Genomic DNA, 452,132 nt, shown 5'->3' with positions numbered 1-452,132 from the left:
ACCGTGACGGGTGGAAGCCTGACCCTGCCGGTCCATTCGGGTAGCACTGCAGAATGGTTGCCGCCACCCGCTGAACATGCGCAACCGTGGCAACACCGCGTCGTCAGGTCAGGAAAGACCCGCCGCTTTATCGAAGAGGACCTTATTACGGGAACCTATGCGTTGGTCGTGCAGGATGATCTTGGCGATGCCGAAAACCTGTCCCACGGCCTGTGTTCCGGCGAAACGATGAGCGAACGGTGGGAGATCCACCCCGAAGATCCGCTATCGGCGAAGGCCGAGCATATCTGGGAACAGCGTCTTTCTCGCGGGGCCTGGTCGATACGCACGTGCGCCGAAGCCGAGATGACAGCGACGGCAACCCACCTGCGCCACCGGGCCGTCCTGCGTGCATGGGAAGGCGATGAATTGGTATTCGAAAAGATGTGGGACGACAGCGTCCCGCGCCGCTTCGTCTGAGAATCGTGACATGGGCATGGGAAAAAACCTTTGCCCCCGAAAGGATTCGCGGGTTACTGATTGGGTAATCAACAAAAATGGTCCGCGCATCATGCGGGCCGCCAAAAGGGAGACCACTGGGATGAATTCTGAGTTCGACTATCTCTTGAAGCGTGCGGCGCGCGGCCTGATGAGCCGCCGCGAATTCGTAGGCCGCGCTACGGCGCTTGGGATTTCGGCGGCGATGGCGAACACACTGCTTGCCTCTGTCGCCTCGGCGCAGCCTGTCAAGGGGGGCGTGCTGCGGGCAGGCGTACAAGGGGGGGAATCCACGAACTCGCTCGACCCGGCGCTTGCAGCATCGGATGTCCCGTTCATGATCAACAAGACCTGGGGCGAAATGCTGTGCGATGTCGGCCCCGGTGGCGTCATTGATCCACGCATCGCTGAAGAGATCTCGTCGAACGCTGATGCGACCGAGTGGAAGTTCAAGATCCGCAAGGGCGTTGAATTCCACGACGGCAAGACGGTCACGTCCGAGGATGTGGTTGCATCGCTCAAGCGGCACACGGACGAGAAATCGCAATCCGGCGCCCTTGGTATTGTGCAGGGCATCGCCGAGATGGTGGCCGAGGGCGACATGGTCACCCTGAAACTTTCAGCCGCGAATGCGGACTTGCCCTTCCTTCTGGCCGATTACCACTTGGTTATCCAACCCGGCGGTGGTGTCGACAATCCGGCTGCTGGCATCGGTACCAACGCCTACAAGATCGTCTCGAACGAGCCCGGTGTGCGGACTGTGTTCGAGCGGCATGCAAACTACTGGGACAGCTCGCGCGGCCATGCGGATACCGTGGAGGTTCTGACCATCAACGACAACACCGCCCGGACGGCGGCGATCCAGTCGGGTCAGATTCACCTCATGAACCGAATCGACCCGAAGATCGTCGAACTGCTCAAGGGCAATACCGACGTGGTGATCGAGCGTGCGGCAGGGCCGGGGCATTACGTCTTCATCATGCATTGCGACAAGGCACCCTTCGATAACAAGGACCTGCGCAACGCGCTGAAAATGGCGATCAACCGCGAGGAGATGGTGGAAAAAATCCTTGGCGGCTACGGCTCGCGCGGGAACGACTTCCCGATCAACGCGGCCTATCCGCTGTTCGACGATTCGATCCCGCAGCGCGAATACGATGCGGCGGCGGCGGCCGAACTTTACAAAGCGTCGGGCCATGACGGCAGCCCGATCATCCTGCGCACCGCGCCCGGCGCCTTCCCCGGCGCGGTCGAGGCGGCACAGCTCTTCCAGCAGTCCGCCGCCGCGGCGGGCATCCCGCTGGAGGTGAAGGTCGAGCCCGATGACGGCTACTGGTCCAACGTCTGGAACGTCGAACCGTTCTGCGCCTCTTATTGGGGTGGCCGTCCGGTGCAGGATCAGATGTATTCGACCGCCTACCTGTCCACCGCTGACTGGAACGACACCAAGTTCAAGAACGCCCGCTTCGACGAGCTTCTCGTTGCCGCGAAGGGCGAGCTTGATCAGGCACAGCGCAAGGCCATGTATTCCGAAATGGCCAACATCCTGCGCGACGAAGGCGGTCTGATCTGCCCGATGTTCAACGACTGGGTCGAAGGTCGTCGGCAGGAAGTCGGCGGCTGGGAAGCGAACCCGCTCGGCACGCTGATGGACGGAACGGCGCTTGCCAAGTGCTGGCTGAACGCCTGATCGGGCCGGTGACAGGTGCATCAGGTACTTAAGCTCGTGGTCCAGCGCATTGCGCTGGGCCTTCTTCTGCTCTGGGCGGTTTCTCTGCTCATCTTTCTGGGCACCGAGGCGCTGCCGGGGGATGTGGCGCAGGCCATCCTCGGCCAATCCGCAACGCCCGAGGCCCTGGCAAACCTGCGCGAGTCGCTGGGTCTGAATCGGTCGCCGATTGAGCGGTACTTCTCATGGCTCGGTGGCATCCTGACCGGCGACTTCGGCACAGCCTTGACCAACGGGCAGGACATCGGGCAGGCCATCGGACAGCGTCTTGGCAATACGCTCTTCCTCGCCGCCTGCGCCGCCGTGATTTCGGTGCCTTTGGCAATCCTTCTGGGGCTGGTGGCGGCGCGATACAACGGCCGCTGGCCCGATAAGGTGATTTCGGGCGTCACCCTATCGACGATCTCACTGCCTGAATTCGTGGCAGCTTATTTTGTCATCTTCCTGCTAACGCAGGTCATCCCGATCTTCCAACCCGTCGCTATGGTCTTTCCCGGCATGTCGTTCTGGGATCGGCTGAACGCCGTTGCCCTGCCAGTGATCGTGTTGGTGTTGGTCGTCCTTGCGCACATGATGAGGATGACGCGCGCAGCGATCCTAAACGTGATGCAATCAGCCTATATCGAAACGGCAGAATTGAAGGGGCTGTCCCCGATGCGGGTCATCTGGCGGCACGCTTTTCCGAACGCGATCGCCCCCATCGTTTCGGTCGTTGTCCTGAACCTTGCCTATCTTGTCGTCGGCGTTGTCGTGGTGGAGGTGGTCTTCAGCTATAACGCGCTGGGCCAATACCTTGTTGACCATGTGGCCAAGCGCGACCTTCCTGTGGTGCAGGCAGTGGGTCTTATCTTCGCGGCTGTCTATATCGGCTTGAATATTCTGGCTGACGTGATTGCCATCGTCGCAAATCCGCGCCTGAGGCACCCGAAATGAAGATGCCGATTTCCGCGCTTATCGGCCTGATCTTGACGGGCGGCTTTCTCTTCTGTGCGATCTTCGCGCAAGTGATCGCACCCTATCCCGTGGATGCCATCATCGGGGGGGTCTGGGAAGGGCCATCCTCGACACATCTTCTGGGCACCGACACGATCGGGCGAGACATCCTCAGCCGACTGATCTATGGCGGCCAGATTACCATTTTCGTGGCCTTAGCGTCTTCGACCCTCGCTTTCAGTTTGGGGTCCTTCCTTGGCTTTCTCGCGGCGGTACGGGGGGGATGGATCGACCAGTCGCTTTCCCGTCTGGTCGATCTGATGATGGCGATTCCGTCGCTTATTGTCGCCTTGGTCATTTTATCGGTCCTGCCCTTGAACCTGACTGTGCTTATCCTTGTGATCGGTACACTTGATGCAACACGGGTTTTCCGTTTGGCGCGCGCTGTTGCGATGGATATCGCCGTGATGGATTACGTCGAAGCCGCCCGCTTGCGCGGCGAAGGCCAGTCTTGGATCATCTTCCGCGAGATCCTTCCCAATGCCCTCTCACCTTTGGTGGCAGAGTTCGGATTGCGCTTTATCTTCGCGGTCCTCTTCATTTCGACGCTTTCATTCCTTGGTCTTGGGATCCAGCCACCGCTTGCGGATTGGGGCGGCATGGTGCGCGAGAACAAGGATGGGCTGATCTACGGTAAGTCCGCGGCCCTGATGCCCGCGTTGGCCATCGCGCTTTTGGCGATTTCGGTGAACCTTGTCGCTGACTGGATCCTGTCGCGGACAACCAGCCTGAAAGGGGGGCGCGGTGCCTGATCTGCTTGAGATCAAGAACCTCCGCATCGAGGCGACATCCTACCCGCCGGGTGAACCGCCGAAGGATGTGGTTCTGGTGGATGACGTTTCGGTCAGCGTAGCCAAGGGCAAAGTGCTTGGCCTGATCGGGGAGTCCGGGGCGGGGAAATCCACTATTGGCCTTTCTGCGATGGCCTATGGGCGGGGGGGTGTCCGCCTGACAGGTGGAGAGATTCTGCTGAATGGTCGCGACATCCGCGGGCTTTCGTCTGGCGGATTACGTTCCCTGCGCGGTCGAGAGGTGACCTATGTCGCGCAATCCGCCGCTGCCGCCTTCAACCCGGCAAAGCGGCTGATGGAACAGGTGATCGAAACCTCGCTTTCGCATGGCCTTATGGGCCGGGCCGAGGTCGAGGCGCGGGCCGTGATGCTGTTTCGCAAACTCGGCCTGCCGAACCCCGAAACCTTTGGGAGCCGCTATCCGCATCAGGTTTCCGGCGGGCAGTTGCAGCGCGCGATGACGGCGATGGCGCTGTGTCCGAAGCCGGACCTTGTGATCTTTGACGAACCGACCACGGCCTTGGATGTGACGACGCAGATCGACGTTCTGGCTGCGATCAAGGAAGCGATCCACGACACCGGGGTAGCCGCACTTTACATCACCCATGACCTTGCCGTCGTGGCGCAGGTGGCGGACGATATCCTTGTGCTACGGCATGGGAAGAAGGTGGAATATGGCCCTGTGCGCCAGATCATCACCGACCCGCATGAGGCCTATACTCGTGCCCTCGTGTCTGTTCGTTCCATCGAACACGAGGAAAAGGGCGAAACACCCCCCGTGCTTTCCATCCAAAACGTCACGGCGCGCTATAGCGGCACAACCTTCGATGTCCTGAAATCTGTCAGCGTCAACCTACCCGCCGGGCAGACCCTTGCCGTGGTGGGCGAAAGCGGATCGGGCAAGTCGACGTTGGCCCGCGCGATCACAGGACTTCTGCCGCCGTCGGCGGGGCGGATCACCTTTGCCGGGCGCGAGTTGTCGCGCGAATTGAAGTCGCGCAGTAGGGATGATCTGCGGGAATTGCAGATGATCTATCAGATGGCGGATGTGGCGATGAACCCGCGCCAGACGGTGGGCACGATCATCGGGCGGCCCTTGGAATTCTATTTTGGCATGAAGGGCGAGGCAAAGCGCAAGCGTGTTCAGGAATTGCTTGATCAGATCGAGATGGGGAAGGGCTATATCGACCGCTACCCTGCCGAACTGTCAGGCGGACAAAAGCAGCGAGTCTGCATCGCCCGCGCCCTTGCTGCCAAGCCCAAGCTTATCATTTGTGACGAGGTCACCTCGGCCCTTGATCCGCTGGTGGCGGATGGCATCCTGAAGCTGCTTTTGAACCTTCAGGCACAGGAAGGGGTGGCCTATCTCTTCATCACCCATGACCTTGCCACGGTGAAGGCCATCGCGGACAGGATAGCGGTCATGTATCGCGGGCAGGTGGTGCGCTATGGGTCAAAGACCGATGTCTTGACGCCTCCGTTTGACGATTACACAGACCTTCTGCTTTCATCTGTGCCCGAATTGCGGCTTGGCTGGCTGGAAGAGGTTCTGGCCCATCGCAAAATGGAAAGCGCAGGCAATTGATGACGCGCAAGCTGCTGCTGATCATCATCGACGGTGTGCCTTATCGCAACTGGCGGCGTTTGTTCGGCAATCTGGAAGGCTGGGTCCAGTCGGGCGAGGCGCGGGTACGCAGGATGCGGGCGGTTTTGCCATCCACCTCTGCCTCGTGCTATGCCTCGATCCATACGGGTGTTCCACCGCAAGTGCATGGTGTCTGGGGCAACTATGCCGTCAAGAAACTCGACCTGCCCGACGTGTTTTCTGAACTCGCAAAGGCAGGTCGGCGGACAGGGGCCGTTACCCACAGTTTCTGGTCCGAATTCTTTCAGCGCGCGCCTTTCGACAGCGTGCGCGACATCGAATATGACGAAGAGGCAGGACCCATTCATCATGGGCGGTTCCACACCATGTCCGGTTACGGTCATGACAATCAGATGACACCGTCAGACCATGACCTCTTTGCTACGCTGACAAGGCTGTGCGAGGTGAAAGGGATCGATTACGGCATCTACCATTCCTGCACGCTGGACAGCATGGGGCATCGCTTTTTCCACGAATGTGAAGAGATGGACCATGCCTGCTATCTGCTGGATGAACAGATGGCGCCCTTCATCCATCGCTGGCGTCAGGCAGGGTATGAGGTGATCGTGACCGCGGATCACGGGCAGGATGAACGCGGCCATCATGGCGGCGCTGGCGAATTGCAGCAGGACTTTGCCTTCTATTACTTTGGGACCTCTGCGCTGCCGCCCGAGGATGTGATCCTTGACCAATTGGCCCTTGCCCCGTCCATACTGACGCGGATGGGGGTTCCGGTGCCTGCAACGATGCAGTCGACGCCCTTTTTCGAGGCCTAGGGTTTCTCTACAGATTATCCGGCGTAATCAGACCCTTCCGCATCCAAAAGCGCCCGCAATTCGCGCAGATGCGCTTCGGCGAAGCCGGGATAAGCCTCCCATTCCTGCGCAGTCTTTTCGGCTATCACATCGGGCAAGACCCGCAATGGGCGGCCCGTCTGCAAGGCGCGGATATAGGTTTCAGCTGCGCGTTCAAAGTAATACAGGCGGTTGAAGGTTTCCGCCACGGTCGCGCCGACCACCAGAACGCCGTGATTGCCCATCACCATGGCAACCGTCTTCGGATCGGCCAGAAGGGAGGCGCAGCGGGCCCCTTCCTCTTCGAAGGCCATGCCGCCGTAATGTTCATCGATCACCATGCGATCATGGAACATGGCGCTGTTTTGGTCGATTGCGGGCAGGCGAGAGTCGGCGAGGCTGGCCAAGACCGTGGCATGGATGGAATGGACATGCATTACGCAGCGGGCATGGGGTAAAGCGCGGTGGATGGACCCGTGCAAACCCCAAGCGGTGGGATCGGGTGCATCCGGGCGGGACATGGTCGAAGGGTCATTCGCATTAATCTCAATCAGGCTAGAGGCCGTGATGCGGGCGAAGTGACGACCGTTCGGATTGATTAGAAAACGCGACCCATCGGCATTCACCGCAAGGGAGAAATGGTTCGCAACAGCTTCATGCATGTTGAGTTTTGCGGTCCAGCGGAAGGCCGCGGCCATGTCGCAACGTTCTTGCCAATGGGTCAGGTTCGGGGTGGGGGCGTTCATGCAAATTCCTCCGTTTCGGACCATGTGCCATTGGCCATGGCTGTGAGGGTTCGGGTGATGCGGTCAAAGCTTGCGGCAGCGCGGGGCACGGTGGCACGGGCGCGCAGGTAGCCGTGGACAAGGCCGGGTTCGACGATGGCGCGGGCCTGAACACCGGCGGCGGTGAGGCGCACTGCGTAATGCGTGGCGTCATCGGCCAGAGGGTCGCATTCGGCGGCGATGGCAAGGGTGGGTGGGAGGTCCGAGAAATCGCTGTCAGAGAGCGGTGCGAAAGTTGGATCGGGCGATGGCGCAGGGGCGTTGCCGTGGCGGATGCTGCTGTAGAAGAGGACGTCGTCACGGGTCAACATGGGGGCGTTTGCATGCGTGAGATAGGACCCAAAATCTTTGTCTCCGCCCAGACCGGGATAGATGAGGACCATCCCCGCAATACCAAAAGCGCCTTTCCTACCAATAGCTTGCGCGACAGATGCTGCGAGATTGCCGCCTGCGCTGTCGCCTGCAAGGAGAAGCGGCGCGGGGCATTCGTCGGCGATGGCCCGGGTGGCAGCAAGAGCATCCAGATAGGCGGCGGGATGGGGGTGTTCTGGGCAAAGCCGATAGTCGACCGACACCACCGTCAGCCCGGTTCGGGCGCAAATTTCAGCGCAGATGTCGTCATGGCTGTGAAGACCGCCCACGACAAAGCCGCCGCCGTGGAAATAGGCGACTGTGCCGCCCTTTCCGGGATAGAGGCGGGAGGGAACGCCGCCGAAGGGGCGGTCCTCGGCGGTTATTCCGGGGGGATAGCCGAGGTGGAATTCGCGGCAGAGCGCATCATAGATCGCGCGTTGATCGGCGATGGAAAGGCTTGCCGTATCAGGGGGATAGCTGGCTTCGGACCGGCGGATGAAATCCCAAGTCTCGGCATCGATAAGGCGGGTGTAATCGGGCTGTTCCATATGGCCAGTCTGCCCTAGGCGGGACGAGAGGGCTAGGCCGGAAGCGCCGGGTCGGATGTCGCCAATCGGCGGTTCCGAGGCTGGCAGCAGCGCCTTTCGGCGCTGCGCCGTCGTTAACGAATGGATCCGAAGATCAAGCGAGGGCGAGGTTGGTCGCCGACTCGCGGCCGTCGCGGCCGGCTTCGATGTCGAAGGTCACAGCCTGGCCGTCTTTCAGGCCACGCAGGCCTGCACGTTCCAGAGCGGTGATGTGAACGAACACGTCCTTCTTCCCGCCTTCCGGCGCGATGAAGCCGTAACCCTTTGTTTCATTGAACCATTTCACGGTGCCTTTGGCCATCGTGAAGTCTCCTGTTTAGTCTCCCGCCCGCACCGTGCGGCGGCTTGGCCCCGTCAGCCTGGGTCGATGCTGTGGCCGGAAGATCCGAGACAGAAGTCGATTTAGAATAACGTCGCGGGGGACATATGGGCGCGGTGGGCAAAAAAATCAAGAAAATTGGGGTTAATGTCCGGGAAACGGCGACGATCGCTCAAATTCAAAACATTCTATTACTTGAATATGAACTGGAGAAAGGTTAGATCATCGGCAGGGATGCCCCGCCCGGATGCGGGTGCTTAGATGGAGTGGATGCTATGACCCTTGACCGTGCCGTGATGGCTTTCGCCGGTGTGATGGTGCTGATCAGCGTGCTGCTGACGCAGTTCGTTTCCCCTTATTTTCTGTGGTTTACCGTCTTTATCGGAGCAAATTTGATCCAGTCTTCCTTTACGGGTTTCTGCCCGGCGGCGTCGATCATGAAGAAGCTGGGCTTGCGCCCGGGCTGCGCGTTCTGATCCAGAGGGATCGAACCGTCGGGGCCGGTTTACCAGCCTTGGCCTGACCGGGATCTCCCTGCAACGGTTGTGCCCTGTTTTGTGCCGCCTTTTGTGCCGCAAATTGTGGGCACGCAGCGAACGGTGACTTAAGAAATTCAGCCGTCCAAAGGCGGGGTCGGTACCCCGCCTTTACCTTTGCGAAAGGTGGGCATGGCAGCCTTGGCCCCATGTCGCATTACCTTCGCCCCAAGGTGAATGGTGCCTGCATCTTCTTTACGCTCTTTCTGGCCGCGCAGGGGGGGCGATCAAGGCGCGTTTCACGCACGAAGTGAAGGGGGCGGTGGGGTGAACCCCACCCTACCGTGCAGTCGGAAACCGGGGAGGGTGGGGTTATACCCCACCCCAACGGGTCAGCGGGTGAACTTTTTGTATTTCACGCGCTTCGGTTCCACGGAATCCGGGCCGAGGCGGCGGATTTTGTCTTCTTCGTAATCCTGGAAGTTGCCTTCGAACCATTCCACATGTGCATCGCCTTCGAAGGCGAGGATATGGGTGCAGAGGCGATCAAGGAAGAAGCGGTCGTGCGAGATGATGACCGCGCAGCCTGCAAACTCTTCGATCGCCGCTTCCAGCGCCTGAAGCGTTTCGACGTCCAGATCGTTCGTCGGTTCGTCCAGCAAAAGGACGTTGCCACCGGATTTCAGCAGTTTCGCCATGTGGACGCGGTTCCGTTCCCCGCCCGACAGGATGCCCACCTTTTTCTGCTGATCCGATCCTTTGAAGTTGAAGGATGAGCAATAGGCGCGGCTGTTCACCTCGGCATCGCCCAAGACCACGATGTCGAGCGCGTCGGTGATTTCCTCCCACACGTTCTTGTTGGGGTCGAGCGCGTCGCGCGACTGGTCGACATAGGAAAGCTGGACCGTGTCGCCCAGCGTGATCGTGCCGCTGTCGGGCTTTTCCTGCCCGGTGATCATCTTCATCAGAGTGGACTTGCCCGCGCCGTTCGGCCCGATCACGCCCACGATGCCACCGGGGGGCAGCGAGAAGGTCAGGTTCTCAATCAGCTGCTTGTCGCCCAGTGCCTTGGACACGTTTTCGAATTCGATGACTTTGGAGCCGAGGCGGGGGCCGTGCGGGATGATGATCTGCGCTTTGCCCACCAGTTCCTTGACCGATTCATCGGCCATCTTTTCATAGGCTTGGATACGGGCCTTGGATTTGGCCTGACGGGCCTTGGCCCCGGCGCGGATCCATTCCAGTTCCTTTTCCAGCACCTTCTGCTTGGCCTTATCCTCGCGCGCTTCTTGCGCAAGGCGCTTGGCCTTGGCGTCCAGCCATGAGGAATAGTTGCCCTCATGCGGGATGCCGCGGCCACGTTCGAGTTCGAGGATCCACGTCGTGATGTCATCAAGGAAATAGCGGTCGTGGGTGACCGTCAGGATCGTGCCCTTGTATTCGATCAGGTGCTTTTGCAGCCAAGCGATGGTTTCGGCATCAAGGTGGTTGGTCGGTTCGTCGAGAAGGAGCATGTCAGGCGCCTCCAAGAGCAGTTTGCAGAGCGCGACCCGGCGGCGTTCGCCGCCCGACAGGGTTTCGACATTGGCGTCATCGGGCGGGCAGCGCAGGGCCTCCATCGCGATGTCGATCTGGCTGTCGAGGTCCCAGAGGTTTTCTGCGTCGATCTCATCCTGCAACTTGGCCATTTCTTCGGCGGTCTCGTCCGAATAGTTCATGGCCAATTCGTTGTAGCGGTCGAGCTTTGCCTGTTTCTCGGCCACGCCAAGCTTGACGTTTTCGCGCACCGTCAGCGCGGGGTCGAGTTGGGGTTCCTGCGGCAGGTAGCCGACCTTGGCCCCCTTGGCGGCCCATGCCTCGCCTTGAAAATCCTTGTCCCATCCGGCCATCACGCGCAGGAGGGTGGATTTCCCCGCGCCGTTCACGCCCACGACACCGATCTTGACGCCGGGGAGGAAGTTGAGGCGGATGTTCTCGAACACCTTCTTGCCGCCGGGATAGGTCTTTGAGACGCCATCCATGTGGTAGACGTATTGATACGAGGCCATCGTGCCGCTCCTGCAATGAATCCCAAGGGGTGTTGGGGGACCATGTAGCGATTATGCTGGACAGTGGCAACGTGAGGTGATTGGGGCAGTTTGGTTGGGCCTTTGGCCGGAATGGCAGCGGAGGGACAGCGTGCGGGCAGGATTTCCCGTGGCGCGGAAGGGGATGGTGATCGGGTTGCTGGGCGGATCGTTTGATCCGGCGCATGCGGGCCATGTTCACATCACGCGCGAGGCGCTGAAGCGGATGGGGTTGGACCGGGTCTGGTGGCTGGTATCCCCCGGCAATCCGTTGAAGGCGCGGGGGCCTGCGCCCTTGGCCGACCGGCTGACGCGGGCGCGGGCGGTGATGCGCGACCCGCGCGTGGTGGTCAGTGATCTGGAGGCACGTTTGGGCACCCGGTTCACGGCGGAAACGCTGGAACGGTTGCAGGCGATCTATCCCGGCGTGCGCTTTGTGTGGCTGATGGGGGCAGACAATCTGGGCCAGTTCCATCGGTGGGAGCGGTGGCAGGATATTTTGCGCATGGTGCCTGTGGGTGTGCTGGCGCGGCCGGGTTGGGGTGTGCGGGGGCGGGTGTCGAAGGCCGCGCGCATCTTCCGAGGTGAGCGGGTGGCGCGGGGCGAGGTGCTGCGGGTGCGGGATGCGCCTGCGTGGTGTTTTGTGAACCTGCCGATGGACGGGTCTTCGTCGACCGCAATCCGGGCGCGGGGCGAATGGCGCGTGTGACGGCGCGACGCTTGCCGGGGCGCGGGGGCTTTGGCTAGGGTTTCGCTGTCGGGTCGGGAGGATGTGATGGTTTCGCGGCGTGTGGTTCTGGGCGGTGTTCTGGCGGGTTTGGCGGGGCCTGCGCTGGGCGAGGGGCTGGTTATCAGCCCCCGGCCCGTGGCGCGGCCTTCTGGCGGGTCTGCGGTGACGGGGGCGGCGGAACCCGGCGCGTTGATCACGGCGGCAAAGCTGGGCGGCGTGGTGGGCTTTGCGGTTGCCGAGGCGCGGAGCGGGCGCATCCTTGAGGCGGTGGAGGGCGGAAGGCCACTGCCGCCTGCCAGCACGGCCAAGGCGGTGACGGCGCTTTACGCGCTGGAGCGGCTGGGGCCAGGGCATCGTTTCGTCACGCAGGTCGTGGCGGCGGGGGCGCTGCGCGGCGGGGTGCTGGAAGGCGATCTGGTCCTGATCGGGACGGGGGACCCGGAACTGGACACAGATAGGCTGGGCGATCTGGCGGCGCGGTTGGCGGCGACGGGGCTGCGACGGGTGCGGGGGGATTTCCTTTACGTTGATACGGCGCTGCCCGCGCTGGATCAGATCGCATCTGATCAGCCCGATCATGTGGGGTACAACCCCGCCATTTCGGGTCTGAACCTGAATTACAACCGGGTGCATTTCGAATGGCGGCGCGCGCAAGGCGGTTGGGGTGTGGCGATGGACGCGCGGGGCGAGCGGTTCGCCCCCCCGGTGCGCATGGCGCGGATGGAGGTGGTGCGGCGGGAGGCGCCCTTGTTCACCTATCGCGCGCGGGGCGGGGCCGAGGAATGGACGGTGGCCTCGGAAGCCTTGGGCAAAGGCGGCAGCCGCTGGCTGCCTGTGCGCAATCCGGGGGCCTATGTGGCAGAGGTGTTCCAGACGCTGGCCGCGGCGCAGGGGATTGAACTGCCTGCGGCGAAGCGGTCGGCGCGCGGGCCTGCGGGAGGGCAGGTTCTGGCCGAACACCGAAGCGATCCTTTGGCCGATATTCTGCGGCGGATGCTGCGCTGGTCTACGAATCTGACGGCAGAGGTGGTGGGGTTGACGGCGTCGGGGGCAGGGGGGCTTCGGGCTTCGGGCGGGGCGATGTCGGATTGGGCGAAGGCGCGGCTGGGCGCGGAGGGGCGGTTTGTTGATCATTCCGGGCTGGGAGCAGACAGCCGGATCAGCGCGGAAGAGATGGTGCGGGCGATGGTGGCGGCGCAGGCGACGCGGACAGGCGGGCAGTTGAAGGCCGTGCTGCGCGATCTGGGGATGCGGGATGGCGAGGGCGAGGCGATTGAAAGCCCCGTCAAGGTGATCGGCAAGACGGGGACGTTGAACTTCGTCTCGGCACTGGTGGGTTATGTGCAGCCGCCTACGGGGCGAGAATTGGCCTTTGCCATCTTCTGTGCGGATGCGGCACGGCGCGATCGTCTGTCGGTTGCGGAGCGGGAGCAGCCGGAGGGTGGCCGGGCCTGGACGCGCCGGGCGCGGCGGTTGCAGGGGCAATTGATCGCACGCTGGGCGGGGCTTTATGCGTGAATATCAGGCGGCGATGGGCCGGCTGGCCCATCCTACCGAAGGGATTTTTAGGTCCGGCACGCGGTGGCAGGCGTCGGACCGGGGGATGTCTGCCACCGTCGGTCATCGGGCCTTGAACCGATGGCGTCCCGATAGCCGACGCCGGAGGACATTTCTCGAAAGAAAATGATGGGGCGAAGGCTTGAGCCCGGCCCGGTCTCTGTTCAGGGCTTCATGTGGCGCACGCGCGCGCCCCATTCGATGGCGGCGGCATGGAGGCGGTCGACCTTCAATTCCTCACGCACTTCGTCGAGCATCCGCAGCTCCACCTCATTATGGTTGCCGTCCGCTGTGACCACATCGCAGGCCAGCGCATAGGCGGTTTCGTGCAGCCGTTCGGGCAGCGCCTCGCGGATCAGACCGAAAAGGGCGTCGAGGCCGTCTTCCTCTTCGAACAGGTCAAAGACGATCTGGCTGATGCGGCGGATGCGGTCTTGGTCGTAATCGGCGAAAACGGGCATATGGTTGACCATGCGCTGGATCGCCACCAGTTCGGCGGTGCGCATGTTCTGATCAGAGGCCGAGCAGGCGACCATTACGGCAACGAGCGCATCTTGGGCAGAGATCGGGGGGGTGTCGGACATGGTCGGAATCCTTGGTGCTTTGACCCCGGAGATTATTGACGCGATGCGGGGGCGGCAATAGAGGACGGGGGTTGCGGAGGCATGGGGTTTCTGCACGTTTCCTTGAGGATTGCCGATGTCTGCCCTGCGTGACGCCGCGATGAAATCGAAAGCCTGGCCCTTTGAAGAGGCCCGCGCGATCCTCAAACGCTATGAAAAGAAGGACCCGGAAAAGGGGCATGTGCTGTTTGAGACGGGCTATGGCCCCTCGGGCTTGCCGCATATCGGGACTTTTGGCGAGGTGGCGCGGACGACGATGATCCGGCGGGCCTTCGAGATCATTTCGGACATTCCGACGCGCTTGATCTGTTTTTCGGACGACCTTGATGGGATGCGGAAGGTGCCAGAGAACGTTCCGCAGCAAGACATGCTGCGCGAGCATATGCAGAAGCCGCTGACTTCGGTGCCCGATCCTTATGGCGAATATCCGAGCTTTGGCCACCATAACAACGCGATGCTGCGTCGGTTTCTGGATACCTTTGGGTTCGAGTATGAATTCATCTCGGCCACGGATTTCTATGGGTCAGGCCGGTTTGATGCCGTGCTGCGGCGGGCGGCAGAGCGGTATGATGCGATCATGAACATCATGCTGGCGTCTTTGCGCGAGGAGCGGCAGCAGACCTATTCCTGTTTCCTGCCGATTCACCCGGAAACGGGGCGGGTTCTTTACGTGCCGATGAAGAATGTCGATGCCGTGCGGGGCGAGATCACCTTTGATGACGAGGACGGGCGCGAGTGGACGCTGCCGGTTACGGGGGGGAATGTTAAGCTGCAGTGGAAGCCGGATTTCGGGGCGCGCTGGGCGGCTTTGGATGTCGACTTTGAGATGTATGGCAAGGACCATTCCACCAATACGCCTATCTATGACGGAATTTGCGAGGTTTTGGGGGGGCGGAAGCCGAACCATATGACCTATGAGCTGTTCCTTGACGATCAGGGGCAGAAGATTTCCAAATCGAAGGGCAATGGCCTGACCATCGACGAATGGCTGACCTATGCCGCGACGGAATCCTTGTCCTATTTCATGTATCAAAAGCCCAAGACGGCGAAGCGGATGCATTTCGATGTGATCCCGCGGGCGGTGGATGAATATCACCAGCAGCTGAAGGCCTATCCGACGCAGGATATCGATGGGCAGGTGAACAACCCGGTCTGGCATATCCATGGCGGCCATCCGCCACAGAGCAAGATGGTGGTGCCGTTCAGCATGCTTTTGAACCTTGCAAGCGTCGCAGGGGCCAAGGATTCCAAGGGCTTGTGGGGATATATCCGCGCCTATGCGCCAGAGGCCAGCCCCGAGACGCATCCCGATCTGGATGCCGCCGCAGGCTTTGCCGTGCGCTATTTCACCGACCGGATCGCCCCCACGCGGCAGTTCCGTCTGCCCGACGAAAAAGAGCGGGCGGCGATGGTCGATCTGCGTGCGCGGCTGGTGGCTTGGGAGGGCGGGCAGGATGCGGATGCCCTGCAATCCATGGTCTTTGCCGTGGGCAAGGAACATGGGTTCGAGCCGCTGCGCGACTGGTTCAAGGCGCTGTATGAGGTGCTGCTGGGGGCGTCCGAAGGGCCGCGCTTTGGCGGGTTTGTCGCGCTTTACGGGGTGAAGGAAAGCGTGGCGCTGATGGATCGGGCGCTGGCGGGCGAACTGGTTTAACCTTTTGGCTTCATTACAGATTTTGGCAAGGACAGGGCGCATCGCTTGTGCCCTGTTTTGTGCCGGATTTTGTGCAGCAAAGTGTGCATACAAATTTCGGCAGAGACTTGGGCCGATTATTGGTTAAGCGTGCGTGGGCGCACAGGTGCGCCCTTGCCCCTGTTGCAGGCCGTCGTTGACCTGTGGACGCAATGCCCTAGGCTTTCCACCGGGGACGTTTGAGGGAGGCCGCTATGCGCCGCATCGCCTTTGGACTGTTGATTGCCTTTTGCCTGAGCCTGCCTGCCGCCGCACCCGTTGCCGCGCAGGACAATCCGATGGAGAAGACCATCCTCGACCAGATCGAGGCCTTCAAGGCGGATGATTTTGCCACGGCCTTCACCTTTGCCTCGCCTTCGATCAAGTCGATCTTCATGTCGCCGGAAAATTTCGGGCGGATGGTGAAGCAGGGCTATCCGATGGTGCATCGGCCCGGATCGGTGCGGATGCTGGAGAACCGCGAAGTGGGTGGGCGGCTGTGGCAGAAGGTGATGATCACCGATCAGGCCGGGCGGACCCATATCCTTGACTATCAGATGGTCGAGGGGCCGGAAGGCTGGTTGATCAATGGCGTCCAGCTTTTGCCGGAGCCGGGGGTCGGGGCCTGAGCCTGCGCCAGTGCGATCGGAGAGCGCACGGTGGTCTGACATCCCGTTAACCCTGCCTTGATACCCCTTGCTGCGGGCGAAAACGCGGCGAGGGATGCGATGAATATGGCGGTGACGGAGGGGCTGGCGCTGATGCCGCCGGCCTTTGAGGCGGGGCTGGGCCTGTGGTCGCGGGAAGATGGCCTTGCGGGGCAGGGGTCTTGGGCGGGGCAGCCCAATGCGGCCTTTGTGCCAGCCGATCAGGATTTCGGCGGATGTCTGGAAGTGCAGAAGGCCACGGCCACGCTGAAGCTGCGCAGCTTTCAGCGCATCCCCTTTCAGCCGGGGCTGTATCTGCGCGTGACGGCGCGGGTGAAATGCCTGTCGGGCGCCTTGCCCACGGTGCGGATCGCAGGTTTTGCGGCGGCGGCGAACGGGTCCAACGTGGCGAGCGCCGTGCAGGTGGGGCCGAGCGTGGCGCTGACCGCCTATGGGCAGGTGTTCACGGTAAGCGCGATCATCGGATCGGGGAACCGGGGCGGGACCGACATGATCTGGGGCACGGCCCCGGCCTATGGGCATCTGGGGATCGATCTGATTGGCCCGGTGGGCGGCGTGGTGCGGATCGATGACATCGTGATCGAGGATGCGACCGAGGTCTATCATCGTGACCTGATGACATGGGTCGATGTGCGCGACTATGGCGCGGTGGGCGATGGGGTGGCCGATGACACGGCGGCCTTCGAGGCGGCGGATGCGGCGGCGGGGCAACGGTCGGTTCTGGTTTCGGCGGGGACCTATCGGCTGGCGGGAAATGTGACCTTTGAAAGCCATGTGCATTTCGAGGGAACGGTCACCATGCCGCCCACGGCGCGGCTGACCTGTCGACGGAATTTCGACCTGAACACCTATGCGGCGGCCTTTGGCGACGATGAGGCAGGGCTACGCAAGGCGTTGCAATCGCTGTTCAATTTTTCGGATCATGTGGAGTTTGATCTGTCGGGGCGGCGGGTGCGGTTGACGGCACCGCTCGACCTTGCGGCGATCACGGGCCTGTCGGTCTTTAACCTGCGGCGGGTGATCCGCAACGGCCATCTGGATGCGCAGGACAGCCCGGCATGGGCGACGACGGTGGCGACATCGGTCGCGACCTATACAGTTTCAAACCCCACGCGGCTTACCGGGGTGGCGAATGCGGCGAATATCGCCCTTGGCGCGCGGGTGAGCGGGACGGGCGTGGGGCGCGAGGTCTATGTCCGGTCGGTGAATGTGGCGGCAGGGACGGTGGAGTTGAGCCAACCCCTGTTCGCGGCGGCGGGGACGCGGACGTTCACCTTCCAGCGCTATCGCTATGTCGTCGATTTGGCGGGGTTCGCCAATCTGAGCCGTCTGGAGTTTCGCGAGGTGGAGTTTGACTGCAGCGGGGTGGCCAGCGGGATCATCCTGCCCGTGGCAGGCATCGCACTGCGGGTGGACAATTGCGTCTTCAACCGCCCGCTGGACCGGGGGATCACGTCACCGGGGCTGGGCTGCCAAGGGTTGATGGTGGACCTGTGCCAGTTCCTGTCGAACGAGCAATCGCTGCCCGTGCAGAGCCGGACGACGATTGCCGTCAATGTGAACGCCAATGACGTGAAGCTGCGGGAATGCCGGGTGGTGCGGTTTGCCCATTTCGCGGTGCTGGGCGGGACAGGGCATCTGGTGGTGGCGAACCACTTCTTTCAGGGGGACGAGCAGGAGGCGGGAATCCGGCGGGCGGGGATCGTCTTCACCTCGACCCATGCGCGCAGTCTGGTGGTGGGGAATTACATCGACAACTGCTTTCTTGAATGGTCGAACGAGCATGATGCGGAACCGGGATTCAGCAATGAGCTGTCCTTTGGCGGGCTGACGGTGACGGGGAATATCTTCATGGCGAGCGGGGTCAGCACGGCCTTTCGCTGGATTGTGGTGACGCCGCGCGGGCCGGGGCATTTCATCAACGGGTTGATGGTGACGGATAATGCCTTCCGCACGATCAACGGGAATATCGAGAGGGTGGAGGGGGTGGACGATACCTTTGCCGGGCTGGATACGGGGCGGTTCCGCAACATCACCTTTGAGGCGAATGCGTTTCATTCCATCGACCAGATGACGGTCAGTCCGGTGATCATCGAGCATAACCAGAGCAGCGCGGCGGAGACTTGGGTGGTGCAGCCGGGGCCGTGGTTGCCTTTTGCCTCTCGCGCGCGGGTGGTGACGGGGCTGGTGCCGGAGGGGCAGATCAGCAACGCATCGAACGTGGCGCAATGGGCGCAGCCTTTCGCGCTGGTGGAGCAGGGGGTGGCGCGCAACGAGGTGCATCTGCGCTGGCCCACGGCGGTGCGGGGGCGGGTGCAGGTGACGGTGCGCTGCGATAACCCGTTGTAAGCCTTTACCCGAGGTCTTCCGGCGAAAGCCGGAAGGCCCGGGCAAAGCCGCCATTCAGAAGGGCGGAGATGGGCGTCAGCCGGACGAAGGCGAAATCGCCGAAATCGACGTAGAGCTTGGCCTTGGGCTGATGGATCAGCCAGTGGTCGCGAAGCGCGGGCCGCGCGGGATCGTCGGGGGCGAGGAAGGTTGCGCGGGCCTTTACCATCAGGCGGGGATGGGTGAGGGGGTCGCCCTTATCCCCCACGTCGCCCAGCATCAGCGCGCAGGCAGGATGGGCCTTGAGCGCCGCATGATGGGGTGCAAGGGCCGAGACGAGGGTCAGAAACCCACCATCCGGCGCGCGACCGATGGCGATGCGGCTGATGCCGGGGGTGCCATCGGCGGGGTCGGTGACAGCGAGCGCGGCATGGCGCGCGGTGTCGATCAGCGACCGGGCCAGCGCGCGGGCCTCGTCATCGGCGGCGGCGACGGGATCGGGACGGGTGGACATGTGGCGTTCCGGTGGTTGACAGGGGGCAGGGCGTGGGCGTTGGATGCGCCATCCCTATTGGCTATTGCCGGATCATGACAGACGCAAGCCGCACCGCCCCTTCGCCCCTTCCGCAGCGTGAGCCGGAATTCCTGCCAAAGATGTTGACCGTGCTGCGCGAGGGCTATGCCTTGCGCGATCTGCGGGCGGATGCCTTGGCGGGGCTGACCGTGGCCATTGTGGCGCTGCCTTTGTCGATGGCGATTGCCATTGCAAGTGGGGTGGGGCCGGAGCGGGGGCTTTACACCACCATCGTGGGCGGGTTCCTCGTGTCGCTGCTGGGCGGGTCGCGGTATCAGATCGGGGGGCCTGCGGGGGCCTTTATCGTGCTGGTCTCGGCCTGTGTGATGGCGATCGGGCTGGAGGGGTTGATCCTTGCGACCTTTCTGTCGGGGTTCATCCTGCTGGCGGCGGGGGCGCTTCGGCTGGGGACCTATATCCGGTTCATCCCCTATCCGGTAACGGTGGGGTTCACGGCCGGAATTGCGGTCATCATCTTCACCAGCCAGTTGCGCGACCTGTTCGGGCTGACGCTGTCCGCGCCGGAACCGGCGGAGATCGTGGAGAAGGTCGCCGCCCTATGGGAGGCGCGGGGGACGCTGACAGGGGCGGCGCTTGGGGTCGCCTTGGGCGTGATCGCGGTCATTCAGGGGGTGAAGCGCTGGCGTCCGGGCGCGCCGGGGATGTTGATCGCGGTGGCGCTGGCATCGGTTCTGGTGGCGGGGCTGGGGCTGGAGGTGGAAACCATCGGGTCGAAATTCGGGGAATTGCCGCGCCTGCCGCCTGTGCCGGGCCTGCCTGTGATGACGGGTGAGGCGGTGCTGGCGGCGCTGCCTTGGGCGGTGAGCTTTGCCCTGCTGGGGGCCATCGAGTCGCTGCTTTCTGCCGTGGTGGCGGATGGGATGAGTGGGGCGCGCCACCGGAGCAATGCGGAACTTGTGGCGCAGGGGGCGGCCAATGTGGGATCGGCGCTGTTTGGCGGGTTCTGCGTGACAGGGACCATCGCGCGCACGGCCACCAATGTGCGCGCGGGGTCGCGCGGGCCGGTGTCGGGGATGCTGCATGCGCTGTTCGTGCTGGCCTTCATGCTGGTGGCGGCACCCTTGGCGGGGTTCATCCCCTTGGCGGCACTGGCGGGGGTGCTGGCGGTGGTGGCGTGGAACATGGCCGAGAAGGAGGAGTTCTGGCACCTGTTGCGCGGCAGCCGGGCGGATGCTGCGGTGCTGGTGGTGACATTTCTGCTGGTGGTGTTCCGGGATCTGACAGAAGGGATCGTGGTGGGCTTTGCGCTGGGCGGTCTGGTCTTTATCGCGCGCATGTCGGAGGCGGCGGAAATGTCGGGCGCGGGCGCTGCGCCTGTGGCCGAGCAGGACGGCGACCGGGTGGTGATCCGGCTGCGCGGGCCGTGGTTCTTTGGCGCGGCGGCGCGGTTGGGTTCGGTTCTGGAGCGGATCGCGGATCGGCCGAGAGAGTTCGTCGTGGATGTGACCGATGTGCCGATGATCGACAGTTCGGGGGCGCGGGCCTTCCTTTTGCTGGCGCGGCGGATGGCGCGGCGGGAGGGGGTTCTGATCGTGGTCGGCGCGCGACCCGCCGTGCGCAAGGTGCTGGACCATCAGGGGCTGGCCGCGCCCTTGGTGCGGCATCTGCCCGATCTTGGCGCGCTGGACGGGCGGTGATCTGGCGGAGCGGCATGCGCCGCAAGCCTTTCCTGTCGTCGGCGCATGCGCGCCTCCTCCGGGGTTAGGGGGCCTTCTGCCCCCTCTTGGCCATTCGGCCAATTCACCCCCGAGAGTATTTTTCGCCAAGATGAAGGGGGAAAGGCGGGCCGTTAAGGTTAACGTGCTGCCATTTTTCTGTCTTCAAATACCCTTGGGGGGCCGATGGGCGAGGCGCCCTCGGTCGACGGGTCAATCCGCGAAAGGGTCAGCCGGATAGGAGACGCCGGTGAGGTAGAGGCCCTGCGGCGGGCAGACGGGGCCGCAGGCGGCCCGGTTTTTCGCATCGAGCGCCGCCTTGACCTCGTCTGGGTGCCAGCCGCCTGCACCGACCCTTTCGAGCGTGCCGACGATGGAGCGGACTTGATTGTGCAGGAAGCTGCGGGCGCGGAGGTGGAAGCGGATCTCGGTGCCGCCTGTCGTGGGACGGCTGTCGATGGTGATTTCGTCGAGCGTCTTTACCGGGCTTTTCGACTGGCAGAGGGTGGAGCGGAAGGTGGTGAAATCGTGCAGCCCGATCAGATGGGCGGCGCCTGCGCGCATGGCATCGAGATCGAGCTTGTGCTGGATATGCCAGGCGCGGCCACGGTCATGCGTGAGGGGGGCGCGGCGGGTGATGAGGCGGAAGGTGTAGCGTCGTTCCAGCGCCGAGAAGCGGGCGTGGAAGTCTTCGGGCACGCGGGCGGCTTTCAGGATCGCGACGGGGGCGGGTTTGAGGTGGTGGTTCAACGCCTCGGACAGGCGGAAGGGATCCCAGTCGCGGGTGAGGTCGGCATGGGCGACTTGGCCTGTGGCGTGGACGCCTGCATCGGTGCGGCCAGCGGCGGCGATGGTATGGGGGCGGGGTTCGAGTTTCGCAAGCGCCTCTTCGATGGCGGCTTGGACGGAAGGTTGGCCCTGCGCCTGACGCTGCCAGCCGTTGAAGGGCGTGCCATCATAGTCGATGAGGAGGGCGAAGCGGGGCATGGGTGGGGGTTAGCCGATGCAAGGCGGGCTTGTCCACTGTGCAAGGGGCGTGGCTACACAAGGTCTGTGGTCGTGCTTATGTTCAGGGGAGGCATAGGGGAAGCGATTGGTCCTTTCATCCATCACCGACGGGATTGCCCGCACGATCGAGGGGGCGGCGGCCTCTGTTTCGGAGGCGCTGTTCGAACCGGTGGTGCGGTTGGGGGTGACCGGGCTGAGCCGCGCGGGGAAGACCGTCTTCATCACCGGGCTGGTGGCCAATCTTCTGGACCGGGGGCGGATGCCGCAGGTGCAGGCGCAGGCGGCGGGACGGATCGAAGCGGTCTGGTTGCAGCCGCAACCGGACCTGACTTTGCCGCGGTTCGATTATGAGGGGCATCTGGCGGCGCTGACCGGGGATGCGCCGCGCTGGCCGGAAAGCACGCGGGCGGTATCGGAATTGCGGCTGTCTTTCCGGGTGCGGCCGGAGGGGTGGCTTTCGGGGCTGACCGGGCCGCGCGTGGTGCATCTGGATATCGTGGATTATCCGGGTGAGTGGCTTTTGGACCTTGCGCTTTTGGACAAGACCTATGCCGATTGGTCGGAAGAGGTGCTGTCTCGGCTTGCCAAGCGGCCGGAGGGGGCGGCGTTTCTGGCGACCGCGCGGGCGGAGGATGGGGCGCTGCCCTTTGTCGAGGGCAAGGCGCAGGCGCTGGCGGCGCTGTTCACGGCCTATCTGGGGGGCGCGCGGCAGGCGGGCTGGGCGGATTGCACGCCGGGGCGGTTCTTGCTGCCCGGCGATCTGGCGGGGTCGCCCGCGTTGACCTTTGCGCCTTTGCCGAAGCCCGGCGATACCCCACGCGGCTGTTTGTGGCGCGAGATGGAGCGGCGGTTTGAGGGATATAAGGCGCAAGTGGTGCAGCCCTTCTTTCGGGCGCATTTCGCGCGGATTGATCGGCAGGTGGTGCTGGCCGATGTGCTGGGCGCGATCCATCGGGGGCCGCAGGCGCTGGAAGACCTGCGGCGGGTGATGGCGGATGTGCTCGGGGCGTTTCGACCGGGGCGGAACGGCTGGTTGACGGCGCTTTTGGGCGGCAAGCGGGTGGAGCGCATCCTCTTTGCCGCGACCAAGGCGGATCATCTGCATCACAGCCAGCACGGGGCACTGACCGCGATCATGGAGGCGATGCTGCGCGAGGCGAAGGACCGGGCGGAGTTTGCGGGGGCCTTGACGGGGGCGATGTCGCTGGCGGGGTTTCGGGCCACGGTCGAAGAGACGGTGACGCGCGAGGGGCGGGTTCTGGATTGCGTGACAGGGCGGCTGGAGGATGGGCGGGTGGTGGCGATGTATCCCGGCCGTCTGCCCGATGATCCCGCGCGCCTTCTGTCACCTGCGCGGCAGGGAGCGGAGCGTTGGCTGGAGGCGGAGTTCGGGATGATGAGTTTCGCGCCGCCCTTGCGGATGGCGGTGCGCCCCGGCGAGGGGCCGCCGCATATCAGGCTGGATCGGGCGGTGGAGTTTCTGATCGGAGATCGGCTGTGAGTGCGGATAAGCCATTCGTGATGGAGCGAGAGGGGGGTGCCGATCCGGCGTTGGCCCCAGCGGTGCCAGAGGTTTTGCCCGAGGGGCGGGCGATGCAGGCGGCATTGCGGGTGGGGGCGGCGCGGCGCGGGTCAGCCTTGGGGCGGTTTGCGGCTTGGGCCTTTGGGGCCTTGTTCACCTTTGTCCTGTCCGTGGCGGCGTGGGATTTCGTGACGGGTCTGCTGGCGTCGAACACCGTTTTGGGGACGGTTGCGCTGGTTCTGGTGGGGGCGGCGGTTCTGGCTGCCACTTTGCTGGCACTGCGCGAGGCGGCGGGCTTTGCGCGGCTGGGGCGGCTGGATGGCATTCGGGCGCGGGCGGCGGGGGCGGGCACCTTGGCCGAGGCGCGGGCCGTGCTGCGCGAGTTGCGGCGGCTTTATGCGGGCCGGGGGGAGCTGCGCTGGGGTCTGGCGCGGCTGGCCGAGCGTGAGGCGGATGTGATGGATGCGGATGCGCTGATCCGTTTGGCGGAGCAGGAGGTGATGGCCCCGCTGGATCAGGCGGCGCGGGCCGAGGTGGAGGCGGCGGCGCGGCAGGTGGCGACGGTGACGGCGCTGGTGCCTCTTGCGCTGGCGGATGTGGCGGCGGCCCTGTTTGCCAATCTGCGGATGATCCGGCGGGTGGCGGAGATATATGGCGGGCGGGCCGGGATGATCGGTTCGGTGAAGCTGTTGCGCCGGGTCTTTGGGCATCTGGTGGCGACGGGGGCGCTGGCACTCACCGATGATCTGATCGGGTCGGTGGCGGGGGGTGGGCTTTTGGCCAAGCTGTCCCGCCGGTTCGGCGAGGGCGTGGTGAATGGGGCCTTGACCGTGCGGGTGGGGGTGGCGGCGATGGAAATCTGTCGCCCCATGCCCTTTGACGCCTTGCCGAGGCCGGGGGTGACCGAGACGGTGAGCCGCGCCTTGGCCGGGTTCTTTGGCAAGGGGGAGCAGGCCTGAAGGCCCCGGCTAAAGGCTGGCGGCGATGCGGCGGAAAAGGGCGATGTTGCCTTCTGCCACGCCGGGATCTTCGAAGCCCCGGTCGGCGGCGTTGACGGCGATGACGACGTTTCGGGCGCGGTCGATCCAGATATATTGGCCGTAGATGCCTTGGGCGTTCACCTCGCCCGGTGCTGCACCTTTGGCGATCCACCATTGATAGCCATAGCCCGCACCGCCGGGGGCGGAAGGTGTGATGGAGGCCTCGACCCAGTCGCGGGGGACGATCTGTTTTCCCTGCCACGCCCCGCCTTGCGCGATCATCTGGCCGAAGCGAGCATAGTCGCGCGTTGTGACATTGAGGCCGCCCAAGACGAAGGAGACGCCATAGCCATCGGTCAGGTAATAGGGGGCCTTTTCGAAGCCCATGGGGATGAGGATATGGCGTTCGAGAAGTTCGGGGATGTCTTCGCCCGTGGCGCCCCGGATGATCATGCCGAGGACATGGGTGTCGATTGAGACATAGTGCCAGCGGCTGCCGGGATCGGCGGCGCGGTCCTTCAGGCTGGCGGCAAAGCCGTCCATCGATTGGCCAAGGGCGAGGACGCGGCCCATGCGGTTAATGTCGGACCAGAAGTCCATGTAATCTTCGTTGAAGGCGACGCCCGAGGACATGGTGAGGATATGGCGGAGGGTTGTGCCGTCATAGGCGGTGCCGGTGAGGTCGGGGACGTATTTCGTCACCGGGTCATCGAGGCTGTCGATATGGCCCTCGGCCAGCACGATGCCAAAGAGGGCGGAGAGGAAGCTTTTCGCCACGCTCCATGAGATGCGGAGATCATCGGGGCCGGTGCCTTGGTGATAGCTTTCATGGACGATCTGGCCGTCTTTCAGGATGACGAGGGCGGTGACGTTGCGGGTGGCGATCCAGTCGGTGACCTCGGCCGGGAGGGTGGCGGCTGTGCCTTGGGGCAGGGGACTGATGGGACCGTCGCCGCGCGAGAGGGGGCGGGTGAGGAAGAGGTCGTCCATATGGCTGAAATTCTGGACGATGGTTTCGGGAGCGAAGAGGGAATTCACGGCCATGAGGCGGGTGATTTCCTCGCGCTTCCACAGGGCGGTGGCGGCGAGGAGGAGGATCAGGAGGAGGATGAGGCGAAAGGCGCGGCGCATTGTGGTTTCCCTGTTTGAGGGAAGGCTTGGCATGGCGCGGGCGGGTTGCCAAGCGGGGAAGGAAGAAAAAGGGGCGTTCCGCCCCCTCTGGTCGCTGCGCGACCATTCACCCCCTGAGAGTATTTTTTGCCAAGATGAAGGGGGGAGGGACGGGCGTTTTGGAAGGAGGGGCCTTGGCGCGGGGGCGTTGAGGTTAATGGGTGAGGTTAGCGGGCTGTGGGTGTGGGGCGTGGGGTTGTGCTGGTCGGAAGGGCAGGGACGTGGGTCTGGGGGGCGTTAAGGTTAACGCGGTGCGGGTGTGGTGGGCGTTGAGACCGGGGGGCGGGGGTGTGTCGGTACGAAGGGCCGGGACCTGCGCACTGGGGCGTTAAGGTTGACGGGCTGCGAGCGGGGGCCGTCGGATGGTTGGGTCTTGGTTGGTCGGAAGGGTGGGGAGGTGGGTTTGGGAGTGTTAAGGTTAATGGGGAGGGGGGGACTGTGGGGGAGTTAGGGTTGTCCAGGTCGGAAGAGCGGGGTCATGGGTTTGGGGGCGTTAAGGTTACTGGGGTGGGGGTGGGGCGTGTTTTGCCAAGGGCTAGGTGCATCGCAGAGAGGGGGCGTTGGGGGAACGGGCTTGGTCGGTGGCGGTGTTTTTGAGGGGGGATAGGGTTTTCCAAGCGTTGGAGGGGGGCGCCAAGGGTTGCGTCTTTGGTGGCGCAGTCGGGTGCGCGGGGTGATCTGCTGGGGGGAAGTGCCTGCCGTAGCTGGTTTTGAGGGCGGCAGCGGTTCGGTCAGGTCTGAGGGGCCCAGCGCACCCAACGTCCGTGGAAACAGGCGCGGCCGAGGGGTTCGGTCTGGCCGCCGGGCCATGTGGTGAGGGCGAGGGCAGCGCCGTCGGGAGTGCCGTCGGCCTCCATCGTCAGATGGGCGAGGGGGGCGGCTTGGGTGGCCCTTGCGCCAGCGTCGGCCATGGCTGTGGCGATGCGGGCGCGGGTGGTGGCGGGGAAATATTGCGCGGCAATGGTGTGGAAGACGATATGGAGGCTGCCGGGTCGTGATGCTGCGAGGCGCTGGTCGAGCCAGTCGGCAGCGTCAGATTGGGCGATGGGCGGGCGGAGGGTGTCCGCCTCGGCCAGCGCGGCTTCGGTGCGGGTCAGGCGGTCGGGTTGATCGGGCCAGAGATAGGCGAGGAGGCGGAGGCGGTCGATCACGGGGTAAAGGTCGCAACCCGCGCGATCTGAGATGGTGAGCGGGGTGGCGGGGGGAAGCGGGCCGTCCCATTCGGGGGAGAGCGGAATCGGACCTTGGCCGAGGGTGAGGCCGGGCAGGGTGAGGGTGCAGCGATCCCAGAGGAGATTGAGGCCCGCCGAGGCGCCGAGTTCCGAAAGGGTGAGCGGCAGGCCATGACGGGCGGTCAGGAGATGTGCGGCGGCAAGGAGGGGGGCGGAGCGGCGCACCTCATTCGTCTGGGGCGGGTTGTCGAGCCAGAGGTCGAGATGGGTGGCATGGCTGTGCAGGGCGTTCAGGGCGGCGGGCAGCGGATCGCGGGCGGCATAGGCCTTGGCAAGGGCAGGATCGGTTCCAGTAAGGGCGAGGGCGTGCAGGCCTGCGGCAAGGCGCAGGGGCAGCGCATCGCCTGCGGGGCCGGGATCGCCGGGCCAGTTGAGGATGCGGTCGGTAAGGGCTGTGCCGGGTTGGAGCGCAGTGGAAAGGCCGTTCAGCAGCACCTCCATCAGGGGCGAACCGAGGCGGGCGCAGGCACGGGCCTGCGACCGGAAGGCGGCGCGGATGGTGTCGGCGCGGGTGGGGCCGGGGGTCAGCGGAATTTGTCCATCAGGCGCTGCATTGGGCTGCGCGTGTCGGGTTCGGGGTCTGGGGCAGGGTCCTTGTGCGTGGGGCGTTCCGACTTGCCTTCGACCTTGTCCGAAGATCGCGGCGGGGCCGTGCGCAGTGCCACGGCATTCATGAAGCGCGCGGCGTCGCCTTCGGCCAGTGCGGATGCACCGTCGGACAGGCCGCGAAGAAGATCATCCAGCCAATCCTGATCGGCCTTGGCGAAATCATGCAGCACATATGCGGCCACTGCGTCCCTATGGCCGGGATGGCCGATGCCAAGCCGCACGCGGGCATAGGCATCGGTGCCGAGATGGGCGTGGATCGACCGTAGGCCGTTATGCCCGGCATGGCCGCCGCCCTGTTTCACGCGGGCCTTGCCGGGGGCGAGGTCCAACTCGTCATGAAACACCGTCAGGGCATCGGGGGCGAGCTTGTAGAAATCCAGCGCGGCGCGGACCGCCTCACCCGACAGGTTCATGAAGGTCTGAGGCTTGAGGAGGAGCACCCTGACCGATCCAAGCCGGCCTTCGGCGACCTGCGCCTTGAAGGCCGATTTCCACGGGCCAAAGCCATGATCTGCGGCGATACGGTCCAGCGCCATGAAGCCGATATTGTGGCGGTTGCCCGCGTATTTCGCACCCGGATTGCCGAGGCCTGCGAAGATTTTCACTGTCCTGCCCTTCCTGCGGTCCTGCGCGACCTTTGCCGCAGGAGGGGCGGTGGCGCAAGCCTGCAGCGAAAAGGAAAAGGGCGCAGCCGATCCCTCGGCCGCGCCCCCTATGCACGATCCCGAAGGATCACTCCGAAGCGGCGAGGCCCGACGGAGCAGCGATGTTCGCGATGACGAAGTTGCGCGCGATGGTGGGCTTGGCACCACTCGGCAGTTCAACATCGTTGATGTGGATGACGTCGCCGATCTGCTTGCCGGTCAGGTCGACCGTGATGTGATCGGGGATGTCGCCCGCCATCACCTCAAGCTCCACTTCCGGACGCACGATGGTGAGCGTGCCGCCACGCTTCAGGCCCGGCGAGGCTTCGTGGTTCACGAAATCGACGTGGATGAAGAGGTTGATGCGCGATTCATCGTGGATGCGCATGAAATCGACATGGGTCGGAAGATCCTTGACCACGTCGCGCTGCACGCCACGGCAGATCACATGCACTTCTTCGCCACCCTCGATCTTCACGTTGAAGAGGGTTTGCAGGAAGCGGCCCGCCTTGAGGCGCTTGAGCAGGTAGTAGTAGTTCAGCTTGATCGGCGTCGGCTCTTTGCCATCGCCATAGATGATGCCGGGTACGTAGCCCTCACGACGAGCTTGACGAGCGGCCCCCTTGCCTGTCCCCGTCCGTACCTCGGCCAGAAGATCGGGGATCTCATGAGCCATAGGTTTTCTCCATATATATATCCGCCGCCCTCCAAGGGTGTGCGGCGCGACCGGGGGGCTATAGCCGCGATTCGTTGGGAAGGAAAGGGAAAATCGGGTCGCGGGTGGCGTGGCGCGGGTCGCGGGCGGGCTTGCCGCAAGGTGGAGGGCGGTCTAGCTGTGGCAGGCAGGAGATCACCTTCATGTCCGTGTCCACCACCCTTGTCGCGGCGCGCGCGCCCGTTGCCGCCTTTGCCGCCATGGGCGTGCTATGGGGGACATTTGCCGCCGTGCTGCCCGATCTGAAGGCGGGTCTTGCGGTAACAGAGGCGGAATTGGGTGTCCTGATCCTGCCCACGCCGATTGCGGCGGTGGTGGCGATGCTGCTCGCGCCGATGATCGGGGCGATGCTGGGGCGGGTGGCGCTGCCGGTTGCCACGGTCCTGATGGCCGCGGCCTTTGCCCTGCCCGGGCAGGCGGGGGTGGCCTGGGTCTTTCCCTTGGCGATGATGGCCTGCGGGGCGGCGACGGGGCTGACCGATGTGTTGATGAACGCCCGCGTGGCCGCGCTGGAAAATGAGCGGAACCTGCACCTGATGAATCTGTGCCATGCGGCCTATAGTTTTGGCTATGCAGGGGGGGCCTTGGCCACGGGGGCGATGCGGGGCGATGGGTGGCATCCCGCTTGGGTCATGGGGACAATGGCGGCGGTGGCCGCGGTGCTGGCGCTGTCGACGCTGGAACGGGATGGGACGATCCACGGGCTTCGGAAGCCCAAGGATGGGTCGGCGGGGCGGTTGGGCCTGATCCCGGTGATCGGGGGCGGTATCGTTCTGATCGCCTTCCTGACAGAAAACGCGGCCGAGAATTGGTCGGCGCTGCATATCGAAAAGACGTTGGGCGGCAGCCCAGAGGAGGGCGCGATGGGGCCTGCGGCGCTGGCGCTGACCATGGGTTTCGCGCGGCTGGCGGGACAGGGGATCGTGCAGCGGGTCGATCCGATCCGGTTGCTGATCGGCGGGGCGCTGGTATCGGCCTGCGGGGCCTTGGGGGCGGCGATGGCGACAACGCCCCTGATGGCCTATGCGGGCTTCATCGTCATGGGGATCGGGTCATCGGTCATCGCCCCCACGGCCTTTTCCATGGTGGGGCGGCTGGCCGAACCTCAGGCACGGGCGCGGGCCGTGGCGCGGGCGACGCTCTTGGGCTATTTCGGCTATTTCTTCGGCCCGCCGACGCTGGGCTTTCTTGCCGGAGCGTTTGGTCTGCGCTTTGCCTTCGTCTTTGCTGCCGTCATGCTCTTGATGGTGCTGATCCTTGCGCCCCTGATGGCGCGGCAGCGTCGGGCGATCCCGGTTTGACGCAGGCCCTGTTCACTTTCTGGCTTAAAATTTCCTCTGGGGGGCCGAGGGGGCAAAGCACCCCCGGCGGCCTGCATAGGGCGCGGCGATCAGAGGTAATCGCCTTCAAAATCCTTGGGGATGAGCAGGTTATGGCGGCCAAGGTTTTCAACCGACTTCTCGCCACACAGCGCCATGGTGATGTCGAGTTCCTTGCGGATCACCTCCAGCGCCTTGGTCACGCCCTCTTCGCCCATGGCGCCCAGCCCGTGGATATAGGCGCGGCCGATCATCGTGCCTTTGGCCCCCAGCGCCAGCGCCTTGAGCACGTCTTGACCGGAGCGGATGCCGCTGTCGAGGAAGACCTCGGTCTTGTCGCCCACGGCGCGGACGATGCGGGGCAGCATGCGGATCGACGACAGCGCACCGTCCAGCTGCCGCCCGCCATGGTTTGACACGATGATGGCATCGGCGCCGAAATCGGCGGCGGCGCGGGCGTCGTCTTCGTCAAGGATGCCCTTCAGGATCAGTTTGCCGCCCCATTGATCGCGGATGCGGGCGATCTTTTTCCAATCCAGCTGCGGGTCGAACTGTTCGTTGGTCCAACTCATCAGGCTGGAGAGATCGCCGACGCCCTTGGCATGGCCCACGATGTTGCGGAAGGTGCGCCGTTTGGTGGCGAGCATCTCCAGCGACCATTGCGGGCGGATCGCCATATCGAGGATGTTTCGCAGCGTCAGGCGGGGGGGCGCGGAAAGGCCGTTCTTCAGGTCCTTGTGCCGCTGGCCGAGGATTTGCAGATCGAGCGTGAGGACAAGGGCCGAACAGCCCGCCGCACGCGCCCGTTCGATGGCGCTGTCGACGAAGCCTTCGTCCTTCATCACGTAAAGCTGGAACCAGAAGGGCGCCTTGGTGTGTTCGGCGATATCTTCGATCGAACAAATGGACATGGTCGAAAGGGTGAAGGGAACGCCCGCCTTTTCGGCGGCGCGGGCGGCCTTGATCTCGCCATCCGCGCGTTGCATCCCTGTCATGCCGACGGGGGCGAGGGCCACGGGCATCGCCACTTTTTCGCCGATCATGGTGCCGTCGGTGCGCCGACCCAGCATGTCGACCGCCACTTTCTGGCGCAGGCGGAGGCGTTGGAAATCCGACGTATTCTCGCGGAAGGTCTGTTCGGTGTAGCTGCCGCTTTCGCAGTAGTCATAAAACATCTTGGGCGTGCGCCGCTTGTGCAGGCGTTTGAGATCGTCGATGCAGGTGATGACGGGCATTGGGCGCGCTCCGATTGGTTACCTTTGCTTACCAATCGCGGGGGCGCACGGCAAGAGTACGGGCAAGTGGTGCGAGGTCGCACCGGGTGATGCGGTTTTTGGCATGCAACTTGCTGCGTCCGGGGCATCGGCATGGAGGCCCCCAAAGATGACGGAAACCCTTACCCCTGTCCTGACCCTGATCGCGGCCATATCGGCCGCCCATCACACGGCGCAGCGCCTTGTCGAGGCGCGGCTGCCCAAGGGGCTCGGTGCCGCGCAATTCGCGGTTCTGGAGCGGTTGATCCGGCTGGGCGAGGGGCAGACGCCGCGATCCATCGCGGCGGCTTTCGGCTGGCCCAAGACCAGCATGTCGCACACGCTGGCGGTGCTGGAGTCGCGGGGTCTGGTGCGGTTGGAGCCCAATCCGCGCGACGGGCGGTCGAAATGCCTGTGGCTGACGCCGAAGGGGCGGACGATGGCCATGACGGGCGTGACGGCGGTGGAGCAGGACATGGCGCGCATCGCGGGGCTGGCCCCGCTGGCCGCGGTGGAGGCGCTGGCGCGTGACCTCGCCTCGCTGGCCGAGCGGCTGGAGGATCAGCGGCGGTTCCCGGAGGCGGCCTGAGCGTAAGGCGGGGCTACCCCGCCCGACGGTGCGGTAGCCCGGAACAGGGCGTCACTCGGCGGTGCGGATGCCGGGGTAGATGGAGGCGATCCAGTCCAACTGCGTCGAGATGCGGCTGAGGCCGGAGATGGAGCCGTAGACGGAATCGTCGCCCCATGTGTTGGTGGCGACGATGGCCCATCCTTGGCGCGTTTCGATCCAGGACGCGCCGCCGCTGTCGCCGCTGCCGAGAATGCCTTCCATGTCGTCCAAGGGGTTTGCGTCGCCCAGGACCGAGGCATCGCCCGCCTCGCTGTCGAAGTCGATGATGAGGCTGTTGCTGCCGTTCTCGCCATCCACCTCGTCCACGATGTTGCGGGCGGCGGCGGGGGTTTCTCCTTCGAAATCATAGTAATCGTCGGCTTCGCCCGAGGATCCGGTCCCGCGCGAGCCATAGCCCGTGATCGTGACCACGCGGCCCAGTTCATCGCGCCCGGCATAGAGGCGGGGCTGGCGGCCCGCATCGGTGACGGGCGCGTCGAGAATGACGATCGCCATGTCATAGCCGGAGGTGCTGTCGTCCTCGGGGTCATAGCCGGGATGGATATGGACGGCGATGCCTTCATAGGCGGTGCCTTCGCGCGACCAGTAGAGCCATGCGGCGGGATCGGCATCCGCGCCGAAGTTATGCGCGGCGGTCAGCAGGTAGCCGTGGTCGCTGTCATTGCCGATCCAGGTCGCGGAGCCGCCATAGCTCGTGCCGTCATGCAGGCCGAAGATGGCGGCGAATTGTGGTTCCATCGCGAGGGCGACATGGGCCGTGAAGCCAGCGGCGGGGCTGGCGTCGCTACCGCCCTGGGCCTGCCATGTGCTGTCGAGGATGACCACAGCGCCGCCGGACCGGGGCGTCAGGCCAAGGCAAAGGGCGATCAGGGCTATGGCAACGGTCTGGGTCGTGACGGGGCGCATGGGGCAATCGTTACTTGGGAACCGTGGGCAATCAGGCGGAATGCGCGCCTGCGGCAAGGGCCGCGACATTGGCCAGAACTTGCGGCACGGGGATGCCTGCGCCGATTTCCTTGACGATGGCCGAACCCACAACGCAGCCATCGGCCACGCCCGCGATGGCGCGGGCGGCTTCGGGCGTGTTGATGCCAAAGCCCACGATCACGGGAAGATCGGTTGCGGCCTTGATGCGGGCCACTTCGGGGGCCACATCCGCAGCCTGTGCCGCCGCCGCCCCGGTGATCCCGGTGATGGAGACGTAATAGACAAAGCCCGAGGTGTTTTGCAGGACCTTGGGCAGGCGCTTGGCATCGGTCGTGGGGGTGGCAAGGCGGATGAAGTTGATCCCGGCCTTCTGGGCGGGGATGCAAAGTTCGTCATCCTCTTCAGGTGGAAGATCGACGACGATCAGGCCATCGATACCGGCCTCTTTGCAATCGGCAAGGAAGCGGTCCACGCCACGGGAATAGATCGGATTGTAATAGCCCATCAGAACGATGGGCGTCGCCTGATCGCCCGCGCGGAAGGCGCGGACCATGTCGAGGACGGCATCCATCGTCATCCCCTTGTCGAGCGCGCGCTGACCGGCAAGCTGGATTGTCGGGCCATCGGCCATCGGATCGGTGAAGGGCATGCCAAGCTCGATGATATCCACACCTGCGGCGGGCAGGCCCTTCATCACGGCGAGCGAGGTTTCGGCATCCGGATCGCCGCCCATGATGTAGCTGACGAAGGCCTTTTTGCCCTCGGCCTTCAGCCGCGCGAAGGTGGCGTCGATTCTGGTCATCTGGCTGGCCCCGTCCCCTATGTCTTGCCGGGGTTTTGCCGGAGGCGGGGGGAAAGATCAATGGGCGTGGGCCTGGGCTGTGCGGTGGGACCGGGGGCCAGCCCCCGGACCCCCGGAGTATTTGGGCCAAGATGAAGCAGCAGACGGGGAGGGCAGGCGTTGACCGGGAACTTGCTATGGGCGGAGCAGCCCTCTAGAAGCGGCGCGACTGGCTGCGGCGCGGGCAAGGAGAGCGGGCGATGGGTTTCAAGATGGGGATCGTGGGTCTGCCGAATGTCGGCAAGTCGACCCTGTTCAATGCGCTGACGCGGACGGCTGCGGCGCAGGCGGCCAATTTCCCCTTCTGCACGATTGAACCGAATGTCGGCGAGGTGGCGGTGCCGGATGCGCGGCTGGACAAGCTGGCGGCGATTGCGCAATCCAAGCAGATCATCCCCACGCGGATGACCTTTGTCGATATTGCCGGTCTGGTGCGGGGGGCATCAAAGGGAGAGGGATTGGGCAACCAGTTCCTTGCCAATATCCGCGAATGCGATGCCATCGCCCATGTGCTGCGCTGTTTCGAGGATGGCGACATCACCCATGTGGAAGGGCGCATAGACCCGGTCGCCGATGCCGAGACGATCGAGACGGAGCTGATGCTGGCCGATCTTGAAACGATCGAGCGGCGGCGGGCCAATCTGGCGCGCAAGCTGAAGGGTGGGGATAAGGAATCGGCGGATCAGGACCGTCTTCTGGCGCAGGCGCAGGCAGTGCTGGAGGCGGGCAAGCCCGCGCGGACGGTGGCGGTGGCCGAGGATGACCGTCGGGCGTGGCGTCTGTTGCAACTCTTGACGGCGAAGCCCGTGCTGTATGTCTGTAACGTCGAAGAAGCGAAGGCCGCCACGGGCAACAGCCAATCCGACCGGGTCGCCGCCATGGCGCAGGCGCAAGGGGCGGCGACGGTGGTCATCTCGGCCCGGATCGAAGAGGAGCTGGCGCAGCTGCCCGAGGATGAGGCGGCGATGTTCCTTGAAGAGATGGGGCTGGCTGAGGCGGGTTTGGATCGCCTGATCCGGGCCGGATATGAATTGCTGGGCCTGCAGACCTATTTCACCGTGGGTCCAAAAGAAGCGCGGGCTTGGACGATCACCAAGGGCACGCTGGCCCCGCAGGCGGCGGGTGTGATCCATGGGGATTTCGAGAAGGGCTTTATCCGGGCCGAAACGATTGCCTATGACGACTATATCGCCGGCAATGGCGAGGCGGGGGCGAAGGAAGCGGGCAAGTTCCGCGTCGAGGGCAAGACCTATGAGGTCAAGGACGGGGATGTGTTGCATTTCCTGTTCAATGGCTAAGGCAGTCGTTTCCGCTGCCTTTCCCCTTGCCCCTTCGCACGGCCATCGCTAAACGAGTCGGCGGAGACGTGGCCGAGTGGTCGAAGGCACACCCCTGCTAAGGGTGCAGGCGGGAAACCGTCTCGAGGGTTCGAATCCCTTCGTCTCCGCCATCTTACCCGTTGCAATCTGACGTCGTTGGGGATGTTGCCCTTCCCGCATCCTATCCCCCGCAGGTTGCTTTCTTTGAAGGCGGTGTTGGTCGAAAAATGGGCTGTTGGCCCGCGTGGTATTTATCTTCGCAGGGCGGCGAAAATCCGGTTCGCGCCATATCCGTGACAAACTCGCGCTTTTTGTTGGTTGGGTGAATTTAGCGGAGAATGGGAATGGCGGATGCGGTAGAGGCCCCTCGATCCACGCTTGGTTGGATCGGTTTTGCCACGGGATCGGTCGCTCTTGTCTTGACCATCTTAATCTTCTGGGCTGGCCCTTTTGCGCCGCAGCAAGATGTTGGCGTGGGTCTTGGCGAGCTTGTGGCCGATATTGCGAAGTCGGCTGCTCGTTCGGTCGCGGGGCAGCCACAACCTGCGGCCTTGGTGCCGGCGCGCGACATTGACGACTATCTCAGAATAGGGGTCGGCGTATTGGCGGGTCTGTCTATCATCCTCGGTGTCGCGGCGTTGGTGCGCTATGAACGCAAGCGGGCCGCAATTTCCGGGATTGCGCTTGGTGGCCTTGCTGTAGGCTTTCAGCTTTTCGCCTGGATGATGATGCAGTTTGTCGGCGGGCTTGTGATCTGTGCGGTCATTTACACGCTGCGCGATGCCTTTGGCGACATGTTCGGCGGGCTTTTCGGCGGCTGAAGGCTGCCGCGGAAACGGGGGCGGATAAGAGGCAGCGCTTTGCGCTGCGATCCTGCCCCATGGGTTTCGGCATGGGGCCCCTGCAATATCTGTCACGCGCCTTTTGCCAATCGCGGTCTTGGCGATTGGCGGTGTTGGAAAGCCAGTTTCCGTTTCAGCCGCCGCTTTTGGCGGCAAGGGCGGCGTTGCGCATTTCCGAGAGGGTTTGGCGCGGGGTGAGGGCTTCGGGGCTGATGTCGAGGTCGAGGACCGCACCGTGCTGCGAGGCGACCGCCCTGTCAAAGGCGGCGGGGAAGTCTTCGGTTCTTGTGACGCGCTCGGCGTGGAAGCCATAGGCGCGGGCGAGGGCGACGAAATCCGGGTTTTCCAGCGTCGTGCCGGAGACGCGGGCGGGGTAGTTGCGTTCCTGATGAGCGCGGATCGTGCCGTAGATGCCGTTGTTCAGGATGAGGACGATGGGCTGTGCGCCCGCCTGCATGGCGGTGCCAAGCTCTTGGCAGGTCATCTGAAAATCGCCGTCACCGGCAAAGCAGACCACCGTTCGGTCGGGATGGGCGATCTTGGCGGCGATGGCGGCGGGCAGGCCATAGCCCATCGCCCCCGATTGCGGGGCAAGGAGTCGCGCCTTGGGGCCGAAGGCGAAGAACTTGTTCGGCCAGACGGTGAAATTGCCTGCACCATTGGTGAGGATCACATCTTCAGGCAGGACATCGCGCAGATGGGCGGTGACCTTTCCCATATCGACGGGAGAGGGTTGCGGGGCGAGGTCGAAGCTGCCTTCCCAATCGGCGCGGGCGCGGGCCCGCCATGCGGCCCATGGGCCCAAGACGGGGCGCAGGCCGCGGGCAAAGGCGTTCGGTCCGGCCTGAATGCCGAGGGTGGGTTGATAGATCTTGCCGATCTCACGATCCGAGGCGTGGACGTGGATGAGTGTCTGGGACGGAACGGGGACGGAGAGCAGGGTATAGGCGTCGGTCGTCATCTCGCCAAAGCGGACGTTGATGGCAAGGATCAGGTCGGCCTCGCGGATCAGGCGTTTGACATGAGGGGGCATGCCGACGCCCGCCTCGCCTGCATAGACAGTGGCGGTGTTGTCGAACTGGTCCTGATAGCGGAAGGCGGCGATCACGGGGATGTTGGAGGTCACAGCAAAGGCTTGTAGCGCGGCCCTGCCGTCCTCCGTCCAGTTGCAGCCGCCGATAAGGATCAGGGGGCGGGCTGCGCTTGCGATAAGGGCAAGGGCGGCCTCGGTTGTGGCGGGGTCGGCTGCGGGTTCGGCGATCTGTGCGGGGGCGGTGAGGGGGGGCGTGTCCGTCAGGCTGGTCAGCATGTCTTCGGGCAGGGCGATCACCACCGGGCCGGGGCGGCCTGTCAGGGCCGTTATCCAAGCACGAGACAGGATTTCGGGGATGCGATCGACATGGTCGATCTCGACCGCCCATTTCGCCATGCTGCCGAAAACGGCGCGGTAGTCGATTTCCTGAAACGCCTCGCGCCCCCGCATGTCGGTGCCGACCTGCCCGACAAAGCAGAGCATCGGGGCGGAATCCTGCATGGCGGTGTGGATGCCGATTGAGGCGTTGGTGACGCCGGGGCCGCGCGTCACAAGGCAGATGCCGGGCTGTCCCATAAGCTTGCCCCAAGCGGCGGCCATGAAGGCGGCCCCGCCTTCCTGCCGACAGAGGATGAAATCAAGCTTGCCTTGGGTATCATGCAACGCGTCGAGGACGGCGAGATAGCTTTCGCCCGGAACACCGAAGGCCTTGGTTGCCCCAAGTGCCACGAGGGTTTCGACCAGAAGCTGCCCGCCGTTTCGCATCGTTCTGCCTCAAAAGCTGTTGCCGCCGCCATCCTGACGGTTTTTGCCGGGGGCGGAAATCAGGAAATGGGCGGTAGGGCAAGGGGAATGCTGCCACGGCACGCGGGCTTGGGGTCGCAAGGCCCAAGGCCCCGCGGCAGCGCGGGGCAGTTGCGGTGATCCTCTGTGTTAGGCAGGGATGCGTCCGGTACTGGCGTGATCTGGCCGTTCCATCCGCAATCCAAGGATGCGCGTCTCAGCCCCCAGCCGGGCGATGAGATCCGCGATCTTTGGCATGGATGTGAAACGGTGTTCCACCTCGGTCCCATTTGGGGCCACGACCCGGATGACAGTGACCATTCGACAGCCCAGGGCGCTGTCGCGCCCGGTGCGGGCACGGTCAAGCAGTTTTGGGGCGGGTTTCTTGCGCGGGGTAAACGGCGTGACGCGGGTCTCGGTCATTTCGCGGTCACCTCAATGTGCAGGGTCTGCGACCCTGATGGCAGGGGAATAGCAGCGTCCCGGATTACTGTTATAATCTGCATCATGATGTCCCCCATCCTCCGTGCGGTCGCAGCATCGCTCTTGGGAAGACCATGGCGCAGTCTGGTGCGGAGGTGATCGGGGTTTGGTCTCACGATCCTTGGGAAATAGGTCTGAAAAAGGTATGCCATCGGCGCGAGGTGCAGTTCCATGCGCGGCACGGGCCTGCGGTCTGTTATGCGGATGGGGGGCCTTTTCTTGCCTAGGCCGTCGGGATGTGGCTGATGCCTTTGGCGTTCTTTTCACCATGACCCGCGACATGACCCGCGACATGGGCGGCGGCGCGGGCGGTGGCCGTGTGGCAGGCGCTGTGAAGGTCCGCGCCTTGGACAATGGCGGCGGCCAGCGCGCCGCAGAAGCAATCCCCCGCGCCATGGGTGCTTTGCACGATGACCTTGGGGGCAGGAAGGGACAGCGGGGCCACGCCGCCCCCTGCAAGGGCAAGGCCATGGCTGCCTGCCGTGACGATGACGGTCTGACCGGGATCGGCAAGGCTCTGCGCGGCATATAGGGCCGAGGGAAGATCGCGCACGTCGCCGCCGCCCATCATGGCGGCCTCAACTGCATTGACGATCAGGATATCGACGGCGGCGCGCAGGGCATCGGGCAGGGGGCGGGCGGGGGCGGCGTTCAGGAGGACGCGAAGACCCCGGCGGCGTGCAGCGGTTGCCGCGGCGAGGTTGATGGTTTCGGGCACCTCGTTTTGCAGCAAGAGAAGAGCCACATCCTGCCAGAGGGCGGGATCGTCCAGCCCTGCGGGATCAAGCGCAAGGTTCGCGCCCGAGACGATGGTGGCGGCATAGTCGCCATTGGGAAGGGAGAGTGCCACGCTCATCCCCGATCCGTGATCGGGCAGGGTGGCGACGAAACGGTGATCCACGCCACCTGACTTGAGCGTGGCGCGCAGGCTGCGCCCGAAATCATCCGCGCCCACGGCGCCGAACATGCGCGTGGCAGCCCCGGCGCGGGCGGCTGCAATGGCCTGATTGCCGCCCTTTCCGCCGAATTTAGGATACCAGCGACGACCCACGGCGGTTTCATCGGGGCGCGGCAGGTGGTCCGTTTCGATCATGATGTCGTGATGGAGGGAACCTACGACAAGGATGGTGGGCATTGGCGGACCTTTTGCTGTGGCAGGCGTGATCCTGTCGGTTGATGCGCTGGGGTCAAGGGGGCGCGTCAGCCCTGAAGGGTGGTAACCTTGCGTGCCTGCGCGCGATCTTTGCCAAGGCGGTGTTCGCGCCAGATGATGAGGATGCCCGCAAAGATGATCAGCCCCGCCCCGGCCAGCATGGTGAGGGTGGGCATTTCGGCAAAGACGAACCAGCCGATGGCAAGGGCGAACAGCATCGACGCATAGTCGAAGGGCGCGACGAGGGAGGCATCGGCCTCACGGTAGCTGGAGGTGAGAAGAATTTGCCCGATCCCGCCCAGCAGCCCCGCGCCGATGAGAAGGGCAAGGAGATGCGGTTCCGGCCAGACCCAGCCGAAGGGGGCCGTGATAAGCGACAGGCAGGTCGCGGTGAGCGAGAAGTAAAAGACGATCGCGGGGGTCTTTTCCGTTTTAACCAGTTTGCGGACGAAGACCTGTGCAAGGGCCGCAAAGACGGCGCCGCCCAGCACCAGCATGGCCCCGAAAGCCTCGGCATGGCCTGCGCCGCCGTCTAGGACCGTCAGGCGGGGCGACAGGACGATGAGGACGCCAACCATGCCCAGCGCCACGCAGGACAGCCGGAAGAGGCGCACGTCTTCGCCCAGAAACATCGCGGCGAAGATGACGGTTAGAAGGGGGGCGGCGTAGCCGATGGCCGTAACCTCGGGCAAAGGCAGGTAGCCCAAGCCAGCAAAGCCAAGGCCCATGGCGCAGGTGCCGGCAAAGCCGCGCCAGACATGGCCCATCGGATGGGCGGCGCGCAGCCCGGTGGCCAATTCGCGCCGCAGGATCAGCCAGATGACGATGACCGGAATGGCAAAGGCCGAGCGGAAAAAGACCGCCTGACCGGCGGGAACCTGATCGGCGGTGGCCTTGATCATCGCCGCCATCACAATGAAGACGAGGACCGAGCCAAGTTTGAAGGCGATGCCGCGCAGGGGGCGCATGGTGTTCTCCGGGCTTGGTTCGGTTGGACCATCGTTTCGTGGGCGGTGCAAGGGTTCGGCGCCCGGGGCGCAAGACTGGGCGCGCAAGACTGGGGCGCAAAACTGGGGGGGCAAGACTGGGGGCTGGACGGGGGCGGGGCCTTCGGCTTTGCTGGGGGCAAAGGAGTTTTATCATGCCGCAGATTTCCCCCAAAGCCGCCCTTTCCGACCGTATCGCGCAGGGGCGTGGGCAGGTGCCTGCCGATCTGGTGCTGCGCGGGGGGCGGGTGTTCGACCTGATCACCGGGGATTTGGTGGAAACCGATGTCGCCATCTGTGGCGATACGATCGTGGGTGTGTACGGGTCCTATGAGGGGAAACGTGTTGTCGATGTGGGAGGGAAAGTGCTGGTGCCGGGGTTCATCGACACGCATCTGCATATTGAAAGCTCTCTCGTCACGCCGTTCGAGTTTGACCGCTGTGTGACCCCGCGCGGGGTGACCACGGCGATCTGTGACCCGCATGAGATTGCCAATGTCTGTGGGCTGGAAGGGATCGGCTATTTCCTTGAGGCGTCCGGGCGGACGCTGATGGATATCAGGGTGCAGCTGTCGTCCTGCGTGCCATCGACGCATATGGAAACGGCAGGCGCGCGGCTGGAGGCAGCGGACCTGATCCCGCTGATGGATCATCCGCGCGGGATCGGGCTGGCGGAGTTCATGAATTTCCCCGGTGTCCTGATGCAGGATGCGGGCTGCATGGCGAAGCTGGAGGCTTGGCAGGGGCGGCACATCGACGGGCATGCGCCGCTTTTGCGCGGCAATGACCTGAACGGCTATATCGCGGCAGGGATACGGACGGAGCATGAGGCGACATCCGCCGAAGAAGCGCTGGAAAAGTTGCGCAAGGGGATGCGGGTTCTGATCCGTGAAGGATCGGTTTCCAAGGATTTGCACGCGCTGGCGCCCCTGCTGGTGGAGCGGTTCGCGCCATATCTATGCCTTTGCACGGATGACCGGAACCCGTTGGATATCGCCGAGCATGGGCATCTGGATCACATGATCCGCACGGCGATTGGTTTGGGGGCGCACCCTTTGGCGGTGTATCGGGCGGCAAGCCTGTCGGCGGCCGAGGCTTTTGGGTTGAAGGACCGGGGGCTGATTGCGCCGGGGAAGCGGGCGGATATCGCGGTTCTGGACTCGCTTGAGGGGTGCCATGCGGCGATGGTGTTCGCGGGCGGGGTAGAGGTGACGGAGGCGGCCTTTGCCGCCCGTGCCGAGATCCCGCCGGTGGCGCGGCATTCGGTGAAAGCGCCGAGGGTGGAGGCGCATCATTTTCGCTGTGGCGGCAACCGGGTGGAGACGCCGGTGATCGGCATCCTGCCGGGCAAGATCATCACCGAACATCTGACCTTTGATATCGCCCCGGTGGATGGTGACAAGCGGCCCGATCTGACGCGCGATCTGATCCGCATCGCGGTGATCGAACGGCATGGGAAAAACGGGAACCGCGCAACGGGATTCGTGCAGGGGTTTGGGTTGCAACGGGGGGCCATCGCATCGACCGTCTGCCATGATCATCACAATATTGCAGTGGTTGGGGCGGATTATGCCGACATGGCCTTGGCGGCGAACCGATTGGGCGAGATCGAGGGGGGATTTGTGGTGGTCGAGGGGGGCCGTGTGCTGGCGGAACTGGCGCTGCCCGTGGCGGGTTTGATGAGTCTGGAGCCCTTCGAGGTGGTGCGCGAGCGTCTGGTTGCGTTGCGGGCGGCGGCGGCGGGGTTGGGCGTGCTGCTGGAGGAACCCTTTCTGCAATTGGCCTTTCTGGCGCTGCCTGTGATCCCGCATCTGAAGATTACCGATCACGGGATGGTGGATGTGGACCGCTTTGAGGTGATCCCCTAGGGGCTGCGCGGATTTGTGTTCGTCAGGTCGGTTTCATGGGGTTGCATCCCCCGATGGGAATGCCGAGTTTGGGCGGGAAGCTAAGAGGGATCACCTGCGATGGGCCGGGGACGCAAAATCGCCAAGCGCTTTCGCGGGATCGAAGGGCCGCAGCCCGAAGGGAAAAAGCGGTTTTCGCAGATCCTTGATGCCATCGGGGCGGATGAGCGGCGCGAGAGGGTTTCGGTTTCCGACCTGATGCGCGCCATGGATGCGCGGGCGGTGGCGGCGCTTATCCTTTTGTTCGCGTTGCCGAATGTGGTGCCGACGCCGCCGGGGACATCGTCGATCCTTGGGCTGCCGCTTCTTTACCTGACGGCGCAGATGATGCTGGGCAAATTGCCATGGCTGCCTGCGATCATCGCGGATCGGTCAATGACGCGGTCGGATTTCAATTCCTTTGTCGGGCGGGTGACGCCGCTGCTCGCACGGGCCGAGCGGCTGCTCAAGCCGCGGCTTTTGTTCATCACCTCGGCCACCGGGGAACGGATCATCGGTGGCCTCTGCCTTGTGCTGGCCATCGTGCTGGCCATGCCCATCCCGCTTGGCAATATGCTGCCCGCCTTGGCGATTTCGTTGATGGCGCTGGGCGTGCTGGAGCGGGACGGGCTGTGGGTGATGATCGGGGTCGTCGTGGGCGTTTTGTCTATGGTGATCGTGTCTGGCGTGGTCTGGGCCCTGGCGAAGGCGGCGCTTTTCCTGATCTTGAACGCGTTCTAATCGGCGTCGGGCTGCGGGAAGCGGCAGCGGATGACATGGCCCTTACCAGAGGTTGCCGGGGCGAAATCAAGCGCGGCACCAAACAGACGCGCGATTTCGGCCACAACGGCAAGGCCTAGGCCATGGGTGCCTTGGCTGGCATCGGCGCGCAGGTCTTGCCGCGCGATCAGGCGGGGGATGGCGTCGGGGGGAAGGCCGGGGCCGTCATCCTCTACCTCCAGCACCGGGCCTTGGCTGGTGTGGCGGGCGCGGACAGTGATCGTGGCGCGGGGGCCTGCATAGCGGATGGCGTTGTCGACGAGGTTGGTCAAAAGTTCGGCGCACAGGACGGGATCGGCGCGGGCGATGAGGTGGTCATCGCCTTCATAGCCCAGATCATGGCCGAAGCGGGTGGCTTCGGGGATCGCCTCGGCGGTGGTGGTGCGGGCGATAGCGGCGATGTCGGTTGCGGGCAGCGCGCGGCGGGCGGCGGTGGCATCGATCCGGGCAAGCATCAGGAGTTGCGCCAGCACCCGTTCGGCGCGGATCAGCGCGCCTTCCGCCTTGGCGATGCCGTCGCGGCCTTCGGGGCCGCCGCGCGCGATAAGGGCAAGCTGGGCGCGGACGGTGGCGAGGGGGGTGCGCAGCTGGTGGCCAGCATTGCCGGTGAAGTTGCGCAGCGCGGCCACGGCGCCGTCGAGGCGGGCCATGAAGCTGTTCATCGCCTCGATTGGACCTGCGACTTCGGAGGGGATGTCGGCTTCTAGCGGGCTGAGGTCATCGGGCGCACGCGCGGCAAGGGTGCGGGCAAGGCGGTCCAAAGGCCGCAGCGTGATGGTCACGATGATCCAAACGATTAGCGCGGCCCCGGCGGCAAGGCCCGTCAGGCGCAGGGCAGAGCGGACGAGGATCGTCTGCGCCAGTGCATCGCGGGCGCGGGTGGATTCGGCCACGGTGACCGAAAAGGGCAGGACATCTTCGCCCGTGGACACCTGCCCGTAGCGGGTGGCAATGCGTAGGCGCGTGTCGCCAATGGCCCCATCGGCAAAGCCGGTATCTGCCCCATCAGGGCGCGGGGCGAGAGCGAGGCCGTCATAACCCGTCAGGAACCCGTCGGGACCGTCGACGCGGTAGAAGACCTGATCCTCGGCCGCTGAGGCAAGCATGTCGAGCGCGGAATAGGGGATGTCGACCTCGATCACGCCCGACAGATCGACGCTGACCCGTTCGGCGATGGCGAGGGTGGAGCCGGCAAGGACGCGGTCCGATACGCCCTGCGCGGTGCGGCGTGCCTCGGCCCATGTATCGGCAAGGGCGATGAGGCCGAGAAGGAGGGTGGACACCAGCAGCCAGCCCAGCAGGCGGCGGCGCAGCGATCCACGGACAAAGACGGGAAGGGCCGTCATGCGCCGGGGCCCTTGTCGATGTAATAGCCGATGCCGCGCGCGGTGCGCAGGGTCACGCCATGCGGCGCAAGGCGGCGGCGCAGGCGGGAGATGTATTGTTCGATGGCATTATCGGACAGTGAGTCGTCCAGCGAGGTGAGGGATTGGACGATGGTTTCCTTGCTGACCACCTTGCCCGCCCGGGTGAAGAGAAGCTCGCACAGGGCAAGTTCGCGGGCGGGCAGGTCGATGGGGCCGTCGGGTGTAAAGAAGCGGCGGGAGATGAGGTCGAGGGTCACATCGCCCAAGGTCAGGCTAGAGGTGCGCAGGCCCGCCTGACGGCGCAGGAGCGAGCGGACCCGCGCCTCGAACTCTGCCACGTCGAAGGGTTTGGTGAGATAGTCATCTGCCCCAAGGTTCAGGCCGCGCACGCGGTCTTCGGGCGCGCCGCGCGCCGTCAGGATCATCACGGCGGCATCATCGGAGCGCCCGCGCAGGGCGCGCAGGACCGAAAGCCCATCCATTTCCGGCAGGTTCAGGTCGAGGATCACAAGATCGAAGCGTTCTGCCGCCCCGAGCGCCTCGGCCGAGGCGCCGTCATGGACGGTATCGACGGCATAGCCCGCCGTGACGAGAAGCGTGGTCAGCGCCTCGGCCAGTGGGCGGTCATCTTCGACAAGCATGATGCGCATGGTGTCCCTCTGGCGAGGGAGAGTAGGGGGGAATGGCGGCGTTGTGAACTGGGGCGGGTTCGGGCAAGCTGTGCGCCATGAGGGGGATCGTGCCTATCCTGTTGGCCTTGGCCTTCGCGTGGCCCGCGCGGGGGGAAGTTTTCCTTTTCGAGGCGCCATCTGGGACGCCGGCGCGGGAGTTGACGATCTATTCCACGCTGGATGAAGGGCTGGCCGCACCGATGGTCACGGCCTTTCAAGAGGCCTACCCCGACGTGGCGGTGCGCTATGAGGATTTGCTGACAGGCCAGATCCGCGACCGTGTGCGGGATGAGACGGACGGGCCGGGTGTGACGGCAGATTTCGTCTTTTCGTCCGGCATGGATTTGCAGATGAGCCTTGCCAATGACGGTTATGCCCTGTCGGTGCAGCCAGAGGCGGCGCGGGATTGGCCGGATTGGGCGAAATGGCAGGACCGGGCCTATGCCCTGACCTTTGAACCTGCGGTGCTGGTCTATCATCGACCGAGCTTTCCGGATGGGCCACCGCAATCGCGGTTGGCGTTGATGGCTTGGCTTAAGGCGCAGCCTGCGGGGGGCGGGGGCGCGGTGGGGACCTATGACATCACGCGGTCGGCGCTGGGCTATCTGTTCCTTGCGCGGGATGAAGAGCGGTTTGCCGATATCTGGACGCTGGTCGGGGCCATGGCGCGGGCGGGGTTGGAGGTTTTCCCCACCAGTCAGGACATTATCGACCGGGTGGCCGATGGGCGGTTGAAGATCGGCTACAACATCCTTGGATCATACGCCGCCGATCAGGCGCGGCAGCGGCCAGAGATCGGGCTGGTGCTGCTGAAGGACTACACGGTGGTTGTGTCGCGCGTGGCGCTGGTGCCGAAGGCCGCGCGCAATCCCGATCTGGGCGAGGCTTTCCTTGGCTTTCTGATGAGCCGGGAGGGGCAGGAGGTTCTGGCGCGCAAGCTGCGGCTGCCTGCGGTTTCCTTGGAAGTGTCGGATGCCAACAGCGCGCGGATGATGCAGGCAGTGCTGGGGGCGCAGTTGCAGCCGGTGGGCGTTAGCCCCGGTTTGCTGGTCTATCTGGATCAGGCCAAGCGGCGGCGGTTGTTGGCACGGTGGGAGGCGGCGCTGACGGGGCGCTAGACCCGTGTCAGGTTGATGACAGGTTTCTGTGATTGCCTGACGCTTGGGAGGCACGAGGAGGTGCCCACCAAGGGAATCATCCCGGGCCTGACCCGGGACAAGGGAGGATAATCCAGATGAAACACGCCCTTTTTGGCGCGATGGTTGCTGCTGCGCTGGCGATGCCGGCTTTTGCCAATGATTACACGATCATGGCCCCGGCCAGCCCCGGCGGCGGGTGGGATTCCACCGCGCGCACCATGCAGGAAGTGATGCAGGCGGAAGGCATTTCCGGGTCGGTTCAGGTGACGAACGTCCCCGGCGCGGGTGGCACGGTGGGCCTTGCGCAATTCGTGGCGAGCGCGTCGGGTGATGCGTCGCAGTTGATCGTCGGTGGTTATGTGATGGTGGGGGCGATCCTGACCAATGCCTCGCCGGTGTCGCTGGCCGATGTCACGCCGGTTGCACGGCTGACGGGTGAAGCGGTGGCGATCGTGGTTCCGGCGGCCTCGCCCATTCAGGATATCAAGGGGTTGGTCGATGCCATGGTTGCCGATCCGGGTGCGGTAAGCTGGGCCGGTGGGTCGGCGGGTGGTGTGGACCATATCACCGTGGGCCTTCTGGCCAAGGCGGCGGGCATTGATCCGACCAAGATCAACTATATCGCCTTCTCGGGCGGTGGCGAGGCGACGGCGGCCATCCTTGGCAATCAGGTGACGGCGGGTGTGTCGGGTCTGGGCGAGTTCCTGCCGCAGGTTGAGGCGGGCACGATGCGCCTTCTGGCCGTGTCGTCGGATGCGCGGATCGAGGGCGTGGATGCGCCGACGCTGGCCGAGGCGGGCTATGACGTGGTGGTGCAGAACTGGCGCATGGTCGCCGCCGCGCCGGGCCTGAGCGACGAGCAGAAGGCGCAGGTGCAAGCTGATATCGAAAAGCTTGCGAAATCCGCGGGTTGGCAGCAGGCGCTGGCGACGAAAGGCTGGGCTGACACCTATCTGGCCGGTGCCGATTTCGAGGCGCAGCTTGCCAAGGAAATCGAAGCGACGACGGCTGTCCTCAAGGACATCGGTCTGGTGCAATGACACCGCAAGGTGCCAAGGGACGCCGCCCCGACGGGGCGGCGTTCGTTATTGCGGCGGCCTTGGTGGGGCTTGGGCTGCTGCTGATCTGGGACGGCGCGCGCGTGCCGGCACGGGCGGGATATTCCGGTGTCGGGGCGGGTGATGTGCCCAAACTGATCGGGGCGGTCCTTGTTTTGCTGGGGATTGGCACGGGGATCGAAGGTTGGCGCAATCCGGGGCCTGCGCGGCCAAAACAACATCCGGTGCCGCTGATCTGGCTGTTGGGCGGGATGGCGGCGATGGTTGCCACGATCCACACGATCGGTTTCATCCTTGGATCGACGATCCTGTTCACCTGCGCGGCGGCGGCCTTTGGCGAGCGGCGGTTCCATATCGCTATCCCTTCGGGCCTTGTCCTTGGCTTTGTCATCTACGCTGCTTTCGACGTCCTGTTGCAGTTGAACCTGCCGGGCGGGCCGATCGAGATGGCGATATTCGGGCGCTGAGATGGATACGTTTTCCTTTCTTCTTCAGGGGCTTGGCACCGCGTTCGAACCGATGATGCTGCTTTATGCGCTGATCGGGGTGACGCTGGGCACAGCCGTGGGCGTGCTGCCGGGAATCGGGCCTGCGCTGACGGTGGCGCTGCTGCTGCCGGTGACCTATGGGCTGGATGCGGCTGGGTCGCTGATCATGTTCGCGGGCATCTATTATGGCGGGATGTATGGGGGGTCGACGACATCGATCCTGCTGAACACGCCGGGCGAAAGTGCGTCGGTCATCACGGCGCTGGAGGGCAACAAGATGGCCCGGGCCGGGCGGGGCGGGCCTGCGCTGGCCACTGCCGCGATTGGGTCTTTTGTGGCTGGATTGATCGCCACGCTGCTCTTGGCCTTTCTTGCGCCGCATGTTGTGAAGCTGGCGTTGATCTTCGGGCCGAGGGAGTATTTCGCGCTGATGGTGCTGGCTTTCGTCACCGTGTCGGCCGCCTTCGGGGAAAGTGCCTTGAAAGGATTGGTGTCTCTTTTCATAGGCTTGGCGCTGGCCATGGTGGGCATCGACCAATTGACCGGGCAGACGCGGCTGGCCTTTGGGGTGCCGCAACTCTTGGACGGGATTGAGGTGACGACGCTGGCGGTGGCGATGTTTGCCTTGGGTGAGGCCTTGTTCGTGGCGGCGCAGGGGCCGGGGAATGACGGGGCGGTTCTGGCAATCAAGGGGCGGGTGAAGATGACCGCCGAGGATTGGCGGCGGTCGTGGAAGGCCTGGTTGCGTGGCACGGGGATCGGCTTTCCCATTGGATCGATGCCTGCGGGAGGGGCGGATATCGCGTCCTTCCTGTCTTATGCGACAGAGCGGAACCTGACCAAGCACCCGGAAGAGTTTGGAAAGGGCGCGATTGAGGGGGTGGCCGGGCCGGAGGCTGCGAACAATGCCGCCGCTGCTGGGACGCTGGTGCCGCTGCTGACTTTGGGCCTGCCAACGACGGCGACAGCGGCGATCATGTTGGCGGGGTTCCAGCAGTTCGGGCTGCAGCCGGGGCCTTTGCTGTTTGCCACGGCGCCGGACCTTGTCTGGGGGCTGATCGCGTCGCTTCTGGTGGCTAACGTCATGCTTTTGGTGCTGAATCTGCCGCTGATCCGGTTCTGGATCTTGCTGTTGAAGATCCCGCAGCCATGGCTTTACGGCGGGATCCTTGTCTTTGCGACGCTGGGCACGCTGGGGGTGAATCCGTCGCCTGTGGAGCTGACCATGCTCGTTCTCTTCGGGACGCTGGGATACCTGATGCGGCTTTACGGCTATCCCATCGCGCCGGTGGTGGTGGGGTTGATCCTTGGCCCGATGGCCGAGCAGCAGTTGCGGCGGGCGCTGGCGATTTCGCAGGGGGACCCGATGACCTTGGTGCAATCGCCCATCGCGGCGGGGCTGTTGGCGCTGGCGGCGGTGGCCTTGATCGTGCCGATGATCCTGCGGGCGCGGGGGCGGGGCGATGTGCTGGCGCAGGTCGGCGCTGCCGAGGACTGAAGCGGGGGCGGCGGAAAACGGTTAAGGTAACCGTTTTCCGCCGCCTTTTCAGGGATTTGGCCGACAACGGCTGTGCCCTGTTTTGTGCCGGGTTTTGTGCAGCAAAGTGTTCATACCGATTTTTGCGTGAAATCGGTTGGCGGCATGGTTAACCGTGCGCTGGCGCACATAGAGCATCCCGCCCGATGGCGGGTTTTCCTTTCTCTGGGGAAAGGGATCAGAGCAGGGGCGGGTTCGCGCTGCCGAAGAATTCCACCGTGGTGAAGCACAGCACGCTGTCGCCGATATTTTCCAGATCATGGGTCATCGACTCGCCCTTGCCAAAGCTGAAATGGCGGGTGTCGCCCAGATCATAGGTGACCTCGGCCACCCGTCCGTCGGCATAGCGTGACCGGGCGCGGCCTGGTGTGGTGGCCGTCCAGAAATAGTCCTGCACATGGGTGTGGAAGGGCAGGCGTTCGCCCGGTTGCAATTCGATCAGCCAGACGCGGACCCGGTCGCTTTCCGACACGATGCGGGAGCCTACGCGACCATTGCTGCGGCCCTGTTCCAGTTCGGTCAGCAATTCGGGCGTCCAATGGGGGCCGGAAAAATCTTGCGCTGGGGTGTGGGGCGTCATCGCATCCTCCGCTTCGAGATTGCTTCTTCGTCTGGCTCTTCTTATTTATAGTGCGATAAATAGAGGGTGGCCAGAGGAAAGGGAGCGGTGGCATGACGGGGAAGGCGCTGGTCTGCGGCGGGTCGATTGGCGGGCTGTTCGCGGCGGCGGCCCTGCGGCGCGCGGGCTGGCAGGTTGAGGTGTTCGAGCGCACGGGGGTGGAGCTTTCGGGGCGCGGCGCTGGGATCGTGACGCATGACGTGCTGGTGGCGGCGCTTCGGGCGGTGGGTGTGGATGTGGCCGATCTGGGCGTGGCGGTCGAGGATCGGGTGACATGGGATTTGGCGGGCCGCGAGGTGGGGCGGTTGCGCCTGCCGCAGGTGGTGACCTCATGGGATCGCATTCACCGGGGTTTGCGGGCGCTGATGCCGGAGGGGACGCATCATATGGGCCGGGCGGTGGCGGGTTATGCGCAGGATGCGGATGGCGTGACGCTGCACTTTGCCGATGGGCGTGCGGCGCGGGGCGATGTGCTGGTGGGGGCGGATGGGTTCAGGTCGGCGATCCGGGGGCAGATGCTGCCTGAAGTACAGCCCGTCTATTCCGGCTATGTGGTCTGGCGGACCTTGGCCCATGAGGCGGACTTGCCCGTGCAGGTGCGCGAGGAGGTGTTCCCGCATTTCGGGTTTCACCTGCCAACGGGGGGGGAGTTCATCGGCTATCCCATCGCGGGGCCGGAGAATGACCTGCGACCGGGGCATCGGCGGTACAATTTCGTCTGGTATGTGCCGGTAGAGCCGCGCGCCTTGCGTGACATGCTGACGGATGGGGAGGGCGTGCTGCATTCCGTGTCAATCCCGCCGCCACTGGTGCGGGAGGATGTCGTGTCGGCGATGATGGCTGATGCAGAGGCGCGGCTGGCGCGGCCTTTTGTAGAGATCTTGCGGGTGGCCGAGCGCCCCTTTTTCACGCCGATCTATGACCATGTCTCGCCCGTGATGGCTGAGGGGCGGGTGGCGCTGACGGGGGATGCGGCCTGCGTGGCACGGCCCCATGTGGGGATGGGGGTGACGAAGGCTGCTTGCGATGCGCTGGCCTTGGCGCGGCATCTGGCTGGGGCGGGGGATGTGGCGGCGGCGCTGGCGGCCTATTCGGCGGAACGGGTGCCCGAGGCCGAGAAGGCATGGTCGCGGTCACGGCGGCTGGGGGCTTATCTGTTTGATGATCCGCCGGGGGGGAATGCGGATGGTGCGAACAACCGCCATCAGGAGGAGATCATGCGCGATACGGCGGTGATGGTGGAATAGGGGGGGTGCGGGGGGGCCGGAGGCGGCCCCCCCGGCCCGGTTCGTTACACGCGCAGTTCTTCGTAGCTGGTGGCGACATGGGCCTGCCAGTGGGGGCGCACCTGAAGGCGTGCGACCCATGCGGCGACTTTGGGGTTGGCGGCGATCACCTCGGGGGCGAGGTCGTTCAGGCGATACATCAGGCTGCCGGGCGCGATGTCGGCCATGCTGAAATCGGCCCCGGCCAGCCGCCCGTCATCATCGATCCCGCGCGCGAGTTCGGTGAGGGCGGCGGCGATGTCCTTCTTGGCGGCCTCTTGTGCGGCGGCGCTTTGCTGATCGGCAGGGGTGCGGACCAGTTGCCAGAACAGCCGGATGAAGGGCGGTTGCAGCACGGTCGAGGTGAAGTCGAGCCATGAATCGGAGGCGGCCATCGCGGCGGGCGTGCCAAGGTGCAGGGCATGGTCCTTGGGCGCGTGCCACAGGCCCAAGTGGCGCAGGATGGCATGGCTGTCCCAGATGGCGAGGGGGCCGTCTTGCAGGACGGGCACCTTGCGGGTGGGGGTGAGGGCGGTGAATTCCGCGCCGTCGGTGCCACCATAGCGGCCCCCCACGATGCGGTGTTCGTAAGGCAAGCCCAATTCGGCCAGCGCCCAGAGCGCCTTTTGCACATTGGCCGAGCTGGCGCGGCCCCAGAGGATGAATGTCATTTGATTGCCTGTGGATTGATGGGGGAGCCTGCCGCGCCGGGGATGTGGAGCGGCGGGGCGGTGAAGAAGAATTCATAGACCCCATCGGCAGCGCAGTCTTCTGCCAATTCCTTGACGTAGAAAATCTCGCCCATGGAAATGCCGATGGCGGGGATGACGACCCAGTGCCAAGGCTGGTTCGCCTCGTCGCATTCGTTGGGGCGGACTTCGCAGCCCCAGGTATCGGCGCAGATCGCGGCGATGTCGTGCTGACGAATCCAGTAGGCGGTTTCAAAGGCAAGGCCGGGGGCATCGCCGCCCGCGTAGCCCGTCCAGTCGGCGGCGGCGAGGCAGCGTTCCTGATGACCGGTGCGGATGATGACGAAATCGCCCTTGCGGATTTCCACGCCCTGCGCGGCGGCGCAGCCGTCAAGGTCGGCATTGGTGACGGGATAGCCGTCGGGAAGGCTGTCGAGTCCCTTCCAGCGCGCGATGTCGAGAAGGACGCCGCGACCGACCATCTTGTCGCGGACATGTTCGATGCCAAGGCGGGCGGCACCTGCCACGGTCACGTCGGTGGCGGGGTAGCCGTTATACATCTTGTCATCGAGGAAGATGTGGCAGAGCGCGTCCCATTGCGTCGATCCCTGACAGGGCAGGTTGATCGCGTCATCGGCGTAGCGGAGGTATTTCTTGCCGTCCCCGTCCTGCGCGCCGATCACGGCATCGGTCCCGGTGGCGAGCATCTGGTGGATCATGTTCCAGCGCCCGCCGAAAAGGCCGGACTGGATCTTTTCCTTCAGGTTCAGGCCAAGGGCGAAGGTCTTGCCCTTGCGGATCAGGCCAGCGGCGCGGACCACGTCTTCGGGGCTGACATTGTTCAGCGTGCCGATCTGGTCATCCGCCCCCCAGCGGCCCCAATTCGACAGCTCTTTCGCGGCCTTGTAGATATCGTCGCGGGTGTATTTCGCCATCGGACCCTCCCCCTTGCGCCCTGCGTTATTTATCGACTGAAAAATAAAACGGAAGGCGCGTCAATAGGTCTGCGGTGGGGAAACTTGCCGCCCTAGGGCGGAATTTGTTATCAATCGATAACGGGCGGCGAAGTTGGCCCTGTGCGGAAGGGGTGCGCGATGAAGGATGAACGGCCTGAGGGGGCGGAAAAGCCGCGCAGGCGGCGTTTGCCTTCGGACGAGCGGCGGCGCGAGTTTGTCACGCGAGCGGTGGAATTCTTTGCCGAAGAGGGCTTTGAAAGTTCGACGCGTGGGTTGGCCAAGCGGCTGGGGGTGACGCAGCCGCTGCTTTATCGCTATTTCCCAAGCAAGGAAGACCTGATCCACGAAGTCTATGAGACGGTCTATGTGAACCGCTGGCAGCCGGAATGGGCGACCCTGATCGGGGATCGGTCGCGGCCTTTGGCGGATCGGCTGAACGAATTCTACAACGCTTATACCGATGTGATCTTTAACCGGGAATGGATGCGCATCTATCTGTTTTCCGGGCTGAAGGGCGTGGATATCAACCGCCGCTACATGCAGCTTGTCCGGCATCGCATCCTAGAGCCAATCGTGATCGAGGCGCGGGCAGAGGCGGGATTGCCAGAGGCCGTGCCGCGCGATGACGAGGTGGAGTTCGCTTGGGTCATGCATGGCGGTATCTTCTATTACGGCGTGCGCGATCTGATCTATGAAAGCTGCGTTTCCGCCGACAAGCGGCAGGTGATCGCGGATGCGGTGGCGGCCTTTCTGCATGGGCTGGCGCTGAAGCGGGGCTGATTTCCGAAAAGGTCGAGGGTTGGCGCGTTTCCGGGGATGGAAACGGGCTTGCCAGATGCTGTTCGGCGGTTAAGTTATAGATCGATAAACAAGGGCGGGGTCGGCGTGGCGGGAGGGTTGCGCGGGCCACCGTAACGGGGGGGCGCATGAAGGCTGCGGAGTTCGGATATCTGCGACCGGGGCGGATCGAGGATGCTTTGCAGGCATTGGCCGCAGGCGAGGGCGGGGCGATGCCCTTGGCCGGGGGCCAGAGCCTGATGCCCATGATGAATTTCCGGGTGGCGATGCCCGAGCGTCTGATCGATCTGGGGGCCTTGGCCGAGCTGCGGGGCATCTGTGATGGAGGTGGGCATCTGGTGATCGGGGCGATGACGCGCTGGTCGGACCTGATGGCGTCGGAAGAGATTGCCAAGGAGGTGCCGCTTCTGGCGCGCGCGCTGCCTGAGATTGCGCATCCGGCGATCCGCAATCGGGGCACGATTGGCGGGTCGGTTGCGCTGGCCGATCCGGCGGCAGAGGTGCCTGCGGTTCTGCTGGCCTTGGAGGGGGTGGTGGTGCTGCGATCGCTGACGGGAGAGCGGCGGGTGGCGGCGGGCGATTTCTTCCTTGGCCATTACGAGACCGCGCGGGGGCCGGGTGAGTTGATCGTGGCGCTGGAAGTGCCGAAGGCCGGGGAAATGCGGTTCGGTTTCCACGAGATCGGGCGGCGGCATGGGGATTTCGCACTGGCCGGGGCGGCAGTGGCCGTGACGATGGAGGGCGCACGGGTGGCGGAAGCGCGCATCGCGCTGTTTGGGGTGGCGGATCGGGCGATCCGCGCGACAGGGGCCGAGGTCGCTTTGCGGGGCGCGGCGCTGGGCGATGGCACGGCGCTGGACCGGGCGGTGGCGGCGCTGGCCGAGATTGACTTTGCGGGGGACATCCATGCCTCGGCCCCGATGCGGCGGCATCTGGCAGGCGTGGCGATAAGGCGGGCATGGGCGGAGGCTGTGGCATGACAGGGATGGCGCGGCTGACCTGCCGGGTGAATGGCGAAGAGGTGCGGGCCGATGTGCCCGTGCGGCGGAATCTTCTCGATTTCCTGCGCAACGATCTGGGGCTGACGGGCAGCCATGCGGGTTGCGAGCATGGGGTCTGCGGGGCCTGCACGATCCTTGTGGATGGGGTGACGGTGCGGGGCTGCCTGATGCTGGCGGTGCAGGCGGAAGGCTGCGAGGTGGTGACGGTGGAGGGGCTGGCGGATAGCGGGCGGTCGGCGGCGCTGGCGGCGGCCTTCACGGCACGCAATGCGTTGCAATGCGGGTTCTGCACGCCGGGGATGATCGCCTCGGCCCTTGAATATATCGAAGGCGGCGGGGGGCCGGATCGGGCGGCGATACGGGCGCATCTGTCGGGGAATTACTGCCGCTGCACCGGCTATCAGGCGATTGTCGAGGCGGTGTGCGATGTGATCGGGGGGGATGCGGCATGACGGGGCCTGCAACGATCTTTGACCGTCCGAACCGCTATATCGGGAAGGCGGAGCCACGGGCGGATGCGGCGCGGCTGTTGCAGGGGCGCGGGCGGTTTGTCGATGACATCCAATTGCCGCGGATGGTGCATGCGGCCTTTCTGCGCAGCCCGCATGCGCATGCGCGGATCGTTTCGCTGGATGTCACCGAGGCACGGGCCATGCCGGGGGTGGTGGCGGTCTGGACCGGGGCCGAGATGGCGGCGCATGTGACGCCTTGGGTGGGGGTTCTGACGCATCTGGCGGGGCTGCGGTCGCCGCCGCAGCCTGCGATGGCGGTGGATGTGGTGCGCTGGCAGGGGGAGCCTGTGGCGATGGTGGTCGCGGCCAGCCGGGCAGAGGCCGAGGATGCGGTGGAGCGGATCGAGGCGGATTATGAGCCGATCCCCGCCGCGGTGCGGATGGAAGAGGCGCTGTCGCCGGATGCCCCCGTGATCCATCCGGAGTTCGGGTCTAATCTGGCTTGGGAGCGGCGGGTGGAGGTGGGGGACATGGCCGCCGCCATGGCCCAACCCGGCGTGCGGGTGGTGGAGCGGACGTTCCGCTTTGGCCGCCATACGGGCGTGACGCTGGAGCCGCGCGCGACGGTGATGGACTATGACCCCGGCGAGGGACGGCTGACCATGCATTATTCGGGGCAGGCCCCGCATATGATGCAGGTGATCCTGTCGCGCCATCTGGGGATGGCGGAGGAGGATATCCGCGTCATCTCGAACGATGTGGGGGGCAGTTTCGGGATCAAGATCCACACCTATGGCGATGAGATCGCGGTGGGCGCGGCGGCGAAACTGCTGCGTCGTCCGGTGAAATTCGTGGCGGACCGGATGGAGAGTTTCCAGACCGATATCCATGCCCGCGACCATGTGGTGACGGGGCGGATCGGGGTGCATCCCGATGGGCGGATTGCGGGGCTGGAGATTGATGACCTGACGGGGATCGGGCCGTTTTCGATGTATCCGCGCACCTCGGCTATCGAATGCAATCAGGTGTTGAACCTGACCGGGGCGCCCTATCGGATGGAGGCCTATCGCGCGCGGGGGCGGGTGGTGTTCCAGAACAAGAACATGATGTGCCAATACCGCGCGGTGGGCCATCCCATCGCGATGGCGGTGGCGGATGGGCTTTTGGACGATGCCGCGCGGGCCTTGGGCATGGACCCGGTGACGATCCGGCAGCGGAACCTGATCCCGGATGGGGATTATCCGACGACCTCGGCTTCGGGGATGAAGCTGGATGATCTGTCGCATCAGAAGACCTTGGCCAAGCTGGTGGAGGTGATGGGATACGATGCCCTGCGGGCCGATCAGGCGGCGGCGCGGGCGCGGGGGGTGCATCGGGGGATCGGTATCCTGTCGATGGTGGAGGTGACGAACCCGTCGCCCATGTTCTATGGCGTGGGCGGTGCGGCGATTGCCAGCCAGGACGGGGCGACGGTGCGGCTGGATGCCGGGGGGGCGTTGCATATCTCATCCTCGGTGACCGAGCAGGGGCAGGGGACGAATGCCATCCTTGCCCAGATCGCGGCGGGGGTGTTCGGCGTCGATATCGGGCGGGTCAAGGTGACGACGGGGGATACCGCGACGGTACCTTATGGCGGCGGCACTTGGGCGTCGCGCGGGGCGGGGATCGGCGGTGAGGCGATGCTTCTGGCGGCGCAGGCGTTGAAGGAGCAGGTGCTGGCCGTGGCAGGGGTGATGTTGCAGGCAGGGGTGGAGACGTTGGACATCCGCGAGGGCCGCATCGTGGATGCGGCGACCGGGGCGGAGCGGATGGGTTTGGCCGATCTGGCGCGCACGGTCTATTACCGGGGGAATGAGCTGCCCGCCGACCTGAAGCCCGAACTGATCGCCACGCGGCATTACCGGGTGTCAGACATGCCCTTTGTCTTCACCAATGGGGCGATGGCGGCCTATGTCGAGGTGGATACCGAGACGGGCTTTACCAAGGTGCTGGGCTTTTGGGCGGTGGAGGATTGCGGGCGCGTCATCAACCCCATGCTGGTGGATGAACAGGTGCGCGGCGGCGTGGTGCAGGGGATCGGCGGGGCGCTGTACGAGGAATGCCTTTACGACGATCAGGGCCAGCTTTTGAACACGACGATGGCGGATTACCTGGTGCCGATGGCGGCCGAGATGCCCGATATCGTGGTGGCGCATGTGGAAACGCCCACCAAGACATCCTTCCTTGGCGCGAAGGGCGCGGGCGAGGCAGGGACGGGCGGCGCACCGGGGGCCATTCTGAACGCGGTGAATGACGCGCTGGAACCTTTGGGGACAAGCGTTTGGCAGATGCCGATCACGCCAGAGCGGGTGCTGCGCGCGCTGGGGGTGGTGGCGGATTGATCGCCCTTTGGCGGCGGCGGTTTATTCCGCCGTCCAGCCGCCATCGACGATCAGGTGCGTCCCGGTGATCAATGCGGCAGCGTCTGAGGCGAGGAAAGTGATGGGGCCCATCAGATCCTCGACCTCTCCGACCCGACCAAGCTTGATCTTGGAGAGAATCCAAGCCTTGCGTTCGGGGTTTTTCAGCGTCTGTTCGGCCAAGGGCGTGCGGATGAAGGTGGGGCAGAGCGTGTTGACGCGGATGCCATGCGCCGCCCATTCCAGCGCCATGGCCTTGGTCATGCCTTCCAGCGCGTGCTTGTTGGCGCAATAGACGGCGCGGTCGGGGCCGCCGACATGGCCCATCTGGCTGCTGATGTTGATCAGGCTGCCGGGTTTTCCGGCGGCGATCAGGCCGCGCGCCACCTCGCGCGTCAGGAAATAGGCCGCGCGGAGGTTGAGGTTCATGGCGGCGTCGTAATCTTCGGGCGTGGTGTCCAGCGCCGGGGCATGGCGGGCCAGGCCTGCGGAATTCACGAGGATGTCGAAGGGGCCATGCGCGGCCACCATCGCGGCGGTGGCGGCAAGGTCGGTGATGTCGAGTGCGGTCGCATCCGCCTGCGCGCCGCTGGCACGGAGCGCGTCGCGGAGGGTTTCCAGTTCGGCGGGGCGGCGGGCGACGAGGTGGACATGCGCGCCCGCCTCGGCCAGTGCGGCGGCGGCGGCAAGGCCGATGCCGGACGAGGCCCCGGTGACCAGCGCGCGGCGTCCATCAAGGCGGAAGGACGGGGTGCGGGGAAGCGCGGTCATTCCGCCGCCGCCCCATAGGGCACGTTGCGCCCGCCGTAGCGGCGGACACGGATGTTGCATTGTTCGGCATGGCCGACAAAGCCTTCGAGCATGCAGAGGCGCGAGCCATAGGCGCCGATCATGGCCGCCGCCTCATCCGTGAGAACCTTTTGATAGCTGTGGGTTTTCAGGAACTTGCCGACCCAAAGCCCGCCTGTGTAGCGGCCTGCCTTTTTCGTCGGCAAGGTGTGGTTGGTGCCGATCACCTTGTCGCCATTGGCGACATTGGTGCGGGGGCCGAGGAACAACGCGCCATAGCTGTGCATGTGGTCGAGGAACCAGTCGTCGCGATCCGTCATCACCTGCACATGTTCGGAGGCGATGAAATTGGCCTCGGACAGCATTTCTTCGTACGTGTCGCAGAGGACGACTTCGCCATAGTCACGCCAGCTTGCCGATGCAGTTTCCGACGTGGGCAGGATTTTCAGAAGGCGGTCGATTTCGGCCATCGTGCCTTCGGCCAGTTTGCGGGAATTGGTGATCAGGACGGCGGGGGAGTTGTAGCCGTGTTCGGCCTGACCCAGAAGGTCGGTGGCGCAAAGTTCGGCATCCACGGTGTCATCGGCGATGACCATGGTTTCGGTGGGCCCTGCAAAAAGGTCGATGCCGACGCGGCCAAAGAGTTGGCGTTTGGCTTCGGCCACATAGGCGTTGCCGGGGCCGACGAGCATATCGACAGGCTTGATGGTTTCGGTGCCGATCGCCATGGCACCGACGGCCTGCATGCCACCCAAGACGTAAATCTCATGCGCGCCGCCCAAATGCATGGCGGCGACGATGGCGGGGTGGGGTTCGCCCTTCACCGGCGGGGCCGAGGCGATGATGCGCGGCACGCCCGCGACAGAGGCTGTCAGGACGGACATATGGGCGGAGGCGACCATGGGAAACTTGCCCCCCGGCACGTAGCAGCCCACCGATTGCACGGGGATGTTGCGATGGCCGAGGATCACGCCGGGGAGGGTTTCAACCTCGATATCCTTGAGCGCGGCGCGCTGGGCTTGGGCGAAGGTGCGGATCTGGGTTTGGGCGAAGCGGATATCCTCCATATCGCGGGGGGCGACTTTCTGGATCGCGGCCTCGATTTCCGAGGGGGTCAGGCGGAAGGAGGGGGGGCTGTATTTGTCGAACTTGGCGGAAAGGTCGCGGATGGCGGCGTCGCCGCGCTGTTCGATATCGGCCAGCACGGTTTCGACGGTGGCGCGGACGGCGGCATCATCTTCGGCGCGTTGATCGGCGGGTTTGCCACGTTTGAGATAGGTGATGGTCATGGGTTGGTCTTTCGCATGGTCCTTGGGCGGCCCGCGTCAGAGCATGACGCGGGGCAGCCAATTGGCGAGTTGCGGGATCGTAAGGACGAGGAAGGCCGCCAGCAGGATCAGCAGGAAATAGGGGGTGGAGCCTGCGAAGATCTTCGACAGCGTGGCCGAAGGGTCGGCGACCGACCCGCGGACGGTGTAGACGAGGATGCCGAAGGGTGGGGTCAGAAGCCCGGCTTCGATGACAAGGATGCCGAAAATGGCGAAGGCCAGCGGGTCGATCCCCATGCCCATGGCCAAGGGGGCAAAGATCGGCACGGTGAGAAGGATGATCGAGACGGAGTCGATCAGCATCCCCAGCACCAGCCAGATCAGCGCCATGAGGAGGAGGATCATGTAGGGGGCAAGATCGGCCCCAAGGAAAAGGCCTTGGATATAGTTGACCCCGCCGCCCATGGCGAGGAGGCGGGAATACATCTGCGCGGTGATGAGAAGGATCATGATCGGCGCGGTGGTGCGGCCTGCTTGGAACAGCGAATCCATGAATTCCTTGCGGCGCATGCCCTTGATGAAGCCGATGATCAGGGCGCCGACGGCGCCGAAGGCGGCGGCCTCGGTCGGGGTGAAGGCCCCGGTCCAGATGCCCCCGATGACGAGAAGGACAAGGCCAAGGATGCCCAAGCCGCCGATCAGTTCCGACCGCGCCTCGGCCTTTGTGGCGGGGACGAGGGGGGCGTCAAAGCGGGGGGCGATGGTTGGGTTGCGGTAGGCAGAGATGATGACATAGGCCGCGAAGAGGGCGGCCAGCAAAAGGCCCGGCACGATGCCCGCAACGAAGAGGGCGCCCACGCTCATTTCCGTCAGGATGGCCCAGACGATCAGAAGGACGGAGGGCGGGATCAGCATGCCAAGGCAGGCGGACCCAGCGACGACGCCAAGCGAGAAGGTCTGCTTGTAGCCCGCCTTGCGCATTTCGGGATAAGCGATGCGCGAGAAGGCGGCGGCGGCGGCGATGGAGACGCCCGTCACGGCGGCGAAGATCGTGTTGCCCGCGATGGTGGCGATGGCAAGCCGTCCGGGCAAGCGGCGCAGGGCGCGGTCGCAGATGCGATAGAGGTCGCCCGCCGCGCCTGAGCGCGAGATGAAATCGCCCATCAGGACGAATAGCGGAATGACGGCGAAGATATCCTTGCGGATCGCCTCATAGGCCGTCAGCCCAAGGATCGACAGCGCGATGTCGAGATTGCCGAGCATCAGCCAGACGCCAAGAACCGAGCAGGCCGCCAGCGCGATGGCGATATGAAAGCCGCCGAGGATCAGAAGGATCAGGAGGCCGAGCATCCACAGAACGATATCGCCGCCCATCAGGCATCCCCCCCGCGTTCGGAGCCGCGGATGGCGCCCGGTGCTTCTTCGTCATTCATCAGCCGACCAGCAAGATCGAGCGCGATCATCCAGAGATAGGCGATCACCGTCAGGGCCGAGAGGACCAGGATGATGCCGCGCACGGGCCATGTTGGAACGCGCAAGGCCCCTTCGCCTTCATATTCACCGATGCGATAGGCGGTTTGGAATTCCGGCCAGCTTGAGGCCACAAGGGCGGCAAAGATCGCGGCCCCAAGGAGGCACGCGAGGACGCGCATCAGGCGGCGCAGGACGGGCGGCAAGAGCCCGACAAGGATCGGCGTGCGCAGCATGGAGCCGGAATAAACGGCCAGAGGCAATTGCAGGAAGGTGATCGCAACCACCGAATTTTGCAGGATTTCTTTCGTCCCCGGCACGGGGGCATTGAAAAGCCCGCGGCCTAGCGCGTCAGCGCAGACGGTGACCGCCAGCGCGAGGATCCAGAAGCAGGACAGGATATGAAGCCCCCTTGCGAGGGTGATATTCGCGTTCATGGATCCCTCCCCGACCCTGCCGCAAAGCGCAATGGCATGGGACGCTAATCCAAGATCGTCCTTGGTCAAGAGCAAATTAGCATTCGATAAATAAGATTGCCCAAGCGGGATTCTCTGTCTTGACCGGATAGCGATTCTGTGGGGGAATGCGCTCGTTTAGCGAATGATAAATAAGCGGGGCGGCAGTGATGGGGCGGGGAGGCCCCTGCCGCGTTGGCTTGTCCAGACAAGGGAGGAGTGCATGATGACAGCGCGCATTAAGGGGCGTTTGACGGGGCTTTTTGTCGGTGCGGCGGCCATGGCGCTTGCCTCATCGGTGGCGGCAGAGACCTTCACGCTGCGGATCGGGGCGGGGCATCCGAACGGGCCGACCGTCTATGTCAATGACACCGCGAATTTCTTCGTGCCCGAGGTGAAGCGCCGGGTGGCCGAGCGGACGGAGCACGAGATCGAATTCGTCGAAGGCTATGGCGGGGCGATTGCCGGGGTGGCCGATACGCTGGAAGCGGTGGAGAGCGGGCTTCTGGATATCGGGGCCTTCTGCATGTGCTTTGAGACCTCGAAGCTTTTCCTGCACAACTTCCCCTATTACGCACCTTTCGGGCCGCAGGATTCCGCGCAGGCGATGCAGACCGTGCGGCAGGTCTATAACGAGGTGCCGTGGCTGACTGAGGCCTTCACCAAGGATTACGGGCAGGTTCTGCTGGGGCTGCATGGCTGGGACAACTATCACCTTGGCACGGTCGAGCCGTGGTCGACCTTGGATGACCTGAAGGGTGTGAAGATTGCGGGCGCGGGGCCGAACCTGCCTTGGCTGGAAACGGCGGGCACGGTTCCGGTGCAATCGGCGCTGCCGGATGGCTATATGTCGATGCAGACCGGGGTCTATTCGGGCTGGATCATGTTCCCGTCGGGTTATCTGGGGTTCAAGTTCTATGAACCTGCGCCGAACTTCACGCTGATCGGCTTTGGCGCGATGGGGGTGAATGCGCTGACGATGAATGCGGCGTCGCTGTCGCGTCTGCCCGAGGATGTGCAGGCCATCATCCGCGAAGTGGGTGCGGAATATGAGGCGGCGGCGGGTGCCAACCTGAACGCGGCGCAGGAGCGCGGGCTGACCGGGCTGAAGGAGGCGGGCGCCAATATCGTGGAGCTTGCGCCCGAAGCGCGGCAGGCTTGGGCGGAAACGATGGCGGGCTTCCCGGCGCGGATGGCTGCGGATGGCGACGGGCGCGGGATGCCTGCGTCGGATGTTCTGAAGGCCTATATCGCGGCGGTCAGCGCGGCGGGTTACTCTTGGCCGGTGGAATATAAGATCGACTGACACGGGCGGGGCGCGGGTCGTTGGCCTGCGCCCCATCCCCTTTCTGCACAGATGGACGGAACCATGATCCTGTCGGACCGTATCCCTTACGTCGCGGCACCCGATCGCCCGCGCCTGACCCTGCCCGATGGCGCGCGTGTCGCGGTTTGGGTGATCGTTAATGTCGAACATTGGAACATCACGCGGGCCATGCCGCGCACCGTTCTGCCGCCGCCAATGGGCCAGCCCCTTTTGCCGGATGTGCCGAACTGGTCTTGGCATGAATACGGGATGCGCGCCGGGTTTTGGCGGCAGCATCGGGCGCTGACCTCGCGCGGGATTCCGGCGGTGCTGGCCCTGAACGGGAAGGTCTGCGACAGCTATCCCCGCGTGGCGGAAGCCGCGCTGGAGGCGGGGTGGGAGTTCATGGGGCACGGGTTCGAGCAGGGACCGATGCACAGGCTTGAGGATCAGCATGACGCGATCCGCCGCGCGCAGGACCGGATCGAGGCGTTTTGCGGCTATCGCCCGCGCAGCTGGGAAAGCCCCGGCCTTACGGAAACCGAGGCGACGCTGGACCTGTTGCGCGCCGAAGGGGTGGAGTATGTGGCGGATTGGGTGATCGACGATCTGCCGCAGCGGATCGAGACGCCGCATGGGCCGATCACCACGGTGCCTTACACGGTGGAGATGAATGACATCACCGTATTCGCCCTGCAACAGCACAGCGCCGAGGAATTCCTGACGCGGGGGATTGCGCAATATGATCGGCTGCATGCCGAAGGGGCCGAGAATGCGCGGGTGATGGCGATTTCGATCCACCCCTATATCACCGGGGTGCCGCACCGGATCGGCGTTTTGGAGCGGCTTCTGGATTATATCGGCGAAAAGGGAGGGGCCAAGTTCATGACCGCCTCGCAGATCGGCGATTGGTACGGGGCCGAGATGGCGCGGGTCGGTTAGACCCCGCGCTGTCAGGTGGAGGTCAGGCCGTGGAAGGCGCCGCGCTGGAACACCAGCGGCGTGCCGTCGCGGCGGCGGAGGGTGAGGACCTCGGCCACCATGATCTCGTGATCGCCGCCGGGGTGGCGGGCCACGGTGCGACATTCGACATGGGCCAGCGCGCCGGTCAGGAGGGGGGCGCCGGTCTGGCCGGTTTCGGTGGGGATGCCTGCGAATTTGTCGTCCGAGGGGCGGGCGAATTGCAGGGCGATCTGGCGCTGGTCTTCGGCAAGGATGTTGACGGCGAAGTGGTCGGTGGTGCGGAAGGCGTGCAGGCTGGGGGCCTTGAGTGCAAGGCTCCAGAGGATCAGCGGCGGGTCGAGGGAGACGGTGTTGAAGGAGGAGGCGGTGACGCCCACACGCGTGCCGTCGGCGGTTGTAAGTGTCATGACGGTCACGCCGGTGGGGAAGGCCCCCATCACGTCGCGGTAAAGCGACGGGTCGGGATGGCGAAGGTCCGTCATGGCTGTGGCGGTAAGCGTGGCCGGGTTCACCACTTGCATGGTGGCCTCCTGTTCGTTTCCTGTTCTGCGCAAGTGGCAAGATAGGGCAGGACAGTGATCGCAAGTAATAATAAGATTTTCACCCAACCATGAGGAACGGTGATAGCTATGAACTTTCGTCAGCTGGCCACCTTTGTCGGCATCTATGAGGACGGGTCGTTCAACAAGGCGGCGCGGCGGTTGAACGCCACGCAATCGGGCCTGTCGGTGCAGATCCGCAATCTGGAAGAGACGATGGGGACGGTTCTGTTTGAACGGTCGGCCAAGGGGGTGCAGCCGACGCTGGCGGGGCGCAGGCTCTATGCCACGGCGGTGGAGGTGCTGCGGCAACTGGATCGCGTGGGGTTGGAGTTGCGCGACCTGTCGGGGCAGATCACGGGGCCGTTGCGCGTCGGGCTGATGCCAACCTTCACGCGGGGTCTGCTGGCCCCGGTGTTGAGCGGATACATGGCCGAGCATCCGAATGTGGACGTGTCGGTGGTAGAGGCCTATTCGGCGGTCCTGATGGACAAGGTGGCGGAAGGCGAGGTGGATTTCGCCGTGGTGCCGCGCAGCGCCGAGCGCGATGGGATCAGGGCGCGGGACTTGGGTGAGGATCGGGAGATTCTGGTCACGCGGGCCGGGGGCAGGTTGCGGCATCTGGAGCCTGCGCGGCTGACGGAGTTGGGGCCATTGAACCTTGTGCTGCCCCTGCGCGGCAATGCGCGGCGGGATCGGCTGGACCGGGCGTTTGAAACGATGGGGGTGAAGGTCAATTCCATCCTTGCTATGGATGCGATGATCGCGACCTTGGATTTCGTGGCGAGTTCTGATTACGCGACGATCCTGCCGCAGACGATTTGCGGAAAGGATCTGGAGGGGCGGCTGCGCTGGTTGCATCCGATTGAGGGGCCAGTCCTGACGGTGGGCTATTCCATCATCGAACCCGCCCGCCGTGCCCCGACGCCTGCGGCAACGGAATTCATCGCCCATCTGGAAGCCGAATATCGCCGCAGCGCGCGGCAATGGGATGAGATCATCGCGTCGATCCCCCGCCGCTGACGAGGTATCACCGAATGCGATGGGGCCTATAGAAATTTATCGTTTCTTGTAAATATCTCTTTCCCGCTAGTTTCAGGGTTCTTCGCAGATGAGAGGGGACCCGATGCAACTTGGCTTTTTCACCATGCCCATCCACCCGCTGGACAAGGACTGGCGGCAATGCCTGCGCGAGGATCGGGATGCATTCGTTCTGGCTGATGAGCTGGATTTCGCAGAGGCCTATGTTGGCGAGCATGTGACCGACAAGGCGGAGAACATCACCTCCTCCGTCGTCTTTATCGCCGCGCTAGTGGACCGGGTGAAGAAGATGCGGCTGGGCACCGGGACGGTGAACCTGCCGAACACCCATCCCGCGCATGTGGCGGCGCAGATCGCGATGTTGGATCACCTTCTGGATGGGCGGTTCAATTTCGGGATCAGCCCCGGCGGTCTTCTGTCGGATGCCGAGATTTTCGGGAACCTCGACAATGACCGGAACGCCATGTTCCTTGAGGCGATCGACATGGTGCTGGCGCTGTGGCGGGAAAAACCGCCCTATGCGTTGAAGGGGCGGTTCTGGAACATCACGACCGAACGCACGGTGATGGAAGAGATCGGGCAGGGCATCGTGGGGCAGCCCTTGCAGCGCCCGCATCCGCCTATTGTGGTGACGGCGGTGGCGCCGTTTTCCAAGGGCGTGACGGCGGCGGCGGCGCGGGGTTGGGACCCGATCTCGGCCAACTTCCTGATGCCGCGCTGGGTCGCGACGCATAAGGACAGCTATATCGAAGGCTGCGCGCAGGGCGGGCGGACGGCGGACCTTGCCAATTGGCGGGTGGCGAAGTCGGTCTTTGTGGCCAAGGACATGGAGACGGCGCGCAACTATGCGCGCAACCCCGACAGCCCCTATGTGTTCTACTATCGTCAGCTTTTGACCAAGCTGAAGAAGAACGGACGGGCGAACCTGTTCAAGGATGACCCGTCCATGCCGGATGATGCGGTCACGCTGGATTATGTGCTGGATCGGCTGGTCTGCTATGGCACGCCGGACAAGGTGGCGGATGAACTTCTGGCCTTCCGCGAAGAGGTGGGGCGGTTTGGCACGCTGCTTTATGCGGGGCATGACTGGGCCGATGTCGGGCTGGCGCGCGAGTCGATGCGGCTTTTGGCCGAAGAGGTGCTGCCGCGCGTCAACGATGCCGAGAAGGTGGCGGAGGCGGCGGAATGACCCGCTTTACCGTCGATACCGGGGGCGTGGCCCTGTCGGCGCAGGTGGATGGGGCAGAGGGGAAGCCGTGGCTTCTGCTGTCCAATTCACTGGCTGCGGATCTTGGCATGTGGGACGACCAGATTGCCCACCTGACCCGCACGCATCGGGTTCTGCGCTATGACACGCGGGGGCATGGGCAAAGCGCGGCGCCCGTTGGCCCTTATTCGTTTGACGATCTGGTGGCGGATATGGTCGCCCTCTTGGATCATGTCGGGGCAGAGCGGGCCGATGTGATGGGCCTGTCGCTTGGTGGCATGACGGCGCTGGGGTTGGGGCTTGCGCATCCGGGGCGGGTGCGGCGGATGGTGGTCTGCGATGCGCGGGCCGATGCGCCGCCGCCATTTGTGCAAAGCTGGGACGACCGGATCGCCGGAATTCGCGCGGGTGGCATGGCGTCGATCGTGGAGGGGACGCTGGCGCGGTGGTTCACCCCTGCGGCGGATCCGTCCGTTCCGGCACGGGCGAAGGCGATGATCCTTGCCACCTCGCCCATCGGGTATGAGGGCTGCGCGGGGGCGTTGAAGCGGCTGGATTATCTGCGGCATCTGGGCGGGATGACGGTTCCCGTTCGCTTTATCGTGGGGGCCGAGGATATGGGGGCCCCGCCTGCCGTGATGCGGGCGATGGCCGAGGCGACGCCGGGCGCGTCTTTCGCCGAAATCCCCGGCACCGCGCATGTGCCGAATATGGAGAACCCGGCGGGTTTTGCGGCGGCCTTGGGCGATTTTCTGGGGGCGGCATGACGACGGTCGGGCTGATCGGGCTGGGTATCATGGGGATGGCCTATGCGGGGAACCTGTCCCGCAAGGGGTTTTCCCTTGTGGGATATGACCCGATGGCCGAGGCGCGGGCGCGGCTGGCCGCGCTGCCCGGCGCGGTGGCGGTGGATAGCCCCGCCGAGGTTGCGGCGCAGGCGGATGTGATCCTGATGGCGCTGCCCTCTGTCACGGCGCTGGAGGCGGTGGTGGAGGCGATGGCCCCGGCGCTGCGCCCCGGTCAGGTTCTGGCGGAGATGGGCACATTGCCCATTCCGGCGAAAGAGGCCGCGCGGGACCGGATGGCCGAATGCGGGGCCGTGCTGATGGATTGCCCCGTGTCCGGCACGGGGGCGCAGGCGGAAAAGGGTGATCTGGTCGTCTATCTATCTGGGCCAGAGGCGGCAGGGGCGCGGCTGCGTCCGGTGCTGGAGGCGATTGCGAAGGATATCCGCGCGGTTGGCCCCTTTGGCAATGGGATGAAGCTGAAGCTGGTGGCGAACCTTTTGGTGTCGATCCACAACCTAGCCACGGCAGAGGCGCTGCTTTTTGCGCAGCGGCAGGGGCTGGATTTGCGGATGGTCTATGATGCCATCGCGGGCGGCGGTGCCGCGACAAGCCGGATGTTCGAGGTGCGCGGGCCGTTGATGATCGAGGATCGGTATGAACCGGCCACGATGAAGATGGACGTCTACATGAAGGATGTGGCGCTGATCCTTGAACAAGCGCAGGCGGTGGATGCACCCATCCCCCTGATGGCGGCGACGGTTCCCTATTACGAGGCGGGGCTGACGCAGGGGCGGCACAAGCAGGACACGGCGGCATTGTTTGCCGTTCTGGCGCAATTGGCAGAGGAGGGGGCGTCATGCTGACCTTGGAAATTGCGGATCGGATCGCAGATGGCACGCTGGCGGCCGGGCGCGCGAAGGGAGCGCAGCCCTTGACGGTGGTGGTGCTGGATGCGGGCGGTCATGTGGTTGTGGCCAAGCGGGCCGACAATTCCGGCATCCTGCGGATCGAGATCGCAACGGGCAAGGCCTATGGCGCGCTGGGCTTCGGCCTGCCGAGCCGGGTGCTGTTTTCCCGCGCGCAGGAAAACCCCAATTTCTTCAACGCGGTGGCGATGGCGTCGGGCGGGCGGCTGGTGCCGAATGCGGGCGGCGTCCTGTTGCGCGACGGCGAGGGCCGGATCGTCGGCGCGGTGGGCGTCAGCGGGGATACGGCGGATATGGATGAGATCTGCGCCTTGGCGGGGATCGAGGGCAGCGGCCTGACCGGGGATGTCGGGCGCGGCTGAGGGAGGGGCCGCCCACGCCTTGGGGAGGAAGGCGCGGGCGGTCAAGGGAATGCAAGGGGGGAAGACATGCTGAACGTGGCTGTGATCGGTCTTGGCTGGTGGGGGAAGACCATTACCCGCCGTCTGGCCGGATCAGAGGAATTGCGCGTGGTGCGGGCGGTGGACCTGTTCCCCGACCGGCATGCCGACTACGTGGCCGAGCATGGCATCCCGGTTGGGGCAAGCTATGACGAGGTGATTGCCGATCCGGGGGTGGATGTGGTGGTGCTTTGCACGCCGAACAGCCTTCACACGGCCCAAGTTGCGGCGGCGGCGCGGGCTGGCAAGCATGTGTTTTGCGAGAAGCCCCTTGCCCTGACGCGGGCAGAGGCAGAGGCGAGCGTGGCCATCTGCGCCGAACATGGCGTGATGCTGGGTATCGGCCATGAGCGGCGGTTCGAACTGGCGATGCAGGAAATCGAGCGGCTGGTTCGAACAGGTGCGCTGGGCACGATCATGCATGCGGAGTCGAGCTTTTCGCATGACAAGCTGATCAATGTGCCGCCGACCGATTGGCGGCGGAGCGCGAAGGAAAGCCCGGCGGCGGGGATGACGGCGATGGGCATCCATCTGTCGGACGCCTATGTGAACCTGTTCGGGCCTGTCGCCGAGGTGCAGGCGATGACCGCGCGACGCGTGCTGGAGGGCGAGAATGGCGATGTTGTCAGCGCCCTGCTGCGGCATGAAAGCGGGGTCACGACCTATCTGAACGCGATCCTTTATACGCCGCTTTATCTGCGCTTTGCGGTCTTTGGCACGAAGGCCTGGGTCGAGTATCGTAACGAGACCCATCCTGACACGCCGGGGCCTTCGACGCTGGTGATGCAGGTGACGGGCGAGCCGGCGCAAGTGACGACTTATGACTGGACCGATTCGGTACGCGCCAATCTGGACCAGTTCGCCCGCGCCATCCGGGGGGCGGAGGCCTATGCCTTCACCGATGCGCAGAAGATCGGGAATATCGCGGTGGTCGAGGCGGTGGTGAAATCGGCCGCGACCGGCGAGACGGTGCGCCTTGCGCCGTCTGGGGCGTGATTGGGACTTGACGCGCGATGGAAGGGTCGCAAGAGTTACTGATATATCACGAGGGGCTGAAACCTGTGAATCTGGCGCGGAACAGAGTGTTTCAGGAAATGCGGCGGGACATCCTGTCCTGCCGTCTTGCGCCGGGCATGGAGCTGCGTGAACAGGATCTTGCACAGCGCTTTGGCACATCGAAATCGCCCGTCCGCGACGCGATGCAGAAGTTAGAGCGTGAGGGGCTGGTGGAGATCGCGCCACGTCAGGGGCACCGGGTGGCGCCCGTGTCCATGGCGGATGCGGGTGACCTGATAGACCTGCGGCAGGTGCTGGAGGCGGCGGCGATCCGCCTTGCCGCCGAGCGTGCGCCAGAGGCAGAGCTTGCCGGGCTTGACCGTTTCCGTTCCGGAGATACGTCAAGTCTGCGAGCCTTTGCGGAATATAATCGGGCGTTTCATTCCGAACTGGCCCGGCTGTCGGGCAATGGGCGGATCGCGGCGGAATTGGCGCGGCTGATGGAAGGGTATGAGCGGATGTGTGTCCTTTCCCTTTCCAATCCGACGGGGCCGGACTGGTGGGCGCGGCCTTTGGCCGACCATAACGCCATCATCGATGCCTTGCAGGCGCGCGACGCCGGGCGGGCGCAATTGTGGTCGCGCCGCCATACGGCGCGGTCCGAGGCGGCAATCCTGCGGGGATTGCGGAGCCGTGCCGTAACCGAATGAGTTTTGCGCCATGGCCCCGGCAAGGGCCGTGCGCTGTTTGAGTTGGTGAGATATCAGGACTGCAAAGAACAAGACCGACTGAGATCGGAGGCGGCAATGAACATGATCGCGAGGGAGGCTGAGACCCAGATGTCCAAAGAGGGCGAGGGGGCCGGGGTGGTGATCTCGGGGCGGGGGGTTGGAAAGACCTTCGCCAATGGCGCGGTCGTGGCGCTGGAAGGGGCGAGTTTCGACATTCCGAAGGGGGATTTTGTGTCGCTCGTCGGGCCGTCGGGCTGTGGCAAGTCCACGCTGCTGCGGATGGTGGCAGGGCTGATTGATCGGACCTCAGGCACGCTGACGGTGCATGGACAGCCCGTGAAGGGGCCGCGCCGCGATGTGGGCCTGATGTTCCAGAAGGCGACACTTCTGGATTGGCGGACATCGTTGGAAAATGTCCTGCTGCCGACCGAGATGGTGCGCAAGCCCACGCAGGCCGATGAGGATGAGGCAATCGAACTGTTGAACATGGTGGGGTTGAAGGATTTCGTCTTTTCCTTCCCCAGCCAGCTGTCGGGGGGGATGCAACAGCGGGTGGCGCTGGCACGGTTGCTCAAGACCGGGGCGGATATCCTGTTGCTGGATGAACCCTTTGGGGCCTTGGACGAATTCACGCGCGAGCGGCTGAACCTTGAATTGATGCGGATCGTGGCCGAGGTGAAGGCGACGACGCTGTTTGTGACGCATAATATCGGCGAGGCGATCTTTCTGGCCGATAAGGTCATGGTGATGACGCCGCGACCGGGCCGATTGGCACGGATGGTGGAGGTGCCCTTTGCGCGGCCCCGCCCGGCAGAATTGCAACTGACGCCCGAATTCAACGCGCTGGTTGCCGAGGTGCGCGACATTCTGGGGACGCATTGATGGCGATGGCGGCGGAAATGGGGGGCGATGCGGCGCGCCTGAAATGGCGGCGCAGGGGCAATCATGCGGCGATATTTCTAGGGCTGATGTCGCTGTGGCAGGCGGGGTCATCGCTTGGGATGCTGGACCCGCTGTTCTTTCCGGCGCCTTTGGACATTCTGGCGTCCTTCTGGCGAATTTACGTTACGCAAGGCAACATCTGGTATCACCTTTACGCGTCGCTTGGCCTTGTGCTGGCGGGGTTCACCTTGGGTTCGATCCTTGGGGTGGGTCTGGGTGCAGTGGTGGGGATGAACGCCACGGTGCGGCGGTTTTTGCAGCCTTATGTGATCGTGCTGGAGGCCACGCCGCGTATCGCGGTGGCGCCGTTGCTGATCGCGGCCTTGGGCTTTGGCGCGCAATCGAAGATCGCCATCATCATGCTGGTCTGTTTCTTCGCGCCCTTCATCAACACGCTGTCGGGGGTGATCAACGTCAACCGCGACCGGATGGAATTGATGCGGTCCTTAGGGGCGACGAAGACGCAGGTCTTGCGCAAATTGGTTCTGCCGGATGCCATTCCGGTGATCATGGCGGGCGAGCGGTTGGCGATGACGGCGGCCCTGTCCGGCGTGCTGGTGGCTGAGTTTATTCAGCGTGATCAGGGGATCGGGGCGCTGATCCTGACCTATACGCGGAACCTGAACATGGCCTCGGCCTTTGCCTGCATCCTTACGCTGACGGCGATCGGCTTCCTGATCTTCAAGGGGATGGAGATGGTCGACCACCATGTCGCCTATTGGAAGAACGAGGCAGGGCTGAAGCGGATGACGGAAAAGCGGGCGCGGAGCTATGCCGCGCGGCGCGGGGGGGTGGCCCATGCGTAATTCGGGGTTCGGAACGCTGTATTGGGCGGGGCGAGTGGCGCCGCATCTGGTGATCTTTGCGGCACTGATCACATTGTGGGAAATCGCGGTCGCGCAGGGCTGGATCACGTCGATCATGATCCCGCGGCCCAGCAAGATTGGCGTGGCGATCGCGAACCTTTACGTGATCAAGGGCACGATCTGGGAGCATTTCTTCATCACTCTGGGCGAGGCGGTGTTCGGCTTTCTGATCGGGGCGGTGGTGGCCATCCTGCTGGCGCTGTTTTCATCCCTGTCCGAGAGGTTTGAGCGTTATGTGTCGCCCTATGCTGTCGTGCTGAACGTGACGCCGGGGATCGCGCTGACGCCGTTGATCATCGCGTGGTTCGGCTATGGCATGGGGTCGAAAATCGCGCTGGCGGCGGTGATCTGCTTTTTCCCGATTTTTGTGAACACGCTGACGGGCCTGCGGCAGATGGACCCCGACCGGGAGGAGTTGTTCCGGTCGCTGGGGGCCAGCGACAGGCAGGTGTTTTTCAAGGCGCGGGTGCCTGCGGCGCTGCCCCTGATGTTTGCGGGCATGAAGATCGGGCTGACCACGGCGCTGATCGGGGCTGTGGTGGCGGAATTTGCGCAGGCCACGGCGGGGGTGGGCGTGCTGATGGCGCGGGCGTCTTTTCAGCTGGATATGGCGGGGTCGCTGGCGGCGCTGCTGAGCATGACGCTGATGGGGCTCTTGCTGTTTTACGGAATGGAATTGCTCGACGACAGGGTCGTCTTCTGGCGGAGGGAAGCGCGCATGTCTTCGGTATCGCGCGCGAAAGCCCGGGCGTGGATGGCACGCCGTGGGCAGAAAGACGAAAAGAAAAACATGGGAGGAGAGACAAAATGAAGATGTTCAAAGCACTTACAGTATCGGCCTTGCTGGCGGCCACGGCCCTGCCAGTGGCGGCGCAGGATATGACGACGGTCAACATGATCAACCCGCTGCCGCGGTCTACCAACTTCTTCCCGCTGGTTGTGGGCGAAGCGCTGGGATATTTCGCCGAGGAAGGCATCGAGGTGAACCTGCTGCCGTCGGACACTTCCATTCCGTATGTGGCCTTCGTGCAGAATGGGCAGGCCGATCTGGCGATGCTGGACCCGGTTGAAACGATCAATGCCGTGCTGGCCGGTGCGAATATCAACACCGTCTATGAGGTGATGCAGAACGCGCCCGAAGCCATTGGCGTGCTGGACACGAGCGCCTATGACTCGGTCGATGATCTGGTGGGCACGACGGTTGGCCTTGTGTCAGACCGTGACCGCGCCTTCCTGCAAGCCGCGCTGGACGCAGTTGGCAAGTCGATCGACGATGTGGAAACGGTCGTTCTGGGCGAAAGTGGCCCGACGCTGGCCGCTGCCATCCGTGACGGGCAGGTTTCGGCCATTTCGGGCGCCGCGCCGGACTGGATCGCGCTGAACGCCAACGGGATCAACGTGCGGCTGATCACGCCCGAGGAATTGCTGGCCTCGCCCGCAAACACCTTTGCCGCCTCGGTGGACATGATCGAAGGGAAGCGGGCGGCGATGGAGGGCTTCCTGCGCGCATGGTCCAAGGGGATGTATGTCGCCAAAGTGAACCCGGAAATGGTGGCGCAGGCCCTGCGCAAGGGCGTGCCCGCCGAGTGGGAGAATGAGGCGGCGGGTCAGCTGTTCCTTGACATGTCGATCGGCATGAACGTGTCGACGACAGAGCGTCTGGGCGATCTGCAAACCGGCGTCTGGACGGCGTTGCAGCCGCGTCTGCTGTCTTCGGGCGCGATCCCGCAGGAGGTGGATGTGACGAGCTTCCTGAACGACACCTATATCGCCGCGGCGAATGATTTCGACCGTGCCGAGGTGGAGGCCGAGGCCGCCGCCTGGCTTGAGGCGAACAAGTAAGCATGACCATTCGGGGTGGCCCCTGCCGGGGCCACCCTTTCCTTTTGCCCGTGTCGGTGGCCCCCTGTGGGCCAGCCGTCGGGCGCTTTGTTCCAAGAGATCGACAAGGACAGCATATGACGCACACCGTTATCGACACGCGCGACCGCGGCGACAATGTCAACCGCTATGGGCCGACGACGGGCCGGGCCTTTCCCGATGGGAAGAAGCGGCTGGACAGTCGGACAATCGACATGCATGCGCATGTGCTGATCCCGGAGGCGATGGCCTATATCGCGCCCTATAACGACCCGATGAAGATCGCGATGGTCAAGCATTCCAATGCCGAGACGCGCGCGATCAACATGCAGCAAGACAAGGATCGCACGCTGGCCATGACCGATCTGGACGATCGGATGCGGGTGCTGGATGCGATGGGGATCGATTTCCAGCTTGTCGCGCCGCCGCCGCCGCAGTGTTTCTATCATATCCCGGTGGAGCATGCGGTTGTTGCCTCGCGCATGGTGAATGACGGGCTGGCGGCATGGGTGGGCAAGCGGCCCGACCGTCTGGCAGCCCTTGGCACGGTGCCGCTGCATGACCCGGCAGAGGCGGTGGTGGAACTGACCCGCTGCATGGGCGAGTTGGGGATGAAGGGGGTCGAGGTTCTGACCAATGTGAACGGCAAGGAATTGGCCGATCCGGAATTCGCCCCGTTCTGGCAGAAGGCCGAAGAGTTGGGTGCACTGGTGATGATCCACCCGAACGGGTTCACCGGGGGAGAGCGGTTCAGCGATTACTACTTCTCAAACGTGATCGGGAACCCGCTGGAGACGACGGTTGCGCTGCATCACCTGATCTTTTCCGGCACGTTGGAGCGGCTGCCCGATCTAAAGATCCTCGCCGTGCATGGCGGTGGCTATCTGCCCGCTTATTCGGGGCGGATCGATCATGCTTGGGGCGCGCGGAAGGATTGCAACGCTGGCCTGCCGAAACCGCCGACGCATTACCTGCGCAAGGTCTATTTCGACAATGTGGTCTTTAGCCCGCATCAGCTGGAATACCTTGTGAAGGTCTATGGGGCCGACAAGATCGTGATGGGGACGGATTACCCTTATGACATGGCGGATTACGATCCGGTGGAGCATGTCATCAGCGCGGGGCTGTCGGCCGAGGAAACGGCAAGTGTCGCGGGTGGAACGGCGGCGCGGCTTTTGGGTCTGGAGTGATCTTTGGGGTCGGAGGGGGCCCGGCGGAGCGATCCGCCGGGCCCCTTTTTACATCCGCGACAGCAAAAGCCCCGCCATGACAAGGGCAAGGCCCGCCACGCGGGGCCATGTGATTTCCTGCACCGGAAGGCCGAAGGCCCCCATCCGGTCAAGGATCAGCGCGACGGCAAGCTGGGCAAAGATGGTGGCTGCGGCAGCGGTCAGCGCGCCTGTCTGCGGGATGGCCCAGACCAAGGAGACGATGTAGCAGGCCCCCAGCGCACCACCGACGAAGGCCCAAAGGGGGGTAAGCGTCAGCGATCCTTCCTGCGGGCCTGTGCCGCGCAGGATGTTGATGAAAAGCAGCACAAGGAAGCCAACGAGGAAGTTGACGCAGGCCGCGACCACTGGGTCGCCGAGGCCGCGCGCAAGGGCGGCGTTGATCGGCCCCTGCATGGCAAGGACTGACCCTGCCACCAGAAGGGCAAGAATCGGCAGGATCGGGGCCAGCTGCATCTGCGTCACCTCGGCAGGGGAAAGGGATCGGGTGCGCCATCGGGCAGTGGCACGTGGAAAGCGTTGATCGTCATGGAAATCAGCGTGTAATAGCCAAGGATTCCCACCAGATCGACCACGCCTTGCAGGCCAAGCGCGGCTTCGGCCCGCGCATAGGTTTCGTCGCTGACCACACGGTTGCGGTGCAGTTCGGTGGCGAAGTCATGCACAGCGGCGGCGGTATCGGACAGGCCCTCGGGGCGGTGGCCTAGACGGATCGCCTCGATCACTTCGGGGGCGATCCCTGCCTTGGCGGCGATGGGGGCATGGACCGCCCATTCGAAGCCGGATTGCCAGAAGGCCCCGGTGACAAGGATGGCGAGTTCGCTGAGGTCAGGCGGCAGGGTGGTGCCATAGCGGCAGAAGGCCCCCAGCGCTTGCGCCTTATCGGCAAGGCCGGGGCTGTGCAGCCAAACGCGGAGCGGGCCTTCGACGATGCCGCGCGGACCGTTCAGGATGGCGCTATAGATCGGCTGTTGCGCCGGGGTGAGGGCGGTTTCGTCAAGGATCGGGGGGCGGGGCATCGGTTTTCCTTGTGTTCAGCGGCGCGCGGCGCGCAGGGCCGCCCAATCCAGTGCGGTGATCGTCATCGCGTCCCGCCCGGCGATCGGGCCTGCGGCGGCGGCGATGAAGGCGTCGCGTGCGGCGGCGGTGACGGGCATGGCCTGCCCTTGCGCGCTGGCGGTTTCGACCATGTGGGACAGGTCTTTGGCGGCCCCCTTCGCCTCGAACGCCAAGCCCGGCTCGCCCGTTCCGGCCAAGAGTGCGGCGAGTTCGCCCGCGCGGTGCTTGACCGCCATGCAGGCGCCGGAGGTATCGGCCATCAGGTCGGCCAGTTGTTCGGGGGTCATGGACAGGTCGGATACCAGCCCCATCGCCTCGCGCAGGGCCTGCCAATAGACAAGGAGGGGCAGGTTGACGGCAAGCTTCAGCCGCGCGCCTGCGCCCAAGGGGCCGGCATGTTCGACGCGGCGGCACAGATGGGCAAGGGTGGGCCGGGCCAGGGCCACGGCGTCGGCGCTGCCGCCGACAAGCCCGAGAAGGCGGCCTTCCCGCGCCGGACCGATGGTGCCGCCCACGGGGCATTCGACGAGGTCCGCACCCGCGGCGGCGACGGCTTGGCCAAGGGATAGGATCGCCTCGGGGCCGATGGTGGACATTTCGATGAAAAGCTTGCCCTTGGGCGCTGCGGACAAAAGGCCCTGCGGACCGGAATAGACTTGCTCCACTGCCGCGGCGTCATAGAGCATGGTGATGACCGTGTCGCAGGCGGCGGCCAGTGCGGCGGGGCTTTCGGCCTGTTTGGCGCCCTTTGCGACAAGGGGGGCGGCCTTGGCGGGATCGCGGTTCCAGACCACAAGGTCGACCCCCTGCGCCAGTAGACGTTCGGCCATTGCCGCGCCCATGCGGCCAAGGCCGCAGATGCCATGTGTCATATCTTTTCCCCCTTTGGTTTGCCCTGTGGTCAGTCGACCACCGGCTTGCGCGTCAGCCCGCGCATGATCTGGGCGCGCGAGCGTTCGACATGGTCGCGCACCAGCCGCGCAGCCAGCCGTCCGTTGCGGGCCTGCAGCGCGTCGATGATGGCATTGTGATCGGCAAGCGGCGTATCGAACCCGCCTTCGCGCGACAAAAGCGTGAGCGATACGATGGCGAGGCGGTCGTAGAATTCCATCACGCGGACGGTTTCCTCGGCCAAACGGCGGTTGCCAGACATCTGCGCCAAGGTCGCATGGAAGCGGCGGTTGTAATCGGCAAAGGCGCGGATCGTATCACCTTCGCAGTGACGCAGCGCGTCGAGGGCGGCGAGTTCTTCGGGTTCGGCGCGGCGCGCGACCTTGGTGACCACCGCGCCTTCAAGCACGGCGCGCAGTTCGAGGATGTCTTCGGCATCGCGCATGGAAACGGGGCGGACGCGGTGGCCGCGGCGGGGTTCAATCTCGATCAGACCTTCGAATTCCAGCTTCTGCATCGCGTCGCGGATGGGGGTTTTGGAGACGCCATAGCGTTGGGCGAGGTCGGCCTCGCGCAGTTCTTCGCCGGGTTTGAGTTCGCAGGTCAGGATATCCTGACGAACCAGGTGGAACACGCGGTCACGCTCTAGAATCATTGCCATTTTTCATCCGGTGATATTTCACCAGATTAGGCCGAGCGGGGAATTCCGGTCAAGCGGAAGGCCTTTCCCTTGGCCTATGACCGGGTCGAAAAGGTGCAGAGTCCTGTGCCGCGTTTTGTGCAGCATTCTGTGGGCCCGTGCGGGGAGACAACGGAGCCTTCATGTTTTTGCGCAAAGGGGCGCGGCGGTCAGGGGATCAGCACGATACAGCCCGTGGTCGCCCGCCCCGTCAGCGCGTCATGCGCGGCGGCGGCCTGATCGAGCGGCCAGGTCGCGCCGATCTGCACTTTGATCGCGCCCCTGCGGATCATGGCGAAAAGGTCAGAGGCCGCCTGTTCCAGCCATGCGCGGTTGGCGCTGTGATGAAAAAGCGAGGGCCGTGTCATGCGCAGCGAGGCGCGGGCGAGGTGGCTGACCCGGACCTGATCGGGTGCGCCGGAGGATTGGCCAAAGCTGACGAGCGTGCCGAAGGTGGCAAGGCAATCGAGAGAGCCCATGATCGTATCGGCCCCCACGCTGTCATAAACGGCCTGCACGCCCTTGCCCCCGGTCAATTCGCGGATGCGGGCGACGAAATCCTCGGTCCGGTAGTCGATACAGTCGGCAAAGCCGTTCGCGCGGGCAAGGGCGCATTTTTCCGGCCCGCCTGCGGTTCCGATGGCGCGCACACCTTTTGCGGCCAGCCATTGGCCCGCGATCAAGCCCACCCCCCCGGCAGCGGCGTGGAAGAGGACGGTATCGTCCGCCTGCACGGGATGGGAATGATGCAGAAGGTAATGCGCGGTCAGGCCTTTGAGCATGACGGCGGCGGCCGTGGCGTCGTCGATATCATCGGGCAGGGCAATGACATGGGCGGCGGGCACGGCGCGATGCGTGGCATAGGACCCGTTGGGCAGCGTATAGGCCACGCGCTGGCCGATGGAGAAGCCAGTAACGCCGTCACCCAGTGCCTCAACCACCCCCGATCCTTCGCTGCCGAGGACGAGGTTTTCGCTGACGGGCCAAGGGTAAAGGCCTTGGCGGAAATAGACATCGATGAAGTTCACGCCAATGGCGGCATGGCGGATGAGGACCTGACCGGGGGCCGGAGCGGGCGGGTCGCGGTCCTGCCGGACCAGGACGGAGCTGTCACCGGGGCGGGTGGCGAAGATGGCATAGGACATGTCGCGCGGCCTTCTGTCAGGGGTCGATGAGGCGCCGAGATTAAGGGCGAAGCGGGCGAATTGTCGATGGCGCCCGAGCAGCAAAAATGGCGCTTGCAGCAGGGCGTGTCTGCCCTGTTAATGACGCTGAAAATCAATGGCAGGATGCGCGATGCTGGGCAGGCTGTGGGGTCGAAAGAAGGCCGATGAGGTGAAGATCGGCGTGATGACACCCACCTATAACCGACCTGACTGCATCCGGGCGACGCTGTTGCAGATGGCGGCGCAGACCCGGCCCCCGCATATCGTCTGCGTGCATCAGAATGGCCATCCCGACAGTTACGAATGGTGCATTCTTGATCTGACCTTGCCCTTCGAACTGATCTGGCTGCATTCACCCGAGAAGCTGCATCAGCACGGTTGGTATAGCCGGCCGTTGAAGCGCCTGCTGGACGAAGGGTGCACGCATTTCTTCTGGGCGGACCATGATGACACCTATCTGGAAAGCCATGTCGAACATTCCTTGGACGATCTGACCGAGGCGGATTTCCGCATCTCGCGCTTTGCCGATGTGCTGTATCTGGACGGCAAGCGCATGGTCTGGCGCAAGCGGGTGGATTTTTCAAAGGTGCATGGACCGGGCGGGATGAGTGCATCCATGGCCTTTACGCGGCCTTTTGCCGAAAGGCTGCTGACCGAATTGGAAGAGGATCGGGAGATCCATTATTCGGACAATGTGCTGAGCAAGAAGGTGCAGCCGCATTTCCGCTGCTTTGCCTCGGACCGGGTCACGACGCGCTATATGTGCCATCCGGGAACGGTGAGTTCGTCGCATTGGCTGCGGACGATGCTGGGCGACGGCGTGGAGGGATGAACGGGCGGCGCGGGGCGGGCGTGAGGGTAAAGGTCCCGCCTTTCGGTGCCGAAGCCGTTTGTTATTTTTTGGTCCAAATGCAAAAGGCGCCAAGTGGCGCCTGACATATTCAAATTGTCTTTAATTTTGGTGGAGCCACGGGGAATCGAACCCCGGACCTCTTGAATGCCATTCAAGCGCTCTCCCATCTGAGCTATGACCCCACCGGAGGTCGAAGCGTTTCCGCTTCGATGGGCAAGGCGTTACCGCCTTGTTGGGCCGCTGTCTAGTGGAGGGCGCGGTGGGGTGCAAGGGGAAAAACGCGGGGTCTTTCCTACTTTTGCAGGGCACCGCTGCCCCCCCGCCGACGGGCGGTTTAGACTTCCTCCTCGTCGCCGGCCACATCGGCCAGATCGTCGAGCGAGACATTGTCATCGGCATCGTCTTCGAGCAGATCATCATCCAACTCGGTATCGTCGGCGACGCCGGCTTCGAGCAGTTCGTCATCGGCTTCCAGATCGTCGACGAGAACCTCGTCATCCTTTTCGGGAATCACGCGGCTGATGGCAGCGGCGGCCATCTTGCGGCGGGCGGATTCGATATCCACCACCTCGCCGGTATAGGGCGAGACGATCGGGTTGCGGTTCAGGTCATAAAAGCGCTTGCCGGTGGTCGGGCAGATGCGCTTGGTACCCCATTCTTCCTTGGGCATGGTCGTTCCCTTCTGTGGCGGCCCGGAATCAGGGGCGCCGATGGTCAGGCTGGGTTGTCCAGAGTCGTGGTCGCTTGCCACAAGGCAGGGCGGGTGTCAAAGGCTTTTGCAGCCGTTGCGGCCTGTCGGGAAGTGACTATCCTTGGCGGAGAAATCAAGAGGTTCTGAATGCCCGTCCTGCCCGGATCGCCCCCGGTGGAAATTGTTCTGAAACGGTCGGCCCGCGCGCGGCGGTTTTCGCTGCGGGTTTCGCGGCTGGATGGGCGGGTGACGCTGTCCTTGCCTGCCCGTGCGCGGGAGGCCGAAGCCATGGCTTTTGCCCGGTCGCAGGAGGGTTGGCTACGCGAAACCTTGGCGGGGATGCCCACGCGCGAGGGTGTGGGGATTGGGTCGGTGATCCCGGTGGAAGGGCGGCTTTTGCGGCTGGTCGCTAGCACCGGACGTGGGGTTCGCATGGAGGGTGAGGCCCTGCTTGTGCCCGGCGATCCGGCGCAGGCGGGCGCGCGGGTCGGGGCTTTTCTCAAGGCGCTGGCGCGGGATCGGCTGGTGGCGGCATCGGATCGGCATGCGGGGGTGATCGGGCGGCGGGTGGAGCGGGTGACCCTGCGCGACACGCGGTCGCGCTGGGGGTCTTGTGCGGCGGATGGGGCATTGATGTATAGCTGGCGGCTGGTGATGGCGCCGCCTGCCGTGCTGGATTACGTGGCGGCGCATGAGGTGGCGCATCTGGTGGAGATGAACCATTCCCCACGGTTCTGGGCGGTGGTGGAGCGGCTTTATCCCGGCTGGCAGGTGCAGCGGAAATGGCTGCATGCAGAGGGGCAGGCGCTGCATGGCTTTCGTTTCGGGGATTGATTTTCGCCCCATGCCGGTGCTTGGCTGCGCGTCATGCCGATAGTCCCTCGCCAGACCGATCCCAATGCTGCCGCGCATGAACGGCTATACCGGACCTTGCGCCAGCAGGTGATGCATGGGGAATTGCCGCCCGGTCAGGCCATGACGTTGCGCGGTCTTGGCAAGCAGTTCGGGGTGTCGATGACGCCCGCACGCGAGGCCGTACGGCGTTTGGTGGCGGAAGGGGCGCTGACGCTATCGTCATCGGGGCGCATCTCGACGCCAGAGCTTTCGCCGGAACGGATTGAGGAATTGGCGGCGATCCGCGCGCTCTTGGAGCCGGAGATGGCGGCGCGGGCGCTGCCGCGGGCGCATTTCGCCCTGATCGAGCGGTTGGCAGCGATCAATGCGCTGAACGCCGAGGCAGTGGTGAAGCAGGATGCGGTGGCCTATGTGCGCACCAATCTGGAGTTTCACCGCACGCTTTACCTGCGCGCGCAGGCACCTGCGATGCTGGCCATTTGTGAGACGGTCTGGTTGCAATTGGGGCCGACGATGCGGGCGCTCTATTCCAAGCTGCGCCGGAAGGAGCCGCCGCAGCACCACCGGATGATTCTGGCCGCGCTGAAGGCGGGGGATGAGCCGGGGCTGCGGTTGGCGGTGCGGACCGACGTGACGCAGGGGCTGCGGCATCTGGCGGGATGACGGGATGAAAGTGTCGCCCCTGATGCTGCTGATGGCGGCTGTGACCATTGTGGGGTCCAATTCGCTGGCCCTGTCGCCTGTCGCCTTGGAGATCGGGCGGGGCTTCGGGGGCGCAAGCGCGCAGGACGTGCTGGTTGCCGCGTCGCTTTTTGGGGCGGGGACGGCGGTGGCTGCGGTGGGGATCGCGCCTTTTGCCGACCGGGTTGGCCTGTCGCGGGCGCTGTTTCTGGCGATTTGCGTTCTGGTTCTGGGCATGGCGGGCACGGCGCTTGCGCCCGCGCTGTGGGTGGTCTGGCTGGCGCAGGCGGTGGCGGGACTGGGGTCGGGGGTGGCCCTGCCTGCAACCTATGGGCTGGCCGCCGAGATTGCGCCGAAGGGGCGGGAGAGCACCTTTCTGGGTCGGGTCCTGATGGGATGGACCTTGTCCTTGGTTTTTGGTGCCTCGGCCGCTGCCTTGATCGCGGAAGTGGCCGGGTGGCGGGCGGTGCATGCTGTGCTGGCCGGACTTGGGCTGCTGGTTTTGCTGGCCATGGCCGTCTCTCCCCGGATGGGTGAGGTGCGGGCGGCGCAGGGGGCATCGCCTTGGGCCGCGCTGCGGGTACCGGGGATCGGGGCCGCGCTGAGCGTGGCGGGGGGCTATATGGCGGCCTTTTACGGGCTTTATGCCTATGTCGCGCCGCATTTGCAGGCGGGCCTTGGCTGGCCCGTGTGGATGGCGGGGGCGGTGCCGCTGGTCTATGGGATCGGGTTCGGGCTGGCCTCGTTGGGCGATCCGTGGATCGACCGGTTCGGGCCGCGCCGTGTGGCGCCTTGGGTCTTTGGTGTGCTGGTGGTGCAATATCTTGCGCTGGCGGCGGTGGCGGAGCGTGCATGGGCGCTGGTGGGGTTGTGCCTAAGCTGGGGGATGATCAACCATCTGGGATTGAACCTGATCGTGGGGCGACTGGCTGCGCTGGACCCCGCGCGGCGCGGCGCGGTGCTGGGGCTGAATTCCGGGGTGACCTATCTGGCGATGTTCGTGGCGACGGCGGGGTTTGGCTGGATGGAGGCCGGGTTCGGCCTTGCGGCCTGCGCGCTGATGGCGGCGGGGCTGGTGCTGCCCGCGCTGGGGGATGCGCTGCGGCGGCGGTGAGGGTGGCGGGGGGACGGGCGTCCCCCCGCACCCCCCTTTGCGCAAAAAGCCCCGGCCGCGCGCGGGGGGCGACCGGGGCTTTTTTGAGTATTTGGGCCAAGATGAAGGGGCTTGGCCTTTCTATCTGGTATCAGGCGTGGATCGCACCGTCGCCGCAGGCGAGCGCCGCCTCGCGCACCGCTTCGGAATAGGTCGGGTGGGCGTGGCAGGTCAGCGCGAGGTCTTGGGCCGAGGCACCGAATTCCATGGCGACGCAAATCTCATGGATCAGGTCGCCTGCCATCGGGCCGATGATATGCGCGCCAAGGATGCGATCTGTCGCCTTGTCGGCGAGGAGTTTGACGAAGCCTTCGCCTTGGAACACAGCTTTGGCGCGGCCATTGCCCATGAAGGAGAACTTGCCGACCTTATAGGCGCGGCCTTCCTCTTTCAGCTGTTCCTCGGTCTTGCCGACGGAGGCCACTTCGGGCGTGGTGTAGATCACGCCGGGGATGACGTCGTAATTCACATGACCCGCCTTGCCGGCAAGGATTTCGGCCAGCGCCATGCCTTCATCTTCGGCCTTATGGGCGAGCATGGGGCCGAAGATCGCATCACCGATGGCGTAGAGGCCGTTGATATTGGTGGCGAAATGGCTGTCGGTCTTGACTTGGCCGCGGGGCAGCATCTCGACCCCCAGCGCCTCTAGCCCCAGCCCTGCGACATAGGGGCGGCGGCCTGTGGCGACGAGGACGGTGTCGGCGTCAAGCGTGGCCTCGGTATCGTTCTTGCGCAGCTTGTAGCGGATGGTTGCGCCCTTTTTGCCCTTGTCCACGCCCTGCACGGCGGCGCCGAGGATGAATTTCAGGCCCTGTTTCGTCAGGATGCGCTGGAAGGTCTTGGCGACTTCGGCATCCATGCCGGGGGTGATGGCGTCGAGATATTCGATCACCGTCACCTCGGAACCGAGGCGGGCATAGACGGAGCCCATTTCGAGGCCGATGACGCCTGCGCCGATGACGGCGAGTTTCTTGGGGATGGATTTCAGCGCGAGCGCGCCGGTGGAGGTGACGATGGTCTCTTCGTCGATGGTCACGCCGTTCAAGGGAGACGACTCGGAACCGGTTGCGATCACGATGTTTTTCGCGGCATGGACCTCATCGCCCACCTTGACCTGACCGGGGGCCGGGATGCTGCCCCAGCCCTTGAGCCATGTGACCTTATTCTTCTTGAACAGGAATTCGATGCCCTTGGTGTTCTGGCCGATCACATCGTCCTTATAGCCCAGCATACGCGCCCAATCGACCTTGGGCGCTGCCCCCATGAGCCCCATTTTTTCAAAGTTTTCATGGGCTTCGTGCAGGTGGTGGGTGGCGTTCAAAAGCGCTTTCGACGGGATGCAGCCGACGTTCAGGCAAGTGCCCCCAAGGGTTTCGCGCCCCTCGACCACGGCGGTTTTCAGGCCCAGCTGGGCGCAGCGGATTGCGCAGACATAGCCGCCGGGGCCGCCGCCGATGATGATGACGTCAAACTCAGCCATGGGTCGGTTCCTTCCTTTCGGGTCTGTCTGCGTTGTGCCGGATTTTGTGCAGCAAACTGTGCAGACAACTGTGCATACAAATCATGTCAAATCAGCGCGGCCAGCAGGAGGCCGAGCGTGGCGAACCAGCCCACCGCCCAGATGACCGAGCGCCAGAGACGCCAGCCGAGCGCATAGGCCGGGATGTAGAGGATGCGCGCCCCAAGATAGGCGAAGGCGCAGGCGGCGGTGAAGGCGGTGGACTGGTCCGAGACGGTGATGACCACAACCGCGAGGGTGAAGAGGATCAGCCCTTCGAAATGGTTGTTGAGCGCGCGTTGCAGACGGCCGGTGAGGGTGGACAGGGGCCGTTCCGGGGCCGTGTCGCGGGGGCCGGAGGTGTAGCGGGTGCCAAGTTCCATGTTGGCGGGAACGGCGAAAAGGATGAACTGCACCATCTGGAGAAGGCCAGCGAGGGTGAGGGCGGTGAGTTCGGGGGTCATGGGGCTGTCTCGGTTGGAGCGCTGCGGGGCGGGGCCCCGCAGCCCTTGTAGGATGGGCTATATTGCCCATCCTGAGGGTCAGAGATCCATCAACAACCGGCGCGGATCTTCCAAGGCGTCCTTGACGCGGACGAGGAAGGTCACGGCACCCTTGCCATCGACGATGCGGTGGTCGTAGCTCAGCGCGAGATACATCATCGGGCGGATGACGATCTGGCCGTTCACCACCACGGGGCGGTCCTGAATCTTGTGCATCCCCAGAATCCCCGATTGCGGCGGATTCAGGATCGGCGAGGACATGAGCGAGCCATAGACCCCGCCGTTCGAGATGGTGAAGGAGCCGCCCTGCATTTCGGCCATCGACAGTTTCCCGTCGCGGGCGCGGACGCCCAGTTCGGCGATCTTCTTTTCGATCTGGGCAAAGCCCATCTGATCGGCGTCCCGCACGACCGGCACGACGAGGCCCGAAGGCGTGCCGACGGCCACGCCCATATGGACGTAGTTCTTGTAGACGATGTCGGTGCCGTCGATTTCGGCATTAACCTCGGGCACCTCTTTCAGGGCGTGGCAGCAGGCTTTCACGAAGAAGGACATGAAGCCCATCTTGACGCCGTGCTTTTTCTCAAACGCGTCCTTGTAGGTGTTGCGCAGCTCCATGATGCCGGACATGTCGACCTCGTTATAGGTCGTGAGCATCGCGGCGGTGTTCTGCGCGTCCTTCAGGCGGCGGGCGATGGTCTGGCGGAGGCGGGTCATCTTGACCCGCTCTTCGCGTGCGGCATCGTCGGCGGGGACGGGCGCGCGCGGGATGGCGGCCGGGGCCGGCGCGGGGGCCACGGCGGCGGCGGCGGCACCAGCGGCGCCGGCCACGGTGCGGGCGACATCCTCTTTCATCACGCGGCCATCGCGGCCGGTGGCCTGCACCTGATCGCGGGAAAGGCCAGCCTCGGCCATTGCCTTTTTCGCGGCGGGGGCGTCTTCGACATCCTTGGCGGCCGGGGCAGCCGGGGCCGGGGCGGGCGCAGCTTCGGCCTTGGCGGCGGGGGCCGGGGCGGCGGCAGCGGCACCCTCGGTCATGATGGCAAGGCGGGCATTGGCGGCCACGGTCGCGCCTTCGGGGGCAAGGATTTCGGCCAGCGTGCCGGACACGGGGGCGGGCACTTCGACCGAGACCTTGTCAGTCTCAAGCTCGCACAGCATTTCGTCCTGCTTCACGTAATCGCCTGGCTTTTTGAACCAGGTCGAAACGGTGGCCTCGGACACGCTTTCGCCAAGGGCGGGCACCATAACATCGGTCATCTTCGGTTCCTCCGCGCCGCTTTGGGGCGCCTATCGGTTGGTCTGGCCCGCGCCGGGGTGGCGCGGGCGGGATGGGATCAGGCGGAAACGCCGAGAGCGTCGTTCACCAGTGCCTCCTGCTCGGCCTTGTGGCGCGAGGCGAGGCCCGTGGCGGGCGAGGCAGAGGCCGCGCGACCGGCATAGGTGGCGCGGCTGTGCTTTGCCCCGATGCGGGTGAGAACCCATTCGAGATTGGGTTCGACGAAGGTCCAGCCGCCCTGATTTTTCGGTTCTTCCTGGCACCAGATGATTTCCGCGCCCTTGAAGCGTTCCAACTCTTTGACCATCGCCATGGCGGGGAAGGGGTAGAACTGTTCCAGACGCAGAAGGTAGACATCTTCCAGCCCGCGCTTGTCGCGTTCGGCGAGCAGGTCGTAATAGACCTTGCCCGAGCAGATGACGACGCGCTTGATCTTGGCATCGGGCTTAAGCTTCAGGTCCGAGTGGCCCTTTTGCGCATCGTCCCAGAGAACGCGGTGGAAGGTGGAGCCGGTGGTGAAATCTTCCGCATCGCTGATGCACATCGGGTGACGCAGGAGCGATTTGGGCGTCATCAGGACCAGCGGCTTGCGGAAGCTGCGGTGGATCTGGCGGCGAAGGATGTGGAAGTAGTTCGCCGGGGTGGAGCAGTTCGCCACGATCCAGTTATCTTCGGCCGACAGCTGGAGGAAGCGTTCCAGACGGGCGGAGGAATGTTCCGGACCCTGACCTTCGAAGCCATGGGGCAGCAGCATCACAAGGCCCGACATCCGCAGCCATTTGCGTTCGCCGGAATTGATGAACTGGTCGAACATGATCTGCGCGCCATTGGCGAAATCGCCAAACTGCGCCTCCCACATCACGAGCGCGTTGGGTTCGGCCAGCGAATAGCCGTATTCGAAGCCCAGAACCGCGTATTCCGACAGCATGGAATCGATGACTTCATACCGGGCCTGACCCGCGCGGATGTGGTTGAGCGGGTAATAGCGTTCCTCGGTCGACTGGTCGATGAAGGCGGAGTGGCGCTGCGAGAAGGTGCCGCGCGTGCAATCCTGACCTGCCAGTCGGACGGGGAAGCCTTCGACAGCCAGCGATCCGAAGGCAAGCGCCTCGGCCGTGGCCCAGTCAAAGCCCTTGCCGGTTTCGAACATTTTGGCCTTGGCGTCGAGTTGGCGGGCCACGGTCTTGTGGATATCAAACCCGTCGGGGATGCGGGTCAGGGCTTGGCCCACCTCTTTCATCGTTTCGGGTTTGATGGCGGTCTGACCGGGCTGGTATTCCTCTTTCTCGCGGTCCAGCCCCGACCAACGGCCATCCAGCCAGTCGGCCTTGTTCGGCTTGAAATTCTTGCCGATCTCGAATTCCTCGTTCAGGCGGGCTTGGAAGGCAGCCTTCATATCCTCGATCTCGCCTTCCGGGATGAGGCCGTCTTTCACGAGGCGTTCGGTGTAAAGCTGAAGCGTGGTCTTCTGCTTTTTGATCCGGGTATACATCGCCGGATTGGTGAACATCGGCTCGTCGCCTTCGTTATGGCCGAAGCGGCGATAGCAGAAGATGTCGAGCACCACGTCCCTTTGGAATTTCTGGCGGAATTCGGTGGCGACGCGGGCGGCGTGGACCACCGCTTCGGGGTCGTCGCCGTTGACGTGGAAGATGGGCGCCTCGACCATCAGGGCGATGTCGGTGGGATAGGGCGAGGAGCGCGAGAAGTGCGGCGCGGTGGTGAAGCCGATCTGGTTGTTCACCACGATATGGATCGTGCCGCCCGTGCGGTGGCCGCGCAGGCCGGAAAGGCCGAAGCATTCGGCCACCACGCCCTGACCCGCGAAGGCCGCGTCGCCATGGAGCAGGATCGGCAGGACGGAGGAGCGGGTGGTTTGGTCGCCGAACTGATCCTGTTTGGCGCGGACCTTGCCCAGCACGACGGGATTGACCGCCTCAAGGTGCGAGGGGTTGGCAGTCAGCGACAGGTGGACGGTGTTGCCGTCGAAGGTGCGGTCGGACGAGGCGCCGAGGTGGTATTTCACGTCGCCGGAGCCATCCACATCTTCGGGCTTGTAGGAGCCGCCTTGGAATTCGTGGAAGATGGCGCGGTAGGGTTTCTGCATCACATTGGCGAGAACCGACAGGCGGCCCCGATGGGGCATGCCGATGACGATTTCCCGAACGCCAAGGGCACCGCCCCGCTTGATGATCTGTTCCATCGCAGGGATGAGCGCCTCGCCCCCGTCAAGGCCGAAACGCTTGGTTCCCATGTATTTGACATGGAGGAATTTTTCGAAGCCTTCCGCCTCAACCAGCTTGTTCAGGATGGCGCGGCGGCCTTCGCGGGTGAAGGCGATCTCCTTGCCGTAGCCTTCGATCCGTTCCTTGAGCCATGAGGCCTGTTCGGGATCGGAAATGTGCATGTATTGCAGGGCGAAGGTGCCGCAATAGGTGCGGCGCACGATCTCGATGATCTGGCGCATGGAGGCCATTTCGAGGCCAAGCACCTTGTCGATGAAGATCGGGCGGTCCATGTCGGCTTCGGTGAAGCCGTAGGAGGCCGGGTCGAGTTCCGGGTGCGGCGTGGTTTCGCGCATCCCCAGCGGATCAAGATCGGCCACGAGATGGCCGCGAATACGGTAGGCGCGGATGATCATCAGCGCGCGGATGCTGTCGAGCACGGCGCGTTGCAGTTGCGCGTCGGACAGCGAGACGCCCTTTTCGGCGGCCTTTTCGGCGATCTTGGCGGCGGCGGCTTTGGCCTCTTTGGCCGGGGGCGCGGGCCATTCGCCGGTCAGCGCGGCGGTCAGATCATCGGCGGGCGAGGGTGGCCAATCGGCGCGTGCCCAAGAGGGGCCTTGCGCCTGACGCTTGGCGTCGAGGTCGCTGTCGCCAAGGGCGCGGAAAAATTCCGCCCATGCGGCATCGACCGAGTTCGGGTCCTGCGCATAGCGGGCCTGAAGCTGATCGATATATTCCGCGTTATGGCCTTGCAGAAAGCTGGAGGCGTGGAACTGGTCGTTGGGGCTGTGTTCGGTCATGTCCTGTGATCCTCCGCCGTCGCGGGAAAGGGCGGACCGGCGTCCCGGCCCGCCTGAATGGAAAAACCTAGTCTGTCTGTCCGAAAACCGCGCCTTTCAGGGCGCGGTTGGGTTCGGCCTGGCCGAGCGATGTCCACGCGGCCAGCGCCAGAAGCGCGAGCAGGGCAAGGAAGGAGGCCATGACGGTTTTCGCGCGTAGATCCATCGTCGTTTCCTCCATTGCCCTTGCCTCCGTTTACTTGCCGAGCGACTTCATCACCGCCTCGCCCAGCGTCGCGGGGCTGTCAGCCACCACGATGCCTGCCGAGCGCATCGCCTCGATCTTCGACTCTGCGTCGCCCTTGCCCCCTGCAACGATCGCGCCAGCATGGCCCATGCGACGGCCGGGAGGTGCGGTGCGGCCCGCGATGAAGCCGGCGCAGGGCTTGGCGCGGCCACGCTTTGCCTCGTCCTTCAGGAATTGCGCGGCCTCTTCTTCGGCGGAACCACCGATTTCGCCGATCATGATGATCGACTGCGTTTCGGGGTCGGCGAGGAACATCTCAAGCACGTCGATATGTTCGGTGCCCTTGATCGGGTCGCCGCCAATGCCCACGGCGGAGGATTGGCCAAGGCCCAGATCGGAGGTCTGCTTGACCGCCTCATAGGTCAGGGTGCCGGAGCGCGAGACGACACCGACCGAGCCGCGCTTGTGGATATGGCCCGGCATGATGCCGATCTTGCAGGCATCCGGCGTGATGACGCCGGGGCAGTTCGGCCCGATCAGGCGGGATTTCGACCCTTCCAGCGCGCGCTTGACCTTCATCATGTCAAGGACGGGGATGCCTTCGGTGATGCAGACGATCAGCTCCATCTCGGCATCAATGGCCTCGAGGATGGAGTCGGCCGCGAAGGGCGGGGGGACGTAGATCACGCTGGCATTGGCTTGGGTCATGGCCTTCGCTTCATGCACCGAGTCGAATACCGGGAGGTTAAGATGCGTGCTGCCGCCTTTGCCGGGGGTCACGCCGCCGACCATTTTGGTCCCGTAGGCGATGGCCTGTTCGGAGTGGAAGGTGCCTTGGCTGCCGGTGAAGCCTTGGCAAATGACGCGGGTGTTTTCGTTGACGAGAACGGCCATTGGATTACCCCTTCACCGCTTTGACGATCTTCTGGGCGGCATCCGACAGGTTGTCGGCGGCGATCACGTTCAGACCGGATTTGTTGATGATCTCTTTGCCAAGTTCGACATTCGTGCCTTCCAGACGCACGACGAGCGGAACCTTCAGCCCCACCTCCTTGACCGCCGCGATCACGCCTTCGGCGATGATGTCGCAGCGCATGATGCCGCCGAAGATGTTGACGAGGATGCCTTTGACGTTCGGGTCGGAGGTGATGATCTTGAACGCCTCGGTCACCTTTTCCTTGGTGGCGCCACCGCCGACGTCAAGGAAGTTGGCGGGTTCGGCCCCGTAAAGCTTGATGATGTCCATCGTGGCCATCGCAAGGCCCGCGCCATTGACCATGCAACCAATCTCGCCATCCAAGGCGATGTAGTTGAGGTCGAATTTCGAGGCGGCGAGTTCTTTGGGGTCTTCTTCCGTTTCATCCCGCAGGGCGGCGATGTCGGGGTGGCGGTAGAGGGCGTTGCTGTCAAAGCCCATCTTGGCGTCGAGGCATTTCAGGTTGCCATTGGTCATCACCACGAGCGGGTTGATCTCTAGCATCTCCATGTCTTTTTCGACGAAGAGACGGTAGAGGTTCTTCACCAGCGCCACGCATTGCTTGACCTGCTGGCCTTCGAGTTTCAGCGCGAAGGCGACGCGGCGGCCGTGGAAATCGGACAGGCCGGTGGCGGGATCGACCGAGAAGGAGACGATCTTTTCAGGCGTGTCATGGGCCACGTCTTCGATCGACATGCCGCCTTCGGTGGAGGCGACGAAGGAAATGCGCGAGGTCTGACGGTCGATCAGGATCGCGAGGTAAAGTTCGCGCGCGATGTCGGAGCCGTCTTCGATATAGATGCGGTTGACCTGCTTGCCGGCCGGGCCGGTCTGGATGGTCACGAGGGTGCGGCCCAGCATCTGGCGGGCGAATTGGTCGGCTTCGGTGACGGAGCGGGCAAGGCGGACGCCGCCCTTTTCGCCAGCTTCGGGTTCCTTGAAGCTGCCCTTGCCGCGACCGCCGGCATGAATCTGGGCCTTCACCACCCAGAGCGGACCGTCAAGCTCACCTGCCGCCGCCTTCGCTTCTTCGGCCTTCAGGACGACGCGCCCATCCGAGACCGGGACGCCATATTGGCGCAGCAGCGCCTTGGCCTGATATTCATGGATGTTCATCGTAGCCGTCCCATCGCTGTGGTTTTGCGGTGGAATGACATGGAAAGGGGCAGGGGTGAAACGGTATTCTATGGTATGCAGTGGTTTCGGGCCAAAAATCGACATTTTGTGATCACACGCCGAAAATGTGTGATCACAAGCAGGAAACCGTTAGCGATAAAGGGTGATTCGCGGGTTCCAGCCGTCTGTATGGGCCGTACAGACCATCCTACGGGGCCGTCGGTTCGGCGGTAAACATCACCTGCCCGCGCGGCAGGCGATGGGGATGGGCGGTGGCCGTGAAACCTGCGGCGGCAGAGATGGAGAGGGCTTTCCCTTCGGTCATGTGCCATGGAAATCGGTCGGGATGGGTGACGACGCCATCCGCCTGACGGTAGGGGCCATGATGGCCTTCGGGGGCGAGGAAGAGGGTGAAGATGATCCGCCGCAGATGCGGAAAGCGGGGGCGGAGATTGGTTAAGGCGGTGTGAAGATCCTGTGCTGGGAGATGGGTGAAAACCGCGAAGGCGAGGACGAAGGTGATCGTGTCGGGGATGTTGGGATAGAGAAAGGCGGCGTCTTCGACGAGGTGGTCTTGTGGGAGGTCGTGGCGGGCAGTGTCATCCAGCTCGGTTTCCCAACCCTTAAGCATGAGGGCGCGGGAGGCATCCGTCGCCCAATAGGCGGTGACCATGGCGGCGAGGTGACGGCCAAGGCGCAGGCTGCCTGCGCCGATGTCGAGGAGGTGGTCTTTGGCGGTCAGGCCGTGCCGGGTGAGGAGGGGCAGCACGATACGGGGCGTTTCCTCCCAGCGGCCGCCGACGATGTCGCGGTGGCGGCCATCGGCCAAGGCCTTGTCGTAGAAACCGGGGGCGGCGTAGGGGGAGGGATGTCTCATAGGGCCCGATTGCCCAACCTACGCTTGCGCCACAACGCGGCGCAGGAGGGCGAGCATCAGGTCCGAGGCGCGTTCCATATCCTGCACCGACACCCATTCCAGAGGCCCGTGAATTTCCTGCATTCCGGTAAAAAGGTTGGGGCAGGGCACGCCCATTTCGGTCAGCCGCGACCCATCGGTGCCGCCCCGGATCGGGACGGAGACAGGGTCAAGCCCGATATCGCGGCAGGCATCCTGCGCCAGCGTGACGGGGCGCATGTCGTTTTCCAGCCAGTAGCGCATGTTGCGATATTGCGGCGTGATGGTGCAGGTGATGGTGGCGCGGGGTTCCGTGGCCTGCACGGCGTCGCAGACCGCGCGCAGGATTTTACCTTTCTCTTCAAGGCCCTGACGTTCGAAATCGCGCAGGATGAAGCGCAGGGTCATGGCGGAGGAGCCGCCCGTCATATCGGTTGCATGAATGAACCCGTCGCGGCCATCGGTCAGTTCCGGCAGCATCGTATGCTGTGGGAGGGCCGCGATGATCTTGCTGGCAAGATGGATGGCGTTGACCATCTTGCCCTTGGCCCATCCGGGATGGATGGAGACGCCTTCGATTTTCACCTCGGCCCCGTCGGCGGAGAAGGTTTCAAATTCGATCTCGCCCGCCTCGCCGCCGTCGAAGGTATAGGCCCAATCGACATTCAGATCGGATGGCAGGCGCTGGTCGACGCCGCGGCCGATTTCTTCGTCGGGCGTGAAGGCGAGGCGGATCGGGCCGTGGGGGATGGAGGGGTCTTTCAGCAGCGCCGCGGCGGTGTGAAGGATGATGGCGATGCCGGCCTTGTCATCGGCGCCAAGGAGGGTGGTGCCGGAGGCGGTGACGATGTCATGGCCCAGCTTTTTCAACAGGTTAGGCGAGGCTTCGGGGGTGAGTGTGAGGGTCGGATTGTCAGGGTATGTGATCGCGCCGCCATTATAGCCGCGGATCAGGCGGGGTTTGACGCCGGTGGCGTTGAACTGGGGGGCGGTGTCCATATGGGCGAGAAAGCCGATGGTCGGCCCTTCGGCAGTGCCGGGGATGGTGGCGAGGACGGTGCCGTAATCGGTCAGGCGAATGTCGGAAGCGCCCATGATTTCAAGTTCTTGCACCAGAAGGCGGGCGAGGTTGAGCTGGATGGCGGTGGAAGGCTGCGCCGGACTATCGGCATCGGACTGGCTGTCGATGGCGCAATAGCGCATCAGGCGGGCGGCGAGGTCTTCGGTGCGTGCGGTCATGGCTGGTCCCCTTTGGCGCGATGTGGCCGTGGGGGCGGGGGGAAGTCAATCTCTTGCGGTTTGGGCTGTGATTTCAGGGGGTTGGCGGAAAACGGTTGTGCCCTGTTTTGTGCCGGGTTTTGTGCAGCAAAGTGTGCATACAAATTTGGAGAGGGTTGGGGGCGTGATTATGGTTAATGGTGCGAATTTGCACGGTATGCCGAGGATGAGGGGCGGCATGGCCCATCCTGTAGACTGACATGACGGGGTAGGATGGGCCGTTTGGCCCATCTGCGCCTTCGGTCAATCCTTGGGTTTGCGCGCCTCGGCGGCGGCCTTCATGCGGGCAAGGAGTTCTTCCTTTTTCGCGGCGGCCTTGGCATCGCCCTTGGGCGCGCCGCGGCGGGGTTGATCATGCGGGTGATGGGCATCCTTGGCGGCTTTGGGGTTGCCGGCTTTGCCGTAGTCCATGGGATAGGCCTTTCAGGAAAAAAGAAGGGCGTTCCCTGCGGAACGCCCCCTTGGATTAGCATGGGTCAGGCAATCAGGCCAGCGACGGGTCGATGCCCTTGCAGGCGGCGACAAGGCCCTTCACCGCATCCACCGACTTGTCCATCATCGCCTGTTCGGCGGCGTTCAGTTTGATGTCCACGATGCGTTCAATGCCGTTCTTGCCGATGATCGTCGGCACGCCGACATAGAGGCCATCCAGCCCATAGGCGCCTTTCACATAGGCGGCGCAGGGCAGCAGACGCTTTTGATCCTTGAGGAAGGCTTCGGCCATTTCGATGGCCGAGGTTGCGGGCGCGTAGAAGGCGGAGCCGGTTTTCAGCAGGCCCACAATCTCGGCCCCGCCATCGCGGGTGCGCTGGACGATGGCATCCAGTTTTTCCTGCGTGGTCCAGCCCATCTGCACCAGATCGGGCAGCGGGATGCCCGCGACGGTGGAATAGCGGGTCAGCGGGACCATCGTGTCGCCATGGCCGCCAAGAACGAAGGCCGTCACGTCGCGCATGGAGACGTTGAATTCGACCGAGAGGAAGTGGCGGAAGCGGGCAGAATCGAGGACGCCGGCCATGCCGACCACCATGTTGTGGGGCAGGCCCGAAAATTCACGCAGCGCCCAGACCATGGCATCGAGCGGGTTGGTGATGCAGATCACGAAGGCGTTCGGGGCATGGGCCTTGATGCCTTCGCCCACGGATTTCATGACCTTGAGGTTGATGCCCAGAAGGTCGTCGCGCGACATGCCCGGCTTGCGCGGCACGCCTGCGGTGACGATGCAGACATCGGCCCCTGCGATATCGGCATAGTCATTGGTGCCCTTCATCGTGGCGTCAAAGCCTTCGGAGGGGCCGGATTGTGCGATATCGAGCGACTTGCCCTGCGGCGTGCCTTCGGCGATGTCGAAAAGCACCACATCGCCGAGTTCCTTGATGGCGGCGAGATGGGCGAGCGTGCCGCCGATCTGGCCGGCGCCGATGAGGGCGATCTTGGGTCGTGCCATGGTCCGGATCCTCCGTCTTTGGTGAGTCGGGGGTTTGCTACGCCCCTCCGCGCCGTCTGGCAAGCGTTACGGTGGCTGTTCGGTATACAATGGCATGCGGCAAATGCGGCAGGGTGGTGGCGGGGGCAGCCTGTTTGCGCTAAAGCGCGAAGGCGAATGAAGGGGCGGGCATGGACGGGCCGGGATTCTGGATGGCTGCAGTGGCAGCGGCGGTCTGCGTCGGCGCGGGCAAGGGCGGCATTCCCATCGTGGGCATGCTGAGCGTGCCGATCCTTGCCCTGACGATCAGCCCGGTGACGGCGGCAGGGTTGCTGCTACCCGTTTATGTGGTGTCGGACATGTTCGGGCTGTGGGCCTATCGGCGCGATTTCGACGGGCGCGTCCTGGCGATCATTCTGCCCGGTGCGCTGGTGGGGATCGGGGTGGGCTGGGCGGCGGCCTCTGTCGTGTCAGAGCATTGGGTGCGGGTTCTGGTTGGGGTGATCGGGATCACCTTCGCGCTGAACCTGATCCTGCGGGGGCGGCCAGATGGCCCGCCGCGCCGGGCAGAAGTGGCGCCGGGGCTGTTCTGGGGTGCGGTGTCGGGCTTTACCAGTTTTGTCAGCCATTCGGGCGGGCCGCCCTATCAGGTCTATACCCTGCCCTTGAAGATGACGAAGACGGTCTTTGCAGGCACATCAACCATCGCCTTTTCGGTGATCAATGCGGCCAAACTGATCCCCTATTGGCAATTGGGGCAGTTGACGGCGTCGAATATGAAGGTGGCGCTGATGCTGATGCCGATTGCGGCGGCGGCGGTCTTTGCGGGGGTCTGGTTGGTAAAGGTGCTGCCGGACAAGCTGTTCTTCCGGTTGGTGATCTGGGCGCTTTTGATCCTGTCGGTGCAACTTTTGTGGACGGGCTTGCGGGGCTGATACGCGGGTTTTGCTGCGCTGCGGCAAATTGGGGCTTGCTGAAACTTCCGAAATGATGCCTTTGGGCGAAACAATCTTGCGTGGAGGCGAATCCGATGCTGCGGCCCTACCGATCTGTCCTGTATATCCCCGGATCGAAGGAGCGGGCGCTGGAAAAGGCGCGTGATCTGGCGGTGGACGCGATCATCTTCGATCTGGAGGATGCCGTGGCCCCGGATGAGAAGGCGGCGGCGCGGGCGACGCTCGCGCGGTTTCTGGCCGAGGTGGACTATGGACCCCGCGCGCGGATCGTGCGGATCAACGGGTTCGATACCGAATGGGGGCGGGCCGATGCGGCGGCCTTTGCCGACCATCCGGGGGTGGATGCGATCCTTGTGCCCAAGGTGAATGGGCCTGCCGATCTGGACGCTGTGGCGGCGGTGACGGGCGAGATGCCGCTTTGGGCGATGATGGAAACGGCTTTGGGCATGCTGAACGCCGCCGCGATTGCCGCCCATCCCCGGCTGGAGGGGATGGTGATGGGCACCAATGATCTGGCCAAGGAATTGGGCAGCCGTTTCCGGGCGGATCGGATGCCGCTGATGACGGGGCTGGGGCTGTGCCTTTTGGCGGCGAAGGCATCGGGGCGGGTGATCGTGGACGGGGTCTATAACGCTTTCAAGGATGAGGCGGGGCTGGCCGCGGAATGCGCGCAGGGGCGCGACATGGGGTTTGATGGCAAGACGTTGATCCATCCCGCGCAGGTGGAGATCACGAATGAAGCCTTTGCGCCGAGCGAGGCCGAGGTCGATCTGGCACGGCGGCAGATCGAGGCTTTCAACGCGGCACAGGCGCAGGGGCAGGGCGTGGCCGTGCTGGACGGGCGGATCGTGGAGAACCTGCATGTGGTGACCGCGCAGGCCGTGCTGGCGAAGATGGAGGCGATCCGGGCACAGGCGATGACTGCCGAGAGAATTGCGGTGGGCGCAGAATAGGGGCAGGGTGCGCGCGCATTTAAGCCTTTGGAGGTAGAGCGATGACCCTGTTGATCCTTGGCGTGGCCCTGTGGTGGGCGGCGCATCTGTTCAAGCGTGTGGCGCCGGGGGCGCGGGCGGGCCTTGGCGATGCGGGCAAGGGGCTGGTGGCGGTGGCGGTGCTGGCCTCGGTCGTGATGATGTATTTCGGCTATGGCGCGGCGCGGCCCGAGGCGGATGTGTGGTGGGGGCGCAACCCGGCGCTGGTGGGGATCAACAACCTGTTGATGCTGCTGGCGGTTTATCTTTACGCGGCATCCGGCGCGAAATCGGCACTGGCGCGGAAGATCCGGCACCCGCAGTTGACGGCGGTGAAGACCTGGGCGGTGGCGCATCTTCTGGTGAATGGCGATCTGCCATCCTTCATCCTGTTTGGTGGATTGCTGGCTTGGGCGGTGGTGTCGGTGATCCTGATCAACCGGGCGCAACGCGACTGGACCCCGCCGGTGGCAAAGCCCGGCGCAGAGGTGAAGGCCATCGTGGCGACCGTGGTGGTGACGGTGGGGATCATGCTGATCCACAACTGGTTGGGCATCCAGCCGTGGGGGTAAAGGCATGAAGCTTTATCGGTTCCTGTCGGAGGACGACACTTCGGCCTTCTGTCACAAGGTGACGGCGGCCCTGAACAAGGGCTGGGCGCTGCATGGGGACCCGACCTATGCCTTTGACGCCGCGCGGGGCGTGATGCGCTGCGGGCAGGCAGTGGTGAAAGAGGTTCCGGGTGACTACAGCCCGGAGGTGAAACTGGGCGAGATGTAGGATGGGCAGGTTTGCCCATCCTACCTTGAGATGTGGGATGCGTAGGATGGGCAATATTGCCCCTCCTACGGGTGGAGACAGGTGATGAAGACCAATCCGGGGCGGTTTTTCGAGGAATATCGGCTGGGCGAAACCATCGTTCATGCCGTGCCGCGCACGATTTCGGGGGGGGAGCGGGCGCTTTACCATGCGCTTTATCCGGCGCGGGGGGCGATCTATTCGTCGGACGAATTCGCCCGCGGCTGCGGGCTGCCCTCGGCCCCGGTGGATGACCTGATCGCCTTCCATGTGGTCTTTGGCAAGACGGTGCCGGATATCAGCCTGAACGCCGTGGCGAATCTTGGCTATGCCGAGGGGCGCTGGCTGGCCCCGGTCTATGCGGGGGATACGCTGCGGTCGGAATCGACCGTGATCGGGTTGAAGGAAAACTCGAACGGGAAATCCGGGGTCGTCTATGTGCGCACGCGGGGGATCAACCAGCGCGACGAGGTGGTGCTGGAATATGTCCGCTGGGTGATGGTGAAAAAGCGCCGTCTTGATGCGCCGGCGCCCGCGGCGGTGACGCCGTCGCTGGCCCCGGTGGTGGTGCCGGAGGCATTGGTCGTGCCGAAGCGTCTGGACTTCAGCCGTTACGATTTCGCGCTGGCGGGGGAACGGCATCGCTTTGCCGATTACACGGTGGGCGAGAAGATCGACCATGTCGATGGCGTGACGGTGGAGGAAGCCGATCACCTGATGGCGACGCGGCTGTGGCAGAACACGTCGAAGGTGCATTTCGACGTGACGCAGCGCGAGGATGGGCGGCGGCTGATTTACGGCGGTCATGTGATTTCGCTGGCCCGCGCGCTGTCTTTCAACGGGCTGGCCAATGCGCAGATGATCGTGGCGCTGAATGCGGGCGCGCATGCGAACCCTTGTTTCGCAGGCGATACGGTGCGGGCTTGGTCGGAGGTTCTGGACCGGGCCGAGACGGAAGCGCCGGGTGTGGGTGCCTTGCGGCTGCGCTTGGTGGCGGTGAAGGATGGGGCCGCGCCCTTTGCCCTGCGGGGCGAGGATGGGAAATACCTGCCGGAGGTTCTATTGGATCTTGATTATTGGGCGCTGGTGCCGGTCTGAAGGGCTTTGTGATCACAAAATCCCTCTTGATTGGTGGCCGTGTTTGGGCATGATGCATCCCATGCGGCGTGTGATCGGTTCCCTTCTTTTGTTTCTGTCGTTGGCCTTTGGGGCGGCGGCCCAGACCCTTGGGGTAAAGGGCGGGGCTGAGGACAGCGGTGAGGCCTTGGCCGGAGAAGAGCTGGACCTGTCGGATGCAGAATGGCATGTCCGCGATGTGATGCTGGCGATCTTTTACCACGAGCTTGGCCATGCGCTGATCGATGTGATGCAGCTGCCGGTTCTGGGGTTGGAAGAGGATGCGGCGGATGTCTTGTCCGTCGTGATGATCGACCGGCTGTGGGATGCCGAATCGTCTGAGGCGAAGGTGGCGGCTGTGGCGAATTTCTGGGCCACCAGCGCGATGCAGAGTGCCGAGGCCGGGTATGATCCATCCTTTTGGGGGGTGCATTCGCCGGATGAGCGGCGGTATTTCACCTTTCTCTGCCTGTATTACGGCGGTGCGCCGGATGAGCGGGAGGCGCTGGCGATAGAGTTCGGCCTGCCCGAGGATCGCGCGGCGAGCTGCCCGGATGAGTTCGACCTTGCTGCCGGGTCCTGGGGGGTCTTTCTGGACGAGCTGGAGGCGGCGGGGCCAGGGGAAAGCCTTGTCTGGCTGGGTGAGGGGGAGCCTGCCGATTACATTGAGGCGGCGATTTTGGAAGAGGTGGATTACCTGAATTCCATCTGGACCCTGCCGGAAGCGGTGGGTGTGCAGGTCGGACCCTGCGACGAGGCCAATGCCTTTTACGATCCGTCCGAAAAGACCATCACCATGTGCATCGAGCTTGCGGACTATGCGCTGACGACGGCACCGTGATCTGTGATCACAAATTTTCAGCGCGTGATCACAAAGCTAAAATTTTATCGGATTTAGCGCCAACATGACGCCTCTGCGGCGTTCTGAAGCGTGACTTGGCCATAAAATCCGCTATTCAGACACGTCATAAGGCCAAGAATGCGCGCCCGCCGGTCCGATCGGACGGGCAAGCCAGCGACGAAGGGAACCGAGATGGCTGATGTGAAGCGGGTCGAACGGCCCCTTTCTCCGCACTTGCAGATTTACCGTCCGCAACTGACCTCGATCACGTCGATTCTTACACGGATCACCGGCAACGGGTTGATCGTGGGGACGATGCTGGCGGTGTGGTGGCTGCTGGCGGCGGCGACCTCGCCGGAATATTTCGCGATTGCCGATGCGGTGGCGACAAGCTGGTTCGGCGATCTGGTCTTCACGCTATCGGCTTGGGCGCTGTGGTACCATTACCTCGCCGGGATCCGGCATCTGATCTATGATGCGGGCAAGGGGCTGGATATTCCCACGGCGGAAAAGCTGGGCTGGGCCTGCATCATCGGGTCGGTCGTGCTGACCCTTCTCACCATCATCATCGTGTAAGGGGGGCAGGGCGATGCGTTACCTGACCGACCGCAAGCGCGCCGTGGGCAAGGGCGCGGGGCATAGCGGAACCGAACATCACTGGTACATGCAGGTCAGTGCAGTGGCGCTGGCCTTCCTGCTGCCGGTTTGGGTTTTCATCTTTGGCCGTGCGCTGGGGCAGGGGCATGAGGCGGTGATGGCCACCTTTGCGCGGCCCTTTCCGGCCATCGTGACCGGGCTGGTGCTGTTCGTGTCGATGCGCCACTTCGCCAAGGGCGCGCAGATGATGATCGAGGATTACGCGCGGGGCCATACGAAGAAGGCCCTCGTGATCGCGGCGATTTCGCTTTCCTACGTGGTGATGGCGACGGGGTTCTATGCCCTTGTCCGCATCGCGCTTTGAGATTTGGGGCTGAGATGACGGCTTATCCGTATGAAGTGCATGACTATGACGTGGTCGTGGTGGGGGCGGGCGGTGCGGGTCTGCGCGCGACGCTGGGCATGGCCGAGCAGGGGCTGCGCACGGCCTGTGTGACGAAGGTGTTTCCCACCCGCAGCCACACGGTTGCGGCGCAGGGGGGGATTGCGGCCTCGCTTGGCAATATGGGCCCGGATTCGTGGCAGTGGCACATGTATGACACCGTGAAGGGGTCGGACTGGCTGGGCGATACCGACGCGATGGAATATCTGGCGCGTGAGGCGCCGAAGGCCGTGTATGAGCTGGAACATTACGGCGTTCCGTTTTCGCGCACGGAAGAGGGGAAGATCTATCAGCGCCCCTTCGGTGGTCATACGACGGAATTCGGGGAAGGCCCGCCGGTGCAGCGCACCTGTGCCGCCGCCGACCGGACGGGGCATGCGATCCTGCATACGCTTTATGGGCAATCGTTGAAGAACAATGCGGAGTTCTTCATCGAATATTTCGCGCTGGACCTGATCATCACGGATGGGGCCTGCACGGGCGTCGTGGCGTGGAAGCTGGATGACGGGACGATCCATGTCTTCAACGCCAAGATGGTGGTGCTGGCGACGGGCGGCTATGGCCGGGCCTATTTCAGCGCGACCTCTGCTCATACTTGCACGGGTGATGGCGGCGGGATGGTGGCGCGGGCCGGGTTGCCGCTGCAGGACATGGAATTCGTGCAGTTCCACCCGACGGGGATTTACGGGTCGGGCTGTCTGATCACCGAAGGCGCGCGGGGCGAGGGCGGCTATCTGACCAATGCGAATGGCGAGCGGTTCATGGAACGCTATGCGCCGCATTACAAGGATTTGGCACCGCGGGATTATGTGTCGCGCTGCATGACGCTGGAGATTCGCGAAGGGCGGGGCGTGGGTGCGAATGGCGACCATATCCACCTGCACCTGAACCACCTGCCGAAGGAAACGCTGGAGCTGCGCCTGCCGGGGATTTCGGAATCGGCACGCATTTTCGCGGGTGTGGACCTGACGAAAGAGCCGATCCCGGTTCTGCCGACGGTGCATTACAATATGGGCGGCATTCCCACGAACTATTGGGGCGAGGTGCTGAACCCGACTGCCGAGAACCCCGATGCGGTCTTCCCCGGCCTGATGGCGGTGGGCGAGGCGGGTTGTGCATCGGTGCATGGCGCGAACCGTTTGGGGTCAAACAGCCTGATCGACCTTGTGGTGTTCGGCCGTGCGGCGGCGATCCGGGCGGGGCAGATCGTGGACCCGAAAGCCCCGGTCGCGCCGGTGAACAAGGCCGAGGTGGACAAGGCCCTGACGCGGTTCGATGCGATGCGGCACGCCAATGGCGGCACGCCCACGGCAGCGCTGCGGTTGGAGATGCAGAAGACCATGCAGGCCGATGCGGCGGTGTTCCGCGCCGAGGCGACGCTGGCCGAAGGCGAGCGGAAGATGACCGCGATTGCCGGGAAGATGGGCGATCTGAAGGTCACCGACCGGTCCCTGGTCTGGAACAGCGATCTGATGGAGACGCTGGAACTGGCCAACCTGATGCCCAATGCGCTGGCCACGATCTATGGCGCGCATGCGCGGACAGAATCCCGTGGGGCGCATGCGCATGAGGATTATCCGCAGCGCGATGATGCCAATTGGCGCAAGCATTCGCTGGCTTGGGTGGAGGGCGACAAGGTCACGCTCGGCTATCGGGGGGTGCATGTGGACCCGCTGACGACCGAGGCTGAGGGCGGCATCAGCCTGAAGAAGATCGCCCCCGCAGAGCGGAAGTTCTGATGGGCAAGGGGCTTGCATCGGCGGGGATGCGCCGCCCCGGTCGCGCCATGGCGCGGCGGGGCTGCGGTTCCTTGCAGGGCCATGGCAGGATGCGGGAAACCCCTGCAACCGGAGGCACGACCATGCGCCCGACCCTGATGCTTGCCCTTCTTCCCCTGACGCTGGCCGCCTGTTCGCCACAGGATGTGGCCGACAAGGTCGCGCGGCGGACGGCGGAAACCGTTGTGCGGCCCATCGTGGATGACCGGTTGGCCGGGCCACAGGCGGGGGCGGCCACGACGTGCGTGGTACAGAATGCCAGCGCGGCAGAGATACAGTCCTTGGTGCGGGATGTGGGGGTCTATGCCGGAACCTCGACCGAGGCGGTGGTCTGGTCCATCGTCGCGCGGTCGGAAACGCAGGCCTGCCTTGCCGCCAATGGCGTGGCTTTGGGGGTGTGATGCGGGCGGTCTGGCTGCTTCCCCTTTTGCTTCTGGCTTGTGGGCCGATCCCGGTGGATCGGGCCGAACGGCAATGCCTTGACCGGGCACAGCTGGCGGCAAAGCCGCGCGGCATGGTCAGTGCGGGTGTCACCTCGGGCGGGAACGCGACGGGGGGGGTAAGGCTGGAAGTGTCGTCCGACTATCTGCTCGGCCGCGATCCTTCGGCGATCTTTGATGCCTGCGTCTATCAGAAATCAGGCGTGCCGCCGACGCGGCCGCTGTATTCATTCCCGGAATGGAAGGGATAACATGGTCCAGTTCACGCTTCCCAAGAACAGCAAGGTGCGCACCGGCAAGACATGGCCGAAGCCTGAGGGCAAGAATGTGCGCAAGTTCCAGATCTATCGCTGGAACCCCGATGACGGGGAAAACCCGCGGGTGGATACTTATTTCGTCGATATGGACAGCTGCGGTCCGATGGTTCTGGACGCGCTGATCAAGATCAAGAATGAGATCGACCCGACGCTGACCTTCCGCCGGTCTTGCCGGGAAGGGATTTGCGGGTCTTGTGCGATGAATATCGACGGGATCAACACGCTGGCCTGTATCTATGGGCTGGATGAGGTGAAGGGGGATGTGAAGATCTATCCCCTGCCGCATATGCCGGTGATCAAGGACCTGATCCCCGACCTGACGCATTTCTACGCCCAGCATGCGAGCATCATGCCTTGGCTGGAGACGAAGACGAACCGCCCCGCGAAAGAGTGGCGGCAGTCGATCGAGGATCGGAAGAAACTGGACGGGCTTTATGAATGCGTGATGTGCGCGTCCTGTTCGACCTCGTGCCCGTCTTACTGGTGGAACAGCGACAAGTATCTGGGTCCTGCGGCGCTGCTGCATGCCTATCGCTGGATCATCGACAGCCGCGATGAGGCGACGCCAGAGCGGTTGGATCAGCTGGAAGATCCGTTCAAGCTCTATCGTTGCCACACGATCATGAACTGCGCCAAGACCTGCCCCAAGGGGCTGAACCCGGCCAAGGCGATTGCCGAGATCAAGAAGATGATGGTGGAGCGGGTGGTCTGATCGCCCCCTTCACGGCACAGGGCAAGGCCGGGGGTGACCCCGGCCTTTTCCTTTAGCGCCCCACGCCTTCGTAGGTTTCGAAGCCTGCGGCGAGGGCGTCTTCGCGGTTGTAGATGTTGCGCAGGTCGGCCATGCGGGGGGTGTTCATCTTGCGCGCCAGTTTGCCCAGATCGAGGGCGCGGAATTCGTTCCATTCGGTCAGGATCACCACGACATCGGCCCCGTTCGCGGCCTGATAGGCGTTTTCCACCCATTTGACATGGGGAAGGAGCGCCTCACCCTCACGCTGGCCTTCGGGGTCGGTAACGCGGACCTTGGCCCCTTGACCCACCAGTGCAGGCACGATGGTGAGTGAGGGGGCATCGCGCATGTCGTCGGTATTGGGTTTGAAGGTCACGCCAAGGATGGCGACGGTCTTGCCGTTCACCTGCCCATCCAGAAGATCGATGATCTTGTCGAGCATGCGTTGTTTGACCTGATCATTCACTTTGATGACGGTTTCCACGATCTGCATGGGCACCGCATGTTCCTGCCCGATGCGGGCAAGCGCCTTGGTGTCCTTGGGGAAGCAGGACCCGCCATAGCCGGGGCCGGCATGCAGGAACTTGTTCCCGATGCGGCCATCAAGGCCGATGCCCTTGGCCACCGATTTCACATCTGCGCCGACACGTTCGCAAAGCGCTGCGATTTCGTTGATGAAGGTGATCTTGGTCGCGAGGAAGGCGTTGGCGGCGTATTTGATCATCTCGGCGGATTCGAGGCCGGTGAAGACAATGGGGAATTCCCGCAGGAAGAGGGGGCGGTAGATGTCGGACATCACCTTTTGCGCCCGGTCGTTTTCCACGCCGACCACGACGCGGTCGGGGCGCATGAAATCGTCAATCGCGGCGCCTTCGCGCAGGAATTCGGGGTTGGAAGCGATGTCGAAATCGGCGGTCGGGTTGGCGGCGCGCACCGCATCGGCCACCTTGCGGTTGGTGCCGACGGGGACGGTGGATTTGGTGACGACCACGGTATAGCCCGTCATGGCGCGGCCAATCTCTTCGGCGGCGGCCATGACATAGCGCAGGTCGGCATGGCCATCGCCGCGCCGCGTGGGCGTGCCCACGGCGATGAAGACGGCATCGGCCCCATCCACCGCCTGCGCAAGATCAAGTGAGAAGGACAGGCGGCCCGCGGCCACGTTCTTGGCCATCAGGTCCTGAAGGCCCGGTTCGAAGATCGGCACTTCGCCTGCATTCAGACGGTCGATCTTTGCCGGGTCCTTGTCGACGCAGACGACATCATGCCCGAAGTCGGAAAAACACACCCCTGAGACGAGGCCGACATACCCCGTCCCGATCATCGCAATCTTCATTCGCCTACACCCATCTGGCCGTGGCCCGATGCCACGCACCCTGCCTGTTTAAGACAGCGCGATTCGCGCTGTCAAAGGCTGCGGTGCAGCAAGATGGGGCAGGTGGCGCAGTCAGGACACGCTGTCAGGCCTGACGCAGCCAGATTGCGGTAGCGAGGGCGCTGGAAATCTCGGCCGGGTTCCAGGCCCATTGGGCGGGGGCGGGGCCAGGCCAGCCATGGGTGCGGCGCAGCACCTTGCGCGCCGAGGTGACCGGGGCGGTGCCGCCATTCACATCGGGCGTGGCGGTTGCTGCCCAAGCCGACAGCGTGGCGGTGGAGGAATGGCGGATGCCCAGCCAGACGGTGCGGCCCTGCCGCAGCGACAGCGTCACGATGGCCGATTTCGCCCCGGTGGTGGACAGGTCGAGGTCATCGCTTTCCAAAATCAGGGCATCGGGCCGCCCGTTGGAATCGGCGGTGTAAAGGACGACGCGGGCCAAGGCCCCGGCCACGGCGGTGGTGCAGTTGACGAGGACGCGGTCTGTGGACAGATCGGCGCGTGGCTGGAAGGGGTAAAGGTCAAGCCGCCCAGCCGCCCCGGCAAGCGTGCCTGCCGTTGTGCCGCCCGCGCCTGTGGTGGTGAGGATCATCTCACCCGCCGGGGGGAGGAGGATGGGAATGTTGCCTTGCCCGTCAAGGCGGATGCCTTGCCCGGCGAGTTGGGCGAAAAGTTGCCCGTTTTCTTGCCAGAGCGCCCCATCGGGCAGGCCCTGTGGTGGTGTGGATTGGCTGTGCAGGATCACCGGACGGGCCAGCGTGGCGCGGCCTGTCCCGGGATCGGCGGTCAGGACGGGTTGAAAATTGCTGCCATCGGCGCTGACCTTCAGGGAGAAGGCATCTTCGCCGACAAGGCCGAATTCAGCGCGGCCCGACCAGCCGGATTGAAACAGGAGGCTCGCGGTATCGCCGGGGGCCGCTTTGTTCAGCTTGAGCTGATGCCCCGCGCCTGCATGGGTGAAAAGCGAGGCAGGGCTGGCGACGGCAAGGCGGTTGTGGTCATCGGCAGAGGTAGAGATGCCGAAACGGGGCTGGGTTTCGGGGAGGGTGAAGGCCGCCCCCCAACCCGTGCCATTATGAACGAGCGTCAGGTCTTCGGCCAGAACGCGTGCCTGCCAGCCGGGGCGGGGGTCAAGGATGACCCAAACGCCGCCCCAGAAGGCGGCCACCTTGCCGCTTTGCCCAAGCCATGCACCCGTCGCATCGGGCCCGATGATGTGGCGGTCACCTTCGATCGGCAGATCGGGCGGGGCGCTGCGCGTGCGATCCAAGACGGCCAGATGGACGAGGATATCAAGCAGGCGCAGCGATTCATTATGGGTGACATGCTTTTGTGCCTGCGCGGGCAGGATCAGCGGCAGGGAAAGAAGGGGGGTTGCGTCGTCCGACATCGGGCTTCCTCTTGGCCATGCGTTCTGCGGGCAAGGATCGGCGGCGATGGTGAACGGTTTCCAAAGAGGGCGCGCGGGGCTATCGCGCGCGGGCTGGCGCGGCTAGTGTCGGGCCCAGACGGGTCCGGAAGGGAGTTTGCGAGTGGCGGATCATGTGCTGGTGACGGGGGGCGCGGGGTATATCGGCGCGCATGCCTGCAAGGCGTTGAAGCGGGCGGGGTTTGTGCCTGTGGCCTTTGACAACCTGTCGACGGGATGGGAGGGGGCGGTGAAGTTCGGCCCCCTTGCGCGCGGCGATCTGATGGACCGCGCGAGCATCGATGCGGCGCTGGCGGAATGGAAGCCTGTGGCGGTGATGCATTTCGCGGCGCTGTCCTTGGTGGGCGAGTCGATGTCGGACCCCGGCCGTTATTGGCGGGTGAATGTGGGCGGCGCGCTGAACCTGATCGAGGCCTGTGTGGCGGCGGGGGTTGGGCAGTTCGTCTTTTCCTCGACCTGCGCGACCTATGGCGATCAGGATGGGGTGGTGTTGAACGAGGACACGCCGCAGCGCCCGATCAATGCCTATGGGGCGTCAAAGCTGGCCATCGAACAGATGCTGGGGAATTTTGGTGCAAGCCATGGGCTGCAATCTGTGATCTTTCGCTATTTCAACGTGGCAGGCGCCGACCCGGAGGGCGAGGTGGGCGAGCGGCACGAGCCGGAGACGCATCTGATCCCGCTGATGCTGGATGCGATTGAGGGGAAACGCGCGGCGCTGACCCTGCATGGCACGGATTACGCGACGCGGGATGGCACCTGTCTGCGGGATTATGTGCATGTGACCGATCTGGCGGATGCCCATGTGCGGGGCCTGCGCTGGTTGCAAGGCGGCAAGGGGGGGCGGGTCTTTTGTCTGGGCACCGGGACGGGCTATTCGGTGCGCGAGGTGATCGATCATGCCCGCGTGGTGACGAACCGCGCGGTTCCGGTGGTGGAGGGGCCGCGTCGCGCGGGCGATGCGGCGGCCTTGGTCTGCGGATCGGCCCGGGCGCGGGACGAGCTGGGCTGGACCCCAGAACGGGGGTTGGAGGCGATGATCCGCGATGCGTGGCGCTGGTCGCAGGGGGGCGGGTTCTGATACCCGTCAATAGGGCTGGGGATGGACGCGGTGGGCGGCGTCAATCTCGGCCAGCACCTCGTCTGACAGGGTGAGATCGGCGGCCCCAAGGGCTGTGCGCAGCTGGTCGAGGTTGGTCGCGCCGAAGATTGGGATGCAGGGGAAGGGGCGTTGGCGGCAGAAGGCCAGCGCCATCTGCGCCGGGTCAAGCCCGTGGCGCGCGGCGATGCCCAGATAGGCGGCGACGGCTGGAAAGACCTGCGGCGTGACGCGCCCGCCGAGTTGCGGGTTCAGGCTGCGGCGCGACCCGTCGGGGATCACGTCGCCTGCATATTTCCCGGTCAGCAGGCCCGTGGCGAGGGGCGAGAAGGCGAGGAGGGGGACGTTTTCCGCCACCGAAAGTTCGGCCCAATCGCTGTCGAATTGGCGGCAGAGGAGGGAATATTCGTTTTGCACCGATGCCATGCGGGGCAGGCCGTTCACCTCGGCCAGATGGAGCCAGCGGGCGGTGCCCCAGACAGAGTCATTCGACAGCGCGATATGGCGGATTTTCCCGGCGCGGATCAGGTCATCGGCGGTGGTGAGGATGTCGAGCATATGGGCCGTCACCTCGGCCTTGTCGAGCGGGCGGGGGTCGAAACTCCAGATCTGGCGGAAGTGATAGCTGCCGCGATTGGGCCAGTGGAGTTGGTAGAGGTCGATCACATCGGTTTGCAGGCGCTTGAGCGAGGCATCCACCGCTGCGCGCATCGTGGCCCCGGTGATGAGGGCGCCGTCGCGGACGGCCTTTTGCCCTTCGCCGGTGATCTTGGTGGCCAGCACGATCCGGTCGCGCCCGCCACGGGAGGCGAGCCATGTGCCGATGATCTCTTCCGTCCGGCCCACGGTTTCAGCGGCGACGGGATTCACGGGATACATTTCCGCCGTGTCCCAGAAGGTGCAGCCGTGATCGAGCGCCAGGTCCATCTGCGCATGGCCTTCGGCTTCGCTGTTCTGGGTGCCCCATGTCATCGTGCCAAGGCAGAGGGTGGAGACCATGAGATCGGTTTCGCCGAGGCGGATCTGTTTCATCGGTGCTGTCCTTCCGTTCCGGGGGGTAGCCTAGCGGGGGGTGGCGCGGGGGCAAGGGGGTCTTGGCGGGATGTTGGTCAGGATTGAGAACAAAAAGTGAACATGCTAGGGTCTTGGGCATGAGTCTGTCGATCCTGTCCGTTTCTGGGCCGCGCGCGCGCGGGATGGTGCCGATGCCCGGCGGGGCGGCACTGGGTATCGGTCTGGCGCGCGGGCGGGTGCATGAATTTCGCGGCCCGTCACGGGTGGCGCTGGCGGTGCAGGTGATGGCGGAATGTGCGGGGCCTGTGCTGTGGATCACGCCGGGCTGGCAGGCGGAGCGGCTTTATCCCGACGGGGTGGCGGCCTTTGCCGATCCGGCGCGGTTGGTCTGCGCGCGGGCACGACGGGTGGAGGATATCCTCTGGGCGATGGAAGAAGGCCTGCGGTCGGGCGCGGTGCCCCTTGTGGTGGCGGAGATACCCGCCGCGCCGGGGTTGACCCCGGTCAGGCGGCTGCAACTGGCCGCCGAGGCGGGGGCGGAGGCGGCACATCACGCGGGGCGCGGGATCGTGCCTTTGGGCGTGATGCTGACAGGGGGAGAGGAGGGGGCTGCGGGGGTGGAAAGCCGCTGGCGGATGGCCCCCTTGCCGGCGGCATCCTCGCTGCTGGAAGAGCGGGGGGCGGTCTGGCGGCTGGAGCGCGAGCGGGCAAGGGGGGCAGGTCCGGCGGCTTGGGTGCTGCGGCGGGACGGGCGTGGCGCGGCGCTGGAGGCGGCGGCGGGGTGAGCGCCGCCTTGCGCGTGCCGCGCGGGTTCGTTGGCGCTTCTTTGGGGTGATGGGCCGATGGCCCATCCTATGGGGGAAAATCCTGCGGCGTGGTGCAGGGGTTAGCGATGCGGTTTGAGTATTTGGGCCAAGATGAAGGGATCGGTGCGCTGGGGCCTTTGGCGGGGCTAGCGCAGGCGGCGGAAGGTGGGGATCGGGCCGGAATTGTCGAAGAAGGGGACCCCGCCCTCACTCAGGCCGAGGGGGGCGTGCGCGGTAAGGGCTGCGATCTCGGCCAGAACGACCTCGGTGATGAAGGGCAGGTCGAGGGCGCGCGCCTCGCCCGTGCCGATCCAGTGGAGGTGGGACAATTCGTCCGAAGCGGCCGAGAAATCGTCGGGGTCGCCCGCGATGCGATCAGCTTCGATCAGGAAGAAACGCGCGTCGAAGCGGCGGGAACGACCCGGCGGCGTGATGGCGCGGAAGATGAAGCGCAGGGCGGGGGCCTCGGTGGTGGCGGGGCCAAGGGTGAGGCCCGTCTCTTCCTGCAATTCGCGCAGGGCAGCGGTGGCGAGGGCGGCGGGCGAGGGCGCGGGGTCTGGCAGATGCTGTCCGAGCCGGGACAGGCAGGCATCGCCCAGAAGGCCGGGCGTAAGCGGGCGGTGATCGGAGGCGTCCACGCCCCCCCCGGGAAAGACATATTTTGACGGCATGAAGGCCGCGCCCGCGCCGCGCTGGCCCATCAGGACCTGCGGGCCATTGGCCGTGCGACGCAGAAGAACGGTTGTTGCGGCGGGGCGGATCTGCTCTGCCGCTGTTGCCTCGGTCACCGCTTGCCCCCGAACCCGTGCATCCGTTTCGCCCATTGCACCGCCACCAAGGCCCCTTTCAGCCGGGGCAGAAGGTAGAGCGAAAGCGCAACCGTGCCCACCGAAAAGACGGAGGCAAGGATAAGCGGGTCGGGCCGCCATGTGGTGAAGACCCAGAGGATCACGGGGGCCATCAGATGGCCGACGATCAGGATCGTCAGATAGGCGGGACCGTCGTCGGCCCGTTGGTGATGCAGCGCCTCGCCGCAGACGGGGCAGCTTTCCCGGACCTTGAGATAGCCGCGCAGGAGTGGGCCCGCACCACAGCAGGGGCAGCGCCGCCGCCAGCCGCGCAGCATCGCCTGACCGAGAGGGCGGTCTTCGAGAAGATCCTCGCGCAGATCGTCTTGCTGGAAATGTCCGTCGGGCATTGGGGTCACCTTGGGCCGGATTGGGCCGAAGGTGCCTAGCTAGCCCAAAGCGCCACTCTCGGGGGAGGGGACAGATCGCCACAGCGCGGGGACTTTGCAAAAAGTTGCGCGCGGCGGCGACGGAACGCGCGGGGCGCGGCGTTTGACGTTCAGAAGGGCGGCAAAGATGCCTAGGCCCGAAATGAGGAGTGACGAGCGATGACGGCGATGCGCAAGACGATGATGGTTCTGACCTTGGCGGCCCTGACGGGGGCGGCCGTGTCGACGGCGGCCTTGGCCGATCGGGCGGGGGGCGGTATGGGCGGCGGTATGGGGGCGGGTGGTCCCTTGGCGACGCTGGATTTTGCGGTGGCAGATGCGGACAAGGACGGCAAGCTGACGCAGGATGAGATGCAGGCCTATCGTGCGGCCGAGGTTGTGGCGGCGGATGCCGACAAGGATGGCAAGCTGTCGGCGGCGGAACTTGCCACGCTGACCATGGCGCGGATGCAGGCGCGGGCCGAAGCGCAGGCCGCGCAGATGGTTGAGCGGCATGACGCGGATGGCGACGGCTTGCTGACTGTGGCGGAACTGTCGGTGCGTCCCGCGCCGCAGCAGATGTTCGAGCGGCTGGACAGCGATGGCGATGGCGCGCTGAGCGAGGCCGAGATCGAGGCCGGGCGGACCATGATGGCCGAAATGCGGGGGAACCGCGGTGAAGGCCGGGGGCATGGGCGCGACGGTCATGGTGGCTGGAACCGTTGGTTCGGTGGCGATCAGTAACGAATGAAGGGTCCCGCGCGTCGGATCGGGCGCGCGGGATTTGCAGGACAGCGCATGACGAGCTAAGCCCGAGGCAGGATGGACATGCCACGCGACATGCAGGCCGAAGCGATGGCCGCCGCCTCGGATGAGGCGGTGTTGGCACGCTATGCGGCGGGCGATCCGGTCGCGGCGCGGGTTCTGACGGCGCGGTTGGTGCCGCGCGTGCTCGGCTATGCGGCGCGGATGCTGGGCGATGCGGCAGAGGCCGAGGATGTGGCGCAGGAGGCGATGCTGCGGTTGTGGCGGGCGGCCCCCGGCTGGCGGGCTGGGGAGGCGCAGGTATCGACATGGGTCTATCGGGTGGTGACGAATATTTGCACCGACAGGCTGCGCGCGCGAAAGCGCCGTCCGGCTGGGGCGCTGGACGAGGCACCCGAAGTGGCGGATGGCGCGAAGGGCGTCGAGGCCGGGCTGATGGAGGCCGACCGGATGGGGGCCTTGCAGGCGGCGTTGGATGCGCTGCCAGAGCGGCAGAGGCAGGCGGTGGTGCTGCGGCATATCGAGGGGTTGGGAAATCCCGAAATTGCCGCGGTGATGGACATCGGTGTGGAGGCGGTGGAAAGTCTGACCGCCCGCGCCAAACGGGCGCTGACCGCGATCTTGTCGGGGCGGCGCGAGGAGCTGGGCTATGACGATGGGGAATGACGGGATGCGGCCTGAGGATCGGGCGGAAGCCGGGCTGGACGATCTGTTCGCCATGGCGCGGGCGGCGCGGCCCGCACCATCCGAGGCGCTGATGGCGCGGGTTCTGGCCGATGCTTTGGCCGAGCAACCCAAGGCCGTGGTTGCAGCCCCGGGTCCGCGCCAGCGCGGGCCGGGGCTATGGGCGCGGCTGACATGGGCTTTCGGCGGGGCCGGGGCGGTCGCCGGGATGGGAACGGCGGCGGTGACGGGCCTGTTCCTCGGCCTTGTGCAGCCTGCCGGGCTGGCGGGGCTGGATGAGGCGATGTTGGGGGCGCCGCTGGAGACGGTGGAACTGATCCCCGGTATTGACGTGCTGCTGGAGGGGAATTGAGCGATGGTTGATCCGGTGCAAGACATGACCCCACCGCCTGTGCCGCCGCAGAAATCCTTGCGCGGCCTGCGCATCGCGCTGGGGATTTCGGTGGCGTTGAACCTGTTGGTGGTGGGGCTGGTTGTCGGGGCGATCCTGCGCGACGGCGGGCCGCGTGACCGGATGGTCCGCGACCTTGACCTTGGCCCCTTCACCGAGGCGCTGTCGCAGGCTGACCGTGCGGCCATCCGGCGCGACTTTGTCGCGCGCATGCCGAATTTGGGCGAGGTGCGGCGGGCGATGCGGGCGGAATTCGGGGATTTGCTGGTCGTTTTGCGGGCCGAACCGTTCGACCCGGAAGCGATGCGCGCTGTCATGACGGGGCAGCGGGCGCGGATGCAGGAGCGGCTGGATCTTGGGCAGGATCTGCTGTTGGAGCGGTTGACCGCGATGACGCCGGAGGCGCGGCAGGGCTTTGCCGACCGTCTGGAGGAAAGGCTACGGCGAGGGCCGCGCGGGGGCGGGCACGATGAGGGGCGGCCGGGCGGTTAAGCCGCCGAACTGCCCATGATGACGCGGTTTCGGCCTTGGGTCTTGGCCGCGCGGAGGGCGCGGTCTGCGCTTTCCATCGCCTCATCCGGCAGGGTGCCGGGGCGTGCCATGGCAAGGCCGATGGAGATGGAGACCGGCACCGATGCCCCTGCGCCTGCCACTGTCACCGGGCGGTCGCTGATCGCGGCGCAAAGACGTTGCGCCAGCGCCTGCGCCTCGGCCGGGGTGCGGCGAGAGAGTGCGATGAGGAATTCCTCACCCCCGATGCGGGCCAGAAGATCGGCATCCCCCAGTTGCAGCCGCAGGCGAGACGAGACTTCGACCAGCACGGCATCGCCCGTGGCATGACCGTGGCGGTCATTTACCGTCTTGAAGCGGTCGATATCGACGATCATCACCGCGAGGCTGGCAGCGCGGAGTGCGGAATCCACGGCCATTTCCCCCATGCGACGCAGGGCATAGCGGCGGTTGAACAGTCCGGTCAGCGGATCAGTCAGGGCAAGCCGGATATTGTCGCGCAGCGCACTGCGGCGCGAGGCGGCGGCCCGGCCCCGCGCGATAAGGCCGTGCAGGCGATGCGCGATTTCGGCGGGCGTGCTGCCCTGAACGATGGCCTCATCCACCCCAAGGTCATAGGCCATGGCAGCGGCGTCGGGCGTCGCGGCCAGAAGGGCAAGGCCTGCATGGCGATGCGCCGGGGCTGCGCGCAGTTCTGACAAAAGGCGGAGGGCCGAGGCGGTGTGATCTGCGGACCCATTGCCGCCCGTGGCATCGATCAGGAAGGCGTCGGGCTGGGCCGAGGCGTCGGGCAGATCGGCGGCAAGCGCCATTTCACGGTCCCACAGTGCGATCTGATGCGGCAGGAGCGCGGCAAGATCGGTGCGCAACGTTGGGCCTGCTGTCTTGCTGAAATCCGTCAAGGCAATCAGGCCGGGCCAATCGAAGGGGGTGCTTGCCTCTTGCAGGGTGAATTCCGGCGGCGTCGTCGTATCGGTGGGCTCACGCCGCCGCAAAAGGCTGCGAATGCGGGCGAGAAGGAGGTGGTCATCCACCGGTTTCGTCAGCACGTCATCGGCCCCGGCCTCGAATGCGGCGAAGCGGGCGGCGGCAGAGGTGGTGGCGGTATGGACGATCACCGGCAGGTCGCGCGTGGCCGGATCGGCGCGCAGGCTGCGCAAGACATCGCAGCCGTCCATATCGGGAAGGTTGAGGTCAAGCAGCACCAGATCGGGCGCGCTGTCCCGCATCAGGCGCAGGGCAGAACGGCCATCGCCTGCCAACACCGTATCGTGGCAGACAGAGGCAAGGCGCACTTTCAGGACGATGCGGTTGGTCGCCACGTCGTCTACGATCAGAATCCGTGCCGCCATCTTTCGTCCGACCACCCCTCTGTCGGGCACCTGCCCGAGGACGGCCCAGTCTGGTGGAGAAACCATTACCAATTCGTTAAGAAACACTTTCCACACTGAGTTCAAATTTCATGATTCCGTGACAGTGCGGGGGAGGCTGCGATGAAGGTGGAGCGGGCGGAAACGGTGGCCTTGCAGGCGCTGGGATGGTTGGCGGGGCAGGATGAGCTGTTTCCCGTTTTCCTTGGCGCGACAGGGGCCACGGCGGAACAGGTGGCGGCGGCGGCGGGACAGCCTGCTTTTCTTGCGGCGGTGTTGGATTTCCTGTTGCAGGACGATGCGTGGATCGTCGGGTTCTGTGATGGGGCGGGGCTGGAGTACACGGTGCCAATGCAGGCGCGGGCAGCGTTGCCGGGGGGCGCGTTGCCGCATTGGACATAAGCTCTGTGCGATGACGCGGACGTGATTGCATTCCCTTCGGCCTGTGGTCAAAGTCGGGCGCGGATCACGGGAAGGGAAAAGCAATGATCGACGGCGTTATCTTCGACAAGGACGGAACGCTGTTCGATTTTCGGGCCAGTTGGGGGGCATGGGCCGCGCAATTGGTGGAGGTTCTGGCCAGTGAAACGGGTATCTCTGCGGGGGAACTTGGCGCGGCCATCGGTTTTGACCCGGCGGCGCGGCGGTTTGATCCCGACAGCATCGTGATCGCAGGAACGCCGACCGAAATCGCCCGCGATTTGGCGGCAGCCTTGCCGGGTTTTGCGGCAGAGGGCCTTGAAGATCGGTTGAACCGCATGGCCGAGGGCGCGCCGATGCTGCCAGCGGTCGATCTGGCGGCAGTGCTGGGTGCGCTTAGGGCGCGGGGCCTGCGGATCGGGTTGGCGACCAATGACAATGAAGAGGCGGCGCGGGCGCATCTGGCGGCGCATGGGATCACCCATCTTTTCGATTACATCGCGGGGTATGACAGCGGGCATGGTCCGAAACCGGGGCCGGGGATGTGCGCGGCCTTCGCGCGGCAGCAGGGGCTTGACCCGGCGCGGGTGGCGATGGTGGGGGACAGCCGCCATGACCTTGAGGCGGGCCGTCGCGCGGGGATGCGCGCCGTGGCCGTGCTGACCGGGATCGCAGGGGCCGATGAACTGGCCCCGCATGCCGATGTCGTCTTGCCCGATATCGGGCATCTGGGCGGCTGGATCGACGGTCTGAGGGCCTGAGGCGCGCGGCCCATTGCGAAAAACGACATGAATGCGTCGTGGGCAGAGTGTCATTTGCCCATAGCCTTCGTCATCCTGCGCCGGACGGGGTGCAGATGGGTGCCCGACGGAGGATGCGATGAACGAAGAGCCGCGCAAGCGCCGCGCCGGGGGACGGGCAGGAAACAAGCAGCGCGCGGGCACCGCCGTCATCGACCAGATGCCGTGGCGTATTCCGGTAAACCCGGACGCCCCCGTAGAGCCGTTGGATGCCGAGGGCGTGCAGCGCATCCACAAAGGCGCAATGCGGATCCTGAGCGAGATCGGCATCGAATTTCTGAACCCCGACGCCGTGGCGCATCTGAAGCGCGCGGGCTGCAAGGTCACGGGCACCAATGTGAAGATGGACGAGGATTTCGTGATGGAGATGCTGTCGCATGCGCCATCCGAATTCACCATCACGCCGCGCAATCCGGACCGGGAACTGATCATCGGCGGCAAGCATATGGTCTTTGTGAACGTCTCATCCCCGCCCAATGCGTGGGACCTTGAGCGCGGCAAGCGGTCGGGGGACTTTGAAACGTTCAAGGAATTCATGAAGCTGACGCAGTATTTCAACTGCATCCATATCGCGGGTGGCTATCCGGTAGAGCCGATCGATATTCACCCGTCGGTGCGCCATCTGGATTGCCTGTATGAAAAGCTGACGCTGACGGACAAGGTCGTGCATGCCTATTCGCTTGGCGCGGAGCGGGTGGAAGACGTCATGGAAATGACCCGCATCGCGGGCGGCCTGACGGAAGAGGAGTTTCAGGCCAAACCGCGGATGTATACCAACATCAACTCGGTTAGCCCGTTGAAGCATGACTTCCCGATGCTGGACGGGGCGATGCGCCTTGCCAAGCGGGGGCAGCCCGTGGTGGTGACGCCTTTCACGCTGGCAGGGGCGATGGCCCCGGTGACGATGGCGGGAGCGGTGGCCCTGTCCTTGGCCGAGGCCTTGGCGGCGATTGCCCTGTTGCAATATATCGCGCCGGGCTGTCCGGTGGCGATTGGCACTTTTACATCGAATGTGGACATGAAATCGGGCGCGCCCGCCTTTGGGACGCCGGAATATATGCGCGCCACGCAGATGACCGGGCAATTGGTGCGCCATTACAAGCTGCCCATGCGGTCATCGGGCGTTTGCGCGGCGAATATCCCCGATGGGCAAGCGATGTGGGAGACATCAAACAGCCTGTGGGCGGCGGTGCAGTCGCGCACCAACATGGTCTATCACGCGGCCGGGTGGCTTGAAGGCGGGTTGATCGCTAGCCCCGAGAAATTCGTGATGGATTGCGAAGTCCTCCAGATGATCCAGCGCTATTTCGAAGAGGCGACGTTTGCCACGACGGAAGATGACATCGCCTTTGATGCCATCAAGGAAGTGGGGCCGAACGGCCATTACTTCGGCTGCCAGCATACACAGGAACGCTATACCACCGCCTTCTATGCGCCCTTTGTCAGCGATTGGCGCAATTATGAGGCGTGGCAGATCGACGGATCGGTCTGGACGCCGGAGCGGGCGCATCGGATCTATAAGCAGATCCTTGCAGAGTTCGAGGCCCCGGCGATGAACGGCGACGACCAAGAGGAGTTGCGCCGCTTCGTGGCCCGCCGCAAGCAGGAAGGCGGCGCGCCGACGGATTTCTGATCGGCGTTCCGCGCACTCTTCTGCATAGGCCACAGGATTTTTTCTTTGCGTCCAGCGATGTGGCGGCTAGCCTGCTTTTCGGGGAAAAGTCCGCGCAAGTCGGGCTGTGACGGGGGATACCCGCCTTTGGCGGGACGGAGGGGCAATGGACATCCTGACGCTGAGGCGCGGGCTTCTCGCGCTGACGGGGGCGATCGCGGGGCTGTCGCTATGGATGTTGGAGGATGCCGCGTTGCGGGGCGCCCTGACGGTGCGGCTGCATTTGCCCCTTTCGGCATTCGCCGTGGTCTTTTTCGGGGCAGTTCTGGGGATGGCAGGGCCGTTACGGCTGCGGCAGGCGGCGGTCAGCGCGGTGCCGCTGGCCGCGTTGGTGGCGGGGCTGATTGCGCTGGTGGCGCTGCGCTATCCGATGCCGGATGCGGTGCGGATGGAGGGTCTGCACTGGATCGCGGGGTTCCTGATCGCGGTCTTGCCGCTGCCCTATCTGATCGCGCGCGGGGCGACGGGCGGCACGTCTTATCCGGCGCTGTTCACGTCAAGTTGGCAATTGGCGGTGCGCGTGACCGCGGGCTGGATCTTTGTCGGGCTGGTCTGGGCTGTGATCTGGCTGGCTGATGCAGCGCTGGCTTTGGTGGGATTGGGGTTTCTGGATTGGGTGATGCGCGCGGGTGGCCCCTTGGCCGGGATGGCGACGGGGGCCATGCTGGGCGTTGGTGTGGCGGTGGCCTGGGAATTGTCGGATGTCCTGTCGCCCATGGTGATCCTGCGGCTGTTGCGGCTGCTGACGGTGCCTGTGCTGGCGGTGATGATCCTGTTCCTTGTTGCGCTGCCGCTGCGGGGGTTGTCGCAATTGCCGGGCGGGGTGTCTGCGACCGGGGTCCTTTTGGCGCTGGCCATGGCGGCGGCGGGGTTGATTGCGGTGGTGATCGACCAGACGGATGACGAGGCAAGCAGCAACCCACTTCTGCAAATCTCGGCGCGGGTGATGGCGGGGCTGTTGCCGCTGCCTGTGGCCTTGGCAGGCATGGCACTGGCCGAAAGGGTGGGTCAGCATGGCTGGACGCCTGAACGGGTTTTTGCCGCTTTGGCGGTTCTGGCGGGGGCAGGCTATGGGTTGGCCTATCTTGGGGCTGTGCTGCGCGGCGCGGGCTGGGCTGCGCATGTGCGGCAGGCAAACCGGGTGCTGGCCCTGATGGTGGTGGGCTTGGCCGTGCTTTGGCTGACCCCTGTCATAGATGCCGAAGGGATTTCGGCGCGGTCGCAACTCGCGCGCTATGCAGGTGGCGCAGTGGAGGTGCAGGACCTGGACCTTTCCGCCCTTGAACGTTGGGGGCGGTCGGGCGAGGCCGCATTGGTGCAGCTGGAGGAATTGGCGGCAGAGCCTGATCATGCCATGTTGGCGCAGCGGCTGGCCGCACGGGCGGCGGGCGGTGAGGCCGGGGCCTTGGTGATGGCTGACGATGCCGAGGCGCTGCTTGCCAATCTGCGAGAGGTGATGCCCCTGCAACCCGAAGGGGCGACGGCGACGCGTGATCTGCTTTTGCGCGCCATCCCGGCGGTGGAATTGCAAAGTTGGATCGATGCCTGCCGGACGCCGTTGCCGGGAACCGAAAGGGCGGGTTGCGTCTTTGTGGTGGCCGATTTCTGGACGGCAGAGCCGGGGGAGGAGGCGCTGATCCTGCTGCGCGAGCCGCAGGGTTTCGTGCGGTATGAAGGTTTGGGGATGGTGGCAGGCAAGGTGCAGCGCCGATCGGTGGCGGCACTGACGGGGATGCTGCCAGACCGTGCCGCGGGTGAAGCCCTGATCGCGGCTTTGCAGGACGCCCCTGCCGCCCTGACTCCAGTGCCGATGAACCTGTTGGGGGTGGCGGGGGGGCTTTTGCTGCTGCCCTAAGCCTTCGTTCATCCGAATCGAGCAACCTTTGCACCGGGCGACGGGCCCGGATGTGTCGAGGGGGCGATGAACGGGCTGATCAATCGGTCGATCCAGTGCTTTTTGCGCGATGGCTGGGGCGCGGGCGTCTGGGAGGATACGGCACGGGCAGCTGGGGTGTCGGTACAGGGGTTTGAACCCTTACTGCCCTATCCGGCGGAGGTGACGGATCGCCTGCTTGCCGCCGCCGCCACACGGCTGGACCGCGACCGCGGCTGTCTTTTGGAAGATCTGGGAACCTACCTCGTGTCCCATCCCGCACGGGCGGGGGTGCGGCGGCTGTTGCGGTTCGGCGGATCGGACTATCGCGATTTCCTTTGCTCGTTAGAAGATTTGCCTGCGCGGGCGCGGTTGGCCTTGCCCGATCTGGTGCTGCCTGACTTGCGGTTGCGCGAGGCGGCACGTGGCCGTTTCCGGCTTGAGATCGGTCCCGGCATGCCGGGCTTGGCAGAGGTGGCTTTGGGCCTATTGCGGGCCATGGCGGATGATTACGGCGCGCTGGTCACGCTGGGCCTTGCGCGGCGCGGGAAGGATGGCGCGGGGGCGGTGACGATCCGCCTGCTGGATCAGGCCCATGGCGCGGGGCGGGCCTTCAGTTTGGGTCGGGCGGAATGATCGGCGGTGCGATAGGGGGCATCACGGCGGGCGCCTTGGCGCAGTTGATGCCGATGTATGTGGCTGTGGATGGCGCGGGGATCATCCGGTCCTGTGGGCCGACGCTGACGCGCCTTTTGGCGATGGGCGATCCAGCGGGTCGGCTTTTTTCCGACCTGTTCACCCTGCGGCATGGCCCGCCGCTGGCGGCTGTGGCCGATCTTCTGGCGGCGCAGGGCCGGTTGCAGATCGCCTGCCGCGGGCGGGGCGATTTGGCCTTGCGCGGGATCGCGGTGCCCTTGGGCGAGGGGGCGCTGATCAACCTTTCCTTCGGGATCGGGGTGGTGGATGCCGTGCGTCGGCATGACCTGACGGAGGCGGATTTCGCCCCTACCGACCTGACGGTCGAACTGCTTTACCTCTATGAGGCGAAGACGGCGGTGCTGGACGAGTTGCGTGCTCTGAACCACCGCCTGCAGGGCGACAAGGTCGTGGCAGAGGAACAGGCCCTGACCGATACGCTGACAGGACTGAGGAACCGTCGCGCGCTGGACCTTGCGCTGGAGGGTTTGGGGCCGGAGCCTATGGCGGTGGTGCATCTGGACCTTGATCGTTTCAAAGAGGTGAATGATGCGCTGGGCCATGCGGCGGGGGATCATCTTTTGGCCGAGGTGGGGCGCCGTTTGCTGGCCCATAGTCGGCGCGAAGATTTCGTCGCGCGGATCGGGGGGGATGAGTTTGTCATCCTGATGCCGGGGATGGATCGGGACGAGGTGGCGCTGTCACGGGTGGCGACGATCCTTGTCACCTTGGGCGAGGCGGTGGAATGGCGGGGGATCGGGCTTTCGGTCGGCGCCAGCGCCGGGGTGATCCTTTCCGCCATGGCCCCCGGCCTTTCGGGGCCCGACCTTTTGGCGCGGGCCGATGCCATGCTTTATGCGGCCAAGCGAGCGGGGCGTGGGCAGGCCGTGCTGTGGCACCCCGACCTGATCGCAGGGGAAGGGGCTGGCTAGTGTCGGGGGAGCGTCGGAATGGATAAGGGCAGGGCCACGCGGGGCCATACGCCGGGGTAAGGGGCCTACCCGTTCTGGGCTGCTGTCTTGCGATGTGAAAAGGACAGTCGGTGCGCCTGCGGCCTATCCCGATCTGGCTAACGTCCGAAGTCCACGCTATGCGCCCCATCCGCACCGTGATCGCCGCCGCCGTCATCTTCTGCCCCCTTTGGCTGGGGCAGCCATAGCCGTCGATACTGTGGGTGCCGATGCCTTATTGCCTGTGAAACAAGCGGCCCCAGACCCGGAAGGGGCGTCATCAATCTGTCGTGGCTATGATTGGGCTTGTGTATCTGGGGGCCTGTCGCCCGCCGAGGCGGATGTTCTGAAGGTGGCGGCCCAGGTGAACAGCGTGGCCAATGCCGCAATCCGCCCGATCGGCGACCAACGCCTGTTTTCCGTGGCGGAACGCTGGTCCCAGCCAACGGCATGCGGCGGTGATTGTGAAGATGATGCGCTTTGCAAGAAACAGCAGCTGATCGCGGCGGGGGGGCGCCGAACCGCCTGCTGATCGCGGTGGTGCTGGACCAAAAGCGCGCGCCACTTGCGGTGCGGGTTCTGCGCAGCGATGTGGGGGATTTCGTGCTGGACGTCCTGACCAAACGCATTCGGCCCTGGGCAAGGATAGGCTACGCCTTCCTGCGCATGCAGGACCCGCATGATCCTTCGGGATGGGGGCAGACATGATGCAGGCGGGGGCGGGGCTGTCGAGCCGATCGCAGCACCGCAACAAGAAAACCTTGCCTTTGGTTCTCCTAATGCCGTCCGGCCCGCGAGTGATTGCGGCCGGAGGGCTGCCTTGCCGCGCGGCCCTTTTCTGACCCTGCATTTGCCAACCGTGTCGAAAGGTCGCCATGCGGCCGATGACGGCATCCTGCTGCTTTTGGGTGGGCGCCGCGTCCCAAGTGCCGAATGGCAGATTTGCCCTGACAGCCCATTCGGGCCGCCAGAGGTGGCGTCTTTGTCACGGTGCCTTCATCTCGGCATAGTCGCCCGCTGTGCGGAGCGTCACGGTGACCGGCGCATCGGTGCGGTTGCGCCAGAACCAGCCGTGGTTGCCGGTGAATGCGGCGGTGAGTTCGCCGTCCTGTTCCGGCACGCCGCGGCCCTGTTCGTAACTGACCTTTTGGCCGCTGCCGTCGCCATGCGTGTCGTAGTTCACGACTGCGCCATTGGCCGTCCATTCAAAGCGGGCGGTCTGGCCTTCCTGCATGGCGAGCTTCACCTCGATCCCTTCGCCGGGCGCTAGGGTGTAGCTGACTTCGTCGCGCCAGTTGGAGTTGGCCTCGGCGACGGCGGCCTCGACGGCATCGGCGGTTGCGGCAGGGGCGACTTCGGCTGCGGGTTCGGCCATCGCTTCGGCTGTCGGAGCGGGTGCGGGTTCCGGTGCGGGGGCTGCCGCCGCCTCTGTTGCGGGCGGTGTCGGTGTCTCGGTCAGGGCCGAGGGCGCGCCAATCACCGCGCTGATGGTAGCCAGTTGTGCCTCGATCCGGTCCAGCCGTGCCAGCGTGTCGGGGTCAAGCGTCACGGGGGCGTTGGCGGTTGCAGCCTCGTCCGCCTCGGCCTCGGCGTAGAGTTGTTGCTTGATCTGACCCATCTCGGTCAGGCCCAGCACCGCGCCGAAGCCGGTCGGGTCTATGCCGTATTCGGCGGGCAGGTAGACGATGGTGAGCATGGCCGCCGCTGCCCCAGAAGCGAGGAGGGTGGAGCGGATCAGGCCGCCGGACGTCGCCTCTACCCCTCGGATATGGCCTGCGGCGTCACGTGTCTGCGCCCGTTCAGGACGCGGGGTCTGCGGGGCGCGGGTGATGTCGAATTTGGTGTTCATGGGATGCTCCCTCAAGCCAGTGCCAGACCGATGAGCTGAAAGCCCATCAGGTAGGCGCCAAGGCCGATCATGATGACGTTTGCGGTATAGGCCTGTCGACCAAAGGAGGGTGACGCGCGCCAGCGCTGCATGAACAAGAGGATGAGCGCGAGGGCGGTGAGTTGGCCGATTTCAACGCCCACATTGAAGGCGATGAGGTTCACAAGCAGGCCGTCGGGCGCGATGTTGTATTCGATGATCTTCGAGGCAAGGCCGAAGCCGTGCAGGAAGCCGAAGACCAGCGTCGCCACCCGCGTATCGGGCTGCACCCCGAACCACAGGCGGAAGGCCCCGAGGTTGTCGAGCGCTTTGTAGATGACCGAGAAGCCGATGATGGCGTCGATGATGTAGGCGTTGATGCCGAAGTTGAACCAGACGCCAAGGATCATCGTCGTCGAATGGCCGATGGCGAAGAGGGTAACGTAAAGCCCGATCTCGCGCATCCCGTAGAGGAAGAAGATCACGCCGAAGAGAAAGAGGATGTGGTCGTAGCCCGTGACCATGTGCTTTGCCCCCAGATAGAGGAAGGGCAGGACATGCGGGCCGGTGATTTCCTGAATATAGCCCTTGTCGCCAAGGGTGACGGCATGTGCCAGCGCGACCCCCGCCCAAAGGAGCGTGAGGCAGAATATGGCGAGTGCCGTCCAGACGCGCCGGGGCGTCGGGTGGAGGAATGTCATGTGATGTACCGTTGATTGACTGACGGATGGTGCGGAGCGGGCAAGGGTCCGCCGCAGCGAAGGGTCGGTCAGGTCAAGCGCGGTGGGCGGCGCGGGCCGTCGCGGATGATGCCGTAGGTGCCGGTTGCCTGTGCTGCCCGAAGGCCTGCGGGCGGCGGCGGCTCAAGGTCACTGGCGGCGGGCAGGATGACGGTCGGTGTGTGGTCGTGATCGGCGCTGTCATGGTGGCCGTGGTCGGTCGCGTGCCAATGTTCACCCTGTTCGGCATGCCACGCGGCATGGTCCGCCTCTATCGCGGTCTGACCGGGGCCGTGCGTTGCCGCGGATAAAAGCGGCGCGAAAGCAAGCGACAGCGTCAGCACAAGTGCTGTCATCCACGTGACCATGGCACGCTTTCCGCTCATCTGCCCCTTCGGCGTGATTTCCACGCCCTGCCTTGCCCTATCCCCCCGGGGGGGTTAGGGTGGTTCTATGACAGAACCGCACCGCCATGCAAGCCACCCTGCCATCGCCACTCGGCTGAAACGCGCCGAAGGGCATCTTCGGCGGGTCGTCGCCATGATCGAGGAGGGCCAGCCCTGCCTCGACCTTGCCACGCAACTCCACGCGGTGGAGCGCGCGGTGGCCGAGGCGAAGCGGGCGCTGATTCATGATCATATCGACCACTGCCTTTCGGACGGGCATGGGCATGACATGGCCGAGATCAAGGCACTGACGAAATTGCTCTGATGCTTTTGACACTGAAGAACCCGGCATTCCGCCATCTCTTCGCCGCGCAAGTGGTGGCGTTGGTCGGCACGGGTCTTGCGACCGTGGCGCTTGGCCTTCTGGCATGGGAGTTGGCGGGGGAGGATGCAGGGGCGGTGCTTGGCACGGCGCTTGCGATCAAGATGGTGGCCTATGTGACGCTGGCCCCTGTCGCGGCGGCGGTGGCGGAGCGGTTGCCGCGCCGCGCCTTCCTCGTGGCGCTGGACCTGATCCGCGCGGGGGTGATCGCCTTCCTGCCCTTTGTCGATCAAGTCTGGCAGGTCTATGTGCTGATCTTCGCGCTTCAGGCTGCCTCGGCGGGGTTTACGCCTGCGTTCCAAGCCGTGATCCCCGATGTGCTGAAGGACGAGGACGATTATACCAACGCTCTGTCCCTGCTGCGTCTGGCGGAGGATCTGGAACAGGTTGCCTCGCCCATCCTTGCTGCGGCGCTGTTGACGGTCGTGGGCTTTCCCGTGCTGTTTGCCGGAACGGTTGCGGGTTTCATCGGTTCGGCGCTGCTTGTCGTGACGGCGCGGCTGCCGCAGCGGGCGCAAGCAGAGGGCGGGCAGTTCTGGGCCGATGTGACGAAGGGGGTGCGTATCTATATCCGCACACCGCGCCTGCGCGGGTTGATGGTGATGGAGGCGGCGGTCGCGGCGGCAGGGGCGATGGTCTATGTGAACACGGTTGTTCTGGTGAAGGACAGGTTGGGTATGGGGGAAGAAGCAGTCGCCTTGGCCTTCGCCGCCTTTGGCGCGGGGTCGATGGTTGCGGCCTTTGTCCTGCCCCGCTTGCTTGCGCGTGTGGCGGAAAGGCCAGTGATGATCGGTGGCGCTGGGCTTATGGTTGCGGGGGTGGCGGCTGTTCCAGTGGCTGACAGTTTCGCCGTCTTGGTCGCGCTATGGGCGATGATCGGATTTGGCTTTTCGCTGACCCAGACACCCATCGGACGGATCATCAACCGTTCCGCGCGCGATGTGGATCGCGGCGCAGTTTTTGCGGCGCAATTCGCCTTGTCGCATGCCTGCTGGCTGGTCACCTATCCACTGGCGGGATGGATCGGGGCAGAGGCGGGGCTGTCGGCTGCGGCCATGACGCTTGCGGCGGTAGGAGCGGTTGGTCTGGCCGCAGTCCTGCGTCTTTGGCCCGCGCTGGACCCCATCATCGTCCCACATGTCCATCCGGACTTGCCCGCAGACCATCCACATCTGCGGGAACATGGGGTTGTGCATTCGCACGCTTTGGTCATCGACGGGCTGCATCGGAAGTGGCCAAAGGGTACGGCGAGACCGCAATCCTGAAGGTCGCGGACAGCTTTCCCCGCGTTCCGGATGAACGACATGGCACAAGTGCGCAAAAATAAACCCGCCGCAGAATTGCGGCGGGTTTTGTCTGTTCGTTGCAGGAGTGAGGTCTCTCCCACCGGTCGGGATACGCCCCGGTTTCCCGGAGCGTCCCGATCGCTTGCCAGTGCCGATCAGGCCGCCAGATCGTAGCGGTCGGCGTTCATCACCTTGACCCAAGCCGCGACGAAGTCATGGACGAACTTTTCGCGGTTGTCGTCTTGGGCATAGACCTCGGCATAGGCGCGCAGGACAGAGTTGGACCCGAACACCAGATCAACACGCGTGGCGGTGAACTTCACCTCGCCGGACGCGCGATCGACGATGTCATAGAGGTTGCGCCCCTTTGGCACCCATTTGAAGCCCATGTCGGTGAGGTTGACGAAGAAATCATTCGTCAGCGCACCGGGACGGTTGGTGAAGACGCCATGGCCTGTGCCGCCATGGTTCGTGCCCATCGCCCGCATCCCGCCCAGAAGGACAGTCATTTCCGGGGCGGTCAGGCCCATCAACTGCGCGCGGTCGAGAAGCATTTCCTCGGCCTCGACCGAGTAGTTCTTCTTCAGCCAATTGCGGAAGCCATCGGCCAGCGGTTCAAGCACGGCAAAGCTGGCCGCGTCGGTCTGTTCTGCCTTTGCATCGCCGCGACCGGGGGTGAAGGGCACGGTGACGTCAAAGCCTGCCGCCTTGGCGGCCATCTCGACGCCCACATTGCCCGCTAGAACGATCACATCGGCGACAGATGCACCGGAGGCCGCTGCGATCGGTTCCAGCACCGACAGGACGCGCGAAAGGCGGGCTGGTTCGTTGCCTTCCCAATCCTTTTGCGGGGCCAGACGGATGCGCGCGCCATTCGCGCCACCGCGATAGTCGGACTGGCGGAAGGTGCGGGCGCTGTCCCATGCGGTGGTGACCAGATCGGTCACCGACAGGCCCGATGCCGCGATCTTGGCCTTGACCGCCGCCACGTCATAGGACGTGCTGCCCGCCGGGACGGGGTCTTGCCAGATCAGGTCTTCCTTCGGGACATCCGGCCCGATGTAGCGGACGCGCGGGCCCATGTCGCGATGCGTCAGCTTGAACCATGCCCGCGCGAAGGTTTCCGAGAAGTAGGCCGGGTCCTTGTGGAACCGTTCGGAAATCGCGCGATAGATTGGATCGACCTTCATCGCCATGTCGGCATCGGTCATGATCGGGTTATAACGGATGGACGGGTCTTCCACATCCACCGGCTTGTCTTCTTCCTTGATGCCGATGGGTTCGTATTGCCATGCGCCCGCAGGGGATTTCTTCAGTTCCCACTCATAGCCAAGCAGAAGGTCGAAATAGCCGTTGTCCCACTTGGTCGGATGGGTCGTCCAGGCACCCTCGATGCCCGAGGTCACGGTGTTGCGGCCCACCCCGCGCGAGACGTGGTTGTTCCAGCCCAGACCCTGCTCTTCGATTTCGGCGCCTTCCGGCGAAGGGCCGAGGTTTTCGGCACGCCCATTGCCATGCGCTTTGCCGACGGTATGGCCGCCTGCGGCGAGGGCGACGGTTTCTTCGTCATTCATCGCCATGCGGGCAAAGGTTTCGCGCACCTGCGCGGCGGTCTTCATCGGGTCAGGCTGACCGTTCACGCCTTCGGGGTTCACATAGATCAGGCCCATGTGAACGGCCGCCAGCGGGTTTTCCAGCGTGGAGGGATCAGAAAGATCGGCATAGCGGTTTTCCGACGGCGCCAGCCATTCGGTTTCCGAACCCCAATAGACGTCCTTTTCGGGGGCCCAGATATCTTCGCGCCCGAACGCGAAGCCGTAGGTCTTCAGCCCCATGCTTTCATAGGCGACAGTCCCGGCGAGGATCATCAGGTCGGCCCAAGAAATACGATTGCCGTATTTCTTCTTGATTGGCCAAAGCAGGCGGCGGGCCTTGTCGAGATTGGCGTTATCTGGCCAGCTGTTCAGGGGCGCAAAGCGGTGGTTGCCGGTGCCCGCGCCGCCCCGGCCATCGGCCACGCGATACGTACCTGCGGAATGCCATGCCATGCGGATCATCAAGCCGCCGTAATGGCCCCAATCGGCGGGCCACCAGTCCTGACTGTCGGTCATCAGGGCGTGGACGTCGCGCTTGATCGCGTCGAAGTCGAGCTTTTTCACCTCATCCCGGTAGTTGAAACCCTTCAGCGGGTTCGACTTGGTGTCATGCTGGTGCAGGATGTCGAGGTTGAGGGTCTTGGGCCACCATGCCGTGACCGAGGTGCCCGAGGTCGTCAGACCCCCATGCACAACTGGGCATTTGCCGGCGTCGTTTCCGTCCATGTCGCTCTCCTTGTGGCTGCAATCGGGGCAGGGCGCACGCCCCAAGGTGAGGGGCGGCCCGCCAGAATGGAATCGTTCTAACATCGGAAAGTGATTAGTTTAAGTTGGATTTTCTGATTGCAACGATAAGATGAACTTATGTTGAACCTGACGCTGAAACAATTGCGCTATTTCGATGCCTTGGCCCGGCATGGCCATTTTGGGCGGGCGGCAGAGGTCTGCGCCATCTCGCAACCCGCCTTGTCGATGCAGATCCGCGAGATGGAGGCCGTGCTTGGGTCCGAGCTGTTTGAACGCGGCGCGCGGCAGGTCCGGCTGACAGGGTTCGGCGAGGATGTGCTGGTCCGCGCGCGCGAGATTTTGCGCGAGGTCGAGGAATTGGCCGATATGGCGCGGGCCGCGCGGGGTAGCCTGTCAGGGCGGCTGCGGATTGGGGTGATTCCGACCATTGCACCCTATCTGTTGCCCGCAATCATCGCCCGGCTGAATGCGGCGAATGAGGGGCTTGATATCCACCTACGCGAAACGGTGACGCCGAAACTGATCCGCGAGTTGGAGGAAGGGCGGCTAGACACGGCCATCGTTGCGCTGCCGGTGTCGGAGAGCTTTCTCACCGAGGTTGATCTGTTTGCCGAGGATTTCGTTCTGGTCCGCCCCGGCGCAGATGCCGAAAAGCCCGTGCCTGCGCCAGAAATGCTGCGCGAGATGCGGCTTTTGCTTTTGGAAGAAGGCCATTGCTTCCGCGATCAGGCGCTGTCCTTCTGCTATGCTGGGCAGGCCGCGCCGCGCGAATTGCTGGATGGCAGCAGCCTGTCCACGTTGGTGCAGATGGTGGGGGCGGGGATCGGGGTGACCTTGATCCCCGAAATGGCCGTGGCGGTGGAAACCCGGTCGGCCCATGTCGCCATCGCGCGGTTCAACGGTGCGCAGCCGTCGCGGCGGATCGGGATGGTGTGGCGGCGGTCTTCGCCCCTGTCCAAACAGCTGATGCAGGTGGCCGAGGTGGTGCGCGCCGCTGGGTTGGCGCAGCGGGCGGGGGCTTGACCTTCGCCCCCGATATGGGACGGTCGGGCAAAAGGGAGGATGATATGACCGTCTGTTTCACGACCGACCGGATGCTGCATTTTGGGGATTGCGACATATCCGGCACCGCCTATTACCCGGCCTACCTGAACATCCTGAATGGGGTGGTGGAGGAATTCTGGGCCCATATCGGCTGGCCTTGGCATGAAATCATCTGGAAAGAACGCTGGGGCACGCCCACAGTGCATCTTTCTTGCGATTTCTCGAAGCCGTCCTTCTTTGGCGATAAGCTGACCTTCCGGCTGACGGTGCTGAAGGTGGGGAAATCTTCGGTCCGCCTGAAGCATACCATCCATTGCGGCGAGGAACATCGCTGGTCGGTGGAACAGGTCTTGGCGGCAAGCTGGCTGGACAGCCACACGTCGATGCCTTGGCCAGAAGAGGTGAAGGCCAAGTTGGAAAGCCTGATGACGCCGGATGCGGCCGAGCGGCGGCCCGTCGCCCCGCCTCAGACCCAGGGCTGAGCGGGGTCCGGCAGGGGGATCGCCTCTAACAGGTCGCGCGTGTAGGCGGCACTGGGGGTGGCGAAAAGTTCGGCGGTGGGGCGATCCTCGACGATCTCCCCCCGGTGCAGGACGATGGTGCGCTGGCAAAGGCGGCGGATGACCGACAGGTCATGGCTGATGAAGGCCAAGGTCAGGCCCAGATCGGCCACCAACCGTTCCAGCAGGTTCAGAACCTGCGCCTGCGATGACACGTCAAGCCCCGACACGATTTCATCGGCAAGGATGAAGTCTGGTTCCAGCGCGATGGCGCGGGCGATGCCCACACGCTGACGCTGACCGCCTGACAGTTCATGCGGAAAGCGGGCCGCGAAGGGTTGTGGCAGGCCAACATGATCCAGGGCGCGGGCGACGCGCTTGGGGATCCTGTCCAAACCGTGCAGGCGCAGGGGTTCCGCGATGATCGTGCCAACACGGTGGCGCGGGTTGAGGGACGACATCGGGTCCTGAAAGATCATCTGAAAGCGTCGCCGCAGTGGGCGCAGGGCGGGTTCGGGCAAGTGGGTGATGTCGGTCCCGTCAAAGCGGATGCTGCCGCCCGACGGTTCCAGCAGCCGCACAAGTGCGCGGCCCAGGGTGGATTTGCCGGAACCTGACCCACCCACGATGCCCACCACGGCCCCCTTGGGGATGGTGAAGCTTAGCCCTTTGAGGATTTCGATCCTTGGCGCAGGGCCGAACAGCGGCTTGGTGGTCATGTCGGCCAGCGACAGGCGCAGGTTTTCCACGCTGTAAAGATCGGTCATGCCCCGCCTCCTTTTGCGGAAAGGGCATCGAAGGCCGCGACTTCGGCACGGACCGCCTCAATCACCGCATCGGGCACGGGGTGCAGGCCTGCGGCGGGATCGGTGTATTTCGGCGTCGCGGCCAGTAGGGCCTTGGAATAGGCGTGGCGCGGGGCGGCGAAGAAATCGGCCACCGCCGCATCTTCGACCACCATTCCGGCGTAAAGGACCGAAAGACGCTGGCAGACCTTGGACACTACGCCGAGGTCATGGGTGACAAACAAAAGCGCGGTGCCATGTCGCGCCTGCATCCCAGCAATCAGCTTCAGGATTTGCTTCTGGACGGTCACATCCAGCGCGGTGGTGGGTTCATCCGCGACGATCAGCTTGGGTTCGGCGGCAAAGGCAGAAGCAATCAGGATGCGCTGGCGCATCCCGCCCGACAGTTCATGCGGATAGGCGCGCAGCACGCGGTCGGGATCGGGGATCTGCACCTCGGCCAGCAGGTCGCGGGCGCGGGCCTCGGCATTTGCGCGTGTCCAGCCGAGGATATCGACAAGACGGTCGGTGATCTGCGGCCCGATGCGATGGGACGGGTTCAGGGCGGTCAGCGGGTCCTGCGGGATCAGCGCGCAACTGGCCCCGATGCGGCGGCGGCGGTCCTTGGGGGGGAGGGACAGAAGATCGGTTCCGTCCAGCAGCACCTGCCCCTCCGTGATCTCGACCGAAGGGGGCAGGATGCCCAGCACGGCTTTGCCGATCATCGACTTGCCCGCGCCGGATTCCCCCACCAACCCCCGCACCTCTCCCGCCCCCACATCCAACGACACGCGGCGCAGAAGGGGCGGGCCACCCTTCAGGCGAACGGAAAGGTTGCGGATGGACAGAAAGCTCATCTCAGCACCGGATCGAAACGGTCCTTCAGGCCTTCACCCAATTGGGAAAAGGACAGAACGGTGAGGAAGAGCGTGATCAGCGGAAAGACCAGCACCCACCACGCCTGATGGATAGAGGTGCGTCCTTCCGAGATCATCCCTCCCCAAGTCGGATCATCGGTCGAGATCGACAGGTTCACGAAACTTAGGATTGCCTCAACGATCACCGCGATGCCCATTTCCAGCGTCAAAAGAACCCCGATGGTGGGCAGGACATTGGGCAAAATCTCGCGCAGCATGATCCCGATGCGCCCGCGCCCGGCCACGCGGGCAGAGGCGACATAATCCATCGCGCCCTGTGCCATGGCCTCGGCCCGGACGACGCGGGCAAAGCGTGTCCAGTCGATCACGACGATGGCGATGATGATCGACACCAGCCCGGGGCCAAGGACGGCGATCAGGAGGATAGAGAAAAGGACAGGCGGAAAGGCCATCCATATGTCGATCAGGCGCGAGATGACCATATCCACCCAGCCACGCAGGAAGCCCGCCAGCAGGCCCAGCGTCGCGCCGATCAGGCAGGTGATCACGCCTGCGGTCAGCGCCACGGCCAACGCGACCCGCGCGCCATGAATGATGCGCGACAGCACGTCCCGGCCAAGGCTATCGGTTCCCAGCCAATAACCCGGTTCCGCCCCCGCCATCCAGAAGGGCGGCAGACGGCCAAGGAACAGATCCTGCGCCAGCGGGTCCTTTGGCGCGATCCATGGTGCCAAGAGGGCGGCGAGGCAAAGAAACGCCAGCCATCCGCCCGAAAGCCAAAGCCGCAGCCCCGTGCGACGCCGGATCAGGGACCGCCCATCAAGCATGGCGCAGCCTCGGGTTCAGGACGGCATAAAGCAGATCGACAATCAGGTTCACGACCGTGAAGATCAGGGCGAACAACAGCACGATCCCTTGGATCAGCGGCAGGTCGCGGTTGATCACGGCATCGATGGCCATATTGCCAAGGCCTTCATAGGAAAACAGCCGTTCGATGATGACGGTGCCGCCGATGAGGAAGGTGAATTGCACCCCCACCAGCGTCAGCGTGGGCAGGGCGGCATTGCGCAGCGCCTCTCGCAGGATGACCCGCGTCTCGCCATAGCCCTTGGTCCGGGCAAGGGTGACGTAGTCAAGGTTCATCGTCTCTTTCAGGCTTTGCTTCAAAAGCTGCCCGATGATTGCCGCCAAGGGGATGGCCAGCGCTAAGGCCGGCATGAACATATGCGCCACGATATCGGCCCAAAGGTCGAAACGCAGGCGGATCAGGCTTTCGAACAGGTAGAATTCCGTGGTGAAGGGCAGGTCCAACGAAGGTGTCACCCGGCCCGAGATATGGAAGACCGGCCAGAACACGCCAAAGAGAAGGATCAGCACCAGACCCCATAGGAAATCCGGCACCGAAAGCGCCACGCCATTGGCCACGTCGATCGCCCCCTCGCGCCGCCCGCCGCGATACCGCGTGCCAATCAAGGCGGCGGTGCCTCCAAGGATCACCGCCATGACCAGCGCCATGATCGCAAGTTCCAAGGTCGCGGGCAGCCGCCCCAGCACCAGATCAAGCACCGGTTGCCGCGTGGTGATCGAGGTGCCGAAATCCCCCTGCATGACCCCCGCGACCCAGATGCCGAACTGCGTCACCAACGGCTTGTCCAAACCGTAAAGCGCGGAGAGGCGCGCGATATCCTCTTCCGTCGCGCCGGGGGGCAGCATCATCGCGATGGGATTGCCGGGCACGACCCGGATCACGAAAAAGACGATCACCGCCACCCCTGCAAGGGTGACAAGCGTCGTCGCCAATCGCGTTGCCAGTATTCGGATCACTGCCCTGCCCGTCATTATTGACCGCTGCGCGCGAGCCTCTTGCGCAATCGGCTGTCTTCATCTTGGCCCAAATACTCAAAAGACGGCCCGACCGGGAACCTGCTTTCGGCATTGGGGCAAAAGGGGGGTCCGGGGGGGCGGTTGCCCCCCCGGCCCTTGCGGATCAGGCCCGTTTCATCAGATGCGGCAAAAGCGCGCCCGAGGCATGCGGCGTCACCGCAACGCCGGGCGCGTGCAGGATCGGCTGGACATATTGCAAAAGTGGGATCACCAGCGCGTTCTCGGCGATATAGCGATCCACGGCCTTCCAGCCTTCGATCCGCTTGGCCTCATCCGCCTCACCCCAGAGCGGGCCGATCATGCCGATCAGATCCTCGCCATCCCAGACGGAATGGGGCGAGGGACCGAACATCGCAAAGCCGGTCGAGGTGGTGGGATCACCCACCGAATTGCCCCAATTATAGAAGGCGGCGGGGGCCAGTTGGTCGGCGGCGCGGAGTTCGTAGTGTTTGGCGATTTCGTAGACCTCGATCTCGGCCTCGATCCCGACCCTGCGCCACAGGCCGACAATGGCCTGGATCATCTCGTAATCCTTGGGTTTGAAGCCGCGCGTCGTCTGGATCTTGAATTTCACCGGATTGTCGGGGCCATAGCCAGAGGCTGCCAGCAGTTCTACGGCCTTCGCCTCGTCATAGGCCACGCTGACCGAGGCGTCGAAGGCGTCGTATTCCGGGGTTTGCAGCGTGTCGATCTTGACGCCATAGCCCGACAGCAGACGGTCGATGATCGCCTGTTTGTCGATGGCATGGGCCGCAGCCATGCGGACATTCGGGTCGGTCATCACCTCGATATCATTCAGGAAGATCATCCCGATATCCGAGATGGGCGCAGCCACGCCCGCCAATGGGCCGCCCTTCAGGCGGTCATATTCCTCATAGGGCATTTCAAGGGTGACATGGCTGTTGCCACTTTCCACCTCGGCCACGCGGGCCGCGGCATCGGGGACGAACTTGATCGTGACCGTTTCGAAATCGGGCTTCCCGCCCCAGTAATTCGCATTGGCCTTCAGGCGGACGAAGGCGTTCCTTTCGAACTTGTCGACCATATAGGGGCCGGTGCCGATGGGCGCGGCCTCGAACCCTTCGGCGCCCACCTTTTCGTAATAGGCCTTGGGCAGGACATAGCCGGTCAGGAAATACATCCACTTGAAAATCGTGGGGTCGAACTGCGCCACATCGGCGATGACCTTGTTGCCGTCGACGCGGTGGTTGGTCAGCGTGCCCCAGACGAACTGGATCGGGCTGCCGGTTTCCGGGTTGGCCACGCGGGCAAGGTTCCATGCCACGTCTTCGGCCGTGAAGGGCGATCCGTCATGCCATGTGACGCCCTCGCGCACCGTCATCCAGACCTGCGTCCGATCCTCGTTCCAACCCCATTCCGTCAGCAGGCCGGGGGCGGGCGACAGGTCAGGCTGTTGCAGGATGTATTGGTCAAAGACCGACTGATAGATGCCCTGAATCGTCGGGTTCACCGCGCTGGGCCCGACCGTCGGGTCCCAAGAGGGCAGATTGACGTTATAGGCGATGACCAGTTCGTCGATCTGTTGCGCGAAAGTGGGCAGGCCGATCGTGCCTGCGGCCATCGTGGCGGCTGAGAGCTTCAGAAGGCTCCGTCGGTTAAGGTTCATGGTCGTTTTCCCTGTTGGTTGTTTTGTTTGCTTATGGTCACTGTCCGGCAAGGTTTTGGGCCAGTAAATACCCAGATCCCGCCCCGGTGCCCGCGCCGGGCCAGACGGCGGCCCCGGTCAGGTGCAGGCCCTGCACGGGCGTGGACCCATCGGCATGGCCGCGCGCGGGACGGAAAAGGAAATGCTGTGACAGGTGGTGACTGCCACAGACCTGATCGCCGCCGATGAGGTTAGGGTTGTCGGCCTCAAGCTCCAGCGGCGTCACGATGCGCTGGCCGATGATCTTGGTCCGCGTACCGGGGGCATGCGCCTCAAGGATCGCCAGCGCACGATCGGCGAAAGGCGCGGCGGCGCTGGGCCAGTCGGTTGCCGAAATCTCACCCTTGGCATCGCCCGTAATCGTGCCGGGGGCCATGCGGACCTGAACCCAAAGGATATGCTTGCCGTCCGGCGCGCGTGCGGGATCAAAAACCGTAGGTTGGCCCACAACGAGGATCGGTTCATCCGGCAGCAGCCCCGCTTGCGCCTGCTGATAGGTGCGCGCCATCTGATCAAGGCTGGGGGCAAGGTGGACATAGGCAAAGCCTTGCAATGCGGACGCCGCGCGCCAATCTGGCAGGGCGTCCATCGCAAGGTGGATCATCATTGTCCCGGGGGCGTGGCGGAATTTGTCCATCGCGGCATCAAAGGCGGGCGTCGTACCCCCCGTCAGCCGCGCAAGTGCCTTTGGCGCGACCCCGGCAATCACGGCGCGGCCGGCCGTGATGCGGCGGCCATCGGCAAGTTCTACCCCGGTCGCACGGATGCCATCCCGCAGGATGCGGGCGACAGGTGCCCCGGTTTCCACCACCCCGCCACGCGCCGCGATGGCAGAGGTCAGCGCCCGGATGATCACATCCGCGCCCCCTTTGCCCAGCGCCATGCCGAAAGCCTGCCCTGCCATGCCTTCAAGATAGGGAAACATCGCGCCCCCCGCGACATCGGGAGCGAAGTCGAGATGCATCCCCCAGGCTGCCAGCATGGCGCGGATATGGGGATGTTCAAAGGTTTCCTCTAGCCAAGCGCGTGGTGAAGACAGCAGGAAACGCCCGAAATCCAAGGTGCCGCTGGCCCCTTTGGCGCGCAATGTCTTGAAGGCGAAATATGCAAGCGCACGCAATTTCATCGGCGATCCGAGAAGGCCGAAAAGATGCGGCGCCTCTTCCCCGAATCGCGCGACAAGCGCTTGCCACTTCTCCGCATCGGCGCGCGAGAGGGCGCGGAAGGCGGCCAGTGTTTCGGCCATGTCGGTCGAAACACCCGCCCATGTGCCATCCGGGAAGGATGAGGCGAAGGGGCGGTTCACGGGCATGAAATCGCATCCGTGACGGCCAAGTTCTGCCCCATATGCCTTGAAAAACGCACTTCCCGCAAAGAGAGACAGGTTCATCGCTGCCCAGTCATGGCGGAACCCCGGCAGCGTATATTCCCCGCTCTTGACCGCACCGCCCGCGACGGAGGCCTGTTCGAACACGCCCACCCGCCAGCCTTTGGCCGACAGGTGCAAGGCGGCGGCCAGCGTGTTGTGGCCCGCCCCGATCAGGATTGCGTCGAACTCTGTGCCCATGACCCCCCGCCCAGATTGACGCAGGGATATTTGCAAATGCATTTAAATCTGTCTAGCATGATTCCGGACGGCCGGGAGAACAACCGGCGCGGGTTTTGCCGGGTTGGACCGGCCAATAGGGAGAAGATGATGACCTCTGCAAGCGTGCTTTCATCCTTGGCGGGGATGCTCGCCTCGGGCGGGATTGAGGTGGTGGATTGCTCGGGCGTGCTTGGCCCGGAAACGCCCCTTCTGAAGCTGCCGCCGGATTTCGCCAAGGACACCCCGCCAATCAAGATTCACCGCATCAGCGAATATGACAAGGACGGGCCGTTCTGGGCGTGGAACTGGCTGGAACTGGGCGAACATAGCGGCACCCATTTCGATGCGCCGCATCACTGGATCACCGGCAAGGACTACGCCGACGGCTACACCGATACGCTGGATGTGCAGCGGCTGGTGGCACCTGTGAACGTTCTGGATTTCAGCGCGGAATGCGCCGCCGACCCGGATTTCCTGCTGACCATCGACCATGTGACGGCATGGGAGGCCAAGCATGGCGCGATCGGCAAGGGCGAATGGGTCGTCCTGCGGTCCGATTGGGACAAGCGCGCGCATGACGAGGCGCTGTTCCTGAACGCCAACGAAACCGGGCCGCATACGCCGGGGCCGACGGCAGAGGTGATCGAATACCTGCTCGGCAAGGGTATCGTCGGCTGGGGCAGCCAGTGCATCGGCACCGATGCGGGGCAGGCGGGCGGGATGACGCCGCCCTTCCCGGCGCATAACCTGTTGCACAAGCATAATTGTTTCGGTCTGGCTTCGCTTGCCAATCTGGACAAGCTGCCCGCCAAGGGCGCGATCCTGATTGCGGCACCGCTCAAGATCAAGCAGGGGACAGGCTCGCCCATCCGCGCGCTGGCGCTGGTTCCGCGGGCCTAAGGCGCATGCGGCCGGATCACGTCATCATCGGGTCTGGGATCAATGCGCTGGTCGCTGGGGCGATGCTGGCGCTGAAGGGGGACCGCGTGCTTTTGTTGGAGCGCGCGGCGGTGCCGGGTGGTTGTCTGCGGACCGAAGAGATCACCCTCCCCGGTTTCCGGCATGATGTGATGGCGGCGACATGGGTTCTGTTCATGACATCGCCTGCGGGGGCCGCGCTTGGCCCCCATTTGGCGCGGCATGGGTTCGACTATGCCCATACTTCACATCCGACCGCCGTGCTGCGCCCTGATGGATCGGCACTGGTCCTTACGATGGATCGGGCGCGGAACGTGGCGGCCTTCAACGCGCTGTCGCCGGGGGATGGTGACGCCCACGGTCGCGACGTGGGTGGGGTAGAGGCGGATGCACCTTTCCTTTTTGCGCTGCTGGGCGGTGCGCTTTGGTCTTGGCCCATGGCGAAATTGCTGTGGGGGCAGGTGCGCAAGCGGGGCTTGCGGGGGCTTGCCGCATGGTTTGGCCGCGCGCTGGTTCCGGCGCGCGGGTGGTTGGAGACGACCTATGCATCCCCCCTTGTGCGGGCGCTTTATGCGCCTTGGGTGCTGCATTGCGGGCTGACGCCGGAAAGCACCTATTCCGGCCAGATGGGTAAGGTCATCGCCTTCGCATTAGAGGCCGCCGGGGCGCCGGTTGTGAAAGGCGGATCGGGGGCGGGGGTCGCGGCCTTTCGCGCTTTGATCGAGGAAAAGGGCGGCGAGATCCGCTGCAATGCAGATGTGGACCGGATCATCGTGAAAGATGGCCATGTGCGGGGCGTGGCGCTGGCGGGCGGGGAAGAGATCGCCTGCGGGTCCGTCCTTGCGTCGGTCGCGCCGGGGCAGTTGCAGGGGCGACTGCTGCGCGAGGTGAACCTGCCAGAGGATCAGGCGGCAGCGGAGACTTTCCGGCATGGGCGGGGGAATTTCCAACTGCATTATGCGCTGGATCGCCATCCCGAATGGCTTTCGCCGGGGCTGGACGATGTGGCACTGATCCATCTTGCAGATGGGATCGACAGCGTGTCGAAAGCATCGAATGAGGCGGAACGGGGGATGCTGCCCGCCGTCCCCACGATCTGTGTGGGCCAACCGCATCGGTTGGACCCTTCGCGCTGCCCAGAGGGGAAAGCCGTGCTTTGGCTGCAAATCCCTGATGCGCCGCGCGTGGTAAAGGGCGACGCGGCGGGCGAGGTTGCCACCGATGGCGCGTGGTCAGACACTGTGCGCGAGGCCTTTGCCGACCGGATCGAGACGATCCTTGCCCAGCATATCAAGGATTTCGATGCCATCAAACTGGCCCGCCGGGCCTATTCCCCAGCCGATCTTGAGGCGATGAACATCAACCTTGTCGGTGGCGATCCCTATGGCGGGCTATGCACGATCGACCAGTTCTTCATTTTCCGCCCCTATGCCCATTCCACCAATGGCACAGGGCTGGTGCGGGGCTTGCGTCATATCGGGGCGTCCACCCATCCCGGCCCCGGCCTTGGCGGCGGGTCGGGGTTCCTTGCGGCAAAGGCGTTGGGCGCATGACGGACCAATCGCCCCCCGAAAAGCCCCCCGCCAGCCTGCCCCGTTTGGGTGAGATCGGGCTTACGAATTATGCGCCTTACCTGATGAACCGCATCATGGGGCGGTATAATGCAAGCCTCCGGGATGAGATGGCGGGTCTGGGCCTGACCACGCCCAAGATGCGGGCCTTGGCCGTGCTGTCGGTGATCGAGGGGCCGCTGATCCGGGAACTTGCTGTCTATTCGGTGGTGGAACAGTCCACCCTGTCGCGCGCGCTGGACCAGTTGGCGGGCGAAGGTTTGATCCGGCGCGAAGCGGATACCACCGACAGCCGCGCGACGCGGGTCTATATTTCCGAGGCGGGCCGCACGACGTTCGAAACGCTCTGGCCCCGGATGGCCGAGGCGCAGGCGCGTATGTTCAGGGGCATACCTGAAGAGGAGCGACGTGCCTTTGTCGCCACGCTGCAAAAGATGCTGACCAATATCCGCAAGCACGAGATTTGATCCATGGCCGAGCGGTCTTTCAAGGCAGAGGTGGCGCATCTGCGCAAGGGCGAGGGGGATACCTTTACCGGCGAAGGTATCCTTGCCATCACCAAGGCGCTTTTGGAAAACGGGGTCGGCTATGTCGGCGGCTATCAGGGCGCGCCGATTTCCCATCTGATGGACGTGCTGGCCGATGCCGAGGAATTGCTGGCCGAGCTTGGCATCCGGTTTGAGGCGAATGCGAATGAGGCGGCCGCGGCGGCCATGTTGGCGGCGAGCGTGCATTATCCGATCCGGGGTGCGGTGACATTCAAGGGATCGGTGGGGGTGAATGTCGCCTCGGACGCGCTGGCCAACCTTGCCTCATCGGGTGTGAATGGCGGCGCCCTGATCATCGTGGGCGAAGATTACGGCGAAGGCTCTTCCATCATGCAAGAGCGGTCCCATGCTTTTGCCATGAAATCGCAGTTCTGGTTGCTGGACCCGCGTCCCAACCTGCCGTCGATCACCAAAGCGGTGAGGGACGGGTTCGAATTGTCAGAGGCGTCCAACACGCCCGTCATGCTGATGGTGCGCATCCGGTCTTGCCATGTGACGGGGTCCTTTGCCACGCGCGACAACCAGCGCCCAAAGCTGACCGTGCGCGACGCGTTGTCGAACCCGCAATCCGATTTCGCCCGCGTCGTGCTGCCGCCGATGTCCTATGCGCATGAGCAGGACAAGATCCGCAACCGCTGGCCCAATGCCGAGAAATTCATCCGCGAGCGCGGCTTGAACGAGGTGTTCGGGCCAAGGGCCGCGCCTGTCGGGCTGGTCTTGCAGGGGGGGATGTATAATGGCGTCATCCGCGCGCTGCAGCGGCTTGGGCTGGCCGATATCTGGGGCAACACGCAGGTTCCGCTTTACGTTCTGAACGTGACCTATCCCCTGCTTGCGTCCGAGTTTTTGGAGTTCTGCGACGGCAAGGATCAGGTGCTGGTGATCGAGGAAGGCCAACCGGAATTCATCGAACAGCAATTGACGACCTTTCTCTATCGCGCGGGGTCCACCGTGAAACTGCGCGGCAAGGGCATCCTGCCGATGGCGGGGGAATATACCGGGCAGGTGATGCTGGACGGGATCACCGCCTTTCTGAAAGAGGCCGCGCCCCAGATGCTCCCCGCGTTGGTGCGCGCACCGAATGAGGACAAACCGCAGATCCCCGACCTGTCGAAAACCGTGCCGATCCGCCCGCCGGGATTTTGCACGGGTTGCCCGGAACGGCCCATCTTTGCCGCGATGAAACTGGTGCAGAAGGAAACCGGCAAGCTTCAGATCAGCGCCGATATCGGCTGCCATCTCTTCGCGGCCTTGCCGCCGTTTGAGATTGGTGGGGCGACCATGGGATATGGCCTTGGCCCCGCCGCCAATGCTGCCTTCGATGGCGGGGGGGAACGGCGGCCTGTGTCCATCATCGGCGATGGCGGGTTCTGGCATAACGGGCTGTCGTCCAGCTTTACCAACATGGCCTTCAACAAATCAGATGGCGTGGCGGTGATCGTGGATAACTATTATTCCGCCGCGACGGGAGGGCAGGACATCATGTCCTCCCGTGCCGACAATCCGACGAAGGCCACGAAACACCCGATTTCCAAGGCGCTGAAGGGTATTGGGATCGATTGGGTGCGCGAGGTGGATCGGACCTATGACGTGGGTCGCATGCGCGACGTGCTGCGCGAGGCGCTGACAACGGACGCGCCGGGGCCGAAGGTCATCGTTGCCTCATCCGAATGCATGCTGAACAAGCAGCGGCGGGAAAAACCCCTGACCCAGAAGGCGATCAAGGAGGGGCGTCGGGTCGAGGCACCGCGTTTCGGCGTGGATGAGGATATCTGTACGGGCGATCACGCCTGTATCCGGCTGTCGGGCTGCCCGTCCTTGTCCTTGAAAAAGCTGGATGATCCCCTGCGCGATGATCCGGTGGCCAGCATCGACCAGTCCTGCGTGGGTTGCGGCAATTGCGGCGAGGTGGCGGATGCGGCGGTGCTGTGCCCGTCTTTCTACCGCGCCGATGTGGTCCATAACCCGACGGGGTGGGAGGCGCGGATGGCCGCGTTCCGCGCCCGGGTGATCAGCTGGTTGCAATCGCGCCGCGCAGGGCGGCGGTTGACATTCGGGGGGGCGCCATGACCGTGCAGGAAAGCCTTGGCGCTGAACTGGGCGCGCGCGCCGCTGATCCCCGCCTGTCGGGGATCATCAAGCTGGCGATCCTTGCCGTGGGCGGGCAGGGCGGCGGCGTCCTGACGGGCTGGATCGAGGATCTGGCGCGGGCCAATGGCTATGCCGCGCAGGCGACATCGGTTGCAGGCGTGGCACAACGGACGGGGGCGACGGTCTATTACATCGAAATGGCCCCGTGCCAGCCGGGCGACCCGGTGCCGGTATTCTCGCTGATGCCGGCGGCGGGCGATGTGGATATCATGGTCACCGCCGAGATGATGGAGGCAGGCCGCGCCATCCTGCGCGGTTTCGTGACACCGGATCGGACGGTGCTGATCACCTCTACCCACCGTGCCTTGGCGGTTTCGGAAAAGATGGTGCCGGGGGATGGCATCGCCTCATCCGAAGAGGTGATGGCTGCGGCAGAGGTCGCGGCGCGGCGGGTGATCGCAGCAGATTTCGATGCGCTGGCCGTGGCGAATGGATCGGTGATCTCGGCCTCGCTCTTTGGGGCCTTGGCGGGGGCGGGGGTGCTGCCCTTCCCGCGCGCGGCTTTCGAGGCGGCGATCAAGGCTGGCGGCAAAGGGGTGGACGGGTCGCTGCGCGCCTTCGCGGCGGCCTATGATCTGGCCGTGACGCCCTTGGCAAAGGTGGCACCTCTGGCCGCCGCACCTGCCGCGCCATCGGTGCAGGGTCCGGCGCGGCTGGTCGCGGAATGGAACAGGCTGGCGGCGCAGGTGGCGGGTTTGCCTGCGCCGGTGGCTGAAATGGCGCTGCCCGGCCTGCGCAAGGTGGTGGAATTTCAGGACCTTGCCTATGGGGCGGATTACCTAGGCCGTCTGGCGGCCGTCCTGTCCCGCGATACGGAAGCGCAAGGCTGGGCGCTGTCGCGCGAGGCTGCGAAACACATCGCCAATGCCATGGCCTATGACGATATCATCCGGGTGGCCGACCTAAAGACGCGGGGCAGCCGCTTTGCCCGCATCCGGCAAGAGATGCGGGTGAAAGAGGCCAATGTCCTGCAATTGACCGAATTCTTCCATCCTCGGGCCGAAGAGGTTGTGGGCCTGTTCCCCGCTCGCCTTGGCGCGAAGCTTGAGGCCGATCCGAAATGGATGGCGCGGCTGGATCGCTGGTTCAACAAGGGGCGGCGTCTGCGGACTGACAGCCTTCCGTCCTTCCTTGTGCTGCATGGTTTGGGCGGGTTGCGGTTCTGGCGGCGGCGCACGCTGCGTCATGCGCAAGAGGTGGCCCATCTTGACCGTTGGCTGGATACCGCATTGGGGCAAGCGGGACAGAATTACGATCTGGCAGTAGAACTGATCCGATGCCGCCGCTTGATCAAGGGCTATTCCGACACCCATGCGCGGGGCCATTCGAAATTCGACCGCGTGCTTGCGGCCTCGGCCCGCATCGCGACGCGCGAGGATGCCGCCGACTGGTGCCGCCGCTTGCGCGAGGCGGCGCTAAAGGATGAGGAGGGCAAGGCGCTGGAGGGCGCGATCCGGACGATCGAAAGTTTCGCCTGACCGCCCCTTCATCTTGGCCCAAATACTTGCTGGGGAGACGACCAGAACGGTCGGCGGGGCAGCATCGCCTTTTAATCGATGGTCCGATAGGCCCCGTTCCAATAGATCAGCGCCCCCGTATCCGGCGCGGTGCGGATTGCCTGCACCCGCCCGATCAGGATGGAATGGGTGTCGCGGTCGATCATCTCTTCGACGGTGCAATCAAAGGCGGCAGGAGCGCCTTTCAGAAGGCGCGCGCCAGTGACAGCGGTTTCCCATTCCGCCCCGTCATAGCGCGCCGCCCCCTTCACCCCGCCAAAACCTGAGAAACGTTCCGCCACCGCCTGATGCGCGGCACCAAGCGAGGACCAGCCGAACCTGCCATATTTGACCAGCAAAGGGTGGCTGGACGCCGTCCGGTTCACGCAGGCCAAAAGGCGCGGCGGATCGGCCGAAAGCGAGATGGCCGAGGTCACGACAAGGCCCGACGCCTCATCCCCATCGCCCACGGTAATGACGCTGCAATTGCCCACGAAGGCGCGCATTGCATCGCGGAAATCCTTGCCCGTCGGTTCCTCGGCCATCCCTGCCCCCTTACCTGATCCCTGCCGCTGCCAGTTTGGGCAGCACCGTATCGCGGAAATAGGGGAATTCCTCGACATAATCGACGAAAGAGAGGGTGGTTCCCGCAAAGCCCGCGGCGTGCAGCTTCAAGATGCCCTCTGCCACCTGATCCGGCGTCCCGATCAGAGGAAATCCGCCATGCCCCAGCGCGAAAAGGTGTTTGATCTGTGCCAGAAGGTCATGCGGAAAGCTGTGGGCATGGGCGAATTGCAGCCGCACCAGATTGTCCACCGCATCGGTATCGGCGTTCTGCACAGCAGTGTAGTCGGCATAGGCCTTGGCCTCTGCCTCGGTCGGCCGGCAGATGACATGGCTGAAGGTCAGCACATTGACCTTGCGCCCCTTGGCCGCCGCCTGCGCCTTGAGATCGGCAATCTCGCCCTTTGACCGATCAAGGTCGATGGCAGGGGTGAAGAGAAAATCGGCATTGTCGGTCGCGAATTCGCGGCCCTGCGGGCTGCCTGCGGCGTTGATGATGGGAACCGATCCCCGGATTGGTTTCGGGTCACCCTTCACACGCTTGGCTTTGAAATAGGCGCCGTCCCAATCGAAATGATCGTCCGATGTCCAAAGCTTGCGGATCAGGTCAAACCATTCCTGCGCATAGGCATAGCGCGTTTCGTGATCATCGGGCAGGGTCAGACCCAGCGCCTCATATTCCGGCTTGTTCCAGCCCGCCACGATGTTCAGCCCGGCGCGGCCATGGCCGATCTGGTCGATCGTGGCCATCTGCTTGGCCACAACGACCGGGTGGTTCGCGGCGGTGTGGATGGTGGCAAAGACAGCGATATTCTTGGTGGCGGCCAGAAGGCCCGCCGCCCATGTCATCGTCTCCAGCACGCCGCCATGGAAATCCGTCTCGCCGCCATAGCCGATCCAGCGGGCGATGGGCAGCATGAAGTCGATCCCTGCCTCGTCCAGCATCTGTGCCAACTTCAGGTTATTGTCCCAGCTGTTGACCCAGCGTTCCGGGGCCTTGGTGGGCGTCATGCCCGATGAGCAATTGGTCGAGAAAGTGCCAAGGCGAAAGCGTTCGCCCGAGAGCATCGGGTGTTGTGGCATGTCGGTTTGTCCCTGTTGGAGTTTTGGAAGTATTTTATGATTGAAAGTCTATCGTAAAATCCATTTGCGTCAACGCCCTGCTGCGGTGAAGGTCATTGCGGTGAAGGGGAAAGCCAATGACGCGGAAAAATGTTCAAACTCAAAACGATGCCGTGACGCCGGGGCTTGATTGGCACTGGCACCTTGCGGAAAGCGCGGTCGAGGTCGACACGACGGAGTTGGAATTCGCCCTCATGCGGACCTTTGAGGGATTCGGGCGCTGGCAATCGGAATGCCTTGCCTCGGTCTGCGACCTTGCGGCGACGGGGCCGGAAAATGCGCTTCTCCACATCATCCGGATGAACGAGAGACCGAAAAGCATCAAGGACCTTGCGCGGCTGACCAACCGGGACGATGTGCCGAACATCCAATATTCCTTGCGCAAATTGATCAGTGCCGGGCTGATATTGCGCAAAGGATCAGGACGGTCGGGTGTGACCTATGAGGTGACAGAAGAGGGCCGCCGTGTGACGGATGACTATGGCGCGGTGCGGCGGAGACTACTGATACAGGCGGTGCAGACGGTGCCGGGGTTTTCGGACCGGCTGGCCGAAGCGACGCGGACGTTGAACCTTTTGTCGGGGATTTACGAGGAAATCTCGCGCGTTGCGGCGACGCATCGTCGGGGATGATCTAGGTCGGATGGGCAATATTTCCCATCCTACAGGGCAAGCAGTTCCAGCGCCACGCCTTGGCCCACACCCACGCAAAGCGCGACAAGGGCCGACCGACCGCTTGTTTCCGCCAGCCGCCTCGCCGCCGTTCCGGCGATCCGCGCGCCGGACATGCCCAAGGGGTGGCCCATGCTGATCCCGCCACCATAGGCATTCACCTGCGCGGCATCATCGGGGATGCGCCATGCGCGCAGGCAGGCCAGAACCTGTGCGGCGAAGGCTTCGTTCACCTCGATCACGTCATGGTCCGCAGGTGCTCGCCCCGTTCGCGCCATCAGCCTTTCGCCCGCGGCGATAGGGCCCAGGCCCATGATCCGCGGGGCGACCCCTGCTGTGGCCGCCGCGCCGATCCGGGCGAGGGGGGTGAGGCTGTGGCGCCTTATCCCGGCCGCAGAGGCAAGGATCAGGGCCGAGGCCCCGTCATTGATGCCCGCCGCATTCCCCGCCGTGACGGTGCCATCGCTGCGGAAGGGGGTGGGCAGGGTGGCCAGTTTCTCAAACGTCGTCGGGCGGGGATGTTCGTCTGTGGTGACCCGCGTGTCGCCCTTGCGGCCTCGGATCGTGACAGGAAGGATATCTGCCGCATGCCATTCGGCGCTGTAGCGCGACTGCGAGCGCAGGGCGAAAGCATCCTGATCGGCGCGCGAGATGCCATGTTCGGTGGCGACATTCTCGGCCGTCTCGGGCATCGAGTCAGTGCCGTACGCGCGGGCGATGTGGTCGTTGATGAAGCGCCAACCTATTGTTGTGTCATGCATTTCCGCCTGACGCGCAAAGGCTGTTTCAGCCTTGCCCAGCACGAAGGGCGCGCGCGTCATGCTTTCCACGCCGCCTGCGATCACCACGTCTGCCCCGTCGCGGATGGCCCGCGCGCCAAGGATCACGGCATCCAGACCGCTGGCGCAGAGGCGGTTCACCGTCAGGGCAGGCACGGTTTCAGGCAGGCGTGACAGCAAGACCGCCATGCGCGCGACGTTGCGGTTATCCTCGCCCGCCTGATTGGCGCAGCCGAAGATGACCTCATCCACCGCAAGACCGGGATGCAGATCGAGAAGGCCGTCGATCACATGGGCGGCCATGTCATCAGGCCGGACCATGGCCAGAGCACCACCGTGGCGGCCAATGGGGGTGCGGCGATGGGCGCAGAGGAAGACGTCGGTCATGGCATGAGTCCGGGGGCGGGTATGTAGCGGGTCCGCAGATGAGGGGGGGCGTTTTCTTCCAGCTTTGCAAGGGTTTGCAGGATGTTCATTTGGCCATGGCGGGCCATCGCCTCAAACGGACCGCGCGGGAAGTTGAGGCCGAGTTTCATTGCGCTGTCGATCCCTTCGGCAGTGGTGCCGCCTTCGGCCAGCAGCCATGCCGCCTCGTTCACGAGGGTGGCCTCGATGCGCAGGGCGATGGCTGCGGCATCATTGGGCGGGGGTGGCGCGTCTTCTGGAAATATGAAACCTTTCAATGACTTACGCCCAATGTAGCCGCTTGCCACTTGGGCCTTCAGCGCATCAAAGACGTGATAACGCGGATGGTTTCCCATCGCGGCGGCAAGGCCTTCGGTGGCGGCAAGGTTGATGTCGGCCCCGATCAGATCAATCAGCGCGAAGGGGCCAAGGCGATAGCCCGCCGCCATCATCGCGGCGTCGACCTCGCCTGCGGTCCGCCCCTCTTCCAGCATTGCCAACGCCTCTCCGTAAAAGGGGCGGGCGCAGCGGTTGACGATGAAACCCGGGCGGTCGGCGCATTGGATAACGGTTTTTCCTGCGCGTTCGGTCAAGCTGCGGGCGGTGTTCAGGGCATCGGTGGAGGTTCCGGCATGGGGGATCAGTTCCACCAGACGCATTACCGGGGCCGGGTTGAAGAAGTGTAAACCGACCAGACGCTCGGGGTGGCGCAGCCCTTTGGCCAGGGCTGTGATCGACAGGGACGAGGTATTGCTGGCCAGCACGGCATCAGGGGCAAGTCCCTGTTCGAGAAGGGAAAAGACCTGATGCTTCACCTCGGCCCGCTCCAGAACCGCCTCGATCACCAGATCGGCGGGGGGGATGTCTTCGATCCGATTGAGGATCACAAGCCTTTGAAGGATCGCGGTTTTATCGGCTTCGGTCAGCGCACCCTTGGCCACGCGGGCGGCCAGAGCATCGGCAAGGCGGGTGGGGGCAGAGGCGCGGGTGTCCGCGTTGGCATCGGTCGCGCGGACGGAAAATCCAGCCTGCGCAAAGACTTGCGCGATGCCAAGGCCCATGGCACCCAAGCCTATGATCCCGATGGTCATTTTCCCGTAAACTCCGCCTTGGTTCGGGCGCGGAAGGCTGCGATGCCGATGGATTTATCCGCTGAATCGAGAAGCCTTTCAAAGGCTTGGCGCTCCTCGGCCAAGGCAAGGCTGCGCGCTTCGCCCGCCAGAACTGCGGCTTTGGCGGCCATCAGGGCCAGCGGCGCACGTTCAGAGATTTGTGCCGCGATTTGTGCCGCAAACTGTGGGCACGCAGCGGGCGCTTCGTCAGTAATCAGGTAAGATGCGATGCCCCAGTCATGGGCGGTGCGGGCATCGATCACCTCGCCCATCAGCACCATGCGCATGGCCCGCGCCCGACCCGCCAGCGCCATCAGGCGCTGCCCCCCGCCCGCGCCGGGGATGAGGCCAAGGTTGGTTTCCGGCAAGCCAAGGCGGGCGGTCGGGCCTAGCACCATCAGATCGGCCATCAGCGCCAGTTCAAAGCCGCCACCCAGAGCAAACCCCTCGACCGCCGCGATGAGCGGTTTGGGAAAGGCACGGATCGCGGCCCAATGCGTTTTTCTTGGATCAATGGACCCTTCGGCGGCGGTCTTGTGTTCGATTTCGCCAATATCTGCCCCGGCGGCGAAATGGCCCCCGGCCCCTGTCACCATCACCGCGCGGATCGCAGGATCGGCGGCCATCTCCGACAAGGCAGCCGCCACCGCCCCCAGAAGCGCGGTGTTCAGCGCGTTCTTCTGCGCGGGACGGTTCAAGGTCAGCTGCGCCCAGCCATTTTGGCGTTCGATCAACAGGTCCATGCGGGCATCTTCGCGGGCTGCGACAAAATTTCAAGCCCAAAAATTTCAAGCTTGAAATTGTTACGGGGGGATGTCAGCCTTTGTTGCAAAGGCGCGGATTGCGCCGAAAAGGGGATGTCGGTCGATGAAGATTCTCTGCCTTGGGGGTGGCCCTGCCGGGCTTTACTTCGCCATCTCGATGAAGCTGCGCGATCCGGGGCATGAGGTGACGGTGCTGGAGCGGAACCGCGCCAATGACACCTTCGGATGGGGCGTGGTTCTGTCGGATGACGCGCTGGGGCGGATGGCGCGGAACGATCCTGTCTCGACCCAGGCGATCCGCGATCATTTCGCCTATTGGGACGATATCGCCGTGGTGCATGACGGCGTGCGCACCGTGTCGGGCGGGCATGGCTTTGCGGGGATCGGCAGGAAGCAGATGTTGATCCTGTTGCAGGCGCGGGCGCGGGAATTGGGCGTCGATCTGCGCTTTGAAACGGAGTTCAAGACGGCCGAAGACTATCGGCGGGATTACGATCTGGTCGTCGCCTCGGACGGGATCAATTCGGCGGTGCGGCGGGAATATGAGGCGGTGTTCCAGCCCGATATCGACATGCGCCTGTGCAAGTTCGTTTGGCTGGGCACGCATCAGAAATTTGACGACGCCTTCACCTTCATCTTTGAGAAGACGGCGCATGGCTGGGTCTGGGCGCATGCCTATCAATTCGACGACCAGACCGCGACCTTCATCGTGGAATGCGCGCAAGAGACATGGGACAGGTGGGGCTTTGCCGATATGTCCAAGGAAGAGACGGTGGAAACCTGCCGCCGGATCTTTGAACGGCATCTTGGCGGGCATGACCTGATGTCGAATGCCGCGCATCTGCGTGGGTCGGCGGTGTGGATGAACTTCCCCCGCGTGATCTGCGGGACGTGGTATCATGAAAACGTGGTCTTGATGGGGGATGCGGCGGCGACGGGGCATTTTTCCATCGGGTCGGGGACGCGGCTGGCCTTTGATAGCGCCATCGCGCTGGCCGAATATCTGCATTCGGAACCGACGCTAGAGGCGGCCTTTGCCCGTTATCAGGAGGAGCGGCGGGTGGAGGTGCTGCGCCTGCAATCGGCGGCGCGCAATTCGCTGGAATGGTTTGAGCAGGTGGAGAGGTATCTGGACCTGCCGCCCGAACAATTCGCTTATTCGCTGCTGACGCGCAGCCAGCGGATCAGCCATGAAAACCTGCGGCTGCGTGATCCGGCGTGGCTGCGGCGGGCGGAAGATTGGTTTCAGCGTCAGGCAGGCGGTGAGGAAGGCCGCGCGCCGATGTTCGCCCCCTATCGCTTGCGGGATATGGCGCTGAAGAACCGGGTCGTGGTGTCGCCCATGGCGCAATACAAGGCGGTGGAGGGCTGCCCGACCGATTGGCATCTTGTCCATTACGGTGAGCGCGCCAAGGGCGGCGCGGGGCTGGTTTACACAGAGATGACCTGCACCTCGGCGCAAGGCCGCATCACGCCGGGTTGCCCGGGGCTCTATGCGCCGGAACATGAGGCGGCGTGGAAGCGGATCGTCGATTTTGTGCATGCCGAGACGGAGGCGAAGATCTGCTGCCAGATCGGCCATGCAGGGCGGAAGGCATCGACTCAGGTCGGTTGGGAAGACGGGGATGCCCCCCTGCCTGCCGGGAATTGGGAGATCATCGGGCCATCGTCCCTGCCGTGGTCGCCCCGCAACGCCATCCCACGTGAGATGACGCGGGGCGATATGGAGGCGGTGACGGCGGAATTCGTGGCGGCAACCCAGATGGCAAAGCGCGCGGGGTTTGACATGATCGAACTGCATGCAGCGCATGGCTATCTGCTGTCGTCTTTCATTAGCCCGAAATCGAACAGGCGGACGGATGGCTATGGTGGTTCGTTGGAGAACCGCATGCGCTGGCCCTTGGAGGTGCTGCGGGCGATGCGGGCGGCTTGGGGCGAGGAAAAGCCCCTGTCGGTCCGCATCTCGGCCACGGATTGGGTGGGGGATGAGGGCGTCACACCGGATGAGGCGGTAAAGATCGCGGGCCTGTTCGCGCAGGCGGGGGCGGATATCATCGACGTGAGTGCGGGCCAGACCTCGGTTGATGCAAGGCCTGTTTATGGGCGGATGTTCCAGACGCCGTTTTCGGACCGCATCCGCAATGAGGCGGGGCTGGCCACGATGGCGGTGGGGAACATCACCGAACCGGACCATGTGAATTCCATCCTCTTGGCGGGGCGGGCCGATCTGGTTTGCCTTGCGCGGCCGCATCTGGCCAATCCCTATTGGACATTGCACGCCGCTGTTGCCATGGGCGATGCTGCGACGGAATGGCCGCTACCCTATCTGGCGGGGCGCGACCAGATGCGGCGTTTGCGCGAGAAGGCGGCAGAGGTGATCCGGGCATGAGCGTGGAGGGGCGGCGGGTTCTGGTCACGGGTGGCGGGTCGGGCGCGGGGGCGGACCTTGCCTTGGGCTTTGCGCTGGCGGGCGCGGCAGAGGTGGTGATCTGCGGGCGGCGGGCCGATGCGCTGGCGACGGTCGCGGCACGGCATGGGGCGATCCGGGCGCTGCCCTGCGATGTGACGGATGAGGCATCGGTTCAGGCGCTTTTCGCGCAGGCGGGGCGGGTGGATGTGGTGGTGGCCAATGCGGGCGCGGCGGATAGCGCCGTGCTGGCCAAGACAAGCCTCGCGCAATGGAATGCGATGATCGCGGTGAACCTGACGGGGGTGTTCCTGACCTTTCGCGAAGGGCTGCGGCAGTTCGACGGCTGGGGTCGGTTGATTGCCGTGGCCTCGACCGCCGGGGTGAAGGGCTATGCCAAGGTCGCGCCCTATGCGGCGGCGAAACATGGGGTGATGGGGCTGGTGCGGTCGGTCGCGCTTGAGGTGGCGAAGGGGCCGGTGACGGCCAATGCGATCTGCCCCGGCTTTCTGGAGACCGAGATGACGGAAACCTCGATCCGGGTGATTTCGGAAAAGACAGGCCGGACGACGGCAGAGGCGCGCGCGGCGCTGGAGGGAATGTCCCCGCAAGGGCGGCTTTATCGGCCCGATGAGGTGACCTCGGCGGCGCTGTGGCTGTGTTCGGATGGCGCGGCTGGCGTGAACGGGCAGGGGATCGTGATTTCGGGGGGCGAGGTGTGAGCGATACCCTTTCCAAGCGGCGGTTGAAGATGTGGATCCGCCTGCTGGGCGTCACCCGCGCGGCAGAGGGCGAGTTGCGCGAATTCCTGCGGGTGAAACATGGCACGACCCTGCCGCGTTTCGACGTGATGGCCGCGCTCTATCGCAGGCGCGACGGCGTGACGATGAGCGAGTTGTCCCGCATGCTGCTGGTTTCGAACGGGAATGCCACCACGGTGGTGGATCGGCTGGAAGCCGATGGTCTGGTGCGGCGGACGCCTTCGGAGAACGATCGACGGACGGTGTTCGTCGCGCTGACGGCGGCGGGGCTTCAGCAGTTCGAAGGGCTGGCCGAAGGGCATGTGGCAGAGGTGGCGCGGATCTTCGGCGGGCTTTCTGAGGCCGATTTGGATGCGCTGACGGATATTTTGAAACGGATGGGGGCGTGATGGGCGCGATGGCGGGGCTGCGGCCCGAACATTTCCTGTGGGAGGTGGTGGAGCGGGTCGCTGTGATCCGGCTGAATCGACCGGAACGGAAGAACCCCCTGACCTTCGAGTCCTATGCCGAGTTGCGCGACACCTTTCGTGCCTTGCCCTATGCCACGGATGTGGATGTGGTGGTGATCGCGTCAAACGGGGGGAATTTCTGTTCCGGGGGCGATGTACATGACATCATCGGCCCGCTGGTGGGCCTGGAGATGAAGGAGTTGCTGGCCTTCACCCGGATGACCGGTGATCTGGTCAAGGCGATGATCGGCTGCGGCAAGCCTGTCATTGCGGCGGTGGATGGCGTCTGTGTGGGGGCGGGGGCGATCATGGCGATGGCGTCCGACCTGCGGCTGGCCAGCCATGGGGCGAAATGCGCCTTTCTTTTCACCCGCGTCGGCCTTGCGGGTTGCGACATGGGGGCTTGCGCGATGCTGCCGCGCATCATCGGGCAGGGGCGGGCGGCGGAACTGTTGTATACGGGCCGGGTGATGCGGGCGGAGGAAGGCGAAAGATGGGGTTTCTGGAACGCGCTGCATGCCCCTGAGGCGCTGGAGGCGGCGGCGATGGAGCTTGCACGCAGTCTGGCAGCGGGGCCGACTTTCGCCCATGGCATGACGAAGACCCAGTTAAATCAGGAATGGAACATGGGGCTGGATCAGGCCATCGAGGCCGAGGCGCAGGCGCAGGCGATCTGCATGCAGACCCGCGATTTCGAACGGGCCTACCGTGCCTTCGTCGCCAAGGAGACCCCGGTGTTTCAAGGGGATTGAGGTCGGCGGGGGGGACGTGCCGTCCCCCCCGCACCCCCCCGGTTTGGTGTTGGCGTTGACCGGTTCCTTGTGGCGTCGCGTGGGCGGAGAGGGCGTAAGATGAGTATTTTTGCAAAGATGAAGCCAGCACGGCGCGAGATGGGGTTCAGATCGGGGGATTGCAGCGAGATGAAGGTGACATGAGCGATAGAAGCTTTCTGGACTGGCCTTTTTTCGAGGCGCGGCATCGCGAACTGGCAGCGGCGCTTGAGACGTGGTGCGCCGCGCATCTGCCGGTGGATCATGGTGATGTGGATGCGGCCTGCCGCGCGCTGGTGGCGATGCTGGGGGCGGGCGGCTGGCTGCGGCATTCCGGGGCCGGGGAAGGGGAGCGGCTGGATGTCCGCACGCTGTGTCTGATCCGCGAGACATTGGCGCGGCATGATGGTTTGGCCGATTTCGCCTTTGCCATGCAGGGGCTGGGGATGGGGGCGGTGAGCCTGTTTGGCACGCCCGCGCAAAAGGCATGGCTGGAGAAGACGCGGACGGGGGCGGCGATTGCGGCTTTTGCCCTGACCGAGCCGGGATCGGGGTCGGATGTGGCGGCGACGGCCACCACGGCGACCCGGGTGCAGGGCGGTTGGCTGATCGAAGGGGAGAAGACCTGGATTTCAAATGGTGGGATCGCGGATATCCATGTGCTTTTTGCCCGGACGGGTGAGGCGCCGGGGGCCAAGGGGCTTTCGGCCTTTCTGATGCCCGCTGATGCGGCTGGGCTAGAGACGGTGGAGCGGTTGGAAGTGATCGCGCCCCATCCTTTGGCCACTTTGCGGATGCGGGGGATGGTTTTGCCGGAAGAGGCGCTGATCGGCGCACCGGGCGAGGGGTTCAAGATCGCCATGTCCGTCTTGGATGTGTTCCGCTCTACCGTGGGGGCGGCGGCGCTGGGCTTTGCGCGGCGGGCGCTGGATGAGGCGCTGGCGCGGGTGAAGGCGCGGCGGATTCAGGGGGAGCCGCTGGCGGGGCTGCAGATGGTGCAGGGCCATCTGGCCGATATGGCGGTGAAGATCGACGCGGCGGCGCTGCTGGTCTATCGCGCGGCCTGGACAAAGGACAATGGCGCGGCGCGGGTCACGCGCGAGGCGGCGATGGCCAAGCTTTACGCCACCGAGGCCGCGCAGGAGGTGATTGATATGGCTGTTCAATTGCATGGCGGGGATGGGGTGCGCCACGGATCGGTGGTGGAAAGCCTGTACCGCGAGATCCGGGCCTTGCGCATCTATGAAGGCGCGTCGGATGTGCAGCGCGTGGTCATCGCGCGGAGCGTGCTGGGATGAGCTATGCCCGCAGCATCCGCATCGAGTTCAACCATTGCGACCCGGCGGGGATCGTCTTTTATCCCCGCTATTTCGAGATGACGAATTCGGTCTGCGAGAATTTCTTCCGCGAAGTGGTGGGCTATTCCTACCATGCGATGATGGATGACGGGATCGGCGTGCCAACGGCGCGGGTGGAGACGGATTTCCGCGCGCCCTCGCGTCTTGGCGAAGTGCTGGATTGGCTCTTGGTCGTGGAGCGGGTCGGTGGGTCATCCGTGACGATCCGGCTTGAGGCGCGTTGTGGCGGTGCAATGCGCCTTGTGGCGCGGTTGGTTCTGGTCTGGATCACGCCCGAGGGGCGGCCCGCGCGTTGGCCCGATCGGGTGCGCGCGATGCTGGTGGCGCATCAAGAGGAGGCGGAGGCATGACCGAGACGGGGTTGGAATTCCTGCATCCCGCGCATTGGAAGCCCGCTATCGGCTATTCCAACGGGGTGGCGGCGACTGGGCGGATGGTATTCACCGGGGGGATCATCGGCTGGAATGCCGATCAGGTCTTTGAAACGGATGATTTCGTCGGGCAGGCCGAACAGGCGCTGCGGTCTATTGTCGAGGTGCTGGCCTGTGCCGGCGCGCGGCCCGAGCATCTGGTGCGGCTGACCTGGTATGTCACGGACAAGCGGGAATATCTGGGTCGCCTGAAAGAGCTTGGCCGTGCCTATAAGGCGGTGATCGGGCGGCATTACCCGGCCATGGCTTTGGTGCAGGTGGTGGCCTTGGTCGAGGATCGTGCGAAGGTGGAGATAGAGGCGACGGCTGTGATCCCGGCCTGAGCGCGGGGCAATTGACGCGTTGAAGGCGCTATGTCTTCATCTCCATCGTAACGAGTGCAAGGAGCCGCGCAGTGGCTGGGATCGACCAAGCCTATGGCCCCCTTCCGCCAGAGGGCGGGCGTGTCGGCTTTATCGGCGTTGCCGCCGAAGGCAGGAAGGGATCGCGCGGGAATACGGGCAATTACATTCACGGCTATGCGGCGAGGCATGTCGTTGGAGAGCATGTCAATATCGGAGCGCGCGTGCTGACCGATGCGATGGTCGAAGAGTATCGCGCGCGGCTGACGCATCTGGCCTTTGTCACCGCGACGACGCTTGCCGTCGACAATAGCCCCTCCGAAGGGCATGAAGCGCATGCAGAACGCATCAAGCGGCTGGGTCTGCCGGTGGTGGTCTTCGGGCTTGGGTCGCGCGCGCCCCTTGGCCAATCCTTGGCCGATGCTGCCGTGCATCCATCCACCCAGCGGCTGTTGCATGTGATCGCCGACCATACATCGACCATCGCGGTTCGGGGGGCCTTTACTGCGGATCTGTGCCGCAAGCTGGGCATCCATAATGTCGAGGTGATCGGCTGCCAGTCCTGTTATATGAGCGGTCGGTCAGATTTCCGCGCGCCGCGCCCTGTGGCTGCGTTCGATCTGTCACGCAGCATCGTGAACTTCACGCGGCAGGCGCGAGAATCGGCCCTGTTCAAAGCCGCGATGACAGCGCGCGCGACCATGATCGGGCAGACTTCATACTTTGAAGAGGCTTTGTGCAGATTGCCCCCGGTGACGCAGCTGGAGGACATCCCCGACGACATCGGATCGCTGATCGATCCCAGCCTTCTGCGGATCATCACGGCACAGGGGATAGCTCTGGCAGACTATCAGAATTGGATGCGGGACAGGTTTCGCCAGTTCTACAATGTGCCGGAATGGTTCGCCTTCCTGCGCCAAGGGTTCAATTTCTGTATCGGCACTCGGTTTCACGGCAACATGGCATCCTTTCAGGCCGGCATAGCGACGATGTGGGTCGTGCATGACATGCGCACACAAGAGTTTTGCGATCTCCTTGGCTTGCCGCATCTGTCGCTCAAGGCACTGCAATCGGAAAGGCCGTTGCGCCATCTTGTCGAAAGACATTTCGACACCTCTGAATTCGACCGCCGCTATCCCGAGAATTTCGCCCGCTTTCAGGCCTATCTGAACAAGCATGGTCTGCCGCATCGCCTAACATCCGTGCAGCCCAAGGCCGCAGACGATCCTGCCGCGATTGGCCAGCCATGACAGGAAGATATTGGGAAAGCTGGCAGCCCGTAGGGGAGTCGAACCCCTCTTCCCAGGTTGAAAACCTGGTGTCCTAACCGATAGACGAACGGGCCACAGTCAGTGCGCGGGTGTCTAATCGCGGGGCGGGGCGGGTGCAAGAGGGAAAATGACGGCAAACCTTCCGCTTAGGCGCGGGCGGCGTCTTCCAGACGCAGCTGCACCTTGGTGCTGCCGTTCCACGTGTTCAGTTCCAGACGGCCCGCAAGGTGGAACCTCTGATGCCCTGCCTCCATCAGCGCGGGGCCCAGGGGGCCGTCAAAGGCACCAAAGGCCATCGCTTCCAGCGTGGGGCCTGTGCCATCGCCGAAACTGACGCGCAGATGGGTTTCCCCCACGCGGCGGGCGCGCAGCGACATGGCGGCAAAGGCAAAGCGCGGCGCAGGGGCAGAGGCACCGAAGGGCCCCGCCTCTTCCAGCCGCTCCACTAGGGCGCGGTCAGCGGCGGAGGGCATCAAAAGCCCATCAAGCTTTAGGTCCGCAGGTCCGGCACTGCCCGCGCCTTGGCGGGCCAGCAGGTCGGACAGCCGCGCCATCGCCGCCTCAAGCTTGCCCTCCTCGACCGTCAGGCCTGCGGCCATGCGATGGCCGCCGCCCTTAACAAGAAGCCCTTCGGAAGCCAGTCGATGTACGCAGGCACCCAGATCGACACCAGTGACCGAGCGTCCCGATCCCTTGCCCATCCCGCCCTCCAGCCCGATCACCACGGCGGGGCGGTTGGTCGCCTCTTTCAAACGGCTTGCGACGATGCCCACCACGCCGGGATGCCAGCCTTCGCCCGCCGCCCAGACGAGGGGGGCATCCAGACCCCGCGCCTCGGCCTGCGCCATGGCGGCGTCGCGGACGCGCATCTCGATCTCGCGCCGTTCGGTGTTCAGTTCGTCCAGCCGGGCGGCAAGGGCCTGCGCCTCGGCCTCGTCCGTTGCGCAGAGAAGCCGCGCGCCCAGATCGGCCGCGCCGATCCGCCCGCCTGCATTGACCCGCGGGCCAAGCAGAAAGCCCAAGGCATAGCTGTTCGGGGCCTGATCCATCCGCGCCACGTCGGCCAGCGCCCGCAGGCCCACTCTTTCGCGTCGCGCCATGACCTTCAGTCCCTGCCGCACCAGCGCGCGGTTGACGCCGATCAGCGGGGCCACATCTGCCACCGTCGCCAGCGCCACCAGATCGAGCAGCGCCATCAGGTCCGGCCCTTGCACGCCCTCGGCCCGCAGCTGGCGGTTCGCCTCGACCAGCATCAGAAAGACAACCGAGGCCGCACAGAGATGGCCAAGCGACCCATCCTCATCCTGACGGTTCGGGTTCACCACGGCCAGCGCCGGGGGCAGCGTTTCGGCCCCCAGATGGTGGTCAAGGACGACGACATCCGCCCCCTTGGCTACGGCGGCTGCGATCGGGTCATGGGAAAGCGTGCCGCAATCCACGCAGAGGATCAGGCGGTGGCTATTGGCCAAGGCCTCCATCGCGGGGATGTTGGGGCCATAGCCTTCGTCGATCCGGTCGGGGATGTAAAGCGTTGCGCCATGGCCCATGGCGCGCAGCCATGTGATCAAAAGCGCGGCCGAGGTGCCGCCATCCACATCGTAATCGGCAAAGACGGCGATGGTTTCGCGGGTCTTGAGCGCGCGCAGAAAGCGGGCAGCGGCTGGCCCCATGTCGCGCAGGGTCAGCGGGTCGGGCAAGAGGTCGCGCAGCGCCGGGGCAAGGAAGGATGCCGCATCCTGCGGCGCAACCCCCCGGCGCACGAGGGTGTGGCACAGGGCAAGGGGAAGGCGCGTCTGCTGGGCCATTGCTTCGGCCAGACGGTCCTCTTCTGCCGTGGGCCCAACCCAGCGGCGGCCCGTAAGCGAGGCATCGACATCAAGAAAGGCGCGACCTGTCATATAGCGGAAGTGCCGCAAAGCGGCGCTGGCTGCAAGCCCTTCGGGAAAGGGCTTGCAATGCCTGTGATTACGTAAATTACGTAAATTCGATCAGCGGATCGGGCTGCGATAGGTCACGCGCCGCACCGATCCGGTCTTTGACCGCATCAGGATGGTTTCGGTCGTCACCATCTTCGGCTCGCGCTTGATCCCAGACAGAAGCGAGCCATTCGTCACCCCCGTCGCGGCAAAGATCACATCGCCGCGCACCAGATCGTCGCGGGTATAGACGCGGTCGAAATTGGTGATGCCGGCTTTGCGGGCGCGGGCTTTCTCATCCTCATTGCGGAACAGCAGCTTGCCGAAGAACTGCCCGCCCATGCATTTGAGCGCCGCCGCCGCCAGCACCCCTTCGGGTGCCCCGCCCGACCCCATATACATGTCGATCCCCGTCACCTCTGGTTCGGCGCAATGCATCACCCCCGCCACATCGCCATCGGTGATCAGTCGGATCGCCGCGCCGGTGGAGCGGATCTCCTTGATCATCTCTTCATGCCGGGGGCGTTCTAGCACGCAGACGGTGATATCTTCGGTCGAGCAGCCCTTGGCGGCGGCAAGGGCCGAGACGCGTTCCGAGGGGCTCATGCTCATCGTCACGGTGCCGGGGCGGAAGCCCGGACCGATCGCCAGCTTGTCCATATAGACGTCAGGCGCATGCAAGAGTGTCCCGCGCGGGGCCATGGCGATCACGGTAAGGGCATTAGGCATGTCCTTTGCCGTCAGGGTGGTGCCTTCCAAGGGATCAAGCGCGATATCCACGGCGGGGCCGTTCCCGGTGCCCACTTCTTCGCCGATATAGAGCATGGGTGCCTCGTCCCGCTCTCCCTCGCCGATGACCACGACGCCCGCGATGTCGAGAAGGTTCAACTGGTTGCGCATGGCATTCACGGCGGCCTGATCGGCGGCCTTTTCGTCGCCGCGCCCGATCAGCGCCGCCGAGGCGAGGGCTGCAGCCTCGGACACGCGGGCGAGGCCCAGCGACAGCAGGCGATCCTGAAATTCTTCCCTATCGGCCATGTGTCCCTCTCCCATGCCATTTGCGCCCGCTTAGCGCCCGGCGGGGCGGGCGGCAAGCATGGTGACGCTAACGGTGGCCATGGCAGGAAAATTCTTCGTCCGAAGAATTTTCCCAGCCCGCCCTGCTGGGCGGGGGCAAATTTTTCGGATGAAAAATTTGTGGGGGCGAAAACTTTTCGGAGAAAAGTTTTCGGGCGCGGGTCAGACCTCTTCGATGCGGATGGCCACCGGGGTGCCCACCACCACGCCCGTCGCGGTAAAGGTGGACAGGGCATGGGCGATATCGGCGGGTGCTGCCTTGTGGGTGACGATCAGGACCGTGGCCTTGTCATCCACTTCGCCGGGTTGGTTGATCTGCCGCATCTGGTCGATCGAGATGCCCGCCTCGCCGATGCAGGTCGCGACCTTGGCCAGCGCACCGGGTTTGTCCAAAAGCGTCATGCGCAGGTAATAGGGCGCAGGCGTGGCCGATTTTGCGGCGACCGGTTCAACCAGTGTGGCCGCGGGCCGCCCGAAGGTCGACAGTCGGAAGCCGCGCGCGATGTCGATCACATCGGCCATCACGGCGCTGGCGGTCGGGCCTTCGCCCGCGCCGGGGCCACGCAGCACGATCTGGCCCACGCTGTCGCCTTCCAGCACAACCATGTTGGTGCCGCCCTGCAATTGGCCAAGCGGGCTTTCCGCCGGAACAAGGCAAGGGGTCATGCGTTGTTCCAGCCCCCGGCCTGACATCTGCGCCACACCCAAAAGCTTGATGTGATAGCCCATGTCATCGGCCATGCGGATATCGTCGATCGAGACATTGCCGATGCCTTCCAGTTCCACCCGATCAAAGCTGACCTTGGTGCCAAAGGCGATGGCGGCAAGCAGCGACAGTTTGTGACCCGCATCAATGCCGCCCACGTCAAGATTGGGGTCGGCCTCCAGATAGCCCAGTTGGCGCGCCTCTTCGAAGACCGTCTCATAGGGCAGGCCTGCATTCTGCATGCGGGTGAGGATATAGTTGCAGGTGCCGTTCATCACGCCCATCACGCGGCGCATCTGGTTTCCGGCAAGGCCTTCGGTCAGGGCCTTGATGACGGGAATGCCGCCGGCCACCGCGGCCTCGAAGCGGATCACGCGGCCCGCAGCTTCGGCGGCTTCGGCAAGGGCCTGCCCGTGATGGGCAAGCAGTGCCTTATTCGCCGTGACCACGTCCTTGCCTGCGGCAATCGCGGCTTCGGTTGCGGCCTTGGCGGGGCCGTCATGGCCGCCCATCACCTCGACAAAGACATCCACATCGTCACGGCGGGCCAGCGCGACGGGATCGGTTTCCCACGCATAGGCCGACAGGTCCGCATCGCGGTTCTTGGCCCGGTCGCGCGCCGAAACGGCGGTGATCGTCACCGGGCGTCCGGCGCGGGCGGCGATCAGGTCGGCATGGCGCTGGACGATCTTGACGACCCCGATGCCAACGGTTCCCAGACCGGCAAGACCGAGGCGAAGGGGCGCGGGCATGGGAGACTCCATCTTCAGGGCGACCCCGCCCTGTTATCCCGTCGGCGCGGGCCTTGCAACGCGGCCTAGCCGTCCGTTTCGGGGCTTGTGGTGGGGGCGGCGGGCAACCCAGCCCGATCCCGCAAGGCAGCTGCGCGCAGGGCAAGTGCAGCCGAGGCTTCTGCATCCAGCTGCGGGCTTTCCTCGGCAAGGATGTCCTCGACCGGCAAAAGCGGCGGGGCGGGGCCAACATTTTCCGTCTGGATAAAGCCGGGCTGGCTGCATCCCGCGATAAGGATCAGGGCCGAAAGGGCAAGGGGCAAGCGGATCATGCGCGGTTCCGACGACGGTGACGGTGGCAGTCTAGCCGCCCGCGCCGGGGAAGGAAACGCCGCTTCGCGCGGCGTCAATGCGCGGGACGGATGAAGGTGCCGTTCTTCAGATCGGCCATGGCCTGCCGGATTTCCGCATCCGTGTTCATCACGATGGGCCCATGCCATGCCACCGGTTCCTGAATCGGCGCGCCGGAAATCAGAAGGAAGCGGATGCCATCCGGCCCTGCCGTCACCGTCACCTCATCGCCCGTGCCGAACTGGATGAGCGTGCGGTCGCCTGACATGTCGCGGATATTCACCTCTTGCCCGCGCAGATCTTTTTCCAGCAGCACACCCTTGGGCGGGGCCGCATCGCGGAAATTGCCGCGACCTTCAAAGACATAGGCAAAGGCACGGCGGTAGGTATCGACCTTGAAGGTCTTTTTGCGGTTCGGGGGCACATAGATATCAAGGTATTGCGGATCGGCGGCGATGCCATCTACCGGGCCGGTCTTGCCCCAGAAAGACCCGACGATCACCTTCACCACGGTGCCATCGTCATCCATGATTTCGGGGATGTCCTTGCCCTTCACATCTTGATAGCGCGGCGCGGTCATCTTCAGCGAGGAGGGCAGGTTCGCCCAAAGCTGGAAGCCGTGCATCTGCCCCTTGGCATTCCCGCGCGGCATTTCCTGATGCAGGATGCCCGACCCGGCGGTCATCCATTGCACGTCGCCGCCCTTCAGAATCCCATGATTGCCAAGGCTGTCGCCATGTTCCACCGCGCCCGCCAGCACATAGGTGATCGTTTCGATCCCCCGATGCGGGTGCCACGGAAAGCCGCGCATATAATCGCGCGGGTCTTCGTTGCGGAAATCGTCGAACAGAAGGAACGGGTCCAGCCGCGTCGGATCGCCAAAGCCAAAGGCGCGGTGCAGATGCACGCCCGCCCCTTCATAGGTGGGTTGGGCGCGGTTTTCCTGAAGAACGGGGCGGATCGACATCGGCATGGCTCCGGTTAGCGGTCTGACCGGAAGCTAGGCCTGCGCCCCCATCGCTTCAAGGCGGCGTGGCGCAGGGTGATCGTGCCGCCCTGCACAGCCGCCCCGCGGGGCCGCATAAGGCGCGGCTCCGGCTCAGGGTCAGCAGAGCGTGCCCTGCATGCACAAGGTCGGCAGGAAACGCGGCCGCATCGCCACGACTTCGTTCAGCGACTCAAGCTCTAGGATATCGGTCACGCCCGTATAGGGGACCACCACCTCGAACATCACCATGTTCGACCCGATCGACATCATGGGAATGGCAGGTTCAATCTGGGACAGGGTGGTGTCCGTCAGGGGAAGCATGACATTGCCCGGCGAGTAGGACCACAGCACTTCAAGTCCCGTCACACCGGTTGGTCCGTCGGAGATTCGGCGCACGCTGGTCACGCGAATGCGTGCATCCCGGCGGATCAGGAATTCCAGCGTATCTTCCAGCCCATCAAGGAAAGGCTGCGTCGCAGGGACCATTTCGCGCGACAGCATATCGGCAACGGCATAGGCGGCCTTCTGCACCGTGTTCTGCGTGCGATAGGCATCCCAGAAGGCGAAAAAGCCAAAAAAGCCCAGCATCATCATGGGAACCACAAAGACCGACTCGACCGTCAGCGAGCCTGAGGTGCTTTTGCGAAAGCGAAGAAGAAGGCGGCGAAACAGGCGCGGCATCACAATGCCCCCTCAGCTTGGTTCGTTGACATAGACGGACGCGACCGAGATCGCATAGCCGCCTTGCGCGTCATAGGTGATGGGAACCGCAAAGGTGGACCCGGCAAAAAGCGCATCCACCGTCACGCAGACGCGGATCAGCATCAGGTCATTCTGCTGGCCCGGCACGATCTGGGTGACGGGCTGGATGACCGTGTCGGTCCGGGTGACGCAGGGGGCGTTGAAATCCGGCATCACAAAGGTCGTGCGGTTGATCCTGCGGATGTCGACGACGGTGTTTTCGAAGCAGTTCTCGATCATGAAGGTGCGGTCGCAAATCTCGCGACGCAGGAAGATCGCGTCAGGGTTGGTGTATTGGCCCAGACGCAGCGACCGGATCACCATGTCGGACGCGCGGTCGATGCTGGTCCAGCGGACCATCATCAACCCGCTTTCCAAGGCGGCGGCAAAGATGGTGAAGACAAGCGGCATCAGAATGACGAATTCGATCGTCGCATTGCCGTCCTCATCCCGTCGGAACCGCCGAAGTAGCTGCTTGATACTCATCATCTCTTTACACTCGTCTCAGTTCACGAGCCTGAGCTGCGTGATGTTGGTGGCGATGGATTGGAAAGCCGCGTTCAGCGCCGTGTTGTTGGTGGAGTGGAAGAAATGGCCATCCGACGAGGCGCAGTTGCGCAGGGCCGTCACGCCGCGTGTGGGGGCCGAGAAGGCGACCGTATAGACCAGCACGCCCTGCTGTTTGGTCAGCGTGCAGATATCTGACAGTTCCGCGTCCATTTCCGGGGTCGAGCTGCTGGTGCCGCGCTGGTCACGGAAATTGCCCCACCACGTGTTATAGACGGTTTGGCGCGAGCTGGAGCTTGTGCCCAAGGCGCGGGCGTAGAAGTGCCATGCCACATAGGACACGCGCATTTCCTGCCAGACCTCTTGCCATGTCATCTGAACCCCTTCGGTCGAGGTGCTGCCGCCCCAAGAGGTTGCGCGCCATTGTCCTGCGTTGCTGTTACGATGGGGAACCCAGTATTCGTTCGTTCCGGCCGTCGAGGGGCGGCCCGTTTCGTGCCGGATGGAATATTGGCCGTCGCTGCCCTTATAGATCGGCGAAAGGCCAGTGCGGTAGGCATCGCCCAAGCGCACATCCCCAAAGTTTTCGCCGTCCGACAGAAGAAGGATGATCTTCAGCGCGTCCCGCTTGGTGTAATCGAAGGGGCGGTCGGTAAAGACATTCGGCACCACCTCATGCGCTTGGTGCGGGGCCTCGCCATCACTGATGAAGGAATTCACCACCGACCGCGCCTGCGGATCAAGCAGCGCACCGCCCCATTTCATCCCGGCATTGATCGAGGTGGCGCCAATGGCCGAGAGGTTGTTGATATAGGTATGCAGCGCCGAGACGTCGTTATCCGGCAGGCGCACGATGTTGCTGGAAGAGGGCGGGCACCAGACGTTGCTTCCATTCGGGGAGCGACTGGTTGACGAATATGTGGTCGGCCAGTTCGACATACTGCTTCCATACTCGTTCGCCATCGTCGACCAAGCATCCACCCAACCCGTCGCCTGCATCTGAAGCGAGGTTGAAATCCCGGTGCTTTCATAGACGGAGGATGGCATGTCGACGCAGTTTACCGTCGCCATGTCGCCGTTGGACGTAACCCCCAGACCATGCTGGTTGGCGATGTTGTATTTGGCCGCCAGCGCGGGACCAAGGTTCACCTGCCCGTTATAGGGCACCATGGTGATCGAAATCTTGTTGTTATTGTTCGCAAGTACCGTGCTGACGAAGTTCCGCGCGGCGGTTTTAAGCCCGGAAAGGCGGTTGTTGCTGTTCATGGACCCCGACACGTCAAGGACCATCGCGATCTCGATATTCGTTGCGCGCTGTTCGGCAACAGACCGGGCATGGAGGTCAAGCTCTTCAACCCCGGAGGCACCCATGAACAGGGTTTCAAGTTCGTAATCCCCGATCGCCTCGACCGAGCGCTGGCCCGTCCCGTTTGTGACATTCACATCGGTCAGTTGCGGCAGAAGGCCCACCCGATCAACGCAATCGCGGACCACCGTTTCGGGGTCCAGCGTCTGGCGCAAGGCCGCCGCGTTGAGCGCGCAGCGATCCAGCGCTTGCGACAACGCGGTGCGCTTGTTTTCGGCGCGCATGACATCGACGGCCATGCCCCCCATCAGGAAGAAGGTGGCAAAAAGAAACAAGCCAAACACAAGAAGCGATCCATCCTCGCGCTTGATAAAGCGCCGGAACGGATGGCCGAAAAGCCGGGGGGCAAATTTAGGCATGACGGTCTGTCCCATTCCAAAAAGATCGCAGCCCGGATGTCCGGTCTGCCAATGCGTGATGCCCCCACGGATGAAGGCTGCACAGACGCTGGGCACGGAGCAAGACTGGGCGGTAAATCTTGGTAAATTGGCTGGGCCACAGGAAACGGTCGGCAGAGTTTCGCCATAATTGTGATGGCCGCACAGACAGTGTTTGGGGTGCCCCAAGTCCTGTCTTTTTGAACGATTCGCGCCGCCCTTCTTCTGGGCGCAATCCATTCCTTCGGCTGTATTGCATGGCTTTCGTCATCTTCCCCGTCCATTCGACCCTTCGGCCCGCGCCAGAAACGCTCCGGAACGTAAGAATGGTTAATTTATTCTTTAGGCAGCATTGAGGCAGCATCGCGGGCAAAGAGGCCCGGAAGGGGGTGTGAAAGGGGACGGTCTTGGGGCGATCTTCAACAAAGCGAAACTCTTGTCGTTCTAGACTTTCGCCGATCCGCCGCCCGCCGTGCTATGCTCATCGCAGCCCGCGGCAGCGTGCGGGTCCGCAGGAGCCATGAAGGGAGGAACCCATGATCCGCGCCGGTGAGCCAAGTTTCCGCGACTCTGTCGATCTTATGTTCAATCGCGCCGTGCGCCTGATGGACTTGTCGCCGGGTCTGGAAAACAAGATCCGCGTCTGCAACTCGACCTACACCGTTCGCTTTGGCGTGCGCCTGCGGGGCAAGATCGAAACCTTCACGGGATATCGGTCGGTGCATTCCGAACATATGGAACCCGTGAAAGGCGGTATCCGCTATGCGCTGTCGGTCAGTCAGGATGAGGTCGAGGCGCTTGCCGCGTTGATGACCTATAAATGCGCGCTGGTCGAAACGCCGTTTGGTGGATCGAAGGGCGGGCTGTGCATCGACCCGCGCCAATGGGACGAACATGAACTGGAACAGATCACCCGCCGCTTTGCCTATGAACTGATCAAGCGTGACCTGATCCACCCCGCGCAGAACGTGCCTGCCCCCGACATGGGCACGGGCGAACGGGAAATGGCGTGGATCGCCGATCAATATGCCCGGATGAACACCACCGACATCAACGCCAAGGCCTGCGTGACCGGCAAGCCGCCCCATGCCGGCGGCATTCAGGGCCGGGTGGAGGCGACGGGGCGCGGCGTGCAATTCGCCCTGCGGGAATTCTTCCGGCACAAGGAAGATGTGGCCAAGGCAGGTCTTTCCGGCGGGCTGGATGGCAAGCGCGCCGTGGTGCAGGGCCTTGGCAATGTGGGCTATCACGCGGCCAAGTTTCTGTCGGAAGAAGATGGGGTGAAGATCACCGGCATTATCGAACGCGACGGGGCGCTGATCTCTGATACCGGGCTGGAGGTGGAGGCCGTCCGCGCCCATATGGTGGCAACCGGGGGGCTGAAGGGCTTTGCCGGGGCAGAATATGTCGAGGATGGCGCGAAGGTTCTGGAAAAGGACTGCGACATCCTGATCCCCGCCGCGATGGAAGGGGTGATCCATCAGGGCAATGCCGCGCGCATTTCGGCCCCCCTGATCATCGAGGCGGCAAATGGCCCCGTTACCTTTGGCGCGGATGAAATCCTGCGCCAGAAGGGCGCCGTCATCATCCCCGACATGTATGCCAATGCGGGCGGCGTGACGGTCAGTTACTTCGAATGGGTCAAGAACCTGTCCCATATCCGCTTTGGCCGGATGCAGCGCCGCGCTGAAGAGGCCCGGTCGCGTCTGATCGTCGAAGAACTGGAACGCCTTAGTGCCGACAAGGGCCTTGGCTGGACGCTGGCCCCCGATTTCAAGGAAAAATTCCTGACGGGGTCGGATGAATTGGCGCTGGTGCGATCAGGCCTCGATGACACGATGCGCAGCGCCTATGCCGCGATGCGTGAGGTCTGGCATGGGCGGGACGATGTCGATGACCTGCGCACGGCGGCCTATATCGTGTCGATCAGCCGCGTGGCCCAGACCTATCGGTCCAAGGGGTTGTAACCCCAGCGGGCGGGATGTGCCTGCGCGCATCCCGCCATAGGTAAGCATGGATCGGGCGGCGACGGTCAATTCGTCAGCCTCAAAGGCGTGACAGGGATGGCAATCGCCTGAAAGGCCGCGTTGAGCGAGGCAATTTTGGGCGGCCGCAAGAAATCGGCAGGCGGGGCGGCGTAGCCGCTCGCTCCGCGGCTGCTGATCATGCTGGTGAAACAAGCAGCCTTTCTTCGGCCTGTTCAGCGATTCGCCGCGCCGCCGCCGTTCTTTGCCAAAGGGGCCCGCGCTAGATCGGCGGCGGACAGGTCGCGAAAAGCGACATCTTCCTGTCGCAGGCGGCAATGGCTTTGCCGGGCGGGGGTTGCATCCTCCGCCGCGCGGCGCTTTGCTGGGCACGCTTCGCGAACGGGACAGGTGGGATGCGCTACTCCGGGCTAAAGGTCATCACCGAAGGGCTTTTCGGCAACAAAGGGTGGAAGCCTGCTTGGCGCGATCCGGCCCCGAAGGCCGAATATGACGCCATCATCATCGGTGGGGGCGGGCATGGGCTTTCGACGGCCTATTATCTGGCCAAGAACCACGGCCTGACGAATGTTGCGGTGCTGGAAAAGGGCTATCTTGGGTCCGGCAATATCGGGCGCAACACGACCATCGTGCGGGCGAACTATTTCCTGCCCGGCAATTCCGAATTCTACAGCCATTCGATGAAACTGTGGGAAGGGTTGGAGATCGACCTGAACTACAACGTGATGCATTCGCAGCGCGGGTTGATCAACCTTTTCCATTCCGACGGCCAGCGCGATGCCTTTGTCCGGCGCGGGAATTCCATGATCAATCAAGGGGATGACGCGATCCTTTTGGACCGGGAAGGGGTGCGCGAGATGCTGCCCTATCTCGATTTCGAACAAACGCGCTTTCCCATCTATGGCGGGCTTTACCACCCGCGCGGCGGCACGGCGCGGCATGATGCCGTGGCTTGGGGCTATGCGCGCGGGGCCGACAGGCGCGGCGTCGATTTGATCCAGAATTGCGAAGTGACCGGCATCGACATTGAAAACGGTCGCGTCACGGGCGTGCAGACGACGCGCGGCGCGATCAAGGCAAAGAAGGTGGGGATCGTGGTCGCGGGCCGCTCGTCTCAGGTCGCCGCCATGGCCGGAATGCGCCTGCCGATTGAATCCCATATTCTTCAGGCCTTCGTGACCGAAGGGCTGAAGCCCGTTATCGACCATGTGGTCAGCTTCGGCATGGGCCATTTCTACATCAGCCAGTCCGACAAGGGCGGTCTGGTGTTCGGCGGCGATCTGGACTTCTACGCCTCTTACGCCTCGCGCGGGAACCTGCCGATGGTGGAACATGTGATGGAGGCGGGCATGACGCTTATGCCCATGATCGGGCGGGCCAAGGTCCTGCGGTCTTGGGGTGGGATCATGGACATGTCGCCCGATGGGTCCCCCATCATCGACAAGACGCATGTCGATGGCCTTTTCATCGATTGCGGCTGGAACTATGGGGGCTTCAAGGCGGTGCCCGCCTCTGGCTACTGCATGGCCCATCTGATGGCGACCGGAGAGTCCCACCCCGTCGCCGCGCGCTTCAAGCTTAACCGTTTTGCCACGGGCCATATCCTCGACGAGGAAGGCACGGGCAGCCAGCACAACCTGCATTGACCATGACCACTCCGCACCCCCTGCGCCCCGCATCCATCTGCGCCTCCGGCGGGAGTATTTTTGCCAAGATGAAGCCGCAGCCTTCCTTTTGGCAGGACTCCGGCTTGGCCCAAATTCGCCGGGGTGAGGCCGCAGACCGAGGGGCAGCGCCCCTATCCGCCGCCAACCCCCCGCACCATCAGGGAAAGACCCGCCCATGCGCCTGACTTGCCCGCTTTGCGGCGCGCGCGACCGCCGCGAATTCTATTACTACGGGTCCGAGGATTACCTGAACCGCCCCGCAGCCGAGGCCCCGCCGCAGGCATGGGACGATTACCTGCACAACCGCGACAACCCCGCCGGGGTGACGCGCGACCTCTGGTATCACGACATGGGCTGTTCAAGCTGGCTGGTCGTCACCCGCAACACCGTGACGCATGAGATTTTGGCCGTCGAGGCGGTGGCCGACCGGAAAGGCGGTGCCGCATGAGGCTTGCCGGAAAGGGGCTGATTGACCGCAGCCAGCCCGTCACCTTCACCTTCGACGGTGTGTCCTATCAGGGGTTCCGGGGCGATACGCTGGCCTCGGCGCTTTTGGCCAATGACGTGCGGCTGGTGGGGCGCAGTTTCAAATATCACCGCCCGCGCGGCATTCTGACGGCGGGTTCGGAAGAGCCCAACGGGATGGTGGAAATTCTTGAGGGCAACCAGCAGACGCCCAATGTACGCGCCACGGTGCAGGAGGTGTTCGAAGGGCTGGCCGCGCGCAGCCAGAACCGCTTTCCGTCCTTGAAGTTCGATCTGCTGGGGATCAACGATCGGCTGTCGCCCTTCCTGTCGGCGGGGTTCTATTACAAGACCTTCATGTGGCCGCGCCCCTTCTGGGAAAAGCTTTACGAACCGCTCATCCGCCGCGCGGCGGGCTTGGGCAGCCTGTCAGGCCGGCATGACGAGGCGCAATATGAAAAGGCCTGGGCCTTCTGCGACGTGCTGGTGATCGGGTCTGGCCCTGCCGGGTTGATGGCGGCATGGACGGCGGCGCAGTCCGGGGCCGATGTGATCTTGGCCGAGGAAGAGGCTGGCATCGGCGGGCGGCTGGTCGCGGATAACATCCGCGTCGATGGCCAGCCGGGGGCCGATTGGGTGGATGGGCTGCTGGCCGATTTGGCGGCCATGCCCAATGTCCGCCTGATGACGCGCACCACCGTGACCGGGGCCTATGACGATGGCACTTTCGGCGCGTTGGAGCGTGTGGGCCTGCACCGCGCCCCCGCCCCGCATCTGCCGCGCGAATGTTTCTGGCGGATCGTGGCCGGGCAGGCCGTGCTGGCGGCGGGGGCCTTGGAACGCCCCATCGCCTTCCCTGACAATGACCGCCCCGGCATCATGCTGGCCTCGGCCATCCGCACCTATCTGCACCGCTATGGCGTGGTGCCGGGCAAGCGCGTGGCGCTGATCGCCAATAATGACGCCGCTCGCGCCACGGCGCGCGACCTGATGGCGGCGGGGGTGCAGGTGGCAGCGATCCTCGACACCCGCCCCGATGCCAGCGTGGTGGAGGATTGCCCCGTCTATCTGAACGCCCAGATCACTGGGACGGCGGGCCGTCTGGGCCTGACCTCAATCACTTTCCGCCATGCGGGCGGGACAGCGACGCTTGAGGTGGATACGCTGGCCGTTTCGGGCGGCTGGAACCCGACGGTTCACCTGACCTGCCACATGAACGGGCGGCCCTTGTGGCGCGAGGATATCGCGGCTTTCGTTCCCGCGCCCGATGCCGTCCCGCGCCTGACCCCGGCCGGGGCTTGCAACGGCACCTTCTCCACTGCGGGCGCCTTCCGCGATGGGCAAGAGGCGGCGATTAAGGCCCTTGCCGCGCTGGGCCGCACGGCACCCGATCTGCCCCTGCCGCAGGCCGAGGATGCGCCCTATGCCATCACCCCCTTCTGGGAAACGCCGGGGGTGGAGGGGCGGCAATGGCTTGATTTCGCCAATGACGTGACGACGAAGGATGTGAAGCTGTCCGCGCAGGAAAACTTCCGTTCCGTCGAACATATGAAGCGTTATACGACCCAAGGCATGGCCCCCGATCAGGGCAAGAATTCGAACGTCGCCGCGCTGGCCGTGCTGGCCGATGCCACCGGGCGCGGCATCCCGCAGACCGGGACGACGACCTTCCGCCCGCCTTACGTGCCCACCTCGATTGCTGCCATGGGCGCGGGGGGGCGGGGCGCGGGCTTTGCGCCGCAGCGCTTCCTCACCTCCGATCAGGCCAGCCGTGACCGGGGCGCACCGATGATCGAAGCGGGGCTTTGGTATCGCCCCAGCTATTTCCCCAAACCGGGCGAGACGACATGGCTTGAGGCCTGCAACCGCGAAACCCGCATGGTGCGCGAAAGCGTGGGCGTGGCCGATGTCTCTACGCTTGGGAAGATCGACCTCCAGGGGAAGGATGCAGCGCGGTTCCTTGACCTTGTTTATACCAACACCTTCTCGACCCTTCCCATGGGTCGTGTGCGCTATGGCCTGATGCTGCGGGAGGATGGGCATGTGCTGGATGACGGCACCACCGCGCGTCTGGGCGAGAGCCACTTCCTGATGACCACCACCACGGCGGCAGCGGGTCTGGTGATGCGGCATCTTGATTTCGTGCATCAGGCATTCTGCGCCGATTGGGATGTGCGGTTCACGTCGGTGACCGAGGCTTGGGCGCAGTTTGCCGTGGCGGGGCCGAAGGCGAAGGCGTTGCTCGCCACGCTTTTGGGTGACATGCCCGACCTTCCCTTCATGGGTGTGGCGGATGTGACCTTGGGCAAGGTCAAGGCGCGGCTTTTCCGCATCTCGTTCAGCGGCGAGCAGGGGTATGAAATCGCGGTCCCCACCCGCTATGGCGAGGCGCTGTTCCGCGACCTCGTGGCGCGGGCCGAGACGATGGGAGGCGGTCCCTACGGGATGGAGGCGCTGAACGTCCTGCGCATCGAGAAGGGCTTCATCACCCATGCCGAGATTCACGGGCGCACCACTGCCTTCGACATCGGCATGGAAAAGATGGTGAGCGCCAAGAAGGATTGCATCGGCAAGGCCGCCGCTGCCCGACCCGGCATGGTTGGGGCGGAACGTGATCAGCTGGTGGGCCTGAAAGCGACCGGGGCGATGGGGGCGGGGGCACATCTTTTCATCCCCGGCGAGCGCGTGCATCGCGAAACGGATCAGGGCTATGTAACGTCGGTCTGCTATAGCCCCACCTTCGACGCCCATCTGGCGCTGGCCTTCCTCAAGAATGGCCGCGCCCGGCATGGGGAAAAGATCCGGGTGGTGGATCATCTGCGCAAGATCGACATCTTGGCCGAAGTCACCGATCCCGTCTTTCACGACAAGGAAGGAGTGAAGCTCCGTGCCTGATCTTATTGCGAAATCGCCCCTTGCGGGCCAAGCCCCGCTGACCTGCGCGGGCACCACGCTGGCCGAAGCTGCCGTGGGTCCCATCACCTCCATCGCCCCCTATCCGGGCCGAAAGCCCCAAGTCGGCGCGATCCTCGCGCCGCTGGGGCTTTCCTTTCCCGAACCCAACAGCTTGGTCGCGCAGGGTGAGACGCGGCTTCTTTGGACGGGCCGGGACATGGCCTTCCTGATCGGAGCCGAGGCTCCTGCGGCTTTGGCCGACCATGCTGCGCTGACCGATCAGACCGATGGTTGGGCCATCCTCAGCCTGTCCGGCCCCATGGCCGAGGCCGCGCTGATGCGCCCTGTCCCGCTTGACCTGCGTCTGTCTGCCTTCCCCATCGGTCGCACCACGCGCGCGCCGCTTAATCATATGCAGGCGATCATCACGCGAAGGGGCGCGCAGGACTTCGATCTGATGGTGTTCCGCTCCATGGCCCGCACGGCTTGGTCCGAACTGGCCGAGGCGCTGGAGGTGCTGGAGGCCCGCGCCAAGGCGTCCTGACGGGCACAAGGAGGCGCTGTCGCAAGATGAGTATTTGGGCCAAGATGAAGACCAGTCCCTTCATCTGGGTGGACATGCTCACATGGAGCCAATTGGGCGTGAATTGGCGCAAGGCGCCAAGGGGGACGGAACGGCCCCTGAACGGGCCCCGCGCCCGGCGCAGCCGGGGGTGGGGAGAATAGGCTTCGGCGCGCATGCGCCGTCCTTATGATCACTGGACAGCCGCCCGCCCGCACCCGATATAGGATACATGTCCCTGCCGCCCGGATTCCTTGACGAACTCCGCACCCGTGTGTCCCTGAGTCAGATCGTGGGGCGCAAGGTCACTTGGGACATGCGCAAGTCCAACATGGCCAAGGGCGATTGGTGGGCGCCTTGCCCATTCCATCAGGAGAAATCCGCTTCCTTCCATGTCGATGATCGGAAAGGGTTTTATTATTGCTTCGGCTGTCATGCGAAGGGCGATGCCGTCACCTTCGTGAAAGAGGCCGACAACGTGGCCTTCATGGAGGCGGTCGAAATCCTTGCGCGTGAGGCGGGGATGCAGATGCCCGCCCGCGACCCACGGGCCGCCGAGAAGGCAGACCGCCGGACACAGCTTGCGCAGGTGATGGAAGAGGCGGTGAAATGGTTCCGCCTGCAATTGAAGACCTCTGCCGCCGCTGAAGCGCGCGCCTATCTGGAAAAGCGTCGTATGTCGCCCGCAGCGCAGGATCGGTGGGAGATCGGCTTTGCCCCCGACCAGAGGCAGGGCCTGTTCCATGCCCTGACCCAGAAGGGCATTGCCCCCGATCTGATCGTGGATGCAGGTCTTTGCGCGAAACCTGATGACGACGGCTCTGCGCGCGGGGGCGGCGCCCCTTATGACCGCTTCCGGGGCCGTATCATCTTTCCCATCCGCGACGCACGGGGCCGTGCCATTAGCCTTGGCGGCCGTGCGATGGACCCCAATGCGCGGGCCAAATACCTCAACGGCCCCGAAACGGAGCTTTTCGACAAGGGCCGCAACCTTTTCAACCACGGCCCCGCGCGCGAGGCGGCGGGGAAGGGTCTGCCGCTGATCGTGGCGGAAGGCTATATGGATGTGATCGCCCTGTCCGAGGCCGGGTTCCGCGCCACCGTCGCCCCCTTGGGCACGGCGGTCACCGAGGATCAGCTTCGTCTTCTGTGGCGCATCAGCGACGAACCGATCATCGCGCTGGATGGCGACACGGCGGGGTTTCGTGCCGCGCTGCGTGTGATTGACCTTGCCTTGCCAATGCTGGAGGCGGGCAAAGGCCTGCGCTTTGCCCTTCTGCCGCAGGGGATGGACCCGGATGATCTGATCAAGGCGCAAGGCGCGCCCGCGATGCAAAAGGTGCTGGATGCGGCCCAGCCCATGGTCAACCTTCTGTGGCGGCGCGAGACGGAAGGAAAGGTCTTTGACAGCCCCGAACGCAAGGCCGCGCTCGACAAGGTGCTGCGCGCGGCGCTGAAAAAGATCGCCGACCCGTCCATCCGCGCCCATTACGGCGAGGATATCAAACGCCTGCGGCTAGAGCTTTTCGGTCAGAACGCCCGGCCTTTTATCCCCTACGCCCCGCGCGGGCAGGGCAGGGGGGGACGGCAGCCCTTCCAGCCGGTCGCGCCCCTTTCGACGACCCGTGCCTCGCTCCTTGGTTCTGCCACCTCCCCGGTCGAGGAACGACTGCGCGAGGCGGTCATCCTTGCCACCCTGATCGCCCATCCCGGTCTGATCCGCCGTTTCGAATCCGCGCTCGAGCGGCTGGACTGCACTGGTGACGATCACAGCCTGATCCGCGACCTGATCCTTGCCCATGCCGATGCGTCCGATCCGCGTGCCGAAATCGCGGCTTCTGCCCCTGCGCCGCTTGACGCGCTTCTGTCGCATCCCCATGTCCGAAATGCGCCTGCGCTTTTGAACCTGTCCGATGCCGAAAAGGCGGAATTCGCCGTTGCGCAGGACCTGTTCATCCTTCAGGCCGAACGCGGCATGCGGCGCGAAATTGAAGAGGCCACGCAAGATATCGAAGGCGTGGCGGATGAAGGCCTGACATGGCGCATCGCCAAGGCCAATGAAGCAAGGGCCGAGGCACAGCGTGGCCCGCAGGACAAAACCGGCGAAGCGGTGATCTCTCCCAATGGGGTCGCGCTGGACAAGGAGGAACTCGCCGAGGCGCGCAAAGTGTTCGACAGCATCCGCTTTGAACGACCAAACCGCCGCCATTAACCCCATAAACACAAAAGAATCACCGCCCGCACCCTTTCACCTGACGTGATTCGCGTTATTGATTCGACATACCGCGAGTCGATTCGCTTGCCCCCGCCCCCGCGCCCGAGGAGGACTTATGGCACTCAAGGACACTGACGACGCCAAGCCCGACGAGCAGGAGGCCGATGTCTCCCTCGATATGAGCCAAGCTGCCGTCAAGAAGATGATCGCAGACGCGCGCGAGCGTGGCTATATCACCTATGATCAGCTGAATTCCGTGCTGCCACCCGATCAGGCCTCGTCCGAGCAGATCGAAGATGTGATGTCGATGCTCTCGGAAATGGGCATCAACGTGATCGAGGATGAAGAGGCCGAGGAAGGCGAAGCCGGGGGCGAGTTGGTGGAAACCTCCACCTCGCGCGAGGTGGCGCTTGTCGGGGCCACGACCGAAACGCTGGACCGGACCGATGACCCGGTGCGCATGTATCTGCGCGAGATGGGGTCGGTGGAGCTTTTGTCCCGCGAGGGCGAGATCGCCATCGCCAAACGGATCGAGGCGGGCCGCAACACGATGATCGCTGGGCTGTGCGAAAGCCCGCTGACCTTTCAGGCCATCACCATCTGGCGCGACGAACTTCTGAACGAAGACATCCTTCTGCGTGACGTGATCGATCTTGAGGCGACCTTTGGCCGCTCGCTTGATGGCGATGACGATATGGATGGCCCGGCACTGGAAGACGTGGACATGTCCGCCGCTGCCCCCCGCCGTCCAGCCGGTGGCGCGTCCGAACCCGAACTTGACGCCGATGGCAACCCCATCCTGCGCGCCGAGGAAGAGGATGACGATGACGAGGCGTCCAACATGTCGCTTGCGGCAATGGAAGCGGCGCTGAAACCCAAGGTCCTTGAAACGCTGGAAATCATCGCGCGCGATTACGCGAAACTGGCGCAGATGCAGGACCGCCGCATGTCGGCCACCCTGTCGGAAACCACCTCTTATTCCGCCGCCGATGAAGCCGCCTATCAAAAGCTGCGGTCGGAAATCGTGACGCTGGTCAACGCGCTCCATCTGCACAACAACCGCATCGAAGCGCTGATCGATCAGCTTTACGGGATCAACAAGCGCATCATGTCGATCAATTCCGGCATGGTGAAGCTCGCTGATGCCGCCCGCATCAACCGCCGCGAATTCATCGACGAATATCAGGGCTATGAACTCGACCCGACATGGCTGGACCGCATGGCCGCCAAATCGGGGCGCGGCTGGCAGGCGCTGATGGAAAAGTCGCGCGAAAAAGTCGAAGAGTTGCGCGCCGAGATGGCGCAGGTCGGCCAATATATCGGCGTCGACATTTCCGAGTTCCGCCGCATCGTCAATCAGGTGCAAAAGGGTGAGAAAGAGGCCCGTCAGGCCAAGAAGGAAATGGTGGAGGCGAACCTCCGCCTCGTGATCTCTATCGCCAAGAAATACACCAACCGCGGCCTGCAATTCCTCGACCTCATTCAGGAAGGCAATATCGGCCTGATGAAGGCGGTGGATAAATTCGAATATCGCCGGGGCTACAAATTCTCCACCTATGCGACATGGTGGATCCGGCAGGCCATCACCCGCTCCATCGCCGATCAGGCGCGCACGATCCGTATCCCCGTGCATATGATCGAAACGATCAACAAGCTGGTGCGGACAGGCCGCCAGATGCTGCACGAGATCGGGCGAGAGCCTACGCCCGAGGAACTGGCCGAAAAGCTCCAGATGCCGCTGGAAAAGGTCCGCAAGGTGATGAAGATCGCCAAGGAACCGATTTCGCTGGAGACGCCGATCGGCGACGAGGAAGACAGCCAGCTTGGCGATTTCATCGAAGACAAGAACGCGATCCTGCCCTTGGACAGCGCCATTCAGGAAAACCTGAAAGAAACCACGACCCGCGTTCTGGCCTCCCTCACACCGCGTGAGGAGCGGGTTCTGCGGATGCGCTTTGGCATCGGGATGAACACCGACCACACGCTGGAAGAGGTGGGTCAGCAGTTCAGCGTGACGCGCGAACGCATTCGCCAGATCGAGGCGAAGGCGCTGCGGAAGCTGAAGCATCCGAGCAGGTCGCGGAAGCTGCGGAGTTTCTTGGATCAGTGAAGTAAGGGCGCCCTGCGGGGCGCCCCTTCTTTTGATGAACGGTGCCAAATGGTTTGGGAACGAGTGAACCGGTTTTCTATTCGGGCCATGCAAGTTTCCGTTTTTTTGGTGATCGTTCCTATGTCCGCCATCGGACTCGCTATCCTGATCGCGGATTTCGTGACGGCGCCAGAATGGAACCGGATCAGCGTTTGGCCAGCCCGTGCCTGGGGATTTTTTGGGTCCCTGGTATGCTTGCCAGCCGCCATCGTGTTGTGGCGTGAGATACCGCGGCGTTCATTGGCCCTCCGATCACGCCTTTTCTGCGTCGTCTTTCCCGTTTTCGTGGGTCTATTCGCTTATATTTCGGTCAAGGACGGCTGGCCTCTCGGTTTCGCCGTCCTTTTCGGGGGGCAGACAGAACTGACTGTCACCGTTGCACAGAATTGGGGAAGCACAAGATATTGTCAGAACCAAGTTGTGTTATTTGGCGCTGGTCCGTTTTTTGATAGCGTTTGTGGTCTCTCGCTTGAACGGCAAGCGGATCTTTTTCCGTCGGCACGTGTAACGCTGTTTGGGCATGGGACACGGTACGGCCTGTTTGTGAGCAGAGTTGAACTATCACGTTGACCTATGACGGTGAAATGCGCGTGACGAAGCGCTTCATCTCTTGGCTGTTTTGTCTGCATACAGATCGCAGGCAAAGACGCCGCGCGTGCAGTGCACGCCCTGACTTGCCAAAATGTACGCCCGCACGTGCATTGCTACCCATGAAAACCCTCACCTCCACCGAACTCCGCGCCAATCTCTCCGGTGTCATGGGCCGCGTGAACGATGACCTCGAACCCGTCATTGTCACCCGCGCGGGCGGTCGGCCTGTGGTCATGGTCAGCTTGGAAGACTGGTCCAGTATGGACGAAACCACCTATCTGACCGCCTCCCCCGCCAACAAGGCGGCGCCGGACCGGGCGATCCAAGAAGGACGCGAGGGCAAAGTGGTCGTCAAGACGATGGAAGAACTTCTGCGTTACGAAGAAGAATAAGGCTGGAGTTTCACGGCGAGGGCTGGGACCAGTATCAACATCGGGTCGAGAATGACCGCGCGATGCTCCGCAAACTGAACCGTCTGATCATGGAATGTCAGCGGCATCCCTTTGAGGGTGCGGGCAAACCGGAGCCGTTGAAACGCGATTCTTCCGGCCATCGGTCCCGTCGCATCGACCGCGAACATCGCCTTGTCTATCGGGTGGAAGATGAGGCGCTGATCATCGCCCAATACCGCTACCACTATTGATCCGAACAGCGGGGAGAACCCCGCCCTACGCGATGCCCATCCGAAGGTGGGCGCCCCCCTCACCCCCACCCCCTGAGTCCCCGCCGCCACACATCACGCCCCCTGCATATGGGGCCGTTAACTTCCCCCTAGCCGAAACCTCGCCCGCGCCCCTATAGTTTGCGTCGAACCGGGGGGAACACCCCGGCATGAGGCAGGCGTAACCAACAACAAGCAAGGAGGGGGCCATGCGCTGCCCATTCTGCGGCAATATCGATACCCAGGTGAAGGACAGCCGTCCCGCCGAAGACCACGTTTCCATCCGCCGTCGGCGCTTTTGCCCGGCATGCGGGGGGCGTTTCACCACCTATGAACGGGTGCAGCTGCGTGACCTTGTGGTCATCAAATCCTCTGGCAAGCGCGAAGATTTCGACCGCGCAAAGCTTGAACGGTCCATCCGTATCGCAATGCAAAAGCGGCCCATCGATCCCGATCGCATCGATCAGATGATCTCGGGCATCGTCCGCCGGCTGGAAAGCCTTGGCGAAACCGATATCCAATCCAAGGTGATCGGCGAGATCGTGATGGAATCCCTCGCCCGGATCGACACCGTGGCCTATGTGCGCTTTGCCAGCGTCTACAAGAACTTCCAGGCCGCAGACGATTTCGACAAATTCGTCAGCGAACTGCGCCCCGGCGCCTCGCCGGACGAGTGACGGGCCGCATGTGACCGAAGACGAGGTCCATATGTCCCACGCCCTCGCGCTGGCCGCGCGGGGGCTGGGGCGCACATGGCCAAACCCTGCCGTAGGCTGCGTGATCGTCAAGGAGGGCCGCGTGATTGGGCGCGGCTGGACGCAGCCGGGCGGGCGTCCGCATGCCGAACGCATGGCGCTGGATCAGGCCGGGGCGACGGCACAGGGCGCGACCGCCTATGTCACACTGGAACCCTGCGCCCATCATGGCAAGACCCCGCCTTGTGCCGAGGCGCTCTCTGCTGCGGGTCTGGCCCGCGTGGTGACAGCGCTCACCGATCCCGATCCCCGCGTTTCGGGGCGGGGGCATGCCAGCTTGCGGGCAAACGGGGTGCAGGTCACCGAAGCGGTGCTTGAGGCGCGGGCGCGGCAGCTTCAGGCAGGCTTCCTCAAGCGCATCACCCAAGGCCTGCCCTTCGTCACGCTGAAACTCGCGGCCACATTGGACGGGCGCATCGCCACGGGCACGGGCGAAAGCCGCTGGATCACCGGCCCTGCCGCGCGCCGCCGCGTCCATCTGATGCGGATGACGCATGATGCGGTGCTGACCTCATCGGCCACAGCCCTTGCCGATGATCCGGACCTGACGGCGCGCGACATGGGGGCGGCCCACCAACCCTTGCGCCTTCTGGCCGATGCCCGGTTGAAAAGCCCGCCCGACGGCCGCCTTGGCCGCTCTGCACGCGAAAATCCTGTCTGGGTCCTGCATGCCCCTGACGCCCCGAACCCGGCCCGCGCCGCATGGGAGGCGACTGGGGCGCGGTTGATCGAAATCCCGACCGAAGGGCCCCACCTGAACCTGACAGCGGCCTTCCACACCCTCGCCACCGAAGGTCTGACCCGCATCTTGATCGAAGCCGGGGGCCAATTCGCCGCCGCCCTGATCCGCGCGCGCCTGGTCGATGAACTCGCCCTGTTTCAGGCGGGCTGCCTGATCGGTGCGGATGGCATCCCCGTCCTCGGCCCGCTCGGCCTCTCAACTCTGGCTGACGCCCAAAGGCCGCGCCTCGTTGAAACCGCCACCCTTGGTCCCGACACTTTCACCCGCTGGTCCTTCTGACCCGCCCCTTCACCTTGGCCCAAATACTCATGCGACGGCTGCCAAGGGCGATCCCGTATCCGCACCGGGCGCAAAGGGGGGTGCGGGGGGACGGCTGTCCCCCCGCTGCCGCCTCACCAATGACCGACGCTCGCCATGCTCTTCCACGGCTCCACCGGTTCCAGCGCCCCGCCCTTCTGCAACAGCTCGATCGAGATATTGTCAGGGCTGCGCACAAAGGCCATCCGCCCGTCCCGCGGCGGGCGGTTGATCATCACGCCATTGGCCTGCAGATGCGCGCAGGTGGCGTGGATGTCATCCACCTCATAGGCCAGATGCCCGAAATGGCGGCTGTCTGACGGAAGCCCATCATCCCCATCCCAGTTATAGGTCAGTTCCACCGGGCATTCCGGCTGTCCCGGAGGCGCCATGAAGACCAGCGTGAAACGGCCCCCCTCATTGTCATAGCGCCGCGTCTCCTCCAGCCCCAAGAGCTTGTAGAAGGCAATCGACTTCTCAAGGTCCAGAACCCTTACCATCGTGTGCAGATATTTGATGCCCATTGCATCCCTCCTTTTCTTTGCCCCACAGTACACAGCCCGTCGCCCCGGACGCCACCGCAATATATAGTGTCCAGCGACTCAGAAACCACGATCAGGCCCATGCAGCAGTATCACGACGCGCTTCGCACCGTTCTGGCCCATGGCATCCCCTCCACCGACCGGACGGGAACCGGCACGATCAGCCATTTCGGCCTGCAATCGCGCTATCCCCTGGCCGATGGCTTTCCCCTCGTCACCACCAAGAAGCTGCATATCAAGTCGATCATCCATGAACTTCTGTGGTTCCTGAAGGGCGATACCAATATCCGCTACCTCAACGACAACGGGGTGACGATCTGGGATGAATGGGCGGATCAGGACGGCAATCTCGGCCCCGTCTATGGCCGCCAATGGCGCGATTTCGGGGGCGTGGACCAGATCGAGACGCTGCTCGACATGATCCGCCGCAGCCCGGACAGCCGCCGCCTGATCGTGTCGGCCTGGAACCCGGCGGATGTGCCGCAGATGGCGCTGCCGCCCTGCCATACGATGTGGCAGGTGCGCATCCTTGGCGGCAAGCTGCATCTGCAACTCTATCAGCGCAGCGCCGATATGTTCCTTGGCGTGCCCTTCAACATCGCCTCCTATGCGCTTCTCCTCGTGATGCTCGCCCATGTCACGGGCTATGAACCGGGCGACTTCGTCCATTCCATCGGCGACGCGCATATCTATTCCAACCACATGGAACAGGTGCAGACACAGCTTGCCCGCGACATCCGCCCGCTGCCGACCCTGCGGATCGCGCGGCCAGTGACCTCGCTCTTTGACTTCCGCTATGAGGATTTCGTCATCGAAGGCTACGACCCGCACCCCGCCATCAAGGCCGCCGTGGCGGTATGAGAGGGGCGGTATGATCACCCTCATCGTCGCCCGCGCGCGCGGTGGTGCCATCGGAAAGGGGAATACGATCCCTTGGCACGCCCCCGAAGACCTTGCCGCCTTTCAACGCGAAACGACGGGCGGCGCGATCATCATGGGGCGGCGCACATGGGAAAGCCTGCCCTTCCGGCCCCTGAAAAACCGGCTGAACATCGTGGTCACGCGCGATCCGTCGCTTTGGGAAACCACCGCGCCCAACCCCGAGGCGGCGGTTAAGATGGCCCAAGCCGCAGGCCATGCCCGCATCTACGGCATCGGCGGCAGCGCGATCTATCAGGCCCTCCTGCCGCTGGCCCATCGGCTCTTGGTGACCGAGGTAGAGACAGAGGTGGAAGACGCCGACGCCTTCTTCCCCGCCTTCGACGAAACCGAATGGCGCGTGATCTGGGAGCGACGCCTCCGCGAAAGCGGGCCGGGCTGCCTGCTGCGGGAGTGGGTGCGGTAGGCAGTGCAGGTGATTACGAACTGCCGCTCACGTCGCGGCGGAACGCGACCCGGTAGGAAGTTTTCGGCACGGCCCCTCGCCTCAGAACCCAAGCCCCTTGACCTCTCGCCCCTGATGCCGTCCCTTTTGAAGGGTGTAATCAGTACAAGGCCCCGTCATGGTCAAATCCTACCGATCCCTCGCCGCGCATCGGCTGAGTGCGGTGATCCACTTCGTCCCCGGATCGAACCTTCTCTACATGAACAATGCGAAGGTGGCCTGCACCAATGTGAAGTGGTCCCTGATCGATGCATTCGCGCCCGAGGCCGGGGCGGTCGTCGACAATATCGGCTGGGTCCACCGCCGGGCCGAGACACCTTTCGCCAAAGGCCCCGGTCTGGCCCAGGCTTTGAAAGACGGCAATTTCACTGTCTTTTCCATGGTCCGGCATCCGCGCCGCCGTTTCATCTCGGCCTATTTCAACAAGGTGCATCGCCCGCGCTCGCCCACGGGCATCCATATCCTTGAAAGCGTGGGCCTTAATCCCGAACGGCGGCACAAACCCAAGGCGGTGCTTCGGGGTCTACTCCGCCTGCAACGCCAAGACATCAACCCCCATGTCGCGCCGCAGGTCGTGAACCTGTTCTGGGGCAGTGTCCGCTATGCCAAGGTCTTCCGGCTTGAGGCGTTAAAGCGGACGGGAGAAGCGTTGGTCTTCGACGATTTCCGCCTGCCGATGGCCGACAAGTCGCGTCATTCCACCCAGCACAAGGTCGACCTTTCGCTCTTCGACGACGAGGATTACGAGATGATCGATCATCTCTACCGCGATGATTACGAAGCCTTCGGCTATGACCGCGACCCGCAGACCCCCGTCAGCGATGAGGTGGAGGGGCGGGTCTTCGAACCCTTCCTTCTTGACCTTCTCACCCACAAGGCCCCTCTCGACGTGATCAAATCCCATTTCGGGATCGGCCCCATCGCGATGCTTCGGCAAAGGCTGAACGGTCCGCCACGCCCGCTGACCTATCTGGAAGTGGGCGCGATGATTGATGTCCTGTTCCCGAATGGTCGGCTGGCACAACTTCCGCCACGTCTGCGCGATGTGGTGACGCAAAGTGCGATGGAATCGGAAGAGAATGCCGAAAGGCTGCGCCAATCCCTTGCCGAGCTTGAAGCGCGGCCACGTGAAAAGGTCGGGGGTTAGCCTCAACAGGTGTGCCGGGGTTGCCAAGGGGAAGCAGGGCCTTTCCCCCACCTCTGCCCGTGCTATCTGTCGCCCCCGACAGGAGCCTCAGATGCAGATCGCCGTCCTTTACCTTTCCACCGCCGCCGTCTTCCTGATCCTTGATGCGATCATGCTGACCTTCGTGATGAAGCCGCTTTTCGACCGCCATATCGGCGCCTTGATGCTGGAAAACATCCGCATGGCCCCGGCGGCGGCCTTCTACCTTGCCTATGTGGCGGGGCTTCTTTTTCTGGTGTCGATCCCGGCATTGCGGACGGGGGCACCCGTCCTGATCCCGGCGGCGATCATCGGGGCGATGGCCTATGGCACCTATGAATTCACCTCCTATGCCATCATGAAGGATTGGCATTGGCAGATGGTGGCCACCGATACGATCTGGGGCACGGTGCTGACCGGGCTTTCCGCTTGGGCGGGGGTGGCAATCACCCGGGCGGTGGTAGGTTAACCACTGGCGAAGACACCGTTCGTTGCGTATGCACAGTTTGCTGCACAAAAGGCGGCACAAAAGGCGGCACAAGCGATGTGACGGGCGATGTGACGGGCGATGTGACGGGCGAAGATGGGGGCGAAGACGATGATCCTTTATGGCATTCCGACCTGCGATACCTGCAAGAAGGCGCTGAAGGCGCTGCAAGGGGCAGGCCATGACGTGACCTTCCGCGATGTCCGCGCACAGCCCCTGACCGAAGGGGAAATTGCTGAAATCGTTCAGGAATTCGGGGATCGGGTGATCAACAAATCCTCGACCACCTATCGGGCTTTCAACGATTTCCTCAAGGCGTCAGAGCCTGAGGCGCAAATCGCCGCCCAACCCACGGTGATGAAACGCCCCGTCATCCGCAACGGCGCAGACTGGCACCTCGGCTGGGATGACGCGGTGCAGGCGAAACTTCTGTAAGGAAAAGGCCCACCGCAGCGGCGGGCCTTACCTTTCAATGGGTTATAGAGGCTTACAGCAGCTTTAGGTCGCTTGCCGAAGCGCGCCCGTCGCGGCCCGATTGCAGTTCATAGGCGATTTTCTGGTTGTCGTTCAGGCCCTTAAGCCCCGCCCGCTCTACCGCCGAGATATGGACGAACACGTCCTTGCCCCCGTCATCGGGCGCGATGAACCCGTAACCCTTTGTCGTATTGAACCATTTCACGGTGCCGGTCGGCATGCCGCTTCTCCTTCAACTACCCCCCTGCGGCGATATTACCGTCAGGCCGTGCAAGCCAGGTCTTCCTTTATCCACTTGCCTGTGCGTCGCAGGGAAGGCGGTAGAAGTCTGTCGTCACAGTTGAAAATCATGCCAAAGCGCGGATGAAAATCAAGCCCGTTTAAGGGGCCGGGAATCAGGCTGCAACCCAATGAAACAAGGGGAAAATCAGCGATTTGACTGTTTTCTGGGCAGAATGTGAATCGTCCGCATCAAGGGAAAAAGAGGGCCAACAGCCCTCTTTCCCCCAGATTTTCACCGCATGTCGGGGGGCAGTGCGGCGGCGGAAAGTTCGGCCACGATGGCATCAAGCGACATGGTTTCGGTCCGGTTTTCGCCCAAACGGCGGACGGAAACGGTGCGCTCTTCAACCTCTTTCATCCCCACGGCAAGGATGACCGGCACCTTGCCCACGGAATGCTCACGCACCTTGTAGTTGATCTTTTCGTTGCGCATATCCGCCTCGGCCCGCACCCCGGCAAGGGTCAGTGCGGTCACCACCTCTTCCACGAAAGGATCGGCATCCGACACGATAGAGGCCACCACCACCTGACGCGGCGCCAGCCAGAAGGGCAACTTTCCGGCGTGGTTTTCGATAAGGATGCCGATAAAGCGTTCAAAAGACCCAAGGCAAGCGCGGTGCAGCATGAAGGGGCGATGCTTGGCCCCATCTTCGCCGATATAAGAGGCATCCAGCCGTTCAGGCAGGTTGGGATCAAGCTGCAGCGTCCCGCATTGCCAATCCCGTCCAATGGCGTCGGTCAGCACGAATTCCAGCTTGGGCGCATAGAAGGCCCCCTCGCCGGGGAACAACTCATAGGGATAGCCAGCCGCCATGCAGGCATTGGCCAGCGCCGCTTCCATCTTGTCCCAGATTTCATCCGATCCCACGCGCTTTTCAGGCCGGGTGGACAGCTTCACCCGCCATTTGTCAAAGCCAAGGTCGGAATAGATTTTCGCCAGAAATTCGATGAACTTCTTCGACTCGGATTCCACCTGATCCAGCGTGCAGAAAATATGCGCGTCATCCTGCGTGAAGCCGCGCACCCGCATGATGCCGTGCAAGGCGCCCGATGGTTCATACCGCGCGCAGGACCCGAACTCCGCCATGCGGATCGGGAGGTCGCGATAGGATTTCAGCCCCACATTGAAGATTTGCACATGGCAGGGGCAGTTCATCGGCTTCAGGGCGTTGACGACCTTTTCCCGCGCGCCTTCCTCGTCCACCTCCACGATGAACATGTTCTCGCGGTAGTTTTCCCAATGACCGGACGCCTCCCACAGCTTGCGGTTCACGACCTGCGGGGTGTTCACTTCGACATAGCCATCCCGGCGCTGCTGGCGGCGCATGTAATCCTGCAGCGTGGTGTAGATCGTCCAGCCATTCGGGTGCCAGAAGATCTGGCCCGGCGCCTCTTCCTGCATGTGGAACAGGTTCATCTCGCGGCCCAGCTTGCGGTGGTCGCGTTTCGCGGCCTCTTCCAGCATGGTCATATGGGCCTTCAGATCGTCGCGGTTCTTGAAGGCCACGCCATAGATGCGTTGCAGCATCGGGCGGCTGGCATCGCCCAGCCAATAGGCCCCCGCCACATGCGTCAGCTTGAACGCATCCGCAGGCACCTGCCCCGTATGCTGGAAATGCGGGCCACGGCACAGATCCTGCCAATGCCCATGCCAATACATGCGCAGGTCCTGATCTTCGGGGATCTTGTGGACCAGTTCGATCTTATAGGGTTCGCCGCGCTCTTCGTAATAGGCCAACGCATCGGCGCGGGACCAAATCTCGGTGCGGACGGGGTCGCGGGCGTTGATGATCTGCTTCATCTTGGCCTCGATCTGGCCAAGGTCATCGGGGGTAAAGGGTTCCGCCCGGTCGAAATCATAAAACCAGCCGTAATCGCGCACCGGGCCGATGGTGACCTTCACATCGGGCCAAATCTCTTGCACCGCGCGGGCCATGATATGGGCAAGGTCATGCCGGATCAGTTCCAGCGCCGGACCGTCATCCTTCATCGTGTTGATCGAGATACGGGCATCGGCATGGATCGGCCATTGAAGATCCCAATGCTGGCCATCGATCATGGCCGAAATCGCCGCCTTGGCGAGTGACGGCGCAATCGCCTGCGCCACCTGCGCAGGCGTCACGCCCGCGTCGAAGTGCCGGATATTGCCATCGGGGAATGTCAGGGAAATCTGGCTCATGGCCATGCTCCTCGTCGGTTTGGCGCCCACGGAACGCCCGGTTGCGGGTTATCTGCCGCCTTCCTGCGCGGGGCGGGGCGGATTGTCAACGGTGGGCAAGGCGCGACCCACGGCCCGTGGTGCCGCCTGTGGCATCCCAGCCCGCGCTTCGCTATGTCCTAGGCGATGAAGGAGGCTCCGATGACCGAATATCTGACCACCCCACAGGGCCGCCGCATTGCCCATCACCGGACAGAAGGGCAGGGACCGGGGATCGTTTTCCTTGGCGGCTTTATGTCCGACATGACGGGCAGCAAGGCGATGTTCCTGCAAGACTGGGCCGCCGCACAGGGGCGGGCCTTCCTGCGGTTCGATTATTCCGGCCATGGCCAATCTTCGGGCGCGTTTGAGGATGGCTGCATCGGTGACTGGGTCGAAGATGCATTGGCCATGATCAAGGCGCTGACCGAAGGGCCGCAGGTCCTTGTCGGGTCATCGATGGGCGGTTGGATCGCCCTGCAGATTGCCCGCACCCTGCCTGATCGGGTGAAGGGCCTTGTCGGAATCGCCCCTGCGCCGGATTTCACCGAAGACAGCATGTGGGCAGGCTTTTCCGAAGCGCAGCGCGTGGCCCTGATGGATCAGGGGCGCATTGTCATACCGTCGGATTATTCCGAAGACGGCTACCCCATCACCCGCCGCCTGATCGAGGATGGGCGTGGGCGGCTGGTCCTGCGCACCCCGCTTTCCCTGCCGTTCCCCGTGCGCATCCTGCAAGGCACGGCTGACACTGATGTGCCGGTTTCCGTCGCGCTGCGTCTGATGGATCACGCCGACTGCCCCGATCTGCGCCTGACCTTGGTGAAAGGTGCCGATCACCGCTTTTCAACGCCCGAATGCCTTGCCATGATCGCCACAGCGGTGAACGAGGTGAGTGTGTGATGCGTGCTTTCGGGAAATGGCTGGGCCGGGTCCTTGTCCTTCTGGTCATCGCGGCGCTGGCGCTGTGGTTCGCCGTCCCGCGCAGCGGGATTGACCGGCAGATCGCCTTTTCCGAAACGAACATCCCCGCCGATGTCGAGGCCTATATCAACCAGCGCGAGCAGGCATTTTCCGACATTCGCCCGGGGGATGCAAAGCGCATCCTCTGGGCTGGGACCAAGGGGGCAAAGACGCCGCTTGCCATCGTCTATGTCCATGGCTTTTCCGCCAGCCCCGCCGAAATCCGCCCCGTCCCGGATGAAGTGGCCCGCGCCTTAGGCGCGAACCTCTTCTTCACCCGCCTCGCAGGCCATGGCCGCGACGGGGCCGCGATGGCCGGGGCCAGCGCCGAGGATTGGCTTTTCGACATGGCCGAGGCGATGGCTGTTGGCCGCCGTCTGGGCGACCGGGTCATCGTGATGGGCACCTCGACGGGCGGCACGCTGGCGGCACTGGCCGCGACCGACCCGCAATTGAACGAAGGGCTGGCGGGAACAGTTCTCGTCTCTCCGAATTTCGGCATCCACCCGCCCGCGCAATGGCTGCTGGATGCGCCCTTGATCGAAAGCTGGGGAAGCGTGGTCGCGGGTGAGACGCGATCCTTCACGCCGATCAATGCAGAACAGGCCCGCCACTGGACAACCGAATATCCGACCACGGCGCTGTATCCCATGGCCCGCCTGATCCGCGAAGCGCGTGCTGCTGATTACGCCGCGGCGCAGACACCTGCGCTTTTCCTTTATGCGCAGGCCGATCAGGTGATCGATCCCTCCCGCATCCCGCCCGTCATCGCCGCATGGGGCGGCCAGACGCGGGTGGAACTGCGCGAGATGCAGGGCGATGACGATCCCTTTTCGCATGTGATCGCGGGCGACATCCTGTCGCCCGGCCAGACCGAACCCGTCATCGCCATCATCGCCGATTGGGCGCGCGGGCTGTGAACGAACCGATCCTTCTGATCCCCGGCTTGCTGTGCGATGCGCGCATCTTCCTGCCGCAGATCGTGCATCTGGGGCGCAGCCATCCCATGCATGTGGCCCTTCCGGTGCAAGGCGACACGGTGGAACAGATGTCCGAGGCGATCCTTGCCACGGCCCCACCGCGCTTTATCCTGATCGGGCAGGGGTTGGGGGGCGATGTCGCGTTGGATATCCTGCGGCGCGACAATGGCCGGGTCAGCCGCGCGGTGCTGATTTCCACCGATCCCCTGGCCGAACCGCCGGCGACGGCCGCCGCGCGCGAGGCGCGCATGGTTGCGGCCAAGGCGGGCCGTCTGAAAGAGGTGGTCACGCAGGAATATCCCGAAGCTGCCTTTGCCCCGTCCGAATGGCGCAATGAGATCATGGCGCTTTTGCGCGACATGGCGCTGACGCTGGGCGAGGGGAACTTCCTGCGCCAATCTCGCGCCCTGCAACGCCGCCCCGATCAGCAAAAGACGCTGCGCCGCGCGAACCTGCCGCTTCTGATGATCGCGGGGGCAGAGGACAGCCTTATCCCCTTGCGCCGTCAGGATTTTGCGGCCCAGCTTGCGCCCCATGCCAAGCTTGAGGTGATCGAAGGATCGGGCCATCTGCCCACGCTAGAGCAGCCCGAAGCCGTCACCGCCCGGATCGAGGCCTTCTTGAACGGCCCGATGATGCTGCGCCCTATTGCGAGGCCGCGAGGCTGATCTTCGCCTTCTTCGGGTTCGGCGTGCCGGAATTGGCGTCAATGAAACTCAACACCAATGGCCGAATGTTCAACCGCCAAGACTTGCCCGCGAAGATGCCGTAATGCCCCGCGCCGGGTTCCAAGTGGCTCGCCTTCTTCTCATCCGGCAACCCGGTCAGAAGGTTCAGCGCCGCCACACATTGGCCGGGGGCAGAGATGTCATCATTCGCGCCTTCAACCGTCTTGACCGCCACCTGCGTGATCGCGCCGATATCCACCCGCTTGCCCGCCACTGTGAATTGGTTCTTCGCAATCTCGCGGTTCTTGAAGATACGCTCGACGGTCGAAAGGTAGAATTCCGCCGTCATATCCATCACGGCCAGATATTCGTCATAAAACCGGTTATGCGCGTCGTGATCCGATGCCTCGCCCCGCGCGACGCGCATGATCTGCTCGGCGAAGGCCTTGGAATGGCGTTCGGCATTCATCGACATGAAGCTTTGCAGCTGCATCAGGCCCGGATAGACCATCCGCCCCGCGCCTTTGTATTTGAAACCCACGCGCTGGATCACCGTCTGTTCCAGCTGCCCCATCGTCACGCGGCGACCGAAATCCGTCACATCGGTGGCGGCGGCATCGGGGTCGATCGGCCCACCGATCAGGGTCAGAGAGCGCGGCTGCGCCTCTGGGTCCTCACCCGCCAGATAGGCGGTGGCGGCCAGCGTCAGGGGCGCGGGCTGACAGACGGCGATGATATGGGTATCCGGCCCCAACGCGCGCATGAAGTCCACAAGGTAGAGCGTGTAATCCTCGACATCGAACTTGCCGCAAGACACCGGGATGTCGCGTGCATTGTGCCAGTCCGTGACATAGACATCCGCATCCGGCAAAAGCGAAGCGACGGTGGACCGCAGCAAGGTGGCGTAATGCCCCGACATGGGGGCCACGAGCATGATCTTGCGGGCCATCGGCGCGCGGCGGCGCACGAAGAACTGCACCAGATTACCGAAGGGGCGTTCCACGACCGTCTTCACGTCGACCAGATGGTCGGTGCCATCCGGCCCCACGATGGACCGAATGCCCCAGTCCGGCTTGGCGACCATGCGCCCGAAGGTGCGTTCCGTCACCTCACCCCAAGCCGCCATCAGCGGCAGGACTGGGTTCATCGACATCGCAAAGGCGGGGTATGAGGCCATGGCGCGCGCGGTGGCACCAAGCCACTCATTTGTATTACGAGCCGTTTCCATCATGTCGTAGGTGAACATATACCGCAAACTGCGTCTCCTTGTCCGGGTGGGCCATCACCGGCATTCACAGCTTTCCCCTCCGGGCAGGTGGCGGTATGCTGCACAGCGGCGAGGATATGGGGGAAATATTCGCATGACAACGGAAGACAACGACGCAGGCGAACGTCTCGTTAGATTGAACGAGAATCTCGCCAAGGTCGAAGCGTTGTCGCAGCGCCTTGTCGCGGCGCTGGGGCGGCGGCGTGCCGTCGACAACGCGCTGCATGGACCTGCCCCCGACGTCTATATGAAAGCCGCCGCCGCCTATCTGGCCGAGATGATGCAAAACCCGGCCAAGATCCTTGAACATCAGATCAATTACTGGGGCAAAAGCCTGAAGCATTACGTCGAGGCGCAGCAGACGCTCGCCAAGGGAGAGTTGAAAGCCCCGCCGGATGCCACCCCCAAGGATCGCCGCTTTGCCAACCCGCTGTGGGAAACGCATCCCTTCTTCAACTACCTCAAACAGCAATATCTGATGAACGCCGAGGCGATTTCATCGGCGGTGGATGACATGTCCACGCTTGATCCGGCGGATAAACGGCGGGTGGAATATTTCACGCGCCAGATCGTCGATATGTTCTCGCCCACCAATTTCCTTGGCACGAATCCCGACGCGCTGGAACGCGCGGTGGAAACCGATGGCGAAAGCCTTGTGAAAGGCCTTGAAAATCTGGTCGCGGATATCGAGGCGAATTCCGGCGATCTGGTCGTGACGCTGGCGGATCGCGAGGCCTTTCATGTGGGCCAGAACCTTGCCACCACGCCCGGTGCGGTGGTCTATCGCAACAAGATGTTTGAACTGATCCAATATGCGCCGACGACCGAAAAGGTGCATGCGACGCCCCTGCTGATCTTCCCGCCATGGATCAACAAGTTCTACATCCTTGACATGAAGCCCGCCAACAGCCTGATAAAATGGGTTGTCGATCAGGGCTTTACGGTTTTTGTCGTGTCTTGGGTGAACCCCGATGGCAGCTATCGCGACGTGGGGCTGGATGACTATATCCGCGACGGTTACCTGCGCGCCATGGCCGAGACGCGGCGTATTACGGGCGAAAAGCAGATCAACTGCGTGGGCTATTGCATCGCGGGGACGACCCTGTCGCTGACGCTGGCGCATCTGGAAAAGGCCGGCGACACATCGGTGAAATCCGCCACGCTTTTCACCACGCTGACCGATTTTTCCGATCCGGGCGAGGTGGGGGTCTTCCTCAACGACGATTTCGTCAATGGGATTGAACGGCAATCGGAACAGGATGGAATCCTGTCGCGCTTCTTCATGTCGCGCACCTTCAGCTTCCTGCGGTCGAACGACCTGATCTACCAGCCTGCCATCAAAAGCTACATGATGGGTGAGGCGCCGCCCGCCTTCGATCTGCTTTACTGGAATGGCGATGGCACCAATCTGCCCTGCAAGATGGCGGTCGAATATCTGCGCGGCCTGTGCCAGCAGGACCGCTTTGCCACCACGGGCTTTCCGGTCTTTGGCAAGCCTGTCACGCTGGCCGATGTGAAACTACCCCTCTGCGCCATCGCCTGCGAGACGGATCACATCGCCCATTGGCGCGGCAGCTTTAACGGCGTCAAACAGATGGGGTCAAAGGACAAGACCTTCATCCTCTCTGAAAGCGGCCATATCGCCGGGATCATCAATCCGCCGTCCAAGGGTAAATACGGCCATTACACCAATGACGGACCCGTGGCCGGCACGCCCGAGGATTGGAAGGCCGGCGCCACCTACAACACGGGCAGCTGGTGGCCACGCTGGGCGGAATGGCTGGCCGCGCGGTCGGGCAAGAAGATCAAGGCGCGTATCCCCGGCGATTCGGGGGCGGAACTTCTGGCCCCGGCACCGGGCACCTATGTGACCGCGACGCCAAGTCCCTGAGGTCGCGCACAATTCCCGGTTGCCAGACACATTCCGCGCTTGCAATGCTGCATTGCAGAAAAAGACTTGAAATGCTGCGCTGCAGCATGTATGTATTCGTCATCAGGAAACACCCGCTCACCCGCCCTTCAGACCGGCACGCCAGGAGTTAGACAGATGACCAAGACCACCGATTTCACCAAAGTCATGCAGGACATGATGGCTTCCTTCCCGGTCGACGCTTCGGCCATGCAGAACGCGTTCAAGACGCAGGCCGCGATGGGCGAAAAGCTGTCGAAAGTGGCTCTGGAAGCCGCTGAAAAGTCGACCGAGATCACCGCCAAGTGGACCAAAGACACCATCGCCAAGCTGGGCGACGTGTCCAAGGCCAAGACCGAGCCGACCGAATACACCAAGTCGGTGACCGATTTCGCCTCGGCCTATGCTGAAATGGCCGCTGAAAACATGGCCGCCTTCGCCGAAGTCGCCAAGAAAGTCCAAATGGAAACGGTCGAGCTGATGCTTGCCGCTGGCAAGGACTTCTCGGAAGACGCGACCGCCGCTGTCAAGAAGGCGACCGCTGAAGTGACCTCGGTGGCCAAGAAGGCCGCTGCGGCTGCGAAGTAAGACTTAGCGTATCGCGTCTCCGCATCCTCCTCCCTGTCGGATGGACGCGCTTTGGGCGGGCCTTGTGCCCGCCCTTTCTTTTTGAAAACCCCTGCCTTAAGCTTCTCTGCGATGCAGCCATTGCAGTTGCAAAAGGAATGGGGAGGGTGGCCTATGGCCGATACCGACAAGCCGCTTCTGATCAAGCGCTATGCCAGCCGCAGGCTGTATAACACCGAAACCTCTGATTACGTGACGCTTGAGGATATCGCAGGCTTCATCCGGGCAGGGCGGGAAGTGCAGATCGTCGATCTGAAATCCGGCGATGACCTGACGCGGCAATACCTTCTTCAGATCGTCGCCGAACATGAGGCAAAGGGCGAAAACGTCCTGCCGATCAATGTGCTGACCGATCTGGTCCGGTCCTACACCACGGAAATGCAATCCGTCGTTCCCCAATTCCTTGCCGCATCCTTCGAAATGCTGCGCGAAGGCCAGTCGAAGATGATGGAAAACCTGTCAGCCTTCCCCAACCCCATGGCCGCGATGCCGGGGTTTGAGGCGATGCGCAAACAGCAAGAAGTCTTCATGCAGGCCTTCATGGGCGGCTTGCCCGGTTGGGGCGGGTCCGGCCCGGGCAAGGAAGAGGCCCAAACGGCCGAGACCGCGTCGAAAGATGACGAGCTTGCCCAGATCAAGCGGCAACTGGCCGAATTGCAGAAAAAGCTTTCGAAACTCTGATCGACGGAAAGGGGGCGTCCCATGACCGAAGGCCAGGGGCGCGTCACCCTCTGGGGGATCGAAGTCTTTCTGGCGGCAGCCGAAGAGGGCGCGATTTCCACCGCTGCGCGGCGCCTGGGCGTCAGCCCCTCCGCCGTCAGCCAACAGCTGTCCTCACTTGAATCCGCGTTGGGCGCAGTGCTGATGGACCGCAGCGCAAGGCCCCTGCGGATGACCCCGGCGGGCACCATGTTCCGCCGCCATGCGCAAGTGATCCTGAACGCCGAGGCCGAGGCGCGTGCCGAACTTGCACTGGCTGACCTGTCGGGGCTGACGACGCTGCGCCTCGGCATGATCGAGGATCTGGACGCCGAGGTGACGCCGCAACTTCTGGCGGAACTGGCCACGGAACTGAAAGGCTGTCGCTTTCTTCTGGAAACAGGGGCCAGCCATCACTTGCAGGAGCAGCTTTCGAACCGCGCATTGGATATGGTCGTGGCCGCAGATGCCCCGACCGAAGTGGCGGAAGGTTGGCGCGAGGTGCATCCCCTGCTGGCCGAACCCTTCCTTGCCGTCGCACCAAAGGGTGCCGATCCGGCCGACCTGCCCCTGATCCAATATACCACACGTCACCTGATGGGCCGCCAGATCGCCGCGCATCTGGCCCGGCAGAATATGCGCATCGGCGCACGGTTCGAACTGGACAGCTACACCCCGATCCTCGCCATGGTCGCGGCAGGGGCGGGCTGGACGATCCTAACGCCCTTGGCCCTGCACCATGCCGCGCGCTTCCGTGATGCGGTGGACCTGCGCCCCTTGCCCTTTGATGCGCTGGGCCGGACCCTGTCGCTTCAGGCCCGCGCTGGTGTTCTGCGCGACATGCCGGGGGAGGTAGCGGTGCGCCTGCGGCGTCTGCTTGACCGTCAGGTGGTGCAACCCACCCGCGCCCTCTGGCCCTGGTTGGGCGACAGCCTCCGGACCTTGTGAGCGCGGATATTTTTCGCCTTCAGCCCATCACCTCGCGCGCCGCCTCGATCAGGGCGCTGGCGATATAGTCCAACTCTGCTTCCGTCAGCCGGGCGGGCAAGCGCACGTCGCAGGCCCGCATCAGCATGGCCCGCGTCCGCGGAAGATCGGGCAGATCGCCAAGGAATTGCCAGTTCCAATAAGCCCGTGCATTGCCCTCGGACAGGCCGAAGACCTGCACCGATACGCCGCGCCGCTTGGCCGCCTTCTGGAAGGCCCGCGCCGCCTCATCCGACCAATCGCCCTTCAGGTTGAACTGGATGGAATCCGGTGCGCGTTCTTCCTGCGGCAGGGCAGGGGGCACATGCAGCAACCCGCAATCATTCAGCCGTGCCGCGACCCAATCATGGTTTGCCCGGCCTTGCGTCACGCGCCGGGCCACTTCGGGCAGTTGCGGCCGGATCACCGCCGCCGAAAGGTTCTGCATGCGCAGGTTATAAAGCGGCAGCTTGTTCTGCCAATGCGCGCAGCTGTTCGACAGGCCCGGATGTTTCTTCCAGTTCTCCTCATAGGCGCCCGACATGATGATCGCCCGCGCCGCCAGTTCCGGGTCATCCGTCACAAGGATGCCGCCTTCGCCCGCATTCACAAGCTTGTAGGACTGAAAGCTGAAGCATCCCACCTTGCCGATCGTGCCGATCTTCTTGCCGTTCCACAGCGTGCCAAGGGAATGCGCCGCATCCTCGACCACCGGAATGCCGCGCGCATCGCACAGCGCCATGATCGCATCCATATCCGAGGTATGCCCCCGCATATGGCTGATCATCACCGCCTGCGCATCGTCAAGCTTGGCTTCGAAATCGCCCATATCGACGCGGTAATTCTCGCCCACTTCCACCAGCACGGGCACGCAATCGGCATGGACCACGGCAGAGGGAACGGCAGCAAAGGTAAAGGCCGGGATCAGGACCCTTGCCCCATGCGGCAGGTCCAGCGCCTTAAGCGACAGAAACAGCGCCGCCGAACAGGAGGATACCGCCAAGGCATAGCGCGCGCCCATCAGCTCTGCAAATTCCGCCTCCAGCAGCGCCACAGGCGCATTCTCGGGGGCGGTGTAGCGGAACAGGTCACCCGAAGAGAGCAGTCGGTCGATCTCTGCCCGCGCTGCATCGGGGATCGGTTCGGCATCATAGACATTCGGGGCGATCACCTGTCCGTCCGGGGCCATACCTGCACCTTTTCTAAAACTCTTCTTTCAGTTTTCTGTAAAGGCACGGATGTCACATTTCCAGTGACAAGTTCACGACAGGGGCGAATTCCCCCCCTATGCTTGCGGGAAACCGCCGACAGTCGGGGCTACAGCCCCAACCTGTCGCGCATCGAATACCATGTCATCGCAAGAACTAGCATCGGCCAGCGCAGGGCCACCCCACCGGGAAAGCGCGGCGTGGGCAGCCGGGCCATCAGGTCAAAGCGTTCCGCCTGTCCTGACACCGCCTCGGCCAGAATACGGCCCGCCAGCGTGGCCATGGCCACACCATGCCCCGAATAGCCCGAAGCCGACAGGACATTCGGTGCCACCCGCAGGAAACAGGGGTTGCGCGTCATGGTGATGGCCAGCGTCCCGCCCCAAGCATGGTCAATCTTCACGTCGCGCAGTGCGGGATAGACCTCCAGCATCGGTTTCCGCACCGTCTTGATGATGTCGGGGAACCGATAGCCATAGCTTTCGCCTCCCCCGAACAACAGCCGCCCATCCTCGGACAGGCGCCAGTAATTCACCACGAATTTCGTATCCGCCACGGCGACGGGTTCGGCCAGAACCTCCTTCGCCCGGTCGCCCAAGGGTTCGGTCGCGACGATGAAATTGTTGATCGGCATCACGCGGGCCGCCACCTGCGGCTCTAGCCCGCCCAAGTAACCGTTGCAGGCAAGGATCAGGTGATCGCAGGTCACATGGCCTTGGGCCGTCGTCACCACGGGCCGCGCACCTTGCTGGGTGCCTGTCACCTCGGACCCTTCATGGATCACCGCCCCCGCCGCCCCCGCCGCCTGCGCCAGTCCGATGGCATAATTCAGGGGATGCACATGGCCCGCGCCCCGGTCCACCTCTCCCCCGGCAAAGACGCCCGACGGGATCAGCCGCCCGATCCCTTCGCGCGACAGGGGTTCCAACTGATCATAGCCATAATCGCGGCGCAGCTTTTCGGCATAGGCCGCCGCATGGCGCACCTCGCTGTCGCTCCAACAGGCATGGGCGATGCCGGGATAAAACCGCACCGGCATGTCATGGTCCGCAATCAGCCCGCGCACCATGTCCTTCGCCTCTTCCGCGAAATCCCACAGCTTTTTGGCATCGGCCAGCCCGACCGCCGCCTCTAGCGCATCCTGATCCAGCCTTTGACCGCTGCCCACCTGCCCGCCATTGCGGCCCGACGCGCCAAAGCCCACGCGATGCGCCTCCAGCACGATCACCTTCAGACCCCGCTGCGCCAGATGCAGCGCGGCAGACAGGCCCGTATAGCCACCGCCCACGATACAGACATCGGCCCGCGCCGCCCCCTGCAACGGGGGCAGGGGGCCGAACGCGGCCCTTGTGGCCGCGTAATAGGACGGGGGATATTCCCCCGCCCGGTCATTGGCATGCAGAAGGTTCATCGGCATCAGACGTTCAGCAGCAGGTGCTCCCGCTCCCACGGGCTGATGACTTGCAGGAACTCTTTGTATTCGTTCCGCTTCACGCTGTCATAGACATTGCAGAACTCCACCCCCAGCACCTCGCGCAGGGAAGCATCCTCTTCCAAAAGGTCCAGCGCATCGCCAAGGTTATAGGGCAGGTCGGATTCCATGTTATAGGCATCCTCGGTGCATTCCGCGCGGGGCATCTTACCCGCCTTCAGCCCCAGATAACCGCAGGCAAGGCTGGCCGCGATCCCCAGATAGGGGTTGCAATCCATCCCCGCGAGGCGGTTTTCCAGTCGCCGCGCCTCTGGCCCCGAAATCGGAACGCGCAGCCCCGTGGTGCGATTGTCCCGGCCCCATTCAAGGTTGATGGGCGCGGCAAAGTCGGGGACATAGCGGCGATAGCTGTTGACGTAAGGGGCAAGCAGTGCCACGGCCGCTGGCAGATGGGTCTGCATGCCCGCGATGAAATGCAGGAATTCGGGCGTCTCGCCACCCTTCTTGTCGGAAAAGATGTTCTTCCCGGTTTTCGCATCCACCACGGAATGGTGGATATGCATGGCGCTTCCCGGTTCGCCTTCAATGGGCTTGGCCATGAAGGTGGCAAAACAGTCATGCCGCAGCGCCGCCTCGCGGATCAGCCGCTTGAAGAAGAAAATCTCATCCGCCAGTGCCACAGGGTCGCCATGGGCAAGGTTGATCTCGATCTGGCCCGCCCCGCCTTCCTGAAGGATGCCGTCAATTTCAAACCCCTGCGCCTCGGCGAAATCATAGATGTCGTCGATAACCTTGCCGTATTCGTCCACCGCGCTCATCGAATAGGCCTGTTTGCCGGCTGCGCGGCGGCCTGATCGACCCATGGGCGGGATGATCGGCATATTCGGGTCGATGTTGCGCGCAACAAGGAAGAATTCCATTTCGGGCGCAACGATGGGCTGCCAGCCTTCGGCATTGTAAAGCTGCACGATCCGCTTCAGGACATTGCGCGGAGCGGTGGGCACGGGGTTCCCGGCCTGATCCTGCGCGTCATGGATGACCTGCAACGTCACATCCGCCGTCCACGGGGCCGCAGTGGCGGTGGAAAAGTCGGGCACAAGGATCATGTCAGGTTCCGTGAAAGACCCCGCAGGATTGTCAGCCCATTCCCCAGTGATCGTTTGCAGAAAGATCGAATTGGGCAGGAAGTAACTGGTCTGTTTGGCAAATTTCGAGGCAGGCATCGCCTTGCCCCGCGCCACCCCGGCGATGTCGCCGATGATGCATTCCACCTCGTCCACGCGACGCCCCGCGATCCAATCGCGCGCCGCTTCGGGCAGTTTCTCGGTCCATTTGGACATATGTCACACTATGCGTTTATGGGTTGCCCGCCACGCCCGTAATCAGGCGCGCGGTTCCTTGAAGAAGGCGGCAATACGTCCCGCCATGGTCTTGTCCTGAATGGGCAGGTCCAGCTTGGCGGCAGCCTCGGCCATCACCTCGTCAGGGACCAGCCCCTTGCCCCGTGTCCGCATCAACCCATCGACGAATTCGGGGCGGAATTCGGGATGGGCCTGCACCGTCAAGGCGCGGTCATCATAAAGCAGCGCCGCATTGGCACAGAAGTCATTGCTTGCAATCACCGTGGCCCCGGCTGGGGCCTTCACCACCTGATCCCGATGCCATGCGTTCAGGCGTAGCATCTCACCGCCGAAATCATATTCCGTCGCGCCGACGGCCCAGCCGCCCGCATAACGCTCCACCTTTCCGCCCATGGCTTGCGCCACGATCTGGTGGCCAAAACAGATGCCCACCACCGGCACGCGCGCGGCAAAGGCATCACGGATGAACTGCTCCAGCGGCGGGATCCAGGGATGATCCTCATAAACCCCGTGCCGCGACCCGGTGATCAGCCAGCCATCCGCATCATGGACCGATGAGGGGAATTCCTCCTCCACCACCTTCCAGGTCTGGAAGGAGAAGCCATGCCCGTCCAGAAGGCGGGCGAACATATCGGGGTAATCCCCCATCTCGGGGGCGAGCGCCTCTGGCGCAAGGCCGGTTTGCAGGATGCCGATCCGCATCTGGTTCCATCCAAGGTTTCGTCAAAGCTAGGCGCGCGCCCCGACCTCTGGCAAGGGCTACGCCATGCGCGGGGCAAGAAGAATTTTCGGATGAAAATTCTTCGGCCCCTGTCAGACTGTATCGAGGTAAAGCTCCACCCGCTCGCTCTCGCTCAACTCGCCGATGTAATGCAATTCCTGTCGCTTGGTCTGGATCAGGTTCTTGATCAGCTCCGGATGCAGAAAACGCGGCACCGTGGTGCTGTGTTCCAAGGCCTCGATCGCGCCTTCCCATGTATCCGGGATCTGCGGCAGATCCTCCATCGCATAGGCGTTCCCGGTGATCGGGGGCGGCGGTTCCATCGCCTGCGTGATCCCATCAAGCGCCGCGCCAAGGATCGCGGCCAGCATCAGGTAGGGGTTCACATCCCCACCGGCTACGCGATGTTCAATCCGTCGCGCCGAAGGATTGCCCGCAGGAATGCGGATCGCGCTGGTGCGGTTCTCATATCCCCAGCAGATTGCCGTCGGCGCATGTTTCCCCGGCACCAGCCGCTCATAGCTGTTCTGGTGCGGCGCGAAGATCAGCGTCGAGTCGTGCATCGCGTTCAGGCATCCGGCCACGGCCGAGCGCAACGTCGCCGTCCCCTTCGGCCCGCCGCTGTCGAACACGTTGCGCCCATCTTCATCGACGAGGGAGAAATGCGTGTGCAGGCCGGACCCGGAATATTCGGGATAAGGCTTCGCCATGAAAGAGGCGGCAAAGCCGTGCCGCCGGGCCAGCCCCTTCACCAGCATCTTGAACAGCCAAGCATCATCCGCCGCGCGCAGCGGATCGTCGCAATGCATCAGGTTCACTTCAAACTGGCCCAGCCCCGTCTCCGACGTGGTCGTGTCGGCGGGAATGTCCATTGCCTCGCAGGCGTCGTAAAGATCGGTGAAAAAGCTGTCGAACGCATCCAGCGCCCGGATCGACAGCGTCTCTGCCGCCTTCCGCCGCTTGCCCGACCGGGGCGAGGGCGGCACCTGCAAGGTCTTGCCGCTGTCGTCGATCAGGAAAAACTCCAACTCCATCGCCACCACGGGCGTCAGGCCGCGTTCCTTGAACTTTTCCACCACCGCGCGCAGGGCATGGCGGGGGTCGCCCTCATAGGGCGTGCCGTTTTCGCGGAACATCCAGATCGGCAGCAGGGCCGTCGGTGCCTCCAGCCACGGCATGGGCATGAACCCGCGCTCGGTGGGCTTCAACACCCCGTCTTGATCGCCCTGCTCGAACACAAGCGGGCTTTCGTCGATATCCTCGCCCCAGATATCAAGGTTCAGGACCGAAAACGGGAACCGTGTCCCGTTCTTCACCACATTCTCCGCGAACCGCGCCGGAATGCGCTTGCCGCGCGCCTGCCCGTTCAAATCAACAGCGGCCACACGGATGGTCCGCACGTCCGGATGCTTCCTCAGCCAATCCTTCATCATCATTATCACCAGACGGGGGGGCATAGGCCCGGCCCCGGTCTTTCCCCTGTGTTCGATCCCCTTCCATCCAGACCCCATGTCCGGCGCCGCCCCTTGGACGAACCCAGACATCCGTCCGGGGAATTTGATCAAATCTAGGCTACTATCGGATCACCTGCGGACGCAAGCGGATTCTGGCGCGCATATTTGACGGCAAATGGCGGTTCAGGCGACGGTTGATCACGCCGAACACCCAGATCAACAAAAGCGTCAGGCCGATGAAATACAGGCCTACGATCGGGTAGGGGATGAAGGGGTTAAACGTCTTGTCGGCGAAATAATTCGCGTAATAAAGCGCATCCCCCTTTTGCTGAAACGCTGGAAAGCCCGAAAAGAAGACCAGCGTCGTGGCATGGAACAGGAAGATCGCCTCGTTCGTATAGGCGGGCCAGCCAAGGCGCAGCATGGTGGGCCACAGCACCCGCCGGAACCGCGACCATCCGGTAATGCCATAGGCATCTGCCGCCTCGACATCCCCTTTCGGCACCGATTTCAACGCGCCATAGAAGATTTCCGCCGAATAGGCCGCCGTGTTCAAAAACAGCACGAACAACGCCCCCGCCCATGCCCGCGTCGTCCATGCCGTCTCGATGGTTATGCCAAGGACATTGATCCCCGCCTTGGGCAACAGGACCAAAAGCTCATAGGCCAGAAAGAACTGGATGAAGAGGGGCGACCCCCGGAACACGAAAATGAACCATTCCGCAGGTTTCCGCAGCCAGGGCGACCCCGCCGCCTTGGCCAGAGCCAGCGCATTGGCAAGGAAGAACCCGAAAAACAGCGCCAGCACGCCGAAATAGATGTTCCAGATCAACCCCGACCCGATGAGCGTAAAATGCTGGCACAGGGTAAAGTCGGATCGCGGCAGCAGCCGTTCTCCAATCCCGATGGACCGCAGCCCATAGGCTTGGATCGTTTCAAGGCAGGTCATCGGCTCCATCTCAGGTCCCAGCCTTGCGCAACTGCTCGCCGCCCAGCGTGGCCTGCCCATGCGACAGGCGCCGTGTCAGACGGGCGAGAAAGACCTCCGACACCCGCGTGAAGGCAAGGTAAAAGACCAGAAGGCCAAGGAAATAGAACACCCGCCAATCGCCATGCGGATAGGGGTTGTTCCCGCTCGTCTTGGCGCTGCCCAATTCGCGCGCCCAATAGACAATGTCTTGAATCCCCAGCAAAAACAGCAAGGGCGTGGCCTTGATCAGGATCAGCCACAAGTTCGACAGGCCGGGCAGCGCATAGACCCACATCTGCGGCACCAGCACCCGGCGGAACACCTGCCGGGGCGTCATCCCATAGGCCTCGGCCGTTTCAAGCTGCGCTCGCGGCACGGCTTGCATCGCGCCATAAAGCACATTGGCCGCAAAAGCGCCGAAGACCAAAGCAAAGGTGAAGACCGCCGTGCCAAAGGCATAGGCCGAATGCCAGATCGCCGCAGATGTCGCGAGTGGCACCTTGGCTGCCGGGCAGACACGGAATTCCGTTCCGTTCCAGACGGGCTGCGCAAGGTCGTCGCAGACGAAGAGATGCTTCGTCCATTCGATTCCCTGATCCAGCGCGATCACGAAAAACAGGAAATAAACGATGTCGGGCACGCCGCGCACGGCGGCGATATAGCCCTTGCCGATCCAAGACACGGGCAAAAGGGGCGACCGTGCCGCCATTGCGCCGCCAAAGCCAAAGGCCAGCGCGACCGGGGCGGTCACGGCCAGCAACATCAGCACGGTCAGGAATGACCAGTAGAAATTGAAATGCGTCCCTGTGGTCAGGTAGCAGCTCAGCCAGGTCAGGCCGGACAGTTGGCTAGGATCAGCGCAATATTCGAACATGGGATGAAAGAGGGGCGGCCATCAAGGCCGCCCCCGATTTGCTCAAAACAGCGTCGCGTCTTCGCCGAACCACTTGCTGATCATCGCGTTCAGCGAACCGTCATCCTTCATCGACTGGATGGCGGCGTTCAGCTTGTCCTTCAACTCGGTATCGCTCTCGCGCAGGCCGATGCCCACGCCGCCGCCCAGCTGCACTTCATTGGCCAAGAGCACGAGTTCGCCATTCGAATCGCGCGAGATCGGGGCCAGATAGTCCTTGTCGGCAAAGACGGCATCCGCCTCGCCATTCTTCACCGCAGCCACGGTTTCATCCGGCGTCGCGAATTCCAGCAGGGTCGCGCCCGATTCCGCCACATAGCCCGCCTGAATCGTGCCGGTCTGCGCCGCGATCACCGCGCCTTCGCCCGTATTCGCATCCGCCGTCAGCGCCATATAGGCCGACGAAGCCGGGGGGATGTAGTTCTGGCTGAAATCGATGACCTCGTCGCGTTCCGCCGTGATCGACATGCCCGCCATGATCAGGTCGTAGTTGCCCGATTGCAGGTTCGGGATGATCGAATCCCATGCATTCTGCACGAATTCGCAGGTCAGGCTGGCGCGGGTGCACAGCTCATTGCCCAGTTCGATCTCGAACCCGGTCAGCTGGCCAGTGGCCTGATCGATATAGTTGTAGGGCTCATAGGCGCCTTCAGTGCCGATCCGCACCACGTCCTGCGCCAGCGAGGCGCCCGCAGTCAGCGCCAGCAGCGCGGTAGCAAGCATCATCTTTTTCATCTGTATCTCCCTAGGGTTTGATGCTGGTGTTGGGTTGCCCGGCCCTTAGGCCGTGGCGGAAAGGAAGCCACGCAGCCGTTCGGTCTGCGGGTTTCCAAAAAGCTGATCGGGTGGACCCTCTTCCTCGATCTTTCCTTGATGCAGGAAGATCACATGGTCCGACACATCGGCGGCAAGCTTCATGTCATGGGTGACAAGGATCATCGTGCGCCCCTCTTCGGCAAGCGCCTTGATGACCTTGACCACCTCCTGCTCCAGTTCCGGGTCAAGCGCCGAAGTGGGTTCATCGAACAGCAGCGCGCGCGGTTCCATGCAGAGCGCCCGCGCAATCGCTGCCCGCTGCTGCTGCCCGCCCGACAATTGCGCAGGCCAAGCCTCGCATTTCTCCACGATCCCCACCTTGGCAAGGTAGCCGCGCGCCTTCTCCTCCACCTCGCGCGGATCGCGGCGCAGGACTGTCACAGGCGCTTCCATCACGTTTTGCAGGATGGTCATATGGGACCACAGGTTGAACTGCTGAAACACCATCGAAAGGTTGGTGCGCATCCGCATCACCTGCGCCTTGTCGGCGGGGTGGCGGCCCATGCCCACGCCTTTCCAGCGCACGGCCTCGCCCTCAAACTCGATCTCGCCGTCCTGACTGTCTTCCAACAGATTGCAGCACCGCAGAAGCGTGGACTTCCCCGATCCCGAAGACCCGATCAGCGAAACGACATGCCCTTTGCGGGCCGTCAGATCGACGCCCTTCAACACCTCCAAAGAGCCATAGCTCTTGTGCAGGTTCCGGATGCGGATGACGGGTGTATCAGGATTGGACGAGGTCACTGTTGGCAGCAGGCTTGTTGTTATCGGGTCTTATGTGGGGTCCGAGTAAGACTGATCAACCGGGGCAATGCAACGCCCTTTCGGTATAGCGAACGCACCGTCGCCGCCGATTTGATCAGTTTTCTTGCGCGATCTGGTCAGGTGCGGGGGGAATGGGCACGGCAAGATAGGCCTCGGCCGGGATCGTGACGATCCCGCGAAGGCGCAGCCGCGCGCGATCTTCCGGCGCAAGCCGCGCGATGGCTGCGGCCACGGCGGCAAAGATTGCCCCCGCACCCCGTCCCTTTGCGGTGATATAGGGCAGGGCAGGGGTCGGGTCCGTCGCCCCGATCACCTTCACGCCCGAAACATCCTCAAACTCTGAAATCAGCGACCAAGTCAGCGCGTCAATGGCCGCCAAGTCGGCCCTCCCCTCGGCCACCGCAAGGAACGAGGCGCGATGTGACCCCGTCTCGACCCCCGGCAAAAGCCTTATGTCGTGCATCGCCGCATGATTGATCGGCGCAGCCCAACCCGATTGCGACAACCCGTCGTTAAAGGCGATCCGCGCCCCGTCAAATGCCGCGAAATCTCCGCGCGGATCATCCGCCCGCGCGATGAGGATTGACCGATAATATCCCGGCGCACAGCCCTCATTGCCAAAATCCGGCGTGCCGACCAGGTCCACCCGACCATGCAGCCGCGCCCGATAGGGAAAGCCACAGGTCTGCGACAGGATCAGGTCCGCGCTTTCCCAGTGCGGCATAAGCATCGCATCCCCCCGGCGCAGCGCCTCCGGCGCGGCAATCCCTCGCGCGGACAACTCCTCGCGGATCAGCGCCCAATAGCGATCCGTTTCCGCCCGCAGTTCCGGACGGTCATACATCGGCAGCGACGCGATCATGCCCGTTCGGCCCTCTGCCGCGCCAGCCCCGATTCCACATCCGTCAGCCCCAGAAGAGAGGCGACCATCCGCAGCAGCCTGTCTTCCTCGGCATCGCGCACCCCATCGGCCAGCGCGACCTTCCACAGCGCCTCCATCAACGCCGCGCGATCCTCCAGCGCGGTCGCCGACTTAAGGGCGCGGGTGAAACGCACCGTGTCGGGGGCCAAGGCCTCCAAATCTTCGGCCTCGCCGCGCAACTTCGCCACCTCAAAGGGGCCAAGCCCATGCCGGGTCATCAGGATACGGTCGATCTTTTCCACCTCTTCAGCGGAATAAAGGCCGTCGGTCTTTGCCACCCGGACAAGAAGCGCAGCCAAGGCAAGGCGCGCATCGGGTTCGGGCAGACGGGCGGGTTCGGGGGCGCTCAGCGCGCGCAGGATGGCTTGCAGCATGGCGCGCAGATTAGCACCCGCCGCGCCTGCGGCAAGGGCGCGCGCGTCACGGCTGCGGGATCGTGATACGGCCTTCCGAAATCGCCACCGCCGCGCCCCGGATGCGCACCGCGCGCAGGGCCCCACCCGCGACATCCACCGTCATGAACAGGTCCGATGCCCGTCCCATCTCGACGCCCTGCCGCAGATGGAACCGCGTCGCGCCATCGCTCAAGACCCCGCTTGCCATCAGTTGCGCCGCAAGGATCGCCGTGGCCGACCCGGTTGCAGGGTCCTCTGGAATGCCCGCCGTGGGCGAAAACATCCGCGCCCGGACGTCGCAATCCGCGCCGGACGTGTAAAGATAGGCGCTATCCACCCTCGCCGCCGCCATCACCGCATCCCAATGTGGCTGCATCACCCGCGCCCGTGCCAGCGCGGCAAGCGAGGCGACAGGCACATACAAAAACCGTGGCCCGCCCTGCCAGATCCCCGGCCGATGCGCGCCAAAGCCGATCTCTTCTGGCGTCAGACCAAGGGCTTCTGCCAAGGAACCATCCACCCGCCCCTCCGTCCCATGCGGAAGGACGGGGGCGGTAAACTCTGCCTCCGTCACGCCGCCTCTGCGCCAGACGGTGACAGGCACCAGCCCCGCCTCCTCCTCCAGCACCAGATGCCGCTCGAAATCTCCGCTCTCCGCATCCATCCCGGCCAGCAACACCGCGCATCCGATAGTGGGGTGGCCCGCAAAAGGAATTTCCGCCGTCGGAAAGAAGATGCGCACCCGCGCCCGATGCGCCGCATCGCGCGGTGCCATCACGAAGATCGTCTCCGACAGGTTGAATTCCCGCGCGACAGTCTGCATCTGCGCCGTGGTAAGCCCATCCGCCCCCAACACCACCGCCAGCGGATTGCCCGTGAAGGCCTGCGTGGTGAAAACGTCCAGCGTGCGGAATTCAAGCATCCGAAATCCCCCGGAAAAGCGCATCCAGCCGCGCGCATTCCTCATCTATCCCGAAGGGCGGGTTCAGCATCCAGATCCCAGACCCCACCATCCGATGCCCCGCGCGAACCGGCGGAAAGCGGACCTCATGGCGCAAGGCCCCCGGATGCGCGGTCATCAGCGCCTCAAGCATCGGGCGATGCGGGCCATCTGTCAGGATCGGATACCACAGCGCGATAATCCCCACATTCCACTTGCGCGCGATCTGCCCGATGAATTTCGGGATCGTCTGATAATCCGCCTTCACCTCATAGGATGGATCGATCAGCAGCATCCCCCGCCGGGGCGTGGGCGGGGTGATCGCCAGCGCCATCTCAAACCCGTCCCGCTTTTGGATATGCGCCCCCCATGGCTCCAAAAGCGTCACCAGCGCCGCATGTTCCTGCGGATGCAGTTCCGCCAGATGCATCACATCGCCCTCGCGCAGCCCCATCGCCGCCAGCAGCGGCGACCCCGGATAGGCCTGCGCCCCATGCAGCGCCCGCACCCCGGCCAGCGACCGCCGATAAGGGTGATCCGCCGAAAAGGCCCCTTCGATGCGCGCGATCCCCAAGGCCGCTTCGCCGGTCTTTTCCGCCTCTGCCCCCGAAAGATCGTAAAGCCCGCGCCCGGAATGGGTCTCGATATAGGACAGCGGTTTGTCCTTGCGCGTCAGATACTCGAGCGTCCAGCACAAAAGCGCGTGCTTCTGCACATCGGCAAGGTTTCCCGCGTGATAGCTGTGCTGATAGGAAAGCATGTCCCCGCCTAACCCGGAAGCCGCGCCCCGCGCAAGCGGGCCTGATGCTGCGGTGATGCAAGAACGGCCCTTTCTTGCGCCGCGCCGAACTGCCCGATTTACAGCGCCCCGCCACAGGCGTAGCCAAACCAAAACCCAAAAGGGAACCGAGGGACATGTTCGAACTTTTCACCGCCGAGGGCCTGACCGCCTTGGCGCAGGTCATCGCCATCGACCTCGTGCTAGCGGGCGACAATGCCGTGGTCATCGGCCTTGCCGCCGCAGGCCTGCCGAAAGAGATGCGCACCAAGGCCATCCTTGTGGGCATCCTTGCCGCAACCGTGCTGCGCATCGTCTTTGCCATGGTCACCACGCAACTCATGGCGGTGACGGGGCTGGTTCTGGCGGGGGGTATCCTTCTCCTCTGGGTCTGTTGGAAGATGTGGCGCGAACTTCGCGAAGGCCACGCCGCCGAGGAAGAGACCGCGCAAGAGGCGCTCGCCGATGCCGACCTCAACCGGGACGGCATCGTTGCACCCGCACCGCGCAAGACCTTCCGTCAGGCGGCGGTGCAGATCATCATCGCCGATGTCTCCATGAGCCTTGATAACGTCCTCGCCGTCGCAGGGGCGGCGCGGGAACATCCGTCCGTCCTGATCCTTGGCCTTGCCCTCTCCATCGCGCTGATGGGCCTTGCGGCCAGCTTCATCGCGCGGCTTCTCAGCCGCCACCGCTGGATCGCCTATGTGGGTCTGGCGATCATCGTCTATGTGGCCTTGAAGATGATCTGGGAAGGCTGGCACGAAGTTGGCCCCGCCATGGCGGCAATTCTGGGCTAGGCTGCCACGAAGATCGACATGGTCCGACCGCGAAAGCGTTTCCTGACACAGGAAACGCACCGGAATTTGACGCAAATTCCGGCTCCCGCCGGTCATCACCCGTTTTCTGCGCGCAGAAAACGCCGCGAAATCTGCGTCAGATTTCGCTTTACACCAGCCGGCTCACCTCCACCGCCGCGCGCACGAAATCGGCAAAGAGCGGATGCGGCGCAAAGGGCTTCGACTTCAGCTCCGGGTGAAACTGCACCCCGATGAACCACGGGTGATCCTTCACCTCCACGATCTCGGGCAGCCGCCCATCGGGGGACATGCCGGAAAAGATCAGCCCGCATTTCTCAAGCTTGTCGCGATACTGGATATCCACCTCATAGCGATGGCGGTGGCGTTCCTCGATCACCGCCTCGCCATAGACCTGCGCGACCCTCGACCCATCCTTCAGATGCGCCGTATAGGCCCCCAGCCGCATCGTGCCGCCCTTGTCATCCGTCACCTTCCGCGCGACGACATGGTTGCCCTGCACCCATTCCTTCAGGTGATAGACGACAGGCGTGAACCGCTTCTCGCCTGCCTCATGGTCGAATTCCTCCGACCCCGCATTGGCAAGGCCGACCAAGTTCCGCGCCGCCTCGATCACCGCCATCTGCATTCCAAGACAGATGCCCAGATAGGGGATCTTCTTTTCGCGCGCGAATTGCGCGGCCTTGATCTTGCCTTCCGTCCCCCGTTCCCCGAACCCGCCGGGCACAAGGATCGCGTGGAAATTCTCCAGATAGGGGGCGGGGTCTTCACGCTCGAAGATCTCGGCATCGATCCATTCGGCGCGCACCTTGGTGCGATTGGCCATCCCGCCATGGGTCAGCGCCTCGGCAATCGACTTATAGGCGTCCTCCAGCTGCGTATATTTCCCTACAATGGCCACCCGCACCTCGCCCTCGGGATGCGAGATGCGATCCATCACATCCTCCCACCGCGCAAGGTTCGGCTTCGGCGCGGGTGTGATGCCAAAGGCATCCAGCACCGCCTGATCCAGCCCAGCCTTGTGATAGGCAAGGGGTGCCTCGTAGATCGTCTTCAAGTCATAGGCGGGGATAACCGCCTCTTTCCGCACATTGCAGAACAGTGCGATCTTTTCGCGCTCCTTCTCCGGGATCGGATGTTCCGATCGGCAGACCAGCACATCAGGCGCCAGACCGATCGACTGCAATTCCTTCACTGAGTGCTGCGTTGGCTTTGTCTTCAACTCCCCGCTTGCCGCGAGATAGGGCAAAAGCGTCAGATGCATCAGGATCGACTGGCCGCGCGGGCGTTCATGGATGAATTGCCGGATCGCCTCAAAGAACGGCAGCCCTTCAATATCACCCACTGTGCCGCCAATCTCGCACAGCATGAAATCGACCTCGTCATCCCCGATCCGCAGGAAATTCTTGATCTCATTGGTCACATGCGGAATGACCTGAATCGTCTTGCCGAGGTAATCCCCCCGCCGTTCCTTCTCTAGCACATTGGAATAGATGCGCCCGGATGAGATGCTGTCGGTCTGCCGCGCATGCACGCCGGTAAAGCGCTCGTAATGCCCAAGGTCCAGATCGGTTTCCGCCCCGTCATCGGTCACGAAGACCTCGCCATGTTCAAAGGGCGACATCGTGCCGGGATCGACGTTCAGATAGGGGTCTAGCTTGCGCAACCGCACCGTATATCCCCGCGCCTGCAACAGCGCCCCAAGTGCCGCCGAAGCCAGCCCCTTGCCCAATGAGGACACCACGCCGCCGGTGATAAAGATATAGCGCGCCAAGGTCGGATCTCCCGTGATGTCTGGTCAAAGGGGCGATGTGAAACCCTGCAAGGGAATCGCACCATCACGGGAGTTAAGCCTTACCCGACCTCGGCCCGGCTTGCAACCGGGCCGCAAGATACGGGCCGTCCCGTGGTATTCGCGTCAATAGGTGGTGTTACGGATTGGCCGCAGGCGGGGTTGCCGGGGCATCAGCCGCGGGCGGCGCCAGGGGCGCATCCGCCGGTGCCGGGGGCAGAAGATCAGACCCAAGCGGCGCCTCGCCCGGTTCCGGTGCCGGGGCATCCGCGCCGATCTGGTCGATCACCGACCCGCCGCCTGCGCCCTGCGCCGCGAAATAGGTCAGCGTCAGCGAGGTGATGATGAAACACACCGCGAAAAGCCATGTCAGCTTTTGAAGCGCGGTCGTCGCACCGCGCCCCGTCATCACGGAATTGCCACCGCCCATGCCAAGCCCGCCCCCTTCTGACCGCTGCAGCAGCACAACGCCGACCAGCAGCAGCGCAAGGATCAGGTGGATGGTGAGGACGACATTTTCCATAAGGCAGGCTTTCCGCGATCTGACGCGCCTATCTAGGCGTATGGGGACAGGCGCGCAAGTGGGCGCGTCACCCCTCGGCCCCGCCCTCGCAAACTGCCGACAGTTTGTTGCCGTCAGGATCGCGCACATAGCAGGCATAGAAGGATGGGCCAAAGGGCCGCAACCCCGGCGCACCCTCATCGCTTCCGCCATGCGCCAAGGCGGCGGCGTGGAACGCGTCCACCGCCGCCCGCGTTGCGGCCACAAGCGCAGGCATCGACCCGTTGCCCACCGTGGCGGGACGCCCATCGAAAGGCCGCGTCACCCAAAGGCGGCAACGGCTATCCCCCGGCGCGGCATAGCCGATCTCGCCCTCCAGCGTGCGGGCCCGGTCAAGACCCAGCGTCGCCATAACCGGGTCATAGAACCGCATCGCGCGGTCAAGGTCGTTGGTGCCAAGTGTGATGTAAAGGAACATCCGCCAACCCTGCCGTCCGCCGATCCTGCCGGCAAGGCCGAAATTTCTTCGAGGAAATTTGCAAATTCCTTCGCACGAATTTGGCCCACAGGCCCCATGCCGCGACCATTTCCCCGTTTCCATCCCCCCCGCACCTCGCTATAGGACGCACGGTTTCACTGGACCGGAAAAGGACAGTCCCGATGGCAAACGTGGTGGTCGTGGGCGCCCAATGGGGCGACGAGGGCAAGGGCAAGATCGTCGACTGGCTGTCGGAACGCGCCGATATCGTCGCCCGCTTTCAGGGCGGGCATAATGCGGGCCATACCCTTGTCATCGATGGCAATGTCTACAAGCTTTCGCTCCTGCCTTCGGGAATCGTGCGCGGCGGCAAGCTTTCGGTCATCGGCAATGGCGTCGTCCTCGACCCTTGGGCGCTTCTGTCTGAAATCGAAAAACTCCGCGGCCAAGGCGTCGATGTCTCGCCGGACAACCTGCTGATCGCGGAAAACACCCCCCTCATCCTGCCCGTGCATGGCGAGTTGGACCGGGCGCGTGAAAGCCAGAATGCCGTTGCCAAGATCGGCACCACGGGGCGCGGCATCGGCCCCGCCTATGAAGACAAGGTCGGTCGCCGCAGCGTCCGCGTGGCCGACCTTGCCGATGAGGCAACGCTCGATCTGCGCATTGGCCGCCTGCTTACCCATCACAACGCGCTGCGCGCGGGTCTTGGCCTTGATCCGATTGATGCCGCTGCGCTGAAGGCGCAACTCCTTGAGGTTGCGCCGAAGATTCTGCCCTATGCGAAACCCGTCTGGAAAGTGCTGACCGAGGCGCGCCGCGCCGGCAAGCGCATCCTGTTCGAAGGCGCGCAAGGCTCGCTTCTGGATGTGGATTTCGGCACTTATCCTTATGTCACCTCCTCCAACACGCTGGCCGGGATGGCCGCGACCGGCACGGGGCTTGGCCCGACGGCGGTGGATTTCGTCCTTGGCATCGTCAAGGCCTATACCACCCGCGTGGGCGAAGGCCCTTTCCCTACCGAACTTTTCGATGCCGATGGCGAAAGGCTTGGTGAACGCGGCCATGAATTTGGCACGGTCACTGGGCGCAAGCGGCGCTGCGGCTGGTTCGATGCCGTCCTCGTGCGCCAGACCTGCGCCACATCGGGTGTGTCGGGCATCGCGCTGACGAAACTTGACGTGCTGGACGGCTTCGAAACCCTGAAGATCTGCACGGGCTATGAACTGGATGGCGAACGGCTGGATTATCTGCCCACCGCCGCCAATCTTCAGGCCCGCGTCAAGCCGATCTACGAAGAAATGGAAGGCTGGACCCAATCCACCGCCGGCGCGCGGTCTTGGGCCGATCTGCCGGGGGCTGCGATCAAATATGTGCGCCGGATCGAGGAATTGATCCACTGCCCGGTCGCCCTACTTTCCACTTCGCCCGAACGCGATGACACGATCCTCGTGACCGACCCCTTCGCCGACTAACAGACAGGAGCAGGACAGACGATGGCGCTTCCCTACAAGACCCGCCGCCGCCTTTCGCTGCTGATCCTGCTGATCGGCCTGCCGCTTTACATTGTGGTGGCGGTGAATGTCGTTGGCCTGTTCGACCGCCCGCCGATCTGGCTGGAACTGCTGATTTATATCGGCCTTGGCATCCTTTGGGCGCTGCCTTTCAAGGCGGTGTTCAAGGGTGTCGGGCAGGCAGACCCGGATGCGCCCGACGACGACGCGCGCAACTGATCCCCGAATGGAAAAAGGCGGCCCCGATCAGGTCCGCCTTCCCCTTGGGGCCCGGTTGGCAGCACCCGGCCCGCGATTCCGTTTGGCCGTGGGGTCAACCCACCATCTTGCGCGCCTCGGCCAGATAGGCCGATTCCTCGGTCAGCGTGAACTGCCCGCGACGGATTTTCGCAATGCGCCCCTTGCGCAGCAACGCGCCAAAGCTGCGTAGCCCGTCTTCGCGCTGGAAGCTGCCCGAAGGCACCACCGCCGCCACATTCTGCATCAGCGCCGGGCGGCTGAAATGGTCGCGCCCTTCGACGCCCGACAGATAAGCCGCCGCCGCTTCGAGGATCTGCTCAAGGCTCTCCGCCCCGACCCTTTCCACGAATTCGGCAAAACCCCGGCTGTCGCCGAACAGGTTCTCGTCGTTTTCGTCGGCATCCTCATCATCAAAGGCCTCGGCTGCCTGCATCGCCGCCCCGGATGAGGCGACACGGCGCGGGCGCACCGGGGCAACCTGTGCCGGAGCGGCCGGTGCCACAGGCGCCGCTGCCGGACGCGGACGATCAATCCGCTGTTCCGATACCAGAACCAACGGGGCAGGGCGCTCTGCCGCCCCTTCACCGCCACGGCCCGGCAGGACATTCTTCACCGCCATCGCCAGATCATTGCGATAGCGCGCCAGACGCGACACCTTTTCATTGTCCTGCGGGGCATCCCCGGTGACCTTGCGTTCCGCCACCGTCGCCGCCACAGCTGCGCGCAGATGCTGGATGGCCGACAGGCGACGCTTGGCCTCGCTGCCCTCCATCTCGTTGTCGGTCTGCTTCATCAGGCGGCTTACCGCCTCATCCGCCGACGGCCCGTCAAAGTTCTTGCGCCCCTCTGTCGCCACCGAAAGATCGGCCACGACATCGGCCTCGCGCCGCGATGCATCGTCCTGTTCGACCCCGCTCAGCGCCGCCAATTCGCGTTGCAACGCCGCTTCATCTTCGGGCGAAAGGATCATCTCCACCTCGCCGATCTTGTCCAGATCGGGGGTGTCCGCCGGGGCTTTCGCCTCTTCTGCGGGTTGCTCCTTGGCTGCCGCGGGTTCTTCAACCGGCATCTCGGACAAAGCCGTGACGTAATCCGCAAGGGCGGGTTCTTCATTCGCCATCGCGCTTACTGGCGCTTCGGCCTGCGTGTCTTCGGATGTCGCCGCCTCTGCCTCATCCGGTTTGCGGATACGGATCACGCGGGCGCGGGCACGCATCAGCTTTTCTTGCGCGCCGGGGCGCAGTTCCGGCGCGGCGGATGCCGCAGCCCCAACCATAGCAGCCGCCGGGGTGTCATCAGCGACCTCCTCGGCCAGCTCTTCCGCCACTTCGGCAGGGGCCTCTGCGGGGGCTTCCTCGGTGATCTCGACCGCTGCCGCGACCTCAACCTCAATCACCTCGACCGCTGCGGCAACGTCAACCTCAACCTCAACCTCAGCAACCTCAACCTCAGCAACCTCAACCTCAACCTCGGCCTCGCTCGCGTCGGCTGCATCTTCTGCCTCTGCTTCCGCAGGGGTCGGGGTCGGTTCGGCCACGTCCGCGGCTTCGCCCAGCACGGCCTCAAGCGAGGCGCGCATCGCCGCCTCCTCATCCACCGTTGCTGCCGCATCCGCCATCACTTCGGCAATCGGATCGGCCGTTTCTGCAGGGGCCTCAAGGACTGGCGCGTCCACGACGACCGCCTCTTCCTCGACCGCCGCCAAGGCGCGGGCAAGGCCTTCGGGCAGATCGACCGCCGCAACCTCATCCTCGGCAAAGACATCGTAGCGGGCTGCCGCATCCGCAGCCTCTTCGGCTTGCAACTGCGCTTCTATCGAAAGCTCCGGCGCGGCCTCATCGACCATCGCCGCAACCTCAGCCTCCGGCGCGGCCTCTTCGACCACCGCCACAGCCTCAGCTTCCGGCGCGGCCTCTTCGACCACCGCCACAGCCTCAGCCTCCGGCGCGGCCGCATCGACCACCGCCGCAACCTCAGCCTCCGGCGCGGCCTCATCGACCACCGCCGCAACCTCAGCCTCCGGCGCGGCCTCATCGACCACCGCTACAGCCTCAGCCTCCAGCGCGGCCTCTTCGACCACCGCCACAGCCTCAGCCTCCGGCGCGGCCTCATCGACCACAACCACAGCCTCAGCCTCCAGCGCGGCCTCTGCCGCCTCTTCCGGCATCGCCTCTTCGGCCATCTCGGGCAGAAGATCAGCCAGCGCTTCGGATGAGGCCTGTCCTTCGGCCTCAATCACATCCTCGACCAGATCCTCGACATAATCGGGGATGGCAAAGCTCACCACGGGCGCGGTCGCAACCGGCACCGCCGCCAAAGGCTGCGCGGCCACATCCGACCGGAGGCGCATCAGCCGTTCCACCGCCGATTCGCTGGCCACCGTCGCCGCAGGGGCGACAGCGGGCGAAACAGCTGGGGCCACGCTGGCAGCAGCAGCCACAACCTCTGGCGCAACCGTGGTCGCAACCGGTTCCGCCGCAACGGGTGGCGCGATCATCGGTTCCGACGGTTCCGCAGGCTCGGACGCCCGCAGCACCACGCCATTTTCCTGAATCTTTGCCTCGACCCTGCGCTGGATCTCGCGCTCGGCGATCCGATGCAGCATGGCAGCATCCGGCGTCGGGGGTTCCGCGCCGAAATAGCGGTCCTCTGCGGCGAGGTCGCGGAAGTATTCCGCAATCGCCTTCATTGTGTTGAAGGGATCGTCAAACCCCTCCAAGGTACAAGAGAAGGTCCCGTATGAGACCGTCAGAATTTTACTCGCCCCGTTCATCGGATGCTCGCTTTGCCCAGGTTCGGTCCGTTCAATCTACCGTCTTCCTGTTCCTTTTGATGGACAGATGGCGGTAATTTGAAGGATTGATTATGGCCCACGAACGCTCGACTTGCCTCAATTCGAAAGACAGTATCGCCATGAATCCCCCCATTGTTCAATCGTTCGATGGGGTCACACTGGTTGGCGGTGCGCCTGTGTCGCGGGCGGCGTTCCGTTTGGCCCTGTCTTATGCGCCCCAGTTGGTCGCCGCCGATGGCGGGGCGGACCGGGCCCTTGCCGCAGGCCATATCCCCAAGGCTGTGATCGGTGATTTCGATTCGATTTCCGATGCCGCCCGCGCGGCCCTTGGCCCCAACCGCCTTTTCCCCATCGCGGAACAAGCGACGACCGATTTCGACAAGGTGCTGCGCTCCGTCTCGGCCCCCTTCACGCTGGCGCTGGGCTTCACTGGGGCGCGGATCGACCATGGGCTTGCGGTCTTCAACACCCTTGTCCGCCATGCGGATCGGCGCTGCCTCGTCCTTGGTCCGCGCGACGTGGTCTTTCACTGCCCGCCGCAGATCAGCCTTCGCCTTCTACCGGGGGATCGCCTGTCGCTTTTCCCCATGGCGCGCGTCACGGGACGCAGCACGGGCCTTGACTGGCCCATCGACGGGTTGACGCTTGCCCCCGATGGGATGATCGGCACGTCCAACCGTGTCTCGGCGCGTGAGGTGCGGCTTGAGGTCGACAGCCCCGGCTTGCTGGTCATCCTGCCGCGCGCGCGCCTCGATGCCGCGCTCAGATCGCTTCTGGGGGAAGGCTGGCAGCCGCCGCCCGCTTCGCCTTCGCGCTGATCCGTTCCCGGTGGATGACATAAAGGCCTGACGACACGATCACCGCAATCCCGGCCCAGGTCATTGGGTTGGGGAAGTCGCCAAAGATAAGATAGCCCAGCGCCACCGCCGCCACGATTTCGGAATAGTGCAGCGGGGCCAGCGTGGCCGATGGCGCGAATTTCAGCGCATAGGTCATGCACATATGGCTGACGCCCGCCCAGAACCCCACGCCGAACAGCCACAGCCAATTCAGCCCCGCAGGCATCACCGGGTCCAACTGCGCCCAGCCCGTGCCATCAAACATCAGCATCAGCGGCACGCAGATCGCCGCCCCGGCCAGCGAGGTATGCATCTGCATCGTGACGGGGTGCATGTAGGCCGACATGGCCCGCGTCACCAGCATGTAGAAGGCAAAGAAGAACGCCGTCCCCAAAGGCCACAGCGCCACATAGCCAAATGCGGCGATCGAAGGCTGGATCACCAAAAGCGCCCCGCCAAAGCCCACCGCACTCGCCGCGATCCGGCGCGGCCCCACCTCATCGCCAAAGATAAGCCGACCAAGGATCAGCAGCACAAACGGCTCTACAAAAGCGATGGCCAGCGCATCGGCCACCGGCATCACCGCGATCCCCGACACGAAAGAGAACGTGGACAGGATCAGGAACACCGCCCGCAGAAAGACAAAGCCCAAGACCCGCGCCGACACGCCCCAAGCCAGCCCCATCCACAGCACCACAGGCAGCATCAAGGCCCCCTGCACCACGAACCGCGCTGTGGTGATCTGGCCCACCGGAATGCCGTTTTCCGCCGCCAGCTTGGACGATACGTCAAGCAAAGGCGCAAGCGCACAGAAGGCAAGCATCAGAACGATGCCGGGAAAGATGCGGTCAGGCTGTCGGCTCATGCCCCCGTGGCTATCCGGGCGCCCCGGCCTCGTCCATCGCAAAAGCGACATGCCGTGGCGCATCCCCCCTTGCCCTTCGGCCCTTACACCCGCAATCATTGACCCGTGTGTAACGGAGGTGTGGTGTGCTGGTTCTGCCGACGGCTCGACTTGTCTTTCTCGCAACGCCCAAGGCGGCCTCGCAGGCGATCAGGGCCATGCTTGGCCCCTATGCCGAAACCCCCGAAACCGCGCGCCAGTTCCCGCATATGAACGCCGCCACCTATGCCCGCCGCTGGGCGCCCTTTCTGGCGGAAACGCTGGGATACGCGCCGGAAACCTGCGCCGTGATGCGCGAGCCTATGGAACAAATGCAAAGCTGGTTCCGCTATCGCCAGCGCGAGGCACTGATCGGCCATCAGAATTCCACCCATGGCCTGACCTTCGCCGAATTCGTCGAGGCGCGTCTCGCCGACCCCCAGCCGCCCTTCGCCGCCGTCGGACGGCAGGACCGCTTTCTCGGCTTTCTCGATGATGGCCCCCCGGTCACCCATGTCTTCGATTACGCGCAACTCGATCTTTTGGTGGCCTTTCTCCAAGGCCGCCTCGATGCGCCGCTCTCACTTGAATCCCGCAACGTCTCGCCGCTGCCAGAGGGCGAGACGTTCGATCTTCCCGCAGCCCTTCTCAAACGCTTCAAGAAGGCCCATGCGGCGGAGTTCAAGCTTTACGAACGCGTGGCCGCAAAGGGCTATCTGCGCACCCGCAGCTGATCCGCCTCAGCAATTCGGCACATTCACGGCCAGCCCGCCAAGGCTGGTTTCCTTGTATTTCTCGTGCATGTCCCGCCCCGTCTGGCGCATCGTTTCGATGCAGACGTCAAGGCTCACCAGATGGATGCCATCCCCGCGCAGCGCCAAGGACGCTGCCGATACCGCCTTGATCGCGCCCAGCCCGTTTCGTTCGATGCAGGGCACCTGCACCAAACCCTTCACCGGGTCGCAAGTCATGCCCAGATGATGTTCCAGCGCGATCTCGGCGGCGTTCTCCACCTGCTCGGGCGTTCCGCCCAGAACGGCGCACAGCCCCGCCGCTGCCATCGCCGCCGCCGAACCCACTTCGGCCTGACAGCCGCATTCCGCTCCGCTGATCGATGCGTTGTGCTTGACCAGCCCGCCCACCGCCGCCGCCGTCAGCAGAAACTCCCCCACCCGGCTGGCCGAGGCCCCCGGCACATGATCCAGCCAATAGCGGATCACCGCAGGCACCACGCCTGCCGCGCCATTGGTGGGGGCGGTCACCACCTGCCCGCCCGCCGCGTTTTCCTCATTCACCGCCATCGCATAAAGCGACATCCAGTCATTGATCGTATGCGGCGGCGTCATGTTCAGCCCCCGCTCCGCCATCAGCGCATCATGGATGCCCTTTGCCCGACGCCGCACCTTCAGGCCACCGGGCAGGATGCCTTCGCCCGCCATGCCCCGTGTGATGCAATCGTTCATCACCTGCCAGATGCGTTCCATCCCCTTGTCCAGATCGGTGGCCGAGCGGAACTTCAACTCATTCGCCCGCTTCATCTGCGCGATGGAAAGGCCCGATGCCTTGGCCATTGCCAGCATCTCATCGGCCTTTTCAAACGGATAGGGCACATCCGCCCGCGCCTTGGCCTTGGCCCCGCCTGCCTCGTCCAGTTCCGCCGCCGTCAGAACGAACCCGCCGCCGATCGAATAATAGGTCTCTTCCATGATCACATCGCCCTGCGCGTCTGTCGCCTTCAGGATCATGCCATTGGCATGGCCGGGCAGGGCCGGGCCATAGTCGAAAACCAGATCACGCCCCGGATCAAAGGCCATCTCGCCCAGACCCGGCACCTCGATCACCTTGCGGGCCTTGATATCGTCCAGCACCGCCTCGGCCTTTGCGGCATCGTAAGTCGCGGGCTCAAACCCCGCCAGCCCAAGGATCGTCGCCCGATCCGTCGCATGGCCCACCCCGGTAAAGGCCAGCGACCCATGCAAGGACGCGCGCAACCCTCGGAAATGAAAGGGCGAAGCGCGCATCTTGTCCAGAAACCGCGCCCCCGCCACCATCGGCCCCATCGTGTGGCTGGAGGAGGGGCCGACCCCCACCTTGAACATGTCGAAGACGGAAAGGAACATGGGGGTTCAGACCTCCGGATCGCTGAAGAAAGGCCCGCTCAAGCCATTCGCCGCGCCTGCGCGCTGCGCCGCGGGCCGTGCCTCGCAAGCCTGCGCTATGGCCAGCAGCGCGGGAAAGTCCTGTGCGGAAATGGCAAGATCGCCGGCCCACGGAAAGGCCTGCATCCATCGCAACAGCATGGAAATGTAAATCCCCAGAACGCCGGGCCGATCCGCCGACAGCCAGCTTGGGCGCGTTTGCGCAACCGCCTCCAGCGCCGCCATCCGCTCCAAAAGCCGCGCCCGCGCGGCCTCGGCCACGATGCGGGCATGGTCCTCGCTCACCCGATAGGGGTGGATCAGGTCCATCACCGCCGTATGCAGCCCGTTATTGACGAAGACGAACCATGACAGGAACGCCCCCCGCTCCGCCGCGCCGGGGGCGGGGGCCAGCCCATGCCGTTCGCCCAAGTAAAGCAGACAGGCCCCGGTTTCAAAAACCGGCCCCTCCGGCGTTTCCAGCGCAGGCACAAGGCCCATCGGCTGCCGCGCCAGATGGTCTGTCGATCTCAGTTCACCCTTATCCGCATCCAGAAAGACCGCCTCATAAGGCACGCCCGCCTCTTCCAGCGCCACATGCACCGCCAGATTCGCGAAATCCTGAACGCCAAACAGCCTGTACATCCGCCACTCCCCTGAACGCCGCGCCACAATGCGCCGGGGCATAGTCGCACATGCTGCGGAAAGCGACATCTCGAAACCATATTCCGCACGGCACCCCAGCGATTTTCACCGACCGTTAACCCGGAGGGCCCATCCTGCGCCCCGTGAACCTCTAGAACGGAGTCGTCATGCGCGCCCTTTTCCTCCTGTCCCTTCTTCCGCTGCCAGCCGTCGCGCAGCAGGTGGCCCCGTTGCCCGCCACCCTTTCCCCCGATGTGGCCGAGGTCATCCTTGCCCGCCCCGATCGCTTTGCCGATCTGGCCGCCGACCTGATCCATGGCCATGGCAGGGGCGGGGCCATCACCCCTGATGCCATCGAAACCGCCATCGCGTTGGATCGTGCCTTTTTCCGCACCCGCGCCCTTCGGCCGTTCCACGAATCCGACCTTGATGCCAATGGCACCCTGACCACGCCCGAAATCACCGCCCGCGCGGCGGTCCTTTCGCCCCCGGCCCGCGCCCGCCTGATGCGCGACCTTGCCGCCGCCGATACCGATGCCGATGGTGCCCTGTCCCCCGCCGAACTCGCCACCCATGCCGAGGCAGCGGTCGCCCGCGCCTCCCGCCCGCTCGATGAGGCGCTTTTGCGCGCCGTCGCCGCCTTTGACACCGATGCCGACGGGCAGGCCAGCCTCGCCGAAATCACCCGCGCCCTTCCCACCGCGCCCCCCACGGATTGATCCTTTCGCGGGGCCGGGGGCGGCAATTCGCCCTTACGCGCCCCGTCCGCTTTGCCTATAAGCAAGGGCAAGCCGTGAAGGAGTTGCCCCATGCCCGCAGAGCTGTCCCCTATCGACAAGGCGAAATTCGTGGCCGCAAAGCGTGCCACAGAATTCGTCGAGGATGGCATGAAGCTGGGCCTCGGCACCGGATCGACGGCTGCATGGATGGTGCGCTGCCTTGCCGAACGCATCCGCGAAGAGGGCCTGCGTGTGGTGGGCGTGCCCACCTCCACCCGCACCGCCGAACTCGCCGCCTCGCTCGGCATTCCCGTCACCTCGCTTGATGATGCCAAATGGCTCGACCTCACCATCGACGGCGCGGATGAATTCGACCCCCAACTCGCCCTTATCAAGGGCGGTGGCGCGGCGCTCTTGCAGGAAAAGATCGTCGCCACCGCCTCGGACCAGATGATCGTCATCGCCGATGCCGCGAAAGAGGTCAGCCAGCTGGGGGCCTTCCCCCTGCCGGTGGAGGTGATTCCCTTCGGCTGGCAAACGACCAAGGCCCTGATCGAAGAAACGCTGGTCTCGCTTGACGTTCTCAACCGCGATTGCACGCTGCGCATGAACGGCGATCGCCCGCTTGTGACGGATGAGGCGAATTACATCATCGACCTGCACCTCAAGCGCATCGGCAACCCGCGCCAATTGGCGCTCGTGCTGAACCAGATCCCCGGCGTGGTGGAAAACGGCCTTTTCATCGACATCTGCGATATCGTGGTGATCGGCCATGGCGATGGCCGCGTCACCGTGCGCGACATCAATCAAGGCACCGAGGGCGAGGATTTCGTCGAATTCGTCCCCTCCGACAACATCTTCGCGGATATGGAATGAGTTTCGACACCGATCTTTTCGTCATTGGCGGCGGCTCGGGCGGCGTGCGTGCCGCCCGCATTGCCGCTGCCGAAGGCGGTGCCCGCGTCATGCTGGCCGAAGAAAGCCGCATGGGCGGCACCTGCGTCATCCGGGGCTGCGTGCCCAAGAAACTGATGGTCTTCGCCTCCGCCTTCCCCGAAATGGTGGAAGACGCGAATGCCTATGGCTGGCGGGTGAAATCCGAAGGCTTCGATTGGCCGCGCTTCCGCACCTCGCTTGAGGCAGAACTGGACCGCCTTGAAAACGCCTATCGCTCCACCCTTTTGAACGCAGGCGTCACCATCCACGACACCCGCGCCACCGTCATTGACCCCCATACCGTCCGCCTTGCCACGGGCGATACGATCACCACCAAACACATCTTGATCGCGACAGGCGGCTGGCCCTTTGTCCCGGATATCCCGGGCAAGGAACTGGCCATCACCTCCAACGACATCTTCCACCTCGACAGCCTGCCCAAGCGGGCGCTGGTGGTGGGCGGCGGCTATATCGCGTCGGAATTCGCCTGCATCCTGCATGGGCTGGGGGTCGAGGTCGCGCAATATTACCGCGGCGCGCAGATCCTGCGGGGCTTTGACGATGAATCCCGTGGCCATGTCGCCAATGCCATGCAGGCGCGCGGCATCGCCATCCATTGCGGCACCGATGTGCTGCGGCTGGAAAAGACCGCAACCGGCATCCGCGCCGTCGCCACCGATGGCAGCGAACGGGAATTCGACCTCGTCCTTTACGCCACGGGTCGCAGGCCCAATTCCACATGCCTCGGCCTTGAAGACCTCGGCGTGAAATTTGGCCGCAACGGCCAGATCATCGTGGATGAATGGTCGCAAACCGCTGTCCCGTCGATCTACGCCGTGGGCGACGTGACAGACCGTGTCAACCTCACCCCCGTCGCCATCCGGGAAGGCCATGCCTTCGCCGATACCGTTTTCCGGGGCGTGCCGACAAAGTTCGACCACGACCTGATCCCCTCCGCCATCTTCACCCAGCCCGAACTCGGCAGCGTCGGCCTGTCGGAAGAGGCCGCGCGCGACCTCGAACCGATCGAGGTTTACTCTGCCGCCTTTCGCCCCATGCGCACGCTTTTCGCAGGACGGCAGGATCGGGTGTTGATGAAACTCATCGTCAGCCAAGCCACGCGTAAGGTTCTGGGCTGCCACATCGTCGCGCCTGACGCTGGGGAATTCATTCAACTCGCCGCCATCGCGATCCGCATGGGGGCCACAAAAGAAGATTTCGACCGCACCGTCGCCGTCCATCCCACGCTCTCCGAGGAACTGGTCACGATGCGAAAGCCCAGTCGAAGGACATAGTCGCGCAAGCCTCTACGCTTGAATTTGGCGCGCGCATGCACAGTTAAAGCCGGACAGAAAGAAAAAGGGTACGATCAATGGCAGGAAGCGGAGGTCCGTGGGGCGGCGGTGGCGGCCCCGGCGATGACGACCGGAACAATGGCGGGCGGGGCGGCGATGATCGCCGCAACGGCAACCGCAGGCCGGGCGAAGGCGGCCCGCAGATCCCCGAGATCGACGAGATCATGAAAAAGGGGCAGGAACAGCTGCGCGTCCTCATGGGCGGCAAGAATCGCGGCGGTTTCAATGGCGGCGGCGGCGGCGGCGGGCGTGATCCCGGCGGCCCGATGATCACCAAGCAGGGTATCATGCTGGGTGCGCTGGCAGCCGTGGGTCTCTGGGCCTTCATGTCCTTCTACACGGTCCGCCCGGAAGAACGCTCTGTCGAACTCTTCCTCGGCGAATTTTCCGCCGTCGGCAATCCGGGTCTGAACTTCGCGCCTTGGCCCATCATTTCGGCCGAGATCGTGTCGGTGACAGGCGAACGCACCACCGAAATCGGTGCCGTGGGCGATGGCGGCATAGGCGATGGCCTGATGCTGACGCGCGACCAGAACATCGTCGATATCGGCTTTCAGGTGGTTTGGAACGTCTCCGATCCGGCGGCCTTCCTCTTCAACCTTGCCGATCCCGATGACACGATCCGCGCCGTTTCGGAATCGGCCATGCGCGACATCATCGCCCGGTCGGAACTTTCGCCCATCCTCAACCGTGACCGGGGCGTCATCGCCTCCGATCTTCAAACCGCGGTTCAGGGCACGCTCGACAGCTATAACGCCGGGATCAACGTGATCCGCGTCAACCTGCAGCGGGCCGCGCCGCCGCGCGAGGTGATCGACGCCTTCCGCGAGGTGCAGGCCGCCCAGCAGGAACGCGAACGCCTCCAGAACGAGGCGGATGCCTATGCCAACCGCGTCACCGCCGGCGCACGGGGTGAAGCCGCCCGCCTGCTGGAAGAGGCCGAAGCCTACCGCGCGCAGGTCGTCAACGTGGCACAGGGTGAAGCATCTCGCTTCCTGTCGGTCTACGAAGAATATGTGAAGGCGCCGGATGTCACCCGCCGCCGCATGTATCTGGAAACCATGGAAAAAGTCTTTGGCGGCATGAACAAGGTTATCCTTGACGGGGTGGCCGACGGTGAAGGCGGCAGTCAGGGCGTCGTGCCCTTCCTTCCGCTCAATGAACTCAACCGCATGGCCCCCGCCCAAGGTGCCGCCGCGACGGGAGCGAGCAACTGATGAAAAGCGCGATCCTTCTTCCCATCGCAGCCATCCTCGGCGCGGCCGTCCTGTCTTCGCTCTTCATCGTCGATGAACGCGAAAAGGCACTGGTGCTGCAATTCGGTCAGGTCAAGCAGGTGAAGGAAGACCCCGGTCTGGGCTTCAAGATCCCGCTCATTCAGGAAGTGGTGCGCTATGACGGCCGCATCCTCGGCCTGCCCACGACCCCGGTCGAAGTCACCATGCTGGACGACCGCCGCCTTGTCGTTGATGCCTTCGCCCGCTGGCGCATCACCGATCTCGTGGAATTCCGCGAGGCCGTGGGTGTGGGCGGCGAATTGCAGGCGCTGCGGCGTCTGGAAGGCATCATCAACCCGGCGATCCAGCAGGTTCTGGGTTCGGTCAACTCGAACCGCGTCCTGTCGGAAGACCGCACCGCACTGATGAACCAGATCCGCGACATCGCCCGCGCCCAGGCTTCCAACCTGGGGATCGAGGTGATCGACGTGCGCCTCACCCGCACCGACCTGCCCGACCAGAACCTCGAGGCGACCTTCGCCCGGATGCGGGCCGAACGGGAACGCGAGGCTGCGGATGAAATCGCCCGCGGTGGCGAAGCGGCGCAGCGCGTCCGCGCCGCCGCCGACCGGACGGTGGTCGAACTCACCTCCGACGCGCGCCGTCAGGCCGATGTCATCCGAGGCGAGGCAGATGCCGAACGCAACGGCATCTATGCCGAAGCTTTCGGTCGCGATCCGGAATTCTTCGCCTTCACACGCTCGCTCACATCCTATGAACGGGCGCTGCAACCGGGCAATTCCTCCATCGTCATGCAGCCGGACAGCGAATTCTTCGATTACCTCCGCTCTGACTCCGGGCCGGGCGTCGCCGTTCCGGCGCCATGATCTGGCTGCTTCTGGGCCTTGGCCTTGTGCTTGTGATCGAGGGGCTGGCGCTTGCGCTGGCCCCTTCGCGCATTCGGGCGGTGCTGGAGTTCCTCGCCTCCCTGCCACCAGACCGCGCGCGCCTGATCGGCCTTCTGGCCATGGCCCTTGGCACGGGCCTTGTCGCGCTGGCCTTTCACCTCCTTGCCTGACCTCACGCCGGAATTGCGCTTGAAACATTTCCCCCCGCAGGATCACATGCTCTTGAGACAGCGCGACCCGGTTTGCATTGCGTTTTCCTGTGCCTAATTGATGATCAGAAACGTGCTCCGCCGCCCGGCCCCTTCCGTGGCCCGCGCGGCACCGTGAAACGAAAGGAGTTCGGAGTGCATCCCTCAATCCAGTCCCCCGCCGCCCGCATTTCGGCGGCTCCGCGTGCTGTTCCCCGCGTTTTCCTTGCGCTTGCGCTGGGCATGTCGCTTGCGCTGGGATCGGCGCTTGATGTCTCCGCGCGTGGCGCGCCAGAAAGCTTTGCTGATCTCGCAGAACAGATCAGCCCCTCGGTCGTGAACATCACCACCTCGGCCATGGTCGCCGCCCCGGCGGATGGCGGCCCGATGGTCCCCGAAGGATCGCCCTTCGAGGATTTCTTCCGTGATTTCATGAATCCCGATGGCGGCCCCGGCGGCCCCCGCGAACCCCGCCGGTCCGAGGCGCTGGGATCGGGCTTCGTCATCTCAGAAGATGGCTATATCGTCACCAACAACCACGTCATCGAAGGCGCGGATGAGGTGGAGATCGAATTCTTCTCGGGCGAAAGGCTCAAGGCCGAAATCGTGGGCAAGGACCCCAAGACCGATATCGCCCTTCTGAAAGTCGCCTCGGACAAACCGCTGCCCTTCGTGCAATTTGGCAATTCCGATCTGATGCGCGTGGGCGATTGGGTCATGGCCATGGGCAACCCGCTGGGTCAGGGCTTTTCCGTCTCGGCGGGCATCGTCTCCGCCCGTGGGCGCGAATTGTCGGGCACCTATGACGACTATCTGCAAACCGACGCCGCCATTAACCGGGGCAATTCGGGCGGCCCGCTCTTCAACATGGATGGTCAGGTCATCGGCGTGAATACGGCGATCCTGTCGCCCAATGGTGGCTCCATCGGCATCGGCTTTTCGATGGCCTCCAACGTCGTGACCAAGGTGGTCGATCAGTTGCGCGAATTCGGGGAAACCCGCCGTGGCTGGCTGGGCGTCCGCATTCAGGACGTGACCGCCGATGTGGCCGAAGCGATGGGCCTGCCCGAAGCCGCAGGTGCCCTTGTCACCGACGTGCCCGAAGGCCCGGCGCGCGAGGCGGGCATGCAGGCGGGTGATGTCATCACCACCTTCGACGGCACCGACATTGCCTCCTCCCGCGACCTGACCCGTCAGGTGGCCGACAGCCCGGTCGGCTCTGCCGTCCCGGTGATCGTGCTGCGCGATGGGAAATCGACGACCCTGTCCGTCACCCTTGGCCGCCGCGAAGAGGCCGAGGCCGAAGAGGCCATCCCCGCTGCCGCCGAAAAGCCTGCTGAACCCCAGAACCTTGAACTTCTGGGCCTGACGCTGGCCCCGGTCACGGCTGAGATCGCCCAGCAACTGGGCCTGCCCGAAGGCACCGAAGGCCTTGCCGTCACCGCCGTCGACGCGGCGTCCGAGGCTTATGGAAAAGGTCTGCGCGAAGGCGACGTGATCACCGAGGCAGGCCAGCAGCCCGTCGCGCGGCTGCAAGATCTGGAAGACCGCGTGACCGAGGCGCGCGAAGCAGGGCGCAAGTCGCTGCTTCTTCTGGTGCGCCGTGCGGGCGACCCGCGCTTTGTCGCGCTGTCGATAGAAGAGACGGCAGAACAGTGATCCCGTCTTACGGGTGAACGGAAAGGGGCGGCGGGATCACCCGCCGCCCCTTTTCCATCAAAGCTCGTCCAGCGCGGTGGGCAAAAGCCCAAGGTCGCGCGCCGCCGCAAGCGACAGAAGCGGGCTGTCCAGCCCCCGATCCGCTTGAAACCGTCGCACCGCATCGCGGGTGGGGGCATCCAGCGCCCCGGTCAGGGGCAGCAGGTAATAGCCCCGCGCCTTCAATGCGCGTTGCAGGCTTGCCACGAAATCCAGCGTATAATCGGCAGGGCAGGGCGCGCGGAACCATACCTCTTCGCGGTCCTGCACCATCCGCGCGCGGGTGTCTGTGCGATAGGTGGCTGGTTTCACCACCTGACCCGCTGCATCCCGCTCCTCCTCGGTGACCAGCACCTGTTCCGTCACCGTCTCGATCACGGCGGGGGTCACGTCCTTTTCCCAACAGGCCCCTTCTGGCCGCGTGGGTGGCCCCGGCCGATCTAGCCGCACCACCTCGGCCGCCAGATCAAGCTGCCCCGGCGCCTTCGGCACACCCCCGGCCTGACAGCCCGCCACGAGCGCCACCGAAAGGCATAGCACCTTTACCGACCGTTTCATCTATCCTCGCTGCCTGCTCTGCATTCTGTCCGGTTCGCCCGGATCACGGCGTGGCACCATAGCGGCAAATGGCCGGTCCCGAAAGACCGCAGCGCCCGCCCTCAGGGCTGATCCGCTGCCCGCACCCCGTCATGCCGGAAATCCGGGCGCAAAAGCTGATCCAGCATCGGCGAAAGATCCTCAATCCCTTCGGCCACCACATGCACAACGCCCGCCTCGCGCTGCACCCGGCCTGTCACCCGCAACATCCGCCCCGCGATCACCGCACGGCGGAAACGTTCATAGACCTTGGCCCAGACCACCACATTGCAGGTGCCCGTCTCATCCTCCAGCGTGACGAAGATCACCCCCTTGGCGGTGCCCGGCCTTTGCCGCACCAAGACCAGCCCCGCCACGCAGACCCGCGCACCAACCGGCGGTTCGTCCAACCGCGCCGCAACCAGCGCCGCAGGCGGGCGCGGCCAGCTGCCGGGCCGCCGATCCCGCGCCAGCCATTTCCCCGCGGGCAGGGCAGAGGCGTCGGTCAGGGAAGGGGGGGCGGAAAGCGACATGGGAACAAAAGTAGAACATCCTGCCCCTGAAGGCAAGGCTGCCAGCCCCGCCGTCGCAGGGGGGGTGTCTGCCCCTTTCGGCGCGGCGAACCTCACCCCCCGAGGGTATTCTTCGACAGAAAATGCAACAGCGCGCGTGTTCACCTTAACGATGGGCACTGCCGACCCCACTGGCCAACCCGCCCGGAATCGCCTATCTGGGCGTCAGGAAATGTGCGTCTGGCGAAACTGGCAGGGTTTGAATGGCAAAGATCACCTATGTGGAACACAGCGGCAAAGAACATGTGGTCGAGGTCGCGACCGGCCTGACCGTGATGGAAGGCGCACGCGACAACGGCATCCCGGGGATCGAGGCTGATTGCGGCGGCGCCTGCGCCTGTTCCACCTGCCATGTCTATGTCGATCCGGCCTGGGTCGATCGCCTGCCCAAGAAGGACAGCATGGAAGAAGACATGCTCGACTTCGCCTGGAACCCCGATCCGGTCCGGTCGCGTCTGACCTGCCAGCTCAAGGTCAGCGATGCGCTGGACGGCCTGCGCGTGCAGATGCCCGAAAAGCAGATCTGATCCTAGCCCAGCAGCAGCGCGCCCACCTCGGGCGCGGCGCAGGGGCGCACGGTGCCACCCAGCAGCGTGCCTTCCCAGAAGCCAATGTCGAGATCGGGAAACAGCAACTCGATCTCGGCCATCGTCTCGGGTGAGAGGGTCGCCGCATCATCGGCAAAAGGGTGATAGCTTTCTGTCGCCGCCCCTTCGGCAAAGATGATCTCGTGCCGGTCGAACAGCAGGTGAAAATAGGTCACCGCCGCCACCGCTTCGATACGCACACGCTCACCATCCACAAGATCGCGCGCCGCCGCCAGAATTTCGACCTCACCCGTCAGAAGTTCCGCCCGCCAGCCCGAAATCACCATCCGATGGTGCGGTGAAAGACGCAACGCCCGCGCATTGCCAAGGACGCCCGCCTCGATCACCACCGGGGCCAGCGCGCCCATGCCCGAAACCGGTTTCGCCAGCACGCGCCGCAAGGGTTGCAGCCCGCGATCCATCGTTTCGATCAGCATGCCGGGACGCAGGTCTTCCACCGCCATGAGACCCTGTGCCGTCTCGATCCGCGTGCCCTCTGCAAAACAGGCAAGATCGGTGGTCAGGAAAACGCGCTCGGCCAGATCCAGCGCCGCATCCATCTTTTCACACAGGTCCATCACAAGGCTCCGTCACTCGCACGCCTTGAATGTTGTCGCCGAATATGGCCGTCAGGAGGCAACCGTCCGGTCTTTCGGGGGAAAACGGTTAACAAACCGGGGCAGGTCCGCGGGCCAATCCTAATTTGTTTTGCGCGCAGGCAGGAAGGGCAGGGGGGCAACCGGCACCCCCTCCTCCATCAGCTTTTTCGCCTCTTCCAGTCGGGTTTCGCCATGGATCGCCCGTTCCGGCGCATCCCCCTGATGGATGCGCCGCGCCTCGGCGGCGAAGTTCATCCCGACATATTCGGAATTTTCCTCGATCTGCTTCTTCAGCGCGGCAATCGCCTGTTCCACCGGCGTGTCCGCCCCCCGCAGCGGCGCCTCTTCCTTTCGCGAAACAGCCACAGCAGGGGCCATCAGGGCCTTTTCCACCGCCGTCGATCCGCAAACCGGGCAGGCGACATGCCCGGCAGCCTTCAGCGCATCATAGGCCGCGCCTGACGCAAACCAGCTGTCAAAGACATGGTCCTTTTCGCAGGTCAGGTTGAAACGGATCATCTTGGGTCACCGGCGGGCGGAAAGGGCGGGGTCGTCATCTTTCGTTGTCAGAAGGCAGTCTGTCATTCGGGCGACCTATGCGCCACGGCGGCGCAGTCAAGACCGGTTTTCGCCCGGATGCAATGGGGTCGGGTCAAGGGCAAGCTGCGCCAGCATGGCCCTGAGTTCCGGTTCCGCCACAAGACGCGCCGCCTCTTCCGCGCTGAACCAGCGCCGCCGACGTTCCGCCCGTTCCGGAAACCGCGCTGCCAGCCGCGCCACCTTCAACGGATAGACGGCAACGACGCAGGGCAGCGCCTCTTTTGCCTTGCGCGCCTTGTCATAGGAATAAAGCCCAAGCGGCGTATCGGCGCTTTCCCCGGTCACGCCCGCCTCTTCCCAGGCTTCCTGACGCGCGGCCTCATCCGGGCTTTTGTCATCCATGGGCCAGCCCTTGGGGATGACCCAACGCCCGGTATCGCGGCTGGTGATCAGCAAAACCTCCACCCGGCCGCGATGCATGCGCCAGCACAGCGCGCCATACTGGCTGCGCGGCCCATCCTCGCCAATGCCGAATTTACGGCTGTTTCCGCTGCCTTTCATACTCCCGCCCGATCGTTCGATCCGGTTCTTGTCCGGGTAACCTGCTCTACGTCCAATATGGCATCTCTTTCAGGCAAAGACCAAGAAAAACACAGAAAATTGTGTGTATCGTCATGGGGCGTTGCCTTTCGGCAAGGGATTGCTTGCCAAAAGATGGCGTGGAAATGTTGATTTGACCCAAGCCCGCACTGCCTTATTTCACCCCGTACATGTGGTTACAATACCGCCCGTCCCGATGCCGAAAGTGCCCTCAATGCGCCGCGCCCTTCTGCCCCTTCTTGCGTCTGCCGCCGCCTTCCTGCCCGTTGCGGCGCTGGCGGGGTTCAGCTTTCCCTCCATCGATGGCGGGACGATCGATCTGGATAGCTTCCGGGGCAAACCCGTCCTTGTGGTGAACACCGCCTCGCTTTGCGGTTTTGCCAGCCAGTTCGACGATCTTCAGGCGCTGCATGACAGCTATGCCGACCGCGGCCTTGTGGTGCTGGCCGTGCCTTCGGATGATTTCCGGCAGGAACTCGGCTCTGCGGCCGAGGTCAAGGAATTCTGCGCCGTGAACTTCGACCTCACCATCCCGATGACGGATATCACCCCCGTGACCGGCGATGCGGCGCATCCCTTCTACAAATGGCTGGCGGAAACCGAAGGCTTCACCCCCGGTTGGAACTTCAACAAGGTCCTGCTCGACGGCGAAGGCGATGTGGTCGCCACATGGGGCAGCGTGATGCGCCCCACCGCCCAGCCCGTCACCGACCGGATCGAAGCGCTGTTGCCGTGATCCCCGCCCCAAGGGACGCGGCGCTGCTGCCCCTTTCGGGGCCGCTTTTCTTCGGCTCCTCCATCTATCGCGGCTCGTCCTATGGCCGTCATCACCCCCTGCGCGTGCCGCGCGTCTCCACCGTGATGGACCTTGCTTCTGCCTTGGGCTGGCTGCCCGCCAAAAGCTTTCGCCAAAGCCCGCGCGCCAAACCTGCGGCGCTGACGGCCTATCACACGGCAGATTACATCGCCGCCCTTCAACGGGCCGAGGAAACCGGCATCGTCGATGCCGACACCCGCGCGCGCCACCACCTTGGCACCCCCTCGAACCCCATCTTCCCCGAGATGTTTCGCCGCCCCGCCACCGGGGCGGGGGCCGTGATGCTGGCGGCCGAACTCCTTGCCTCCCACGCAACGGGCGCGATCCATGTGCCGGGCGGCGGCACCCATCACGGCCTGCCCGACCGCGCCAATGGCTTTTGCTACCTCAACGACCCCGTGCTTGCGCTCATGGCCCTCCGTCGCGCAGGCCTCACCCGCCTCGCCTATGTCGATCTCGACGCCCATCACCCCGATGGGGTGGAACCCGCCTTCGCAGGCGATCCCGACCTTCTGATGATCTCGGTGCATGAAGAAAACCGTTGGCCCTTCACCGGGGCGCTCACCGATGATGCAGGCGGCAACGCCTTCAACCTGCCCGTCCCGCGCGGCTATAACGACACCGAGGCGCGCGCCATCCTGCACGGCCTGATCCTGCCCCGCCTTGCCGCCCATGCGCCGCAGGCGATCATCCTGCAAGCCGGGGCCGACAGCTTGCTTGAGGATCCGCTCTCCCGCCTCGCCCTCTCCAACCGTGCTTATATCGAGGCGTTGGTCGAAATCCGCCCCCTCGCGCCCCGCCTTCTCCTGCTGGGTGGCGGTGGCTATAATCCGTGGTCCGTGGGCCGCTGCTGGACGGCGCTTTGGGCCACACTGGCGGGGCTGGAAATCCCCGACCACCTGCCCGACACTGGCCAAGCCGTCCTCCGCGCCCTGTCATGGAACGGCGGCACCCGCCCAGACCCGGACCCCCAGATGCTCACCACCCTCCTCGATCCCCCGCGCGAAGGCCCGATCCGCCCCGAAATCCGCGACCGCCTCGCCCATCTCGCCCGCAGATGATCCGCGCCTTCCTCGCCCTTCCCCTGCCGGACACCGTGCTCTCCGCCCTGCGCGTGCAGCAATTCCTGCTGCCCCTGCCGCAGAAAACCGATCCCGAAACCTTCCATCTCACCCTCGTCTTCCTTGGCGAACAGCCCGAACCCGTCCTTCAAGCGGCACATGAACGGTTCAGCGAGGTTCGCCTCCCCCCCTTCCCCCTTGCCTTGAAATCCCTTGGCCTATTCGGCGGCGCAAAACCCCGCGCGGCTTGGGCAGGCGTTGCCCCCTCCGAACCCCTGACCCGGCTGCAAGCCAAACTCGACCACGCCGCCCGCAGTGCGGGGATCGACACCGAAAGCCGCCGCTTCACCCCCCATGTCACGCTGGGCCGCTTTGCCCCGCCGGGGCCTGAGGAAAGCTTCCGCCTCGAACGCGCCATAGCCGCAGGCAGCACCTTTACCACCCCCGAATGGGCGGTGGACCACTTCGCCCTCTACGAGTCGCGCCTCACGAAACGGGGCAGCGTCTATACCGAACTCGCCCGCTACGACCTATAAGACAGGCACCCGCCGCCCCGGCCAATCGGTCGCCAGATGATACTGCTGCCCCATGGCCAGCACCCGCGCATCCGCCCCACAAGGCCCGAAGATCTGCATCCCCATCGGCAGGCCCTGCGCCCCGAACCCCACCGGCACATTCAACGCAGGCAACCCCGCAAGGCTCACCGGGATGACCACCTCCATCCAGCGATGATAGGTATCCATCGCCCGATCCCCGATCGCCTGCGGCCAGCGCCACTCCACCGGAAAGGGCCAGACCTGCGCCGAAGGCATCACCAGCGCGTCATATTCCGCAAACAGCTTTGCCACCCGCGCATACCACCGCGACCGGATCACGCTTGCCGCATGGAACTCCGCCGCCGTCACGCGGCTGCCCTGCTCGATTTCCCACAGACTTTCCGGCTTGATCATGGCCCGCTTCACCGGGTCCGCCGCCAGGCCTTGCTTGTCGCCTGCGTTCAACATGGCCCGGATCGTCGTCCAAGCAAACCACAGCTTTTCCGCCGGAAAGGGCGTGGCCACAGGCTCCACCACCGCCCCCATCGCCTCGAACACCCCCAAGGCCTCGGTGCAAAGGTCCAAGATGCCCGGCTCGAACGGATAGGCCCCGCCCCAATCGCCCAGCCATCCGATGCGCTTGCCCGTCATCTCCATCGCCAGTCGGTCCCCGAATGGCTCTTTCTCCCGCCCGAAAGGCACCTCCGGGTTCGGCCCCGCCTGCACCTCCAATAGCCGCGCCACATCCTCCACCGTCCGCGCCATCGGCCCTTCGGTCGCCATGGTGGCAAGGAAGGTGTCCCCGACGGCATCCGCAGGCACCAACCCGTAACTCGGCCGAAACCCATAGACATTGCAAAAGGCCGCCGGGTTGCGCAGCGACCCCATCATGTCCGACCCATCCGCAACGGCGACCATGCGGCAGGCCAGCGCCGCCGCCGCCCCCCCCGACGATCCCCCCGCCGTCCGCGACAGGTCAAAGGGGTTGCGCGTCACCCCATGCACCGGGTTGAAACTATGGCTGCCATGCCCCCATTCCGGCGTGTTGGTCTTGCCGATAAAGATGGCCCCCGCCGCCCGCAACCGCGCGGCCAAAAGATCATCCGCCACCGGCACATGATCGGCATAGATCGGCGACCCCCATGTGGTGCGCATCCCCTTGACGGCCACCAGATCCTTCACCGCCATGGGTATCCCATGCAGCCAACCCACAGGCGCGGCCCCATCCGCCGCCCGTGCCTGATCCATCAGCGCATCCGCATCCGCATCCGGCATCGACACGATGGCATTCACTGCCCCGTTCACAGTGGCCACCCGCGCCAGCGTCGCTTCCATCACCTCCGATGGCTTCACCTCCCGCGCCGCGATCAGGCGCGACAGGGTGCTGGCCGAGAGCGAACAAAGATCATCCATCTTCATCTTGGCTTAAATACTCCGGGGGTTTGGGGGCCGGGCCCCCATCGGGAACGGGCGCGGGCGAAGGCCCGCGCCCGTGACCTAACCCCCCCCCCCCGGGGGGGGGGGCCCCGCCCCCCCCCAACACTCCGCAAGATCACTTCTGCAGCTCGGTCCAGATCGCGGTCATGTATTCCCGCGACTTCTCGCTGCACACCGGCATGAAGACGCCCGCCGCCTTATGCTCTTCGGGGATCACCACTTCCGGCGCCGTGGCCATCTCGGCATCCATAAAGGCTTCCGATCCCGTCACCCCATTGGCATAGCGCGCGAAGTTCGAAATCAGCGCCGCATTCTCCGGCTTCAGGATAAAGTCCATGAAGGCATAGGCCTCATCCACGTTCTGCGCATCCTTCAGCAGCATCACGCTGTCCATCCAAAGGGTATAGCCTTCGCGCGGATAGCCATAGGCCACGGTCGGCAGGTTCTGGCGGATGCGCATCGTCGATCCATTCCAGTTGACCGAGGCCGCCCAATCCTTGTTCGACATCTTCTCCGTCGCGCCGTAATCCATCGCGATCCAGTTCGGTTTCGCCGCCAGCAGGCCGTCGCGCACCTTTTTCAGGACCTCAAGGTCTTCGCTGCACGGCTCGCCGCCGTAATACATCGTGGCCAGTGTCACGATATCGGTCATCTCGGGCACGACGTTGATCTTGCCCTTCAACTCATCCGGCACTTCCAGCCAGACGGCGCTGGTGTTGATGTCGCCGCCATAGATGGCGGTATCCACCGCCACGCCCACCGTGCCCCATTGCCACGGGATCGAATTCATCCGACCCGGATCCCAGACCACATCCCGCCATTCCGGCGCGATATTGCCATGGTTCGGCAACCGCGCCAGATCCAGCGGCTGGGTCAGCCCCTTGTCGGTGAAGATCTGCACATAGTTCGCCGACGGCACCACAAGGTCAAAGCCATGCCCGCCCGCCTCGATCTTGGCCAGCGCCACGTCATTGCTGTCGTAATCGGTGACGGTCACCGTGATGCCGGTCTCGGCCTTGAACTTCTCCAGCAATTCGGGGCTCGTATAGTTGCCCCAGTTATACAGTTGCAGCACGCCTTCCGCCGAGGCGAGGCCCGTTGTCGCCATCAAAAGGGCGGTCGCGGTGATCAGTCTTTTCATCTTTGGTCTCCCGGTTGGTTTTTCAGGTTTTCTTGCGCGTCAAAAGGAAGAACGCGGTCAGCAGCAGCACCGTCAGCACCAGCAGCATGGTCGAAACGGCGTTGATCTCGGGCGTCAGCTGGCGCCGCATCTGGCCCAGCATATAGGTGGGCAGCGTGTCCTGCCCGCCGGATTTCACGAATTCGGTGATCACCACATCATCAAGGCTGATGACGAAGGCCAGCATCGCCCCCGCGATCATGCCGGGTGCCAGCAAGGGCAGCGTCACCCGCCGAAAGGTCTGCCACGGGCTCGCATAAAGATCGGCCGCCGCGGTTTCCAGCGTCAGGTCCATCCCCTCCAGCCGCGCCCGGATCGGCAGATAGGCAAAGGGGATGCAAAAGGCCGAATGGGCAAGGATCAGATAACCCAACCCCGTCGTCAGCCGCCCCAGCCCGATGGATGTCAGCCAGACCTTGACCAGCCCGAAGACGATCATCAGCGCCACCGCCGTCACGATCTCGGGCACCATCAAGGGCTGGTTGATCGCCACATAGATGAAGGTCTGCCCCTTGAACGCCCGCCGCCGCGTCGTCCCCAAGGCCGCCATCGTCGCTACCGTGGTCGAGATGACAGCCGCAAAGGACGCGATGATCAGCGACCGCAAGGTGGCGTCCTTCACCTGCTGATTGTCCCAAGCCCGCGCATACCAATCCAGCGAAAACCCGCCCCACACGGCCAGCGACGTGCTCGCATTGAAGGAATAGGCCACCAGCGTGAAGATCGGCAGATAAAGCGCCACGAAGACGATAATCGCCGTTGTGGCAAAACCCGGCAGGCGGGCCACATGGAACCCCCGCTCAGCCATGCGAAGACCCCTTGTTGGCATAGCGCACGTAAACCAGCAGCGCCGCCATCACGATGATCAACAAAAGCATCGACAGCGCCGCGCCAAGCGGCCAGTTCTTCCCTTGCAGGAACTGCAACTCGATGAAATTCCCGATCATCATCTGCTTGCCCCCGCCCAGAACGCGCGGCGTCACATAGGCGCCCAGCGACGGCACAAAGACCAGAATGGACCCCGCCACGATCCCCGGCTTCACGATGGGCAGGATCACCCGCCGCAATACCTGCCAGCGGCTGGCGTAAAGATCATACCCCGCCTCCAGCAACCGCATGTCGAACCGGTCAATCGCCGCAAACAAGGGCAGCACCATCAGCGGCAGATAGACATAGGTCATCCCGATGAAGATCGCGGTCTGCGTATAAAGCACCTCGATCGGCGTATCGGTGAGGCCCACACCCATCAGGACCGTGTTCATCAACCCTTCCTTCCGCAACACCTCGTTGATCGCATAGGTGCGGATCAGAAGGTTGGTCCAGAAGGGAATGGTGATCAGAAACAGCCACAGCGCCCGCTCCTTCACGGGCCGCGTCGCGATGAACCACGCCGTCGGAAAGCCCACGACAAAGGTGAAAACCGTGGTCAGCAGCGAAAGCGACAGCGACCGCCAGAAGATCGTCAGATGCGCATCCGCCAGCACCCATTCGCCGGTAAAGATGTCCTGCGACCACAGGATGCCCACCCAGCCATTGGTGGAAAACTCCCAGACCACATTGCCATGCTGGCCGGGGGTCAGAAAGGAATAGATCACCACGATGGCCAAAGGCCCAATCGCCGCCAGCATCAGGATGACCAAGGCCGGCGCCGACAAGAGCCACCCGTTCCGGGTCGATTGACGCGCCAGCCGTTCCTCTGCGGCGCTCATCCCCTCAATCCTCCAGAACCTGCGCCGCACCGGGGGCGAACCGGATGCCGACATCCGTCCCCTCCACAATGCCCGCCTCGCCGCTGGCCGGGCTTTGCACCCGCGCCACGACCTCGGTCCCGTCCGCCAGCGCCAGATGGCAATGCGTATCCGTCCCGAAATAGACAAGGAACTTCACCCGCGCTGCAATCGCCCCGGCCTCGCCCGCAGGGCCGATCCGCACCTGTTCAGGCCGCACGGTCAGGGTGACCGCGCCTGTCGCTTCCGTCGCCACCTCGACCAGATCACCCGAGGGCAGCTTCACCCCCCCCGGAACCACCGTCGCTTGCAGGAAGTTCGTCTCGCCGATGAAACTCGCCACGAAACGGTTCACCGGGCGGGTGTAAATCTCCTTCGGGCTGCCTACCTGCTGCAACTTGCCCGCGCTCATCACCCCGATCCGGTCGCTCATTGTCAGCGCCTCTTCCTGATCGTGGGTCACGAAGATGAAGGTGATCCCCGTCTCGGTCTGCAACCGCTTCAATTCGACCTGCATCTCCTTGCGCAGCTTCAGGTCAAGGGCACTCAGGGGTTCATCCAGAAGCAGCACCTTCGGCTGCGGGGCCAAGGCCCGCGCCAGCGCCACGCGCTGCTGTTGCCCCCCTGAAAGCTGGCTCGTCTTGCGCCCGGCCATCGCCTCCAGCTTGACCAGCGCCAGCATCTCCGCCACCCGCGCATTCACGTCCGCCTTGGGGCGGCCCTGCATCGTCAGGCCAAAGCCCACATTCTCGGCCACCGTCAGATGCGGAAACAGGGCATAGCTTTGAAACACCGTGTTCACGGGTCGCTTGTTCGGCGGCAGATCGGTGATATCCGCCCCATCCAGCAGGATCGCCCCCGATGTCGGCATCTCAAACCCGGCGATCAGACGCAGCAGCGTGGTCTTTCCGCATCCCGAAGGACCCAGCAGGGTAAAGAACTCTCCCTTGCGGATCTGGATCGAAACATCGTCCAGCGCGCGGACCGCATGATCCCCTTGACCGAAGGCCTTCACGGCATTCCGGGCCTCGATGGTGACGGCTTCGGTCACTCTCTGGCGCTCCCCATTGGTTCTTGTCTTTTGATCATATCTGATCGCCCGAATCCCCGCTTGGCAAGCATTAATGCCGTGATCCCCCGGCCAGCGGGGCACGGATCGCCGCCCATGGGGCCGCCCGTTCAAGTTCTGCACAAAGCGCGATCAACTCTTCATCCGCGCCAAAGCGCATGGCCAAATGCACACCGACGGGCAGGTCATCCGATGACCAGCCAAGCGGAAGGCTCGCCGCAGGCTGCCCGCTTGCGTTGAAGACAGCACAGAAGGGGGAATATTCGAAAATGCCCCCGGGCCCGATGCGATAGCCAAGGTAATCCTCGGTATCATGGGCGAACCGCCCCACCTTGGCAGGCGGTTCGGCCAGACAGGCCGACAGGATCACATCCGGCCCGCCCTCGAAAACTGCCGCCATCTGCCGCCCGAAGGCATGGATTTCCCCCACCGCCTCCAGATAGCGCGTCGGATGCAGGGTCTCTGCATGGGCCATCGCCCCGCGCGACACGCCCTCCACCAACGCCGCCGGATCGCGCCCCCGCAATGCCTTGCGCACCGAAAGCGCCGTGCCCACGCCCACGATATCCGTCCATGCCCGCATCATCATCGGCACATCCGCATTGGGCCGCCCCGGTTCCACATGATGACCAAGGCTTTCCAAAAGACGCCCCGCCTGATGCATCGCCGCCTTCACCTCGGGATGGATCGCTGCCCCCGTAAAGGTCGTGTCGCAGATCATCACGCGCAGCCGCCGTGGCGGGCGGCTGATCGCATCGGCATGGCTGCGCGTCAGGGCAGGGGCCATATAAGGCGCCCCAAGGTCCGGCCCCGCACAGGCATCCAGCATCACCGCCGTATCCCGAACCGACCGCGTCAGGAACCCGTCAATCGCCATCCCGGCCCAGCCTTCGCCCACATAAGGCCCATCCGGCAGCCGCGCCCGCGTCGGTTTGAAGCCAAACAGCCCGCAGCTTGCCGCCGGGATGCGCACTGACCCACCGCCGTCCGATCCATGCGCCATGGCCACGATGCCCGCCGCCACCGCCGCCCCCGCGCCCCCCGATGACCCGCCCGAGGTATGGTCCGTATTCCAAGGGTTCCGCGTCGGCCCGCCATAGACCGCCGCCTCCGTCGCTGCCCCGATCCCGCCCTCCGGGCTGGTCGTCCGGCCAAAGGTCACCACCCCCGTCGCCCGGATGCGCGCATAGATCGACGAATCCCGGTCATAGCGCGTGTTCGCCAAAAGCCGCGACCCGTTATGCGATGGAAAATCCACCGCCTCGCAGCCCAGATCCTTTAACAGGAACGGCACGCCCTTGAACGGCCCATCCGGCAGCCCCGCCGCGATGGCCCGCCGCGCCACCTCCTCTTGCATCAGGACAACCGCATTGATCGCAGGGTTGCGCGCCTCCACCGCCGCCAGCGCCGCATCGAGCAGCTCCTCCGCCGTCACCTCGCGTGCCGCCACCAGTTCCGCCACTGCCGTCGCATCCCGCGCGCCCAGATCGCCGATCATGTCATCTTCCCCATCCTGTGACCCTCATGCTGGACCTTGCCGTGACGCAAGGTCATGCCCGAAGCCGCCATCCAAGGGTCGATTTCCGTCGCCTGTCGCGGTTTTTCTGCGGGGCGAGGGCGTTAACGAAATCCCACCCCTGCGCCCGCTGCGTGACCACAGTTTGCTGCACAAAAGACGGCACGCCATGCGGCACGCCGGGGTCATAACCCACCAAGGGGCTGATCTGCCGCCTTTGGCCCAAACCCATATCCCCAGCCTATCGCCCGTTGCGTCAAACGCGGATCAGCGCGCGCTCCGTGCCCACAAATTGCGGCACAAAACCCGGCACAAAACAGGGCACAGCCTTTGCCGGGCCTTATTCCCCCAAATCGACCTCGCGGATCATCCGCCCCGCACGGTCAAACACCAACAAACGTTGGCTTTCTGTGACCACCAGCAGCCTCTCCCGCGCCACCGTCACCGCCGCCGCCACTTCGCCCTCCGGCAACACCACCGCCTCCGGCACCACCACCGCCCCACCCTCCGGCATACGGGTGACAAGCAGCGCAACGATGGTTATGACACCCCCGATCATGGTCACCATCAACACGATGACCAGCCATTTCAGGAACATCAGGCTGGGCGGCAATCCGCCCGTGTCAGGAGTGTCGTCCATGCAAGACCTTTCCGAAGAGGGCGCCGCCACCCTGACCGTCACCATCGGGGAAAACCCGCCTGACCGCCTTGATAAGGCGCTGGCGCGCGAGGTGCCAGAGGAAGCATCCCTTTCCCGCTCGCGCCTCATGAAGATGATCGCCGAAGGCGACGTGCTGTTTGACGGCACCCCCGTCACCGATCCCAAGGCAAAGGTGCAAGAGGGGCAGGAATACACCCTGATCCTCGCCCCGGCCGAGGATTATGACGCAAAGCCCGAAGCCATTCCCCTGACGATCCTTTACGAAGACGCCGATCTGATCGTGATCGACAAGCCCGCGGGGATGGTCGTCCACCCCGCGCCCGGCTCTCCCTCCGGCACGCTGGTCAACGCGCTTTTGCATCATTGCGGCGACACGCTGTCGGGTATCGGGGGCGAAAAACGCCCCGGCATCGTGCATCGCATCGACAAGGATACAACCGGCCTTCTGGTCGTCGCGAAATCCGATCGCGCCCATCATGGCCTTGCAAAACAGTTTGAAGATCATAGCGTTACCCGCCACTACATCGCCCTTGTCCATGGCGTGCCCGATGCCGCCGATCCGCGCCTGCGCGGCACCCGCGGCGTCAGTTTCGAAGCGGGCGGCATCGTCCGCATCGCCACGGGCCTTGCCCGCCACAAGACCGACCGCCAGCGTCAGGCCGTGGTCTGGGATGGCGCGGGCCGCCATGCCGTGACCCGCGCGCGGGTCGTCGAAACCTTCGGTGGCGATGCCGCAGCCCTGATCGATTGCTGGCTGGAAACCGGGCGCACCCATCAGATCCGTGTCCACATGGCCCATGCGGGCCACGGCCTTTTGGGCGATCAAACCTATGGTGGCCGCCGCCGTCTGTCGCCGAAAGCCATCGGCGCGCAAGCCGCCGATATGGGCAACGCCTTCCCCCGTCAGGCGCTCCATGCCGCGACCCTTGGCTTCATCCACCCCGTCACCGGAGAGGCGTTGGAATTCGAAAGCCCCCTGCCGCCGGACATGGCCAGCCTTACCGCCGCCCTGCGATCCGCGCGCTGATCTCTTGAAACAATCCCTGACATGTGCGTGACCGCACGCAACCGTGGCTTTAACGCTAACGGAACCTTTCCCATGTATCGTTATAGGGAAGGCGGCCTTGATCTTGCAGGACGCACTTCCTAATTTTTCCAATCCCCGGGGGCTTCAAGGCAAGACCCGGGGGTGAACAGGGGGCACGAGATGAGCACCTACCAAAACCTTCCCGCACCCAGCCCGGAACAGGGGCTGAACCGCTATCTTCAAGAAATCCGCAAGTTCCCGCTGTTGGAACCGGAACAGGAATACATGCTGGCCAAGCGTTGGGTCGATCATCAGGATGCCGGGGCCGCGCATCAACTGGTGACCTCGCACCTGCGCCTCGCCGCGAAAATCGCGATGGGCTATCGCGGCTACGGCCTCCCGCAGGCCGAGGTGATCTCTGAGGCGAATGTCGGCCTGATGCAGGCCGTGAAGCGGTTCGATCCCGAAAAGGGCTTCCGCCTTGCGACCTATGCCATGTGGTGGATTCGCGCCTCGATCCAGGAATATATCCTTAGGTCATGGAGCCTGGTAAAACTCGGCACCACCTCGGCGCAGAAGAAACTCTTCTTCAACCTGCGCAAGGCCAAGGCCAAGGTCGGCGCGCTGGAAGAAGGCGACCTGCGCCCCGAAAACGTGGCCCAGATCGCCAAAGACCTTTCGGTGACCGAGGAAGAGGTCATCGATATGAACCGCCGCCTCTCTGGCTCTGACGCCTCGCTGAATGCGACGGTCGGGTCGGATGGTGAAGGCGCGACCCAATGGCAGGACTGGCTGGAAGACGAAGACAGCGATCAGGCCGGCGCCTATGAGGAACGCGATGAGCTGGACGCCCGTCGCGCCCTTCTGGTGCAGGCCATGGCCGTGCTGAACGACCGCGAGAAGGACATCCTCATGCAGCGCCGCCTTGCCGATGTGCCGGTGACGCTGGAAGAACTGTCCGAAAGCTATGGCGTCAGCCGCGAACGCATCCGCCAGATCGAGGTGCGGGCCTTCGAAAAGCTTCAGGGTCGCATGCGCGAACTCGCCAAAGGGAAGGGGATGGTCATCCCCGCCTGACCCTGCGGCGCGACGGATGGTTAACCATTCGTTAACACTTCTGGCAGCGGCGGTCGGGCCTGCCCGCACCGCCGTTTTGCAGGACATGACCCAAGGCATTGTTGCCTCGGCCCCCCGACAAGGGTAGACGGCAACAAAGCCGGAGAATGCCCATGACCATGCTGGAAACCTTTATCAAGCCGATGCACCGCGAAGGCATCCGCTTCGTCGCGGCTTTCGCCGCCGTGACCTTGGTCCTGTTTTGGATATGGGATCCCCTCGGTTGGGTGGGCGTTGGCCTAACCATCTGGTGCTATTACTTCTTCCGCGATCCCAAACGCGCCGTCCCCACGAATGCGGGCCTCATGGTCAGCCCTGCCGATGGTGTTGTCTCTCTCATCGAACGCGCGGTTCCGCCGCCGGAACTGGGGATGGGACCCGAGGCGCTGATGCGCGTCTCGGTCTTCATGTCGGTCTTCAACTGCCACGTGAACCGCGCCCCCATCGCGGGCCGCGTGTCGGAAATCGCCTATCGCCCCGGCAAATTCCTGAACGCCTCGCTCGACAAGGCCTCGGTCGACAATGAACGCAACTCCATCCGCATCGACATGGCCGATGGCCGCTCCATCGCCGTGGTGCAGATCGCGGGCCTCGTCGCCCGCCGCATCCTCTGCTTTGCCGTAAAGGGGCAGGATCTGCGCACCGGCGAACGCTTTGGCCTGATCCGCTTCGGCTCACGCCTCGATATCTACCTGCCGGATGGGGTCGAACCGCAAGTGGCCCTTGGCCAGACCTGCATCGCTGGCGAAACCGTCATCGCCACGATCGGCCAAGACAGCCCCCAACGCATCGCCCGGATGGAATGACCATGCCACAGGACGAGACGCACCGCCCCCGCCGCAAGTTGCATATCCTGCAATTGCTGCCCAACCTCGTCTCCATCCTCGGCCTCTGCGCGGGTTTGACAGCGATCCGTTTCGCAATCGACGGGCGTATCGCCACCGCCGTCGCCCTGATCGGCCTTGCCGCCGCGCTGGACGCGCTGGATGGCCGCCTCGCCCGCATGCTCAAATCCGAAAGCGCGATCGGCGCCGAACTCGACAGCCTTGGCGATTTCGTCAATTTCGGCGTCACCCCGGCCATCGTCCTCTATCTCTGGGCGCTCAAGGGCGAGGCGTCGCTTGGCTGGATTGCCGTCCTTGTCTACGCCATCTGCTGCATGCTCCGCCTTGCCCGCTTCAACGTCGGCAACAAGCGCGGCGATGGCGAAGAACCGGCGGAACGCACCTCTTTCATCGGCGTGCCCTCTCCCGCGGGGGCGATGCTGGTGCTGGCCCCCATCTACCTTGCCTTCTGCTTTCCGGGCGAGGTACGGCTTCCCCCGCTTGCCGTTGCCCTTTGGATGGTGGCGATGGGCGCGCTGATGATCAGCCGCATCCGCACCCCGTCGCTCAAGCGTGTTACCTTTTACGCCGAAGACGCGCGCTATATCCTCGTGGGCCTTGCCGCCATCATCGCCGCCCTTCTGACCTATCCATGGGTCACGCTCCTTGCCCTGTCACTGGCCTATCTGAGCGGCATCCTCTTCGTGGCCCGCAATCAGATCCTCGGCCTTCTGAAGAAGACCGACTGACCTTGCACCTCCTCCCGCCGCGCCCTAGCCTGCGCCCGACAGGATAAAGGAGGAGACGCGATGAAACCCGTCCGCTGGGGCGTGCTGGGCAACGCCAAATTCGCCCGCGAACATATGGCCCCGGCCATCCATATGGCCGAAAACGCGGTCCTTGCCGCACTGGGCACCTCATCGCCGGGCAGCGCGACAGGGTGGGATTTCTGCCCCGGCCTTGCGCAGATGACCTATGACGACCTTCTCGCCGACCCTGCGATCGACGCGGTCTATATCCCGCTGCCAAACCACATCCATGTGGAATGGACGCTCAAGGCCCTAGCTGCCGGCAAGCATGTGCTGACCGAAAAACCCATCGCCATGACGGCGACGGAGATTGACACCATCATCGCCGAACGCGACCGCACCGGCCTTTTGGCGGCCGAGGCCTATATGATCGTGCATCATCCGCAATGGATCAGGGCGCGCGAATTGGTGCAGGGCGGGGCCATCGGTCGCTTGCGCCATGTCGATACCTTCTTCGCCTATAACAACGCCGATCAGACCCATAATATCCGCAACCGCCCCGAAACCGGCGGTGGCGGCATCCGCGATATCGGCGTTTATACCTATGGCTCCGCCCGTTTCGTAACGGGGGCCGAGGCGACGGATATCTCGTGCCGCATGATCCGCGAAAATGGCGTGGATGTCTGGGCCGAGCTGGACGCCATCCTGGAAGGACCCCTTGGTCGCGCGACCTATACCGCTATGACCTCCATGCGCCTTCAGAACCGCCAAGAAGTGACTTTCCACGGCGATAAGGGTCTGCTCAAGGTGGCCAATGGCCCCTTCAATGCCAACCTCTTTGCCGAGGCTCGGATCGAGTTGCATGTCGATCAGACCATCACCTCGGAACGATGGCCTGCCGCCAACCATTATAAATTGCAGGTCGAGAATTTCGGCGCATCCATCCGCACCGGTGCGGCCTATCCCTGCCCGCTGGAATTCACCCGCGGTACGCAGGTGATGATCGATCAGGCCTTCGCCACGGCGCGCGAAATCAACTGGTAAGGGTCAGTCCAAGGCGCGGGGGGGGGGGCGGATATTCCGCCCCTGCCTCGAAAGCGTAGCATCCCGGCATCCTTGTGCGGAATTCGCCCCTTCAAAGGTCGAATTCTCTAAAAAACTGTCTTAAATCAAGGTGCTGCCCGTCGTTCCGGTCTAAGCGGGATTCGTCCCAAAAGCTTGGAGGGCAGCAAAATGAAAAAACGTCGGAACATGATCCTTGTCGCCGCAGATCGCGACTTGCGGCTGCTCGTTTCCGATGATGCCGGGGAGGGGGTCATGGAACTGCGCCACATCCGTGCCGCCGACCTGGAGCGGGGCGAGGTGCTGGCTGATCCCGACGCTCGCGCCGCCCGCTTTCCCAAAATGGTCGCCGATTTCGTCGAAAGCGAATGGCGCAAGGGTGGTTATGACCGCCTCACCCTCGTGGCGCGGGCTTCTGTCTTGGGGGAGATGAAACGGGAATTGCCCGATCGCCTGCGCGACCGCGTCGCTGCCGTTCTGGACCGCGAAATGATCGACCGCCCCTTGCGCGAGATCGCAGGCCAGCTCCGGGCGGTCCATGCCATCTGAAGGGGGGTGTGGAGGGCCTCAGCCCTCCATCGCCTCCAACTCATCAATGAAGCCTGCGATCATCGACAGGCCTTTGTCCCAGAACTTCGGATCGCTGGCATCCAGGCCAAAGGGGGCCAAAAGCTCCTTGTGGTGCTTGGACCCGCCCGACTTGAGCATGTCGAAATACTTCGCCTGAAAGTCCGGCAACCCATCCGCATAGGCCGCATAAAGCGCATTCACCAACCCATCGCCAAAGGCATAGGCATAGACGTAAAAGGGGGAATGCACGAAATGGGGGATATAGGCCCAGAAGGTTTCATATCCGTCCATGAAATCAAAGGCATCGCCAAGGGATTGGGCCTGCACGCTCATCCACAGGGCGTTGATGTCGTCGGGCGTCAACTCCCCTTCCCGCCGGGCCGCATGCAGCTTGCATTCGAAATCGTAGAAGGCGATCTGGCGGACGACCGTGTTGATCATATCCTCCACCTTCCCCGCGAGAAGGGTCTTGCGTTCCCCCGGCGTCTTGGCTGCATCCAGCAGTTTGCGGAAGGTCAGCATCTCGCCAAAAACCGATGCCGTCTCGGCAAGGGTAAGGGGCGTGGAAGACAGCAACTCCCCCTGACCTGCCGCCAGAACCTGATGCACGCCATGGCCCAATTCATGCGCCAGCGTCATCACATCCCGCGGTTTGCCAAGGTAATTCAACATCACATAGGGATGCACTGTCGTCACCGTGGGATGGGCAAAGGCCCCCGGCGCCTTGCCGGGTTTCACGCCCGCATCGATCCAGCCCTTTTCGAAGAAGGGCTTGGCCAGATCGGCCATCTTCGGGTCAAAGGCCCCGTAGGCGTCCAGCACCGTCCGGGTCGCGCTGTCCCAATCTACCGTCTTGGGCGTTTCGATGGGCAAGGGGGCGTTGCGGTCCCAGACCTGCAGCTTATCCAGCCCCATCCACTTCGCCTTCAGCCGGTAATAGCGATGCGATAGCTTTGGGTAGGCGGCTACAACGGCATTGCGCAGCGCCTCCACCACCTCCGGTTCCACATGGTTCGAAAGGTGGCGCCCGGTCTGCGGCGTGGGCATCTTGCGCCAGCGATCTTCGACCTCTTTCTCCTTGGCAAGCGTGTTATGGATGCGTGCGAAGAGTTTGATATTCTTGTCGAAAACCACCGCCAAAGCGCGCGCTGCCGCCTCGCGCTTGGCGCGGTCGGTATCGGTCAGAAGGTTCAGGGTGGATTCGAGGTTTAGCTCTTCCTCCTCACCCTCGACCTTGAACATAAGGCCCGCCATCGTCTCATCGAACAGCTTGTTCCACGCGCTGGCACCGACGACGGAATTGTCGTGCAGGAACTTCTCCAACTCGTCCGAAAGCTGATGGGGGCGCATGGCGCGCATGCGGTCGAAGACTGGCTTGTAACGCGCAAGGTCGGCATTCTGTGACAGCAGGCCGGACAGGTGCGCATCGTCCAAACGGTTGAATTCAAGGCTGAAGAACACCAGCGGCGTGGTAAAGGTCGTGATGCGATCCTGCGCATCGGCCATGAATTTGGCCCGCTCGCTGTCCATCGTGTTTTGATAATAGCGCAGGCCAGCGTAGGACATGATGCGCCCTGCGATCACGTCGATTTCTTCATAACGCTTGATGCAGTCCAACATCGCAGCCGCATCCAAGGTGGCAAGCTTGCCTTCGTAATCGGCCGCAAAATCGGCGCAGGCTTTTTCCAGCCATGCCATGTCGCGCGAAAATTCGGGCGCGTCCGTCGCGGGATAAAGATCGGTAAGGTCCCAATCCGGTAGATCGCCAAGGCCGCCCCCTGTGGCATTGGCGTCAAAGACGGGGCGGGGCAGGGGCAGCGTCATGGGAAACCTCGTTTCATGATCCTGACCCCCATCTAGGGCGCGGGATGCCAAGGGCGCAAGGCACGCCGGCGCAATTTGGCGCGATCCCGGGTAGGATGCGCAATCCTGCCCATCCTAGGGTCGGGTCGCGCGCAGCAGGTCCCGAAGGCCCTCCAACGTGTCGATCTCTTCCACCGGCTTGTCGCGCCGCCAGCGGATCATGCGGGGAAAGCGCAGCGCGATGCCCGATTTGTGCCTGGGGCTTTCCTGTATGCCTTCGAATCCGATCTCGAAAACCAGTTCCGGCGGCACACGGCGAACCGGGCCAAAGCGTTCAAGCGTGTTTTTCTGCACCCAGCGCGTAATTTCGGCGAATTCGGCGTCGGTCAGGCCGGAATAGGCCTTGGTAAAGGGAACCAGCGCATTGCCGTCGCGCACCGCAAAGGTGAAGTCGGTGAAAAGGTTCGCCCGCCGCCCATGCCCCGCCTGCGCATAAAGCATCACCGCATCCACGGTGAAGGGATCAAGCTTCCACTTCCACCAATCCCCCCGCTTCCGGCCTGTGAAATATAAAGATTCCTTGCGTTTCAGCATGATGCCTTCGGCCAATTTTTCCCGCGCGCTTTGTCGAGCGGTGGCGAGTTCGGCCCAGTACTCAAACGCCACGGGGGGAGAGAGCGACAGAGGCAAATCCCTTGGCAACGCCGCCAAAAGCGCCGTCAGCCGTGCCTGCCGTTCTGCAAAAGGGACAGCGCGCAGATCTTGGCCTGCGTCTTCCAGCAGGTCATAGGCCAGAAGATGGGCAGGTGACTCTTGCAGCAGTTTTTTGGGCACCGTCTTGCGCCCAATCCTTTTTTGCAAATCGGCAAAGGGTAGCGGGCGGTTGGCCGCAATATTCCAGGCCAGCACCTCGCCGTCGATCACCGTGCCGGGGGGAAGGAAATCCGCAAGCGGCGCGAATTCCGGAAAACGGTCGGTGATCAATTCTTCGCCCCGCGACCAGAGCGCCAGCAGGCCGGGGCGGTTGATCAACTGGCCGCGGATACCGTCCCATTTCCATTCTGCATGCCAATCGGTCGGGGCGCCAAGGCCCTCTGGCCCGTCCTCAAGCGGAGAGGCCAGCGCAAAAGGATAGGGGCGCGACACATTTCCTTCCCCCTCATCCCGGATGAGCGAATGGAAATCGGTTGTCGCGGGATGCCAATCACCCATCAGGCGATGGGCAAGGGCCGCTTCATCCACCCCTGTGGCCGTTGAAAGGGCGCGGGTCATCAGCCCTTGGCTTACGCCCATCCGAAAGCCGCCCGTGATCAACTTGTTGAAAAGAAAGCGTTCTGTTGTGGCTAGGCGTGTCCACCAGCCAAGGATGGCGGCCTTGCGGACCTCTGCCGGATGTCCCGTCAATGCGATGAGTGCATGGATCGTATCCGACAGCGAAAGGCTTTCCGTGGCCTCGGCTGGCGGCAGGATAAGTGCAATGGTTTCGGCCAAGTCACCCACCATCGCATAGCTTTCTTCAAAGAGCCAAAGCGGAACCTCTGCCGCCTCTGCCGCCCATTCGCGCAGTTCGGTTGCCGTCACAGCGCGTTTGGGTCGGCGGCCGGACAGCAAGGCGATGGTCCAGAGCCTGTCGCCCTCATCCGCCGTCCGAAAGTAATGGGTCAGCGCGGCAAGTTTGGCCGTCGTCTTGGTGGTGCCATCCAACGCTGCAAAGAGGGTAGCGAAATCCTTCATGTGTCAACGGGTTCCGCTGGTTCTTCGGCCTCTTGCCCATATTCGGTGGCAACGATCCCGGCGTTATAGCCCTGTTCCGCCAGAAATCGGCGGAAAGCGGTTGTGTAACCATGAGTGACGAAAACCCGTTCGCACGCGGTCGCCCGGATCGCCGTCAGCAAACCGGGAAAATCGGCGTGATCGGACACCACAAAGCCTGTCCCCAGCGCGCGACGGCGGCGGATGCCGCGCACCGCCATCCAACCGCTTGCAAAGGCCTCTTCCGCAGGGCCGAACTTCCGCGCCCATGCCGAACCGAGTGCTGATGGCGGTGCGATCACCAATGCGCCGGGATGGGATTTCGCATCCACGCCTTGCCCGGCGCGGGTCGTATCAGGGAGGCTATACCCCTGATTTCGAAGAATTTCATTCACCTCTTCCACTGCACCATGCGTCAAGATGGGGCCAACTTCCCCCACTCCCGCGAGCAGTCGCTGTGCTTTGCCAAGACTATAGGCGCCAAGGATGGATGTCTTCCCAGCGGCGGCATTGGCCGCCCACCAGCGGGTGATGTCGCCCATCACTTCCACCTGCGGGCGCCAACGGAAGACGGGAAGGCCGAAGGTGCTTTCACTGATGAAAGTGTGGCAGGGAACGGGTGCAAAAGCCTCGGCCAGACCATCGGGTTCGACCTTGTAGTCGCCGGATACAACCCAAACTTCGCCGTCGCGTTCTACGGCGATTTGGGCAGAGCCGGGGATATGGCCAGCGGGGTGGAAATGGACGGTGACGCCGCCGATTCGAAGGCTTTCGCCATAGCCGATCCCCTGCGCCTCGATCTGGCCCAGACGGTGGCGGATCACGGGCAGGGCCTGATGCGTGGCAAGATAGCGTTGGTGGCCCCAGCGGGCGTGATCCGAATGGCCATGGGTGATCAGCGCGCGATCAACCGGGCGCCAAGGATCGATGAAAAAGTCCCCTGCGGGGCAATAGATGCCCCGATCGGTGAAGGTAAGAACGGGATCGCGCGCCATGGGCCGAAGCTAGCACAGGGACGGCAACGGGCCAGCCTTGCGCCTGCGCCCAATTTTTGTGCAGTTGCACATGTCGCACCCATATCTTTCCCGCGAAACGCTTCCAAGCCGGGGGAGGGCCTGATTTACTCGACCCCAAGACCGGATGATCCGGGCCATGGGGGGCGTGAGCGTGACGCAATATTTCAACGAGATGTATCAGAGCGGCAAAGTGCGCCCGCCCTATGCGCGGCTGGAAGATTGGATGAACGCCATGCCGGCGGCCTTGCGGACGCTGAAACAGGCAGAGGCAGAAGATCTGTTCCGCCGCATCGGCATCACCTTTGCGGTTTATGGCGAGGGGGGCGATCCCGACCGACTTATCCCTTTTGACATGTTCCCACGCGTCTTTACCGGGGCGGAGTGGGCGCGGCTTGAAAAGGGGATCAAGCAGCGGGCGCGGGCGTTGAATGCCTTTCTGGTCGATGTCTATCAGCGGGGCGAGATCGTGCGGGCGGGACGCGTTCCGTCGCGGTTGGTTTATCAAAATGAGGCTTATGAAAAGGCCGTGGCGGGGATCAAGCCGCCGAAGGGTGTCTATTCCCATATCGTTGGGATCGATATCGTGCGCACGGGACCGGATGAGTTCTTTGTGCTGGAGGACAATTGTCGTACCCCTTCGGGCGTCAGCTACATGCTGGAAAACCGCGAGATCATGATGCGGATGTTTCCTGACTTGTTCCGCGAAAACCGGATCGAACCTGTTGATACTTATCCCGAAATCCTGCGCAGAACCCTTGCGTCGGTCGCGCCCGAAAAATGCAGTGGAGAGCCGACGGTGGTTTTGCTGACACCGGGGCATTTCAACAGCGCCTATTACGAACACAGCTTCCTGGCCGATCTGATGGGGGTGGAGCTGGTCGAGGGGCAGGACCTGTTCGTGGAGGGTGAGTTTGTCTGGATGCGGACGACGGAAGGTCCGAAGAAAGTCGATGTGATCTATCGCCGGATCGACGATGCCTTCATCGACCCGCTTTGTTTTAGGCCCGATAGTATGCTGGGCGTGCCAGGACTGATGGATGTCTATCGTTCGGGCGGTGTGAGCATTTGCTCTGCGCCCGGCGCTGGGGTGGCGGATGACAAGGCTGTCTACACCTTTGTGCCTGAAATGGTGCGCTTTTATCTGGGGGAGGAGCCGATCCTTCAAAACGTGCCCACATGGCAATGCGGGCGAGAGGATGATCTGCGTTACGTTTTGGATAACCTTTCTGAACTGGTTGTTAAGGAAGTGCATGGCTCCGGTGGCTACGGCATGTTGGTGGGACCGAAAGCGACCAAGGAACAGGTCGAGACGTTCCGCGCGAAGATCATTGATGACCCCGGAAACTACATCGCTCAGCCAACATTGGCCCTTTCCACCACGCCGACCTTTGTGGCCGAAGGCGTGGCCCCACGCCATGTGGACCTGCGGCCCTATTGCCTTGTCGGTGAACGGATCGAGCTGGTCCCTGGTGGACTGACGCGGGTGGCGTTGAAGGAAGGGTCACTGGTGGTGAACTCCTCTCAAGGAGGGGGGGTCAAGGACACATGGGTTCTGGCGGAGTGATGTCATGCTGAGCCGGACCGCAGACAACCTGTTCTGGATTGCCCGCTATATGGAGCGGGCGGAAACCACCGCGCGCTTGTTGGAGGTGGGGTCGCGGATTGCCCTTTTGCCTTCGGCAGGGGGCTATCGAAACGAGTGGGATTCGCTGTTGCAGGCATCCGGCAATGCGGATGCCTTCGGGCGCAAGTACGGTGACCCGGTGCAACGCAACATTGAAAGCTTTCTGTTCTTTGACCGCGACAACCCATCCTCGGTTGCATCTTGCATCACGACGGCGCGGGAAAATGGGCGGATTGTGCGGACGGCGCTGACGACGCAGGTCTGGGATGCATTGAACACGGCCTTTCAGGAATTGCGGCAACTGGAACGGACGCCGCGCAGCGAATTGGAACTGTCGCGGCTGACCGAATGGACGATGCGGCACGCGGCGATGGTGCGGGGCGCAATCGAGGCCACCCTTCTGCGCAACGATGGCTGGAATTTCCTAAATTTGGGTTACCATCTCGAACGGGCGGACAACACGGCCCGCCTGATGGACGTGAAATACTATGTCCTGCTGCCCAAGGTGGAATTCGTCGGCTCCGGCTTGGATAATTACCAATGGACCACGCTGTTGCGCGCGATGTCGGCACACCGTGCCTTTCACTGGGCCTATGGTGGCGAGGTGACGGCGGCGAAGATCGCCCATTTCCTGATCCTGAATTCGCAATGCCCTAGGTCATTGATCACCTGTGCGGAAGAGATTTCCCTGCATCTGGATAGGCTTGCCAAGGCCTATGGGGCCAAGACCGACGCGCAGGCGCGAGCCAAGGACATGCTGGCGGCGCTGGAGGCGACGAGGGTGGAGGATATCTTTGACGAAGGCCTGCATGAATTCCTGTCACGCTTCATCCGCGAGGTGGCGGTGATGGGATCGCTGGTTCACGAGACCTATCTGAGCGGGGATATGCGCTGATGCTTTTGTCGGTCGATCATGTGACGCGCTATCGCTATGACCGCCCGGTGCGGGCCGTGATGCAGAGTCACCGCCTTACCCCGTCAAAATTCGATGGCCAAAAGGTGCGGGATTGGACGGTGACGGTTTCGGACGGGATTCCGGGCGGGGCGTTCCGGGACGGGGCCGGGGATCGGGTGCAAGGCTGGACGGTGAAGGGCCCCGTGACAGAGGTTGAGGTCCGGGTAACTGGCACCGTGGAAACCCTTGATCTGGCAGGTGTTCTGCGCGGTCACCGCGAAGTGGTGCCGCCCGAAGTCTATTTGGTAGAGACGGCGGCGACGGCGGCGGATGCCGGGCTGGTGGCCCTTGCAGAGCAGGCGGCGGGGGCGGACGGACCCTTGTCGAAGGCCCATCGACTGGCCGAACTGGTGGCCGAGGCGGTGGCCTACACACCCGGTGCTACGCAATCGCAGACGACGGCGGCCGAGGCCTTGGCGCAAGGGCAGGGGGTTTGTCAGGACCACGCCCATGCCCTGATCGCCTGTGCGCGGAAGTTGGGGCTGCCGGCACGCTATGTTTCGGGCTATCTTTTTGCGGATTCCGAGGGCGTTCCACATGAGGCGGCCCATGCCTGGGCCGAGATTCATGTGGCGGGGCTGGGTTGGGTAGGGTTTGATCCGGCCAATCGCTGTTGCCCGGATGCACGCTATATCCGGTTGGGTTCGGGGCTGGACGCACAGGATGCGGCCCCGATCCGGGGGGTGACACGCGGGATCGTATCGGAAAGTCTTGATGTGACGGTTGCGGTCCAATCTTTGCAGCAATAGGGTCCGGTATCTCTGGGGAAGAATCCATGACCTATTGCGTCGGCCTTTTGCTGAATGACGGCATCGTTTTGTTGTCGGACACCCGCACGAATGCTGGGTTGGACAATATTTCGACCTATCGGAAGATGTTCCTGTTCGAAGACCCCGGCGAGCGCGTTATCGCGATCATGACGGCCGGGAGCCTGTCGGTGACGCAGACGACCGTGGCGCGGTTACGCGAGGCGATCGAAGACCCGGATGCGACGGAAGACACGTCGATCATGACGGCGCCTACGATGCTGAAAGTGGCGGATATCGTGGGCAATATGCTGGCCGAGGTGCGGGCCGAGATCGACGAAAAAATGTCGGCGATGCAAGGGGTTACGGCATCGATGATCGTGGCGGGGCAGCGGAAGGGGGGGGCGATGCGGTTGTTCCTCATCTATCCCGAAGGGAATTTCATCGAGGCGACGGAGGACACACCCTTTCTTCAGATCGGCGAGCACAAATATGGCAAGCCGATTCTGGACCGCGTGGTGAAGCCGCAAACCAGCCTTCAGGACGCGCAGAAGGCGGTGCTGCTGTCGATGGATTCCACTTTGAGATCAAACCTTTCCGTGGGAATGCCGCTGGATTTGTGCGTGATCGAAAGGGACGCTTGCAAAGTCACGCTGACCCGCCGGATCGAGGCTGGGGATGAGCAATTCCGCGAGATGTCCGAGGCGTGGAGCAGGGCGCTGCGCGACGGGTTTAGCCAGATCAACCTGTGAATCGGTTGTGCCCTGTTTTGTGCCGCATTCTGTGCAGCAAACTGTGGTCACGCAGCGCGCGGTGAAAGCCGTTTTCGCGCAACGTCCAAGGCTGCGGATCGTCGGAGGTTATGGGGGCATGTTCCGGCGATAAGTTTGGGCGATGTGCCAACACGCTTCGAAGGTTCTTGCAAAGTGCTTCGAAGAAACTTGGCTGTCAGCTGTGGGCCGAGAACAGCGTTGCAGCGCTGTCGAAAAAGCGGCTGCGATGGGCCGGGGTTTCCATCGGCACCTCATGTTCGGCGCCTTGGTAAAGGTCCAGTCGGCCCGTGCGCCAGCCTGCCATGCGCAGGTGGATCGGGGCGACATCGACGACCTTTTCGGCGGTGCCAAGCGCGGTGACGGCGGGTGTCGTCGGGGCGGGCATGGTGGCAAGCATCCCGCATTCACGCAATGCGGCACCCAGCCAGCCGAGCGACGGCCCTCCTAGTGCGAGGTCGGGATGAGCGGCCACCTGACGGCGCATGTACTCCCACATCTCGGGGTCGGTGGTCAGGACATTGTCCTGAAAGGGCGCGGCAAGGACATAGGTCTGTCCGCCCGTGCCGGGGGCGTAGCGGTGGCCTTGCCCGAAAATCGGCGCAAGACGGCCCAGAACATGGGCGACGGGGCGCGACCATGCGGCCATGCTTATCCCCCACATCGGCGCGGAAAACACGGCAGAGGCGAAGGGCAATCCGCGCATCAGGCTGCGTAGGCCGATGCAGCCGCCCATGGAATGGCACATCAGGTGATAGGGGCGCGGCAAGCCTTCGGCGGTGGCAAGCGCGATGAGGGCATCCACATCGCGCTGGTATTCGTCGAAATCACCGATATGTCCGATCAGACGGTCGGCAAAGGCGCGGTCGGCAAGGCCTTGGCCGCGCCAATCCACCACCAGCGTGGCATAGCCGCGCGCGGCAAAGTCGCCTGCGGCGCGGCCGTATTTTTCGATATATTCGGTGCGACCGGGAAAGAGGAACACAGTGCCCTTGGCAGCGTGAGCGCCCCAGATCGCCGCACGGATGCGCGGGCCATCTGCGGGATGCAGCCAGACCGCGCGCCCGCCGGGCGGCGCGTCGGCCAGATCGTCGAAAAGGGGCGCTGCTTCGGTCACGAGAGTGCGGAGCCGAGTTTCATCGCCATTCCCATGGAGCCATCGACCGACAGCTTGCCCGTCATGAAGGCCATGGTCGGGTTCATGTCGCCCTCAAGAATGGCGCGGAAGGTGTCGGCAGAGGCGGTCATGGTGACATCGGCGTCTTCGTCCCCGGCGCGGACGCCATTGGCGTCGAGCATGATCGCCCCTTCCCCTGTGATGACGAATTTCGCCACACCGTCGAATCCATCGGACAGTTTGGCGGACAGGGCGGCCACGGCGGCCTCGATCACATCGCTCATTCCTTCAACTCCATCTTCTGATCGTGACAGCAAGGAGACTGGTCTTTCCCTGCGGTTGCGTTACCTTCGATTTATGGAAGCGCTTCGACGGTTACACAATCATGTCGTTGCGGCATTTGCCGCGCTTTTGTGCCTGGCCAGCATGGCGATGGCGCAGACGGACAAGCTTGATTCGCTGTTTGAGGAGTTGAAAGACGCAGATGCCCGCGCTGCATCGCGGATTGAGCGGGAAATCTGGAACGAATGGTCGAAATCTGGATCGCCTGCGATGGATCTTTTGTTGCAGCGAGGGCGCGACGCGATGGCGGCGGGAGAGACGGCGGCGGCGATTGAGCATTTCACGGCGCTGATTGATCACGCGCCTGAATTTGCCGAAGGCTGGAACGCGCGGGCGACGGCCTATTTCGTTGCGGGCGAGTTTGGGCCTTCGGTGAATGATATTGCCCGGACGCTGACACTGAACCCGCGGCATTTCGGGGCGCTGTCGGGGTTGGGGATGATCTTTGAGCAGTTGGAGCAACCCGAAAAGGCGCTGGAAGCCTATGAGGCGGCCTTGGCTATACATCCCCGGCTGCAGGGGTTAATCGAGGCCGTTGAACGGCTGGAAGCGGAAACCGCCGGGACGGACCTGTAAAGAGCACGATCAGATGGGCATGGGCGGACGGGTGACGGCGGTCCTTGGACCGACGAACACCGGCAAGACGCATTACGCGATCGAGCGCATGCTGGCGCATCGGACCGGGGTCATCGGGCTGCCCCTGCGTCTTTTGGCGCGCGAGGTCTATGATCGGATCGTGGCGCAGCGCGGGCCTTCGGTCGTGGCTTTGGTCACGGGGGAAGAGCGGATCGTGCCAGAGCGGACCCAGTATTGGGTCTGCACCGTCGAGGCGATGCCCTTGGAGATTGGCGCGGATTTCGTAGCGGTGGATGAGATCCAGCTTTGCGCGGACCCCGAGCGGGGGCATGTTTTCACCGACCGTCTGCTGCGGGCGCGGGGCCTGCATGAGACGTTGTTCCTTGGGTCGGACACGATGCGGGGGGCGATTGCCGCGCTGGTGCCGGGGGCGAATTTCGTCAAGCGGGACAGGCTTTCGACGCTGACCTTTTCGGGTTCGAAAAAGATCAGCCGGATGCCGCCGCGCAGTGCCATCGTGGGGTTTTCTGTTGAAAACGTCTATGCGATTGCCGAATTGATCCGGCGCCAGAAGGGTGGCTGCGCGGTGGTGATGGGGGCGCTGTCACCGCGCACGCGCAATGCGCAGGTCGCTTTGTATCAGAATGGGGATGTGGATTATCTGGTGGCGACCGATGCCATCGGGATGGGGCTGAACCTTGATATCCGGCATGTGGCCTTTTCCAGCACGGCGAAGTTCGACGGGCGGCGGATGCGGGCGCTTTATCCGCAGGAATTGGCGCAGATCGCGGGGCGGGCCGGGCGGCATGTGGAGAACGGCACCTTTGGCGTGACGGGCGAGGCGCGGCCTTTCGACGAAGAGATGGTGGATGCGATAGAGAACCACCGTTTTGCCCCGGTGAAAAAGCTGCAATGGCGCAATGCGGGGCTGGAATTCGGAAGCGTGGAGCGGCTGGTGCGGTCGCTGGAGGCGCCCACGAGCAACGAATGGCTGACGCGGGCGCGGGATGCCGATGATGTGGTGGCGCTGAAGGCGCTTGCCGAGATGGCCGAGGTGCGGGATCGGGTGCGTTCGCCTGCGGATGTGCGGCTGTTGTGGGATGTGTGCCGGGTGCCGGATTTCCGGTCATCCTCTACCACCGAACATGCGGCGCTTTTGGCGCGGATCTTTGAGTTTGTGAAGGGCGGCAAGGTCCCGTCGGAGTGGTTGGCCAAGGCGGTTTCGCGGATTGATCGGTCAGATGGGGATATCGACGCGATCTCGAAACGGCTGGCGTATATCCGGACTTGGACCTATGTCGCGCAGCGGTCCGGTTGGGTGGAAGATGAAAGCCATTGGCGCGACGAGACGCGCGCTGTAGAAGACCGCCTGTCGGATGCGCTGCACGCGCGGCTGACGCAGCGATTTGTTGACCGGCGGACAAGCGTATTGTTGCGGCGGTTGAAGCAGAAGGAGACCCTCGTGGCCGAGGTGAATGACAAGGGCGAAGTGATGGTCGAGGGCGAGTTCGTCGGCCGTCTGGAGGGGTTCCGGTTCCGGCAGGATGCCTCGGCCACGCCTGATGAGGCGCGGACGCTGCGGCAGGCGGCGGTGCAGGCGCTGCGGCCTGAATGGCATCTGCGGGCGGATCGTTTCTACAACGCGCCGGATACCGAGCTGGATTACACCGAGCAGGGCGGGCTGATGTGGGGGACCACGGCGGTCGGCAAGCTGGTGAAGGGGGCCGAGGCGCTGCGCCCGTCGGTCGAGGGGTTCGTGGATGAAGAAGCGGGGCCGGATGTCGCCGAAAAGGTGAAGCGGCGCTTGCAGCATTTCATCGACCGCAAGGTGGCCGCGCTGTTTGAACCGCTGGCCGCGATGAGCCGGGATGAGGCGCTGACGGGGCTGGCGCGGGGCTTTGCCTTCCGGCTGGTCGAGGGGTTGGGCGTGTTGCCGCGCGATGCGGTGGCCGAAGAGGTGAAGGCGCTGGATCAGGAGGCGCGGGGCGCGCTGCGCAAGCATGGCGTCCGGTTCGGGCAGTTCACGGTGTTCTTGCCGCTGCTGCTGAAGCCCGCGCCGACGCGGCTGCGCTTGGTCCTGTGGTCGCTCTGGAACGGACTGGATGAGTTTCCCGAAAGCCCGCCGCCCGGTCTGGTGACGATCCCGAATATCACCGAGGTGCCGAAGCAGCATTACACGCTGTCGGGCTATCATCCGGCGGGAAGCCGGGCGATCCGCATCGATATGCTGGAGCGGCTGGCCGATATCCTGCGCACGAAGGACAGCCGCGCGGGGTTTGAGGCGACGCCTGATATGCTGTCGATCACGGGGATGACGCTGGAGCAATTCTCGGACCTGATGGCCGGGCTTGGCTACAAAGGTGAGAAGGGCGAGCGGCCAAAGGTTAAGGCGGCCGAGCCGGTGGTGCCGGACCTGCCGCCGTCGGATCAGCCGATCCCGGAAGAGGTTTCGGTTCTGGCCCCCGTCCCGGAAGAGCCCGCGGCAGAGGATGCGCCGGTGGAGATGGAGGTGTTTTACACCTTCACCTGGGCGCCGAAGCCGCGCTTTCAGCGGCCCGAGCGCGGCAACCGTCCGCAAGGGGAGCGCCCCAATCGGGGCGACCGTCCGCAGGGCGAGCGTGGTGATCGGCCCAAGCGCGAAGGCGGCGGTGATCGTCCGCAGGGCGAGCGGCGTGAGGGGGGCAAGCCCCAGCATGGCAAGCCGCATGGCAAGGGCGGCAAGCACGAACGTCGGGATGGCGGCAAGCCGCAGGGGGCGAAGACCTTTGAATCGCGCCCACCGCGCGCCGAAAAGCCCATTGATCCCGACAATCCTTTCGCGGTTCTGGCCGCGTTGAAGGCCAAGTCCTGATTTGGCCGGCCCCGGCGCGCAAAAGACCGGGGGGCGCGCGACCTTGCGCGTGGACAAATGGCTGTGGCAGGCGCGGTTCTTCAAGACCCGCGCCCTTGCCGCCGACCTTGCCGAAAGCGGGCATCTGCGGATCAACGGCCAGCCCACGCGCAAACCCGGCGCAGGGGTGGGGGCGGGCGATGTGCTGACCTTTCCGCAAGGAACACGCATCCGGGTGATCCGGATTCTTGCCTTGGGCGAGCGGCGGGGGCCTGCCACAGAGGCGCAGACGCTCTACCTTGATCTTGATGCGCAGGACGCGGCATCGGACCCGCTTGAATGATCGCAAAAAGCCCTCTAGTCAGTCTGCCGTAATCCGAGGAGACCGCCATGACCTATGTGGTGACCGACAACTGCATCGCCTGCAAATACACTGATTGCGTGGAAGTCTGCCCGGTGGACTGCTTCTACGAAGGCGAGAACATGCTGGTCATCCATCCGGATGAATGCATCGATTGCGGCGTCTGCGAACCGGAATGCCCTGCCGATGCGATCCGCCCGGATACGGAACCGGATATGGATGAATGGGTGGCCTTCAACCGGAAATATTCCGAGATGTGGCCCGTGATCACCGTCCGTAAGGACCCGCTGCCCGAAGCTGAGGCGCGGGATGGCGAAACCGGCAAGCTTGCCAAGTATTTCAGCGAGGCGGCAGGCGAAGGGAACTGAGCAGGCAGGCCATAATTCTGCCATGCCGATTCGGAAAACCTGACCTGTGGATTCGGAATACCTGTGGATAATTGCCCGTTTTGCGGGCAATTGCCTTGGGGCAGCCTTTTTGACGTTGTTGGAATCGGGCCGATTCTGTGGTATAGAATCTGTTACAAACACAACGGAGGCCTGACCCTGCACTCAGCGCGTGATGCCTGAGCGGGGAATTTCTGTGACAGTTCGGCCGGTTCGCCGGAGCCAAGTCAGGTTCCGGTCGTCCGCATTGTCGCGTGAAACAGGCGGTCCCTTCGAGGAAACGACTGAATGACCAAGACGAAGAAGCCCGAGTTCCGCCCCAACGAGTTCGTCGTTTACCCCGCGCATGGCGTTGGCAAGATCATCTCGATCGAAGAGCAGGAGATTGCCGGTTTCAAGCTGGAACTCTTCGTGATCACCTTCGAAAAGGACAAGATGACCCTGCGGGTTCCCACGCACAAGGCCGTTGAAGTGGGCATGCGCCAGCTGTCGACGCCGGATATCGTGACCAAGGCGCTGGACACGCTGAAGGGCAAGGCGCGGGTGAAGCGGGCCATGTGGTCGCGCCGCGCGCAGGAATATGAACAGAAGATCAATTCGGGCGACCTCCTGTCGATTGCCGAAGTGGTGCGCGACCTGCACCGCACGGATGACCAGCGCGAGCAGAGCTATTCCGAGCGCCAGTTGTATGAAGCTGCGCTGGAGCGTCTGACCCGCGAAGTGGCCGCCGTTTCGGGCGTCGATGAGGCGGGCGCGCAGAAGAAAGTGGATGACGTGCTGCTGAGCCGCGCGGCCTGATCTTTCTGGCTTTTGGGACAGGGGCGGTGGCGCGATCCACCGCCCTTTTTCTATGGTGGCGGGGCGGTGGTGCCGCGTTCCATCAGGGTCAGCGGCAGATCGGGGGGCGGCGGTAAGGGCTGACCCCGCATGCGGGCGACAAGGCGATGAACGGCGGCCTCGCCTATGGCTCGGATGGGTTGGGCCACGGTCGTGAGGGGCGGCAGCGTATAGCGCGCGGCGGGCAGATCATCGAAGCCGATCACCGACAGATCACGGGGGATGGACAGGCCACGTTCGGCGGCGGCATGCAGCGCGCCGATGGCCGCCATGTCGGACGTGCCGATCAGGGCGCTGGGCGCGAGATCGGTCAGAAGATCGGCGGCCAAGGCACGGCAGGCGTCAAAGCCGTGATCGGCGGCAAGGCGGATGGCAAGGGGGGCAAGGCCCGCCTCGGCCAGTTCGGCCGTGATTCCCGCGACACGTTCTTGCACCGGGGCGGAATGGCCCGGCGCACCTGTGACGGCGATTTTGCGATGGCCAAGGGCGATCAGGTGGCGTGCCATGAGGCGGCCGCCTTGGTGGTGGTCGGCCGACACGGTGGGCAGGCCGGGAAGGGCGCGGTCCATCGCGACGATGGGGATATCGGCAGCGCGCAGACGGTCCACCGCCACGCTGTCGGCGGTGACCGAAGCGAGGATGACGCCATCCACCTGCTGCGACAGAAGGGCCGCGACATAGGCCGCCTCATGTTCCGGGCTTTCGGCGGTGGAGCAGATCATCGCGTGATAGCCCTGCCGGAACAGCGCCTGTTCCACGACATGGGCGAGGATACCGAAGAAATGCACATCCAGCGCGGGGAGGAGGACGCCGACCATCCGGCTGCTGCCCGACCGCATCATGCGCGCGCCAGCGTTCGGGGTATAGCCAAGCTCGGCAATCGCAGATTCGATCCGGGCGCGCATCTCGGCGCTGACATAGCCTGATCCGTTGACCACGCGCGACACCGTGGCGATCGAGGCCCCGGCGCGTTTGGCGATATCCCTGATCTTGGTCATCGGCGGCGATCCCGTTTCCCCTCCTGTCTAGTGGAGTGCGGGCAAAGGGCAAGCTTTGCCTGATCCGCCCGCTTCAAATATAAACATTCAGAGTCTTGAATATTTAATCTGCACGGGTTATCTGGGCCGGAGCAAGGCAAAAGGAGACCCCCATGCGCCCGTTTTCCGCTTTGACCCTGATGGTGATATTTTTGGGATCGGCCGCCATGGCCGAGACCGTTGTTCTGGAGCCGGTGGCGATCACCGAATGGAAGGCCGTTTATGGCCGGGTGGAGGCGCGCGACCGCATCCCGGCCCGGGCAAGGCTGGGCGGAACGCTGGTGGAACTGGCGGTTGCCGAGGGCGACGAGGTCGCGCAGGGCGATGTGCTGGCGCGGGTGGTGGATGAAAAGCTGGGTTTCCAGCTTTCGGCGCTGGATGCCCAGCGGGGGGCGTTGGAGGCGCAGCTGACCAATGCCAAGGCCGAACTGACGCGGGGCGAGGAATTGCTGGCCCAAGGGGTGACGACGGTCCAACGGCTGGATGCCTTGCGGACGCAGGTGGATGTGGTGACCGGGCAGATTGCGGCGCTGGAAGCACAGCGGCAGGTGGTTGAGCAGCAGGCGGCCGAAGGCGCGGTGCTGGCCCCGGTGGCGGGGCGGGTGCTGGATGTCCCTGTTGCGACGGGTGCGGTGGTGATGCCCGGCGAGGCGGTGGCGCAACTGGGCGGCGGGGGCATTTTCCTGCGGCTGGCGGTGCCAGAGCGGCATGCGGGTGATCTGACTGAGGGGGACGCGATCGAGATTGAGGGCGCGTCGGGGACGGTGACCGGGCGGCTGGCCAAGGTCTATCCGTTGATCGAGAACGGGCGGGTGGTCGCGGATGTGGAGGTCGAGGGGTTGACCGACCGCTTTGTCGATGCGCGCGTTCTGGTGCGGCTGCCCGTGGGGGAACGTGACGCGCTTTTGGTTCCAGAGGCGGCGCTGGTGACGCGGGGCGGTCTGGATTTCGTGGCCATCGAAGGCGCAGGGCTGCGGGCCGTGGTGCCCGGCGCAGAGGTGACGGTGGAGGGCGTGGCGATGGTCGAGGTGCTGACCGGGCTGAAGGCCGGGGATGCGGTTCTGGCCGTGGCACCTGAAGCAGGCGAGGTGGGCCATGAGTGAGGCAAAGCTGGGCATAGCCGGGCGGCTGACGAAAGGCTTCATCGCATCCGCCCTGACGCCTTTGTTCATCCTTGCGGCGCTGGCGGCGGGCTTGGTGGCGCTGGTGTCGCTGCCGCGCGAGGAAGAGCCGCAGATTTCCGTGCCGCTGGTGGATATCCACGTGCAGGCGCAGGGGTTGAAGGCCGAAGACGGCGTAAAGCTGGTGACGGAGCCATTGGAGATCCTTGTGAAGGGGATCAACGATGTCGAACATGTCTATTCCCAAACGCGGGATGATGCCGCGCTGGTGACGGCGCGGTTCGAGGTGGGCACCAAGGCGGAAGACGCCATCCTGCGGGTGCATGACAAGCTGCGGGCGAATATCGACCGCCTGCCCGTTGGTATTCCTGAACCGCTGGTCATCGGGCGGGGGATCGACGATGTGGCGATCCTGACGCTGACTCTGTCGGGCGAAGAGGTCACCGCGAATGACCTGACGCGGGTGGTGCGCGCGCTGCAATCCGAAGTGGCCAAGACCGAGGATGTGGGCCTGACCTATATCGTGGGCGAGGCGCAGGAGGCCATTCGCATCGCGCCGGACCCGGAGCGGCTGGCGCTTTATGGCATCACTTTGCAGCAATTGGCGGGCAAGGTGGCGCAGGCCAATCGGACGTTGAACACCGGGAAAATCCGCGATCAGGGCGGACAGATCGACCTTGTGGCGGGCCAGACCATGACGGCCCCCGCCGAGGTGGCGAACCTTTTGCTGACGGCGCGGGACGGGCGGCCTGTCTATGTGGCCGATGTGGCGGAGGTGAGTTTTGTTCCCGACACGTCGGACCATATCGTCAGCCATCTGGTGAAGGGCGAGGATGGGTCGGTGATCCGTTCGCCCGCCGTGACACTGGCCGTGGCAAAGCGGGCGGGTGCGAATGCGGTGGTGGTGGCCGAAGAGGTGCTGCACCGGGTGGAGGGCTTAGAAGGCCATCTGATCCCGGAAGGCATGACCCTGACCGTGACACGCGACTATGGCGAGACGGCGAATGAGAAGGCCAATGAGTTGCTGTTCCACCTTGGGCTGGCAACGGTGTCGATCATCGTGCTGGTTTGGCTGGCAATCGGTTGGCGCGAGGCCATCGTGGTGGCCATCGTCATTCCGGTGACGATCCTGCTGACGCTCTTTGCGGCATGGATCATGGGCTATACGCTGAACCGTGTCAGCCTGTTCGCGCTGATCTTTTCCATCGGTATCCTTGTCGATGATGCCATCGTGGTGATCGAGAATATCGCGCGCCACTGGGGGATGAAGGACGGTCGCAACCGGATGACAGCGGCCATCGATGCGGTGGCGGAGGTGGGCAATCCCACCATCGTGGCAACGCTGACCGTCGTTGCGGCGCTGCTGCCGATGCTGTTCGTGAGCGGGCTGATGGGGCCCTATATGTCGCCCATCCCGGCCAATGCATCTGCGGCGATGATCTTTTCCTTCTTTGTCGCGGTGATCATCACGCCTTGGCTGATGGTGAAGATCGCGGGCAAGGCCGACATGTCGGCCCATGCCCATGATGACAGCCATGGCGGCCATCCGGGCGGGGTGCTGGAACGCGGCTATAATGCCGTGGCGCGGCCCCTGCTGGCGTCGAAAGCGCGGAGCCTTGGGTTCTTGCTGATCACGGCGGTGCTGTCTTTCGGGTCGCTGGCGGCGCTTTATACCCGCGATGTGACGGTGAAGCTGCTGCCCTTCGACAACAAGTCAGAGCTTTCGGTGATGATCGATCTGCCAGAGGGCGCGTCGGTCGAGGCGACGGATCGGGTGGCGCAGGATGTGGCGGCCATCGTGATGGGGATGGACGAGGTGACATCGGTTCAGACCCATGCCGGGACCGCGGCCCCCTTCAACTTCAACGGGCTGGTGCGGCATACCTATCTGCGGCAGGAACCGCAGCTGGGTGAGGTGGCGATCAACCTTCTGCCCAAGACCGACCGGGACCGGGCGAGCCATGATATCGCGCTGGATATCCGCGCGCGGCTGGCGTCGCTGGAGGTGCCAGAGGGCACGGTGCTGAAGACCGTGGAACCCCCGCCGGGGCCGCCCGTCATCGCCACGCTTCTGGCCGAGGTCTATGGGCCGGATGCCGACACGCGGCGGCAGGCTGCGGCGCAGATCCGTGCGGCTTTTGAAAGCGTGCCTTTCGTGGTGGATGTGGATGACAGTTTCGGGGTGAAGGCCCCGCGTCTGCGGGCGGTGATTTCCAGCGATGATCTGGAATTCTTCGGGGTGCAGGAGGCGGATGTCTTCGACACGATGGCGCTTTTGAACGGGGGGCAGGTGGTCGGCTATTCGCATCGCGGCGACGGGCGGCATCCGATCCCCCTGATCGTCGGGCGCGACAAGTCTGACCGGGTGCTGGATGCGCGGTTCCTGACGACGCCGATCCCGGCCAATGTCTTGCCTGGCGCGCGGGGTGTGGTGGAATTGGGTGATGTGATCCGGGTGTCGGAAGAGGCGTCGTCCTACCCCGTGTTCCGGCATAACGGGCGCGAGGCCGAGATGGTGACGGCCGAGCTTGCCGGGGATTTCGAAGCCCCGCTTTACGGGATGCTTGCCGTGGCCGATGCCATCGAGGCGCAGGATTGGGCGCCGGGGACGAAGCCCGAGATCAGCCTGCATGGCCAGCCCGAGGATGAAGGGAAGGTCACGCTGCTGTGGGATGGGGAATGGGAAGTGACCTTCGTCACCTTCCGCGACATGGGGGCGGCCTTTGGCGTGGCGCTTCTGGGCATCTATATCCTTGTTGTGGCGCAGTTCGGGTCGTTCAAGCTTCCCTTGGTGATCCTGACGCCCATCCCGCTGACCTTCCTTGGCATCATCTTTGGGCATTGGCTGTTTGCGGCGCCGTTCTCAGCCACCTCGATGATCGGCTTCATTGCCTTGGCGGGGATCATCGTGCGGAATTCCATCCTGCTGGTGGATTTCATCCGGCATTCAACGACAGGTCCGGTGACGGTGGATGTGCTGGTCGAGGCGGGGGCGATCCGGTTCAAGCCGATCCTGCTGACGGCGATTGCGGCGATGATCGGGGCGGTGGTGATTCTGGCGGACCCGATCTTTCAGGGGCTGGCGATTTCGCTGCTGTTCGGGTTGCTGACCTCGACCTTGCTGACGGTGTTGGTGATCCCGGCGATCTATCGCGTGCTGCGGACCTGAGGCCGCCGGACGGATAGGGCGATACTGGCGAAGGTCGCATCGGCAGACGGCTGCCGGGGCGACCTTCTGCCATGGAGAGCGGTCTTTTGGCATCGGGGCAGGGTAATCTGTCAAGGCAATGGGCATCCCCCACAGCCCCAGATGGGAAGGTGCCTTTGCAGATGCGGGGCCGGATCGCAAAGATCCGGCCCTTTTGCGTGATCAGAATTGGAAGGGATCGGTGACGATCCGGCGGCCCAGCGTCAGGGCATCCGCCACATGGACCATCGGTGCGAGATCCACGTCAGAGTCCGCGCTGCGCACGAGGTCGGCCATGCGGGAATAGAGGAGGGGGTATTCGCCCATAATGGACGCCTCACCCGCCACCTCTTGCCCCGCAACTTCGAAACGATTGCCGCCAAAGCGCAGCGCGCAGGGGCCGGCATCGGTTTCGAATTCGATATCCCAAGTCTGCGGGCCTTCCTGCCGCCAGTCGAAATCGGCGGTGATGTTGCCTGAAAAAGTCAGGCGCGCGGCGATGGGCGTGTCGCGGTTGGCGGGGAATTCCAGATCGGCGGCGGTGATATGGCCGGTATGGGGCAGCACCTCGGTCAGGATCGACAGCGCGTTGATGCCGGGATCGAAGACGCCCATGCCGCCGGGTTCAAAGACCCAATCCTGACCGGGATGCCATTTGCGCACATCCTCGCGCCAGGTGATGCGGGCGGATTTCACAACGCGGCCTGCTAGCCATGCCTTGGCCGGGGCCACGGCGGTGGCCATGCGGCTGTGCCATGTGGCGAAGAGTGAGACGCCAAAGGCCTGCGCTGCGGCGCGCAGGCAATGCACCTCGGCCAAGGTTTGGCCGGGGGGCTTTTCCAGCATCACATGGCGACCTGCGCGGATGGCCATTTCGGCGTAAGGATAGCGTGGTTGCGGCGGGAGGCAGAGGGAGATCGTCGTGATATCGGGTCGTTCGGCCAACATCGCGGCGAAGTCGGTATAGGCGGGGATGCCGTCCACGGTGCCCGAACGGCTGACCGTGGCGGCAAGTTCCCAATCGGGAGAGGCGACGAGGGCGGGGACGTGCTGGTCGCGGGCGATCTTGCCGATGCCCACGAGGGCCAGTTTCATCTTCGCCATCAGTGCGAGTCCTTGCCCACCGGAGCGCCACGGCAGCCGAGCATAAAGTCGAGATCGGCCCCGGTATCGGCGCCCATCACATGGCTGTGGTGCAACTTGGCATAGCCGCTGTCGGGGGGCGCGATGCGGGGGGTCCAGAGGGCCTGACGGCGTGCGATTTCCTCATCCGACACTTCCAGATGCAGGCGGCGGTTGGGAACGTCCAGTTGAATGAAATCGCCGTTCTGCACGATGGCAAGAGGGCCACCCACAGCCGCTTCGGGCGAGGTGTGCAGGCAGACCGTGCCGAAGGCGGTGCCCGACATGCGCGCGTCCGAGATGCGGACCATGTCGGTGATGCCCTTTTTCAGCACCTTGGGGGGCAGGCCCATATTGCCGACCTCGGCCATGCCGGGATATCCTTTCGGGCCGCAATTCTTGAGCACCATGACGCAAGTTTCATCGATATCCAGATCGGGGTCGTTGATCTTGGCCTTGTAGTCGTCGATATCCTCGAACACGACGGCGCGGCCGCGATGGACCATCAGCGACGGGGTCGCGGCAGAGGGTTTGAGGACGGCACCGTTGGGGGCGAGGTTGCCCTTGAGCACCACCACGCCGCCGGATTGCGTCAGCGCGCGTTCCACGGGCAGGATGACGTCTTCGTTGTGGTTGACCACGTCCTTGACCTGTTCCCATGCCGTTTCGCCGGAAACGGTGAGCGCGTCCTTGTTCAGAAGCCCCGCCTCGCCCAGACGTTTCAGGACGACGGGCAGGCCGCCTGCGTAGAAGAATTCCTCCATCAGGTATTTGCCGGAGGGCATCAGGTTCACGATGGTGGGCACGTCACGACCAAGGCGGTCCCAGTCATCCAGCGTCAGGTCGATGCCGACGCGGCCCGCGATGGCCAGAAGGTGGATGACGGCATTGGTCGATCCGCCGATGGCGGCATTGGTGCGGATGGCGTTTTCGAAGGCCTCGCGCGTCAGGATGTCAGACGGCTTCAGATCGTCCTTCACCATCTGCACGATGCGGCGGCCCGACAGTTGCGCCATGACGCGGCGGCGGCTATCGACTGCCGGGATGGCAGCATTGCCGGAGAGGGCCATACCCAGTGCCTCGGCCATGCTGGCCATGGTGGAGGCGGTGCCCATCGTGTTGCAGGAGCCTGCGGAGCGGGACATCGAGGCCTCGGCCTCGGCGAATTCGGCGGGGGACATTTCGCCTGCCTTCACGGCTTCGGAGAATTTCCACAGATGGGTGCCGGAGCCGACACGTTCGCCCCGGAAATAGCCGTTCAGCATCGGCCCGCCCGTGACGACGATGGAGGGCAGGTCGGTGGAGGCGGCGGCCATGAGGAGGGAGGGGGTGGTCTTGTCACAGCCCACCAACAGCACGCAGCCATCCATCGGTTGGCCGCGCATCTGTTCTTCGATCGACATGGCAGCGATGTTGCGGAACATCATGGCCGTGGGGCGGAAGGCGGATTCGGAAACCGAGAAGACGGGCACTTCGACCGGGAAGCCACCCGCCTCGTAGATGCCGTTCTTCACCTTTTCGGCCAGCGCATTGAGATGCGCGTTGCAGGGGTTGAGTTCCGACCATGTGTTGAGGATGCCGATGACCGGGCGGCCATCGAAAAGATCATGGGGAAAGCCCTGATTTTTCATCCAGCCACGGTGATAGATATTGTCCCGGCTGGAGCCGCCGAACCATTCCTGCGAGCGCAGTTTGCGGGGCCATTTGGCGGGTTTGAAGGTCATGTCTTCCTCACAGAGTGTGAACGGCAACGGTCGCCGCGGCGGGCGCGGTGGCCTTGGCGAGCGGATTTTTAAGGGGCAGGCCGAAGGGCGGTGCCTCGATCTCGAACATATCGCCGGGCCGGGTGGAAATACCATCGGCAAAGGACAGGGTCGCGGTGCCGAACATATGGACATGCACATCGCCGGGGCGACGGAAGAGATCGTATTTGAAATGATGGTGTTCGAGATTGGCCATCGTGTGGGACATGTTCGCCTCGCCCGACAGGAACGGCTTTTCCCAGATCACCGCGCCATCGCGGCGGATGCGGGAGGTGCCTTGCACATCGGCGGGCAGGTCGCCCAAGAGGATTTCGGGGCCGAAGGACGCCTCGCGCAGTTTGGAATGGGCCAGCCAGAGGTAATTGACCCGTTCGGTGACATGGTCCGAAAACTCGTTGGCAAGCGCCCAGCCAAGGCGGCAGGGCGTGCCGTCGGGGGCGATGATGTAGATGCCGGCGAGTTCGGGTTCTTCGCCCCCGTCTTCGGCGAAAGCGGGCATCGTCAGGGGTTGGCCGGGCGCGATGGCGGTGGTGCCGTTGCCTTTGTAGAACCATTCCGGCTGCACGCCGGGGGTGCCGGGGGCGGGGCGGCCGCCTTCAAGCCCCATGCGGAACATCTTCATGCTGTCGGTCAGCGTCTCGGTTCCCGCGAGTTTCGCGTGCATCGCATCACGGGCCGAGGCGCTGCCCAGATGGGTGAGGCCGGTGCCCGTCAGATGCATATGGGCCGGATCGGGGTGGATGATCGGCAGGGTGACCCGGCCTTCCGCCAAAAGGGAGGGCAGGTCGACCGCCTCGCCCATCCCGCGTTCGGCAATGATCGCGGCGATGGGGCGGCGAGTGGTCGCGGCCTCTTGCGCGAGGTCATAGGTCGAGGCGGTGCCACGCAGGATCGCGGCTTCGGAGCCTGCGCGCACCACGACGGCAAGGCTGCCATCGGGGCGAGTGATCTGCGACAGGAGCATTGGGGGCCTCACTTGTTCTTGTTGTAGACGTCGAAGATGACGGCGGCGAGGAGGACGAGGCCCTTGATGACCTGCTGATAGTCGATCCCGATGCCCATGATGGACATGCCGTTGTTCATCACGCCCATGATAAGCGCGCCGACAACGACGCCGATGATTTTGCCCGACCCGCCGGTCATGGAGGCCCCGCCGATGAAGACGGCGGCGATGACGTCAAGCTCGAAGCCCACGCCGGCCTTGGGGGTGGAGGAGTTGAGGCGCGCGGCAACGATCATCCCGGCAAGCGAGGCAAGCACGCCCATGTTGCAGAAGGTGAGAAAGACAAGGCGATCGGTATTGATCCCCGACAGGCGCGCGGCCTTTTCATTGCCGCCAAGCGCATAGATGCGGCGGCCTGTGGTGGTCTGTTCGGTGAAGAAGGCATAAAGGACGGTCAGCACCGACAGCACGACGACAACATTGGGCAGGCCCCGGAAGCTGGCCAGTTTGTAGCCCACGAAAAGAAGTGCTGCCGCGACGATGAAGTTGCGGATGGCGAAGACGATCATCGGTTCGGGGGCGATGCCGAATTGCAGATCCCGCGCGCGGGACCGCAGACCCAACCAGAGGATCGCGATGGCGGCCAAGGCCACAAGGAAGAGCGCCGTCATATTCGGTTTGCCGACGCCGAAGGCATCGGGGATGAAGCCGGTGGAGAGGGATTGGAAGGATTTCGGGAAGGGGCCGACGTTCTGGCCATCCAAGAGCCAGAGTGTGAGGCCACGGAAGACAAGCATGCCCGCCAGCGTGACGATGAAGGAGGGGATGCGCCAATAGGCGACCCAATACCCCTGCGCCGCCCCGATGCAGAGGCCGACGAAAAGGCAGGTGGGCACCACAGCATAGACGGGCCAGCCCATGTTGACCGTCAGCACGGCGGCCACCGCCCCGGTGAAGCCCACGACGGAGCCCACGGAAAGGTCGATATGCCCGGCGACGATGACCAGCAGCATCCCCAGCGCCATGATGATGACGTAGGAATTCTGCAGGAAAAGGTTGGTGATGTTCTGGGCCGAGAGGAAATCCACCCCTTGGGTGACGCGCACGATCACCGTGAAGAACAGGACGATCGCGACAAGCGCGAGGATCATCCCGTTTTCCCGCAGATGCCCGCCGAGATGCGCACCGATGCCCTTGCCGCCTGCGTCTGCCGATTGATCCGCCATCACGCCACCTTCGCCTTGCCGTCATTCTTCAGGATGAGGGACATGATGCGTTCCTGACTGGCCTCGGCCTTGGTCAGTTCGCCCACGATGCGCCCCTCGTTCATCACGTAGATCCGGTCGCACATGCCCAGAAGTTCGGGCATTTCGCTGCTGATCATCACCACGCCGCGCCCTTGGGCGGCGAGTTCGTTCATGATTGAGTAGATTTCGAATTTCGCGCCGACATCGATGCCGCGTGTCGGTTCGTCAAGGATCAGGACCTGCGGATCGGCAAAGAGCCACTTCGACAGGACGACCTTTTGCTGATTGCCGCCAGAAAGGTTGACGACCTTTTGGAACACCGAAGGCGTGCGGATCGACATGGCGCGGCGGTATTCTTCGGCCACCTGTTGTTCGCGCCCGCGCGAGAGAACCCCGCGCGTGGCGACGCCTGCCAAATTGGCAAGGGTGATGTTCCGCACAATGGGTTCGTCAAGGACGAGGCCAAGCTGTTTGCGATCCTCGGTCACATAGGCGAGGCCTGCGGCGATGGCTTTGGTTACAGAGGAGGTATCGACCACCTTGCCGCCCATCTTGACGGTGCCGGAAATGTCGCGGCCATAGGCATGGCCAAAGATCGACATGGCGAGTTCGGTGCGGCCTGCGCCCATCAGGCCTGCAATGCCCACAATCTCGCCCTTGCGGACGGTGAAGGCCGCGTCGCGGATCATCTGGCGGCCCTGCTGTTCGGGGTGCCAGACGGACCAGCCCGACACGTCCATCAACACCTCGCCGGGGTGGCTGTCGCGTTCGGGGTAGCGGTGGGCCATGTCGCGGCCGACCATGTCGCGGATGATGCGTTCTTCGGAGATCTCGGCTTTCGAGAGGGTGGAGACGGTTGCGCCGTCCCGCAGGATGGTGATGCGGTCAGCGACGCGCCCGATCTCGTTCAGTTTGTGGCTGATGATGATCTGGGTGACGCCCTGTGCTTTCAGTTCCAGCATCAGGTCCAAAAGTTTCTGGCTGTCATTTTCCTGAAGCGCGGCAGTGGGTTCGTCGAGGATCAGAAGGCGGACATCCTTGGCCAGCGCCTTGGCGATTTCGATCAATTGCTGCTTGCCGACGCCCAGCTTGCCCACCTGCGTCGTCGGTGCCTCATCCAGCCCGACCTTTTTTAGCAATTCGCCCGTCATCTGAAAGGCGCGGGGCCAGTTGATGATGCCGCCCGAGGCGACCTCGTTCCCGAGAAAGAGGTTCTCGGCGATGGAGAGGAGGGGCACGAGGGCCAGCTCCTGATGGATGATGATAATGCCCTTCGCTTCGCTGTCGCGGATGCTGCGATTGGCCAGAAGGGTGCCGTCGTAGAAGATCTCGCCGTCATAGGACCCGTGCGGATAGACGCCCGACAGGACCTTCATCAGGGTGGATTTGCCCGCGCCGTTTTCGCCGCAGATGGCGTGGATCTCGCCTTGTTCGACCGTGAGGTTGACATGGTCCAGCGCGCGGACGCCGGGAAAGACCTTGCTGATCCCCCGCATTTCCAGAAGCGTTGCCATGGCATTCCCCCGCGTTGCAAAAGGCCCGCCCGACCGCAAGGGCAGGGCGGGCCTTCGTTAGGCATTCTTACTTCAGTTGGTCGGCGGTGTAGTAGCCCGAACCGACGAGGATTTCTTCGTAGTTCGTGACATCAACCGAGACCGGTTCCAGAAGGTAGGAGGGAACCACCTTCACCCCGTTGTCATAGGTGTTGGTGTCGTTGATTTCCGGCTCGCCGCCCGACAGGATTGCGTCGACCATCTTGACGGTCACGCCGGCAAGGGCGCGGGTGTCCTTGAAGATGGTGGAATACTGTTCGCCTGCGATCATCGATTTGACCGAGGGGATTTCCGCATCCTGACCGGTGACGATGGGCATCGGCAGGTCGCCCGAGCCATAGCCCACGCCCTTTACCGAAGACAGGATGCCGATCGACAGCCCGTCATAGGGCGAGAGCGCGCCATGAAGCTGCTTGTCGCCGTAGTTGGCGGACAGAAGGTTGTCCATCCGGGCCTGTGCCACGGCACCATCCCAGCGCAGCGTGCCGACCACATCCATGCCCATCTGGCCCGACGGGACCACGATGTCGCCCGCGTCGATCAGCGGTTGCAGGACGGACATCGCGCCATTGTAGAAGAAGAAGGCGTTGTTGTCGTCGGGCGAGCCGCCAAAGAGTTCCACGTTCCACGGTTTCACGCCGGGGAAGCGTTCGTTCAGGCCCTTGACCAGCGACTCCGCCTGCTGCACGCCGACCTTGAAGTTGTCGAAGGTGGCGTAATAGTCGACCGACCCGCTGTCGCGGATCAGGCGGTCATAGGCGATGACCTTGATGCCCGAGGCGGCGGCATTGTCCAGTGCGTTCGACAGCGTGGTGCCGTCGATGGCCGCGATGACAAGGACGTTGACGCCCTTGGTGATCATGTTCTCGACCTGAGCAAGTTGGGTCGGGATATCGTCTTCGGCATATTGCAGATCGGTGGCATAGCCCGCGGCCTGGAACTGTTCGACCATCGAATTGCCATCGGAAATCCAGCGTGCCGACGACTGGGTCGGCATGGCGATGCCGATAGTGCCTTTGTCCTGTGCGAAGACGGGTGCGCCGACGCCGACCATGGACGCAGCAGTGGCAAGCGCGAGAAGCGCCCTTCTGGAAAGTATCATGATGTCCTCCCTCGCCGTGATGCGCCACGGCCCGTTGACGGTCCCTCATCCCGGCCTTGCCCGGTTCTGACCGCGGGGCGCAGGGTTGCAACGCTATTCCATATCCGTCAAAGAATGTTTTGTGATTTTGCTATGGCAGAAACGTTATGAATGAGCCGGATATCCTGCTGCGGCGGGGCTTGAAACTGTCGCATCTGCGGCTGATGGCGGCCTTGGCTGAGGCGGGGCAATTGGGCCTTGCGGCGGATCGGTTGGGGATTGCGCAGCCCGCTGCCTCGCGCCTCTTGGCTGAGGTGGAGCGGATCACGGGCCAGCCTGTGCATCTGCGCACGGGTCGGGGGATCACATTGACGCCAATGGGCGAGGCCTTGGCGCGGCGCGCGGGGCGCGTGGTGATGGAGTTGCGCGACGCAGGCCGCGAGATGGCCGAACTGGCCGGGGGCGGCGCAGGGCATGTGCGGATCGGGTCCGTCACGGGGCCAGCGCTGGATAGGGTGCTGCCCGCATTGCGCACGGCGCGGCTTGCCCTGCCGCAGGTGACGGCGGAGGTGGTGGTCGCGCCCTCCGATCTTTTGGGCCAGCAGCTTTTGTCGGGGCGGCTGGATTTTGCGCTGGGCCGGATGCCGGGAGGGATGGAGGGGGAATTGTCCCTATCCGATCCGATGGGGGTGGAACCTGTGGCCTTGATGGTGCGGCGCGGGCATCGGCTGGCGGGAGCATCGCGGGTGCAGCCTTTAGACCTGATGGATTTCGACTGGGTGATGCCGGGGCCAGAGGCGCTGCTGACGCAGGCGGTGATGGGCAGGCTGACGGCGCTGGGCCTGCCACAGCCGCCGCAACGTTTGGCGACGGCGTCCTTTCTGCTGACACTTGCGCTGATCCAGCAATCCAATGCCATCGCCCCCTTGGCGCGGGCGGTCTGCGACCGTTTTGCCGGAGAGGGATCGCCCTATGTGATCCTGCCTGTCGATCTAGGGATCGTGGTGGAACCTTTCGGCCTGTTGATGCGGCGCGGCGCCATTCTGACACCTGTCGCTGCGCGGCTGGTGGCGATGGTCATGGCGCAGGGGGCGGATTAGGCTGTGCCTAAGCTGCGCGGCGGAACATCCTGCTTTCCTTGGCACGCGCAGTGAAGGATGGTCGGGCGGCGCGATGGGGGCAGGGCCGTTTTGGCCGGGCTAGCCCGTTGCCCTGCCGGACAGGAGGCCCGACATGACCGCACGCGACCCTGCCCTTCATGCGATCGAAGAGTTGCGGGCCAATGTGGCCGTGCCGTTCGAACGGGCGCAGGCGATGCCGAAAGCGGTCTATGTCTCGCCTGAATTCGCGGCGGCAGAGGAGCGGCACATCTTTGCGCGCGACTGGCTTTGCGCCGGGCGGGTGGATGCGCTGAAAGAGCCGGGCGATTATCTGACGATGGAGATCGCGGGCGAGCCCATCATCATCCTGCGGGATCGGGATGGGGTGTTGCGGGGGATGTCCAACGTCTGCCGCCACCGGATGAGCGTTCTTCTGGAGGGGCGGGGACGGGTGCGCAGCATCGTCTGCCCCTATCACGCCTGGACCTATAATCTGGACGGGTCGCTGCGGGGTGCGCCTGCGATGACGCTGAACGAAACCTTCTGCAAGGAGGCGGTGGCGCTGCCCCCGGTGCGGGTGGCGGATTGGCATGGCTGGATCATGGTGACGCTGAACCCGGATGCCCCCGACATCCATGCGCGGTTGAAGGATGTGGAGGCGCTGGTCGGCCATCTTGAAATGGGCCGCTATTCCGAAACCTTCCGCGAGGAATTCCGCTGGGCCACGAATTGGAAGGTCCTAGCCGAGAATTTCATGGAAAGTTATCATCTGCCCGCCTGCCATGCAGGCACGATCGGCGGCAGTTGCGATCTGGCCTTGATGGAATGCCCCGAGGGGACGGAGGCCTTTAACTACCATTGGATCGTGAAGAATGACACGGTGCCCTTGGCGCTGGCGCATCCGTCGAACACCCGGCTGGTGGGGGATGAGCGGCGCATCACATGGCTTTTGGCGATTTACCCGGCGCTGCTGATCACGCTGACGCCGGGCTATTTCTGGTATCTCGCGCTGACACCGGATGGGCCGGGACATGTGAAGGTCTTGTTCGGCGGCGGGATGAGTGCGGAATGGATGGCCGATCCCGACGCGACGGCGCATCTGGCGGCGGTGAAGGCGCTGCTTGATGATGTGCAGGTCGAGGACAAGGGCTGCACCGAAAAGGTCTATCGCGGCCTTCTGGCCCGCATGTCGGCCCCCGGACCACTGAGCCATCTAGAACGGCCCAATTTCGAATTCGCACAATACATCGCGCGGATGATGCCCGAAGCGTGATCCCGCAGCCGCCCGGGGGGGCCGGGTCCGGCCCCTTTGGACCCCCCAATCCCCCTGACCCATCGGAAAGACGCCATGGCCCATACCCGCCACCGCAAGTTCAACACCAAGGAAACCTATCCCGAACAGAAGCTGGACAATGACCTTGCTCAGGCCGTCGTGGCGCGGGGGACGATGATCTTTTTACGTGGGCAGTGCCCACAAGAACTTGATACCGCGAAGAATATCGACAGCCACGATCCAGTGGAGCAGACGCATAAGGTGATGCAGAACATCCGCCAATTGGTCGAGGAATGCGGCGGGAAGATGGAGCATGTGACAAAGCTTGTGGTCTATCTGACCGATGTGCGGCACCGTGAGGCGGTCTATCGCACGATGGGGGAATATATCCGGGGTGTGCATCCGGTCTGCACGGGCCTTGTCGTGGTGGCCCTTGCCCGGCCTGAATGGCTGGTGGAGATAGATGCCACCGCCGTGATCCCTGACTGAGGCACATTGCATCGACCCTGGGGGCAGACGGCCCCGGGGCATCCACAGAGAGGTGATCCATGACCTTTTCGCTGCTGGCCCGTTGTGCCGAAACCGGGGCTTTCGGGATGGTGATTTCCTCCTCGTCTCCTGCCGTGGCGGCGCGCTGCGCCCATGCGCGGGCGGGGGTGGGGGTTGCTGCGACGCAGAACATCACCGACCCCGCGCTGGGGCCGCGACTTCTGGATCGTTTGGCAGGTGGTGACGGGGCGGCGGAGGCGATGGCGGCGGTGGTGGCCGGGGCCGCGCATGTGGACTATCGGCAGTTGATGGTGGTGGATGGGCAAGGACGGGTGGCCAGCCATTGCGGGGGGCGCATCCTTGGACGCTGGGGGATCGCGGAAGGCGAGGGCGTGATCGCGGGGGGCAACCTTTTGGCGCATGAAGGGGTGCCTGCCGCGATGGTGGAGGGGTTCCTTGGCGCGCGGGGTGCTTTGGGGGATCGGCTGATCGCGGCATTGATCGCGGGTCGGGATGCCGGGGGCGAGGCGGGGCCTGTGCATTCGGCAGGGCTTCTAATGGTGGATCGCGAAAGCTGGCCCGTGGCGGAGTTGCGCTGCGACTGGTCGGAGGAGGCGCGGCCCATCGAGGCGGTGGCGCGGGCTTGGGCTGTTTATGCGCCGCAAATGGCGGCCTATGTGCAACGGGCGCGCGATCCGCGCGAGGCGCCATCTTATGGTGTGCCGGGGGATGAATAGGGCGGTGTTGGCCCTTTCGCTTGGGTCGCGCGGCGTCTAGCCTTGGGATCATGCCGCTTCGATTCACGCTTCGACAGTTGGAATATCTTGTCGCCGTGGCCGAGTGTGGATCGGTCGCGCTGGCGGCAGAGCGGTGCCATGTGTCATCGCCATCGATTTCCGCCGCGATTGCGCAGCTGGAGCAGGAATTCGGCTTGCAGCTTTTCGTGCGACGCCATGCGCAGGGGTTGTCCCTGACGGAAGGCGGACGGCAGTTCACAGAGGCTGCGCGGGGGGTTCTGGCGGCTGGCGCGGCCTTGGGGGACCGGGCTGCGGAACTGACGGGGCAGGTTAGGGGGCCGCTGGCGGTGGGCTGCCTTCTGACCTTTGCGCAGGTGGTGCTGCCCCGGTTGCGGCGCAGCTTTGCCGAGGCGCAGCCGGAGGTGGAGTTCCGCCAATCCGAGCATGACCATGCCGGGCTGATCGAGGCGCTGCGCCATGCCACGCTGGATGCAGCGCTGAGCTATGATCTCGAAGTGCCGGGCGATCTGGAGTTTTTGCCGCTTTTGTCGTTGCCGCCCTATGCGCTTTTGCCAGAGGGGCATCCGCTGGCGGGGCGAGAGGCGGTGACGGCGGGCGATCTGGCGAGATTGCCTATGGTTTTGCTCGACCTGCCCTTTAGCGCGGACTACTTCCTGTCCTTCTTTGCCGAGGTCGGAATGCGGCCGCAGATTGCCGAGCGGACGCGGGATATGGGCGTCATGCGGGCGATGGTGGCGAATGGATTTGGCTATTCCATCGCGAATATCCGGTTGGGATCGGATCGGGCGCCGGATGGGCGGCGGGTGGTGTTCGTGCCGTTGAAGACAGCGCGGCCGCCGATGCGGATGGGGTTGATCCTGCCCAAGGGCGCGCCACTGCGGCGGGCGGTGGCGGCCTTTGCCGATCATTGCCGGGCCACGGTGACCGAGGCGATGTTGCCGGGGATGGCGGGGCCTTGGCCTGAGGGGCTTGACCCGTGACGGGGCGTGGCTAGATGGCGGGCATGACCTCGCGCGCGCCCCTGTCTGCCCTCATCGTATCGCATGGCCAGCCGTCGGACCCCGCTCCGGCTGCGGCAGAGATGGCCTTCGTGGCGGCCAAGGTGCAGGCCTTGATGCCTGAGGCGCGGGTGATGGCGGCGACCTTGGCGGAAGAGGGCGCGCTGGAGCGGGCCGTGGCGGTGCTGGGTCCTACCGTGCGGGTCTATCCCATGTTCATGGCGCAAGGATGGTTCACGCGGACGCATCTGCCCGAGCGGTTGGCGGCGGCGGGCGCGCCGGGGGCGCGGGTGCTGGCCCCGTTTGGACTGGATGAGGCGGTGCAAGCTCTGGCCGTGACGGTGGCGCGAGAGGCGGCGGCGCGCTTGGGGCGGGTGCCCGCCGACCTGCCGGTGCTTTTGGCAGCGCATGGCAGTTTCAAGAGCCCAGCCCCCGCAGAGGTGGCCGAGGCGGTGGCTGCACGCTTGCGCCGGGATGGGGGCTTTGCGCGGGTAGAGGCGGCCTTCATTGACCAGTCACCGAGGATCGTGGACGCGGCGACCACCTTTCCGGAGGGGGCACTGGTCCTGCCTTTCTTTGCGGCGCGTGGTGGGCATGTGGTGGAGGACCTGCCGCAGGCGTTGACCGAGGCAGGCTTTCGGGGGACGGTCTTGCCGCCCCTCGGCCTTGATCCGCGCGTGCCGGGATTGATCCGGCGGGCCTTGCGCGCCGCGGGGTGACGGCGTCTGATCGGCAGGCGGTTAGTCGTCGGTCAGGCGGTCGCGTTCCAGAGAAAGCGCAGCGCGGGTGGCGTTCCAGACGGCGGGCAGTTCCGCTATGCTGCGCTGTGCGGTTACGGCATTGGCGGCACTAAGCGCGGCTTCGGTCTGGATCAGCGTGGCGCGCAGGCGCGTGGTCCCAAAGGTGCCGGAAGTGCCTGCCAGTTGATGGCAGATCTGCCCCAGTTCGGGGGCATCCTTTTCCACATCGCCCGCCTTTAGCCTTTCGAGGGCGCGGTCGCCATCTTCGATCAGCCGTTGGATAAGGGTTCGGGCCGTTGGGCGGCCGATATGGCGGATGAGGTCTGACAAGGTGGCAGTATCCAGAACCGGGGCTGAAGGCGGCGGGGCCACGGGTTCGGGCGTGTCGATCCCAAGGCCCGCCACGGCGCGCAAGAGGGCATCTTGCCCAATCGGTTTCGCTAAGGTCGCCTCCATCCCCGCTTCAAGGAAGCGGGCGCGTTCGGCGGGAAGGGCATGGGCGGTCAGCGCGAAGATGCGCGTCTGGGCCGAAGGGCCGCCGCTGGCGCGGATCGCCCGCGTGGCGGCGATGCCGTCCATGCGCGGCATGGAGATATCCATCAGGATCAGATCGAAGGCGGCCTCTTTCGCGCGGGCCACGCCTTCGATGCCGTCCTCGGCCTCGGTCACCATATGGCCGCCCGCTTCGAGAAAGCGGCGCAGGAGAAGGCGGTTGATGGCATTGTCTTCGACAAGGAGAATGGATTGAGGGGGGCCTTCCGGCACGGGGAGCGATCCGTCGCTTGATGCGATGCCGATGGCCTCTGCCTCTGTGGCGGCGGGGCGGGGCTGCGCGTCGCTTGCTGGGGGCAAGGGGAGGCGCAGCCAGAACAGGCTGCCTTCGCCCGGTTCGCTTTCGGCATCAAGATCGCCGCCCATAGCGCGGGCAAGGCGGCGCGCGATGGCGAGACCAAGTCCAGTACCGCCGGTTTCGCGGCCATAGCTGGCGTCGAGGGTCACGAAGGGTTCGAAGATGCGGGACAGATCGGCCTCGTCAATGCCGATGCCGGTGTCGATGACCCGTATCTCGACCTGATCGCCGGGGCCCGGCAGGCGTTCGGCCTCGACCGTGATGGTGCCGTTGCGGGTGAATTTCACGGCATTCCCAATCAGGTTGAGAAGGATCTGGCGCAATCGGCCTGCATCCCCCGTGACCAGGCCGACGGGGCCCGCAGGGTGCTGCGTGGCCAGATCATTTCCGACACTCGCGGCCAGCCCGGCCTGATTGGCAAGGCACTCGTCGATCAACTGTTCCAGATCGAAGGGGGCGGCGAGAGAGGGCGGGGTGCCCGCTTCCGCCTCGGCGCGCGAGACATCGAGGACGGAATTCACATGCCCAAGCAGGATGTCGCCGGAGCTTTGCATAACGGACATCAATTCGCGCTGCGATGAGGACAGCCCAGTCTTGCGCATCAGGTCCATTGACCCGATCAAGCCATTGAGGGGGGTGCGCATCTCATGGCTCATGACCGCAAGGAAATCGGCCTTGGCCTTTTCACCGGCAAGTGCGCGGTCGCGGGCTTGTAGGAGGTCCGCCTCGGCGCGGCGACGTTCCGAGATATCGCGCACGAAGGCCACGATAAGGCCCTCTGTATCCGTGCCGGCCCGGGCGATGGTCACCTCGGCGGGAAAGACATGGCCATCGGCGCGGCGGGCGTCGACTTCGATCCGGAAGGGGGCGTTGCGATTGGCCGTATTGCCCAAGGCCATAACAAGGGCCTGTCCCTGCGGGCCACCCTCGCCTTCGGCAAACAGGCGTTTCAAGGCGTTCTGGCCGGTGGCTTCTGCGGCGGAAAGGCCAAAGATCGCTTCGGCGGCGGGGTTGAAGTCGCGGATGGTTCCGTCGGCATCGGTCACGATAATGGCGTCGGCCGAGGTGGCGAAGATCGTCGACAGACGATCCCCGGTCTGGCGCAACGCCTCGCCCTGCGCTTTGGCGCGGCGGAACTGGCGGCCAAGGATGATGGCCGCCGCCGCGAGCAGTGCCATGAAGGCCCCGGTCACGGCGGCAAGCCGGACCAGCGTATCGGCCATGGAGGTGCGGTTAAGGTCGGATTGCGCGGCGAAGTCGGACAGCGCATTCAGCGTCATGCGGCGGACGGCGGCCCGCAAATCGCCCAGAGGGGCGCCGATCTGATCCAGACCCGCTGCAAGGTTTTGGTCGGGGCCATCGATCAGCGCGACATTGGCCGAAAGATAATCGCGCAGGGCGCCATAATCCCCGGCATTTTCCGGCCTTGCGATAAGCGGCGCGTAGATGCCGCTTTCCTCGAGCAGTGACACACGGCTGTAAAGGACGTTGAACCAGCGCCGCAATTCATCAAGCTGCGGGCCGGCAGGGATGTCGCGCGCCTCACGGTAGGCGGCCTGCAGGCGCAGCACTTCGACCTCGGTCTGCATCATGGCCCAGAGGCCGTTGTCGGAATTGGCCCGTTCTAGCGCCTGAAGGCGCGTGTAGACATCCTGCACCAGAACGGGAACCGTGCCGATGAAGAAGGCCGCAATCGCAATAAGCAGGCCAACCCTGATCCGTCTTGTCCAAAGGCGCAGCATGCGGCGCGGCTTTCCCTGTGGTTTCTATGCCCTGTGCCTTTCACGCTAGGGCAGAAGGGCCTTGCGTTCCATGCCATTCTAGGCGGAATGATTGTTGCAGAGTATTCGCGGAAAAGGATTGTTTACGGATCATCCGGCATCCTTTTGGGCGATAGGGGAAGGACCGAAGATGCGGCTTTTGCTTGCCGACGACCACGACCTCGTGCGTGAGACGCTGGCCGCCTATCTGATGGCGGAGGGGTTTTCCGAGGTGCGGACGGTTGCGACATTGCCAGAGGCGCTTGCGGCGCTGTCGAGCGGGGGCAGTTTCGACCTTGTCTTGCTGGATTACAACATGCCGGGGATGAACGGGCTGGAGGGATTGGCACAGGCGCGGGCGGCCGCGCCGGGGGTTCCGGTGGCGATCATTTCAGGGACAACACAGCGCGATCTGGCCGAGGCGGCCTTGCAGGCCGGGGCGGCGGGGTTCATCCCCAAGACGCTTGCCTCGCGCGCGATGGTGGCGGCGGTGCATCTGATGGCGGCAGGGGATGTCTTCGCGCCGATTTCCTTGCTGATGCAACAGCCTGAGATTGCGGAGGCGCTGGCGTCGCTGACCCGGCGCGAGATGGATGTGTTGAAGGGCATCTGCGCGGGCAAGGCCAATAAGGAAATCGCGCGGGATCTGGACCTGCAGGAGGTCACAGTGAAATTGCATGTCAAAACGCTGAGCCGGAAGCTGGGGGCGAAGAACCGCACCCATGCCGCGATGATCGCGCGGGATGCGGGGCTGAGCGGGTAGGACGGCGGAATTTGACACAAATTCCGCGGCGATTTCTGACGCAGAAATCGCTTGGATGGCGGTGTGCTTCGTTTGGACAGCGGAATTTGCGCCAAATTCCGGCGCGGCGTTTGCGTCAAACTCCGCCTACACCGTGTAAAGGTAGAGGTCGTAATCCACCTCACTCACCGTGCGGGCGACGCGGGCGTATTCGGCGGCCTTGATGGCGGTGAAGGTGCGGTGCATGTCATCGCCCAAGGCATCTTTCAGAAAAGCGGAGCCTTGCGCCGCCGCGATGGCCGAACGCCAATCGACGGGGATGGGGGGGGTATCCTGCGCCTCGGCATAGCCGTTGCCGGTGGTTTCGGGGCCGGGATCGATGCGGTGCTTCAGCCCGTGGCGGATGCCAGCCAGCACGGTAGTGGCCACGAGGTAGGGGTTGGCATCCACCCCCGCCGGGCGGTGTTCGATGCGGCGGGCCTTGATATCACCGGCCGGGATGCGCAGCGCGACAGAGCGGTTGTTCACCCCCCAAGTCGGGCTGACGGGGGCATAGCTTTGCGCGGCAAAGCGGCGCCACGAATTGGCATGCGGCGCGAAGACGAGCATCGATTCGCCCATCGTCGCACGCAGGCCCCCGAGTGCATGGAGAAGCGTGGGGTTCCATTCCCCTTCCCGGTCTTCGATGAAGACATTCTTGCCCGCGCCGTCCATCAGTGAAACGTGGAAATGCATGCCGGAGCCTGCATAGTCTTCGACCGGTTTGGCCATGAAACAGGCCGTCACGCCATGTTGGCGGGCTTGCAGGCGGACGATCCGCTTGAGTCGGAGCAGATCATCGGCGGCCTGCATCACGTCGGTGCGGTAGTGGAGCGTCAGTTCATACTGTCCGGGGGCATATTCCGAAATCATCGTCTCGGCTTTGATCCCAGCCTTTTCTGCTGCGGCGTAGATGTCGCTAAAGAGGGGCAGCATGCCATGCAGGTGGTCGACCGAATAGACTTCAGTCTTGTGGGAACCACGGCCATCCAGAACGTCGCGGGCAGGTTGCACCTTGCCATCTGGGCCACGGTCGTTGGAGAGAAGGAAGAACTCCAACTCAAACGCTCCGGCGGGATGCAGGCCTTCGGAGGCCAGAGCATCGACCTGCCGTTGCAGGGCATGGCGGGGGTCTGAGGTCATGGGCGTGCCGTCGAGATCATACATCGACAGCAGGAGTTCCCCCCGCGCGGGCTTGGTGGCATGCAGGGGGATAAGGCTGCCGGGGATCGGCCAGGCGCGTAGGTCGCCATCACCCTGATCCCAGATCAGGCCCGTTTCATGGACATCCTCGCCGCAGATGTCGAGGCCGAGGATGGAAATGGGAAGGTGGCGGCCAGTGTTGTAAAGCGACAGAAGTTCATGGCGACGAATGATCTTGCCGCGCCCGATCCCGTTCGAATCGTGCAGGACGATGTCGAAAGCCTCGATTTCGGGATGGGCGGCGAGGAAGGCCTCGGCTTCGGCCGGGGTTGAGCCGGAGGGGCTTTTGGTCATGGTTGGGACTCGGGGAAAAGGTCGGTGAGGATCGCGTCGAAGGCGGCGATAAGGCGGTCGATCTGACGGTCGGTGGTGGCGGGGCTGACCAGCATCATGTTGTGGAAGGGCGCGATCAAGCAGCCACGGTTGAGAAGGGCGGTGTGAACCGCCGCCTCGACCTGCGGTTGGTGGGCGTGGTGCGCCTCGGAGCCGTTCTTGAGGGGGCCGGGGGCGCAGATGAATTCCACCCGCGCGCCGACGCGGACGACGTGCCAAGGCGCGTGGTGTTTTTCGATGGCGCGGGCAAGGCCTGTGGCAAGGCGTTCGGCCCCGGCTTCCATGTGTGCGTAGTTCTCTGGCGTCATCACTTGCGAGAGGGTGGCGGCGAGGCAAGCGAATTGCAGTGGATTGGCCGAAAGCGTGGTGCCCATGCCCGAATGGCCCGGTGCGCGGCTTTCGTTATAGGCTGCGAAGCGGTCGGCCACGGCCTGCCGCATACCCCAGACGGCGGTCGGCAGGCCGCCCGCCACGCATTTGCCGACCACGAACATGTCGGGGTCAAGGCCGTGGACGGCTGTGTAGCCGCCAAGGCCGGAGGAGATGGTATGCGTCTCGTCGATGATGAGCAGCGCGCCGTATTTCGTGGCAAGGTCGCGCAGGCCCGCATGAAAGCCCGGTTCGGGCAGGACCATGCAGGAATTCGTCATGACCGGTTCGGTGAGAATGGCAGCGATCTCGCCCGTCTTCAGCGCCGCCTCGACGGCGGGCAGGTCGTTGAATTCGACGGCGGTCGCAGCGCGGGTCAGATCCTGCACCTGACCGACAAGGCCCGCGCGGTTGACGGTGGTGCCATTCGCAAGCTCGACCATCGTGTCGTCCAGCGTGCCGTGATAGCAGCCGTTGAAAACAAGGACTTTGGGCCGCCCCGTCACCGCGCGGGCGACGCGCAGGGAGAAGCGGTTGGCATCGGTTGCGGTGGTGGCGATCTGCCAGCGGAAGGTGCCGAAACGCTCGGTCAGAAGGCGGCCCGCCTCCATTGCGGCCTCTGTCGGAAGCATATAGGTCAGGCCGCGGGCGGCCTGTGCCTTGATGGCCTTCGCGACAGGCGTTGGGGAATGGCCGAACATCGACCCGGTATCGCCCAGACAGAAATCATCGATCCGGTGGCCGTCGATATCGGTGAGTTTCGCGCCCTGCGCCTTGGACACCAAGGGCAGGTGGGGCATGGGCCAATCGGCCATCCAATGCATCGGCACGCTACCCAGATAGTGGCCCGCGCCTTGTTTCAGCGCCGCGGCTGCCTTGGGGCGGGACGCGGCGTAACGGTCCGCTTCGCGCTGGGCGATGGCCTGAACGCGGGAACGGGGGATGCCGGCGATCATGTCGGTCATGGGAGCGGTCCGTTTGGCATTTGCACCCGCTTATGGCGCGGAATTTGATCAAATGCAAATGTTGCCAAGCGGAGCGCCGCGCGAAGGGCGCGGCGCAGGTTTTTTGTCTCGCCTGCGCGCGTTCCGCGCTTCGGCTCGGAGGGGGGGCCTGCCCCCCCACCCCCGGAGTATTTTGGCCAAGATGAAGGCGAAGCGTCAGGACGTGACCCGAATTTCGATGAGGCGCGGGCCTGTGTGGGGTTGGGCGAGGGCGGCGCGCAGGGCGGCGGGGTCTTCGGGGATGCTTTGGAAGGTCAGGTCGCAGGCAGCGGCGAAGGGGGCGAGGTTGAGAGGGCTGGGGGTGCAGCCGATAATCTCGGTCTGGGCGTCGCGCATGGCTTCGGCGATTTCGCGGTAGCTGGCATTGTTCCAGACGAGGAAGGTGAGGGGGAGGTTTTCGTCCACGGCGACGCGCAATTCGGCGGGATCGAATTGCAGGCCGCCGTCGCCGATGAGGCAGATGGTGGGCGTGTCGGGATTGGCGATGGCGGCACCGATGGCGGCACCGGGGCCGAAGCCCAAGGCCCCGAAACCGGTGGCGGCGTTGAACCAACCGCCGGGGCGATCGTGGTCGTAGTAGAGGTTCGCGGCGTAGACGGGTTGGGTGCTGTCGCCCACGATCTGTGCCTGGGGGAGAGCGTCGCGGATGGCCTCGACCATAGTGAGTTGGGCGGGCATGGCGGGGTGAAGGGGGCCGAGTTCGGCGCGGGCCTTTTCGCGCGCGCGGGTGGCGCGGGCGGGGCCATCGGCCTGTTTTTGGGTGAGATGGGGGAGGAGGGCCGCGATTGTGGCGGCGGTTTCGGCCTTCAGGGCGAGGGCGGCGGGATGGCGGGCGAGTTGATCTTCGCAGACATCGACGCGGATCATGGCAGAGAGGTCGGGGAAGCCGCCCCTGACATACATGTCATAATCCGTGGGGCCGAGTTCGGTGCCGAGGGCGAGAATCTGGTCGGCCTGCCGGATGAGGTCGCGCGGTGCGTCGAGTGAGGGGGAAGCGGGCACGCAGAGCGGGTGGGCATGCAGCATGCCACGGGCATTGACGGTCAGGATCACGGGCGCGTCGAGGGTTTCGGCCAATTGGCGGAGGCCCGCATCGCAGCCGCGCGCGCCGCCCCCGGCGAGGATCACGGGGCGCTGGGCTGCGTTCAAGAGACGGGCCGCTTGCGCGATCTGATCGGGGTCGGGCGCGGGGCGTTTGGGCAGGGGGGCGCGGGGGCCTTCGGGGGCGGCCAGCGGCATCACGTCGGTCGGCACCTCGATATGGACTGGGCCGGGGCGGCCTGTGAGGAGATGGGCGAAGGCGCGGTCGAGGAGGGGTTCGAGATCGGCCGGGTTTTCCAGCCTTTCCGTCGGGCAGAGCGGACGCACCATCGCCGCCTGATCGGGAAGTTCGTGGAGAAGGCCCAGGCCTTTGCCCAAGGACGCGCGGCGATTGACGCCGGAGATGACGAGGATGGGGACGCTATCGGCCTTGGCCTGCCCCATGGCGGTCAGCGCGTTCAGTAGGCCGGGGCCGGTGATGACGAAGGCCACGCCGGGTTTGCCGGAGGCGCGGGCGTAGCCATCGGCCATGAAGGCTGCGCCTTGTTCGTGGCGCGGGGTGACGTGGCGGATACCGCCGCCCGCAAGGCCGCGGTAAAGTTCGATCGTATGCACGCCGGGGATACCGAAGACGACCTCGACCCCGCGCGCCTTCAATCCTTCGACGAGGGCTTGGCCGACCGTCCTCATGCCGCGACCCTCCGTTCGGCGGCGAAGGCGGCGATGCGGGTGCAGGCCGTTTCGATCCGGTCATCGGGTTGGGTGAGGGAGAGGCGCAGCCAGCCGGAGAGGGCGGTGCCGAAGCTTTCTCCGGGCATGGTGGCGACCTTTGCTTTGGCCAGAAGGGCGCGGGCGAAGGCGTCGCCGGTCATCCCGCTGGCGCGGATGTCGAGAAGGGCGAACATGCCGGCTTGCGGCATGTGGACCTTGAGGCCTGCCACGCCGTCAAGCCTGTCGCGGATCAGGATGGCGCGGCGGTGAAAGCGGGCCATCATTTCGGCCGCGATGGGGGAGGGGGTGGAGACGGCCTCGGCGGTCATGTCGGCGATGAAGGGTTGGCTGCCGAAGAGCATGGTTTCCGACAAAGGCAGGAGGCGGGCGCAGAATTCGGCAGGTCCGATGCACCAGCCGGAGCGAAAGCCGGGGGCGGCGTGGGATTTGGAGATGGAGGAGGCGACAATGACGCGGTCGGCGAATTCGGGCAGGTCGAGGGGGGAGGCGAAGGTCACGCCGGGGAAACAGAGATCCTCATAGACCTCATCGCAGATCACCCAAAGGTCATGCGCGGCGGCGAGTTGGCAGAGGGCTGTAAGGTCGTCCTTCGTCAGCACGGCCCCGGTGGGGTTATGCGGGCTGTTGAGGAAAAGGATACGCGACCGGGGCGTGATGCGGGCCGCGACATCGGCGGGTTGCATGCGAAAGCCCGTCTCCGGGCGCAGGGGAACCGGGGTGACGGCGGCACCCGTGGCGCGGATCAGGCCTTCATAGGTGGCATACATCGGGTCGCCGACCAGTACCTCATCGCCTTCGGTTACGAGGGTTTGCAGGATAGCGTACAGCGTGGTCTGGGTGCCGGGGAGGCACATGACCTGATCCTTGCCGATGGGGCGGCCCCGGCGCGCGCTGTAGCGGGCGGCAAGCGCCGCGACGAGGGCGGGTTCGCCCTGCCCGTTGCTGTAACCGGTGCGGCCCGCGACCATCGCCCGATGGGCGGTTTCCATCAGGGCGGCGGGGGTGGGGACGTCGGGTTCACCGATGGTGAGTTCGATCACCGCCTCGCCTGCGGCCTGCATTCGGCGGGCGAGGGCATGGATTTCCCATTTCGCGCCGCCGAGGCCCGCGAGTCTTTCGGTAACGGGGGCATAGCGCATTCAGTCGGTCTTTCTTTCGGAAGGGTCGGGATAGGCGTCGGCTGGGAAACGGATGCCGAGGATGGCGGCGACGCCGTCGAGCGCGATGCGCTGCACCTCGCCGGGGGCGAAGCCTTCGGGAAGCGAGCCGCCTTCGAGCCAGAGGCCGTCGATCAGAGCGTTGCAGGCGATGGCCTCGCGCCGGTCGCGGGCGGGATCGGCGGGGCGGGGCAGGGCGGCGATCAGGGCCTGAAGCCGGTCGCGGTAGCCGAGATAGGTGCTTTCGTGGATCTGATGGATCACGGGGTCGTTGCGGCCCAGATGCATGTAGCCAGCCCAGACGCCGACCAAGAGGGGCGTCATCACAGCTGCGCTGAAATTGGCGGTGACAAAGGCGGCAAGGCGGATGGCGGGATCGTCAGAGGCGGTGGCGTTGGCGGCGCGGATTGCCTCGTTCGTCATCGCCTCCATCACATGGCGATAGGCGGCGTGGGTCAGTTCTTCCTTGGATTGGAAGTAGTGCCGGATCAGGCCGGGGGTGACGCCCGCGCGGGCGGCGATGGCGCGGACGGTGGCGGCTTCTGGCCCGCCTTCGGCAACAAGGGTCATTGCGGCTGCGATCAGGTCGTCGCGGCGTTTTTCTTCGCCTTCACGGCGATAGGGGCGGCGCAGGGCTGGAGATGCCATGGCGGTGGCCTTTGCAATTATACGATTGGATAATAAGAGTCGACTCGCTACTTGGCAAGGGCGCGTCTGCCTAGGATGGCACAGTCGTCCCCCCGGTGCGAGTAGGCTTTGGTCGGTCAATGCGGGCGGGCGTGACCGCTTTCGGGATGGCGGGGGCGGTCATTGCCTTGGGCTGCATCGCCCGAGATGCGCGCGACGTCCTTGTGGACGATAACATCGGCCTGCGGGTAGGTTTCAAGGATCTTGCGGCGCAGGCTTGCGCCGATGGCATGGGCTTCGCGCAGGGTTTGGTCGCCGTCCAGTTCGATATGGATATTGACGAAGATGCGGCTGCCTGCGGTGCGGGTCTTGAGGTCGTGGAAGCCGCGCACGCCGGGCCAATCGGCCGCGATGCGGCCAATGCCTGCGACGATATCGGGGTCGGCGCGGCGGTCCATCAGCGCGTCCCATGCGCCTTTGCCGATCTTGACCGCGCCGAGGGCCAGCATGGCGGCAGCCCCAAGGGCCACGACCGAGTCGATGGAAGACAGGCCAAAGCGCGACGAGGCCCAGAGCGAGGCGATGGCCCCGATATTGGGCAGAAGGTCGCCAAGGTAGTGCAGGCGGTCGGCGGCCACGACGCGGCTGCCTGTGCGGCGGGCGACGCGGCCCTGCCACCAGACAAGGCCGAGGGTGAGAAGGATGGATACAGTCATCACCGCCATCCCGAAACCTTCGGAGGCAAGCGGAACGGGTTCGTCGGCGATGAGCCGCGCCACAGCCCCCCATGCGATAACGCCTGCCGCGATGATGATGAAGATCGCCTGTCCCAGTGCGGCGAGGTCTTCGGCAGAACTGTGGCCGAAGGCGTGATCTTCGTCTGCCGGTTTGGCGGCGTAGAAGATGGCGGCCATCGCGCCAAGGCTGACCATCAGGTCCATCGCGCTATCGGCCAAGGAGGCGGCGATGGACAGCGCCCCGGTCTGGCCGAGGGCGTAAAGCTTTAGCCCGACAAGCAGGGCCGCCACGACGACAGAGGCGACCCCCGCCGACATGTTCATGCGCACGGATTGCGGTAAGGACATTAGGGCCTCCGTCTTGGCGGATGCCGGGGGGTATCAAAGCGGGGGGGAGGCGAGCAAGCGAAAGCGACTCGCAACCGGGTTATTCGATGATCTCGCCGGGTTGGACACCCCAGAGGGCGGATTTATGCACCCAGCCCCGATCGCCATTGACCGAGACGCGGCACCAGTCGGCGCCGCATTCCTGCACCCAACCCACGACATTGCGTTCGGCTTTGAAAAGGACCTCTGATTCGTCCTGCGGGCGGGCGTGGAATTCGGCCATATCCTTGGCCACGAGGATGGAGCGGACGCCGGAAAGAAGGGCGTAATGGACCCAGCCGCCCACGCCCTCGGCGTCTTCGACGCGACGCCAATGTTCGAATTCGGCGGTGATCTTCAGCGGCATGCCCGACCGGGTGAAGACCCAGTCGATGCGGTGCGTCAGGCCGGGGCCGCGGCGGGCGTTGCCTTCGCTGCCCTTGAGGCTGACATAGCGGGGAAGCGGCAGGTTGGTGACCGAGCCACGGTTCGGATCGCGCGCGGGCTTTGCCGCGACGGCGGGGGTGGCGGCTGTGGCGGGTTCCGGCACGACGGGGGCGGCAAGCGCTGGCGCCGCGTCGGGGGCCGGGGTCGCCACGGCTATGGGTGTGATTTCAGCGGCTTGCGCGGGGGCTGTGTCGGGCCGGGGCATGGGGCGCACGCCTTCTTGCGCGCCAGCGATACCCGCCGCCCAGATCAAAGCGCCAGCCAGCGCCATACGTGCCGAGAGTGCCATGTCGTCCCGCCTGTCATTTTGGCCGCGTGCCGGTGTTCCGGTCTTACGTGGCCTGCTCTGCTGCCTCGTCGTCCCCTTGCGGGGGCGCCTTGTCGTTTGCCGGGGCTTGTGCCTGCCCCGTCTTCCGGCCACTTTGCCATCAGGATTGCGGATTTGGAAGTGCAGGGAGACAGGACATGCCCGCCGGACGTCTAAGTGTTGTTGTGACGCGACGGTTGCCTGAACCGGTCGAGACCCGGATGAAGGAATTGTTCGATGTCGAGCTGCGCGATCCTGACCGCCCGATGAGCCGGGATGAGTTGGCCGAGGCGATGCGGCGGGCGGATGTTCTGGTGCCGACGATCACCGATAGCATCGACGCGGGGCTTTTGGCGCAGGCGGGGGATCGGCTGAAGCTGATCGCCAATTATGGCGCGGGGGTGGATCATATCGATGTGGCGACGGCGCGGCAGCGCGGCATCCTTGTGTCGAACACGCCGGGGGTGGTGACCGAGGATACCGCCGATATGACCATGGCGCTGATCCTTGGGGTGACGCGTCGCATTCCGGCGGGGCTGGCGATGATGCAGTCCGGCGAATGGCCGGGCTGGTCGCCGATGGCGCTGCTTGGCGGCCGGATCGGGGGCAAGCGGCTGGGCATCCTTGGCATGGGGCGGATCGGGCAGGCAGTGGCGAAGCGGGCGCGGGCCTTTGGGATGCAGATCCATTACCACAATCGCCGCCGTCTGCGCCCGGAGGTGGAGGCGGAGCTTGAGGCGACATGGTGGGAAAGCCTTGACCAGATGATCGCCCGAATGGACGTGATTTCCATCAACTGCCCACATACGCCATCGACCTATCACCTGATGAACGCGCGGCGGTTGAAGTTGCTGAAACCGTCGGCGGTGGTGGTGAACACCTCGCGCGGGGAGGTGATTGACGAGAATGCCCTGACGCGAATGCTGCGCGCGGGCGAGATCGCGGGGGCGGGGCTGGATGTCTATGAGCGGGGGGCAGAGATCAACCCGCGCCTGCGGGAATTGCCCAATGTCGTGCTGCTGCCGCATATGGGATCGGCCACGATCGAGGGGCGGATCGAGATGGGCGAGAAGGTCATCATCAACATCAAGACCTTTGCCGACGGGCATCGCCCGCCGGATCAGGTGGTGCCTGCGATGCTCTGACCCTGCCCGGTCAGACCCGGTAGAAATCCCGATACCAATCGACGAAACGACGGACGCCGTCGCGGATGTCGGTGCGAGGGAGGGGGCCGGTCAGTGCCTCGATCAAGCTGGCATCAGCCCATGTGGCGGGCACGTCGCCGGGCTGCATGGGCAGGAGGCGCTTGTCGGCGGTGCGCCCGGTTGCCTCTTCCACGGCTTGGACGAAATCCATCAACCCGACCGGCGTCCCATTGCCAATATTAACGATCCGGTAAGGGGCGACGGGGGAGAGGCTGTCCATCGGGCCTGCCGACCTGGTTGGGGGTGCGTCGATCAGGCGGGAAATTCCTTCAACCAAATCATCGACATAGGTGAAATCCCGACGCATGTCGCCGTGGTTGTAGATGTCGATGGGATCGCCCGCCAGAACGGCCTTAACAAATTTGAAAAGCGCCATGTCGGGGCGGCCCCAGGGGCCATAGACCGTGAAGAAGCGGAACATCGTGGTGGGGATGGTGTAGAGATGGGCGTAGGAATGACCCATCGCCTCGCCCGCTTTTTTCGTCGCGGCGTAAAAGGACATCGGGTGGTCGGCCTTGTGCCCCTCGGCATAGGGCATGTCGGTGTTCGCGCCATAGACGGAAGAGGTGGAGGCGATCAAGAGATGGGCGGGCTTGGTGGCGCGCGCCGCCTCGAGCACCTCATAGGTGCCGATGAGGTTGGCCTCGACATAGCTGCGGGGGTGGTCGATGGAATAGCGCACGCCTGCCTGCGCGGCGAGGTGGATGATCACCTCCACCCCGTCTGCCAGTTCGGCCACGAGGCCGGGGGTTTCCACCAGCCCTGTGACGGCGCGAAAGCCGGGGGATTGCTGCAGTTGGGCAAGGCGGCGTTCCTTGAGGGTGACGTCGTAATAGGTCGTCATGGCGTCAAGGCCCGTCACCTCCCACCCATCGGCGAGAAGGCGGCGGCAGAGGTGATAGCCGATGAACCCTGCGGAACCTGTCACCAGCGCGCGTCTTGCCATGCCCGAAACTCCCTTCACTCATGCCCTGCCACCTGTCGCAGGGAGGGCGGGAAAATCAAGCCTGCATTTGCCGGGTTGACGAAGGGTGAATGCGGCGGGCGTCAGAAGCGGGAGGGGGAAAGCGGGGTGAGGTCCATATGCGGGGCGCGGCCTGCGATCAGATCGGCCACGATGCGGGCGGTGACGGGGGCAAGCGAAACGCCAAGATGGCCGTGACCGAAGGCATGGATCACCTCGGCCCCGGCGCGGGAGGGGCCGATGACGGGCACGCTGTCGGGCATAGAGGGGCGGAAGCCCATCCAATCGCGATTTGGGGCGGGCAGATCGGGAAAGATTTTCCTTGCGCCTTCAACGAGTTTTGCGACGCGATGGGGTGAAGGTGGGGCTGTGAGACCACCCAGTTCGACAGTGCCTGCCACGCGCAGACGGCCCTCCATCGGGCAAAGGTAGAAGCCGCGCGAGGTGGGGCAGGTGGGGCGGGTGACGGGGGGCGTGGGCATGTCCCATTCGACATGGTAGCCGCGTTCGGTATCCAGGGGCAGGCGGTCGCCCGCCATCGTGGCGAGGCGGCGGGAATGGGCCCCTGCGGCGAGGATGACACGGCGGGCCTTCAGCCGCAGGTCGGGGCCGGTGAGAAGGATGCCATCGCCTTGTCTTTCAAGGGTTTCCACCCGGGCGGTGAGGGTTTCGGTGCGGGCGGCGACCTCGGCCCGCAGCAGGCCGATCATCCGGCCGGGATCGTTCAGGAAAACGGCCTTCGGGAAGAAGGCCGCGCCGCCTTCGACCTCTGGCAGGCCGGGTTCCATCTGGCGCAGGGTGGATGGGTCGATCAGGTCTACCGTCACGCCGAGGGAACGGCGGAAGGCCATGTCGCGTTCGGCGGCGCGGAAGGCGGAGGCCGTCTCGTAAACATAGAGGCAGCCACGTTTTTTCAGGATTTCGCCGCCGCCAAGACGGGTGCCGAGGTCGAGCCAGTCAGGGCAGGCATCCGTCATCAGGGCGGCGATGGTGCGGGCGTTTCTTTCGGCAGGGCCGGGGAGGGATTGGAGGGCGAAGCGGATGAGCCAGGGGAGGAGGGACGGCAGCGCGGCGCGGCGGATGGCGAGGGGGGAGTTCTTGTCGAAAAGGAGGGAGGGGAGGTTTCGCAGCACATCCGGCGTGCCGACGGGAAGGATGGCGTAATCGGCGATTGTCCCGGCATTTCCGTAGCTTGCGGCGTTCTGGCTGATCGTTTCGCCGGGGGGGTTGGGGTCGATCAGGGTGACGTCGCGCCCCTCAGCGGCCAGCCGTTCCGCGATGGCCAGACCGATGACGCCGCCGCCGATGATAGCGATGTCGCAATGGCGGATGGGGGTCATGGTGGGTCCTTCACGGGGCGCAGGGATTGTGCCGGGTTTTGTGCCGGGTTTTGTGCCGCATGTTGTGGCCACAGATGTGGCCACAGGGGCTGGATTTCAGGGGTGGTTGGGATGGGCCTTTGGGTTGGGGATAGGATGGGCCTATGGCCCATCCTACCGAACGGTGCGGGGGAGGATGGGCCGATGGCCCATCCCGCGCCTTACATGCAGGCCTGATAGAGCGCGCGGGTATTCTCGCGCGTCATCTCGATCGGGTTGCCGCCGCAGGACGGGTCTTCCAGTGCCATTTCGGTCAACTCGTCCAGACGTGCGGCCTCGACCCCCATCGCGGTCAGGTTGGCGGGGATGTTCAGCGTCGCGCGCAGGTCCATCACCGCCTTGCGGAAGCCGTCAAAGCCTCCGGCGATGCCGATATAGGCGGCGGCCTTTTCAATCCGCGCCTCGATCGCCGGGCGGTTGAAGTCGAGGACCATGGGCATCACGACCGCATTCGTGGTGCCGTGATGGGTGTTGTAGACCGCGCCCACGGGGTGCGAGAGCGAGTGGATCGCGCCCAAGCCCTTTTGGAACGCCACTGCGCCCATGGCGGCGGCGGACATCATATGGGCCCGCGCCTCGAGGTTCGTGGGATCGGAATAGGCGGTGGGCAGGTTTTCGAAGACCAGACGCATCCCTTCCAGCGCGATGCCTTGGGACATCGGGTGGTAGAAGGGGGAACAGAAGGCCTCAAGGCAATGGGCGAGCGCGTCCATCCCGGTGCCTGCGGTGATGAATTTGGGCATCCCCACCGTGAGCGCCGGGTCGCAGATCGTGATGGCGGGCATCAGTTTGGGGTGGAAGATGATCTTCTTCTTATGGGTGACCGAGTTGGTCAGCACCCCAGCGCGACCGACTTCTGACCCGGTTCCGGCGGTGGTGGGCACGGCGACGATGGGCGCGATCTTCGATGCGTCCGCGCGGGTGAACCAGTCGTCGATATCCTCAAGGTCCCAGACGGACAGATCGGCGCGCTGATGCGCCATGAGGGCGATCATCTTGCCAAGATCAAGCGCCGAGCCGCCGCCAAAGCAGATCACGCCGTCATGGCCGCCGGCCTTATAGACCTTGATGCCCGCCGCCATATTGCCTTCGTTGGGGTTGGGGTCCACTTCGGAGAAGACGGCGGTGCCAAGACCGGCCTTATCGAGGACCGCCACAGCCTCGGCCGTGATCGGAAGGGAGGCCAGCGCCTTGTCGGTGACGAAAAGGGGTTTGGTGATCCCCGCCGCGCGGCAATGTTCGGCCAGTTCCGCGATGCGGCCCACGCCGAATTTGATGGCGGTGGGGTAGGACCAGTTCCGGTTGGGAACGTTGTGGGTCATGGGGGTCAGACCTTCTTGAGGTGATAGGATTTCGGACGGGTCACCGAATGGAAACCCAAGTAAGAGAGGCTGCCGCCGCGGCCCGTATCCTTGCAGCCCGTCCAGCAGAGCGCGGGGTCAAGGTAATCGGCGCGGTTCATGAAGACGGTACCGGTTTCGATCCGCTGGCCGAGGGCCTGCGCCGTTTCATAGTCCTGCGTCCAGACCGAGGCGGTCAGACCATAGGGCGAGTCGTTCATCAGGCGCAGCGCCTCTTCGTCGTCCTTGACCTTCATGATGCCGACGACGGGGCCGAAGGATTCCTCGGTCATCACGCGCATGGAATGGTCGACATTCACGAGGATTTGGGGCGCGAGATAGGCACCACCGTCATCGGCGGGGAAGAGGGCGGGGTCGATCAGAGGCTTGGCCCCGGCGGCCACCGCCTCGGCGATCTGGGAGCGGACCACGGCGGCGAAGCGCTTGTTCGCCATCGGGCCAAGGGTGGTGGCGGCGTCGAAAGGATTGCCAAGTTTCAAGGCGCTGACCCAGGCCACGGATTTTTCGACAAAGGCGTCGAAGAGGCTTTCATGCACATAGATGCGTTCGATGCCGCAGCAGCATTGGCCTGCGTTATACATCGCGCCGTCCATCAGCGTGTCGACGGCTGCCTCGAGATTGGCGTCATGGCGGACATAGCCGGGGTCCTTGCCGCCGAGTTCAAGGCCAAGGGGCGTGAAGGTGCCGGCAGCGGCCTTTTCCATCGCGATGCCGCCGCCCACCGATCCGGTGAAGTTGACAAAACCAAAGGCGCGGGCGGCGATGAGCGCCTCGGTCGTGGCATGGTCAAGGACGACGTTCTGGAAGACATCCTCGGGGATGCCTGCGGCATGGAATGCCTCGGCCAGACGTTCGCCCACCTTCATGGTCTGCGAGGCATGTTTCAGGACCACCGTGTTCCCGGCGATGAGGGCAGGGACAAGGGTGTTGATCGTGGTCAGGTAGGGGTAGTTCCACGGGGCCACGATGAAGACGACGCCGACCGGTTCCCGCGCGAGGTAGCGGCGGAACGCGTCGCTGTCTTCGACCATATGGGGGGCGAGGGTCGCGGCGGCGATGTCGGACATGTATTCGGTCCGGGCGTTCACGCCGCCGAATTCACCGCCAAAACGGGTGGGGCGGCCCATCTGCCAGGCGAGTTCCTCGACCACGGTTGCGGACATGTCGTTGAGGTTTTTCACAGCAGCCTTGACCAGCGCGATGCGGTCTTCCAGCGGGCGGGCGGCCCATGCCTTTTGCGCGGATTTGGCGCGGGCTGCGGCGGCGAAGGCTGCGTCGCGCGAAAGCGGCATGCGTTCGAGATAGACCGATCCATCGACCGGCGAGATGAGTTGGATGGGTTTCATTTGCGTCACCTTCTGCGGCGGGATTGTCCCGCCTTGTCGTTTCATGTCCTGCGGGGGGTGGTGGGGGGAACCCCCACCCTACCCGGTATCCGTTTCTTGCGCGCGGTGGGGTGGGACCCCACCGATTCCTTGCGTGTCTTAGGCGCGTTCCAGAAGGCGTTGAAGTTCGAAATCGGTCACCACGCGATCGGTTTCCGAAATCTCCCATTGCGCGGCGTGGTGGTAGTGTTCGACCACGTCATCGCCGAAGGCCGCGCGCAGCATCTTGGAACCCAAGAGCAGGTCCGCTGCCCCGCGCAGGGTTTTCGGAATTTCGCGGGCATTGGCGGCGGCATACATGTCGCCCTTCATTTCGGGTTCCAGTTCCATTTTCTGTTCGATCCCCGCCAGACCCGCCGCCAGAAGCGCGGCGCAGCAGAGGTAAGGGTTCACGTCGCTGCCCGGAATGCGGCATTCGACGCGCACCGCTTTGGTATCTACGCCACAGACGCGGAAGCCTGCGGTGCGGTTATCGGCACTCCATACCGCCTTGGTGGGGGCGAAGAGGCCCACGCAAAACCGCTTGTAGCTGTTCACGTAAGGCGCAAGGAAGGCGGTGATTTCCTGTGCATGGGCCAGCTGGCCGGCAAGGAAATGCTTCATCGTGGCGGACATGCCGTGTTCGTCGGCCTCGTCATAGAAGGCGGGCTTGCCATCGAGCGTCCAGAGCGATTGGTGGACATGGGAGGAGGACCCGGCCTTGCGGTGGTCATACTTGGCCATGAAGGTGACGGACTTGCCCTTCAGATGCGCGATCTCTTTCACGCCCTGCTTGACGATGACGTGGTTGTCGGCGGTGTCGAGCGCGTCGGAATAGCGGTAGTTCACTTCGTGCTGGCCGATATCGGCCTCGCCCTTGGTGTTTTCGATGGGGATGCCTGCACCGTAAAGGCCGTTGCGGACATCGCGCATCAGCGCCTCTTCCTTGGTGGTCTGGAAGATGTGGTAATCCTCGTTATAGGCGCTGATCGGTTTGAGGTTGGAAAAACCGTTGTCGCGCAGGGATTCGTAGGCGTTTTCGAAGATGTAGAATTCAAGTTCCGTGGCCATCATCGCATCAAAGCCCATGGCGCGGGCGCGGGCGACCTGCCGCTTCAGGATGGCGCGGGGGCTGACGGCGACCTCTTCATGCGTGTGATGGTCGAGAAGGTCGGCAAGGCAAAGCGCGGTGCCGGGCAGCCATGGCAGGGGGCGCAGGGTGGCGAGGTCGGGCTTCATCACATAGTCGCCATAGCCCTGTTCCCAGCCTGCGGATTTGTAGCCGGGGACGGTGGTCATCTCCATGTCCACGGCCAAGAGATAGTTGCAGCAATGGGTTTCCTTGTGCCCGCCATTCACGAAGAAGGCGGCGTGAAAGCGTTTGCCCATCAGGCGGCCTTGCATGTCGATGGCGGCGACGAGGACGGTGTCGATCTCGCCACGGTCGACGGCTTCTTTCAGGGCATCGAGGGTCATGGTTCCGGGCATCTTTGGCCTCAAGCTTTGGAATGGTCGTCATGGCCCCTTGGCAGGGCCGGGAAGGCGGGGGGGGCGACCTGTCGTCAGCTTCGCGCCCCGCAGGCGGGCGGGCGCGAATGGGCCCCGCCGAATTCGGGTTTGCGCGGCCAGCGGTCGCGCGGAGGGGCCTTGCCGTCGTGATCGGTCCGCATGGACGTCTCCTGCGCCGGGGCGGGGCTGGATGCCCGCGCGGCGGAATTTGATCATATCTTCGCCTGACGCCTCGTGCAACGGCTGCCATGGGGCGATGAGGGGGGTGCGGGGGGCGGAAGGCCGCCCCCCGCGCCTGTGTCAGAAGCGGTAGGGACGCCCGGCCTTCACCATGACGTCGTTATACTGCTTGATGATCGAGACGACCTTGGCCTTCACCTCGGACTCGGCGGCGATTTCGTCCCAGAAGGTCTGGGCGGCGGCTTCGACGGTCTTCCATTCCTCGTCCGGGATGGTGGTCAGTTGCAGCTTGCCGCCATTGATGCGGAGGTCCGCCTCGCCCGCCCAATACCAGTGCTGGCGGTAGTAGTGGGACTGTTCGAAGCAGACCGAGAGCAGTTCCTGCAGATGCGGCGGGATTTCGTTCCAACGGTCCATGTTGGCGAAGAAGTGGCCGATCCATGCGCCCGAGATGTTGTTCGTGAGGAAGTAGTTGGTCACGTTGGACCAGCCCACGGTATAGACCTCGGTGATGCCGGACCATGCGATGCCGTCCAGTTCGCCCGTCTGCATGGCGACCTCGATATCCTCCCACGGCAGGGTGACGGGGACGACGCCGAATTGCGTCAGGAACCGGCCTGCGGTCGGGAAGGTGAAGACGCGCTTGCCTTGCAGGTCGGCGAGGGAGTTGATCGGGTCCTTGGTGGCGAAATGGCAGGGGTCCCATGCGCCGGCCGAGATATGCTTGACGCCCACGGCGGCGTATTCGTCTTCCCAGATCTGCTTCAGCCCGTATTTGTTGAAGAGTGCGGGCACGTCGAGCGAATAGCGCAGGCCAAGCGGGAAGTAGCCGCCAAAGACCGTCACTTCGGTGGGCGAGGCCATGGAGTCGTCATCGGACTGCACGCAGTCGATGGTGCCCGCCTGCATCGCCTGAAACAGTTCGGCTGTGGGAACGAGCTGGTCCGCGTAGAAAAGTTCGATTTCCATCTGGCCTGCCGCGATGCGGTTGAAGGCATCGACGGCGGGCTTGACCACCTGTTCGCCAAGGGCGGCCCCGGCATAGGTCTGCATGCGCCACTTGATTGGCGCCTGCGCTTTGGCCAGCGTCGGCGCGGCCAGCGTTGCGGCCCCGGCAAGCGCGCCCTTGGTGAGGAAGGAACGTCTTGAAGTCGTCATCGTATCAGCCTCCTTGTTGGAACGGGGTTAGCGCCCCGTGTCGGTGTCTCAGTTCGGGTAGATCAAATTGGGCAGCCAGAGCGCAATGCCGGGGAAGACCATCAGCAGCGCAAGGGCCAGCACCATCACCAGCACGAAGGGAACGACAGAGCGGTAGATATCGCCCATCGTGATTTCCGGCGGCGCGAAGGCGCGCATCAGAAACAGGTTATAGCCGAAGGGGGGCGTCAGATAGGCGATCTGGCAGGTGATCGTGTACAGCACGCCATACCAGATCAGCACATCCTGCGGCGGGATGCCCAGATCGAGCGTTGCCACCAGCGGCACATAAAGGGGGGCCACGATCACCAGCATGGCGGTGTCGTCAAGGAACATCCCCATCAGCAGGAAGGAGAGCTGCATCAGGATGAGGATTGTCCAAGGACCGAAGCCCAAACGTTCGACGAAGAGGCTTTCGATGGCCTTTACCGCGCCCAGCCCGTCAAACACCGCGCCGAAGGCCAGCGCGGCAAGGATGACCCACATGAACATGCAAGAGATGAAGAGCGTGTTGCGGGTGGCGACCTCAAAGACCGTCCGGTTCATCCGGCCCTTGATCACGGCGGCGCTGACCGTTGCGGCGACGCCGATGACCGAGCTTTCGACAAGCGAGGTCCAGCCATAGATGAAGGGGAACATCATCGCAAAGAAGATGATGAAGGGCAGGGCGCCTGCCCGCAGCGCGTGTAGCTTTTCGGCGCGGGTGATGGAGGCGCGTTCCTCGGCCCCCATGGCAGGGCCAAGCTCGGGTTGCAGGCGGCACCGGATGGTCACGTAAAGGATGAAGAGGGTGGCCATCATAAGGCCGGGCAGGATACCCGCCAGCCAAAGTTCGGACACCGGGGCGCGGGCGATCATGGCGTAAAGCACCAGCACGACCGAAGGCGGGATCAGGATGCCAAGCGAGGAGCCCGCCTGAATGACGCCTGTCACCATCTGTTTCTGATAGCCGCGGCGGAGGAGTTCGGGCAGCGCGATGGTGGACCCGATGGCCATGCCCGCGACAGACAGCCCGTTCATGGCCGAAATCAGCACCATCAGAAGGATCGTCCCGATGGCAAGGCCGCCCGGAATGGGACCGAACCAGACATGGAACATGCGGTAAAGGTCATCGGCGAGGCGGCTTTCGCTCATGATATAGCCCATGAAGACGAACATGGGCAGCGACAGGAGCGGATACCATTTCATCAGCTTCATCGCCTGCGAGAAGCCCATATTGTGCCCCCCCGTCCCCCAGAGCGCCATGGCGGCAAGGACGGCGACGAAGCCGATGATCCCAAAGACGCGCTGCCCCGTCATCATCATGAGGAGCATGGTCGAGAACATGAGGGCGGCGATCATCTCGTAGGTCATTGGATCGGTTCCCCACGGATGGTGGCGATATCCTTCGCCAAGGCGGACAGCGCCTGAAGCAGCATGAGGAAGAAACCGATGAGCATCACGAGTTTGATGGGCCAGAGATAGGGCCGCCACGCGGTCGGGCTGCGTTCAAGGCGGCCGATCTGCGGCCATGACAGGCCAAGGGCGGAGGTGTCGGGGTCGGTCCAGCGGATGCCGAGCGAATAGCCGAAGCTTTCGGCAGCGCCCCAGATCAGGATGGCGAGATAGAAGATCAGGGCAAAGACGGTGAAGCCGTCCCACCAAGCGCGGCGGACGGGGGATTGCTTGGCATAGAAGAGGTCCATGCGAACATGCGCCTCGTTCTGCATCGCATAGGGGCCGCCGAGGACGTAATAGGCGACCATCACGAATTGCGCCATTTCCAGCGTCCAGAGGGACGGGTTGAAGAAGGCCTTCGAGATCGAGGACCACATCAGCACCGCCATCAGCACGAAGAGAAGATACATGGCAAAGCGGCCCACGCCGTAATTCAGGCGATCCACCAGTCGGACGAAACCTATGACGAAGCGGGGCATGGTGCGGGTCACGCGGGTTCGGGGGTGAGGGTGGCCATGGCGGCGGCGAGGACGGGGGCAAGGGTGGCGGCCATCGCCGCCTCGGCTTCCGGCGTGGCGATGAGGTCGTTCCTGACCTCAAGCATGGCGTTCGGCAGGCCATAGGGCGTGGCGTGCAGGCGCAGGGTATGGGTCACGTCATCCTTGGCCGAATAGGGTTCGTTGAGTTCGGCGCGCAGGGCGGTGCGGGCGTGGGCTTCGGCCAGAATGGCGCGGGGAAGGCGGTCGTCCGCGTCATGGATGACGCCGAATTCCACTGCGCGGGGTTGGCCGAAATAGACGGGGGTGAAGCTGTGGATGGTGATGAGCGCCGGGTGCAGGCCAAGGGCGATGCGGCCCATCAAAACGGCGTGGAGGCCGTCATGGAAGGGAAGATAGACGGCGGCGGTGCGGGCGGCGCGGTCTTCGGGCGAGAGGGCGGCATTGCCGGGGATGTCGTGGATCTCTGACCGGGCGGGCATGGCGCCGGCCATGTCGGGCGCGCGGTTGCAATCATAGACAAGGCGCGAGACGGGAGCATGGATCAAGACCGCATCGAGATGCCGCGCCAGCCCGCGCGCCAGCCCCAGCGCGCCGGGGTCCCAAGCGATATGGGCGTGGCGCTGGGCATCCGTCAGGCCCAGATCGCCCCAAGCGGAGGGGATATGGTTTGAGGCATGTTCGCAGACGATCACCGCCCGGCCTTTGGCGGCGGCATTCTCGATCACGGGCGGAAAGCCCGTGCTTTGGTCGCTGCGGCCCGCGGTCATGCGCGAGGAATCCCCCTGTTGTTCTTGGCCAAGCGTCCTCTGCCCGCGCGGGGTCTGTCAAGAATTTTTCGGGATGATTTTTTCTGTTACAATTTTTTCTGTGCCCGATCTGCGGGGGGATTCGGCAAGATCGGGGCCGAGTGCCCGAAGCTTGTGCAGGGCGATGCGGAAAGGGCCAAAGCATGGCAATCGCCGAAACGATCGAAGAGCGGATGCGCGCCGCGATGGGCGATCTGACGCGGGCAGAGCGGCAATTGGCCAGCCATATCCTGACGCATTATCCGATGGCGGCGCTGGGGTCGATTGCGGAACTGGCGCGGGCGTCGGGCGTGTCGAACCCGACGGTGGTGCGGCTGTGCCAGAAGCTGGGCTTCAAGGGATATCCGGATTACCAGCATGCGCTGCGCAGCGAGGTGGAGGCGATGCTGGTGTCGCCGCTTGCCAAGCATGACCGATGGGCGGGGGGGGTGCCTGATACCCATATCCTGAACCGTTTCGCCGATGCGGTGGTGGCGAACCTTCAGGCGACGCTGGGGCAGATCGACCATGCGGAGTTTGACGCGGCGGCGGCACTGTTGGCCGATCCGGGGCGGCGGGTCTTTGCCATGGGGGGGCGGATCACCCATGCGATGGCGGAATATTTCGTCACGCTGATGAAGAATGTGCGCCCCAATGTGACGCTCTTGTCGGGGATGTCGAACACATGGCCACCCGCGTTGCTGGATATGGTGCCGGGGGATGTGCTGGTGGTCTTCGACATCCGCCGGTACGAGAATTCGGTCCTGCAATTGACGGAATTGGCGGTGGAACAGGGGGCAGAGGCGGTGCTGATCACGGACCGCTGGATGTCGCCTGCGGCGGCGCATGCCAAGCATGTGCTGGCCTGCCATATCGAGGCGCCGAGCGCGTGGGACAGCACGGTGTCGCCGCTGGTTCTGGTGGAGACGCTGCTGGCATCGGTGCAGGACCGGACTTGGGCGGCAACGGAAGCGCGTCTGAAGCGGTTGGAAGAGCTATACGCCCGGTCGCGGTTTTTTCGGCGACATCGTTAGGACGGGGGCAGGATTGCCCATCCTCCGGGGGCAAGGCAGGACCGTCAGGGCCAGCGGTGGCCGATCAAAAGACGGCGTGGGATGTTGATCTGATCCGTCGCTTCGCCAGAGAGCAGGCGATCGTTCGGATGGAGCGCCATTTTATGTCTCGCAGGCGGCCGGGGCGGGGCGCGGGTATTGCAGGTGAGATGCGGTCACGGGGAAGAGCGGGAGGGATCAAGCCGCGGCGCGGCGGGCGCCGGACAGCCCGTTCATCGTAACCGCCACAAGAAGGATCGCGCCGCCCAGAAAGGTGGCGCTGCTGGCGGTTTCGCCGAGGAAGAGCCAGACCCAGAGGGGGGCGAGCATCACCTCGATATTCGACAGAAGGGCGGATTCGGCGGCAGGCACCACGCGGCTGCCCAATTCGTAAAGCACCATCCCGCCCGACAGTGTGACCGCCCCCATCGCCATGGCCCAAAGCGCGTCGGGTGCAGGCACGGCGAGGGTTTGGCCCATTTGGCCTGCGATGACGGCCCCGGCAAGAAGCGAGAAGAGCCCGCCCAGAAGGACGGAGGGCAGGCTGTCGCTGACCTTGCCCCAGCGCAGGGTGACGGTGAAGACGGCAAAGCCCAAGGCCGAAAGAAGGGCCGCGATATTGCCCGCCATCGCCCCGCCTGACAGATCATCGCGCACCATGACAAAGATACCTGTCAGGGCGACGGCCATGGCGGCCCATGTCTCGGCCCGGACCCGTTCGCCCAAGGTCATCCAGCCGATCAGCGCGGTGAGGAAGGGCGAGGCGGCAAAGAGGAAGACGGCATTGGCGATGGTGGTGGATTGGATCGAATAGATGGCGCCTGCGAAGGCGCCCACAAGGCCAAGCCCCCCCAAGGCCCCCGGCAGGCCCACGGCCCGGATGGCGGGCAGGGGCGAGCCGCCCGCGCGCCAGACAAGGAAGGCCAGTAGGACCGGGATCATCCCCATGGACCGCCAGAACAGCGTGGCCCAAGTTCCGGCGGCATCGATCTGGCGGAAGATCAGGCCTTGGGTCGACCAGAGCACCCCCGCCGTGACCACCAGAACCATCCCCAAACCGTAGCGCATCGCATTCTCCTGCCCGTGGGCACAAGGGCGCATGGGAAGGGGCGGGCGTCTGTTCCGTTCGCGACGGGGTGGGTCGGGAAGGTGCAGCCTTAGGTCAGGTGGGCGGCGGCGAAGGCCAGTGCTGCGGCCTCGGCCAGTTGCTGGCTTGCGCCAAGGATATCGCCTGTTTGCCCACCGATACGCGTCTTGGCGGCGCGGGCGAGGAAGAGGCTGGTGGCGAGGGCGGCGAGTGCCATGGCTAGCGTGGCGCTGCCTGTGGCGAGAAGGGTGAGGATCAGCGCGATGGCGCAGGCAGCAAGCGCGGCGCGGCGCGGCGGTTGACCCGTGAGATGGGAGAGGCCTGTGCCGCGCGCATTGGGCAGGGTGGCGATCAGCACGGCCATGGGCGCGCGGGACAGGGCACCGACGGCGATCAGTGCGGCCCAGTGCTGCCCTTGGGCGAGAAGGGCGGCAAGCGCCGACCAGCGGATGAGGGTGACGAGGATCAGCGCGAGCGCGCCATAGCTGCCGATGCGGCTGTCCTTCATGATTTCAAGCCGCCGCTCCTTGTCGCGCCCGCCCAGCAGGCCGTCTGCGGTATCGGCGAGGCCGTCTTCGTGCAGGCCCCCGGTCAGGAGCGCGCCCGTCAAAAGGGCGATGGCCGCCGCGATGCCGGGTGAAAGGCCGAGCCAGAGCGCGAGCGATGCGGCCAAGGCCGCGATGGCGCCGAGAGTTGCGCCTACCACGGGCCAGGCCCAAGCGGCGCGCGGGCTGGGGGTGATGTTGCGGGCGGGCAGGGGCAGGCGGGTGAGCAGGCCGAAGGCTGCGACCAGATCGTCAAGCGCGCGGGAAGCCGTGTCGCGGCTGATCATGGATGCGTCCTTTCCCGGCTGGCCTTTGACGATGGCCTTAGGTAGCCAAGAGCGCGTGACCCTTCAATGAGAGACATTCCATGACCATGCCCTTTGCATCGCTTTCCGAGTTCCGTTCGATCCTGTCGCGCCTGCCTGCGCCCGATGCCGGGGCCTTGGCTGCGGCTGGCGCGCGGAACGGGCAGCTGACCAAGCCGCCGGGGGCGCTGGGTCGGTTGGAGGATCTGGCGATCTGGGTCGCGGGCTGGCAAGGGGTGGAAAAGCCGCGCTGCGACCGCCCGCAAGTGGTGATCTTTGCCGGGAACCATGGGGTGGTGGCGCAGGGGGTTTCGGCCTTTCCGGCCGAGGTGACGGTGCAGATGGTGGCGAATTTCACCCATGGCGGGGCGGCGATCAATCAGCTGTCCCGCGCCTTCGGCGCAGAGATGGCGGTGCATGCGCTGGAGCTTGATCGCCCGACGGTGGATTTTACCACAGGCCCCGCGATGCGCGAGGACGAGGTGGTTGCGGCCTTGGCCGTGGGGTGGAATGCGGTGGACCCTTCGGCTGATCTGCTGGTGACGGGCGAGATGGGGATCGGCAACACGACGGCGGCGGCGGCGCTGGCGGCGGCGCTATTTGGCGGCGATGCAGGGTCTTGGGTCGGGCGCGGCACGGGGGTGGATGACGCGGGGTTGCAGCGGAAGGCCGATGCGGTGGCGCGGGGGCTGGCCTTGCATGGCGGCGTCTTGGGTGACCCTCTGGAGGTGCTGCGCTGTTTGGGCGGGCGGGAACTCGCGGCCATGGCCGGGGCCATCGCGCGGGCAAGGGTCGAGCGGGTGCCGGTGGTGCTTGATGGGTTCATTTGCACGGCCTCGGCGGCGGTGTTGGAGAAAGCGGTGCCCGGCGCGCTGGACCATTGCGTGGCGGGGCATGTCAGCGCGGAGGGCGGCCATGCGCGGCTGCTGGCGGCTTTGGGCAAGACGCCGCTTTTGAACCTTGGGCTGCGGCTGGGGGAAGGGTCGGGGGCGGCCTTGGCACTGGGCGTGGTGAAGGGGGCGGTGGCCTGCCTGTCGGGCATGGCGACCTTTGCCGAGGCCGGGGTTTCCGGCGGCTGACGGTTTTTGAGCGGAGCGGGCATGCGCCCGCGTTCCTTTTGCCTCGGCTGCGCGGCGTGCCGCCGCTTGCCTCAGGGCGAGGGGGCGTCCCCCCCCCCCCCGCCGGTCATCGCGGGCGATGACCGCCGCCCCCCGTGGGATATGTTTCGACAGGAATTTTGGGAAGGGTTCAGGGAGCCTTGGCCCGGTTGGGGTGATCGGTGCGGAGGTCATCCTCCACCTCTTCAGGGGTGGGGTCTGGCAGGGGGGCGGGGATGTCTTCGCCCGCCATGGGCTGGGTTTCGTGCAATTCGTCGATCAGCGCGGTTTCGAGATCGCGGTCAAGCTGCTTGGCCCGTTCGATATAGGCGTCGTTCAGATGGACGGGCTGGCCCGGCACCCAGAGGCTGGCCAGATCGCGCATCGCGGCGCGGTCGACCTTGAAATAGGTTTGCGAGAGTTTGGCCGCCTCATATTCCGTGAAGCCCATGTTTTCGAGCACATAGCGGCCTGCGCGAATAGAGCTATCGAAGGTTTCGCGCACGATGTCATTCGCGCCGGCCTGAAAGAGTTCATAGACATGCACCCGGTCGCGGGCACGGGCGACGATATGCAGGTCGGGGCGTTCAGAGCGGGCGTAATGGACGATGCGGTTGGCGTTTTCGCGGTCATCCACGGCGACGACGAGGACGGAGGCATCCATCAGACCGGCGGAATGCAGGAGGGCGGGGTTTGAGGGATCGCCGAAGAAGCCCTTCACGCCGAAGCGGCGCATGGTTTCGATCGTGGCCATGTCGCTGTCGAGGACGGTGGTGGTCAGGCCCGACATGCGGATGAGGCGGTTCACCACCTGACCGAAGCGGCCGATCCCGGCGATGAGGACGCGGCCCTTTTCATCGATCTCATCCGGGGTTTGGCTGGGCGCACGGGGGCGCAGGCGGCGGGCGAGGCGTTCATAGGCGATGAAGAGAAGCGGCGTGAGCAGCATGGAGAGCGAGATGACAAGAAGCGTCGTCTGGCCATGGCCCACCGACAGGATCCCTTGCTGGCGCGCGAAGGAGACGAGGACGAAGCCGAACTCCCCCGCCTGTGCGAGGCCGAGGGTGAAGAGCCAGCGGTCGTGGTTCTTGAGGCGGAAGAGAAGAGAGAGGAGGAAGAGGACGGCGGCCTTCACCGCGATCAGCGCGAGGGTCAGGCCGAGGATGGTGCCCGGCTGGCTGAAGAGCGCGCGGGTGTCTATGCCGATGCCCACGGTCATGAAGAACAGGCCGAGGAGGAGGCCCTTGAAGGGTTTGATATCGGCTTCGATCTGGTGGCGGAATTCCGAGTTGGCCAGAACGACGCCCGCGACGAAGGTGCCAAGCGCGGGGGACAGGCCCACCAGCATCATCAGGAAGGCGATGCCCAGCACGATGAGGAGCGAGATGAAGGTCGACATCTCGGGCAGGCGGGAGGCATGGACGAAGCGGAAGACAGGGCGCGACAGGAAATGCCCTGCCAGAACGATCCCCGCCACGATGGCGAGGGTAAGGCCGGTCACGGCCCAGTTGGGCAGTTGTTCAACCAGCGTGAGCAAGGGTTCGGCGGCGCTTTCCGCGCCATGGGCGGTGTCGGCTGCCTCCCCATTGCTGATGCCGTATTGATCGGCGGTCGGCCCAATGATGGCGGGCAGCGCGAGGAGCGGCAGGAAGGCCAGCATGGGGATGACGGCGATATCCTGCGTCAGCAGCACCGAGAAGGAGGCGCGCCCCCCGGCGGTGCGCATCAGGTTCTTTTCCGTCAGGGTTTGCAGCACGATGGCGGTGGAGGAGAGCGACAGCACCATGCCAAGGGTCAGCGCCACCTGCCAGACAAGGCCCAGCCAGACCAAGGCCCCCGCGATGGCCGCTGCGGTCAGAACGACTTGTAGCCCGCCCAGCCCCAGCAGGCGATGGCGCATGTCCCAGAGCGTGCGGGGTTCCAGTTCCAGCCCGATGAGGAACAGCATCAGGACGACGCCGAATTCGGCGAAATGCTGCAAATCGGCGGTATCGGCCCCGGCAAAGCCGAAGACCGGACCCACAAGGATGCCTGCCGCGAGATAGCCCAGCACCGAGCCAAGGCCGAGGCGCACCGCGACCGGCACGATCAGGACGGCGGCGGCGAGGTAGATGCTGGCTTCGAGGAGAAGACCCTCCATCGCGCTGTCCTTCGTGCTGTCATGGGATGGCCTGCTGGCGGGCCGATCATGCCAAGGATGCGCCGAAGCGGGGCGTCAGCGCAAGCGTTGCAGACTGCGACGGATCAGCTGTTGGGAAGTTCGAGGACCACCATACGACCGCGCTTTTCATAGCGCAGTTCCGAGGCGGTGATGGCCGCGACGCGGCCGCCATCGAGACGGTCGCCCACCTCGACCTTCACATAGCGGCCATTGGGGTTGCGGACGAGGGCATAGCGTTGCGACGAGGTGCCGTAGACGCCGATCAGGTTGATGTCGCGCAGGTCGATCGCGTTGCGGACGGTGGCTTGTTTGGCCACATTTGCCGAGGAGGGGATGCGCGGGGCGGCGGAGGCGACCTCGGGTTCGTTTTCCTCGACGGCATAGGGGGCGTCGTCTTCGGGAACCGGGGTCGGATCGGGCTGGCGGATCGCGGCGGCGACGGCCTCTTCCACGGCGCGGTTCATGTCTTCGGGCCGGGCGGCGGGGCGGCGCGAGATGGCAAGTCCGATGGGGGTGACGGTGCCTTCGGGCGCGATGAGGGCGAGGCTGCCGTTGTTGGAGGCGGTGGCGGGGGCGATCAGGCCAGCGGCGACGGCCTCGGCGGCAAGGGTGCCGGGGCGGGCGGCGGGGCGAACGCTCGCAAGGCGGGTGGCGAGTTCCGGCGAGAGGGCGGCATCATCCTCGGTCGCGGTTTCGGTGGGTGCGGCGGGCGGCACGAGGTTTGCGGGCCGGGGCAGCGGGCGGTTGTCGGCCAAGGTCGGATCGGCGGGGATGACGAATTGTTCTTCCGCAGGGGGAACCGCGACTTCGGTCGCGGTTTGCGGGTCGGCGGTTTCCGGTGCCGCGTTGCGCGCGGCCAAGGCCGCGTCAATCGCAGCGGCGGCGGCGGCCTCGGCGATGGAGGCCGGGCGTTCGGGCGGGGTGCGCGGCGGCGTGCCCGCCGTAAGCAGAACGCCCTCGGGGGTGACGATCCCCTCGGGCGTGGCACGGATCAGACCGTTTTCGTCGAACTGGTAGACCGTGCCGAAGGGTGGCGGCGGCTGTTGCGCCGCTGGTGGCGCGTCGCCAAGCGCGGCGGGTTGGGGCAGGGCCACCGGATCGACCGTGCGCGGTGCTGCGTCAGAGGCGGCGAGGAAGATTTCGTCCTGCGGTTCCGTGCCGGGGCTGGCAGGGGCCGGGTCGGCGGCAACGATGGTGGTGGCCGGTGCCGGTTCCGGGGTGGGTTCCGGTGCGACGGCAAGGTCAGTGGCGGGTGCAGCGGCAAGGTCTGCGGCAGGTGCGGCGCTATCGATTGGAGCGGCATTCGGGTCGATGGCCTGCATCACCACGCCATCGGCGGCGGCTTCGTCTTCGGCGGTGGCCTCAATCTCGGCCGGATCGACGAGATCGGCCAGCATTTCGTCTTCCGGGGCGGGAAGCGTGCTGTCTTCGGCGGCCGGGGCCGGATCGGCGGCGGCGACCTCCACCTCGGCCTCGGTCGGCTGATCGCGCCAGCTGACGTAATAGGTGGAAAGGCCTGCCGCGAGGGCGAGCATGATGAGAAGAAGCCCTGTCAGGATCAGGCCCAGATGACGGGGCTTGCCGCGCACGGGCATCGGCCTGGTTCCAAGGCCGACGGGGCGTTTGGCCGTGGCGGGTGCGCCGCCGTCGGCGGTTGTCGCGGCGGCGGCAGCGGCGGCGGCGGCGGCGGTCGCGGCGGCGGTGGCAATGGGGGCCACAACCTTGGCCTTGCGGCCACCGGGGATGGAGGGGGCGGTCACCAAGGATCCAAAGCCGCGCAAGGCCTTGGCGGGCGGAGCGGCGGGCTTTTCGCCGGGGGTCTCATAGCTGAATTTCGGGGGCGGGCGGACGCCTGCCGGACGGTCGGCCTTGCCCTCTTTGCGGGGCGGCACCACGGGTGCGGCGGCGGGCGCGGGCCGGGGGGGTGTGCGTTCGGCCACCGGGGGCGGCAGGTCATCGGCCAGATCACCACCACGGCGGCCATAGGCGGCGAGCGCCGGGCCGGATGGCATTGGCGGCAGTTCATCCTCGACCGACGGATCGACAAGGACCGAGGCCGCGGGTTTGCGGATCGCCGCACGGTCGTCGATGGTTTCTTCCGCCACGTCGATGGCCATCGGCGCCTCATCGACATCGGGGATCGCGCTGTCGAGGACCGAGGGCTGCGAGGGCACATCTGCCGGGGCAAGGGTCGCGGCGATGGCTGCCGGGTCCACCGTTGCTTCGGAAAGCGAAGGCTCGGGCTGGAGGGCGGCAGCGAGGTCGTCTTGCAGGCTTTCGGCGGTTTCGGGGGCTGTCTGGTCAGCGAGTACCGGCCCCGGATCGGGTGCGGTGGTTTCTGCGACCGGTTCGACGGGTTCGGGGTTGGGCGCGGGCTGGGCAACAGGCTCGGCCTGTGCCTCTGCGGGGGCGTCAACCGGGGTGTTGGCGGGCGGCGGTTCGCTGGGTTGCGCCTCTGGCGGAGCCTCTGCTGCCACATCCGGGGCCGCAGTTTCAGCAACAGCGTCGGTCGGCGCTTCGGGCGCGGCTTCCGGGGGGGCCGGGAAGGGCGCGGAAGCGAGGCGGATTGGGTCTTGATCGCGTTCGACCTTTTCCCCTGCCTTCAGAAGGCTGGCGGAATGGGCCGAGGGGCCGAACCACGGCTCACCGCCATAGGCGGGATCATCGGGGATGGCCACGAAGGAGACGGGGTTGAAGCCGTTCGATAGGGCAAACCCTTCCGCCTCGTCCAGCGTTTCGCGGGCAAGGACGGCGACCTGCACCGTCGGACCCTTGCCCCAGTGATCCCAGACCAGATCGGCCACGTCATAGGGGGTTTGGCCTTCCAATGCGGCGACGATCTGCGCGCGGCGCTTGGCGGCGTCGGGGCCGGGGGCCTGCACCTCGATATATTTGATCTGGGAATTCGGGATGACGAGTTTCGTCGTGATGCCCGTGGGTTCAAGCGCCTCGGCCTTGGCGCGCAGGGCGGCGAGGGCGGCAGGCAGATCGTCGGTATCAAAGGGGGTGGCCCCGATTTCAGCCCAGCCGCGCCGCGTACGGTGCAGCAGCGCAATGCTGTCATCGGTGAAGTGCAGGGCGAAATTCGGCTTCATGGCGCGGGTCTAGCACAGCTTGCGGCACGGCGGGAATGACAGGCCGAGATTGCGCAATTATCTACAGCAGCTTTTTGCCGAAGGAAAGGCAAGGACACGATATCCTGACTGGACTGGCCGCCTTTCCGAGGTGGAAAATGTGCAAATCCGATCACGAGGAGCTTTGACATGCGTGTTCTTTCGGCAATTTTCTTTTCGGTGGCGCTGGCCTTGCCGGGGCTGGCGCTGGCCGAAGTGGCCCCTGCCACGATCACGGTGACAGGGGAAGGCACGGTGACGGCGGCCCCCGATCTGGCCACGATCAGCCTTGGCGTGACAACGCAAGGCGTGACGGCCGCCGATGCGATGGCGGCCAATACGGCTGCCTTGACGGCGGTGCTGGACCGCGTGAAGGCGGCGGGGGTAGAGGGGCGCGATGTCCAGACATCGACCTTGAACCTGAACCCCAGCTGGTCACATGGCGATGGGTCGTCGATGCCGATGATACAGGGCTATGTCGCCACGAATGTTGTGCAAATCCGGGTGCGCGAGATGGCCCGCCTTGGGGGCGTGCTGGATGCGGCGATCACGGATGGGGCCAATACGTTGAACGGGATCAGCTTTGGGATGGCCGAGCCGGAACCTGCGCTGGACGAGGCGCGCAAGGCGGCGGTGGCTGCGGCGCGGGCGCGGGCGGAGTTGTTGACGCAGGCGGCGGGCGTGGGACTGGGGCGGATCGTTTCGATCAGCGAGGGCGGCGGATATATGCCACCTGCGCCGATGTTTCGGATGGAGGCCGCGATGGCAGATGCCCCGGTTCCGGTCGAGGGTGGCGAGGTCGGGGTGACGGCGAATGTCACCATCACATGGGAAATCGCTCAGTAGCGGTTGGATATTTCCTGCATTTCGCAGAGCAAGGGGCGCGGGAAACCGCGCCCCCTTTTTCACTTTCGATCAAGCAGTGGCTTTGGCCAAGGCCTGATCCAGATCGGCGATGATGTCATCGGCATTCTCGATCCCGATCGAGACGCGCACCACATTGGGCGCGGCCCCGGCCTTGATCTGCTGCTCTTCGGTCAACTGGCGGTGTGTGGTCGAGGCCGAATGGATGATGAGAGAGCGGGTGTCGCCCAAGTTCGCCACATGGGAGAAAAGCGTCACATTGTCGATCAGCTTGACGCAGGCGTCGTAGCCGCCCTTGACCGCGAAGGTGAAAAGAGCCCCCGCCCCCTTCGGGCAGATGCGCGCCATGCGGTGATGATAGGGCGACGAGGGCAGGCCCGCATAGGTGACGTAATCGATGCGCGGGTCTTTTTCGAGCCATTCCGCCACCTTGCGGGCGTTTTCGACATGGCGGTCCATGCGCAGCGACAGGGTTTCGATCCCCATCAGCGTGTAATGTGCGCCCTGCGGGTTCATCGTCATGCCAAGGTCGCGCAGGCCCACGGCGATGGAGTGGAAGGTAAAGGCCATCGGCCCCAGCGCGGGGTGGAAGGCCAGCCCGTGATAGGCGGGTTCGGGTTCCGAAAGCGAGGGGAACTTGCCCGACTTGGACCAGTCGAACTTGCCGCTATCGACCACGATCCCGCCCGTCACCGTGCCATTGCCGGTGAGGTATTTGGTGGCGGAATGCACCACCAGCGTCGCGCCATGTTCGATGGGGCGGCAGAGATAGGGGCTGGCGGAGGTGTTGTCGACGATCAGCGGCAGGCCGACCTTGTCGGCCACGCCCGCCACGGCGTCGAGGTCGGTGATGTAACCCCCCGGATTTGCTATGGATTCGCAGAAGATGGCGCGGGTGTCATCATCGACCGCCGCCTCGATTGCGGCGAGGTCGTCGAAATCGACGAATTTGGTGGACCAGCCGAAGCGTTTGATGGTTTGGCTGAACTGGGTCATCGTGCCGCCATAGAGGCGGGTGGAGGCGATGATGTTCTTGCCCGGTCCCATCAGCGGGAAAAGCGCCATGATTTGCGCGGCATGGCCCGACGAGCAGCAGATCGCCCCCGCCCCGCCTTCGAGCGCGCAGACGCGGTTGGCGAGCGCCGAGACGGTGGGGTTCGTCAGGCGGGAATAGATATAGCCGACCTCTTGCAGGTTGAAGAGTTTCGCGGCGTGGTCGGCATCGCGAAAGACATAGGCCGTGGTCTGATAGATCGGCACCTGACGCGCGCCGGTGGCGGGATCGGGGGCGGTGCCCGCATGGATCTGGAGCGTCTCGAAGGCTAGCTGGCGGTCGTCGGACATCGGGTTCCCCTCCCAAGGATTGCAATCGCGGGCGAGGGTAGGGGATGGCGGGCAGGCTGTGAAGGGGGCCGTGCAAGAAAGGGGAATCCTCTCCATTTCCAAGGGTTTGGGGGTCCGGTTTTTCGCCTTGCGGGGGGCGGGGGGAAGGCTAGTCTCGGCTTTGGGCGAATGACGGGAGGAAAGACCATGCTGACGCCGTTTCATCTGGCGATCCATGTGACGGATCTGGACGCCGCGCGGGGATTCTATGGCGGGATCCTGGGCTGCGCCGAGGGGCGGTCGGCGCCGACATGGGTGGATTTCGATTTCTTCGGCCATCAGTTGAGCCTGCATCTGGGCGAGCCCATGGCCAATGCCGCCACGGGACGGGTGGGCGAGAAGCTGGTGCCGATGCCGCATTTCGGCTTGGTGCTGCATTTGCCGAAGTGGCAGGAATTGGCGGCGCGGCTGCAGGCGGCGGGGGTGGAGTTCGTGCTGGAGCCGCAGGTGCGGTTTCAGGGAGAGCCGGGGGAGCAGTGGACAATGTTCTTCCGCGACCCGTCGGGCAACCCGATCGAGGTTAAGGGAGTCCCGACGCTGGAGGCGGTTTTCGCAAGCTGATTCAGGGGTTTGGCTGGCAAGGCTTGTGCCGGGATTTGTGCCGCCTTTTGTGCAGCAAACTGTGCATACAATTTCGGGCAGGCAGGGGCCGCCAATTATGGTTAAGGGTGCGTGGCTGCACAGATCTTGGCGCGGTGGCCTGAAGGAGGATGTCTCTTTTTTCGTTGGGGCGGGGGGTCTTTTGCCTGTGGGCCTTGGCGCGGGTGTCGGGCGGGGCTTTTGAGTATTTGGGCCAAGGTGAAGGGGCGGGGCAGGGCGTTAACCTTAACGGGGCGGTAGGGTGGCGGGCCTTGACTTTGTCCTTTGGGCGTAGCGCGAGTGTCGGGCGGGGCTTTTGAGTATTTGGGCCAAGGTGAAGGGGCGCGGGCAGGGCGTTAACCTTAACGGGGCAAGACGGGGTGCCGCCTCTGTTGGGTTTGATCCTTCAGGGCCTGCGCATCGGAAACTGGGTAGGGCGGGGGTCAAGCCCGGGCAGGGCGCGGGGCGTCAGGCGCGGTCGTCTTTGGGGCTGCCCATGACGACGAAGGTGGTGATGGATTGCACCTGCGGCAGCGTGCCCAGCACATCGGTGTGCCAGTGCTTGTAGGCGGCGAGGTCGGCGCAATCGACGCGCAGCAGATATTCCACCGTTCCGGTGATGTTGTGGCATTCGGTGACCTGCGGGGCGCGGGCGACGGCGCGTTCAAAGGCCTCTTGGCTGGCCTTGGTATGGGTGTTGAGGCCGACGGTCACATAGGCCGTGAAGCCGATGCCGAGCTGGGCGGGATCAAGCACAGCGCGGTAGCCCTTGATGAGGCCGGACCTTTCCATCTCTTGCACCCGGCGGAGGCAGGCGGAGGGGGAGAGGCCGACCCGTTCGGCAAGGGTCAGGTTGGCGATCCGGCCATCGCGGCGGAGTTCCTGCAAGATGCGGGCGTTTATGGCGTCAATTTTCGTCATTTGTTGTGCAGATTGCACCCGAAGCGCGGCATTTGCAATCCTGCGGCGCGGGTTTCATGGCATGGATTGCGGCATGACATATGAGCTTTTCCTTGCCCTTCTGGGCTTTGCCTTCGTCACCTCGGTCACGCCGGGGCCGAACAATATGATGCTTTTGGCCTCTGGGGTGAATTTCGGGCTGCGGCGGACGGTGCCGCATATGCTTGGCATCTCGGTCGGGCATTCGGTGATGGTGTTTCTGGTGGGGCTGGGTGTGGCGGGGGTGTTTCTGGCCCATCCTTTTGCGCTGATGGCACTGAAGGTGGCGGCGGTGGGCTATATGCTGTGGCTGGCGTGGAAGATCGCCCGGTCCGGCGCGCCGGGGGAGGGCAAGGCCGCCGGGCGGCCGATGAGTTTTCTTCAGGCGGCGGCGTTTCAATGGGTGAACCCGAAGGCATGGGCCATGGCACTGGGTGCGGTGGCGGCCTATGTGCCGGAGCCGTCGGTTGGGGCCTATGCGGCGGTGGCGGCGGTCTTTGCGGCGGTGAACCTGCCGAGCGTTGCGGTCTGGGCGGCGGCCGGGCAGGGCGTGCGGCGCTGGTTGCAGGGGCCGGGGCGGCTGCGGGCGTTCAATTGGGGGATGGCGGGGCTGTTGGTGGCGTCGTTGATCCCGGTGCTGGGGATGGAGATGTGACGGGGGCGGCTGGGTGCGGCGGGGAGGAACCCCGTCCTGCGGGCGATGTGTGGCGCTGCGCTGCGATGGGGCGGGGCAGCGCGTCTTTGGGCCAAGATGCAGCCCGGCGGGGATGGAAGGGCGGGGGCGTCTGCCGCGCCTTTCGGCGTCAACGGACCCAGAGGCCAGCGCGTTTGATGGCGTTGCGGATCGCCTGTTCCTTGCGCGGCAGGTTGGCGCGGTCGAAGAGGGCGCGCACGTCCTGCCCCTGCCCCTTGTAGAGCATCTTCTTGAAGGGCGGGTATTGCATCAGGATTGCCTTGACCTTGGGGTCGGCGGCGGCGGTCTGCATGGCGGCCACGGCGGCATCGCTTTCGCGGGCGAAGAAGAGGGGGAGGATGCGCCAGTGGCAGGTGAGGGGGCCGTCGAGGCCTGCGAGGTCTGGCCCCGGGCGGCCACCGCCCAAGGCATGGATCACGAGGGGCAGCGCCACCTGATCGAGCCATGGGTCAAGCGCTTGGCAGACCAGCGCCGGACCCGGGTCGCGGGCGATTTCGGTGGCGTATTTCAGGAAGAGCGCACCAAATCGGTGGGGGCTTTCGTGAAAGAACCAGCCTGCGTTGAAATAGAGATAGCGCTGCCAGTATTCGTCGGGTTGGGACAGGTCGAGGCTGCTTTCGAAATCAAGGCCGAAGCGGCGATAGAGGCTGCCCCAGATATCGGAGTAGTCCGGGCCGTAGAGTTCGATCTGTGGCCAGGTGCCTTCGCGTTTCATGCTGGCGGAGGGGCGGGTGAAATCGGGCGCGAGGGTGGAGATGTCGCCCGTGATGATCGTGTCTGTGTCGAGAAAGAGGAAGGGCGCGTCGGGGATATGGGCCAGCGCCTCGATCTTGTTGCCATGGGGGTAGCGGGCGCCGAAGGCGCGGCTGTCGAAGGGGATCACCTCGGCCCCCAGATCGGCGAGGAGGTCGAGGGTGGCGGGATCGGTGATCTGCGGGTTTTCCTTGCCCCACAGGAGGCCGGGGCGCGGGGTGGCGATCAGAAGGCGGCCTTGGAAGCCCGGCGCATGGGCGCGCAGGGACGCGGCAAGGAGGATGGCCTCGTATTGCAGCCGTCCGGCTTGGCCGATGCAGAGGATGTTGAACACGGTCACCTTTGACGCCTTTGGTCAGTCAGGACGGGGTGAAGCGGAGGGATAGGCAGGACATGCCGCCGTCGAGTTTGGCGCATTCGGAATTGCCGATCTCGGCCACGTTGTAGCCTGCCGCTTCGATCCGCGCGCGCGTGCCGGGGAAGCCTGCGGGCATCAGGACCACGTCATTGAAGCGGATCGTGTTGGCGGCGGCCTCTTCGCCGGGGGCGGTGTGGATCAGTTTGTAGCCGTCAAAGCAGCCCGAGGCAGAGAGGCGTTCGGTAGAGAGGATGGTATCGCCATCCAGAAGCGAGCAGTCGGTCTTGAAATGCAGGACGCCGGGGGGGGTATGCACCTCGCGCAAGCTATGGCCCCAAGCGGTGACGATGGCGCGCAATTCCGCGATGCCTGCGGCATCGGTGCGGGCGGATTGGCCAACGAGGATTTCGCGGCCCGTGACGAGGATATCGCCGCCTTCGATGGTGCCGGGGCCTTCGATGCGCGCGATGGTGGTGTAGAGGGCGCGGAGATGAGGGGCCATTTCGGCCGCTTCGCCCAGACGGGTGGGGGCGCCGGGGCGCATGATGATGGCGCCTTGGGGCAGGCAGAGGGCGGTATCCTCGACGAAGACCGAGTCAGGATAGGCGTCGAGGGCGGGGAGTTCGATCACCGTGGCCCCCGTGGCGCGGAGGGTGGCGATATAGGCCGCGTGATGCGCCTCCATCGTGGCGAGGTCGGGCGTGCCGGTATCGACCGCGCGCAGGCCATGGGTGATGGAGGCCGCCGGGCGGCGGGTGATGGCATGGGTGAAGCGGAAGGAAGCGTCATTTGTCATGAGCGGGAGAAGTAGCAGAGGAATGGCGGCGGGGCGACAGGGGAATTGTGGGGGCCGCGTCTTGGGTGCGTGTCGTCGGGCGGGAAGCTAGGGGCGCGAAAAGATGTGTGGGCATGCGCGCGGGCCATGGCCAGAGGGGCACGGGCATCCGGGGGCGGCACATTTGGGGGGCGTGTTTGGGGGAGAGTGGTGGGCGACCCTGGAATCGAACCAGGCATGGGTCTCCCCGGCGGAGTTACAGTCCGCTGCCGCACCTTGCAGCACGTCGCCCGACGCGACGCGGGGGATAGCCGAGGGGGGAAGGGGCGTCAAGACGGAAAGCGGCGGGAAATCGCGCTTGCATCCGGGGCGGTTCGGGGGACATGGATGGGGAGAGCGAGAAGGGGATGCGGGCATGAAGACCGGGGCCAAGAAACCCACATGGGTGATCGACAAGGAACGCGCGAAGCGCGCCGAGGCGAAAGAGACGGTCTGGCTGTTCGGCATTCATGCGGTGCGGGACGCGCTGGTCAATCCCGCGCGGGAAAAGCTGCGGCTGGTGGTGACGAAGAACGCCCATGACCGGCTGGAGGCGGCGATTGCCGAAAGCGGGATGACGGCAGAGATCGTCGATCCGCGCAAGTTCGACGTGCCTATCGACGAGGGATCGGTGCATCAGGGGGCGGCGCTAGAGGCGCGGCCCCTGAATTGGGGCAAGCTTGCGGATGTGGCGATATCGGGGGCGGGGGCGCCCTTGGTCGTGCTGCTGGATCGGGTGACGGACCCGCATAATGTGGGGGCGGTGCTGCGGTCGGCGGAAGTCTTCGGCGCACGGGCGGTGATCGCGCCGCGCCATCATTCGGCACCCGAAACGGGGGCCTTGGCCAAGACGGCGAGCGGGGCCTTGGAGCGGCAGCCCTATCTGCGGGTGACGAATCTGGCCGATGCGATGGTGGAGTTGAAGGAGATGGGATTCGTTCTGATCGGCCTTGATGGCGACGGGACGGTGCCCTTGGCCGAGGCCATCGCTTCTGTGGGGACGCGGCCTGTGGGACTGGTTCTTGGGGCCGAGGGGCCGGGGCTGCGCGACAAGACACGCGAAACCTGTGATGTGATTGCGCGCATCCCCTATGCCGGGGGCTTTGGGTCGCTGAATGTGTCGAACGCAGCGGCGGTTGGGCTTTATGCGGCGTCGCAGCGGTAGACCTGCGTGGCTTTGTTCACGAATGTGGGAACAGGTCTTAAAATCGGGACTGCGCTATCTATGTCACAGAGCAGGGAGCGGGTACGGAACACCCGCGTCTCGTTCACTGTCCCTCGTTCCGCGACTTGGCGCCCGGCCGCAGAGGCCCGGGCGCCTTTTTCATCTGGTGGTAAGCCATGACCGATGAGGATATCCGCCGTCTGCTGACCGAAACGCGCACGATTGCCGTGGTGGGCTGGTCGCCCAAGCCGGAGCGGCCAAGCCATCGGGTGGCGGCGTTCCTGAAGGCCAAGGGGTTTCGGGTGATCCCGGTCAATCCGGGGCAGGCGGGCGAGGTCGCGCTGGGCGAGGTGGTGCGGGCCTCCTTGGCCGAGATCGGCGGTGGGGTGGACATGGTGGATATTTTCCGGCGGTCCGAAGAGGCGGGCGCGGTGGTGGATGAGGCCTTGGCGGTGCTGCCGGGGCTGAAGGCGGTGTGGATGCAATTGGGTGTGGTGGATGAGGCGGCGGCGGAGCGGGCAGAGGCGCGCGGCGTGGCGGTGGTGATGGATCGCTGCCCGGCAATCGAGATGCCGCGTTTGGGGATGTGAGGGGGCGAAATCTGGCGCAGATTTCGCGTCGGAAACTGACGCAGTTTCCGGGAAGGGCGCGGTGGGGTCGTGGGGCGACCGAAGGTTGCGACCAATTCCGTGTCGTGGACAGGAGTTCTGCGCGGCCAGGCGCGTTAGAACGAAGCTGCGGATTTCCTTGACGACATTCGGCCGGGCTGATCAGCCCCGCGCGGCCTTTTCCGCAAGGCCCGATGTGCCGTGGCGGCGGTCGAGTTCGGCCAGCACATCCTCAAGCGCCACATCGCGGGCGGCAAGCATCACGAGGAGGTGGTAGAGGACATCCGCCGCCTCATAGGTCAGCTTTTCGCGGTCGCCCTTCACGGCTTCGATGATCGCCTCGACGGCCTCTTCGCCGAATTTCTCGGCGCATTTTTCGGGGCCTTTGGACAGGAGCTTGGCCGTCCATGAGGTTTCGGGATCGGCCCCCTTGCGGGCAGCGATGGTGGCGGCGAGGCGGTCGAGGGCGGTCATGTCAGCCTCATGGGGATGCCTGCGGCGGCCATATGTTCCTTGGCCTGCCGGATGGTGTAATCGCCGAAATGGAAGATCGAGGCGGCAAGCACGGCAGAGGCCCCGCCGATGGTGACGCCTTCGACAAGATGGTCGAGCGTGCCGACACCCCCGGAGGCAATCACCGGGATCGGCACCGCGTCGACGATGGCGCGGGTGAGCGGCAGGTTGAAGCCTGCCCTTGTGCCGTCGCGGTCCATCGAGGTGAGCAGGATTTCGCCCGCCCCTTTCGCGGCGACGGTGCGGGCGAATTCCACGGCGTCGATGCCTGTGGGTTTGCGCCCGCCATGGGTGAAGATCTCCCATTTGCCCGGCGCGGTGGTCTTGGCGTCGATGGCCACGACGATGCATTGGCTGCCGAAACGGTCGGCGCTGCGGGCCACGACATCCGGGTCGGCCACGGCGGCGGAGTTGAAGCTGACCTTGTCAGCCCCGGCAAGCAGGAGCGCGCGCACATCTTCGGGTGTCCGCACCCCGCCCCCCACGGTGAGGGGCATGAAGCACTGTTCCGCCGTGCGGGTGACAAGGTCGAACATCGTGCCGCGGTTTTCATGGGTGGCGTGGATGTCGAGGAAGCACAGCTCATCCGCGCCAGCGGCATCATAGGCGCGCGCGGCCTCGACCGGGTCGCCGGCATCGCGGAGATCGACAAAGTTCACGCCCTTCACCACGCGGCCATCGGCCACGTCGAGGCAGGGGATGATGCGGGTCTTGAGCATGGCGGTCATCCTTGGGCTTGCCGCCTCATAGCGGGGGATGGCGGAAAGGGCCAGTGGGTCGCGAGAGATCAGCGCAGCCCGCGCCGGATCAGCGCGAAGAGCGCGAGGAGAAGGAGAAGCACCGCCAGCACGGCGGCGAAGGGCAGGGTGACAAGGCCCAGCCAATGGAGCGTGATCGACGTGGTCAGCGCATCCGCCCAATCCGTGCCCATGATGCGGCAGGTGGCAAAGGCCCCGCCATCGGGGATGCAGCCGGCCGCACGGGCAATCAGGATCGCCGCCGCGGCGATCAGCAGGGGCAGGAGGCACAGCAGAAGCAGGGCACCGAGAATGGCAAAGGCAACGCGCATGGGTGGCAGAATAGCGGCTTTGCGCGCGGCTGTCTTGCGGCTTTGGCGGTCAGGTCAGGCCTTGAGCGCCTTGATCGCCGCCGCAAGGTCGATGGCCCCGTCATAAAGCGCACGCCCCGAAATGGCCCCCGCGATCACGCCTGTATCGCGCAGGGCGATGAGGTCTTCCATCCGGGCCACGCCGCCTGATGCGATGACGGGGATGCTGACGGCGCGGGCCAATGCCTCGGTCGCGTCGACATTGGGGCCGCCCATGGCGCCGTCGCGGTCGATATCGGTGTAGATGATCGCGGCGACCCCGGCATCTTCAAAGCTGCGGGCAAGGTCGGTGGCGATGACATCGGTCTCTTCCGCCCAGCCCTTGGTTGCCACGCGGCCCTTGCGGGCATCGATGCCGACGGCCACCCGTCCGGGGAAGGCGCGCGCCGCTTCGCGCACCAGCGCGGGGTTTTCCACGGCAACCGTGCCAAGGATCACGCGGGCCAGCCCTTTTTCCAGCCAGCGGGCGATGGTGGCCATGTCGCGGATGCCGCCGCCCAACTGGGCCGGAACAGTGATGCGGGAAAGGATCGCCTCGACCGCCGCGCCATTCACGGGTTCCCCCGCGAAGGCGCCGTTGAGGTCGACCAGATGCAGCCACTCGCAGCCTGCGGCCTGAAAGGCTGCGGCCTGTGCGGCGGGGTCTTCGCCAAAGACGGTGGCCGCCGACATTTCACCGCGCAGCAGGCGGACGCATTTGCCGTCTTTCAGATCGATGGCCGGGTAAAGGATCATGGCGCGGGCACCTGCGATTGGGGTCGGCTGCGCTTTGGCATGGGGCGGCGGGCAGGGCAAGGGGGGCGCGACCCAACGTCAGGCTTGATTGGCGGCAAAGCTTGGCGAAGATGGCAGCGGTTCGAGGCGTAGCTGGGAGGAGTTGCCCGATGAAGCGGATGATGATGGCGGTCGTGATGGGTCTTGGCCTTGCCGGGGCGGCCCATGCGGCGGACCCTGTGGAAGGCATTTGGAAGACGAAACCCGATGACAACGGGAATTTCGGACATATCGAGATCAAGCCCTGTGGCGAGGCCTTTTGCGGCACGCTGATCCGCGCCTTCGACAGTTCCGGGGCGGAGGTGGAAAGCCCCAATGTCGGCAAGCGGATCGTCTGGGACATGATGGCCGCAGGCGATGGTGCCTATGAGGATGGCAAGGTCTGGTCCCCGGATCGGGACAAGACCTACAATTCCAAGATGGAACTGAACGGGAATGGCCTGTCGGTCAAGGGCTGCGTTCTGGGCATCTGCCGGGATGGCGGCACCTGGACACGGGTGAATTGATCGGCTGGGCGCGGGTCAGCAGCTTATGCGACCGCGCCTTTCGCCACTGTCGCCGATGAAACTATCGCCGAGGGGGCGGCAGCCCGTCGCCTCGGCCACCGCGCGCAGCATCTGTTCCGGGATACCGCGTTGTGCGGCAGGGGCGGCATAGCCGTGGCGGATCACCTGCACGCGGTTGTCGCGGCGAAAGACGGTGAAGGCACGCCCGTCGATGGTGACGGCGGTCTTCGATGCGCCAAAGAATTCCGGCGAGGGGGAAGCGCAGGCGGACAGCAGCAGTGCCACCAGAAGGGCGCGGGCAGGCAAACGGCACATGGGACACCTGTTCACTGGGAAATATACAACCACAGGATGCGCCCTTCGCCATCACGGTGCAAGCGCCGGGCGGTCTTGGGCGGGGGGGAAGGCCCCTTTATCTTGGCCCAAATTTGCATCTTGCTGACGGTTGCACCCCGAGCGACGTCAGGATCAGGGTGCCCAGCGTAGGAAATTGCCGATCAGGCGCAGGCCCATGGCTTGCGATTTTTCGGGGTGGAATTGGGTTCCGACGACCGTGCCGCGTCCCACGATGGCGGTGATCGGGCCGCCATAATCGACATGGGCCAGAAGATCGGCGGGATCGGTCACGCGGAATTGGTAACTGTGGACGAAATAGGCGTGATCGCCAGTGGCGATGCCGTCGAGAACGGGATGCGGGCGGTCAAGGATCAGGTCGTTCCAGCCCATATGCGGCACTTTCAGCGCCGGATCGGCGGGGGTGATGCGCGCCACCTCGCCCCCGATCCAGTCGAAACCCGGCATGTCCTCATATTCCCGGCCCCATGTCGCCAGCATCTGCATGCCGACGCAGATGCCCAGGAACGGCTTGCCTTGCGCGACGCCGTCCGAGATCGCCTCGAAGAGGCCGCCATAGCTGCCCAATGCACGGCGGCAGGCCGGGAAGGCGCCATCCCCGGGCAGAACGATCCGGTCGGCGCGGGCGACATCTTCGGGCCGCGAGGTCACGAGGATGTCGCCCGCGTCCATCTCGGCCGCCATGCGCTGGAAGGCCTTTTCGGCGGAATGGAGGTTGCCGCTGTCATAATCGACGAGAACGGTCAGGGGCATAGTACGGCTCCGGCGCGGACGAAGAATTTTCGGACGAAAATTCTTCGGGGGAGAGAGAAGAATTTTCGGATGAAAATTCTTCGTTCGGCGGGGGGCCAAGAATTTTCAGTGAAAATTCTTGGCCCCGGATGTCAGAGCGCGCCCTTGGTAGAGGGCAGCGCATCCCCAAGGCGCGGGTCGGGTTCCACCGCCATGCGCAGGGCGCGGGCGACGGCCTTGAAGGCGGCCTCGGCGATATGGTGGCTGTTCACGCCGTGGATCAGGTCCAGATGCAGCGTGATCCCGCCATGGGTGGCGAAGGCCTGAAAGAATTCGCGCACCAATTCGGTGTCGAATGTTCCAATCTTTTGCGTCGGGAAGGGCAGGTTCCAGACGAGGAAGGGCCGCCCCGACAGATCAAGCGCGCAATTGACCTGCGCGTCATCCATGGCAAGGGTGAAATGGCCATAGCGGCGGATGCCGCGCTTGTCGCCCAAGGCGCGGGTGAGCGCTTGGCCTAGTGCGATGCCGCAATCTTCGACCGTGTGGTGGTCGTCGATATGCAGGTCGCCATCGGCCTTGACCGTGATGTCGATCAGCGAATGGCGGGCAAGCTGGTCAAGCATGTGGTCGAAAAAGCCGACGCCGGTGTGGTTGTCATATGTCCCCGTGCCGTCGAGGGCGACGGTGACGGCGATTTCGGTTTCGGCGGTCTGGCGATGGATCTCGGCCTTGCGCATCGGCGGGCTCCCTGTCGTGTCGGGGCCTTATATGGGCTGGGGCGGGCTTTGGGAAGCGGGGTGGTCAGGTGATGCGGGACAGCGGCAGGCGGCGCGGGCCGAAGGCGGCGGCAAGGGCAAGGAAAAGGCCGGAGGTGGCGGCAATGCTGCCTGCGGCCGAGACGGCGAAGGGCAGGCCCATGAGGAGTGGCAGGTAGCCTGCGGCCAGCGTGCCAAGGATGGCGGTGGCCGCGGCGATCAGAAGCGAAAGGCCCATCTGTCTGGGCAGGCTGTCGGTCAGGAGCCGCGCCGTTGCGGGTGGGCAGACCAGCATGGCGATGGTCAGGATTGACCCCACAGCGGAAAAGGCCGCGACGGCGGCAAGGGCTGTGAGGCCAGTCAGGGCCAGCGACAAGGCGCGCACGGGGATGCCTTGGGTGGCGGCGAAGCCTTCGTCGAAGGTGGCAATGACAAGCGGCCGCCAGAGCGCCGCGATGAGGCCAAGGACAATCGCCGCGATCAGCGCGAGTTGCGGCAATTCCGGGGGAAGGCCTGCCAGCGCCGCAGGGTCGAGGAGCGAGGACCAGCCCGTGGCGTCAAGCCAGATCAGGGCCTCGAGCGAGCCGTAGAGGGCATGTTCCACATCAAGATGGGTGCCGGACGCGCCGGAGAGTTCCAGCAGAAGCACGCCACCTGCGAACATGGTGGTGAAGGTCGCGCCCATCGCGGCCCCCGGATCGGCGCCTGTGCTGCGCTGGATGATCTCTATCATCAGGGCGGACAGGGCGGCGGCGGCCAAGGCCCCGGCCAGCATCACGGGGGGGGCCGCGGAGCCTGTCAGGAGGAAGGCCGCGACCAGACCCGGCAGAACGACATGCGAGATCGCATCCCCCAGAAGGGCCTGACGGCGCAGCAGGAGGAAGTTTCCCGGAGCCGCGCAGGCAAGCCCGGCCAGCGTCGCGACGACGAGGGGGGGTAGGGTGAGGGCTATGAATTCCGCCCCCATCACGCCGCCCCTGTCCGGGCCGCGCGGCGCAGGCGGGCGCGGGCGGCGGTTTGGGCGAGGATGCCTTTGTCGGGGGCGATCAGCGCCGAGGCGGCGAAGGTGGCGAAGGCGATCAGCACGATGGCGGGGCCGGTGGGCAGATCGGGGAGTGCGACGGAAAGCGCGGCCCCCAGATAGCCCGCCATCGCGCCGATGGCACCGGCGAGGATGGCCACCACCTCCATCCTGTCGGACCAGAGGCGGGCGGCAAGGGCCGGAATGATCAGCAGCGCGACAATCAGGATCAGACCCACGACATGCAGGCCCAGAAGCACGCAGGCGAGCGTGAGCAGGAGGAGTGCCCGGTCCATCAGGGCGGTGTTCACCCCCATCATCCGCGCATGGCCAGCATCGAAGGCCGTCATGATGAGCGGGCGGCGCAAGAGGAAAAGGACAGCGAGCGTCAGGCCCGCGCCGATGGCCAGCGTGATCGCATCGCCGCGCAGCATCCCGGCGGTGGAGCCGAGCAGGACGGAATCAAGGCCCGCCGGGCGGCCTATGGCGAGGTTCTGGATCACTGTCATCAGGACGATCCCCGCCCCGTAAAAGACCGAGAGCGTGGCCCCGATGGCGGCATCTTCGGGCAGGCGGGTGCGGCCAAGACGATCCAGCCAAGCAAGGCCGAGCGCGGCAGAGAGGCCCGCGCCGATCATCAGGCCTGCAAGGTTGCGCCCATCGGCCCCTGTGGCGGCCATCAGGAGGAAGGCCAGCGCAATGCCGGGCAGGGTGGCATGGGCCATGGCGTCCGATGTCAGCGCGCGGCGGCGCAGTGTGACAAAGGCCCCGGTGCAGCCCGCCGCAAGGCCAAGCAGCGCCGCGCCGATGCCCACGAGGGCGGCGTTGTATCCGGCGTTCAGGACGAGGGCATTCAGAAAGGCGTCTTGCATCGGGGCGGCGCTGGCCGGTTCCTTTGCGATGGGTCAGGCGGGGATGGCGGTGAGGAGTTGGTGACCATAAGCCTCGGCCACCATGTCGCGGCGGAAGGTGCTGGCGGTTGGTCCCTCGGCGATCACGCGGCGGTTCAGAAGCAGCACGCGGTCGAAATAGGCGGTGACGGTGGATAGGTCATGATGCACCGCGATGACGGTGCGGCCTTCCGCGCGCAGGCCGTGCAGGACATCGATGATCGCGGCCTCGGTCGCGGCATCGACCCCGGCGAAGGGTTCGTCGAGGATGACAAGATCGGCCCCCTGCGCCAAGGCGCGGGCGAGGAAGACGCGCTGCTGCTGCCCGCCCGAAAGCGCGCCGATCTGGCGGGTGGCAAAGTCGGCCATGCCGAGACGGTCGAGCTGTGCCATCGCCTCGGCCCGCAGGCCGGGTGTGAGGCGGCCGAAAAGGCCCGTGCGGCGGTAAAGGCCCATTTGCACCACATCGATGACGCGGGCGGGGAATTCCCAATCCACCGCCGCGCGCTGCGGCACATAGGCGATGCGGGGCATGGCGCGGGCGATGGGGTCGCCGAAGGCCCGCACCTCACCCGTCACAGCGGGAATGAGGCCGAGCGCGGCTTTCAGAAGCGTGGATTTGCCAGCCCCGTTGGGGCCGATGACGGCTGTCATCGACCCCTTCGGAAACCGGGCACTGACCGTGGCGACTACGGGGACTGAACCATAGGCCACGGTCAGGCCTGAGATGGCGAGTGCCGTTTCCGGCATGGGGATTGGGGTTGCGCCCGCCATCATGTTCCTGCGTTACGTTCCTGCGTTAAGCCGACCCGCCATCCCGCGTTCGGGGGCATCCCCCCCAAGGGCGCGGGCGATGGCGGTGATGTTGTGATCGATCATGCCGGGATAGGTGCCTTCATAGGTGCCTTCCGGCCCCATCGCGTCCGAGAAGAGTTCGGCCCCGATGGTGACATAGTGACCCTGCGCCGCGGCCCCTTCGATCAGGGCGCGGATGGTGCGGTCAGAGACGGAGCTTTCGACAAAGACCGCCGGGATGCGGTTTTCCACGATCAGCGTGACCAGATCCTCGATCCGGGCAAGACCTGCCTCGGATTCCGTCGAGATGCCTTGGATGCCTTCGACGCGCCAGCCATAGGCGCGGCCGAAATAGGCGAAGGCGTCATGGGCGGTGACAAGGATGCGCTGGCCTTCCGGCACGCTGGCAAGGGCCTTGCGCGCATAGACATCAAGCTGGGCGATGTCGGCCAGATAGGCGGTGGCGCGGTCGGCGGTATCGACCCCGGCCCCGGTCAGGGCGGCATCGACGGCGCGGACGACATCGGACCAGAGGCGCGGGTCGAACCAGACATGGGGATCAGGGCGGTCGGCATATTGCGGATCGGCGATCAGTTGGTCAGGCGACAGGGTTTCGGCCACGGCTTTGACCGTGGTCTTGCGGGCAAGATCGGCCATGACATCGGCGAACTGCGCCTCAAGGTTCAGGCCGTGCCAGAGGATGACATCGGCCCGCGACAGGGCCAGAATATCGGTGCGGGTGGGGCGATGGCCGTGCGGGTCCATGCCCGGCCCCATGAGGGCCTGCACCTCGCCGCCCGAAAGGCGGCGGGCGGCGTCGGCGATCATGCCCGTGGTGGTCACGATGGTGGGGGCGGCGCTGGCCGCAAAGACAGGGCTGCCCGCAAAAGGTGCGAGGGCAAAACATCCAAGCAAGGAGCGGCGGTCGATCATGGCAATCGGCTTTCGTTACGGTGCAAGGGTGACAAGGTGGCCATGCGGAAAAGATGTGCGAACCATTCGCAGAAGTCAATGGCAATGAGAAGCATTCGCAAATAAATACGCGGAAAAGCGCACGCGAGGCGATGGGCTAGGCTTTGGGTTGCTGACCATGCGTTTTTGGCGCGCTGGAGGAAAGTTTTTTGACGCTCGCCTTAAACGGGACTTTCGTATGCCGTCTACCTCTTTCGGATGAGTCCGGAACTTCACCGGGACAGGAGACCCCGCATGCGCATTGTCTGTGTCGATGACGACCCGATCTTTCTTTCGATCCTTGGCGAATATCTGCGCGAGCTTGATCCCACCTCGGTCACCACCTTTGGCGATCCTTTGCGGGTGGCGAAACTGGCGGCGGAGGGCAAGTTGCTGGCGGATGTCCTGCTTTTGGACATGGAGATGCCGGGGATGGATGGCACGCAGCTTTGCGCGGCGCTGCGGGCGACGGAAGTGCACCGGACGACGCCGATCATCATGATTTCATCGGTCACGGCGCGGGATCGGGTGAAGGGGGCCTTGGCGGCGGGGGCGAATGAATTCCTGCACAAGCCCTTGGACAAGCTGGAACTTGGTGCGCGGCTTTCGATGGTGGCGACGGTTCTGGACGAGCGGGCACGGTCGGCGTCGCTGGCGGCCGATATGGGCAGCCTGCATGATCAGGCGGATTTCGCCTTCCGCTTTGAAGACCCGGTTCTGCCGGGGTCGGATGTGGGGTTGGTGGATTATCTGGCGCTTGAGAACCACCTTCTGGGTCTGGGCTGGGCGGGATTGCCGGGGACGGTGGCGCTGGGCTTCCGGCTGCGGAACGCGCCTTGGGCCTATGCCCATCTGGACCGGATGGAATATTGCGATTTTCTGGCCGAGACGGCGGCCATGATCGTGCAGCAGATGAAGGGCGTCCGATTCCGTATGGCCTATGCCGGGGCGGGCGATTTCGTCGCGGTGCTGGAACGGGGCCAGCGGGTGGAGATGGGAGAGCTGCAATCGGCCTTGCAGGCGGCGCGCGGGCCGATGTGGGCTGCCTATCGCGCCTTGGGGCTGCCCGCGCCGGAAGTGGCACTTGGCCCGGCGGTGCAGGCGCCGCTGATCGGGGCCTCGGCGTCGCGCCTGTTGCGGACGGTGCGGATGCGGCTGGATGCGACAGCCCCGCTGATGCCTGTTGGGAATTGGGAGGCGATGCCGGCTGGCATGGTCACGCCCGGCACGGCGGCAGGGCGGATTTCTGCCACCCTTCACTGACCGGCACGCCATGGCTTGACGCGCGCGCCTCTGCCATGCCCTCCTGCTGTCACAAACAGAGGGCAATAGCCCCAGATTGCCCAAGGGTGAGGCATGCCCCGGGGCGGAATGAGCAGAGGATGACAGGATGGGTCACGGGATTCGGGGGCTGTGCCTTGGCACGGTGATTTTCGTCGCGGCGGGTGCGGCCGGGGCGGCAGAGTTGGAGTCGCGCTGGGGCGTGGTGGCGATGGAACCGGCCGCATCGGGTGCCGGGGTGGCGGTCCGGTTGGAGAGCGTGTTCGGCTGGGTCTGCGAAGGGGTCTATGACCATCCTGCGCGGGAAGGCGCGGCGGTCCGTGTGCCTTTGACCTGTTCGGATGAGGTGGAGACCAAGGCGCTCATGTCGGTCGAGGATGGCATTGCGGTGATGGCCTTTAACCGAACGGACGGCACGCGCGGCAGCGCGAAGCTGCGGCTGGATTAGGTCGGCTGAGAGGATTGTGCCGAGGAGGGGGCTGACGGCCCCCTTTTTCACGCGGTGCGAAGGTCTAAGCGACCTTCATCCCTGCGATCTGGTGGTGATCTGGAGCGGGCGATGAGATTCGAACTCACGACCCTAACCTTGGCAAGGTTATGCTCTACCCCTGAGCTACGCCCGCACTCCGTGGCGCGGGTGATAGAGTGCGGCGGGGATGGGCGCAAGAAGAAAAACGGATGGGCCAGAATGCGCAAGGCCGCCCCGAAGGGCGGCCTTGCGCTTTGGTCCAACTGGAGCGGGCGATGAGATTCGAACTCACGACCCTAACCTTGGCAAGGTTATGCTCTACCCCTGAGCTACGCCCGCACCGATTGGACGAGGGGTGATCTATAAAAGCCGCGCGGGGGGTTCAAGGGGGAAAGTGAGGTACCGCGCGGAAAAGTTCTTTGTCGGGGTGGATGATGGGCCGGATGGCCCATCCTGTCATTCGAGTTCGACCAGCAGGTCCTTTGCCTCGATCTGGCTGCCAGCCTGAACATGCAGCGCTTTCACCGTGGCTTCGCGGTCGGCATGGAGGCCGGTTTCCATCTTCATCGCCTCGATCGTCAGGAGAAGATCGCCCGCGCGGACCTTTTGGCCCACCGTCACCGTGACGGAGGCGATGGAGCCGGGCATTGGCGCGCCGATATGGCCGGGATTGCCCTCTTGCGCCTTTGGCCGCGCCGCCGTCTTGGCCTTCACGGCGCGGTTCGGCACGCGGATCACGCGGGGTTGGCCGTTCAGTTCGAAAAAGACGCGGACCTCGCCATCCTCGGTCGTTTCGCCCACGGCTTGCAGGCGAATCTCCAGCTGCTTGCCGGGGTCGATCTCGGCGGTGATCTCTTCGCCCGGTTCCATGCCGTAGAAGAAGATCTTCGTGGGCAGGGCGCGGACGGGGCCGTAAAGGCGGTGGCGGCCCATGTAATCGAGGAAGACCTTGGGATACATGAGGTAGCCGTTGAGATCCTCATCATCCACCGACTTGCCGCCCAGTTCGGCGGACAGCTTGGCGCGGGTGTCTTCCAGATCGACGGGGGGCAGGGTCTTGCCGGGGCGTTCGGTCAGGGGGGCCTCGCCCTTCAGCACCTTTTTCAGGATGCCTTCGGGCCAGCCGCCATGAGGTTGACCGAGATTGCCCTTGAGCATGTCGACCACCGAGTCGGGGAAGGCCACGTCGGTATTCGCGTCTTCGACCTGCGCACGGGTCAGGCCTTGGGCCACCATCATCAGCGCCATGTCGCCCACCACTTTCGACGAGGGGGTGACCTTCACGATATCGCCGAACATCTGGTTCGCGTCGGCATAGGCCTGCGCGACCTCGGGCCAGCGTTCTTCGAGACCGAGGGACCGCGCCTGCGCCTTGAGGTTGGTGAACTGGCCGCCGGGCATTTCGTGCAGATAGACCTCGGAGGCCGGGGCGGGCAGGCCGGATTCGAAGGCGGCATATTGCACGCGGACATGTTCCCAATAGTTGGAAATGTCGCGGATCGCCTTGATATCGAGGCCCGTGTCGCGGTCGGTGTGGCGCAGCGCCTCGACGATAGACCCAAGGCAGGGCTGCGAGGTGCCGCCCGAGAAGGCATCCATCGCGGCATCCACGGCATCGACGCCCGCATCGCAGGCGGCGAGGATCGTGGCGGCGGCGGCACCGGATGTGTCATGCGTGTGGAAGTGGACGGGAAGGCCCACCTCCTGTTTCAGCGTTTTCACGAGAATGCGGGCCGAGGCGGGTTTCAGAAGGCCCGCCATATCCTTCAGCCCCAGAACATGGGCGCCTGCGGCCTTCAACTCTTTGGCGCGGTCCACATAGTATTTCAGGTCATATTTCGACCTGTTCGGGTCGAGCATGTCGCCCGTATAGCAGATCGTGCCTTCGCAGACCTTGTTTGCCTCGATCACCGCATCCATGGCGACGCGCATGTTTTCGACCCAGTTGAGGCTGTCGAAGACGCGGAAGACATCGACGCCGGTCTTGGCGGCCTGAAGGACGAAGGCGCGGACGACGTTGTCGGGGTAGTTGGTATAGCCCACGCCGTTCGACGCGCGCAGCAGCATCTGCGTCATCAGGTTGGGCATGGTGGCGCGCAGGTCGCGCAGGCGTTGCCACGGGCATTCCTGCAAGAAGCGATAGGCCACGTCGAAGGTGGCGCCGCCCCAGCATTCCACGGAAAACAGTTGCGGCAGGTTGGCGGCATAGGCCGGGGCCACGCGGACCATGTCGATGGACCGCATGCGGGTGGCCAGAAGCGACTGGTGGCCGTCGCGCATGGTCGTGTCGGTGATGAGGACCTTTTTCTGGGCCTTCATCCAATCGGCCACGGCTTGCGGGCCTTGCTGTTCCAACAGGTTACGGGTGCCCGTCGCGGGGGTTTCCGTCAGAAGGCGCGGGGGTTTGGGCATCTTCGCCTCGGCCGGCGGTTTGGGGCGGCCTGCGGTTTCGGGATGCCCGTTCACCGTGATGTCGGCGATATAGGTGAGGATCTTGGTCGCCCGGTCGCGGCGTTTCTTGAAGGCGAAAAGTTCGGGCGTCGTGTCGATGAACTTGGTCGTGTAGCTGTCATCAAGGAAGGTAGGGTGCTTCAACAGGTTGATGACGAATTCGATATTCGTTGCCACCCCCCGGATGCGGAATTCGCGCAGTGCGCGGTCCATCCGGGCGATGGCCTTTTCCGGGGTCTGGGCATGGGCCGTGACCTTCACCAGAAGCGAATCGTAATAGCGGGTGATGACGCCGCCCGCGTAAGCCGTGCCGCCATCCAGACGGATGCCGTTTCCAGTGGCCGAGCGATAGGCCGTCAGTCGCCCGTAATCGGGGATGAAGTTGTTCAGCGGGTCTTCGGTCGTCACCCGGCATTGCAGGGCGTGGCCGTTCAGTTTCACATCGGCCTGAGAGGCGACGCCGGTCGCTTCGGACAGTGACTTGCCTTCCTCGATCAGGATCTGGGCTTGGACGATGTCGATCCCCGTCACCTCTTCGGTCACGGTATGTTCGACCTGCACGCGGGGGTTCACTTCGATGAAGTAGAACTTGCCCGTATCCATATCCATCAGGAATTCGACAGTGCCCGCGCATTCGTAATCGACATGCTGGGTGATGCGCTTGGCCATATCGCAGACGTCTTCGCGCTGGGCCTGCGTCAGGTAGGGGGCAGGGGCGCGTTCGACGACCTTTTGGTTGCGGCGCTGCACTGTGCAATCGCGTTCCCAGAGGTGCCAGACATTGCCCTGCTTGTCGCCGAGGATCTGCACCTCGACATGGCGGGCGCGCTGGATCATCTTTTCCAGATAGCCTTCGCCATTGCCGAAGGCGGCCTCGGCCTCGCGCCGGCCTTCGCGGACCTTCGTCTCAAGCTCGTCTTCCGACAGGATCGGGCGCATGCCGCGCCCGCCACCGCCCCATGACGCCTTGAGCATCAGGGGATAGCCGACTTCGGCGGCCTGTTTCTTGATGAGCGCCATGTCATCGCCCAGAACTTCTGTCGCGGGGATGACGGGGACGCCCGCCTCGATTGCCACGCGGCGGGCCGAAGCCTTGTCGCCCAAGGCGCGCATGGTTTCGGCGCGGGGGCCGATGAAGGTGATGCCCGCCTGATCGCAGGCTTCGACGAAATCGGGGTTTTCGGACAGAAGGCCGTAGCCGGGATGGACGGCATCCGCCCCAGCCATCTTGGCCACCCGGATGATTTCCGGGATGGAGAGGTAGGCGCCCACCGGCGACAGGCCTTCGCCGATGCGATAGGCTTCGTCTGCCTTGAAGCGGTGAAGGGACAGTTTGTCCTCTTCGGCGAAGACGGCGACGGTCTTCTTGCCCATTTCATTGGCGGCGCGCATGACGCGGATGGCGATCTCGCCCCGGTTGGCGACGAGGATCTTGCGGAACTCAGGCATCGGTATCTCCGGCAGTCGGAAGGTCAGGCGGGCTTTTCCGTCATCTCCGGGTGCGGGAACCGGGGTAGACGGCACCATCCTAGGCCTGCTGCAATGCAGCGCAAGGGCGGCAACCGGCGTAACATGCAAATTTTGCGAAATATGCAGGGGTGGGTTTGCTATTGCGAAGTGGGCGGGGGTGCATGGGAAAAGTTGCGACGGAACATTTGCGGAACCTTTTCCTTTGCCGCCGATGGCGCTAGGGTTTCAGCCATGAACCGATGGGATGATGACGAGGCGTTGGAGGCGGCGGTGGTGCCGTTGTCGCAGCGGGCCATGATGGCGGCGCGGCCTGCGCCCTATTTGGATGAGTTGAACCCCGCCCAGCGCGAGGCGGTTGAGGCGCTGGATGGCCCTGTCCTGATGCTGGCCGGGGCGGGGACGGGCAAGACCAAGGCGCTGACGGCGCGGATCGTGCATCTGTTGCGCATGGGCAAGGCGCGGCCGAATGAAATCCTTGCCGTGACCTTTACCAACAAGGCCGCGCGCGAGATGAAGTTGCGCGTGGGGCGGATGCTGGGCGAGGTGGCGGAGGGGATGCCTTGGATGGGCACCTTCCATTCGCTGTCGGTCAAGATTCTGCGGCGGCATGCGGAACTGGTGGGGCTGAAGTCGAACTTCACCATTCTGGATACGGATGACCAGATCCGGCTGCTGAAGCAGTTGATCGTGGCGGCGAATATCGACGAGAAGCGCTGGCCCGCGCGGATGCTGGCGGGGATGATCGACGGCTGGAAGAACCGCGCCCTGACGCCGGAACGGGTGCCGTCGTCCGAGGCATCGGGCTATGCCAATCGCGGCACGGAGCTTTATGCCCAGTATCAGGAACGGCTGCGGACGCTGAATGCCTGCGATTTCGGCGACCTCTTGTTGCATTGCGTGGTGATCTTCCAAGGTCACCCGGACGTGCTGGCGCAGTATCAGCGGTGGTTTCGCTATATTCTGGTGGATGAGTATCAGGACACCAATGTGTGCCAGTACCTCTGGCTGCGGCTGTTGGCGCAGGCGCATCGGAATATCTGCTGCGTGGGGGATGACGACCAGTCGATCTATGGCTGGCGCGGTGCCGAGGTTGGCAACATCCTGCGGTTCGAAAAGGATTTTCCCGGCGCGCATGTGGTGCGGCTGGAGCAGAATTATCGGTCCACGCCGCATATCCTTGCCGCTGCGTCGGGCGTGATCGCGGGGAATGCTGGGCGTTTGGGCAAGACGCTGTGGACCGATGTGAAAGAGGGCGAGAAGGTCCGCCTGATCGGCCATTGGGATGGTGAGGAAGAGGCGCGCTGGATCGGTGAAGAGATCGAGGCGCTGATGCGGGGCGGGCGGGGGTTGGACCCTGTGGGGCTGGACGGGCAGGCGATTCTGGTGCGGGCGAGCCACCAGATGCGGGCCTTCGAGGACCGCTTCCTGACGATCGGGCTGCCCTACCGGGTGATCGGGGGGCCACGGTTCTATGAGCGGCAGGAAATTCGCGATGCGATGGCCTATTTCCGGCTGGCGGTGAGTCCCGAGGACGATCTGGCCTTTGAACGGGTGGTAAATGTTCCCAAGCGCGGGCTGGGAGACAAGGCCCAGGCGGATATTCAGCGCACGGCGCGAATGGCGGGGGTTTCCCTGCTTGAAGGCGCGCGGGAATTGGTGGCAACGGGCGGGATTGGCGGCAAGGGCGCGGGGCAGTTGCGCGCCTTTGTCGAAGGGATTGACCGTTGGCATGCGCTGACGCGGCATGAAGGGGCGAGCCATATCGAACTGGCCGAGATGATCCTTGAGGAATCCGGCTATACCGAGATGTGGCAGAACGACAAGACACCCGAGGCGCCGGGGCGTCTGGAGAACCTGAAGGAATTGGTCAAGGCGTTGGAGCAGTTCGACAATCTTCAAGGCTTCCTTGAACACGTCGCGCTGATCATGGACAACGAGACGGAAGAGGCGGGCGAGAAAGTATCGATCATGACCCTGCACGCCGCCAAGGGGTTGGAGTTTCCGGTCGTCTTTCTGCCGGGCTGGGAGGATGGGCTGTTCCCCAGCCAGCGGTCCATGGATGAGAGCGGGCTGAAGGGGTTGGAAGAGGAGCGGCGGCTGGCCTATGTGGGGATCACACGGGCGGAAGAATTGTGCACGATTTCCTTCGCCTCGAACCGCCGGGTCTATGGCCAGTGGCAAAGCCAATTGCCTAGCCGTTTCATCGACGAATTGCCAACAGCGCATGTGGAGGTGCTGACCCCGCCGGGGCTGTATGGCGGGGGTTTTGGCGCGGCGGCGCCCTATGCCGTGTCGTCCAGCATGGATGAGCGGGTGTCGAAGGCGGATGTCTATAACTCGCCTGGCTGGAAGCGGATGCAGGACCGGGTGCAGACGCGGGGCGTATCAACGCCGCGCGAGGCGCGGGGGGTGGTGATCGACGCGACGGCGGTATCGGCCTTTTCGGAAGGTGACCGGGTGTTTCACCGCAAGTTCGGCTATGGGATCGTGATCGGGCTGGAGGGCGACAAGCTGGAGATTGATTTCTCTAAGGCCGGGATCAAGAAGGTCGTGGCGGGCTTTGTCGTCGATGCGGATGATGCCGATGAGGTGCCGTTCTGAGGGAGGCGTTTCCTGACGCAGGAAACGCGACGATTTCTGCACGCAGAAATCGGTTTGAGGCGCGGCGCGGGGGGGTGTTTTCTGCCTGCAGAAAACGGGGCGATTTCTGTGTCAGAAATCGTTATTTCCTGCGGGCTTCGATCAGCCAGATGGCAAGGCCCGCCAGAAGGCCCCAGAAGGCCGCGCCGATTCCGGCAAAGGCCACGCCCGCCCCTGTGACAGCCAAGGTCAGCGTGGCGGCAAAGCGTTGGTCCGGCGCGGCGAAGGCCCCGGTCAGCGCCCCGGTGAGCGGGCCGAGTAGGGCCAGCGCCACCAGCGCCGTCATCAGCGCGGGCGGCAGGGCCGCTAGGATCGCGATGACCACGGGCCCGGTCAGGCCAAGGATGATCCAGACCCCGGCATAGGCGAGGCCCACCTTCCAGCGTTGCGTCCGGTCGGGATGCACATCGTCACCCATGCAGATGGCGGCGGTGATCGCGGCCATGTTGACGGTATGCGCGCCGATCAGGGCGGTGGCGGCCGAGATCAGGCCTGTGACGGTCAGGGCGGGGGCGACGGGCGGCTCATACCCTGCCGCGCGCATGGTGGCGAAGCCCGGCAGGTTCTGCGAGGCCATGGTGACAAGGTAGAGCGGCAGGCCAAGGCCGATCAGCGCGGGCCAGTGGAATTCGGGCGCAATGAAGGTAGGGGTGGGCGGGATATTTGGCAGGGGCGGCAGACCCGCCGCGCCTGTCGCAAAGGCAGTGACAAGGCCCGCGGCCAGCGCGGCAAGCACGGCCATGGCGGGGTTTTTCAGCCGGACAAGCACGAAGAGCGCCACCATCGGGGCCACGAGCAGCGGCGCGGCCTGCGCCGCGCCTGCGCCTTTCAGGACGAAGGGTAGCAGCACGCCTGCCAGCATGGCGGCGGCGATGCCATCGGGGATCTTGCTCACCAACGTGCCAAGGGGGCGGATCAGGCCGGTCGCCGCGATCAGAAGGCCCGCAAGCAGGAAGGCCGCGACCCCTTCGGCCATGCCGTAGCCGGAGGAGGCCGCAATAAGCGCGGCGCCGGGGGTGGACCAGGCCAGCACGACGGGGACACGGTGCCACGTGGAAAGCAGCGCGCTGCCCAATGCCTTGGCAAAGCAGACGCCCATCACCCAGCTGGCTGTCTGATCGGGCGTTGCCCCCAAGGCCTGCGCGGCAGCAAGGACGAGGGCGATGGTGGAGCCGTAGCCCACAAGTGCGGCGACAAGCGCGGCGGAAATCAGGGAGGGGCGCATCGGGCCTGCCGGAAGGAAGCGATTGGCGCGGACTATCGGCGGGGGGCGCCGGGGATGCAAGCGGGGGCTGCAATGAAAAACGGCGACGCCCGAGGGAGAAGGGCGCCGCCGCATTCTTGCGCCCCGGCCAAGGGAGGAGGAGAGGCCGGTCGCTTTCCCGGCCCGGCCAAGGGAGGAGGAGAGGCCGGGTCCGAAACCGTTGCACGGGGTGCGGGTCGCGGCGATCCCCGGGAGGAGGTGGGGATCGCCGCTGGTCCGATGGCCCTCAGGGAGGAGGAGGAGGGCCCGTCGCACGCCGTTGGGACCATTCGGCCCCGGAAGAAGGGTGCGGCGATCCCAGGGAGGAGGAGGGGATCGCCGCTTTTCCGCATGTCCCCAGGGAGGAGGAGGGGGACCTCGGATCTGTCAGAGAAGCATACGCAGGAGCATCGCTTCTGGATCAAAGTGCGGCGGCGCCAGGGAGGAGGAGAAGCGCCGCCGCTTTTGCCACGAACCCCGGGAGGAGGTGGGGTTCAGCAAGAAACCTTATTTGCCGTAAGCCGCTTCATGGGCGACGGCGTGGATATCGGCCCGGGCAATGCCCAGATCGGACAGTTCGCGATCGGAAAGTTGCACCAGTTCGCGGACGGTCTGGTTGTAAACGCTGCGGCGGGCGATCTGCATCTTGATCAGGGCAAGGACGCCCGAGATACGGTCAGCCAGCGAGAAGGACGCGGCGCGGGAGGAGTTGACATAAGCCATTTCGATCAGCCTCAGTTTGTTACATCTGTTCTCAGGACAACGTTCTGTCGCGCTGTTAACGGAAACATGGGGCATATGCTGCAACTGCACAATAGGCCCGGTCTGCAATGCTGCCATGCAGCATTCGCATGGCTGGCATTCACAGAAATGTCATTAATTTCATAGGTTTCGATGAAATCCTGAGCAAATGGTCAACACGCCCTTGTCGTGTGCCGAAAAGATGACGAGGTTTGCCGAAACCTTGGGCAGGAGAAGAACGCATGACGGTTACGAAAGAGGAAATCCTGCGGGCGCTTTCCGGGGTAGGCCTACCCGGTGGCGGCGATCTGGTGTCGCGCGATCTGATTCGCGCCTTGACCGTGGAGGGGGGTGTGGTCCGCTTCGTGATCGAAGCGGAAAGCCCGGAGGCGGCGCGGGCGCTGGGCCCTGTTTCAGGGGCGGCGGAGGCGGCGGTGAAGCGTCTTGCGGGGGTCGATGCGGTGCAAGTGGTGATGACAGCCCATGGGCCGGCGGCCAAACCCGCAGCGCCGCCAAGCTTGAAGATCGGGCAGCATCCGACACCGCAGCAGGGCGGGCCGCAGAAGGTATCGGGCGTGGACCGGATCATCGCGGTGGCCAGCGGCAAGGGAGGCGTTGGGAAGTCCACCGTGTCGTCGAACCTTGCGGTGGCGCTGGCGCGGCAGGGGCGGCGGGTTGGTCTTTTGGATGCCGATATCTATGGGCCGAGCCAGCCAAGGATGATGGGGGTGTCGAAGCGCCCCGCCAGCCCCGATGGCAAGATTATCGAGCCTTTGCAAGCACATGGCGTGACCATGATGTCGATCGGGCTGATGCTGAAGGAAGATGAGGCGGTCATCTGGCGCGGGCCGATGATCATGGGGGCCTTGCAGCAATTGCTGGGGCAGGTGGCTTGGGGCAAGCTGGATGTGCTGATCATCGACCTGCCGCCGGGGACGGGGGATATCCAGCTGTCGCTGGCGCAGCGGACGCAGCTGACGGGGGCCTTGGTCGTGTCGACGCCGCAGGATGTAGCGCTGCTGGATGCTCGCAAGGCGCTGGATATGTTCAGCAAATTGAAGGTGCCGGTGCTGGGGCTGATCGAGAATATGTCGACCTTCTGCTGCCCCAATTGCGGGCATGAGACGCAGATCTTTGGCCATGGCGGGGTGAAGGCCGAGGCGGCGAAGCTGGGCCTGCCTTTCCTTGGCGAATTGCCCTTGGCCCTTTCGGTGCGGCAGGCGGGGGATGCGGGGGTGCCGATCGCCGCGACCGATGCGCCGGAAGCAGAGGCCTATGCGCGGCTGGCCAAGGGGTTGATCGCGGGCGGGATGGCGTAAATTTGCGAGGCGGCGCAGGGGGTTGGCCGAAAATGGCTGTGCCCTGTTCTGTGCCGCCTTTTGTGCCGCAAACTGTGCATACAAATTCGGGCAGAGAGCGGGGCCAGAAATTGGTTAACCGTGCAGGGCTGCACAATATGCGCCGGGGTCTGGACGGCGGGCGGGGTGGTGCCCACATCTTGACGATGTGAAACAGCCCCTTTGCCGAAGGGGCCGGTCCAGAGGGTGCCGCATGAGTATCGATCTTCCGCCGATCCCTGACCTATCCGCGATCATCGCGCCGCAGGAGATTGAGAAGAAAAAGCGCCGGGGCGGTGCGGGGCGCGCGGCGGCCATCGCCGTGGGGACCGTGATGATCCTGTCGGATGGGTCGGAATGTGTGGTCGCGGGCTTTGACGCCCTGGGGCGGCCGATCTGCCATCCTGTGACGCAGTAAGGCGTTCCCTTTCTGCGGCCTTGCGCCCGTGACCAGCGGGGCAAGAGGCGTATTTGGGCCAAGATGAAGGGGCAAGGGCGCAGCTTTGGCGGATGCCGGGGCGTGGCGGAATGCCTGCATGGGACGGCATGGGATGCGCCGTTCCAGACGAATCACCTCATGGGAAAATGTGGGATCGGCTGGTCATACTGCGCCAGTCTGGGGCGAATCTGGGGCATTCTTTGCGGAAAAACCCCCGTTCCAATGCCGATCTTGGCCCATTCTTCGGATAATCTGGGGCGTTGTGGAAAAAAGCTGGGATTTTGTGGGAAAGAGGCGTGGTCACGAATAATCACTAGATGTTGTTACTCGTTGAGGGCCTATAGCCAATTTATGGGCAATGCCCTGTGGATAACTGCACCAGATGCTGTATTGAGCTGGGGGTTTGAACAAGATATGCCCAAGCGCTCCCTCATTTTCCCGTTGCGTGGGGCAAATTCCCATGGCATTAAAGTCTCACGACGATGAGAGCGGGCAAAACGAAAGCAGGGGCGGCATAAGACCCCGAACAGGCGAAAGCAGGCTTCATACAGGCACCCGCCTTCATCGAAACCAGAGATCCGGCGCGCGAGCGAGCAGACATCTCCCCCAGGTGGCGCGCGTAGCTGGACGCCCAGCGATGGGACAGGCGGCGGATCGAGCAGTGGCAGCAGCTCGATCCGCCGTTTCCGTTTCAGGGCCCGGGTTTTCCGGGCAGGGGCCTGACGGAGCAGGGCAGATGCTGCGCGAAGGAGGCCGGAAGGCCCATGTCGGAGGCGTTCAGAGGCGAGTTCACCCAGAAGGTGGACGGTAAGGCGCGGGTGTCGATCCCGGCGGCCTTTCGCCGTGTTCTGGAGGCCGGAGACCCGGACAGCACCCGCAAGCGCATCGTGATCGTCTATGGCGACGAGCGCCGCAAATTCGCCGAATGCTATACCGTCGCGGGCGCGCAGCGCGTCGAGGCGATGATCCGCAATCTTCCCTTGGGGTCACCGAAGCGCCGCCTGCTGGAGCGCAACGTCATCACCCTGTCCGTCACGGTGGAAATCGATGATGACGGGCGTATCGTCCTGCCGCCGAAAGTGCGGGAAAAGACGGGCCTGTCTGCCAGCGATGCGGGCGAGGCGGTCTTTGCCGGGGCGCTGGATACGTTCCAGATATGGAAACCCGAGACATATGAGGCAGAGATTCTGCGCGCGGCGGAAGAAGATCTGGCGGCGCTGCCTGCGGATATGGACATCCTGTCGCTTTTGGGCGGCGACGCGCCGGAGGTCTGAGCTTTGGAAGCCCGCGATCAGGAGATCGGTCGCATCCCCCATATCCCGGTTCTGCTGGGCCCCTTGCTGGCGGCGGTGGCCCCGGTGGAGGGCGACTGGCTGGACGGCACCTTTGGCGCGGGCGGCTATGCGCGGGGCTTGCTGGAGGCAGGTGCTTCGCGGGTGACAGGGGTGGACCGCGATCCCTTGGCCTTGCAGATGGCGGGGTCTTGGGCGGGGGAGTATGGTGACCGGCTGCGGCTGGTGGCGGGGAATTTCGCAGAGCTGGATCAGCATGCGGGCGGGCCGCTGGATGGGGTTGTGCTGGACCTTGGCGTGTCGTCGATGCAGCTGGATCGGGCGGAGCGGGGGTTTTCCTTTCAGAAGGACGGGCCCTTGGACATGCGGATGAGCCAGGCCGGTGAGAGTGCCGCCGATCTGGTGAATGGGGCGGCGGAGGGGCTGCTGGCCGATATCCTGTATCATTACGGTGAGGAGCGGGCCTCGCGCCGGATCGCGCGGGCGATTGTCGAGGCGCGGGCGGTGGAGCCGATCACCACGACGCTGCGGCTGGCCGAGATCGTGGCCAAGTGCCTGCCGCGCCCGAAGCCCGGGCAGAGCCATCCGGCGACGCGGAGCTTTCAAGCGATCCGCATTGCCGTGAATACGGAATTTGACAGCCTGGCCGAGGGGTTGCAGGCCGCCGAACGGGCCTTGAAGCCCGGCGGGCGGCTGGCGGTGGTGACGTTTCACAGCCTAGAGGATCGCATCGTGAAGCGGTTCTTCCAGATCGCAAGCGGCGCGGAGGCCAATGCCAACCGCTATGCCCCGGCGCGGGCCGATCAGGTGGCGCGGTTCGAGATGATCACCAAGAAGGCGGTCGGCCCCGATGAGGCGGAGCTTGCCGCCAATCCGCGCGCCCGCAGTGCCAAGCTGCGCGTAGCGCGGCGGACGGCGGTGCCTGCGGCGCGGATCACGCCTGCCGCGCTGGGCCTGCCCGAGTTTCAACCGAAGAAAGGACGCCGCTGATGCGCCCGGTGTTTTTCGTCCTGTCCTTCCTTGGCGTGATGGCCTTGGCTTTCTGGGCCTATCGCGAGAATTACGCCACGCAGGCGGCGCTGCGCGAGATGACGCAGTTGCAAAACGAGATTGCCACCCTGCGCGAGGCGTTGACCTTGCAGCGGGCGGAATGGGCCTATTTGAACCGGCCCGAACGGCTGCGCGAGTTGGCCACGCTGAATTTCGACCGGCTGGGGCTGTTGCCCTTGGAGCCTGGGCAATTTGGGGCTGCGGCGCGGGTGTCCTATCCGGCGCCGACCGTTCTGCCGGGGATGGGTTTCCCCGATATCAATGCGCCGATTTCTGTGACCGGTCAGACAGACCCCCTGAGCGGGGCCGAGATTGCCCCTTCCCCTGTTGACGGACAATTCCCATGATCCGCACGCCCCTTCGCCCGCTGGCCCGTATCCTTTCCGCCCGTCAGAAGGGCGAAAATCCCGACACGATCGAGCGCGAGAACCTGCGCCTGCGCCACGAGGAGATCCGCGACAAATCCCGCGCGCGGGCAGAAGTGCGGCTTTTGTTCCTGAGCCTTGGGTTTCTGGCGGCCTTTTCCACCATCGGGGCGCGGATGGGCCTTTTGGCTGCGACCGAGCCGATGGAGCCGCGCACGGCAGCGGCAGGGGCCGAGATCGTGGCGACGCGGGCCGATATCACGGATCGCAACGGGCGGATTCTTGCGACCAATATGCAGACCTATGCGCTTTATGCGCAGCCGAAGGACATGGTCGATCCCGCCCGCGTGGCGCGGGAATTGGCGCGGATTTTCCCCGAGATCGACCCTGTCGCGCTGGAGCGGCGGCTGACGGATGGGCGGTCCTTCCTGTGGATCCGGCGCGTGATGAGCCCGGAACAGATGCAGCGGGTGCATGAGATCGGCGATCCGGGCCTTTTGTTCGGGCCGCGCGAGATGCGGCTTTATCCCAATGGGCAATTGGCGGCGCATGTGTTGGGCGGGGCGAGTTTCGGGGCCGAGGGGGTTTCCAGTGCCGAGGTGATCGGGACGGCGGGGATCGAAAAGGCGCTGGATGCGCGGCTGCGCGATCCGGGGCAATCGGGCACGCCTTTGGAATTGTCGATCGACCTGACGCTTCAGGCGACGATCGAAGAGGTGCTGGGCACGGGCAAGACCATGCTGAACGCCAAGGGCGCGGCGGCGATCCTGATGGATGTGCGGACGGGGGAGATTTTGTCCTTGGCCTCGCTTCCGGCCTTTGATCCGAATGATCGGCCCAATCCGCTTGTGAAGGGCGATCCGGGGGATAGCCCCTTGTTCAACCGTGCGGTGCAGGGGGTGTATGAGCTGGGATCGACCTTCAAGATATTCACCGTGGCCAATGCCTTGGACCTTGGGCTGGTGGAGAAGGACACGATGGTGGATGCCAATGCCCCCAAACGCTGGGGCCGGTTCACCATCAAGGAATTTCAGAACAAGAATTACGGCCCCCTTCTGTCGGTTGAGGATGTGATCGCGAAATCATCGAATGTGGGGACAGCGAACCTTGCGCTGATGATCGGGGCGGAACGGCAGGCGGCATTCTTCCAATCGCTGGGCTTTTTCGAACCGACGACCATCGAATTGGTCGAGGCGCCCGGTGCGCGGCCCATCGTTCCGAAGCGCTGGCCGGATATCACGACGATCACGACAAGCTATGGCCATGGGATTTCGGCCAGCCCGATGCATCTGGCGGTGGCCTATGCGGCGATTGCCAATGGCGGGGTGAAGGTGACGCCGACGCTGTTGCATGGGGGCGTGCCGCAGAACGGGCCGCGCGTGATGACCGAAGAGACGGCGCGGGATTCCATCGGCATGCTGCGCAGCGTGGTGGAACATGGGACGGCCACGCTGGGCGATGTGCCGGGCTATCAGGTGGCGGGCAAGACCGGGACGGCGGAAAAGCCCAATGCGCAGGGCGGCTATGACACCGACAAGGTGGTGAACACTTTCGCAAGCCTCTTTCCCGCGAATGATCCGAAATATGTGCTGGTCGTCACGCTGGATGAGCCGGTGGAGACATCGGGGAGCGAGCCGCGCCGCACGGCGGGCTGGACGGCGGTGCCGGTGGCGGGCGAGATCATCCGTCGCGTCGCGCCGCTTATGGGCCTTCGACCGGTGGTTGAACCCCCTCCGGTGGATGAGCTAACAGCCGTCTCGAACTGAGGCGGGGGCGCGGAGATGGCCGGGGTGCGGAAATTGTCGGAACTCGGCCTTACGGCGCGGGCCGGGGCGGACCCGATGATCGCGGGCGTGACGGTGGATAGCCGGGCGGTGAAGCCCGGCTTTCTCTTTGCGGCGTTGCCCGGCGCGCGGGTGCATGGCGCGGCCTTTGTCGAGGTGGCCTTGAGGTCCGGGGCGGTGGCGATCCTGACGGATGCGGAAGGCGCGCGGCTGGCGGGCGATGTGTTGGCCGGATCGGACGTGGCGCTGGTGGTGGCCGAAGATGCGCGGGCGGCCCTTTCGGGGGCGGCGGCGCTGTGGTTTGGGGCGCAGCCGGGGGTGATGGTTGCCGTCACGGGGACCAATGGCAAGACATCGGTCGCGACCTTTACCCGGCAGATCTGGGCGGCGCTGGGCCATGAGGCGATCAATATCGGGACGACGGGGGTCGAGGGGGCGTGGTCTGCGCCGTCATCGCACACCACGCCGGATGCCATCACGCTGCATGCGATGCTGGCGCAGGCGGCGGCAGCGGGGGTGACCCATGCGGCGATGGAGGCATCGTCGCACGGGCTGGACCAGCGCCGGATGGATGGCGTGCGGCTGGTGGCGGCGGGGTTCACCAATTTCACGCAGGATCATCTGGATTACCACGGCACGATGGAGGCCTATTTCGCGGCCAAGGCAGAGCTGTTCGGCCGCGTGCTGCCGGATGATGCGGTGGCGGTCGTCAATATGAACGACCCCAGTGGCGCGCGAATGGCCGAGGTGGCGCGGGCGCGGGGGCAGAGGGTGCTGACCGTGGGTCATGGCGCGGGCTGCGATCTGCGCATTACGGGGCAACGGGCCGAGGCTGTGGGGCAAGAGGTGCGGTTTGTCTGGCAGGGCCTGCAGGCGCATCAGGTGAAGCTGGCGCTGATCGGCGGGTTTCAGGCAGAGAATGTGGCGCTGGCCGCAGGGCTTGCCATTGCGGCGGGGGAAGAGCCTGCGGCGGTTTTCGGGGTGCTGGGCCGCCTGACGGGGGTGCGGGGGCGGATGCAATTGGCCGCGACGCGGGCCAATGGCGCGGCGGTTTTCGTGGATTACGCCCATACGCCGGATGCGATTGCGACGGCGCTCAGGGCGCTGCGCCCGCATGTGATGGGGCGGATCGTGATCGTGTTTGGCGCAGGCGGCGACCGGGACCGGGGCAAGCGACCCCTGATGGGGGCGGCGGCGAAAGACTTCGCCGATGTGCTTTACGTGACGGATGACAATCCGCGCAGCGAGGAACCGGCTGCCATCCGGGCCGAGATCATGGCCGCCTGTCCCGATGCCAATGAGGTGGGCGACCGGGCCGAGGCCATCTTGCGCGCGGTGGATGCTTTGGGTCCGGGCGACGCGCTGCTGATCGCGGGCAAGGGGCATGAGACAGGGCAGATCATCAAGGGCGATGTCTATCCCTTTGATGATGTGGAACAGGCAAGCATCGCTGTGGCGGCGCTGGACGGGGTGATCTGATGGTGTTGTGGCGGTCCGAGGATGCGGCAAGGGCAACCGGGGGGCGGGCGACGAGGCCCTTTGCCGCAACGGGCGTGTCGATCGACACGCGGACCTTGCGGGCGGGAGAACTGTTCGTTGCCTTGAAGGATCTGCGCGACGGGCATGATTTCGTGGCAGCCGCGCTGGCCAAGGGGGCGGCGGCGGCCTTGGTGTCGCGTATCCCTGAGGGGGTGGCCGAGGATGCGCCGCTGCTGATCGTGCCGGATGTGCTGCGCGCGCTGGAGGATCTGGGGCGGGCGGCGCGGGCGCGGACCAAGGCGCGAGTCGTGGGGATCACCGGATCGGTCGGCAAGACATCGACGAAAGAGATGCTGCGCGCGGTTTTGGGTGGGCAGGGGCGCGTGCATGCGGCAGAGGCGAGCTACAACAACCATTGGGGCGTGCCCCTGACGCTGGCGCGGATGCCGGAAGAGACGGAGTTCGCGGTGATCGAGATCGGGATGAACCATCCCGGTGAGATCGCGCCCTTGGCGCGGATGGCCGATCTGGATGTGGCGATGATCACAACGGTCGCACCTGCGCATCTTGAGGCCTTTGACAGCGTGGAAGGCATCGCGCGCGAGAAGGCGTCGATCCTTGACGGGCTGCGGGCGGGCGGGGTGGCGGTTCTGAATGCCGATATCGACACTGCACCGATCCTGCGCGCCAAGGCCGAAGCGCTGGGCCTGCGGGCGGTGATGTTCGGCGCAGTGGAGGGGGCGGAGTGGCGCATCCTTTCGGTCAGCCTATCGGATGGGGCGACGGTGGTGCGCGCCATGCGGCGGGGGGAGCCGATCCTTTTCAAGGTGCTGTCGCCGGGGCGGCATTTCGCGGCCAATGCCCTTGGCGCGCTGGCGGTGGCCGAGGCTTTGGGCTGCGATCCGGCGATTGCGGCCTGTGACATCGGGCGCTGGTCCCCGCCTGCGGGGCGCGGAACGCGTGAGCGGATCGTGATGGATACGCTGGAGGATACGGGGTTCGATCTGTTTGACGATGCCTTCAACGCCAATCCTGCCAGCATGGCGGCGGCGCTGGATGTGCTGATCGCGGCAGAGCCCGAGAACGGGATCGGGCGGCTGGCGACGGGGCGGCGGATCGCGGTTCTGGGCGATATGCTGGAACTGGGGCCGCAAGAGGCGGCGCTGCATGCGGCGATTGCGCGGCATCCAGGGTTGGAAAAGGTTGCGCTGATCCATTGCGTGGGGCCGCGCATGCGCGCGCTGTGGCAGGCGTTGCCGCGCGCGCAGCGGGGCGAATGGGTCGAAACGGCAGGTGAATTGGCGGCAAGGGCGCGGTCCTTGATCGATGCCGGGGATATCGTGCTGGTGAAGGGATCGAAAGGGTCCAAGGTGAGTCTGGTTGTTGACGGCTTGCGCAAACTGGGGCAGGCGGGGGCGCCGAAGAACGAGGGGACCGAGTAATGTTCTACTGGCTGACCGCCTTTTCCGACGGGGGCGATATCTTCAACCTGTTCCGCTATCAGACGGTGCGGGCCGGGGGGGCGTTCCTGACGGCGCTGATCTTCGGCTTCGTCTTTGGGCGGCCCCTGATCGACCTGCTGCGCAGGAAACAGAAGAAAGGCCAGCCTATTCGCGATGATGGCCCTGCGGGCCATTTCGCCAAGGCGGGGACGCCGACGATGGGGGGCCTTTTGATCCTGTCGGCGCTGGTGGTTTCGACGCTGCTTTGGGCGCGGTTGGATAACCCCTATGTCTGGATCGTCCTTCTGGTGACGCTGGCCTTCGGGTTGATCGGCTTTGCCGATGACTATGCCAAGGTCACGAAGCAGAACACCAAGGGCGTGCCGGGGCGGGTGCGGTTCGGCGCGGGGCTGGTGATCGCGGCGCTGGCGACCTATGCGGCGTCAAGTTTTCATCCCGGTCCGCTGACCAATCAGCTGGCCTTCCCCTTCTTCAAGGACCTGCTGTTGAACCTGTGGTGGTTCTTCATTCCCTTCGGGATGGTGGTCATCGTGGGGGCGGCCAATGCGGTGAACCTGACCGATGGTCTGGATGGGTTGGCCATCATGCCGGTGATGATCGCGGCAGGCACCTTCGGCGTGATCGCCTATGTGGTGGGGAACGCCAATTACACCGATTATCTGGGCGTGCATTTCGTGCCCGGTACGGGGGAGCTTTTGATCTTCTGCGCGGCGCTGTTTGGCGGCGGTATGGGGTTCCTGTGGTATAACGCGCCGCCGGCGGCGGTGTTCATGGGGGATACCGGATCGCTGGCCCTGGGCGGGGCCTTGGGGGCGATTGCGGTCTGCACCAAGCACGAGATCGTGCTGGCCATCGTGGGCGGGCTGTTCGTGGTGGAGGCGCTGAGCGTCATCATCCAGGTTGCCTATTTCAAGCGGACGGGAAAACGCGTCTTCCTGATGGCGCCGATCCACCACCATTTCGAAAAGAAGGGCTGGGCCGAGCCGCAGATCGTGATCCGGTTCTGGATCATCTCGCTGATCCTTGCGCTGATCGGGCTTGCGACGTTGAAGGTCCGGTGACGATGGGCCGGATGGCCCATCCTACGGGGTGATGCGGCCGCGGAAGGGGGCGGGCAGGCCGAAGGCCTGTGCGGCGGTGCCGTGGCGCAGGGCGTCGATCCAGCGATCTTCCAGCGCAAGCTTGGCAAGGGCGGGGGCGAGCCCCGCCTCCCATGTCTCAGGCGGCAGGCAGACGAGGCCATCGTCATCGCCAAGGATCAGGTCGCCCGGATGGATCGTGATGCCGCCGAACGGGACAGGGCCGTTTACGGCCCCAGCTTCGGCCCCGGTCGGCCCACGTGGGGTGATGTGTCGGGCGAAGGCTGCAAAATCCTCCCATTGGCCGATGGTTCCCGTATCGCGGATCGCGCCATCGACGATGACCCCCGCCGCCCTCTTGGCGCGCAGATGGCCCGACAGGATATCGCCGATCATCGCATGATCGCGGTGGCCGCGCGCGGCGATGACCAGCACCTCTCCTGCCTGCACAAGATCGAGCGCATGGAGGACCGCGCCGAAATCGGGGGCGTGGCAATCCACTGTGACGGCACGGCCCATGAGGCGGGGCTGCAGTCCCGCAGGCCGCAGGGGGCGGATGTCGGGGTCGATCTGGCGCGCAGCGGGGACCGTGTCCACCGCGATGGCGACGGGGATCTTGGCCCAAGCGGAAAGATCGGGTGCGGGGGGAAGGTTATCGCGGTGGATCGTGACGGGCATCACATGTTTTCCTTCAGGCAGTCGCCGAGGGCCTTGATGCCCTGACGGATGCGGTCTTCGGATTGGGCGGAGAAGTTGATGCGGGCGTGGTTTTCGCGCGCCTTGGTGGCGAAGAAGCCGCCGCCCGGCACATAGGCCACCCGCGCCTTGGGCAGGGCGTGGTCGCGCAGGAAGGCGGTGGCGTCGAAGCCATCGGGGAAGCGGGCCCATGTGAAAAGGCCGCCTTGCGGATCGGTCACGGTCACCTCTTGCGGGAAATGCTGGCGGATGGCGGAGAGCATCACCTCTTTCTTCCTTGCATAGGCGGTGCGCAGCGTTGCGACATGCGACCAGAGGTCGTGGCGTTCCAGAAAAAGCGAGGTGGCGGCCATGTTGAGGGTGGAGGTTTGGGTATCGGCGGCGACCTTGAGGAGGGAGAGCTTTTCCAGAAGCGGGGGCGCGGCGATGGCCCAGCCAAGGCGCAGGGCGGGGACAAGGATCTTGGAAAAGCTGCCAAGATGGATGACGCGCCCTTCCGTATCGAGGGATTTCAGCGTGGGCAGGCTGTCACCGGCAAAGCGGATGTGGCGATAGGGTGTGTCTTCCAGCACGATCAGGCCATGGCGGTTGGCAAGGTCGATCAGCCTGTGACGGCGGGGCAGCGAGAGGGTTGCCCCGGTCGGATTCTGAAAATCCGGCACAGTGTAGAGGAGGCGGGCATCTGGCGTGGCCTTCAGCGTGGCGTCGAGCGCGTCCATATCCATCCCATCGGCATCCGTGGGAATGGCGGCATAGCGCGGTTCGCTGGGCGCGAAGGCGATGAGGGCGCCAAGGAAGGTGGGGTCTTCGACGAGGATCGTCTCTCCGGGATTGACCAGCATCTTGGCCGCAAAGTCGAGGCCCTGCTGCGAGCCTTGCAGGATCAGCACATCTTCGGGGCGGGTGGGCGTGCCATCGGCGGTCATCAGTGCGGCGATTTGGGCGCGGAGCTTGGGCAGGCCATCGGACGGGGCGTATTGCAGCGGGTCGCCCGTGGGATCGGCGATGGCGTCGCGGAAGACGCCTTGCAGCAGGTCCTTGGGGAAAAGCGCTGCATCGGGATAGCCGCCGCCGAAGGACAGGATTGCAGGATCGGCCCCCAGCGCGAGGAGGTCGCGGATGGCAGAGGGGCGGACCTGATCCATCCGCCGGGCGAAGGGGGAAGGGCTGTGCGGCATGGGGGAAGGAGATACCGGAACCGCGCAGGGCGCAAGCCCTTGGCGCTGCCGGGATGGGCACGGCCTGCCCTTTGCAAATTGATGATCAGACGGGTGGTTTGGCTGTTGACTCTGGCGGTTGCCCAAGTAAAAGGCGGGCTTCATGAGATTTCGCGGGGGCGCGTGCGTTTCCCCGTTCTAGGAGAGACGACTATGGCGAAACCGGCGACGATCAAGATCCGTCTGAACTCGACGGCGGGGACCGGGCATTTCTACGTGACCAAGAAGAATGCCAAGACCATGACCGAAAAGATGGTCGTGAAGAAATACGACCCCGTGAAGCGCGAGCATGTGGAATATAAGGAAGGCAAGATCAAGTAAGGTCTGGCTTATCTGACGGAATGGGGCCGCCCTTTGGGGCGGCCTTTTCTTTTTCCTGTGACCCTTCCCTCGCGCAAAGGTTGCGCTAGCTTCCGGCGATGGATCACACACTTACCCTTCGCCGTGCGCGACCCGCGGATCTTGCCGCCGTGGATCGCTTGCTGTCGCGCAGCTATCCACGGTTGTTGAAGGGGGATTATCCGCCTTCGGTTCTGGTCACGGCATTGCCGATCATTTCCCGCGCGCGGCCAGAGCTTTTGGCCTCGGGGCGCTATTTTCTGGCCGAAGCCGAGGATGGGCAGGTGATCGGCGCGGGTGGGTGGAGTGCGGCGGTGCAAAGTTCGGGCGAGGTGGCCCCGCAGACGGCGCATATCCGGCATGTGGCGGTTGATCCGTCACGGTTGCGGCAGGGGGTGGGCAGCGCGGTGATGAGCGAGGTCATCGTCGACACGCTGCGCCATGGCATCCGCTGGCTGGATTGCATGTCGACGCGGACGGCGATCCCGTTTTACGATGCACTGGGGTTCCGGGTGCTGCATGAGGTGGATGTGCCGCTGGCGCCGGGGATCGTGTTTCCGGCGGTTCGGATGATGCGGCAGATCAGCCCCTGAAGGATTGAAGTTCGGGAATGGAAAAAGGGCCGGTCGTTCGACCGGCCCTTTTCCTTTTTTCGCTGGCCCCCCGCGTTATTCGCGGTTGCCGAGGAATTGCAGCAGGAACATGAAGATGTTGATGAAGTTCATGTAGAGGCTGAGCGCGCCCATGATGGCGGATTTGCCGAGCCATTCTTCATCCCCATACTGGGCATGCTGGATATAGGTGTTCTTGATGTTCTGCGTGTCATAGGCCGTCAGACCCGCGAAGATCAGCAGACCGATCACCGAGATCGCGAAAGCAACCGCGCCGGAGCCGAGGAAGAGGTTCACGATCGAAGCGACGATGAGGCCGATGAGGCCCATCATCAGGAAGGTGCCCATCCCCGACAGGTCTTTCTTCGTGGTATAGCCCCAGAGCGACAGGCCCGCGAAGGCGATTGCCGTCACAAGGAAGGTCTGCGCGATGGAGACGCCGGTGAAAGCCTTGAAGATCCAGGCGATGGAAAGGCCCATGACCGCCGCGAAGGTGTAGAAGAACAGCTGCGCCGCTGCCTGCGACAGGCGGTTGATCGCCGCGCCGAAGGCAAAGACCATCGCGAGCGGTGCGAACATCACCACCCAGCCAAGGATCGTCATGCCGCCTTCCGGCGTGCGCAGGAAATTCAGCAGGTCCGTCGTGCCGACCGCCCAAGACACGCCGCCAGTCAGCAGCATGCCCACGGACATCAGCCCGTAAACCTTGTTCATGTGGGCGCGAAGCCCTGCGTCGATCTGCGCGGCCCGGGCGCCTGCGCCGACCGAACGGATCGTTTGGTATTCAGCCATGTGAAGCCTCCGATGTTGAGCCTTCGGCTGCGGGTTGGCATCCCACAGGCCGGATGTTGCCAATATCGGAAGCCGTTCCGTCGTTTTCAAGACATCAAAGCTGGAAACGGTGCATTCCGCGTATCGCTTTTTGCACGGCATTCCGCAGGCTTGCCGTATCAGTGGCGCCAATGGGCGGGCACGTCCCATAAAGGACGCTCGGCCTCGCGCCGCGCGGCATCGGGGGTGAGGCCGATGTCGGCGAGAAGGTGGTCGTCCAGCCGCGCCAGCCTGCGGCGTTGATGGCGCAGGGCAAAGAGGCGGCGCAGCTGCTTCCAAAAGGGCAGCTGGCGGCGGAGGGGGCGGGTGGCCGACAAGGTGCGGAGCATGGCGGGTTCCATTCTGAATGATGATGATATTTGCCGTTCAAATCAGGATGGTTGAAACATGACGCAGAATGTGGCATTTGAAAAATGAATGATTGTTGGGGTTGGCATCAGGAGATGTGATGATGGCGCGGACGCTTGATCTGGTGGCGCTTCGGTCTTTTGTGGCGGTGGTGGATGCGGGTGGGGTGACGCGGGCGGCGGGGTTGTTGAACCTGACGCAATCGGCGGTGTCGATGCAGCTGAAGCGGCTGGAGGATTCGCTGAACCTTGGGCTGTTCGCGCGGGCGGCGCGCAAGTTGACCCTGACACCGGAGGGGGAGCAGTTATTGGGCTTTGCGCGCAAGATGCTGTCTTTGAACGATGAGGCGCTGGCGCGGCTGACATCCTCTAGTTTCGAGGGCGAAATCCGGCTGGGGGTGCCGCATGACATCGTCTATCCGGCGATCCCCGGTATCCTGAAGCGGCTGTCGGCGCAGTTTCCGCGCGTGCGGGTCAATCTGGTGTCCTCTTTCACGGTGCTTCTGAAAGATGCGTTCCAGCGCGGCGAGTTGGACCTGATCCTGACGACCGAGGATGCGGCGGGGCCGGGTGGCGAAGAATTGGCCCTGCGCCCCTTGGTCTGGGTCGGGGCGGAAGAGGGGCAGGTCTGGCACAAGCGGCCCCTGCGCATCGGGTTCAAGGATACATGCATCTTCCGGCGCAAGGCGGTGGCGGCGCTGGATGCTGCGGGCATCCCGTGGGAGATGGCGGTCGATGGCGAAAGTGAGCAGGCCATCGAAGCGACAGTGGCCGCCGATCTGGCGGTTTCGGCGCGCCTGACCAATGCGATGCCGCAGGGGCTGTATCCGATCGAGACGCGGGGCGCGCTGCCTGATCTGGGGGCGCAGACGATCTGCCTTTATGCGGCGCCCACCCTGACCGGGGAGGCGGCGGAACTTTTGCGGCAGGAGATACGCAACGCCTATTGTTGCTAGGGCGTTGCGGGGATGTCGATCACGACCTTTCCCGTGGCGGCACGGCTGCGCAGAAGGTCGAGGCCCTTGGGCAGGTCTTCGAAGGGCAGGAGGTTGGAAATATGGGGCTTTATCCGCCCTGCCGCCTGCCAATCGAGCAGGCTGACAAGGCTGTCGCGCAAGAGATGCGGCGCGAAAGCGAGATAGCCGCCCCACCAGAAGCCGATGACGGTGAGGTTCTTCACGAGAAGCAGGTTGGCGGGCACCTGCGGCACGGTGCCGGAGGCAAAGCCGATGGCGAGAAGGCGGCCATCGGGCTTCGTGGCGCGGAGGGCGGCGTCGAAAGCCGGGCCGCCGACGGGGTCATAGACGACATCCACCCCGCCAAGAGCGCGCAAGGCGGATTTGAGGTCGGGCGTGTCGCTGTCGATCACCTCATCCGCGCCGGCGGCGCGGGCGAGGGCGAGCTTTTCTGGCCCCCGCGCGCAGGCGATGACACGGGCGCCCATCTGATGCCCGATCTCGACCGCCGTGAGACCCACGCCCCCGGCCGCGCCAAGGACGAGGAGCGTTTCCCCCGGTTGCAGCCGTGCCTTATGCGCAAGGGCGAGATGCGAGGTGCCATAGGCGATCTGGAACCCTGCCGCCTCGGCGAAGGAAAGGCTGTCGGGTAGGGGCAAGAGGCTGGTCACGGGAAAACAGCCGCGCTGCGCAAGGCCGCCCTGCCCGGCATAGACGGCCACACGGGTGCCGGGAGGCGGGCCTTCGGTCCCGGGGCCAAGTGCGCGGACTGTCCCTGCGAGTTCCAGGCCCGGAATGAAGGGGAGGGCGGGTTTTTCCTGATACTTCCCTTCGGCCATCAAGAGATCGGCGAAATTCAACCCGCAGGCGCGGATATCCACCAGCGCCTCACCCTTGCCGGGAATGGGGTCTGGCAGGTCTGCAAGGCGTGCAGGTTGGCCCAAAGTTTCGATCAGCCAGCCGCGCATGCGATTTCCTTTCTGCCTAGACGTGTCCGCTGGCGAGATAGCGCAAGGTGAAGCAGCATCCAAAGGGAAATTCATCGCGAAACGCGAATCTGATCAGGAAAATGTTGCAAAACGAAACGCAAATTGCAAAACCTCTTGAAGGCGAGTCTGCGATCTTTGGTTAAGCCTGCGGTTCAGTGGCGGGGTTGGGCCTGCTCTTGTTCTCCATTCGTATAACTAACACTATCCTAAACGACAGGTTTTTGCGTTTGGCTGGCCGAAATCTTGTGGAAAACTTCGTGATGGCAGTTTTCGGCACGACATTTGCTTGTAAGAGTGCATGAGACGATGGTCAGGAGTAACAAATGAAGCACCCCGTGGACGCCCATGTCGGCAAGAGAATCCGCCATCGGCGCTGGATGGTTGGCATGACCCAGCAGCAACTTGCTGACAAGGTCGGCATCAAGTTCCAGCAGATCCAGAAATATGAAACGGGGATGAACCGCGTTTCTGCCTCGCGGCTTTGGGACATCGCCGATGCGCTGGGCGTGACGATCGGATTTTTCTTCGAGGGGCTGGATGACAGCCGGGAAAGCGCGCAGGCCGCCGAGGGCGACTTCATGGCCGATAAGGAAGCGCTGGAACTGGTGCGGTCCTATTATGCCATCCCAGAAGCGCAGCGCCGCCGTCTGTTCGATCTGGCCCGCGTTCTGAGCGACGCCGCCTGATCCATCACGCCGGGCGCTGGCCGCCCGGTGGCGGAAGCCTGACCCGCAGATGCTTGACCAAAGTCCCCTCGTGCGGATAGCGCGGGGGGATATGCTTTTTCAGGGGATGCGGAATGCGGGTGTCGGAACGGGAAGCGGCGGAACTTATCGCCACGGCGGCGGAACTGGCTGACGCGGCGCGCGAGGCGACGCTTTTGCATTTTCGCCGCGCGGATCTGACGGCGGATACCAAGGAGGTCGCGCGTTTTGACCCCGTGACGGTGGCGGATCGGCTTTCGGAAGAGCGGATGCGGGCGATCCTGAAGCGTCGCCGTCCGCAGGATGGCATCTTGGGCGAGGAATTCGGGTCCGAGGTGGGGACGAGCGGCCTGACATGGGTGCTGGACCCGATCGACGGCACGCGCGGCTATCTGTCGGGCACGCCCACGTGGGGGGTGCTGATTTCGGTGCGCGATGCGGAAGGGCCGATCTATGGGATCATCGACCAGCCCTATATCCGCGAGCGGTTCGAAGGCGGGTTGGGGCGGGCCGAGGTGAACGGGCCCTCCGGGCGGTCCGCGTTGCGCTGCCGGGGGGCGAGGCCCCTGTCTGAGGCCATCCTCTTTTCCACCTTTCCCGAGGTTGGCACAGCGGAGGAGGGCGCGGCCTTTCGGCGCGTGGTGCCAGAGGTGCGGCTGACGCGCTATGGCACCGATTGCTATGGCTATGCGCTGATCGCGGCCGGGATGATCGATCTGGTGATCGAGGCGGGTTTGCAGGCCTATGATGTGCAGGCCCCGATCGCGGTGATCGAGGCCGCGGGCGGCGTGGTCACCGATTGGGAGGGCAACCCTTGCCTTGACGGGGGGCGCGTCTTGGCCGCTGCGAACCGCGAGGTGCATGCGGCGGCGCTGGCCCTGCTGCGGGGATAGACCTGTGGCGTGGTACGGGTAGGCGGCGTTGGTTTTTTGAGTATTTGGGCCAAGATGAAGCTGGCTTGGAGAGGGGTTTGCCTGCGGGCAGGGCTTGGCCTGCGGCGGGCTTCTGGCTAGGGTTGGCGGGCGCGGGCCGAGTCCTTCCCCCTTCTGTCGCCCGGCGTTCCCGATCCACCGAAGGGGGTGGGCGAGAGGGGAGCATTCCATGCCTGAGAGAGAGATCCTGATCCGGGGCGCGGCGGCTGTTGTGACCATGGATGGTGCGCGGCGCGAGATTGCGGGGGGCGATGTGCTGCTGCGCGGCGGTGTGGTGGCGGCGGTGGGTCACGGGTTGGCCAGCGCGGGCGAGGTCGTGGAGGCGGCGGGCTGCGTGGTGACACCCGGATTGGTGAATACGCACCACCATCTGTATCAGACCCTGACGCGGGCCGTGCCGGGGGGGCAGGATGCGCTGCTGTTTGGCTGGCTGAAGACGCTTTATCCGATCTGGGCGCGGTTCGGGCCGGAAGAGATGTTCGTGTCGGCGCAGGTGGGGCTTGCGGAACTTGCGCTGACGGGCTGCACGCTGACATCGGATCATCTTTATCTTTATCCCAACGGGGCGCGGCTGGATGACACGATCGCGGCGGCGGTGGAGGTGGGCTTGCGCTTTCATCCGACGCGAGGGGCGATGAGCATCGGGGAAAGCGACGGGGGGCTGCCGCCGGATGCTTTGGTGGAGCGGGAGACGGCAATCCTTGAGGATTGCATCCGGGTGGTGGATGCCTTTCACGACCCGTCGGAGGGGGCGATGGTGCGGGTTGGCATCGCGCCCTGTTCGCCCTTTTCCGTCAGCCGGGATCTGATGCGGGAGGCGGCGGTATTGGCGCGGGACAAAGGGGTGATGCTGCATACCCATCTCGCCGAGAATGACGAGGATATCGCCTATTCCCTTGCGCAATTTGGCTGCCGTCCGGGGCAATATGCCGAAGAATTGGGCTGGACCGGCGCGGATGTCTGGCATGCGCATTGCGTGAAGCTGGATGGTTCGGAAATTGAACTTTTCGGGCGGACAAAGACGGGGGTGGCCCATTGCCCCTGTTCGAATTGTCGCCTTGGGTCGGGGATCGCGCCTGTGCGGACCATGCGGGACCGGGGGGTGAAGGTGGGGCTTGGCGTGGACGGGTCGGCGTCGAACGACGCGGGCAATCTGCTGGGTGAGGCGCGGATGGCGATGCTGTTGCAGCGGGTGGCGCGGGGGGCGGATGCGATGGGGGTGCGTGAGGCGCTGGAGATCGCGACGCTGGGCGGGGCGCGGGTTTTGGGGCGCGAGGATTGCGGATCGTTGGAGGTGGGGAAGCGGGGGGATGTGGCGATCTGGGATATCTCGGGCGTGGAAAGTGCGGGGAGTTGGGATCCTGTAGGGGCCTTGCTTTTGTGCGGGCCGGGGCGGGTGAAACATCTGTTTGTCGAGGGAAAACAGGTGGTTAGGGATGGTCAGATGGTGACGATTGACCTGCCCCATGTGGTGGAGCGGCAGAAGCGACTGGCGGCGCGGTTGATGGGGTGATAGGCGGAGAACATGTCGCATAATTTCGAAGCCCAGCGCCGCGAGACCTTTGCCACCTTCAAGGGGGTGAAGGGCCTGCCCGCGCAATCGGTGATCGACTTCATCTTCTTCGTCGAAGAGACGGATGCAAATTGGGGTGCCTTTGAAAAGGCCTTGAAATCAAGGGGTTTCAAGACGCGGCGGGTCGGGGATGGCGAGACGGTCATTGCCAGTTTCGGCCCGATTCCGGTGACGCCCGAGGCGATCTGGGACAAGGAGCGGCTGGCCACAGAGATCGCGCTGGCGCATGATTTCTATCCCGATGGCTGGGAATTGGCTGAATAGGCGCTGCCCGCATTTTTTGTGCCCTGTTTTGTGCCGTATTCTGTGCCGCATATTGTGGTCACGCACCGCCCGCTGTTTTGGGGCTCCGCGCAACGGGGGGATGGGATGCCAGAGCCGATGGAAGCCTATAGACCCGCCGAGATCGGCGCCTTGATCGAGACGGCGGGCGTGGCCAAGGCGGCTTTGCCTGCGGGCCGGATGCTGGTTCTGGCGGTGCTGGCGGGGTGCTTCATCGGGTTTGGCGCGGCGGTCTGGTGCGTGGCAATGGCCGGGGTGGACCCCGGCTTTGGTCCGGCGCGGATTCTGGGGGGCGCGGTCTTTGCGCTGGGCCTGATCCTTGTGGTCGTGGGTGGCGCGGAACTCTTCACCGGGAATGCGCTGATGGTGATGGCGGCGGTGGATCGGCGGATCACCATTGCGGCCTTGCTGAGAAACTGGGGGATCGTCTGGATTGGCAATCTGATTGGGGCGGTGGCATTGGCGCTGGCCTTCGGGATGTCGGGGCTGGTTGACGGGCCGATGGGGGCGGTGGCCGCGCGTGCGGCGGAGGCCAAGGCGGGGCTGGCGCCACTGGAGGCGCTCCTGCGCGGGGCGCTGTGCAATGCGTTGGTCTGTTTGGCGATCTGGCTGAGTTTCGCGGCGCGGTCGGTGACAGACCGGGTGCTGGCGGTGCTCTGGCCAGTGACGGGGTTTGTCGCGCTGGGCTTGGAGCATTCGGTGGCCAATATGTTCCTGCTGCCTTTGGGCTGGATCGCCGGGGGGGAGGTGGCCTTTGCCGGGGCGGTGGGGAACTTGCTCTGGGTGAGCCTTGGCAATGTGATCGGTGGGGCGGGAGGCGTGGCGCTGGCCTATCGGCTGGCCTATCCGGCGATGGCGGGGAAGTGAGGGGGAAGGGGGGCGTTCCGCCCCCTCTTGGCGCTGTGCGCCAATTCACCCCCTGAGAGTATTTTCTGCCAAGATGAAGGGGCGGCGGGGCGTTAAGGTTAATGGATTGGAATTTATTGGATTTGATAGGGCCTTATTCGAAGGCAGGTTTTGAGGGCTGCTTCAGGTTTACGTAAATTACGTAAATTTGTCCTGATCGGTTCGGCCTGGGGCCTGCATCGCGTGCTGCGACAGGGTCAGCGCAGGGGTTTGCCACCAACCCAGACGGTGCGGATCGCGCGGTCATCGCCCATCATGATCGTCGGGAAGAGTGCCTCCCACAGGGTTTCGGCGCGGGCTGTTGCCTGTGCGATGGCGGGGGTCGAGGCGAGGTCGAGGATGGTGAGGTCGGCCTCCATTCCCGGTGCGATATTGCCGATGCGATCCTCGGCCCGCAGCGCGCGGGCGGAGCCTATTGTAGCAAGCCAGAGGAGTTGCGAGGGGTGCAGGGCCTGACCGCGGAGTTGCGCCACTTCATAGGCGGCGGCCATGGTGTGCAGCATCGAGAAGGAGGAGCCGCCCCCGGTATCGGTGGCAAGGCCCACGCGCAGGCTGCGGGCGAGGGACATGTCAAAGAGGCCGGAGCCGATGAAGGTGTTCGAGGTGGGGCAGTGGACGAGGCTGGCCCCGGCGTCGATCAGGCGGGCACGTTCGCGTTCGGTCAGGTGGATGGCGTGGCCATAGACGGCGCCTTCGCGCAACAGGCCCTGAGCTTCGTAGGTATCCAGATAATCGCGCGACTGGGGGAAGAGGTCGCGGACCCATGCGATTTCATCCGTCTGTTCCGAGAGATGGGTCTGCATCAGGCAATCGGGATATTCGCGCCAGAGCGCGCCGAGGGCGGCGAGTTGTTCGGGGGTGGAGGTGGGCGAGAAGCGGGGGGTGATGACATAGGAGAGGCGGTCCACCCCGTGCCATTTCTGGAGGAGGGCCTTGCTGTCGTCATAGGCGGATTGGGCCGTGTCGCAAAGGCCGGGCGGCGCGTTGCGGTCCATGCAGGTCTTGCCTGCGTAAAGGCGCAGGCCGCGGGATTGGGCGGCGGTGAAGATGGCGTCCACGCTGGCGGGGTGGATCGTGGCATAGGTGCAGACGGTGGTGGTGCCATGGGCGGTGGCAAGGTCAAGATAGCGGTTGGCGATGGTCGCGGCATAGGCGGGGTCGGCAAAGCGCATCTCTTCGGGGAAGGTGTAGCTGTTGAGCCAGTCGATCAGCCGCTTGCCCCATGAGGCGATGATGGCGGTCTGCGGGTAGTGGACATGGGCGTCGATGAAGCCTGCGGTGATGAGGGCGCGGCCATAGTCATGGATGCGGGCTTGCGGGTGGCGACGACGCAGGTCATCGGCAGGGCCCGTGGCGGAGATACGGCCATTTTCGACAAGGATCGCGCCGTGGCTTTCGTGATGGGCGGCGGCCTCGCCTGCCACGAAAGGGTCGGCGGTGAAGTGGAGCACCTGCCCCAGAAGAAGATCGGCCATCGCTTGTCCCTGTTTGCCTGTGGCTTTTGGCATGTCATACGTCGCTTGCAAGCCTATGGTCTTTTGCCGCATGGGTAAATTTCCCCATGCCCCCTGTTTCGCAGAAACAGCTTTCGTTAGGCTGGGGGTAATCGGACCGGGTGGGGCATGGCGGAACAGGACACAGCGATCGAAGAGATCGAACTGGACGATGCCCGCGTCGAGGCGATCCGCGCGGCGGTGGCGGCGGGGGACCGGGCGCTGGTGCTTGGTCTGGTGGAGCCTTTGCACGCGGCCGACATCGCCGACTTTCTGGAACAGGTCGAGACGGAGGAGCGGCGGGGGTTCCTTGCGCTTTATTCCGGCGAGATCGACGGGGATCTGCTGTCCGAGATCGACGAGACGATCCGCGAGGAGGTGATCGAGAGCCTGCCCGCTGAGGTGGTAGCCGAAGCGGTACGCGATCTGGATACCGATGATGTGGTCGATATCCTTGAGGATCTGGAGGCCCCTGCGCAGGGGCGCATCCTTGATGCGTTAGACAAGGCCGACCGCGTGGCGGTGGAACAGGCGATGGCCTATCCGGAGGGATCGGCGGGCCGCCTGATGCAGCGCGAGGTGGTGGTCGCGCCGGAACATTGGACGGTGGGCGAGGCGATCGATTTCTTGCGCGGGGCCGAGGATCTGCCCGATCAGTTCTATCATGTGATCCTTGTCGATCCGCGGATGCGGCCCTTGGCCTATGTCACGCTGGGGCGCATCCTGTCGGCGCGGCGGGAGGTGGCGCTGAAGGATCTGGCCGAAGACAGTTTCCGCACGGTGGAGGCGACGGAGGAAGAGGCCGAGGTCGCCTATATGTTCAACCAGTATCACCTGATTTCCTGCCCCGTGGTGGATGCGGGGGGGCGGTTGGTGGGCGTCATCACCATCGACGATGCGATGAATGTGCTGGATGAAGAGCATGAGGAAGACATGCTGCGCCTTGCTGGTGTGGGTGAGGAGGCGAGCGTCTTGGATGGCCCCTTTGCCACGGTGCGGCAGCGCCTGCCTTGGCTGGTGGTGAACCTGTTCACGGCGTCACTCTCGGCCTTTGTCATTTCGCGCTTTGAGGCCACGATCACGGCCATCGTGGCGCTGGCGGCGCTTATGCCCATTGTCGCCTCGACCGGGGGGATTGCGGGGACGCAATCGCTGGCCGTGGCGGTGCGGGCCCTGGCCACGCGCGATCTGACGGCGGCCAATGCGCGGCGGGTGGTGCTGCGGGAATTGGCGGCGGGGGCGATCAACGGTCTGGCGCTGGCGGCGATCCTTGGGGTGGCGGGCTGGTCCATTTTTGGCGATCCGTGGATCGGGGCGGTGCTGGCGCTGGCGATGGTGGTCAATCAGATCGTGGCGGCACTGGGCGGCGTGCTGGTGCCCCTGACGCTGGAGCGGTTCGGGCTGGACCCGGCGCTGGCGTCGGGGACCTTTGTCACCACGCTGACCGATGTGATTGGATTTCTGGCCTTTCTCGGCCTTGCGACGCTGGTGCTGCTATGACCATTGACGACGCCAAGGCGGCGGCCCGCAAGACGGCCTTTGCCGCGCGGAAAGAGGCCTTTGCCAAGGGGCAGGGGCAGGCGGCGGAACTGTTGGCGGATGTGCTGGCACCTTATGGGGGGCGCGCGCTGGCAGGGTATATGGCGATGCGGACCGAGATCGACCCGACAGCGGCGATGGCGGCGCATCAGGGGCCAGTGGGGGTGCCTGTGATCCTTGGGGCGGGGCAGGCGTTGAAGTTCCGCGAATGGTCGCCCGGCTGCGCCATGGTGGCGGGCGCGTTCGGAGCCTTCATCCCCGCCGAGGGGGCATGGGTAGAGCCTGAAGTGGTGATCGTGCCGCTTGTGGGCTTTGACGCGCGCGGCTATCGGCTGGGCTATGGCGGGGGGTTCTATGACCGGACGCTGGCGGGTCTGCGGGCGCGGCATCCTGTGCTGGCCGTGGGCTTTGCCTTTGCCGCGCAGGAACTGCCCGAGGTTCCCATCGACGAATATGACCAGCGGCTTGATGTGATCGTGACCGAAGCGGGGATCAGGACCTTTTCCTGAGCTGGCTTCATCTTGGCGAAAATACTCCGGGGGTCCGGGGGCTGGCCCCCGGTCCCGCAGGATCCCCCCATGCGACGCCAAGGATCACTTGGCGATCTTTTCGTCGCGGACGAACATATTGGCCCAGGCGCGGTCGATCAGGGCGGGGCTCATCTGATAGGGGATGCCTTCGAATTCGCAGATCGAGATCATCTGGTCGATCAGGAAGACAGGCTGATAATTCGCATAATTGTTGTTGATGGTCGGATACTTGACCTTCAGCAGATGCACGAGCGCGGCCTCATCCAGCGGCATCTTCTTCTTGCGGGCCACAAGCGCGAAGATTTTCAGGAAGTTTTCCTGATTGGGGCCGTCGATCTTGATCTTGAAGAAGATCCGCCGCAGGGCCGCGCCGTCGAAAATCTCGTTCGGGTGGAAGTTGGTGGAAAAGATCACCAGCGTATCGAAGGGGACGGTGAATTTCTCGCCCGATTGCAGGGCAAGGATGTCGCGGCTTTCTTCCAGCGGCACGATCCAGCGGTTGACGATCTTTTGCGGCGGTTCCTGCTGGCGACCCAAGTCGTCGATGATGAAGATGCCCCCCGTGGCCTTGAGTTGCAGGGAGGCCGTATAGGTCCGCGCGGTGGGGTTGTATTTGAGGTCGAGCATGTCGAGCGTCAGTTCGCCGCCGGTGATGACGGTGGGGCGTTCGCAGCGCACATAGCGGGCATCGAAGCGGTTGGCAGAGCGGCGGATGGAATTCGGATCGTCCTGCTGCTCTTCCGCGGCGGAATGGACGATGGGGTCATAGACCGTGATGATCTGGCCCGCATATTCGATGGCGCGGGGGACGAAGATCTTGTCGCCAAGCGCGTCGCGGATGCCGTTCGAGATGGAGGACTTCCCGTTGCCGGGGGGGCCATACATCAGGATCGACCGACCCGAGGTAACGGCGGGACCCAGATTGTCGATTAGGTCGGGCGGCAGGATCAGATGGCCCATCCCCTTCATTAATTCCTGACGGGTCAGGGTGATGTTGCGGATCGATTGGCGTTTGACCTGTTCCTTATAGGCTTCCAGCGGCACGGGGGCCGCGCCGTAATATTCCGATTGCGACAGGGCATCCAGCGCGCGGGCCTTGCCTGCATCGGTGAGTTGATAGCCCATTTCGCTGCCCGATGTGGCGTGCAGCGTGCCCGTCGCTTCGATGAAACGCTGGGTGCGGGCGAGGTCGATGAGTTCTTGGATCAGCGTGACCGGCAGGCAGATCACCCGCGCGAGGTCGGAGACATGTTCCTTGTTCGTGCGGAAGATGGTCTTGAGCAAGAGGTCGCGCAACAGGACGGGCGACAGCCCGGTATCGGCAAGGGTCTTGGGTTGCGGCGGAGGCGTGACCGAAGGGGCAGGGGCGTGCAGGACGGGGGCCTCGGACGGGGCTGCCTGAGATTGCGGGGCGGGCGAGAGGGAGGCGGGTTGCGCGGTCATGCCTGCGGGACTCCGGTCAAGGGCGTTCTCCCCAGTCGATTATCCGCCATTCATGGAGAAATTCAGGCAGAGTTGAGGAGGGAGAGGAGAAAGTAGAACGTGACGGTGCCGCCAAGGGCGAGGCCCATGGGGAATTTGCGATGCGTCCAGCTGACCCAATCGGGGGTGGCGCGGCGCATGGCGGGGATGGCGCGCAAAATGCGATGCGCGGCGAAGGCGGCGAGGAGGCAGCCACCGAAAAGGGTAAAGACAAAGGCCGGGCTGCTGCCTGTGAAGAAGGGGGCCATGGCGGCGGCGAATTTCGCATCCCCCGCCCCCACCATCCGGGCGGTGGACAGAAGGAAGCCCACCACCAGCGTGATTGCCCCAAGCGCATAGCCCCATAGGTAAAGGTCAAAGGGCAGGGCAATCAGCCCGACCAGCGCATAGGCGGCCGCCATGGTCAGCACGGCGGTATTCGGGATCTTCATGAATTTCATGTCGGACCATGCGACCCAGATGCTGATCGGCAGGACCGGAACGAGGAACAACAGCGCCGTCCAGAGGGGCGGCAAATCGGAAACCAGCATGGCGGATCAGGCCTTCAGGGCGGACAGGCTGCGCACGGCGGCCTCGAAATGTTGGGGATGGGTGGAGATGGCGTCTTCAAGCAGGGCCTTGCCCACAGCGACATCGCCTTTCTTGATGGCGGTCAGGGCAAGGGTGTAAAGGAGTTCGGCCTTTTCCGTCTGGGTCATGGCGACGACGGGCAGGTCGTATTTTCGTTGGGCGCCGCGCGCCATGACGAGGTTGTTCTTGGCGGTGAAAAGGCTGTCATCATAGGTGAGCGCTTGCACGAACAGCCGTTCCGCCCCGGCGAAATCCTGCCGCGAGAGTTTCGAGAAGCCCCAGTTGTTGTAGACGGCGGCCGGTTTCGTGGTCATCCCGGCAGCGGTTTCATAGAAGCTGTCGGCCTTTTTCCAATCCTTCTTGCTGTCGGCGACCATCGCCTCGAGCCGGTAGCGTTCGAAGGTTTCATGCGTGGGCGGGATGCGGGAAAGTTCCGCTTCGGCCTTTTTCCAATCGTTCTGGCGGATATAGGCATCGGCCAGATCGACGCGGTCATCCAAGGTGCCTTCGGGGGAGGCCGCGATGGCGGCCCAGACGGTGGCGGCCTCGGCCGGGCGGCCTGCGCGGATCAGGGATTTGGCCAGACCGCGTTTCAGATCGATGCGGTCGGGGTTTTCCGTGGAGGCCTTGGTGAAATAGGCCACCGCCTCATTGGGGTCGCCCACGGTGAGCATGATGTCGTTCAGGTTCGTTTCGTCGATGACATTCACGCTTTGGATGGCGCGCTGCACTTCGGCATCCGACGTGCGGTTACATGCCGAGAGAGCCACCGTGCCGATCAGGCACAGGGCGATAGGAAACGGGTGGCGCATGTTGCTGCGTCCTTTGCTGCTCGACCTTCTAGACCCTAGAGTTGCGAGAGAAGCACAAATCGCCCCTGACCCCGCCGCACGAGGGTAAAATTCGGTTCTTCTTGCGGCCCATCATATACAGAAGTTTCGCTTTCGGCGATAGCGAGGCGCAGATTTTCGCGGATGGAGTCCGTTTGGCCACTGTCCAGCGCGAAGGCTTGTTGAAAGATGCGGCGCGCTTCGCCGGGTTTGCCCTGTTCCATCAGGACAACGCCAAGGTTGTTCAGCGCGGGGACGAAGGTGGGGTCCTCTTTCACGGCCTGACGAAGGATGCGTTCGGCCTGCCCAAGGCGGCCGAGATGCAGGTTGGCCGATCCGATGGCGGACAGGACATCGGCATTCACCCCGATCTCGCCCGCCGCGCGCATATAGGCGCGGAGCGCGAGTTCATATTCGCCTGAGTCCATCAGGCGGTGGCCGACGATCAGGCCATCCTCTCCTTCGGCGCTGCGGTCAACGCCGGGCGGGCTTAGCCCGTCGGACGCGGTTCGGCCGCCCGTTGATTGACAGGCGGCCAGAAGAAGGGCGCCTGCAACAAGGGCAGGCCGATATGTGGATCGCACCCTGAGGTCAGCCTCCAGCGAATGACTTTACGATGCCATGGATTGATGGTCCGATCAGGATGATCATCAACGGCGGCACCGTGAACATCATTGTGCCGAGGGTCAGCTTCGTGGGCAAGGTGTTTGCCTTCTCTTCGGCGCGCATCACACGCTTGTCACGCATTTCGGCGGAATAGACGCGCAGCGCTTCTGCGATGGAGGTACCGAAGGTGGCGGATTGGATCATGGTGGTGACGAAAGAGGTGATGTCCGGCAGGCCGACCCGTTCCGACAGATCGCGCAGAACAGTGACACGTTCCTTGCCCGCGCGGGTTTCCTGACTGACGATTTCGAATTCTTCGGCCAGATCGGGATAGGCGGCACCAATTTCCTTTGCCACGCGCGAGATTGACTGGTCGAGCGATTGCCCCGCCTCAACACAGACAAGCATCATGTCGAGCGCATCGGGGAAGCCTTCGGTGATCAGCTGCTGGCGGGTCTGAAGGCGGCGCTGCACCCAATAGCTGGGCAGGTAATAGCCAAAGCCTGCGGGCATCAGCGTGAACATGGCGATCTTCTGAAGGTCGAGATCCTGCGACAGGCTGATAAGGTAGGTGTAGATAAGTCCAAGACACAAAGCCCCGGAGGCGAGCAGGAACTGCATCGCGTGGAACATGCGCACCGCATTCTTGGAGCGGTAGCCGGCGCGCAGCATCTTGAGCCGCGCGGCCGACATCTGCACCTGATCCTTGGGTTCAAGGAAATGGGCGAAACGGTTGAGCTTGTCCGATTTGTCGGAGGCGCGCCGCAGCGCCCCTTCGCGCGGATCGCGGTCGCGGTTGGGGGTGGTGTCGCGGGTCTGCTTTTTCAGCTTGTCAAACGGCTCTGCCTTGCGCGTGAGGAAGACGGGAAGCGCGATGACGATCAGCATAAGGCCAAGGCCACCAGCCAGCAGCAGCGGCCCATGTTCGCCCAGACGGGCAACGATCATGGCATTGAGGGCGTCGAACATGGGTCAGACCTTGATGTTGACCATGATCTTCATGAAGACCACGTTGATGATAAGGAAGGTGACCACGAAAAGCGCGGCCGGAACGAAATACTGCGTGTCCTTCACGCCATCGTAATAGTCAGGCTTGAGCATCTGGATCAGCACGATCGCGGCGATGGGAAAGCCCGACAGGAACATGCCGGACCATTTCGCCTCGGCGGTGATTGCCTTGACGCGGCGGAACAGTTTGAAGCGCGCGCGGATCACCTTGGCCAGACCGTCAAGGATTTCGGCAAGGTTGCCGCCCGATTGCTGTTGGATCGACACGGCCACGGCAAGGAAGTGAAGGTCCTGATTTTCCATCCTTGTGGCGAAGGCGCGCAAGCTTTCCGATACGTCGCGGCCATAGGTGGCCTCGTCTGCGATCAGGCCGAATTCGGTGCCGAGAGGATCGGGCACTTCTTTCGCGACGATGGCGATGGCGTTCGAAAAGGGGTGGCCCACGCGCAGCGAGCGCACCATGAGTTCCACCGCATCGGGAAGTTGTTCTTCGAGCAGGGCCATTCGTTTCTTGGCCTTGCCGGAGACCCAGAAATAGACGCCGCCCACGCCCATGGCGATGGCAAGACCCACGCGGACCGGGGTTTCAGCGGCGGTGCCGAAGGTCAGGCCCAGATAGGCAAGCACCGACAAAAGCCCCATGATCATAACCAGTTGCTGGGGCGAGAAGGCGATATTGGCCTTTTGCGCCTTTGAGGCGAGGATCTTGTACAGCGGGATGCCGCGCGCATTCATATGCTGCGACATTTCCTTGCGGAGCTGTTCCAGCACCTGTTCGCGGTTCTGGTTCTTTTCCAGAAGAGCGAGGCGGCGGCTGACCTTGGAGTTGAGGCTGATCGATTTGCCGAAGACGGTGAGGTATAGCCCTTCGACCAGCACGACAACGGCCACGAAGATCAGGATGTAGATGATCGGGGCGGCACTGAATTCCATGATGCGACTACCTGGTCAGAGAGTTTCTGTTGTGGATGCGGTCAAACGATGGGTTCGTAGATCGAGGCGGGCAGGTCATAGCCCCACTGGCGGAAGCGTTCTGAATAGTGCGAGCGCACGCCTGTGGCGTTGAAGCGACCGATGATCTTTCCCGAAGGTTCGACGCCAAGCCGTTCGTAGCGGAAGATTTCCTGCATCGAGATCACCTCGCCCTCCATCCCGGTGATTTCGGTGATCGACACCATGCGACGCGACCCGTCCTGAAGGCGTGAGGCCTGCACGATCAGGTTGACGGCGCTTGCGATCTGCGAGCGGACGGCCTTGATGGGCATTTCGATCCCCGCCATGGCAACCATGTTTTCCAGACGCGAGATCCCGTCGCGGGCCGAGTTGGCGTGAATGGTGGTCATCGATCCGTCATGGCCCGTGTTCATGGCCTGAAGCATGTCGATCACCTCTTCGCCGCGGGTTTCGCCGACGATGATGCGGTCCGGGCGCATCCGCAGCGCGTTCCTTAGGCAGTCCCGCTGGGTCACGGCACCCTTGCCTTCGACATTCGGGGGGCGGCTTTCCATGCGGCCGACATGGACTTGTTGCAGCTGAAGTTCGGCGGTGTCTTCGATCGTCAGCACGCGTTCGGTATTGTCGATGAAGGAGGACAGCGCGTTCAGCGTGGTGGTTTTCCCCGAGCCCGTCCCGCCCGACACGATGATGTTGAGGCGGGTGGACACTGCGGCCTGAAGATAGGCGGCCATTTCTTCGGTGAAGGCGCCAAAACGCACCAGATCGGCGACGCCGAGCTTTTCCTTTTTGAATTTCCGGATGGAGACGAGGCTGCCATCCACCGCAACGGGTGGCACCATGCAGTTGAAGCGCGACCCGTCGGCAAGGCGGGCGTCGCAATAGGGGTTGGATTCATCGACACGGCGGCCCACGGCGGACACGATCTTGTCGATGATCCGCAGAAGGTGGCGTTCGTCCTTGAAGGTGATGTCGGTCAGTTGCAGCTTGCCGCCGCGTTCGACGAAGATGCGCTGGGGCCCGTTCACGAGGATATCGGAGACGGATTCGTCTTTCAGCAGCGGTTCCAGCGGGCCAAGGCCCATCACCTCGTCATAGAGTTCCTGATTGAGCGTGGCGCGGTCGTCCTTGTTCAGGGCGACGGACATTTCTGAAAGCGCCTCGGAGGCGATTTCGGCGATTTCGCTGCGCAGGCTGGATTCGGAGGCGTGTTCCAGCGCGGCGAGGTTGAGGTTTTCCAGAAGGCGCTTGTGCAGCTCGACCTTCAGTTCCATCAGCCGGTCTTTGCGCTTTTTCTCCTTATCCGCGGCGGCGGCTTCGGGGGTGGCCGGAACGGCGGAGGGGCGGGCGCCCAGCATGGCCTTTGGCGGCATGGGCGCGCCCGCCGGGGCGGCGGGTTTGGGCGTGGGTGCGGCGGCGGTCGGTGGTGCGACCGGGCGCAGGGCAGGTTTGGGGTCAGCGGCGTCAGGTTTCTTGAAACGTGAGAACATCAGGAAGGCCCCCCAGGCCTAGGCAATCCACTAAAGGTTGGCGATCAGGAGCGACCGGTTTCCACGGCGCGGTTCAGGTCGAAGAGGGAGCGCGCAAGCTTTTGCAGCTCCTTGCGCACCGGGTTCTTGGGCGCGCTTATGGCCAGCGGATGCCCGTGATCGTTGGCCTGCGTCACCTGCGCGCCGCCGTCGGGGATCTGCACCTCAAGGCGGATATCGAGGCTTTCGGACATGCGCTTCACCCGGCTTCTGGCAGAAAGGTCGGTGAATTTGGGCGCGCGGTTCAGGATGTAGCGAAGTTTTTCATGCGGGAGCGTTTCGGCCTTGAGCGCGCGCACCAGCCGCAGGACGTTCTGCGCCGAGCGCAGATCAAGGTCCATGGTGGCGAAGTAGAGATGCGCGCGCGAGAGGACGGTTTCCGTCCAGGCGACAATGGTCTTGGGCATATCGATGATGACGAAGTCAAAATTCGTCTGCGCCATGTCGATGATGCGGGCGATATCCTCGGGCGTCACGATATCGAGCGGCAGCATATCGGCAGGCGCGGTGAGGACGTGGAGCTTGTCGCCATAGGTGAGCATCGCCTGAAGGAAGGCGTCGCTGTCGGCGGCGGCCGTGTCGGAGAGAAGTTCGAACACCGCCTCTTTGCGGGGCAGGTCGAGATAGGTTGCGACAGAGCCGTATTGGAAGTCGAAATCCAGAAGGCAGACGCGCGGGGCATTGGCCTTTTCGATCGTTGCCAGTTCCCAAGCGAGGTTTGCGGCGAAGGTCGATGCCCCGGAACCGCCCGAAAGTCCGTGGACAGGCAGCACCACACCATCACGGTCGCCCTTGGCCTTGAAACTGGGCGTCTGCGCGGCGGCGTCGGGGACGGCGTGCAGATGGGTGACGGTGGCAGGCGTCGCCGGAAGCGGGATGGCCGCCGGTTTGCGGATGCGTTCGATGGCCTCTTTCAAGGCACCGTCGGGCAGGGGGTAGGGGACGAAATCATCGGCGCCAAGGCGCAGGAGTTGATGCAGGCCTGCGGGGCTGATGCGGTCGGCGATGAGGATCACCTTGATGTGGCGCTGGGTCGCGGCCTTGATCACCTCGGTGATGCGGGTAAGGTCGCCCTCATCTTCACCATTCACAGCAATCGCAACGAATTCAAGGCTTTGCGCATCAGGTTGGGAGAGGAATTCACGGGCATCCTCGAAGGTGAGGTCGCCCCAGCTTTCGCCCATTTCAAGTTCCATGTCGTCGATCAGGAGATCGAAGTTCTGGATATCCCGCGAGATTGTGCAGGCCAGAATCGGTGCCGGATCGGGCAGCATGTTCGCAGCGGTGCTCATCGCCTTGTGGTCCTTCCTTGCCGGGGGTCGATGGGGCATGACCCTTGCGACGCGACATGCGGGCAGGGGCAGGAACCATCGGAAACCCCGCACGGGCTTTGCCGTGAGATTGTTCCCAGTCACGGGAAAGCTGGAGGGTAATGGTGGCGATTCTTGGGCTAGAAACGCGAGATTGTTTGAAATCTGGCGACTTTATACGGGCAGAGCGGCGCAGTGTTCGCAGCTGGCGCGTGGGATGAGAGGGGCAAATGGAAACAGGCTGCCGAAGCAGCCTGTCCAATCCTCGAAATACCTTGAGACGTCGGGCCGCCGGATCACGGGGCCGGGGCCGCCGCGCCGCCGCCTTCATTCGCTGCGGTTCCTGCGACCACGGTAGGGGCGGGCACCGCGCTGGTGATGTATTCGCGATAGATGATCTCGGCATATTTGCCGTCGAGCACCGTGGGATGACGCTTCACGAAACCCGAAACCTCGGTCACGGTACGGCGGTTTTGCTCTTCGGGCCCAGGGGTCGGGATCACGGGCTGTGTTTCGCCAAAGGAAACAAGCGCCTCAAGCCGCGACCGCGAAATGCCGCGGGTTGCGAAATAGGCGACCACGGCTTCGGCCCGGCGCTGACCCAATCGGCGGTTATAGGCATCCGATCCGACAAGATCGGTATGACCATAGACGCGGAAGCGCACCTCGGGGAATTGGCGGATGAAATTCGCCTGCTGGTCGAGTATTGCGCGCGCCTCGGGCGAGAGTTGCGCGCTGTTGAAGGCGAAGGTGATGGTGGGTGGCACTTCGCGCGCGAAACGTTCGCCAAGCATCTGGACCGGGCTGATTTGCCCGGTCTGGACGAGGAAGTTGTTCATCGTGGAGTTGCCGAAGCCGCCTTCATCGACCTTGGACCCGATGGTTTCGCCCGCGCAGGCCGCAAGGGCCAGAAGCGACAGGGTGGACAGGAGATGTTTGGGCGTCATGGCCATTCCCCTCATTCCATCACATAGCCGTAGGAGCCGGTGAAGTCCTGCCGCGCCACTTCGCCCGCGGCACCGGTTGTGGCGGCCTTGCCAACCTCACCAAAGAGGAACAGTTCGCTTTCGGTGGGCAGGCGAACACGATCTGTCGGCAGCGCGAGAGCCTCGCCCCGCGTGGGGGTGACGAGATGGGGCGTGACGATGATCACCAGTTCGGATTGCGACTGCTGATATTCGACCGACCGGAACAGCGTGCCAAGGATCGGGATATCGCCCAGCCACGGCACCTGACCGTTCAGGTCGCGGAAGTCGTCTTGCAGAAGGCCTGCGATGGCAAAGCTTTCGCCATCGCGCATTTCGACCGTGGTTTGGGTTTCGCGGCGTTTGAAGGCGGCAAGCTGGATGCCGTTGCTTTCCTGCGTCACCGATCCGTCGACCGATGACACGGCTGCGGCAATCTGAAGGTTGATGAGATCACCATCTACCACGGTGGGGGTGAACTTCATCTCAACCCCGAAAGGTTTGTATTCGACGGTGATGGTGCCATCGTCGGACACCGGCACGGGATATTCGCCGCCCGCTAGGAACGAGGCTTCTTGGCCCGACAGCGCGGTGAGGTTCGGTTCGGCCAGCGTGCGGACGACGCCTTTGGATTCAAGCGCCTCGAGCAGGATGCCGATCTGGAGCGAGCCGGTGGTAAAGCCAAGAAGGCCCGCCGCGTTCGTGTTCTGCCGGGTGGCGATCGGGTTGCCGAGGCCATTGTTGCCGGCAAGCCATGTGCCGGTTTCGACCTGATCGTTGGTCCCGCCGATGGCGATGGAGGAGGACAGGTTCTTTGCAACGGAGCGCTGCATTTCGGCGAAGCGCACCTTGAGCATGACCTGTTGGGTGCCGCCCACGGTCATCAGGTTCGACACGCGGTCAGGCGCGTAACGTTGGGCAAGGTCGAGCGCGCGGGCAAGGCGCGCGGTAGAGGAGACGGTGCCGGACAGGACGATCCCGTCATTGGCGGTGCGCACCTCGATCTTTTCGCCGGGAAGGATCTGGTTCAGCCGTTCCTTGAATTCGGCGATGTCGGTGACAACCTGCACCTCGACATTGGTGATCAGGGTGCCTTCGGAGGAAAGCAGGGTCAGGGTCGTGCGTCCGGGCGTCTTGCCCAGCACATAGATCGACCGATCCGAAAGGGTGGAGATGTCGGCAATGCCCGGATTTGCGATCGACAGTTCCGCGAAGGGAACGTCGCTTTCAAGCACCACGGCGCGGTTCATCGGCACTTCGAGTGCCTGGGATGCGGTGCCTTGAACAACGCGCAGCACCTCGGCCCCGGACATAGCCGGGGACAAAAAGGCGAGCGCAGCGCCCATCGCGCCGGCAGCCATCAGCTGTCTCATCTGCATCGGTGACCTGCCCTTTCGATCACGCCTCGTGACACGGGTCTTGTAGCCCGTTCCATACCTAAGAATGCCCTAATGCCAGTTTCTTTGCAAGAATCATTACCTTAAGAGGGATTCCTGATGTGGATAACTGGCAACACGGCAGGGATTTTAGCAATCAGTCGTGGCAGAAATAAAGGGGCCCACCATATCCGGTAGGCCCAAGTCGCGCTTACAATCGTCGGCTGATGGCTGGGTCTGACGTCCGGCGGTAATATTCGTTACACGCCGGACCGTCCTTCCATCAGTTGGTGCAGGGGATCGGGATTTCCACCACCTCGCCGCCTTTGCGGTTGCGGACGGTGCAGACCTTTTCGGCCTCGACTTCGATCACCTGCCGTTCTTCGATCCCAAGGAGGGAGGCGGCGTCGACTTCGATCCGGCCTTCGGTGGTTTCGCCAGACCGTCCAACAAGCGAGAGCGACAGGCGACCCGTGGCCTGTGCCTGCGCCAGACGAGCGACCTGTTCGGGGGTGGCCTTGACGGTGACGGTTTGCGCCACGGTTGCCTCGCCCGTCGTGGCCCCGGCGGCGGTCTGGTCGATGGCGATGACGTTGATGGCCGTCTCAATCAGCTTGGTCACATCGGTGATACCATTGTTGCCCGTCCAGTAGACGTCGACATAGTTGCCGGGATAGACGAAACCGGACACGCCCGAAGACGCGTCGACGCGGATGGCGAAGGCGCGCATGCCTTCACCCAATTCAGAGGTCAGACCCGCCGCCTCGCCCGGATCGGTGACCTTGACTCGGAGGATCGGTTCGAAAGGCTCCATCAGGCGCAGCGCAAAGCGCGGCTGTTCCTGACCGGGGGGGAAGAGCGCCTCTTCGTTGGAATAGGTGCCTTCGGGCAGGGCCGATTTCTGCCAATAGATCTTGCGGACATTGTCGCGCAGGATCGGGTCGCCGAAATTGACCTGCTTGGTCACGACGAAGACTTCGACCAGCTCGCCCACTTGTTGGCGGAACTGACGTTCCTGCACGAGCGCGGATTCCGTTTGGTTGATGTAGCCCTGAGCCATGTAGACGGCAAAGCCCGCAAGGGCCATGCCGGCGATGAGGACAAGTCCGAAGATCATGCGCATGATTTTTTCTGCCTCTTTGCGTTTGTTCTTGGCAAGAAAACCGGCCGCGCCCAAAGGGCGGACCGGTCTGGTTATCAATCGGTAGCGTCAGTCACCGTATCGGCGATGCTGCTGGCGGATGAGTTGACCGCTGATCCGATCAGGCTGGTGATCGGAAGCGCAAGAAGGACGACTGCGGCAGCCAGCACCACCCAGTCGACGGTTACCGCGCCGTCTTCCTGATCAAGGAAAGCGGCCAGCCCCTCTGTCTTCGTTCTGAGATCAGTCATGTCCGCACTCCGGCTGCCTGTACTGAACGGTCGGGCACCGCTTTCAAAAATGATCCTTTTGGGATCGATACTTGTGACGGCGGCCAGGCCTTCGCCTGGCCGCAAGCCCGATCAAGCCAGGGTTGCGGGATCAGCCGCCCGTGGTCGAACCGCCCGTGGTCGAACCGCCCGTGGTCGAACCGCCCGAGAAGGTCGTCGAAGAAGTGATCTGGCCAGCGATGCTGCCGGCGGCGGTGCTCACCGAGCTGCCGACGGTCGTGCCGATGATCAGCGCGAGGCCGACGACAGCGCCGGTCAGAACGACCCAGTCAACCGTCACGGCGCCGGATTCGTCGTTCTTGAAGTTCTTGAAGATGTTCAGCAGGTTCATCGTCGTTTCCCTTGGTTCAGGTTACAGGTCTTGCTCACAACCGCTTCGGTCTGTGTCGGTCCGTTGTTCCGGGTTCCGTCTTCCGTTCGGTATGGGTGCATAAGGCCCCTGAATCGTGGCGGCAGTTGGGAAGCGAATGGGCATTTTCGGTCAACCCAAAGTTTTTGCGGTATGGCCATTTAAGTGTATGAAAATAAACAAAAGAAAATTTGCTTACCCATACTTTCGTCAGTTAGCCATACCCATTGGGCGACAAATTTGGCCATTTTGCCTTGTTTTTCCGTTCAGAGAGACCGGCATTTCGGGTCGCGCCCATGCGCGGTACTTGCTTGGGCGATGCCAGGCTGTCCAATGGGTGGCCGACCTAGACGGCTGACCACCCACGAACTCCTACAGGGATTAGCCACCCGTGGTCGAACCACCCGAGGTCGAGCCGCCCGAGGTCGAGCCGCCCGAGGTCGAGCCGCTCGTTCCGGACGTTCCAGCGGTGCCGATCTGGGTGCTGATCGTCGAGGCCTGCGTGTTGATCGCACCGCCAACAGTGGTGCTCACAGCGAGGCCGAGGCCGACGACAGCGGCAGTCAGAACGACCCAGTCAACGGTCACGGCGCCGGATTCGTCGTTCTTGAAGTTCTTGAAGATGTTCAGAAGGTTCATGGTCTTTACCTTTACTCTCTACAGGTTCTTGTCAGGTTCACTCGTCGTCTACCATCCGCCGTCGGCTTTCTGTTTCGGTCCGTTCGTCGTTCGGTATGGCTACATATGGCCGTTCAACGGTGGCGGCAGTTTGGATGGTTTGAGGCTTTTGCCTTGCCATGCGGTTTTTCTGAAAATTCTTATAATGCTCTGAAAGGAAAAGAAAAATTTTCGATAATTTGTCGAAAAATTAACCCTTTGGGCGACAGCTTGGCTGCTTTGCCTTCATGGTTAACGGCAGGAGTGGCCAAAGGGCCGAATCTGGTGCATGATTCTGCGATTGAGGTGGGTCACAGGAAAGGCATCCGCAGAGATGCGATTCTGGGCAGGGTTCTTTGTTATGGCGGCGCTCTCTGTGACGCCCGCCCAGACGGTGGCTGAAGGCCTGCCGCCTGAACGCGATTTCACATTCAAGCGCGTCAAGGTGGGGGATGGCCTGCCGGGGCAACGGATTACCGTGCAGATCGATCCGGTGGAACAGGCGCGGCTTCTTGCGGCGCTGCCCAAGGTCGATGCCGCGACCCTGCCCGCGCCGTTGCCCGCGGTGGGGCTTGAGGCGGCCGAACGCCCGCGTGGCCCCGTGCCGGGGTCGGCGGCGCGCTATGGATGGTTCTGGGAAGCCGTGCCTGCGGGCGCAGATCAGGCGGCAGGGCGCTTTGAGGCGGCGCTCGCGGCGCTGTCGCAAGGGCCGGATGGGGCGGCGGTGGCGGCTCCGCGCCTTCAGGAGATGCAGGGTCTGGCCGATGCCCATGGGACGGCGCTGTTGCGGGCCACGGTTGGGACAGAGGTATCGCCCGCGCTGGTGCTGGCGGTGATGTCGGTGGAAAGCGCAGGCCGCGCGGATGCGGTAAGCTCGGCCGGCGCGCAGGGGTTGATGCAACTGATCCCCGCGACGGCAGAGCGGTTTGGCGTGGCCGATGCGCTGGACCCTGAGGAAAATATCAAGGGCGGGATCGCCTATCTGGACTGGCTTATGAAGGAATTCGACCGCGATCCGATCCTTGTGCTGGCGGCCTATAATGCGGGCGAGGGGGCGGTGAAGGCGAATAGGGGCGTGCCACCCTATGCCGAGACGCGGGATTATGTCCCGAAAGTGCTGGCCGCGTGGCAGGTGGCGCAGGGCCTTTGCGCGACGCCACCCATGGTGGTGACCGATCCATGCGTGTTTCGCATCCTTCAGGCGCGGAACTGAGGCGCGACCGTCAGACGGCGAAAACGTCGGCCCATTCAGGATGTTTCTTGCGCTGGGCGTTCACAAAGGGGCAGAGCGGCATGATCTTGAACCCTTCGGCCCGGGCATCGGCCACCATTCGGGTGACGAGAGCCAGCCCCGCGCCAGTGCCGCGGAAGGCGTCCGGCACGCCGGTATGGTCGGCGATGATCAGGCTGGGCGAGGTGATGGAATAGGTCAGCTCTGCCTCATGCCCATCGCGGCGGATGACGTAGCGGCCCTTGGTCGAACCCTGCTCGCGCTGCACGTCATGGTCGGACATGGCGGACCTTTCTTCGGGGACGCAAAATTTTCATGCGAAAATTTTGCGGACTGGGGAGAAAAATCTTCGGATGAAGATTTTTCGGAAGCAGGGGGCGAAGAATTTTCGGTGAAAATTCTTCGCCCTTGTCACGGGATCAGTTCACCAGCGTTGCCTCTGTCGCCGCGCGCAGCTCTGCTTCTGTCACGCCATCGGCGAGTTCGACGATCTTCAGCCCGCCGGGGACGACGTCGAGGACGCCAAGGTTGGTGATGATCCGGTTGACCACGCCCTGACCGGTGAGCGGCAGGGTGCAGGATTTGAGCACCTTGGATTCGCCATGCTTGGAGGTGTGGTCCATCACCACGACCACGCGGCCCACGCCTGCGACAAGGTCCATCGCGCCGCCCATCCCCTTCACCAGCTTGCCGGGGATCATCCAATTCGCCAGATCGCCATTTTCGGCCACTTCCATGGCACCAAGGATCGCCATCGCGATCTTGCCGCCTCGGATCATGGCGAAGGAGGTGGCACTATCGAAAAAAGCGGTCTGCGGCAGTTCGGTGATCGTCTGCTTGCCCGCGTTGATCAGGTCGGGGTCTTCTTCGCCCTCAAACGGGAAGGGGCCCATGCCAAGCATGCCGTTTTCCGATTGCAGCGTGACGTTCACGCCCTCGGGGATGTAATTCGCCACCAGGGTCGGGATGCCGATGCCGAGGTTGACATACCAGCCGTCCTGCAATTCCTGCGCGGCGCGGGCGGCCATTTGGTTGCGGTCCCACATCACACGGACTCCTTTTTCCGAACGGTGCGCTGCTCGATGCGCTTTTCGTGCTGCCCTTGCACGATGCGGTGGACATAGATGCCGGGCAGGTGGATCGCGTCGGGGTCGAGGGAACCCAGCGGCACGATCTCCTCCACCTCAACCACGCAGATCTTGCCGCAGGTGGCGGCGGGCGGGTTGAAGTTGCGGGCGGTCTTGCGGAAGACGAGGTTGCCCGAAGGATCGGCCTTCCACGCCTTCACGATGGAAAGGTCCGCGACGATGGACCGTTCAAGGATATAGGTCTTGCCGTCGAATTCCTTGTGTTCCTTGCCGTCGGCGATGACCGTGCCCACGCCCGTGCGGGTGTAGAAGCCGGGGATGCCCGCCCCGCCCGCACGCATGCGTTCGGCCAGTGTTCCTTGGGGGTTGAACTCCAACTCCAGCTCGCCGGACAGATACTGCCGCATGAACTCGGCATTCTCGCCCACATAGGAGGAGATCATCTTCTTCACCTGACGGCTTTCCAGAAGCACGCCAAGGCCGAAGCCATCGACGCCTGCATTGTTGGAGGCGACGGTCAGATCCTTTGTCCCCGCCTTGCGGATCGCCGCGATCAGCAGTTCCGGAATGCCGCAGAGGCCGAAACCCCCGGAGGCGATGGTCATGCCATCAAACAGGATGCCGTCCAGCGCGGCCTCGGCGCTGGGATAGACCTTCTTCATGCGTGTTTTCTCCCCGCAAACTCTCGGTCGTCATATGGAACCGGGGGGCGGCCAGTGTCAATTGCCGCGCTGCGGCGCGCGTAGGGTATGGTGGCAAGGGGCCTTTCGCATCGCGTCGGGCCTTGCTAGGCATGCCCTTATCCTGCGCGGCCCGCGTGGTGAAATGGTAGACACAGGGGACTTAAAATCCCTAGGCCGGAAGGCCGTGCCGGTTCGAGTCCGGCCGCGGGCACCAATAGCAGCGATATGCGCCTGTGGCTTGCCCTGTGCGGTGGGTCGGCTAGATTTTATCTTATCGACCGATAACAAACAGGGAGTGGCAGAGATGCCCGATGGCAGCAACACCCCGTCACGCCGCAGCGTGGTGGTATCCGAGTTCACCAATAGCGTGCTTGATCCCGATGCGCCCATGCTCGGCCCGGTGGAAAATGGCGGCACGATCATCGCCAATACCGCACCCGGATGCTGGGGGCCGATGATCACGCCCAGCCTGCGGGGCGGGCATGAGGTGACGAAGCCCGTCTTCGTCGAAGGAGCCGAGGTAGGGGATGCGGTGGCGATCCGTATCCGCGACATCACGGTGACATCGATTGCGACGGCATCGGGTCACGACAGCTCGCCCGAAGGGTTCTGTGTGGGCGATCCCTATGTCGCGGCGCGGTGCCCGGTTTGCGATACGGTTTGGCCAGAGACGCATGTGGAGGGGATTGGCCAGGATGCGGTGAAGTGCAACACCTGCGGAAATGCGGTGAAGCCCTTTGAGATCGTGCATGGCTATACGGTGACCTTCGACGAGACGCGGGCCGTGGGCGTGACCTTGCCCAAGGCGGCGGCCGAGACCATCGCGCATGAGGCCGATCACTATTCGGCGCTGCCGGATCAGAGCCGCCAGCATTCTATCCTGACCTTCGCGCCGTCGGACATGCCCGGTACGCTGGTGCGGATGCGTCCCTTTATGGGGCAGCTGGGCACCTGTCCGTCGATGGCGATGCCGGACAGCCATAATGCGGGGGATTTCGGGTCCTTCCTTGTGGGGGCGCCGCATCAATACGGGATCACGCCAGAGCAGTTGGCCCAGCACAAGACCGATGGGCACATGGATATTGACGCCGTGCGGGCTGGAGCGATTGTCGTGGCGCCGGTGAAGGTGCGAGGCGCCGGGGTTTACCTTGGCGACATGCATGCAGGCCAAGGCGATGGCGAGATTGCGGGCCATACGATGGATGTGGCGGGCAGCGTCACCCTTCAGGTGGAGGTGGTGAAGAACTACCCCATCGACGGGCCTGTGCTGTTTCCGCTGGAAGAGGACCTGCCGCCGATGGCACGGCCCTTCACGGCGGCGGAAAAGGCCAAGGGGCTGCGCCTTGCCGCGAAATGGGGGGTGACGGAGTTGGAGGCGCTGGCGCCCATTTCGGTCATCGGGACAGCGTCAAACCTGAATGCGGCCATCGAGAATGGGCTTGCACGGGCGGCCACCCTGTTGGGTATGACGGTGGCCGAGGTGCGCAATCGCGCCACGATCAATGGCGCGATCGAGATCGGGCGCGCGCCGGGGGTTATTCAGGTGACCTTCCTTGCCCCCTTGGCAAAGCTGGATGCCGTGGGTCTGGGCGATTACGCGCGGGAACAATACGGGCTGTAACGCCCTTTGCGGTGGGGCGGTCTGCGCCCCGCCGCATCTTCAGAAGCTTTCCTTCACCGCCTCCATCGCGACATAGGTGGAGGTGGAGGCGACATGCGGCAGGGCGCTGATGCGTTCTGCCAGCACGCGGCGATAGTCGAGGATATCGGCGGTGCGCACTTTCAAGAGATAGTCGAAGCGGGAGGCGATCATGTGGCATTGCTCCACTTCTGGCACGGCCAGCACCGCTTTGTTGAAGGCCTGAAGGGCGGCTTCGCGCGTGTCGGAGAGCCGCACCTCGACAAAGGCGACATGGGCCTGTCCCATGCGGATCGGATCAAGCAGCGCGCGATAGCCGGTGATGACGCCGGTTTCCTCCAGCCGTTTCAGGCGGGCCTGCGTGGGCGATTTCGAAAGGCCGATGCGGCGGGCGAGTTCGGTCGCGCTGATCCGGCCATCGGTGGCGAGGATGCGCAGGATCGCTTCGTCAAAGCGGTCGAGGGGGACGCGTTCAATCGGCATGAGAAACCCCGGAATTGCGGGCGGAATGGCAAGGCTTTGGCGCATCTTCGGGAGAAAAGACTGCCACGAAAGGCGTATCATGGGACAAACGGGAGATAAAGCCATGCCGCGTGACCATGCTGTCGATCCTTGGGCCATCATTGAGCGGGAAAGCCTTGCCGATGAGGCGGCGCTGTTGCAGGCGCTGATTGATCAGGCGGGGCTGGACGGGGCCGCGCGGGCGCGCATTTCGGCGGCGGGGGCGGGGCTGGTGCGGCGCATCCGCGACAGCGTGAAGCCGGGGCTGATGGAGGTGTTCCTTGCGGAATACGGGCTGTCGACCGAGGAGGGCATCGCGTTGATGTGTCTGGCCGAGGCGCTGCTGCGTGTGCCTGATGCCGAGACGATGGATGCACTGATCGAGGACAAGATCGCGCCGAGCGATTGGGGGCGGCATCTGGGGAAATCGGCCTCGTCTTTGGTGAATGCCTCCACTTGGGCGCTGATGCTGACGGGGAAGGTGCTGGAGGATCGCGAGCCGGGGGTTGTGGGCCATCTGCGGGCAGCGGTGAAACGGCTGGGCGAACCCGTGATCCGCCGCGCGGTGGCGCAGGCGATGAAGGAGATGGGGCGGCAATTCGTTCTGGGCGAAACGATCGGGGCCGCGATGAAGCGGGCCGAGGAGTTGGAGGCGCGGGGCTACACCTATAGCTATGACATGCTGGGCGAGGCGGCCCGGACCGAAGGCGATGCGCGGCGCTATCACCTGGCCTATTCGCGCGCGATCACGGCGATTGCGGCGGCAGCCAAGGGCGCGGATATCCGCGCCAATCCGGGGATTTCGGTGAAGCTGTCGGCGCTGCATCCGCGATACGAGGTGGCAAAGCGCACGCGGGTCATGGCGGAACTGGTGCCGCGCGTGCGGGCCTTGGCGGGGTTGGCCAAGGCGGCGGGGCTGGGGTTCAACATCGACGCGGAAGAGGCGGATCGGCTGGCGCTGTCGCTTGAGGTGATCGAGGCGGTGCTGTCGGATGCCTCACTCGCGGGGTGGGACGGTTTTGGGGTGGTGGTGCAGGCCTATGGCCGCCGTGCGGGGGCGGTGATCGACTGGCTTTACGCGCTGGCTGAGCGGTTGGATCGGAAGATCATGGTCCGGCTGGTGAAGGGGGCCTATTGGGACGCCGAGGTGAAGCGGGCGCAGGTGCTGGGGCTGGAGTCTTTCCCGGTCTTCACCCGCAAGCAGGCAACGGATGTCAGTTATATTGCCAATGCGAAGAAGCTGCTTGGCATGACGGACCGCATCTATCCGCAATTCGCCACGCATAACGCGCATACAGTGGCGGCGATCCTTGAGATGGCCACGGACAAGCGTGCGTTTGAGTTCCAGCGTCTGCATGGGATGGGCGAGCGGCTGCATGACCTTGTGCTGACGGATGAGGGGACGCGGTGCCGGATCTACGCCCCGGTGGGGGCGCATCGCGATCTGCTGGCCTATCTGGTGCGGCGGTTGTTGGAGAATGGGGCCAATTCGTCCTTCGTGAACCAGATCGTGAATGACGAGGTGCCGCCCGAGGTGGTGGCGGCCTGTCCCCTGACGGCGATGGAGGGGGTGGTTGCAGCGAATCCGGCGCTGCGGACGGGGCCTGCGCTGTTTGGTGCGCGGGTGAATTCCAAGGGGTTCGATCTGACGGATGCGGGGCATCTGGCGGCGATCGAGGCGGCGCGCGCGCCTTGGGCCACGCATCGGTTCGAGGCAGGGCCGATGATCGCGGGGCGGCCTGCGGGCGGCCTGCGGGTCGAGGTGCGGAACCCCGCGACAGGCGAATTGGTCGGGCATGTGATTCAGGCGGGTGCCCCGGATGTGGAAACGGCGCTGCGGCTGGCAGAGCCTTGGGCGGCGGCGGCGACCGAACGGGCAGAGGTGCTGCGCCGGGTGGCGGATTTCTATGAGGCGGAGTTCGGGCCGATCTTTGCCCTGCTGGCGCGCGAGGCGGGCAAGACGCTGGCCGATGCAGTGGCGGAATTGCGCGAGGCGGTGGATTTTCTGCGCTATTATGCCGATGGGGCGACGGGCCTGACGGCCCCGGCGCGGGGGGTGTTCACCTGCATCTCGCCTTGGAATTTCCCGCTTGCCATCTTTACTGGGCAGATTGCGGCGGCGCTGGCGGCGGGGAATGCCGTGCTGGCCAAGCCTGCGGAGCAGACGCCCCTGATTGCCGCCTTCGCGGTGGGCTTGATGCATCGGGCGGGGGTGCCGGTCACGGCGCTGCAACTTTTGCCCGGCGAGGGGCCGGTGGTGGGGCGGATGCTGACCTCGGACCCGCGGGTGGGCGGCGTGTGCTTTACCGGATCGACCGAGACGGCGCAGGCCATCCGCCGCGCGATGGCGGATCATCTTGATCCGACTGCGCCCCTGATCGCGGAAACAGGCGGGTTGAACGCGATGCTGGTTGATTCCACCGCGCTGCCGGAACAGGCGGTGCGGGATATTCTGGCATCCTCCTTCCAGTCGGCGGGTCAGCGCTGTTCGGCGCTGCGCTGCCTTTATGTGCAGGAGGATGTGGCCGAGTCGGTGCTTGAGATGCTGTCGGGCGCGATGGATGAATTGGTGCTGGGCGATCCGTGGCATCTGGCGACCGATGTGGGGCCAGTGATCGATGCGGAAGCTGCGGGTGTGATCCGCGACCATGTGGCGGCAGCCCGGGCGGCGGGGCGGGTGATCAAGGAGATGGCGTCACCGGCGGGCGGCACCTTTGTTGGGCCTGCGGTGATCCGGGTGGATGGGATCGCGGCCTTGGGGCGCGAGATTTTCGGCCCCGTGCTGCATGTGGCGACGTTCCGCGCCGATCAGATCGATGCGGTGGTCGATGCGGTGAATGCGACGGGCTATGGCCTGACCTTTGGCCTGCATACGCGGATCGACGACCGTGTGCAGCGGATCGTAGAGCGGTTGCGGGTGGGCAATACCTATGTGAACCGCAACCAGATCGGTGCGGTGGTGGGCAGCCAGCCCTTCGGCGGCGAAGGGCTGTCCGGCACGGGGCCGAAGGCGGGGGGACCGGATTACCTGATGCGGTTCACGCGCGTAGAGGTGGCGGACGTAGCGGGGGCCGACCGTCTGGCGGGTGAGGCGGAGGTGGCGGCATCCTTGCGCATGGCGCGGGGCGCAGCAGGGTCGGAGAGCTATGATCTGCCGGGGCCGACGGGGGAGTCGAACCGCCTGACCCATGTGGCGCGCGAGCCGGTCTTGTGTCTGGGGCCGGGGGCCGAGGCTGCGGCGGCGCAGGCGGCGGCGGTTCGCGCCCTGGGCGGGGTGGCGGTGGAGGCACCGTCGCTGGACCCCGCAGCACTGGGGCGGCTTGCGGGTTTTGCGGGCGCGATCTGGTGGGGCGGGGCAGAGCAGGGCCGGTCTTATGCGCAAGCGCTGGCTGGGCGGGCGGGGCCGATCCTGCCCCTGATCGGGGGGATGCCCGATCGGGGACATGCACGGCTGGAGCGGCATGTCTGCATCGACACCACGGCGTCGGGCGGAAATGCCCAGCTGCTGGTCGAGGCGAATTGAGCGGAGCCTGCGGGGGGCAAGCCCCCCGCAGGCAAAGCCTTTTTCCCTTGGCCCGCGCGTGACGCGCGGCCCAAGGTGGTTTGGGGGCGTTCCGCCCCCTCTGGGCCATGCGGCCCATTCACCCCCTGAGAGTATTTGAGGCCAAGATGAAGGGGCAATCCGCGGTTTTGAATGGGGAAGCGGGGCGCCTGCCGGGGGGCGCTTGACTGGGGGGCGCTTGACTGGGGGGCGAGCTTCGGCAAGCCTCGGCCCATGTTTCCGATCCGTGATCATAACCCGTCAGGGCGCGTGCCATTTGTGACCTTTGCCCTGATCGCGGCGAATGTCGGGATTTTCTGTCTGTATTGGCTGGCCATCGGGTCAGAGGTGGCGCTGGCGCGGTTCTTTCTGGCATGGGGGCTGGTGCCTGCGCGGATCAGCTATGGCGAAGGGTTTGAGACCTTTGTCACCTCGATGTTCCTGCATGGGGGGTGGATGCATCTGGCCGGGAACATGCTGTTTCTCTGGGTGTTCGGGGACAATATGGAAGAGGAGATGGGGCATCTGGGCTTTCTTGCCTTTTATCTGGCCTCTGGCGTGGCGGCGGCGGGGGCGCAGTATCTGGCGGAGCCTTCTTCCATAGTGCCCATGGTGGGGGCGTCCGGGGCGATTGCGGGGGTGATGGGGGGGTATCTTCTGATGTTCCCCAAGGCGCGGGTGGATGTGTTCTTTTTCTTCGTGATCTTTTTCCGGGTGATCCCGATCCCGGCCTTCCTCGTGCTGGGGGTCTGGTTCGGCATGCAACTGTTCAGCGGTTGGGCCACGCCTGCCGATCAGGGCGGGGTGGCCTATTGGGCGCATGCGGGCGGGTTTCTAGCGGGGCTGGCGCTGGCGGTGCCGGTCTGGTTGCGGCGCGGCGGGCCGAGGTTCTGGGGGAAGACGCATGGCGTGCCGCCGCATCCGGAGGCGCGTTATGCCATGGTATCGACCCGCGTCCCGCGCGTGCGGTGGGGCGGAATCCGTGGGCCTTGGGACAGGCAGTGATCAGGCGCCGCGCAGGATCGCGGTGAAGGGATCGCAAAGCGCGTCATTCGAGGCGATGAGCGCACCCTTTTCCAGCGGATCGTCGCCCTCGCGCAGGCCTGTGACGAAACCGCCCGCCTCTTTCACCAGAAGGATACCGGCGGCGATGTCCCAAGCCTGAAGCTCGCGCTCCCAATAGCCGTCGTATCGGCCCGCCGCGACATAGGCGAGGTCGAGCGCGGCCGACCCCCAACGCCGGACACCCGCGCAGGCGGGCATCAGGCGGGCGAGGTCCTTCATCATCGCGGGCAGCGTGGTCTTTGCACCAAAGGGGATGCCCGTGGCAAAAACTGCCTCATGCATGTGGCGGCGGCCCGAGACGCGGATGCGGCGGTCGTTCATCCAGGCGCCTGCGCCCTTTTCAGCCCAGAAGAGTTCGTCCTTGGCGGCGTCGTAGACGACAGCGGAGACGATCTCGCCCTTATGTTCCAGCGCGATGGAAACGGCCCAATGCGGCATGCCGTGCAGGAAATTCGTGGTGCCATCCAAGGGATCGACGATCCAGCGGCGGGTTGGGTCTTGCCCGTCTTGGCCGCCCGTTTCCTCGCCCAGCCAGCCATAGGTGGGGCGGCCGCCCATGAGTTCGTCCTTGATGAGGCGTTCTGCCTCGCGGTCGGCTTTGGAGACGAAATCGCCGGGGCCCTTGGCCGAGACCTGAAGATTCTCGACCTCGCGGAAGTCCTTGACGAGCGAGCGGCCTGCCTTGCGGGCGGCCTTGATCATCAGGTTGAGGTTCGCGCTGCCTTGCATGGGCGGGCTCCGGGGCGTGTTGGGTCAGGGCCGGGGGATTACACGGGGTGGGGGCGGAAGGGAAGGGGGGAGTGGGGAGCGGGTGTGGGTCTTTGGCCAGGTGGTCGGGATCGGCGATGGCGGCGACAGGCCCTTGCAAGGGATCGGAAAGCAGGTGCGGGGGCTGGACAGTCGCCGCAGGGTGGAGCATATATATTATAACATAACATATTGGGGTAACCGCATGCATGCCCAACAGCCGAAAGACAGCCGCCTTCCTGTCACCGTCCTGTCCGGTTTCCTCGGTGCCGGGAAGACTACGCTTCTGAGCCATGTGCTGAACAACCGGCAGGGATTGCGGGTCGCTGTCATCGTCAATGACATGGCCGAGGTGAATATCGACGCCGATCTGATCCGGGCGGGGGCGGAATTGCATCAGGCTGAGGAGAAGCTGGTCGAGATGACCAATGGCTGCATCTGCTGCACCTTGCGGGATGATTTGCTGAACGAGGTTCGGAAACTGGCCGATACGGGGCGGTTTGACCATCTTCTGATCGAATCGAGCGGGATTTCCGAACCGCTGCCCGTGGCCGCGACCTTCGACTTCCGCGATGCGGAGGGGGAAAGCCTGTCGGATGTGGCGCGGCTGGACACGATGGTGACGGTGGTCGATGCGATCAACCTGCTGAAGGATTTCTCCAGCCATGATTTTCTGGCCGCACGGGTGAAGACGCCCGACGGCGACGGGCGCGCCTTGGTCAATCTGCTGACCGAGCAAATCGAGTTTTCCAATGTTGTCGTTCTGAACAAGGTGACGGATGCGGGGCCGGCCCGCGTGGATGCGGCGCGCAAGATCATCGCGGCCTTGAACCCGGATGCGCGGGTGATCGAGGTGGATCTTGGGCACGTCGATTTGGATGCGGTGATGGGGACGGGGCTGTTTAATTTCGACCGGGCGGCGGAGCATCCGCTTTGGGCGAAGGAGCTTTATGGTTTCGCGTCCCATGTGCCGGAGAGCGAGGAATACGGGATCGAAAGCTTTGTCTTCCGGGCGCGGCGGCCTTTTGATCCCGCGCGCATCCATGCCGTGCTAAATGGCGATTTACCGGGGGTGATCCGGGCGAAGGGGCATTTCTGGCTGGCCACGCGGCCGGATTGGGCTGCGGAGTTTTCGCTAGCGGGGGCGGTGCGTTCAGTGTCGCCCTTAGGCCGGTGGTGGGCGGCGGTGCCGAAGGGGCGTTGGCCGCAGAGCGGCGAGGGGCTGGCTGCGGTCAAGGCGCAGTGGTCGGAGCCGTGGGGGGACCGACGACAGGAGATCGTCTTCATCGGGCATGGGATGGACCGCGTGGCGGTCCTTGCCGCGCTGGAAGACGCTTTGTTGGCGGCGTCGGACTTTGCGCCCGAAGCTTGGGAGGGGATGGCGGACCCCTTCCCGCTATGGCGGGCGGCATGAGCGGCAACCTACGGTCGCCCCGGGCGCGGTGGCGGCAGGGATGCCCGATGCGGGCGCATGATGCGCTGCCCGCGCCGCTGCGGCTTTGGCTGAAGGAGGCCGCGCTGCCATGGTCGGCAGAGAGCGCGCGGCGCGTCTGGGAACGGGAGGTGAAACGATCAGGCGTGGAGGGCGCTCTGCGGCGGCTGGCCGAGGTAGAGGCGGCGACCCTGGCGCGTGAGCGGGTTGCGGTCTGGCGCGATTGAGGGGCGGGGTAGGATGGGCAGGATTGCCAATCCGACATGGGCGCCTGTCGGAGCGGCGGGGTAAACCCCGCCCTACGGGCGTTGCAACTTCACAGGTTCTGTACGGCCAAGGCGCAGGAAATGCGCCATGAACGGCTTGGCGGCATCCTCTTCCCTTGTGGCGGCGTAGAGGCGGCGGGTGATGGTCTTGGGGCCAAGGGGCCGCGTGATGTAATCGGCATGGCTGCGCACATCGCGCAGCACCCAATCGGGCAGCACGGCCACGCCGCGATTGGACCCGACCAGCATCAGGATGACGGCAGTCAATTCCACGGGGCGCTGCCCACGTGGTTCGATCCGGGCGGGGGTCAGAAGCTCGGTGAAGATGTCGAGCTTGTCGCGGGCGACGGGATAGGTGATGAGAACCTCATCCCGGAAATCCTCGGCGCCGACCCAGTCTTTCGCGGCAAGCGGGTGGTCTTTTGAGGCGACGAAGGTGGGGTGATAGTCGAAGAGGGGGTTGTAGACCACGCCATCAAGGCGAACGGGATCGGAGGAGATGACGAGGTCCACCTCTTCACGCAAGAGCGCGGGGATGGCGTCGAAGGCGAGGCCCGCGCGGATGTCCACGTCCACCTCGGGCCAGGCGTGGCGGAATTGTTCCAGCACGGGGAAGAGCCAATCGAAACAAGCGTGGCATTCGATGGCGATGTGCAGTCGCCCGGTCTTGCCGGATTTGAGGGCGCGGAATTCCTCTTCCAGCGCGTCGATTTCGGGCAGGATGCGTTCGGCGAGTTTCAGCATCCGAAGGCCCGCAGCCGAGAGGCGCATGGGTTTTGAGCGGCGGACGAAAAGCTCGATCCCGGCCTGATCCTCAAGCCCCTTCACCTGATGCGAGAGAGCAGATTGCGTCATGTTCAGGATATCGGCCGCGCGGGCGAGGCCGCCCGCCTGATGGATGGCGCGGATGGTGCGGAGATGGCGGAATTCGAGATGCATGTAAGATGCGCCGATTTCATGTTGATGATGAGTATTATGAATTTGTCTCACATGATGTGATATGGGACAAGGGGGCATCAAGATGGAGAGTTGCCCATGTCGACGCCGCGCATCAGTTTCGAATTCTTTCCGCCCCAGACGCTGGATGCGTCTTTTCGGCTGTGGGAGACGGTGCAGATGCTGGCGCCCTTGAAGCCGTCCTTCGTATCGGTCACCTATGGGGCGGGCGGCACGACGCGCAAGCTTACGCATGAGGCGGTGGCGGCGATCGGGCGGAATTACGGGTTGAATGTCGCGGCGCATCTGACCTGCGTCGATGCGACCAAGGCTGAAACGCTGGAGATTGCCGAGGCCTATGCGGCGGCGGGGGTGACCGAGATCGTCGCGCTGCGCGGTGATGCGCCCAAGGGGGCCGCGCGGTTTACCGCGCATCCCGAAGGCTTTGCCTCGTCGGTGGAATTGGTGGAGGCCTTGGCGAAGACTGGCAAGTTCAAGATCCGGGTCGGGGCCTATCCCGAACCGCATCCCGATGCGGGCCATAGCAGCGCAGATGTGGAGCATCTGAAGCGCAAGGTTGATGCGGGCGCGACGAGTGCGATCACCCAGTTCTTCTTCAACGCTGATACGTTCTTTCGTTTTCGCGATGCCTGCGTGGCAGCGGGGATCAACGTGCCGATCATTCCCGGCATCCTGCCGATCATCAGCTGGGACGGCGCAAAGAAATTCGCGGCGCGCTGCGGGGCGCAGGTTCCCACCGCGCTGGACGAGGCGTTCCGGGTGGCCGCGCGCGATGGGCGGGAAGATCTGCTGTCGCTGACGCAATGCACCACGCTTTGCGCGCGCCTGATCGAGGGTGGGGTGGATGATCTGCACTTCTACACGCTGAATCGGCCGCATCTGACCCAGGCTGTTGTCCGCGCGCTGGGTATCACGCCGGAAGTGGCGCTGGAAAAGGTGGCCTAAGGTTTTTCGGAACTTCTCTGTCCCCAGAGGAGTGGCTAACTGGGCACCCGGTCCCGATCCGGACTGACTTCTTGCACGGCTCCCGCAGGGGCGGGCGGATCGCAGGAGGGGCGGGGTGCCCGCTTTTGGCCATGGGGACGAAAACCCGCCTGTTCACCATTTTCGGGGGTGACGGGACTTTGGCCGTGGTTGCGGCCTTGCCGGGGGCGGATTAACGTCGCGGGGCGACAGCGATCCGAGGACAAGCACCCGTGGCAAAGCCCATCTTCATCCTGAACGGTCCCAATCTGAACCTGCTGGGTCTGCGCCAGCCTGAAATCTATGGCAGCCAGACGCTGGAGGATGTGGCGGAGGCCTGCGCTGCCTTGGCCGAGGAGTTGGGTCTGGCGATCCGTTTCCAGCAATCCAACCATGAGGGGCAGTTGGTGGATTGGATTCAGGAGGCGCGGGTGGCGGCTTCGGGGATCGTGATCAATCCTGGTGCCTATACCCATACCTCTGTCGCCATTCTGGATGCGCTGAACGCCTTCGACGGCCCGGTGATTGAGGTGCATATCTCGAACATCCACAAGCGCGAGGCGTTTCGCCATCATTCCTATGTCAGCCTGCGCGCCGAGGGCGTGATCGCGGGCTGCGGGACGGATGGCTATCTGCTGGCGCTGCGGCGCATGCAACGGCTGGTGACGAAATGATGTTGCCGCAGAACAGGTTCAAGAAAGCGCTGCGTGAGGGGCGGCAGCAGATTGGGCTGTGGAATTCCCTTCCCGGCCCGCTTGTGGCCGAGATGCTGGCGACCTGTGGCTTCGACTGGGTGGTGATCGATACCGAACATGCGGTGACGGATATCCCTGACACGCTGGCCATGATGCAGGCGATGGCGCCCTATCGCACGCATGCCGTGGTGCGGCCCGCGGCGAATGACCCGGTGCTGATCAAGCGGGTGCTGGATCTGGGGGCGCAGACGCTGATCCTGCCTTACATCCAGAACGCGGATGAGGCGCGGGCGGCGGTGGCGGCGATCCGTTATGCGCCGCGCGGCATCCGGGGGATGGCGGGTATGACGCGGGCCACGCTGTTTGGGCAGGTGGCAGGCTATGCAACGCGTGCGGAAGAAGAGTTGTGCCTGATCCTTCAGGTGGAGACGGCAGAGGCGCTGGACCGCATCCCGGACATCGCGGCGGTCGATGGTGTGGATGGGCTGTTCATCGGACCCGCCGATCTGGCCGCCAGCATGGGGCATCCGGGCAATAGCACGCATCCCGAGGTGGTGGACGCGATCGAGCGGGGCATCAGGGCGATCCGGGCGGCGGGCAAGCCTGCGGGCATTCTGACGCTGGACCCGGATTTCGCGCGGCGCTGCATGGATTGGGGCACGACTTTCACGGCGGTGGGGATGGATATCGCCTTGCTGGCGCAGGCGGCGCGCGGCTTGTCGCAGCGGTTTCGGCCAGAGTAGGCGGGCATGGCGCGGGCGGCGGCGATCCCGGATCGGTTCCGTCCGCATCCCTTGGCGCGCCTCTTCGGGCCGGAGGGAGGGGAGGTGCCTTTGGTCGACGCCGCAGCCCCGGCGGTGATCCCCGATCAGCCTTGCGGCACGGCGCTGGTCTTGGCGCTGGCGCGGGGGGCGGCGGGATTGCCCTTTCGGATCGGGGCTGTCGACCTGCCATCGCCCGCGCCGGGAGCGCGTCCAATGTTTGAAACGCTCACCTCTGGCTCTACCGGTCAGCCCCGGCGTATCAGGCGCAAGCAGCGCAGTTGGTGGGCGAGTTTTGTCGTCAATGCCCGCCTTTTCGGGATCGGGCCGGGGGTGCGGATCGCCGTGCCGGGGCGGATGCTGCATTCGCTGTCGCTGTATGGCGCGCTGGAGGGAGCCTGTCTGGGAGCGGAGGTGCATCTTCTGGCCGGGCTGCGCCCTGATGCGCAGGGCGCGGCGGTACGGGCGCGGGGCATCGAGGTGCTTTATGCAACCCCGGCGCAGTTGCGGCTGATGATGGAAGCGGGCGGTGACTCGCTGCCCGATCTGCGGCTGGTTCTGGTGGGCGGGTCGAAGCTGGATGATCGGCTGCGCGCGGCGCTTTGCGCCATCGCGCCTGGGGCGGCGGTGCGGGAGTTCTATGGCGCGGCGGAGGCGAGTTTCATCACCCTGACGGATGCGGCCTCTGCTCCCGGCAGCGTGGGGCGGCCCTATCCCGGCGTTCGGCTTGAAATCCGGGCGGCGGATGGCGCGGTGCTGAAACCCGGCGGTTTGGGCGAGGTTTGGGTGCGGTCGCCTTATCTTTGCGACCGTTATGCCGGGGGGCAGGGACTTGGCGCGTTGCGCCGGGGCGGGTGGCTTTCGGTCGGCGAGATGGGCTGGATGGAAAGAGGAGAGTTGTATCTGGCCGGGCGGGCGGGGCGGATGTTGACCGTAGCCGATCAGAACGTCTTTCCCGAAGAGATCGAGGCCTTTCTGGGGAGTTTGCCGGGGGTGCGGCGGGTGGCCGTGTTGCCCCGCGCCGATCTGATGCGGGGGCATGTTCTGGTGGCTGTGATGCAGGGTGACCCTGCGGCTGAGGCGGCGATCTTGCGCGCGGCACGAGAGCGGTTGGGCACGTTGAAAGCACCGCGTGCGGTGATCTGGCGGTCGGATTGGCCAGAGCTTGCCTCGGGCAAGGCCGACCTCACGCGGATTTCGGCGGAGGCAGGGCTATGACGGGCTGGGCCGTGGGGCGGGTGGCACCGATTTTTGAGTATTTGGGCCAAGATGAAGGGGAATGGCAGAGATCTGGAGGGCGATCATGCGCGCCTTTGTGACTGCCGCACGGCGGACGGCGGTGGTGCCGCGCGGAGGGGCCTTTCGCGACCTGAGCGTTGAGGCGCTGGGCGCGCCAGTGATCGGGGCGCTTTTGACGGATGCGGGTGTGGCGCCGGAAGAAGTGGACGAGGTGATCGTCGCCAATGCCATCGGGCCGGGTGGCAATGTCGCGCGTCGGGTGGCGCTGGCGGCGGGGCTGCCAGAGAAGGTGGCAGGGCTGACGGTGGATCGGCAATGCGCGGGGGGCCTTGATGCGCTGCTTCTGGCGCGGGCCATGGTGATGGCGGGGCTGGCGGAGGTGGTCGTTGCGGGGGGCGTGGAAAGCTATTCCCAAGCGCCAGAGCGGCGGATGCCGGGGGCGGCTGCGCCCTATGTTCAGGCCCCTTTCACGCCATGGCCGGAGCGGGACCCGGAGATGGCGGTGGCGGCGGATGCCTTGGGCGCGCGGCTGGGGATATCGCGCGACCGCGCCGATGCTTGGGCGGTGGAAAGCCATCGCAAGGCGCGTGCGGCGGATATGACGGCCGAAATCGTGCCGGTGAACGGGATAGCGCGTGATGTCTTTGCGCGCGACCTGACAGTCGCAGTGGCCGCGCGGGCACCGGTGGTGGCTGGCAGGGTGACGGCGGCCAATGCAGCGGTGGCGGCGGATGGGGCCGCCTTTGCCCTTGTCGTGTCAGAACGGGTTGCGGCAAGGGCAGGGAGAGCCTGCCGGATTGCTGGCGGGGTGACGCGGGGGGGCGTGCCATGGGAGCCGGGTCTTGCCCCGATCGCCGCCATTGGAGAGGCGCTGGCGACCTGCGGTCTGCGGGCGCAGAATCTGACGCTGGCGGAGATCATGGAGGCCTATGCCGTGCAGGCCATCGCCTGTGTGGATGGGGCCGAGCTTGATCCTGCGTGGGTGAACCGGAAGGGAGGGGCGCTGGCGCGGGGGCATCCGATCGGGGCATCGGGCGCAGTTCTGGCGGTGCGGCTGTTTCATGATTTGCAGCAAGGCGCAGGCGTGGCGGCCATTGCTTCGGCCGGAGGGATTGGAACGGCGGTGGTGTTTGCGGCGTAGGATGGGCAGTTTTGCCCATCCTATCGGGATCAGCTGCGCGACAAGAGCGCGTCGGGCCGCATCCGGGCAATACCTTGGGTGATCAGCGCGGCGAGGACGACCTTGATCAGATCGCCGGGCAGGAAAGCCGTGACCATCAGCGCAGCCTCGGACAGCGACTTATCCAGCATCAGCGCCAGACCCGGAATGCCAAAGGCGTAAAGGCCGACGACCCCGCCAAGGAAAGCCCCGATCGCTGCCGCTGGCAGAATGGCAAGGCGCAGCTTTTCTGTCACCAGACCCGCGACGAAAGCCGCGACGGGAAAGCCGATCAGGAAGCCCACGGTCGGCGAGGCAAAAACGCCAAGCCCCCCGCGCCCCCCGGACAGAAGCGGCAGGCCAAGCGCAACGAGTGCAAGGAACAAAAGCACAGCCAGTGCCCCGCGTTTCGCGCCCAGCACCGTGCCACACAGCATGATGCCAAGGCTTTGCGCCGTGATAGGCACTCCGAAGGGCAGCATGATTTGCGGCACAAAACCCAAGACCGCGATCAACGCGGCAAAGAGGGCAATATGGGCGAGGCTGCGTTCCATCCGGGTCTCCTATGCTGAGGCGCGGTTTATCCTGCGCCTCCACGTGCCCGCAAGGATTCGGCAACATGATCGGCCTCATCCAGCGCGGCAAGGGCGGCGGGGATCAGGATGCGCCATCCCGGCGGGCGGGCGGCGCGGGCGCGCCATGCGTTGCGGATGTCCTCGATCCGGTCGGCAAGGACGGGGATGAAGCGGATAGTCAGCGCCACGGCCAAGGAGATACGGCGTGCGGGCAGGCCGATGCGGGCGAGCGGTGCGGTCAGCCGATCAAGAACCGCCATCATGTCCGACAGTCGCGTCGTCATGGTGACAAGGTTTGCTGCCGCAACAGCAGTGATCAGGCGCAGCGCGATGGTGGCACCTTGGGCGACATCCCCGGTCACGCCATGCCAAAGCGCGAGGAGAAGAATAAACGGCCAGAGCGGACGCAACTGCCGCAGCGCCACCTTGGCCAGTGCCGGGTCAAGCGCCAGATGCAGCGCCGCCAGCGCGGTGGCAACGGAAAGAAGGATCAGCGGATCAGCGATCTGGAAGAGGACAAGGGTCAGGGCGCAGAGCGCGCCAAGCTTCACCGCCGCAGGCCAGCGATGTAGCGGCGTTTCAACCGGGGAGGTGAGGGTCAGCATCAACCTCTCCCAGTCGCGCCATTTCGGCGGTGAAGGCGGGAATCACCTCGGCAGGCGGGCCGTCGGCGCGGATGCGGCCAGCCTCCAGCCAAAGAAGACGGTCGCATTGGGCGACGGCGTCGGGGGCATGGCTGATTGTGATCAGGCGCTGGGGCAGGGCGGCAAGGCGGCGCGACAGCCGCGCGGCCGTGGGCAGGTCAAGCGCGGCGAAGGGTTCATCCAAGAGGATCGTACCTGGCTGCATCAGCAGGACCGAAAGCAGGCAGAGCCATTGCCGCTGCCCTTGTGACAGTGTGGAAACGGGGCGGTCTGCCCAATCGCCATGGCCCTCTGCGGCAAGTGCTGTGCGGGCGCGGGCCTCAGCATCGGCATGGCCCTGCTGGCGCAGGCCGAAGGCCAATTCCTCAACCACCGTGGGAAATAGGATCTGCTGATCGGGGTTCTGAAACAGAATGCCGATCCTCGACAGCATGGCCTTGCGGTCGCGCGCGGGATCAATCCCGTCCACTTTTACCGTGCCAGAGGTCGGCGCGATCAGCCCGGCCAGAAGCCGCAGAAGCGTGGTCTTGCCCGACCCGTTCCGCCCAAGGATGCCGATGCGCCTTTCGGTCAGGGCAAGATCAAGCCCGGACAGGATGGCTGTGCCCCGAATGGCAAAGCCCGCGCCCCGCAGGACGATGCCGCTTTCCTTATGTTCAACGGACCCTGACATTCCTTGCGATTAGCCCAAGGAAAAGGGCCGTTCCAGAAGAAACGACCCTATTCATTTTCTGTCTTCAAATATCCTCGGGGGGGGAGGCGTGACGCGTCGAAGGGGGCAGACAGCCCCCTGCGACATCAGCCCTGACGAGCAGCCGCGACGGCCTCTTCAAGGATATCCATTGCTTCGGCGAAATGCGCGTCAGGAATGGTGATCGGCGCAAGGAAGCGGATCACATTGCCATAGACGCCGCAGGTCAAGAGGATCAGCCCGCGCTTCAGCGCCTCCATCCGAACGCGGCCGGTGAAGCCCGCATCGGGTTCCTTGTTGCCGGGATTGGCGAATTCGACGGCCACCATGAAGCCGGGACCGCGGATATCCACGATTTCCGGGGTGGTGGAGCGGATCGCCTCTAACCGCTGCTTCAGCCGCGAGCCGAGTTCATTGGCGCGGGCGCAAAGCTGTTCTTCCTCGATCACGTCAAGGACGGCATGGCTTGCTGCGATGCCCAAGGGGTTGCCCGCATAGGTGCCGCCCAGACCGCCGGGATTGGCGGCATCCATCAGTTCGGCCTTGCCGGTCACGGCCGCGAGCGGCAGGCCGCCGGCAAGGCCCTTGGCCATCGTGGTCAGGTCGGCGGCCACGCCATGCATCTGCATGGCAAAGAGGTTGCCGGTGCGGGCGAAGCCTGTCTGCACCTCATCCGCGATCATCACGATGCCATGCTTGTCGCAAAGCGCGCGGATGGCACGGACAAGGTCGGTCGGTGCCTCATAGAAGCCGCCTTCGCCCTGCACGGGTTCGAAGATGATGGCGGCGACACGGGCCGGGTCGAGATCGGCCTTGAACAGCTTTTCGATGCCTTTCATCGAATCTTCGGTCGAGATCCCATGCGGCCCCATCGGGAAGGGCACGTGGAAGACATCGGGCATCATCGCGCCGAAGCCCTTCTTGTACGGTTCGACCTTGCCGGTCAGCGACATGCCCATGAAGGTCCGGCCATGGAAGCCGCCGCCAAAGGCGATGACGGCATTGCGGCCCGTGGCGATGCGGGCGATCTTGATGGCGTTTTCACAGGCCTCGGCGCCCGTGGTGACGAAGATCGTCTTCTTCTGGAAATCGCCGGGAACGGCTGCGTTCAGCCGTTCGGCCAGACGGATGTAATTTTCATAGGGCAGAACCTGATGGCAGGTATGGGTAAAGCGGCCCATCTGTTCTGTCACGGCGGCCATGACCTTGGGGTGGCAATGGCCGGTATTCACCACGGCGATCCCGGCGGCAAAGTCGATATAACGATTGCCCTCGATATCCCAGATCTCCGCATTCAGGGCGCGGTCGGCATAAATCTGGGTCATCATGCCCACGCCGCGGGAAATGGCTTCATCCCGGCGGCGGGCGACTTCGGCATTCTGCATGGCTAACTCCATTCCACGGGGTCCGAAACGGACCCGAATTTGTGCGGTATTTGATCAAACTTCAGGCTGGCCTTCAATGCGGAAGACGACGCAGCAAGGGGAAAATCCGTCGGGATTGCGCGATGGGGCGCGTGACGATTCACCCAAGGTTAAACTTTGGGCCGCAACATCAAAGACTGCACAACAGAAGGTGTGGTGTGATGCGTGATTTTTCGATCCCGGCCCCCTGCGATGCCCATGCGGCGGACCCTGTTGATCGGTTGCGACTGATCCGATCCCGACGGGTGGGGGCGGTGACTTATCACAGGCTGGTGGCAGAGCATGGATCGGTTGCGGCGGCGCTGGCCGCGCTGCCAGATGTGGCGCGGGCGGCAGGGGTGGAAGAGTATTCCCCCTGCCCGGTCGAGGTAGCGCGTCATGAGATGGCGCAGGCGCGGCTTGCCGGCGCGCGAATGGTGGTACCCGGCGACGGGCTTTATCCCGCTCTTCTGGCGCAATTACCTGATGCGCCGCCCTTTTTGTGGGTGCGCGGCGATCCGTCATGGCTGGCACGGTCCATGGTGGCGCTGGTCGGTGCGCGGAATGCGTCATCGCTGGGGTTGCGGATGGCAAGGCGGCTGGCGCAGGGGCTGGGTGCGGCGGGGCAGGTGGTGGTGTCGGGGCTGGCGCGCGGCATCGACGCCGAGGCGCATGAGGCGGCGCTGCCAACCGGGACGGTTGCTGTGATGGCCGGGGGGGTTGATGTCGTCTACCCCGAAGAAAATGCCGCGCTTGCCGCGCGTTTGTCTGAGGGTGGCTGTCTGGTGTCGGAACAGCCGATGGGACTGGTGCCGCAGGCCCGGCATTTTCCGCTGCGCAATCGGATCATCGCCGGGATGGCGCGGGCGGTAGTGGTGGTGGAGGCGGCGGCGCGGTCCGGGTCGCTGATCACGGCGCGGGATGCGTTGGATATGGGGCGCGAGGTGATGGCCGTTCCGGGACACCCGTTCGATGCGCGCGCCGCGGGGTGCAATTTGCTCATCCGGGACGGGGCGGTTCTGGTGCGGCAAGTGTCGGATGTGCTGGAGGGGTTGGCAGCGGTGACCGGGCATCTTGAGGAGGCGGTCGATGAGGCGGATGTGATCGAAGATATGCCCGCCCCGCCGGGTGGCGACCTGCCCGGCCCCGTTCCGCCCCGGCGTCCCTTGGCGGATATGGCGGCGCTGCATGGGCAAATTCTGACCCGACTGGGGCCATGCCCGGTGGCAGAGGATCAGTTGATTCGCGACCTTGGCCTGCCAGCCGAGGCGGTGGCGCGTGGTCTGGTCGCGCTGGAGATGGAGGGGCAGGTCCTACGGCAGCCGGGGGGGATGTTGTCGCGGGCCTGAACCGCGCTGCGGTTGCAACGGTGATTGCGGTGAACACGGCCCCGGATGGGGCTGCGCAGGCCTTTCCGATCACCTGTGCGCCTGCGGCGCTTTGGCTCTGCCGTCAGGGGATGCGCGCGTCCCCTCTTTGCCTGCGGCCAATTCACCCCTTGTGGATATTTCCCGACAGAAAAATGGGGCGAGGATCGGCCTTTGATGGCGATTGTTCGGATTGTGGGGGGAAGATAGAGGGGGGGGCGAGGGCGGCATTTGGGGGCGTGCATCTGGCTGCATTGACAAGCATGGCGCTTCGCCCACATGTTGCCGCGCTGTTGTCCGGGGCCCTTTGGAAGGAAAATTGATGGCTGTCGTCGTTGTGGAAAGCCCTGCCAAGGCGAAGACGATCAACAAATATTTGGGTTCCGATTTCACGGTTCTGGCGTCTTACGGCCATGTGCGGGACCTGCCGCCCAAGGACGGATCTGTCGATCCCGAACAGGATTTCCGCATGGAATGGGAGGTTGCGGCAGAATCGAAGAAGCATGTCCGCGCCATCGCCGAGGCGTTGAAATCCGACGATACGCTGATCCTTGCCACCGACCCGGATCGCGAGGGCGAGGCGATTTCCTGGCATCTGAAAGAAGCGCTCGCCTCTTCCATCAAGAAGGGCAAGAAGGTTGCCCGTGTGACCTTCAACGCCATCACGAAGGATGCCGTTACCAAGGCGATGAAGGAGCCGCGCGAGGTGGATGAGGCGTTGGTCGAGGCCTATCTGGCCCGCCGCGCGTTGGACTATCTGGTGGGCTTTACCCTGTCGCCCGTCTTGTGGCGCAAACTGCCGGGGGCGAAATCGGCGGGGCGCGTGCAATCCGTCTGTCTGCGTCTGATCGTCGAACGCGAGATGGAGATCGAGGCCTTCCGCGCGCAGGAATACTGGACGGTGAAGGCCGTTCTGGCCACGCCGCGGGGGCAGGAATTCGAAGCCACGCTGACGGTTCTGGGCGGGAAGAAACTGTCAAAATTCGACATTCCCACGGCCGAAGCGGCCGAGTTGGCGGTAAAAGCTGTCACTTCGCGAACATTGACGGTCAAGGCGGTTGAGGCGAAGCCTGCCAGCCGAAACCCCTTTGCCCCCTTCATGACATCGACCCTTCAGCAAGAGGCGAGCCGAAAATACGGCATGGGCGCGAAGGCCACCATGAGCGCGGCGCAGCGCCTCTATGAGGCGGGTCACATCACCTATATGCGGACCGACGGCATCGACATGGCGCCCGAGGCGGTGATGGCCGCGCGGGATGAGATCAAGCGTCGTTTCGGGGCGAATTACGTGCCGGAAAGCCCCCGCATGTACAAAAACAAGGCCAAGAATGCGCAAGAGGCGCATGAATGCATCCGGCCCACCGACATGTCAGCGGGGCCGGAAAAGCTGCGCCTTGCCGAGCCGGATCAGAAGAAGCTTTACGAACTGATCTGGAAGCGGACCATCGCGAGCCAGATGGCGGCGGCGCGGCTGGAACGCACCTCGGTTGATGTGGGCAGCGCGGATGGCGAGGTCCTCTTGCGCGCGACGGGGCAGGTGGTGCTGTTTGACGGCTTTCTTGCCGTCTATGACGAAGGCCGCGATGACGAGGATGAGGATGAGGGCCGCCTGCCGCAGGTGATGCAGGGCGAGGCGGTTGATAAGCGCGGGGTCAGCCCGGAGCAGCATTTCACCCAGCCCCCGCCGCGCTATACCGAAGCGACACTGGTGAAGCGGATGGAGGAGTTGGGGATCGGCCGCCCTTCAACCTATGCCAGCATCATCGGCACGATTCAGGACCGCGAGTATGTGCGCAAGGACAAGAACCGCCTGATCCCCGAAGATAAAGGGCGGTTGGTGACGGCCTTTCTGACCAACTATTTCCGTCGCTATGTCGATTTCGACTTCACCGCCGATCTTGAAACGCAACTGGATGACGTTTCGGCGGGCGAGCGGGATTACAAGGAGGTTCTGTCGCGCTTCTGGCGGGATTTCAGTGCGGCCATCGCGGAAACCGCCGATCTGCGGATCGGCGAGGTGCTTGAAAAGATTGATGAGTTTCTGGCCCCGCATCTTTATCCGGCGCGGGCGGATGGGTCTGATCCCCGATCCTGCCCCGTTTGCGGCAACGGGCGGCTGCATTTGAAGACGGCACGGTCGGGTGGGGCCTTCATTGGCTGCGGGAATTATCCCGAATGCCGCTATACCCGCCCCATCGGCGGCGGGGAGGAGGGCGGCGCGATTTCGGCCGATGGCACAGTCTTGGGTCAAGACGAGGATGGCCAGCCGATCAGCCTGCGCGCCGGGCGCTTTGGCCCCTATGTTCAGAAGGGCGAGGCGAGCGAGGCCAACCCGAAACCGCCGCGCGCCAGCCTGCCCAAAGGGTGGTCGCCGGAAAGCATGACGCTGGAACGTGGGCTGCAACTTTTGAATCTGCCCCGTCCGATCGGGCCGCATCCGGCGGATGGCGTCCTGGTCGAGGCGGGGATCGGGCGGTTCGGGCCTTATGTGAAACATGGGACGGTCTATGCCAATATTCCCGATGTGGAAGAGGTTTTCACCATCGGGATGAACCGCGCGGTAGAGGTTCTGGCCCAAAAGGCCACGCGCGGGCGCGGGTCGGCAGCCCCAGCTGGGCCATTGCGGGTGTTGGGCGACCATCCCGATGGCGGCGAAGTTCAGGTCATGCCCGGAAAATACGGGCCTTATGTGAAATGGGCCAAAGTGAACGCGACGCTGCCCAAAGGGGTGGAGCCGGAGGCGATCTCTTTGGACGAGGCGCTGGTTTTGATTGCGGAAAAAGCGGGCAAGGCCGGCGGCAAGAAGGCGGGCAAGCCAAAGGCCGCCGCCAAGAGCGCCAAGCCTAAGGCTGCGGCCAAGCCCAAGTCGGCGGTAAAGGCAAAGGCGGTGGCCAAGGCCAAAAACTAGCGCTTTCGGACAGGCGACAAAAGCGGCGCGGCCTGTTATCCACGGCGCAGGTTCGTGTGTGGAGTGTGCGTGGTGCGTGGGTTGTTCGTTATGGCGGGTCTGCTGGGCCTGTTTCCCCTCTTGGCCTTTGGACAAGAGACATATGAAGGGCGCGGCTATTTTATCGCCTGTGGCGATGAGGGCTGCTTTCTGAACGCGGCGGGTTTTGATCTTTTCGTGGCCACGGATCAGGGGGCCGAGATGTTGGCCGATCTGCCCATGTTGGCGGCGGTTGATGTGCAGGGGCTCCTGTCCGACATCGGAGATTCCTCGGCGGCGCTTTCCTTGACCTCAGTCACGCGGGTGACGGATGATCTTTATGAGGGAAACCTTCAATTCATGCAGGGCGACTGGCGCCCGGTGGGCGAGGAAAATCCATTCACCATCGGCATCTATGGGATGGACTGGACCGAGTTCCTGATGGATGAGGAACAGGATCGCTTCATGATGTCGGTCGGCGATGCCTGCGCGGATGGCACGATCCATCAGGGGATGGTGATCAACCTTTACCGCTATGGCGATGATCCGGCGGCGGATGCTTGCTGGATGTTGGACTATATCGATGACGGCGTGATGACCTTGCGCGATCTGTCAGGCGATTTCGGCGCGGTTGAATTCGCGCGTCAGCCCAATTGACCCTGACCGTCATGCCCCGCGCGGATTGATCAGCCGGGCCATGACATCGGCAGCGCGGATGGCCCCGATGGGGTGGCCGGCTTCGGTCACGGTCAGGTCTGAAGCACCATCACGCAGCATCTCCATCACCGCGCGGACGGGGGTTTCGGCATCCACCGCACGGCCTTGCGCGGTTGCCCCCGCCGCCATCACATCGCGCGCGGTCAGAACGCCCAGCGGGTTCATATGCGCCACGAAATCGGCAACGTAATCCGACACCGGGTTAGCGATGATCTGGCGTGCCGTGCCGCATTGGACGATGCGGCCGCCCTCCATCAGGGCAATGCGGTTGCCGATCTTGAAGGCCTCGTCCAGATCGTGGCTGACGAAGATGATGGTGCGTTTCAGCGTGGCTTGCAGGTCGAGAAGTTCATCCTGCAAACGCGCACGGATCAGGGGGTCCAGCGCCGAAAAGGGTTCATCCATCAGCAGGATCGGGGCCTCGGTGGCAAAGGCGCGGGCTAGGCCCACGCGCTGCTGCATGCCGCCGGACAGTTCGCCCACCTTGCGGTCGGCCCATTGCGACAGGTTCACGAGTTCAAGCTGGGTATCCACCCGGTCGCGCCGTTCGGCAGGTGACATGCCGCCCAGTTCAAGACCAAGCCCCACATTTTCGCGCACCGTGCGCCAAGGCAGAAGGCCAAATTGTTGGAACACCATCGCGACACGGGTCAACCGGATGCGGCGCAGCGTATCGGCATCGGCATGGGTGACATCGACAAGCCCGTTGCCGTCGCAGACCCAGACCGCACCCCGGCAGACAGGGTTAAGGGCATTCACCGCGCGCAGCAGGGTGGATTTCCCCGATCCCGACAGGCCCATGAGGACAAGGATTTCGCCTTCGGCCACGTCGAGCGAGCAATCATGCACCCCCAGCACCTGCCCGGTGGCATTCTGCACCTCGGCCCGCGATTTTCCGTCATCCATCAGGGGCAGGGCGCGGCCGGGCGCATCGCCAAAAACGATAGAGACATTGTCGAACCGCACGGCAAGACCTGCGGTCTCCTGTGGCGCTGACATGCGGGTCATTTCTGATCTCCGATCCGCAGCATGCGATCCAGAAGGATGGCGACCACCACGATGATGAAGCCGGATTCAAAACCAAGCGAGGTGTTGACGGAATTCAGCGCCCGGATGACCGGCACGCCAAGGCCATTCGCGCCCACAAGCGCGGCGATCACCACCATGGACAGCGACAGCATGATCGTCTGGTTCAGCCCCGCCATGATCTGCGGCAGCGCCCAAGGCAGTTCCACCTTCCACAACCTTTGTCGGGGGGTGGCGCCAAAGGCGGTCGCGGCCTCCAAAAGGGCCTGCGGCGTGGTCGAAATCCCCAGATGGGTCAGGCGGATCGGCGCGGGCAGGACGAAGATCACCGTGGCAATCAGACCCGGCACCATGCCAAGGCCGAAGAAAACGATGGCCGGGATCAGATAGACGAAGGTGGGCAGCGTCTGCATCAGGTCAAGCACCGGCACCATGGCGCGGTAAAGCCGCGGGCGATGCGCGGCGGCGATGCCGATGGGCACGCCAACCCCCATGCAGACGACACAGGCGGCAAGGATAAGGGTCAGGCTTTCGGTCGTTTCCTCCCAATAGCCTTGGTTCAGGATAAACAGAAACCCGAAGAAAACCCCAAGGCAGACCTTCCAAGACCGCTGCAGATACCATGTCAGCCCGATGAAGGCCGCAATGATGACCATAGGGTGGGGCGTTTGCAGCACCCAAAGGATGCCGTCGATCATCGCCTCCATCACGACCGAGATCGCGTCGAACAGGGGGCCAAGATGGCTGTTCATCCAGTCGAAGGCGGCCTTCGCCGTCTTGCCCACCGGGATCTTGTAATCGGTCAGCCACTCCATCCGAAGCAAGCCCCCCTTCATCTTGGCGGAAATACTCCGCGGGGGTCCGGGGGCGCGAAGCCCCCGGGGGTCGCCGCAGAGTGATGCGGTTTATTGCAGCGCGGCCGCGACGGCAGCCTTGGCGTCGCCGCCATCCTTGGTGGTCACGCCGTCCAGCCACGGCTCCCACGCGGTGGGGTTGGCGGCAAGCCATGCCTTGGCGGCATCGCTGGGATCCGCGCCGTCATTCAGGATGGCGCCCATGATCTCATTCTCCATCGGCAGGGAGAAGACGAGGTTTTGGAGCAGCTTGCCCGTGTTCGGGCATTCCGCGACATAGCCTTTGCGGGTGTTGGTGAAGATCGTCGCGCCACCGAAATCAGGCCCAAAAAGCGCGTCGCCCCCGGTCAGATAGGTCAGCTTGAAATTCGCGTTCATCGGATGGGGTTCCCAAGCGAGGAAGACGATGGGTTCGCCGGCTTCGGTCTTGCTGGCCACTTCGGCGAGCATGCCCTGTTCCGAGGATTCGACCAGTTCGAACCCGTCCATGCCGAAATCGGGGCTATTGATCGCTTCAAGCACCAGACGGTTGCCGTCATTGCCCGGTTCGATACCGTAGATTTCCGCACCAAGCGCGTCTTTCTGGTCTTTGATATTGGCGAAATCGGTGATGCCGAGAGACGCGCCGTGTTCATTGGTGGCCAGCGTGTATTTCGCGCCTTCCAGATTGGCGCGGACGGTGTCGACCGTGCCCGCATCGCGATAGGGGGCGATGTCGGCCTCCATCGAAGGCATCCAGTTGCCAAGGAACACGTCGATATCGCCTTCGGCCAGACCGGTATAGGTGACGGGCACCGAAAGGACTTTGGTTTCCGTCTCATACCCCAGCGCTTCGAGGATCAGGGTCGTGGCGGCGGTGGTGGCGGTGATGTCCGTCCAGCCCACATCCGAAAACACAATCTCGTCGCAGCCTTCGGCGGCAACGGCACCAGCCAGCGCGAGCGTTGCGACGCTGGCGAGGAGGGTGGATTTCAACATGGCAGTCTCCCTGTCGGTTTTTGTTGATTGACGAGTCAATAGACTTCACGCTTATTCGGTTTGGCAAGTATTTTCTAGGGGCCGCACCGAACATGCCGAAGCTTGGAATGGAGCCTATCCGAAAGGCGGCGCTGGTCAAAGCAACGATCAGCGAGATCGGGCGTGTGGGATCTTTGGACGTCACGGTAAGCCAGATCGCCAAGCGCGCCGGCATGTCGAGCGCCTTGGCGCATCATTATTTCGGGTCGAAGGAAGATATGTTCCTTGCGGCCATGCGCCATGTCCTGACGCTTTATGGGGCAGAGGTGCGCGGGGCGCTGGCCGTGGCGGAAGGGCCAGAGGCGCGGCTGCGCGCTATTCTTGCCGCAAGCTTTAGCGCCGGGAACTTCCGGCGCGAGGTGGTGGGGGCGTGGCTGAACTTTTACGTCCTTGCCCAGACGGTGCCCGAGGCAAAGCGGCTTTTGGCCATCTATCAGGGGCGGTTGAGGTCCAACCTTCTTGCCTGCCTGCGGCCTTTGGCGGGTCCTCGGGCGGTCGAGGTGGCCGAAGGCCTCGGCGCGCTGATCGACGGGCTTTACATCCGCGAGGTGCTGAAATCCGGGCCGCCCGATGCAGGCGCGGCTGTGCAGATGGCGCTGGATTATCTGAATGCTCAATTGAAGGGAAAGATCGCATGATCGCGCAGCCTGTCGCCAGCCATTTCGTCGATGGCAGCTATGTCGAGGATAAGGCCGGTGCGCCGATCGAGGTGATCTATCCCGCCACAGGCGAGGTGATTGCCGTGGTTCATGAGGCGACGCCTGCCGTGGTGGAACGGGCCGTCGCCTCGGCCAAGCGCGCGCAAGGCGTATGGGCGGCGATGAAACCAGTGGAGCGGGCGCGCATCCTGCGCCGTGCGGCAGATATTATACGGGATCGTGGCGATGACCTCGCGCGGCTTGAAACGCTGGATACCGGCAAGCCCATTCAAGAGACGCTGGTGGCCGACTGGCCCAGCGGGGCGGACAGTCTGGAATGGTTTGCGGGGCTTGCCCCCACTGTGACGGGTGAGACGATCCCCTTGGGGCGGGATTTCGTCTACACGATCCGTGAACCTTTGGGCGTCTGCGTGGGCATCGGCGCCTGGAACTATCCCAGCCAGATCGCCTGCTGGAAGGCGGCCCCAGCCTTGGCCCTTGGCAATGCGATGGTGTTCAAACCGTCCGAGGTGACGCCGCTTGGTGCATTGAAACTGGCCGAGATTCTGATCGAGGCGGGGCTAACTGCAGGGCTTTTCAACGTGGTGCAGGGGCGCGGCGCGGTGGGCGCGGCGCTGGTGACCGATCCGCGCGTGGCCAAGGTGTCGCTGACGGGTTCGGTGCCCACAGGGCGGCGGGTCTATGCGGCAGCGGCAGATGGTGTACGGCATGTGACGATGGAATTGGGCGGCAAGTCGCCTTTGATCGTTTTCGACGATGCCTCGGTCGAGGATGCGGTGGGTGCGGCCATGCTGGGGAATTTCTATTCCGCAGGGCAGGTGTGCAGCAACGGCACACGCGTCTTTGTGCAGAAGGGGATCAAGGAGCGGTTCCTTGCGCGTTTGGCCGAGCGGACGGCGAAGATTGGTTTGGGAGATCCTTTGGACCCCGCCACGCAGATGGGGCCCTTGGTTTCCGCCACGCAGATGGACAAAGTGTTGGGTTACATCGCAAAGGCGAAGGACGAAGGCGCGCGGCTGGTTTGCGGCGGGGAAAGGGCGGCGCTGAACACCGGGTTCTTCGTGCAGCCCACGGTCTTTGCCGATGTGACCGATGCCATGACGCTGGCGCGGGAAGAGGTGTTCGGCCCGGTCATGGCCGTACTGGATTTCGAAACTGAGGAAGAAGTTGTCGCGCGGGCCAATGATACAGAATTTGGTCTGGCGGCGGGGGTTTTCACCGCCGACCTGACGCGGGCGCATCGGGTGATCGCGGGGTTGGAGGCGGGGACCTGCTGGATCAACGCCTATAATTTGACGCCGGTCGAGGGGCCTTTCGGCGGGTCAAAAATGTCTGGCGTCGGGCGCGAAAACGGACGCGCGGCGGTGGAACATTACACGCAGGTGAAGTCGGTCTATGTCGGAATGGGGCCGGTGGATGCCCCTTATTGACCTGCCTTCGCCCGCACGGATTGCCGAGGCCCATGCCGCCTTGCGCGATCATGTGCGCGAGACGCCCTTGCTGGAATCGCCCGTCTTGGCGGCCGAGGCAGGGGCCGCGCGGCTATTCGTAAAGGCGGAAGGCTTGCAGCGGACCGGATCGTTCAAGCTGCGCGGGGCGCTATGGCGGTTGATGCAACTGGATCAGGCGGCGCGGGCGCGGGGTGTGGTGGCCTTTTCGTCGGGGAATTTTGCGCAAGGGCTGGCGGCGGCGGGGCGCGTGCTTTCGGTGCCGGTCACCATCGTCATGCCCGTTGACGCCCCCGAAACCAAACGCCGCGCGACCGAGGCGCTGGGGGCAGAGGTGGTGCTTTCGCATCATGGCGATGCCCCGCGCGAGGTGGTCGCGGCGGCGCTGGCGCGCGATCTGGCGGCCAAGCGGGGGCTGACGCTTTTGCACCCGTTCGACGACGCCGAGGTGGTGGCGGGGCAGGGGACAACGGGTCTGGAATGCCTTGCCCAGATGGGCGAAGCGGGCGCGGTGCCCGATGTGGTGGCAAGCCCTGTTGGCGGGGGTGGCCTTCTGGGCGGCGTGTCGCTGGCCCTGCGCGCGGCGCATCCTGATGTCACGATCTGGGGGGTGGAGCCTGATGGGCATGACGGCATGGGTCGGTCTTTGCGCGCGCAGGACCGGGTGGCGGCACCGGGTGGCCCCACGATCTGCGATGCGCTTCAGGCACCGATGCCGGGCGAGGTGACTTTTGCGGCCTGTCACGCCGGCGGGGTGCAGGCGCTGGCGGTGAATGACGGCACCGTAAGGAAGGCCATGCGGCGCGCATTTGAGGAATTGAAGCTGGTGCTGGAACCGTCAGGGGCGGTGGCGCTGGCGGGGGTGCTGTCCGGGGCGATGCCGGTGGCGGGCAAGGTGGTGCTGGTCATCGCCTCGGGCGGGAATATCGCCTTTGACCGCTTTGCCGAATGCCTTGCCCTGGCGGCGCGCGAGAAGGGCTAAGAGAAGGACCTAGGATATGCAGGCGGATTTCGTGATCATCGGCGCAGGGTCGGCCGGATCGGCCATGGCCTATCGTCTGGGCGAAGGTGGCGCGCGCGTGATCGTCATCGAACATGGCGGCACCGATGCGGGGCCGTTCATCCAGATGCCCGCCGCCCTGTCCTATCCGATGAACATGTCGCGTTATGATTGGGGCTTTCATACCGAACCCGAGCCGCATCTCGGGGGCCGCGTGCTCGCCACGCCGCGCGGCAAGGTGATAGGTGGGTCTTCGTCGATCAACGGGATGGTCTATGTGCGCGGCCATGCCCGCGATTACGACACATGGGCCGAGATGGGGGCGCAGGGCTGGTCCTATGCGGATGTGCTGCCCTATTTCCAGCGCATGGAAAGCTGGCATGGCCAGCATGACGGGGGTGATCCGTCCTGGCGGGGGGCGAATGGGCCCCTGCACATCTCTCGCGGGCCGCGCGAGAATCCGCTGTTCGAGGCCTTTATCCGCGCGGGTGAGCAGGCGGGCTACCCTGTGACCCGCGATTATAACGGGCAACAGCAGGAAGGGTTCGGGCCGATGGAGGCCACGATCCATAATGGCCAGCGTTGGAGCGCCGCCAGTGCCTATCTGAAACCCGCGATGAAGAAAGGGAATGTCGAGGTTATCCGCGCCTTCGCCCGCCGCGTGGTGATCGAGAATGGCAAGGCCGTGGGGGTGGAGGTTGAACGGGGTGGCCAGATCGAGGTGATCCCGGCCGCGCGTGAGGTTGTGGTGGCGGCGTCCTCCATCAACACGCCGAAAATCCTGATGTTGTCCGGGATCGGGGCGGCCGCGCATCTGCGGGCGCATGGGGTGGAGGTGGTGGCGGATCGTCCCGGTGTGGGGGCGAACCTGCAAGACCATCTGGAACTTTACCTGCAATTCGCATCGAAAAAGCCCATCACCCTTTACAAATACTGGAACCTTTGGGGGAAGGCGGTCATCGGCGCGCAGTGGCTGTTTACCAAGAAAGGCCTTGGCGCGTCGAACCAGTTCGAGGCCTGCGCCTTTATCCGGTCGAAGCCGGGGGTGGAGTATCCCGATATCCAGTATCATTTCCTGCCCATCGCCGTGCGCTATGACGGCAAGGCCAGCGCCGAAGGGCATGGCTTTCAGGCCCATGTCGGGCCGATGCGGTCGAAATCGCGGGGTGCGGTTACATTGCGGTCGGGCGATCCCAAGGACGCGCCCAAGATCCTGTTCAACTACATGTCGCATCCCAGCGATTGGGAGGATTTTCGCACCTGCATCCGCCTGACGCGCGAGATTTTCGGGCAAGAGGCGATGGCAGGTTACGTGAAGCACGAAATCCAACCCGGCGCTGCGGTGCAGACGGATGCGCAGCTGGATGCCTTCATCGGCGAACATGTGGAAAGCGCCTATCATCCCTGCGGCACGGCGCGCATGGGGCGGCGGGATGATCCCTTGGCGGTGGTCGATCCCGAATGCCGTGTGATCGGGGTGGAAGGCTTGCGCGTGGCCGACAGTTCCATCTTCCCGCAGGTGACGAACGGGAACCTGAACGCCCCGTCGATCATGGTGGGCGAGAAAGCCGCGGATCATCTTCTGGGCCGGACGCCCTTGCCACGGTCGAACGCGGAGCCTTGGATCAACCCGAATTGGCGCACGACACAGCGGTGATGTTCCGCCTTCGTTCTTAGTCAGTTAAGCAATTGTTAATGTTAACCTTGATTTCAGCGCCTCGGCAGCGGAAATCGGGGCATGGCGTTAACACTTCGTTCACTTCTCGTTCTTGCGGTGCTTTCTGTACCCTTCCCCTCATGGGGGACGGAGCTTGCGGGTCGCGCGCGGGTCATTGATGGCGACACGCTGGAAATCGCTGGGCAGAAGGTGCGGCTGTTCGGAATCGACGCGCCGGAACTGGATCAGCGCTGCGATCAGGATGGGCGTGTCTGGGCCTGTGGTTTGGCTGCGCGGGACATGCTGGCGGGTGCGGTGGGGCGGCAGCGTCTGACCTGCGCCGTGCAGGATATCGATCGCTATGGTCGCAACGTGGCCATCTGCTTTGCCGGGGATCAGGATGTGGCGGCGCTTGTGGTGCGGAACGGCATGGCGATTGCCTATCGCCGCTATTCAGGTCGCTATGTGAATGCCGAGGCCGCGGCGCGCAGGGAGGGGGTTGGACTTTGGACCTCGACCTATATCCAGCCGGAACAATATCGCGCAGAGGGTCGCGTGGAACAGCCGCCGCCGACAGGGGAATGCGTGATCAAGGGCAATATCGGTCGCAGCGGCACGCGCATCTATCACCTGCCCGGACAGGCCGATTACGACGCGACTCGGATCAACGAAGCGGCGGGGGAGCGGTGGTTTTGCTCCGAGGCTGAGGCGCGGGCGGCAGGCTTTCGCCGCGCGGCGCGCTGAATTTGACCAAGGTCAAGGTTGCGGGGGGGCGGGTCGGTTAGCGTCACGGATGAAACGACGCGAAGGAGAAGACCCATGTCGAACACGCCCCATGATCTTTACGAGGATTTCCCCGAAAAGACCGCGGCCATCCATGCCCTGAAAGCAAGCGATGCCCATTTCGCGCGGTTGGTCGAGGAATATCACGAGGTGAACCGCGCCGTGCATCGCGCTGAAACACGGGTAGAGGTGCTGTCGTCGGAACATGAAAACGAACTGCGCCAAAAGCGGATGCGTCTGAAGGACGCGATCTGGAAGCAGCTTGCCGCATGAGGGCCGACGCCCCGGCGCAAGGCCGGGGCGGGTTTCCCCCTAGGCCCCGGTCAAGCGCCGGGGCCTTTTGTCATTCCGCGATCTCATAGGGCAGAAGGCCGCGCCGATCCGGGTCCACCTTCAACCGCCGTTCAAGCGGGGGGACGGACCGCTGATGGCAGGCGGGCCGTTCGCAGATGCGACAGGAAATGCCGATTGGTTCGAAATGGCCCTTCAAGTCCAGCCCATCGGCATAGACGAGTTGCGCCGCATGCTGCACCTCGCAGCCCAGACCGATGGCATAGCGTTTGACCGGCGCAAGGAAGGCACCTCCGGGTTTCGATACATCCCGCGCAAGGCAAAGGTAACGCACGCCGTCGGGGGTTTCGGCCAACTGCCGCAGGAACTGCCCCGGCGTTTCAAAGGCGCGGTGCACGTTCCACAGGGGGCAGGCCCCGCCAAAACGGGCAAATTGCAGGCGGGTGGCAGAATGGCGTTTGGTGATCGTGCCGGCTTGATCGACGCGCACGAAGAAGAAGGGGATGCCCTTCGCGCCGGGCCGTTGCAGGGTGGACAGGCGATGCGCCACCTGTTCGATGGAGGCGCCGAAAAGATCGGCCAGCCGTTCCAGATCATGCCTCGTTTCCAGTGCTGCCGCCTGAAAGGCACGATAGGGCAGAAGGGCCGCACCTGCGAAGTAATTGGCAAGGCCAATCTTGGCGATATCGCGCGCCTCGGGTGTGGCGAAACGGGCAAGGTCCAGCGTCGCCTCGATCAGGTCATTCTGGGTCAGAAGCGCCACCTGCAGCAGGAGTTGAAAGCGCTGGGTCGGGGCGGCGGTGCGGTTGGAGAGGGTCAGCCGCTTGGTCGCCGGATCATAGCGGCGGGTTTCGGTCTGATCGGTGAAGGCCAATGTGATGCCGCGCTTTTCAAGCGCGGTGGTTGCCGCGCGGGTAATGTCGGCCCGCAGCCCGCCGGGGGCGGCGAAATGTTCCGCCGCGCGGTCCACGGCGTCGATGTAATTGTCGCAATAGTGGAAGAAATCCCGCACCTCTTCCCATGGGCTTGGGCGAAGCGAGGCATCCTCGCGCCCCAGCGCCTCATCCAGTGACGCAAGGCGTTCGTGGCTTTGCCGATAGGCGCGGTGCAGATCAAGAAAGGCGCGGGCAAGCGCGGGGGCGTTCGAGGCCGCCAACCGCAGGTCCGCCAAGGGCGGTGTTGTCTGGGCAAAGACGGGGTCGGCCAACGCCTCACGCATGTCGGACACAAGGCGCTCGGATTCCCCAACCGTCAGTTCGGTCACATCCAGCCCGAATTCCTGTGCCAAGGCCAGCACCACGGCGGCCGAGACGGGACGGTGGTTGTTCTCCATCTGGTTCAGATAGGGCAGGGACACGCCCAGTTTGTCGGCAAAGGATTTTTGCGTCAGCGAGAGGCGCGCGCGAATTTCGCGCAGCTTGGCCCCGGCATAGAGTTTCTGGGTGGGCATCGCGACCTCCGTTTGCAAAGCCGGTTATCGGCTTTGCAAAAGGGGCGCGTCAAGAGGAGAGGCCAAGAGCCCTTGCCCGCCGGATCACCGCAAGGATTGAGAACAGCGCCAGCACCGAGGAGGCGAGCATCAGAAGGACGAGTGGCATCTCTGTGGCGCCTTCAGTCAAAAGCGTCCCTGCAAGCGCGGCCAGCGCCGCGCCGCCCCCGATCTGGATCGCGCCGCCAAGACCTGAAGCCGTTCCGGCAAGCTCGGGCTTGATCGACAGCATGCCAGCATTGGCATTGGGCAGCGTCATCCCGTTGCCAAGACCAAGCGCGAGCGTGAAGCCGAAAAAGACGTAAGGAGAATGTACCCCGGCTAGGGTGACCAGTGTCAGCGACCCAAGGCCCCCAATGCAGACAAGCGTGCCCCACAGCACCATGCGGTTCATTCCAACCCGGACGGAAAAGCGACCTGCGATGAAATTGCCTGCCGCATAGCCCACGGCGGTGATGGCAAAGAGAAGGCCCACCTCGGAGGATGACAGGCCGAAGACCACATTCCCCACATAAGGCGCCCCGCCGAGATAGGCGAAGAAGGAGCCCGAGGTGAAACTGGCGCAGCCCACATAGCCCCAGAAGCGGCGTGACGTCAGCAGTCCCGGATAGGTGCGGATCTGATCCATCAGCGTGATCCGGCGCGGCGTGGCCGTTTCGCCCAGATCGGCCCAGATGAGGATGAGGGTCGCAACGCCAAGGATCAGAAGCAGGGCGAAATTCGCTTGCCAGCCGAACTGTTCATCCAGCACGCCGCCAATGACAGGGCCGATCATCGGCACGATCGACATCCCCATGGTGACATAGCCGATCATGCTGGCGGCTTGTGCATCCGGCACCATATCCCGCACCACAGCGCGCGACAGCACCATGCCCGCCGCGATCACGGCCTGCGCCATGCGAAAGACGAGGAAGGTCGTCGCATCGGGGGCCAGCAACGTGCCGATGGTGGCCAAAAGGAACAGCACCAGCGACACGAGCAAGACCTTGCGCCGACCATAGCGGTCGGACACCGGGCCGATCACGATCTGAAGCACCGCCGATAGCGCGAGGTAAAGCGCCACGGAAAGCTGCATCAAGGCGTAGGGCACGTCGAACCATTCTGCCATGCCCGGAAGCGAGGGCAGGAAAATATTCATGGTCAGCGCCGACAGCCCCGCCATAAGGATCAGGGTCGCGATATGCGGCGGTGTGCGCCGATCAAGGAAACGGGTAGCGGTCATGATGCGCCAGCGCTACGCCCGCGCGGCGCGGAAGTCCATGGCAGGGATGCACAAGCGCCTGTGCGAGGATCTGTGCGGATTATCCCCATTTATGGAAGATGAAGAAAGCCCCCAAGGCGATGAAGGCAAATCCCAGTGCATGGTTCCAGCCCAGCGGTTCTTTCAGGTAAAGTACCGAAAAGACGGCAAAGACCGTCAGGGTGATGACCTCTTGGATTGTCTTCAATTCGGCGGCTGAGAAATGGCCGTGACCGAAGCGGTTCGCAGGCACCTGAAGCGCGTATTCGGGCAGCGCGATCAGCCAGCTGGCAAGGATCACAAGGACGAGCGAGGCGGACTTGAACTTCAGATGCCCATACCATGCGAAGGTCATGAAGATGTTGGAGGCCAGAAGAAGACCGATCGTGACAACGGGGACGGGAAGCTGCGACATGTTGGCCTACTGTGGGTGCGCTTTTTCGTGAAGGGTTCGACCCGGTGGATGCCCGCCGAGGGCTGTCTGCCCTCCCGGACCCACCCGAGGATATTTTTCGACAAAAAATGAAGGGCTTCGTTCGTATTGGCAGGCGTTCGGGCGGGTTGTAGTTTCGCGCTTGCGAAAAGGCGAGAGGTTTGCGGATTTGCGTTTTGCTTGAACTATTCTGCCAATACTTTGCAAATATGCCAGACTCCCTTTGGAGCAGGCCGCCCGCCCCGCTATGGTCCCGCGAAATTCGGGGGGAGAGCGCCGATGAAGGATATCCTGCAAGAACTGGAAGACCGCCGTGCCGTGGCCCGTGCCGGGGGCGGTGCGCGCCGGGTCGAGGCGCAGCACGCCAAGGGCAAGCTGACCGCGCGTGAGCGGATCGAATTGCTGCTGGACGAGGGCAGCTTCGAGGAATTCGATATGTTCGTGCAGCATCGCTGCACCGATTTCGGGATGGAAGAGACGAAACATCCCGGCGACGGCGTGGTGACGGGCTGGGGCACAATAAACGGCCGCATGGTCTATGTCTTTTCGCAGGATTTCACCGTGCTGGGTGGGTCGGTGTCGGAAACCCATGCGGCCAAGATCTGCAAGATCATGGATATGGCGATCCAGAATGGCGCGCCGGTGATCGGGATGAACGATTCCGGCGGGGCGCGGATTCAGGAAGGCGTGTCGTCTCTGGCCGCTTATGGCGAGGTGTTCCAGCGCAACATCATGGCATCCGGCGTGGTGCCGCAGATTTCGCTGATCATGGGGCCTTGCGCAGGCGGCGCGGTCTATTCGCCCGCGATGACCGACTTCATCTTCATGGTGAAGGACAGTTCCTACATGTTCGTCACCGGCCCCGACGTGGTGAAGACGGTGACCAACGAACATGTCACCGCCGAGGAATTGGGCGGGGCTTCGACCCATACCAAGAAGTCCTCTGTCGCCGATGGCGCCTATGAAAACGACGTGGAACTGATCGCGGAAACGCGGCGGCTTTTCGATTTCCTGCCGCTGAACAACCGCGAGAAGGCACCGGTGCGCCCCTTCTTCGACGCGCCCGATCGGGTGGAGATGTCATTGGATACGCTGGTGCCGGACAATCCGAACCAGCCCTATGACATGAAGGAACTGATCCTGAAGATCGCCGATGAGGGCGATTTCTTCGAGATCCAGAAGGAATTCGCGGGCAATATCATCACCGGTTTCGTCCGGCTTGAAGGGCAGACGGTGGGCGTGGTGGCGAACCAGCCGATGGTTCTGGCCGGTTGCCTTGATATCGACGCCAGCCGCAAGGCCGCCCGTTTCGTGCGGTTCTGCGACGCTTTCGAAATCCCGATCCTGACGCTTGTCGATGTGCCGGGCTTCCTGCCGGGCACCAGTCAGGAATATGGCGGTGTCATCAAGCATGGGGCAAAGCTTCTGTTTGCCTATGGCGAGGCGACGGTGCCGAAGGTGACCGTGCTGACGCGCAAGACCTATGGCGGGGCCTATGTCGTGATGTCGTCCAAACACCTGCGGGGCGATTTCAACTATGCTTGGCCCACAGCCGAGGTGGCGGTGATGGGGGCGAAAGGGGCAGTCGAAATCCTTTATCGCAGCGAATTGTCCGACAAGGACAAGATCGCCGCGCGGGTGAAGGATTACGAGGACCGCTTCGCCAATCCTTTCGTGGCCGCCGAGAAGGGTTTCATCGACGAAGTGATCATGCCCCATTCGACCCGCCGCCGGGTGGCACGGGCCTTTGCCAGCCTGCGCAACAAGCGGCAGGAAAATCCCTGGAAAAAGCACGACAACATCCCGCTCTGAAGGCCAGATGATGCACCGCCCGCTCCTGACCTTGGCCTGTGCTGCGCTTTTGGCGCTGCCGTCCCTTGCGCAAGAGGGACCGCAGGTCATGGAGGGGGCGGGTGTCGTCGTGACCCTGCAATCGGGGCATGAGGCGGTGCTGCAGGACGTGATCTGGAACGTACCGGGGCCCGAGGGGATGACGCTGCGGTTTCGCTTTGTCTCAGAGGCCGTCGCGCCGGGGGGCGGTTTGGGTTTCGAGGCGGCGAGCGAGGACCTTCAGCAGCTTTGCGACAGCTTTGCCCTGCCGCGGGTGGCAGAGTTCGGGCCGAAACCGGCGCAGATCGTCATCTCAATTTCTGACGTGCCTGTGCCCTTTGGTGAGGCGGCCCCGGATGCGGTGCAGTACTTCGAGTCCTTCCGGATCGAAGACGGCGCGTGCCAATGGGAGATGTTCTGATGTCCGCCTATGCCGCCTTCAAGACTCTTGCCGGCTTGGCCTTGCCTGATGTAGCTGTGCCACAGGCCGACAACTTGGCTTGGTCTGCGTGTCCTTTATCGGTTTTTTCCGCTAAGGTGCCATCAGGCCGAACCCAAGCGGCCTATGCCTCGCATCGAGGGCGGGCGGACGGCTTGTCGTCCGACCCGACCCTCCAAGAACATAGGAGTAGAGGATGTCGAAGAGCACCAAGACCCTGCTGGCACTTTGCATGGTCGCCTTTGTCGCGGCTTGCGCCGCCAAGGAAGAAGAAGTCGTTTACGTTCAGGAGCCGGTTTCGGTCGAGCCCACGTATACCGGCAAATACAAGTAAGGAATCTGGGCGGGCCTTCGGGGCGGATGCGCCTCGGCCCGCCCTTATTCTGTCTGGCCTCTGGTTTGACGCCGGGCGGCCGATCCGCCATGACGCGCCCCTTGGCATCGAAAGGGGCAAACCATGCTGAAACATCGCGGCTTTCCGGGCCGCCTTCCCGGCACAGATTTCCAGTTCACCATCCGCCGCGCCAACAAGAAGGACGGGGCGACAAAGATCGTTCGCCGAGAACGGTTCAAGGACCGCAAACATGCCGACCGGATGGCCGATCAGGGCTTCATGGCGGCGCTTTGGGCGCAGTTCGGGGAAGAACCCTTCGAACGCGGCAATCTGGATGCGGGACGGCTAAGCTGGCTTTTCGGGCGCGAGGTGGTGCCTGCGGAAGACCCGTTCGATCCCTGCTCTTACGACGCGCTTCTCAGGATCGACCGCAAGCGCGCCGAGGCGGCCTTCCCCGAGGTCTTTGCGCCTGACGCACCGGATTTCGGCTTTGATGACGATGATTTGATCGACGACTACGACGACGAGGATGAGAGGTAGGCATGCATTCGCCGATCGTCCCGAAGTTCTGGCAGGGTTTTGCACAGCTGACACGTTGCGCTGCAATAGTCGTTGTCAGGGCGAAAGACGATTGCCACTCTTTCCCCTATGCGGGGCGATTGTCCCATCCGCCCCGTCTCTGCGAAAGCAGAACCTGCCGTGACTGTACCCCTTTCCCCTTTACCCGGCCTGTCCCCTTGCGGGGCGGGTCGGGCCTTTCCGGGGTCATGGGACATGCGCGCACAACCGCCGATCAGCGTAACTCGGTGCTGGAACAAAGCGCTTTCTTCTTTCAAGATGTGGGCTGTGCGGTAAACTTGGCCGCAACGACAACCCAGAGAGGCATCGAGCCATGCGTAAATATTTCGTCATCCTTGCACTTGCGACCACCACCCTTTCGGGCTGCATGTCCACCCCGACCGAGCGCGGCATGGCCGGCGCCATTGCGGGTGCCGCCATCGCCGACGCCACGGATGAAAACATGGTCGCAGGCGCGGCCCTTGGCGCGCTTGCCGGTGCGGCCTCTTGCGGCCTGCCGGGTCTGCCGCCCTGCCGTCGCTACTGATCTGACGGCCGCCTGCGGGCGGCCTGTCGCAACGACTGTTACAACGAACGCAAGGCCATCGGGGCATTCCGCCCCGGTGGCCTTTGTCATGCCCGCATCCCGGCCCGGATGCGGTGGAAGGGGAGAGAGATGTTCAAGAAAATCCTGATCGCCAACCGGGGCGAGATTGCCTGCCGCGTCATCAAGACCGCGCGCAAGATGGGCATCAAGACGGTGGCCGTCTATTCCGATGCCGACCGCAACGCGCTGCACGTCAAGATGGCGGATGAGGCGGTGCATATCGGCCCGCCCCCCGCGAACCAATCCTATATCGTGATTGATAAGATCATGGAGGCGATCCGCGCCACGGGGGCCGAAGCGGTGCATCCCGGCTATGGCTTTTTGTCCGAGCGGATGGATTTCGCTGCCGCGCTGGAAAAAGAGGGCGTGGTCTTCATCGGCCCGCCGTCGCCTGCCATCGAGGCGATGGGGGACAAGATCACCTCGAAGAAACTGGCCAAAGAGGCCGGGGTGTCCACTGTTCCGGGCTATATGGGCCTGATCGCCGACAGCGAGGAGGCGGTCACCATCTCGCGCCAGATCGGTTATCCGGTGATGATCAAGGCGAGCGCCGGCGGCGGCGGCAAGGGCATGCGCATCGCGTGGAACGATCAAGAAGCGGCGGAAGGGTTCCAATCGTCAAAGAACGAGGCCGCGGCATCTTTTGGCGACGACCGCATCTTCATCGAGAAATTTGTCACCCAGCCGCGCCACATCGAAATTCAGGTGCTGGCCGACAAGCATGGCAACTGCGTCTATCTGCATGAACGCGAATGCAGCATCCAGCGCCGGAACCAGAAGGTCATCGAAGAGGCGCCGTCGCCCTTCCTTGACGAGGCAACGCGCAAGGCGATGGGCGAACAGGCCTGCGCCTTGGCCAAGGCGGTGGGCTATACATCCGCAGGCACGGTGGAATTCATCGTGGACGGCAACCGGAACTTCTATTTCCTTGAGATGAACACCCGCTTGCAGGTGGAACATCCGGTTACCGAATTGATCACCGGGGTGGATCTGGTCGAACAGATGATCCGCGTGGCGGCAGGCGAACCCCTGCCGTTCAAGCAGACCGATCTGAAAATCAATGGCTGGGCGATGGAAAGCCGCCTTTACGCCGAAGACCCCTATCGAAACTTCCTGCCCTCCATCGGGCGGCTGACCCGCTATCGCCCGCCAGTCGAAGGCAAGACCACAGGTGGCGGTATCGTCCGCAACGATACTGGCGTCTATGAAGGCGGCGAGATTTCCATGTATTACGACCCGATGATCGCCAAGCTCTGCACCTGGGGTGAAACCCGCGCGGCGGCGATCGAAGAGATGCGGCTTGCGCTGGATACGTTCGAGGTGGAAGGGATCGGCCATAACCTGCCCTTCTGTTCGGCCGTGATGGATCATCCGCGCTTCACCAGCGGCAATATCACCACCGCCTTCATCGCCGAGGAATATCCCGAAGGCTTCAACGGGGTGGTGCTGGACGGGGCGATGTTGCGCCGCGTGGCGGCGGCGGCGGCTGCAATGAACCGCGTGGCGGAAATTCGGCGCACCCGCATCTCGGGCACGATGGACAACCATCAGCGCCGGGTGGGCGATGACTGGGTGGTCAGCCTGCAGGGCGAAAGCTTTGCCGTGAAGATTTCGGCGGATAAGGCCGGGTCGACCGTGACCTTCGCCGAAGGCACCGCGCATCGCGTGGAAAGCGATTGGACACCGGGCCAGCAATTGGCACGCCTGACCGTGGATGGCAGACCCCTCGTGATGAAGGTGGGCAAGGTGCCTATGGGCTTTCGCCTGCGCGTGCGGGGGGCCGATCTGAAATGCTTTGTCCGCAGCCCGCGCCAGCATGACCTTTCGCTTCTGATGCCGGAAAAGCTGCCGCCCGACACGTCGAAATTCCTGCTTTGCCCGATGCCGGGGCTGGTGGTGAAGATCAACGTCTCTGAAGGGGACGAGGTGCAGGAAGGCCAAGCCTTGGCCACGGTCGAGGCGATGAAGATGGAAAACATCCTCAAGGCCGAACGCCGCGGGGTGGTGAAGAAGATCGCCGCCAGCGCCGGAGCCAGCCTGAAGGTGGACGACATCATCATGGAGTTTGAGTGACGCCATGCTCCGGCAAGTCACCCTTGATGCGGCTACCTTTGCGGAAACGCTTCTGTCGCCCGGTGCTGCGGTCCAAAGGGGCAGGGCGGTGAGGCGGCTTGATGCGCCAGGGTTAGCCCCCGGTGCCAAGCCCCGCGCCCTGCTGCACTTCCTGACGGCGCAGGGGGAACTTGTCGATTGCATTGACGATCTCGCGCACCTCCCACGGCAGGGGCTTGCGGAGGACGGGTTTCAAATCCTTATCCAGAAGGACAAGCGAGAAACCCCGCGGGCGCAGCTTTTTGCGCCAATCGCTGCGGGCATCGGGATCGGTGTCGACGACGACGATCACATCCCGGCTGTCCAACGCACGGGGATCACGGGCGAGCAGTTCCATCTGCCGGATGTAGTTCGGGTCGTTCGGGCTATCGGCAAAGACGGCAATGGGCCGCTTGACGTAAAGCAGATCGTCAAAAGCCACATCCGCCGCCGCATTGGCGACAAAGCCCGCCGGGGCATCAGTCGCCTCCTGCGCGAAGGCTACAGAGGCCAGCGGCAAGAGAGCCGCAAGAAGGATGGATCGGAGCGTTTTCATTCGGTTCCCCTTTGCCCTGAATATAGGGCAGGGGCCTGAAAACCCAAGAGATATGCCAACGCTCTGCGATGGCTTGAGGGAAGGAAGAAAGATGTCGGAAGACCTGTCCAAATGGCGCGCTTTGGCGGCCAAGGAGTTGAAGGGGGCGGACCCCGAAAGCCTGACTTGGGCGACGCTGGAAGGCATCGCGGTCAAGCCGCTTTATACCGCCGCCGATGTGGCCGGGCTGCCGCAAATGGGCGAATTGCCGGGCCTTGCGCCCTATACGCGCGGGGTGCGCGCCACGATGTATGCGGGCCGCCCCTGGACGATCCGGCAATATGCCGGGTTTTCCACGGCGGAAGAGAGCAACAACTTCTACCGCAAGGCACTGGCGGCAGGCCAACAGGGCGTCTCAGTGGCCTTCGATCTGGCCACCCATCGCGGCTATGACAGCGATCATCCCCGCGTAGTGGGCGATGTGGGCAAGGCGGGCGTCGCCATCGACAGCGTCGAGGATATGAAGGTCCTCTTCGACGGCATCCCGTTGGAAAAGGTCAGCGTGTCGATGACGATGAACGGCGCGGTCATCCCGATCCTTGCGAATTTCATTGTCACCGGGGAAGAGCAGGGCGTGTCCCGCGCGGCCCTGTCGGGGACCATCCAGAACGACATCCTAAAAGAGTTCATGGTCCGCAACACCTATATCTATCCGCCCGAACCTTCGATGCGGATCATCGCGGATATCATTGAATTCACCTCGAAAGAGATGCCGAAGTTCAACTCCATCTCCATTTCTGGCTATCACATGCAAGAGGCGGGGGCGAACCTCGTGCAGGAACTGGCCTTCACGCTGGCCGATGGGCGCGAATATGTGCGCGCTGCGCTGGCGCGGGGGATGGATGTGGACGATTTCGCCGGGCGACTCTCGTTCTTTTTCGCCATCGGGATGAACTTCTTCATGGAGGCCGCGAAGCTCCGCGCGGCGCGGATGCTGTGGCACCGGATCATGGAAGGGTTCGGCGCGAAAAAGGCCTCCTCCCTCATGCTGCGCACCCATTGCCAGACCTCGGGCGTGTCCTTGCAGGAGCAGGACCCCTATAACAACGTCATCCGCACGGCATATGAGGCGATGGCGGCGGTGCTGGGCGGCACCCAATCCCTGCACACCAATGCGCTGGATGAGGCGATTGCCCTCCCGACGGAGTTCAGCGCCCGCATCGCGCGCAACACCCAGCTTATCCTTCAGGAAGAGACGGGGGTGACCAAGGTCATCGACCCGCTGGCCGGGTCCTATTACGTTGAGGCACTGACCGCCCAGCTTGCCGATGAGGCGTGGAAGCTGATGGAAGAGGTCGAGGCGATGGGTGGCATGACCAAGGCCGTCGCCACGGGCATGCCCAAGCTTCGGATCGAAGAATCCGCCGCCCGTCGGCAGGCGATGATCGACCGCGGCGAAGAGGTCATCGTCGGCGTGAACAAATATCGCAAGGACAAGGAAGAGCCGATCGACATCCTCGACATCGACAACATGGCGGTGCGCGAGGCGCAGGTGGCGCGGTTGCAGGCCACCCGTGCCGCGCGGGATGAGGGTCGCGCGCAGGCGGCCTTGGCCGAACTGACCCGCCGCGCGGGTGAGGGCGGCAATCTGCTTGAGGCAGCGGTAGAGGCGGCTCGTGCACGGGCCACGGTCGGGGAGATTTCGGACGCGATGGAAAAGGTGTTCGGGCGGCATCGGGCCGAGGTGAAGACGCTGGCCGGGGTCTATGGGTCGGCCTATGAAGGCGACGAAGGCTTTGCCCGCATCCAGAAGGACGTGGAGGCTTTTGCCGAGGCGGAAGGTCGACGCCCCCGGATGCTGGTCGTGAAGATGGGGCAGGATGGCCATGACCGGGGCGCGAAGGTCATCGCCACGGCTTTTGCCGATATCGGTTTCGACGTGGATGTGGGCCCCCTGTTCCAGACGCCGGAAGAGGCCGCGCAGGACGCCATCGACAATGACGTGCATGTGGTGGGCATTTCCTCGCAGGCGGCAGGGCACAAGACGCTTGCGCCCAAACTGGTGCAGGCGCTGAAGGATGCGGGGGCAGAGGATATCCTTGTCATCTGCGGCGGCGTGATCCCGCAGCAGGATTATCAGTTCCTCTATGATAGCGGCGTCAAGGCGATCTTCGGCCCCGGCACCAACATCCCCGAAGCGGCACGCCGCATCCTTGATCTGATCCGGTCGGCGCGGAGCTAGGGCCTATTCCGGCTGGTCCGCCAGCCATGCCATGAGCGCAGGGCGCACGCTTTCCGCGCCCTCTGCTATGGCCCGGTCGATGACGGCGCGCGCCTCGGCAAGGTCTACCCGCCGCAGCAGCGCCTTGACCGGGCCGATAGAGGCAGGCCGCATTGACAGCGCCCGCAGCCCCAGCGCGGCGAAGGCCAGCGCCTCGACAGGACGGCCCGCATCCTCGCCACAGAAGGAAAGCGGCGTCCCCGTTTCGGCGCAACGGGCGATGATCTGGGAAAGGAAGTTCAGAAAAGATACGTTCAGCGTGTCATAGCGCCGGCGCACCCGTTCATTCTCGCGGTCGGCGGCGAAGAAGAACTGTTTCAGATCGTTGCCCCCGATCGAAACAAAATCCGTCAATTCGAAAAAGGCACGCGGCGCATAGGCAAGGCTGGGGGTTTCCAGCATGGCGCCGATCTCGACCCGCGCGGGGATCGTGTGGCCAAGCGCTTTTTCTCGCTCTAGCTCGTGCAGGACCTGACCGCGGGCGGTGGTGAACTCCGAAAGTTCGGTAATGAAGGGGAACATAACAGTCAGGGCGCGCCCCTTCGACGCCCGGATCAGCGCCTGCAACTGCATCCGCAAGACACCGGGCTTGTCCAACCCCACGCGGATCGCCCGCCACCCCATTGCAGGGTTCGGCTCATCCTGCGGCTTCATATACGGCAGCACCTTGTCCGACCCGATATCCAACGTGCGGAAGGCCACCCGCTTGCCATGCGCGGCATCCATCACGCGGGCATAAAGCGCGGCCAATTCGGCCCGTTGGGGCATCTTGTTGCGGACAAGGAATTGCAGTTCGGTGCGAAACAGGCCCACGCCTTCGGCACCCGATCCATCAAGGCTGGGCAGATCAGCCATCAGCCCGGCATTCATCATCAGCGTTGTGACGGTTCCGCATTTTGACTGCGCGGGCAGCCCCCGCAAGGACGCATAACGCTGCTGCGCGGCGGCCTGCATGGCGATCTTGTCGCGGAAGGCCCGCGCCACGGTTTCCTCTGGCCGCAGATGGACGATCCCTTGATCGCCATCGACCAAAATCTGGTCGCCGTTCAGCGCCTCGGTCACGATACGGTCGGCGTGGATGACAAGGGGAATAGCCAAGGCACGCGCCACGATGGCGGCATGCGACCCGACAGAGCCTTCCTCCAGCACGACGCCCTTTAACTTGCGCCCGTAATCCAAGAGTTCCGCAGGTCCGATATTCCGGGCCACAAGGATCGGGTTCTCCGGCATCGTCGCACCCGTATCCGCGCCTTGCCCGGTCAGGATGCGCAACAAACGGTTGGACAGGTCATCCAGATCGTGCAGACGTTCGCGCAAATAGGCATCCGGTACCTGTTCCAGCCGGGCGCGGGTGGCGGATTGCTCCTTCTCCACCGCAGCTTCGGCCGAAAGTCCCCGCGCGATGTCATCCTCCATCCGCTTCAGCCAACCGCGCGAATTGGCAAACATCCGATAGGCCTCAAGCACGGCCTTCTGATCCTTATCAAGGCTTTCCGCCGACAGAAGGTCATCGACCGACACGCGCAGCTTGCCCACCGCCTCGCGGATACGCTCGATCTCGGTCAAGGGATCGTCGGCCACGGGGTTCGTCACCACGACGCGCGGCTCGTGCAGCCAGACGCGCCCCTCCGCTGCGCCTTCCTGCCCGGTGCCGCCACGGATCATCACAGATTGCTTGTGCAGTGCCCGAAGACCGTCGCCGTCACCTGCAAAGACGCCAAGTTCGGTCATCTCGGCCAGAACCATGGCCACGACTTCCAGCGCGTAGATTTCATCTTCCGAAAACTCGCGCGCGGTGCGGGACTGGACGACCAGCACGCCCAGCTTTTCGCCCACCCTCTGGATCGGCACGCCCAGGAACGAGGAATAAATCTCCTCCCCCGTTTCCGGCATGTAGCGGAAGCCCTTTTCCTGTGGCGCATTGGCCGTGTTCACAGGCAGGCCCGAGCGGGCGACACGGCCGACAAGACCTTCGCCCAGCTTCATCCGTGTCTGGTGAACAGCCTCTGCCTTAAGCCCTTCGGTGGCACAAAGCTCCAGCGTATCGGCATCGCGGAAAAGGTAGATGGAACACACCTCGGTCCCCATCGAATCCGCGATCAGATGGGTGATGCGGTCCAGCCGATCCTGTCCGCCACCGGTGGTGGCGAGCGTATCGCGCAACCGGCGCAACAGCTTGCGGCTTTCGCTTTCGGTCCGTTCCGGCATGGTTTTTCTTGTCCCCGTCGGCGTCTTTAGACCACAGGTCCGGGGCCTGCGGAACCCCTGTCGTCAGGCGCAGGGCCTTGGTCATAAAGAAACCCTCTCCCAATGGGAGAGGGCAAATGTCTTCGACGAATTTTGCCGAAAAAAGCTCAGGCCTTTTCCAGTTCAAACGCGTCATGCAGCGCCTGCACCGCCAATTCCATGTATTTCCGGTCAATCAGGACAGAGATTTTGATCTCCGATGTCGAGATCACCTTGATATTGATCCCTTCGGCGGCCAGCGCGTTGAACATTTTGGCCGCAACCCCGGCATGGGACCGCATGCCGATCCCCACGACCGAAACCTTGGCCACGTCGGTATCGACGATTAACTCATCATAACCGATCTTGCCCGCAAGCTTGGCGTCTTCCATCGCCTTCTTGGCACGCTCGACCTGATTGATCGGGCAGGAAAAGGTCATATCCGTCACAGCGCCGGGATGGGCGTCGTCATAGTCCTTTTCGGAAATGTTCTGGACGATCATGTCCACATTCACCCCCGCATCGGCCAAGGGGCCGAAGATGGCCGAGGCGACGCCGGGGCGGTCCTCGATGGTAAAGAGGGTGATCTTGGCTTCTTCGCGCGAAAAGGCGATGCCAGAGACAACTTTCGATTCCATGATTTCCTCCTCGTCGCACACAAGGGTGCCGGACGTTTCGTCGGTATCTTCAAAAGAGGACAGGACGCGCAGCCGCACCTTGTAGCGCATGGCCAGTTCAACCGACCGGGTCTGCAGCACCTTGGCCCCAAGCGAGGCCAGTTCCAGCATTTCCTCAAAAGCGATCTTTTCCAGTTTGCGCGCCTTGGATGACACGCGTGGATCGGTGGTATAGACGCCATCCACATCGGTATAGATATCGCAGCGTTCCGCCCCAAAGGCTGCGGCAAAGGCCACAGCAGTGGTGTCGCTGCCGCCACGGCCAAGGGTGGTGATACGGCCCTCTGGGCTTACGCCCTGAAAGCCCGCCACCACAGCAACCTTGAAGCCTTCGGCGAATTTCGCATCGATATTGGCGCGCGGGATATCCACGAACCGGGCAGATCCATGCTGCGCCGTCGTCTGGATCGGTACCTGCCAGCCCTGCCAGGACCGAGCGGGAATGCCCATCTCTTGCAGACGCAGCGCCATCAACCCGGCGGTCACATTCTCGCCTGATGCGACGACGGCATCATATTCCCGGGCGTCATAGAGTTTGGAGGTGCCTTCGACGTAACCCACAAGCTTGTTGGTTTCGCCGGACATGGCGCTGACGATGACGATCACGTCATAGCCGCGTTCCACCTCTTTCTGAACCTTCTTCGCGGCATTCTCGATGCGCGCAAGATCGGCCACCGAGGTGCCCCCGAATTTCATCACGAGAAGCGGCATGCATCCCCCCCGCAAGGCCCGAATTCCGCGGGCGTCTTAGGGCAGGGCGGGGCAGGGCGCAAGGGCGGTTTTGGCGCGGCCTCAGCCGCGCCGCCCCCGCCGTTCGCGGCGCGGCGCGCCCGCATCATCGCCCGTGCCGTCCGAGGCCGAAGAGAAGCCACCCAAGGCTTCGCTGATCGTCTCCAACGTTGGGCGCGGGCCTTTCGGGCGGCTTTCCAATGCGGCACGCATGGCGCGCAGATGTTCGGGCATCGTGCCGCAGCATCCCCCGATGATCCGCACGCCTGCGTCACGGGCCAGAACTGCATATTCGGCCATCAATTCCGGCGTGCCATCGTAATGGATATGGCCATCGTGATACTTCGGAATGCCTGCATTCCCCTTGGCGATGATGGGCCGTTCCGTCCCGGTCGAGGCAAAGCCCAGAACCGTGCGCATCAGATCGGACGCCCCCACCCCGCAATTCGCGCCAAAGGCGATGGGCGGATTGGGCAGCTTTTCCACCAGTTCGGCCAGCGCCGAAGAGGTGACACCCATCATCGTCCGCCCGGCGGTATCAAAGCTCATGGTCCCGCACCAAGGCAGGCCTGCCAATTTCGCTGCCTCTGCCGCCGCGCGGTATTCTTCCGGGGCCGAGATCGTCTCGATCCACAGGACGTCAACGCCGCCCTCCTTCATCCCCTCCATCTGTTCATGGAAGATTTCGACCGCATCCTTGTGGGTCAGGGTGCCCATCGGCTCGAAAATCTCGCCCGTCGGGCCGACTGACCCGGCCACCACCACCTTGCGCCCAGAGGCATCGGCAATCTCGCGGCCGAGTTCGACGCCAACCCGGTTCAACTCGCGCACCCGGCCTTGGGCATTGTGCAGCTTCAGACGCGCCGCATTTCCGCCGAAAGTGTTGGTCAGAAAGATATCCGACCCTGCCTCGACCGCCCCGCGATAGAGTTGGCGGATATTTTGGGGCTCATCGACATTCCACAGTTCCGGGGGTTCGCCCGAAGACAGGCCCATGTTGAACAGGTTCGTCCCCGTCGCGCCATCGGCCATCAGCCAGTCGCGGGTAGAGAGAAGCTCGGTCAGCGCATCGGCCATGGGGCACCTTTCTGAAACGTTATGCCAATCGTCTGCCATGCGCGACGGCATGAGGCAATTCGATATTCCGCATGATGATCTTGAAGGCCACGTCAAGATCGCCACTGCGGATACCAAAAAGGCACCCCGCAGGGTGCCTTTTGATCCGTAGCATGGGCGCTCTCGCCCATCCTACCTCAAAGCTCGTCCATCAGCTGCTGCTTGGCCACGGGCAAAAGCTCGGCCATCTTGGCGCGCACGTCATCGGCGCTGGCCTTTCCGGCCAGATCGCCCGCGACCTTGCGCACCACATCCTCGATCCCGGCTTCCTCGAAATCGGCGCTCACCACGCTCATGGCATATTCCGCGGCGGCATCGCCGTCCTTGCCCAAAAGGCCCGCAGCCCAAAGCCCGACAAGCTTGTTGCGGCGGGCTTCGGCGCGGAACTGCATGTCGGCGTCATGGGCGAACTTTGCCTCGAAGGCGTTTTCGCGATCGTCGAAGGTGGTCATGTGGTGCCCCTTGATCCGGTGTTGGCTTATCCTTCATATGCCCGCAGGGCGCGTCCGCTGCAAGAGGATGGCGGCGCCCTGCGACGGTAAGCGCCCTGTCGGACGGCCTGCCGCCTTGCGGGATGCATCGGCTTGGACTATAGCCGCGAGAGCAGGCGGGGAACCCTCGGGGTTGCCCCGCCTTGTGCATTGACCGGAGCATTCATGGCACGTCGCAAGAAGGTTTACGAGGGCAAGGCGAAGATCCTTTACGAAGGGCCAGAGCCGGGCACTCTGATCCAGTATTTCAAGGATGACAGCGCCCCCAGCCCCGCCACCCCCGCGCCTGCGGCCGTGGAAGGCAAAGGCGTGCTGAACAACCGGCTGTCGGAATTCTTCATGACGGGTCTGAACGCCATCGGCGTGCCCACCCATTTTATCCGCCGTCTGAACATGCGCGAACAACTGGTGCGGATGGCCGAGATTATCCCGCTTGAAGTGGTGGTGCGGAACTTTGCCGCAGGCGAGCTTTCGGCCCGTCTCGGCATTCCCGAAGGCACGCCGCTGCCGCGCCCCATCGTGGAATATTACTACAAGGACGAACGCCTGGGCACGCCCATGGTCAGCGAAGAGCATATCTTCGCCTTCAACTGGGCCAGCCAGCAGGACCTTGATGATATCGTGGCGCTGTCCCTGCGGGTGAATGACTTCCTGTCGGGCGTGATGATGGGTGTGGGCATCCGGCTGGCCGATTTCCGCATCGAGGTGGGCCGCATCTGGGATGGCGACTACATGCGCCTGATCATCGCCGACGAAATCAGCCCCGACAGCTGCCGTCTGTGGGATCTGCGCGGGGCGGCAGAATCGATGGAACGCGATGGCGTCACCCGCGACCCCGGGCCACTGGCGGATGTCTATACGGAACTCGCCCGCAGGCTGGGCGTGCTGCCGTCGAATGTCACCCATCCGACGAAGCCGACGCTGATCAATTGACTGATGCCTTGCCCCCGCGGGGGCGGGGCGTTATGGCAGCGCCAATCCAACCTTGGCCGGGGAATGAAGATGAAAGCGCGCGTCACCGTCATGTTGAAGAATGGCGTCCTTGATCCGCAGGGTGAGGCCGTGCGCCACGCGCTGGGCACGCTGGGCTTTGCCGGGGTGGAAGGCGTGCGTCAGGGCAAGGTGATCGAGCTTGATCTGGCAGAGACGGACCGAAGCAAGGCCGAGGCGGATGTGAAGGCGATGTGCGAAAAGCTTCTCGCCAACACCGTGATCGAAAGCTACCGGGTCGAGATTCTCTGACATCCCGGTCTTTCTGCGACGGGCGGGTGTCGGCTTGGGCCTTGCCCGCTGCCGCGCCGGGTGCTTGGGTGGTGGCCCAAGAAGGACAGACCCATGCGCGCCGCCATCCTGAAAGCCTATCGCGAAGACCTTATCCTCGACGCCGTCCCCGATCCCGAATGCGAGGCGGACGGCGTCATCCTCAAGGTTCTTGCCTGCGGCATCTGCCGCAGCGATTGGCACGGCTGGGTTGGGGAACATCCCCGCGTGAAGCCGGGGGCCATTCCGGGTCACGAATATTGCGGCGAGGTGGTGGAGGCCGGACCGCTGTCCCGCTGGCAGGTTGGAGACCGGGTCATCGCACCCTTCATCCTAGCCTGTGGGCAATGCCCCGATTGCCAATCGGGACAGACCACGATCTGCCGGTCGCAGCGCGTGCCGGGTTTCGGTGAACCGGGGGCCTATGCAGAATACATCTCGGTGCCGCGCGCCCATAACCTTGCGCGCCTGCCAGAGGCGATCTCGCCGGTCCTCGCGGCGGGCCTTGGGTGCCGCGTGACGACCGCATGGCACGCCCTGACGGGGCGGGCCGATCTGAGGGCCGGCGAATGGCTGGCGGTGCATGGCACGGGCGGAATCGGGCTGTCTGCGCTGATCCTTGGCCGCGCCTTGGGGGCGCGGGTCGTGGTTGTGGATGTTGTGCCGGAAAAACTCTCCCATGCGCTGGCCTTAGGTGCCGAGGCCGCCTTCGACGCGCGCGCTGGCGACGTGGCTGCCCGGATCGTCGAGGCGACAGGGGGCGGTGCCCATGTCTCGATCGAGGCGCTGGGCATTGCTGCCACCGCCAATGCCAGCATCGATTGCCTACGCCCCTTGGGGCGGCATGTGCAGGTTGGACTGCCCACAGGCCATACCGCGCGGATGGAGATCCATATGAATGCGGTCTACATGAAGCAATTGGCCGTCTATGGCACGCGGGGCATGCCCGCTTGGCGTTATCCGTCGCTGCTGGACCTGATCACGCGGGGTGTGGTGGACATGTCCCCCCTGATTGCCCGCACGGTGCCCCTATCCGGCGCCAGCGCCGAATTGCGTGCATTCGACGCGCCAATGCCGCCGGGTGTCGCCGTGATCGACGATTTCATTCGCTGACGCTTTCGGCGAGAGGTGCAATTTTCTTCCCAAGGGGGCTACACACCGCCACAGAGCGATGCTAATAGCCCGCCACCAGGCCGCTGTAGCTCAGCTGGTAGAGCACGTCATTCGTAATGATGGGGTCGGGGGTTCGAGTCCCTTCAGCGGCACCATTCTTCTCAAGGAAATCAACGGTTTCCTCGGGTTGAACTTGAACTCACGACATATTCGCTACGCAAGGGCAGCCTGCCGTGGCTTTGCGACTCTACATAACGATTGACGATCTGACCCAAGATCGCAAATCGGGACGCGTCGGTTACAGTCGGCGTGTGCCAAGTGACCTGATCAAGTTGATCGGAAAGCGAAAATTCTCCACATCCCACGAAACCGACGAGCAACGGCGTGCCCTTGAACGGGTGTGCATAGGGAGGTGGAGGCCGAGTTCGATGGTGCAAGAGCAATAGATCCTGTGGATGCCTGCGATCGGTCAAAGGTGCAGACCCTAAGGAAGTACGATCTCTGCCGCCACAAGGCTTTCCCAAAACCTTTTATCTGCTACGAAAACGGTCGTTCACTGCCACTGGGTAATTATGGGCTGCCATCGTGGAGCTTGGCCATCTGGCAGGCTTCATCTGGATCATCTCAAGTCCCCAAAGGACCAAGGTCAGCGTGGCAGCTGACCCATCGCCCCTGTTCAACAAGAGCACCGGCAGAAAGCAGGCGTTCGGCCTTGTCCCCAAGACGGCCTTCATCCTCTGCCCAAGCGCAGGGCGTCCCGTCACATCAAGGGGGGCCAGCATCGCCGCTTGGCAATGCGAAAATCGGAACGAAGCTTGCCGGTGCAAGCGACCCTTCGGTTCCGATGGATTGCACATTGCCGGATGTGACAATCTCGATTCGTGGACCGGCATGTGCCACCGTCAACCTGCCCTCGATGGCCCGGACCGCCATTTCGACGGCGAGACGCCCCTGCACAACCGGAAAATCCGTTGGCGCGGCGAGGATTCGATCTCGCGTAATGCCGCGATAGACGGCGTGACTGAGATAGGTGGACACCACGCCGACATCCGCTGTCATGCCACGTGCGCGAAGGATCGAAACCGCGGCCTCGGCCATCGGACCGCTACCGATGAGGTAGTCAACCTGCTGCTGGGTATCCAGCACCTCCTCGACCAGAAGGACCTGCTGTTCAAGGCCGGTATCGCCGTATTTTGTTGTAACAAGGCGGGCCGAGGATTTGGCAAGTTCCGCGCGAAAGCCTTCCTCCACGAAAGGCACCCATCCCGCGCCAGCCGGACCGGGAAACCAAGCGACATTTACGCTTGCGCTGCCCGAAGGGTGCAGTCCCGCAATGAACCGGCCCGCGGCGGCGCCCATCTCGCGCCATGGAACGCTGGCTTTGGCGGTGATGCCGCGGTCTTCAATGTCGTTGACGGCGGCAATCACCGGCTTCAGGGCGGCGATCCGTTCCACTTCTGGGGTCAGACCGTCATAGGACACAGTCCCCAAAATCACAGCGTCGAAATCCTCATCTGCGCAAGCGGCCAGCTGTTCACGTTGACGTTCGAGATTTGGATATCCACCTGCTTCGAAAAGGTCGAAAGAGACACCCAGACGGCGGGCCTCTTCGACCATTCCATAATTCACACTTAACCAATAGGCGTCCTTCAGGTGCGGATAGAGGATGCAAAGCCGCCACGGCTCACTCGCGCGGTCAAGCGCGAGATATTCCACCGTCGTAAGGGGGCTGTCATCGTCAAACGGCCTGTCCGGCGCGACAAGTGGCCAGCGGTTTTCGGCCCATGCGGGGGCGGTTATTGCCAGCAACAGGCCGAGACAAAGGCGGATCAACGGTTTTTCCCCCCAGATGCGGATTCGATGCTAGCCTAACGGGGATGGCGGCGCTCTTGGGGTGAAAATTGCGAAAACCCGGCTTCAAGTCGAGTCTCGGTGGCAAGCTCTTGCTCGCAATTGCCGTGATTGCGAGCTTTCCTGCGACGACTGCCGTGCTGGGTTGGTTCGAATTGCAGGACGTCGCGCGGACACAGTCGCGCTTGGTGACCGAGGCTATTCCCGCCATTTCAGAGGTCCGTGCCGTGGCCGAAGGCACAAGCCGTGTCGTGGCCGTGGCCCCTGAACTTGCTGCAGTAAGCACCGAGGCACAAAGGGCAGAGCGGTCGGAATTCCTGATGGCGCAGGTTGATGCGCTGCGGTCTCGTCTGGCGCGTTATTCGACAGGATCGGAAGGCAATCCTTTGGAGGCCTTGGCGGCCGAACAGCAGGTCCGTGCGGCGATCCGTGGCCTAGAAAGGCTGGTAGGCCAAAGGATTTCTCTCATCGCAAGACGGGACGTTCAACTGCAGGACGGATTGGCCGCAGCGCGAGAGTTGACCGAAATTTCGGATACGCTGGTCGCGAATGCCGAGATGGGGACCGCTGCCGTTATCTCAAACCTCTACGAGATCGAGGCAGGCGAGTCGGGAGACCGGGAAGCGCGGCTGGAAGCTTTGGACAAGCTGATCGAGGTTGATCTGTTTCAGCTTGGGCTGATGACGGAAATGCGTGCCCATTCGGCCGAGATCGGCTTGCTCTTGAACCGCGTGGCAGCCGTGGCATCGCCGGATGAACTGGCCGCGCTGCGCGAGGAATTGAATGGGCGGCTGAAGGTGGTGACGCGCCGGATCGTGGCCGTGAACGATCCCCGCCGCGCGGATCGTGCGCTTGCACTGTTGCGAAGGTTGGGGACCGGCACACCCGCGCCACCGCAATCAGATGGCCTGTTCGAAACAGCAGGCGAAGTGCTTGACCTAGATCGCCGGATCGATGCCGCGCAGGGTGAACTGCGCGACGCGGCCGAAGCCTTGGAACAGGCTGCCTCGGAACTCGCCGATCAGATCGAAGCGCGGGCGGTCACGGCCGGGGCTTTGGCGGCCGAAGCGATTGCAGCGACACAGCGGCTTTATGCGTTGTCGTCCATCCTTGCACTCGCCCTGTCATTGGCGGTCTTTTGGTTTTACGTCCGCGGCAATGTCATCCGCCGCCTTGATCGGCTAAGCGCGGGGATGTTCAGCCTTGCCGAGGGCGAAGAGATCGCCCCAATCATCCCCAAGGGCCGCGACGAGATCGCGCGAATGGAAGGCGCAGTCGAGTTTTTTCGCCGTCAGTCGCTGGCCAATCGCGCCTTTGAGGAAGAGCGTGGACGCCATCTGATCGAATTGCAGGCCCACAGGAACGAACTGCAACGGCTTGTCGACGAGCGTACGGCCCAATTGCGCGGCGAGGTCGCAGCCCATGATGCGGCCCGCGCGCGGGCGGAACATGCCGACAGGGCCAAGACCGACTTTCTCGCCATGATGAGCCACGAGGTGCGAACGGCGATGAACGGCGTTCTGGGCATGTTGCGCGGCATAGGGCGAGGGCGCCTACAGGCGCGGCAAAAGGCGCAACTTGATGTCGCACTCGCGTCGGGCGAAAGCTTGATGGGCGTTCTCAACAGCATCCTTGATCATTCCAAGCTGGAAGGCGGGATGGTCGCCCTAGAGGAAGTGCCATTTCAGCTTTCGGCAGTTCTTAAGGATGTCGAATTGCTCATGGGACCGATCGCCGATGAAAAGGGCCTGCAACTTAAGGTGACGGGACCTGAGGGCGCGCAGCCTCATTTGCAAGGGGATGCCGGAAAACTACGCCAAATCCTCTTCAACCTCGTTTCTAACGCGCTGAAGTTTACCGACGAAGGGGGTGTTACCCTATCTGTCACCGAACTGGGCGGACTAGGGCGTTACCGTTTCAGCGTCTGCGACAGCGGCAAGGGCATCGCGCCCGAGGCCTTGGAGCGCATCTTCGCGCCATTCGAACAAGAGGATGCCGAAACGGCCCGTCATTTTGGCGGAACCGGCTTGGGCCTGTCCATCTCGCGCCGCTTGACTGATCTGATGGGTGGAAGCCTGACAGTCGAAAGCAAGCTGGGGCAGGGCGCAACCTTCCACCTTGATTTGGGTTTCTCGCCCATCGTCGCGCCCAAAGCAGCCGTGGCTACCGCGTCACTCGTTTCGCCCGCGCTGCGTCTTTTGGTTGTCGAAGATCACCCCGTAAATCAGACGGTGATCCAGAACTGCCTCGAAGAGATGGGTCATTCGGTAACCATCGCAGGCAGCGGTCAAGCGGCTTTGAATTTGGTCACGCAGGCCGATTTTGACGCGGTGCTGATGGATGTCAGCCTGCCAGACGTTTCAGGGATCGAAGTGACACGGCAACTGCGCGACGAAACGCAACTGCCCGTCATCGGAATATCTGCGCATGTTCAGCCGCGCGATATCGCCGCCTGCCGCGAGGCCGGGATGGTTGAGGTGCTGCCCAAACCGATCATCCCGGCCCGGTTGGCCGAGGCGCTTGGGCGGTATTGCGGCCGGGCAGGGATTGCCGCCTCGGTGTCGTCCACCTTGGCCGATCTGGGGCCAGACCGAACGCAGGCGCTGGTGTCCCTGATGCTGGACCGCATGGACTCAGAGGTTCCGGACCTGATGCAGGCCATATCGCAGGGGCGTCATGCGGATCGGGCGCGGATCGCCCATCAGTTGAAAGGGGCAATCGGTAATTTCGACATGCCGCAACTCGTGTCCCTGCTCGCAGCGGTTGAGGCGGGGGACAAAAGGGCCGAAGACGAACTGATCCCTGCCTTGAAACAAGCGCAGGCCGAATTGCACCGCAGCCTTGCCGCGCTTCAATCCCAAAGTTTCATGCCAGCGGCGCAGTGAAAACATAGCCCTCGCCATGCGAGGTGCCAAAGATGCGGGGGGTGCGGGGATCGTCCTTCAGCTTCGCCCGCAGCCGTTTGACCATGACGTCAACGGTCCTCGTATTCGTCCCATTCTGGCGATGCGTGATCGTGGCGAGGAGGCGGTCACGATCCATCACGATGCCGGGGTTCAAGACGAAGGCGCGCAGAAGTTCGTATTCGCCGCGCGTCAACGGGATCACATCACCCGCCGAGTCCGTCAGATGGCGCGACGCCGTGTCGAAGGTGAAACCCGCAAAATGCACAATGCGGCGGGCCATCTGACGCATGGCCGTGGTGCGCCGCAACAGGTTCTTGACCCGCGCCAGCAGTTCGCGCCTGTTGAATGGCTTGCAGACATAATCATCCGCCCCAAGTTCCAGCCCGACAATCCGATCCACGTCATCGGTCCGCCCTGACAGCAGGATAATCCCCACCTCGGATCGGGCACGTTGTTCGCGGGTGATTTCCAGCCCATCCTTGCCCGAAAGGTTGATGTCCACGATCAGAAGATCAGGGCTATCGCTGGCCAACACGCGTTCCGCCGCCTCGGCCCCGGCGCATTCCGTCACGCGATAGCTGAAGGACGCAAGATAACCCGCCAGCGCCGTCCGCGTGACGGGGTCGTCCTCAATCACAACGATATGGGCCGCCGCTGGGTTCATCCTGCCCTCCGATCTGCCCTTCCCCAAGAAACTGTTAACATCTTGTCACAACTTTCTCTAGCCTGTTCATCGTTATGGTCTGACATGTTCACAACTGCTCAATAACGTTTTCTGGCAGGAAAGTTTCCAGACTTTCCGCGACAAACGAGGGCCGAAAGCAGGCCCCATGCAACAGGGAACGGAAATGATGCATAGAAAAGCAGGAATGCTGCTGTCGGGTGCGCTTTGCGCATTCGTCGCGGGTGGTGCCTTCGCCGAGGATTCGTCGGACCCCATCGTTATCCCCACACATAACTGGTCCAGCCAGATCGTCATGAGCAACGCCGTCGGCCAGATTTTCGAGTCGATGGGCAATTCGGTTGAATATGTCTCGACCGACAGTCAGGCGGTTTACGAAGCAGTGCGCCTTGGTGATGCGACCTTGGAACTTGAGGTCTGGGAAGGGGCCTTCGGTGCATCCTTTACGGCGGCGGTCGAAAAGGGTGGCATTCATGATGTCGCCACCCATAACGCCGTAACGCGCGAGGACTGGTGGTATCCGACCTGGACAAAGGAAGCCTGCCCCGGTCTGCCCGACTGGCAGGCGCTGAACGAATGCGCGGCCCTGTTCGCCACGCCTGAAACGGGCGACAAAGGCCGTTTCCTCGGCGGTCCGGTGGACTGGCTGAAGCACGATCAGGAAAAGGTCGACGCGCTGGGCATGAACTTCGTCGTGGTGAATGCCGGGTCGGCCGCCGCGCTTTGGGCTGAAATCGCGGCTGCGGAAAAGGACAAGACACCCATCGTCGTCTTCAACTGGACCCCCAACTTCGCCGAAGCCGTCTGGCCGGGTGAATTCGTCGAGTTTCCGGCATGGGAAGCGGGCTGCGACAAGGACCCTGCGGTGGGCCTGCATCCCGACAAGACCTATGATTGCGGCAATCCCGCCAACGGCTATCTGAAGATCGCGGCTTGGGACGGGATGAAGGACAAGTGGCCAGGGGCCTATGCCACGCTTCAAAAGGTGAACTTCACCAACGCCCAGATCGCTGAAATGGCAAAACTCGTCGATGTCGACGGGATGGAGCCAGAGGATGCGGCCACAGCATGGCTGGAAGCGAACGAGGCTGTCTGGAAGCCCTGGACCCAATAATCAAACACCGCGTCTGCGGGTCATCCGACAGGTGACGATACCCTCAACTTGCCACCCGCGCAAAGCGGGTGGCCTTCTGTCGAAGGAGACATGCGTGGCCGATCAAGACATCGTCATTTCCTGCCGCAATCTCTGGAAAGTCTTCGGCGATGGGGCTGCAAAGCTGACCTTGACCCCCGATACCACGGCCGAGGTATTGCGCCAAAGCGGGCATGTCGCAGCCGTGCGTGACGTATCACTGGATATTGCCAAGGGCGAGATGTTGGTGGTCATGGGCCTGTCCGGGTCGGGCAAATCGACCCTCGTGCGCTGCCTTGCCCGTCTGATCGATGCCACTTCCGGATCGGTGATGATCGAAGGGCGCGATATCGGAACATTGGGTGAGTCCGAACTGATCGACCTGCGGCGTCGCAAGATGGGGATGGTGTTCCAAAGCTTTGGCCTTCTGCCCCACCGCACCGCGCTGGAGAACGTGGCCTTTCCTTTGGAAATGCGCGGTCAGGATCGCGCCTCACGGATTGCGCGCGCATTGGAAATGCTTGCCCTCGTGGGATTGAAAGGGCGCGAAGGGTATTTCCCGCGCGAACTTTCGGGCGGCCAACAGCAAAGGGTGGGGATCGCCCGATCGCTGGCGGTAGAACCCGATATCTGGTTTCTCGACGAACCCTTCTCAGCCCTTGATCCGCTGATCCGTCGGGAAATGCAGGACGAATTTTTGCGCCTCAAGGCCATGGTCGCGAAGACCATCGTCTTCATCACGCATGACTTTGACGAAGCGCTCCGACTGGCCGACAGGATCGCGATCATGAAGGACGGCGCGGTCGAACAATGCGACACACCCGAGCGTATCGTGATGGCCCCGGCCACGGAATATGTGGCGAAATTCACTTCGGCTGTGGATCGTTCGCGCGTGGTGCGGGCCGGTGCCTTGGCGCGACCCTTGGCAGGCGCAACCGTCGAAGGCGACCCCGTCGCGGCGGAACAGACCCTGCATGGACTGGCGCGGATGCTGCTATGCGATCCGAGGCCCCTTATTCCGGTCGCAGGCCGCGATGGCCTTTTGGTCGGGATGATGGATCGTGACGCCGCCGTCGATATCCTGCTTGGCCCCGATGCGCCAAGGTCGGTCGCATGATGGAGGCACGTGTCGCGACAGAGGGCGCGCGCCCGGTTCGGGTGACGGTGGCATGGGCATTGTTGGCTGCGGCTGCCCTGCTGGTCGTGCTTCAAGGCGTGTTGCCCGATTGGGTGATGCGCATGCCGGACGGGATGGTTATCCCCTTTGCCGATTGGATCAATACGGGCTTCTCTTTTCTGCGCGATGATCTGGGGCTCATGGCCTTTACCCGCGCCTTCGCAGAGGTGGTGGAATTCCTGCTCGATGTGACGGCGAACCTCCTTTATGGCAAATCGCGCTGGCCGGGTCTTGGCCCTATTCCATGGGTCGTGATCGCGGGGACGATGGCGGTGGTCGGGCAGGTTCTGGGCGGCTGGCGATTGGCGCTTTTGTCGGGCGGAACCTTCGTCTGGATCGCTGTTATGGGCCAGTGGAAATGGGCGATGGAGACGCTGTCCGTCATCGTCGTGGCCGCCCCTCTTTCGGTTCTCTTGGGTCTTGCGCTTGGGATGGCGGCATGGCGTTCGCGCTGGGTGGAACGGCTGCTCAACCCGCTTTTGAACATCGCGCAATCCATGCCGCATTTCGCCTATATGATCCCGGTCGTCGTATTTATCGGGGTGGGGCCGAAGGCCGGTGCCATCGTCACGATCATCTTTTCGGTCCCGCCCATGATCCGCATGACGATGTTGGGTCTGCGGGCCGTGTCGCCCGAAATCATCGAAAGTGGCAAAATGTGCGGGACGACGCGCTGGCAGCTGATGACCCGTGTCAGGTTACCTGCCGCACGAACCGAACTGCTGATCGGGGTCAATCAGGTCATCATGCAAAGCCTTGCCATGGTGGTGCTTGCCTCCTTCATCGGGATGCCCGGCTTGGGGCAAAAGCTCTTGCAGCTTTTGCAAGCCCTGAAGATCGGCCTATCCGTCGAAATCGGCGTGACGATTGTCCTTTTGGCCGTGGTCTTGGATCGCCTGTCGAAGGCATGGGCGCATCGCCAACCCGTCCATCATGAGGCAGGGGCGTCTTTCTTCGCACGAAATAGGATGCTGCTGATCTGGTGCGCCGTGGTTCTGGCAGGGGCCGCACTGGCGCAACTCCATCCCTACTTTGTCGAGGTCGAGCGCAAGCAGGCCCTCAGCATGGCGGGACCTGTCGATGCGGTCGTCAACGGCTTCATCGCGCTGATCTCTCCTGTCACGGATTGGTTGCGCTGGTTCCTCATCACTTGGGTTCTGATCCCTCTGCGCGACAGCTTTCTCGCCCTGCCGGTGCTGGCGGTGCTTACTTTCCTTGCTGCGGTTGGGTGGCGGGTGGGGGGGCAGCGCTCTGCGCTTGTCTGTCTCGCCTTCTTTCTGCCCATCGCGCTTTCGGGCTGGTGGGACCGGGCGATGATCACGGTTTATATGGTGGTCGTGTCGGTTGTGTTGGCCCTGGTCGTGGGCTTTCCGCTTGGCATCTTCGGTGCTGCACAGGCCAAGCGGGCGGCGCGGGTGCTGCTTGTCTGCGACACGCTTCAAACCTTTCCAAGCTTCATCTACCTTATCCCTGTGATCATGCTTTTCGGCGTGAACGATGTCGCCGTGGTCGCGGCGGTGATGGTTTTCGCCACGGTGCCAATTGTGCGCTACACGATCGAAGGCCTCCGCAACGTGCCCCCCGAAGTGATCGAGGCCGCCGAAATGTCAGGAGCGAACCGACGCCAAGTGCTGTGGCGGGTAAAGGTGCCCCTTGCGGTGCCGACCCTGTTGGTCGGGGCAAATCAATCGGTCATGTTCGCATTGTTCATGGTCATCATCGCGGCCTTCATCGGAACGCAGGATCTTGGTCAGGAAATGCAGCGCGCGCTTTCGACAACGGACGTGGGCAAAGGCCTGACGCTTGGTTTCGCGGTGGCCTTTATCGGATTGATGGTCGATCATCTGCTGCTCACATGGTCGCGCCAACGCAGCGTGGAATTGCGATCCTGACGTCCTTGCGGCCCATCCGCTGAACAAGGGCGCAACCTCGGCTGGGCCTTGGCCATCGGCCACAAGGTGCAAGAACGGTCCGCAGCAGCAGGCATCGGCATCGCCTTGTTTCGACCTTGCGCGTCGTTTAGGCAAATTGGATGGGTCTTTCCGATCCGACCGGACCATGGCGAAAGATGAAAGCAAGAACTGCGGCAGGTCCTCTCATGCGGCGGCTGGCTTATGCCAGTCTGCTCCTCCTTCTGCTTTTTGTTTTCCTCCTGCGCTTTTCTTCCCCGCCCCCTCCTTGGGCCTTCATCGACGACTTTGCCAAGCGCAACGGTCTGTCGGGCGGTGTCATCGCCTATGGAGGTGGTGTCGACCCACCATCCGTCTTCGTATTCGGCGCGGCGATGGATGTCCCCGGCCGCCCGATCGTGCCGTCAGACCGCTTCAAGATCGCCAGCCTCACCAAACCTGTCACGGCCGAGGCGATCCTACGCCTTTCCGATCTTGGGATGATCGACCTTGACCAACCGCTAGCCGATCTCTTTCCCGAAGTCGCAACCGCCGCTGATCCCCGTATGGCACAGGTGACCATTCGGCATCTTCTGCACCATCGGGCCGGATGGGATTTGGCCCAGACCTTCGACCCGTTCTTCATGACGCAGGCCGAGTTTCAGGCCGCAACGGGTTGGGCGCGGCCGATCGCGGCAGGCTGCGATGGACTGGCAGAAGGCATGCTTGCCAAGCCATTGCAGTTCGACCCCGGGTCGCACTTCGCCTATTCCAATCTTGGCTACTGCTGGCTGGGCCGTGTGATCGAAAAGGTCACCCGAACCCCTTATGAAGAAGCGGTGCGCGACCTTGTCCCAAGCCTTCCCAAAGTGTCCCTCGATCTTGCCGACGTGACGGTGATGTCAGAGGCAGACCATGCGCTGCCGCCAAGGCTTTTCGTGAACAGCCCAAGGATCATCGGTGCCGCAGGCGGCCTGATCACCGATGCCGCATCCTACCATGCCTTTGCCGCCGCGGCAAAAGACCCGCGCCTCTATGAACGGCCCCTCCCTGAGGTCGATCCCGTCTTTTATGGTTTGGGCTGGCGGGTGCGAAACCTGCCTGAGGGCGCTTTCCTGACTCACATGGGATCAATGCCGGGCGCCTTTAGCATCGTGATCCGGCAGATTGATGGCCCGACGGTGGTGGCACTGTTCAACGGACAGGCGGATCAGCCGTTCAAGGCTTTTGATGATTTTCTGAAGGCCCTGCTAGAGCAGGGACTCCCGCAGGGCTAGCGGCCTTTTGCGGCATCGGTGTCGCGTTCCAGAGCAAGGCCGCACGCGACGCAACATCACAGGGGCAAGCGGCAGGCCGGCCAAAGCGGCCCGCGCCCCCTCAGGCCAAAGACGGCCTTTCGTATGCCCAGACCATGCGGAGCCGCCAAAAGCCCAGACTTAAGACCACAAGACAGGGTGCTCGCCTAACAGAAGCGATATCGCATTCGTTTCTATCCCTGATTGTCTTTGCGAGACTGGAGAATGGCAAAGTTTCTGTCCTATGCCCCGCAGACCGCTCGGCCTTTGCCCTTTGGGCAGGCGGAGCCCTGCCGTGCGCGCCGCAGCCAAGCCTGCGTGCGGCAGGATCATCGGTGCCATTCCCTCATCCGCATTTCACACATGAAAACCAGAAAAATCTGAAAAGGAAGACCCCTATGCGGCTCACGATCAAGACGAAACTGGTGATGACATTTGCGTTTGTCTTTGTCCTATGGGGCGTTTCGGTTGGTGTGGCCCTCATGCATCTGGCCAGCGGGAACACCCGCTATGCCGAAACCATTGACGTCCATCTTCCGCGTCTAGACGCGCTGAATGACCTTATCTCCCTCGCCAAAGATGAACGGCTGATCCTGTCGCGCATTTTGGTCGAATTGCCCAACGCGCCGCAGGACCATCTGCCCAAGCTTCAGCAGGAGCTTCTTGCCATCGCTGATCGCATCCACGCCGCCGAGGATATCGTGATGGACCGCAATACCGATGCGGTCCTTCTGCAAAAGATGGAAGAACTGCACGTCTTGCACGATCAGGGCGAAGAGTTGATGGTCCGCGTCACCGCTGCCGAGGCTGCAAATGACCAGTTCACAGCGCATACGATGTATCACAACGAACTAGGCACCCTGAGCACGCAGATGATGGCCCTGCTCGACGAGATGGAAACCGCCATCCGCGCCAACATCACTCAGCAAGAACAGGAAACCCTCGCCGATTACGCTGGTGCGCGCACCTCCTTGATCACGCTTTTCGGCCTATCGGCCCTTGCCGCCTTCGGCATGGCGGGCTGGACCTTGGTCGGCCTTTCCCGCGGGCTGCGGCAATCGGTTGCCTTGGCCAAAGTTATTTCCAATGGCGACCTTCGTGAAACGACCGAGGCCCGCACCAATGACGAAATCGGCGATCTTCTTCGCGCCCAGAACGACATGGTCATGAAACTGCGCGATGTCGTGGCCCGCGTGAACCAATCGGCCCGTAACGTAGCCACTGGATCGGGTCAAATGGCGGCCACCTCAGACGCGCTTAGCCAAGGCGCAAGCGAACAGGCCTCTTCGACCGAAGAGGCATCGGCCGCCGTTGAACAGATGGCTGCCAACATCAAGCAAAGCGCCGAGAATGCCGAAATTACCGAAAAAATCGCCCTGAAATCGGCTGAAGACGCCCGCGCCAGCGGTGCCGCCGTGTCCGAGGCGGTAGAAGCCATGCAAACCATCGCGGATCGGATCATGATCGTGCAGGAAATCGCACGCCAGACCGACCTCCTCGCCCTCAATGCCGCAGTCGAGGCAGCACGGGCGGGCGAACATGGGCGGGGCTTTGCCGTCGTGGCGGCCGAGGTGCGCAAGCTCGCCGAACGCAGCCAGACCGCCGCATCCGAGATCAGCTCACTCTCCACCTCAACCGTCCGCGCGGCAGTCAGCGCCGGCGAGATGCTGCAAGGTCTGGTGCCGGATATCGAAAAGACTGCCGCGCTGGTGACCGAAATCTCGCAAGCCTCGCGCGAATTGGCCACGGGCTCGGCGCAGATCAGCCTGTCGATTCAGCAGCTTGACAAGGTCACGCAGGAAAACACCTCTGCCGCTGAACAGCTTTCGGCCAGCGCGACGGAACTTGCCAACCAGTCCGATCAGCTTGCCGAGGCAATCGCCTTCTTCCGCACGGGCGATGCGGCTGCAACGCCTGCCCCCAGTGCAACCCAGGCGACAACGGCCGCCAAGACAGCGCCGCCAGCGCCCCGGTCGGGAACCGCCACGGCCAAGGTGTCGCAGCCAGTTGAGGGCGGGTTCGACTTCGACCTTGGCGCCGCGCCGGATGACGATCTGGACACCCGCTTCAAGCGGCGCGACGCAGCCTGATCGCCCGAACTCTTCCAACCGCCAAGCCTGAAACCCGGCTTGGCGGCGGTGCAAGTTCCGTCGCATTGGCGCAAGACCGATCCATCCTGTAGACGCAGCGCGGCGTACTTGCGCAGCTCACGCGCAAGCCGCAGCCCACCAAAGACGCCCGGCCAAGCCCGCAACGGCATGGTCGGGCACAAGATTTCTCAGGCATCTCCATCCTCGCAGATCAGTAAATTCTGGCACGCCGCCCCGCCGCCGCATCGGGGCTTATCCGCTGCCTTGCAGTCGTTCAGCCCAAATCCCCAGCGCATATCGCCTATCAATTAGGCAATTTTCTCCGCGCCATGTAGGGCGCAACAACACAGCAAAATTGTTTCTGCAATCGGTTGCAACTTGACTTGAACTTTTGTGACTTAGATGCAATCTAAAGGTGATAAATTGTAATAGTATATCAAAGATATATGTTGTTCAAAGACGCCGGTTGTCCCGGCTTGGTGCAGATAAAGGGTATGGCCGTTCGCCAATAGCCTGCCCTGCATCTTAGGAGCGACCCGTCTTGAACAGGCCCATTGGATCGGTGACGTCCCCGGCGACGCGTGCGCTTCTCGATACGCCCCCCGAAGATGTGTTTGACAATTTCACCCGTCTCGCCACGCGCTTGATGAAGGCGCCCGTTTCCCTTGTCTCCCTGATCGATTTCGATGGTGACCGCCAATTCTTCAAAAGCCAGTGCGGCCTGCCGGAACCATGGTCCAAAACCCGGCAGACCCCGCTCAGCCACTCCTTCTGCCGTCTGGTGGTGGAAAGCAAAGAACATCTGCGCGTGACCGAGTCCCGCACCGACCCCCGTGTCGCTGGCAATCCCGTGATCGATCTGCTGGGGGTCGAATCCTATCTCGGCGTGCCCATTCAGTCCGATACGGGTGAGGTGATCGGCTCCTTCTGCGTGATCGACAGCGTGGCGCGCGACTGGACAGAAGACGATCTCGACTCCTTGCGAAGACTTGGTCGCAGCGTGAACGACCAGCTTCGCCTGATGGCCACGGCAAAGACGCTCGACGCCGTTAGCCGCGATCTGGCAAATGAACGAGATCAACTTGCCAATGTCCTTGAGACCGTCCCGGTTGCCGTGCTGTCAATCAATGATCAGGGTATGATCACGTTGACCAACCACGAATGCCGCCGCGTTCTGGGCCTGACTGAGTCCGAGATTGCCACCCGCAAGTTCGACGATGACCGTTGGCGGCACGAAGCCGTCGACGGTGGCCCTTTCCCGGTGGAGGATCTTCCCGTTGCACGGGTGCTGCGCGAAGGCACCCCCGTTCGCGATTTTCGCCATGCCATCGTCTGGCCTGATGGCCAGCGGCGCATCCTGTCGGTGAACGCCTCACCGATGATCAAAGAAGGCCTCCCCGTCGCGGTTGTCTGCGCGGTCGAAGATATCACCGAACGTCTCGCTGCGACCCAAAGGCTGGAAGAGGCGCGCGAGAAAGCCGAAGAGGTCAGCCGCGCGAAATCCGTTTTCCTTGCGAATATGAGCCATGAGATCCGCACCCCCCTGAACGGCGTTCTGGGGATGGCAGAGGTTCTGCAAAGCATGGTCACCACCCCGGAGAAACAGAGAATGGTCGCCACCATCCGCCAATCCGGCGAGACGCTTCTCGCTGTTCTGAACTCCATCCTCGACATGTCCAAGATCGAGGCGGGCAAACTCACCCTCGACCGGGTGCCGATCCGCATGCCCGACCTGATCTTCGGGATCGAAGCGCTGCATCGCATCAAGGCCGAAGAGAAAGGGCTTGATCTCGAAGTGCTGTGCAGCGGCGGGCGGTTGCAGGCACGGCTCGGCGATCCCCATCGCCTGACCCAGATCATCAACAACCTACTCAGCAACGCGATCAAGTTTACGGATAGCGGCGAAGTGCGGATGATCGTGTCATCCAAACCCGGTCGTCCCGTCCTGATCGAGGTCAGCGATACCGGCATCGGCATGTCCGAGGATCAACTGGCCCGCGCCTTCGACAGTTTCGAACAGGCCGAAAGCTCCATCGCGCGGCGCTTTGGCGGCACCGGGTTGGGCCTGTCCATCGTCCGGCAACTGGTGCTGTCGATGGGCGGCAGCATTGATCTTGAAAGTCGCGTGGGCGACGGCACAACTGTCCGCGTGACCCTCCCCCTTGATGAGGTGGAGTTGGACATTGAACCCCCCTCCACCGCGCCGCCGATCAACAATCTCGACATGCTGAAAGGGCGTCGCGTGCTGGTGGCGGATGACAATCCGACGAACCTTCTTGTCCTGAATGAAATGCTGGCCCCGACGGGTGTCGCCATCGTAGGGGCGACAAATGGCATGGAAGTGGTCGCCGCTTGGCAAAAGGCGCAGGATGAGGGGCGTCCCTTCGATATCCTCCTTCTTGATATTCGCATGCCGGGGAAGGACGGACTCGAAGCGCTAAAGGATATCCGTGTGGCCGAGGCGGCGCGCGGCCTTCCCCCCGTCCCGGCCATCGCGGTCACGGCCAATGTGATGCCCCAACAGGTGCAGGATTACATGGCAGGCGGCTTTGGCACCCACCTGGCAAAGCCGCTCCTGCGCGCCGATCTGATGAAGGCGATAGCGTCGATGTTGCTTGCAACTGCGTCCGGCTAGGCGGGCACGCGGGCCTTGGCATCGGGGCTGTGGCCCGTTTCGGCAGCGCTGTCGAACAGCCCTGTGCCGACCGCCCTTCCATCTCGGTCCAGAAACAGCGCGCTGATCCCCGCCTCTCGTGCGTGATCGACCCCCCGGTCCCGCCCCATCACCATCAGGGCCGTGGCCATCGCATCTGCCAGCATGCAGGATTGCGCCAGAACCGTCACTGATGCCGGGGTCTGCACCACAGGCGCGGCCTTTTCCGGTTGGATCGTATGCGAAAGCCGCGTCCCCCGGATCGTCAGGAAATGGCGATAATCGCCCGATGTCGCCACCGCCGCATCTGCCAACAGGATCACCGAATGCCCCCCGCGCTCCACGTCGTCGGGCGCATCAATGCCCACGGCCCAAGCCTGACCATTGGCCCGGCACCCCAGCGCCCGCACTTCGCCATCGATGGAACACAGCGCGCGCGCAATGCCATGGGCAAGGGCCGTCTCGACCAGTCGGTCCACCCCATATCCTTTCGCGATGCCGCAAAGGTCCAACATCATCGGCGCCGCCTTTCGCGCGCGCCCAAGCCAGCGATCAACCGCCAGCGCATCGCGCGCCGAAACGGGCGGCTGCCCGCTCGCCTTGCGGATAGCGTCAAGATCGATGGGTTCCGGCCCGAACCCCCAGGCCCGGACCGCCTCCCCGACATTCATCTCAAAGGCCCCCTCCGTGGCGACCCCCATCGCAAGCCCCGCCTCCAGCACCGCCAGCAAAGGCCCCGGCAGATCGTGCCATTCGCCCACGGGGGCCGCGTTGAACCGCATCAGCGCGCTGTCAGGCCGCCATGTGGACATCAGGTCATCCACCTCATCCACCGCCGCCTGACACGCGGCCTGCAAGGCCATCCGCGCCGCATCGCTCAGGGGCTCATCCACGACCACCTGCCAAATCGTGCCCATCGTGGCCCCCGACAGGGTCACATCCGCCTTAGTAGCTATCTTCGGCATAACGCCCCCCCTCCTTCAACGCCGCCAGCGTCAACCCCATCGGCGCAAGGATATCCGTCAGCGTCTCGCGCACGCCCTGCGCCATCTCGCGCCCGCCGCAGACCATGATCCGCGCCCCCTGCGCCATCAGATCGCGCAGCTGGCCAGCATCTGCCCGCAGCCTATCCTGCACATGCTGGCGCTGCCCGGTGCGTGAAAAGGCCGTCGCCATCCCTGCCAATCGCCCCTCGCCCAGCCACGCCCGCAGATCGTCGCCATAAAGGAAATCCGATGCCGGATGCCGCGCCCCGAACCACAGATGCATGGGCTGGCGGCGGTCATTGGCGCGGATGAACCCGGCCAGCGGCCCGATCCCCGTGCCTGCTCCGACAAGGATCAACGGCGCAGACCCGCCTTCGGTCCGAAAGCCGGGATTGGCCTTCACAAAGGCCTGCACGGTCTGGCCGGGCATCAGGTCCAAAAGCTGGCCGGAACACAGGCCCCCGGCATGTTTGCGCACCACAATCTCGACAAACCCATCCGCGCTGCCCGATGCTAGGGAATAAAAGCGCGGCGTCTGGCTCCCTTTCGGCAGGATGCCCAACAGATCGCCGGCCCGAAACGCCCCCAGCCCGCGCCCCATCAGACGGTCGATCAAACTGCGCCGGGGCAGGGCAAAGCGCAGGATCGCGGTCGGGGCCTGCACCGCCTCGCCATGGTCCTGCCGCCGGGTCAGGGTCAGCGCGGTGCTGCGCGGCGGCGCGCTTTGGTGATGCACGTCCAACGCCATGCCCAACGCATCGCCAAGGGCGCGCGACCAACGGGCAAAGCCCTGCGCCGACGCCCGATCAATCCGGTCCAAGGGCAGCAACGCCTGCCAACCCGCCTTTTGCGCGGCAGCCTCAAGGTCTTCGGCAAAGCCGCAAAAGGACGGAAAGCTGCGATCCCCAAACCCAAGCACGGCAAGCCGCGCCACCGGATGCGGGGGCAGGGCGGCCATCCGCTCCACCACACCACGGGCTGAAGCAGGGGCCTCACCCTCGCCCCATGTCGCCGCCATGATCACGATCTGCCGCGCCTTGGCAAACCGATCCGGCGCAAAAGGGGCCAGCGGCGCCAGATGCACTCGCCCCCCCTTTTGTATCAGTGCCTGACCCAGTGCCTTGGCAAAGCCCCATGTCGTTCCCCCTTCCGAGGCGACAAGGATGACCGTCTCGGCCATTGCCGCCGGGGCCATGCCCTTCAGCACACCGCCAACCCGACGGCGGGCAAGCCAAATCACAACCCCTGTCACCGCAAGCACAGGCACGGCCAGTGTCAGCAAACCCAGCAGCAGCCCCCAGATCGCGGCCCCTTCGCCGGTATGCAGCAGATAGACCCATTCCCCGATCCGCGCCCAAGGCCCATTCGCCTGCCATGCCAAAAGCGCCCCCGTCCCCTGATCGACATAGCCCGCCCCCTCCGCCGTGGTGATGGCAAAGGCATCCGTCGCATCGCCCGCATAGGGAAAGGTGAGATCGCGCAGATCGCGGACCGGGATCGCCGCAAGGGCGGGCATCCGATCCGGTGACAGGCCGACCGAACCGCTCACCGCATCGGGAAAGACGGGATTGGCGGCATCATCGGGCAAAAGGCCAAAGGTCGCCCCTGTCATCCACAGCCCGGTCAGCGCCGTAAGGATAAGGGTCACCGCGGCAACCCGTGCGACCTCGCCATGCCAACGTCCCGCGACTGGGCCACGCATCGGCGCAAACCACCGCCGCCAGCCGCCCTGACGCGCCGCAACCAGCGCCGCGCCCGTCAGGCCAAGCACCAACATCGCCAGCGCCGCCGCGGCCGCTATCCAACGCCCCGTATCCTCCATCAGAAAGGCACGATGGAAATCCGTCAGCCACCCTTTCACCGCCGAAGGGTCCGCTGTCCCGGCATCCAGCCCGGTCGCCGGGTCGATGACCGCCGCCCCCGCCCGATCGCCATCAAACCAATAGGCCGTGATCCGCCCCGAAGGCGCGCGGCGGATCTGCTCCACCGTTGGATGCGCCGCCAGCACCCGTGCCGCCAGATCGCCCGCGCTCTGCTCCAGAACGGCAGGCGGGGCCGACATCGCCTCCATCGCCGGAAAGACGGACAAGGCCACGCCGCTGATCGACAGCGCAAGAAGCAGGACAGCAGCCAGAAGTCCCGGCCAGCGGTGAAGGCGGCGCAGCATGGCGTCCTCCGTCAAAAATCGTAAACGAAATCGGCCACATAGCGGCGGCCCTTCTGGGCTTCGCCCGCGCCTGCCGTCGTAAGGGGCACAGCCACCTCATTGGGGCTGTCGCGCATGTCCTCAACCGCCGCATCGATATGCAGCGTATAGCCTGCATCAAACAGCGCATCGGAAAGGTCCATCGTCAATGTCAGGCTCTGCCCAGCCCCGACACTGGCCCCCGTGATGCCATCCACCTCCAACGTATCGCCGCCGGTGAATCGCGTCCATTCCGTCAGGTGCTTGTAATATTTCGACTTTCCACCCGCCATCCACAGGCTGCCGGCATAGGCGCCGGACGGGTCGGTGACATAGACGGCCAGATAGGCCCCCCGCCCGCCGTAATTTGACAGGGTGGTGGTCAGCGTAACAGGCTTGGCAAGGGCAAGCCCCGGCACAACCAGCGCCGTGGTCAGCGCAAGCGCGGCAAGAAGCGGTTTCATCCTTGGGTCCTTTCGATCAATTCGTGACGGCGCGCGGCGCGGTGCCGTTGGTGAACAGCCCATTCTTCGGCGGGGCCACGCTTCCGGCAGGTGCCGCATTCCCTGTCATGCAGGCTGGATTGTCGCGGTTACAGTCATCGCTGCTGCCGCCGCCATTGCCATCGCCCGACCCGCTGCCGCCGCCATTCCCGCGCCACAGCCAGCCGCCGTCGTCATCCTCTCCGTCATCGCTCACCCGCAAGGCGCGTTCCGGGCCATCGCTCTGCGCACCGGGGCCTTCAAAGACAAAGCGATGCACCGCCGGAACGCTGCCGCCTGCCACCGCCTCGGACGCAAGGCCAAGGGTTGATCCCGCAAGAATAAGGGCCAATGCCTGTTTCATGTCCTGTTCTCCTGTCTGCCCAGTTGGGCCGTTGCTCGCCGATCCGCCCCAAGGCGATCAGTCGTCATTGCCACCATGGCTTCCGCCGCCATGGCCTTCGAATTCCATCTCGACGATTTGCAAACTTGCCGGATCAAGCTTCACCTCGATCCACCGCCCTTGGGCATCCTGACCCATCACCTCGTAGCAGCCGTCATCCAGCCGGATGCGGCTGACCTGCCATCCCTGCGCAGCGGCCATTGCTTCGACGGCGGCGCGCGGCTGCCAATCGGCCATCGGCACCGCGCAATCGTCATCCGCCCGCAAAGGGCCTGCCACCAGAACCAAACTGGCGGCCAGTGCGGCGCAAAGACGGCTTGTTGCCGGACGGGTCATGGGTGACACTCCCTCAGGGGCTTCGTGCAACGCTTCTGCCCTGCGAAGCTGACGCCTTCCTGAAGCGATCCATTTTTTCGCTTCAGGCTGGCGTCAGCTTCGCAGGCTAGCCCACAGGCCGGACAGACCCCCAAGGGACGGAACGGATATGCGCATTCTGCTGATCGAGGATGATCGCGTCATCGCAGGCGCGGTGCGCGAACAGGCCGAAAGCGAAGGGCATTCCGTCGATTGGGCCGCTCGTCTGGATGCAGCAGCCGATGCCATGGCGACCGCCCACCATGATCTGATCCTTCTGGACCTTATGCTGCCCGATGGGCGCGGACTGCCCTTCCTGCGCAGCCTGCGCGCGCGCGGCGACAGCACGCCCGTCATCATCATGACGGCGCTGGATCAGGTGTCGGACCGGATCGACGGACTGAATGCCGGGGCCGATGACTATCTGGTGAAACCCTTCGACCTCACCGAACTTACCGCCCGCATCGGGGCCGTATCCCGCCGCTATGCCGGAAATCCCAACCCCCTGATCGAACGGGGCGATCTGTCCATCGACATCGCCGCCCGCCGCCTGATGCGCGCTGGAAAGCCCGTCACGCTGACCGCGCGGGAATGGGTCCTGCTCGAGGCATTCTTGCAGAAACCCGGCCAGCTTCTGTCGAAGGCGCAGCTTGAAGAACGGCTCTATTCCTTCGACAC

431 protein-coding genes, 8 tRNA genes and 2 pseudogenes (2 of these 441 cut by a window edge) are annotated in these 452,132 nt (G+C 64.0%); 227 read left to right on the top strand and 214 right to left on the bottom strand.

Annotation, left to right across the window (positions count from 1 at the left end; translation table 11 throughout):
* The 6 genes from QF092_RS09395 to QF092_RS09370 all read left to right on the top strand — a co-directional run.
* Window positions 1-459, top strand: the 3' portion of a protein-coding gene (locus QF092_RS09395) for a CocE/NonD family hydrolase (RefSeq protein WP_281469706.1). The gene continues 1,560 nt to the left of window position 1, outside the view; 459 of the gene's 2,019 nt are visible here — the last part of the coding sequence; its start codon lies beyond the left edge, outside the window; the stop codon is at window positions 457-459.
* 121 nt (window positions 460-580) lie between these two features.
* The gene (locus QF092_RS09390; RefSeq protein WP_281469704.1) at window positions 581-2,167 is read left to right on the top strand and encodes an ABC transporter substrate-binding protein; all 1,587 of its coding nucleotides are present in this window, start codon (window positions 581-583) and stop codon (window positions 2,165-2,167) included.
* 15 nt (window positions 2,168-2,182) lie between these two features.
* On the top strand, window positions 2,183-3,139 hold the full coding sequence (locus QF092_RS09385; protein WP_281469702.1) for an ABC transporter permease: 957 nt from the start codon (window positions 2,183-2,185) through the stop codon (window positions 3,137-3,139).
* On the top strand, window positions 3,136-3,951 hold the full coding sequence (locus QF092_RS09380; protein ID WP_281469700.1) for an ABC transporter permease: 816 nt from the start codon (window positions 3,136-3,138) through the stop codon (window positions 3,949-3,951). Before QF092_RS09385 ends, QF092_RS09380 begins: the two co-directional genes overlap by 4 nt.
* Complete coding sequence (locus QF092_RS09375) at window positions 3,944-5,575, top strand: ABC transporter ATP-binding protein (protein ID WP_281469698.1); 1,632 nt, start codon at window positions 3,944-3,946, stop codon at window positions 5,573-5,575. The genes QF092_RS09380 and QF092_RS09375 overlap by 8 nt, the downstream gene beginning before the upstream one ends.
* On the top strand, window positions 5,575-6,411 hold the full coding sequence (locus tag QF092_RS09370) for an alkaline phosphatase family protein (RefSeq protein ID WP_281469696.1): 837 nt from the start codon (window positions 5,575-5,577) through the stop codon (window positions 6,409-6,411). The genes QF092_RS09375 and QF092_RS09370 overlap by 1 nt, the downstream gene beginning before the upstream one ends.
* A gap of 14 nt (window positions 6,412-6,425) precedes the next feature.
* Here QF092_RS09370 and QF092_RS09365 read toward each other — a convergent pair whose 3' ends face one another.
* From QF092_RS09365 to QF092_RS09355, 3 genes are all read right to left on the bottom strand, one after another.
* Window positions 6,426-7,175 carry a class II aldolase and adducin N-terminal domain-containing protein gene (locus tag QF092_RS09365; protein ID WP_281469693.1) on the bottom strand — a complete coding sequence of 250 codons (750 nt, stop codon included), beginning with the start codon at window positions 7,173-7,175 and terminating at the stop codon, window positions 6,426-6,428.
* Window positions 7,172-8,116, bottom strand: coding sequence for an alpha/beta hydrolase (locus tag QF092_RS09360; RefSeq protein WP_281469691.1), 945 nt, complete (start codon window positions 8,114-8,116; stop codon window positions 7,172-7,174). Before QF092_RS09360 ends, QF092_RS09365 begins: the two co-directional genes overlap by 4 nt.
* Window positions 8,117-8,249: 133 nt before the next feature.
* A complete protein-coding gene (locus tag QF092_RS09355) occupies window positions 8,250-8,456 on the bottom strand; it encodes a cold-shock protein (protein ID WP_023665438.1) in 207 nt (68 codons plus the stop codon).
* A 293-nt stretch (window positions 8,457-8,749) separates the two neighbouring features.
* On the opposite strand from QF092_RS09355, the gene QF092_RS09350 reads away from it, so the two are divergent.
* Window positions 8,750-8,950 (top strand): YgaP family membrane protein, encoded by a 201-nt coding sequence (locus tag QF092_RS09350; protein WP_281469688.1) that lies wholly within the window; start codon window positions 8,750-8,752, stop codon window positions 8,948-8,950.
* A 392-nt stretch (window positions 8,951-9,342) separates the two neighbouring features.
* On the opposite strand, the gene ettA is transcribed toward QF092_RS09350, so the two are convergent.
* Complete coding sequence (ettA, locus tag QF092_RS09345) at window positions 9,343-10,998, bottom strand: energy-dependent translational throttle protein EttA (RefSeq protein WP_281469686.1); 1,656 nt, start codon at window positions 10,996-10,998, stop codon at window positions 9,343-9,345.
* A 130-nt stretch (window positions 10,999-11,128) separates the two neighbouring features.
* On the opposite strand from ettA, the gene QF092_RS09340 reads away from it, so the two are divergent.
* The gene (locus QF092_RS09340) at window positions 11,129-11,725 is read left to right on the top strand and encodes a nicotinate-nucleotide adenylyltransferase (RefSeq protein WP_281469684.1); all 597 of its coding nucleotides are present in this window, start codon (window positions 11,129-11,131) and stop codon (window positions 11,723-11,725) included.
* Window positions 11,726-11,791: 66 nt separating this feature from the next.
* Window positions 11,792-13,264, top strand: a complete 1,473-nt coding sequence (dacB, locus tag QF092_RS09335; RefSeq protein WP_281469682.1) for a D-alanyl-D-alanine carboxypeptidase/D-alanyl-D-alanine endopeptidase — start codon at window positions 11,792-11,794, stop codon at window positions 13,262-13,264.
* 203 nt (window positions 13,265-13,467) lie between these two features.
* On the opposite strand, the gene QF092_RS09330 is transcribed toward dacB, so the two are convergent.
* Window positions 13,468-13,887: a tellurite resistance TerB family protein gene (locus QF092_RS09330; protein WP_281469680.1), complete on the bottom strand. Its 420-nt coding sequence runs from the start codon at window positions 13,885-13,887 to the stop codon at window positions 13,468-13,470.
* Window positions 13,888-14,002: 115 nt separating this feature from the next.
* Between QF092_RS09330 and QF092_RS09325 the strand changes: the two genes are divergently transcribed.
* The 3 genes from QF092_RS09325 to QF092_RS09315 all read left to right on the top strand — a co-directional run bounded on the left by QF092_RS09325 (window position 14,003) and on the right by QF092_RS09315 (window position 18,615).
* Complete coding sequence (locus QF092_RS09325; protein WP_281469678.1) at window positions 14,003-15,580, top strand: lysine--tRNA ligase; 1,578 nt, start codon at window positions 14,003-14,005, stop codon at window positions 15,578-15,580.
* A 233-nt stretch (window positions 15,581-15,813) separates the two neighbouring features.
* Complete coding sequence (locus tag QF092_RS09320; RefSeq protein WP_281469676.1) at window positions 15,814-16,227, top strand: DUF4864 domain-containing protein; 414 nt, start codon at window positions 15,814-15,816, stop codon at window positions 16,225-16,227.
* Between the two features lie 105 nt (window positions 16,228-16,332).
* Window positions 16,333-18,615, top strand: a complete 2,283-nt coding sequence (locus QF092_RS09315) for a glycosyl hydrolase family 28-related protein (protein ID WP_337250659.1) — start codon at window positions 16,333-16,335, stop codon at window positions 18,613-18,615.
* A 4-nt stretch (window positions 18,616-18,619) separates the two neighbouring features.
* Here the strand turns inward: QF092_RS09315 and QF092_RS09310 are convergent, their stop codons facing one another.
* Window positions 18,620-19,108, bottom strand: a complete 489-nt coding sequence (locus tag QF092_RS09310) for a HugZ family pyridoxamine 5'-phosphate oxidase (RefSeq protein WP_281469674.1) — start codon at window positions 19,106-19,108, stop codon at window positions 18,620-18,622.
* Between the two features lie 74 nt (window positions 19,109-19,182).
* On the opposite strand from QF092_RS09310, the gene QF092_RS09305 reads away from it, so the two are divergent.
* On the top strand, window positions 19,183-20,826 hold the full coding sequence (locus QF092_RS09305; protein ID WP_281469672.1) for a SulP family inorganic anion transporter: 1,644 nt from the start codon (window positions 19,183-19,185) through the stop codon (window positions 20,824-20,826).
* A gap of 231 nt (window positions 20,827-21,057) precedes the next feature.
* Here the strand turns inward: QF092_RS09305 and truA are convergent, their stop codons facing one another.
* On the bottom strand, window positions 21,058-21,831 hold the full coding sequence (truA, locus tag QF092_RS09300) for a tRNA pseudouridine(38-40) synthase TruA (protein WP_281469670.1): 774 nt from the start codon (window positions 21,829-21,831) through the stop codon (window positions 21,058-21,060).
* A gap of 106 nt (window positions 21,832-21,937) precedes the next feature.
* On the opposite strand from truA, the gene QF092_RS09295 reads away from it, so the two are divergent.
* Together QF092_RS09295 and QF092_RS09290 are read left to right on the top strand one after the other, a co-directional pair.
* A complete protein-coding gene (locus QF092_RS09295) occupies window positions 21,938-23,353 on the top strand; it encodes a YcjX family GTP-binding protein (RefSeq protein WP_281469668.1) in 1,416 nt (471 codons plus the stop codon).
* 20 nt (window positions 23,354-23,373) lie between these two features.
* Complete coding sequence (locus tag QF092_RS09290; RefSeq protein ID WP_281469873.1) at window positions 23,374-24,333, top strand: YcjF family protein; 960 nt, start codon at window positions 23,374-23,376, stop codon at window positions 24,331-24,333.
* A 9-nt stretch (window positions 24,334-24,342) separates the two neighbouring features.
* On the opposite strand, the gene QF092_RS09285 is transcribed toward QF092_RS09290, so the two are convergent.
* The 4 genes from QF092_RS09285 to QF092_RS09270 all read right to left on the bottom strand — a co-directional run bounded on the left by QF092_RS09285 (window position 24,343) and on the right by QF092_RS09270 (window position 28,685).
* Complete coding sequence (locus tag QF092_RS09285; RefSeq protein ID WP_281469667.1) at window positions 24,343-25,485, bottom strand: serine hydrolase domain-containing protein; 1,143 nt, start codon at window positions 25,483-25,485, stop codon at window positions 24,343-24,345.
* A 770-nt stretch (window positions 25,486-26,255) separates the two neighbouring features.
* Window positions 26,256-27,254, bottom strand: a complete 999-nt coding sequence (locus tag QF092_RS09280; protein ID WP_420026538.1) for a DUF2332 domain-containing protein — start codon at window positions 27,252-27,254, stop codon at window positions 26,256-26,258.
* A gap of 26 nt (window positions 27,255-27,280) precedes the next feature.
* Window positions 27,281-27,970: an aminoacyl-tRNA hydrolase gene (pth, locus tag QF092_RS09275; RefSeq protein ID WP_281469663.1), complete on the bottom strand. Its 690-nt coding sequence runs from the start codon at window positions 27,968-27,970 to the stop codon at window positions 27,281-27,283.
* A gap of 127 nt (window positions 27,971-28,097) precedes the next feature.
* Window positions 28,098-28,685 carry a 50S ribosomal protein L25/general stress protein Ctc gene (locus QF092_RS09270; protein WP_281469661.1) on the bottom strand — a complete coding sequence of 196 codons (588 nt, stop codon included), beginning with the start codon at window positions 28,683-28,685 and terminating at the stop codon, window positions 28,098-28,100.
* A gap of 182 nt (window positions 28,686-28,867) precedes the next feature.
* Between QF092_RS09270 and QF092_RS09265 the strand changes: the two genes are divergently transcribed.
* On the top strand, window positions 28,868-30,025 hold the full coding sequence (locus QF092_RS09265; RefSeq protein ID WP_281469659.1) for an MFS transporter: 1,158 nt from the start codon (window positions 28,868-28,870) through the stop codon (window positions 30,023-30,025).
* A gap of 89 nt (window positions 30,026-30,114) precedes the next feature.
* On the opposite strand, the gene QF092_RS09260 is transcribed toward QF092_RS09265, so the two are convergent.
* A complete protein-coding gene (locus tag QF092_RS09260; protein WP_281469657.1) occupies window positions 30,115-31,278 on the bottom strand; it encodes an alpha-hydroxy acid oxidase in 1,164 nt (387 codons plus the stop codon).
* A gap of 148 nt (window positions 31,279-31,426) precedes the next feature.
* Here QF092_RS09260 and QF092_RS09255 point away from each other — a divergent pair, with 148 nt between their 5' ends.
* Window positions 31,427-31,885: a MarR family winged helix-turn-helix transcriptional regulator gene (locus QF092_RS09255; RefSeq protein WP_281469655.1), complete on the top strand. Its 459-nt coding sequence runs from the start codon at window positions 31,427-31,429 to the stop codon at window positions 31,883-31,885.
* Between the two features lie 51 nt (window positions 31,886-31,936).
* On the opposite strand, the gene QF092_RS09250 is transcribed toward QF092_RS09255, so the two are convergent.
* A complete protein-coding gene (locus QF092_RS09250) occupies window positions 31,937-32,833 on the bottom strand; it encodes a hypothetical protein (protein WP_281469653.1) in 897 nt (298 codons plus the stop codon).
* A gap of 31 nt (window positions 32,834-32,864) precedes the next feature.
* Window positions 32,865-33,656 carry a tryptophan synthase subunit alpha gene (gene trpA / locus QF092_RS09245; RefSeq protein WP_281469651.1) on the bottom strand — a complete coding sequence of 264 codons (792 nt, stop codon included), beginning with the start codon at window positions 33,654-33,656 and terminating at the stop codon, window positions 32,865-32,867.
* A 239-nt stretch (window positions 33,657-33,895) separates the two neighbouring features.
* On the opposite strand from trpA, the gene ychF reads away from it, so the two are divergent.
* From ychF to QF092_RS09230, 3 genes are all read left to right on the top strand, one after another.
* Entirely contained in the window at window positions 33,896-34,993 is a 1,098-nt protein-coding gene (gene ychF / locus QF092_RS09240; RefSeq protein WP_281469649.1) for a redox-regulated ATPase YchF, read from the top strand.
* A 62-nt stretch (window positions 34,994-35,055) separates the two neighbouring features.
* A tRNA-Ser gene (locus QF092_RS09235) sits at window positions 35,056-35,145 on the top strand.
* A gap of 213 nt (window positions 35,146-35,358) precedes the next feature.
* Entirely contained in the window at window positions 35,359-35,835 is a 477-nt protein-coding gene (locus tag QF092_RS09230) for a hypothetical protein (RefSeq protein ID WP_281469647.1), read from the top strand.
* 154 nt (window positions 35,836-35,989) lie between these two features.
* Here the strand turns inward: QF092_RS09230 and QF092_RS09225 are convergent, their stop codons facing one another.
* The 4 genes from QF092_RS09225 to QF092_RS09210 all read right to left on the bottom strand — a co-directional run bounded on the left by QF092_RS09225 (window position 35,990) and on the right by QF092_RS09210 (window position 40,276).
* Window positions 35,990-37,654: a thiamine pyrophosphate-dependent enzyme gene (locus tag QF092_RS09225; RefSeq protein ID WP_281469645.1), complete on the bottom strand. Its 1,665-nt coding sequence runs from the start codon at window positions 37,652-37,654 to the stop codon at window positions 35,990-35,992.
* Between the two features lie 168 nt (window positions 37,655-37,822).
* Complete coding sequence (locus QF092_RS09220) at window positions 37,823-38,095, bottom strand: hypothetical protein (protein ID WP_281469643.1); 273 nt, start codon at window positions 38,093-38,095, stop codon at window positions 37,823-37,825.
* Window positions 38,096-38,378: 283 nt separating this feature from the next.
* Window positions 38,379-39,290: a PfkB family carbohydrate kinase gene (locus QF092_RS09215; RefSeq protein ID WP_281469641.1), complete on the bottom strand. Its 912-nt coding sequence runs from the start codon at window positions 39,288-39,290 to the stop codon at window positions 38,379-38,381.
* 65 nt (window positions 39,291-39,355) lie between these two features.
* Entirely contained in the window at window positions 39,356-40,276 is a 921-nt protein-coding gene (locus QF092_RS09210) for a DMT family transporter (protein WP_281469639.1), read from the bottom strand.
* 173 nt (window positions 40,277-40,449) lie between these two features.
* Between QF092_RS09210 and ade the strand changes: the two genes are divergently transcribed.
* Window positions 40,450-42,162: an adenine deaminase gene (ade, locus tag QF092_RS09205; protein ID WP_281469638.1), complete on the top strand. Its 1,713-nt coding sequence runs from the start codon at window positions 40,450-40,452 to the stop codon at window positions 42,160-42,162.
* Between the two features lie 99 nt (window positions 42,163-42,261).
* Window positions 42,262-42,921 (top strand): exopolysaccharide biosynthesis protein, encoded by a 660-nt coding sequence (locus QF092_RS09200; protein ID WP_281469636.1) that lies wholly within the window; start codon window positions 42,262-42,264, stop codon window positions 42,919-42,921.
* Here QF092_RS09200 and QF092_RS09195 read toward each other — a convergent pair.
* Together QF092_RS09195 and QF092_RS09190 are read right to left on the bottom strand one after the other, a co-directional pair.
* Window positions 42,918-44,306, bottom strand: a complete 1,389-nt coding sequence (locus tag QF092_RS09195) for a sensor histidine kinase (protein WP_281469634.1) — start codon at window positions 44,304-44,306, stop codon at window positions 42,918-42,920. The two genes, QF092_RS09200 and QF092_RS09195, sit on opposite strands and share 4 nt — an antisense overlap.
* Window positions 44,303-44,977, bottom strand: coding sequence for a response regulator transcription factor (locus QF092_RS09190; protein ID WP_281469632.1), 675 nt, complete (start codon window positions 44,975-44,977; stop codon window positions 44,303-44,305). The genes QF092_RS09195 and QF092_RS09190 overlap by 4 nt, the downstream gene beginning before the upstream one ends.
* A 77-nt stretch (window positions 44,978-45,054) precedes the next feature.
* Here QF092_RS09190 and QF092_RS09185 point away from each other — a divergent pair, with 77 nt between their 5' ends.
* From QF092_RS09185 to QF092_RS09170, 4 genes are all read left to right on the top strand, one after another.
* Window positions 45,055-46,116, top strand: coding sequence for an ABC transporter substrate-binding protein (locus QF092_RS09185; RefSeq protein ID WP_281469630.1), 1,062 nt, complete (start codon window positions 45,055-45,057; stop codon window positions 46,114-46,116).
* Between the two features lie 116 nt (window positions 46,117-46,232).
* Entirely contained in the window at window positions 46,233-47,177 is a 945-nt protein-coding gene (locus QF092_RS09180) for a Bug family tripartite tricarboxylate transporter substrate binding protein (protein WP_281469628.1), read from the top strand.
* A complete protein-coding gene (locus tag QF092_RS09175; RefSeq protein WP_281469626.1) occupies window positions 47,174-47,662 on the top strand; it encodes a tripartite tricarboxylate transporter TctB family protein in 489 nt (162 codons plus the stop codon). Before QF092_RS09180 ends, QF092_RS09175 begins: the two co-directional genes overlap by 4 nt.
* 1 nt (window position 47,663) lies before the next feature.
* Window positions 47,664-49,181 carry a tripartite tricarboxylate transporter permease gene (locus tag QF092_RS09170; RefSeq protein WP_281469624.1) on the top strand — a complete coding sequence of 506 codons (1,518 nt, stop codon included), beginning with the start codon at window positions 47,664-47,666 and terminating at the stop codon, window positions 49,179-49,181.
* 217 nt (window positions 49,182-49,398) lie between these two features.
* Here QF092_RS09170 and QF092_RS09165 read toward each other — a convergent pair whose 3' ends face one another.
* On the bottom strand, window positions 49,399-49,800 hold the full coding sequence (locus tag QF092_RS09165) for a cupin domain-containing protein (protein ID WP_281469622.1): 402 nt from the start codon (window positions 49,798-49,800) through the stop codon (window positions 49,399-49,401).
* 92 nt (window positions 49,801-49,892) lie between these two features.
* On the opposite strand from QF092_RS09165, the gene QF092_RS09160 reads away from it, so the two are divergent.
* Window positions 49,893-51,086, top strand: coding sequence for an FAD binding domain-containing protein (locus tag QF092_RS09160; protein ID WP_281469620.1), 1,194 nt, complete (start codon window positions 49,893-49,895; stop codon window positions 51,084-51,086).
* 44 nt (window positions 51,087-51,130) lie between these two features.
* Here QF092_RS09160 and QF092_RS09155 read toward each other — a convergent pair whose 3' ends face one another.
* Both QF092_RS09155 and QF092_RS09150 read right to left on the bottom strand, forming a co-directional pair.
* Window positions 51,131-51,775 carry a glutathione S-transferase family protein gene (locus QF092_RS09155; protein ID WP_281469619.1) on the bottom strand — a complete coding sequence of 215 codons (645 nt, stop codon included), beginning with the start codon at window positions 51,773-51,775 and terminating at the stop codon, window positions 51,131-51,133.
* Window positions 51,772-52,728, bottom strand: a complete 957-nt coding sequence (locus QF092_RS09150) for a cyclase family protein (RefSeq protein WP_281469617.1) — start codon at window positions 52,726-52,728, stop codon at window positions 51,772-51,774. The genes QF092_RS09155 and QF092_RS09150 overlap by 4 nt, the downstream gene beginning before the upstream one ends.
* Window positions 52,729-52,887: 159 nt before the next feature.
* Here QF092_RS09150 and QF092_RS09145 point away from each other — a divergent pair, with 159 nt between their 5' ends.
* From QF092_RS09145 to QF092_RS09130, 4 genes are all read left to right on the top strand, one after another.
* Window positions 52,888-53,529 carry a TetR/AcrR family transcriptional regulator gene (locus QF092_RS09145; protein WP_281469615.1) on the top strand — a complete coding sequence of 214 codons (642 nt, stop codon included), beginning with the start codon at window positions 52,888-52,890 and terminating at the stop codon, window positions 53,527-53,529.
* A 146-nt stretch (window positions 53,530-53,675) separates the two neighbouring features.
* Entirely contained in the window at window positions 53,676-54,527 is an 852-nt protein-coding gene (locus QF092_RS09140) for an FAD binding domain-containing protein (protein ID WP_281469613.1), read from the top strand.
* Between the two features lie 5 nt (window positions 54,528-54,532).
* A complete protein-coding gene (locus QF092_RS09135; protein ID WP_474198319.1) occupies window positions 54,533-55,000 on the top strand; it encodes a (2Fe-2S)-binding protein in 468 nt (155 codons plus the stop codon).
* Complete coding sequence (locus QF092_RS09130) at window positions 54,997-57,381, top strand: xanthine dehydrogenase family protein molybdopterin-binding subunit (protein ID WP_281469609.1); 2,385 nt, start codon at window positions 54,997-54,999, stop codon at window positions 57,379-57,381. Before QF092_RS09135 ends, QF092_RS09130 begins: the two co-directional genes overlap by 4 nt.
* 21 nt (window positions 57,382-57,402) lie before the next feature.
* Here QF092_RS09130 and QF092_RS09125 read toward each other — a convergent pair whose 3' ends face one another.
* The 4 genes from QF092_RS09125 to QF092_RS09110 are packed head-to-tail and all read right to left on the bottom strand — an operon-like array spanning window position 57,403 to window position 61,363.
* Window positions 57,403-58,170 carry an SDR family NAD(P)-dependent oxidoreductase gene (locus QF092_RS09125; RefSeq protein WP_281469608.1) on the bottom strand — a complete coding sequence of 256 codons (768 nt, stop codon included), beginning with the start codon at window positions 58,168-58,170 and terminating at the stop codon, window positions 57,403-57,405.
* Window positions 58,167-59,477: a histidinol dehydrogenase gene (hisD, locus tag QF092_RS09120; RefSeq protein ID WP_281469606.1), complete on the bottom strand. Its 1,311-nt coding sequence runs from the start codon at window positions 59,475-59,477 to the stop codon at window positions 58,167-58,169. Before hisD ends, QF092_RS09125 begins: the two co-directional genes overlap by 4 nt.
* Before the next feature lie 36 nt (window positions 59,478-59,513).
* Window positions 59,514-60,830 carry a TRAP transporter large permease gene (locus QF092_RS09115; RefSeq protein ID WP_281469604.1) on the bottom strand — a complete coding sequence of 439 codons (1,317 nt, stop codon included), beginning with the start codon at window positions 60,828-60,830 and terminating at the stop codon, window positions 59,514-59,516.
* Window positions 60,830-61,363 carry a TRAP transporter small permease gene (locus QF092_RS09110; protein WP_281469602.1) on the bottom strand — a complete coding sequence of 178 codons (534 nt, stop codon included), beginning with the start codon at window positions 61,361-61,363 and terminating at the stop codon, window positions 60,830-60,832. The genes QF092_RS09115 and QF092_RS09110 overlap by 1 nt, the downstream gene beginning before the upstream one ends.
* A 241-nt stretch (window positions 61,364-61,604) precedes the next feature.
* Here QF092_RS09110 and QF092_RS09105 point away from each other — a divergent pair, with 241 nt between their 5' ends.
* On the top strand, window positions 61,605-62,687 hold the full coding sequence (locus tag QF092_RS09105; protein WP_281469601.1) for a C4-dicarboxylate TRAP transporter substrate-binding protein: 1,083 nt from the start codon (window positions 61,605-61,607) through the stop codon (window positions 62,685-62,687).
* Between the two features lie 51 nt (window positions 62,688-62,738).
* A complete protein-coding gene (locus QF092_RS09100; RefSeq protein WP_281469600.1) occupies window positions 62,739-63,629 on the top strand; it encodes a polysaccharide deacetylase family protein in 891 nt (296 codons plus the stop codon).
* A gap of 11 nt (window positions 63,630-63,640) precedes the next feature.
* Here the strand turns inward: QF092_RS09100 and QF092_RS09095 are convergent, their stop codons facing one another.
* Window positions 63,641-64,171, bottom strand: a complete 531-nt coding sequence (locus QF092_RS09095; RefSeq protein ID WP_281469599.1) for a flavin reductase family protein — start codon at window positions 64,169-64,171, stop codon at window positions 63,641-63,643.
* Window positions 64,172-64,279: 108 nt separating this feature from the next.
* Between QF092_RS09095 and QF092_RS09090 the strand changes: the two genes are divergently transcribed.
* The 12 genes from QF092_RS09090 (at window position 64,280) to QF092_RS09035 (ending at window position 75,176) form a co-directional block, all read left to right on the top strand.
* Window positions 64,280-65,212 carry a LysR family transcriptional regulator gene (locus QF092_RS09090; RefSeq protein ID WP_281469598.1) on the top strand — a complete coding sequence of 311 codons (933 nt, stop codon included), beginning with the start codon at window positions 64,280-64,282 and terminating at the stop codon, window positions 65,210-65,212.
* 103 nt (window positions 65,213-65,315) lie between these two features.
* Entirely contained in the window at window positions 65,316-66,419 is a 1,104-nt protein-coding gene (locus QF092_RS09085; RefSeq protein WP_281469597.1) for an LLM class flavin-dependent oxidoreductase, read from the top strand.
* Window positions 66,416-67,204: a 3-oxoadipate enol-lactonase gene (gene pcaD / locus QF092_RS09080; RefSeq protein WP_281469596.1), complete on the top strand. Its 789-nt coding sequence runs from the start codon at window positions 66,416-66,418 to the stop codon at window positions 67,202-67,204. The genes QF092_RS09085 and pcaD overlap by 4 nt, the downstream gene beginning before the upstream one ends.
* Entirely contained in the window at window positions 67,201-68,088 is an 888-nt protein-coding gene (locus QF092_RS09075; RefSeq protein ID WP_281469595.1) for an NAD(P)-dependent oxidoreductase, read from the top strand. Before pcaD ends, QF092_RS09075 begins: the two co-directional genes overlap by 4 nt.
* The gene (locus tag QF092_RS09070) at window positions 68,082-68,513 is read left to right on the top strand and encodes a GlcG/HbpS family heme-binding protein (RefSeq protein WP_281469594.1); all 432 of its coding nucleotides are present in this window, start codon (window positions 68,082-68,084) and stop codon (window positions 68,511-68,513) included. Before QF092_RS09075 ends, QF092_RS09070 begins: the two co-directional genes overlap by 7 nt.
* 66 nt (window positions 68,514-68,579) lie before the next feature.
* Window positions 68,580-69,587 carry a Gfo/Idh/MocA family protein gene (locus QF092_RS09065; protein ID WP_281469593.1) on the top strand — a complete coding sequence of 336 codons (1,008 nt, stop codon included), beginning with the start codon at window positions 68,580-68,582 and terminating at the stop codon, window positions 69,585-69,587.
* Window positions 69,588-69,604: 17 nt separating this feature from the next.
* Window positions 69,605-70,297 carry a GntR family transcriptional regulator gene (locus QF092_RS09060; RefSeq protein ID WP_420026523.1) on the top strand — a complete coding sequence of 231 codons (693 nt, stop codon included), beginning with the start codon at window positions 69,605-69,607 and terminating at the stop codon, window positions 70,295-70,297.
* Window positions 70,298-70,393: 96 nt separating this feature from the next.
* Window positions 70,394-71,200 (top strand): ABC transporter ATP-binding protein, encoded by an 807-nt coding sequence (locus QF092_RS09055; RefSeq protein WP_281469591.1) that lies wholly within the window; start codon window positions 70,394-70,396, stop codon window positions 71,198-71,200.
* Window positions 71,200-72,066 (top strand): ABC transporter permease, encoded by an 867-nt coding sequence (locus QF092_RS09050; protein WP_281469590.1) that lies wholly within the window; start codon window positions 71,200-71,202, stop codon window positions 72,064-72,066. The genes QF092_RS09055 and QF092_RS09050 overlap by 1 nt, the downstream gene beginning before the upstream one ends.
* Window positions 72,059-72,937 carry an ABC transporter permease gene (locus tag QF092_RS09045; RefSeq protein WP_281469589.1) on the top strand — a complete coding sequence of 293 codons (879 nt, stop codon included), beginning with the start codon at window positions 72,059-72,061 and terminating at the stop codon, window positions 72,935-72,937. Before QF092_RS09050 ends, QF092_RS09045 begins: the two co-directional genes overlap by 8 nt.
* Entirely contained in the window at window positions 72,934-73,968 is a 1,035-nt protein-coding gene (locus tag QF092_RS09040; RefSeq protein WP_281469588.1) for an ABC transporter substrate-binding protein, read from the top strand. The genes QF092_RS09045 and QF092_RS09040 overlap by 4 nt, the downstream gene beginning before the upstream one ends.
* A gap of 116 nt (window positions 73,969-74,084) precedes the next feature.
* Window positions 74,085-75,176, top strand: coding sequence for an amidohydrolase family protein (locus QF092_RS09035; RefSeq protein WP_281469587.1), 1,092 nt, complete (start codon window positions 74,085-74,087; stop codon window positions 75,174-75,176).
* A gap of 48 nt (window positions 75,177-75,224) precedes the next feature.
* Here the strand turns inward: QF092_RS09035 and QF092_RS09030 are convergent, their stop codons facing one another.
* From QF092_RS09030 to QF092_RS09010, 5 genes are all read right to left on the bottom strand, one after another.
* Window positions 75,225-75,671 (bottom strand): DMT family transporter, encoded by a 447-nt coding sequence (locus tag QF092_RS09030; protein ID WP_281469871.1) that lies wholly within the window; start codon window positions 75,669-75,671, stop codon window positions 75,225-75,227.
* Between the two features lie 5 nt (window positions 75,672-75,676).
* Window positions 75,677-76,234, bottom strand: coding sequence for a carboxymuconolactone decarboxylase family protein (locus tag QF092_RS09025; RefSeq protein ID WP_281469586.1), 558 nt, complete (start codon window positions 76,232-76,234; stop codon window positions 75,677-75,679).
* Window positions 76,235-76,249: 15 nt separating this feature from the next.
* Entirely contained in the window at window positions 76,250-77,179 is a 930-nt protein-coding gene (locus tag QF092_RS09020; protein ID WP_420026537.1) for an NAD(P)-dependent oxidoreductase, read from the bottom strand.
* On the bottom strand, window positions 77,176-77,826 hold the full coding sequence (locus QF092_RS09015) for a GntR family transcriptional regulator (RefSeq protein WP_281469581.1): 651 nt from the start codon (window positions 77,824-77,826) through the stop codon (window positions 77,176-77,178). The genes QF092_RS09020 and QF092_RS09015 overlap by 4 nt, the downstream gene beginning before the upstream one ends.
* Window positions 77,827-78,014: 188 nt before the next feature.
* The gene (locus tag QF092_RS09010) at window positions 78,015-78,989 is read right to left on the bottom strand and encodes a quinone oxidoreductase family protein (protein WP_281469579.1); all 975 of its coding nucleotides are present in this window, start codon (window positions 78,987-78,989) and stop codon (window positions 78,015-78,017) included.
* 151 nt (window positions 78,990-79,140) lie between these two features.
* Here QF092_RS09010 and QF092_RS09005 point away from each other — a divergent pair, with 151 nt between their 5' ends.
* Window positions 79,141-79,842: a glycosyltransferase family 2 protein gene (locus tag QF092_RS09005; protein WP_281469577.1), complete on the top strand. Its 702-nt coding sequence runs from the start codon at window positions 79,141-79,143 to the stop codon at window positions 79,840-79,842.
* Between the two features lie 127 nt (window positions 79,843-79,969).
* Here QF092_RS09005 and QF092_RS09000 read toward each other — a convergent pair.
* Together QF092_RS09000 and QF092_RS08995 are read right to left on the bottom strand one after the other, a co-directional pair.
* A tRNA-Ala gene (locus tag QF092_RS09000) sits at window positions 79,970-80,045 on the bottom strand.
* Between the two features lie 152 nt (window positions 80,046-80,197).
* Window positions 80,198-80,533: a TIGR02300 family protein gene (locus QF092_RS08995; protein WP_281469575.1), complete on the bottom strand. Its 336-nt coding sequence runs from the start codon at window positions 80,531-80,533 to the stop codon at window positions 80,198-80,200.
* Between the two features lie 168 nt (window positions 80,534-80,701).
* On the opposite strand from QF092_RS08995, the gene QF092_RS08990 reads away from it, so the two are divergent.
* Genes QF092_RS08990 through QF092_RS08980 form a run of 3 tightly spaced genes read left to right on the top strand, consistent with a single transcriptional unit; the run spans window position 80,702 to window position 83,204 of the window.
* The gene (locus QF092_RS08990) at window positions 80,702-81,388 is read left to right on the top strand and encodes a M48 family metallopeptidase (protein ID WP_281469573.1); all 687 of its coding nucleotides are present in this window, start codon (window positions 80,702-80,704) and stop codon (window positions 81,386-81,388) included.
* Window positions 81,389-81,421: 33 nt separating this feature from the next.
* A complete protein-coding gene (locus tag QF092_RS08985) occupies window positions 81,422-82,072 on the top strand; it encodes a GntR family transcriptional regulator (protein WP_281469571.1) in 651 nt (216 codons plus the stop codon).
* Window positions 82,073-82,076: 4 nt separating this feature from the next.
* Window positions 82,077-83,204 carry an MFS transporter gene (locus QF092_RS08980; protein ID WP_281469569.1) on the top strand — a complete coding sequence of 376 codons (1,128 nt, stop codon included), beginning with the start codon at window positions 82,077-82,079 and terminating at the stop codon, window positions 83,202-83,204.
* Between the two features lie 130 nt (window positions 83,205-83,334).
* On the opposite strand, the gene lpdA is transcribed toward QF092_RS08980, so the two are convergent.
* The 11 genes and pseudogenes from lpdA to mdh form a co-directional block, all read right to left on the bottom strand.
* Window positions 83,335-84,723 (bottom strand): dihydrolipoyl dehydrogenase, encoded by a 1,389-nt coding sequence (gene lpdA / locus QF092_RS08975; RefSeq protein ID WP_281469567.1) that lies wholly within the window; start codon window positions 84,721-84,723, stop codon window positions 83,335-83,337.
* 86 nt (window positions 84,724-84,809) lie between these two features.
* Window positions 84,810-85,205 carry an MAPEG family protein gene (locus QF092_RS08970; protein WP_281469565.1) on the bottom strand — a complete coding sequence of 132 codons (396 nt, stop codon included), beginning with the start codon at window positions 85,203-85,205 and terminating at the stop codon, window positions 84,810-84,812.
* A gap of 78 nt (window positions 85,206-85,283) precedes the next feature.
* A pseudogene (gene odhB / locus QF092_RS08965) lies at window positions 85,284-86,528 on the bottom strand (2-oxoglutarate dehydrogenase complex dihydrolipoyllysine-residue succinyltransferase); the annotation flags it as partial.
* Between the two features lie 53 nt (window positions 86,529-86,581).
* Window positions 86,582-89,548, bottom strand: a complete 2,967-nt coding sequence (locus QF092_RS08960) for a 2-oxoglutarate dehydrogenase E1 component (protein ID WP_281469561.1) — start codon at window positions 89,546-89,548, stop codon at window positions 86,582-86,584.
* Window positions 89,549-89,615: 67 nt separating this feature from the next.
* Entirely contained in the window at window positions 89,616-89,768 is a 153-nt protein-coding gene (locus tag QF092_RS08955) for a hypothetical protein (protein ID WP_281469559.1), read from the bottom strand.
* A gap of 15 nt (window positions 89,769-89,783) precedes the next feature.
* On the bottom strand, window positions 89,784-90,668 hold the full coding sequence (gene sucD, locus QF092_RS08950) for a succinate--CoA ligase subunit alpha (RefSeq protein WP_281469557.1): 885 nt from the start codon (window positions 90,666-90,668) through the stop codon (window positions 89,784-89,786).
* A 4-nt stretch (window positions 90,669-90,672) separates the two neighbouring features.
* Complete coding sequence (gene sucC / locus QF092_RS08945) at window positions 90,673-91,866, bottom strand: ADP-forming succinate--CoA ligase subunit beta (protein ID WP_281469555.1); 1,194 nt, start codon at window positions 91,864-91,866, stop codon at window positions 90,673-90,675.
* A 208-nt stretch (window positions 91,867-92,074) separates the two neighbouring features.
* Complete coding sequence (locus QF092_RS08940) at window positions 92,075-92,743, bottom strand: class I SAM-dependent methyltransferase (protein ID WP_281469553.1); 669 nt, start codon at window positions 92,741-92,743, stop codon at window positions 92,075-92,077.
* Between the two features lie 18 nt (window positions 92,744-92,761).
* Window positions 92,762-94,000 carry a peptidase T gene (gene pepT, locus QF092_RS08935; protein ID WP_281469552.1) on the bottom strand — a complete coding sequence of 413 codons (1,239 nt, stop codon included), beginning with the start codon at window positions 93,998-94,000 and terminating at the stop codon, window positions 92,762-92,764.
* 282 nt (window positions 94,001-94,282) lie between these two features.
* Window positions 94,283-94,450: a hypothetical protein gene (locus QF092_RS08930; protein WP_281469550.1), complete on the bottom strand. Its 168-nt coding sequence runs from the start codon at window positions 94,448-94,450 to the stop codon at window positions 94,283-94,285.
* A 73-nt stretch (window positions 94,451-94,523) separates the two neighbouring features.
* Window positions 94,524-95,486: a malate dehydrogenase gene (gene mdh / locus QF092_RS08925; RefSeq protein ID WP_281469548.1), complete on the bottom strand. Its 963-nt coding sequence runs from the start codon at window positions 95,484-95,486 to the stop codon at window positions 94,524-94,526.
* A 170-nt stretch (window positions 95,487-95,656) separates the two neighbouring features.
* Here mdh and QF092_RS08920 point away from each other — a divergent pair, with 170 nt between their 5' ends.
* From QF092_RS08920 to QF092_RS08865, 12 genes are all read left to right on the top strand, one after another.
* Window positions 95,657-96,400 carry a sulfite exporter TauE/SafE family protein gene (locus QF092_RS08920; RefSeq protein ID WP_281469546.1) on the top strand — a complete coding sequence of 248 codons (744 nt, stop codon included), beginning with the start codon at window positions 95,657-95,659 and terminating at the stop codon, window positions 96,398-96,400.
* A 95-nt stretch (window positions 96,401-96,495) separates the two neighbouring features.
* Window positions 96,496-97,374 carry an HpcH/HpaI aldolase/citrate lyase family protein gene (locus QF092_RS08915; RefSeq protein ID WP_281469544.1) on the top strand — a complete coding sequence of 293 codons (879 nt, stop codon included), beginning with the start codon at window positions 96,496-96,498 and terminating at the stop codon, window positions 97,372-97,374.
* A 41-nt stretch (window positions 97,375-97,415) separates the two neighbouring features.
* Window positions 97,416-97,964, top strand: a complete 549-nt coding sequence (locus QF092_RS08910; protein ID WP_281469542.1) for an NnrU family protein — start codon at window positions 97,416-97,418, stop codon at window positions 97,962-97,964.
* 4 nt (window positions 97,965-97,968) lie between these two features.
* The gene (locus tag QF092_RS08905; RefSeq protein WP_281469539.1) at window positions 97,969-98,172 is read left to right on the top strand and encodes a DUF1737 domain-containing protein; all 204 of its coding nucleotides are present in this window, start codon (window positions 97,969-97,971) and stop codon (window positions 98,170-98,172) included.
* Between the two features lie 84 nt (window positions 98,173-98,256).
* Window positions 98,257-99,288: a MaoC family dehydratase gene (locus QF092_RS08900; RefSeq protein WP_281469538.1), complete on the top strand. Its 1,032-nt coding sequence runs from the start codon at window positions 98,257-98,259 to the stop codon at window positions 99,286-99,288.
* 49 nt (window positions 99,289-99,337) lie between these two features.
* Entirely contained in the window at window positions 99,338-100,147 is an 810-nt protein-coding gene (locus tag QF092_RS08895) for a DUF4344 domain-containing metallopeptidase (protein ID WP_281469536.1), read from the top strand.
* Window positions 100,148-100,339: 192 nt separating this feature from the next.
* Window positions 100,340-100,723: a succinate dehydrogenase, cytochrome b556 subunit gene (gene sdhC, locus QF092_RS08890; RefSeq protein WP_281469534.1), complete on the top strand. Its 384-nt coding sequence runs from the start codon at window positions 100,340-100,342 to the stop codon at window positions 100,721-100,723.
* Between the two features lie 13 nt (window positions 100,724-100,736).
* The gene (gene sdhD / locus QF092_RS08885; protein WP_281469532.1) at window positions 100,737-101,108 is read left to right on the top strand and encodes a succinate dehydrogenase, hydrophobic membrane anchor protein; all 372 of its coding nucleotides are present in this window, start codon (window positions 100,737-100,739) and stop codon (window positions 101,106-101,108) included.
* Window positions 101,109-101,122: 14 nt separating this feature from the next.
* Complete coding sequence (gene sdhA, locus QF092_RS08880) at window positions 101,123-102,925, top strand: succinate dehydrogenase flavoprotein subunit (RefSeq protein WP_281469531.1); 1,803 nt, start codon at window positions 101,123-101,125, stop codon at window positions 102,923-102,925.
* Window positions 102,925-103,365 carry a hypothetical protein gene (locus QF092_RS08875; protein ID WP_281469529.1) on the top strand — a complete coding sequence of 147 codons (441 nt, stop codon included), beginning with the start codon at window positions 102,925-102,927 and terminating at the stop codon, window positions 103,363-103,365. Before sdhA ends, QF092_RS08875 begins: the two co-directional genes overlap by 1 nt.
* A complete protein-coding gene (locus QF092_RS08870; RefSeq protein ID WP_281469527.1) occupies window positions 103,365-103,655 on the top strand; it encodes a hypothetical protein in 291 nt (96 codons plus the stop codon). The genes QF092_RS08875 and QF092_RS08870 overlap by 1 nt, the downstream gene beginning before the upstream one ends.
* Before the next feature lies 1 nt (window position 103,656).
* Entirely contained in the window at window positions 103,657-104,433 is a 777-nt protein-coding gene (locus QF092_RS08865) for a succinate dehydrogenase iron-sulfur subunit (protein WP_101922391.1), read from the top strand.
* A gap of 52 nt (window positions 104,434-104,485) precedes the next feature.
* On the opposite strand, the gene QF092_RS08860 is transcribed toward QF092_RS08865, so the two are convergent.
* Together QF092_RS08860 and QF092_RS08855 are read right to left on the bottom strand one after the other, a co-directional pair.
* Window positions 104,486-105,790: a UDP-glucose dehydrogenase family protein gene (locus QF092_RS08860; protein ID WP_281469522.1), complete on the bottom strand. Its 1,305-nt coding sequence runs from the start codon at window positions 105,788-105,790 to the stop codon at window positions 104,486-104,488.
* A gap of 124 nt (window positions 105,791-105,914) precedes the next feature.
* On the bottom strand, window positions 105,915-107,219 hold the full coding sequence (locus tag QF092_RS08855) for a DUF2793 domain-containing protein (protein WP_281469520.1): 1,305 nt from the start codon (window positions 107,217-107,219) through the stop codon (window positions 105,915-105,917).
* A gap of 142 nt (window positions 107,220-107,361) precedes the next feature.
* Between QF092_RS08855 and galE the strand changes: the two genes are divergently transcribed.
* A complete protein-coding gene (galE, locus tag QF092_RS08850; protein ID WP_281469518.1) occupies window positions 107,362-108,339 on the top strand; it encodes a UDP-glucose 4-epimerase GalE in 978 nt (325 codons plus the stop codon).
* A gap of 6 nt (window positions 108,340-108,345) precedes the next feature.
* Here galE and QF092_RS08845 read toward each other — a convergent pair whose 3' ends face one another.
* Window positions 108,346-109,389: an aldo/keto reductase gene (locus QF092_RS08845; RefSeq protein ID WP_281469516.1), complete on the bottom strand. Its 1,044-nt coding sequence runs from the start codon at window positions 109,387-109,389 to the stop codon at window positions 108,346-108,348.
* Between the two features lie 119 nt (window positions 109,390-109,508).
* Between QF092_RS08845 and QF092_RS08840 the strand changes: the two genes are divergently transcribed.
* On the top strand, window positions 109,509-110,156 hold the full coding sequence (locus QF092_RS08840; RefSeq protein ID WP_281469515.1) for an ImuA family protein: 648 nt from the start codon (window positions 109,509-109,511) through the stop codon (window positions 110,154-110,156).
* Window positions 110,157-110,323: 167 nt separating this feature from the next.
* On the opposite strand, the gene QF092_RS08835 is transcribed toward QF092_RS08840, so the two are convergent.
* Complete coding sequence (locus tag QF092_RS08835; protein WP_281469513.1) at window positions 110,324-111,001, bottom strand: NUDIX hydrolase; 678 nt, start codon at window positions 110,999-111,001, stop codon at window positions 110,324-110,326.
* Window positions 110,962-111,375: a DUF983 domain-containing protein gene (locus tag QF092_RS08830; protein WP_281469511.1), complete on the bottom strand. Its 414-nt coding sequence runs from the start codon at window positions 111,373-111,375 to the stop codon at window positions 110,962-110,964. Before QF092_RS08830 ends, QF092_RS08835 begins: the two co-directional genes overlap by 40 nt.
* Before the next feature lie 198 nt (window positions 111,376-111,573).
* Between QF092_RS08830 and QF092_RS08825 the strand changes: the two genes are divergently transcribed.
* The 4 genes from QF092_RS08825 to QF092_RS08810 all read left to right on the top strand — a co-directional run bounded on the left by QF092_RS08825 (window position 111,574) and on the right by QF092_RS08810 (window position 113,725).
* Window positions 111,574-112,137 (top strand): EF-hand domain-containing protein, encoded by a 564-nt coding sequence (locus QF092_RS08825; protein ID WP_281469509.1) that lies wholly within the window; start codon window positions 111,574-111,576, stop codon window positions 112,135-112,137.
* Between the two features lie 84 nt (window positions 112,138-112,221).
* The gene (locus tag QF092_RS08820; RefSeq protein ID WP_420026518.1) at window positions 112,222-112,824 is read left to right on the top strand and encodes an RNA polymerase sigma factor; all 603 of its coding nucleotides are present in this window, start codon (window positions 112,222-112,224) and stop codon (window positions 112,822-112,824) included.
* Window positions 112,808-113,194, top strand: a complete 387-nt coding sequence (locus QF092_RS08815; RefSeq protein WP_281469505.1) for a dihydroorotate dehydrogenase — start codon at window positions 112,808-112,810, stop codon at window positions 113,192-113,194. Before QF092_RS08820 ends, QF092_RS08815 begins: the two co-directional genes overlap by 17 nt.
* A gap of 3 nt (window positions 113,195-113,197) precedes the next feature.
* Window positions 113,198-113,725 carry a periplasmic heavy metal sensor gene (locus QF092_RS08810; protein ID WP_281469503.1) on the top strand — a complete coding sequence of 176 codons (528 nt, stop codon included), beginning with the start codon at window positions 113,198-113,200 and terminating at the stop codon, window positions 113,723-113,725.
* On the opposite strand, the gene QF092_RS08805 is transcribed toward QF092_RS08810, so the two are convergent.
* Complete coding sequence (locus QF092_RS08805; RefSeq protein ID WP_281469500.1) at window positions 113,722-115,095, bottom strand: diguanylate cyclase domain-containing protein; 1,374 nt, start codon at window positions 115,093-115,095, stop codon at window positions 113,722-113,724. The genes QF092_RS08810 and QF092_RS08805 overlap by 4 nt on opposite strands.
* A 141-nt stretch (window positions 115,096-115,236) precedes the next feature.
* Here QF092_RS08805 and QF092_RS08800 point away from each other — a divergent pair, with 141 nt between their 5' ends.
* The 7 genes and pseudogenes from QF092_RS08800 (at window position 115,237) to QF092_RS19980 (ending at window position 122,232) form a co-directional block, all read left to right on the top strand.
* The gene (locus tag QF092_RS08800) at window positions 115,237-115,515 is read left to right on the top strand and encodes a DUF3572 domain-containing protein (protein WP_281469498.1); all 279 of its coding nucleotides are present in this window, start codon (window positions 115,237-115,239) and stop codon (window positions 115,513-115,515) included.
* An 83-nt stretch (window positions 115,516-115,598) separates the two neighbouring features.
* On the top strand, window positions 115,599-116,294 hold the full coding sequence (locus QF092_RS08795; RefSeq protein WP_281469497.1) for an HAD family hydrolase: 696 nt from the start codon (window positions 115,599-115,601) through the stop codon (window positions 116,292-116,294).
* Window positions 116,295-116,412: 118 nt separating this feature from the next.
* Window positions 116,413-117,966, top strand: coding sequence for a trimethylamine methyltransferase family protein (locus QF092_RS08790; protein WP_281469495.1), 1,554 nt, complete (start codon window positions 116,413-116,415; stop codon window positions 117,964-117,966).
* 145 nt (window positions 117,967-118,111) lie between these two features.
* Entirely contained in the window at window positions 118,112-119,860 is a 1,749-nt protein-coding gene (locus QF092_RS08785; protein WP_281469493.1) for a DUF4153 domain-containing protein, read from the top strand.
* A gap of 66 nt (window positions 119,861-119,926) precedes the next feature.
* Window positions 119,927-120,514, top strand: a complete 588-nt coding sequence (locus QF092_RS08780; RefSeq protein WP_281469491.1) for a heme NO-binding domain-containing protein — start codon at window positions 119,927-119,929, stop codon at window positions 120,512-120,514.
* Complete coding sequence (locus tag QF092_RS08775; RefSeq protein ID WP_281469490.1) at window positions 120,511-121,506, top strand: GGDEF domain-containing protein; 996 nt, start codon at window positions 120,511-120,513, stop codon at window positions 121,504-121,506. Before QF092_RS08780 ends, QF092_RS08775 begins: the two co-directional genes overlap by 4 nt.
* A gap of 94 nt (window positions 121,507-121,600) precedes the next feature.
* A pseudogene (locus tag QF092_RS19980) lies at window positions 121,601-122,232 on the top strand (transglutaminase-like cysteine peptidase).
* A 277-nt stretch (window positions 122,233-122,509) separates the two neighbouring features.
* On the opposite strand, the gene QF092_RS08765 reads toward QF092_RS19980, so the two are convergent.
* From QF092_RS08765 to QF092_RS08755, 3 genes are all read right to left on the bottom strand, one after another.
* Window positions 122,510-123,373, bottom strand: coding sequence for a hypothetical protein (locus tag QF092_RS08765; protein ID WP_281469486.1), 864 nt, complete (start codon window positions 123,371-123,373; stop codon window positions 122,510-122,512).
* A gap of 11 nt (window positions 123,374-123,384) precedes the next feature.
* Window positions 123,385-124,092 carry a HupE/UreJ family protein gene (locus QF092_RS08760; protein ID WP_281469484.1) on the bottom strand — a complete coding sequence of 236 codons (708 nt, stop codon included), beginning with the start codon at window positions 124,090-124,092 and terminating at the stop codon, window positions 123,385-123,387.
* A 68-nt stretch (window positions 124,093-124,160) separates the two neighbouring features.
* A complete protein-coding gene (locus tag QF092_RS08755; protein ID WP_281469482.1) occupies window positions 124,161-124,496 on the bottom strand; it encodes a hypothetical protein in 336 nt (111 codons plus the stop codon).
* A 67-nt stretch (window positions 124,497-124,563) separates the two neighbouring features.
* On the opposite strand from QF092_RS08755, the gene QF092_RS08750 reads away from it, so the two are divergent.
* Window positions 124,564-124,821, top strand: a complete 258-nt coding sequence (locus QF092_RS08750; RefSeq protein ID WP_281469479.1) for a metal-sensing transcriptional repressor — start codon at window positions 124,564-124,566, stop codon at window positions 124,819-124,821.
* Window positions 124,821-126,143, top strand: a complete 1,323-nt coding sequence (locus tag QF092_RS08745) for an MFS transporter (protein ID WP_281469477.1) — start codon at window positions 124,821-124,823, stop codon at window positions 126,141-126,143. The genes QF092_RS08750 and QF092_RS08745 overlap by 1 nt, the downstream gene beginning before the upstream one ends.
* Before the next feature lie 176 nt (window positions 126,144-126,319).
* On the opposite strand, the gene katG is transcribed toward QF092_RS08745, so the two are convergent.
* Complete coding sequence (gene katG / locus QF092_RS08740; protein WP_281469475.1) at window positions 126,320-128,485, bottom strand: catalase/peroxidase HPI; 2,166 nt, start codon at window positions 128,483-128,485, stop codon at window positions 126,320-126,322.
* Window positions 128,486-128,623: 138 nt separating this feature from the next.
* On the opposite strand from katG, the gene QF092_RS08735 reads away from it, so the two are divergent.
* Both QF092_RS08735 and QF092_RS08730 read left to right on the top strand, forming a co-directional pair.
* Window positions 128,624-129,529: a LysR substrate-binding domain-containing protein gene (locus QF092_RS08735; protein WP_281469473.1), complete on the top strand. Its 906-nt coding sequence runs from the start codon at window positions 128,624-128,626 to the stop codon at window positions 129,527-129,529.
* A gap of 44 nt (window positions 129,530-129,573) precedes the next feature.
* Window positions 129,574-130,032 (top strand): acyl-CoA thioesterase, encoded by a 459-nt coding sequence (locus tag QF092_RS08730; protein ID WP_281469471.1) that lies wholly within the window; start codon window positions 129,574-129,576, stop codon window positions 130,030-130,032.
* Here the strand turns inward: QF092_RS08730 and QF092_RS08725 are convergent.
* The 6 genes from QF092_RS08725 to QF092_RS08700 all read right to left on the bottom strand — a co-directional run bounded on the left by QF092_RS08725 (window position 130,017) and on the right by QF092_RS08700 (window position 136,830).
* Window positions 130,017-130,817 (bottom strand): ATP-binding cassette domain-containing protein, encoded by an 801-nt coding sequence (locus QF092_RS08725; RefSeq protein WP_281469469.1) that lies wholly within the window; start codon window positions 130,815-130,817, stop codon window positions 130,017-130,019. The two genes, QF092_RS08730 and QF092_RS08725, sit on opposite strands and share 16 nt — an antisense overlap.
* Window positions 130,814-131,692, bottom strand: coding sequence for an ABC transporter ATP-binding protein (locus QF092_RS08720; RefSeq protein ID WP_281469467.1), 879 nt, complete (start codon window positions 131,690-131,692; stop codon window positions 130,814-130,816). Before QF092_RS08720 ends, QF092_RS08725 begins: the two co-directional genes overlap by 4 nt.
* The gene (locus tag QF092_RS08715) at window positions 131,689-132,540 is read right to left on the bottom strand and encodes an ABC transporter permease (RefSeq protein WP_281469465.1); all 852 of its coding nucleotides are present in this window, start codon (window positions 132,538-132,540) and stop codon (window positions 131,689-131,691) included. Before QF092_RS08715 ends, QF092_RS08720 begins: the two co-directional genes overlap by 4 nt.
* Window positions 132,533-133,552, bottom strand: coding sequence for an ABC transporter permease (locus QF092_RS08710; protein WP_281469463.1), 1,020 nt, complete (start codon window positions 133,550-133,552; stop codon window positions 132,533-132,535). Before QF092_RS08710 ends, QF092_RS08715 begins: the two co-directional genes overlap by 8 nt.
* 148 nt (window positions 133,553-133,700) lie before the next feature.
* Window positions 133,701-135,224: an ABC transporter substrate-binding protein gene (locus QF092_RS08705; RefSeq protein ID WP_281469461.1), complete on the bottom strand. Its 1,524-nt coding sequence runs from the start codon at window positions 135,222-135,224 to the stop codon at window positions 133,701-133,703.
* A gap of 37 nt (window positions 135,225-135,261) precedes the next feature.
* The gene (locus QF092_RS08700) at window positions 135,262-136,830 is read right to left on the bottom strand and encodes a phytoene desaturase family protein (protein WP_281469459.1); all 1,569 of its coding nucleotides are present in this window, start codon (window positions 136,828-136,830) and stop codon (window positions 135,262-135,264) included.
* Between the two features lie 129 nt (window positions 136,831-136,959).
* Here QF092_RS08700 and QF092_RS08695 point away from each other — a divergent pair, with 129 nt between their 5' ends.
* Genes QF092_RS08695 through QF092_RS08675 form a run of 5 tightly spaced genes read left to right on the top strand, consistent with a single transcriptional unit; the run spans window position 136,960 to window position 143,517 of the window.
* Window positions 136,960-137,751 (top strand): cyclase family protein, encoded by a 792-nt coding sequence (locus QF092_RS08695; protein ID WP_281469457.1) that lies wholly within the window; start codon window positions 136,960-136,962, stop codon window positions 137,749-137,751.
* Between the two features lie 5 nt (window positions 137,752-137,756).
* Window positions 137,757-139,322: a phytoene desaturase family protein gene (locus QF092_RS08690; protein ID WP_281469455.1), complete on the top strand. Its 1,566-nt coding sequence runs from the start codon at window positions 137,757-137,759 to the stop codon at window positions 139,320-139,322.
* A complete protein-coding gene (locus QF092_RS08685) occupies window positions 139,319-139,807 on the top strand; it encodes a MarR family winged helix-turn-helix transcriptional regulator (protein WP_281469453.1) in 489 nt (162 codons plus the stop codon). Before QF092_RS08690 ends, QF092_RS08685 begins: the two co-directional genes overlap by 4 nt.
* 3 nt (window positions 139,808-139,810) lie before the next feature.
* Window positions 139,811-141,958 carry an indolepyruvate ferredoxin oxidoreductase subunit alpha gene (locus QF092_RS08680; RefSeq protein WP_281469451.1) on the top strand — a complete coding sequence of 716 codons (2,148 nt, stop codon included), beginning with the start codon at window positions 139,811-139,813 and terminating at the stop codon, window positions 141,956-141,958.
* Entirely contained in the window at window positions 141,955-143,517 is a 1,563-nt protein-coding gene (locus QF092_RS08675) for an indolepyruvate oxidoreductase subunit beta family protein (RefSeq protein WP_281469449.1), read from the top strand. The genes QF092_RS08680 and QF092_RS08675 overlap by 4 nt, the downstream gene beginning before the upstream one ends.
* A gap of 71 nt (window positions 143,518-143,588) precedes the next feature.
* Here QF092_RS08675 and QF092_RS08670 read toward each other — a convergent pair whose 3' ends face one another.
* Together QF092_RS08670 and QF092_RS08665 are read right to left on the bottom strand one after the other, a co-directional pair.
* Window positions 143,589-144,080 (bottom strand): flavin reductase family protein, encoded by a 492-nt coding sequence (locus QF092_RS08670; protein ID WP_281469447.1) that lies wholly within the window; start codon window positions 144,078-144,080, stop codon window positions 143,589-143,591.
* A 10-nt stretch (window positions 144,081-144,090) separates the two neighbouring features.
* The gene (locus QF092_RS08665; RefSeq protein ID WP_281469445.1) at window positions 144,091-145,182 is read right to left on the bottom strand and encodes an LLM class flavin-dependent oxidoreductase; all 1,092 of its coding nucleotides are present in this window, start codon (window positions 145,180-145,182) and stop codon (window positions 144,091-144,093) included.
* A gap of 116 nt (window positions 145,183-145,298) precedes the next feature.
* Here QF092_RS08665 and QF092_RS08660 point away from each other — a divergent pair, with 116 nt between their 5' ends.
* Window positions 145,299-145,853: a winged helix DNA-binding protein gene (locus tag QF092_RS08660; RefSeq protein WP_281469444.1), complete on the top strand. Its 555-nt coding sequence runs from the start codon at window positions 145,299-145,301 to the stop codon at window positions 145,851-145,853.
* A gap of 29 nt (window positions 145,854-145,882) precedes the next feature.
* Here QF092_RS08660 and QF092_RS08655 read toward each other — a convergent pair whose 3' ends face one another.
* The 3 genes from QF092_RS08655 to QF092_RS08645 are packed head-to-tail and all read right to left on the bottom strand — an operon-like array spanning window position 145,883 to window position 148,931.
* Window positions 145,883-147,058, bottom strand: a complete 1,176-nt coding sequence (locus tag QF092_RS08655) for an acetyl-CoA C-acyltransferase (RefSeq protein WP_281469442.1) — start codon at window positions 147,056-147,058, stop codon at window positions 145,883-145,885.
* On the bottom strand, window positions 147,055-148,167 hold the full coding sequence (locus tag QF092_RS08650; protein ID WP_281469440.1) for a 3-hydroxyacyl-CoA dehydrogenase NAD-binding domain-containing protein: 1,113 nt from the start codon (window positions 148,165-148,167) through the stop codon (window positions 147,055-147,057). The genes QF092_RS08655 and QF092_RS08650 overlap by 4 nt, the downstream gene beginning before the upstream one ends.
* Entirely contained in the window at window positions 148,164-148,931 is a 768-nt protein-coding gene (locus QF092_RS08645; protein WP_281469438.1) for an enoyl-CoA hydratase-related protein, read from the bottom strand. Before QF092_RS08645 ends, QF092_RS08650 begins: the two co-directional genes overlap by 4 nt.
* Window positions 148,932-149,055: 124 nt before the next feature.
* On the opposite strand from QF092_RS08645, the gene QF092_RS08640 reads away from it, so the two are divergent.
* The 8 genes from QF092_RS08640 (at window position 149,056) to QF092_RS08605 (ending at window position 156,719) form a co-directional block, all read left to right on the top strand.
* On the top strand, window positions 149,056-151,341 hold the full coding sequence (locus tag QF092_RS08640; RefSeq protein ID WP_281469436.1) for a bifunctional salicylyl-CoA 5-hydroxylase/oxidoreductase: 2,286 nt from the start codon (window positions 149,056-149,058) through the stop codon (window positions 151,339-151,341).
* Window positions 151,338-152,081 (top strand): SDR family NAD(P)-dependent oxidoreductase, encoded by a 744-nt coding sequence (locus QF092_RS08635; protein WP_281469434.1) that lies wholly within the window; start codon window positions 151,338-151,340, stop codon window positions 152,079-152,081. The genes QF092_RS08640 and QF092_RS08635 overlap by 4 nt, the downstream gene beginning before the upstream one ends.
* Entirely contained in the window at window positions 152,078-152,509 is a 432-nt protein-coding gene (locus QF092_RS08630) for a MarR family winged helix-turn-helix transcriptional regulator (protein WP_281469432.1), read from the top strand. Before QF092_RS08635 ends, QF092_RS08630 begins: the two co-directional genes overlap by 4 nt.
* On the top strand, window positions 152,509-153,321 hold the full coding sequence (locus QF092_RS08625; RefSeq protein ID WP_281469430.1) for an enoyl-CoA hydratase family protein: 813 nt from the start codon (window positions 152,509-152,511) through the stop codon (window positions 153,319-153,321). Before QF092_RS08630 ends, QF092_RS08625 begins: the two co-directional genes overlap by 1 nt.
* Window positions 153,322-153,500: 179 nt before the next feature.
* On the top strand, window positions 153,501-154,637 hold the full coding sequence (locus QF092_RS08620) for an acyl-CoA dehydrogenase family protein (protein ID WP_281469428.1): 1,137 nt from the start codon (window positions 153,501-153,503) through the stop codon (window positions 154,635-154,637).
* The gene (locus tag QF092_RS08615) at window positions 154,634-155,047 is read left to right on the top strand and encodes an acyl-CoA thioesterase (RefSeq protein ID WP_281469426.1); all 414 of its coding nucleotides are present in this window, start codon (window positions 154,634-154,636) and stop codon (window positions 155,045-155,047) included. The genes QF092_RS08620 and QF092_RS08615 overlap by 4 nt, the downstream gene beginning before the upstream one ends.
* On the top strand, window positions 155,044-155,451 hold the full coding sequence (locus QF092_RS08610) for a RidA family protein (protein WP_281469423.1): 408 nt from the start codon (window positions 155,044-155,046) through the stop codon (window positions 155,449-155,451). The genes QF092_RS08615 and QF092_RS08610 overlap by 4 nt, the downstream gene beginning before the upstream one ends.
* Before the next feature lie 71 nt (window positions 155,452-155,522).
* Complete coding sequence (locus QF092_RS08605) at window positions 155,523-156,719, top strand: polysaccharide pyruvyl transferase family protein (protein WP_281469421.1); 1,197 nt, start codon at window positions 155,523-155,525, stop codon at window positions 156,717-156,719.
* Window positions 156,720-156,739: 20 nt separating this feature from the next.
* Here the strand turns inward: QF092_RS08605 and QF092_RS08600 are convergent.
* From QF092_RS08600 to QF092_RS08560, 9 genes are all read right to left on the bottom strand, one after another.
* Window positions 156,740-156,814, bottom strand: a tRNA-Glu gene (locus tag QF092_RS08600).
* 72 nt (window positions 156,815-156,886) lie between these two features.
* Window positions 156,887-158,638 carry a single-stranded-DNA-specific exonuclease RecJ gene (gene recJ, locus QF092_RS08595; RefSeq protein ID WP_281469419.1) on the bottom strand — a complete coding sequence of 584 codons (1,752 nt, stop codon included), beginning with the start codon at window positions 158,636-158,638 and terminating at the stop codon, window positions 156,887-156,889.
* A 90-nt stretch (window positions 158,639-158,728) separates the two neighbouring features.
* Window positions 158,729-159,694, bottom strand: a complete 966-nt coding sequence (gene glpX / locus QF092_RS08590) for a class II fructose-bisphosphatase (protein WP_281469417.1) — start codon at window positions 159,692-159,694, stop codon at window positions 158,729-158,731.
* Window positions 159,695-159,895: 201 nt separating this feature from the next.
* Window positions 159,896-161,191, bottom strand: coding sequence for a homoserine dehydrogenase (locus QF092_RS08585; RefSeq protein ID WP_281469415.1), 1,296 nt, complete (start codon window positions 161,189-161,191; stop codon window positions 159,896-159,898).
* Between the two features lie 65 nt (window positions 161,192-161,256).
* The gene (locus QF092_RS08580; protein WP_281469414.1) at window positions 161,257-161,502 is read right to left on the bottom strand and encodes a hypothetical protein; all 246 of its coding nucleotides are present in this window, start codon (window positions 161,500-161,502) and stop codon (window positions 161,257-161,259) included.
* Window positions 161,503-161,576: 74 nt separating this feature from the next.
* Window positions 161,577-162,488, bottom strand: a complete 912-nt coding sequence (locus QF092_RS08575) for a pirin family protein (protein ID WP_281469412.1) — start codon at window positions 162,486-162,488, stop codon at window positions 161,577-161,579.
* A 138-nt stretch (window positions 162,489-162,626) separates the two neighbouring features.
* Window positions 162,627-163,190, bottom strand: coding sequence for a TadE/TadG family type IV pilus assembly protein (locus tag QF092_RS08570; protein ID WP_281469410.1), 564 nt, complete (start codon window positions 163,188-163,190; stop codon window positions 162,627-162,629).
* A gap of 12 nt (window positions 163,191-163,202) precedes the next feature.
* Entirely contained in the window at window positions 163,203-163,736 is a 534-nt protein-coding gene (locus QF092_RS08565; protein WP_281469408.1) for a TadE/TadG family type IV pilus assembly protein, read from the bottom strand.
* Between the two features lie 18 nt (window positions 163,737-163,754).
* On the bottom strand, window positions 163,755-165,497 hold the full coding sequence (locus tag QF092_RS08560; RefSeq protein ID WP_281469406.1) for a TadE/TadG family type IV pilus assembly protein: 1,743 nt from the start codon (window positions 165,495-165,497) through the stop codon (window positions 163,755-163,757).
* A gap of 542 nt (window positions 165,498-166,039) precedes the next feature.
* Between QF092_RS08560 and QF092_RS08555 the strand changes: the two genes are divergently transcribed.
* The 11 genes from QF092_RS08555 (at window position 166,040) to ribD (ending at window position 180,466) form a co-directional block, all read left to right on the top strand.
* Entirely contained in the window at window positions 166,040-167,467 is a 1,428-nt protein-coding gene (locus QF092_RS08555; RefSeq protein WP_281469870.1) for a Glu/Leu/Phe/Val family dehydrogenase, read from the top strand.
* A 413-nt stretch (window positions 167,468-167,880) separates the two neighbouring features.
* Window positions 167,881-169,131 carry a sarcosine oxidase subunit beta family protein gene (locus tag QF092_RS08550; RefSeq protein WP_281469404.1) on the top strand — a complete coding sequence of 417 codons (1,251 nt, stop codon included), beginning with the start codon at window positions 167,881-167,883 and terminating at the stop codon, window positions 169,129-169,131.
* 196 nt (window positions 169,132-169,327) lie between these two features.
* On the top strand, window positions 169,328-169,600 hold the full coding sequence (locus QF092_RS08545; RefSeq protein ID WP_281469402.1) for a sarcosine oxidase subunit delta: 273 nt from the start codon (window positions 169,328-169,330) through the stop codon (window positions 169,598-169,600).
* Window positions 169,597-172,512 carry a sarcosine oxidase subunit alpha family protein gene (locus tag QF092_RS08540; protein ID WP_281469400.1) on the top strand — a complete coding sequence of 972 codons (2,916 nt, stop codon included), beginning with the start codon at window positions 169,597-169,599 and terminating at the stop codon, window positions 172,510-172,512. The genes QF092_RS08545 and QF092_RS08540 overlap by 4 nt, the downstream gene beginning before the upstream one ends.
* Window positions 172,505-173,056: a sarcosine oxidase subunit gamma gene (locus QF092_RS08535; RefSeq protein ID WP_281469399.1), complete on the top strand. Its 552-nt coding sequence runs from the start codon at window positions 172,505-172,507 to the stop codon at window positions 173,054-173,056. Before QF092_RS08540 ends, QF092_RS08535 begins: the two co-directional genes overlap by 8 nt.
* A gap of 250 nt (window positions 173,057-173,306) precedes the next feature.
* Window positions 173,307-175,286: a DNA primase gene (gene dnaG, locus QF092_RS08530; protein ID WP_281469397.1), complete on the top strand. Its 1,980-nt coding sequence runs from the start codon at window positions 173,307-173,309 to the stop codon at window positions 175,284-175,286.
* A gap of 118 nt (window positions 175,287-175,404) precedes the next feature.
* Window positions 175,405-177,399: an RNA polymerase sigma factor RpoD gene (rpoD, locus tag QF092_RS08525; protein ID WP_281469395.1), complete on the top strand. Its 1,995-nt coding sequence runs from the start codon at window positions 175,405-175,407 to the stop codon at window positions 177,397-177,399.
* Between the two features lie 749 nt (window positions 177,400-178,148).
* Complete coding sequence (locus tag QF092_RS08520; protein ID WP_281469393.1) at window positions 178,149-178,421, top strand: type II toxin-antitoxin system Phd/YefM family antitoxin; 273 nt, start codon at window positions 178,149-178,151, stop codon at window positions 178,419-178,421.
* Entirely contained in the window at window positions 178,418-178,672 is a 255-nt protein-coding gene (locus QF092_RS08515) for a Txe/YoeB family addiction module toxin (RefSeq protein ID WP_281469867.1), read from the top strand. Before QF092_RS08520 ends, QF092_RS08515 begins: the two co-directional genes overlap by 4 nt.
* A gap of 227 nt (window positions 178,673-178,899) precedes the next feature.
* Window positions 178,900-179,367: a transcriptional regulator NrdR gene (nrdR, locus tag QF092_RS08510; protein ID WP_281469391.1), complete on the top strand. Its 468-nt coding sequence runs from the start codon at window positions 178,900-178,902 to the stop codon at window positions 179,365-179,367.
* Window positions 179,368-179,377: 10 nt separating this feature from the next.
* On the top strand, window positions 179,378-180,466 hold the full coding sequence (ribD, locus tag QF092_RS08505) for a bifunctional diaminohydroxyphosphoribosylaminopyrimidine deaminase/5-amino-6-(5-phosphoribosylamino)uracil reductase RibD (protein ID WP_420026516.1): 1,089 nt from the start codon (window positions 179,378-179,380) through the stop codon (window positions 180,464-180,466).
* Window positions 180,467-180,579: 113 nt separating this feature from the next.
* Here ribD and QF092_RS08500 read toward each other — a convergent pair whose 3' ends face one another.
* Complete coding sequence (locus tag QF092_RS08500) at window positions 180,580-181,008, bottom strand: VOC family protein (protein ID WP_281469390.1); 429 nt, start codon at window positions 181,006-181,008, stop codon at window positions 180,580-180,582.
* A gap of 99 nt (window positions 181,009-181,107) precedes the next feature.
* Here QF092_RS08500 and QF092_RS08495 point away from each other — a divergent pair, with 99 nt between their 5' ends.
* From QF092_RS08495 to QF092_RS08475, 5 genes are all read left to right on the top strand, one after another.
* Window positions 181,108-181,887, top strand: coding sequence for a thymidylate synthase (locus tag QF092_RS08495; protein WP_281469863.1), 780 nt, complete (start codon window positions 181,108-181,110; stop codon window positions 181,885-181,887).
* 10 nt (window positions 181,888-181,897) lie between these two features.
* On the top strand, window positions 181,898-182,371 hold the full coding sequence (locus tag QF092_RS08490; RefSeq protein ID WP_281469387.1) for a dihydrofolate reductase: 474 nt from the start codon (window positions 181,898-181,900) through the stop codon (window positions 182,369-182,371).
* 157 nt (window positions 182,372-182,528) lie between these two features.
* A complete protein-coding gene (locus QF092_RS08485) occupies window positions 182,529-183,557 on the top strand; it encodes a sulfotransferase family 2 domain-containing protein (protein ID WP_281469384.1) in 1,029 nt (342 codons plus the stop codon).
* Window positions 183,558-183,648: 91 nt separating this feature from the next.
* Window positions 183,649-184,044 (top strand): DUF2177 family protein, encoded by a 396-nt coding sequence (locus QF092_RS08480; protein WP_281469382.1) that lies wholly within the window; start codon window positions 183,649-183,651, stop codon window positions 184,042-184,044.
* Window positions 184,045-184,173: 129 nt separating this feature from the next.
* On the top strand, window positions 184,174-184,497 hold the full coding sequence (locus tag QF092_RS08475) for an arsenate reductase family protein (RefSeq protein WP_281469861.1): 324 nt from the start codon (window positions 184,174-184,176) through the stop codon (window positions 184,495-184,497).
* A 52-nt stretch (window positions 184,498-184,549) separates the two neighbouring features.
* On the opposite strand, the gene QF092_RS08470 is transcribed toward QF092_RS08475, so the two are convergent.
* Window positions 184,550-184,756 carry a cold shock domain-containing protein gene (locus QF092_RS08470; protein ID WP_281469380.1) on the bottom strand — a complete coding sequence of 69 codons (207 nt, stop codon included), beginning with the start codon at window positions 184,754-184,756 and terminating at the stop codon, window positions 184,550-184,552.
* Window positions 184,757-185,050: 294 nt separating this feature from the next.
* Window positions 185,051-186,997, bottom strand: coding sequence for a threonine--tRNA ligase (thrS, locus tag QF092_RS08465; protein WP_281469378.1), 1,947 nt, complete (start codon window positions 186,995-186,997; stop codon window positions 185,051-185,053).
* A 180-nt stretch (window positions 186,998-187,177) separates the two neighbouring features.
* On the opposite strand from thrS, the gene QF092_RS08460 reads away from it, so the two are divergent.
* Genes QF092_RS08460 through QF092_RS08450 form a run of 3 tightly spaced genes read left to right on the top strand, consistent with a single transcriptional unit; the run spans window position 187,178 to window position 189,626 of the window.
* Window positions 187,178-187,918: an alpha/beta hydrolase gene (locus QF092_RS08460; RefSeq protein ID WP_281469375.1), complete on the top strand. Its 741-nt coding sequence runs from the start codon at window positions 187,178-187,180 to the stop codon at window positions 187,916-187,918.
* Entirely contained in the window at window positions 187,918-188,898 is a 981-nt protein-coding gene (locus QF092_RS08455; protein WP_281469373.1) for an alpha/beta hydrolase, read from the top strand. The genes QF092_RS08460 and QF092_RS08455 overlap by 1 nt, the downstream gene beginning before the upstream one ends.
* Window positions 188,895-189,626, top strand: a complete 732-nt coding sequence (locus QF092_RS08450; protein ID WP_281469372.1) for an alpha/beta fold hydrolase — start codon at window positions 188,895-188,897, stop codon at window positions 189,624-189,626. Before QF092_RS08455 ends, QF092_RS08450 begins: the two co-directional genes overlap by 4 nt.
* On the opposite strand, the gene phaZ is transcribed toward QF092_RS08450, so the two are convergent.
* The gene (phaZ, locus tag QF092_RS08445) at window positions 189,604-190,881 is read right to left on the bottom strand and encodes a polyhydroxyalkanoate depolymerase (RefSeq protein WP_281469370.1); all 1,278 of its coding nucleotides are present in this window, start codon (window positions 190,879-190,881) and stop codon (window positions 189,604-189,606) included. The two genes, QF092_RS08450 and phaZ, sit on opposite strands and share 23 nt — an antisense overlap.
* Before the next feature lie 106 nt (window positions 190,882-190,987).
* Between phaZ and phaC the strand changes: the two genes are divergently transcribed.
* The 4 genes from phaC (at window position 190,988) to QF092_RS08425 (ending at window position 195,076) form a co-directional block, all read left to right on the top strand.
* On the top strand, window positions 190,988-192,784 hold the full coding sequence (gene phaC / locus QF092_RS08440; protein WP_281469368.1) for a class I poly(R)-hydroxyalkanoic acid synthase: 1,797 nt from the start codon (window positions 190,988-190,990) through the stop codon (window positions 192,782-192,784).
* Between the two features lie 156 nt (window positions 192,785-192,940).
* On the top strand, window positions 192,941-193,390 hold the full coding sequence (locus tag QF092_RS08435; protein WP_281469366.1) for a Phasin: 450 nt from the start codon (window positions 192,941-192,943) through the stop codon (window positions 193,388-193,390).
* A 153-nt stretch (window positions 193,391-193,543) separates the two neighbouring features.
* Window positions 193,544-194,110, top strand: a complete 567-nt coding sequence (gene phaR, locus QF092_RS08430) for a polyhydroxyalkanoate synthesis repressor PhaR (RefSeq protein WP_281469364.1) — start codon at window positions 193,544-193,546, stop codon at window positions 194,108-194,110.
* Window positions 194,111-194,131: 21 nt separating this feature from the next.
* Window positions 194,132-195,076, top strand: a complete 945-nt coding sequence (locus QF092_RS08425; protein WP_281469362.1) for a LysR family transcriptional regulator — start codon at window positions 194,132-194,134, stop codon at window positions 195,074-195,076.
* 19 nt (window positions 195,077-195,095) lie between these two features.
* Here the strand turns inward: QF092_RS08425 and QF092_RS08420 are convergent, their stop codons facing one another.
* The 13 genes from QF092_RS08420 to rlmJ all read right to left on the bottom strand — a co-directional run bounded on the left by QF092_RS08420 (window position 195,096) and on the right by rlmJ (window position 207,751).
* A complete protein-coding gene (locus tag QF092_RS08420) occupies window positions 195,096-196,283 on the bottom strand; it encodes a DegT/DnrJ/EryC1/StrS family aminotransferase (protein WP_281469360.1) in 1,188 nt (395 codons plus the stop codon).
* A gap of 128 nt (window positions 196,284-196,411) precedes the next feature.
* Window positions 196,412-197,713 (bottom strand): NAD(P)/FAD-dependent oxidoreductase, encoded by a 1,302-nt coding sequence (locus QF092_RS08415; RefSeq protein ID WP_281469859.1) that lies wholly within the window; start codon window positions 197,711-197,713, stop codon window positions 196,412-196,414.
* A 5-nt stretch (window positions 197,714-197,718) separates the two neighbouring features.
* Entirely contained in the window at window positions 197,719-199,074 is a 1,356-nt protein-coding gene (locus QF092_RS08410; protein WP_281469357.1) for a glutamine synthetase family protein, read from the bottom strand.
* Window positions 199,075-199,116: 42 nt separating this feature from the next.
* Window positions 199,117-199,797: a type 1 glutamine amidotransferase gene (locus QF092_RS08405; RefSeq protein WP_281469355.1), complete on the bottom strand. Its 681-nt coding sequence runs from the start codon at window positions 199,795-199,797 to the stop codon at window positions 199,117-199,119.
* Window positions 199,798-199,908: 111 nt separating this feature from the next.
* Window positions 199,909-201,246 (bottom strand): glutamine synthetase family protein, encoded by a 1,338-nt coding sequence (locus QF092_RS08400; RefSeq protein ID WP_281469857.1) that lies wholly within the window; start codon window positions 201,244-201,246, stop codon window positions 199,909-199,911.
* A 145-nt stretch (window positions 201,247-201,391) separates the two neighbouring features.
* Window positions 201,392-202,219, bottom strand: a complete 828-nt coding sequence (locus QF092_RS08395; RefSeq protein WP_281469855.1) for an ABC transporter permease — start codon at window positions 202,217-202,219, stop codon at window positions 201,392-201,394.
* Between the two features lie 10 nt (window positions 202,220-202,229).
* On the bottom strand, window positions 202,230-203,114 hold the full coding sequence (locus tag QF092_RS08390) for an ABC transporter permease (RefSeq protein WP_281469353.1): 885 nt from the start codon (window positions 203,112-203,114) through the stop codon (window positions 202,230-202,232).
* A gap of 42 nt (window positions 203,115-203,156) precedes the next feature.
* Window positions 203,157-203,888, bottom strand: coding sequence for a transporter substrate-binding domain-containing protein (locus QF092_RS08385; protein WP_281469352.1), 732 nt, complete (start codon window positions 203,886-203,888; stop codon window positions 203,157-203,159).
* A gap of 45 nt (window positions 203,889-203,933) precedes the next feature.
* The gene (locus QF092_RS08380; protein WP_281469350.1) at window positions 203,934-204,713 is read right to left on the bottom strand and encodes an ABC transporter ATP-binding protein; all 780 of its coding nucleotides are present in this window, start codon (window positions 204,711-204,713) and stop codon (window positions 203,934-203,936) included.
* A 115-nt stretch (window positions 204,714-204,828) separates the two neighbouring features.
* Window positions 204,829-205,596, bottom strand: coding sequence for a phosphate/phosphite/phosphonate ABC transporter substrate-binding protein (locus tag QF092_RS08375; protein ID WP_281469348.1), 768 nt, complete (start codon window positions 205,594-205,596; stop codon window positions 204,829-204,831).
* Window positions 205,593-206,030 carry a tellurite resistance TerB family protein gene (locus QF092_RS08370; protein ID WP_281469346.1) on the bottom strand — a complete coding sequence of 146 codons (438 nt, stop codon included), beginning with the start codon at window positions 206,028-206,030 and terminating at the stop codon, window positions 205,593-205,595. The genes QF092_RS08375 and QF092_RS08370 overlap by 4 nt, the downstream gene beginning before the upstream one ends.
* Before the next feature lie 46 nt (window positions 206,031-206,076).
* On the bottom strand, window positions 206,077-206,973 hold the full coding sequence (locus tag QF092_RS08365; protein WP_281469344.1) for a PhzF family phenazine biosynthesis protein: 897 nt from the start codon (window positions 206,971-206,973) through the stop codon (window positions 206,077-206,079).
* On the bottom strand, window positions 206,966-207,751 hold the full coding sequence (gene rlmJ / locus QF092_RS08360) for a 23S rRNA (adenine(2030)-N(6))-methyltransferase RlmJ (RefSeq protein WP_281469342.1): 786 nt from the start codon (window positions 207,749-207,751) through the stop codon (window positions 206,966-206,968). The genes QF092_RS08365 and rlmJ overlap by 8 nt, the downstream gene beginning before the upstream one ends.
* Window positions 207,752-207,906: 155 nt before the next feature.
* On the opposite strand from rlmJ, the gene QF092_RS08355 reads away from it, so the two are divergent.
* Window positions 207,907-208,569: a TerC family protein gene (locus QF092_RS08355; protein WP_281469340.1), complete on the top strand. Its 663-nt coding sequence runs from the start codon at window positions 207,907-207,909 to the stop codon at window positions 208,567-208,569.
* A gap of 148 nt (window positions 208,570-208,717) precedes the next feature.
* Here QF092_RS08355 and QF092_RS08350 read toward each other — a convergent pair whose 3' ends face one another.
* From QF092_RS08350 to QF092_RS08340, 3 genes are all read right to left on the bottom strand, one after another.
* Complete coding sequence (locus QF092_RS08350; protein ID WP_281469338.1) at window positions 208,718-210,361, bottom strand: CTP synthase; 1,644 nt, start codon at window positions 210,359-210,361, stop codon at window positions 208,718-208,720.
* A gap of 157 nt (window positions 210,362-210,518) precedes the next feature.
* On the bottom strand, window positions 210,519-210,902 hold the full coding sequence (gene secG / locus QF092_RS08345) for a preprotein translocase subunit SecG (RefSeq protein ID WP_281469336.1): 384 nt from the start codon (window positions 210,900-210,902) through the stop codon (window positions 210,519-210,521).
* 67 nt (window positions 210,903-210,969) lie between these two features.
* Window positions 210,970-211,359 (bottom strand): VOC family protein, encoded by a 390-nt coding sequence (locus QF092_RS08340; RefSeq protein ID WP_281469334.1) that lies wholly within the window; start codon window positions 211,357-211,359, stop codon window positions 210,970-210,972.
* Between the two features lie 182 nt (window positions 211,360-211,541).
* On the opposite strand from QF092_RS08340, the gene QF092_RS08335 reads away from it, so the two are divergent.
* Together QF092_RS08335 and QF092_RS08330 are read left to right on the top strand one after the other, a co-directional pair.
* A complete protein-coding gene (locus QF092_RS08335) occupies window positions 211,542-212,834 on the top strand; it encodes an adenylosuccinate synthase (protein ID WP_281469332.1) in 1,293 nt (430 codons plus the stop codon).
* A gap of 21 nt (window positions 212,835-212,855) precedes the next feature.
* A complete protein-coding gene (locus QF092_RS08330; protein WP_281469330.1) occupies window positions 212,856-213,092 on the top strand; it encodes a DUF2842 domain-containing protein in 237 nt (78 codons plus the stop codon).
* Window positions 213,093-213,186: 94 nt separating this feature from the next.
* On the opposite strand, the gene QF092_RS08325 is transcribed toward QF092_RS08330, so the two are convergent.
* Window positions 213,187-215,802: a hypothetical protein gene (locus QF092_RS08325; RefSeq protein ID WP_281469328.1), complete on the bottom strand. Its 2,616-nt coding sequence runs from the start codon at window positions 215,800-215,802 to the stop codon at window positions 213,187-213,189.
* Between the two features lie 224 nt (window positions 215,803-216,026).
* On the opposite strand from QF092_RS08325, the gene QF092_RS08320 reads away from it, so the two are divergent.
* Window positions 216,027-216,725 carry a thiamine diphosphokinase gene (locus QF092_RS08320; RefSeq protein ID WP_281469326.1) on the top strand — a complete coding sequence of 233 codons (699 nt, stop codon included), beginning with the start codon at window positions 216,027-216,029 and terminating at the stop codon, window positions 216,723-216,725.
* Here the strand turns inward: QF092_RS08320 and QF092_RS08315 are convergent.
* The gene (locus tag QF092_RS08315; protein ID WP_281469324.1) at window positions 216,670-217,611 is read right to left on the bottom strand and encodes a DMT family transporter; all 942 of its coding nucleotides are present in this window, start codon (window positions 217,609-217,611) and stop codon (window positions 216,670-216,672) included. The genes QF092_RS08320 and QF092_RS08315 overlap by 56 nt on opposite strands.
* Before the next feature lie 125 nt (window positions 217,612-217,736).
* Between QF092_RS08315 and QF092_RS08310 the strand changes: the two genes are divergently transcribed.
* On the top strand, window positions 217,737-218,363 hold the full coding sequence (locus tag QF092_RS08310; RefSeq protein WP_281469322.1) for a hypothetical protein: 627 nt from the start codon (window positions 217,737-217,739) through the stop codon (window positions 218,361-218,363).
* Between the two features lie 6 nt (window positions 218,364-218,369).
* Here QF092_RS08310 and QF092_RS08305 read toward each other — a convergent pair whose 3' ends face one another.
* Together QF092_RS08305 and QF092_RS08300 are read right to left on the bottom strand one after the other, a co-directional pair.
* Window positions 218,370-219,749 (bottom strand): L-serine ammonia-lyase, encoded by a 1,380-nt coding sequence (locus QF092_RS08305; RefSeq protein WP_281469320.1) that lies wholly within the window; start codon window positions 219,747-219,749, stop codon window positions 218,370-218,372.
* A 6-nt stretch (window positions 219,750-219,755) separates the two neighbouring features.
* Window positions 219,756-220,412 carry a glutathione S-transferase family protein gene (locus QF092_RS08300; protein ID WP_281469318.1) on the bottom strand — a complete coding sequence of 219 codons (657 nt, stop codon included), beginning with the start codon at window positions 220,410-220,412 and terminating at the stop codon, window positions 219,756-219,758.
* A 167-nt stretch (window positions 220,413-220,579) separates the two neighbouring features.
* On the opposite strand from QF092_RS08300, the gene QF092_RS08295 reads away from it, so the two are divergent.
* The 7 genes from QF092_RS08295 to QF092_RS08265 all read left to right on the top strand — a co-directional run bounded on the left by QF092_RS08295 (window position 220,580) and on the right by QF092_RS08265 (window position 227,394).
* Window positions 220,580-221,131 (top strand): EF-hand domain-containing protein, encoded by a 552-nt coding sequence (locus tag QF092_RS08295; protein ID WP_281469316.1) that lies wholly within the window; start codon window positions 220,580-220,582, stop codon window positions 221,129-221,131.
* 90 nt (window positions 221,132-221,221) lie between these two features.
* Window positions 221,222-222,007, top strand: a complete 786-nt coding sequence (rpiA, locus tag QF092_RS08290; protein ID WP_281469314.1) for a ribose-5-phosphate isomerase RpiA — start codon at window positions 221,222-221,224, stop codon at window positions 222,005-222,007.
* Window positions 222,004-223,362 carry a glutathione-disulfide reductase gene (gor, locus tag QF092_RS08285; protein WP_281469312.1) on the top strand — a complete coding sequence of 453 codons (1,359 nt, stop codon included), beginning with the start codon at window positions 222,004-222,006 and terminating at the stop codon, window positions 223,360-223,362. The genes rpiA and gor overlap by 4 nt, the downstream gene beginning before the upstream one ends.
* Before the next feature lie 77 nt (window positions 223,363-223,439).
* Window positions 223,440-224,639, top strand: coding sequence for an FtsH protease activity modulator HflK (gene hflK / locus QF092_RS08280; protein WP_281469310.1), 1,200 nt, complete (start codon window positions 223,440-223,442; stop codon window positions 224,637-224,639).
* Window positions 224,639-225,526 carry a protease modulator HflC gene (gene hflC, locus QF092_RS08275; protein WP_420026515.1) on the top strand — a complete coding sequence of 296 codons (888 nt, stop codon included), beginning with the start codon at window positions 224,639-224,641 and terminating at the stop codon, window positions 225,524-225,526. The genes hflK and hflC overlap by 1 nt, the downstream gene beginning before the upstream one ends.
* Window positions 225,523-225,717, top strand: coding sequence for a DUF2065 family protein (locus QF092_RS08270; RefSeq protein ID WP_281469309.1), 195 nt, complete (start codon window positions 225,523-225,525; stop codon window positions 225,715-225,717). Before hflC ends, QF092_RS08270 begins: the two co-directional genes overlap by 4 nt.
* Window positions 225,718-225,978: 261 nt before the next feature.
* On the top strand, window positions 225,979-227,394 hold the full coding sequence (locus tag QF092_RS08265; protein ID WP_281469851.1) for a DegQ family serine endoprotease: 1,416 nt from the start codon (window positions 225,979-225,981) through the stop codon (window positions 227,392-227,394).
* Window positions 227,395-227,451: 57 nt separating this feature from the next.
* Here the strand turns inward: QF092_RS08265 and QF092_RS08260 are convergent, their stop codons facing one another.
* Window positions 227,452-227,991: a peptidoglycan-binding domain-containing protein gene (locus QF092_RS08260; protein ID WP_281469307.1), complete on the bottom strand. Its 540-nt coding sequence runs from the start codon at window positions 227,989-227,991 to the stop codon at window positions 227,452-227,454.
* Window positions 227,992-228,092: 101 nt separating this feature from the next.
* Window positions 228,093-228,542 carry an OB-fold nucleic acid binding domain-containing protein gene (locus QF092_RS08255; RefSeq protein WP_281469305.1) on the bottom strand — a complete coding sequence of 150 codons (450 nt, stop codon included), beginning with the start codon at window positions 228,540-228,542 and terminating at the stop codon, window positions 228,093-228,095.
* A gap of 242 nt (window positions 228,543-228,784) precedes the next feature.
* Here QF092_RS08255 and QF092_RS08250 point away from each other — a divergent pair, with 242 nt between their 5' ends.
* Complete coding sequence (locus tag QF092_RS08250) at window positions 228,785-229,108, top strand: 2Fe-2S iron-sulfur cluster-binding protein (protein WP_281469303.1); 324 nt, start codon at window positions 228,785-228,787, stop codon at window positions 229,106-229,108.
* 2 nt (window positions 229,109-229,110) lie between these two features.
* Here the strand turns inward: QF092_RS08250 and QF092_RS08245 are convergent, their stop codons facing one another.
* The 3 genes from QF092_RS08245 to QF092_RS08235 all read right to left on the bottom strand — a co-directional run bounded on the left by QF092_RS08245 (window position 229,111) and on the right by QF092_RS08235 (window position 230,868).
* On the bottom strand, window positions 229,111-229,746 hold the full coding sequence (locus tag QF092_RS08245; RefSeq protein ID WP_281469301.1) for a Hint domain-containing protein: 636 nt from the start codon (window positions 229,744-229,746) through the stop codon (window positions 229,111-229,113).
* 120 nt (window positions 229,747-229,866) lie between these two features.
* Window positions 229,867-230,286 carry a DUF1178 family protein gene (locus QF092_RS08240; RefSeq protein WP_281469299.1) on the bottom strand — a complete coding sequence of 140 codons (420 nt, stop codon included), beginning with the start codon at window positions 230,284-230,286 and terminating at the stop codon, window positions 229,867-229,869.
* Window positions 230,287-230,382: 96 nt separating this feature from the next.
* A complete protein-coding gene (locus QF092_RS08235; RefSeq protein WP_281469297.1) occupies window positions 230,383-230,868 on the bottom strand; it encodes an NUDIX hydrolase in 486 nt (161 codons plus the stop codon).
* 253 nt (window positions 230,869-231,121) lie between these two features.
* Between QF092_RS08235 and QF092_RS08230 the strand changes: the two genes are divergently transcribed.
* Genes QF092_RS08230 through thpR form a run of 3 tightly spaced genes read left to right on the top strand, consistent with a single transcriptional unit; the run spans window position 231,122 to window position 233,321 of the window.
* Window positions 231,122-231,643, top strand: coding sequence for a glutathione peroxidase (locus QF092_RS08230; RefSeq protein ID WP_281469295.1), 522 nt, complete (start codon window positions 231,122-231,124; stop codon window positions 231,641-231,643).
* A complete protein-coding gene (locus QF092_RS08225; RefSeq protein WP_281469293.1) occupies window positions 231,640-232,785 on the top strand; it encodes an arginase family protein in 1,146 nt (381 codons plus the stop codon). The genes QF092_RS08230 and QF092_RS08225 overlap by 4 nt, the downstream gene beginning before the upstream one ends.
* On the top strand, window positions 232,782-233,321 hold the full coding sequence (gene thpR, locus QF092_RS08220; RefSeq protein WP_281469291.1) for an RNA 2',3'-cyclic phosphodiesterase: 540 nt from the start codon (window positions 232,782-232,784) through the stop codon (window positions 233,319-233,321). Before QF092_RS08225 ends, thpR begins: the two co-directional genes overlap by 4 nt.
* Here thpR and QF092_RS08215 read toward each other — a convergent pair.
* The 7 genes from QF092_RS08215 to QF092_RS08185 form a co-directional block, all read right to left on the bottom strand.
* A complete protein-coding gene (locus QF092_RS08215) occupies window positions 233,316-234,734 on the bottom strand; it encodes an amidase (protein ID WP_281469289.1) in 1,419 nt (472 codons plus the stop codon). The genes thpR and QF092_RS08215 overlap by 6 nt on opposite strands.
* Before the next feature lie 139 nt (window positions 234,735-234,873).
* Window positions 234,874-235,899, bottom strand: a complete 1,026-nt coding sequence (locus QF092_RS08210) for an extracellular solute-binding protein (protein WP_281469287.1) — start codon at window positions 235,897-235,899, stop codon at window positions 234,874-234,876.
* A 22-nt stretch (window positions 235,900-235,921) separates the two neighbouring features.
* A complete protein-coding gene (locus QF092_RS08205; RefSeq protein WP_281469285.1) occupies window positions 235,922-236,746 on the bottom strand; it encodes an ABC transporter permease in 825 nt (274 codons plus the stop codon).
* On the bottom strand, window positions 236,739-237,647 hold the full coding sequence (locus QF092_RS08200; RefSeq protein ID WP_281469283.1) for an ABC transporter permease: 909 nt from the start codon (window positions 237,645-237,647) through the stop codon (window positions 236,739-236,741). Before QF092_RS08200 ends, QF092_RS08205 begins: the two co-directional genes overlap by 8 nt.
* A 4-nt stretch (window positions 237,648-237,651) precedes the next feature.
* Window positions 237,652-238,716 (bottom strand): ABC transporter ATP-binding protein, encoded by a 1,065-nt coding sequence (locus tag QF092_RS08195; RefSeq protein WP_281469280.1) that lies wholly within the window; start codon window positions 238,714-238,716, stop codon window positions 237,652-237,654.
* A gap of 70 nt (window positions 238,717-238,786) precedes the next feature.
* Complete coding sequence (locus tag QF092_RS08190) at window positions 238,787-240,232, bottom strand: amidase (RefSeq protein WP_281469278.1); 1,446 nt, start codon at window positions 240,230-240,232, stop codon at window positions 238,787-238,789.
* Between the two features lie 358 nt (window positions 240,233-240,590).
* Window positions 240,591-240,890, bottom strand: a complete 300-nt coding sequence (locus QF092_RS08185; protein WP_281469276.1) for a DUF6476 family protein — start codon at window positions 240,888-240,890, stop codon at window positions 240,591-240,593.
* Here QF092_RS08185 and QF092_RS08180 point away from each other — a divergent pair.
* The 6 genes from QF092_RS08180 to QF092_RS08155 all read left to right on the top strand — a co-directional run bounded on the left by QF092_RS08180 (window position 240,889) and on the right by QF092_RS08155 (window position 246,238).
* The gene (locus QF092_RS08180) at window positions 240,889-241,938 is read left to right on the top strand and encodes an RluA family pseudouridine synthase (protein ID WP_281469274.1); all 1,050 of its coding nucleotides are present in this window, start codon (window positions 240,889-240,891) and stop codon (window positions 241,936-241,938) included. The genes QF092_RS08185 and QF092_RS08180 overlap by 2 nt on opposite strands.
* Before the next feature lie 180 nt (window positions 241,939-242,118).
* On the top strand, window positions 242,119-243,015 hold the full coding sequence (rpoH, locus tag QF092_RS08175; RefSeq protein ID WP_281469272.1) for an RNA polymerase sigma factor RpoH: 897 nt from the start codon (window positions 242,119-242,121) through the stop codon (window positions 243,013-243,015).
* Between the two features lie 101 nt (window positions 243,016-243,116).
* Complete coding sequence (locus QF092_RS08170; RefSeq protein WP_420026514.1) at window positions 243,117-243,860, top strand: phosphatidylserine decarboxylase; 744 nt, start codon at window positions 243,117-243,119, stop codon at window positions 243,858-243,860.
* A complete protein-coding gene (gene pssA / locus QF092_RS08165) occupies window positions 243,857-244,627 on the top strand; it encodes a CDP-diacylglycerol--serine O-phosphatidyltransferase (RefSeq protein WP_281469268.1) in 771 nt (256 codons plus the stop codon). The genes QF092_RS08170 and pssA overlap by 4 nt, the downstream gene beginning before the upstream one ends.
* Window positions 244,628-244,687: 60 nt before the next feature.
* Window positions 244,688-245,671 carry a Gfo/Idh/MocA family protein gene (locus QF092_RS08160; protein ID WP_281469266.1) on the top strand — a complete coding sequence of 328 codons (984 nt, stop codon included), beginning with the start codon at window positions 244,688-244,690 and terminating at the stop codon, window positions 245,669-245,671.
* Between the two features lie 207 nt (window positions 245,672-245,878).
* Window positions 245,879-246,238, top strand: coding sequence for a baeRF12 domain-containing protein (locus QF092_RS08155; protein ID WP_281469263.1), 360 nt, complete (start codon window positions 245,879-245,881; stop codon window positions 246,236-246,238).
* Between the two features lie 18 nt (window positions 246,239-246,256).
* On the opposite strand, the gene QF092_RS08150 is transcribed toward QF092_RS08155, so the two are convergent.
* The 3 genes from QF092_RS08150 to QF092_RS08140 form a co-directional block, all read right to left on the bottom strand.
* A complete protein-coding gene (locus QF092_RS08150) occupies window positions 246,257-248,083 on the bottom strand; it encodes a M3 family oligoendopeptidase (RefSeq protein ID WP_281469261.1) in 1,827 nt (608 codons plus the stop codon).
* A gap of 114 nt (window positions 248,084-248,197) precedes the next feature.
* Complete coding sequence (locus QF092_RS08145; RefSeq protein WP_281469259.1) at window positions 248,198-249,796, bottom strand: ATP-dependent DNA ligase; 1,599 nt, start codon at window positions 249,794-249,796, stop codon at window positions 248,198-248,200.
* Entirely contained in the window at window positions 249,793-250,809 is a 1,017-nt protein-coding gene (locus QF092_RS08140; protein ID WP_281469257.1) for a ligase-associated DNA damage response exonuclease, read from the bottom strand. Before QF092_RS08140 ends, QF092_RS08145 begins: the two co-directional genes overlap by 4 nt.
* Window positions 250,810-250,954: 145 nt before the next feature.
* Here QF092_RS08140 and QF092_RS08135 point away from each other — a divergent pair, with 145 nt between their 5' ends.
* From QF092_RS08135 to QF092_RS08120, 4 genes are read left to right on the top strand one after another with little or no spacing between them, the layout of a single operon-like run.
* Window positions 250,955-252,394 (top strand): circularly permuted type 2 ATP-grasp protein, encoded by a 1,440-nt coding sequence (locus QF092_RS08135; protein WP_281469255.1) that lies wholly within the window; start codon window positions 250,955-250,957, stop codon window positions 252,392-252,394.
* A 4-nt stretch (window positions 252,395-252,398) separates the two neighbouring features.
* Entirely contained in the window at window positions 252,399-253,349 is a 951-nt protein-coding gene (locus QF092_RS08130; protein ID WP_281469254.1) for an alpha-E domain-containing protein, read from the top strand.
* On the top strand, window positions 253,349-254,158 hold the full coding sequence (locus tag QF092_RS08125; RefSeq protein ID WP_281469252.1) for a transglutaminase family protein: 810 nt from the start codon (window positions 253,349-253,351) through the stop codon (window positions 254,156-254,158). Before QF092_RS08130 ends, QF092_RS08125 begins: the two co-directional genes overlap by 1 nt.
* Window positions 254,159-254,184: 26 nt before the next feature.
* The gene (locus QF092_RS08120; RefSeq protein WP_281469250.1) at window positions 254,185-254,907 is read left to right on the top strand and encodes a proteasome-type protease; all 723 of its coding nucleotides are present in this window, start codon (window positions 254,185-254,187) and stop codon (window positions 254,905-254,907) included.
* A 196-nt stretch (window positions 254,908-255,103) separates the two neighbouring features.
* On the opposite strand, the gene QF092_RS08115 is transcribed toward QF092_RS08120, so the two are convergent.
* Together QF092_RS08115 and QF092_RS08110 are read right to left on the bottom strand one after the other, a co-directional pair.
* Window positions 255,104-256,042, bottom strand: coding sequence for an alpha/beta fold hydrolase (locus QF092_RS08115; RefSeq protein ID WP_281469248.1), 939 nt, complete (start codon window positions 256,040-256,042; stop codon window positions 255,104-255,106).
* On the bottom strand, window positions 256,039-256,326 hold the full coding sequence (locus QF092_RS08110; RefSeq protein WP_281469246.1) for an SCP2 sterol-binding domain-containing protein: 288 nt from the start codon (window positions 256,324-256,326) through the stop codon (window positions 256,039-256,041). The genes QF092_RS08115 and QF092_RS08110 overlap by 4 nt, the downstream gene beginning before the upstream one ends.
* A gap of 142 nt (window positions 256,327-256,468) precedes the next feature.
* On the opposite strand from QF092_RS08110, the gene QF092_RS08105 reads away from it, so the two are divergent.
* The 5 genes from QF092_RS08105 to QF092_RS08085 all read left to right on the top strand — a co-directional run bounded on the left by QF092_RS08105 (window position 256,469) and on the right by QF092_RS08085 (window position 261,335).
* A complete protein-coding gene (locus QF092_RS08105; protein ID WP_281469244.1) occupies window positions 256,469-256,960 on the top strand; it encodes a tetratricopeptide repeat protein in 492 nt (163 codons plus the stop codon).
* A gap of 13 nt (window positions 256,961-256,973) precedes the next feature.
* The gene (locus QF092_RS08100; RefSeq protein WP_420026513.1) at window positions 256,974-259,811 is read left to right on the top strand and encodes a helicase-related protein; all 2,838 of its coding nucleotides are present in this window, start codon (window positions 256,974-256,976) and stop codon (window positions 259,809-259,811) included.
* A 43-nt stretch (window positions 259,812-259,854) separates the two neighbouring features.
* Window positions 259,855-260,133 (top strand): RNA-binding S4 domain-containing protein, encoded by a 279-nt coding sequence (locus tag QF092_RS08095; protein WP_281469242.1) that lies wholly within the window; start codon window positions 259,855-259,857, stop codon window positions 260,131-260,133.
* A 47-nt stretch (window positions 260,134-260,180) separates the two neighbouring features.
* Window positions 260,181-260,519 (top strand): ferredoxin FdxA, encoded by a 339-nt coding sequence (gene fdxA, locus QF092_RS08090; RefSeq protein ID WP_281469240.1) that lies wholly within the window; start codon window positions 260,181-260,183, stop codon window positions 260,517-260,519.
* Window positions 260,520-260,825: 306 nt separating this feature from the next.
* Entirely contained in the window at window positions 260,826-261,335 is a 510-nt protein-coding gene (locus QF092_RS08085; RefSeq protein WP_281469238.1) for a CarD family transcriptional regulator, read from the top strand.
* 50 nt (window positions 261,336-261,385) lie between these two features.
* Here the strand turns inward: QF092_RS08085 and QF092_RS08080 are convergent, their stop codons facing one another.
* Window positions 261,386-262,372: a LacI family DNA-binding transcriptional regulator gene (locus QF092_RS08080; RefSeq protein WP_281469236.1), complete on the bottom strand. Its 987-nt coding sequence runs from the start codon at window positions 262,370-262,372 to the stop codon at window positions 261,386-261,388.
* 179 nt (window positions 262,373-262,551) lie between these two features.
* Here QF092_RS08080 and QF092_RS08075 point away from each other — a divergent pair, with 179 nt between their 5' ends.
* Both QF092_RS08075 and QF092_RS08070 read left to right on the top strand, forming a co-directional pair.
* Window positions 262,552-263,514 (top strand): efflux RND transporter periplasmic adaptor subunit, encoded by a 963-nt coding sequence (locus QF092_RS08075; protein WP_420026536.1) that lies wholly within the window; start codon window positions 262,552-262,554, stop codon window positions 263,512-263,514.
* The gene (locus tag QF092_RS08070) at window positions 263,507-266,701 is read left to right on the top strand and encodes an efflux RND transporter permease subunit (protein ID WP_281469232.1); all 3,195 of its coding nucleotides are present in this window, start codon (window positions 263,507-263,509) and stop codon (window positions 266,699-266,701) included. Before QF092_RS08075 ends, QF092_RS08070 begins: the two co-directional genes overlap by 8 nt.
* Before the next feature lie 201 nt (window positions 266,702-266,902).
* Here the strand turns inward: QF092_RS08070 and QF092_RS08065 are convergent, their stop codons facing one another.
* The 6 genes from QF092_RS08065 to chvE form a co-directional block, all read right to left on the bottom strand.
* On the bottom strand, window positions 266,903-267,814 hold the full coding sequence (locus tag QF092_RS08065; RefSeq protein ID WP_281469847.1) for a Gfo/Idh/MocA family protein: 912 nt from the start codon (window positions 267,812-267,814) through the stop codon (window positions 266,903-266,905).
* Window positions 267,815-267,822: 8 nt separating this feature from the next.
* On the bottom strand, window positions 267,823-269,565 hold the full coding sequence (gene araD / locus QF092_RS08060; protein ID WP_281469230.1) for an L-arabinonate dehydratase: 1,743 nt from the start codon (window positions 269,563-269,565) through the stop codon (window positions 267,823-267,825).
* 7 nt (window positions 269,566-269,572) lie between these two features.
* Complete coding sequence (gene araD1 / locus QF092_RS08055; RefSeq protein WP_281469228.1) at window positions 269,573-270,568, bottom strand: AraD1 family protein; 996 nt, start codon at window positions 270,566-270,568, stop codon at window positions 269,573-269,575.
* Between the two features lie 8 nt (window positions 270,569-270,576).
* Window positions 270,577-271,773 (bottom strand): multiple monosaccharide ABC transporter permease, encoded by a 1,197-nt coding sequence (gene mmsB / locus QF092_RS08050; RefSeq protein ID WP_281469226.1) that lies wholly within the window; start codon window positions 271,771-271,773, stop codon window positions 270,577-270,579.
* Window positions 271,773-273,308 (bottom strand): multiple monosaccharide ABC transporter ATP-binding protein, encoded by a 1,536-nt coding sequence (mmsA, locus tag QF092_RS08045; protein ID WP_281469224.1) that lies wholly within the window; start codon window positions 273,306-273,308, stop codon window positions 271,773-271,775. The genes mmsB and mmsA overlap by 1 nt, the downstream gene beginning before the upstream one ends.
* Before the next feature lie 67 nt (window positions 273,309-273,375).
* Entirely contained in the window at window positions 273,376-274,449 is a 1,074-nt protein-coding gene (chvE, locus tag QF092_RS08040) for a multiple monosaccharide ABC transporter substrate-binding protein (protein ID WP_281469222.1), read from the bottom strand.
* A 146-nt stretch (window positions 274,450-274,595) separates the two neighbouring features.
* Here chvE and QF092_RS08035 point away from each other — a divergent pair, with 146 nt between their 5' ends.
* From QF092_RS08035 to QF092_RS08010, 6 genes are all read left to right on the top strand, one after another.
* Window positions 274,596-275,528 carry a LysR family transcriptional regulator gene (locus QF092_RS08035; protein ID WP_281469220.1) on the top strand — a complete coding sequence of 311 codons (933 nt, stop codon included), beginning with the start codon at window positions 274,596-274,598 and terminating at the stop codon, window positions 275,526-275,528.
* Between the two features lie 133 nt (window positions 275,529-275,661).
* Window positions 275,662-276,801 carry an aromatic ring-hydroxylating oxygenase subunit alpha gene (locus QF092_RS08030; RefSeq protein ID WP_281469218.1) on the top strand — a complete coding sequence of 380 codons (1,140 nt, stop codon included), beginning with the start codon at window positions 275,662-275,664 and terminating at the stop codon, window positions 276,799-276,801.
* A gap of 75 nt (window positions 276,802-276,876) precedes the next feature.
* Entirely contained in the window at window positions 276,877-277,290 is a 414-nt protein-coding gene (locus QF092_RS08025) for a RidA family protein (protein WP_281469216.1), read from the top strand.
* A 59-nt stretch (window positions 277,291-277,349) separates the two neighbouring features.
* The gene (locus QF092_RS08020; RefSeq protein WP_281469214.1) at window positions 277,350-278,027 is read left to right on the top strand and encodes a DUF1028 domain-containing protein; all 678 of its coding nucleotides are present in this window, start codon (window positions 277,350-277,352) and stop codon (window positions 278,025-278,027) included.
* Window positions 278,028-278,077: 50 nt separating this feature from the next.
* Window positions 278,078-279,028 (top strand): LysR family transcriptional regulator, encoded by a 951-nt coding sequence (locus tag QF092_RS08015; protein ID WP_281469212.1) that lies wholly within the window; start codon window positions 278,078-278,080, stop codon window positions 279,026-279,028.
* A 14-nt stretch (window positions 279,029-279,042) separates the two neighbouring features.
* Window positions 279,043-279,765: a CbiX/SirB N-terminal domain-containing protein gene (locus QF092_RS08010; protein ID WP_281469209.1), complete on the top strand. Its 723-nt coding sequence runs from the start codon at window positions 279,043-279,045 to the stop codon at window positions 279,763-279,765.
* Between the two features lie 21 nt (window positions 279,766-279,786).
* Here QF092_RS08010 and QF092_RS08005 read toward each other — a convergent pair whose 3' ends face one another.
* Complete coding sequence (locus QF092_RS08005; RefSeq protein WP_281469206.1) at window positions 279,787-282,378, bottom strand: hybrid sensor histidine kinase/response regulator; 2,592 nt, start codon at window positions 282,376-282,378, stop codon at window positions 279,787-279,789.
* A gap of 169 nt (window positions 282,379-282,547) precedes the next feature.
* On the opposite strand from QF092_RS08005, the gene QF092_RS08000 reads away from it, so the two are divergent.
* Window positions 282,548-283,159: a response regulator gene (locus QF092_RS08000; RefSeq protein WP_281469204.1), complete on the top strand. Its 612-nt coding sequence runs from the start codon at window positions 282,548-282,550 to the stop codon at window positions 283,157-283,159.
* Between the two features lie 126 nt (window positions 283,160-283,285).
* Here QF092_RS08000 and QF092_RS07995 read toward each other — a convergent pair whose 3' ends face one another.
* The 7 genes from QF092_RS07995 to QF092_RS07965 all read right to left on the bottom strand — a co-directional run bounded on the left by QF092_RS07995 (window position 283,286) and on the right by QF092_RS07965 (window position 291,407).
* The gene (locus QF092_RS07995) at window positions 283,286-284,674 is read right to left on the bottom strand and encodes a glutamine synthetase family protein (protein WP_281469202.1); all 1,389 of its coding nucleotides are present in this window, start codon (window positions 284,672-284,674) and stop codon (window positions 283,286-283,288) included.
* On the bottom strand, window positions 284,671-286,047 hold the full coding sequence (locus QF092_RS07990) for an aspartate aminotransferase family protein (protein WP_281469200.1): 1,377 nt from the start codon (window positions 286,045-286,047) through the stop codon (window positions 284,671-284,673). The genes QF092_RS07995 and QF092_RS07990 overlap by 4 nt, the downstream gene beginning before the upstream one ends.
* Window positions 286,048-286,242: 195 nt before the next feature.
* Window positions 286,243-287,817, bottom strand: a complete 1,575-nt coding sequence (locus tag QF092_RS07985) for a 5-guanidino-2-oxopentanoate decarboxylase (protein WP_281469198.1) — start codon at window positions 287,815-287,817, stop codon at window positions 286,243-286,245.
* On the bottom strand, window positions 287,814-288,998 hold the full coding sequence (locus tag QF092_RS07980; protein WP_281469196.1) for a pyridoxal phosphate-dependent aminotransferase: 1,185 nt from the start codon (window positions 288,996-288,998) through the stop codon (window positions 287,814-287,816). Before QF092_RS07980 ends, QF092_RS07985 begins: the two co-directional genes overlap by 4 nt.
* The gene (locus QF092_RS07975; RefSeq protein ID WP_281469194.1) at window positions 288,999-289,664 is read right to left on the bottom strand and encodes a TetR family transcriptional regulator C-terminal domain-containing protein; all 666 of its coding nucleotides are present in this window, start codon (window positions 289,662-289,664) and stop codon (window positions 288,999-289,001) included.
* Between the two features lie 116 nt (window positions 289,665-289,780).
* Entirely contained in the window at window positions 289,781-290,728 is a 948-nt protein-coding gene (locus QF092_RS07970) for a cation diffusion facilitator family transporter (RefSeq protein ID WP_281469192.1), read from the bottom strand.
* Window positions 290,729-290,807: 79 nt separating this feature from the next.
* Window positions 290,808-291,407, bottom strand: coding sequence for an SH3 domain-containing protein (locus tag QF092_RS07965; RefSeq protein ID WP_420026535.1), 600 nt, complete (start codon window positions 291,405-291,407; stop codon window positions 290,808-290,810).
* Window positions 291,408-291,658: 251 nt separating this feature from the next.
* Here QF092_RS07965 and QF092_RS07960 point away from each other — a divergent pair, with 251 nt between their 5' ends.
* Window positions 291,659-292,645: a 2-hydroxyacid dehydrogenase gene (locus tag QF092_RS07960; RefSeq protein WP_281469188.1), complete on the top strand. Its 987-nt coding sequence runs from the start codon at window positions 291,659-291,661 to the stop codon at window positions 292,643-292,645.
* Window positions 292,646-292,655: 10 nt separating this feature from the next.
* Here the strand turns inward: QF092_RS07960 and QF092_RS07955 are convergent, their stop codons facing one another.
* From QF092_RS07955 to QF092_RS07915, 9 genes are all read right to left on the bottom strand, one after another.
* Entirely contained in the window at window positions 292,656-293,651 is a 996-nt protein-coding gene (locus QF092_RS07955) for an NAD-dependent epimerase/dehydratase family protein (RefSeq protein WP_281469186.1), read from the bottom strand.
* A gap of 101 nt (window positions 293,652-293,752) precedes the next feature.
* Complete coding sequence (locus QF092_RS07950) at window positions 293,753-295,009, bottom strand: NAD(P)/FAD-dependent oxidoreductase (RefSeq protein WP_281469183.1); 1,257 nt, start codon at window positions 295,007-295,009, stop codon at window positions 293,753-293,755.
* 200 nt (window positions 295,010-295,209) lie between these two features.
* Window positions 295,210-296,370: an iron-containing alcohol dehydrogenase gene (locus QF092_RS07945; protein WP_281469182.1), complete on the bottom strand. Its 1,161-nt coding sequence runs from the start codon at window positions 296,368-296,370 to the stop codon at window positions 295,210-295,212.
* Window positions 296,371-296,375: 5 nt separating this feature from the next.
* Complete coding sequence (locus QF092_RS07940) at window positions 296,376-297,755, bottom strand: aldehyde dehydrogenase family protein (protein WP_281469180.1); 1,380 nt, start codon at window positions 297,753-297,755, stop codon at window positions 296,376-296,378.
* 138 nt (window positions 297,756-297,893) lie between these two features.
* Window positions 297,894-299,261 (bottom strand): glutamine synthetase family protein, encoded by a 1,368-nt coding sequence (locus QF092_RS07935; protein WP_281469178.1) that lies wholly within the window; start codon window positions 299,259-299,261, stop codon window positions 297,894-297,896.
* Between the two features lie 321 nt (window positions 299,262-299,582).
* Window positions 299,583-300,620, bottom strand: coding sequence for a TRAP transporter substrate-binding protein (locus QF092_RS07930; protein WP_281469176.1), 1,038 nt, complete (start codon window positions 300,618-300,620; stop codon window positions 299,583-299,585).
* Between the two features lie 48 nt (window positions 300,621-300,668).
* On the bottom strand, window positions 300,669-302,012 hold the full coding sequence (locus QF092_RS07925) for a TRAP transporter large permease (RefSeq protein ID WP_281469174.1): 1,344 nt from the start codon (window positions 302,010-302,012) through the stop codon (window positions 300,669-300,671).
* A complete protein-coding gene (locus tag QF092_RS07920) occupies window positions 302,009-302,575 on the bottom strand; it encodes a TRAP transporter small permease subunit (RefSeq protein ID WP_281469845.1) in 567 nt (188 codons plus the stop codon). Before QF092_RS07920 ends, QF092_RS07925 begins: the two co-directional genes overlap by 4 nt.
* Before the next feature lie 8 nt (window positions 302,576-302,583).
* Window positions 302,584-303,363 (bottom strand): N-formylglutamate amidohydrolase, encoded by a 780-nt coding sequence (locus QF092_RS07915; protein ID WP_281469172.1) that lies wholly within the window; start codon window positions 303,361-303,363, stop codon window positions 302,584-302,586.
* Window positions 303,364-303,545: 182 nt separating this feature from the next.
* Here QF092_RS07915 and QF092_RS07910 point away from each other — a divergent pair, with 182 nt between their 5' ends.
* Window positions 303,546-304,415 carry a MurR/RpiR family transcriptional regulator gene (locus QF092_RS07910; RefSeq protein ID WP_281469170.1) on the top strand — a complete coding sequence of 290 codons (870 nt, stop codon included), beginning with the start codon at window positions 303,546-303,548 and terminating at the stop codon, window positions 304,413-304,415.
* 216 nt (window positions 304,416-304,631) lie between these two features.
* On the opposite strand, the gene QF092_RS07905 is transcribed toward QF092_RS07910, so the two are convergent.
* Entirely contained in the window at window positions 304,632-305,501 is an 870-nt protein-coding gene (locus tag QF092_RS07905) for a DMT family transporter (protein WP_281469168.1), read from the bottom strand.
* 89 nt (window positions 305,502-305,590) lie between these two features.
* Complete coding sequence (gene cobS, locus QF092_RS07900) at window positions 305,591-306,352, bottom strand: adenosylcobinamide-GDP ribazoletransferase (RefSeq protein ID WP_281469166.1); 762 nt, start codon at window positions 306,350-306,352, stop codon at window positions 305,591-305,593.
* Window positions 306,353-306,432: 80 nt separating this feature from the next.
* Here cobS and cobT point away from each other — a divergent pair, with 80 nt between their 5' ends.
* The gene (gene cobT, locus QF092_RS07895) at window positions 306,433-307,449 is read left to right on the top strand and encodes a nicotinate-nucleotide--dimethylbenzimidazole phosphoribosyltransferase (RefSeq protein WP_281469164.1); all 1,017 of its coding nucleotides are present in this window, start codon (window positions 306,433-306,435) and stop codon (window positions 307,447-307,449) included.
* Between the two features lie 169 nt (window positions 307,450-307,618).
* On the opposite strand, the gene QF092_RS07890 is transcribed toward cobT, so the two are convergent.
* Complete coding sequence (locus QF092_RS07890) at window positions 307,619-309,607, bottom strand: cation:proton antiporter domain-containing protein (protein WP_281469162.1); 1,989 nt, start codon at window positions 309,605-309,607, stop codon at window positions 307,619-307,621.
* Between the two features lie 104 nt (window positions 309,608-309,711).
* The gene (locus tag QF092_RS07885) at window positions 309,712-312,723 is read right to left on the bottom strand and encodes a translation initiation factor 2 (protein ID WP_281469160.1); all 3,012 of its coding nucleotides are present in this window, start codon (window positions 312,721-312,723) and stop codon (window positions 309,712-309,714) included.
* A 168-nt stretch (window positions 312,724-312,891) separates the two neighbouring features.
* Here QF092_RS07885 and QF092_RS07880 point away from each other — a divergent pair, with 168 nt between their 5' ends.
* Entirely contained in the window at window positions 312,892-313,587 is a 696-nt protein-coding gene (locus QF092_RS07880; RefSeq protein WP_281469158.1) for an SIMPL domain-containing protein, read from the top strand.
* 69 nt (window positions 313,588-313,656) lie between these two features.
* Here the strand turns inward: QF092_RS07880 and QF092_RS07875 are convergent, their stop codons facing one another.
* Complete coding sequence (locus tag QF092_RS07875; RefSeq protein ID WP_281469156.1) at window positions 313,657-314,949, bottom strand: O-acetylhomoserine aminocarboxypropyltransferase/cysteine synthase family protein; 1,293 nt, start codon at window positions 314,947-314,949, stop codon at window positions 313,657-313,659.
* Between the two features lie 186 nt (window positions 314,950-315,135).
* Between QF092_RS07875 and QF092_RS07870 the strand changes: the two genes are divergently transcribed.
* The gene (locus tag QF092_RS07870; RefSeq protein ID WP_281469154.1) at window positions 315,136-315,549 is read left to right on the top strand and encodes a VOC family protein; all 414 of its coding nucleotides are present in this window, start codon (window positions 315,136-315,138) and stop codon (window positions 315,547-315,549) included.
* 486 nt (window positions 315,550-316,035) lie between these two features.
* Here QF092_RS07870 and QF092_RS07865 read toward each other — a convergent pair whose 3' ends face one another.
* The gene (locus tag QF092_RS07865) at window positions 316,036-316,488 is read right to left on the bottom strand and encodes an Lrp/AsnC family transcriptional regulator (protein ID WP_281469152.1); all 453 of its coding nucleotides are present in this window, start codon (window positions 316,486-316,488) and stop codon (window positions 316,036-316,038) included.
* A gap of 73 nt (window positions 316,489-316,561) precedes the next feature.
* On the opposite strand from QF092_RS07865, the gene QF092_RS07860 reads away from it, so the two are divergent.
* Complete coding sequence (locus QF092_RS07860) at window positions 316,562-317,161, top strand: LysE family translocator (protein ID WP_281469150.1); 600 nt, start codon at window positions 316,562-316,564, stop codon at window positions 317,159-317,161.
* Between the two features lie 148 nt (window positions 317,162-317,309).
* Here QF092_RS07860 and QF092_RS07855 read toward each other — a convergent pair whose 3' ends face one another.
* The 3 genes from QF092_RS07855 to QF092_RS07845 all read right to left on the bottom strand — a co-directional run bounded on the left by QF092_RS07855 (window position 317,310) and on the right by QF092_RS07845 (window position 319,378).
* Window positions 317,310-318,293: a hypothetical protein gene (locus tag QF092_RS07855; RefSeq protein WP_281469149.1), complete on the bottom strand. Its 984-nt coding sequence runs from the start codon at window positions 318,291-318,293 to the stop codon at window positions 317,310-317,312.
* A 19-nt stretch (window positions 318,294-318,312) separates the two neighbouring features.
* Window positions 318,313-319,107 carry a dimethylarginine dimethylaminohydrolase family protein gene (locus QF092_RS07850; RefSeq protein ID WP_281469147.1) on the bottom strand — a complete coding sequence of 265 codons (795 nt, stop codon included), beginning with the start codon at window positions 319,105-319,107 and terminating at the stop codon, window positions 318,313-318,315.
* Window positions 319,108-319,294: 187 nt separating this feature from the next.
* Window positions 319,295-319,378, bottom strand: a tRNA-Tyr gene (locus QF092_RS07845).
* Between the two features lie 123 nt (window positions 319,379-319,501).
* On the opposite strand from QF092_RS07845, the gene rlmB reads away from it, so the two are divergent.
* On the top strand, window positions 319,502-320,290 hold the full coding sequence (gene rlmB, locus QF092_RS07840; protein ID WP_281469144.1) for a 23S rRNA (guanosine(2251)-2'-O)-methyltransferase RlmB: 789 nt from the start codon (window positions 319,502-319,504) through the stop codon (window positions 320,288-320,290).
* Window positions 320,291-320,466: 176 nt separating this feature from the next.
* A complete protein-coding gene (locus tag QF092_RS07835) occupies window positions 320,467-320,880 on the top strand; it encodes a CoA-binding protein (RefSeq protein WP_281469143.1) in 414 nt (137 codons plus the stop codon).
* Window positions 320,881-321,060: 180 nt separating this feature from the next.
* Here QF092_RS07835 and QF092_RS07830 read toward each other — a convergent pair whose 3' ends face one another.
* The 4 genes from QF092_RS07830 to hisA all read right to left on the bottom strand — a co-directional run bounded on the left by QF092_RS07830 (window position 321,061) and on the right by hisA (window position 323,254).
* Window positions 321,061-321,372, bottom strand: a complete 312-nt coding sequence (locus tag QF092_RS07830; RefSeq protein ID WP_281469142.1) for a phosphoribosyl-ATP diphosphatase — start codon at window positions 321,370-321,372, stop codon at window positions 321,061-321,063.
* Window positions 321,369-322,130 carry an imidazole glycerol phosphate synthase subunit HisF gene (gene hisF / locus QF092_RS07825; protein ID WP_281469141.1) on the bottom strand — a complete coding sequence of 254 codons (762 nt, stop codon included), beginning with the start codon at window positions 322,128-322,130 and terminating at the stop codon, window positions 321,369-321,371. The genes QF092_RS07830 and hisF overlap by 4 nt, the downstream gene beginning before the upstream one ends.
* Window positions 322,131-322,198: 68 nt before the next feature.
* Entirely contained in the window at window positions 322,199-322,480 is a 282-nt protein-coding gene (locus tag QF092_RS07820) for a hypothetical protein (RefSeq protein WP_281469140.1), read from the bottom strand.
* Window positions 322,481-322,534: 54 nt separating this feature from the next.
* Window positions 322,535-323,254 (bottom strand): 1-(5-phosphoribosyl)-5-[(5-phosphoribosylamino)methylideneamino]imidazole-4-carboxamide isomerase, encoded by a 720-nt coding sequence (gene hisA / locus QF092_RS07815; protein WP_281469139.1) that lies wholly within the window; start codon window positions 323,252-323,254, stop codon window positions 322,535-322,537.
* Window positions 323,255-323,403: 149 nt separating this feature from the next.
* Between hisA and QF092_RS07810 the strand changes: the two genes are divergently transcribed.
* Entirely contained in the window at window positions 323,404-323,799 is a 396-nt protein-coding gene (locus QF092_RS07810; protein WP_281469138.1) for a DUF2147 domain-containing protein, read from the top strand.
* Between the two features lie 15 nt (window positions 323,800-323,814).
* Here the strand turns inward: QF092_RS07810 and QF092_RS07805 are convergent, their stop codons facing one another.
* The 7 genes from QF092_RS07805 to QF092_RS07775 form a co-directional block, all read right to left on the bottom strand.
* Complete coding sequence (locus tag QF092_RS07805; protein ID WP_281469137.1) at window positions 323,815-324,114, bottom strand: hypothetical protein; 300 nt, start codon at window positions 324,112-324,114, stop codon at window positions 323,815-323,817.
* A 153-nt stretch (window positions 324,115-324,267) separates the two neighbouring features.
* A complete protein-coding gene (gene hisH / locus QF092_RS07800; RefSeq protein WP_281469136.1) occupies window positions 324,268-324,906 on the bottom strand; it encodes an imidazole glycerol phosphate synthase subunit HisH in 639 nt (212 codons plus the stop codon).
* A 131-nt stretch (window positions 324,907-325,037) separates the two neighbouring features.
* Complete coding sequence (hisB, locus tag QF092_RS07795) at window positions 325,038-325,625, bottom strand: imidazoleglycerol-phosphate dehydratase HisB (protein ID WP_281469135.1); 588 nt, start codon at window positions 325,623-325,625, stop codon at window positions 325,038-325,040.
* 64 nt (window positions 325,626-325,689) lie between these two features.
* Window positions 325,690-326,610, bottom strand: a complete 921-nt coding sequence (locus tag QF092_RS07790; protein WP_281469134.1) for a metal ABC transporter permease — start codon at window positions 326,608-326,610, stop codon at window positions 325,690-325,692.
* Window positions 326,610-327,536, bottom strand: coding sequence for a metal ABC transporter permease (locus tag QF092_RS07785; protein ID WP_281469133.1), 927 nt, complete (start codon window positions 327,534-327,536; stop codon window positions 326,610-326,612). Before QF092_RS07785 ends, QF092_RS07790 begins: the two co-directional genes overlap by 1 nt.
* Before the next feature lie 33 nt (window positions 327,537-327,569).
* Entirely contained in the window at window positions 327,570-328,304 is a 735-nt protein-coding gene (locus tag QF092_RS07780; protein ID WP_281469132.1) for a metal ABC transporter ATP-binding protein, read from the bottom strand.
* 36 nt (window positions 328,305-328,340) lie between these two features.
* Window positions 328,341-329,282: a metal ABC transporter solute-binding protein, Zn/Mn family gene (locus QF092_RS07775; protein WP_281469131.1), complete on the bottom strand. Its 942-nt coding sequence runs from the start codon at window positions 329,280-329,282 to the stop codon at window positions 328,341-328,343.
* Window positions 329,283-329,555: 273 nt separating this feature from the next.
* Between QF092_RS07775 and QF092_RS07770 the strand changes: the two genes are divergently transcribed.
* Entirely contained in the window at window positions 329,556-330,563 is a 1,008-nt protein-coding gene (locus tag QF092_RS07770; RefSeq protein WP_281469130.1) for a response regulator, read from the top strand.
* Between the two features lie 127 nt (window positions 330,564-330,690).
* Window positions 330,691-331,029 (top strand): hypothetical protein, encoded by a 339-nt coding sequence (locus QF092_RS07765; protein ID WP_281469129.1) that lies wholly within the window; start codon window positions 330,691-330,693, stop codon window positions 331,027-331,029.
* Between the two features lie 100 nt (window positions 331,030-331,129).
* Here QF092_RS07765 and QF092_RS07760 read toward each other — a convergent pair.
* The 3 genes from QF092_RS07760 to QF092_RS07750 form a co-directional block, all read right to left on the bottom strand.
* Window positions 331,130-331,204 (bottom strand) — tRNA-Gly (locus tag QF092_RS07760).
* A gap of 110 nt (window positions 331,205-331,314) precedes the next feature.
* A tRNA-Gly gene (locus QF092_RS07755) sits at window positions 331,315-331,389 on the bottom strand.
* Window positions 331,390-331,506: 117 nt separating this feature from the next.
* Window positions 331,507-334,950: a pyruvate carboxylase gene (locus QF092_RS07750; protein WP_281469128.1), complete on the bottom strand. Its 3,444-nt coding sequence runs from the start codon at window positions 334,948-334,950 to the stop codon at window positions 331,507-331,509.
* 252 nt (window positions 334,951-335,202) lie between these two features.
* On the opposite strand from QF092_RS07750, the gene QF092_RS07745 reads away from it, so the two are divergent.
* Window positions 335,203-337,572: an ATP-dependent helicase gene (locus QF092_RS07745; RefSeq protein WP_281469127.1), complete on the top strand. Its 2,370-nt coding sequence runs from the start codon at window positions 335,203-335,205 to the stop codon at window positions 337,570-337,572.
* A 121-nt stretch (window positions 337,573-337,693) separates the two neighbouring features.
* Here the strand turns inward: QF092_RS07745 and QF092_RS07740 are convergent, their stop codons facing one another.
* Together QF092_RS07740 and QF092_RS07735 are read right to left on the bottom strand one after the other, a co-directional pair.
* On the bottom strand, window positions 337,694-338,836 hold the full coding sequence (locus tag QF092_RS07740; protein ID WP_281469126.1) for a benzoate/H(+) symporter BenE family transporter: 1,143 nt from the start codon (window positions 338,834-338,836) through the stop codon (window positions 337,694-337,696).
* A 525-nt stretch (window positions 338,837-339,361) separates the two neighbouring features.
* Entirely contained in the window at window positions 339,362-339,577 is a 216-nt protein-coding gene (locus tag QF092_RS07735) for a DUF1127 domain-containing protein (protein ID WP_281469125.1), read from the bottom strand.
* A gap of 260 nt (window positions 339,578-339,837) precedes the next feature.
* Here QF092_RS07735 and QF092_RS07730 point away from each other — a divergent pair, with 260 nt between their 5' ends.
* The 9 genes from QF092_RS07730 (at window position 339,838) to mraY (ending at window position 349,865) form a co-directional block, all read left to right on the top strand.
* A complete protein-coding gene (locus tag QF092_RS07730; protein WP_281469124.1) occupies window positions 339,838-340,914 on the top strand; it encodes an Mrp/NBP35 family ATP-binding protein in 1,077 nt (358 codons plus the stop codon).
* Window positions 340,915-341,146: 232 nt separating this feature from the next.
* Complete coding sequence (locus QF092_RS07725) at window positions 341,147-341,350, top strand: hypothetical protein (RefSeq protein WP_281469123.1); 204 nt, start codon at window positions 341,147-341,149, stop codon at window positions 341,348-341,350.
* Window positions 341,351-342,135: 785 nt separating this feature from the next.
* Window positions 342,136-342,645, top strand: coding sequence for a division/cell wall cluster transcriptional repressor MraZ (gene mraZ / locus QF092_RS07720; RefSeq protein ID WP_281469122.1), 510 nt, complete (start codon window positions 342,136-342,138; stop codon window positions 342,643-342,645).
* A 3-nt stretch (window positions 342,646-342,648) separates the two neighbouring features.
* Complete coding sequence (gene rsmH / locus QF092_RS07715) at window positions 342,649-343,653, top strand: 16S rRNA (cytosine(1402)-N(4))-methyltransferase RsmH (RefSeq protein ID WP_281469121.1); 1,005 nt, start codon at window positions 342,649-342,651, stop codon at window positions 343,651-343,653.
* Window positions 343,653-344,060, top strand: coding sequence for a cell division protein FtsL (ftsL, locus tag QF092_RS07710; RefSeq protein WP_281469119.1), 408 nt, complete (start codon window positions 343,653-343,655; stop codon window positions 344,058-344,060). The genes rsmH and ftsL overlap by 1 nt, the downstream gene beginning before the upstream one ends.
* Entirely contained in the window at window positions 344,057-345,844 is a 1,788-nt protein-coding gene (locus QF092_RS07705) for a peptidoglycan D,D-transpeptidase FtsI family protein (protein WP_281469117.1), read from the top strand. Before ftsL ends, QF092_RS07705 begins: the two co-directional genes overlap by 4 nt.
* Before the next feature lie 15 nt (window positions 345,845-345,859).
* A complete protein-coding gene (locus tag QF092_RS07700) occupies window positions 345,860-347,341 on the top strand; it encodes a UDP-N-acetylmuramoyl-L-alanyl-D-glutamate--2,6-diaminopimelate ligase (protein WP_420026512.1) in 1,482 nt (493 codons plus the stop codon).
* Entirely contained in the window at window positions 347,338-348,783 is a 1,446-nt protein-coding gene (locus QF092_RS07695) for a UDP-N-acetylmuramoyl-tripeptide--D-alanyl-D-alanine ligase (protein ID WP_281469840.1), read from the top strand. Before QF092_RS07700 ends, QF092_RS07695 begins: the two co-directional genes overlap by 4 nt.
* Window positions 348,783-349,865 carry a phospho-N-acetylmuramoyl-pentapeptide-transferase gene (mraY, locus tag QF092_RS07690; protein WP_281469115.1) on the top strand — a complete coding sequence of 361 codons (1,083 nt, stop codon included), beginning with the start codon at window positions 348,783-348,785 and terminating at the stop codon, window positions 349,863-349,865. Before QF092_RS07695 ends, mraY begins: the two co-directional genes overlap by 1 nt.
* Before the next feature lie 21 nt (window positions 349,866-349,886).
* Here mraY and QF092_RS07685 read toward each other — a convergent pair whose 3' ends face one another.
* Together QF092_RS07685 and QF092_RS07680 are read right to left on the bottom strand one after the other, a co-directional pair.
* Complete coding sequence (locus QF092_RS07685) at window positions 349,887-350,561, bottom strand: RraA family protein (protein ID WP_281469112.1); 675 nt, start codon at window positions 350,559-350,561, stop codon at window positions 349,887-349,889.
* Entirely contained in the window at window positions 350,561-351,757 is a 1,197-nt protein-coding gene (locus QF092_RS07680) for an aminotransferase-like domain-containing protein (protein WP_281469110.1), read from the bottom strand. Before QF092_RS07680 ends, QF092_RS07685 begins: the two co-directional genes overlap by 1 nt.
* Window positions 351,758-351,949: 192 nt before the next feature.
* On the opposite strand from QF092_RS07680, the gene rpmG reads away from it, so the two are divergent.
* The gene (gene rpmG / locus QF092_RS07675; RefSeq protein ID WP_149588253.1) at window positions 351,950-352,117 is read left to right on the top strand and encodes a 50S ribosomal protein L33; all 168 of its coding nucleotides are present in this window, start codon (window positions 351,950-351,952) and stop codon (window positions 352,115-352,117) included.
* Window positions 352,118-352,215: 98 nt separating this feature from the next.
* Window positions 352,216-352,728, top strand: a complete 513-nt coding sequence (locus QF092_RS07670) for a GNAT family N-acetyltransferase (protein WP_281469107.1) — start codon at window positions 352,216-352,218, stop codon at window positions 352,726-352,728.
* A gap of 75 nt (window positions 352,729-352,803) precedes the next feature.
* On the opposite strand, the gene QF092_RS07665 is transcribed toward QF092_RS07670, so the two are convergent.
* Both QF092_RS07665 and QF092_RS07660 read right to left on the bottom strand, forming a co-directional pair.
* Window positions 352,804-353,538 (bottom strand): Bax inhibitor-1/YccA family protein, encoded by a 735-nt coding sequence (locus tag QF092_RS07665; protein WP_281469105.1) that lies wholly within the window; start codon window positions 353,536-353,538, stop codon window positions 352,804-352,806.
* 158 nt (window positions 353,539-353,696) lie between these two features.
* Window positions 353,697-353,906 carry a DUF1127 domain-containing protein gene (locus QF092_RS07660; RefSeq protein WP_281469104.1) on the bottom strand — a complete coding sequence of 70 codons (210 nt, stop codon included), beginning with the start codon at window positions 353,904-353,906 and terminating at the stop codon, window positions 353,697-353,699.
* Between the two features lie 119 nt (window positions 353,907-354,025).
* On the opposite strand from QF092_RS07660, the gene QF092_RS07655 reads away from it, so the two are divergent.
* Window positions 354,026-354,880: a LysR family transcriptional regulator gene (locus tag QF092_RS07655; protein WP_420026511.1), complete on the top strand. Its 855-nt coding sequence runs from the start codon at window positions 354,026-354,028 to the stop codon at window positions 354,878-354,880.
* On the opposite strand, the gene QF092_RS07650 is transcribed toward QF092_RS07655, so the two are convergent.
* Window positions 354,877-355,848, bottom strand: a complete 972-nt coding sequence (locus QF092_RS07650; RefSeq protein ID WP_281469102.1) for an NADPH:quinone oxidoreductase family protein — start codon at window positions 355,846-355,848, stop codon at window positions 354,877-354,879. The two genes, QF092_RS07655 and QF092_RS07650, sit on opposite strands and share 4 nt — an antisense overlap.
* 344 nt (window positions 355,849-356,192) lie before the next feature.
* On the opposite strand from QF092_RS07650, the gene QF092_RS07645 reads away from it, so the two are divergent.
* The 5 genes from QF092_RS07645 to QF092_RS07625 all read left to right on the top strand — a co-directional run bounded on the left by QF092_RS07645 (window position 356,193) and on the right by QF092_RS07625 (window position 360,227).
* A complete protein-coding gene (locus QF092_RS07645; protein WP_101921111.1) occupies window positions 356,193-356,555 on the top strand; it encodes a helix-turn-helix domain-containing protein in 363 nt (120 codons plus the stop codon).
* 113 nt (window positions 356,556-356,668) lie between these two features.
* A complete protein-coding gene (locus QF092_RS07640) occupies window positions 356,669-357,466 on the top strand; it encodes an inositol monophosphatase family protein (RefSeq protein ID WP_281469098.1) in 798 nt (265 codons plus the stop codon).
* Window positions 357,467-357,674: 208 nt separating this feature from the next.
* On the top strand, window positions 357,675-359,018 hold the full coding sequence (locus QF092_RS07635; protein WP_281469096.1) for an 8-oxoguanine deaminase: 1,344 nt from the start codon (window positions 357,675-357,677) through the stop codon (window positions 359,016-359,018).
* A gap of 12 nt (window positions 359,019-359,030) precedes the next feature.
* Window positions 359,031-359,342, top strand: a complete 312-nt coding sequence (locus QF092_RS07630; protein ID WP_281469094.1) for a hypothetical protein — start codon at window positions 359,031-359,033, stop codon at window positions 359,340-359,342.
* 117 nt (window positions 359,343-359,459) lie between these two features.
* A complete protein-coding gene (locus QF092_RS07625) occupies window positions 359,460-360,227 on the top strand; it encodes a formate/nitrite transporter family protein (RefSeq protein ID WP_281469093.1) in 768 nt (255 codons plus the stop codon).
* A gap of 236 nt (window positions 360,228-360,463) precedes the next feature.
* Here QF092_RS07625 and guaD read toward each other — a convergent pair whose 3' ends face one another.
* The gene (gene guaD / locus QF092_RS07620; protein WP_281469092.1) at window positions 360,464-361,741 is read right to left on the bottom strand and encodes a guanine deaminase; all 1,278 of its coding nucleotides are present in this window, start codon (window positions 361,739-361,741) and stop codon (window positions 360,464-360,466) included.
* A 147-nt stretch (window positions 361,742-361,888) separates the two neighbouring features.
* Between guaD and mgtE the strand changes: the two genes are divergently transcribed.
* On the top strand, window positions 361,889-363,259 hold the full coding sequence (gene mgtE / locus QF092_RS07615) for a magnesium transporter (protein WP_281469090.1): 1,371 nt from the start codon (window positions 361,889-361,891) through the stop codon (window positions 363,257-363,259).
* Entirely contained in the window at window positions 363,256-363,807 is a 552-nt protein-coding gene (locus QF092_RS07610; protein WP_281469088.1) for a 5-formyltetrahydrofolate cyclo-ligase, read from the top strand. Before mgtE ends, QF092_RS07610 begins: the two co-directional genes overlap by 4 nt.
* Window positions 363,808-363,891: 84 nt before the next feature.
* On the opposite strand, the gene QF092_RS07605 is transcribed toward QF092_RS07610, so the two are convergent.
* The 14 genes from QF092_RS07605 to QF092_RS07540 form a co-directional block, all read right to left on the bottom strand.
* Window positions 363,892-365,271: a P-loop NTPase family protein gene (locus tag QF092_RS07605; RefSeq protein WP_420026510.1), complete on the bottom strand. Its 1,380-nt coding sequence runs from the start codon at window positions 365,269-365,271 to the stop codon at window positions 363,892-363,894.
* A gap of 62 nt (window positions 365,272-365,333) precedes the next feature.
* Entirely contained in the window at window positions 365,334-365,840 is a 507-nt protein-coding gene (locus QF092_RS07600) for an A24 family peptidase (protein WP_281469087.1), read from the bottom strand.
* Window positions 365,841-365,846: 6 nt separating this feature from the next.
* Entirely contained in the window at window positions 365,847-366,692 is an 846-nt protein-coding gene (locus QF092_RS07595; protein ID WP_281469086.1) for a tetratricopeptide repeat protein, read from the bottom strand.
* 35 nt (window positions 366,693-366,727) lie between these two features.
* Window positions 366,728-367,294 carry a tetratricopeptide repeat protein gene (locus QF092_RS07590; RefSeq protein WP_420026509.1) on the bottom strand — a complete coding sequence of 189 codons (567 nt, stop codon included), beginning with the start codon at window positions 367,292-367,294 and terminating at the stop codon, window positions 366,728-366,730.
* 7 nt (window positions 367,295-367,301) lie between these two features.
* Entirely contained in the window at window positions 367,302-368,285 is a 984-nt protein-coding gene (locus QF092_RS07585) for a type II secretion system F family protein (RefSeq protein WP_281469085.1), read from the bottom strand.
* 3 nt (window positions 368,286-368,288) lie between these two features.
* Complete coding sequence (locus QF092_RS07580; RefSeq protein ID WP_281469084.1) at window positions 368,289-369,257, bottom strand: type II secretion system F family protein; 969 nt, start codon at window positions 369,255-369,257, stop codon at window positions 368,289-368,291.
* 41 nt (window positions 369,258-369,298) lie between these two features.
* Complete coding sequence (locus QF092_RS07575; protein WP_281469082.1) at window positions 369,299-370,768, bottom strand: TadA family conjugal transfer-associated ATPase; 1,470 nt, start codon at window positions 370,766-370,768, stop codon at window positions 369,299-369,301.
* Window positions 370,769-370,812: 44 nt separating this feature from the next.
* Window positions 370,813-372,099: a CpaE/TadZ family protein gene (locus QF092_RS07570; protein ID WP_281469080.1), complete on the bottom strand. Its 1,287-nt coding sequence runs from the start codon at window positions 372,097-372,099 to the stop codon at window positions 370,813-370,815.
* A gap of 314 nt (window positions 372,100-372,413) precedes the next feature.
* Window positions 372,414-373,070 (bottom strand): OmpA family protein, encoded by a 657-nt coding sequence (locus QF092_RS07565; protein WP_420026508.1) that lies wholly within the window; start codon window positions 373,068-373,070, stop codon window positions 372,414-372,416.
* A 5-nt stretch (window positions 373,071-373,075) separates the two neighbouring features.
* Entirely contained in the window at window positions 373,076-374,461 is a 1,386-nt protein-coding gene (locus QF092_RS07560; RefSeq protein WP_281469076.1) for a type II and III secretion system protein family protein, read from the bottom strand.
* Window positions 374,462-374,741: 280 nt separating this feature from the next.
* Window positions 374,742-375,581, bottom strand: coding sequence for a Flp pilus assembly protein CpaB (gene cpaB, locus QF092_RS07555; RefSeq protein ID WP_281469075.1), 840 nt, complete (start codon window positions 375,579-375,581; stop codon window positions 374,742-374,744).
* A gap of 74 nt (window positions 375,582-375,655) precedes the next feature.
* Window positions 375,656-375,850, bottom strand: coding sequence for a hypothetical protein (locus QF092_RS07550; protein ID WP_281469074.1), 195 nt, complete (start codon window positions 375,848-375,850; stop codon window positions 375,656-375,658).
* A 130-nt stretch (window positions 375,851-375,980) separates the two neighbouring features.
* Window positions 375,981-376,220: a Flp family type IVb pilin gene (locus tag QF092_RS07545; protein WP_281469073.1), complete on the bottom strand. Its 240-nt coding sequence runs from the start codon at window positions 376,218-376,220 to the stop codon at window positions 375,981-375,983.
* Window positions 376,221-376,619: 399 nt separating this feature from the next.
* Window positions 376,620-376,877 (bottom strand): Flp family type IVb pilin, encoded by a 258-nt coding sequence (locus QF092_RS07540; RefSeq protein ID WP_281469072.1) that lies wholly within the window; start codon window positions 376,875-376,877, stop codon window positions 376,620-376,622.
* Between the two features lie 105 nt (window positions 376,878-376,982).
* Here QF092_RS07540 and QF092_RS07535 point away from each other — a divergent pair, with 105 nt between their 5' ends.
* Both QF092_RS07535 and QF092_RS07530 read left to right on the top strand, forming a co-directional pair.
* Complete coding sequence (locus QF092_RS07535) at window positions 376,983-377,297, top strand: hypothetical protein (RefSeq protein ID WP_281470130.1); 315 nt, start codon at window positions 376,983-376,985, stop codon at window positions 377,295-377,297.
* Entirely contained in the window at window positions 377,230-378,108 is an 879-nt protein-coding gene (locus QF092_RS07530) for a lytic transglycosylase domain-containing protein (RefSeq protein WP_281469071.1), read from the top strand. Before QF092_RS07535 ends, QF092_RS07530 begins: the two co-directional genes overlap by 68 nt.
* 10 nt (window positions 378,109-378,118) lie before the next feature.
* Here QF092_RS07530 and QF092_RS07525 read toward each other — a convergent pair whose 3' ends face one another.
* From QF092_RS07525 to QF092_RS07515, 3 genes are all read right to left on the bottom strand, one after another.
* Complete coding sequence (locus QF092_RS07525) at window positions 378,119-378,409, bottom strand: GNAT family N-acetyltransferase (RefSeq protein ID WP_281469069.1); 291 nt, start codon at window positions 378,407-378,409, stop codon at window positions 378,119-378,121.
* 136 nt (window positions 378,410-378,545) lie between these two features.
* Window positions 378,546-379,175, bottom strand: coding sequence for a CoA transferase subunit B (locus tag QF092_RS07520; RefSeq protein WP_281469067.1), 630 nt, complete (start codon window positions 379,173-379,175; stop codon window positions 378,546-378,548).
* Complete coding sequence (locus QF092_RS07515) at window positions 379,172-379,876, bottom strand: CoA transferase subunit A (RefSeq protein WP_281469066.1); 705 nt, start codon at window positions 379,874-379,876, stop codon at window positions 379,172-379,174. The genes QF092_RS07520 and QF092_RS07515 overlap by 4 nt, the downstream gene beginning before the upstream one ends.
* Before the next feature lie 149 nt (window positions 379,877-380,025).
* Here QF092_RS07515 and QF092_RS07510 point away from each other — a divergent pair.
* Together QF092_RS07510 and QF092_RS07505 are read left to right on the top strand one after the other, a co-directional pair.
* Window positions 380,026-380,111, top strand: a tRNA-Leu gene (locus tag QF092_RS07510).
* A gap of 90 nt (window positions 380,112-380,201) precedes the next feature.
* Window positions 380,202-381,518, top strand: a complete 1,317-nt coding sequence (locus QF092_RS07505; RefSeq protein ID WP_281469064.1) for an acetamidase/formamidase family protein — start codon at window positions 380,202-380,204, stop codon at window positions 381,516-381,518.
* A 39-nt stretch (window positions 381,519-381,557) separates the two neighbouring features.
* On the opposite strand, the gene QF092_RS07500 is transcribed toward QF092_RS07505, so the two are convergent.
* Entirely contained in the window at window positions 381,558-382,019 is a 462-nt protein-coding gene (locus QF092_RS07500; protein WP_281469063.1) for an Lrp/AsnC family transcriptional regulator, read from the bottom strand.
* A gap of 103 nt (window positions 382,020-382,122) precedes the next feature.
* On the opposite strand from QF092_RS07500, the gene putA reads away from it, so the two are divergent.
* Both putA and QF092_RS07490 read left to right on the top strand, forming a co-directional pair.
* Window positions 382,123-385,560, top strand: coding sequence for a bifunctional proline dehydrogenase/L-glutamate gamma-semialdehyde dehydrogenase PutA (gene putA, locus QF092_RS07495; RefSeq protein ID WP_281469062.1), 3,438 nt, complete (start codon window positions 382,123-382,125; stop codon window positions 385,558-385,560).
* A 252-nt stretch (window positions 385,561-385,812) separates the two neighbouring features.
* Window positions 385,813-386,583 carry a rhomboid family intramembrane serine protease gene (locus QF092_RS07490; RefSeq protein ID WP_281469060.1) on the top strand — a complete coding sequence of 257 codons (771 nt, stop codon included), beginning with the start codon at window positions 385,813-385,815 and terminating at the stop codon, window positions 386,581-386,583.
* On the opposite strand, the gene QF092_RS07485 is transcribed toward QF092_RS07490, so the two are convergent.
* The gene (locus QF092_RS07485) at window positions 386,584-387,372 is read right to left on the bottom strand and encodes an inositol monophosphatase family protein (RefSeq protein WP_281469059.1); all 789 of its coding nucleotides are present in this window, start codon (window positions 387,370-387,372) and stop codon (window positions 386,584-386,586) included.
* A 223-nt stretch (window positions 387,373-387,595) separates the two neighbouring features.
* Between QF092_RS07485 and QF092_RS07480 the strand changes: the two genes are divergently transcribed.
* Both QF092_RS07480 and QF092_RS07475 read left to right on the top strand, forming a co-directional pair.
* Window positions 387,596-388,804 carry a GTP-binding protein gene (locus QF092_RS07480; RefSeq protein ID WP_281469057.1) on the top strand — a complete coding sequence of 403 codons (1,209 nt, stop codon included), beginning with the start codon at window positions 387,596-387,598 and terminating at the stop codon, window positions 388,802-388,804.
* Complete coding sequence (locus tag QF092_RS07475) at window positions 388,789-389,049, top strand: DUF6525 family protein (protein WP_420026507.1); 261 nt, start codon at window positions 388,789-388,791, stop codon at window positions 389,047-389,049. Before QF092_RS07480 ends, QF092_RS07475 begins: the two co-directional genes overlap by 16 nt.
* Before the next feature lie 72 nt (window positions 389,050-389,121).
* Here the strand turns inward: QF092_RS07475 and QF092_RS07470 are convergent, their stop codons facing one another.
* Window positions 389,122-390,027 carry a LysR family transcriptional regulator gene (locus tag QF092_RS07470; RefSeq protein ID WP_281469053.1) on the bottom strand — a complete coding sequence of 302 codons (906 nt, stop codon included), beginning with the start codon at window positions 390,025-390,027 and terminating at the stop codon, window positions 389,122-389,124.
* Between the two features lie 96 nt (window positions 390,028-390,123).
* Here QF092_RS07470 and metF point away from each other — a divergent pair, with 96 nt between their 5' ends.
* The 5 genes from metF to QF092_RS07445 all read left to right on the top strand — a co-directional run bounded on the left by metF (window position 390,124) and on the right by QF092_RS07445 (window position 394,844).
* On the top strand, window positions 390,124-390,990 hold the full coding sequence (gene metF, locus QF092_RS07465) for a methylenetetrahydrofolate reductase [NAD(P)H] (RefSeq protein ID WP_281469051.1): 867 nt from the start codon (window positions 390,124-390,126) through the stop codon (window positions 390,988-390,990).
* A gap of 251 nt (window positions 390,991-391,241) precedes the next feature.
* Window positions 391,242-391,682 carry a type II 3-dehydroquinate dehydratase gene (gene aroQ / locus QF092_RS07460; protein ID WP_281469049.1) on the top strand — a complete coding sequence of 147 codons (441 nt, stop codon included), beginning with the start codon at window positions 391,242-391,244 and terminating at the stop codon, window positions 391,680-391,682.
* Complete coding sequence (locus QF092_RS07455) at window positions 391,679-392,446, top strand: HpcH/HpaI aldolase family protein (protein WP_281469047.1); 768 nt, start codon at window positions 391,679-391,681, stop codon at window positions 392,444-392,446. The genes aroQ and QF092_RS07455 overlap by 4 nt, the downstream gene beginning before the upstream one ends.
* Before the next feature lie 6 nt (window positions 392,447-392,452).
* Window positions 392,453-393,682, top strand: coding sequence for an AMP-binding protein (locus QF092_RS07450; protein ID WP_281469045.1), 1,230 nt, complete (start codon window positions 392,453-392,455; stop codon window positions 393,680-393,682).
* A gap of 61 nt (window positions 393,683-393,743) precedes the next feature.
* Complete coding sequence (locus QF092_RS07445) at window positions 393,744-394,844, top strand: acetyl-CoA C-acyltransferase (RefSeq protein WP_281469044.1); 1,101 nt, start codon at window positions 393,744-393,746, stop codon at window positions 394,842-394,844.
* 29 nt (window positions 394,845-394,873) lie between these two features.
* Here QF092_RS07445 and QF092_RS07440 read toward each other — a convergent pair whose 3' ends face one another.
* From QF092_RS07440 to QF092_RS07425, 4 genes are all read right to left on the bottom strand, one after another.
* Window positions 394,874-395,416, bottom strand: a complete 543-nt coding sequence (locus QF092_RS07440) for a biotin transporter BioY (protein ID WP_281469043.1) — start codon at window positions 395,414-395,416, stop codon at window positions 394,874-394,876.
* Between the two features lie 26 nt (window positions 395,417-395,442).
* The gene (locus QF092_RS07435) at window positions 395,443-396,042 is read right to left on the bottom strand and encodes an energy-coupling factor transporter transmembrane component T family protein (protein ID WP_281469042.1); all 600 of its coding nucleotides are present in this window, start codon (window positions 396,040-396,042) and stop codon (window positions 395,443-395,445) included.
* Complete coding sequence (locus QF092_RS07430; RefSeq protein ID WP_281469041.1) at window positions 396,017-396,754, bottom strand: energy-coupling factor ABC transporter ATP-binding protein; 738 nt, start codon at window positions 396,752-396,754, stop codon at window positions 396,017-396,019. Before QF092_RS07430 ends, QF092_RS07435 begins: the two co-directional genes overlap by 26 nt.
* A 125-nt stretch (window positions 396,755-396,879) precedes the next feature.
* Complete coding sequence (locus QF092_RS07425) at window positions 396,880-398,157, bottom strand: 4-aminobutyrate--2-oxoglutarate transaminase (protein ID WP_281469040.1); 1,278 nt, start codon at window positions 398,155-398,157, stop codon at window positions 396,880-396,882.
* Window positions 398,158-398,357: 200 nt separating this feature from the next.
* Between QF092_RS07425 and dprA the strand changes: the two genes are divergently transcribed.
* The 3 genes from dprA to QF092_RS07410 all read left to right on the top strand — a co-directional run bounded on the left by dprA (window position 398,358) and on the right by QF092_RS07410 (window position 403,125).
* Window positions 398,358-399,524 (top strand): DNA-processing protein DprA, encoded by a 1,167-nt coding sequence (gene dprA, locus QF092_RS07420; protein WP_281469039.1) that lies wholly within the window; start codon window positions 398,358-398,360, stop codon window positions 399,522-399,524.
* A gap of 340 nt (window positions 399,525-399,864) precedes the next feature.
* Window positions 399,865-402,450, top strand: coding sequence for a type I DNA topoisomerase (topA, locus tag QF092_RS07415; RefSeq protein ID WP_281469038.1), 2,586 nt, complete (start codon window positions 399,865-399,867; stop codon window positions 402,448-402,450).
* Window positions 402,451-402,522: 72 nt separating this feature from the next.
* Window positions 402,523-403,125 (top strand): hypothetical protein, encoded by a 603-nt coding sequence (locus tag QF092_RS07410; protein WP_281469037.1) that lies wholly within the window; start codon window positions 402,523-402,525, stop codon window positions 403,123-403,125.
* Between the two features lie 9 nt (window positions 403,126-403,134).
* On the opposite strand, the gene choV is transcribed toward QF092_RS07410, so the two are convergent.
* The 3 genes from choV to choX form a co-directional block, all read right to left on the bottom strand.
* Window positions 403,135-404,184, bottom strand: a complete 1,050-nt coding sequence (choV, locus tag QF092_RS07405; protein ID WP_281469832.1) for a choline ABC transporter ATP-binding protein — start codon at window positions 404,182-404,184, stop codon at window positions 403,135-403,137.
* 5 nt (window positions 404,185-404,189) lie between these two features.
* Window positions 404,190-405,026, bottom strand: a complete 837-nt coding sequence (choW, locus tag QF092_RS07400) for a choline ABC transporter permease subunit (protein WP_281469830.1) — start codon at window positions 405,024-405,026, stop codon at window positions 404,190-404,192.
* Between the two features lie 90 nt (window positions 405,027-405,116).
* Entirely contained in the window at window positions 405,117-406,043 is a 927-nt protein-coding gene (gene choX, locus QF092_RS07395; RefSeq protein WP_281469036.1) for a choline ABC transporter substrate-binding protein, read from the bottom strand.
* Window positions 406,044-406,135: 92 nt separating this feature from the next.
* On the opposite strand from choX, the gene betI reads away from it, so the two are divergent.
* From betI to QF092_RS07365, 6 genes are all read left to right on the top strand, one after another.
* Window positions 406,136-406,720, top strand: coding sequence for a transcriptional regulator BetI (betI, locus tag QF092_RS07390; RefSeq protein WP_281469035.1), 585 nt, complete (start codon window positions 406,136-406,138; stop codon window positions 406,718-406,720).
* Window positions 406,717-408,171, top strand: coding sequence for a betaine-aldehyde dehydrogenase (gene betB, locus QF092_RS07385; protein WP_281469034.1), 1,455 nt, complete (start codon window positions 406,717-406,719; stop codon window positions 408,169-408,171). The genes betI and betB overlap by 4 nt, the downstream gene beginning before the upstream one ends.
* Complete coding sequence (locus QF092_RS07380) at window positions 408,158-409,171, top strand: threonine ammonia-lyase (RefSeq protein ID WP_281469033.1); 1,014 nt, start codon at window positions 408,158-408,160, stop codon at window positions 409,169-409,171. Before betB ends, QF092_RS07380 begins: the two co-directional genes overlap by 14 nt.
* A gap of 16 nt (window positions 409,172-409,187) precedes the next feature.
* On the top strand, window positions 409,188-410,846 hold the full coding sequence (gene betA / locus QF092_RS07375; protein ID WP_281469032.1) for a choline dehydrogenase: 1,659 nt from the start codon (window positions 409,188-409,190) through the stop codon (window positions 410,844-410,846).
* 81 nt (window positions 410,847-410,927) lie between these two features.
* Window positions 410,928-411,590 (top strand): thermonuclease family protein, encoded by a 663-nt coding sequence (locus QF092_RS07370; RefSeq protein WP_281469031.1) that lies wholly within the window; start codon window positions 410,928-410,930, stop codon window positions 411,588-411,590.
* Window positions 411,591-411,665: 75 nt separating this feature from the next.
* Entirely contained in the window at window positions 411,666-411,902 is a 237-nt protein-coding gene (locus QF092_RS07365; protein WP_281469030.1) for an HP1242/YdcH family protein, read from the top strand.
* Window positions 411,903-411,972: 70 nt separating this feature from the next.
* On the opposite strand, the gene QF092_RS07360 is transcribed toward QF092_RS07365, so the two are convergent.
* The 3 genes from QF092_RS07360 to QF092_RS07350 form a co-directional block, all read right to left on the bottom strand.
* Window positions 411,973-413,370 carry a helix-turn-helix domain-containing protein gene (locus QF092_RS07360; RefSeq protein WP_281469029.1) on the bottom strand — a complete coding sequence of 466 codons (1,398 nt, stop codon included), beginning with the start codon at window positions 413,368-413,370 and terminating at the stop codon, window positions 411,973-411,975.
* A 49-nt stretch (window positions 413,371-413,419) separates the two neighbouring features.
* Window positions 413,420-414,631 carry a multidrug effflux MFS transporter gene (locus tag QF092_RS07355; protein ID WP_281469028.1) on the bottom strand — a complete coding sequence of 404 codons (1,212 nt, stop codon included), beginning with the start codon at window positions 414,629-414,631 and terminating at the stop codon, window positions 413,420-413,422.
* A gap of 79 nt (window positions 414,632-414,710) precedes the next feature.
* Entirely contained in the window at window positions 414,711-415,064 is a 354-nt protein-coding gene (locus tag QF092_RS07350) for a DMT family protein (protein WP_281469027.1), read from the bottom strand.
* Between the two features lie 297 nt (window positions 415,065-415,361).
* On the opposite strand from QF092_RS07350, the gene QF092_RS07345 reads away from it, so the two are divergent.
* The 6 genes from QF092_RS07345 to QF092_RS07320 all read left to right on the top strand — a co-directional run bounded on the left by QF092_RS07345 (window position 415,362) and on the right by QF092_RS07320 (window position 420,923).
* The gene (locus QF092_RS07345) at window positions 415,362-416,894 is read left to right on the top strand and encodes an acyl-CoA carboxylase subunit beta (protein ID WP_281469026.1); all 1,533 of its coding nucleotides are present in this window, start codon (window positions 415,362-415,364) and stop codon (window positions 416,892-416,894) included.
* Window positions 416,895-416,901: 7 nt separating this feature from the next.
* Window positions 416,902-417,333: a DUF6497 family protein gene (locus QF092_RS07340; protein WP_281469025.1), complete on the top strand. Its 432-nt coding sequence runs from the start codon at window positions 416,902-416,904 to the stop codon at window positions 417,331-417,333.
* A 214-nt stretch (window positions 417,334-417,547) separates the two neighbouring features.
* Window positions 417,548-417,685 carry a hypothetical protein gene (locus tag QF092_RS07335; protein WP_281469024.1) on the top strand — a complete coding sequence of 46 codons (138 nt, stop codon included), beginning with the start codon at window positions 417,548-417,550 and terminating at the stop codon, window positions 417,683-417,685.
* Between the two features lie 123 nt (window positions 417,686-417,808).
* On the top strand, window positions 417,809-418,225 hold the full coding sequence (locus QF092_RS07330; RefSeq protein WP_281469023.1) for a hypothetical protein: 417 nt from the start codon (window positions 417,809-417,811) through the stop codon (window positions 418,223-418,225).
* A gap of 352 nt (window positions 418,226-418,577) precedes the next feature.
* Window positions 418,578-418,790, top strand: coding sequence for a hypothetical protein (locus tag QF092_RS07325; protein WP_281469022.1), 213 nt, complete (start codon window positions 418,578-418,580; stop codon window positions 418,788-418,790).
* Between the two features lie 129 nt (window positions 418,791-418,919).
* Window positions 418,920-420,923 (top strand): acetyl/propionyl/methylcrotonyl-CoA carboxylase subunit alpha, encoded by a 2,004-nt coding sequence (locus QF092_RS07320; protein WP_281469020.1) that lies wholly within the window; start codon window positions 418,920-418,922, stop codon window positions 420,921-420,923.
* 112 nt (window positions 420,924-421,035) lie between these two features.
* Here the strand turns inward: QF092_RS07320 and QF092_RS07315 are convergent, their stop codons facing one another.
* Window positions 421,036-421,497 (bottom strand): DUF4174 domain-containing protein, encoded by a 462-nt coding sequence (locus QF092_RS07315; RefSeq protein ID WP_281469019.1) that lies wholly within the window; start codon window positions 421,495-421,497, stop codon window positions 421,036-421,038.
* A gap of 91 nt (window positions 421,498-421,588) precedes the next feature.
* Here QF092_RS07315 and scpA point away from each other — a divergent pair, with 91 nt between their 5' ends.
* The gene (scpA, locus tag QF092_RS07310) at window positions 421,589-423,718 is read left to right on the top strand and encodes a methylmalonyl-CoA mutase (protein ID WP_281469018.1); all 2,130 of its coding nucleotides are present in this window, start codon (window positions 421,589-421,591) and stop codon (window positions 423,716-423,718) included.
* 3 nt (window positions 423,719-423,721) lie between these two features.
* Here the strand turns inward: scpA and ptsP are convergent, their stop codons facing one another.
* From ptsP to QF092_RS07290, 4 genes are all read right to left on the bottom strand, one after another.
* Entirely contained in the window at window positions 423,722-425,965 is a 2,244-nt protein-coding gene (gene ptsP / locus QF092_RS07305; protein WP_281469016.1) for a phosphoenolpyruvate--protein phosphotransferase, read from the bottom strand.
* A 146-nt stretch (window positions 425,966-426,111) separates the two neighbouring features.
* A complete protein-coding gene (locus QF092_RS07300) occupies window positions 426,112-427,371 on the bottom strand; it encodes an aspartate kinase (protein ID WP_281469014.1) in 1,260 nt (419 codons plus the stop codon).
* Window positions 427,372-427,452: 81 nt separating this feature from the next.
* Window positions 427,453-428,466 (bottom strand): betaine--homocysteine S-methyltransferase, encoded by a 1,014-nt coding sequence (bmt, locus tag QF092_RS07295; RefSeq protein ID WP_281469012.1) that lies wholly within the window; start codon window positions 428,464-428,466, stop codon window positions 427,453-427,455.
* 176 nt (window positions 428,467-428,642) lie between these two features.
* Complete coding sequence (locus QF092_RS07290; protein ID WP_281469010.1) at window positions 428,643-428,957, bottom strand: DUF1476 domain-containing protein; 315 nt, start codon at window positions 428,955-428,957, stop codon at window positions 428,643-428,645.
* 204 nt (window positions 428,958-429,161) lie between these two features.
* Between QF092_RS07290 and QF092_RS07285 the strand changes: the two genes are divergently transcribed.
* The 4 genes from QF092_RS07285 to QF092_RS07270 all read left to right on the top strand — a co-directional run bounded on the left by QF092_RS07285 (window position 429,162) and on the right by QF092_RS07270 (window position 431,524).
* Window positions 429,162-429,929, top strand: coding sequence for a phosphoribosylaminoimidazolesuccinocarboxamide synthase (locus tag QF092_RS07285; protein ID WP_281469008.1), 768 nt, complete (start codon window positions 429,162-429,164; stop codon window positions 429,927-429,929).
* Between the two features lie 69 nt (window positions 429,930-429,998).
* A complete protein-coding gene (gene purS, locus QF092_RS07280; protein WP_281469828.1) occupies window positions 429,999-430,238 on the top strand; it encodes a phosphoribosylformylglycinamidine synthase subunit PurS in 240 nt (79 codons plus the stop codon).
* Window positions 430,239-430,331: 93 nt separating this feature from the next.
* Complete coding sequence (locus QF092_RS07275; RefSeq protein ID WP_281469006.1) at window positions 430,332-431,369, top strand: alcohol dehydrogenase catalytic domain-containing protein; 1,038 nt, start codon at window positions 430,332-430,334, stop codon at window positions 431,367-431,369.
* Between the two features lie 79 nt (window positions 431,370-431,448).
* A tRNA-Thr gene (locus tag QF092_RS07270) sits at window positions 431,449-431,524 on the top strand.
* A 610-nt stretch (window positions 431,525-432,134) separates the two neighbouring features.
* Here QF092_RS07270 and torT read toward each other — a convergent pair.
* Window positions 432,135-433,202: a TMAO reductase system periplasmic protein TorT gene (gene torT, locus QF092_RS07265; protein ID WP_281469004.1), complete on the bottom strand. Its 1,068-nt coding sequence runs from the start codon at window positions 433,200-433,202 to the stop codon at window positions 432,135-432,137.
* Between the two features lie 110 nt (window positions 433,203-433,312).
* Here torT and QF092_RS07260 point away from each other — a divergent pair, with 110 nt between their 5' ends.
* Entirely contained in the window at window positions 433,313-436,105 is a 2,793-nt protein-coding gene (locus tag QF092_RS07260) for an ATP-binding protein (protein WP_281469001.1), read from the top strand.
* On the opposite strand, the gene QF092_RS07255 is transcribed toward QF092_RS07260, so the two are convergent.
* Window positions 436,086-436,790 (bottom strand): response regulator, encoded by a 705-nt coding sequence (locus QF092_RS07255; protein ID WP_281468999.1) that lies wholly within the window; start codon window positions 436,788-436,790, stop codon window positions 436,086-436,088. The genes QF092_RS07260 and QF092_RS07255 overlap by 20 nt on opposite strands.
* A gap of 187 nt (window positions 436,791-436,977) precedes the next feature.
* Between QF092_RS07255 and QF092_RS07250 the strand changes: the two genes are divergently transcribed.
* The 6 genes from QF092_RS07250 (at window position 436,978) to QF092_RS07225 (ending at window position 447,026) form a co-directional block, all read left to right on the top strand.
* Window positions 436,978-437,922, top strand: a complete 945-nt coding sequence (locus QF092_RS07250; RefSeq protein ID WP_420026534.1) for an ABC transporter substrate-binding protein — start codon at window positions 436,978-436,980, stop codon at window positions 437,920-437,922.
* 94 nt (window positions 437,923-438,016) lie between these two features.
* The gene (locus QF092_RS07245) at window positions 438,017-439,057 is read left to right on the top strand and encodes a quaternary amine ABC transporter ATP-binding protein (protein WP_281468997.1); all 1,041 of its coding nucleotides are present in this window, start codon (window positions 438,017-438,019) and stop codon (window positions 439,055-439,057) included.
* Window positions 439,054-441,009 (top strand): ABC transporter permease, encoded by a 1,956-nt coding sequence (locus QF092_RS07240; protein ID WP_281468995.1) that lies wholly within the window; start codon window positions 439,054-439,056, stop codon window positions 441,007-441,009. The genes QF092_RS07245 and QF092_RS07240 overlap by 4 nt, the downstream gene beginning before the upstream one ends.
* A 206-nt stretch (window positions 441,010-441,215) precedes the next feature.
* A complete protein-coding gene (locus tag QF092_RS07235) occupies window positions 441,216-442,283 on the top strand; it encodes a serine hydrolase domain-containing protein (protein WP_281468993.1) in 1,068 nt (355 codons plus the stop codon).
* Between the two features lie 416 nt (window positions 442,284-442,699).
* The gene (locus tag QF092_RS07230) at window positions 442,700-444,391 is read left to right on the top strand and encodes a methyl-accepting chemotaxis protein (RefSeq protein ID WP_281468991.1); all 1,692 of its coding nucleotides are present in this window, start codon (window positions 442,700-442,702) and stop codon (window positions 444,389-444,391) included.
* A 541-nt stretch (window positions 444,392-444,932) separates the two neighbouring features.
* Entirely contained in the window at window positions 444,933-447,026 is a 2,094-nt protein-coding gene (locus QF092_RS07225; protein ID WP_281468989.1) for a GAF domain-containing hybrid sensor histidine kinase/response regulator, read from the top strand.
* Here the strand turns inward: QF092_RS07225 and QF092_RS07220 are convergent.
* The 5 genes from QF092_RS07220 to QF092_RS07200 are packed head-to-tail and all read right to left on the bottom strand — an operon-like array spanning window position 447,023 to window position 451,436.
* Complete coding sequence (locus QF092_RS07220; protein ID WP_281468988.1) at window positions 447,023-448,009, bottom strand: FAD:protein FMN transferase; 987 nt, start codon at window positions 448,007-448,009, stop codon at window positions 447,023-447,025. The genes QF092_RS07225 and QF092_RS07220 overlap by 4 nt on opposite strands.
* Complete coding sequence (locus QF092_RS07215; protein ID WP_281468985.1) at window positions 447,990-450,197, bottom strand: PepSY domain-containing protein; 2,208 nt, start codon at window positions 450,195-450,197, stop codon at window positions 447,990-447,992. The genes QF092_RS07220 and QF092_RS07215 overlap by 20 nt, the downstream gene beginning before the upstream one ends.
* A gap of 11 nt (window positions 450,198-450,208) precedes the next feature.
* Window positions 450,209-450,679, bottom strand: a complete 471-nt coding sequence (locus tag QF092_RS07210; protein ID WP_281468983.1) for a DUF2271 domain-containing protein — start codon at window positions 450,677-450,679, stop codon at window positions 450,209-450,211.
* A gap of 16 nt (window positions 450,680-450,695) precedes the next feature.
* Window positions 450,696-451,061, bottom strand: a complete 366-nt coding sequence (locus QF092_RS07205) for a hypothetical protein (RefSeq protein WP_281468981.1) — start codon at window positions 451,059-451,061, stop codon at window positions 450,696-450,698.
* Between the two features lie 57 nt (window positions 451,062-451,118).
* Window positions 451,119-451,436, bottom strand: coding sequence for a PepSY domain-containing protein (locus tag QF092_RS07200; protein WP_281468979.1), 318 nt, complete (start codon window positions 451,434-451,436; stop codon window positions 451,119-451,121).
* A 148-nt stretch (window positions 451,437-451,584) separates the two neighbouring features.
* Between QF092_RS07200 and QF092_RS07195 the strand changes: the two genes are divergently transcribed.
* Window positions 451,585-452,132, top strand: partial view of a response regulator transcription factor gene (locus QF092_RS07195; protein WP_281468977.1) — the 5' portion only. Its footprint extends 112 nt past the window's final position; the window shows 548 of its 660 coding nt (coding positions 1-548); its start codon is at window positions 451,585-451,587; the stop codon falls past the right edge of the window.

Origin of the sequence: Fuscovulum ytuae, from assembly GCF_029953595.1 — a bacterium.
Classification (GTDB): Bacteria; Pseudomonadota; Alphaproteobacteria; order Rhodobacterales; family Rhodobacteraceae; genus Paragemmobacter; species Paragemmobacter ytuae.
The sequence above is the reverse complement of the archived record's forward strand: the minus strand, read 5'-3'. Positions and strand labels throughout refer to the sequence as shown.

Coding starts and splice junctions, on each gene's coding strand:
- QF092_RS09390 (WP_281469704.1), top strand. CDS start 581: ATGAATTCTGAGTTCGACTATCTCTTGAAGCGTGCGGCGCGCGGCCTG.
- QF092_RS09380 (WP_281469700.1), top strand. CDS start 3,136: ATGAAGATGCCGATTTCCGCGCTTATCGGCCTGATCTTGACGGGCGGC.
- QF092_RS09370 (WP_281469696.1), top strand. CDS start 5,575: ATGACGCGCAAGCTGCTGCTGATCATCATCGACGGTGTGCCTTATCGC.
- QF092_RS09365 (WP_281469693.1), bottom strand. CDS start 7,175: ATGAACGCCCCCACCCCGAACCTGACCCATTGGCAAGAACGTTGCGAC.
- QF092_RS09360 (WP_281469691.1), bottom strand. CDS start 8,116: ATGGAACAGCCCGATTACACCCGCCTTATCGATGCCGAGACTTGGGAT.
- QF092_RS09355 (WP_023665438.1), bottom strand. CDS start 8,456: ATGGCCAAAGGCACCGTGAAATGGTTCAATGAAACAAAGGGTTACGGC.
- QF092_RS09350 (WP_281469688.1), top strand. CDS start 8,750: ATGACCCTTGACCGTGCCGTGATGGCTTTCGCCGGTGTGATGGTGCTG.
- ettA (WP_281469686.1), bottom strand. CDS start 10,998: ATGGCCTCGTATCAATACGTCTACCACATGGATGGCGTCTCAAAGACC.
- dacB (WP_281469682.1), top strand. CDS start 11,792: ATGGTTTCGCGGCGTGTGGTTCTGGGCGGTGTTCTGGCGGGTTTGGCG.
- QF092_RS09330 (WP_281469680.1), bottom strand. CDS start 13,887: ATGTCCGACACCCCCCCGATCTCTGCCCAAGATGCGCTCGTTGCCGTA.
- QF092_RS09325 (WP_281469678.1), top strand. CDS start 14,003: ATGTCTGCCCTGCGTGACGCCGCGATGAAATCGAAAGCCTGGCCCTTT.
- QF092_RS09320 (WP_281469676.1), top strand. CDS start 15,814: ATGCGCCGCATCGCCTTTGGACTGTTGATTGCCTTTTGCCTGAGCCTG.
- QF092_RS09315 (WP_337250659.1), top strand. CDS start 16,333: ATGGCGGTGACGGAGGGGCTGGCGCTGATGCCGCCGGCCTTTGAGGCG.
- QF092_RS09310 (WP_281469674.1), bottom strand. CDS start 19,108: ATGTCCACCCGTCCCGATCCCGTCGCCGCCGCCGATGACGAGGCCCGC.
- QF092_RS09305 (WP_281469672.1), top strand. CDS start 19,183: ATGACAGACGCAAGCCGCACCGCCCCTTCGCCCCTTCCGCAGCGTGAG.
- truA (WP_281469670.1), bottom strand. CDS start 21,831: ATGCCCCGCTTCGCCCTCCTCATCGACTATGATGGCACGCCCTTCAAC.
- QF092_RS09290 (WP_281469873.1), top strand. CDS start 23,374: ATGGAGCGAGAGGGGGGTGCCGATCCGGCGTTGGCCCCAGCGGTGCCA.
- QF092_RS09285 (WP_281469667.1), bottom strand. CDS start 25,485: ATGCGCCGCGCCTTTCGCCTCATCCTCCTCCTGATCCTCCTCCTCGCC.
- QF092_RS09270 (WP_281469661.1), bottom strand. CDS start 28,685: ATGGCTCATGAGATCCCCGATCTTCTGGCCGAGGTACGGACGGGGACA.
- QF092_RS09265 (WP_281469659.1), top strand. CDS start 28,868: ATGTCCGTGTCCACCACCCTTGTCGCGGCGCGCGCGCCCGTTGCCGCC.
- QF092_RS09260 (WP_281469657.1), bottom strand. CDS start 31,278: ATGCCCGTCATCACCTGCATCGACGATCTCAAACGCCTGCACAAGCGG.
- QF092_RS09255 (WP_281469655.1), top strand. CDS start 31,427: ATGACGGAAACCCTTACCCCTGTCCTGACCCTGATCGCGGCCATATCG.
- QF092_RS09250 (WP_281469653.1), bottom strand. CDS start 32,833: ATGCGCCCCGTCACGACCCAGACCGTTGCCATAGCCCTGATCGCCCTT.
- trpA (WP_281469651.1), bottom strand. CDS start 33,656: ATGACCAGAATCGACGCCACCTTCGCGCGGCTGAAGGCCGAGGGCAAA.
- ychF (WP_281469649.1), top strand. CDS start 33,896: ATGGGTTTCAAGATGGGGATCGTGGGTCTGCCGAATGTCGGCAAGTCG.
- QF092_RS09230 (WP_281469647.1), top strand. CDS start 35,359: ATGGCGGATGCGGTAGAGGCCCCTCGATCCACGCTTGGTTGGATCGGT.
- QF092_RS09225 (WP_281469645.1), bottom strand. CDS start 37,654: ATGCGAAACGGCGGGCAGCTTCTGGTCGAAACCCTCGTGGCACTTGGG.
- QF092_RS09220 (WP_281469643.1), bottom strand. CDS start 38,095: ATGACCGAGACCCGCGTCACGCCGTTTACCCCGCGCAAGAAACCCGCC.
- QF092_RS09215 (WP_281469641.1), bottom strand. CDS start 39,290: ATGCCCACCATCCTTGTCGTAGGTTCCCTCCATCACGACATCATGATC.
- QF092_RS09210 (WP_281469639.1), bottom strand. CDS start 40,276: ATGCGCCCCCTGCGCGGCATCGCCTTCAAACTTGGCTCGGTCCTCGTC.
- ade (WP_281469638.1), top strand. CDS start 40,450: ATGCCGCAGATTTCCCCCAAAGCCGCCCTTTCCGACCGTATCGCGCAG.
- QF092_RS09200 (WP_281469636.1), top strand. CDS start 42,262: ATGGGCCGGGGACGCAAAATCGCCAAGCGCTTTCGCGGGATCGAAGGG.
- QF092_RS09195 (WP_281469634.1), bottom strand. CDS start 44,306: ATGACGGCCCTTCCCGTCTTTGTCCGTGGATCGCTGCGCCGCCGCCTG.
- QF092_RS09190 (WP_281469632.1), bottom strand. CDS start 44,977: ATGCGCATCATGCTTGTCGAAGATGACCGCCCACTGGCCGAGGCGCTG.
- QF092_RS09185 (WP_281469630.1), top strand. CDS start 45,055: ATGAGGGGGATCGTGCCTATCCTGTTGGCCTTGGCCTTCGCGTGGCCC.
- QF092_RS09180 (WP_281469628.1), top strand. CDS start 46,233: ATGAAACACGCCCTTTTTGGCGCGATGGTTGCTGCTGCGCTGGCGATG.
- QF092_RS09175 (WP_281469626.1), top strand. CDS start 47,174: ATGACACCGCAAGGTGCCAAGGGACGCCGCCCCGACGGGGCGGCGTTC.
- QF092_RS09170 (WP_281469624.1), top strand. CDS start 47,664: ATGGATACGTTTTCCTTTCTTCTTCAGGGGCTTGGCACCGCGTTCGAA.
- QF092_RS09165 (WP_281469622.1), bottom strand. CDS start 49,800: ATGACGCCCCACACCCCAGCGCAAGATTTTTCCGGCCCCCATTGGACG.
- QF092_RS09160 (WP_281469620.1), top strand. CDS start 49,893: ATGACGGGGAAGGCGCTGGTCTGCGGCGGGTCGATTGGCGGGCTGTTC.
- QF092_RS09155 (WP_281469619.1), bottom strand. CDS start 51,775: ATGACATTCATCCTCTGGGGCCGCGCCAGCTCGGCCAATGTGCAAAAG.
- QF092_RS09150 (WP_281469617.1), bottom strand. CDS start 52,728: ATGGCGAAATACACCCGCGACGATATCTACAAGGCCGCGAAAGAGCTG.
- QF092_RS09145 (WP_281469615.1), top strand. CDS start 52,888: ATGAAGGATGAACGGCCTGAGGGGGCGGAAAAGCCGCGCAGGCGGCGT.
- QF092_RS09140 (WP_281469613.1), top strand. CDS start 53,676: ATGAAGGCTGCGGAGTTCGGATATCTGCGACCGGGGCGGATCGAGGAT.
- QF092_RS09135 (WP_474198319.1), top strand. CDS start 54,533: ATGGCGCGGCTGACCTGCCGGGTGAATGGCGAAGAGGTGCGGGCCGAT.
- QF092_RS09130 (WP_281469609.1), top strand. CDS start 54,997: ATGACGGGGCCTGCAACGATCTTTGACCGTCCGAACCGCTATATCGGG.
- QF092_RS09125 (WP_281469608.1), bottom strand. CDS start 58,170: ATGACCGCGCTTCCCCGCACCCCGTCCTTCCGCCTTGATGGACGCCGC.
- hisD (WP_281469606.1), bottom strand. CDS start 59,477: ATGACCATCACCTATCTCAAACGTGGCAAACCCGCCGATCAACGCGCC.
- QF092_RS09115 (WP_281469604.1), bottom strand. CDS start 60,830: ATGGGCGGCGATATCGTTCTGTGGATGCTCGGCCTCCTGATCCTTCTG.
- QF092_RS09110 (WP_281469602.1), bottom strand. CDS start 61,363: ATGAACGCGAATATCACCCTCGCAAGGGGGCTTCATATCCTGTCCTGC.
- QF092_RS09105 (WP_281469601.1), top strand. CDS start 61,605: ATGATGACAGCGCGCATTAAGGGGCGTTTGACGGGGCTTTTTGTCGGT.
- QF092_RS09100 (WP_281469600.1), top strand. CDS start 62,739: ATGGACGGAACCATGATCCTGTCGGACCGTATCCCTTACGTCGCGGCA.
- QF092_RS09095 (WP_281469599.1), bottom strand. CDS start 64,171: ATGCAAGTGGTGAACCCGGCCACGCTTACCGCCACAGCCATGACGGAC.
- QF092_RS09090 (WP_281469598.1), top strand. CDS start 64,280: ATGAACTTTCGTCAGCTGGCCACCTTTGTCGGCATCTATGAGGACGGG.
- QF092_RS09085 (WP_281469597.1), top strand. CDS start 65,316: ATGCAACTTGGCTTTTTCACCATGCCCATCCACCCGCTGGACAAGGAC.
- pcaD (WP_281469596.1), top strand. CDS start 66,416: ATGACCCGCTTTACCGTCGATACCGGGGGCGTGGCCCTGTCGGCGCAG.
- QF092_RS09075 (WP_281469595.1), top strand. CDS start 67,201: ATGACGACGGTCGGGCTGATCGGGCTGGGTATCATGGGGATGGCCTAT.
- QF092_RS09070 (WP_281469594.1), top strand. CDS start 68,082: ATGCTGACCTTGGAAATTGCGGATCGGATCGCAGATGGCACGCTGGCG.
- QF092_RS09065 (WP_281469593.1), top strand. CDS start 68,580: ATGCTGAACGTGGCTGTGATCGGTCTTGGCTGGTGGGGGAAGACCATT.
- QF092_RS09060 (WP_420026523.1), top strand. CDS start 69,605: ATGGAAGGGTCGCAAGAGTTACTGATATATCACGAGGGGCTGAAACCT.
- QF092_RS09055 (WP_281469591.1), top strand. CDS start 70,394: ATGAACATGATCGCGAGGGAGGCTGAGACCCAGATGTCCAAAGAGGGC.
- QF092_RS09050 (WP_281469590.1), top strand. CDS start 71,200: ATGGCGATGGCGGCGGAAATGGGGGGCGATGCGGCGCGCCTGAAATGG.
- QF092_RS09045 (WP_281469589.1), top strand. CDS start 72,059: ATGCGTAATTCGGGGTTCGGAACGCTGTATTGGGCGGGGCGAGTGGCG.
- QF092_RS09040 (WP_281469588.1), top strand. CDS start 72,934: ATGAAGATGTTCAAAGCACTTACAGTATCGGCCTTGCTGGCGGCCACG.
- QF092_RS09035 (WP_281469587.1), top strand. CDS start 74,085: ATGACGCACACCGTTATCGACACGCGCGACCGCGGCGACAATGTCAAC.
- QF092_RS09030 (WP_281469871.1), bottom strand. CDS start 75,671: ATGCAGCTGGCCCCGATCCTGCCGATTCTTGCCCTTCTGGTGGCAGGG.
- QF092_RS09025 (WP_281469586.1), bottom strand. CDS start 76,234: ATGCCCCGCCCCCCGATCCTTGACGAAACCGCCCTCACCCCGGCGCAA.
- QF092_RS09015 (WP_281469581.1), bottom strand. CDS start 77,826: ATGGCAATGATTCTAGAGCGTGACCGCGTGTTCCACCTGGTTCGTCAG.
- QF092_RS09010 (WP_281469579.1), bottom strand. CDS start 78,989: ATGTCCTATGCCATCTTCGCCACCCGCCCCGGTGACAGCTCCGTCCTG.
- QF092_RS09005 (WP_281469577.1), top strand. CDS start 79,141: ATGCTGGGCAGGCTGTGGGGTCGAAAGAAGGCCGATGAGGTGAAGATC.
- QF092_RS08995 (WP_281469575.1), bottom strand. CDS start 80,533: ATGCCCAAGGAAGAATGGGGTACCAAGCGCATCTGCCCGACCACCGGC.
- QF092_RS08990 (WP_281469573.1), top strand. CDS start 80,702: ATGCCCGTCCTGCCCGGATCGCCCCCGGTGGAAATTGTTCTGAAACGG.
- QF092_RS08985 (WP_281469571.1), top strand. CDS start 81,422: ATGCCGATAGTCCCTCGCCAGACCGATCCCAATGCTGCCGCGCATGAA.
- QF092_RS08980 (WP_281469569.1), top strand. CDS start 82,077: ATGAAAGTGTCGCCCCTGATGCTGCTGATGGCGGCTGTGACCATTGTG.
- lpdA (WP_281469567.1), bottom strand. CDS start 84,723: ATGGCTGAGTTTGACGTCATCATCATCGGCGGCGGCCCCGGCGGCTAT.
- QF092_RS08970 (WP_281469565.1), bottom strand. CDS start 85,205: ATGACCCCCGAACTCACCGCCCTCACCCTCGCTGGCCTTCTCCAGATG.
- QF092_RS08960 (WP_281469561.1), bottom strand. CDS start 89,548: ATGACCGAACACAGCCCCAACGACCAGTTCCACGCCTCCAGCTTTCTG.
- QF092_RS08955 (WP_281469559.1), bottom strand. CDS start 89,768: ATGGAGGAAACGACGATGGATCTACGCGCGAAAACCGTCATGGCCTCC.
- sucD (WP_281469557.1), bottom strand. CDS start 90,668: ATGGCCGTTCTCGTCAACGAAAACACCCGCGTCATTTGCCAAGGCTTC.
- sucC (WP_281469555.1), bottom strand. CDS start 91,866: ATGAACATCCATGAATATCAGGCCAAGGCGCTGCTGCGCCAATATGGC.
- QF092_RS08940 (WP_281469553.1), bottom strand. CDS start 92,743: ATGAGACATCCCTCCCCCTACGCCGCCCCCGGTTTCTACGACAAGGCC.
- pepT (WP_281469552.1), bottom strand. CDS start 94,000: ATGACCGCACGCACCGAAGACCTCGCCGCCCGCCTGATGCGCTATTGC.
- QF092_RS08930 (WP_281469550.1), bottom strand. CDS start 94,450: ATGGACTACGGCAAAGCCGGCAACCCCAAAGCCGCCAAGGATGCCCAT.
- mdh (WP_281469548.1), bottom strand. CDS start 95,486: ATGGCACGACCCAAGATCGCCCTCATCGGCGCCGGCCAGATCGGCGGC.
- QF092_RS08920 (WP_281469546.1), top strand. CDS start 95,657: ATGGACGGGCCGGGATTCTGGATGGCTGCAGTGGCAGCGGCGGTCTGC.
- QF092_RS08915 (WP_281469544.1), top strand. CDS start 96,496: ATGCTGCGGCCCTACCGATCTGTCCTGTATATCCCCGGATCGAAGGAG.
- QF092_RS08910 (WP_281469542.1), top strand. CDS start 97,416: ATGACCCTGTTGATCCTTGGCGTGGCCCTGTGGTGGGCGGCGCATCTG.
- QF092_RS08905 (WP_281469539.1), top strand. CDS start 97,969: ATGAAGCTTTATCGGTTCCTGTCGGAGGACGACACTTCGGCCTTCTGT.
- QF092_RS08900 (WP_281469538.1), top strand. CDS start 98,257: ATGAAGACCAATCCGGGGCGGTTTTTCGAGGAATATCGGCTGGGCGAA.
- QF092_RS08895 (WP_281469536.1), top strand. CDS start 99,338: ATGATGCATCCCATGCGGCGTGTGATCGGTTCCCTTCTTTTGTTTCTG.
- sdhC (WP_281469534.1), top strand. CDS start 100,340: ATGGCTGATGTGAAGCGGGTCGAACGGCCCCTTTCTCCGCACTTGCAG.
- sdhD (WP_281469532.1), top strand. CDS start 100,737: ATGCGTTACCTGACCGACCGCAAGCGCGCCGTGGGCAAGGGCGCGGGG.
- sdhA (WP_281469531.1), top strand. CDS start 101,123: ATGACGGCTTATCCGTATGAAGTGCATGACTATGACGTGGTCGTGGTG.
- QF092_RS08875 (WP_281469529.1), top strand. CDS start 102,925: ATGGGCAAGGGGCTTGCATCGGCGGGGATGCGCCGCCCCGGTCGCGCC.
- QF092_RS08870 (WP_281469527.1), top strand. CDS start 103,365: ATGCGGGCGGTCTGGCTGCTTCCCCTTTTGCTTCTGGCTTGTGGGCCG.
- QF092_RS08865 (WP_101922391.1), top strand. CDS start 103,657: ATGGTCCAGTTCACGCTTCCCAAGAACAGCAAGGTGCGCACCGGCAAG.
- QF092_RS08860 (WP_281469522.1), bottom strand. CDS start 105,790: ATGAAGATTGCGATGATCGGGACGGGGTATGTCGGCCTCGTCTCAGGG.
- QF092_RS08855 (WP_281469520.1), bottom strand. CDS start 107,219: ATGTCGGACGACGCAACCCCCCTTCTTTCCCTGCCGCTGATCCTGCCC.
- QF092_RS08845 (WP_281469516.1), bottom strand. CDS start 109,389: ATGAAACAGATCCGCCTCGGCGAAACCGATCTCATGGTCTCCACCCTC.
- QF092_RS08840 (WP_281469515.1), top strand. CDS start 109,509: ATGAGTCTGTCGATCCTGTCCGTTTCTGGGCCGCGCGCGCGCGGGATG.
- QF092_RS08835 (WP_281469513.1), bottom strand. CDS start 111,001: ATGGGCGAAACGGATGCACGGGTTCGGGGGCAAGCGGTGACCGAGGCA.
- QF092_RS08830 (WP_281469511.1), bottom strand. CDS start 111,375: ATGCCCGACGGACATTTCCAGCAAGACGATCTGCGCGAGGATCTTCTC.
- QF092_RS08825 (WP_281469509.1), top strand. CDS start 111,574: ATGACGGCGATGCGCAAGACGATGATGGTTCTGACCTTGGCGGCCCTG.
- QF092_RS08820 (WP_420026518.1), top strand. CDS start 112,222: ATGCCACGCGACATGCAGGCCGAAGCGATGGCCGCCGCCTCGGATGAG.
- QF092_RS08815 (WP_281469505.1), top strand. CDS start 112,808: ATGACGATGGGGAATGACGGGATGCGGCCTGAGGATCGGGCGGAAGCC.
- QF092_RS08810 (WP_281469503.1), top strand. CDS start 113,198: ATGGTTGATCCGGTGCAAGACATGACCCCACCGCCTGTGCCGCCGCAG.
- QF092_RS08805 (WP_281469500.1), bottom strand. CDS start 115,095: ATGGCGGCACGGATTCTGATCGTAGACGACGTGGCGACCAACCGCATC.
- QF092_RS08800 (WP_281469498.1), top strand. CDS start 115,237: ATGAAGGTGGAGCGGGCGGAAACGGTGGCCTTGCAGGCGCTGGGATGG.
- QF092_RS08795 (WP_281469497.1), top strand. CDS start 115,599: ATGATCGACGGCGTTATCTTCGACAAGGACGGAACGCTGTTCGATTTT.
- QF092_RS08790 (WP_281469495.1), top strand. CDS start 116,413: ATGAACGAAGAGCCGCGCAAGCGCCGCGCCGGGGGACGGGCAGGAAAC.
- QF092_RS08785 (WP_281469493.1), top strand. CDS start 118,112: ATGGACATCCTGACGCTGAGGCGCGGGCTTCTCGCGCTGACGGGGGCG.
- QF092_RS08780 (WP_281469491.1), top strand. CDS start 119,927: ATGAACGGGCTGATCAATCGGTCGATCCAGTGCTTTTTGCGCGATGGC.
- QF092_RS08775 (WP_281469490.1), top strand. CDS start 120,511: ATGATCGGCGGTGCGATAGGGGGCATCACGGCGGGCGCCTTGGCGCAG.
- QF092_RS08765 (WP_281469486.1), bottom strand. CDS start 123,373: ATGAACACCAAATTCGACATCACCCGCGCCCCGCAGACCCCGCGTCCT.
- QF092_RS08760 (WP_281469484.1), bottom strand. CDS start 124,092: ATGACATTCCTCCACCCGACGCCCCGGCGCGTCTGGACGGCACTCGCC.
- QF092_RS08755 (WP_281469482.1), bottom strand. CDS start 124,496: ATGAGCGGAAAGCGTGCCATGGTCACGTGGATGACAGCACTTGTGCTG.
- QF092_RS08750 (WP_281469479.1), top strand. CDS start 124,564: ATGACAGAACCGCACCGCCATGCAAGCCACCCTGCCATCGCCACTCGG.
- QF092_RS08745 (WP_281469477.1), top strand. CDS start 124,821: ATGCTTTTGACACTGAAGAACCCGGCATTCCGCCATCTCTTCGCCGCG.
- katG (WP_281469475.1), bottom strand. CDS start 128,485: ATGGACGGAAACGACGCCGGCAAATGCCCAGTTGTGCATGGGGGTCTG.
- QF092_RS08735 (WP_281469473.1), top strand. CDS start 128,624: ATGTTGAACCTGACGCTGAAACAATTGCGCTATTTCGATGCCTTGGCC.
- QF092_RS08730 (WP_281469471.1), top strand. CDS start 129,574: ATGACCGTCTGTTTCACGACCGACCGGATGCTGCATTTTGGGGATTGC.
- QF092_RS08725 (WP_281469469.1), bottom strand. CDS start 130,817: ATGACCGATCTTTACAGCGTGGAAAACCTGCGCCTGTCGCTGGCCGAC.
- QF092_RS08720 (WP_281469467.1), bottom strand. CDS start 131,692: ATGAGCTTTCTGTCCATCCGCAACCTTTCCGTTCGCCTGAAGGGTGGC.
- QF092_RS08715 (WP_281469465.1), bottom strand. CDS start 132,540: ATGCTTGATGGGCGGTCCCTGATCCGGCGTCGCACGGGGCTGCGGCTT.
- QF092_RS08710 (WP_281469463.1), bottom strand. CDS start 133,552: ATGACGGGCAGGGCAGTGATCCGAATACTGGCAACGCGATTGGCGACG.
- QF092_RS08705 (WP_281469461.1), bottom strand. CDS start 135,224: ATGAACCTTAACCGACGGAGCCTTCTGAAGCTCTCAGCCGCCACGATG.
- QF092_RS08700 (WP_281469459.1), bottom strand. CDS start 136,830: ATGGGCACAGAGTTCGACGCAATCCTGATCGGGGCGGGCCACAACACG.
- QF092_RS08695 (WP_281469457.1), top strand. CDS start 136,960: ATGACCTCTGCAAGCGTGCTTTCATCCTTGGCGGGGATGCTCGCCTCG.
- QF092_RS08690 (WP_281469455.1), top strand. CDS start 137,757: ATGCGGCCGGATCACGTCATCATCGGGTCTGGGATCAATGCGCTGGTC.
- QF092_RS08685 (WP_281469453.1), top strand. CDS start 139,319: ATGACGGACCAATCGCCCCCCGAAAAGCCCCCCGCCAGCCTGCCCCGT.
- QF092_RS08680 (WP_281469451.1), top strand. CDS start 139,811: ATGGCCGAGCGGTCTTTCAAGGCAGAGGTGGCGCATCTGCGCAAGGGC.
- QF092_RS08675 (WP_281469449.1), top strand. CDS start 141,955: ATGACCGTGCAGGAAAGCCTTGGCGCTGAACTGGGCGCGCGCGCCGCT.
- QF092_RS08670 (WP_281469447.1), bottom strand. CDS start 144,080: ATGGCCGAGGAACCGACGGGCAAGGATTTCCGCGATGCAATGCGCGCC.
- QF092_RS08665 (WP_281469445.1), bottom strand. CDS start 145,182: ATGCCACAACACCCGATGCTCTCGGGCGAACGCTTTCGCCTTGGCACT.
- QF092_RS08660 (WP_281469444.1), top strand. CDS start 145,299: ATGACGCGGAAAAATGTTCAAACTCAAAACGATGCCGTGACGCCGGGG.
- QF092_RS08655 (WP_281469442.1), bottom strand. CDS start 147,058: ATGACCGACGTCTTCCTCTGCGCCCATCGCCGCACCCCCATTGGCCGC.
- QF092_RS08650 (WP_281469440.1), bottom strand. CDS start 148,167: ATGACCATCGGGATCATAGGCTTGGGTGCCATGGGCCTTGGCATCGCG.
- QF092_RS08645 (WP_281469438.1), bottom strand. CDS start 148,931: ATGGACCTGTTGATCGAACGCCAAAATGGCTGGGCGCAGCTGACCTTG.
- QF092_RS08640 (WP_281469436.1), top strand. CDS start 149,056: ATGAAGATTCTCTGCCTTGGGGGTGGCCCTGCCGGGCTTTACTTCGCC.
- QF092_RS08635 (WP_281469434.1), top strand. CDS start 151,338: ATGAGCGTGGAGGGGCGGCGGGTTCTGGTCACGGGTGGCGGGTCGGGC.
- QF092_RS08625 (WP_281469430.1), top strand. CDS start 152,509: ATGGGCGCGATGGCGGGGCTGCGGCCCGAACATTTCCTGTGGGAGGTG.
- QF092_RS08620 (WP_281469428.1), top strand. CDS start 153,501: ATGAGCGATAGAAGCTTTCTGGACTGGCCTTTTTTCGAGGCGCGGCAT.
- QF092_RS08615 (WP_281469426.1), top strand. CDS start 154,634: ATGAGCTATGCCCGCAGCATCCGCATCGAGTTCAACCATTGCGACCCG.
- QF092_RS08610 (WP_281469423.1), top strand. CDS start 155,044: ATGACCGAGACGGGGTTGGAATTCCTGCATCCCGCGCATTGGAAGCCC.
- recJ (WP_281469419.1), bottom strand. CDS start 158,638: ATGACAGGTCGCGCCTTTCTTGATGTCGATGCCTCGCTTACGGGCCGC.
- glpX (WP_281469417.1), bottom strand. CDS start 159,694: ATGGCCGATAGGGAAGAATTTCAGGATCGCCTGCTGTCGCTGGGCCTC.
- QF092_RS08585 (WP_281469415.1), bottom strand. CDS start 161,191: ATGCCCGCGCCCCTTCGCCTCGGTCTTGCCGGTCTGGGAACCGTTGGC.
- QF092_RS08580 (WP_281469414.1), bottom strand. CDS start 161,502: ATGATCCGCTTGCCCCTTGCCCTTTCGGCCCTGATCCTTATCGCGGGA.
- QF092_RS08575 (WP_281469412.1), bottom strand. CDS start 162,488: ATGTCGATCCGCCCCGTTCTTCAGGAAAACCGCGCCCAACCCACCTAT.
- QF092_RS08570 (WP_281469410.1), bottom strand. CDS start 163,190: ATGCCGCGCCTGTTTCGCCGCCTTCTTCTTCGCTTTCGCAAAAGCACC.
- QF092_RS08565 (WP_281469408.1), bottom strand. CDS start 163,736: ATGAGTATCAAGCAGCTACTTCGGCGGTTCCGACGGGATGAGGACGGC.
- QF092_RS08560 (WP_281469406.1), bottom strand. CDS start 165,497: ATGGGACAGACCGTCATGCCTAAATTTGCCCCCCGGCTTTTCGGCCAT.
- QF092_RS08550 (WP_281469404.1), top strand. CDS start 167,881: ATGCGCTACTCCGGGCTAAAGGTCATCACCGAAGGGCTTTTCGGCAAC.
- QF092_RS08545 (WP_281469402.1), top strand. CDS start 169,328: ATGCGCCTGACTTGCCCGCTTTGCGGCGCGCGCGACCGCCGCGAATTC.
- QF092_RS08540 (WP_281469400.1), top strand. CDS start 169,597: ATGAGGCTTGCCGGAAAGGGGCTGATTGACCGCAGCCAGCCCGTCACC.
- dnaG (WP_281469397.1), top strand. CDS start 173,307: ATGTCCCTGCCGCCCGGATTCCTTGACGAACTCCGCACCCGTGTGTCC.
- rpoD (WP_281469395.1), top strand. CDS start 175,405: ATGGCACTCAAGGACACTGACGACGCCAAGCCCGACGAGCAGGAGGCC.
- QF092_RS08520 (WP_281469393.1), top strand. CDS start 178,149: ATGAAAACCCTCACCTCCACCGAACTCCGCGCCAATCTCTCCGGTGTC.
- nrdR (WP_281469391.1), top strand. CDS start 178,900: ATGCGCTGCCCATTCTGCGGCAATATCGATACCCAGGTGAAGGACAGC.
- QF092_RS08500 (WP_281469390.1), bottom strand. CDS start 181,008: ATGGGCATCAAATATCTGCACACGATGGTAAGGGTTCTGGACCTTGAG.
- QF092_RS08495 (WP_281469863.1), top strand. CDS start 181,108: ATGCAGCAGTATCACGACGCGCTTCGCACCGTTCTGGCCCATGGCATC.
- QF092_RS08490 (WP_281469387.1), top strand. CDS start 181,898: ATGATCACCCTCATCGTCGCCCGCGCGCGCGGTGGTGCCATCGGAAAG.
- QF092_RS08485 (WP_281469384.1), top strand. CDS start 182,529: ATGGTCAAATCCTACCGATCCCTCGCCGCGCATCGGCTGAGTGCGGTG.
- QF092_RS08480 (WP_281469382.1), top strand. CDS start 183,649: ATGCAGATCGCCGTCCTTTACCTTTCCACCGCCGCCGTCTTCCTGATC.
- QF092_RS08475 (WP_281469861.1), top strand. CDS start 184,174: ATGATCCTTTATGGCATTCCGACCTGCGATACCTGCAAGAAGGCGCTG.
- QF092_RS08470 (WP_281469380.1), bottom strand. CDS start 184,756: ATGCCGACCGGCACCGTGAAATGGTTCAATACGACAAAGGGTTACGGG.
- thrS (WP_281469378.1), bottom strand. CDS start 186,997: ATGAGCCAGATTTCCCTGACATTCCCCGATGGCAATATCCGGCACTTC.
- QF092_RS08460 (WP_281469375.1), top strand. CDS start 187,178: ATGACCGAATATCTGACCACCCCACAGGGCCGCCGCATTGCCCATCAC.
- QF092_RS08455 (WP_281469373.1), top strand. CDS start 187,918: ATGCGTGCTTTCGGGAAATGGCTGGGCCGGGTCCTTGTCCTTCTGGTC.
- phaC (WP_281469368.1), top strand. CDS start 190,988: ATGACAACGGAAGACAACGACGCAGGCGAACGTCTCGTTAGATTGAAC.
- QF092_RS08435 (WP_281469366.1), top strand. CDS start 192,941: ATGACCAAGACCACCGATTTCACCAAAGTCATGCAGGACATGATGGCT.
- phaR (WP_281469364.1), top strand. CDS start 193,544: ATGGCCGATACCGACAAGCCGCTTCTGATCAAGCGCTATGCCAGCCGC.
- QF092_RS08425 (WP_281469362.1), top strand. CDS start 194,132: ATGACCGAAGGCCAGGGGCGCGTCACCCTCTGGGGGATCGAAGTCTTT.
- QF092_RS08420 (WP_281469360.1), bottom strand. CDS start 196,283: ATGGCCCCGGACGGACAGGTGATCGCCCCGAATGTCTATGATGCCGAA.
- QF092_RS08415 (WP_281469859.1), bottom strand. CDS start 197,713: ATGAACCTTCTGCATGCCAATGACCGGGCGGGGGAATATCCCCCGTCC.
- QF092_RS08410 (WP_281469357.1), bottom strand. CDS start 199,074: ATGTCCAAATGGACCGAGAAACTGCCCGAAGCGGCGCGCGATTGGATC.
- QF092_RS08405 (WP_281469355.1), bottom strand. CDS start 199,797: ATGCGGATCGGCATCCTGCAAACCGGCCTTGCGCCAGAGGCGCTCGCC.
- QF092_RS08400 (WP_281469857.1), bottom strand. CDS start 201,246: ATGAAGGATTGGCTGAGGAAGCATCCGGACGTGCGGACCATCCGTGTG.
- QF092_RS08395 (WP_281469855.1), bottom strand. CDS start 202,219: ATGACCTGCCTTGAAACGATCCAAGCCTATGGGCTGCGGTCCATCGGG.
- QF092_RS08390 (WP_281469353.1), bottom strand. CDS start 203,114: ATGTTCGAATATTGCGCTGATCCTAGCCAACTGTCCGGCCTGACCTGG.
- QF092_RS08385 (WP_281469352.1), bottom strand. CDS start 203,888: ATGAAAAAGATGATGCTTGCTACCGCGCTGCTGGCGCTGACTGCGGGC.
- QF092_RS08375 (WP_281469348.1), bottom strand. CDS start 205,596: ATGATCGCGTCGCTGCCGATGTATGACCGTCCGGAACTGCGGGCGGAA.
- QF092_RS08370 (WP_281469346.1), bottom strand. CDS start 206,030: ATGCTGCAAGCCATCCTGCGCGCGCTGAGCGCCCCCGAACCCGCCCGT.
- QF092_RS08365 (WP_281469344.1), bottom strand. CDS start 206,973: ATGCTTGAATTCCGCACGCTGGACGTTTTCACCACGCAGGCCTTCACG.
- rlmJ (WP_281469342.1), bottom strand. CDS start 207,751: ATGCTTTCCTATCAGCACAGCTATCACGCGGGAAACCTTGCCGATGTG.
- QF092_RS08355 (WP_281469340.1), top strand. CDS start 207,907: ATGTTCGAACTTTTCACCGCCGAGGGCCTGACCGCCTTGGCGCAGGTC.
- secG (WP_281469336.1), bottom strand. CDS start 210,902: ATGGAAAATGTCGTCCTCACCATCCACCTGATCCTTGCGCTGCTGCTG.
- QF092_RS08340 (WP_281469334.1), bottom strand. CDS start 211,359: ATGTTCCTTTACATCACACTTGGCACCAACGACCTTGACCGCGCGATG.
- QF092_RS08335 (WP_281469332.1), top strand. CDS start 211,542: ATGGCAAACGTGGTGGTCGTGGGCGCCCAATGGGGCGACGAGGGCAAG.
- QF092_RS08330 (WP_281469330.1), top strand. CDS start 212,856: ATGGCGCTTCCCTACAAGACCCGCCGCCGCCTTTCGCTGCTGATCCTG.
- QF092_RS08325 (WP_281469328.1), bottom strand. CDS start 215,802: ATGAAGGCGATTGCGGAATACTTCCGCGACCTCGCCGCAGAGGACCGC.
- QF092_RS08320 (WP_281469326.1), top strand. CDS start 216,027: ATGAATCCCCCCATTGTTCAATCGTTCGATGGGGTCACACTGGTTGGC.
- QF092_RS08315 (WP_281469324.1), bottom strand. CDS start 217,611: ATGAGCCGACAGCCTGACCGCATCTTTCCCGGCATCGTTCTGATGCTT.
- QF092_RS08305 (WP_281469320.1), bottom strand. CDS start 219,749: ATGTTCCTTTCCGTCTTCGACATGTTCAAGGTGGGGGTCGGCCCCTCC.
- QF092_RS08300 (WP_281469318.1), bottom strand. CDS start 220,412: ATGTACAGGCTGTTTGGCGTTCAGGATTTCGCGAATCTGGCGGTGCAT.
- QF092_RS08295 (WP_281469316.1), top strand. CDS start 220,580: ATGCGCGCCCTTTTCCTCCTGTCCCTTCTTCCGCTGCCAGCCGTCGCG.
- rpiA (WP_281469314.1), top strand. CDS start 221,222: ATGCCCGCAGAGCTGTCCCCTATCGACAAGGCGAAATTCGTGGCCGCA.
- gor (WP_281469312.1), top strand. CDS start 222,004: ATGAGTTTCGACACCGATCTTTTCGTCATTGGCGGCGGCTCGGGCGGC.
- hflK (WP_281469310.1), top strand. CDS start 223,440: ATGGCAGGAAGCGGAGGTCCGTGGGGCGGCGGTGGCGGCCCCGGCGAT.
- hflC (WP_420026515.1), top strand. CDS start 224,639: ATGAAAAGCGCGATCCTTCTTCCCATCGCAGCCATCCTCGGCGCGGCC.
- QF092_RS08270 (WP_281469309.1), top strand. CDS start 225,523: ATGATCTGGCTGCTTCTGGGCCTTGGCCTTGTGCTTGTGATCGAGGGG.
- QF092_RS08265 (WP_281469851.1), top strand. CDS start 225,979: ATGTCGCTTGCGCTGGGATCGGCGCTTGATGTCTCCGCGCGTGGCGCG.
- QF092_RS08260 (WP_281469307.1), bottom strand. CDS start 227,991: ATGAAACGGTCGGTAAAGGTGCTATGCCTTTCGGTGGCGCTCGTGGCG.
- QF092_RS08255 (WP_281469305.1), bottom strand. CDS start 228,542: ATGTCGCTTTCCGCCCCCCCTTCCCTGACCGACGCCTCTGCCCTGCCC.
- QF092_RS08250 (WP_281469303.1), top strand. CDS start 228,785: ATGGCAAAGATCACCTATGTGGAACACAGCGGCAAAGAACATGTGGTC.
- QF092_RS08245 (WP_281469301.1), bottom strand. CDS start 229,746: ATGGACCTGTGTGAAAAGATGGATGCGGCGCTGGATCTGGCCGAGCGC.
- QF092_RS08240 (WP_281469299.1), bottom strand. CDS start 230,286: ATGATCCGTTTCAACCTGACCTGCGAAAAGGACCATGTCTTTGACAGC.
- QF092_RS08235 (WP_281469297.1), bottom strand. CDS start 230,868: ATGAAAGGCAGCGGAAACAGCCGTAAATTCGGCATTGGCGAGGATGGG.
- QF092_RS08230 (WP_281469295.1), top strand. CDS start 231,122: ATGCGCCGCGCCCTTCTGCCCCTTCTTGCGTCTGCCGCCGCCTTCCTG.
- thpR (WP_281469291.1), top strand. CDS start 232,782: ATGATCCGCGCCTTCCTCGCCCTTCCCCTGCCGGACACCGTGCTCTCC.
- QF092_RS08215 (WP_281469289.1), bottom strand. CDS start 234,734: ATGGATGATCTTTGTTCGCTCTCGGCCAGCACCCTGTCGCGCCTGATC.
- QF092_RS08210 (WP_281469287.1), bottom strand. CDS start 235,899: ATGAAAAGACTGATCACCGCGACCGCCCTTTTGATGGCGACAACGGGC.
- QF092_RS08205 (WP_281469285.1), bottom strand. CDS start 236,746: ATGGCTGAGCGGGGGTTCCATGTGGCCCGCCTGCCGGGTTTTGCCACA.
- QF092_RS08200 (WP_281469283.1), bottom strand. CDS start 237,647: ATGAGCGCCGCAGAGGAACGGCTGGCGCGTCAATCGACCCGGAACGGG.
- QF092_RS08190 (WP_281469278.1), bottom strand. CDS start 240,232: ATGATCGGCGATCTGGGCGCGCGGGATGCGACGGCAGTGGCGGAACTG.
- QF092_RS08180 (WP_281469274.1), top strand. CDS start 240,889: ATGCAAGACCTTTCCGAAGAGGGCGCCGCCACCCTGACCGTCACCATC.
- QF092_RS08185 (WP_281469276.1), bottom strand. CDS start 240,890: ATGGACGACACTCCTGACACGGGCGGATTGCCGCCCAGCCTGATGTTC.
- rpoH (WP_281469272.1), top strand. CDS start 242,119: ATGAGCACCTACCAAAACCTTCCCGCACCCAGCCCGGAACAGGGGCTG.
- pssA (WP_281469268.1), top strand. CDS start 243,857: ATGACCATGCCACAGGACGAGACGCACCGCCCCCGCCGCAAGTTGCAT.
- QF092_RS08160 (WP_281469266.1), top strand. CDS start 244,688: ATGAAACCCGTCCGCTGGGGCGTGCTGGGCAACGCCAAATTCGCCCGC.
- QF092_RS08155 (WP_281469263.1), top strand. CDS start 245,879: ATGATCCTTGTCGCCGCAGATCGCGACTTGCGGCTGCTCGTTTCCGAT.
- QF092_RS08150 (WP_281469261.1), bottom strand. CDS start 248,083: ATGACGCTGCCCCTGCCCCGCCCCGTCTTTGACGCCAATGCCACAGGG.
- QF092_RS08145 (WP_281469259.1), bottom strand. CDS start 249,796: ATGAAGGATTTCGCTACCCTCTTTGCAGCGTTGGATGGCACCACCAAG.
- QF092_RS08140 (WP_281469257.1), bottom strand. CDS start 250,809: ATGGCGCGCGATCCCGTTCTTACCTTCACCGATCGGGGCATCTATTGC.
- QF092_RS08135 (WP_281469255.1), top strand. CDS start 250,955: ATGATCCGGGCCATGGGGGGCGTGAGCGTGACGCAATATTTCAACGAG.
- QF092_RS08130 (WP_281469254.1), top strand. CDS start 252,399: ATGCTGAGCCGGACCGCAGACAACCTGTTCTGGATTGCCCGCTATATG.
- QF092_RS08125 (WP_281469252.1), top strand. CDS start 253,349: ATGCTTTTGTCGGTCGATCATGTGACGCGCTATCGCTATGACCGCCCG.
- QF092_RS08120 (WP_281469250.1), top strand. CDS start 254,185: ATGACCTATTGCGTCGGCCTTTTGCTGAATGACGGCATCGTTTTGTTG.
- QF092_RS08110 (WP_281469246.1), bottom strand. CDS start 256,326: ATGAGCGATGTGATCGAGGCCGCCGTGGCCGCCCTGTCCGCCAAACTG.
- QF092_RS08105 (WP_281469244.1), top strand. CDS start 256,469: ATGGCGATGGCGCAGACGGACAAGCTTGATTCGCTGTTTGAGGAGTTG.
- QF092_RS08100 (WP_420026513.1), top strand. CDS start 256,974: ATGGGCATGGGCGGACGGGTGACGGCGGTCCTTGGACCGACGAACACC.
- fdxA (WP_281469240.1), top strand. CDS start 260,181: ATGACCTATGTGGTGACCGACAACTGCATCGCCTGCAAATACACTGAT.
- QF092_RS08085 (WP_281469238.1), top strand. CDS start 260,826: ATGACCAAGACGAAGAAGCCCGAGTTCCGCCCCAACGAGTTCGTCGTT.
- QF092_RS08080 (WP_281469236.1), bottom strand. CDS start 262,372: ATGACCAAGATCAGGGATATCGCCAAACGCGCCGGGGCCTCGATCGCC.
- QF092_RS08075 (WP_420026536.1), top strand. CDS start 262,552: ATGGTGATATTTTTGGGATCGGCCGCCATGGCCGAGACCGTTGTTCTG.
- QF092_RS08070 (WP_281469232.1), top strand. CDS start 263,507: ATGAGTGAGGCAAAGCTGGGCATAGCCGGGCGGCTGACGAAAGGCTTC.
- QF092_RS08065 (WP_281469847.1), bottom strand. CDS start 267,814: ATGAAACTGGCCCTCGTGGGCATCGGCAAGATCGCCCGCGACCAGCAC.
- araD (WP_281469230.1), bottom strand. CDS start 269,565: ATGACCTTCAAACCCGCCAAATGGCCCCGCAAACTGCGCTCGCAGGAA.
- araD1 (WP_281469228.1), bottom strand. CDS start 270,568: ATGCTCCTGTCGCAGATCACTCGCCCCGATGGCAGCCTTGCCGTCGTG.
- mmsB (WP_281469226.1), bottom strand. CDS start 271,773: ATGGCGGATCAATCGGCAGACGCAGGCGGCAAGGGCATCGGTGCGCAT.
- mmsA (WP_281469224.1), bottom strand. CDS start 273,308: ATGGCAACGCTTCTGGAAATGCGGGGGATCAGCAAGGTCTTTCCCGGC.
- chvE (WP_281469222.1), bottom strand. CDS start 274,449: ATGATACTTTCCAGAAGGGCGCTTCTCGCGCTTGCCACTGCTGCGTCC.
- QF092_RS08035 (WP_281469220.1), top strand. CDS start 274,596: ATGAATGAGCCGGATATCCTGCTGCGGCGGGGCTTGAAACTGTCGCAT.
- QF092_RS08030 (WP_281469218.1), top strand. CDS start 275,662: ATGACCGCACGCGACCCTGCCCTTCATGCGATCGAAGAGTTGCGGGCC.
- QF092_RS08025 (WP_281469216.1), top strand. CDS start 276,877: ATGGCCCATACCCGCCACCGCAAGTTCAACACCAAGGAAACCTATCCC.
- QF092_RS08020 (WP_281469214.1), top strand. CDS start 277,350: ATGACCTTTTCGCTGCTGGCCCGTTGTGCCGAAACCGGGGCTTTCGGG.
- QF092_RS08015 (WP_281469212.1), top strand. CDS start 278,078: ATGCCGCTTCGATTCACGCTTCGACAGTTGGAATATCTTGTCGCCGTG.
- QF092_RS08010 (WP_281469209.1), top strand. CDS start 279,043: ATGGCGGGCATGACCTCGCGCGCGCCCCTGTCTGCCCTCATCGTATCG.
- QF092_RS08005 (WP_281469206.1), bottom strand. CDS start 282,378: ATGCTGCGCCTTTGGACAAGACGGATCAGGGTTGGCCTGCTTATTGCG.
- QF092_RS08000 (WP_281469204.1), top strand. CDS start 282,548: ATGCGGCTTTTGCTTGCCGACGACCACGACCTCGTGCGTGAGACGCTG.
- QF092_RS07995 (WP_281469202.1), bottom strand. CDS start 284,674: ATGACCAAAAGCCCCTCCGGCTCAACCCCGGCCGAAGCCGAGGCCTTC.
- QF092_RS07990 (WP_281469200.1), bottom strand. CDS start 286,047: ATGACCGACATGATCGCCGGCATCCCCCGTTCCCGCGTTCAGGCCATC.
- QF092_RS07985 (WP_281469198.1), bottom strand. CDS start 287,817: ATGAGGACGGTCGGCCAAGCCCTCGTCGAAGGATTGAAGGCGCGCGGG.
- QF092_RS07980 (WP_281469196.1), bottom strand. CDS start 288,998: ATGCGCTATGCCCCCGTTACCGAAAGACTCGCGGGCCTCGGCGGCGCG.
- QF092_RS07975 (WP_281469194.1), bottom strand. CDS start 289,664: ATGGCATCTCCAGCCCTGCGCCGCCCCTATCGCCGTGAAGGCGAAGAA.
- QF092_RS07970 (WP_281469192.1), bottom strand. CDS start 290,728: ATGTCCTTACCGCAATCCGTGCGCATGAACATGTCGGCGGGGGTCGCC.
- QF092_RS07960 (WP_281469188.1), top strand. CDS start 291,659: ATGCCCGCCGGACGTCTAAGTGTTGTTGTGACGCGACGGTTGCCTGAA.
- QF092_RS07955 (WP_281469186.1), bottom strand. CDS start 293,651: ATGGCAAGACGCGCGCTGGTGACAGGTTCCGCAGGGTTCATCGGCTAT.
- QF092_RS07950 (WP_281469183.1), bottom strand. CDS start 295,009: ATGACCCCCATCCGCCATTGCGACATCGCTATCATCGGCGGCGGCGTC.
- QF092_RS07945 (WP_281469182.1), bottom strand. CDS start 296,370: ATGACCCACAACGTTCCCAACCGGAACTGGTCCTACCCCACCGCCATC.
- QF092_RS07940 (WP_281469180.1), bottom strand. CDS start 297,755: ATGAAACCCATCCAACTCATCTCGCCGGTCGATGGATCGGTCTATCTC.
- QF092_RS07935 (WP_281469178.1), bottom strand. CDS start 299,261: ATGCCCGGAACCATGACCCTCGATGCCCTGAAAGAAGCCGTCGACCGT.
- QF092_RS07930 (WP_281469176.1), bottom strand. CDS start 300,620: ATGACGACTTCAAGACGTTCCTTCCTCACCAAGGGCGCGCTTGCCGGG.
- QF092_RS07925 (WP_281469174.1), bottom strand. CDS start 302,012: ATGACCTACGAGATGATCGCCGCCCTCATGTTCTCGACCATGCTCCTC.
- QF092_RS07920 (WP_281469845.1), bottom strand. CDS start 302,575: ATGCCCCGCTTCGTCATAGGTTTCGTCCGACTGGTGGATCGCCTGAAT.
- QF092_RS07915 (WP_281469172.1), bottom strand. CDS start 303,363: ATGACCGCGGGCCGCAGCGACCAAAGCACGGGCTTTCCGCCCGTGATC.
- QF092_RS07910 (WP_281469170.1), top strand. CDS start 303,546: ATGGCAATCGCCGAAACGATCGAAGAGCGGATGCGCGCCGCGATGGGC.
- QF092_RS07905 (WP_281469168.1), bottom strand. CDS start 305,501: ATGCGCTACGGTTTGGGGATGGTTCTGGTGGTCACGGCGGGGGTGCTC.
- cobS (WP_281469166.1), bottom strand. CDS start 306,352: ATGATCAGCCGCGACACGGCTTCCCGCGCGCTTGACGATCTGGTCGCA.
- cobT (WP_281469164.1), top strand. CDS start 306,433: ATGACCATGCCCTTTGCATCGCTTTCCGAGTTCCGTTCGATCCTGTCG.
- QF092_RS07890 (WP_281469162.1), bottom strand. CDS start 309,607: ATGGAGGGTCTTCTCCTCGAAGCCAGCATCTACCTCGCCGCCGCCGTC.
- QF092_RS07885 (WP_281469160.1), bottom strand. CDS start 312,723: ATGAAGCCGAATTTCGCCCTGCACTTCACCGATGACAGCATTGCGCTG.
- QF092_RS07880 (WP_281469158.1), top strand. CDS start 312,892: ATGCGTGTTCTTTCGGCAATTTTCTTTTCGGTGGCGCTGGCCTTGCCG.
- QF092_RS07875 (WP_281469156.1), bottom strand. CDS start 314,949: ATGTCCGACGACCGCCAGCTAGCCTTCGAGACGCTCCAGATCCATGCG.
- QF092_RS07870 (WP_281469154.1), top strand. CDS start 315,136: ATGCTGACGCCGTTTCATCTGGCGATCCATGTGACGGATCTGGACGCC.
- QF092_RS07865 (WP_281469152.1), bottom strand. CDS start 316,488: ATGACGAAAATTGACGCCATAAACGCCCGCATCTTGCAGGAACTCCGC.
- QF092_RS07860 (WP_281469150.1), top strand. CDS start 316,562: ATGACATATGAGCTTTTCCTTGCCCTTCTGGGCTTTGCCTTCGTCACC.
- QF092_RS07850 (WP_281469147.1), bottom strand. CDS start 319,107: ATGACAAATGACGCTTCCTTCCGCTTCACCCATGCCATCACCCGCCGC.
- rlmB (WP_281469144.1), top strand. CDS start 319,502: ATGAAGACCGGGGCCAAGAAACCCACATGGGTGATCGACAAGGAACGC.
- QF092_RS07835 (WP_281469143.1), top strand. CDS start 320,467: ATGACCGATGAGGATATCCGCCGTCTGCTGACCGAAACGCGCACGATT.
- QF092_RS07830 (WP_281469142.1), bottom strand. CDS start 321,372: ATGACCGCCCTCGACCGCCTCGCCGCCACCATCGCTGCCCGCAAGGGG.
- hisF (WP_281469141.1), bottom strand. CDS start 322,130: ATGCTCAAGACCCGCATCATCCCCTGCCTCGACGTGGCCGATGGCCGC.
- QF092_RS07820 (WP_281469140.1), bottom strand. CDS start 322,480: ATGCGCGTTGCCTTTGCCATTCTCGGTGCCCTGCTTCTGCTGTGCCTC.
- hisA (WP_281469139.1), bottom strand. CDS start 323,254: ATGATCCTTTACCCGGCCATCGATCTGAAAGACGGCAAATGCGTCCGC.
- QF092_RS07810 (WP_281469138.1), top strand. CDS start 323,404: ATGAAGCGGATGATGATGGCGGTCGTGATGGGTCTTGGCCTTGCCGGG.
- QF092_RS07805 (WP_281469137.1), bottom strand. CDS start 324,114: ATGTGCCGTTTGCCTGCCCGCGCCCTTCTGGTGGCACTGCTGCTGTCC.
- hisH (WP_281469136.1), bottom strand. CDS start 324,906: ATGCCCCTGACCGTTCTCGTCGATTATGACAGCGGCAACCTCCATTCC.
- hisB (WP_281469135.1), bottom strand. CDS start 325,625: ATGCGCAAGGCCGAGATCCATCGCCAGACCGCCGAAACCGAAATCGCC.
- QF092_RS07790 (WP_281469134.1), bottom strand. CDS start 326,610: ATGGGGGCGGAATTCATAGCCCTCACCCTACCCCCCCTCGTCGTCGCG.
- QF092_RS07785 (WP_281469133.1), bottom strand. CDS start 327,536: ATGCAAGACGCCTTTCTGAATGCCCTCGTCCTGAACGCCGGATACAAC.
- QF092_RS07780 (WP_281469132.1), bottom strand. CDS start 328,304: ATGCCGGAAACGGCACTCGCCATCTCAGGCCTGACCGTGGCCTATGGT.
- QF092_RS07775 (WP_281469131.1), bottom strand. CDS start 329,282: ATGATCGACCGCCGCTCCTTGCTTGGATGTTTTGCCCTCGCACCTTTT.
- QF092_RS07770 (WP_281469130.1), top strand. CDS start 329,556: ATGCGCATTGTCTGTGTCGATGACGACCCGATCTTTCTTTCGATCCTT.
- QF092_RS07765 (WP_281469129.1), top strand. CDS start 330,691: ATGGGTCACGGGATTCGGGGGCTGTGCCTTGGCACGGTGATTTTCGTC.
- QF092_RS07750 (WP_281469128.1), bottom strand. CDS start 334,950: ATGCCTGAGTTCCGCAAGATCCTCGTCGCCAACCGGGGCGAGATCGCC.
- QF092_RS07745 (WP_281469127.1), top strand. CDS start 335,203: ATGAACCGATGGGATGATGACGAGGCGTTGGAGGCGGCGGTGGTGCCG.
- QF092_RS07740 (WP_281469126.1), bottom strand. CDS start 338,836: ATGCGCCCCTCCCTGATTTCCGCCGCGCTTGTCGCCGCACTTGTGGGC.
- QF092_RS07735 (WP_281469125.1), bottom strand. CDS start 339,577: ATGGCTTATGTCAACTCCTCCCGCGCCGCGTCCTTCTCGCTGGCTGAC.
- QF092_RS07730 (WP_281469124.1), top strand. CDS start 339,838: ATGACGGTTACGAAAGAGGAAATCCTGCGGGCGCTTTCCGGGGTAGGC.
- QF092_RS07725 (WP_281469123.1), top strand. CDS start 341,147: ATGAGTATCGATCTTCCGCCGATCCCTGACCTATCCGCGATCATCGCG.
- mraZ (WP_281469122.1), top strand. CDS start 342,136: ATGTCGGAGGCGTTCAGAGGCGAGTTCACCCAGAAGGTGGACGGTAAG.
- ftsL (WP_281469119.1), top strand. CDS start 343,653: ATGCGCCCGGTGTTTTTCGTCCTGTCCTTCCTTGGCGTGATGGCCTTG.
- QF092_RS07705 (WP_281469117.1), top strand. CDS start 344,057: ATGATCCGCACGCCCCTTCGCCCGCTGGCCCGTATCCTTTCCGCCCGT.
- QF092_RS07700 (WP_420026512.1), top strand. CDS start 345,860: ATGGCCGGGGTGCGGAAATTGTCGGAACTCGGCCTTACGGCGCGGGCC.
- mraY (WP_281469115.1), top strand. CDS start 348,783: ATGTTCTACTGGCTGACCGCCTTTTCCGACGGGGGCGATATCTTCAAC.
- QF092_RS07685 (WP_281469112.1), bottom strand. CDS start 350,561: ATGCCCGTCACGATCCACCGCGATAACCTTCCCCCCGCACCCGATCTT.
- QF092_RS07680 (WP_281469110.1), bottom strand. CDS start 351,757: ATGCCGCACAGCCCTTCCCCCTTCGCCCGGCGGATGGATCAGGTCCGC.
- rpmG (WP_149588253.1), top strand. CDS start 351,950: ATGGCGAAACCGGCGACGATCAAGATCCGTCTGAACTCGACGGCGGGG.
- QF092_RS07670 (WP_281469107.1), top strand. CDS start 352,216: ATGGATCACACACTTACCCTTCGCCGTGCGCGACCCGCGGATCTTGCC.
- QF092_RS07665 (WP_281469105.1), bottom strand. CDS start 353,538: ATGGCTGAATACCAAACGATCCGTTCGGTCGGCGCAGGCGCCCGGGCC.
- QF092_RS07660 (WP_281469104.1), bottom strand. CDS start 353,906: ATGCTCCGCACCTTGTCGGCCACCCGCCCCCTCCGCCGCCAGCTGCCC.
- QF092_RS07655 (WP_420026511.1), top strand. CDS start 354,026: ATGATGGCGCGGACGCTTGATCTGGTGGCGCTTCGGTCTTTTGTGGCG.
- QF092_RS07650 (WP_281469102.1), bottom strand. CDS start 355,848: ATGCGCGGCTGGCTGATCGAAACTTTGGGCCAACCTGCACGCCTTGCA.
- QF092_RS07645 (WP_101921111.1), top strand. CDS start 356,193: ATGAAGCACCCCGTGGACGCCCATGTCGGCAAGAGAATCCGCCATCGG.
- QF092_RS07640 (WP_281469098.1), top strand. CDS start 356,669: ATGCGGGTGTCGGAACGGGAAGCGGCGGAACTTATCGCCACGGCGGCG.
- QF092_RS07635 (WP_281469096.1), top strand. CDS start 357,675: ATGCCTGAGAGAGAGATCCTGATCCGGGGCGCGGCGGCTGTTGTGACC.
- QF092_RS07630 (WP_281469094.1), top strand. CDS start 359,031: ATGTCGCATAATTTCGAAGCCCAGCGCCGCGAGACCTTTGCCACCTTC.
- QF092_RS07625 (WP_281469093.1), top strand. CDS start 359,460: ATGGAAGCCTATAGACCCGCCGAGATCGGCGCCTTGATCGAGACGGCG.
- guaD (WP_281469092.1), bottom strand. CDS start 361,741: ATGGCCGATCTTCTTCTGGGGCAGGTGCTCCACTTCACCGCCGACCCT.
- mgtE (WP_281469090.1), top strand. CDS start 361,889: ATGGCGGAACAGGACACAGCGATCGAAGAGATCGAACTGGACGATGCC.
- QF092_RS07610 (WP_281469088.1), top strand. CDS start 363,256: ATGACCATTGACGACGCCAAGGCGGCGGCCCGCAAGACGGCCTTTGCC.
- QF092_RS07605 (WP_420026510.1), bottom strand. CDS start 365,271: ATGACCGCGCAACCCGCCTCCCTCTCGCCCGCCCCGCAATCTCAGGCA.
- QF092_RS07600 (WP_281469087.1), bottom strand. CDS start 365,840: ATGCTGGTTTCCGATTTGCCGCCCCTCTGGACGGCGCTGTTGTTCCTC.
- QF092_RS07595 (WP_281469086.1), bottom strand. CDS start 366,692: ATGCGCCACCCGTTTCCTATCGCCCTGTGCCTGATCGGCACGGTGGCT.
- QF092_RS07585 (WP_281469085.1), bottom strand. CDS start 368,285: ATGTTCGACGCCCTCAATGCCATGATCGTTGCCCGTCTGGGCGAACAT.
- QF092_RS07580 (WP_281469084.1), bottom strand. CDS start 369,257: ATGGAATTCAGTGCCGCCCCGATCATCTACATCCTGATCTTCGTGGCC.
- QF092_RS07575 (WP_281469082.1), bottom strand. CDS start 370,768: ATGTTCTCACGTTTCAAGAAACCTGACGCCGCTGACCCCAAACCTGCC.
- QF092_RS07570 (WP_281469080.1), bottom strand. CDS start 372,099: ATGAGCACCGCTGCGAACATGCTGCCCGATCCGGCACCGATTCTGGCC.
- QF092_RS07565 (WP_420026508.1), bottom strand. CDS start 373,070: ATGGCCATGACGCCCAAACATCTCCTGTCCACCCTGTCGCTTCTGGCC.
- QF092_RS07560 (WP_281469076.1), bottom strand. CDS start 374,461: ATGCAGATGAGACAGCTGATGGCTGCCGGCGCGATGGGCGCTGCGCTC.
- cpaB (WP_281469075.1), bottom strand. CDS start 375,581: ATGCGCATGATCTTCGGACTTGTCCTCATCGCCGGCATGGCCCTTGCG.
- QF092_RS07550 (WP_281469074.1), bottom strand. CDS start 375,850: ATGACTGATCTCAGAACGAAGACAGAGGGGCTGGCCGCTTTCCTTGAT.
- QF092_RS07545 (WP_281469073.1), bottom strand. CDS start 376,220: ATGAACCTGCTGAACATCTTCAAGAACTTCAAGAACGACGAATCCGGC.
- QF092_RS07540 (WP_281469072.1), bottom strand. CDS start 376,877: ATGAACCTTCTGAACATCTTCAAGAACTTCAAGAACGACGAATCCGGC.
- QF092_RS07535 (WP_281470130.1), top strand. CDS start 376,983: ATGGCCGTTCAACGGTGGCGGCAGTTTGGATGGTTTGAGGCTTTTGCC.
- QF092_RS07530 (WP_281469071.1), top strand. CDS start 377,230: ATGCGATTCTGGGCAGGGTTCTTTGTTATGGCGGCGCTCTCTGTGACG.
- QF092_RS07525 (WP_281469069.1), bottom strand. CDS start 378,409: ATGTCCGACCATGACGTGCAGCGCGAGCAGGGTTCGACCAAGGGCCGC.
- QF092_RS07515 (WP_281469066.1), bottom strand. CDS start 379,876: ATGAAGAAGGTCTATCCCAGCGCCGAGGCCGCGCTGGACGGCATCCTG.
- QF092_RS07505 (WP_281469064.1), top strand. CDS start 380,202: ATGCCCGATGGCAGCAACACCCCGTCACGCCGCAGCGTGGTGGTATCC.
- QF092_RS07500 (WP_281469063.1), bottom strand. CDS start 382,019: ATGCCGATTGAACGCGTCCCCCTCGACCGCTTTGACGAAGCGATCCTG.
- putA (WP_281469062.1), top strand. CDS start 382,123: ATGCCGCGTGACCATGCTGTCGATCCTTGGGCCATCATTGAGCGGGAA.
- QF092_RS07490 (WP_281469060.1), top strand. CDS start 385,813: ATGTTTCCGATCCGTGATCATAACCCGTCAGGGCGCGTGCCATTTGTG.
- QF092_RS07485 (WP_281469059.1), bottom strand. CDS start 387,372: ATGCAAGGCAGCGCGAACCTCAACCTGATGATCAAGGCCGCCCGCAAG.
- QF092_RS07480 (WP_281469057.1), top strand. CDS start 387,596: ATGCATGCCCAACAGCCGAAAGACAGCCGCCTTCCTGTCACCGTCCTG.
- QF092_RS07475 (WP_420026507.1), top strand. CDS start 388,789: ATGGCGGGCGGCATGAGCGGCAACCTACGGTCGCCCCGGGCGCGGTGG.
- QF092_RS07470 (WP_281469053.1), bottom strand. CDS start 390,027: ATGCATCTCGAATTCCGCCATCTCCGCACCATCCGCGCCATCCATCAG.
- metF (WP_281469051.1), top strand. CDS start 390,124: ATGTCGACGCCGCGCATCAGTTTCGAATTCTTTCCGCCCCAGACGCTG.
- QF092_RS07455 (WP_281469047.1), top strand. CDS start 391,679: ATGATGTTGCCGCAGAACAGGTTCAAGAAAGCGCTGCGTGAGGGGCGG.
- QF092_RS07450 (WP_281469045.1), top strand. CDS start 392,453: ATGGCGCGGGCGGCGGCGATCCCGGATCGGTTCCGTCCGCATCCCTTG.
- QF092_RS07445 (WP_281469044.1), top strand. CDS start 393,744: ATGGCAGAGATCTGGAGGGCGATCATGCGCGCCTTTGTGACTGCCGCA.
- QF092_RS07440 (WP_281469043.1), bottom strand. CDS start 395,416: ATGGAACGCAGCCTCGCCCATATTGCCCTCTTTGCCGCGTTGATCGCG.
- QF092_RS07435 (WP_281469042.1), bottom strand. CDS start 396,042: ATGCTGACCCTCACCTCCCCGGTTGAAACGCCGCTACATCGCTGGCCT.
- QF092_RS07430 (WP_281469041.1), bottom strand. CDS start 396,754: ATGTCAGGGTCCGTTGAACATAAGGAAAGCGGCATCGTCCTGCGGGGC.
- QF092_RS07425 (WP_281469040.1), bottom strand. CDS start 398,157: ATGCAGAATGCCGAAGTCGCCCGCCGCCGGGATGAAGCCATTTCCCGC.
- dprA (WP_281469039.1), top strand. CDS start 398,358: ATGCGTGATTTTTCGATCCCGGCCCCCTGCGATGCCCATGCGGCGGAC.
- topA (WP_281469038.1), top strand. CDS start 399,865: ATGGCTGTCGTCGTTGTGGAAAGCCCTGCCAAGGCGAAGACGATCAAC.
- choV (WP_281469832.1), bottom strand. CDS start 404,184: ATGTCAGCGCCACAGGAGACCGCAGGTCTTGCCGTGCGGTTCGACAAT.
- choW (WP_281469830.1), bottom strand. CDS start 405,026: ATGGAGTGGCTGACCGATTACAAGATCCCGGTGGGCAAGACGGCGAAG.
- choX (WP_281469036.1), bottom strand. CDS start 406,043: ATGTTGAAATCCACCCTCCTCGCCAGCGTCGCAACGCTCGCGCTGGCT.
- betI (WP_281469035.1), top strand. CDS start 406,136: ATGCCGAAGCTTGGAATGGAGCCTATCCGAAAGGCGGCGCTGGTCAAA.
- betB (WP_281469034.1), top strand. CDS start 406,717: ATGATCGCGCAGCCTGTCGCCAGCCATTTCGTCGATGGCAGCTATGTC.
- QF092_RS07380 (WP_281469033.1), top strand. CDS start 408,158: ATGCCCCTTATTGACCTGCCTTCGCCCGCACGGATTGCCGAGGCCCAT.
- betA (WP_281469032.1), top strand. CDS start 409,188: ATGCAGGCGGATTTCGTGATCATCGGCGCAGGGTCGGCCGGATCGGCC.
- QF092_RS07370 (WP_281469031.1), top strand. CDS start 410,928: ATGGCGTTAACACTTCGTTCACTTCTCGTTCTTGCGGTGCTTTCTGTA.
- QF092_RS07365 (WP_281469030.1), top strand. CDS start 411,666: ATGTCGAACACGCCCCATGATCTTTACGAGGATTTCCCCGAAAAGACC.
- QF092_RS07360 (WP_281469029.1), bottom strand. CDS start 413,370: ATGCCCACCCAGAAACTCTATGCCGGGGCCAAGCTGCGCGAAATTCGC.
- QF092_RS07355 (WP_281469028.1), bottom strand. CDS start 414,631: ATGACCGCTACCCGTTTCCTTGATCGGCGCACACCGCCGCATATCGCG.
- QF092_RS07350 (WP_281469027.1), bottom strand. CDS start 415,064: ATGTCGCAGCTTCCCGTCCCCGTTGTCACGATCGGTCTTCTTCTGGCC.
- QF092_RS07345 (WP_281469026.1), top strand. CDS start 415,362: ATGAAGGATATCCTGCAAGAACTGGAAGACCGCCGTGCCGTGGCCCGT.
- QF092_RS07340 (WP_281469025.1), top strand. CDS start 416,902: ATGATGCACCGCCCGCTCCTGACCTTGGCCTGTGCTGCGCTTTTGGCG.
- QF092_RS07335 (WP_281469024.1), top strand. CDS start 417,548: ATGTCGAAGAGCACCAAGACCCTGCTGGCACTTTGCATGGTCGCCTTT.
- QF092_RS07330 (WP_281469023.1), top strand. CDS start 417,809: ATGCTGAAACATCGCGGCTTTCCGGGCCGCCTTCCCGGCACAGATTTC.
- QF092_RS07325 (WP_281469022.1), top strand. CDS start 418,578: ATGCGTAAATATTTCGTCATCCTTGCACTTGCGACCACCACCCTTTCG.
- QF092_RS07320 (WP_281469020.1), top strand. CDS start 418,920: ATGTTCAAGAAAATCCTGATCGCCAACCGGGGCGAGATTGCCTGCCGC.
- QF092_RS07315 (WP_281469019.1), bottom strand. CDS start 421,497: ATGAAAACGCTCCGATCCATCCTTCTTGCGGCTCTCTTGCCGCTGGCC.
- scpA (WP_281469018.1), top strand. CDS start 421,589: ATGTCGGAAGACCTGTCCAAATGGCGCGCTTTGGCGGCCAAGGAGTTG.
- ptsP (WP_281469016.1), bottom strand. CDS start 425,965: ATGCCGGAACGGACCGAAAGCGAAAGCCGCAAGCTGTTGCGCCGGTTG.
- QF092_RS07300 (WP_281469014.1), bottom strand. CDS start 427,371: ATGCCGCTTCTCGTGATGAAATTCGGGGGCACCTCGGTGGCCGATCTT.
- bmt (WP_281469012.1), bottom strand. CDS start 428,466: ATGGCCGATGCGCTGACCGAGCTTCTCTCTACCCGCGACTGGCTGATG.
- QF092_RS07290 (WP_281469010.1), bottom strand. CDS start 428,957: ATGACCACCTTCGACGATCGCGAAAACGCCTTCGAGGCAAAGTTCGCC.
- QF092_RS07285 (WP_281469008.1), top strand. CDS start 429,162: ATGGCACGTCGCAAGAAGGTTTACGAGGGCAAGGCGAAGATCCTTTAC.
- purS (WP_281469828.1), top strand. CDS start 429,999: ATGAAAGCGCGCGTCACCGTCATGTTGAAGAATGGCGTCCTTGATCCG.
- QF092_RS07275 (WP_281469006.1), top strand. CDS start 430,332: ATGCGCGCCGCCATCCTGAAAGCCTATCGCGAAGACCTTATCCTCGAC.
- QF092_RS07255 (WP_281468999.1), bottom strand. CDS start 436,790: ATGAACCCAGCGGCGGCCCATATCGTTGTGATTGAGGACGACCCCGTC.
- QF092_RS07250 (WP_420026534.1), top strand. CDS start 436,978: ATGCATAGAAAAGCAGGAATGCTGCTGTCGGGTGCGCTTTGCGCATTC.
- QF092_RS07240 (WP_281468995.1), top strand. CDS start 439,054: ATGATGGAGGCACGTGTCGCGACAGAGGGCGCGCGCCCGGTTCGGGTG.
- QF092_RS07235 (WP_281468993.1), top strand. CDS start 441,216: ATGCGGCGGCTGGCTTATGCCAGTCTGCTCCTCCTTCTGCTTTTTGTT.
- QF092_RS07230 (WP_281468991.1), top strand. CDS start 442,700: ATGCGGCTCACGATCAAGACGAAACTGGTGATGACATTTGCGTTTGTC.
- QF092_RS07220 (WP_281468988.1), bottom strand. CDS start 448,009: ATGCCGAAGATAGCTACTAAGGCGGATGTGACCCTGTCGGGGGCCACG.
- QF092_RS07215 (WP_281468985.1), bottom strand. CDS start 450,197: ATGCTGCGCCGCCTTCACCGCTGGCCGGGACTTCTGGCTGCTGTCCTG.
- QF092_RS07210 (WP_281468983.1), bottom strand. CDS start 450,679: ATGAAACCGCTTCTTGCCGCGCTTGCGCTGACCACGGCGCTGGTTGTG.
- QF092_RS07205 (WP_281468981.1), bottom strand. CDS start 451,061: ATGAAACAGGCATTGGCCCTTATTCTTGCGGGATCAACCCTTGGCCTT.
- QF092_RS07200 (WP_281468979.1), bottom strand. CDS start 451,436: ATGACCCGTCCGGCAACAAGCCGTCTTTGCGCCGCACTGGCCGCCAGT.